Consider the following 367,023-nt stretch of genomic DNA (forward strand, 5'->3'; position numbering starts at 1 on the left):
CAGTGCGATCCTCGCGCCGCTGCTGGCCACCATCGTCCTCAAGCGGCAGGGCGGCCTCGAGTCGGCGGACGACGCCGAACCGGCCGTCGTCCCCGCCGACGAGGGTCGTGGCTCGGCATGAGTGAGCACGGCATGAGTGAGCACGGCATGAGTGACGACACGAGCGAGAGCACGGTCGCGGTCGTCGCCGACGACCTCACCGGTGCCGGCGACTGCGTGGTGCAGTTCGCCCGCGCGGGGTGGCGGAGCCACCTCGCGCTCGGCCCGGAGCTCCCCGTCGGCGACCAGACGGCGGTCGCCGTCGTCACGGACGCGCGCCCCCTCGCCGACGCCGATGCGGCGACAGCCACGGCCGACGCCGTCCGCGCCCTCGTCTCCGCGGGGTCGCGGCGGCTCTACGTCAAGATCGACTCGACCATGCGGGGCAGTGTCGCCGGCCAGGTCGCCGGGGCGCTGACCGCCTGGCGCGAGGGAGTGCCCGGCGCGTTCGCCGTCGTCTGCCCCAGCTATCCCGCCCTGCGGCGGACCGTCAGCGACGGCGTGCTCCTGGTGGACGGCGCGCCCGTCGCCACGACGGCCGCCGGCCACGACCCCGTCACGCCCGTGCACGAGAGCGACCTGACCGCGCTGCTGCCCGGCGCCGTCCGGGTATCCGCCGACGGCGACGCACGCATCCTCGCGGTCCGCCTCGCCGCGGCCGGCAGGAGCGCGGGCACGCTGGTCGTCGACGCCGTCACCGACGCCGACCTGGAGCGCCTCGCCGGCGCGGTCGCGCTGCTGGGCGCGGACGCCGTTCCGGTCGGCTCGGCCGGTCTGGCGGCGGCCCTCGCGCCCCGCTGGGGCGGCGCCGCCGACGTTCCCGAGCCCGCACCGGCCGACGTCGAGCGGGTGCTCGTGGTCCTCAGCTCGCTGAACGAGGTGTCCCTCGGGCAGGCGGACGAGCTCGTGCGCGCCGACCCGGACGTCCACGTCCTGATCTCGGACGCCGCGGCCGCGCCGGACGACGCGGTCGGCTCCTGGCCGGCCGGTCTCGGTCAGCGGCCGCCCGCGACCGTGCTCGTGCGCACACCGGAGCCGACCGGCACCGGCCGGGAGCGGGCCGTCCAGGCGGCGAGCTCCCTGGCGGAGCTGGTCGCCGCGGTCACCTCGCGGACCCGGCCGGACGCCATAGTCCTCATCGGCGGGGACGGCAGCCGCGCCGTGCTCGCCCGCCTCGGCGCCCGCAGTGTCCGGATCGCCGGGTCGGTCGCCGAGGGCGTACCCATCGGCCGGCTCGAGGGCGGGTCGGCCGACGGCACCGTCGTCGTGACCAAGGCCGGCGGGTTCGGCAGCACGCGGACCGTCGTCGACGTCCTCGCGAACCTGAGGTCGTACTGTTCCCACCAGGAGGTAACCCCTTGAGCATCCCCACCCTCGCGATCACGCTCGGCGACGTAGCGGGCATCGGCCCGGAGATCACCGCCAAGGCCCTGCTCGGCCACGACGACCTGCGTGCCCGGTGCGTGCCCGTGGTCGTGGGCGACGAGGGCGCCATGCGGCGCGCCGTCGTGGCCCTCGGCGCGGACCCGGCCGCCGTCCGCGTGATCGGGTCCCCCGCCGACGCGACCAACACCCCGGGCAGCATCGAGCTGCTCCAGACGGGTCCCTCGCTCGCGGACGTCCCCGTCGGTGAGCTCAGCGCGGCAGCCGGCGACGGCGCGTACCGGTTCGTCGTCGAGGCCTGCCGCCTGGCTCGCGAGGGTCAGGTCGACGGCATCGTGACGCCCCCGCTGAACAAGGCCGCCATGCACGCGGGCGGGCACAAGTGGCCCGGGCACACCGAGCTGCTCGCCCACGAGTTCGGCGTCGAGAACTTCAGCCTCGTGCTCTCCGCGGGCGACCTGTACTTCTTCCACCTCACCACGCACGTCTCCCTGCGGCAGGCGATCGAGGACATCACGCCGGAGCGCACCCGCAACGTGCTCGACCTGGCCGGCGCGTTCACGGCCGCCCTCGGCCGCCCCGACGAGGCGATCGGCCTGGCGGGCCTCAACCCGCACGCCGGCGAGAACCGTCTGTTCGGCGACGAGGACGCCGACGTCCTGGCTCCCGCCGTCGAGCAGGCACGGGGCCGTGGCATCAACGCCCACGGACCGCTGCCCGCCGACGCCCTCATCCCCGCGGCGGTCAAGGGCAAGTGGAACATGGTCATCGCCTGCTACCACGACCAGGGGCACGCCCCGTTCAAGGCCGTCTACGGCGACGACGGCGTGAACATCACCGTCGGGCTGCCCGTGGTGCGCGTCTCCGTCGACCACGGGACCGCCTTCGACATCGCCGGTCAGGGCATCGCCCGTGAGGCCAGCCTCGTGCTCGCGATCGAGCGGGCGGCCGAGCTCGCGCCCGGCTGGGACCACGTCTGGCAGACCGCCCAGAAGACGTCGCAGAAGACCGTGAGCTGACCGTGCTCCCCGGACCCGACGGCACGCCGCTCCACCGCAAGCTCAGCAGTGAGCTGCGCGCGCAGATCCTCGGCCGCGCGCTCGCGCCGGGTGCGCACGTACCCACCGAGGCCGAGCTCCAGGAGCGCTACGGCGTCTCCCGCTCCGTGGTCCGGCAGGCCTTGGCCGCGCTGGAGCAGGAAGGCCTCGTGGAGCGGCGCCGCGGGCGGGGCACCACCGTCCGGGAGCGGGGCGAGCTCCACCGCCTCGTGCAGCGGGTCCCCGGCCTGTCGACGCAGGTGGAGGACGGCGGGGTGCACGTGGGCACGCGCGTCCTCGAGCTCTGCACCGAGCCGGCGTCCGAGGCCACCAGCGTGCTCGGCTCCGCCCAGGTGCTGCGCATGCGGCGGCTGCGCAGCACCGACGGCGAGCCGCTCGCCGCCATCGAGACCTGGCTGCCCGCCGAGTTCGCCGGCCTGACGGCGGACGAGCTGACCGACGCCTCGCTGCACGCCGCGATCCGGCGCCGGTTCGGCACCCGTGTCGTGGCAGGCAAGCGCCAGGTCCGCGCCGTCGGAGCCGACACCGAGACCGCTGAGCTGCTCCAGGTCCCGGTCGGGGCGCCCGTGCTCCTCCTGGAGGGCACGAGCACCGACGAGACGGCACGGCCGGTCGAGGTGTTCCGCACCTGGCACCGGGCCGACCGGGTGGTCTTCGACATCAACGTGATCCGGGAGCCGGACGCCGCCGCGAGCCTTCCGGGCACCTTCACGGGCGCCAGCGCGCAGACGGCGCCGGCCGGACCGGACACGGGCACCACGAACCTCCGGGCGCGGCTGGACGCCCTGGGCCGCGAGATGCTCGACCTGGCGCGGCAGCTCGAACGCGACGAGGCCCGCTGAGCCGAGCGGCCCGCCCACGCTCACCCTCGTCGTGCTCACGACGTGGCGATGAGGAGCGTCGCGCCGAGCGCGGCGGCGAGCCCGACCGCCTGCGTGCGTCGGAGCCGCTCACGGAGAAACACGAGGCCGACGACGACCGGGACCACCGGGTACAGGGACGAGAGCACCACGGCCACGGTCACGAACTCGGTGCGGAGCGCGAAGAGGTAGGCGCCGAGCGCAGCAGCCGCCAGGGCGCCCGCCCCCGCACTCAGCGCCAGGAGTCCCGGGGCGGTGACGCCCGCGGGCCGGTCCTTCGCCGGCACCCGCATGAGCGTCACGGAGGCGACCAGCACCGTGGCGATCGCGGCGACCCGGCCGCTGAGCACAGGCCACAGGCCCGCCGTGGCAGCCGCGGTCTGCGCCAGGCACAGATACTGGACCGCGATGCCACCGCCGGCCGCGATCCCGTCGACGACCGATCCGCGGGACAGCCGGGCGGAGCTGCCGGGGGCTCTGCTGATCAGCCAGAGCGCAGGCAGCGCCACCACCACGCCGGCCCACGCCGGCCAGGACAGCCGCTCCCCGAGCACGGCCGCGCCGACCAGCACCGGTAGCGCGACACCACCGACCGCGCTGATCGGTACGACCACCGACATCTCCCCGCGGCTCAACCCCCGGAACAGGAACGCCATGCCCAGGCCGGTGCCGACCCCCGAGGCGGCGCCCCAGGCGAGGTCGGCCGTGCCCGGCGGCGCGCCGGGCACGAGGAGCACCGCGACAGCCGTCACGCACAGGCCGCCGACCTGCCCGACGAGAGCGACCCGCACCGGTGGCAGACGGCGGGACGCCAGGCCCCCGAGCACGTCGGAGACCCCGTAGCTCAGAGCCGACAGCAACGCGAGGGCGACCCCCACGCTCAGGCCGCCCAGCCGCATCGCCGGGAGTCACGCATCACTCAGGCATATCCGCCCTGTGTGACGTGTCGCAACCGCTGCCGGCCCGTCCTGGATCCGTCAGAGACCGGCTATCCGGCGCGCCGGCCCCGGCGGGCCTCGTCCGCGATCAGGGCCCGGACCTCGGCAGCGACCGTCCTCCAGGCGACGGACGGCAGGTCGTGTCCGACGCCAGGCAGGACCAGCACCCTCGCACCCGGGATCTCGCGCGCCACAGCGCGAGCGGCCGAGGTCCTGATGATGGGGTCGTCCTTGCCGTGCAGAGCCAGCACCGGCACACGGACGTCGCGCAGCCGAGGCCCGTGCCACTTGGCACCGATCTGACGGCTCTGCGCGTCGCTGTCCCGTGGCCCGCTCCCGAGCTCCCGTTCGATCCGCGCACGGGCCTCGTCCTCGTCGAAAGGGCTCGCCGGTGACGCGATTCCCCTCGCGACGGCGAGGGACGCGGCGATGTCCCCTTCCTGCCCCTCGGGGAACCTCATCGTGGCGAACTTCGCGAGCAGCCGAAAACGCAGGTAGCGCAGCACGCCGAGGCCTGAGGCATCGCTTGGCGGCGCCCCGTTCGAGACGACGGCGAGGACACGGTCGGGGTGGCGGAGCGCGAGGCGCTGCGCCACCACCCCGCCCATCGAGGCCCCGAAGACGACAGCACGCTCCCAGCCGACGGCATCCAGCACGGCGACGCCGTCGTCGACCATGTCCTCCGACGTGTAGGCCACGGTGCTCCCGCGGAGCAGGGCCGCCCACTGGCTGCGCCGTTCGACCCGACCGAACCGGGTGGACTCGCCCGCGTCGCGCTGGTCGTAGCGGACCACGTCGAACCCCTGGTCCGCGAGCGCCTGGCACAACCCGTCCGGCCACCAGAACCGGGACATCGCCAGGCCCATCACGAGCAGCAGTGGTACGCCCCCTGGCTCGCCGAACCGGTCATAGGCGATCTCGACGTCGCGGTTGCGCGCATAGGCGGTCGGCGACCACGCGGTGTTGTCCGTCATCCGGGCCATTGTTCCTCAGTGCGGCCTGCGCTCGCGGCAGCACAGCCGCTCAGGACGTCACCAGGTTCCGGACGTGCTCCGCGATCGCCGGCCAGGCGACCGCCGGCAGGTCGTGGCCGATACCGTCCAGGACCACCAGCTTCGCCCCGCGGATCTCGCGCGCCACGGCGCGCGCCGCCGAGGTCCGGATGAGCGGGTCGTCCTCGCCCTGCAGCACCAGGGTCGGCGCCTGGACCTCGCGCAGCCGCGGCCCGCGCCATCTCGCGTGCAGCTGGCGGCCGATCCCGGCCATGTCCCGCGGCCCGCTCTCCAGCCCGCGTTCTATCCGTTCCCGGGCCGCTGCCTCGTCGCACGGGTTCGCCGGGGACGCCATCCCCTTCGCGATGGCCAGGGACGCGGCGATGTCGCCGTCGCGGCCCTCGGGATGACGCATCGTCACGTTGCGCGCGACCAGGCCGAACCTGAGGTAGCGGAGCGCGCGAAGGCCGACGGCGTCGCTCGGCGGGGCGTCGCACGACACGAGCGCGAGCACACGGTCCGGGTGACGCAGCGCGACCCGCTGCGCTGCGACACCGCCCAGGGAGTGCCCGAACACCACCGCACGGTCCCAGCCGACGGCGTCGAGCACCGCCACGGCGTCGTCGGCCAGGTCCTCGGAGGTGTAGCTGGGCCGGGCGGGCCCGAGCAGCATGCTCAACGGTCCGCGCCGCACGGTCTCGCTGAACCGGGTCGAGGCGCCGGTGTCACGTTGGTCGTACCGCACCACGTCGAACCCCTGGTCCGCGAGCGCCCTGCAGAAACCGTCCGGCCACCAGAACCGGGAGATCGCGAGGCCCATCATGAGCAGGAGCGGGACACCGCCCGGCTCCCCGAAGCGGTCGTAGGCGAGGTCGACGTCGCCGTTGCGCACGAACGTGGTCGGCGACCAGGTGTCTGTATCGGTCACCCGATCCATTGTCGTGCGGGATCGAGCCGCTCGCCCGAGTTCACTCGCGGTCGAAGGAGATCATGGACGCCGGGCCGCCCGCCGAGGTGCTCACCACCGACACGGTCCGGGTCGTGGCCCCGGTCAGTGCGTCAGCTTGAGCCCGATCACGCAGCCGATGAGGCCGGCGATCAGCAGCATCCGGACCACGGAGACCGGCTCGGCGCCGGTGGCCATGGCCCAGATGACGGTCGTGGCCGCGCCGATGCCCACCCAGACGGCGTAGGCGGTGCCCACCGGCAGGTCGCGCAGCGCGTAGGCGAGGCCGCCCATGCTCGCGACGAGGGCGACGCCGAAGACGATGCTCGGGCCGGGATTGTGGAACCCGTCCGAACGGCTGAGGGCCGTGGCCCAGACGGCCTCGAGGAGGCCGGAGACGACAAGGACGATCCAGGACATGGTGTGCTCCTTAGTTGCCGTCTTGTCGCGCACCGGGTACGGCAACCCTCGTCCGGGAACCCCTTCAGGCTCTGCGTCCATGTTCGCACAGGACGGACCGGCGAGGCACCCGCACCTTGGTTAGCATCGAAACCGAAAGCTGCTGGCCGGGTTTCGAGAGGTGCCGATGCTGGGAAATCACTACGTGGAGGCCTTTCATCAACTGACGACCGAGGCCAACGACGCGGGCCTGATGCGCCGTCGCTACGGCTTCTACTGGACGATGATGCTGTTCTGGGCCCTGGTCGCGGCCGGGATCCTGGTCGGCGTGGCCTTGCTGGGCGACACCTGGTACCAGCTCCTGCTGGCGGCCCTGCTCGGCGTGGCGATGGCACAGCTCGCCTTCCTCGGGCACGAGGCGGCCCACCAGCAGATGTTCGCCTCCAAGAGCTGGAACGAGTGGACGTCCCGGGTCATCGCGGGGCTGTTCAACGGGCTCAGCTACGGCTGGTGGGTGGACAAGCACGGCCGGCACCATGCGAACCCGAACAAGGAGCGAGAGGACCCGGACATCCGGTCCACGGTGCTGTCCTTCACGCCCGACAGCACCGACGAGCGCACCGGGCTCGCCGCACGGCTGGCGAGGTACCAGGGCTTCTACTTCCTGCCGCTGCTCCTCTTCGAGGGGTTCTCCCTGCACGTCGCCTCGGTCCGGACCATCCTCACCGGCAAGGACGTCCCGCACCGGTGGACCGAGATCCTCTTCGTGGGCGTCCGTGTTCTCGGTTACCTGGCGTTCCTGTTCGTCGTGCTTCCGCCAGAGATGGCCGTCGCCTTCGCCGCCGTGCAGGTCGCGGTGTTCGGCTTCCTGCTGGGCGGCGCGTTCTCCCCGAACCACATCGGCATGCCCACGGTCCCCCACGACACCGAGCTCGACTTCCTGCGCCGGCAGGTCCACATGTCGCGCAACGTCCGCGGCGGACCGCTGGTGCACTTCTTCATGGGCGGCCTGGAGTACCAGGTGGAGCACCACCTGTTCCCGATGGCACCGCGCCCGAACCTGCCTGCCGTGCAGCGGCTGGTCCGCTCGTACTGCGCCGACCACGGCATCCCCTACACGGAGACCTCGCTCACCGGAGCGTTCCGGACGATCATCACCTACCTCAACCAGGTGGGGCTGAAGAACCGCGACCCCTACACCTGCCCGCTGGTACGCCGGTACCGCGGCTGACCTGGAGGACCGATGAGGCCGACCGTCAACCCGGACACGTGCATCGCCTCCGGCAACTGCAGCCGCACGGCGCCGCGCGTCTTCGCGAACCTCGAGGAGAACGGCGGGTTCGTCAGCATCATCGACGAGAACCCGCCCCAGTCGGAGTGGGCGGCGGTACGCGCCGCCGAGGAGCAGTGCCCGTCGGCGACGATCCACATCGAGAAGGACGAGGGCCTTCCCGCACCCGCGTCACCCTGAGCCGGCTCGTCACGCGGGCCGCGCCGGGCCGGGCCGGGGCCGCACCGGGCTGGGCCGTCAGGCCACGGGCACCCGGAGCCGGCGCACCAGCGCGGCGGCCGCCTCCCGGCCCGCGCGGTTGGCGCCGACCGTGGACTGCGACGGCCCGAACCCGATGAGGTGGACCCGCGGTTCCGTGGCCGCCCGGGTGCCGTCCATCGCGATGCCACCCAGGTCGCCCCGCAGGCGCAGCGGGTCGAGATGCGCCAGGTCGGCCTTGAACCCCGTGGCCCACAGGATCGTGTCGACCGGGGTGAAGGTGCCGTCCGCCTCGCGGACGCCCATGGGCTCGATCGCGGTGAACATCGGCCGCCGGTCCAGGGCTCCACGCTGCTTCGCTGCGAGGGCGTACGGCGTCCAGGCCAGCCCCGTGTACGAGACGACGCTCCCCGTGGGCCGGCCCGCCGCGACGTCGGCCATGACCTTGGCGATGGTCTCGCGGCCCGCCGTCTCGGGCTGGAACCCGTCCTCGCGGAAGACCGGCTCCCGGCGGGTGTACCACCGGGTGGTCGCCACGCGGGAGATCTCCTCCAGGAGCTGGACCGCGGAGATCCCACCGCCGACGACCGCCACGCGCTGCCCCGCGAAGTCCTCGGCCCGCACGTAGTCGCGCGTGTGGAGCTGGCGGCCGACGAACGTCTCCTGCCCCGGGTAGCGCGGCAGCACCGGGTTGGTCCAGGTGCCGGTCGCGTTGATGAGGGCGCCCGTGGTCCAGGAGCCGCGGTCGGTGGTCACGACGAGGTCGCCGTCGGGGTCGTCGTCCGCCCGGTGCACCGCCACCACCCGGACCGGGCGGAGGATCGGCAGCGCGAACGCCCGCTCGTAGCCCGCGAAGTAGCGCGGGACGGCGGCGCGGCTGGGCTCCGTCGTGTCGACGGCGGGCTGCGACAGCCCGGGGAGGTCGAAGATGCCGTTGACCGTGGCCATCCGCAACGACTCCCACCGGTGCTGCCAGGCGCCGCCCGGAGCCGGGTTGGCGTCCAGCACCACGAAGGTGCGCTCCGCGTCCGGGTGATCCACGGCGCTCACGAACCCCCGACGCTGCAGATGGTAGGCCGCCGACAACCCGGCCTGCCCCGCCCCCACCACGACCACGGAGGCCGGTCGAATCACGTCGCTCACACCGGAGACAACACCGCTCCCGCGCGAATGTTCCGGCCCGTCCTACAGTGTGATCGCCGTGATCCGGCGCACCGCCTCCGTCACCGTCTCCCGGCGCGGCGCCTCCGTGTCCAGGGCGCGGTGGATCGTCAGGCCCTCGATCAGGGCGTCCAGCATCCGGGCGGTGACCGGGTCGAAGTGCCGCTCGAGGGCCGCGCGGGACCGCGCCATCCACGCGTTGGTCAGCTCGCGGTACGCCGGCTCACGGGCGGCCAGCGTGTACAGCTCGTGCGTCAGCACGAGGTCGCGCTGGGTGCCGAACACGTCCTGCGTGATGATCTCGACCACGGCGGCGCGCGCACCCGCCAGGTCGGTGGCCTCGCTCATGCGCTGCTCGAACCCGTCGCTCACGCTCCGCGAGAACCGCCCGAACGCCTCCCGCAGCAGCTCGTCCATCCCGGCGAAGTGGTAGGTCATCGAGCCGAGCGGCACGTCGGCGACGGCCGCCACCTTGCGGTGCGAGACGCCCGCCACCCCGGTCTCCGCGATGAGGTCGAGGCAGGCGTCGATGATTCGGTCCCGGCGGTCCGGGTCGTATCGACGTACGGTCATGAGGGCCACCATAGCGGGCGTTGTGTACGACCGTACGCTGGATGGGTAGGCTCGACGCATGCCTCTTCTCCCGGGCCCCGGCCCGCAACCCGCCGACCGGCGCGCCCGCGCCGCCGTCGCCGCCATGTTCCTGACGAACGGCGCCCTGTTCGCCAACCTGGTCCCGCGCTACCCGGAGATCAAGGCGGCCCTCGACCTGGACAACACGGTCTACGGCCTGGCCGTCGCCGCGTACCCGGCCGGGGCGATCGTCGCGGGGCTGGGCGCCGGCTTCATGGTCCGCAGGCTCGGCTCCGCCCAGGCGGCGGTGGCCGGCACCATCCTGACCGGCCTGGGCGTGCTCGCCGCGGGTCTCGCGCCGTCGTTCGGCCTCCTGGTGCTCGCGCTCCTCGTCGGCGGTGCGACGGACGCGCTCACCGACGTCGCGCAGAACGCCCACGGCCTCCGGGTGCAGCGCCGGTACGGCCGGTCGATCATCAACGGCTTCCACGCCGTCTGGTCCGTCGGCGCCGTGCTGGGCGGATCCATGGCCGCCGGGGCGATCGCGATCGGGCTGCCCATCGGCGTGCACCTGGGCATCTCGACGACGGTCTTCGCGATCGTCGCGCTCGTGGCGCTGCGGTTCCGCCTCCCGGGGCGCGACGGCGACGCGGACGACGGGACCGGGCCGGCGTCGGCGGGCGTGCGCGGCGCCGCCGTGAGCCCGCGCACCGTCGCGATCGTCGCCGCGCTGGTGCTGATCGCCATCGGCGGCGCCCTCGTGGAGGACGCGGGCAGCTCCTGGGCGACCCTGTACCTGTCCAGCTCGCTCGGCGCTCCCGCCGCGCTGGCCGCCACGGGGTTCGTCGCGCTCGTCGGCGCGCAGTTCGTGGGGCGGATGCTCGGCGACCGCATGGTGGACCGGTTCGGTCAGCGGACGGTCGCGCGGGGCGGCGGCGTGATCATCGCGGTCGGCATGGGGCTGGCACTGGCCGTCCCGACCGTGCCCGGCACGATCCTCGGCTTCGCGGCGGTCGGTCTGGGCAGCGCGACCCTGGTGCCCGCCGCCATGCACGAGGCGGACGAGCTGCCCGGTCTGCGGGCCGGTACCGGCCTGACCATCGTGTCGTGGCTGATGCGGCTGGGATTCCTCGCCTCGCCGCCGCTGGTCGGCATGGTCGCCGACGCGACCGGCCTGCGCTACGGCCTCCTGGTGGTGCCGACAGCCGGCCTGCTGGTAGTGCTCCTGTCAGCAGTCCTGAAAAACCGCCCCTCTCCCCAGCCTCGTTGAGTGCGGGATCTTCGCCCTGCCGACGGTCGTCGACGGGCGAAGATCCCGCACTCAGCGAGGGCTGGGTCAGTGCCAGGGGCCGAACGGGGTGCCCGGCTCCTGGTTGCGGGTCCACCACATGGCCTCGTACCGCCGGCCGTCGTGCTCCACCTGGTCACCGGCGTCGAAGATCCGTGTCGGGGTCCAGACGGCGGTGCCGTCGGCGGTCTCGGCGATCTCCTGCCAGGCTCCGTGCGGGTCGCCCGGCTCCTGACCCTGCGCCCACCAGGACGCCTGCCAGCGCGCACCCTGGTAGGTCACCTCGTCACCCGCCGTGTACACGGCGCCGGCGTCCCATGCGGGCACCGCCGGCCCCTCGGGCAGCGTGAACGTGCTGACGGCGCTCCGGGTCACGTGGCCGGCGGGGTCGCGGAGCTCGACGTACCACTCGTGCTGCACGCCGCCCTCCACCCCGTCCAGCCGCACGGACATGGTCTCGGCACCCACCGCGGTCTGCGGCTCGCCGACCTGCTCCCTCGGCCCGGCCGCCACGGTGAGCGACTCCGCCGCGAGGGTCCGGGTGGTGGTGCCGCCGAGGTCGATCTCCAGCGCGAAGTTCTCCGTGTCTCCGCCGTGGAAGCCGGGGATCGCGCCCTCCGGCACCTCGTGGTGCCAGTTGCCGTCGGACGTGGCCTTCTCCAGCAGCGGCGACCAGGTGTTGAAGTACATCAGGTCGTTCTCGGTGTCGACGCTGATGTGCTTGAGGTACTCCTGCCCGCCGTAGACGCGTGACTGGTAGTCGGTCAGCACGCCGTACGCGCGGTTGCCGCCCGCGGTCTCCCGCGACGCGACGCCGGTGCCCGCGACGTGGCCGCCCAGCACCAGCTTGACGTTCGGGTGGGGGTCGACCAGCTCCCGCGTCACGTGGGCGTTCGACCAGGCGTTCACGCCCTGGTTCACAGAGTTGTGGTTGGCGAGGATCACCGAGTGGTCGGGGTGCGACTCGATGACGTCTCTCGCCCACGCCAGCCCGGGGTCGTCCGTGTTGTCCGCGGAGAAGAACCCGACCGTCAGGAGCAGCAGCCGCGCCCCGTCGATCTCGGCCGTGTAGTAGTAGTTGTCGATGTTGTCGCTGCCCCCGAACCGCCAGGGGCTGCCCTCCAGGCTCTTCTCGAACCGCTCCATCGGGAAGTACTTGGGCAGCATGACGCGGCCGTTGCGGTTGTTCTGGTAGTCGTGGTTGCCCCACGAGATCAGGTACGGCAGGCCGGCGTCCTCCAGCGCCCTGGCCGACGGCTCCGCGTTCACCCACTGGTACTCCTGCGAGAGGTACTCGCGGTTGACCCAGTCACCGGCCTGGATGACCAGCTCGGTCTTGCGCTCCTGCGCCACGTCCGCGACGTACTCGAACTGGTGCGTCATGAGGTCCGGCGTGGCCTGCGCGTAGAGCTGGGAGTCCGGCACGTGGTCGAACGCCCAGTCGTACCGGTCGACCGTCGGCAGCGCCTCGATGTCCCGGCCCTCGCCCTCCGGCAGGGCCGTCAGACCCCGCCAGACGAGCAGGTGCAGCTTGCCGTCGGCGACGACGTTCTCGTCGGCGCGGGCGGTCACGTCCAGCGCGACCGCGGCGCCGTCGGCGTCCGACCGCGAGTCCTTGAGCAGCCACCGGCCCGCCGCGTGGTCGTACACGTGGGCGGAGACGGTGCGGTCGTCGCCGGCACCCGACCAGGTCAGGTGGAACTCGTCCTGCGCGGCCTGCTCGGCCGTCAGGGAGATCTCGTAGACCTGGAACGGGTTCTCGTTCTCGCCCACCGTGGTCGGCAGCAGCTCACCGGCGGCCTTCCCGCTGGCGGGCGTGAGCGCGTCAGGCACCCGGTCGGGGGTGCTCCCGCTGCGTACCACGACGTTCGAGTCGTCGAGCGGGATGGTCGGGCCCGCGTAGAAGGTGGCCTCGACCCGCTCCCGGTCCTCGGTGCGCGGCGTGGCGGACAGGGTGACGCCCTCGTCGGAGGCGGACGAGGCGTCGTCGCCCACCTCCGGCGCGGCGGGCGCGACCGTGTCCTCGACGGTGACCGCCACCTCGGCCGGCTCCGCCGTGTCCCTCGGCCCGCCGACGGCGGCGGCGCGCACCGTGAGCGTCTGCTCGCCGATCTCGTTCACGGGCACGCGCACCGTGAACGGCCCGGCGTCGACCCGCTCGGTGTGCACCTTCTTGCCCGCCACCTCGGCGGTGAGCACCGCGCTGCGGGTGACCGACCCCGTCACGTCGACCAGGCCGGCCTCGAGCGTGCTGCCCGCGTGCGGCGTGCCCACGATCAGGGTCACGGGCTCGTCGGCCCGCTCGACGCGCTCGCCGTAGGTCACGGCGTCGCCGAACAGGTTGGCGAACCGGAAGGCCTCGAAGTCCGGGGTGAACGCCACACCCGCGATCTGCACCTCGTCGACCAGGCCGTGGAACGGTGCCCGGAGGCTCCCGTCCTCGGTGTGGACGTCACCGATCGTCGTCTGCACCGCGGGGTCGGAGAACGTGCTGCGGTACTCGACCATCTGGCTGTGCACCTCCCGGCCGTCGACGAACACGGAGTACGTCATGCCGTCGTACGTCTGCGTGACCAGGTGCGGGTCGCCGTCGGCCGGGAAGCCGAACCGGTGGTTCAGGTCGACGTCGCCGAACTCGAAGCTGTTGCCGGCCAGCCGGGTGCCGACCTGTGGCCCGTCGGGCCGGACCCCCTGCCAGAAGGTGGGCCGCCCGGCGGCGCTCTCCTTGGCGATCACCGCCGCGGGCGAGCCGAGCTCGGCCAGGTCCTCCTCGGTGAGCGAGTAGACGCCGCTGATCGCTATGCGGTCGTGGTGACCGCCCACGTCGCCCGGGTACTGCAGGCGCGAGCCCGCGAACCGTGCCTGGCCCGTGCCCCGCTCCGACGTGTCGGCGGCGAGGTCGTCGCCCACCACGAGGCCGGCGTGCTGCCCCGTGGAGTCGGTGCGCCGTTCACCGCTCGCGGTGGCGCCGCCGAAGTGCTCGACGAGGGTGTAGTCCTCGCCCCAGACGGCCGTCGGGTCGTTGGCCGGGGCCGAACCCCCGAAGTAGGCCCACACCTGCTGCGCCGAGCCGGCGGCCAGGCGCGGCACGCGGACCCACACCGTCGACGTCGCCCCCGGCGACCAGGTCTCCACCTCGAACGGCAGGGGCGCACCGTCGGCGGCGAAGAACGACAGCTCGTCCCGCTCGACGTCGGGTGCCGACGGGATGCGGAGCTGCACCGGCGTACCCGTGAAGTCGGACCGCGTGTCGTTGCGGACGGTGACCGCCTGGCGGGCCGTCGCGTCCGGGTCGGCCCAGGCGACCGTCTTGCCGTCGGTCGAGACCAGGCCGGCCAGCTCGCGCAGACGGCGCTCGACGGCCTCCAGCCGGGGCAGCCCCGTCAGAGCGCCCCGCTGCGCCTCGGTGAGCCCGTCCACGGCGGCGCGTACCGCGGCCACCGCGTCGGCGTCGGCGAGCGTCACGTCGTCGGCCGCCGGCAGCTCGTCGATCCGCACCCCGACCGGGGACAGCTCGCGGTCGATGCCGAAGCCCTCGAACAGGCGCGGGACGCCGCGGTCCCGGATGTCGTAGACGTTCACCGTGAGGCGGTCGGCCGTGACGTCGACGGCCGTGAAGTTCTCGCCCGCCTGCTCGCCGGTGCGGTCGAACAGCCGCAGGTAGGGCTCGAGGTCGACACCCTGCGGGTTGGTGGCCTGCGTGTAGTGCTTCGCGCCGGCGGTGTTCGGCAGGAAGTAGATGGTGCCCTCGGGATCCACGGCGTACTCGATGCGCTTGCCGTGACGGACCTCGGTGATCTTCGTCGTCTCGACGGCGCGCGCGCCCTCCACCCCGTCGGGGTCGGCGGCCAGGACCTTGGACCGGCTCATCACGTGGTCGTGCCCCTGCAGCACCAGGTCGATGCCCAGCTCGTCGATCACCGGCACGAGGGTGCGGCGCATCGCCATCACGTCCTCGTCGTCCAGGTGGGTCGCCGTCGTGTACGTGCCCTTGTGCATGGCCAGCACGAGCCACCTGGCGCCCGCGGCGCGGGCCGCCTCAGCGTCGGCCTTGAGCCAGTCGAGCTGCTCCTTCGAGATGCCCTCCGACCCGCCCTCGTTGGTGTTGAGCACCATGAAGTGCGCCTGGTTGTACGTGTACGAGTAGTACACGCCGTCGGACCGGTCCTGCTCCTGCGGGCCCTCCAGCGTGAAGTGGTCGGCGAACGCGTTGGTGTGCCGGTCGTGGTTGCCGGACGCCGGCGCGAGCGTCGTGCCCAGCAGGCTCGGACGGGCGGAGTCGAGCAGGTCCTTCCAGTCCTGCTCCCTGCTGCCGTCCTCGACCAGGTCGCCGTTGTGCACGACGAACTCGGCCTCCGGCACGTGCTTCAGCGCCTTGGCGATGGTCTGCGCGGAGAGCTCGGCCTCGGCCAGGTTCTGCGACTGGGTGTCGGTCAGGTCGACGAACGTGAAGTCCTCGTCGCCGCCGGCGGCCGTGACGAACGTGCCGGTGGCGCTCCAGACCTGCTCGGCGGCGTCACCGACGCGGTAGTAGTAGGTGGTGCCCGGCCGCAGCTCGCGGGCGATCGCGCGGTAGAACGTCTCGCCGTCCTCGCTCTCCTCGCGCTGCGCCTCGATCTCGAGCGTGGCGGAGCCCTCGGGGAACTCGCGGTCGGTGCTCAGCACCGCGACGGCGCTGTCCGTGTCCAGCGTCGAGTACCAGGTGAACGCGCGCTGCGTGCCCGGGTCGCCGTAGAACGTGGTGGTGATCCGGTTCGGCGCCTCGGCGGCCGAGACGTACTTGGGCACCGGGTGGCCGAGCTCGGCGTCGAACCGCCACTTCTCGACGAAGTCCCAGCCGCGGGCCACGTAGGTGGCCTGCTGGGCGAGCACGTCGGGCGTCGTGTCGGTGCCGTGCTGGTTCCGGGTGCCCGGGCCGGACACCGTCTCGCCGCCGACGGTGATCTCGGCGTTCGCGAGGTTGTCCTGCGCGGTCCAGCCGTCGTAGCCGGTGTAGCCGACCACGCGGCCCGCGAAGCCGTCGACCTTGCCGGTGTAGTCGATCGATCCGGACAGGGCGACGTTGCCGGTGAACGAGCTCCCGGCGCTCGGGTTGCCGGGGTAGGCCACGACGTGCGCCGCGTCGATGCCGCGGGTGCCCGCCGCCCCTCCGTCGGCGGCGACCGTGAGGTCCACCTCGGCGAGGTTGTTGCGCACGGTCACGGCGTTGTTCGAGTAGGCGACGAGGCCGGCGGGCATCTTGTGGGCGCTCATGGAGCCCTGGACCCAGTTGTCGGTGACGCTGCCGCCGCGCAGCTCGGCGACCAGGCCGGCCACCTTCTCCGCGCTGGTCGCGGTCAGCTCGGCGTCGACGACGGTGTTGCCGGCCAGCGTCGCGTTCGTGGCGACGACGGCGAGACCGGCCACGAACCCGCCGCGGGTGCCGCCGTCGGCCGTGACGCCCTCCAGGGTGAGGCCGCGGATGGTGCCGCCGGCGAGCTGCCGGACCAGGCCGAGCCGGTCGGCCTCGCCGCCCGCGCTCTCCTGCGGGGCGTAGACCAGGTCGCTGATCGAGTGCCCGGCACCGTCGAGGACACCCTCGAACCGGTTGATGCCGCCGAACGGCTCGCGGCCGGCGAAGTCGAGGTCGGCGGTCAGCACGAAGTGCCTGGCGCCGGTGTAGCGCGCGTTGCCGTCGTTGAGCTGCGCGGTGAGCAGCTCCAGGTCCTCGGCCGAGCCGATCTCGTAGGGCTGCTCCGCCGTGCCGCTGCCGAACAGGGTGGTGGTGTACCGCGGCACGGGGTGACCCAGCGCGTCGTCCCAGCGCCAGGCGTTGGTGAAGTCCCAGCCGAGCGCGTCGTAGGTCTCCTGCCGCGCCAGCTCCTCGGCCGTGGCGTCCGTGCCGTGCTGGTTCTTGGTGCCCGGCCCTGCAACGATGTCCCCGCTGATGGTGATGGCGCCGTTGGCGAGGTTGTCCTCGGCGGTCCAGCCGCCGTACTCGGTGAACCCGATGACGCGGCCGACGAAGCCGTCGACCTTGCCCGAGTAGGCGATCGAGCCGGACAGCGCGACGTTGCCCGCGAAGGTGCTGCCGTTGGGCGAGCCGGGGTAGCCGGCGATCAGCCCGGCGTTGTTGCCGCGCGTACCGTTCGGCCCGCCCGGGACCACCATCGTCAGGTCGGCCGCCACCAGGTTGTTCCGCACCTGCGAGTCCTGGTTGACGTAGGCCGCGATGCCGCCGGGCATCTCGCCCGCGCTCAGGGAACCGGTCACGAGGCTGTCCGCGATGGTGCCGTTGTGCAGCTGGGCGACGATGCCGCCCACCTTCTCGGCGCTGTTCGCGACGAGCTCCGCGTCGGTCACCGCGTTGCCGGTCAGGGTGGCGTTGGTCGCCACGACGGCCACCGCGCCGATCCAGCCGCTGCTGGCCCCGGCGTCGGCCCGGACGCCGTCGAGCGTCAGGTTCCGGACCGTGCCGCCCTCCAGGCTGCGGATCAGGCCGAGCCGGTCCGCCTCGCCGCCCGCCGAGGCGTCGCGCACGAGCTCGAGATCGCTGATCGCATGGCCGGCGCCCTCGAGCGTGCCGGTGAACGTGTTGATGCCCCCGAACGTTCCCCCGCCGAAGTCGATGTCGGCGGTCAGCCGGTAGGCCGACCCCCCGTACGCACCCGGGTCTCCGTTGATCGCGCCGGCGACGGTGCGCAGGTCGTCGGCGGAGTCGATCTGGTACGGGTCACGTGGCGACCCCTCCCCGTCGATCCCGGGCAGCGGGTCGGCCGCCTGGGCGGCGGGCAGGCCCGATCCGAGGGCAAGGGCGACGCCGAGCGCCGCGGCGACAGGCGCCAGCAGACGTGGACGTACTAGGACATGTCGAGGCATGTCGCGAGTTCATCCGCCGGCGTTTAATACCCACCGGCCGGCACATGACGGCACGGTGAACAATCCATCACCTTCCGTCCGCCCCCGTGCGGAACACGCGGGCGTACGTCGTCGCCGCCTCGTCCACCACGGACCGGTCGATCGAGGCGACGGCGGTGGTCCCGACCAGCAGCGGCTCGCAGTCCGGTCCCCGGCCCGCGATCTCTCCGGTGAGCGCCCACGGGTAGCGCTCCGGCGACTGCAGGTGCGCGTACTGCCACAGCTGCCGCGCCAGCCAGTGCTCGACCTCGCGGTCCCACCACGGCTCGGGCGTCAGCGGGTTCACGCTGAGCCCCGGGAGCAGGCACCCGCTCTCGTGGTCCCGGCTCACGGCGGCCGCGTCGGCCACGGGACCCGCGCTGAACCGCACGTAGAGCGGCGAGACCGCCGCGACGAGCTGCGCCAGGTCGGCGATCGAGCGCAGGTGCGGCACGCCGGGCAGCATCCCGGACTCCTCCATCACGGGCCTCCTCTCTGCACCGTCTCCGTCTGCACCGTCTCCGTCTGCACCGTCTCCACCGTCGTTCCCGTCGAAGCTCAGGCCGCGCCCGCGGCACGGAAGCGCAGGCCCAGGTGGTCCATCGTCGCGGGCAGGGGGTCGCGCGCCAGATAGCGGCCCCGTGCGACCCGCAGGTCCTGCGCGACCAGGCGCGTGAGCAGGTGGGAGGCCACGAGCAGCACGAGGTTGCGCCCCGGGCACGCGACAGGCCCGCCGCTGAACGGGATCAGGCCCCAGTCCGCGGCGTTGCGGCCGTCCAGCCAGGCCTCGGGCACGAACGCGTCCGCGTGCGGCAGCCGGGCCGGGTCACGGTGGAAGAACGAGCTGACGATCGCGAAGCCGGTACGAGCGGGCAGGGTCCGGTCGCCCCATTCCGTCGGGCCGGTGGAGTCGCGCAGCACGACCAGCGTCGTCGGCCACAGGCGCAAGGACTCCAGCACGCATGCCCGCGCGTACGGCAGGACGGCCGGTCGCGTGCCGCCGGGCCCGGCCGGCTCCGCCTCCACGAGCAGCCGCTCCCGCACCCCCGGCCGGGCCGCTGCCATCGCGAGCGCCCGCAGGGTCGCCGCGCCGGCGGCGTCGAACGCGAAGAGCCAGTGCGGCACCTGGCCGACGGCGGTGGCGGGGCCGCACCGGTGGGCCACGGCGGCGAGGCAGCCGGCCTCGGGGGCCAGGACATAGGACGAGATGCGGGCCTCCAGCTCCTCACGGAGCCGGGACCTGCGCGGGCGCAGCCAGGCCCAGTTCGCGTCGCGGCGCAGCGCGTCGAGCACGGCCACGAGCTCGCGGTCCCCGCGGGCCTTCGTGCCGAGCACGACCTCGAGGACGATGCCCCACCACGCGTCGGTGAAGGACCGGGCGTCGAGTCGTCCGGTCGAGGCCAGCTGCTCGGTCAGCTCCGCCGCGCCGCGGCGTACGGCCTCGACCACGGCTGCGCCGTCGTCGTGCACGGGCTGCTCGGTCTGGAGCACCTTCTCGTTGAACGGGCGGCGGTGCCAGCGCTCGGCCGTGGAGGAGATCAGCACACCCTCGGGCTGGAAGTGCGCGAGGGCGGCGTACTTCTCCCGGGTGGCCGGGGTGAACGGTTCGGGCGAGCCCTCGAGCAGGCGGCGCACGTCCTCCGGCTCGGTGACCACGACGATGCGGCGTGGCCCGACCCGCGCGACGAGCGGCGCTCCCCCGTGCCGCTCGCGCAGGCCGCCCAGGACGGCGCGCGCCGTGCGGTCGGTCTGGCGCCGCTCGGCCCAGGCCGTGGCCCGCGGGCGGCGCACGATCGCGCCCTGGGCCACCAGCGGTGCGAGCACCCGGCCCAGTACACGCGTCGTCTCGCCGACGGTCAGGTCGACGGGCGTGGGGCTCATGGCCCGCTCAGCGGTTGGGCTCCGCCTCGGAGATGTCCGCGAGCGCGGACGACGGGTCGCGCGTCACGGCGAGGTCACCGATCGCGACGATCCCGACGGCGACGTCACCGTCCATCACGGGAACGCGGCGGACGGCGGCGTCACGCATCACCTGGACGGCGGTCTGCGCGGGGTCGCTCGGGCCCACGGTGACGAGCTGTTCGCTCGAGACCTGACCGACCGTCGCATCGAGGCCGAGGCCTTCGGCGAGGCCGCGGACCACGAGGTCCCGGTCGGTGACGATCCCGACGATCCTCGCGTCGGACTGGACGATCAGGGCGCCCACGTCCTCGGTCGCCATCGCCCGGGCGGCGACCTGGATGGAATCGGACACGTCGACGGCGGTAGGCGCTGGGGTCATGACATCGGCGACAGTCTGGACCATGTTTCTCTCCTGACTCGATAGGGCCGACGGCGGGCTGCTTCACCGACACGTCCACCATGCCTCGGCGGCCTGCCGCTCGCATGCGCGTGCGTCCGGTCAGACGCCCACGCTGTCGGTGATCTCCGCGCCGGTGCTGATCCGTGCGCAGTGGCTGCAGCAGTAGGTGGTGTCGTTGGCCTCGACCCCGTGCCCGAGCACCGTGCAGCCGCAGTGGGCGCACCGTGGTGCCATGGCCGTGGCCGCGCACTCGAACGAGTCGAAGACGCCGGTGGACCCGTCGTCCTTGGTGATGGTGAACGTGTGGGCGTACTCGTTGCCGCACTTGTCGCACGTAGCCATGTGCTTCCTCCTTGTTCTCCTGCTGTCTCTGCTGTCTCTGGTGTCTGGTGTCTGCTGTCTGCTGTGTCGCTGCCCGGCTTCATTTCTCGGGCGGCGGGACGGGCTGGGCCGCGAGCGCTGTGGCGACCGCGTGCAGGTTGTGGGCCATGAGGCGGCCCGTGCCGTGCGACCACTCGTGCCCGTGCTCGGTCTGCGGGTAGTCGGCGCCGGGGCCTGGGCCCTGGTTCCAGTAGGTCCAGGACTGGCCGGGAATCGTGTAGCCGATGTCGCAGAGCGCGCCGCTGATCTCGGAGATCACGTGGTGCGCGCCGTCCTCGTTGCCGGTCACGACCACGCCGGCCACCCGGTTGTAGGCGACGGGGGTGCCGTCGTCGGCCGTCTCGGAGAGCATCGCGTCCATGCGTTCGAGCATGCGCTGGGCGATGGACGAGGGGCGTCCGAGCCAGGTCGGGGTGACGACGACGAGGATCTGGGAGTCCAGGAGCCGCTCGTGCACGCTGGGCCAGGGGTCGCCGTCGCCCAGGTCGGTGACCACTCCCGGCGGGACGTCGAGGTCGGCGAGCCGGACGTGGTCGACGGTCACGTCGAGATCCCGGAGGGCGTCGGCGACCACGGACGCGAGCGCCTCGGTGTTGGAGGGTTCGGGGGACGGCTTGAGCGTGCAGCTGACGAAAAGGGCCTTCACGGGACACCTCGGCAGGGTTGATCGGCAGCCGCTTCTGGACCTTCTCCAACGTAACGCCGACCAGGTCCGCTTGCCGCTCGGTGCGTGCCGTCAGCGGCGCAGGGCGTCGGCGCCGCGGGCGAGCTGGAGGACGAGCGCGCCCGCCACGAGGTAGTCGTACTCCGACGAGCGCCGGGCGGTGCGGACCGCGTCGCGGAGGTGTTCGATCGACTCGTCGAGCCGGGTGACCGCCTCGGCGGCTTCCGTGGCCGCTGCCTGCTCGTCGGCGGCGTCGCGGGGCACCGCGGCGCGCAGGGCCTCGGCGTAGGCACGCAGGCTGCCCGCGAAGTCGGGCCTGAGCTGCTCCCCGAGGGCTACGTCGTCCCGGCCCTCCCGTTCCCACTCGACCAGCAGGCGCACCGTCTCGTCGACCACCTCGGCGGCGGTGCCGAGCGAGCCCGCGCGCCGGGTCTGCGAGGCCACCCAGTGCTCGTTGCGGTTGTACCGCACGCGGACGTTCGCACGGGAGGCCTCGCGGGTCCTCGCGACGGCGTCCCGCGCGCGCTCGACGGTCGGCACCAGCTGTCTGCGGCGGCGCTCCCACTCGTCGGGCTCGAGCGGGCCGTTGCGCTCCAGCCAGCTCGCGAGCGACTCGACCTGCTCGGCGAGCCCGTCACGCAGGCGGCCGAGCGCGAGCTCCGACGGTGTGAGCGGCAAGGGCGGGAGCAGCAGGTTGACGCCGATGCCGATCGCGGCGCCGACGACGATGAGGCCGGCGTAGGAGCCGACGTAGTCGGCCCCGTCGCCGTCGCCGAGGATGAGCACGAAGATCGCCGACATGACGGCCCAGTTGCCCATGTCGCCGAAGATGCGCCAGCTCACGCACAGCAGCGCGAGGCCGACCACCACGGCGAGCTCCAGCAGGCCGGGCAGCGGCAGCAGGGCCACGGTGCGGGCGATGAGCGCGCCGACCAGTACGGCCGCGACGGACTGGAGGGAGTCGCGGACGGAGCGCACCACCGTGCTGGTGGTGGCGAGCACGGCCCCCAGCGGCGCGTAGTACGGGTACTCGGCGAACGGCGCGGGTGCGACGAGCCCCACGAACCAGGCGAGGCTCGCCGCGAGCGCCCCCTTGACCGCGAGCGCCCACCGGGGGTGGCTCAGCCAGGCGCGGTGCGCCGCGGCGAGGGCTCCGCGCGGCCGGGGCACCGTCAGCGACTGCCGGAAGTCGATCACGTCTCCGCCTCGCACGGCTCGGTCTCGGCGGCTCAGTCGTTCGGCGCTGCCTCGGAGATGTCCGCGAGAGCCGACGTCGGGTCCCGTTCGGCGGCCAGGTCGCCGATCGAGACGATCCCGACGGGCTCGTCGCCGTCCATCACGGGGATGCGTCGGACGGCGGCGGCGCGCATCAGCTCGACGGCCACCTCCACCGGGACTCCGGGACCGACGGAGACCAGCTCCTCGCTGGCCACCTCACCGACCATGGCGTCGAGCCCGAGCCCTTCGGCCAGGCCGCGGACCACGAGGTCCCGGTCGGTGACGATGCCGACGGTGGTTGCTCCCGCCTGCACGACGAGCGCGCCGACGTCCTGGGCGGCCATCGTGCGGGCGGCGGTCTCGAGCGTCTCGGACATACCGATGGTGGTGGGCTCGGGGGTCATGACATCGGCGACGGTCTGCTGGACCATGTCGCGCTCCTTCCCTCGGTGCTCGGTGCGGCGTCCCTGGGCAGGGGCCGACGGCGGGCTGTCACCGGCCCCTCCACCGTGCCGCGCGGGGGTGTCGCTCGCATCCCGTCGGTTCAGATCAGGGCGCTCAGCAGCCGGGCGCAGCGCGGTGGGTCCTCCGTCAGTCCGTGCGCCAGGCCCCAGAGCCGGTAGTCCGTGATCCGCCACAACGCCCAGGCGCGCGCCAGCTCGGCGTCGAGACCGCCGGCATCGACCAGGAGGTCCAGCTGTGCGGGGATCTCGGCGTCGGCCACCTCGTCGACGCGGTGCCAGAGCACGTCCACCGCCGTCCGCTCCACGTCGCCCCGCCGCAGCACGGGGTCGACCACGCACCAGTGCCCGTCCGGGTGGCGCAGCACCTGGTCGAAGTGCAGGTCCGCGTTGACCGCCACCGGCTCACGGTCGCCGGCCAGGATCACGGTCGCGGCGTCCGTCGCGACGTCGAGCACAGTGCGGTCGAACGGCCTGCCGAGGCGTTCCCAGACCGCGCGCAGCCTCGGGATCAGCTCGGCCACGTCATCGGAGGTGTGTCTGAGCCCGGCGGCTCGATCGTCTCCGGCGGGGACGGCGAGGCGACGTGCTGTCCGGCCGATCTCGGTCATCGCGACGTGCAGCGGCACGTGGGCGAGAGAGGTGTCCGGGTCCAGCCGCTCCAGCAGCAGCACACCTGCCCCGGGATCGGCGGCGAGCTCCGCGACGACGCCGTGGCCGTGCCAGAAGCGCAGCGCCGCGGAGAGCGCGGTGACGTCGTCGGGCGGGGGTGCCAGGCGCAGCACCGCCGCCAGCCCGTCGCGGCGCACGGGCACGACGAGCGCGTTCGATCCGTGCCGCGGCACCCCGTCGACCGTCAGGTGCCAGCGCTCACACCACCGTCCGACCAGGTGCGGGAGGTCGGCGAGCCACTGTCTCTCCTGCGCGGTCGCGTCCCACCACCGGGGCTTCGCGCGGAACGACTCGGGGACCTCGATCACGACGCCACGCTATCGCCGGCCAGGGATCGCCGGTCCCCCGTCCGGGAGTCCTCTCCCGCTTCCGGCCGGCGCCCTGCAGGGTGGACGACGTCGGACCACGCGCCGTGGCCGCCGTCGAACTCAGAAAGGACCGACCATGCCATTCGCCAACCTCAAGGTGCCCGCGGACACCCTCACCGCCGAGTCGAAGAAGAAGCTGCAGGACGCCGTCACCGACGCCTTCGCCGACGTGTACGGAGAGCGGGCGCGCCAGACCACGCTCGTCGTCCTCGAGGAGGTGGCCGACGGCGGCTGGAGCCTGGGTGGCACGATCCTGAACGCGGAGGTGCTCGGCCGGAGCTGATGGGGTGGGCGCCGCCCTGCCTCAGCGCCGGTCGGCGTACCGCTGCAGCCGCGCCTGCGCTGCCGGGTAGGGCGTGGCCGGCGGCGCCTCCCCGCCGTCCCGGACGGCGGTCGCGGCGGCGACGGCCGCGTCGATCGCCGCCCGGTAGGGCAGCGACCCGGTGCTCACCCGCCGGACACCCAGGTCACCCAGCCGTTCCAGCGAGAGGCCGGGCACGGCCAGGACGTTGAGCGGCAGCGGGAGGGCGCTCGCGAGCCGTTCAAGGACGTCCGGCTCCGTGGCACCGGGCACGAAGATGCCGTCGGCCCCCGCGTCGACGTAGGAGCGGGCCCGGTCGAGAGTGGCTTCGACGGTCGCGTCCCGGTTCAGCCAGTAGGTCTCGACGCGTGCGTTGACGAACACGTCCGGTGCCGCCGCCTTGATCGCGGCCACCTTGGCGGCGTGTGCCGCCGGGTCGACGAGCCCCCCGTACGTCGAGTCCTCGATGTTGACCCCCGCGAGTCCGACGCCGGCCAGCACCGCGACGAGGTCAGCGACCTCGGCCGGGTCGTCGCTGTAGCCGTCCTCGAGGTCGGCGGTCACGTAGGCGGGCAGCGCGTGCAGGCGGCGGACCAGGTCCTCGGTGGCCTGACGGCTCGTCCGACCGGCGTCGGGCGTACCGACGCCGGCGCTGACGCCGAAGCTCGTGGTGCCCACCGCGGGGAACCCCGCCTCGGCGAACGCCAGGGCGGAGGCGACGTCCCAGGCGTTGGGGAGCAGGAGCGGGCGGGGGCCGGTGTGGAGGTCGGCGAAGGTCATGGGGTCAGGGTGCCACCGATCCTCGAGTCAGCCGCGACGTTCGCGCCAGCGTTCGGCAGACGCTTCGTACAACACCTCCACTGCCGACTCGGGTGTCGTTGCACCGTCAGCACTTGCGCGCGCCCGCTCAATCTCGCCATACCCCGGCTCCCAGCGCAGGTGGGGCGGAACCAGGAACTTTGGCCGGTTGAAACGAATAATGAGCAGATCGAAGAGCACCCCGACAAACAAGAGTCCGATACCGAGCACGGCTCCGTACCAGGGCTGCACTCCGTACGCCGCTGGTACGGACCGCTCATCAAGGACGACGGCGATCCCGGCCAACGCAACTCCCCAGCACGCAAGGCAAATCATGGGAAAGCCGCGAACCATTGCCCGGGCCTTCTCAGGATCGCTCGTCAGCGCCATGCCAATGCCGTTCGAGCACGATCGGCTATCTGAGAACTTCCGGCCCAGAGCCGCATCATCATTACCGTAAGGATTGCGGTACTCGTCACCCATACAGCAGACAAGAACAGCGTCATATCGGAGTCCCATTCAATCCCGTCTCGACCGCCTGGAAGCCGCCGAGATCTTACCGTTCACCATCCCGCTACCCTTGCTTGCAAGGTAGGCGCCGAAGAAGGCACCTGCTTGCGCACCGGCCCACGCACCTCCCAGTCCGGCCTCGAGGTCCAGGCCGGCTTGGACGGTCGCCAACTTGGGGTCCGAGCTAACCCCGCACCGCAGGGTTCGCGCGCTCCAGGTTGAGCACCAGCTCCTCCCGCCTCTGCCACCCGGCGCGGACCCACGCGGGCTGCCCCGGGGCGTTGCGCCAGGACTCGCTCAGCGGGCTGTGGTCGGCGGTGTCGAACCCGAGCTGGTCGTACAGCCGCGTGACGACCTCGACCGCCTCCGGGTAGTCACTCGACACGGCCAGCGCCACCCGTTCGGGGTGGCCGGCCGGCCGGGCGGCGGCACGCAGCCGTTCGTGCTGGATGTGGGTGAACGCCTTGGCGACCTTGGACTGCGGGAGCTGCTCCTGGCGTAGCTCGTGCACCGTCCTCTCGCCCGAGTCGATGACCGGGATGTGGCCGTCACGCCAGACCATGTAGTTGTTGGTGTCGAGCACCACCTTGCCCGCGAGCTCGTCGACGGGAAGGTCGTGGACCACCCTGAGGGGGAAGGACAGGATCACGATGTCACCCGCCGCGGCGGCCTCCGCGGCCTGCGCGGAACGCGCCGCCGGGCCGAGGTCCTTGACCAGCTCCTGCAGCGTCTCCGGTCCTCGCGAGTTGGCGATAACCACCCGGTAGCCACGCGCGACCGCCGCGCGTGCGATCTCGCCACCCATGTCGCCAGCGCCGATCATCCCGATCGTCTCCACGGCTTCCTCCTGACGATGCCGATGAGGCGTGGTCCGCCTCGCTGCTCGTCACACTAGGAGCGCCCGTTCGGGCCGACCAGAGCCGTCCCGGACCCGGGGTGTGACAGGCCCCCCTCTGGACGGCCACGCGCCGGGCGATCTGAAGCAATTGGCGGACCATCCCTCTCACTTTCCCGAAGTGGACGCCCCCGTCCGTTAGCGTCGCCGCGACAGCACGAACAGCGAGCAGCACAGGAGACGGACGATGCGAGCAGTGGCGATCGAGCGGTTCGGCGACCCGAGCGGCATGACGGTCAGGGAGGCCGCGACGCCCACGCCCGGACCCGGTCAGCTGGTGATCGAGACCGAGGCGATCGGGGTGGGTGGCGTCGACGCCGTCATCCGCCGCGGGACGCTCGCCGGGTACGGGCTCACCGCGGGACTGGTCCCCGGCAGCGAGGTCGCCGGCACGGTGACAGCGGTCGCCTCCGACGTCGACAGCTCGTGGCTGGGCCGCCGGGTCTGGGCATTCACGGGCCTCGGCGGCGGCTACGCCGAACAGGCGCTCGCGCGGGTGCCCGACGTCGAAGCGCTCCCCGACGAGCTCTCGCCGGTGGACGCGGTGACGATCGGGAGCTCGGGACCCGTCGCGCACTTCGCGCTGGCTCACGCGCACTTCGCGGCCGGTGAGTCGGTGCTGGTGCGCGGGGCGGCGGGGAGCATCGGCATCGCGGTCGTGGAGCTTGCCGCACGCGGTGGCGCGAGCGCCGTCGCGGTGACGACGTCGTCGGCCGCGCGTGGCAGCCGGCTCCGGGAGCTCGGTGCCACCCACGTGCTCGACCGGTCCGGCGACGGCGACGCGGACGCGCCGGCGCAGTACGACGTGATCATCGACATCGTCGGCGGTCCCGATACCCCCGAGTTCGTCGATCGGCTTGCGCCGAACGGACGGCTGGTCGTCGTCGGCGCGATCGCGGGCATGCCGCCCGCCGACTTCGGCACACGGCTCCTCAGCGCGTTCCAGCAGTCCCGTTCGGTCGCGACGTTCAGCCTCGACACCATTTCGACGGCGGACCGGAACGCCGTCCGGACCGCCCAGCTTGCCGCGGTGACGCGCGGTGAGCTCCACGCCGTGGTGCACGACGTGCTCCCGCTCGACCAGGCGGCCGACGCGCACCGCCAGATGGATGCGGGCTCGGTGTTCGGGCGGATCGTCCTCGTGCCCTGACGATTGACCGTGTGCCCGCCACACGGTTTGTACTGCTGCCATGGAACCCACCACTGACGCAGTCCCGAGGACCGAACGACCCGGTTGGCCGGAGATCGCTGTCGGGATCGCCGCGATGGCCGTGGTCGGGCTCGGGCTGCCGATCCTGGTCTCTGGCCAGGTGGACCTGGCCGGTCCGCTCGGTGGAGCCCTCCTGGCCTGCCTCTCCGGGATAGCGGGGCTCGCCGGGTTCGCGGCGGCGGCAGCCGTGCGACGCCGCTCGTGGCAGTCGTTCGGCCTCCGCCGTACGAGCGCGCGCTGGCTGTGGTGGGGTGTTGCCGGCGGCGTGCTGGCCCTGCTGGCCAAGGGCCTCATCACGCCGCTCTTCCTCCAGCTGACGGATGCCCCGACCGACACCCAGGCCGGCTACGCCGCGGGTGCGAGCAGCGGACCGTGGCTCCTGGTGCTGACCGCGATCGGACTGGTGGTCCTGACGCCGATCGGTGAGGAGCTCCTGTTCCGCGGCGTCGTGACCACGGGCCTGCTGCGGTACGGGGCCGTGATCGCGACCGTCGGGAGCGCCGTGGTCTTCGCGCTCCTCCACGGGATCAACGTCGTGCTGCCGGCCGCCCTGATCGTCGGGATCATCACCGCCGAGCTCCGACGCCGCAGCGACTCGGTCTGGCCGGGCGTGGTGGTGCACGCGTTCAACAACTCGATCACGGTGATCGCCTACGCCCTGGTCCCGGGCATCGTGTGAACAGGGCCGTGCCGCCAGGAGATGTCAGCCTGCCGGATGCCGCGACGAGCCCGTCGGCGCGGTCCGGGCCGATAGGCGATCGCCCCGTCGCGGGCTCCGGTATGGCACCCGATCGAGTACCGGCTGCGAGGGACGCGCCCGCTGGCCAGTGAGCCCATTCCGACCGCCGGGGTCCATCCGGCGGCGGCGCCGGCCGGTTCGGGCGGTGCGGGCGCGACGGAGACATGGGTGTGTCCGGTCGGGGTCGTCGTCTCGACGGCGTGCCGGCCGTCGATCTCGGTCACCTTCTGCCGCCAGCCCGGTGCCTGCTTCGCGTGATTGCACCGGGCACACAGCCCTTGCCCGTTGTCGAAGCTCGTCTCACCACCCTCCGCATACGGAAGGACGTGGTCGAGGTGCCGCACCGGGGCGTCACACCAGGACGACGCACAGATGCCCTGCTCCCGGGCCCGCAACAACACCGCCAAGCCCTGCGGATGGAACCGTGACACCGACGTCGTCGCCAACAACCGGCCCCGCGGGTCGACGTAGATCGCACGGAGCCACGCCGCACCCGCGTCGATCCCGTGCGCCGCAAGGTTCCGCGCCACGGGAGCCGGGACACTCCCGACCCCTGCCGGCATACCCTCCGGCACCACGGCAGGCTCGCCACCACCGGCAAGCAGCGTCTGGTCCGAGACCAACAGATTGATCGTCACCGGCACCTCGTCCGCCTTACCCGGCGCACGCCCGGTGACCCGCTCGATCAGGGTGTCCGCCATGATCTGCCCCGCACCCCGCTCATCACCCGCCGCCTTGGCCGCCTCAGCGTGCGCCTTCAGTTGCGCGTACGCCTGCACGCCCTGCGCCATCGGGACCAACGCCGTCAGGTAGATCATCAGGTCGGGCGCAGGACGCACCGAGACGCGACGCTCCGTGACGGCCTTCGCGTTCCGCCTCACGCACGCGTGCACGTCGAGCTGCGCTGCAAGCTCTTTGATCTGGGCGATCAGCCGCTTGGTGCCCGTCCGGGCCAGGGCCGTCAGGTTCGCGGGCCCGCAGATCTGCTCGTCGATCTGCGCGCGGTGCTCCGGGGAGAGGTGAGACGTCTCCCGCACCAGGAGCGTCGCACGCCACTGCGAGAGGACACCGGTCCGTAGGGCGTCGAAGGTGTGCGGCATCTGCGTGAGCCACGCCCGGGCCGTGCCCAGGAACGCCCCGCCCGCGTGCGGGCTGGACTGCATCGCCGCACCGACCTGGTTGGGTACCCCACGACCCCGCCGCTCGGCCCGGACACCCTGCCCGGCCTCCTCCGACCGGGTCGCCTCGTCCAACGCCACCGCCAGCCGGCCCTGGACCGCGGCCACGGAGTTCTTCACCGCCTCGAGCTCGCCGAGCAGATCCACCCACTCGGCCCGCGCCTGCTTCGACGCGGGGCCGTCCGTGTCGGTGCCGCCTGGCAGGATCATGCTGGCCAACAGCTCGCGCATCACCCGGAGGTCCGCCGCGCGGGCGACCACTCCGTCGCCGACGGGCAGCACCGACCCGGGAGGCTGGTCGCCCACTCCAGGTGCACCCATCGCTGATGTCATGCCACCATTTTATGGCACACCTGTTCGCCTCGCGCGTCGAGCGAACCCGTATCTGCCGACAGCAGAACCCGGGACCGGTCGCCGGCCGCCCGCTACCACCAGCCGCGACACGGTGCCCTTCCCGCCAGTATCGAGGTCACTCACACACGTCGGACGATCATCCTCTGGAGAGAGTGTCGTCAGCACCCGCCAGCTCCACCACCCACCGCGCCCGCTCCACCATCGCGACGTCCAGGAAGGTCCCGTCCGCCAGCGCGACGACGCCGACGCCGCCGACCGCGGCGCTCCCGACCCGCTCCAGCACCTCCCGCGCCGCGGAGACCTCCGCCGCCGACGGGAGAAACGCGGCCCGGATCGTCTCGAGCTGCCCCGGGTGGATCGCCGTGCGACCGCAGAAACCGAGCGCACGGCCGGCGCGGCACGACGCGGCCAGCCCGTCCGGGTCCCGCACGTTGGTGTACGCCGACATGGCGGGCGGAGGCAGCCGCGCCGCCCGCGCGGCGACGACGACCCGGCTCCGCGCCCAGGTGAGCCCCTCGTCGCCGTCGACCCGCAGGTCGGAGCGCAGGTCCGCCTCCCCGAGCCCGATGGACGCGACCTGCGGCGACGCCGTCGCCAGCTCGAAGGCGCGCTCCACGCCGAGCGCGGACTCCACCAGCAGGTGCAGCGCCCGGCCTGGCAGTGCGGCAGCGAGCGCCCGCACCTCGTCGGCGGACTCGACCTTGGGCACCCGTGCACCGACGTCCACCGGCAGCGCCGCGACCATCGCGACGTCGTCCGCGTGCCACGGCGTGCCGGGATGGTTGATCCGCACCTGGACGGCTCGTCCGCTCGCCGCGGCGAGCAGCCCCGAGGCACTTCCCCGCGCCTCGTCCTTGCGCGACGGCGCGACGGCGTCCTCCAGGTCGACCAGCACCACGTCGGCCGCCGACGCCAGGGCCTTGGCGATCCGGTCGGGCCGGTCGGCGGGCACGTACAGCAGGGTCAGCGGCGTCATACCGCCCCCTCCTCCCGCAGCTCCGCCACCCGCTCGGGCGCGAACCCGAGCTCGCCCAGCACCTCGTCGGTGTCCGCGCCGTGCGGGCGGCCGGTGAACTGGATGACGCCGTCGTTCTCCGAGAGCCGGAACAGCGGGCCCTGCATGAGCATCGGCCCCAGCTCGGGGTCCTCGATCTCGTGCAGGGTCCCGAGCGCCTGGAACTGCGGGTCCTCGACGATGTCCCGCGCGTCGTACACGGGAGCCACGGCGGCCTGCGCCTCCTCGAACGCCGCGACCACCTCGTCGCGCGTCCGACGCGCGATCCAGCCGCCCACGGCGGCGTCCAGCTCGTCGGCGTGCCTGGCCCGATCGACGCCGCGCGCGAACCACGGCTCGTCGACGAGGTCGGGCCGGCCCACGAGGCGCACCACGCGCTCGGCGATCGACTGGGCCGACGTGGAGACGGCCACCCAGTGCCCGTCGCTCGTGCGGTAGGTGTTGCGGGGCGCGTTGTTGCCGGACCGGTTGCCGGTGCGCGCCTGCACGGTGCCCAGCTGGTCCCAGCGCGTGATCTGCGGCCCGAGCATCGCCAGGATCGGCTCGACGATGGCGGTGTCCACCACCTGCCCGTGGCCGGTCCGGTCGCGCACCGAGAGCGCCGTCATGATCGCGAACGCCGTGGCGAGCGACGCGACGCCGTCGGCCAGGCCGAACGGCGGCAGGGTGGGCGGGCCGTCGGGCTCGCCGGTCATGGCGGCGAACCCGCTCATGGCCTCGGCGAGCGTGCCGAAACCGGGCCGCGTGCGGTACGGCCCGATCTGGCCGAACCCCGACACCCGGGCGAGCACGAGGCGCGGGTTGCGGGCCGACAGCTCGTCGTAGCCGAGTCCCCAGCGTTCGAGCGTGCCGGGCCGGAAGTTCTCGATCACGACGTCCGCCCGCTCCACCAGGGCGAGGAACACCTCGCGCCCGCCCGGCGCTCCCAGGTTCGCGGTGACGGCGCGCTTGTTGCGCCCGAGCGTCTTCCACCAGAGGTTGACGCCGTCCTTCGCGGCCCCGTGCGTGCGCGACGGGTCCGGCTTGGCCGGGTGCTCCACCTTGATCACGGAGGCGCCGAGGTCACCCAGGTGCATGGCCGCCATCGGTCCGGCGAACAGCGTGGACGCGTCGACGACACGGAGCCCGGCCAGGGCGCCGTCAGCGGGATCGCGGGAGACGGTCATCGGGTCGCCTCCGCGGTGTCCAGGTCCCACGCGCAGCGGAACCCGACCGTGGCGCTCCGGGCGAGCCCCAGACCCGGCAGCAGGTACTTGACCGAGTAGTCCGGCGCGTGCCGGCCGCCCTCGATGTACCAGTCGGAGTCGGCGGCGCGGTAGTCGCTGCCACCCTTGAGCATGACGAACCGCGTGCGGCCGTCGCTGTGCTCGCTCTCGGTCCAGCTCCAGACGGCGGGCCCAGGGCGGTCCACCCCGAACAGCTCGGGACATGTCTGACCCGCGAGCTGCCACTCGTCCTCGGTGGGCAGCCGGCCACCGCGCCAGGCGCAGTACGCACGGGCGTCGTCGAGGTCCACGAAGGTCACCGGGTGCTCCGCGGTGCCTGCGGAGGGGTGGCCGTCGGCCCAGTGCGCCAGGAACCGGTGGGGCTCCGCGGGCGCGTAGTCGGTCGCGTCGAGGAACTCGGCGAACTGCGCGTTCGTCACCTCGCTCGCCGCGACGGCGACGGGCACCGTGAGCTCGCCGTCGCGCTGGAGCGTGCGTGCGTCGTGCAGGCGCGGCGGCAGCGGCTTCCACTCGTCGACGTACGGCGCCCCCTGGTACATGCCGGTCTCCCGCGCGCGGTACCGAACGGTCAGCGCATAGGCCCCCTGCGGCACGACGACGGCGTCGGGCACCGAGCTGTCGGACGCAGAGGTCACCCCGGTGACCTGTGCCCCCGACACGGCGAGCGCCGGTGCGACGCGGCGCGCGAGCCGGTGCGGGAAGGCCGCGTCGGCGTCGTGCGGCGTGTGCGCGAGGGCGTCGAGCAGACCGGGCAGCCACGCGGGCTCCGCGGCGCCGTCGGCCAGGTGCAGCAGCGCGGCGATGCCCCGCCCGGGCACCACGACCTCCGACCGGTCAGACACGTCGGTCAGGGCGACCAGGCGGCCGGACCCCCGCTCCGGCGCGTCAGGGGCCAGCACCGGGCCGCCGTAGTCGGCGTCGCCTCGGTTCACCAGCGTCCACAGCGTCACACCGTCGAGCTCCCAGCGCGACGCGTACACCCCTGCGGCCTCGGCCTCGGCGGCGAGCGGGGCCAGCGGCGTCCAGTCACCGTCGAGCAGCAGGTCGCCCGCGGCGCGCTGCACGGTCACCAGGCGGCGCACCGTGCCGGCGTCCCGCCGGGACCAGCCGACCCACACCCCGAACACGACCTCCCACACCATCACGCCCACGCCGTTCAGCCAGGCGGACTGCAGCTCCTCGGAGTGGTCGCGGTGCCAGCGCCGCACGTGGTGCTGCATGTGCCGGCGCTCGTACCAGTGCGCACGCAGCACGCCCGGCACCGGCGAGTCGGCGAAGAACTGCGCCCAGGACGACGAGTGGTCCTCGATGCGCTCGACCGGCAGCTTCGACTCGCCCTCCAGGACGATCCCGGGCCGCGCCGCCTCCAGCCGGGCGACCAGCTCGGGCTCGGCCTTCTTCAGGGTGTCGAGAAAGACGCCGTCCGCCCCGAGCTCGCGGACCACCGCGGCCAGCTCAGTGAGGTCGTCGGCACCGCGCCGGGTGCCGACGTCCCACGGGTTGTAGTCGACGAACACGTGCAGACCCGCCTGGTGCAGCACGTCGACCAAGAGGTTCAGACCCGGCACGTCGCGGTAGAAGTCCCACTGGTTGCGGTCGTCCAGCCCGATCACCGGGTAGGCGTGCCACAGCACGACCGCGTCGAGCCCGCCGAAGCGCTCGCGGGCATCGTCGAGGAACCGCTCGGGCGTGAACCGCCCCTCCTCGAAGGAGTAGAGCAGCTCGTCCCACAGCCAGACCTGCGCCACCGTGGAGCAGCGCGCCGCCCAGGCGGCCTCTGGTCGCGCATATGCGGCGCCCGTGTAGCCGTGCCGGTCGCGGGCGTCCGCCCGCCAGGCCCGCAGCAGGTCGCGCCAGGCGGGCCGGTCGGCCGGGTCGGCGGGCCCGGAGAAGATCTTGGCCTCGTCGAGCGCGGTGCTCCGCTCCGGGGTCAGCGGTCCGGCGGCGACCTCGGTCGGCCGGTCGATCGGCCGCGGGACGAGGGGGTCGAACGTGTACGTCATGATGCCTCTCTCAGTTCGTCGGCCAGCGCGGCCACCTCCGCGGCATCGGGCACGGCGTCCTGCGCCCCCGGCCGGGTGACGGCGAGCGCCCCTGCCGCACCGGCCAGCCGTGCGGCGTCGGTGAGGTGGGCGCCGCGGGCGAGCGCGGCCGCGAGCACACCGCAGTAGGTATCCCCTGCCCCCGTGGTGTCGACCGCGGTGACCTGCGCGGCGGGCACGCGGACGGCGGGCACGCCGCGCTGGGCGACGAGGCTGCCCTGGCCACCGAGCGTGACGACGACGGCGCGCACCCGGTCGAGCAGCGCGGCCGCGAGGGCCTCGGCGCCCACGCCCGACCCCGGCCCCCGCCCCGCGCCACCGACCAGGTCGGCGGCCTCGTGCTCGTTGACGACGAGCACGTCGAGCTGCTGCCACAGCTCGTCCGGCAGCGCGCGCGAGGGCGCGGCGTTGAGGACGAAGAGCGCGCCGTCGGGGCGCGCCCTGGCCGCCGCGAGGACGGTGTCGAGCGGGATCTCGAGCTGCGCGAGCACGACGTCGGCCGCGACGATCCGGTCCTTCTGCGTGCCGCCGACGCGCACGTGCGAGTTGGCTCCTGGCGAGACGACTATCGCGTTCTCGCCGTCGGACGTCACGGTGATCAGCGCGGTGCCGGTCGGGGCACCGACCCGCTCGACCACGTCGGTCCGCACGCCCGCTCCCGCCAGGGAGGCGAGCAGCAGCTCCGCCGAGTCGTCGTGGCCGAGCGCACCGACGAACGTGGTGTCGGCTCCCCCGGCGCGTGCCGCGCCGACGGCCTGGTTCGCGCCCTTGCCGCCGGGCGAGCGGCGCAGGTCGCCGCCCAGGATCGTCTCGCCGCCCGCGGGGTGCCGCGGCACGTCGACGACGAGGTCGACGTTCGCCGACCCCACGACCACGACGCGTCCGGCGTTCACGCGGCGCCGCCCGACGGCGAGGGCGCGGCGAGGGCCACGGTCCGCGCGGCGAGGTCGGTGATGCGCTGGGCGCCGCCCGGGAGCGACGTGGCGATCCGGCCCTGCACGGGCCTGGTCCACTGGTCGCCGATGCCGGTGACCCCGCGCAGGGCACCGACCACCCCGCCGACGGTCGCCGCGGCGGAGTCGGTGTCCCACCCCGCGGTGACGGCGATCGAGACGCTGGGCCCGAACTCGCCGCGCCCGGCGCTGAGCGCGAACGCGATGACCGCCGCGTTGTTCAGCACGTGCACCCAGTGCAGGTGCCCGTACTCCGCGTGCAGCCGGTCGAGGCCGGTCCGTAGCCCGGCCTCGCTCCCGTCGCACTCGGCGCCGAGGGCGCGCCCGAGCCGCACGGCGGCGGCCAGCCGGCTGTCCGGCGGCACGACGGTGTCCGCGGCGTCGAGCACCTCGTCCACGCCGTCGGCGACCATGGCGGCCGCGGCGAGCGCGGCCGCCCACTGCGCACCGTAGGTGCCGTTGCGGGTGTGGCTGAGCCGGGCGTCGGCCCACGCGAGCCGTGCCGCCGTGCGGACGTCGCCCGGTGCGGTCCAGCCGAGCAGGTCGGTCCGGATGAGGGCGCCGATCCACTCGCGGAACGGGTTGTCGTGCGTCGCCGTCTCCGGCACGGGCCGTGCGTCCAGGATGTTCCGATAGGCGGCCCGCTCGGCCGTGAAGGTGCGGCCGGCGGGCAGGTTGTCGAGCCAGAGCTGTGCCACGTCGTCCGTCGTGAACCCGTTGCCGTGCTGCTCGAGGAGCGCGAGCGCCAGGATCGGGTAGTTCAGGTCGTCGTCCTCGGGCATCCCGTCGATGTTCTCCTCCAGCGACGTCGGTGCCGACCGGCGGTTCCAGGGCCAGCGCGCCGCGACGTCGTCGGGCAGCCCCACCGCGGTGAAGTACCGCCGCAGGGGCCACCGGCCCGTGGCGCGAAGGATCTCCTCGATGCCCTCGCGGGGGATCTTCTCCACGGGCTTGCCGAGCAGGCACCCGGCCGCGCGCCCCGTCCAGGCGCCCTGCACGCGGGCCGCGTAGGCGGCGTCGGGCCCGCCCGGCCCGCCCAGCCCGGACGGTCGCCGGGGCAGCTGCGGGGCGGGCGGCAGCAGGGCCTCGATCTCGTCCCACTCGTCGGGTTCCGCAGGCGCCGGCGGCGCAGGCCGGGCCTCCAGCTCCGCCAGCAGCGTCCGCGCCAGGGCACGGAGCTCCGGCGACGCGGGGACGGGGCCCGCGCCGCTCACGGCCGGCGTCGGGTCGCCGCCCGCTGCGACCCAGCGGTCGCGCACGTCGGCCACGTCCTTGCCCTCGTCCGCCGCCTGCACGAGCTCGTGCGCCAGCAGGTCCTCCGGCTGCGCCCAGGTCAGCCTCATGCCGCGCCCACCGCGTCGATGGCCGCGAGCCGGCCCAGCGCCCGCTCCCGGTCGGCACGCAGGATGTCCGCGGCGGCGGAGGCCATGAGCCGGCCGGTCTCCCGCACGTCCATCTTGCTGGCCGACTCGATCTCGTCGAGCCACTCCGCCGGCACCACGCCGCTCCCGCCCAGCCCTGCGGCGACCGCGCCCGCCATGACGGCGATCGAGTCGGCGTCACGGCCGTAGTTCACGGCGGCGAGCACGGCGCCGCGGTAGTCCCCGCGGTGCGCGATCAGCAGCCCGAGCGCGACGGGCAGCTCCTCGATCGACTTGGTCCGCGAGGGCCGGCGGGCGTCCATCGACATCTGCCGGTACTCGGGCCCGACCGAGTCGTAGGGTGCGACGACCTCGCGCACCAGGCGGGCGAGGCGGCGTTCCTCCTCGTCGTCCTGCGGCGGCGCGGCCCAGCCCTCGACGGCCTCGACCACCGCGCGGAGCGCGGCCGCGGTGCCGTCGTGCGCGACGTCGAGCGCGGCCCGCACCACGTCGTCGAGCGTGGCGCCCGGCGCGACGGAGGCCGCGACCATGGCGGCGAAGACGCCTGCCGCCTCCCGGCCGTAGCTCGACTGGTGGGCGCCCGTGAGGTCGATGGCCTCGGCGTAGGCGCCGCGCGGGTCGCCGGCGTTGACCAGCCCGACCGGGGCCGCGTACATGGCGGCCCCGCAGTTGACGACGTTGCCGACGCCTGCCTCACGTGGGTCCACGTGCCCGTAGTGCAGCCGAGCCACCAGCCACTTCTCGGCGAGGAACACCCGCTGGAGCAGCAGCGCCGTCGACTCGAGCTCGGGGATCCACCGGGGCTCGCCGATCATCAGCGGCACCAGGTCCTCGGCCATCGCGTACGCGTCGAGGTGCTCGCGCCGCTTGGCGTACACCTCGACGAGCGCCCGGGTCATGAGGGTGTCGTCGGTGATGTGCCCGTCGCCCTTGTGGTACGGCGCGATGGGGCGCGCATCCTGCCAGTTGGGGTACCAGGGCCCGACGATGCCGCGCACGCGCCCCCCGTGCCGCTCCTCGATCTGCTCGGGTGTCCAGCCCTCGGTGGCGCCCCCGAGGGCGTCTCCGACGGCGGCACCGGTGATCACGGCTACCGTCCGGTCCTCTAACCAGCTCACGGCCACGCTCCTTCAGTCGTTCCTCGTTCGGCAAACCTGGTCACTGGGTGATCTCGGTCCAGCCCGTCGTGAGCTGGTCGGCCAGCTCCGTCTCGTCCGTCTCCTGCGCGAGATAGCGCTGGTAGGCCGGGGTGGCCACCGTGTCCTTCCACTGCGCGTAGGAGTCCGCGAACAGGTACGGCGCGGAGACGAAGTTCTGCCCGGAGGCCAGGATGGTGTCCCAGCCGTTCTCGTCGCCGAGCTTCTTCGCCAGGCTCTCCTGCGCCGACGTCGTCGCGGGGATCAGGGCGTCCGCCTCGTTGAGGGCGGCGAGGTGCTCGGTCTCGGTGAAGAACTCGATGAACTCGGCCGACTCCTCGACGTGCTCGGAATCGATGTTGACCGACAGCGTCTGCGGGTTGGCGGCCTGCTGCGGCCCCTCGGGCCCGGCCAGCGGCGGCAGTGCCACCCAGTCGAAGCCCTCTGGCGCGTCCTTGCTGATGTTCGCGGCCTGGTACGACCCCTGCACGGTCATCGCCGTCTGCCCGGCGTAGAACGAGGCGATGGCCTCGGAACCCGACTGCGTCATCGTCACCGGCAGGATCGACTCGTCCTCGTACGCCATGTCGTGCACCAGCTCGGGCAGGGCCATCTCGCCGTCGCTCACGGTCAGGGCGGCGTCCTCGCCGGTGCCGTCGAAGTAGGTGCCACCGAACCCGGGGGCCAGCGACATGAACGCGGCGGTCGGGCTCGACAGGCCCCAGCCGAGGCCGTACACCTTGTCGCCGTCGGTGGTGGCCTTGGCGATCTCGCGCAGCTCGTCCCAGGTCATGGTGTCGCCGGTCGGGATCTCCACCCCGGCGTCCTCCAGCAGGGTGCGGTTCGCGAACACCATGTACGACTGCAGCTCGGTCGGGTAGGCGACCACCTGGTCGTCGACCGTCACCGAGTCGAGGACGCCCTCGGGGATGTCCGCGCGGCGCTCCTCGGACATGAGGTCGGTGAGGTCGGCGAGGTAGCCGTCCCGCGCGAACGACACGATGCTCGCGGCCTCGTAGTGGATGACATCGGGCGCGGCACCACCGTTGAACTGGGTGATCAGCTTGTCGTAGACGCCGTCCCAACCGGCCGGGACGATCTCGACCTGCACGTCGGGGTTCGCCTCGTTCCAGTCCGCGACGATCGACTCCGTCGCCTCGATGGCGGCCGGCTGGTCCGAGAGGGCCTGGAACTTCAGCGTCACCGGTCCGTCGTCGGCTGCGTCACCGCTGCCGCAGGACGCGAGCAGCGCGGTCGTGATCGTGAGGCATGCGGCGATGGACACTCCACGGGTCTTCATGGGTCTACCTTTCGTCAGAGATGGTGCGGGGTGGGCGGTCATCCCTTGACCGCCCCGGCCATGAGGCCACCGGTGAGCTTCTTCTGCATGATCGAGAAGAAGACGATGCTGGGGATCGCGGCGAGCACGGAGCCCGCGGCGAGAGGCCCGAGCGCGACCTTGCCCTCGCCGCCGATGAACGTCGACAGCGTGATGGGCAGGGTGTAGTTCTCGGGTGACTGGAGCAGCACGAGGGCGAAGAAGTACTCGTTCCAGGAGGAGACGAAGCTGAACATCGCCGTCGCGACCACGCCGGGGGCGAGCAGCGGGAAGACGATGCGGCGCAGCACCACCAGACGGTTGCCGCCGTCCATCGCCCCCGCCTCCTCGAGGTCCACGGGGATGGCGGCCACGTAGCCCTGCAGCATCCACAGCGCGAACGGCATCGTGTACGTGGTGTGCACGAGCGTGAGACCGACGAGGCTGTCCGTGAGCCCGATGGTCCGCAGGATGAGGAACAGCGGCAGGATCACGAGGATCACCGGGAACACCTGGCTCACCAGGATCCAGCCGACGCCCGCCACGCGGATCGTGCCCTTGAGCCGTGCCAGCACGTAGGAGGCCGGCAGTGCGATGAGGATGACGAGCGCCGTGGACGCGAGCGCCACCAGAGCGCTGTTCCCCGCAGAGCTGACGAGGCCCTGGCGGGCGAGCGCGTCGGCGTAGTTCTCCCAGTGCCACTCCCGCGGCAGGAGGTTCACCACGAGCGAGTTGAGCTCGGCGGACGACTTGACTGACGCGGAGACGAGCCACAGCAGCGGGAAGCCGAGGAACACGATGTAGCAGGCCAGCGCCACGTACTGGGCGGGGCGGACGAGAGCGCGCACGGATCAGCCCTTCCGGTCGAAGCGGTCGTCGCGGAACTGGGACCGCAGGTAGAAGGCGAGGAGGAGCACCACGACGACGACGAGGACCACGCCCATCGCGGCCGCGTACCCGATGTTGCGGTTCTTGAACGCCTCGAGGTACGTGAACAGCATCGGCAGCATGGTGCGGCCGCCGGGGCCGCCCTCGGTCAGCACGTAGACCAGGGAGAACGAGTTGAAGTTCCAGATGAAGTTCAGCGACGTGATCGACGTGACGATCGGGCGCAGGCTCGGCAGCGTGACGGCCGTGAACCGGCGCCACGCTCCTGCGCCGTCCATCGAGGCGGCCTCGTGCAGCTCGGCGGGGATCTGCTGCAGCCCGGCGAGCAGCGTCACGGTGGTCTGCGGCATGCCCACCCAGACGCCGACGACGATGACGGCGGGCAGCGCGGTCGAGAAGTCGGCGAGCCAGTTGATGTCGTCCGGCAGGCCCAGCGAGCCGAGGAACGCGTTGAGCGGCCCGGCGTTGGGCGAGTAGATCATCTTCCACATGATCGCGACGACCACCGGAGGCATCGCCCACGGGATCAGCGCCAGCACCCGGGTGAGGCCCTGGAGCCGCAGGCCCGAGTTGAGCAGCAGCGCGAGGCCGAGCCCCGCGACGAGCTGGAGGAGCGTCACGGACAGGGCCCACGTCATGCCGATGCGGAACGAGTCCCAGAAGAACGAGTTGCCCGCGAGCCGCACGAAGTTGTCGACGCCGACGAACTGGTAGTCGGGACGACGCACCAGCTCGGCGTCCGTGAACGCCAGCAGCACGCCCATCAGCAGCGGCGCCACCGACAGCACGAGGATGGGTAGCAGGGACGGCATCACCAGGGCGGCCGCTTCGCGGCGCCGGGCCCGCTCCATTCCGGTCGAACCGCGGCGGCGCCCGGGTCGGGGCGCCGGCGGCCGGGGTGAGGCGAGGACGGTCATCGTGCGCTCTTCTCCTTCGAAGCGGGCAGGGTCGCAGCGGGCAGGGTCGTCGACTCGCGCACGACGAGGTGCGGGCCGATGGCGACCTGCTGGGCGGGCTCGACGGCGTCGCCGACCCGGTCGAGCACGAGCTGCGCCGCCGCGCGGCCACGGTCGGCCGACCCGAGCGAGACGCTGGTCAGGCTCGGCTGGAAGACCTTGCCGATCTCGGTGTCGTCCATCCCGGTGACGGCGAGCGTGCCGGGAACGGTCAGCCCCAGCTCCCCCGCGGCCCGGATGACGCCGATGGCGAGCAGGTCGTTGGCGGCGACGACGGCGTCGAACGGGCCGGCCGCCGGGGTACGGGCCAGCAGGCGGCGCCCGGCCGCGAGCCCCGCGGTGACCGTGAAGTCGTCGGCCCGTTCCGTCTCCGCGTGCTCCCCCGCGAACGTGGCGGGGCTGGTGGCGGCGTCGAACCCGCGCTGACGCGCTGCGCCGGGCGTGGTGTCGAGCGGGCCGTTGACGAACCCGATCCGGCGCCTGCCGATCTCGACGAGGTGGGCGACGGCCTGGCCGAGGCCGGCGGCGGAGTCGGTCGACACCGAGTCGATGCCCTGCTTCTCGAGCGAGCGGCCGATCACCACGACGGGTACCGGTGCCTGCCGGATCGCCTCGACGAGCGCGTCGTCGGTGCGCAGGGGGCTCACGATCAGGCCGTCGACGAACCCGCTGCCGAGGCTCCTGACCAGGTCGACCGTGGTGCCGACGGTGGGACCGGTGGACATCACGACCACCCGGTAGCCGTGGGGCGCGAGCACCTCGTGGATGGCGGTGAGCATCTCGACGTAGACCGGGTTGCCGATATCGGCGACGGCGAACGCGATCTGGAACGTCCGCTTCATGCGCAACGACCGCCCGATCACGTCGGGGCTGTAGCCGAGCTCGGCGGCCGCCGCTCGGACGCGGTCCACCATCGCCTGGCTCGCCCCCGTGCCGTGCAGCGCCCGCGAGGTCGACGCGAGCGACACTCCGGCGCGCTCCGCCACCTGCATCAGGGTGGCGCGTGATGACGACACTGTCACTCCACTTCGTCGTGAGCTGCTGTTCCGCTGGAACCGATTCTGGAAACGTTTCCAGTCTGGGACACCGTCGTACTGGAAACGTTTCCGGTGATGTCGATCAGTGTGCCCCGCGTCGGGACCGGACGTCAAGCAGACGTGGGATCGGCAGAACGCGCGTGCGGTCGGTAGAACGTCAGGTGATCGGCAACCCGGGTTACCGATCACCTGACGTTCTACCGACCACGCGGCCCGTGCTCCCGCCACCCACCAGGGCCAGCACCGCGATCACCAGGCACAGCCCGGCGGTCGTGAGCAGGCCGACGGGGAACCCCGCGCCCGCCGCGATGAAGCCGACGACGAGCGAGCCCAGGCCCGTGCCGGTGTCGAACCCGATGTTCCAGACGGCGCTGGCGATGCTGCGGTCGCGGTCGGGCACCGCTGCGAACGCCGTGACCAGCGTCAGGTTCTGCAGGCTGCCGTAGGACACGCCGACGACCGTCATCCCGGCCACGAGCACCGCCGCCCCGGGGCCGGCCTCGGTGAGCGACCAGGCGCACAGCGCGAGGCCGCCGGCGCAGAGCACGAGGAGGGGCGGGATGAACCGGCGTGGCCCGAAGCGGTCGGCCGGGCCGCCGACGAGCCACCGGGACAGCGCCGCCGCCGCGGTGAACCCGAGCAGGCCGAGCACGGCCACCGACGAACCGTGCCGGAACTGCGGGGCGAAGGTGAGCAGAGCGCCGCCCGGGGTGGTCACCGCGAGCAGGACGAGCGAGGGCAGCGCGAGGGCCAGGAGCATCCGGCCGCGCCCCGGCCGGGCCTCGTCACCGGTGTCGAGGCCGCCGGCGGCGATGTCGTCGAGGCGGCGCCCCAGGGCGGCGGCGAACGGCACAGCGAGCGCCGGGGCGGCGCCGAGCACGAAGACCACCCGGAAGTCGATCGACTCCGCGATCCAGGCGGCGCTGGGCACGAGGAAGAGCTGCGGGGCGGCGACCGCCAGCCCGTACAGGCCGATCGCGCGCCCGCGGCGCGTCGCGTCGACCAGGGAGGCGACGGCGCTCGCACCGCACACCGTGAGGATCGCGAACCCGGCGCCGCGGACGGCGGAAACGGCCAGGATCCCGGCGAGGTGGTCGGTGAGCATGAGTGCGAACGAAGGCAGGCCCAGCAGCAGCACCCCGAGGGTGAGCGTGGTGCGCCACCCCCACCGGCGCAGGGACCACGGCACGGTGGTCTGGACCGCGACGGTCGCGAGCATCAGCACGGCGTTGACCAGACCGGCCCCGCCCTCGTCCGCGCCGCCGCGCGTGGCCCACAGGGGCGCCGTCGGGAGCAGGAGCGCATAGCCGGCGAAGCAGAACAGCGACATCCAGAACAGCGCCCGCATCCCGGGTACGCGCAGCATGGGCAGGTCGGGGTCCGTCGGCGTCGTGCTCACGTGACCTCACCCTACGAGGTCGCCCGCCCTCAGTCGCTGAGCCTGCGGTAGCGCTGCAGGCGGGCGAAACCCGGTGCGTCGGGCCGCTCGGCCGGTGCCAGCGCCTGCTCGAGCCGTTCCCGGACGTGCGCGACGTCGAGGTGCATGCCGATCGCCACGAGCTCGCCGGGGCCGTCGGTGTCGCTCACCCGCCGGCTGGCCACGTGCAGCGAGCGGCCCACGACGTTCACCACGTAGCCGCGCAGGCTGCGGCCGGTGTCGACGACGACCCGCCCCTTCATGCGGTAGGCGCCCGCCGGCGGCTCCTCCAGCAGGTCCATCAGGCGTCCGGGACTCACCGGACCGGTAGCGGTGACCGTGACGGCGTCGGCGTGCTGGTGGTCGTGCTCGCGGCCGTCACGCAGCAGCGCGGCCAGGGGGAGCTGGTCGGGCGGGTCCTCCGCCGAGGCCGCGTCGTAGACGAGCACCGGGTCCACCCGCCCGTACGAGGTGCGGACCACCTGTGCCGCCGGGTTGCGCTCGTGCACGCGGGCCTCGATGCGCGCGAGCGTCCGCTCGCCCTCGCCGGCCGGCAGGCGGTCGGTCTTGTTCACGACGACGAGCGTCGTGACCGCGTACCGCGCCGGCGCGTCGCCCCCGTCGTCGACGGTGCCGAAGTGCTCGACCGCGTCGACCACGTCGACCACTCCCCCGGGCCGCACGCGTTCGACCCCGCTGAACCGGATCATGCGGGCCAGCGTCAGCGGGTCGGCGATACCGCTTGCCTCGACCAGCACGACGTCCAGCCCCAGCCGGGGGTGGGTGAGCTTCTCGAGGGCGTCGTCGAGCCCGCCCGCGTCGGGCAGGCAGCACAGACAGCCGCCCGCGATGGACGCCGGCTCGTCGATCTGGCCGGTGACCAGGCCCGCGTCGACATTGACGTCGCCGAAGTCGTTGACGATCACGCCGACCCGGGCTCCCGGCTGCTGCAGCAGGTGGTTGAGCAGCGTGGTCTTGCCCGCGCCGAGGTGCCCGGTCAGCGTCACCACGGGCACCCGCCCGGCCGTGCTCATCGCCACCGTGCCACCGCCCAGCGAAAGGCGTTCACGAGCCGGTAGGACCCGTCGGGTCTGCGGAACGGCGACGCGGCGGCGACCACGACGGGCGCCAGGTCCGCGAGCGTCGACGTGTCCTCGCCGAAGAGGATCCCGCGCACCAGGTCCGTGTCGTGGCGCGCGGTCCACGCGACGGGCACGACGCCGGCGCCGAGCACCTGCCGGCCCGCCCCACGCAGCAGGTCCTGGAGGCCGCCCTCCAGGCGCAGCGGCCCGTCCTCCGGCGGGTCGTCGTCATCGGCCGCAGCGAGCGCGACGTTGATCGCGTCCAGGTCGTTCCGCTCGCGCTCGGCCCAGCCCGCCAGCCCGATCGCGCCGCCGGGCGCCAGCACGCGCCCCGTCTCTGCAAGTGCCGCCGCGGGGTCCTCGGCGAACTGGAAGGCGTTGACGGCGAGCACCGCGTCGAAGGCGCCGTCGTCGAACGGGAGCCGCTCGAACTCGCCGGGCCGCACGTCCGCGCCGACGGCCCGGGCGCGGGCGAGCTCGACCATCCGGGGCGCTGGGTCGACGCCGCTGGGTACTGCCCCGCGCTCCTGAAGGTGCTCGAGCAGCTCGCCGGTGCCGCAGCCGACGTCGAGCACCCGGCTGCCCGGGCCGATCGCCGCGCCGGTCAGCAGCGGCTCCCACACGGGCCGAGCGAAGCTGCCCCAGTAGCGGCCCCAGTCGTCGGCGACGGAGGACCAGGGATCGTCCGGGTGGGGCGTCGACATGGTCGGAGATTATCCGAAGGTCAGCACGGCCGGTCCGCCACGGTCCCACCGGAGCCGGCGCTGCCGGTGTCGAAGCCCGTTCGTACGATGGCGTCCATGGCGAACGGCGACGCGGGATCTCACGGACGGTCCTACCGGAAGGGGACGGAACGCCGGGCGCAGATCCTCTCCAGCGCGATCGCCCTGTTCGCCGAGCGTGGGGTCGGTGCGTCCCTGCGCGCGATCGGCGATGCGATCGGCGTCTCGCACGCCGCGCTGCGCTACTACTTCGCCCACCGCGACGAGCTGCTCGTCGAGGTCTACCGTGCGCACGAGGCCCAGGTGGGCGAGCGGTCCGCGCCCGAGGAGGTGTCGGCCGTCGCCGTCATGGAGCGCAGCGCCGAGCGGAACCGCTCGATCCCCGGGCTGGTCGAGCTCTACGCGACGCTGACGACCGACGCCCTGCAGGGAGAGCAGCATCCGACCACGCGCGAGTTCGTGCAGGCGCGGTACCGGCGGGTGCGCACCGACCTCGCCGAGCGTGTCCGGGCCGGGCAGCGGTCCGGCGCCATCGCCGCCGACATCGACCCCGACGACGCCGCCGCACTGGTCACCGCCGCCTCGGACGGGCTGCAGCTGCAGTGGTTGCTCGACCCCGACGCCGTCGACGTGCGCCGCTCGCTGGAGCTGCTGGAACGGCTCCTGCCCGGCGCGGACCAGCCGGCCACTGACCCGGGGGCAGCACCGGAATCACGGTGAGCCCGGGGCACGGCCCGGCCAGCCCGGTCAGCCCGGCTCAGCCCGCCGTCGCGACGGTGGCGTCCCAGCCCTCCGGCAGCGGCGCGACCGGCCCGACGGCGGAGTCGATCTCCACGGGCTTTCCGCCGTCCGCCGCGTCGCGGACGGCGAGCAGGATGTCCAGCACGTGCGCGGCGACCGCGCCCGACGCACGCTCGGTGACTCCGTCGCGGATCGAGCGCACCAGGTCGACCACGCCGGCGCCGCGGCCGAGGTCTGGCCCGGTCGCCGGGAGCGTCGTCGGCTCCTCGGAGCCGAGGCGCCACAGGGTCGAGTCCCCGCCGAACTCGTTGGGGTCCGGCAGGCTGATGGTGCCCTCGGTGCCGTTGATCTCCACGAAGCCGTTCCGGGGCAGCGCGTGCTGGAACGAGAACGTCGACTGCGCCGACCGCCCCTCGCCGAACTCGATCAGGGCGGCGTGGTGCGTCGGGACCAGCACGTCGAACACCTCGCCGGCGCGGGGGCCGCTGCCGATGGTGCGGGTGGGCCGCGAGGTGGAGGAGACCGCATGCACCCGGGTCGCGGACCCGAAGACGTGCACGAGCGTGGTCACGTAGTAGGGGCCCATGTCGAACAGCGGACCCGCGCCGTGCGCGAACAGGAAGTCGGGGCTGGGGTGCCACGACTCCGGGCCCGGCACGTGGAACATCGTGGTCGCCGTCAGGGGCTCCCCGATGTCGCCGCGCGCGATCGCCCGCAGCGCCGTCTGGATGCCGGCACCCAGCACCGTGTCCGGCGCGCACGCGACGCGCAGTCCGCGCGTCTCTGCGTCGGCCAGCAGGGCGGACGCCGCGTCCTGGTCGAGGGCCAGCGGCTTCTCGCTCCACACGTGCTTGCCCGCGGCGAGGACGCGGTGCCCGACGTCGGCGTGCACGGCGGGCACGGTGAGGTTCACGACCACCTCGATGTCCTCGCGCGCCAGCAGCTCGTCCACCGTCCCCCACGCGGCGACCCCGTACGCCTGGGCCTGCGCGGCGGCGCGGTCCCGGTCGAGGTCGGCGACGAAGCGGACCTCGGCGTCGGGGAACCTGGCCAGGTTCTCCAGGTACTGCGTCGAGATGTTGCCCGCGCCGATGACGCCGACGCCCGCCGCCCCGCTCATCGGTCGTTCTCCGTCAGCCATGCGAACGACCGCGCGATGCCCTCGAACACGTCACCGGCGTACGCGTCGAACTCGATCACCCGTCTCGCCAGCGGTGCGGCGGCGAGGATCGCCGGCACGTCCAGCTCGCCGGAGCCGGCCGGCTGCTGTGCGTCGACGTTCCCGTCGAGCGTGCCGTCCTTGACGTGGATGAGCCGTACGCGGTCGCCGAGCGCGGCGAGCAGGGCCGGGGTGTCGGCGCCGCCCACGCCGCTCCAGTAGGTGTCCACCTCCAGCACGACCGCCGGGTCCAGGTGCTCGGCGAAGAGCTCCAGCGCGTGCCGGCCCTCGATGCGGGTGCTCAGCTCCCAGCCGTGGTTGTGGTACCCGAGCTCGAGGCCACGCTCGGCGGCCAGCGGCGCGATCCGGTTCACGCGCTCGGCGAGCTCGGCCACCTGCTGGGCCGTCTGCCAGTGCTCCGCCGGCACGTGCGGGTCGATGACCGTGGTCAGGCCCAGCGTCGCCGCGGCGTCGAAGATCTCCTCGGGTGCGTCCGAGGCGAGCACCGGCGCGTGCCCGGACGGCGCCGTCAGGCCCGCCGCCGCGAACGCGCGGCCGTACTGGGCCGTGCGCTCGTGAAAGGCGTACGGCTCGACGTGCTCGAACCCGATCTCGGCCAGGCGGACCGCCGTGCCGTCCAGGTCCTGGTCGACGGCCTTCTGGACCGAGTAGAGCTGTACAGATGGTGTCGGCTTCGTCGTCGGCATGGAACTCCCTCGTTCGGCACGGTGACGACGATCGTACCCAAAAATTCTTACAGTGGAAGATTCTGCGCGTCCTCGAGGAGCTCCAGCAGGTGCGGCGACGGTGAGTCGTGGCGGTCCGGCCCTGTCACCACCGAGACCACCCAGTCCGCCGAGCCGTCCGGCACGACCGGGACGGCGACCAGCCGGGCGGCCTGCGGCTTGCCCGCCACGTGCCGGGGCACGAGGGCGACACCGAGCCCGCGGCCGACCAGGTCGAGGAGCGTGTGCACGTCGTTGACGGTGAACCGCACCCGGCGGTGCACACCCCGCGTACCGAGGGCGTCGTCGTTCATGCGGCGGACCGCCCACGACGGGTGGAAGTCGATGAAGCTCTCGCTCCCGAGCTCGGCCCGGTCCACGGCCTGGCGAGAGGCCAGGGCGTGCTCCGGCGGGCACAGCAGCACCACCGGCTCCTCGCCGAGAACCGTGCGCGGCAGCACGCCCACGTGGTCGGTGGTGGCCACGAACGCGGCGTCCAGGTCGCCGTCGCGCACTCCTGCCAGGAGCTCGTGGGAACCCGCCTGCGTGAACGCGATCTCCACGCGCGGGTAGCGGCGATGGAAGCGTTCGAGCAGCGAGGCGACGTCCACGACACCGAGGCACTGCTCGGACCCGACCCGCAGCGTGCCCGCGAGCTCGCGGGAGACCTGCACCACCGCGTCGCGCGCCTCCGTCGCGGAGGAGAGCATGGTGCGGGCGAAGGGCAGCAGTGCGAGGCCGGCCTCGGTCGGCTCGACCTTGCGCGTGGTCCGCGTGAACAGCCTGGTACCCAGCTCGACCTCGAGGTTACGGATCGCGGCGGACAGCCCGGACTGGGAGACGCCGGTGACCTCGGCGGCCCTGGTGAACTGGCGCTCGTCCGCGAGCGCGACGAGGTATTCCATCTGACGCAGTTCCATTAAGCAGTACCAGTTCTAGGAATGATGATCCGGAGTTGTTGGACTTCTAGGTTATCGCTTTCTACTCTCAGGCTCGAAAACCGTTGCGACACGAGGAGCTACTCATGCAGCACCGCACCATCGGCGGCCGGTCCGTCTCCGCGATCGGCCTCGGCGGCATGCCGATGTCCATCGAGGGGCGGCCCGACCGGGACCGGTCGATCGCCACGATCCATGCGGCCCTCGACGCCGGCGTCACGTTCATCGACACCGCCGACGCCTACCACCTGCACGCCGACGAGGTGGGCCACAACGAGGAGCTCATCGCCGAGGCGCTGCGCTCCTACGGCGGCGACACCTCCGGCGTGCTGGTCGCCACCAAGGGCGGGCACCTGCGCCCGGGCGACGGCACCTGGACCAAGGACGGTCGGCCCGAGTACCTCAAGGAGGCGGCGAAGGCGTCGGCCCAGCGGCTCGGGGTCGAGGCCATCGGCCTGTACCAGTTCCACCGCCCGGACCCGAACGTGCCCTACGGCGACTCCGTGGGCGCGATCCGCGACCTGCTCGACGAGGGCGTCATCGAGATGGCGGGCATCTCCAACGCGAACCCCGACCAGATCCGGGAGGCCAACGAGATCCTGGGCGGCCGCCTCGTCTCGGTCCAGAACCAGTTCTCGCCGCGGTTCCGCTCGTCGCTGCCCGAGCTGGAGCTCTGCGCCGAGCTGGGCATCGCGTTCCTGCCGTGGAGCCCGCTGGGCGGCATCGCGCTCGCCCGATCGGGTGAGCTCGGAGCGGAGTACGCGGCGTTCCTCGACGTGGCCCAGGCGCACGACGTCTCGCCGTTCCGCGTGACGCTCGCGTGGCAGCTCGCGCTCGCCCCGGTCGTCGTGCCGATCCCCGGCGCGTCGCGGCCCGAGAGCGTCCAGGACTCCGCGCAGGCGACGGACCTCGTGCTCACTGAGGACGAGGTGGCGCGGCTCAGCGCCGCCGGCGCCTGAACCGCTCGGCCGTACCCACGCGGCGACTCACGCCGCGACCCGTGCGACGACCCACGAACCACGAGACAAGGACCTCATGAAGACCTTTACCCTGCCGGGGACGCAGCTCACCGTCCCCAACGTCGTCCTGGGCCTGATGCGCATCCAGGAGAAGACCGACGAGGAGGTGCGCACCCTGGTCAAGACCGCCCGGGACGCGGGCATCTCGTTCTTCGACCACGCCGACGTCTACGGCTCCGCGCTGCACGGGTGCGAGAAGCGGTTCGCCGAGGCGATGCGGCTCACGTCGTCCGAGCGCGAGGAGATCGTGCTCCAGACCAAGGCCGGCATCGTCCGCGAGGGGCCGTACTTCGACTTCTCGTACGAGCACATCATCGAGTCCGTCGACGGCTCGCTGGCCGCGCTCGGCACCGACTACATCGACATCCTGCTGCTGCACCGCCCGGACGCCCTCGTGGAGCCGGACGAGGTGGCGCGGGCCTTCGACGAGCTGTCGGCGGCGGGCAAGGTGCGCTCGTTCGGCGTCTCCAACCACACGCCCGGCCAGATCGAGCTGCTGCGCAGGTCGGTGTCGCAGCCGATCGTCGCCAACCAGCTCCAGCTCTCCGTGACCCACGCCCCGCTCGTCGCACAGGGTGTCGCCGCGAACATGCAGGCGCTGGACCAGTCGATCAGCCGCGACTCCGGCACCCTCGACTACTGCCGCCTGAACGACATCACGGTGCAGGCCTGGTCGCCGTTCCAGGCCGGGTTCTTCAACGGGGTGTTCCTCGGCTCGCCCGACTACCCCGAGCTGAACGCGGTGATCGACCGGCTCGCCGCGCAGTACGACGTGCCGGCCATCGCGATCGCCACCGCCTGGATCACGCGCCACCCCGCGCGGATGCAGGTGGTGCTCGGCACGACCAACCCGGAACGGGTGGCCGGTGCGGCACTCGGTTCCGACGTGCCGCTGACGCGCGCGGAGTGGTACGAGATGTTCCGCGCGGCGGGCTACACGGTGCCGTGACGCGTAGGAGGTGGACCGCTGGTCGAGCTTGTCGAGACCAGGGGTCCACCTCTGCCAGGGTGGCCTCCATGACCACACCCCAGCCGGACCGGCGCGCAACGCCCGCGCCACCAGCGCCGTTCGGTCGCACCGGCGTATTCACCCTGGCCGCAGCGCTGCTGCTGGCGGTGTCCGGGCTGTTCGCCGTTCCCGGAGTTGTCTTCTCTGCGGCGTACTACACCAATGCCTGGGCGGTGGTGGCGTTCGTCGCCCCGATACTGACGGTGAGCATGCTCGTGCTCGCAGGTGCAGCGGTCGCTCGCGGTTCGCAGACGTTCTTGCTGGTCGTGAGCGTCACCACCGTGCTGTATCTCGTGAGTCTGGTCTGGCTCGGCCTGCCCGCGGACGGCGGCGTCGCCCGAGCCGACACTCTCAGTCGTCTCTGGTCCGCACCGATCCAGCTCGCCCTGGCCCTGGTCGCGCTGGCCCTTGCCTGGTGGATCAGCTCACGCACGGACCGGCGGCCGTGGGCACCGCTCATCCTGGTCGCGCTCGCCCCCGTGCTGGCACGGATCCCTGGAACAGGCGCCTACTGGGATGCGGCGTGGCTGCCGGTCCTCGTCGTCGCCCTCGGCATCCCCGCCGCCCTCACCATCCTCGCCGCAGGACTCGTCAGTCTGCCCGACCGTGGACCACAGATCACCGGAGCAGTACTCATCGTGCTCGCCGGCCTGGGCGTGTACGGCTCCTCGCTCGTGCTGGGCCGGCAGCCGGTCCCCTCCGTACTGGTCGCGATGGGGCTGGCGTTCGTGTGCGCGCTCGCCGCCATCCTCGCGCCGTCACGTCGGGTGGCGGACGGCGACGGGCAGCACCCAGGTTCCGAGGACGCCGATCAGCTCGACACCGGCAGCCTCGACGAGGCAGCCGGCGTCGCGTCGACGGCGGCGGCCGACGCGGAGGTCGTCACGATGTCCGACACGGCGGTCGTCGTCGTGCCGTCGTCGCGTCCCGAGGCCGACGACGACGCCGGAACCCGCCCGCCCTTCGCGTCACGCCGAATCAGAACCCTGACCCTCGCCGCCCTGACGGTGCTGGTGCTGACCGTCGCCCTGGCCGTGCCGCGCATGTTCGCGTACGGCCCCGGGATCCAGCCCGGCGGAGCCGGCCTGGTGTCGCTGACCGGACTGCTGGTCAACGCGTCCACGTTCACGGCGTTCGTGCTCGCGGCCGGCGCGGCGACTCTCAGGGTGCGCGGCGTGCTCCTCACGGCGACCGTCTTCGCGGGGGCCCTGGGGCTCGCCCTCCTGGTGAGCTGGACGGCAGCAGGTGGAACGGTCGACCTCCGTGCAGGACTGCCGTTCATCGCGCTCGGCCTGTCCCTCGCGCTCGCGTGGGCCGGCGTTCTGCGGCCAGGGCACGGAAGCACGGCGTGGCGCTGGCTGGCGGTCGTGCCCCTGGTGCTCGCCGCCCCACCGATACAGTCACTCACCAACCCCGGCATCACGGTGTACGCCTCGAATCCGGCGTTCCTCCCCCAGTTCGTGCTGCCGATCCTGGTGTCCGGCCTCGCGCCCTTGCTGGCGGCGGCCCTGCTCGGCTACCCGCACCGCCGCACCCGGATCGCCGCGGCCGTGCTGCTGGGCGCCGCCGCGATCGCCGCCGTCGTCGGCACGATGGAGAACGCCGCTGCCAGCCTGGCGCTCGCGACCGCCCTGCGCCTGCTCCAGGTGGGCGGCTACGCCCTGGCCGGCGTCCTTGTCGTGGGCGCGCTCCGTGCGCCCGAACCGGGCAGGTAGTCGCACGGAGCACGCCGGCTCCTACCTCGGCGAGGTCGGTGTGGGCAGGCTGAAGACCACGTCAGCGCAGTTGTAGAACGCCTCCGGGCTGTCCGACCGCGTCCAGATCGAGTAGATGATGTGGTTGCCGGACTTGTCCGGGAGCGTGGCGTCCCAGTAGTACTCGTCGCCCTGCGGACCACCCGAGCGCAGCGGCGGGTCCGTCACCTCGTTGAACGGGACGGGCTCGAGGTCGTCCCAGGCCAGCGGCTGGTTCGGGTCCCAGTCGTCCTTGGTGATGTACTGCGACCAGGTGCCGGGGTGCTTGGCCCAGGCGTTGTACTGGAACGTGATCGTCTGGCCGGCGGTCAGCGTCGTCGTCGGCCACTCGGTGCCCGGCTCACGGAACGCGGAGAACGACTCCTGCGGGCCGCACAGGTTCCCGTCCGGGACGACCTCCTGGTGTCGTCCGTCCGCGTCGCTGAGCAGGTTGCCGAACCAGTTGTAGAACGGGTAGTTGCCGTTCACGGCGTATGCGTTCTGGCACATCGGGTTCTGCGGGTTCAGGCCACCACCCTGGCCGTTCTCGATGCCGTCCACGTAGCACGCGTACGTGCGGGTGGCCGGGTAGGTGAGTCCGCCGTGCGCGTACGCGGCGGGCGGGTTCGGTTGGACGACGACGATCGCCGCCGCCATGAGCAGGCCCAGCGCGGCGACCAGCGCCGTCGCCCGGACCCGGCCGAGCGTCTTGTAGAGGGTCACGTCCAGCTCCTTCGTCGATGCTCCGAGGATCAGGTGTGCTCGATCCTCGGAGTGCGACGGGCGCCGGACAACGCTCCGTAACGTTTAACCGCGTGCCGACGGCTCAGGGCGCCACGTTGTGGTTCGACGCGAACAGGTTGTGTGGGTCGTACGCCCGCTTCACCTCGCGCAGCCGAGCGAGCGTCCCCTCGGGGTAGGCGTTGCGCACGTCCTGCTCCGTGGCGCTCCCCATGAAGTTGACGTAGCCGCGCCCGCCGACGCCGAACGCCTCCGCCGTCGAACGCACCCACTGGCTCGCGACGGGCAGCGCGTCGAGGGTCGGCGCGGCCTTGCCGACCGTGACCATGAGGGCCGGGTCCCGGTGCGCGAAGGCGGTCGCCGCCGGGTCGACCTGCGCGATCGCACCACCCATCGGGCGCAGGTTCACCGCGGCAGGACCGCCCGCGCCGGACACCGCCTGGATCACCTCGGCCGCCCATGCGTCGTCGGGCGTCCAGGCCCCCTCGCCGAGGAACCCGGTCCGGGCGTCGCCCATCCCGCCGGGCGGCGGACCACCCGGCCCCTCGAACATCGCCGGGTACCGGATCTCCTGGACGCTGTCGAGCACCGGGCCGAGGGCCCGCAGCGGAGCGAACACCTCGTCCGCCTCGGTAGCGGTACCCGAGTGGCACACCAGCGCCATGATGATCGGCGTGCCGTGCAGCTCTGCCGGGATCATGGGCGCCGGCGGCGCCACCATCACGTTCACCATGCCCGCGAACTCGTCGGGCCCCTCGGTGAACGCCCGTAGCACCGTCGTGAGCGTGGCCGGGCCGGGCGCCCACATCATCATCCCGCCCGTGACCGTACGGAGCTCCCGCAGGCGCAGGTCCAGCCGGGTCACGACGCCGAAGTTGCCGCCGCCGCCCCGCAGCGCCCAGTAGAGGTCGGGGTGCTCGTCGGGGCCCGTCTGCACCACCCGGCCGTCGGCGAGGACGACCTCCGCGCCGAGCAGGTTGTCGACGGTGAGCCCGTCGCGCCTGCTGAGGTACCCGATGCCGCCGCCGAGGGTGATGCCCGCGACACCGACGCTCGCCGTGTCGCCGAACCCCGTCGCCAGCCCGTGCTCGCCGGCCGCGGCGGTGTACGCGCCGGCGAGCACACCGCCCTGCGCGTGCCCGACGCCGCCGGCCGCGTCGATCCGGACGCCGTCCATGAGGCGCAGGTCGAGCACGAGCCCGCCGTCGACCACGCCGTGCCGTGCCTGGTGGTGACCGCCGGCGCGCACCGCGAGGGGCAGGCCGGCGTCCCGCGCGACGGCGATCGCCGCCACCACCTCGTCGGTGGTCCGCACTCGGGCGACCGCCGCCGGGGTCCGCGCCGGGCCGCCGACGAACAGGGTCGCCGCGTCGGCGAACTCGTCGTCGGCCGGGGTGAGCAGGCGGTCACCGAGGGTGGCCGCAAGCGGGGCCAGGGCGCTCTCGGGCGCCTCCGGGGAGTGCCGTGCGGTGGTGCTGTCCTGCATGGACATCTCAAGCCTCCTGGTCAGTGCGGTCGAGCTCGGCGCCGGGTGGCGTCGAACGCCGACGTTAGACATCTAAGGATTAGGCGTCAATGCAATTCGGCCAGCTTCGAACTAGTCTGCGCCCATGCGACCAAGCGGGCAGGCCGGCGGCGGACCAGGCGGCGGGAGCGGGGTGGGGCCGGGCGAGGAGGCGGGCGGCCCGCGGCCGGTGGCGGTCACGATGTGGCACACGGTGCAGCGGGTGATGCGCTCGTTCGACGCGCTGCTGACCGAGGAGGGCGGGAGCTGGCAGGTCTGGCACATCCTGCTCGCCCTGCACCAGGGCACGCCGGCCACCCAGCGGGAGCTCGCCCGCGCCGTCGGCATCCGGGAGGCGACGCTGACGCACCACCTGCGCGGCATGGAGGAGCGGGGGCTCGTCCTGCGCACCCGGGAGGCGTCGAACCGCCGCGTGCAGCGCATCGAGGTCACCGAGGCGGGCGCCGCGCTGTACCGCAGGCTCAAGACCGCCGCGATCTCGTTCGACCGGACGCTGCGCGGTGCGGTGGGTCAGGACGAGGCCGACGTCGACGCGTTCTTCGACACGCTCCGCCGGCTCGCCGACTCGGTGCCCGACGGCGGTCGTGGCGCCGTCCCGGAGGGCTGGCCGGGGAACCGCCGTGCCTGACGCCGCCCCGGGTCGCGTGGGCCGGGAACCGGGAATAGGCGATGCCCCGGGCAACTTGTCATGTGTCGTGCAGCACACTCGAAAGGCCAGGACATGACCGCGCCGCCCGCCGGCACCGTCGACGTGCGTCTCGGCCTGCGCGGCGACCGCGGCCCGGTGCTCGGCGCACTGATGCTCTCGACGGCGCTCGTGGCCCTCGACGTCACGATCCTCGCCACGGCGTCGACCACCGTCGCACGGGAGCTCGGCGCGTTCGACCAGGTGCCCTGGCTGTTCTCCGCGTACACGCTGGCCCAGGCGGTGACCGTCCCGCTGTACGGGCGCCTGGCCGACGTGTTCGGGCGCAAGCGCGTGATGCTGGCCGGGATCGGGCTGTTCCTGCTCGGCTCGGTGCTGTGCGCCGTCGCCTGGAGCATGCCGGCGCTCATCTGGTTCCGGGTGCTGCAGGGCCTGGGCGCCGGCGCGATCATGCCGGTGTCCATGACCATCGCCAGCGACATCTACACGATCGCCGAGCGCGCCAAGATCCAGGGGTACCTCGCGAGCGTGTGGGCCGTGTCGTCCGTGCTCGGCCCCACCCTCGGCGGCGTGTTCAGCGAGTTCGTGAGCTGGCGCTGGATCTTCTGGGTCAACGTGCCGGTCGCCGCCGTCGCCGCCGCCGTGCTCTGGCGCCGGTTCCACGAGAAGCGGCGCGAGGGTGCGCGCGAGCCGATCGACTACCTCGGCGCCGTGCTGCTGACCGGCGGGAGCACGCTCCTGGTGCTGGGCCTGCTCGAGGGCGGCGCGACCTGGGGCTGGTCGTCGCCGCAGTCGATCGGGATCTTCGCCGGCTCGGCCCTGCTGCTCGCGGCGTTCGCCGTGTCGGCCCGCAGGAGTGCGCACCCGATCTTCGACCTGGGGCTCCTGCGCCGCCGGGTGGTCGGGGCGTCGACGGCGGCGTCGCTCATGATCGGCGTCATCACGCTGGGCCTGACCACCTACGTGCCGATCTACGCGCAGGGCGTGCTCGGCACCGGGCCGCTCGTCGCGGGGTTCGCGCTGGCCTCCCTCATGGTCGGCTGGCCGCTGGCGTCGACCCTCTCGGGCCGGGTCTACCTGTCGATCGGATTTCGCTGGACCGGCGCGATCGGGGCGGGGACGGCGCTGGCCGGGTCGCTCCTCACGCTCGGCCTGGGCACCGACTCCCAGTTCTGGCACGTCTCCGCCGCGGTGTTCGTGATCGGCCTCGGCATGGGCATGGTCTCCGTGCCGACGCTGCTGGCCGCGCAGCACAGCGTGGGCTGGGGCGAGCGCGGGGCGGTGACCGCCACCAACATGTTCGCCCGGTCGATCGGGCAGGCGGTCGGCGTGGCCGCGCTCGGCGCCGTGGTGAACGCCGTGACGACGGTGGGCCCGAACGGCACCCCGGAGGGCCCGGGACTGGCCCAGGCCATGCACCTGGTGTTCTGGTCCGTCGCCGCGTGCGCGGCCCTGCTGACCGTGACCGCGCTGCTGCTCCCCCGCGACCACCCGAGGGACACGACTGGCTCAGGGGCTTGACTTCATGTTGACCTGAAGTCGGAGGCTGGGGCGGTACGCACGACGCCCCAGGAGACGGAGCCCTCGATGTCCACGACAGACCCCTCGACCAGCCCCTACGACGCCGTGGTCATCGGCGGCGGCCCGGCCGGGCTGCAGGCGGCCCTCACGCTCGGCCGTATGCACCGGAGCGTGCTGCTGCTCGACTCCGGCGAGTACCGCAACGCTCGCGCGGAGCACCTGCACAACTTCGTGACGCGCGACGGCACGCCGCCCGCCGAGTTCCGCGCCGCGGCCCGTGCCGAGCTGACGGCCTACGCGACGGTGACGGTCCGCGAGGCTGCCGCGACCACCGTCGTGCCGGACGGCGACGCGTTCCGCGTCGGCCTCGGGGCCGGGCCGGGTGCCGCGGGCACGGAGCCGGCCGCGGCCCGGACGGTCGTGCTCGCCACCGGGCTGCGGGACACGGTCCCTGCCGTCCCCGGCCTGGAGGCGCTGTTCGGCACGGTGGCCGCAGTCTGCCCGTACTGTCACGGGCACGAGCTGAGCGGCAAGCACGTCGCGGTGCTCGGCGGCGGCCCCCACGTGGCCAGGGTCGCGTTCCTGCTGGAGCGCATCGCGAGCCGCCTCACCGTCCTGGCCGACGGCGCGGAGCTCGAACCGGGCCTCCGCGCCCAGCTCGACCGCGGGGGCGTCACCGTGCGGCTCGAGCCCGTCAAGGAGCTGAGCCGCAGCACAGCCGGCGCCACCGTGTCGTTCGCCGACGGGCCCGACGAGGAGGTGGGCGGCGTCTTCGTGGCGACCGAGTTCGCCCAGCGCGCCCCGTTCGCGGCACAGCTCGGCCTACGGCTGCAGGAGTCGGGCGCCGTCGAGGTCGACGCCATGGGACGCACGAGCGTGCCGGGCGTGTTCGCGGCGGGCGACATGGCGCACACGTCCGCCACGCCCATGCCGCTCGCGTCGGTGCTCATGGCGGCGGCGTCCGGGCTGATGGCGGCGACCTCGGCCGACGGTGAGCTGCTGGCTCGCGCCCACCCCTGACGGCGTCGGGTGCTACGCGCTCGCACCCTCGCGGAGGGTGCGGCGTTCGGCCTCGATCGTCAGGAGCTCGGCGAACGCCGCCTGGTAGGCCTCGGTGTCCGCCGGGTCGAGGCGCTGCAGGCGGCTGCGCGCGTCGGCGACCCGCCGCATCAGCCCCAGGTCGAGGACGCGGTGCACCACACCCTCGACGAACGCGGCGATGGCCGCCTCCCGGTCCTCCGGGAGGGACGCCACCGACAGCTGCGTGACGATGCCCGCGACGGTCTCCGAGGCCTGCTCCAGGACGGCCGCGACCCACTGCGCCGCCGACACGTCGCGCCCGGCCGCCGCTCCCCCGGCCGCGCGGATCGCCGTGTGCACGGCACGCCAGGCCGGCACGGAGAACGCGTCCTCACCGAGCGTGTCGAACGACGCGGGCACGTGCTGCGGGTACTGCAGCACCGCGACGAGCGCGAGGCGCTCGTCACGCGCCACGGGGTCGCGCGGGTCGGGCGCGGGCAGCTGCGGTTGGGCGCCCGACGCCGGGCGGTCCTCCCCGCCGGGCAGCCCGCCGTCGCTGTCCGGCGCCGCGGATCGATCCCCGTCCGGCCGGTCCGGCGCGCGGCGCAGGGACGGCGTGGACGCCGCGCGGCCGACCTCGCGCCGCACCTCGTCGATCTCCGTGCCGATCCAGCCCGCGACCTCGCGCATGTAGCCGTCGCGCTGGCTGCGGTCCCGGATACCGACGATCTCCGGCGCGGCGGCCCGCACGGCGGACACGCGGCCCTCCACGGTGTTCAGGTCGAACTGCCTGAGCTTGGCCTGGATGACGAAGGCGAACAGGGGCTTGCGGCTGTCGACCAGCGCGCGCACCGCCTCGGGGCCCTTGGCCATGCGCAGGTCGCAGGGGTCCATGCCGCCGTCGGCCACCGCGACGAACGTCTGCGCGAAGAACCGCTGGTCCTCGCCGTACGCCCGCTCGGCGGCCTTCTGCCCCGCAGCGTCCCCGTCGAACGTGAAGATGATCTCGCCGCCCATGGTCGCGCCGGACGTGAGCTGCAGGCCACCGCCCGCCGTCGTGTCGCCGAGCAGGCGGCGCACCACCTTGGCGTGGTCGCCGCCGAACGCCGTACCGCACGTGGCCACCGCCGTCGCCACACCGGACAGGTGCGCCGCCATGACGTCGGTGTACCCCTCGACCACGACCACCTTCTTGTCCTTGGCGATCGCCCGCTTGGCGAGGTCGATCCCGTACAGCACGTGCGACTTCTTGTAGAGGCTGGTCTCGGGGGTGTTGAGGTACTTGGGGCCCTGGTCGTCCTCGAACAGGCGACGCGCGCCGAAGCCGATCACGGCACCCGTCACGTCCCGGATGGGCCACATCACCCGTCCCCTGAACCGGTCGTAGATACCGCGCTGACCCTGCGACATCAGCCCGCTGGCCACCAGCTCGGCCTGCGTGAAGCCCCTGCCCTGGAGGTGTCGCTGCAGCGCGTCCCAGCCCTTGGGCGCGAACCCGACGCCGAACCGCTCGGCGTCGGACCGGTCGAAGCTGCGCTCGGCGAGGAACGTACGCGCCGCCGCCGCGCCAGGGCCCATGAGCTGCTCGGCGTAGAACTCCGCGGCCACCTTGTTGGCCTCCAGCAGGCGCTGGCGCTTGCCCGGCTCCTCACGCGGACGGGCGTTGCCACCCTCCTCGTAGCGCAGCTGCACGCCGGTCTTGCCCGCGAGGTACTCGATGGCCTCGGTGAAGCTCAGCCCGTCCATCTTCATGACGAACTCGATGACGTCGCCGCCCTCGCCACAACCGAAGCAGTGGTAGCGGCCGACGCTCGGGCGCACGTTGAAGCTCGGGCTGCGCTCGTCGTGGAACGGGCACAGACCCACCAGCGCGCCCACCCCGGCGGGCTTGAGGGTCACGTGCGCCGAGACGATCTCGTCGATCCGCGCGCGTTCGCGGACCTGGTCCACATCCTCACGTCTGATCAGCCCGGCCACGCCTCGAAGTCTATGCTCGCGCGCCGACACCACGGTGCCGCCGTCCACACCCCGCCCCGGTCAACGGCCCCTCCGCGCCGCCGCGCACGTCCGCGCGTACTCGCCGGGGGCCACGCCGAGCGCCCGCACGAAGTCCCCGGTGAAGTGGGCCTGGTCGTAGTAGCCGACGGCGGCCGCGAGCCCCGCCAGGTCGAGCGCCGGGTCGCGGCCCAGCAGCTCGGCGGCGAGATGCACCCGGTGCCGCCGCAGCACCCACTTGGGGCTCACGCCCACCCATTCGGCGAACAGGCGCTGCAGCGAGCGCGGCGTGGTGCCGAGCCCGGTCGCGAGCGCAGCGACGGTCGTGCCGGGCACGGCGTCGGCGATCGCCGCGAACGCCTCGGCCAGGTCGGCCAGCGCCGCGGTGGACCGTGATGTCCGGGTGCGCTCGGCGGCGGCGAGCGGCGGGGTGACGGTCCGGACGGCGGCGTCGGCCCGGCCGCTCCGGGCCTGGTCGATGGCTTCGGCGCCGGCCCGGTCCGCCGTCGGGCCGAGGAACGTGGCGGGGCCGACGGCGCCGCACTCGCCCGGGTGCGGCAGCCCGAGCAGCGCGCGGTAGCCGCCGGGGCGCAGCTTGGTACCGACGACGCCGCCCGAGCCGGACAGGGTGCGCCGGTCGACGGCCGCAGCGGGCATGGCGTAGGCGAGGAAGCCGGGCTCCTCCGCGACGACCTGGCCGACCGGGTGGGGCACCACGGCCTGCGTGAACGTGACGCCCGGCGGCAGGTCCCAGGTGATCACCCAGTGCCAGTCGACAAGGTCGGCGAGGTCTGGCACCGGCTCGACGCGAGCGAGCGTGAACCGGTCGCGCGCCCGCGCCGGGTTCACGATGCCGAGGGTCGGCCCGGACTCGAGCGCCTGCGTGACGGCGGGGCAGCCGTCGAACACCTGTCGCATTCTTCCAAGACTGGCACAGACCGGCGGCGGAAGCATCGGTCACATGAGGAACTCAGCCCTGCACCCCAACATCGCCGTGGGCGACGCGCGCGCCGCCATCGCCTTCTACGAGGCCGCGCTCGGCGCCGAGACGCTGTCCGTGATCACCGCCGGAGACGCGGTGATCCACTCCGACCTGGTCCTGCGGTCCGCCGCCGGTGAGTCGACGTTCACCGTCGCCGGGGCGTTCCCGCCCGACTCCGTCGCGCCCGAGCCGGGCGCGCCCACGCATGCGAGCTTCACGATCCCGGTCGAGGACACGGACGCGGCCTACGCCCGGGCGATCGAGGCCGGCGCGACCAGCCTGGCCGAGCCCGGCGACTGGTTCGAGGGGTTCCGGCAGGCCGCGGTCCGCTGCCCGTTCGGCCACCGCTGGTACTTCGTCACGGTGGCGGACTCGGTCACGACGGAAGCGGTCCAGCAAGCAAGCGAGACCTGGACGACCTCCCGCGAGTCGTGACCCGAGTCGGATCGGATGAGCACAGCAGTTGCTGCCGGACAGGTCCCTCGGCCGGCAGCAGCAGCTGTGGTCAACGGGCGAGTGCGGTTTGCCGGGCTAGCGCAGTTCGGTACGCTTTGCCCCGACCCGAGGAGGAAAGTCAGGAACATGGGAATCCGGTATCGCAAGAGGCTGTCGCTCGGCCCGCTCAAGTTCAACATCACCCAGAAGGGGTTGTCGTCCATGAGCTTCAAGATCGGTCCCTGGACCTGGAACTCCCGGACCAAGAAGCACTCGATCAACCTGCCCGGCGGCCTGAGCTGGTACAGCAACAACAAGTAGGACCGCCACGGCGGAGGCAGCGGCCACGTGCCTGCCTCCGCCGACACCACCCGAGCCGGCCGCCCCCGACGGCCCGCACCCGATGGCCGGAACCGGCCGGATTCCGGTGATGTGGGCCAGCGTGACTAGAGTGGACGGGTGGAGCAAGCCCTCGGGAAGAGCATCCCTCCGTCGTACAGCGCGCAGGACGCCGAGCGCTGGGTGTCCGAACCGCCCAAGTCGCAGGCCCGTACCCCCTTCGAACGCGACAGGGGCCGCGTGGTGCACTCGTCCGCACTGCGGCGTCTCGGCGCCAAGACCCAGGTGCTCGGCGCTGGCCACGACGACTTCGTACGGACCCGGCTGACCCACTCGCTCGAGGTGGCGCAGGTCGGCCGCGGCATGGGCCGCTCCCTGGGCTGCGACCCCGACGTCGTCGACACCGCGTGCCTCACCCACGACCTCGGGCACCCACCCTTCGGGCACAACGGCGAGACGGCGCTCGCCGAGATCGCCCAGCCGATCGGCGGCTTCGAGGGCAACGCGCAGACGCTGCGCCTGCTCACCCGGCTCGAGCCCAAGGTGATCGCCGACGACGACACCCCGGCGGGCCTCAACCTCACCCGTGCGAGCCTCGACGCGAGCGTCAAGTACCCGTGGGCCTACGGGGCGGGCCCCGCGCGGCCGGACGGCACGGCGAGCCGCAAGTTCGGCGTCTACACCGACGACCTGCCCGTGTTCACCTGGCTGCGCAAGAACGCCCCCGACGGCGTGAAGTGCCTCGAGGCCCAGGTCATGGACCTCGCCGACGACATCAGCTACTCGGTGCACGACGTCGAGGACGGCGTGGTCGCCGGCCGTGTCGACCTCGACCTCATGGCGGACGCCGAGGAACGGGCGCGCGTGGCCGAGTACGTGCGCGCCTGGTACGGCGAGTGGTACACGCAGGACGCCATCGACGCGGCCATCGGTCGCCTGCAGGACTACCTGCGCGGCGTCGGGCACCTGGTCAGGGCGTTCGACGGGTCGCGCAGGTCCCTCGCCTCGCTCAAGGACATGACGAGCCAGCTCATCGGCCGGTTCATCGGCGCGGCGATCTCCGCGACGCGGGCGGAGTTCGGCGAGGGCGACCTCACGCGGTACGCCGCCCGGCTCGTGGTACCCGCCGAGACCGAGCACGAGATCCTCGCGCTCAAGGGCATCGCGGTCGCCTACGTCATGGCGCCGCGCGGCCAGGAGCCCCGGTACCTGCGGGAGCGGGAGATCCTGGCCGAGCTGGTCGGCGTGCTCGCCGACCGCGCCCCCGACGAGCTGGAGACACCGTTCGCCGCGGACTGGCGTGCCGCGCCCGACGACGCCGCCCGCCTCCGGGTCGTGGTCGACCAGGTCGCGTCGCTGACGGACCTGTCGGCCATCGCACTGCACGACAGGCTTGTCACCCGGGCGTCCTGACGGTGCCGGTTGGTCAGAGCCAGCCGTTCTCCCGCGCGATCCGGACCGCCTCGGCGCGCGTGCGCGCCCCCGTCTTGCCGATCGACGACGACAGGTAGTTCCGCACCGTGCCCTCGGACAGGTAGGCCTCGGCGGCGATCCCCGAGACCGTGCCGCCGTCGGCCGCGAGCGCCAGGACGTGCGCCTCCCGGTCGGTGAGCGGGCTCGCGCCGACGGTCAGCGAGGCGACGGCGAGCTCGGGGTCCACGACGCGCAGACCCGAGTGGACGCGGCGGACGGCGTCGGCGAGCAGCTCCGCGGGCGTGTCCTTGACGACGAACCCGCTCGCGCCCGCGTCGAGCGCACGGCGCAGGTAGCCGGGCCGGCCGAACGTGGTGACGATGAGCGACCGGCAGCCCGGCACCTGGTCACGGAGGGCGGCGGCGGCCGCGACGCCGTCGAGGCCGGGCATCTCGACGTCGAGCAGCGCGACGTCGACGGAGTGCTCGCGGGCGGCGTCGACGACCTCGTCGCCGCGCCCCACCTGGACCACGACCTCCAGGTCGGACTCGAGGTCGAGGAGCGCTGCGACGGCGCCCCGCACGAGGGCCTGGTCGTCGGCGAGCAGGAGCCGGATCATGCCGGGCCCGCGTACGTCGCGGCGAGCCGGAACCCGCCGCCGGGCCGGGGGCCGTGCTCCAGGGTCGCGCCGGCCGCGTGCGCCCTGGCCCCGAGGCCGTTCAGGCCGTGGCCGCCGGAGGACTCGCCGACGACCTGGCCCTGGCCGTCGTCCTCGATCACCAGGGTGTCGGGGGTCAGGTCGACCCGGACGTGCCGTGCTCCGGCGTGCCGGAGCACGTTGGTGGACCCCTCGCGCAGCACCCAGGCGAACAGCTCGCGGCGTTCGGCGGGCACCATGTCGACGGCGCCGGGCAGGTCTGCGTCGATGCCCGCCGCGTCGAGCGCGGCGCGCGCGGCCGCGACCTCACCGGCGAGGGAGACGCGCCGTTCGTCGGCGATCATGCCACGCACGTCGGCGAGCGCGGACCGGGCAAGGGACTGGACGTCGGCGAGCTCGTCCGCCGCACGGCCGATGCCCGCGCCGCCGGCACCGGCGCGCAGGAGCCGGGCCGCCAGCTCGGCCTTCACGGAGATCACGGTGAGCGAGTGGCCCAGCACGTCGTGCATGTCCCGCGTGATGCGTTCGCGCTCCCGGAAGGTCGCGAGCGCCGCCACCTCCTCCTGTGCGCGCAGGAGCAGGCGGTTGCGTTCCATGCCCTGCAGCATGGCGAAGGTGGCGACGCCGCCGAGCGCCGCCGTGATGGCGTTCCCGTCGGCGGGGTGCCAGCCGGGCAGCACCCGGGGCAGCGCCACCATGGCGACGACGGTCACGGCGACGAGCCACGCCGCCTGGGTGCGCGGCACCAGGTACATCGCGCTGAGGCACAGGAGGACGAAGCCGATCAGGCCGTCCTCGGCGGCGGCGGCACAGGTCAGGAGCGCGAACGCGAGCTGCGCACCGAGGACCGCCCGGCCGACTGCCCGGCGCGGGCGCCGGGTCCGGTGGCGGACCACCACCCAGCCGAACAGCGCGGCGGACCCCACGAGCCCGACCACCCCTCCTACCACCAGCGGCTGCGGCGCGTCGAGGACGACCACGAGGGTGTTCCGCACCAGGGCGAACCACAGCAGCGCGCCGATGGCCACGCCGATCCGGGTACGCCGCCGACGGGCCGCGTCGGCCTGCGCCGTCGTCACCGGGGGCTGTGCGATCACGACCCCTACCGTGTCATACACGGGCGGTGTCGCGTCCGAACCGCCACGCGGCAGCCGCGACGAAGAGCACGGTCCAGACCAGGAGGTTCACGATCGCCCAGGCGTCGAGGCCGGTGCCGAGCGGTGCGCGGGTCAGGACCGCCGCGCCGTAGGTGGGCACGAAGCGCCCGACGTCGGCGAAGGGACCGTCGCCGAGCGGGACGAACAGGCCGCCGGCCAGGGAGAGCACCGCCAGGAGGGGGCTGAGCATCTGCATGGTGTTCTCGGTGGGCAGCACGTAGCCCATGAGCAGGCCGAGGGCCGCGAACGTCCCCGAGCTGAGCCAGGCGATCAGGGCGCAGCCCACCCAGGCCGCCGGAGACATCTGCGCGCCCTGCGCGTACCCGACGCCGAAGGTCAGACCGATCGACACCGCGCCGAGCGCCATCGAGGCGACCACCTTGGTCATGACGTACGACCAGGGGCTCAGCGGCGTGAGGCGCAGCTGCCGGGTCCAGCCCTGCGCGCGCTCCGTGGAGACGCTCGCGCCGCCCGACACCGTGGTGACGATCGCCCCGAACAGCGCGACGGAGACGAGGAGCAGCGCCGTCCTGTTGGCGTCGTCGCCGACGGTCTCCTGCTGGTTGGCCGCCGTGCCGGCCCCCACGATCAGGAACATCGCCGGCGGCATGAGCAGGCTGATGACGAAGGTGCGCCGGTCGCGCAGCAGGCGGCGCAGCTCCAGCCGCGGGTAGTAGCCGTTCATGGTCACGCGCCTCCCGTGGTGCCGGAGGTGGCGGGCGCGCCGGACGTGAGCCGGACGAACGCGTCCTCCAGGGTGCGCACCCCGGTGCGGTCCTTGATTCGCTGGGCCGTGCCGTCGGCCACGACCCGGCCACGGCTCACCATGACCACCCGGTCGGCGTAGAGCTCCGCCTCGTCGAGGTAGTGGGTGGCGAAGACGACGGTGCGGCCGCGGGCGGCATCCGCACGGACGGCCGACCAGAAGTCGCGACGGCCGGTGACGTCCATGCCCGTGGTGGGCTCGTCGAGGAACAGCAGGTCGGGCTCTGAGACGAGTGCCATCGCGAACCGCAGCCGCTGCTGCTGCCCGCCCGAGCACGTGCCGACCTTGCGGCGCGCGAGATCGGCGATGCCCGCCCGCTCGAGGTAGGGGCGCACGTCCCCCGACCCGCCGAACAGTGCGGCGGTCAGCTCGACCGTCTCCCGCACGGTCAGGTCCCGCAGCAGCCCGCCCGTCTGCATGACGGCGGCGATCTGCCCGGCGGCCACGGCGTCGGACGGCTCCTTCCCGAGCACGCGGACGGTGCCGGACGTCGGCCGGGCCAGTCCGAGCGCCAGGTCGATGGTCGTGGTCTTGCCCGCACCGTTGGGCCCGAGGAACGCGACGACCTCGCCGCGCTCGATGCGTAGGTCCAGGTGGTCGACGGCGCGCACCGTGCCGCCGCGCCCGCGGAACTCCTTGACGACGTCGCGGGCGTCGAGGGCCGGTGCCCCGCCCGTGCTGCTCTGCTGTGTCGGTGTCATGCCTCAAGGCTCGTCCCGCCGGGACCACGGCACGCAGGCCGTGCGTCACCGGCGGGACATGACATCCGTCATGCGTGGTCAGCCCTTGACGGAGCCCGCCGTCAGGCCGCCCACGATGTACTTCTGCAGGAACAGGAACAGGGCGAGCACCGGCAGCGCCGAGACGACGGCGCCCGCCGCGAACAGGCCCCAGTTGGCCTCCTGGAGCGACGACACCCAGCCGTAGAGGCCCACGGCGAGCGTCCAGCTGTCCTCCGACTGCAGCAGCACGCGAGCGATGATGAACTCGCCGAACGTGCTGATGAAGCTGAGCAGACCCACCACGGCGAGGATCGGCGCGGTCAGCCGCAGCACGATGGTCCAGTAGATCTGGGCGTGCGACGCGCCGTCGATCTTCGCGGCCTCGTCGATCTCGCGGGGCACGGTGTTGAAGAACCCGTACATGAGGAACGTGTTCACCCCGAGCGCGCCGCCGAGGTACACGCAGATCAGCGACAGCTTGGAGTCCAGGCCGAGCACCGGCACGACGTTGCCGAGCGAGATGAGCAGCAGGAAGATCGCGACGAACGCGAGCATCTGCGGGAACATCTGGATGACGAGCAGGGCGGTGAGCCCCACGCGGCGTCCGCTGAACCGGAACCGGGAGAAGGCATAGGCCGCCGCGGCCCCCATGAGCACCGTCCCGGCCCCGGTCGCGACCGCCACCACGAGGGTGTTGGCCATCCAGGTCCAGAACTTCGTGCCGGCGAGCGCCGCGTAGTTGGCGCCCGACACCGACGCGAACAGGTCGTTGGAGCCGGTGAGGGTGCCGCCGTCGGCCAGCGACGCCGAGACGACGTAGACGAGCGGGAAGCCCGCGTAGACGACGGCGAGGACGCCGACCAGGTGCCGCCACCCCAGGTCGGAGAACCAGCGGGACGCCGACGGGCGGCGGGCCGGCGCGGGACTGCGGGGCGGGGCGGCCGGCCGGGCCGCCGGGATCGTGGTGCTCATCAGGCGATCTCCTCGAGCGAGCGGGTGCGCCGGAACGCGAGGGCGGAGATGGTCGCCACGACCAGGAAGATGACGATGGACAGCGCGCTGGCCAGGCCGTAGTCCTTGGCGGCCGTCCCGTCGAGCCCGGAGACGGAGTAGACCATCGAGATGAGGATGTCGGTGTGTCCGAGCGGGACCGAGGCGTCACCGAACCGTGGCCCGCCGCCGGTGAGCATGTAGATCAGCGTGAAGTTGTTGAAGTTGAAGGCGAAGCTGGAGATGAGCAGCGGAGCGGTGGCGACCAGCAGCAGCGGCAGCGTGATGGACCGCCAGGTGCGCCACCGGCCCGCGCCGTCGATCCGTGCGGCCTCCAGCACGTCGCCGGGCAGCGACTGCAGCGCACCGGTGCAGATGAGGAACATGTACGGGAACCCGAGCCACAGGTTCACGCCGAGCACCGCCACCTTGGCGAGCACGGGGTCCGTGAGCCACGGGATCTGGGCCCCGCCGAGCAGCACCTCGTTGACGAACCCGTACGACCGGTTGAGCATGCCCGACCACAGCAGGGCCGCCAGGAACCCCGGGATCGCGTACGGCAGGATCACCAGCGTCCGGTAGACCCGCCGGCCACGCAGGCGTGCGTCGTTGAACGCGATCGCCAGGAACAGGCCGAGCAGGAACGTCGAGGCCACCGAGATGACCGCGAACGCGAACGTCCACAGCAGGATCTTCGCGAACGGGCCCGCGTACCGGTCGTCCCCGAACGCGGTGACGAAGTTGTCCAGACCCACGAGCACCCGCCAGCCCACGGGCAGGGTGGTGCCGTCGGCGGCCTCGAACTGGCCGTCGTCGCCCGGCGTATAGGTCACCCCGGTGGTGCTGTCGGTCATGGTGTCCGACGCGTCGTCGTACGTGAGCGTCGACGTGAAGACGTAGCCGGTGCGCGCGTCCTGGGTGCGCACCGAGCCGTCGTTCGGGTCGTCGGAGACGGGCACGCGCAGGTCGGTGACCTCCTGCTGCCGCTCAAGGACCTCGGTGTACTCCAGCACCTCGTACCCGGGCAGCGCAGTCACCTGGCCGCCCGACACGGTGGCGCCGTCCACGGCGGCGAGCGGCTCCTCGGCGGTACCCACCTCGACCGCGCCGTCGGGCGAGACGACCGCGAAGCCGAGCGTGTCGCCGTCCGACACCACGGTCAGGGGCGACGACGGCGAACCCTCCACGCGGCGCTCGTTCTGCACCAGGAGCGCCTCGATCGCCTGCTCCTTGGTCGAGTTGTGACCGTCGCCGTAGTTGGTGAACGCGACGTAGCCCGTGTAGGCCACCACGTACACCTGGTAGACGAGCAGGAACGCGAGCCCGGGCAGGATGTACTTCAGGGGCAGGGCCCGCTTGCTGAAGTACGCCCAGTTCGCCACGAGCAGCAGCGCCACCATCGCGGCGAGGATCCCCCACGATCCAGCGCTCCACGCGGCCAGGACGGCGTAGACGCCGAGGGCGTCGACCAGCGCGATCAGGGCAAGCTTGACGAGGAACCCGGGGCTCCAGCCGGTCCGGCCGGAGCCCCGGGCCGCAGGCAGCGACATCAGCCGATCTCACCCTGGATGTCGGCGACCATCTTGTCCCAGGCCTTGGCAGGGTCGGACTTGCCGGAGATGATCGCGGCCTCGGTCACGCCCCAGTACGCCCACACGGCGCCCATCTCGGGCAGCGACGGCATCGGGACCGCCTCGGCGCCGATCTGCCGGAAACCCGCGGTGATCGGGTCCTCGGAGGCCGTGTCGGCCGCCTCGATCAGGGCCGGGGGCCGGTCGCCCGCCTCGTACAGCGCGAGCTGCGCCTCGGTGGTGGCCATGTGGTTGACGAGGAAGTCGTTGGCGAGCAGCGTGTTCTCGCTCTGCGCGCTCACGTAGAAGCCGGCCACGCCCACGAACGGACTCGCGGGCTCGCCGCCGGCGCTCGGGATCGGGTCGATCGCCAGGTCGAGGTCGCCGAACTGCTCCAGCATCCAGGGACCGCCCACGATGAACGGCGACTCCCCCTTGGCGAAGGCCGCCAGCGCGATGTCGTAGGTGACGTCGGTGCTCAGCGTGCCCGCGTCGCCCTGGTCCGCGAGCCACTGCGCGAACGCCGTGCCGCCCTCACCGCCCAGCGCGAGCTCCGGGGCGTAGGAGCCGTCCTCGTTCTGCTCGAAGACCGGGGCACCGAACGACATCTGCAGCGGGTAGAACGTGTAGGGGTCGCCCTCGGTGGTGGTCTGGATCAGCAGCGGGTACTTGGTGCCGGCGTCCTTGCCGGCCGCGATGGCGTCGTCCCACGTGGCGGGGGCCTCGGGAGCGAGCTCGGTGTTGCGGATGAGCGCGATGTTCTCCACCGCGTACGGCAGGCCGTAGACCTGGTCGTCCTGGGTGAAGGCCGCCACGGAGACCGGCTCGAACGCCTCGGTCTTGTCGCCGAGCTCGATGGGGGCCACGACGCCGTTGGTCATCAGCTCGCCCAGCCAGTCGTGCGCGCCGACCGTGATGTCCGGGCCCTTGCCCGTCGGCACCTGCGCGAGGAAGTCGGGGCGGATGTCCTCGAAGTTCTTGAGCACCACCTCCACCTCGGCGCCCGTCGACTCCTCGAAGCCGGCGGCGGCGTCCTCGACGGCGGCCTGGCGGGTCTCGTCGACCCAGACGGTGAGGGTGGCGCCCGCCCCGTCCGGCGCGGCCGCCGATTCCTCGGCCGCTGGTTCCTCCGCGCCGCCCGAGCAGGCGGCCAGCGCCAGCGTCGCGGTCAGCGCAGCGGCGGTCAGGATGCTCCGTCGCATCGTCACTCCCGGTGTTCGTGGCCCGAGGCGGGCCTGGTTCGTTGCCCGAACCGTACGGCCCGATCCGGTAATGTTGCAAGTCGTTGCGATAAAGTTGCAGCACCGCTTGCAGCCGGACACGGGTGCCGGTGTCGAAGGCGGGGTGCCGACACCCCGCACCAGCAGGGACGAGGAGGTCCGATGTCACTTAGGCTGCCAGTCGTGCGCACCCGACTCACCGACCTCGCCGAGCAGGCAGGGGTCTCCACCGCGACCGTGTCGCGCGTGCTCAACGGCAAGCCCGGCGTGGCGGGCGAGACCCGCCAGGCCGTGCTCGCCGCCCTGGACGTGCTCGGGTACGAGCGCCCCTCGGCGCTGCGCGCACGACCCGCCGGCCTCATCGGCCTGGTGGTCCCGGAGCTGTCCAACCCGGTCTTTCCTGCCTTTGCGCAAGCGATCGAGTCGCAGCTCGCGTCGCGCGGCTACACGCCGCTGCTGTGCACCCAGTCGCCGGGCGGTACCACCGAGGACGAGTACGTCGAGACCCTCATCGACCACGCGGTGGACGGCATCGTCTTCGTCTCCGGCAAGCACGCCGACACGCGGGCGTCGACCGAGCGCTACCAGCGGCTGCGCGGGCGCGGGCTGCCGATCGTGCTGATCAACGGGTACGCCGACGGCATCGACGCACCGTTCGTCTCCCCCGACGACGCCGCCAGCGTCGAGCTGTCCGTACGCCACCTGGTCGCGCTGGGCCACCGCCGCATCGGCATGGCCATCGGCCCCGACCGCTTCGTCCCGGCCAAGCGCAAGATCGAGGCGTTCGCGGCCCAGCTCGTGCGGCACGGCCTCGCGGCCACCGAGCAGGAGGCCCGCGAGCACGTGGCGCTGACCCTCTACACGCTGGAGGGCGGCCAGGCCTCGGCCGGCGAGCTGTTCGACTCCGGCCACACCGCCGTCGTCTGCGGGTCCGACCTGATGGCGCTCGGCGCCATCCGCGCCGCGCACTCGCGTGGCCTGTCCGTGCCCGACGACGTGAGCGTGGTCGGCTACGACGACTCGCCGCTCGTGGCGTTCACCGACCCGCCCCTGACCACGGTGCGCCAGCCGGTCGCCGACATGGCGCACGCCGCCGTCAGCGCCCTGCTCACCGAGATCCACGGCGAGCGGGCGCCGCGTTCGGAGCTGCTGTTCACGCCGGAGCTGGTGGTGCGCGGGTCCACCAGCGCCGCCCCTGCCGCCCCGCGGAGCTAGTTCTCTCCCGTACGCTTGCAGCAAGCGTTACATCCGATCTGCCCCCGACCACGAGGACGCGACACGTGACACGTACTGCCCCGCTCACCACCGACGACCTCACCGCCGGAGCTCCCGTCCACACCGCCGCCGGTGGCGGCGAGTGGTGGCGCTCCGCTGTGATCTACCAGGTCTACCCGCGTTCCTTCGCGGACGGTGACGGCGACGGGATCGGCGATCTGCCCGGCGTCACCGCCAAGCTGGACCACCTCCAGCAGCTGGGGGTCGACGCCGTCTGGCTGAGCCCGTTCTACCGCTCCCCCCAGAAGGACGCCGGCTACGACGTCGCGGACTACCGCGACATCGACCCGCTGTTCGGCACCCTCGCGGACTTCGACGAGATGCTTGCCGGCGCCCACGAGCGCGGCCTCAAGATCATCGTCGACCTCGTGCCCAACCACTCCTCCGACCAGCACGTCTGGTTCCAGGAGGCGCTGGCGGCGGCGCCCGGCTCGTCCGCGCGCGAGCGGTACATGTTCCGCGACGGCCGCGGCCCGGCCGGCGACGAGCCGCCGAACAACTGGGAGTCCATCTTCGGCGGCCCCGCCTGGACGCGGCTGGCCCCCCGCGAGGACGACACCCCGCTGGGCCCGCAGTGGTTCCTGCACCTGTTCGACTCGACGCAGCCTGACCTGAACTGGGAGAACCCGGAGGTTCGCGAGGAGTTCGAGGACGTCCTGCGGTTCTGGCTGGACCGAGGCGTCGACGGGTTCCGCGTCGACGTCGCGCACGGCATGGTCAAGGCACCCGGCCTGCCCGACTGGGCGGGCCACGTGTCCATGGTCGAGGGCACCGTCGAGGACGGCCAGGCGCCCGCCTCCGACGAGGCCGCCGACGGCGGCGACCCGGACGACGGCTCCACCGGCGCGGGCCACAGCGGTCCGATGTTCGACCAGGACGGCGTGCACGAGATCTACCGTGCCTGGCACCGGGTGCTCGAGGAGTACCCGGGCGACCGCTGCCTGGTCGCCGAGGCCTGGGTGGAGCCGCTGAGCCGCCTGGCTCGCTACGTGCGGCCCGACGAGATGCACCAGGCGTTCAACTTCTCGTTCCTCACGGCCCCGTGGGACGCGGCGAGACTGCGCACGGTCGTGAACGTCTCGTACGACACGATGGACGCCGTCAGCGCCCCGACCACCTGGGTGCTGTCCAACCATGACGTCGTGCGGCACGCGTCGCGCTTCGGCCTGGCCGAGATCGGCGGGCGCCAGCTCAACGGCATCGCGGCGACCGACCCGCAGCCCGACGCGGAGCTCGGCCTGCGCCGGGCCAGGGCCGCGACCCTGCTGATGCTCGGTCTGCCCGGCTCGGCGTACCTGTACCAGGGCGAGGAGCTCGGCCTGCCGGACCACACCGCGCTGCCCGCGGAGGTGCGCCAGGACCCGTCGTTCTTCCGGACCGACGGCGCGGAGCCCGGCCGCGACGGCTGCCGCGTGCCGCTGCCGTGGGTCGGTGGTGCGCCGGGCAACGGGTTCGGCTCGACGGGCAAGACCTGGCTGCCGCAGCCGGACGTCTACGCCGACCTCGCGGCCGACCGGCAGTACGGCGTCGCGGGCTCGACGTACGAGATGTACCGGGCGGCGCTGGAGCTGCGCCGGTCCGAGAAGATCGGCGGCGGCTCGCTCTCGTGGGTCGACGCCCTGGCCGACTCCCCGGACGTCGTCGCCTTCCGCGTCGCCGGCGTCGTCGTGGTCGGCAACCTGGGCGCCGAGCCGCTCGTGCTGCCTGCCGCCGCGGAGGTGCTGGTGGCCTCGGGCGACCTCGACACGTCGCAGGGCGCGGTAGCGGTCCCGACGGACACGACGGTCTGGCTCCGCGCCTGACAACCCGTGGTGCCTGACGACCCGTGGTGGGCGCGTTCCGGCGCGCCCACCGCTCAGGCCGGGTCCCGGATGATCGGGCACGTCATGCAGTGCCCGCCGCCGCGGCCGCGGCCGAGCTCCGCGCCGTTGATCTCGATCACCTCGATGCCCGCCTTGCGGAGCAGGTCGTTGGTCGTGGTGTTGCGGTCGTAGGTGAAGACCACGCCCGGCTCGAGGGCCACGGCGTTGTTGCCGCTGTCCCACTGCTGGCGCTCGGACTCGTAGACGTCGCCGCCGGTCTCGATGACGTGCAGCGCGCCGAGCCCGGTCTCCCGGGCGACGACCTCCAGGAACGTGGCGCTGCCCTCGTCCGTGACCGCGAGACCGCCGCCGTCTCCCGGCCGCAGCACGAACGGGTGGATGGCCCCCACGATGCGCGGGTAGACGGTGACGGTGTCGACGTCGGCGAACGTCATGACGGTGTCCAGGTGCATGGCCGCCCGCAGCTTGGGCATCCCCGCGACGATCACCTGCTCGGCGGCGCCCCGCTCGAACAGCGCCTCGGCGACCTGCGTGATCGCCTGCCGTGACGTGCGCTCGCTCATGCCCACCAGCACCGTGCCGTTGCCGACCGGCATCACGTCGCCGCCCTCGAGGGTGGCCCGCTGGTGGTCGGTCTCCGGGTCGCCCCACCAGATGGTCGAGCCGACGAAGTCCGGGTGGAACTCGTAGACGGCCTTCATCAGCAGGGTCTCGTCGTGCCGCGCCGGCCAGTACAGGGGGTTGAGCGTCACGCCGCCGTAGAGCCAGCACGTCGTGTCGCGGGTGAACAGGGTGTTGGGCACCGGGGCCATGAGGTACTCGCGCGAGTCGGCCGTGTACTCGGCCAGCGACCGGTACGCCGCGGGCAGGTCCGGCACGTCGTGCGTGGCCAGCCCGCCGATGAGGTACTCGGCGAGCTGCTCGGGGACCAGGCTCTCCAGGAACTCGCGGGTCGCGTCGATCAGCCCCGTGCCGACCACGCCGGGGACGATCTTGCGGTCCAGCAGCCAGTCCCGCGCCCCCGGCACCGCCACCGTCTCGGCGAGCACGTCGTGCAGCTCGACCACGTCGACGCCCCTGGAGCGCAGGTCGGACACGAACCCGGCGTGGTGCTCGATCGCCCGGTCCACCCAGAGCACGTCGTCGAAGAGCAGATCGTCGGAGGTGGTGGGCGTGAGCCGGCGGTGGGCCAGGCCCGGCCGGCAGACGAGGACCTTGCGGAGGCGTCCCACCTCGGAGTGCACCCCGTAGGCGGCCGAGGGTAGTGCCGTGCCGTCGCTCTGGATCGTCATGGTGTCCTTTCCTCCCGGTGTGAGCAGGACCCGGCCGCCGCGGCCGGGTCAGATCGAGATCGCCCCCGTCGCGAGCGCGACGACGCCGGCCAGCCCGCCGGCCACTGACACGACGAAGATCACGAGCTCGCCCCGGCTGAACACCCGCCGGCCCTGCTCGCGGCGGGTCATCGCGAAGAGCACCGTCGCCGGGGCGTAGATGACGAACGACAGCAGCACGAACGTCAGCCCTGCGGCGAACAGCAGGAACGCGGTGTAGAGCACCGCGAGCACGGCGACGACGAGGTCGCGCGTCGTGGGGCTCCCGTGCGCCGGTCCCCCGCGGCCCGCCGCGAGCTTGAGCGCGTACCCGGCCGCGAGCAGGAACGGGATGAGCGACAGCGCACTGGTCAGGTCCAGCGCGAACGTGAACGCGTCGTCGGACAGCAGCGTGACCAGGAGCATCACCTGGATCAGGAGGGTCGTCAGCAGGAGCGCGGACCGCGGCACGTCGTTCGCGTCGATCCGGGCGAGGAACCGGGGCATGTCCCGGTCCTTCGCGGCCACGTACAGCACCTCCGACGACATGAGCGTCCAGGCCAGGTACGCGCCCAGCACCGAGACGATCAGGCCGACGCTCACGAGCACGGCGCCCCAGCCGCCCACCGCGGCCTCGAGCACGCCCGCCATCGACGGCTGGCGCAGCTCGGCGAGCTCCTCCATCGGCAGGATCCCGTAGGACACGATCGTGACCGAGGCGAAGATCGCGAGGACCATCAGGAACCCGAGGACCGTCGCGCGGCCCACGTCCTCGCGGCGCCTCGCGTGACGCGAGTAGACGCTCGCGCCCTCGACGCCGAGAAAGACGAACACCGTGGCCAGCATGGTCCCCCGCACCTGCTCGAACAGCGGGCCGGTGATCCCGTAGCCCTCGAAGTTGTCCACGAGCACCCGCACGTCCAGCAGGAAGACCGCGATCAGCACGAACGCGATGATCGGCAGCACCTTGGCGACGGTCACGATGCGGTTGATCGCCGCCGCCTCCTTCACACCACGCCGGACGAGCAGGTAGAACAGCCACACGCACACCGAGGACACGGCGAACGCGACGAGGGTGTCGCCCTCCCCCAGGGCCGGCAGGATCGCGCCCACCGTCGACATGATCAGGATCCAGTAGGTCACGTTGCCGACGCACGCGCTGGCCCAGTACCCGAACGCGGAGAAGAACCCGAGGTACTCGCCGAAACCGGCCTTCGCGTAGGCGTAGACCCCCGAGTCGAGGTCGGGCTTGCGGACCGCGAGCCGCTGGAACACGAACGCGAGCATGAGCATGCCGGTGCCCGCGATCAACCAGGAGATGAGCGCACCCAGCACCCCGGTCTCACCGGCGAACCGGCTCGGCAGCGAGAAGACCCCCGCACCGACCATCGAGCCGACGACCATGGCCGTCAGGGTCGCGACGCTGATCGTCGCCGCGCTGTGCTGCGTGCTGCTCTCGGGCTGCTGCGCCATCGCGAGACCCCTCATGCGGTCGAGCACGGTCCGGTCGCCCGGCTGACGTGTCCGGTCGCCTCGCGCCCCTCGATGCCCCGGCACCGCCATTAGATACACGGGTGTATCCGATCGGCAAAAGATGTGCGGAGAGCTTGCCGGCCGCGCACCGCCGCCAGACCGGGCGAGGCGGCGGCCGCAGCCCCATGCTTGCCTGATGGAAACGCTCGACGCCTGGATCCTCGACGCCGGCGAAGCTCTCTGGACCCTGGCCGTACTACCCGTGGTGGCCGTGCTCGGCCTGTGGTTCACCCTCCGCAGCGGAGCCGTACAGCTCCGGATGATCCCCGAGATGTTGCGCACCCTGACGGACAAGACCCCCAAGGATGCGGACGGCGCGCCGCAGTCGCTCTCCGCCTTCCAGGCGTTCACCGTCTCCGCGGCGTCCCGTGTCGGCGTCGGCAACATCGCCGGGGTCGGCACCGCCATCGCCCTCGGCGGCCCCGGCGCGGTGTTCTGGATGTGGCTCATGGCGTTCGTCGGCGGCGCGTCGTCGTTCGTCGAGTCGACCCTCGGCCAGCTCTACAAGGTGCGCGACGCCGACGGCTTCCGTGGCGGCCCCGCCTACTACATGCAGCACGGGCTGAAGGCTCGCTGGATGGGCATCCTGTTCGCCGTCATCCTCATCGTCTGCTTCCCGTTCGCGTTCTCGTCCCTGCAGGCCAACACGATCGCCGCGACGCTGGACGCCGCCGTCGGCGGTGGCACCGGCGGCCCGGTGGTCTGGGTCGTCGCCGTCGCGCTGGCGCTGCTGTCCGGGCTCGTCGTCTTCGGTGGCATGCGGCGCATCGCCCAGGTGACCCAGGCGGTCGTGCCCTCGATGGCCCTGCTCTACCTCGCCGTCGGCATCGTCGTCGTGGCACTGAACGTCGAACGCGTGCCCGAGGTGACCGCCACCATCTTCACCGAGGCCTTCGGCGCCCGGGAGGTCTTCGGCGGCGCGATCGGCACCGTCATCCTGCAGGGCGTCAAGCGCGGCATGTTCTCCAACGAGGCAGGCCTCGGCTCCGCCCCGAACGCCGGCGCCAGCGCCGCGGTGACGCACCCCGTCAAGCAGGGCCTCGTGCAGACCCTCGGCGTCTACTTCGACACCTTCCTCGTGTGCTCGATCACCGCGTTCATCATCCTGGTCTCCACGCCGGACCTCGGCGGGGCCGCGGCGGGGATCGGCCTCACGCAGGAGGCGCTCGCCGCCAACCTCGGCTCGTGGTCCAACTGGCTGCTGGCCGTGATCATCTTCCTGCTCGCCTTCAGCTCGATCCTCGGGAACTACTACTACGGCGAGTCCAACATCGAGTTCATCACCGGCTCGCCCCTGGTCCTCACCGGGTACCGCGCGCTCGCCGTCGTGGCGGTCTTCGCGGGGTCGGTGCTGGACTCCGCCCTGATCTGGAACACCGCCGACGGGATCATGGGCCTGATGGCGCTGGTGAACCTCGTGGCGATCGCGCTGCTCTCCGGCGTCGCGTTCCGCCTGCTGCGGGACTACACGCGCCAGCGGCGCGCGGGGCGCGACCCGGTCTTCACGCGCGACCTGATGCCGGAGCTCGACGGGATCCAGTGCTGGCAGGACGAGCAGTCGGTCACGGGCCCGCTGCCGGTGGTCCGGGGCTGACGGTCGCCGACGTGAACGTCGCCACAGACCGCCACCAGCCTCGGCACAGATGGAACAATGGACCGGTGACCTCCGTCCTCGACACAGCTCCCCTGCTCAAGCCCCTGCAGATCGGGCCCATCACCGTCGCCACGCCGGTGGTGCTCGCGCCCATGGCGGGGGTGACCAACCGCGCGTTCCGCACGCTGTGCCGCGAGGCGGGACGGGCCACGGGGTTCGATCCCGGCCTGTACGTCGCGGAGATGGTCACCAGCAGGGCGCTCGTGGAGCGCAACGTCGAGGCGCTGCGGATCGTGACGTTCGGCGAGGACGAGACGCCGCGCTCCGCCCAGGTGTACGGCGTGGACCCCGCCACCGTGGGGGCAGCGGTGAAGATCATCGCCGGCGAGGACCGCGCCGACCACATCGACCTCAACTTCGGCTGCCCCGTGCCCAAGGTGACCCGCAAGGGCGGCGGGGCGGCGCTGCCCTGGAAGCGGCAGCTGTTCACCGACATCGTCAAGGCGGCGGTCGACGCCGCCGCGCCGTACGGCGTGCCGGTCACGATCAAGATGCGCAAGGGCATCGACGACGACCACCTGACCTACCTGGAGGCCGGCCGGATCGCGGAGTCGCTGGGGGTCGCCGCCGTCGCGCTGCACGCCCGCACCGCGGCGCAGCACTACTCCGGGCAGGCCGAGTGGGAGGCCATCGCCCGCCTCAAGGAGACGGTGCGCACCGTCCCGGTACTCGGCAACGGCGACATCTGGTCCGCGGAGGACGCCCTGCGCATGGTCGAGCAGACGGGCGCCGACGGCGTCGTCGTCGGCAGGGGCTGCCAGGGCCGCCCCTGGCTGTTCACCGACCTCGCCGCCGCGTTCAACGGCTCGGACCTGCGCGTCCGCCCGGGTCTGCGCGAGGTCGCCGACGCGATCTATCGCCACGGCCAGCTGATGATCGAGTACTTCGACGGCGACGAGGGCAAGGGCATGCGCGACCTGCGCAAGCACATGGCCTGGTACCTCAAGGGCTACGCGGTCGGCGGCGAGAAGCGGCACGAGCTCGCCCTCATCGACACCCTGGCCGAGCTGCGCGAGCGGCTCGACGGCCTGGACCTGACCGCCCCGTACCCCGGGGACGACGCCGAAGGGCCGCGCGGCCGCGCGGGTACGCCCAAGACGCCGCACTTGCCGTACGGCTGGCTCGACTCCCGTGAGCTGTCCGACGAGTTCGAGGCCAAGCTGCGCGAGGCCGAGCTGAGCGTCAGCGGGGGCTGACCGAGCGGGTCGCTGAGCACACGCTCACGACCAGCCCGGCGGCGGTACCCGCCCCATGACCGACGACGCCATGACGATCCCCGGTTCGTCCCTGACCGCCGTCGGCTCGCGGTCACGCAGGAGCGCCGCGCCGTCCCGCTCCCAGGTGAAGCCCGGCCTGCCGGACGCCGCCCGGTACAGCGCGTCCAGGTGGTCCGGATGGCGCTGGGCGAGCAGGTCCAGCACCCACGACGGCACGTCCGGGTCGGCCAGCACCTGGGCCAGCCGCTGCGGCTTCCACGGCACGAGCGGCGCGCGGTGCACCTCACGGAGCTGTGCGTACCAGTCGAGCAGGCGCAGCCCCTTGACCGGGTGGTGCACCAGGGCGAACGTCGCGTCGTCGGGATCGGCGGCGTCGTCGGGCAGCCACAGCTCGTCGCGGAGCGCACCCAGCAGCGCGAACTCCTCCGCGGGAGCCCCGATCCGGTCCTTGAACCGCAGGCAGCAGTCGACGACGTGCGACGCGGTGCCCTCCACCACGACGTCGCCGAAGAGGTCGCGGAAGACCCGGTGGTGGTCGGCCACGAGCTCGCGGGCGCGAGCCAGCGTGCGCGGGTTGCGGTAGGCCGGGCAGGGCGACGACGCCAGCAGCCCCACGACGCCGTGCACGACCCCCTCGATGGCGCTCGGCGAGAAGACCGCCGGGGTGCCCGCGAAGAGCCAGACCGCCCCGACCGGCAGGATGCGCCCCGAGAGCGGCAGTCCCTGCACGAGCTCGGCCGAACGGATCTCGGAGCGTCCCGTGAAGACCCGGTACTCCAGGTCGTCCTCGAGGTTGTGCAGCACGGCGTGCTCGTCGACCAGGTCGGTCACGATGAAGAAGCCGAGCACCCCGCCGTCACGCCACTGCTCCAGCAGCGCGCGCTCCGCGTCGTCGACGGTGAGCCCGGCGGCGGAGGTGCCCTCGTCGTCGGGGCTCCCACCGGGCGGCGTCTCGCCGAGGAGCCTGCGGACCAGGGAACCGTGCGCGGCGTGCGGCCCCGCGTGCACCAGCATGCCCGTGGCGCAGTCCCTGGTCACGGCGTCGTATCGCTCCTCGTCGACGTCGCTCGCGAGCACGAGCGCCTCCGACCGGACGAACGCGACCTGCCGCGCGACGGCCTCCGCGTTGCCGGGCCGCAGCACGTGCGCGACCAGGCGGTCCGCCAGCCGGGTCGCGAGGTCGAGGCGGTCTCGGAGCGTCAGTGTGCAGGTCATGGCATCCATGATTCACCAGGAAACACTGCGGACAAGCCCCAAATAGCGTCGCCTGTGGATAACCAAATAGCGCTACATCATCAGCGTAAAGAGCACAAAGAGCCCAACTGGTCCAAGATCAGCCTTGCACCTTCATGGTGGCCGGACTTCGATCACACGCCTCGGTCGCCCAGTCCCGCGAACCTGTACCGACGGAGAGGGAAACACCCATCATGGCATCGGAGAAGCGCTCCCGACGCGTCCCTGCGGTCATCGCCGACACGCGCAGGAACCCGGGGTTCGCCCTGGGTGCCTTCGGGCTCTCGGCCTGGGCCTACATCGGCATGTCGCACACCATCGCCGCCTATGAGGGGCCTGAGCTCGGCTATGCGCTCGGTGTGGCCTACGAGGCACTGGTGATCGGCCTCGCCTGGGAGGGACGCCGCCGGGCCGACCGGGCGCTCGAGACCGGCCGACAGCCCACCGGGCACGGTCGCTGGCTCGGCGGCGCGATCGTCGTCGGCGTCCTGTCCGGTGCGCTCGCCGCATGGCACGGCTGGCTGCTCGGCGAGGGCATCTTCGCGGCCTCACGTGCCGTCGCCCCGGTCCTGGCGGCGGTCGCCGTGCACCTGTTCTTCCAGTCGGCGTCGAGCGCGCGCGAGCTCGACCGGCAGGCCAACATCCAGGCGGACCGCGAGACGGCCGTGCTGGACATGCTCGACGCGGTGCGCCTCGCGCAGATCGCCCCCGAGGAGGACCGGGCGACCCGCATCGCCGAGGTGAACGCCGCGGTGACGCGGGTGCACCGCCACGTGCCCGCCGCCGTCACCGCCGAGGTGACCCGCCCGCACCTGGAGTCGGAACGCACGATCCGCGACGTCGTCCAGGAGGCCGCGTCGTTGGCCGGCGCGTGGATGCCGGACGAGAACGCGCCCGACGCCGACCGTCCAGGCGCCCTCCTGCCGGGCATCGTCCTCCCGGGTGACGGCCTGCCCGGGGTCGACCTGTCGGATGTCGGCCTGCCGGGCGCCGACCTGGTCGACGCCGAGCGACCCGAGGCCGAGCCGGCCGGGACCGGTGCGGCCGACGCGGCGTCGGCCGGGGCCGCCCCCGCCGCCGACTCCGCCCCCGCCCCCGCCGAGCGGGACGACGACCGCCGGCCCCAGCCCGTTCCGGCAGAGCCGGCCCGGGTCGAGAGCGAGCTGACCGCTCTCGTCGACACCGGCAGCGTGGAGCGGGTGCACCTGGAGGACAAGTACGCGCCCGTGCGGGTGGCGCCGGACGTGGCCCCGTCGGTCGCCGCCCCCGTCCGGGACTGGGACGCCCTGTCCAAGGACGTGACGAAGGCCGCGGGCGCCGAGCCGGCCCTGCCGCTCACCACCCAGCAGATCAGCGAGATCCGGGTGCTGCGGTGGGAGCAGAACCTCTCCGTGCAGGAGGTCGCGGCACGGCTCGGCGTCTCCATCGGCGCCGTGAGCAGGTACGCCCCGAGCACGGACGTACCGACCGGCTCCCTGGCGGCCGTCCCCGCCAGCGTCTCCTGACCCGGGGCGCTACCTACGGACGGACCCGACCCGGCCCCACGCGGCAGAACGCGTGGGGCCGGGCCGGGTCCGTCGTGGCGGGCTCCGTCGTGGCGGGCTCCGTCGTGGCGGGCTCCGTCGTGGGGGCCGTCAGCCGAAGTTGACGCCCTGCGCCAGCGGCAGCTCCGTCGAGTAGTTCACCGTGTTGGTGGCGCGGCGCATGTACTGCTTCCAGGCGTCGGAGCCGGACTCGCGCCCGCCACCCGTGGACTTCTCGCCGCCGAACGCGCCGCCGATCTCGGCACCCGAGGTGCCGATGTTCACGTTCACGATGCCGCAGTCCGAGCCGACCTCCGACATGAACGTCTCCGCCTCGCGCACGTCGAGCGTGAAGATCGCCGAGGACAGCCCCTGGGGCACGTCGTTGTGGACGGCGATCGCCTCGGACAGCTCCGAGTAGGTCAGCACGTACAGGATCGGCGCGAACGTCTCGCGCTTGACCACGTCCGCCTGCACGGGCATGCGCACGATCGCCGGCTGGACGTACGCGGCGTCCTCCGCCCCCGGCACCGTCACCGCGGTACCGCCCACCACGAGCTCGCCACCGGCCGCCACCGCCTCGTCGATCGAGGCCAGCATGCGGTCGCGCGCGCCGGCGTCGACCAGCGGGCCCACCAGCGTGCCCTCCGTGCGCGGGTCCCCCACCGGCAGACCGGTGTAGACCTTCGAGAGCCGCCCGACGACGTCGTCCACGACGGACTCGTGGACGATGAGCCGCCGCAGCGACGTGCAGCGCTGCCCCGCCGTGCCCGCGGCGGCGAACACCGCACCGCGCACGGCGAGGTCGAGGTCCGCCGACGGCGCGACGACCGCCGCGTTGTTGCCGCCCAGCTCCAGCAGGTACCGGCCGCCGCGCGCCGCGACGACGGGCGCCACCTGCTGCCCCATGCGCTCCGAGCCTGTCGCGGAGACGAGCGCGACGCGCGGGTCGGCCACGAGGGCCTCGCCGGCCTCGCGGTCACCGAGCAGCAGCCGCGAGACCCCCGCGGGGAAGCCTGCCTCGGACAGCGCCCGGTCCAGCAGCGCGGAGGCGCCGACGGCGGACAGGAGCGTCTTCTCGCTCGGCTTCCACACGACGGTGTCGCCGCAGACCAGGGCCACGGCGGTGTTCCAGGACCATACGGCCACCGGGAAGTTGAACGCGCTGATCACGCCCACGACGCCCATCGGGTGCCAGGTCTCCATGAGGCGGTGGCCCGGGCGCTCCGACGGCATGGTGCGCCCGCCGACCTGCCGCGACAGTCCGACGGCGTAGTCGCAGATGTCGATCATCTCCTGGACCTCGCCCAGGGCCTCGCTGGTGATCTTGCCCGCCTCGATGGTCACGAGCTCGGCCAGGTCGGCCTTGTGCTCGGTGAGCAGCTCGCCAAGGCGCTTGACGACCTGGCCGCGGACCGGAGCGGGCACGGAGCGCCACGTCGTGAACGCGTCAGCGGCCTGGCCCACGGCGGTGGCCGACTCGGCGGCACCGTCGCGCCGCAGGTGCAGCAAGGGCTGGCCGGACAGCGGCGACACCACGGGCAGGGCGGCGTCATCGACGGGCTCGACCACCGCGGGCGTGGCGCCCAGGCGCTCCAGGGCGGCCAGGGCGGCGTCCCGCAGCTCGGTCGTCAGGGGGGTGTGGGTGGTGGTGCTGGTCATCGCGATACTCCCGTTGTGCGGTGGGGCGTGCTGAGGGTGGCCGGGTCGACACCGAGGGTCTTGGCGGCGCCGGCGAGCGACCTGGCCACCTGGTCGGCGTACAGGTCGAAGGGGTCGTTGAGCTCACGGCCGAGCGCGCCGGCCATCCAGTCGGCGTCCCGGACGGCGGAATCCTGGCTGGCGTCCTTGGCGCCGTCGGAGGTCAGGTTGGACTGGAAGATCCCCGCCGCGGAGCGGGGCAGGAAGTCCTCGTAGACGACGGGCCGGCGCACCACGCCGGAGCCGTCCGCACCCACCTCGTACGTGAACCAGCCCAGGCCGTCGTCGGCGAGGGCCGTCTCGGTCGTCGGGAAGGTCCTGCGCCAGACGTCGCGCGCGAGTTCCTGGCGCTGCTCCTCCGTGAAGCCGGGGTCGCCGGCCCGGGCCGCGGCGGCGGCGTCGATCTCGAGCACCGCGGCGTCGTACGCGGCCCTGCCCTCGCGGGTGAGCGCGATGCCGCGGGCCTCGACCTCGCCGAACCGCACGCGCAGCGAGTCGCGCACGACCTCGCCCTCGGCCGTGCGGAAGGTCCGTGGCTCGGCGAGAGCGCGGAAGGACGTCTGCCGCAGCAGCACGTCCGGGCCCTCCCAGCGCGGCGGGCCCTGGATCGCGTCGATCATCGTGATGCCGCGGGCCTCCATGCGGGCGTACAGGTCGTCGATGTCGAGCACGCGCGGCGTGAGGTGGTTGATGTGCGTGGACGCGATGCCGCCGATGTCGGCCGCCACCGCACTGACCGCCTCCAGCTCGCGGTACCAGGCCTGGTCGACGGGCTCGCGGGACAGCTCGAACGCCTCGGTCGCCAGGCGCAGGAACTCGGCCGCCTGGTTCTCGGGCAGGCCGCCCTCGGCCTCGGCCCGGTCCGCGAGCGCCAGCAGCTCCGGCCCGAACAGCGTGCGGTCGCCGAGGAAGTTCTCCAGGCGGCGCTCCAGGTCCTCGGTGAAGAACCGGCGGTCCGCCGTGACGAGCATGGACGTGAAGACCCGGAACGGGTTGCGGGCCAGCTGTTCGCGCTCGACGGGGCGGAACGCGGTCGAGATCACGGGGACGGAGCTGGACGACGCGTCCCGCAGGTCGTAGAACCCGACCGGGTACATGCCCATCGCGCCGAAGATCCTGGCGACCTGGGACATCTCGGTCGGCGTGCCGACCCGGATGGCGCCGTGCCGCTCCGCGGTGACGCGCGCGATGGAGCCGAGCCGCTCGGCGTCCGCGCCGTTGCGTGCCACGAAGTCCGCGTTGACCTCGTGCGACACGTCCAGCAGCGTGGTGTAGGCGGGTACTTCCTTGCCGTACATGTCCGAGAGGCTGCGCGCGAACGCCGCTCTCAGCTGCCAGGGCTCGAGGAACGTCGGTGCCGACATCGGTCTCTCCTGTTCGTCAGATGATGTTCGCCTCAGGGCCTCGTCGCCCTGGGCTCGTGGTGGTCTGGTCGGCCGTCGGACCGGTGAAGCGGTCCGCGCTGAACCCGGACACGTCGACCCGGGGCGGGCGGCCCGCGTAGAGGTCGCGCACGGCTTCGCCGACCGCGGGCGCCTGCAGGAAGCCGTGGCCGGAGAAGCCCGCCGCGTACAGGACGCGCCCTGGCACGCCGGTGGCCTCGCCGATGAGGGCGTTGTGGTCCGGCGTCATCTCGTACAGGCCCGCCCAGCCGCGTGCGACCGGCACGTCGACCAACTCGGGGGCGCAGCGTCCGAGCGCCTCGCGCAGCAGCGGCAGCCACGCCGGGTCGTAGGTGCGCTCGAACGCGACGGGGGTCGCCGGGTCGGCGATGCCGAGCAGCAGCCCGTCGGGGTCGGCGTTGTGGAAGTAGAACGTGGTGCCGTAGTCGATGGTGAACGGCACACGCAGCGGCGCGGGGTCCAGCGCCGGGGTGAAGCCGATCTGCCGCCGGTAGGGGTCGACGGGCAGGTCGAGCCCCGCCTTGGTCGCCAGGTCCCGCGTCCACGCCCCCGCGCAGAGCACGACGGCTCCGGTGCGGACCCGGCCCTGGTCGGTCCAGACGGCGACGACGTCGCCGCCCCGGGTCTCGACGTCCGTCGCGGTGACGTGCGTGCGCACCGTTCCGCCGAGGCGCTCGACGCCCGCCGCGTAGCCCTCGACGACGGCCTTCGGGTGGGCGTACCCGTCGCGTGCGGCGTAGGCGGCCCCGGCGTAGCGGTCGACGTCGACGTACGGGTTGAGCCGGCGGACGGCGTCGTGATCGAGCATGCGGCTCGCCACCCCGTGCTCGTTCTGCATGGCCACCGACCGCTCGAAGAGGGCGACGTCGTCGGCGTCCGGCAGGAGGAACAGGTAGCCGGGCTGCTCCAGCCCGATGTCCGCGCCCGGGCGGTTCGCGAAGTCCTCGTACAGCTCGAGGCTGCGGTTGCCGAGGTCGACGTTCGCCGGGTCGGAGAACTGTGCCCGCACTCCCCCGATGGGTTTGCCCGAGCTGCCCGACGCGAGCTCGTCCGCCTCGAGGAGCAGCACGTCGACGCCGTCCTCGGCGAGGTGGAAGGCCACCGACGCGCCGATCGCGCCGCCGCCGACCACCACCACCTCAGCCAGCGCGGGGAGCGGTCCGCGACGGTCCGCGGAGTGCCGTGCTGAGGTCATGCACGCATCCTGCCACGCCGTCCTGCGAATGCGGGCACCCGCCGGAACTCTTCCTGCGAGAACTCCCGCGAGCCGACGGAAAACCCCGCCGCCGCCCTCCGCGAGGTAGTCACGTGGCGAAGTAGTCGCGTGGCGAAGTAGTCGCGTGGCGAAGTAGTCATCCGATTCCCTCCGGACGGCTACCTCGCTGAGTGACTACCTCGCCAGATGACTACCTCGACGCGGCGGAGGCGCGGCAATCCGCGCACGTGCCCCAGAGCTCGATCGTGTGCTCTATGTCGTCGAAGCCCTGTGCGGCGGCGACCTTCGAGGCCCAGGCCTCGACCGTCGGGCCGTCGATCTCGACGGTCCGACCGCAGTGCCGGCACACCAGGTGGTGGTGGTGCTCGCGGCGCGCGCAGCGGCGGTACAGGCTCTCGCCGTCCTCGGCGCGCAGGACGTCGACCTCGCTCGCGTCGGCGAGCGCCTGCAGCGCCCGGTACACGGTGGCGAGGCCGACGGACTCACCTCGCGCCCGCAGGGTCTCGTGCAGCTGCTGGGCCGAGCGGAAGTCCGCGAGCTCGTCGAGCGCCTCGACGACAGCGGTCCGCTGGCGGGTCATTCGGGCAGCCATCAGCGGCACTCCTTCCCGGCCGCGGCCGCACGTTCCGTTGCGGCAGCCGGCAGGTCGACGTCGTCGGGCAGATCAGGATGTGGGTCGTGCGCGGGGCGCCGCCGGGTCAGGAGCGGCGCCACCAAGGAGACCACCGCATAGACCCCGATGGCCAGGACCACGATAGTCGCGCCGGGCGAGACGTTGTACCAGTAGGTGATGCTCAGGCCGGTCACGCAGACCACGACGCCGACGACGCACGCCGTGAGCATGGTCCGGCCGAAGGCGTGCGTGACCTGCTGGGCCACCGCGACGGGCACGATCATGAGCGCGCTGACCAGCAACAGACCCACGACGCGCATGGCGACCGTGACGGTCAGCGCCGACACGACCGCGACGATGACGTTGAGCGCCCAGACCGGCAGCCCGGACGCGATGGCGAACTCCTCGTCGTGGCTCACCGAGAACAGCGCGTGCCGCAGGCCCACGCCGACGGCCAGCACCACGAGGGAGAGCACCACGGTGAGCCAGAGGTCGGCGTCGGACACGGTGGAGATGGAGCCGAACAGGTACTGCATGAGGTTCCCGGAGGAGCCGCCGGCGATGCCGATGAGCAGGACACCGCCGGCGATGCCGCCGTAGAACATGATCGCGAGCGCGAGGTCGCCGGAGGTGCGCCCACGACGCCGGACCACCTCGATGAGGACGGCACCGATCACGGCCGCCACGACGGCTCCCGGTACGGCGAGGACGTCGTTGGGGGCCAGCCCCATGCCCGCGCCGACGAGCCAGCCGAGCGCGACACCGGTCAGGGCGACGTGCCCGATCCCGTCGCCGAGCAGGGAGAGCTTGCGCTGCACCAGGTAGGTGCCGACGACGGGCGCCGTCACCCCCACGAGGAGCGCGGCGATCAGGGCGCGCTGCATGAACGGGTCGGTCAGCATGAGCGTGATCATGGGCGCACCTCCAGGTCGAGGGCGAGTGTCTCCGCGGAGTCGAGGGAGTTGTCGTCGGCGTGCGGGTGCTGGTGCCGGTGGCCCACGCGGTCGTGGTCGTGCCGGGCCCGCGGCGGGGTGCCGTCGTGCACGACCTTGCCGTGCCGGAGCACGACGGCGCGGGTGACGAGCGGCTCGAGCTCGCCGAGCTCGTGCAGGACGACGAGCACCGTGAGGCCGCCGTCGACCAGCCGCTCCATGGTGGCGGCGAACGCCTCCTGGCTGGCGACGTCCACGCCTGCGACAGGCTCGTCCAGGACGAGGAGGTCGGGCTCGCGGACCAGGGCGCGCGCGATGAGGATGCGCTGCTGCTGCCCGCCGGACAGGAGGTGCACCGGGTCGCGCACGCGGTCGGCGAGGCCCACCTGCTCGAGCGCCCCGTGCACCCGGTCGCGCCAGCCGCGCGGCAGCCGCAGCCGGCGGCCGTGCAGCAGGCCGGAGGCGACGACCTCCTGCGCCGTGGACGGGATACCGCCCGCGGCGCCGGCGCGCTGCGGCACGTAGCCGATCCGGCTCCAGTCGACGGCGGCGGCGCGCCGGCCGGACCCGAGGGACTCACCGAGCAGCCGGACGGTGCCCTCCGAGGGCACGTTGATGCCGACCAGCGCCCGGACGAGGGTGGACTTGCCAGAGCCGTTCGCCCCCAGGAGCGCCACGACCTCGCCGTGCTGGACCGTCAGGTCGATGCCGCGCAGGATGTGGCTCGCGCCCGCACGAAAGTGCAGGCCGCGGGCCTCGATGACGGCTTCGCTCGAATCGGTCACGTGCCTAGTGTCCGTCATTCGCAGACCAGACCCTCCTCCAGCGCGCCCAGGTTGGCACGCATCACGGAGACGTAGTCGTCGCCCGCCGCGGTCGCGTCCTCGGACAGGCCCTCCAGCGGGTCGAGCACCGCGGTCTCGACGCCCAGGTCGGCGGCGAGCGTCTCGGTGACCTTCGGGCTCACGAGGGTCTCGGAGTACAGGGTCTTGACCCCGCGCTCCTCCACCACGTCGCCGATCTCCCGCAGACGGGCCGGGGACGGCTCCACCTCGGGGTCGAGCTCCGAGATGCCCACCTGCTCCAGCGCGTACCGGTCGGCGAGGTAGCCGAACGCCGCGTGGCTCGTCACCAGCGTGGCGCCCTGGCAGGCGGCCAGACCGTCCGCGAACTCCTGGTCCAGCTCGTCGAGCTGCTCGCCCAGCCGCAGGGCTCCGGCGGCGTACTGGTCCGCGTTCTCCGGGTCCACCGCGGCCAGCTCGTCCGCCACGGCCTGCCCGACGGCGGCGAGCCGGCTCGGGTCCAGCCAGAAGTGGGGGTCGGTCGCGCCGTGGTCGTGGCCGTCGCCCGCCTCGTCGGCGTGCTCCGCGTGCTCCTCCTCGGTCTCTCCCTCGTGCCCCTCGTCCGCGTGCCCCTCGTCCGCGTGCTCAGCGAGGCCGGCCGGGCCCGCCGCGTCGATCACGTGCTCGGGCGCACGGGCCTCGACACCCTCGTCGACGGCGTTCTGGAAGCCGGAGAGGTACACGACCAGGTCCGCGGTGCCGATCTCGCGAACCTGCGCCGGCGAGAGCTCCAGGTCGTGCGGCTCGGCGGCCGGGGGCGTGAGGTTGTCGACGGTGACCAGGTCGCCGCCGATCTGCTGCGCCACGTACTGGAGCGGGTAGAACGACGCGAGCACCGTGACGCCGTCGGCCTCGCCTGCGGAGCCGCCGGCCCCCTGGGTCGAGCAGCCAGCGAGAGCCGCGGTGGCGGCGAGTGCGATGCTGGTCAGGGCGGCGCCGGCGGCGCGAGGCGATGTCATGAGAACGATTCTCACGCTTGTTGAGAACGGTTGTCAAAGATCGGCGTGGAGAGGTCCGTCACGCCCCTGTCCGGTCACGGCCACACCGGCCCCGGAAGACCCTGCCCGCTACCGCGAACGGTAGGCTTGGCGGACATTGTTTCCCGCCTGTTCCCCTGGAGAGAGCCCTCGTGTCCGACAAGTCAGTGCGCTCTGCGCAGACCGCCAAGCTCGACGCCGTCGTCTCGCTCGCCAAGCGACGAGGTTTCGTCTTCCCGTCGGGTGAGATCTACGGCGGAACGCGTTCTGCGTGGGACTACGGCCCCCTCGGCGTGGAGCTCAAGGAGAACATCAAGAAGCAGTGGTGGCGTTCGACCGTGACGAGCCGCGACGACATCGTCGGCCTCGACTCCTCGGTGATCCTGCCCCGCCAGGTCTGGGTGGCCTCCGGCCACGTCGGCGTGTTCACCGACCCGCTCACCGAGTGCCTCTCGTGCCACAAGCGGTACCGCGTCGACCAGATGCAGGAGGCGCACGCCGACAAGAAGGGCATCGACGACCCGGACTCCGTGCCGCTGACCGACCTGGTGTGTGTCAACTGCGGCACCCGTGGCCAGTGGACCGAGCCGCGCGACTTCAACATGATGCTGAAGACGCACCTCGGCCCCGTCGAGGACGAGTCGGGCCTGCACTACCTGCGCCCCGAGACCGCGCAGGGCATCTTCGTGAACTTCGCCAACGTCGCGGCGGCCGCGCGCAAGAAGCCGCCGTTCGGCATCGGCCAGATCGGCAAGTCGTTCCGCAACGAGATCACGCCGGGCAACTTCATCTTCCGCACGCGCGAGTTCGAGCAGATGGAGATGGAGTTCTTCGTCAAGCCGGGCGAGGACGAGGAGTGGCACCAGTACTGGATCGACCAGCGCACCAGCTGGTACACGGACCTCGGCATCTCGGCGGACAACCTGCGCCACTACGAGCACCCGAAGGAGAAGCTGTCGCACTACTCGACCCGCACCGTGGACATCGAGTACCGCTTCGGCTTCCAGGGCAGCGAGTGGGGCGAGCTCGAGGGCGTCGCGAACCGTACGGACTTCGACCTGAAGACGCACACGGAGAGCTCCGGCAAGGACCTCTCGTACCGCGACCCGGTGACCAACGAGAAGTACTTCCCGTACGTCATCGAGCCGGCCGCCGGCCTGACCCGGTCGCTCATGGCCTTCCTCGTCGAGGCGTACGCGGAGGACGAGGCGCCGAACACGAAGGGCGGCGTCGACAAGCGCACGGTGCTGCGTCTCGACCCGCGCCTGGCCCCGGTCAAGGCAGCCGTGCTGCCGCTGTCCAAGACGGCTGACCTGCTCCCGGCGTCGGAGGCCCTCGCCACCGAGCTGCGCAAGTACTGGAACGTCGACTACGACGTGACGCAGGCGATCGGCAAGCGCTACCGCCGTCAGGACGAGATCGGTACGCCGTTCTGCATCACTGTCGACTTCGACACGCTCGACGACCAGGCGGTCACCATCCGCCACCGCGACTCCATGCAGCAGGAGCGTGTGGCGCTGGACAAGGTGGTCAGCTACCTGGCGGGCCACCTCGTCGGGGCCTGAGGCTCTCGACAGGCCCGATCAGCCGTCACCGCGCGCCCTGCGCCTGCTCCCGCAGCAGCCGCAGGGCGCGCGGCCACGATCACCCGGGTGAGATCAGCGAGGATCGAGTCAGGTTCCGCGCCGCTGCCGCTCTGGACTCATGACGTGCCGTCCCAGGCACCACGAGCCCCCAGAAGAGGTTGGCCCCATGATCCGTCGAACCACCGTCGCTCTCGTGAGCGTTCTCGCGCTCGCCCTCACCGCGTCCGTACCCGCGTACGCGGCGCCCGAGCCCGCTCCCGCGGCCGTCAAGTACGACACGAACGTCACGGTCGACGCCAAGCCGGAGCCGGTCGCCAAGAACAAGACCCTCACCGTCAAGGGCACCCTCAAGGCAAAGCGGGACGGGCGCTGGCGCCCCATGGCCTCGAAGTTCCTCACCGTGCACTTCGACCCCGCGGGCCCGGACCGGCCCCGCAAGGTCAGCACCGTCCGCACCACCAGCACCGGCAACTACGTCCGCAACTTCACGGCGAACCGGTCGGGCAGGTGGACCGTGAAGTACGCGGGCAACAGCATCAACCAGAGCGACAGCGCGGCCGACGTCGTCTGCGTCTACCGTGCCGGCCGGTGGCAGTGCCCCGTGTCGTCGACGAACCGCGACCTCGACTGCAGCGACATCCGCCGGACGGTCTGGGTGGGGTCCGCCGACTACCACCGCCTGGACGCCGACAACGACGGCTGGGGCTGCGACTCCTACTCCTGACCGTCCCGTGGGCCTGGCCCGCGGCGGACGCGGGTCAGGCCCAGCACGGTGTGAGACGTACCGAGCATCCCAGGCATTGTGGAACACTTAGGCAATGCTTACCTCACCTGCGGCTGCGCCCGCGGGACGCCGTGCGGGTGCGGAAGCCGTGGCTCACCGTGCCCGACGCCGAACGGTCGCGCTGGCCACCGCGCTCACCGCCCTGCTGCTGGTCGTCCTCGCGAGCCTCGCGCTCGGCGTCCGCGACATCAACCCCGCGGAGGTCTGGCGCGCCCTGACCGCTCCGGTCGAGGGGTTCGTGGACCACGACGTGGTGCTGGACCAGCGGCTTCCGCGCACCGTCGTCGGACTGGCGGCCGGGATCGCGCTCGGCGCGGCGGGCACCCTGATCCAGGGCGTGACGCGCAACCCGATCGCCGACCCCGGCCTGCTCGGGCTCAACTCGGGCGCGTCGCTCGCCGTCGTCTGCGCGGTCTGGCTGTTCGGCATCACCGCACCCATCGGCTACGTGTGGTTCGCGTTCCTCGGCGCGGCAGCCGCCGCGGCGATCGTGTTCTCGGTGGGTCGGGGCCAGCCCGTGCGCCTCGCGCTGGTCGGCGCCGCCGTGACGGCCCTCATCACGCCGCTCATCACGCTGGTGCTGCTGCAGGACCAGCAGGCGTTCAACCTGTACCGGTTCTGGTCGATCGGCTCCCTGACGGGCCGTGGCCTGGACACCGTCGCGTGGCTGTGGCCGTTCATCGTCGTCGGCGTCGTCCTCGCCGCCGGGCTCGCGCACCGGCTCAACATGCTGGCCCTCGGCGACGACGTGGCGACGGCCCTCGGGCAGCGGGTCGGCACCACGCGCACCCTCGCCGCGATCGCCATCGTGCTGCTCGCCGGGACCGCTACCTCGCTCGCCGGGCCGATCGCGCTCGTCGGGCTCGTCGTGCCGCACGCGGCGCGGCGCCTGGTGGGCACGGACTACCGCTGGATCATGGGGATCGGCACGCTCCTCGGCCCCGTGATGCTGGTGTCCGCCGACGTGCTGGGCCGACTGCTCCTGCCCCGGTCGGAGCTCGAGGCCGGCATCGTCGCCGCGCTCCTGGGCGCGCCGGTACTGATCGCCGTCGCCCGCAGCCGGAACATGGTGGGCGCCTGATGAGCACGATCTCCGCCGTCGCCGGCGTGCGCGCCGTCCGGCGCCGCCGTCAGCTCCTCGTCGTGACCGCGATGGCGCTCGTGGTGCTCGTCGCCGGGACCGGTGCCCTGCTGATCGGCGCCGCCGGCCTGACCCCCGGCCAGGCGATCGCCGGCGCGCTGGGCCTCGGCGACAAGGGCGACGTCTTCATCATCCAGAAGCTGCGCCTGCCGCGCATCGAGGCGGCCGTGGTGGTCGGCGCCGCGTTCGGCCTGGCGGGCGCGCTGTTCCAGTCGACGCTGCGCAACCCGCTCGCGTCCCCCGACATCCTGGGCATCTCGAGCGGAGCGAGCCTCGGCGCCGTGATCGGCCTGCTGACCCTCGGCCTGAGCGGGGTCGCCCTGTCCGGGCTGGCGTTCACGGGGGCGGCCGGTGTCGCGCTGGCGATCTGGCTGCTCGCCTGGCGCAAAGGGCTGCACTCGATCCGGTTCGTGCTGGTCGGCGTCGGGTTCGCCTACCTGTGCTCGTCCCTGGTGGCCTGGGCGATGGCCCGGGCGGAGGAGAACGAGGCGGCGGGCGTGCTCGTCTGGACCGTCGGCTCCGTGTCGGACATCCGCGGCGAACAACTCTCACTCGTCGCCACGGGGACGCTCGTGCTGTGCGTGGCGGTCGCCGCCATCTCCCGCACGCAGAGCCCGCTCTCGCTGGGGGACGACAACGCGCGTGCCCTCGGGGTGCACGTGGACGCCGCCCGGGTCGGCACACTGTTGCTCGCGGTGGCGCTCGTCGCCCTGGCGACGAGCGCGGCGGGCCCGATCGCGTTCGTCGCCCTGGTCGCCCCCGCCATCGCCCGCCGCCTGGTGAACGACGGCGGTGCCGCGCTCGTCGCGTCCACCGTGACCGGCGCCGCCCTCACCCTGGTCGCGGACGTCGTCGGGCAGCACGCGCTGCTCGGCGTCGCCGCGCCGGTGGGCATCGTCACGGGGCTCGTGGGCGCCCCCTACCTGCTGTGGCTGCTCGCCACCACCGAGAAGAGGAGCCGATGACCAACCTGCGCGCCGAGAGCGTCAGCCTGGGCTACGACGGCCTGCGCGTCATCGAGGGCCTCGACCTGACGCTGCCCGACGGCAAGATCACCGCCGTCGTCGGGCCGAACGCCTGCGGAAAGTCCACGCTGCTGCGCGGGCTTGCCCGCCTGCACCCGCTGGACGCGGGCCGCATCACGCTCGACGGTACCGACATCACGGCCATGCCCCGCAAGGAGCTCGCCCGCAAGGTCGGCATGCTGCCGCAGTCGTCCATCGCACCGGACGGCGTGCGGGTCGCCGAGCTGGTCGGCCGGGGCCGGTACCCGCACCAGGGCTGGTTCGGCCGGCACTCCTCCGACGACGACGCCGTGGTCACCACCGCACTCAAGTCCACCGGGATCGAGGACATCGCGGACCGGCCGGTCGCCGAGCTCTCCGGGGGCCAGCGCCAGCGCGTGTGGATCGCGATGGTCCTGGCCCAGCAGACGGACATCGTGCTGCTCGACGAGCCGACCACGTTCCTCGACGTGCGCCACCAGCTCGACCTGCTGGACCTGCTCACGGAGCTGAACCGGGAGCGCGGCACCACCGTCGCGATGGTGCTGCACGAGCTCAACCTCGCGGCCCGCTACGCCGACCACCTGGTCGTGATGTCGGCCGGGCGGATCGTCGCGGAAGGTGCGCCCAGCGACGTGCTCACCCGCGAGGTGGTGGACGAGGCGTTCGGGCTGCGCGCCCAGGTGGTGCCCGACCCGGTCGCCGGCTCGCCGCTCGTCGTACCGGTGGGGCGCTACCACTCGAAGTGAGTGGTTCTCCTCACGTCGGACCTGGACAATTCCGCAACATCGTCGTTACCTAATGAGGTTAGGGTTACCTCATATCGGCCGGCGCCCGCCGGTCGACGACTGAACATCCGGGAGAAAACCGTGCGCCTTCGCCGTTCCCTCGCGACGGCCGTCGGCCTTGTCGCCGCGTCCGCCCTGGCTTTGTCGGGCTGCGCGTCCGAAGCTCCGACCGCCGACGGCGCGACGCCGTCGGGCAACACCGGCGGCGCGACCGACGAGTTCCCGCTGACCATCGAGCACGCCCTCGGCGAGACCACGATCGAGGAGGCGCCCGAACGCGTCGCCACGTGGGGCTGGGGCTCCACGGAGGCCGCGATCGCGGCGGGCGTCCACCCCGTCGCCGTCGCCGAGCAGACCTGGACCGTCGGCGAGGGCAACCTGCTGCCGTGGGTCGAGGACGCGTACACCGAGGCCGGCATGGACCTGCCCACCGTCCTGACGGACGCGGAGGCCGGCGCGACCGTGCCGTACGAGGAGTTCGCGGCAGCGGAGCCCGACGTCATCGTCGCCACCTACTCGGGCATCACGCAGGAGCAGTACGACCTGCTCAGCGAGATCGCACCGGTCGTCGCGTACCCCGACGGCCCCTGGCAGACGTCCTGGGAAGACACGATCACGCTGACCGCAGAGGCGCTCGGCCGCAGTGCCGCGGGCGAGCAGGTGCTGGCTGACATCGACGAGTATCTCGCCGGGCTCGCGAACGAGCACCCGGAGTTCGAGGGCAAGACCATCGCAGCGATCTGGGACTCGCCGGACCTCGGCTCCGTGTACGTGTACAACTCGTCCGACGCGCGTGCCGGCTTCCTCGAGCGCCTCGGCTTCACGACCGCCCCGGCGGTCGACGAGCTGGACACCACTGGCGGTAAGGAGTTCACGTACACCCTGTCCTACGAGGAGCTGGACAAGCTCGAGTCGGACGTCGTGGTGAACTACTCCCAGACCGAGGAGCTCGCGGCCGAGGTTCCGGACAAGCCCGAGCTGCAGGCGATCCCGGCCGTCAAGGCAGGCAAGCTCGCTCAGCTCGCCGGCACCATCCCCGTCTCGTCGGTCGGCCCGCCGACCGCGCTGTCGTACGACTACCCGGACGGCGTGCCCGCCCTCGTCGACGAGCTCGCTGACGTCCTGGGCGAGTAGCCCGGCCCCGCCGAGGTAGTCGTCTGGCGAGGTAGTCGTCTGGCGAGGTAGTCGTCTGGCGAGGTAGTCGCCCGGTTCGCGCTGGGTGACTACCTCGCTGCATGACTACCTCGCCAAGTGACTACCTCGCCAGATGACTACTTCGGCGTGGGGGTGTCCAGGGCGCCGCCGTAGCGGCGGTCGCGCTTCGCGTACTCCTCGACGGCCCGCCAGAGGTGCCGACGGTCGACGTCGGGCCACGGCTCGTCGAGGAACACCATCTCGGCGTAGGCCGCCTGCCACAGCATGAAGTTGGACGTGCGCTGCTCGCCGGACGACCGCAGGAACAGGTCCACGTCGGGCAGGTCGGCCAGGTACAGGTACTTCTGCACGGTCTTCTCGTTGACCCGCTTCGGGTCCAGCCGGCCGGCGGCGGCGTCGCGGGCCATGGCCGCCGCCGCATCGGCCAGCTCCGCCCGGCCGCCGTAGTTGACGCACATCGTCAGGGTGCAGAGGTCGTTGTGCTTGGTGCGCTCCTCCGCCTCCTGGAGCACGTTGATCACCGACTTCCACAGCTTCGGACGGCGCCCGGCCCAGCGGATCCGCACGCCCCACGACGCCATCACGTCGCACTGGCGCTGCATCACCTCCTGCGTGAAGTTCATCAGGAAGCGCACCTCCTCGGGCGAGCGCTTCCAGTTCTCGGTGCTGAACGCGTACGCGGAGACGTACTCGACGCCGACGTCGACGGCGCCCGCGACGACGTCGAGCAGAGACTTCTCGCCCGCGCGGTGCCCCTCGATGCGGGGCAGGCCCCGGGCGTTGGCCCACCGCCCGTTGCCGTCCATGACGACGGCGACGTGCCGTGGCACGAACTCCTTGGGGATGCGCGGGGCTTGCACGCCCGAGGGGTGCGGATAGGGCTTCACCAGGTCCCGGCTCGGGGTCCGGGCCATCAGCGCTCCACCATCTTCAACGATCGCAACGTTCTCTCCAGGTAGTACTGCCCATAGGCGGCGACGAGGCCGCTCGCCTCCTTGCGGTGCCGCGCGTCGGACGCGTCGGCGGTCGCCCAGTCCCCTGCGAGCAGCGAGGACAGCAGGGCGAAGGTCTCCGGCGCGGGCGCGGTGGAGCCCGGCGGCCGGCAGCGTGGGCACACGGCACCGCCCTGCGCCACGTTGAACGAGTGGTGCGGCCCCGGCTCGCCGCAGCGCGCGCAGTCCTCGAACGACGGCGCCCAGCCCGCCACCGCGAGCGCGCGCAGCAGGTACGAGTCGAGCACCAGGTTGGCGTCGTGGTGCCGCTCCGACAGTGCCCGCAGCCCGCCGGCGAGCAGCCAGTACTGCTGCACCGCCGGCTCGTGCTCCTGCGCGACGAGGCGGTCGGCGGCCTCCAGCATCACGGTGCCGGCGGTGTACAGGGCGTAGTCCTCGCAGATGCGGCGGGCGTACGCCCCGATGGTCTCCACCTGCGTCACGGTGTCGAGCCCCATGCCGGGACGTGGGCTGCGGCCGGTGTGGAACTGCACGTCGACCGCCATGAACGGCTCCAGCCGCGCCCCGAACTTGGACGACGTGCGCCGCACGCCCTTGCCCACACCCCGCACCTTGCCGTGCTCCCGCGTCAGGAACGTGATGATGCGGTCCGCCTCACCCAGCTTGTGGGTGCGCAGCACGATCGCGTCGTCTCGGTACAGGGGCACGCAGCCATTCTGCCCCTACTCACCGACACTCCTGCACGCCGCGCGTCAGCGGCCCAAGACCTTCACGAGCGCTCAGCGTTCGACGAACCGCGTACCGTCCGGCGTCAGCTCCGGCTCCCACACGAACCGGTGGATCAGGTGCTTCTCCATCACGCCGCGGGCGATCAGCGCGACGGTGCCCCAGATCGCGAAGAGCAGCATCGTCTGCAGAAAGTTGTTCCCGATCTTCTCGAACCCGCTGAGCGCCAGCGTCGGGATCAGGAACATCAGGCCGAGGAAGGCGGGCAGCAGGTGCACGCCGATCCACTGCACCACGGACAGCAGCTCGATCCGGCGCTCGGCGACCACGCCGTGGTAGTCCATGACGTTGACCACATGGTCGGCGCGCCACTTGGCGACGTGCCGGGCGACGGTCCACTGCGCGTCCCGCGCGTCGAGGGCCGAGCTGCCCGACGGCAGCCAGATGCCGAGGACCTGGTGGATCTCGGCGGGTGTCAGGTAGCCCTTGTCGAGGATCGACAGGCTGTGCACCGGTGGCTGCCGCGTGTTCGTCGGCAGCACCAGCGCGGCCAGGAACAGCAGCACACCGCCGGTGCCGAGCAGTCCCACGAGCGCGTCCGGGAGCCACGGCAGGAGAAGGGTCGCGGTGGCGAAAGCCAGCGCGCCGAGCAGCGCGCAGACAATGCGGTTCTTCATCGTCATGGTGAGCAGGACTTTACCGGCATCTCGCCCCGGTCGGTGGCGAGAGTCCGGCTGCCGGTCAGAAGAACGACGTGTCCCGCCTGCTCAGCGGACGGGACACGAGCCTCCACGCGAGGCCCTGCAGCGCGAGAGCCAGCGGCACCACCACGGCCGCGCCGATCCCGTACGCGGCCATCGTCTCCGGGGAGATCCCGCCCTCGACGAGCCGTGGCCACGCCGCCACGGCCGTACCCACCGCGGGAGCCATGATCATCACGGAGGTGACGATCACCGGCAGCGGGCCCGCACGGCGCAGCCGCCACGCGACGACGGCGTCGCCGTGCAGGCGCGTGACCACCACGGCGACGATGCCGAGCACCAGCGCCGCCAGACCGCTCCCCCAAGCCGCGCCGAGCAGCGCGCCCCAGCTGCCCGCCAGCACGATGCTCGCCACCACCAGCAGGATGTCCCACCCGTCCCGCCAGACCCGCTTGAGCCACCTGCTGCGCAGCCAGATCGCCACGTCGCGCAGTACCCACGACGCGATCAGCGCGATCGCCACGGGGGACGCGGCGTCGAGCAGGTCCGCCCCCGCGTACGGGAACACGCCGACCAGCACGGCGATCGCCGCCACGAGCCACACCTCACCGGGCACGAGCATCGGCGCGACGGCCCCGAGCACCACGCGCCGCTCGGCGGGCGCCCGCCGACGGTCGCTGCCGTCATGGTTGCGCTCCTGCAGCAGGGTCGCACCGGCTCCCTGGACCGCGCCGTCGAGCACCACCCAACCGGACACCAGGACGGTGAGGAGGACGGCCCAGGCCGCTGCGTTCATCGGGCCACCTCCGGCTCATGCTCGTCGCGCACGGCCAGCGTAACGAGATCCACACCGACGGGCTGGTGGGAACGCGATCGTGTGCACCGATTCGCGCGACGCGAACACCGTTCTCGTCAGTAGCCCGCGCGGGTGGGGTGTGCCCGCCATGCCGCGAAGGGTTCTCCCGCCCGGGCGATCCGGTGCTCGACGACGGGGCTCGGCCACGTCGAGCGGTCACGCGCGAGCAGCTCGTAGAACTCGCGGTCGTCGAAGCCCGCCTCGTCCGCGTCGTAGCGGTTCGCGGCGAACACGATCCGGTCCACCCGGGCCCACAGCGCCGCGGCCAGGCACAGCGGGCAGGGCTCGCACGACGCGTAGAGCGTGGCGCCGGCCAGGGAGAACGTGTTCAGGGCACGGCAGGCGGCCCGGATCACCACCACCTCGGCGTGCGCCGTGGGATCGAGGTCGCGGGTCACGCGGTTCCCCTCGGCCACGACCTCGGCTCCCGCGCGCACGACGACGGCCCCGAAGGGGCCACCGCCGTCGGCCACGTTCCCCGTCGCGACGTCGACGGCGCGGGCGAGCCAGACGTCGTCGTCGGCAGGGGCGGGCGTCCGGGGATCAGGCTTGCCACTGGGATGAACCACTTCCCGATGCTCCCACACCGACCTACCGCGACCGGCGCGGCTAGCCGGCCGCCGAGGAGACCACGAGCCTTCCGCCGGCCAGCGTGTCGGTCACGGCCCCGGCGACGGGGTCGTAGACGAACAGGTCCGCGGCCGCGCCCTCGGTGATCGTCCCCTTGGGCCGGTCCCCCCGGTCCAGGCCGGCGAGGGCGGCGGTGCTCGCCGACGTCCAGCGGGACACCTCCGGCAAGGCGACGCCCCGGCTGCCGGCCGCGGCGGCGAGGGTGACGAATCCCGGGAGGCCGGAGCCCTCGGCGCGGGCGGCCGCGCCGGTCCCGCCGGCCACACCGACCACGCTGTCCAGGGCCCCGACGCGCAGACCGTCCCACAGGGCGTCCTGGTCGCCCCGGTCGCGGACCGGCGGGCAGCACCTGGCGATGGTGTTCCCGCCAGGTGTCTCTCCGGGGGCGAGCACCAGGTGGTGGTGGCAGGTCTCGGCGGTGACGGGGAGCCCTTCCTCCTTCGCCTCCGCGAGCAGGTCGAGCACCTTCGGCGAGGACACGTGCAGCAGGTGGGTGCGGGCCCCCGTCTCCCGCACGGCGTCGAGCAGCGTCCCCACCGTCGCGTCCTCGGCGGGCGCCGCCAGCAGCCCGTCGAACCGGACGAGGCGGTCCAGCACGGTGAGCAGCTCGTCCGGCGCGAGCGGTGGCAGCTCCGGGTCACCGGAGCCGGCGACGAAGCAGGTGAAGCCCACGGCGCCCGCGTCGAGGAGCCGTTCCAGGTCGTCGACGTTCCCGGGCAGGGCGGCGCCCCAGAAGGCGACGTCGCAGTGGGCCGACGCCGACCGTGCCGCCGACTGCTTCGCGCGCAGCGCCGCCACCGTGGTGGTGGGCACCGCCGAGCGGAACGGCAGGTCCACGACCGTGGTGACGCCGGCGTGCGCGGCGGTCCGGGCGGCCGACGTGAAGTCTTCCGGGTCGGCACCGTCCGGTGCGGCGTGCACGTGCGTGTCGACCATGCCGGGCAGGATCACGCGGTCGCCCAGCCGCCAGGTCGAGGCAGCGGGGGCGGACGGGGCACCGAGCATGTCGTCGCCGGCGGCCGCGATCCGGTCGGGGTCCGAGGTGCCCCACCAGACCTGCGCGATCCGGTCGCCCTCGACCCGCAGGACCGCCGGGCGCAGCTCCCCCTCGACCAGTACCCGCTCGGAGCCGATCAACGTGCTCATGGGAAGGTCCACGGGGCCAAATCTAGGGTTCCGTCGCGAGGTCGCGCTACACCGAGCCGTCAGGGCACCTGCCCCGTGCGCAGCATGTGCGCGACGTCCGGCCGGCCGAGCCGGTCCGCCTGCGCCGCCGCGCCCTCGTGGTCGTACGACACGGCGAGCAGGCGGGCCGTCCAGCCGCCGCCGTCCGCCGCCTGGGACACGATCGCGAACCGGGCCTCCGGCGAACCCGTCTCGACCCGGTGCGGGTGCGGCGTCTCGTCCGTGTAGGCCGGCCAGCCGACACTGCCGGGGTTGACCAGCAGCGACCCGTCCGGCAGGTCGCGGGTGCGCGCCTGGTGCGTGTGTCCGCACAGGTACAGCCCGTATGCCCCGTAGGCCGCCCCGAGGCGTTCGACGAGCTCGCCGTCCGTCGCCTCGCGGACACCCTGCGGGTGCTCCGTCGACCGCGGGACGACGGTCTGGGTGAGATAGGTGGCGTCGTCGCCGGGCACCGCGTGGAAGGCGAGCACGCCGGGGACCGGGACGACGGTGAGCGGGAGCGAGCCGAGCCACGTGCGGTCGGCGTCGTTCAGCACACGGGAGGCGACCTGGTCCGAGCCGCCCATCTCGTCGTAGGGCAGTGTCAGGACCTGCCGCTCGTGGTTGCCGCGGACCGTCACGATCTCGGGACGTTCGGCGAGCAGGTCGAGGGTGCCGCGCGGGTCGACGGCGCCGGAGACGATGTCCCCGAGGTTCAGCACGAGATCGACCCCCTCGGCGTCGACGGCGGCGAGGACCGCCGTGAGCGCCGGGGTGTTGCCGTGGATGTCGGAGAGTACGGCGATGCGGGTCACCCATATGAGACTAGCGGGGCGGCGGCCCCGCTTCGCCGGTGCGCGGGTCCCGGACCTCCGGTGGCATCGTCCGACCCGTGCGCGGGTCCTGGGCCTCCGGCGGCACCGTCCCGCCCGTGCGCGGGTCCCGCGCCTCCGGCGGCACCGTCCCGCCCGTGCGCTGGTCGTAGGCGTCTCGTGGCATGGTCCCGCCCGTGCGCGGGTCCCGGACGTCTGGGGGCATCGACTCCGTGCTCCCGGGCTGCTCGACGACGCGGGCCGGAGCCGGCCACACGGCGATGAGGAGACCGACGAGGGCGCTGCCGAGGTGCAGCCAGTTGTCGGCCTGGTTGATGTTCAGGAAGTTGATCTCCGGGTCGTTCACGGCGAACAGGCCGTAGACGAACACGGCGCCGTAACCGATCAGGAGCAGCCAGCCGAAGGTGCGGGCACTGGCCGACCTGGACCACGCGCCGATACCCAGGATTCCGATCACCAGGTGCACGATGTTGTGCAGCGGGTTGATGGCGAAGCCCAGCAGTGTCGCGCCGGGGTCGTGCTCCATGAACCCGGCCATGTCGAAGCCGGTCACGAAGAAGCCGGCGATCCCCACCAGCAGGTAGACCACGCCGACCACGAGGGCAAGCCACTGGTGGGCGCCGCGGGGGCGCCTTGTTGCCGTCACGTGCGTCATGATGCCTCTCCCGTCCGTCTGGTACCCGTCAGTGCCACGGTCACGCGGTCGCGGTCCACTCGCACGCCGACGACGGGGCAGGTGGGGCCGCCCTCACTTCTCCTGGATCATCCCGGCCTGCGTGTAGACGGCGCGCAGGTAGGCGAGCAGCTCGTCGGCGTCGGGCGGCTCGGGGCGCAGGAGCCGGTAGAGGACCGCGCCGACGGTCATGTCGATGAGCGCCTCGATGTCGGTCTCCGGCGGCAGCACCCCCTCCTCGACGGCGCGCGAGAGCGCCAGGTGCGCGGTGCGGCGCCGGGGCAGGATGTGGTTCTGCCAGAAGGCCGCCATGAGGCCGGGGTGGGTGACCGTCGAGCCGAAGACCTGCGCGAGCATCGCGCGGTAGGCGGGCTCGGCGAGGGTCCGCGCGCTGACGGGCAGGGCGTCGGCGATCACCTGGGAGATCTCGGCGTACGACAGGCCGGCCAGGTCGTCGGTTCCGGGGCTGGGGATCTCGCCGCGTGCCGACTCGACGGCCGCGGCGATGAGCTCGTCCTTGCTCTCCCAGCGCCGGTACACCGTGAGCTTGCCGACGCCCGCTCGCCGCGCGATCTGCTCGATGCTGGTGCCGGCGTGGCCGTGCTCGGTGAACAGCTCGAGCGCCGCCCGCAGGATCGACTCGTCGGTGCGGGGGTCGCGGGGGCGTCCACGGCCGCGGCGTGTGTCGGCGGTGGTCACCGGGTCCGCCCGGTGCGCAGGAGCTCGGCGAGCCGCGGTCCCGACTCGGCGGGGTCCGCGCCCCGCCAGGCGAGGTGCCCGTCGGGTCGCACGAGCCATGCCTCGGCGACGCCGTCGGTCCGGGTGAGCCGGGTCGGCTCGCCGTCCTCGGACCTGGCGCCCGGCATGCCGTCCGGCTCCGCGCCCGGCTCGCCGTCCGACGGCGGCACGAGCAGCGCCCAGCGCCCGCCGAGCTCGGCGTGCAGGGTGGTCGGTGTCCCGTCCGCGCGGGCGCAACCGAGGTTCGGCACGCGGTCGCCGACGCACGTCCGCCGCCCGAGGCGCGCGGCCAGCCGCTCGGCGCGCGCGGCACCCAGCGGACCGGACCGGTAGCTCACCCAGAGCTGGGAGGTGGTGAACGTGACCCAGCGCTGGACCCACGGCAGGTTGAAGAGCCGGATCACCACCTGGTCCCGCACGAACCTGCCGACCGGGCTCTGCGCCACGTTGACCCGCGTCACGTTGGCCGTCCCGCGCAGCACGTCGGTGGCCAGCGGACGGCGTTCGGCCTCGTAGGTGTCCAGCAGCGCGTCGGACGCCAGGCCGCGCACCACGAGGGCGAGCTTCCAGGCGAGGTTCTCGGCGTCGCCGAGGCCGGTCAGCATGCCCTGCCCGCCGAACGGCGCGTGCGCGTGCGCCGCGTCACCGGCGATGAGGACCCGGCCGCTCCGGTACCGGTCGGCGAGCCGGCGGTGGATCGTGAACTCGGACAGCCACTCGCTGTCCAGCACCCACACCTCGCGGCCGGTGCGCTCGGGCAGGATCTCGCGGAACCGGTCCAGGATCTGCTCCTCGGTCAGCCGGCTGCGCCGCCCGTAGGCGTCGGTCGCCCTCGGCCCGTCCGGCCCGGCGCCGCCCGGGGCGGTCTCCTCCGGGGCGCTCCGCGGGTCGTACGCGATCAGCCGCCACAGGTCGGCCCGCCCGTCGTCGTCGGGCATCGGCATGGCGCCGAGCATCCCGGTCGGGTGCACCCACCCGGACGTACCCGCCCGGTCCACGTCCCAGTCCAGGTGCACGTCCGCCAGCAGGAACCGCTCGCTGAGGCGCACGCCAGGGGCGCCGATGCCGGCGACGCTCCGGACGGCGCTGCCGGTCCCGTCACAGCCGACGAGCCACCGGGCGCGCACGGCCCGCCCGTCGTCGAGCCGCGCGGTCACGCCGTCGCCGTCCTGTGCGAGGCCCGCGAGCGCCGCACCCCACTCGGGTGTCACGCCCAGCTCCGCCAGGCGACGGCGCAGCTCGGCCTCCACGTGGGCCTGCGAGACGACCATCGGTGGCGCGGCGGTGCGCAGGCCGGGGTCGCCGAAGCGGAGGCGCATCACCGGCCTGTCGCCCAGGTAGGTGGTGATCCGCATCGCCCGCACCGAACGTTCGGGCAGCTCACCGAGCGCGCCGAGCCGGTCGAGCACCTCGGATCCCCGCACGTGCACGAAGTTGGCACGCGACGTGGTCGCCGGAGCGGGCATGCGGTCCACGACCCGCACGCCGACTCCTTGGAGGCGGAGCCCGCACGCCAGCGCGAGGCCGGTGGGGCCCGCACCGACCACGAGCACGTCGGTGGCCTCGTCTGCCATCACTGCTCCTTTTATTATCGGACCGGTACCGTTAACAAAATATCGCAGCGGAGCCCGCACGGGAAGCCCTGCTCGTCAGACGCCTCAGCCGGGCTGTGCGAGCAGCCCCCGCGCCGCCGCCCGGGCGGTGGCGAACGCGCCCGGCTGCGCGCGGGTCGTGTGCGCGACCAGCGCGCCCTCGTAGAGCAGGTGGAGCTGGGCGCCGACCTCCTCCGCGCCGGCGTGCCCCGCGTCGCGCAGCAGGCCGGTGAACACACCGAGCATGTAGAGCTTGTCGGCCAGGATCACGGCGTTGGCCGGATGGTCGGTCCCGCCCACCTCGGCGTGCGCGTTCACGAACGCACAGCCCCGCAGGTTCGCCTGAGCCCACTCCTCCGCGATCTCCAGCACCGCGAGCACCTGGTCGGCGCCCGGTCGGAGACCGCCGCGGGCCGCGAGCCGCTCCCCGAACCACTCCACCCAGCGCTCGTGCCTGCGCGTCAGGTAGGCGGCCACCAGCGCGTCCTTGGAGCCGAACCGGTCGTAGAGGGTCTTCTTGGTGACACCCGCCTGGTCGGCGATCAGGTCCACACCGACGCCGCGGATGCCACGGGCGTAGAAGAGCTCGCCCGCCGTCGCGAGGATGCGCTCACCGGCCGGGGTGTGCGGGTTGGGTTCACGTCGCGGCATGCGGGTCCTTACGAAGCTGCTGGCCCTTGGCGCACCTCATCGGGTGCACTGCGAGTATACCGACCAGTATGGTTACCTGCCGCCATGCCAGTGCGCCTCCTCCGACACATCGCCCCCGCCCTGCTCGTGGTGCTGTGGAGCTCCGGCTTCGTCGGTGCCACCTTCGCCGCCCCGTCCGCCCCCGCCACGACCACGCTGCTGTGGCGCTACGTGGTCGCCGCTCCCCTGATGCTCGTGGCGGTGCTCGCACTCCGGCGCCGGTACCGGCTGAGCTACCTCCGGCGGGAGGCCGTGCTCGGCGCCCTGGGGCAGGCGGGCTACCTCTACGGCGTCTTCCGTGCGGTCGAGGAAGGGCTACCCGCCGGGACCGCCGCCCTGCTCGCCTCGCTGCAGCCCGCCCTGGTCGCCACCGTCCTGTCCGGGTTCGGGCACCGCGGAGGGCGCCGCCAAGGGGTGGGCCTGGCGATCGGGTTCCTGGGCGTGGCGCTGGCCGTCGGTCCCGGCGCGGTCGCCGGGACCGGTGCCGGCGGGGCGCTCTGGGCACTCGCGGGCATGCTGTCGCTCTCGGCCGCCACCGTGCTCGGCGACCTGTGGCCTGCGCGCGACCAGCGCCAGCACGACGTGCTGGACTCCCTGGCCGTGCAGAGCGTGGTCGCGCTCGCGCTCTTCGCTCTGGTGGCGTTCGCGAGCGGGCAGGCCGCTCCGCCCGCCGACCCGTCGTTCTGGCTGGCGGTCGCCTGGCTGGTGGGCCTGGCGTTCCTCGGCGGCTACGGCATGTACCTGTACGTGCTGCGCACACGGGGGCCGGTCGCGGTGAGCACCTGGCTGTACCTCACCCCGGCGGTCTCGGCTGCGTGGGCCTGGGCCATGTTCGGGGAGCACCTGCCGCCGCTCACGGTGGCGGGGTTCCTGGTGAGCCTCGCGGGGGTGCTCGTCACCCGGATCGCGCCCACGCGGGTGCGATCCGTCGGACGTCGCTCACCGGCGAACGCGGGCCCTTGACAGATTGGTAACCGCAGGGTTACCAATGTGCCCATGGATGCCTTCGCCGCCCTCGCCGACCCGGTCCGCCGCGACTTGCTCCGGCAGCTCGCGTCCGGGCCCGCACGGGTGGTCGACATGGCGTCCACCCACCCGATCAGCCGCCCGGCCATCAGCAAGCACCTCAGCGCCCTCGGCTCGGCGGGGCTCGTGACCGCCGACGACGTCGGCCGGGAGCGGCACTACCGGCTGGACCGGGCCGGGCTCGCGCCCGTCTGCGCGCTCCTCGCCGAGCTGGCGCCCGCACCGCCCTTCGGGGAGCACGCGCTCGACGGGCTGGACCTGGAGGTGCGACGCGCCGGCAGGGACCGCCGGGCGGCGGCCGGCACAGCGCACGGCGACCCGCAGCACGACGACGAGGAGACAGCATGAGCACCAGCCCGACGGCCACCGGCCGAAAAGAGCAGCGCGCCGACGGCACGTACGTCGTCCTCACCCGCACGTTCCGCGCCGGCATCGAGGACGTGTGGGCGGCGATCACGGAGCCGGAGCGTCTGGCCCGCTGGATCGGCCGCTGGACCGGGGACCCCGCACAGGGGACCGTGCGGTTCGAGATGCTCTTCGAGGGTGAGGGCGTCGAGGCCGAGGAGTACACGATCAACGTGTGCGACGCGCCGGCCCGACTCGAGCTCACGTCCCACATGGCCTACGACGAGCACACGCCGGCCACCTGGCACCTGAGGCTCGACCTGTCCGAGGCGGACGGCGTCACCACGCTCACCTTTGCCCAGTCGATGGACGATCCGTCCATGGCCGAGAACGTCGGCCCCGGCTGGGAGTACTACCTGGACCGGCTGGTTGCCGCCGAGACGGGCGGCGACCCGGCCGCGATCGACTTCGGCGACTACTACCCCGCGCTGGCCGAGGCGTACCGCACGCTGTAGCCCCCAGGCGCCGGTCACCATCCACGACAGGGGCCCAGGTCACCGGGTGACCTGGGCCCCTGTCGTGGGTGGTGCTGGATCGCTGCGGTCAGCTCTGGATCTCGAGCATCCGACGCCGCGCGCGGACCATCGCCGCACCCGCCGCCGTGAGGACGAGGCCGGCAGCGGCCACGCCGACGACCTCGCCACCGGTCTGCGCCAGCGCGCCCGGCGCCTGCGCCTCCCCGGCGGACTGGATCGGCGCGACGGGGTTCATCCCGGCGCCGGAGCCGCCCGTGCCCGGGTAGCCGATCGGGAGCGTGCCCCCGTCGCCGTCGCCGGCACCGTTGTCCCAGCCGCCGTCGTCCCAGCCGCCGTCGCCGCCGTCACCCGAACCGCCGTCACCCGAGCCGCCGTCGCCGCCGTCACCCGGGTCGCTTCCGCCCGGGTTGCTGGCGTAGGAGGGGCTCTCCAACAGGTCGTCCACGACGCCGTCCGGGCCAGCGACCGCACCGATCGTGCCGGGCACGTCGGCGTTGCCGACGTTCTCGCCGATCGAGCCGATGTCGTTGATGATCTCGGCGGGCAGGTTGTCCGTCACACCCTGCTCGGGCGCGTCGGCGCCCAGCACGTCGTCCACGGCACCGTTCTCGCCGGCCACCGCGTTGACCGCACCCGTGACACCGTTGACGACGTCCTCGACCGGGCCACCCGCGTTGGGCGACGGCGCGGCCGCCTTCGTGGCGACGACCTGGTCGGACGCCGCCGACGTGCCGCCGCCGGTCACACCCTTGACGACGTCCTCGACCGCGCCGTCCTTGCCGGCCGCCGAGCTGACCACGCCGGTGACACCCTTCACGGTGTCGTCGACGGCGCCCTCCTCCTTGGTGACCTGCTCGACCGTGTCCGAGACCTGGTTGAGCGTGGTGTCGACCGCGCCGTCCTTGCCGACGACGGAGTCGACGGTGCCCGTGAGGAGTCCCCCAAGGCCGCCCGTCGAGTGCTCGACCGGCGTGTCGTCGGCCGCCGTCGCGGACGTGGCGCCCGCGAGGATCAGACCGCCGGCGACGAGCGCGGACGGGAGCGCCCGGCTCACGAACTTCCTCTTCATGTGTCCCCCTGTAACTGGTATCTCTGTGTAGTTGCCCGCTCTCCGAGCAGATGCCCGATCACCCTCGCTGATATGCCGGGTGAATTCAAGGACATCGGGTATGTTTCCCCCATGATCGTGCCAGGCTCAGGGGCAGCCCCGCAGATCCACCCGCTCGAACCGTCGGACCCGCAGGAGCTGGGTGGTTATCAGCTTCTCGGACGGATCGGCGCAGGCGGAATGGGAGTGGTGTACCTCGCTGAAACCCGTACCGGACGGAAGCTGGCTCTCAAGGCCATCCTGAAGGAGTTCGTCCAGGACCCGGAGTTCCGTACCCGGTTCCGCAGAGAGGCCGCCGCGGCGATGAAGGTGCGCGGCCGATATCTCGCCACGCTGATCGACGCCGATCCCGACGGCGCCCAGCCGTGGCTCGCCGTCGAGTACGTCGAGGGGCCGGCGCTCACCGCCGTCGTGCAGGCCGGGGGCCCGCTGCCCGAGGCCGACGTGCGCCGTGTGGTGGCCGGCGTGGCGGAGGCGCTGCGGGCCGTGCACCAGGTCGGCATCGTGCACAGAGACCTCAAGCCATCCAACATCCTGATCGGCCAGGACGGCCCGTTCGTCATCGACTTCGGCATCGCCCAGGCGTCGGACTCGACGTCGCTGACACGCACCGGGCTGAAGGTCGGCACGCCGTCCTTCATGGCGCCGGAGCAGATCCGCGGCAGCATCGCGACCCCCGCCGCCGACATCTGGGCGCTGGGTGCCGTGGCGCTCTACGCCGCGACCGGCCAGCGGGCGTTCGGCGAGGGCGACACCACCGTCGTCTACTACCGCGTGGTCCACGAGGAGCCGGACCTCAGCGCCTGCCCGGCCTGGCTGCTCCCGCTCGTGCGGGCCTGCCTCGACAAGGACCCCGAGGCCCGGCCGGACCTGCAGGAGGTGCTGGACTTCCTGAACGACGTGCCCGCAGGCTTCCGGACCGCGACCACGAAGATCACGCCGGGGCCCGCCCCCGCCGACGACGACGCCACCGCACTGCGGGACGACGACGCGACCGTGCTGAAGGTGGAGCGGACGCCGGCACCGGCGGAGCCGGCGACCGAGCCCGCGACCGAGCCGGACGAGCGCCGGAGCGTCCTGTCCCGGCCGGTCACCTGGATCGTCGCCGCCGCGACCGTGTTGGTCGTCGGCGCGGTGGCCACCGCGATCACGCTCGGGATGCCGTCCGGCAGCCCGGAGGCCGGCGCCGACGGCACGCCGTCCGCCTCCCCCGAGCCGTCGGCGGTCATCGACGAGTGCCTGGTGGGCGAGTGGCGGCTGGACAACCTGACCACCGCCATGCGGATCAACGCGCTCGACGAGACCGTGGACGCCACCGGCTTCGACGGCCGCGTGACGGAGTTCCGCGCGGACGGCACGCAGCTGGTCCGGTACGACGACGCCCAGCCGGCCCGCGCCAAGACCTCGATCGGCGAGCTGACCGAGACCTGGAGCGGCACCGCGAAGTACATCGTCTCGACCAGCGACGACGGCGTGCTGACGACGTCGGGCTCGGACTTCCGGGACGTCAAGGTCACCATCGCCCTCGCCGGGGAGAGCACCGAGCGCCAGCCGAACACCCCGACCCAGGAGCTGCAGTACACCTGCGACGAGAGAACCTACACGGAGCAGGCGGACGGTTTCGAGGCCAGCTACACCCGCCTTCGCTGAGTGCTGGATATTCGCCCCTCCAGGGCCGGCGCAGGGGCGAATATCCAGCACTCAACGGTCGTGGGTCAGGCCGTTCGGTCGGCTCGGTTGACCGCCGAGACGATGGCCTTCAGCGATGAGAGCGTGATGGACGGGTCGATGCCGACGCCCCACAGGACGTCGTCGCCGACCGCGCACTCGACGTAGGCCGCCGCGCTCGCGTCGCCGCCCTCGGACAGGGCGTGCTCGGTGTAGTCCAGGACGCGTACGTCGACGCCGACCTGCGCGATCGCGTTCACGAACGCGTCGATGGGGCCGTTGCCGGTACCGGTCAGCGTCAGCTCCTGGCCGCGGTCCAGCACGTCGACCTCGAGGGTGTCCTGCTCGCCCTCCGCCGACACCGCGCGGGTGCCGCGCAGCGTGAGCCGCCCCCAGTGCTCCAGGCCGGACGGCGCGCCCTCCTCGACGGGCAGGTACTCGTCCGTGAAGATGCGCCAGATGTCCGCGCCGGTCACCTCGGTGCCCTGCGTCTCGGTCACCTTCTGCACGGCGTGGGAGAACTCGATCTGCAGGCGGCGCGGCAGGTCCAGGTTGTGCTCGCTCTTGAGCAGGTAGGACACGCCGCCCTTGCCGGACTGCGAGTTGACCCGGATGACGGCCTCGTACGAGCGCCCGACGTCGCGCGGGTCGATCGGCAGGTACGGCACGCCCCAGTGCAGGTCGTCGACGCCGACGCCGGCCGCCTCCGCGCGCCCGGCCATGTGCTCGAAGCCCTTCTTGATGGCGTCCTGGTGCGAGCCGGAGAACGCCGTGAACACCAGGTCGCCCACGTACGGGTGGCGCTCGTGGACGGGCATCTGGTTGCAGTGCTCCACCGTGCGACGGATCTCGTCGATGTCGCCGAAGTCGATCTGCGGGTCGATCCCCTGCGAGAACAGGTTCAGGCCCAGCGTCACGAGGTCGACGTTGCCGGTGCGCTCACCGTTGCCGAACAGGCAGCCCTCGATGCGGTCGGCACCGGCCAGGTAGCCCAGCTCGGCGGCAGCGACGGCGGTGCCGCGGTCGTTGTGCGGGTGCAGCGAGAGGATGACGTTCTCGCGGTGGTTCAGGTTCCTGCTCATCCACTCGATCGAGTCGGCGTAGACGTTGGGCGTCGCCATCTCGACGGTGGCCGGCAGGTTGATGATGACCTTGCGCTCCGGCGTCGGCTCGAAGACCTCGATGACCTCGTTGCAGATCCGCGCGGCGAACTCGAGCTCGGTCCCCGTGTACGACTCGGGCGAGTACTCGTAGTAGATCCGCGTGTCCGGGAGGGTCTCCTCGAGCTTGCGGCACAGCTTGGCGCCGTCCAGCGCGATGTCGACGATGCCGTCCTGGTCGGACCGGAACACGACCTCGCGCTGCAGCACGGACGTCGAGTTGTACAGGTGCACGATCGCCTGCTTGGCACCGGTCAGGGACTCGTACGTGCGCTCGATGAGGTGGGCACGCGCCTGGGTGAGCACCTGGATCACGACGTCGTCGGGGATCCGGTTCTCCTCGATGAGCTTGCGGACGAAGTCGTAGTCGGTCTGGCTGGCCGACGGGAAGCCGACCTCGATCTCCTTGTAGCCCATCGACACCAGCAGCTCGAACATGCGGAGCTTGCGCTCCGGGTCCATCGGCTCGATGAGGGCCTGGTTGCCGTCCCGCAGGTCGACCGCGCACCAGCGCGGAGCCTGCTCGATGCGCTTGGTGGGCCAGGTGCGGTCGGGGATGTCCACACGGATCTGCTCGTGGAACGGCTGGTACTTCTGGATCGGCATGCCCGACGACTGCTGCGGGTTGTCTTCGATGATCCCGCCCGCTGCGCCGTGCACTGCTACGTCGTGAACTCCGCCGGGGGTGGTGGCGGTGATGCTGTTCTCCATCATGTGTCCTTCGCTCGGTGAGGTTGGCCGGCACACCAAGCCTCCGCGACGAGGGACCGGCCTGTCTAGGCCTCGTCGCGGCAGCGAAGGAGAAGGATCACCGTAGGGCGCACGCCGTCACTGTACTCCCCGCGCCGGATCCCCACACCAGACCCGCCCAGGATGCGGACTCCTCACCGGCCGAGCGGGTCGAGGACTCGACGCGCCCGGCCGGCGGTGGCGGCCGGCTGGTACCGGCCAGCGGGTGGTGCGGGAGGTCAGCGGCGGTTGCGCAGCGCGGCGTCGACCTGCGGGTCGCCGAGGGCGCCCAGCCAGTCGAGCAGCGCGGGGTAGGTCGACGGGTTGGCGGCGACCTGCGGACGCAGGTGCGGCGACTCCTGCACGATCTTCGCCAGGTCGGCCAGCGGGGTGGCCGGGTCGAGCGCCTGGGCGGGGCTCCACCGGCCCACGACCGGCGGCAGCACCGCGGTGTGCCCCTGCTCCGCGGCGTGGCCCTGCTCCACGGCGTGGCCCTGGTGCGCGGCGGCCGGCTGCCCGCCGGTCACCGGCCGGACCTGGGCCGTCTGCTGCCCGGAGACGGGACGCTGCACGGGCGCCGCCGTCTGCTGCCCGGACACCGGTCGCTGCACGGGGGCCACCGGCGTGGCTCCCGAACGGATCGGCGGCATCGCGGCGGTCTGGTCCATCGACGAGCCGACGGGCGGGCCCGCCGCCGGCAGGTCCTCGACGGTGCGCATGGCGGAGAGGGGCACCTCGCCCGACTCGGGCTCGGCCGCCCGCTCGGGCTCGACGGCCCGCACGGGAACCGCCCCCCGCTGGGCCGCCGCGGCACCCGCGACGGTCCGCACGGCGCCCGTCGAGCTGACCCGGCGCGGCTCCGCCGGGCGGCGCAGCTCGGGCGCGGGCCGCACGGGCTGCTCCGGGAGCGTGGCGGGCGGCGCCTTGTCGCCCTTGGGGCGCTGGGGTGCCCACACGTAGGCCTGGCTGCGGTCGACGTCGGTGTCGCCACCGATGCCGACGGTCTGGAAGTGCTCGCGCACCGCCTGGGGGACCATCAGGGCGGAGGCAGCGACGACGGGCAGGCCGAGGGCCATCAGCAGGTCGCCGAGGTTCACGCCGAGGCTGGCGCCGGACGTCGCGATGACCACGACGAGCCCGAGGACCCCCGCGACGCATGCGGCGCCCACGGCGGGGACGTGCCCCGTGCCCGGGTCGCGCTGCAGCGAGCGGCGTGCGAACCAGGCGATGCCCGCCACGACGACGCCGAGCACGAGCCGTACGACCAGCGGCACACCGGCGCCGGACCCGATGAAGCCGGGGTCGATGAGCTGGACGAGCGCGGCGAGGGCACTGCACACCGCGAGAAGCCCCATCACGTCGAAAGCCCGGACGGCCACCCGTACCCAGACGCCCGCCGCACGTTCGGTGCTGGCGTCGGCCTCGGCCTCCGGGTCGCGGCGCACGGCGGGCGCGCCCGCGATGGCCGCGGCGAGCGGCAGGAGCACCAGCCCGAACCGGCTCGGGTCGGTGACGCCGGGGCGCATGGACTCCAGCCCGGCCAGCGAGTCGCCCGAGGTGAAGATGAAGAGCAGCGCGAGCACCATGCCCGCCGCGACCAGCACGAGCCGCGAGGGGCGGTCGTGCCGCACCGTGCCGCCCACCAGGAGCCACGCGAGGCCGACGATCAGCACGAGCCACACGGGCGCCAGCAGCCGGTCGCCCAGGGTCGCGTCGGCGGCGAACACGGCGAGCGCCGCCGTGGTGAGGGCACCGGCCACGATCAGCACGCCGACGCCGGCGAGCCCGAGGCGCCAGCCGCGCACCACCCGGCCGTCCTGCTCGATGGGGCCGAGCTCGCTGTCGCGCGGGGTCGCGGCGAGTGCCGCGCCCGCCAGCGCGAGGCCGAGGCCGGTGCCCACCCCAGCGCCGCCCTGGACGTCGAAGATCAGGTGCAGCAGGCCGATCACGGCCAGCGGCAGCCCGGCGAGCAGGCGGGTGCGGCGCGTGGTGTGCACGGTCCAGGTCGCGGGCAGCACGGCGAACCGCGCGAAGTAGGGCAGGCTCAGCGAGGCGAGCGACAGCGCGACGGCCAGGACCACCTCGACGCGGTCGGCCGCGCGGTCCTCGAGGTTCCAGGGCAGCGCGAGCGAGACGAGCAGGGCGAGCGCGGCGATGGCGTCCCGCACGTAGTCGGCCACCGCGATGTTCGCGAAGGGTCTTGCAGCGTCGGAGCTGTCGGGCTCCGGCTCGGACGTGATCTCGGGCGAGATCGTGGCGACGTACGCGTGGTCGAGGCTCTCGGTGGGTGCGCCGTTCGCGTCCTGCGCACCGTCTGCCGAAGTTCTCTCGTCACGCTCAGAAGCGTGCTGGTCCATCATCCGTTCACTCCTCGATAACGCCGCTGGTCGAGACTGGGGAAGTGTGGCTGGCGGCGCGGGGTCCCCGACGTTTGTACCCGGTGGGAACGGACCCTGTCAGGCCAAACCGCGGCGAGTCCGGTCACACCTGCATTTCTGCGCACGTCCATCACATTCGACGTGGGTGGTACACCATCGTCGGCACCTGCCGACAGCACGTCGAGGTCACAGGAGAACGCTGTGGAAGACTCAGCTGCCGCACCGGCATCCCGCACCTGCGACGTCTGGCTCGTTCCGGTCGGACGCCGGGAAGCCTGGACGCGCCTGCTGACCGTACCGGATCGCGAGCATCTCGTGGGCCTCTCCGATGTGGCCACGAGGGTGCACCTGACGTCACGGGCCGCTCAGCGGCTGATCCTGTCGCGCTATCTCGGGGTGCCCCCGGACGAGGTGGTGGTGGAGCGGTCGTGCGAGCGCTGCGGGGACCCGCACCACGGGCGCCCCTACGTGCCGGGGGCGGCCCTGGACTACTCGGTCTCGCACACGCGGGCCTGGGTGCTGGTCGCGGTGGTGGGCGACGGCCGGGTGGGTGCGAACCTCGACGCCCGTCCCGCGGAGGGCGACCTGGACGATCTCGCCGCCGCCGCGCTGACACCGGCGGAGCGGCGCACGTGGCGCCGGGTCCCGGCGCGCGACCGGGCCGACGCCCTGCTCGCGTACTGGACGCGCAAGGAGGCGACGGCCAAGCTGACCGGGCACGGCCTGACGATCCCGCTCAGCGACCTGGACGTGACGGGGCCGCGCCCGACCCTGTTGTCGCGCGACCCGTCGGTCCGGCTCCCGTACCCCCGGCCGTACCTGACGCACGTACCGGCGCCGGCGGGTCACAGCGCGGCGCTGGCGACGACCACGCACGTCGACCAGGTGCGGCACCTGCGCCTCCCGGACGCGCAGCCCGACGCCCCGGCGGCGCCGGTGACCGTACGGCCGCAGCCGCGGGACCGGGTCAGATCCCTAGCTGGTAGGCACCCCAGTAGGCCAGGGTGACCAGGAGCGCCGTCGCACCGAGCACGGTGCACCAGAACCCGGTCGAGACGACGGCGGCGGCCCTGCCACCGGCCTCGGCCCCGGGTGGGTGCGCGACCCGTCCGCGCAGGTCACGGACCCGGCTCAGCAGCAGCGCCGCCGCGACGACGGCGGCGATGCCGAGCAGCCGCACGCCGATCCAGCCGCCCTGGACCACCACCGCGTCCTTCTCGTAGTCGAGGGCGAGGCGCGCCACGGCGGCGAGGTAGGCCACGAGCCCGACGGTCGTCGCGGCGGCGCCGACCCCCAGCCCCGTCAGCGGCGCGCGCAGCCCGGGGGCCAGGCGTGCGCCCGTGTGGCCGGGACGGCGTCGGGCGAGGTGGCCAGCCAGCGCGGCCCCGCCCACGAGCAGCGGGCCCACGACGAGCAGCCCGCCGGCGGCGACGACCACCCCGACCAGCCAGTCGCCGTCGCCGTACCACTGCGGCTGCGGCACCGGGGAGGCCCGGTAGAGCTGCTCGGGCTGGGCACCGGCGACCCGTGGCGGTGCGGACGCCGTCGCGGGCAGGCCGAGCACCCAGCCGGCGACGTCGGCCGCGAAGTCGGGGTGCAGCACCAGCCCGCCGGGCGTCTCCACGTTGATGCCGTGGTTCGCGCGGTCGTAGAAGCGCACGGTCACCTCGTCGGCGCTGACCAGGAGCTCGCGCGTGCCCTGCTCGAGCGGCATCGAGGCGTCGTCGGTGCCGTAGACGGCGAGGATCGGCGCGGTCTGCTCCTTGAGCCACGGCCGCACGTCGAAGTCCGCGTACTCGAACCCGCCGCCGGGGAGCTTCATGCCCACCGCGCGCGGGATCGCGCGGAAGACGCCGGCGGGCACGTCCGTGTTCCGCAGGTAGTTGTCGACGGCGTACGCGGCCTGCTGCCGGGGCGGGACCACCGGGGCCGAGACCAGGACCTGGAAGGCGAGCCCCGGGTCGTCCACCATCATCACGGGCGAGACCCAGGCACCCTCCGACTCCGCGTACAGGCCGACGGCGGCCGGGTCCACGCCGGGGACCTCGCGCAGGTAGCCGACGGAGTAGGCGTAGTCGAGCGCCATGGCCTCGTAGTCGCGGTGCCGGGTGGAGTAGTTGTCCAGGCGCTTGTCCGGCACCAGGGTGGTGATCCCCGCGCTGGCCAGGGCGGTCGCGGCGAGCGTGAAGGCGTCGACGGCCTTGCCGGTGCCCGCGCCGTGGACGAACACGATGCCGGGGCGGCCCTCCGCGTCGTCCTGCCCGTCGGTGCCGACGGGCTCGCGGAGCAGCCCGCCCACCTCGATGCCGTCGGCGAGCGGGATGGTGACGGCGGACTCGCGCACCTCGTAGTCGCCGGGCTCGCCGGCGGCGGCGGAGGCGCCACCGATCGCCGTGGACGCGGCGGCGGGCACCAGGTGGTCGGTGACGGGTTCGGGCTCCCAGTCCGGTCCGGCGACGGCGCCCGTGAGGGCGAGCGCGACGAGGATCGCGGCGGAGGTGGCGACGGTCCGGAAGAACACCTTCGGATGTTACGCCTGACGGTGCGGCGGCTCGATCCGGGTCAGCGGTTCGCGCCGTGCCGGCCGGCGCCGTGCGCGAAGCGGTCCGCGCCCTCGTAGGCCTCGGCGGCGAGCGAGACCTCGCCGTGCCGCCACTCCGCGGCCAGGGCGTCGGCCTCCTCCAGCCCCCACTGGTCCAGCACCGACGCCCGGTCCTCGCGCAGGCACACCTGCGGGAACGCCGCGAGCGACGCGGCCAGGGCGACCGCCGCCGGCACCGCCTGCCCCGCTGGCACCACCCGGTTGGCCAGACCCATCCGCAGCGCCTCCTGCGCGTCGACCGCCCGGCCCGTGAGGATCAGGTCCATCGCGTGCGACTGGCCGATCAGCCGGGGCAGCCGGACCGTCCCGCCGTCGATCAGGGGGACGCCCCAGCGGCGGCAGAAGACGCCGAACACGGCCGTCTCGTCCGCGACCCGCAGGTCGGCCCACACCACGAGCTCCAGGCCGCCCGCCACCGCGTGCCCGGACACGGCGGCGATCACGGGCTTGCTCAGCCGCAGCCGGGTGGGTCCCATGGGCCCGTCGCCGTCCGACGCCGCCCGGTTGGCGTCCGGCGTGCTCAGCGCCTTGAGGTCCGCGCCGGAGCAGAACGTGCCGCCGGTCCCGTACAGCACCGCGGCGGTAGAGGTCTCGTCGGCGTCGAAGGCCCGGAACGCGTCGGCGAGCGCCGCGGCCGTGGGACCGTCGACGGCGTTGCGTCGTTCGGGCCGGTCGATGCCGATCAGGGTGACCGTGCCCTCCCGGGTGGTCAGGACGCTCACGACCGGCCCTCCCACAGGGGTTCGCGCAGCGCGCGCCGCAGCACCTTGCCGACGGGTGAGAGCGGCACCGAGTCGACCACGTGCACGGTCCTGGGCACCTTGTAGCCGGCCAGGCGGTCGCGGACCGCCGCCCGCAGCGCGGCCTCGTCCACCGCGGCGCCGGGCGCCGGCACGACGAACGCGGTGACCGCCTCGACCCAGGTGTCGTCGGGGGCGCCGACCACCACGGCCTGGGCCACCGAGGGCTGGGCGAGCAGCGCGTCCTCGACCTCGCGCGGATACACGTTGTAGCCGCCGGTGATGATCATGTCGCTGCGCCGGTCCACGAGGTAGAGGTAGCCGCGCTCGTCCACGCGGGCCATGTCGCGGGTGCGCACCCAGTCGTCGCCGGCGAACATCTCGGCGTTCAGCTCGGGTGCCGCGTGGTAGCCGGACATCGTGAACGGGGCGCGCACCCGGATCTCGCCGATCTCGCCGGGCGCCACGGCTACGCCGTCGTCGTCGGTGACCAGCAGGTCGGCGTCCAGGGCTGGCTGGCCGCACGAGCCGAGCAGCGACGGGTCGCGGTGGTCCTCGGCGTCGAGCACGGTGAGGCACAGGGGCGCCTCGGTCTGACCGTAGTACTGCGCGAACCGTGGGCCCCACACGTCCATCGCCTGCTCGATCACGGGGCGGGGCATGGGGCTGGCGCCGTAGATCGCCGTGCGCAGCGAGGACACGTCGGCGCGCTGGGCCGCGCCGGTGCTCAGCAGCATGCCGAGCATGGTGGGCACCAGGTTGATCTCGGTGGCCCGGTACCGGGCCACCGCGTCGACGTAGCCCTGCGGGTCGAACCCGGGGAGCACCACCGACTCGCCGCCGCGCAGCCAGTACGGCAGCACGAACGTGCCGCTCGCGTGGATCAGGCTGGCCGCGTGCAGCATCACCGAGTCCCGCGCGGGGCTGACGAGGTTGGTCAGGATGTTGGCGACGATCGCCGCGTAGCTCGCCTGCGTGTGCTCGACGGCCTTGAGGGTGCCCGTGGTGCCGGAGGTGTACAGCAGCAGGATCGGGTCGCCGGGCCGGGCCGGGAGGTTCGGGTCGGTGGCCGGGACGTCCTGCATCGCGACCAGCAGGTCGGTACCGCCGACGGCGCCCGGCACGCCGAGGCCGAGCGTCCCGACGTCGTGCACCGTGGCGAGCTCGCCCGCCCGCTCGGCCAGGGCGGCGTCGTGCACCAGGAGCAGCACGCCGGTCTCGTCGAGCATGCGGCCCTGCTCCACGGCAGACAGCCGGGCGTTCAGCGGCACCCGGGTGACGCCCGCCTTGAGGCAGGCGAAGTCCATGGCGATGGACCACAGACCGTTGCCGAGCAGCAGCGCCACCCGGGAGCCGGGCTCGGCGCCGTGGGCGCGCAGCACCCGCGCCATGGCGTTGGCCGCCTCGTTCACCTGCGTGTACGTGAGCGACTCGTCGCCGGAGCGGACCGCGGTGCGTGGCCCGAACCGGGCAGCGCCGCGGCGGACAAGGTCAACGGTGAGCATGCTTTCCTCCACGGGCAGGTTATCCGGTTTGTACGGTTCGTGACCGTACTACCGGGTCGCACCAGGGGGAAGAGCGTGCGGCCTGGCTCACACCTGAGCCGGTGACCGCGTCAGTAGATCTCCGTGCCCGAGGACCGCGCCCGCTCGTAGCGGACCGGCAGTGCCTGCGGGTGCCGCACCCACGGCGAAGGGACCCAGGACAGGTCGTGGTCCTCGACCGCGAGCTCCAGGTCCAGCTCGGTCAGCAGCCGGTTGATGGCGACGCGCGCGACGATCCGGGCCTGCCGCGACGCCGGGCAGCGGTGCGGCCCGACGCCCCAGGCGAGGTGCGCCCGGTTGCCGACCTCGTCCCACATGTCCCCGGTGTGCACCAGGGGGTCCTGGTTCGCAGCGGCCACGGCCATGACCAGGGCGTCACCCTTGCGGATCAGCTTTCCGTCCAGCTCCAGGTCCTGCATGGCGTACCGGGGCAGCGGCGGGTTCGCGGCAGGTGCCTCACGCCACAGCACCTCGTCCAGGGCGTCGTCGAGCGCGATCCGTCCGCCGGCCCAGCGGGCCGCGAACCGCTGGTCCGTGAGCAGGAGCCGCAGGGTCAGCGCGATCCACGCGGTGAGGAACTCGCTGGCCGCGATGAGCGGCACCGACATGGAGTCGGCGACCTCACGGTCGTCGTGGAAGCTGCTGTGCCGCACGAACGCGGAGGTCAGGTCGGTCGCGCCGGTCTCCCGGCGGGCCTGGACGTGCCGCATCAGGTTGCGCCCCATCCGGTCGCGTGCCTCGGCCGCCTCGGCCGTGTGGTCCATGATGTGCGCCGAGTCCACCATCATCTGGTCGGCGGTCCGCCGGTCGAACCCGAACAGGGCCGTGACCGCGAGGAAGCCGACCTTCTTGGACCAGTCCGCGACGAGGTCCGCCTCGCCGCTGGGGCCGAGCTCGTCGACCAGCCGCCTGCTGACCTCCTCGACCTGGGCCACCACGGTCTTCTCCGACAGCGCGGCGAGCCCGTCGTCCAGCGGCTCCCTGAGCCTGCGGCGCTTCTCCCCGTCGTGGTGGTAGGAGGAGCTGCGCGGCTCCCGCGGCGAGATGCCGAGCAGCGCCGAACGGTCGGACAGCAGCCCGTCGTAGTGCCAGCGCCAGTTGCGCGGGTCCCGGGAGAACGCCGACTCGTTCCGCGCGATCTCGCAGATCTCGGCATGCCCCATCACCAGCCACGCCGGCACGCCCGGCTCCATGTCCACGGGCGCCACGACGCCCCATCTCCCCCGCAGCACGTCGTAGATCTCCTGCGAGTCCGCACCGCCGGTCGTCGCCGACAGGGGGGTGAGCCCACTCAGGCTCGTGAGCTCGACGGGCGCCGTCCTGGCAGCCACTCTCTCCATGTCGCCCATCTCAGCACAGTGTCCGGATTGCCCGTAATCGTGGCTGAGATATGCGGCCTGCGGTTCGGGCTAGAACCCCAGCCTGCGCAGCTGCTTCGGGTCGCGCTGCCAGTCCTTGGCGACCTTGACGTGCAGGTCGAGGTAGATCCGCTGGCCCAGCAGCTTCTCGATGCCCTGGCGCGCCTCGGTGCCGACGGACCGCAGGCGGGAGCCGCCCCGCCCGATGATGATCGCCTTCTGGGAGTCACGCTCCACGAACAGGTTGACGCGCACGTCCAGGAGCGCCGGCTTGCCCTTCTCCGGGTTGGCGGACCCCTCGCGCTCGACGATCTCCTCGACGACCACCGCGAGCGAGTGCGGCAGCTCGTCCCGCACGCCCTCGAGGGCCGCCTCGCGCACGAGCTCCGCGACCATGACGGCCTCCGGCTCGTCCGTCAGCTCGCCGTCCGGGTACAGGTCGGGCCCCTCGGGCAGGTGCGAGACGAGCACGGCCTCGAGCTCCTCGACCTGGTAGCCGTCCTTCGCGGACACCGGCACGATGTCGCTCCACTCGCGGTCCACGGACCGCGCCAGCTGGTCGACGGCGACGAGGTGCTCCATGAGCTCGGCTCGCGGCACCAGGTCGGCCTTGGTGACGACGGCGACCACCGGCCTGCCCTTGCGCCCCGTCATCAGCTCGGCCAGCTGGGCCGCGATGTACCGGTCGCCCGGGCCCACCTTCTGGTCGGCGGGCAGGCAGAACGCGATGACGTCGACCTCGGACAGCGTGTCGCGCACGAGGTCGTTGAGCCGCTCGCCCAGCAGGGTCCGTGGGCGGTGCAGGCCGGGGGTGTCGACGAGCACGAGCTGGGCGTCCTCGCGGTGCACGATCCCGCGGATGGTGTGCCGCGTGGTCTGCGGCCGTGCCGACATGATCGCGACCTTCTGCCCCACCAGCGCGTTCGTCAGGGTGGACTTGCCGGCATTGGGGCGGCCCACCAGACAGGCGAAGCCGCTCCGGTGCTCGGCGGTCTGATGCTCGGCGGTCTGATGCGCTGCGGGCTGGTCGCTCACGAGGTCACTTCCTTCTGGTCACGCTTCTGATCACGGTGGTCGTGCTGTTCCGAGCCACCGTTGCTGTCATCCGGCTCCGCGGCCGGCTCCGTGCGGTGCACGAGGATCGTCGAGATCTGCTTGCGCCGCCCCTCGACCCGTTCCGCCTCCAGGTGCACGCCGCCGACCTCGACGGACGAGCCGGCGAGCGGCACCTTGCCCAGCGCCTTGGCGAGCAGACCACCGGCGGTGTCCACGTCGTCGTCGTCCAGGCGCAGGTCGAACAGGTCGCCGAGCTCGTCCACCGGGAGGCGGGCGGGCACCCGGAGCACGCCGTCGCCCAGGTCCTCCACCTCCTGGACGGGCACGGTGTCGTGCTCGTCGGTGAGCTCACCGACCACCTCCTCGAGGAGGTCCTCGATGGTCACCAGACCTGCCACGCCACCGTACTCGTCCACGACGAGCGCGATGTGGCTGGCCGAGGCCTGCATCTCCCGCAGCAGGTCGTCGATCGGCTTCGACTCCGGCACGAAGACGGCGTCCCGCGCCACATCGGAGGCCGGGCGCTGCGAGGGCTCCCGGACGCCGGGACCGCCGTCGCCCACCGGCCAGTGCACCGCGGCCACCACGTCCTTGAGGTAGGCGACGCCGACGACGTCGTCCACCGACTCCCCGATCACGGGCACCCGCGAGAAGCCGGAACGCAGCAGGAGCCGCAGCACCCGGTCGAGCGACGTGTCGGCGGCGACCGTCACCATGTCGGTGCGCGGCACCATGACCTCGCGGGTGATGGTGCCGCCCAGCTCGATCACCGAGCGGATGAGTTCGCGGTCCGACTCCTCGAACGCGCTGCTCTCCCCCACCCGGTCGGCGATGTCGCGCAGCTCGGCCTCCGTGGGCGGCGACGGGTCGTAGCGCGGCACCGAGAACCTGGTCAGCCACGCGACGGCGCGCGAGACGCCGGTCAGCGGGCCCACCAGGGCGAGCAGCACCGCCACCGGATGGCGAAAGCCGAGCGCGCGCGGCGAGGCGCGCACGAAGATGACGCCGATGACGACGCCCACCACCAGCGCGATGAGCATCACCGGCAGCTCGTTGGGCACGCCCTCGCCCGGGATCGCCTGCTGCACCAGCAGGGTCCCCGCCGCGATGGCCACGACCTCGGACATGACGCGCACGAGCGCGAAGGAGGCGACGATCGCCGTCGGGTCCACGACGAGCGCCTGGGCGCGCCGGATCCGGGCGGCACGCCCCGGGTCCGGCGACTGCCCCAGCTCGGCCTCGGCGAGCGCCTCCGTCAGTGACGCGCGGGTGACGCGCAGGAGCGCGGCCTCACCGGCCGAGAGCATGCCCGCCAGCGAGAGACCGACCAGCATCACGAGGGTCAGGAGCAGGACGATCACGTCGGTCACCGAGTGGCGAGGAAGGTCAGGAGGAGCTTGCGCTGGAGCGCGAACATCTCCTTCTCCTCCTCCGGCTCGGCGTGGTCGTAGCCGAGCAGGTGCAGGATGCCGTGCGTCGTCAGGAGCAGGAGCTCCTCCGTCGTGGAGTGGCCGGCGGCCTTGGCCTGCGTGACGGCGACCTCCGGGCACAGCACGATGTCGCCGAGCGTCCCGGCCGGGGTGACGTCGCCGTCACGCCCCGGCCGCAGCTCGTCCATCGGGAACGAGAGGACGTCGGTGGGCCCCGGCTCGTCCATCCACTGCACGTGCAGGTCGGACATGACGGTGGTGTCGACGAAGATGATCGACAGCTCCGACTGCGGGTGCACCCGCATGGCGTCCAGGACGAACCGGCCGAGCGCGGCGAACTCCGCCTCGTCGACCTCGAACCCGGACTCGTTGTTGACCTCGATGCTCACCGGCGCTGCCTCTTGCTCCCCTGGTTACCGCCCTGACGGTGGTCCTGCGGCTGGCGGCCCGGGCGACGGTCGTCGGTGAGCACGTCCCAGCGCGCGTACGCGTCGATGATGTCGCTCACCAGGCGGTGCCGCACCACGTCGGAGGACGTGAGGCGGCAGAACTCGACGTCGTCGACCCCCAGCAGGATGTCCTCGACCACGCGCAGGCCCGACGTGGTGCCGCCGGGCAGGTCGACCTGCGTGGCGTCACCCGTGATGACCATCTTGGAGCCGAAGCCGAGGCGGGTCAGGAACATCTTCATCTGCTCGGTCGAGGTGTTCTGCGCCTCGTCCAAAACGATGAAGGAGTCGTTGAGGCTTCTGCCCCGCATGTACGCCAGGGGCGCCACCTCGATGGTGCCGGCCTCGATCAGCTTGGGCACCTGCTCGGGGTCGACCATGTCGTGCAGCGCGTCGTACAGCGGGCGCAGGTACGGGTCGATCTTCTCGGACAGCGAGCCGGGCAGGAATCCGAGCCGCTCCCCCGCCTCGACGGCGGGGCGCGTCAGGATGATCCGGTTGATCTGCTTGGCCTGCAGCGCCTGGACGGCCTTGGCCATGGCGAGGTAGGTCTTGCCGGTACCGGCCGGGCCGATGCCGAACGTGATGGTGTTCGTGTCGATCGCGTCGACGTAGGCCTTCTGCCCGACCGTCTTGGGCCGGATCGTGCGCCCACGGCTGGACAGGATGTTGAACGTGAGGACCTCGGCCGGGCGCGACGCCGACGCGGCGCTCAGCATCGCGACCGAACGCTTCACGACCTCGGGGGTGAGCTGGGTGCCCGCCTCGACGACCTCGATCAGCTCGTCGAGCAGCTGGGTGACCAGGGCCACGTCGCCCGCAGGTCCGTTGACGGCTATCTCGTTGCCACGAGCATGGACGTCGACGCCGGGGAAGCCCTCCTCGACAGCCCGCAGCACCGAGTCCCGGCTCCCGAGGAGCGCGACCGTCGGGATGTGGGCCGGAACAACGATCTTGTGCTCGATCCGGGTCTGGGACTGTGTGCTGGGCGAAGTTGTCATGAGCCGGCCCCGCGGGGCCGATCCGCTCCTTATGCGGTAGGGATGCTGCGGGTAGGGAGAACGACGCCCTCATCCTATCGACCCGCCCGGGTACCGCCACGGTCTTTCCGCGTCAGGCGAAGCCGGGCAGCTCGCCGCCCGCGAGCAGGTGCGCGTGGACGTGGAACACGGTCTGCCCCGCCTTGGGCCCCGTGTTGAAGATCAGGCGGTGCTGGCCGTCCCCGAGCTCGCTCGCGACGCCGTCCGCTAGCCCGATCACGGCCGCAAGGCCCTCCGGGTCCGACGCGGCGAACGCGGGCACGTCGGGGTAGTGCTCCTTCGGCACCACGAGCACGTGGACCGGAGCCTTGGGCGCGATGTCCCGGAACGCGATCGCGGAGTCCGACGACGCCACGACCTCCGCGGGGATGTCCCCCGCCACGATCTTGCAGAAGAGGCAGTCGGGGCTGTCGGTGCTCGTCATGCTCCGCAGGCTACCGGGCAGGCCCGAGGAACGGCCTCCGGGAGCGGGCGGGACGGCCCGGCCGGGGCGACGGCACGATTTTCCGTACCGTTACATGGCTCGTAATGCCTGGGTGAATGGGATGTGGGAGAGTTTGCCGCGTTCGATGGAGATTGGGGTACTGCGACACCATTTCGTCGGTGTCCGCCCCGCAGCTCCCGTCGTCGCCCGCACACCACACACTGCAGTAGTCACCTGGAGGTTCGCGTGGGTTGGTTCATCACCCAATCGCTCGCATTCATCATCATCGCGGCCCTGATCGGCCTCGCGATCGGCATCTGGATCGGCTGGCTCGTCTGGGGCCGCCGCGCCAAGGGCAAGCACACGGCGGAGAAGGCTGAGGTAGCCGCGCGCACCGACGCCGCATCGGGGTCGGGGTCGCCGTCGGCCGCTGCCGGAACTGAGGCCGCTGCCCCGGCAGAGACCGCCTCGGTGGACGCCGAGCCGGACGCGGACGCCGGTAGCGCGACCGATGCCGACGCGGACACCGCTGATGCCCCCGACGAGACCGACGAGACCGACGGGGCCGACGGGGCCGACGGGGCCGACGTCGTCGCCGAGGCGGAGGCGGTCGCACGCCGTGCCGCCGAGAAGGATGCCGCCGAGGAGGACGCCGCCGAGCCCGCCGAGACCCCCGACGACCTGCGCCGGATCGAGGGCATCGGCCCCAAGATCGCCGCCGCCCTGGTCGCGGCGGGCTACCCGACCTACGCCAGGATCGCCGCCGCCACCGAGGCCGAGCTGCGCGAGGCGGTCGCGGGCCAGGGCATCAGGTTCGCGCCGTCGGCCGCGAGCTGGGCCGACCAGGCGCAGTACCTCGTCGACAACGACGCGGACGGCCTCCAGGAGTACCAGGACTACCTCGTCGGCGGGCAGGAGCGGCGCGGCAAGTTCACGGAGAACGTCGACTACACCGACGTCGACGAGATCGAGGGCGCGGAGGCAAGGGCGGCCGCGATCGCGGCGGACGAGGCCGCCGCGGCCGAGGCCCAGGCCCAGGCCGAGCCGGAGCCCGAACCCGAGCCCCAGGACCTGCGTCGCATCGAGGGCATCGGCCCCAAGATCGATGCCACGCTCAAGGCCGCCGGCTACACCACGTACGCCAAGGTGGCCGCGGCGTCCGAGACCGAGCTGCGCGAGGCGCTCGCCACGGGCGGCATCAAGTTCGCTCCCGCGGCCGCGAGCTGGGCCGACCAGGCGCAGTACCTCGCGGACGGTGACGAGGACGGCCTGCAGGAGTACCAGGACTACCTGGTCGGCGGGCAGGACCGCGCCGCGAAGTTCCGGAAGGACGTCGACTACACCGACGTCGACGAGATCGAGGACGCCGACGCCAGGGCGGCCGCCCTCACCGCGGACGAGGCCAGGACGGCGAGCGACGGTGACACCGAGGCCGCGGGGTCCGAGGCGAAGGCATGAGGCTGAGGACGGTGCTCCCTCCGGTGATCGTCGCGGTCCTCGGTCTGGGCGCGCTCTCGGGCGTCCAGGACACGGGGTTCCGCGAGCGGATCGAGTCGGACCTGACGGAGCGGGCGCAGGGGGCTCTCTCCGCGGCCCGGCTCTACGGGGCGGACGTCACCGTCACGGGTCGCGACGCCGACGTGACCGCCCCGACCGCCATCGAGGCGATCGAGGCCGCCGCCGTCGTGAGCGACGTGGAGGGCATGCGCACGGCGGAGGCGTTCGGGCCGGACGGCCCGGTGTCGGCCGGCGAGCGGGAGAGCTCGCTGTCGCAGGGCTCCGCCGCGGAGACGGCAGGCCTCGGGGCCACCGACGTCGCGTCCGCCGAGGCGACGCCGTCGCCCGAGCCGACGCTGTCGCCCGAGCCGATCGAACCGTCGTCGGACGGCGACGAGCCCCGGCGCGCCCCGACGCGGGCGGAGCGGGAGGAGGCCCAGGAGGACCTGGTCGAGATCCCGAACATCACGTTCGTCACGGACAGCGCGCGGCTGACCAAGGACGGGCGCCGCGTCGTGCGTAAGGCCGCCGAGGTGCTCGAGGAGCACCCGGAGGTCGAGGTCCGCATCGAGGGGCACACCGACTCGCGCGGCTCCGAGAAGCACAACCGGCGGCTGAGCGAGCGCCGGGCCGACGAGGTGGTCGACCGGCTCGTCGAGCTGGGCGTCGACAGCGACCGGCTGACGTCGAAGGGCTTCGGCGAGGAGGAGCCGCTCGTCGTCCCGAGGACCTTCGCGGACCTGGAGAAGAACCGCCGCGTGGAATTCATCGTCCAGAACTAACGAAACCGCCCCCGCCGAGGTAGTCATCTGGCGAGGTAGTCAGGCAGCGAGGTAGTGCTCCAGCGTGCGTTGGGTGACTACTTCGCCAGAGGACTACCTCGGCGGGGTGGGGTCAGGACCAGCGGTTCAGGCGTTCGCTCAGGAGGGCTATCGCGACCGGGCCCGCCGTGGACGTGCGCAGGACGTGCGGGCCCAGCCGCGCGGTGACCGCGCCCGCCTCGGTCAGCACCGCGACCTCACCCTCGGAGATCCCGCCCTCCGGTCCGACGACGACGAGCACCTCGCCGGCGTCGGGCAGCGGCACGGCCGCGAGGGCCGAGGTCGCCTCCTCGTGCAGCACCGCCACCGTGCCGCCCGCCGCGACGACGTCACGCGTCCGGGCCGCGAGCTGCTTGGTGCTCAGCGGCACCTCGACGTCGGGGATGCGGCACCGGCGGGCCTGCTTGGTAGCGGCCCGCACGGTGCTGACCCAGCGCGCCCGCGACTTCGCTGCCCGGTCCCCGCGCCACACCACGACGGAGCGTTCCGCCTGCCACGGGATGATCGCGTCCGTGCCGACCTCGGTAGCGGCCTCGATGGCCATCTCGTCCCGGTCGCCCTTGGCGAGGGCCTGCACGAGCGTCACGACGACGGCGGGCACCGGCTCGACGTCGATCTGCTCGACCCGCAGGTGCACCTCGGCACCGTTCACCGACTCGACGACGGTCCGCAGGCGCACCCCGGCGCCGTCGACCACGTCGATCCGTTCGCCCGGGCCACGCCGCTGGACCACACCGGCGTGCCGGCCCTCGGCGCCGTCGAGCACATAGACGGAACCAGGGGCGTACTCCGACAGCGGATGGGCGGTCGACGCCTCCGCGAGAAAGACTGGCGCGCTCATGGGTGGGCGGTCAGCGCCCGCTCAGCTTGTCGCGCAGGCGCGAGAACACGCCACCGTGGACCGACGCGAGCCGCGACTCGGGCCGCTCCTCGCCGCGCAGGACCGCGAGCTGCTGCAGGAGCGCCGTCTGCTCCTCGTCGAGGGCCGTGGGTACCTGGACCTCGATGTGCACGTTGAGGTCACCACGCCCGGTCGAGTGGAGGTGCCCCACGCCGAGCCCTTTGATCGTCATGACCTGGCCGGGCTGTGTGCCGGGGCGCAGGTCGATCTCCTGGAGGCCGTCCAGCGTGTCGAGCTCGAGCACGGTGCCGAGCGCCGCCGCCGTCATCGGCACCTGGAGAGTGCAGTGCAGCTCGTCGCCACGGCGCACGAACGTGTCGTGCGCGCGCTCGCGGATCTCGACGTACAGGTCGCCGGCGGGGCCGCCGCCCGGGCCCACCTCGCCCTGCGCGGAGAGCTTGATGCGTGTGCCGGTGTCGACGCCCGCTGGCACGTTCACCGAGACGGTGCGGCGCGAACGCACGCGCCCCTCGCCGGAGCAGTCCGTGCACGGCTCAGGGATCACGGTGCCGAAACCGCCGCAGGCGGAGCACGGCTGGTTCGTCATGACCTGGCCGAGGAACGAACGGGCCACGCGCTGCACGGAGCCACGGCCGTGGCAGACGTCGCAGGTCCGCGCGGAGGTGCCCGGCCGCGCGCCGTCGCCACCACAGGTGTTGCACGCCACCGCCGTGTCCACCTGGATCTCGCGCTTGGCGCCGAAGACGGCCTCGGCGAGCTCGAGGTCGAGGCGCACCAGCGCGTCGTTGCCGCGCCGGGCGCGGGGCACCGGCCCGGCGGGCTGACCGCCGCCGAAGAACGTCTCGAAGATGTCCTGGAAGCCGAACCCGGCGCCGAAGCCGCCGCCCGCGCCGCCACCCGGCGACGTGGGGTCCACGCCCATGTCGTACTGCTGGCGCTTGTCCGGGTTGGACAGCACCTCGTAGGCGCGCGCCACGTCTTTGAACCGGTCCTCACCCACGTCACCTGCCACGTCGGGGTGCAGCTCGCGGGCCAGCTTGCGGTATGCCTTCTTGATCTGCTCGGGCGAGGCGTCGCGCGGAACACCGAGAATCTCGTAGTAGTCGGTCACAGGTCTCTCTTTGTGAGGAGGTTTGTGGAAAGTGGGGGTGTCAGCTGGGCAGTACTCGCGACAGGTAGCGCGCGACGGCGCGCACCGCGGCGATGGTGCCCGGATAGTCCATCCGGGTGGGGCCGATCGAGCTCAGGATCGCCACGGTGTCGCCGTCGGACGAGCCGTAGCCGGACGTGACCACGGAGGTCTCCGTCAGGCCGGCCAGCCGGTTCTCGTGGCCGATGCTCACGGCCACCCCGGCGTCGTCGGTCATGTCGGTGAGGAGACCGAGCAGGACCACCTGCTCCTCGAGCGCCTCGAGCACGGGCCGCAGGCCCTGCTCGAACCGCATGCTGGACCGGGCCAGGTTGGCCTGACCGGTCAGCACTATGCGTTCCTCGCTCTCCTCGCCGAGCGCGGCCGTCACGACCTCTGCCACGGCCGTGGCCAGCGCCCGGTGCTCGTCCGGCATCGCCTCGGTGACCCGCGCGAAGGCGTTGCCGATCTCCGTCAGGCGGTGGCCGGCGGCGGCCGCGTTGAACCGCGCGCGCAGCTCGCCGAGCGTCCCGTCGTCCATGCCGACGGGCACGTCGAGGAAGCGCTGCTCCACCCGACCCGTGTCCGTGATGACGACGACGAGCAGCCGACCCTCCGCCGTGGGCACCAGCTCCAGGTGTCGCAGCCCCGAACGGCGCAGCGACGGGTACTGCACCACGGCGACCTGGCCGGTCAGCTGGGCGATGAGCCGCCCGGCACGTGCCACGACGTCGTCCAGGTCGACCGCCTCGGAGAGGAACGTCTCGATGGCACGCTTCTGCGGCACGGTCAGCGGCCGCACCTCGGCGAGCTGGTCCACGAACAGGCGGTAGCCCTTGTCCGTGGGGATGCGGCCGGCCGAGGTGTGCGGCTGGGCGATGAGCCCGGCCTCCTCGAGCGCCGCCATGTCGTTGCGCACGGTGGCCGGAGAGACGCCGAGCCGGTGCCGCTCGGTGAGTATGCGGGATCCGACGGGCTCCCGTGTCCGGACATAGTCCTCCACGATCGCTCGCAAGACATCGAGCCTGCGTTCCTCGCTCACCGCGCTCACCTCCGTCCCAGGTAGAACGTCCGGGACCTGCACCCGGGTTCCGGCCCGCTCTCCAGCACTCTCGCCGACCGAGTGCCAATCCTACGCGGCACACGCCAGGGGCCAAGTCCCCGTCCCGCCAGTGGACCGTCAGGCAGGGATCTTAGGCGCGGTACGCCCGGCCTGACCTGCGCCTTGGCCCGTTCGCGCGGGGCGTATAGGTCGATGACTTAGACGGGCGGGCACCGCCCCCCCGAACCCGCACCGAAAGATGCGGCGACCGCCCGATCCGGACGGGCTACCTCAGCGACGAACCTGGAATCACTGCCGGCGAGGGACCGGCTTCGACCAGGAGGCACACCATGTTCGGCTTCACCGACTACGCCGAGTACCGCAGGAACGAGCAGGAGATCGACCGCCGGGCGGAGCAGTCGCGGGTGGCCCGTGAGCTCGCCGCCCGCCGGGAGGCGGCCGCACGGCGCGCCGGCGACCGGACGCGCCGGGCCACGGACGCCGAACCGGTCCGTCCGCGCGTCGCCTGACGCCACCGCCCTCGTGCGGGACGACCGTGACCAGCGACCGTGACCAGCGACCATGACCATGACCATGACCAGCGACGATGAGCAGCGGACCGACGACAGGACCGGCATGGGACGATGAGCCCATGCCGGTCATCCGTGCGCGCCTGGTCGGGCGCACCAGCGAGCTCGAGACACTACGGCAGGCCCTCGAAGCGGTCCGCGCGGGCGCCGGCCGCACCGTCGTGGTCGCGGGCGAGGCGGGCATCGGCAAGACCCGGCTCGTCGACGAGGTGACGTCCGACGCCGACGGCTTCCTCGTCCTGTCCGGGCAGTGCTCCGACTCCGGCTCCGGCCCGGTCCCCCACGCCGCCCCGGGCGGCCTGCTCGCCGGGATCGTCGCGACCCTCGGACCGGAGGCCACCGTCGAGGCGGCAGGCCCCGCGGCCGGGGCGCTCTCCGCGGTCGCACCACAGCTCGTCGTCCCGAGTACCGACGCCGGCGCGGACCGCCTGCCCGAGGTGCTCGCCGACCTGCTCGCCCGGACCTCTGCCGGCCGCCCCGTCGTCGCCGTCGTCGAGGACCTGCACTGGTCCGACGACGTCACCCGCGCACTGGTCGTGCGCCTGGCCCGCGCCGCGCCCCCCGGCCTGCTGCTCCTCCTCACCTACCGCAGAGACGACGTCGGCCGCGCCCACCCGCTGCGCACCGTCATGACGGAGCTCGACCGTGCCAGGCTCGCCACCCGGCTCGACCTGCGCCGCCTGGGCCAGGACGAGGTGCGCGAGATGGCACGCGACCTGCTCACCGGCACGGGTGACGAGCCGGACGACGACCTCGCCGACCTGGCCGAGCGCAGCGAGGGCGTCCCCTTCTACGTGGAGGAGCTGGTGGGCTTCCTCGGCACGGACCTGCCCGACTCCCTGCGGGACATCCTGCTGCTGCGCTACTGGAGCCTCGGCCGCGAGGCACAGGCCCTGTGCCGCGTCGTGTCGGCCGCCGGTTCGCGGGTGTGGCACGACGTGCTCGACGACGTCCTGGCCGACCAGCGCCCACCGGCCGGTTCCGGGCCGGGGACGCACCCCGGCGTCGGGCCGCAGCCGGAGGAACGGGCGCGCGAGGCGATCGACGCCCACGTGCTGGTGGCCACGGACGTCGGGTACGCGTTCCGGCACGCCCTGGTCCAGGAAGCCGTCTACGCGGAGCTGCTGCCCGGCGAGCGCAGGCGCCTGCACGCCGCGTACGCCCGTGCCCTCGAGCGCGCGCTGACCACCCGCGCCCGGTCCGTCGCGAAGCTGTCCCGCATCGCCGACCACTGGTGGCGCGCCGGCGTCCTGGACCGGGCGCTCGCCACCGCCGTCGTCGCGCACGAGGCGGCGACCGCCGCCGCGACGTCCGCCGCCGTGGCCCTGGGCGAACGCGCGCTGGAGCTGTGGGAGCAGGTGCCGGACGCCGAGCGGGTCGCCGGTGTGTCGCACCACGAGCTGCTGCGTGCCGTGGCCGAGTCGCTGCGCGGTTCGACCAGGGTCGACCGCGCCCTGGCCGTCGCGCACGAGGCCCTGGCGGAGTGGCCGGACGACGACCCCGTCGGCCAGGCCGCCGTCCTGGCCGACATCGCGCTCATCGCCGGGCACGCCGGTTCGGACGAGGGGCCGGCGGCCATCGACAGGGCGCTCACGCTGGTCCCGCCGGGTCTGGACGACACGGTGCGGGCGCAGGTGCTGATCCTCCGGGCCCGGCACGCCATGCTCGCCGGGCGGTGCGCCGAGGCGATCGCGGCCGCCACGGCGGCGTACGACGCCGCGACCGCTGTGGGCAGCGTCGAGCTCGCCTCGGTGGCGCTCAACCTGCGCGGGGTGAGCCGGTTCCAGCTCGGCGACCGCGACGGGCTGGCCGAGATCGACCGCGGCCGCGAGATCGCCGGCGACACCTGGCAGGGCCTGAGCCGCTACTACATCAACGGCTCCGACACCCGGCTCACGGAGGGCCGCTGGGACGAGGCCGCGGACATCGCCGCGGAGGGGGTCGTGGCGGCCCGGAAGCACGGGGCCTCCGAGGGCTCGCGGTCGATGCTGGAGGGCAACATCGTCGAGGCCATGATCGGGCGTGGTGACTGGGCGGAGGCCGCCCGGTGGTACGAGCGCAAGGTGCCGATGATCCACACGAGCGTGTACGCGGTGTACCTCGGCGAGCGGCGGACGTGGCTGGCGATGTGGCGCGGTCAGGTCGCGTGGGCGCAGGCGGAGGCGCGCCGCAAGGCGGCCACCTGGGAGCGGTTCGGTCGCCTGGAGCTGCAGATCAGGTCCCACGTCGCGGTCACGCGCGCCCAGCTCGCGCTCCTGCGCGACGACCCGGCCGAGGCGCTGCGGCTCGCGTCGGGCGCCATGGATCCCGACGTGCCACGCATCCCGGCCTACGACCTGGAGCCGCTGACTGTGGTGGCGCGGGCGATCGCGGACCTCCGGGCGGCGGGCCAGGAGGTCGACGACGCGCCGTACCGGGCCGCGCTGGCCGAGTGCTCCGGATGGCGGACGTACCCGGCGTGGGCGGCCGTCTTCGAGGCCGAGCTCGGCACCGGCCCCTGGGCCGCCGTCCTCGGCCTGCCCGGACCTGCGTACCTGGTGCCCTACGCGCTGCTGCGGGACGGCGAACGGCTGCTGGACGCGGGCGACCGGCCCGGAGCCCGGGCCGCGCTGGCCGCCGCCGTCGAGGAGGCGGAGAAGATCGGGGCCGGCTTGCTGGTCGACCAGGCGCAGGGTCTGCTGGACCGGGCGGGCCTGGCCGGGCGTCCCGCGGAGCCCGGCGGTGCGGGGCAGACCGGCCCTGCCGCGACCTCGCCGTCGGACGACGGGCTCGCCGCCCTCACCCCGCGTGAGCAGCAGGTGCTCGCGCTCGTGGCGGAGGGGCTGACCAACGGGCAGATCGCCGAGCGGCTGTTCATCTCCGCCAAGACCGCCTCGGTGCACGTCTCGGCGATCCTGCGCAAGCTGAGCGTGTCGACCCGCACGGAGGCCGCCCTCCTCGCCGCTCGTTGAGTGCTGGACATTCGCCCCGGATGACACTCCGGAAGGGCGAAGATCCAGCACTCGGCGGGTCGGTCGATCTAGGGTCAGCGGGTGTTCGACGAACGGTATGGGCCCGACGTGCTGTCCCCCGCTTTTCCTGGTGCGCAGCGAGGCCGGAGCCGGCCGACGTCGCAGCCCATGGCCGCCGAGCCGGGGCTCGTGGTCGAGGAGGTCGAGACCGGCTGGGTCGGCGCGGTCGTGCGGGTCGAGAAGTCGGGCGGCATGCACGTGGTGGTCCTGGAGGACCGCCGCGGCCGCACCCGCACGTTCCCCCTCGGCCCCGGCTTCTGGGTCGAGGGCAAGCCGGTGGTGCTCACCGCACCCGTCCTGAACCGCGCTCCCGCACAGCCCGCGCGCACGGCGTCCGGCTCCGTCGCGGTGCACGGAGCGAAGGCGCGCGTGGCGCGCGGCAGCCGCATCTGGGTGGAGGGCAAGCACGACGCCGAGCTCGTCGAGAAGGTCTGGGGCGACGACCTGCGCATCGAGGGCGTCGTCGTCGAGATGCTCGACGGGGTGGACCACCTCGCGGAACGCCTCGCCGAGTTCGGGCCGGACGCCGAGCGGCGCGTGGGCGTGCTGGTGGACCACCTGGTACCCGGATCGAAGGAGCAGCGGCTGACCGACGACGCCCTGCGCCACGTGCCGCAGGGCACCGTCCTCGTGCTGGGCCACCCGTACGTCGACGTGTGGCAGGCCGTGCGGGCCGAGCGCCTCGGGCTGGACCGCTGGCCGGTGATCGACCGGGGCACCGAGTGGAAGCTCGGCATCCTGCGCTCTCTGGGCTGGCCTGCGCAGACGCAGGCCGACGTCGCGCGCGGCTGGCAGCGCATCCTCGGTACCGTGCGGGACTTCCGCGACCTCGACCCGGCGCTGCTCGGGCGGGTGGAGGAACTTATCGATTTCGTGACCACGTCGTGAGGCACAGCCTCTACCGTTAGGGCCATGTCCGAGAACCCGCAGCAACCGCAGTCGCCTCAGCAGCCCGGCCCGCCGCCGCAGCAGCCAGCGCAGTCGCCGTACCAGGACCAGCCGCCCTACGGCAGCCAGCCGGCCGAGCAGCCGCACCCGGGCCAGTCCGAGCCCGGCCAGGGCCGGACCGGCCCCGTGTACGGCGCCGGCTACGCGCCCGGCGCCCCGTACCAGCCCCAGCCGCTCACACCGTCGGACGAGCGCCTGTGGTCGGTCATCGGCCAGCTCGGCCCCATCCTGTTCTCGTTCATCCCGCCGCTGGTGATCTGGCTGGTGTTCAAGGACCGCAGCCGGTTCGTGGAGCAGGAGGCCAAGGAGGCGCTGAACTTCAGCATCACCCTCGTCATCGCGCACGCGGCCCTCGCGATCATCACCGCCGTCACGTTCGGGTTCGGATCGATCCTGTACCTCGTGCTCGTCGCGGCCCTGGTGTTCCAGATCCTCGCCGCCGTGGAGAACGGCAAGGGCGCGCCCTACCGCTACCCGGTGAACATCCGCATCATCAAGTAGCGTCCGCGTCCTCGAGCAGGGCAAGACGTGACAGGGCACCTGCCGCCGGTCCCGACCGGCGGCAGGTGCCCTGTCACGTACCCGGCGTCGTCAGACCGCCGCTACCGGACCGCCCGTGAGCCGGCGGAACGCGTAGGCCATCGCGAGCAGCGACAGCGGGACCGTGACGAACAGGCCGAGCCCGCACAGGAGGGCACCGGCGATGTTGATGCCGAAGAGCGCGAGCTCCAGCAGGAACACGGCACCGAAGTTCTTGCCCACCAGGGAGAACGACGACGTGAAGGCGGCCCAGGCGTTCATGCCCTTGTCGACCACGTTGTGGTACGTGAACGCGGCGAAGATCGCCACCGCGATGAGCCCGATCCCGCACAGCAGGACGCCCACGAAGCTGGCCACCATCAGCAGCAGCGCGGCGAGGATGACCATGCCGTAGCTGTTGATCTTGAAGAGCGTTCCCCAGGTCGCCTTCTCGCCCGATACCTCGCGCAGCGCTGCGTTGACCCCGAGGGCCTGCAGGATCGCGACCAGCAGCGAGCCGATCAGCTGGAGCAGGGAGCTCGCACCCGACGCGGAGGCCGCCAGCTCCTGCATGGCCTCGGGGTCGGACGACGCGTTGATCTGCTCCTGGATGTCGCCGACCGACCCGGAGTTGAAGATGGCGCTGACGGCGAACGTCAGCAGCACGAACAGCACCCAGAACAGCCAGTTCCCCTTGAACCGGCTCCACCCGAAGCTCAGCGCCTCACCGACCCGGAAGGGGCTGGACGACTGCGTGCCGTACGGCACGTCGGGCCCGCCGTAGGCCGGCGGCTGGGCCCCGCCACCGTAGGCCGGCGGCTGCACGGGGCCGCTCGCGCCAGGCGGTGTGGCCCCGCCCGACGGCGGCGTGGGCCCGTCGGAGCTCGGCCCGTACGGGCCCCGCGGTGTGTTCTCGCTCATGTGAAGTCCCCTTGGCTGGTCAATGATCCGAAGCCACCTTCACCTCTTCTCCGCATCCGCGCATGCGCAATTGCCGAGTTGTTACCCGGCGGTCAGCCGTGGACCGGCTCCCCCGTCCAGCGCTGCACCAGATATGCCCCCACCAGCAGCATCGCGGGTGCGACGACGACGAGGCCGAGGCCGCACGTGATCGCGGAGGCGAGGGCCAGCCCCGTGAAGATGCCGAAGACCGCGAGCGCGGACCCGAGGTGGGTGACCACCAGCCCGGCGCCACGGACGACGGCGCGGCCGAAGCCCACGCCACCGAGGAGCAGGAAGGGCACGGGCAGCAGGAGCAGCGTGACGACGACCTGCACCACCCAGCCGAACACCGGCACGCTGATGCTGGCGAACCCGAGCAGCCCGGTGAGCACGGCGTACGCCAGGAGCCCGCCGAAGCCACGCAGCGCGAAGAAGTCACGGAAGCGGACGGTGCGGGTCCGCGTCGCCACCAGCGCCGCGGAGTACAGGAGCGCCTGCAGCAGGAAGCAGACGGCCGTGCCGGCCGCCGCGAGCGCCTTGGCCGTCAGGGTCTGGCCGGCGGCCTGCGCGGCATCGACCGCTGCCGGGTCGGCCGCGTTCATGAAGCCGTCGACGGTGGACGGGCTGAACGCCAGGACGACGGCGAGCTGCGCGAGGCCGAGCAGCAGGCTCATCAGCACCCAGCGGCCCCAGCTCGCGCCGAAGGCGCTCCAGCCCCACCGCCACGCGCCGCCCACCGTGGGCGGTCCGGCGGCCTCCGGCCGGTGCTCGGCCGTGGGGACGGCCGAGTACCGCGGGAGCTCCGGCCGTACGGGCGGAGCCGCGTACTGCTGCGGGTAGGTGGGCGCCGGTTGCTGCTGCGGCTGGTAGTCCGGCCGGCCGTACGGGTTGGCGGGGCGCCCGTAGGGGTCCCGTGGTCCGTACGGGTCGAACGGCTGGGGCTCCCTGGGCCGCGGTGCCCTCGGCGGCGGGTCCTGCCCGTCCTCCGGGTTCCAGCCGCCGTAGGTGTTGCTCATGCGCGTGCCCCTCGCCAGGCGTGCTGATGCCGCCTCGTAACGGTGTGAATCGCCACAAGATATCGACGTTTTCGCCCACCACGCAAACAAACTATTCGGGACTTCTGCGAAAACTTGCGGTCCTTGCCGTCACACGGTCAGGTCGCGCACCACCGTGTCGGCCAGCAGACGGCCACGGCGGGTGAGCACCGCACGGGCGGGCACTCCCCCGGCTCCGACCGCCGCTCTGCCGTCCAGCAGCCCGCGCGCCACGAGGCCGGCCACGGCCGTGCGGCCCGCCGCCGACAGGACCTCCAGGTCGAGGCCCTCGCGCAGCCGCACCCCGAGCATGACGCGCTCGAGGTGCGCCTCCTGTGCGGTGAGCAGCTCGCGCCCGGCGCCGGGGCTCTGCCCGGCCTCCAGCCGCGTGGCGTAGGCACGAGGGTGCTTGACGTTCCACCACCGGACGCCGGCGTGCGCCTCCGCACCGGCCGGGTCGGTCGCTGTCGCTGCCACCGTCGCAGAACCTGGGGCCGACACGTAGCTGTGCGCGCCCGGGCCGACGCCCCACCAGTCGTCGCCGCGCCAGTACCCGATGTTGTGCCGGCACTCGTGCCCGGCACGCGCCCAGTTCGACACCTCGTACCAGCGCAGGCCCGCCGCCGTGAGCAGGTCGTCGGCGAGCTCGTACTTGGCGGCCTGGTCGTCCTCCTCCGGCAGCGTCACCTCGCCGCGGCGCACCTGGGCGGCCATCTTGGTGCCGGGCTCCACCACCAGCGCGTACGCGGACACGTGGTCGACGCCGGTGGCCAGGGCCGTCTCGACGCTGGTGCGCCAGTCGTCGAGGGACTCGCCGGGGGTGCCGTAGATGAGGTCGAGGGACACGTCCAGCCCGGCGTCGCGCGCCCACCGGACCACGTCGGGGATGCGCAGCGGGTCATGCGTGCGCTCGAGGGTCGCCAGCACGTGCGGCACCGCCGACTGCATGCCGAAGGAGACGCGGGTGAACCCGGCGTCGGCGAGGACCCGCAGCGACTCGGGCGTCACCGAGTCGGGGTTGGCCTCGGTCGTGACCTCGGCGGCCTGCCCGGAGCCGGCCGAGGTACCCGCCAGGCCCCAGGCGCGCTCGATCCCGCCCAGCACCCGCGCGAGGTCGCTCGCCGGGAGCATCGTGGGCGTGCCGCCACCGAAGAAGACCGTGGAGACCGCCGCGGGCGCCCGCCCGGCGTCGGACAGCACCCGCGCCGCGAGGTCCACCTCCAGCAGCGCCGTCGTGGCGTACTGCGCCTGGTTCGCGCCGCCGCCGAGCTCGGACGCCGTGTAGGTGTTGAAGTCGCAGTAGCCGCAGCGCACCGTGCAGAACGGGACGTGCACGTAGACCCCGAACGGCCCGGCCGCCGGCGCGGCCGGGCGCACCCAGGCGGGCAGCCCGCCGTCGTCGGGCACCGGGACGCCGGAGGGAAGTGCGGGCACCTACTTCTTCTTGTCCTTGGGAGCTGCCGCGTCGGAGGAGAGGGCGGCGATGAACGCGTCCTTCGGCACCTCGACGGAGCCGATGTTCTTCATCCGCTTCTTGCCTTCCTTCTGCTTCTCCAGCAGCTTGCGCTTACGGCTGATGTCACCGCCGTAGCACTTGGCGAGCACGTCCTTGCGCATGGCACGGATGGTCTCGCGCGCGATCACCCGGGCACCGATGGCGGCCTGGATCGGCACCTCGTACTGCTGGCGCGGGATGAGCTCCTTGAGCTTGGCCGTCATCATGACGCCGTAGGAGTACGCCTTGTCGCGGTGCACGATCGCGCTGAACGCGTCGACGTGCTCGCCCTGGAGCAGGATGTCGACCTTCACCAGGTCGGCCGCCTGGTCACCCGTCGTGTCGTAGTCGAGGGACGCGTAGCCGCGGGTCTTTGACTTGAGCTGGTCGAAGAAGTCGAACACGATCTCGGCCAGCGGCAGGTGGTACCGCATCTCCACGCGGTCCTCGGACAGGTAGTCCATGCCCTGCAGGTCGCCGCGCTTGCCCTGCGCCAGCTCCATGACCGCGCCGACGAACTCGCTGGGCGTCAGGATCGTCGCCTTGACGACGGGCTCCCGCACCTCCTTGATCTTGCCCCCGGGGAACTCGGACGGGTTGGTCACCTCGACCGTGGTGTTGTCCTCCATCGTCACGTCGTAGATGACGTTCGGGGCCGTGGAGATCAGGTCGAGGTTGAACTCGCGCTCGAGACGCTCGCGCACGATCTCCAGGTGCAGCAGGCCGAGGAAGCCCACGCGGAACCCGAAGCCGAGCGCCACCGACGTCTCGGGCTCGTAGTTGAGCGCAGCGTCGTTGAGCTTGAGCTTGTCCAGGGCGTCACGCAGCACCGGGTAGTCGGAGCCGTCGATCGGGTAGAGGCCCGAGAAGACCATCGGCTTGGGGTCGCTGTAGCCGCCGAGCGCCTCGCCGGCCGGCTTGGCGGAGTTGGTCACGGTGTCGCCGACCTTGGACTGGCGCACGTCCTTCACGCCCGTGATCAGGTAGCCCACCTCGCCGACGCCGAGCCCCTTGGTCGGCTTCGGCTCGGGCGAGCTCACGCCGATCTCCAGGAGCTCGTGCGTGGCCTTCGTGGACATCATCGCGATCTTCTCGCGGGGGTTCAGGTCGCCGTCGACCACGCGCACGTAGGTGACCACGCCGCGGTAGGTGTCGTAGACCGAGTCGAAGATCATGGCGCGCGCCGGACCGGCCGCGTTGCCGACGGGGGCGGGGACCCGCTCCACGATGCGGTCGAGCAGCGCCTCGACGCCGACGCCGGTCTTGCCGCTGACCCGCAGCACGTCCTCGGGCTCGCAGCCCACCAGGTTCGCGAGCTCCTCCGCGTACTTCTCCGGCTGCGCCGCCGGCAGGTCGATCTTGTTCAGGACCGGGATGATCTCGAGCTCGTTCTCCATGGCCAGGTACAGGTTGGCCAGGGTCTGCGCCTCGATGCCCTGCGCGGCGTCGACCAGCAGCACTGCGCCCTCGCACGCGGCCAGCGAGCGGGACACCTCGTAGGTGAAGTCGACGTGACCGGGGGTGTCGATCATGTTCAGCGCGTGCGGCGTGAGCTCGCCCGCCTCGTCGGGCAGCGCCCACGGCATGCGCACGGCCTGCGACTTGATGGTGATGCCGCGCTCGCGCTCGATGTCCATCCGGTCCAGGTACTGCGCGCGCATGTCACGCGAGCTCACCACGCCGGTGAGCTGGAGCATGCGGTCGGCCAAGGTGGACTTGCCGTGGTCGATGTGCGCGATGATGCAGAAGTTGCGGATCAGCTCTGGCGCAGTGGCATTCGGCTGGATGCGCGCCGTGAGCGCAGGACCGGGGATGGGCAAAGCGTTCTCGCTCCGTAGTCAGGGTGGGAAGGCCAACCATCATTCTCCCACGTCCCGTGCGAGCGGGGCACGGTCGTGCCTACCGTCGTGACGTAGCCAGCCCGAGCCCGGGCCCCGATCCGAGGAGGAGAGCCATGCCGCATCTGACGAGCAAGCAAGTGCTGGCACTCGTGACCAACTACGGCGTCGAGCAGGACGAGCTCCTCGTGCCTCTGCGCCACCTGCGTGACCGCGGCGCGGTGGTGACCCTCGCCGCCGTCTCGCGGGACGACGTCCGCACCCTGGTGGGCGACGAGAAGCCGGGCGAGGCCGTGGCCCCTGACACCACCATCGACGAGGTGGACCCGGCGGGGTTCGACCTGCTGCTGGTTCCCGGCGGCACGATCAACGCCGACGCCCTGCGGCTGCAGGCGCAGGCGGTCGCCGTGGTCGAGGCGTTCGCGGCCTCCGGACGCCCGGTGGCCGCGATCTGCCACGGCCCGTGGGCGCTCGTGGAGGCGGGGCGGGTGGCCGGCGCCACCCTCACCAGCTACCCGTCCCTGGCCACCGACGTGCGCAACGCGGGCGGGACCTGGGTGGACGAGCCGGTCGTCCGGGACACCGGCGCCGGCTTCCCGCTGATCACCTCCCGCAGACCGGACGACCTGCCGCAGTTCCTGCGCGAGGTGGAGGCCGCGCTGGACGCCCGTTGAGCGCCCGACTCTCGCCCTGCCGGCCCGTCGGTCAGGGCGAGAGTCCCGGCACGGGTCAGGCGGGCTGGCCCGCCGTGGTCCGCGGCAGCAGCCGCTTCAGCACGTCGGCGAGCGTGACCACGCCGTAGTCCGCCGTGCCTCCCGGACGGGTCACGATCGCGAGCAGGTTGCCCGTCTCCCGCATGCTCGTCAGGGCGCTGTGCAGCGGCACGTCGGCGGCCAGCTCGAAGACCGGCCGGGTGACGTCCGCGACGGGCGCGTCGTCGGCCAGGAGGAGCGTGTCGCGGACGTGCACCACGCCGTCCGGCAGGCGGCCGGGCTCCTGCACCAGGATCCGCAGGTGCCCGGACGCGCGCGACGCCCGCTGCACCTCCGCGGCCGTCGCGCCATGGCCGACGGCGGCCGGCGCGCTGCGCGCGGTCAGCAGGTCCTCGACCGTCAGACGACGCAGGTCCAGCGCGCCCGAGAGCTGGTCGGAGTAGGCGACGGAGAGGGCTCCGACGCTCGCGGAGTGCTCCACGAGGTGCCGCAGGTCGTCCGGCCCCTGCCCGGACGCGACCTGGTCCGCCGGCTCGACACCGACGCGCCGCAGGCACCAGTTCGCCGCGCCGTTCAGCGCCACGAGCACCGGCCGGGTCACGACCATGAACGCCCGCATCGGCAGCGCCAGCATCGTCGCGCTGGCCTCCGGGTGAGCGATCGCCCACGACTTGGGCGCCATCTCCCCCACGACCAGGTGCAGGAACGTGACGATGACCAGCGCGAGCACGAAGCCCGCCACATCGGCCGCCCAGTAGGGCGCGCCCCATGTCTCGAACACCGGCGTGAGCCAGTGGTGGACCGCCGGCTTGGTGATCGCACCCAGAGCGAGCGTGCAGACCGTGATGCCGAGCTGCGAGCCCGCCAGGAGCACCGTGAGCTCGCTCGCGCTGCGCAGCGCGGCACGAGCCGAGCGGCTGGTGGCGGCCGCGTCCTCGAGCCGGTGCCGCTTGGCCGCGAGGAGCGCGAACTCCACCGCCACGAAGAACGCGCTCAGCGCGATGATGGCGACGGTGGCGCCAAGGACCACCCAGGGGTTGCTCATCGGGACTCCTCACTCTCGGTCTCGCGTGCCACGTCGGCCTCGACGACGGTGACCCGGACGCGGGACGGCACGTGGCGTTCCACCTCGAGCACCTCGATCCTGAGCACCTCGTCGGGGTGGGGCTCCAGCGCGACGAGGTCGGCCGGGTCGGCTGGCAGCGCGACGTCGACGACGTCGCCCACGGTGGGCAGCGCGCCGTGCACGGCGATCGCCAGCCCCGCGATCGTCTCGTGGTCCCCCTCCGGCAGGTCGCGCTCCACCGCGCGCTCCACCTCGTCCAGGTGGACGTCGCCCGCCATGACCCACACGCCGTCCGACGCCGCGGTCACGGGGTCGATCTCGTCGTCGTGCTCGTCGGTGATCTCACCGACCAGCTCCTCCGCGAGGTCCTCGACGGTGAGCACGCCGGCGAACCCGCCGTACTCGTCGACGACGCACGCCAGCTGGTTCCGCGTGGCCGACAGCTCCCGCAGGGCGTCGGGCAGAGCCATCGCCGTGGGCAGCATCAGCGCGGGCCGCAGGAGGTCCGCGACGGTCGTGTCGCCCGGGCCGGCGGACAGGAGGTCGGCCAGGTGCACCACACCGACCACCTCGCCGGTGTGGTCGATCACCGGGTACCGGGAGTGCCCGGCGGCCATGAGCTCGCGCACCTGTGCGAGCGTGTCGTCGGCCTGCACCACACCGACCCGGGACCGCGGGATCATCGCGTGCTCCACGTCCTGGCGCGGGAAGTCGAGGATGCGGTCGAGCAGCACCGACAGGTCGCCGGGCAGGTCACCGCTCGCCCGCGAGTCCGCGACGATGTGCTCGAGGTCGCGGACGGTCGCCGAGTGCTCGACGTCGTGCACCGGCTCGATCCGCAGCAGCCGCAGCAGGGCGTTGGACGCGGCGTCGAACACCTTGATGAGCCAGCCGAAGACGGCGAGGTAGACCGTGGTCGAGCGGGCGAGCCACAGCGCCACCGGCTCGGGGCGCGCGATCGCCAGGTTCTTCGGGACGAGCTCGCCGAACAGCATCTGGACGAGCGTCGAGAACACCAGCGCGAGGATCGTGCCGATCGCGACGCCCGTGCCGACCGGCACCCCGACGCCGCCGAGGGCCTCGCCCAGCGACTCACCGACGAGCGGCTCGGCGACGTAGCCGACGAGCAGCCCCGTCACCGTGATGCCGAGCTGGGCTCCGGAGAGCATGAAGCTGGTGCGCCGGGTCACGCCGAGCGCGCGGCGCGCCCCGGCGTTGCCGGACTCGGAACGGGCGGCGAGGCGTGCGCGGTCGACCGCCATGTACGCGAACTCCTGCGCGACGAAGTACCCCGTCACCGCGGTGATCGCGAGGATCACCAATACCCCCAGCAGGAGGGAGATCACCCAGCTCAACGCCACCACCTCCGCCCTGCGGTGTCACGGCGTACAGCTGGGTAGGGACTATGACTGTCTGCGTCCATGATCCTTCACTGGAGGTGGTGCGGTGCGGTGGCGACCCGAGGGTCTCCGGCCGGATGCCCACCAGGGCATCGCGTGAAGAACGACGGACGTAGCCCTACAGTTCCACGACGTGCGGCACTCGTCATCCGGAGCGTCGTGCCGGGGTGTGGGTGGCAGGCGGTACCTTGCGGCACATGAGCCTTGACCACCTGTCGCTGCTGGCCCGGTTCCAGGACGCCTTTCTCGCCGCGGTGCCCGGTGCCGACGCCGACGCACGGGTTCCCGCCTGCGGCGACTGGACGGTCCGCGAGCTGGTCGAGCACGTCGCCGACGTGCACCACTGGGCGGCCGGCAACCTCCGCGGCGCCCGGGGCGCGCACCTCGGTGCGGGCCCGTTCGACCTGGCGCCGCACTACGCCGAGCACGCGGCGGAGCTGCGTGCGGCCCTGGCCGAGACCGACCCCGACGCGACGGTCCGGGTGCTGACCTCCCCCGAGCCCGTCGGCCCCGGACCGGCCCGGTTCTGGCACCGGCGGCAGACCCACGAGACGCTCGTGCACCTGCACGACCTGCTGGCCGCCGTCGCCGGAGCGGGTTCGGTCGGCCTGGTCGGGGCCGAACCAGAGGTCTGGGCGGACACCGTGGACGAGGTGGTCACCCTGTTCCAGCCCCGCCAGGTGGCGCTCCGCCGGATGGAGCCCCTGCGCCACCCGGTCACCCTGGTGGCGACCGACGTCGCCGGCGCGCCCGCCTGGGTGCTCGGCGCACCGGGCGAGCGCGCGGACGAGGTGGCGCCCGACGTCATCGTCTCCGGGCCCGCCGAGGCGCTCGCGCTGACGCTGTGGCGCCGCCTCACACCCGCGGAGGCCGGGCTCACCGCGGAGGGCGACCGCGCCGACCTCGAGGCCGCGCTGGCACAGGCGATCGTGCCGTAGACGCCGGCGTCGCGAATACCCGTTCCTGCGGAATGCCTCCGAGGTGCGTCATCGGCCCGGACGGGCTCGGTCCTCGAGCACCGAGACGATCCGGTGCCGGCACGCCCTGGCGAACGCGGGCCAGCGGTCCCAGTAGTAGGGGATCGCGATCACGGCCTGGACCAGTACCCAGCCGCGGGCACGCTCCCAGGCGTCGTCCGGATCGGTGAGCCCGTCTGCGGCCGCCTCCCGGAAGGCCGCGCGTTCCCCGCCGTCGAACTGGGTCCAGGCGGGGATCAGGTCGGCGGCCGGGTCACCGACGCCCACACCGCCCCAGTCGATCACGGCGGTCATCCGCCCCTCGTGGGCGAGCAGGTTTCCGGGCAGCAGATCGCCGTGGATCCATGAACCGTCCGGCGCCGGTCGCGCGTCCAGCACCCGCTCCCAGGCCTTCGTCACGGCGGGCCCGTCGACGCGGTCGCCCGATGCCACGACGGCGGCTCGCACGTCGTCGTCGAGCCGCGCGAGCGGGACGCCGCGGGAGGTGCCGCCCTTGACCGGCCCGCCCTCCGTGCTCACGGTACGCAGCTTGGCGACGAACTCGCCGAGCTGCCGGGCGGCAGCCGTCCCCAGCTCGCCGACCGCGGGCGATGCGCCGTCGAGCCAGGGCGTGACGGACCAGCGGAACGGGAAGCCCTCGCCCGGCTCGCCCACCGCCTCGGGCGCCGGGACCCGCAGCGGGAGGTGGGGCGCCAGGTGCGGGAGCCAGCGCGCGTCGCTGGTCGCCTGGTCCTGGGCCCAGGCGATCTTGGGCATGCGGACCAGCAGGCCGTCCCCGAGGCGGAACAGGTGATGGTCGGTCCCGCCGGCCGGCCCCGAGGTGACCGGGAGGTGCGCCCAGCGCGGGAACTGGTCCGCGACCAGGCGACGGACGAGGTCCACGGTGGAGACGACCTCGTCGTCGTGCAGGCTCATGCGCACACCGTGGCACCGGCGCGAACGGACGGGCCAGCACTTTTCCGCGGCCGGCCGATGAGTTACGTGCCGGCCGGGCGTCAGACGGGTATGACTCACTACGCCACCACCAGCCAGGGCGATCGTGTCGCCTACGACCTGCGCGGCGCCGGGCCGGCCGTCGTCTTCGTGACGGGGGCGGGCCCCGACCGCGCCGACGACCCGGTGACCACCGAGACCGCCGAGCGCGTCGCCGCGGCCGGGCTCACCGCCCTCACCTTCGACCGGCTCGGGCGCGGGGAGAGCCCCGCCGAGGGCCGCCTCGATCTCGACCGGGAGCTCGCGGCCGTCGCGGCGATGATCGAGGTGGCGGGCGGTCCCGCGGTGCTCGTCGGGCACTCGTCCGGCTGCTCGGTCAGCCTGCGGTCCGCTGACGCGGGACTTCCGGTCGCCGGCCTCGCCCTCTGGGAGGCGCCGCTGGGTGACCCCGCGGCCGCGACGCGGGCGTGGGCCGACGAGATCGAGCGTCTGCTCGACGCCGGCGACCACGAGAACGCGATGCGGCACTACATGAAGGACATGCCGCCCGAGTGGCTCGCCGGCATCGAGTCGTCCCCCGACTGGCCGGTGATCGCCCGGACCGTCGCCACCTACCGGGCCGACGCGCAGTCCCTGGCCTGGGCGCAGCGAAAGCTCGACGACGGCACTCTCGACGTCACGGTCCCGGTGCTGGCCATGTACGGCACCGAGACCTTCCCGCAGATGCCGGTGGCGGCAGCGAGCATCGTCGCCGCGGTACCCGAGGGCACCGAGAAGGAGATGCCCGGCGCGATGCACTCGTGGGAGCCGGAACCCATGGCTGCCCTGCTCGCCGAGTTCGCCCGGCACTGCGCCAAGTAAGTCCTGGATGCACGTTTCATCCGTTCCGGTACGGTTCCGGGCGTGACCTTCGCATCAGACAAGAGCTACCCCGGCGACTACGAGGGTGATGTCCACCCGATCTACAACCCCGAGCTCGACGGCGACCCGGACCCCGGCGAGGTCGTCTGGACCTGGATCCCGTACGAGGAGGACCACAGCCAGGGCAAGGACCGTCCCGTGCTGCTCGTGGGCAAGGACGGGCCCTGGCTGCTGGGCCTCCAGCTCACCAGCCAGGACCACGACCGCGACGCGCTGCAGGAGGCCCGCGCCGGCCGTATCTGGATGGACGTCGGCACCGGCCGCTGGGACAGCAGCGGGCGCGACTCGGAGGTGCGGATCAACCGCGTCATCCGCATCGACCCCGACGACGTGCGCCGTGAGGGCGACATCCTCGACGAGGCCATCTTCAACGACGTCGTGAAGTACATGGACCGGGCGCTCGACCTGACCTGAGGCCCGCCGCCCGGCGTCGGCCCGCGTCGCTCGCGGGACGGCGTCGGGCTACCCTGCCCTGCGTGACTCAGAACCCGTGGATCAAGCTGCTCGGCGACGTCGTCGAGGCCGTGGCGCGCACCGCCTTCGACCAGAACGACCGCGGCCCGAGCGAGCCCGCCCCGACGTCCCGGCCCACCCCGTCCCGGCCCGCCGGGCGGCGCACGTCACGGGGCGAGGACGTGCCCGACACCGACGGCTACCCCGGCGACTACGTCGGGCGGGTCACCCCCGTCTACCGGCCCGAGCTGGACGGCGAGCCCGACCCGGGCGAGGTCGTCTGGTCGTGGGTGCCGTATGAAGAAGATCACAGCCAGGGCAAGGACCGGCCGGTGCTCGTGGTGGGCAACGACGGCCCCTGGCTGCTGGCCCTGCAGCTCACCAGCCAGGACCACGACCAGGACGCCGAGCAGGAGGCCCGCGCGGGACGCCGCTGGATGGACATCGGCACCGGGGCGTGGGACGGCTCCGGCCGTCCGTCCGAGGTGCGCCTCAACCGCGTGATCCGCATCCACCCGGACGCCGTGCGCCGCGAGGGGGCCATCCTGGACAAGGCGATCTTCGACCAGGTGGCCGCCGCCCTCTGACGTTGCCGGGCGGTCAGGTCACCCCGCGGGGCGACCTGACCGGCTCACGGCTGGACCGACACGCTCACGGCTGGACCGACACGCTCACGGCTGGACCGACACCACGAGGAACGCGGCGAGCAGCACCAGGTGGACCACGCCCTGCAGGGTCTTCGCCCGGCCCGGAGCGATGCTCAGCATCGCCACCACCACCGAGACCGCGAGCAGCACGATCTGGGTGGGATCGAGGCCGAGGGTGAGCGGTCCGGGCATCCAGATCATCGCGATGGCTATGGTCGGGATGGTCAGCCCGATCGAGGCCATCGCGGAGCCGTAGGCGAGGTTGAGGCTGGTCTGCACGCGGTCCCGCAGGGCGTTGCGCACCGCCGCGATCGACTCCGGCGCGAGCACGAGGAGCGCGATCACCACACCGACGACGGTGTAGGGCAGGCCGGCAGCCGCCACCCCGTGCTCGATGGTCGGGGAGAGCATCTTGGCGAGGAAGACCACGGAGACCAGGGCGACGAGCAGGAGCGCGACGCTGATCCACGCCTCTCTGGCCGGGGGCGGGTCGGCGTGGTCGTCGCCGTCCTCGTCGAGGATCCCCGTGACCCGGCCGAACTTGTCGCTGGCGACGGGGACGAAGAAGTCGCGGTGCCGCACGGTCTGCGTGAACACGAACGCCCCGTACAGGAGCAGCGAGGCGACCGCGGCGAAGGCCAGCTGGAAGGCCGTGTAGGCACCGCCCGCCGCCGACGTCGTGAAACTCGGCAGCACCAGGGTGACCGAGGCCAGCGCGACCACCGTCGCCAGCGCCGACCCGGTACCCGAGGCGTTGAAGCTCACCAGGTGATGCTTGGACGCGCCGACGAGCAGCGACAGTCCGACGATCCCGTTGAAGGTGATCATCACGGCGGCGAAGACCGTGTCGCGGGCGTAGGTGCTCGCCGCCTCCCCACCGCTGCTCATCAGCATGAGGATCAGCCCGACCTCGATCACGGTCACCGCGACCGCCAGGATGAGGGACCCGAACGGCTCACCTACTTTGTGCGCCACCACCTCCGCGTGGTGGACTGCCGCCAGCACTGAACCGACCAGTGCGGCGCCGATGGCTGAGAGGATGATCGGGTGGTCATGGCTGGTCCATGTGGCCACGAGAAGCACCAGGGATAAAACCGGTACGACCACGGTCCACTGGAAACGTCCTCGCAGTGTCCTGGTACTCATGGACGAATTCTATGGGGCCACGTCAGAGGCCCTTTCCGGTCGTCGCCGGTGTCACACTCCGCACCTCGCACGACGAGCACTTCCCTCTGGTAGCCTTGGAGGTCGCGTGTCCGCCCAGGTCGGCGGGCACAGTCACAGCTCCTCTCCACGGGTCCCCACCCCAGTCCCGGAGCTGGGACCGCCCTCTACGACCTATCCGCTCGCCGTCAGGCGAACACACCAGGAAGTACTCTCGTGGCAAACATCAAGTCCCAGATCAAGCGCATCAAGACGAACGAGAAGGCTCGCCTTCGCAACAAGTCCGTCAAGTCGGAGCTGAAGACCCACGTGCGCAAGGTGCGCGAGGCCGTCGCAGCCGGCGACAAGGAGACCGCGACGGTCACCCTTGCCACCGCGTCGCGCAAGCTCGACAAGGCTGTCGCCAAGGGCGTCATCCACGCGAACCAGGCTGCGAACCGCAAGTCGGCCCTCGCCAAGTCGGTCGCCGCTCTCTGAGCACACTTCGTCGGACGCCGTTCGCCCTCGGGCGGGCGGCGTCTTTCGTGTGCCCTGGACCGGGCGGCGGCCTTGCCGGACGCCGGGTCAGGACCGGCGCGAGCGCGCGATCGTCAGGACCGCACGCTCCACCGCGTACACGGTGTCGCGGGCCTCGCCCTTGACGTCCGCGTCGGCCTGCGCGACGGCGGAGATCGCCGCCGCCAGGCCCTCAGGGGTCCAGCTCCGCAGGTCCTTGCGGGCGCGGTCCACCTGCCAGGGCGCCATGCCCAGGTCTCGCGCGGAGAGCCCGCCGCCGCGCATCGAGGCGACCTTCGCGAGGTTGCGCAGGCGCAGGGCGAGGGCGGCGACGATGGGCACGGGGTCCAGCCCGGTGTCCAGCGCGTGCCGCAGGAGCGCGACCGCGCCGCCGGCGTCGCCCGCCACGGCCGCGTCGGCGACGCGGAAGCCAGTGGCCTCGACGCGCCCGCCGTAGTACTTGTCCACGGTCGCGGCCGTGATGGTGCCGGTCGTGTCGGCGATCAGCTGCGAGCAGGCGGACGCGAGCTCGCGCAGGTCGCTGCCGAGCGCGTCCACCAGGGCGCGCACCGCCTCGGCGTCGGCACGGCGGCGCGCCGACTTGAACTCCCCCGTCACGAAGGACGCCTTCTCCGCGTCCTTGGTCACCGGTTCGCACACCATGACCGGCGCACCCGACTTCGTGATGGTGTCGAGCATCTTCTTGCCACGCTGGCCGCCGCCGTGCACCACCACGACGGTCGTCTCCTCGTCCGGGGCGCCGACATAGGCGATGAGGTCGGCCATCAGCTCCTCGGTACCGGACTCCGCCGACCGGACCACCACCACCTTGGCCTCGCCGAACAACGAGGGGCTCGCAGCGACCAGCAGCTGGCCCCCGCCGTACGTGGCGCCCTCCAGCTCGACCTTCTCGACCTCGGGGTCACGCGCGCGCGCCAGCCCGACGACGCCGTCCACCGCGCGCTCGGTGAGGAGCGGCTCCGCGCCGCGCACGAGCACGACGGGGGCGAGGGTGGGCTCGTCCCAGCTCCGACCGGTGGGGGCTGAGGCGGTACGGCGTCTGGTCGCTGGAGGCACGGACACAGCCTGCCATGCACCTGTGACAGTCACTCCCAGAGCAGGTCTGCCAGCGCCATCCGTCCGCCGTCGGTCCACGCGTTCGCGACCACGCACGCGCCCGGCGCACCGCAGTCGGCCGCGCCCCCGCCGACCAGCTCGATCTCGCGCCGGACCGGCAACCGTGCGAGCACGGAGCCCGAGTCGTCGGCGACCACGCGCTTGCCGTCGTCGTACAGGCAGTTGTCCCCGTCCACGCCACCGTCCGACGTGGTGGCGCACTGGACCAGCCGGACCGCCGTGCCCCGCGGGTAGCCGGTGCCAGACACCGTGACGCGGCCCTTGTCGCGGCCGAGCTCGAGCTCGGACAGCACCAGGGTGGGTGCGTCGGGCGGCTCGGAGCCGTCGGGCAGCGGGGCGGCGGCCGCCGCGATCACGACGTCGGCCAGGTCGGCGACGGCCAGGGCGCACGGGTCGTCCGTGCAGTCCACCTCGGACACGGCGCCGACGTTGACGAACGCCCTGGCCGGCCGCGTCGACGAGAACCGGCCGCGCTCGTCGGCGACCACCTGCTCGCTGGTCGACATGTCGCACACGTCCAGGGCGCTCGCGCCCGCCGCCGTACCGCCGGCGCACTGGACCAGATACTGGTTGCCGCCCGTGAAGCCGGTGCCGCGCACCACCCAGGTGCCGTCCGCGGCGCGGACGGTGATGGCAGGTTCGCCGCCCTCCTCCGGGGCGTCCGACGTCGACCCGGCCCCGGGGGTGCTCTGCGGCCCCGACTCCTCCGGCGAGCCCGACGGGTCAGGGCCCTCCGGAGCCGCCGTGCACGCGGCCAGCGCGAGCAGGACCGCGACGACCGCGACCACCGGACGCGCGCGCATCACGGGTAACCCAGGAAGGTGTCGACACCGAGACCGATCCGCCAGGACCAGGTGCTGCGGTCCCTCATCCACTGCACGCCGCGGTTCCAGACGTGGTACTCCAGCTCCAGGTAGCACGCGACGGCGTTGGTCTGGTTGAGCTCGCCCAGGTCGGTGCGGTACCGGCGGCTGTCGCTCGTACCGGGGCTGGCGTTGCCCACGCGCCGCTGCAGGCTCTGCGCGCACTCCCTGCCTGCCGACGACACATACATGACCTGGGTGCCGTACCGCTCGGCCGAGAACCCCTTCTCGCACGTTGCGCTGATCGCGTTGGAATGGATGGGCACGTGCACGTCCGCGCCCACCCGGTTCGAGTTCGCGATGTTCGACCTCGTCAGCCCGGTGCCGCGCACCACCTTGTACCCCCGTTCCAGCAGGTTCAGGTTGTGCGGGTCGTACTGGGTCGCCGCGGACGTGGCGATCAGACGAGAGCTTCGGTTCTCGCTGTAGTCGGAACAACCCGGGTTGGTGTGGCACACCGTGTCGCCACGGTCGTGGCACGCCTGGGACAGATAGACCACCTTGCCGTTCCAGCGGTCCGGCACGTAGGTCACGTCAGCGGCCGCGGTCGGGGCCACCGCCAGCAGCCCGCCGGCGGCGAGGGCAAGGGTCGCCAGGAGGGACAGCGCCCTGCGGATCGTCACACGCATCGTCATCTCCTCAGCCCAGCTCGATCGGCAGGTCGGTCGAGGCACACATGTCCCCGCCGGTCGCGTACGCGAAGGCGAGACAGTCTCCGTCGAGCGTGAACTTCACCGAGTCGATGGCACCGTTGCTGTGCGCGGTGAACAGGAGCGCCTCCCAGACGTCGCCCGGGTACACCCCCGAGTCGACCAGCGCCTGCTCGAACCCCGCCGCGACATCGACCGTCGCCTCACCCTTGACGATGCGCACCTTGGTGCGCGGCAGGTCCGCGCCGGGCAGCTGCGCCGCCAGGACCTGGTCGACCGCCTTGGCCAGGGTGGTGGTGGACGGGCCCTTCTCCACGGACCGCGCGGTGGCCTGGACGCCGCCGGCCGGCTCACAGCCGAGGTAGGGGGTCGTGGCCCCGTCGGTGGACCGCGGCCCCTGGGGGATCTCCGGGCAGGTCTCGGCGCTCGACGGCGGGTCGTCGGCCACCGCCTCGGCGTCGAGCCGTGCCCGTTCCTCCCCCGACGCGGAGTCCATCCCCCCGACGACGACCGTCCAGCCGTCCAGCACCTCGCCCGACTCGTCGAGCCAGGCGCCCGCTGCCTCCGGGTCCTTCGACACGTCCACCCGGACCACCTGCTCGGCCTCGGAGACATCGGTGACGACGGATTCCGCCAGCAGCTCCTGCCGCAGCTGGAGCTGGGCCGTGGCCTGGTCCCGCCCGGTGGCGCTGAACGCCGCGACGGGAACGAGCAGAGCGGCCGCTGCGGTGATCGCGATGGTCCGGCGATACCGCCGGGCCGTGAGTCTGAGTTCAACCACGAAGCCCCCCTGGTACGTGATGACGGAACTCTCCGACATCCCCCACGGTAGGGCCGCTGACAGGATCCGCAACGTTTCGCGATGTGTGGCGCTCTCGCCCGGAACGTGCTGGCCGGACACGATATGCGGCTGCCTGTCCGGAGCCCCGAACCACGCTCGTGCCCGGCCGTGCTCAGCAGCCCGGCCGTGCTCAGCAGCCCGCGAGGGACACCTGCCGTCCGCGGACCACGAGCGCGACCGTGCCGCACTCGTCGGTCCGGACCACCGCGGCGCCCACCCCCGCGTACAGGCCGAGGGCCGCGTCGGTCGGATGACCGTACTCGTTGCCCCGGCCCGACGAGACGAGTGCGACGGCTGGACGCACTCGCTCCGCCAGGGCACGCGACTGCGTCGCCGAGCCGTGGTGGGCGACCTTGACGACATCGGCGGGCCTCGCCAGCGGAACCAGCTCCGCCTGGCCCGCGTCCTCCAGGTCCCCGAGCGCCAGCACGTCCAGACCGCCGGTCCTGGCGGCGAGCACGACGCTCGAGTCGTTCGCCCCCTCGCCCGCCCCTGCGAGCAGCACCCGCCACGTCAACGCTCCGGCACTGCCCTGGTCGCCGGTCCGCGCGACCCGCACCGGAACACCCGCCGCGGCCAGCGCCGCCCCGGTCGCCGCGGCGTTCGCGGCGGGTTCCGGCACCGGGGACACGAGGGCGGCGGCCACGTCACGCCCCGCCAGCACCGGTCCGAGGCCACCGACGTGGTCCGCGTGGAAATGGCTGAGCACCAGCAGGTCCACGTGCGTGACACCGAGCTGGTCCAGGCACCGGCCCGCCGCGGGCCCGTCCGGCCCGACGTCCACCACCACCGCCGACTCCGGCCCGGTGCGCAGTGCGAGCGCGTCGCCCTGACCCACGTCGCACGCCGCCACCTGCCAGTCCGCCGGCACCGCCGACCGGGCGACGAGTCGCGGCACCGCCACCACGACGACCAGGGCCGCCACCCCTGCCACCGCCAGGACCGCGACGAGGCGCGCTCGCGTGCCAGGAGCGCTGGTGGCGCCCGGGTGCCGCGTGCCTGAGCGCACACTGGCGCCGCTCCGCCGCCCCGTACCCAGCAGGTCGCGCAGCCCCGACCGCGCCGACGCACGCCACGACTCGGGCCAGCCCGTGCCAGGAGCCCTCCGCAGCGCCGCCCACAGCACCACTCCGGTGAGCAGGGCCAGCAGGAGCGCGCCCGGCGGACCTCCCGGCCAGGGGACCACCGCGCCCGGGAGCGCGGCGCACCAGTGCGCGACCGCCGCGATCCACCATGTGGCGGCGCTCGCCACCCACGCGACGAGCCCGGCGACGACCGGCAGCCCCGGCGCGAGGATCGTCGCGACCAGCCCGAGCACCGTCGCGGGCACCAGTGCGGGAGCGGCCAGGAGGTTCGCCAGCACGGACACCGTGGAGACCGACGGGTCGAGCAGCACCAGGACCGGCCCGCAGGCCGCCTGCGCCGCGAGCGGGACCGCCACGGCGAACGCCGCCGCGTCCCCCGTCCAGGGCGCGAGCCGTGCGGCGAGCGGTGCCGCGAGCAGCACCAGGCCGGCTGTCGCCGCGGCGGACAGCACGAAGCCGAAGGAGCGCGCGAGCCACGGGTCGACCACGAGCAGGCCGATCACCGACGCCGCGAGCGCCGGGACCGACTGCGCCGGCCGCCCGATCGCGATCCCCGTGAGCGCGAACGCGGCCATGACGGCCGCGCGCAGCACGGCGGGTTCGGGGCGGACGAGCGCGACGAACGTGAGGGAGGCGAGCGCGACGAGGGCGACCCTGGCGGGCCTCGGCAGCCGGGCCAGCGAGCAGAGCAGGGTCAGCACGGCGACGACCACGGCGAAGTGGCCACCAGAAACCGCGGTGATGTGTGACAAGCCCACCGATCGCATCTCCTCGGCCAGGTCGTCCGGCAGGCGGGTGGTGTCGCCGATGGCGGCGCCCGGTACCAGCCCGCGCCCCTGCGCGGGCAGCGGGTCGGTGACGGCGAGGAGTGCGGTGCGGTGGCCGTCGAGCACGCGCAGGACCGCCGGCGGTGCACGGATCTCGCGAGCGTCGTCGGCGGTCAGCCGAGCGGTCTCCGCCGCGCCGGTGTCGGCGGGCCGCAACGCGCCCGACACCGTCACGGTGGCCCCGTAGCGGGGCGCGTCGCTCGACAGGACCTGGACGTGCGCGCGTGCTGCCGAGGCGACGCCCCGGGCGTCCACCGTGCGGGCGGCGAGCACCCAGCGGTGCTGCCCGGCGCTGGACGGTCCGGGCGCGAACGAGAACGGTTCCGGCTGGGAGGCGACCACACCGGTGAGGGTCGCTGTCACCCGCTGCCCGGCGAGCTCGGCCAGTGGCGTGCGGCCGGCCAGCTGGACGTGCACGGAGACGGTGGTCGCGAGCACGCACGCCGCCGCGAGCGCCACGTGCGCACGGGCCGGCCGGGTGGCGCCCTGCGGCCGGGTCGCGCGGGTCGGCCGGGTCGCGCGGTGCGGCCGCGCTGCCGCCCGGCGGGTCTGGCGCTCCGAGGGCGTAGCCCTCGTGGCCGTCGCCGCCAGGAGGCAGGCTGCGCCCACCAGGCCCGTGCCGATCCAGGTCACGGTGCCGCTCCAGGCTCCGCCGGGGCCGGTCAGCAGCCATGCGACTGCCCAGGTGGCAAGGGCTGCGGGCGCCATCCGCAGGTCGGTCATGGCCCGACCCGTGCGCTGTCCCGGATCTCGTCGAGCGTGGCGGGGCCGATGCCTGGCACGTCCTCCAGCTCGTCCACGCTCGCGAAGGGGCCGTTGGCCTCTCGCCATTCGACGATCGCCTGCGCGATCGACGGTCCGACGCCGGGCAGCTCCTCCAGCGTCACGGCGTCGGCGGCGTTGATGTCGACGGTGCCGCCCGCCGCCGGCCCGCCACCCGGTGCTGCCCCGGCACCTGCTGCCGGAGCCGGCGCAGGCTTCCCGGGCTCGGGCACGTACAGCTGCTCGCCGTCGACGACGGTTCGGGCCAGGTTGACAGCGGTGAGGTCGGCCTTGCCTGTGACTCCCCCGGCGGCCTGCAGGGCGTCGGCCACGCGGGCGCCGTCAGGCACGGTGACCAGGCCTGGTTCGGCGACCGCGCCGACGACGTGCACGAGCAGGCCGGCGGTCGCTGCGGCTGGAGCCTGGTCGGTGCCAGGTCCGGAGCCGGGCTCCGGGGCGGCGGGTACCGGGCTGCGCGCGGCTCCCTCCGGTCCCGTGCCGGGCTGCCCGCCCACCGGTCCGTCGGCGACCGGCTCGTCGCCGGCGCGGCCCTCGCCGGCGGCCACCTGGGTGAGCGGCTCCACTCCGTCACCGCGCAGGGAGAGCACCGCCGCCCCCACCCCGAGCAGGAGCACGGCCACCCCTGCGACCACGGCCGTCGTGCCGGACAGCGCCCACCGGCGGGCACCGTGCTCCGCACGCGGGTCGGCCGGATGACCGTGCGCCGCCGCGTAGGCAGCGGCCACACCCGAGGCGGACCGCCGGGCGCGCAGCCGGGCCACGAGCTCGTCGGTGTCCGCGCGAGTCTGCTCCCCGGCGACACCTCCGGCACCTTCGGTCGCCTCCGGTGCCCCGGCGGGCGGCTGGTCGGCCCGGTCGTGCGAGCCGTGCACCGGACTGAACGGCCACGGGTCGGGAAGTCGGTGGTGCGCGGTCTCTGGCTGCATGACTCAGGACGCTAGGCGTGCGCGGCGTCCCACGGTGTGGCCGGTGTGCCCGGCTGTGCACCGGCCTCGCACGACGTCACCTGTGGTCGGGCTCGGCGCCGCACCGGACCGTGCGGAGGGTCTGTGCGCCGACGTGAGAATCGCCGAGGGACCGATGAGTTCCGCCCGGCGCGGGCGTCAGACCTGGCAGCACGAGAGCCCCGAGCCACCCCGGCCGGGACGAGGCACGAGCAGGAGCCACCACGATGACCGACAAGAAGACCCTCACCCTCGACGTACCGAGCGGCGTCCTCACCTACGACGTACGCGAAGCCGCCGCTCCGACCGACGAGATCCCCCTGGTGCTGATCGGCCTCCCGATGGGAGCCGAGGGCTTCACCACGCTCGCGGGCCACTTCACCGACCGGACTGTCGTGACGTACGACCCTCGCGGTGTCGAGCGCAGCACCCGGGACCTGAGCACCGAGGCGGAGCCGCCCGGCATCGCCACCCACGCGGACGACGTGCACCGCGTCATCGCCGCGGTCGGCGGCGGACCGGTCGACCTGTTCGCCTCGAGCGGCGGCGCCGTCGTGGCGCTGGAGCTCGCGGCGTCCCACCCTGCCGACGTCCGGACCGTCGTCGCGCACGAGCCACCCCTGCCGTCGGTGCTCCCCGACCGGGACGCCATGGTCGCCGCCATGACCGACATGCACGACACCTATCAGGCCAAGGGCTTCGGCGCGGCGATGGCCAAGTTCATCGCGCTGGTCATGTACCAGGGCGAGGTGACCTCCGACTACCTCGCCCAGCCCGCCCCCGACCCGGCGATGTTCGGCCTGCCGACCGAGGACGACGGGGCACGTGACGACCTGATGCTGGGCGTCAACATGATCGTGCTGCCCCCGTACGAGCCGCGCTACGAGTCCCTCGTGGCCGGCGGTCCGCGCGTGGTGATCGGCGTCGGCGAGGACACCGGCGAGGCGATGACCGGCCGCTCCGCGCGCGGCGTCGCCCGGCGGCTCGGCACGGAGGCCCTGGTGTTCCCCGGTGGCCACGGTGGGTTCAGCGGTGGCGAGTACGGCCAGCCCGCCGACAAGCCCGTCGAGTTCGCGGCCCGGCTGCGCGAGGTCCTCGCCGGCTGAGGCGCCAAGGCGCCCCGCTCGAATGGTCGGCAGTACGTCAGGAGATCGGCTCCTCGGGGTGCCGATCACCTGACGTTCTACCGACCACCGGTGCCGTCGGTCGAGCTCAGTGCGAGTGCGCGCCCAGGTCCGCCACGACGACGGCGAGCGTGCCCGGGCCGACGTGTACGCCGAGCACCGCGCTCAGCGGCGTGACCTCGACCTCCGCACGCGTACGGGTGTGCAGGCGGCCCGCCAGCGCGAGAGCCCGGTCGTACGCGCCGAAGTGGTGCACGGCGACGACCGGCCGCTCGGCCTCCGCGACGAAGGCCGCTGCCTGCTCGAGCAACCGCTCGGCGCCGACGGCCCGGGTGCGCACCCGTTGGGAGAGCTCCACCGCGCCGTCGGACAGCCGCAGGATCGGCTTGACGCCCAGGACGGTGCCGAGCGCCGCCGCTGGGCCGGAGAGCCGCCCGCCACGGCGCAGGTGCTCCAGGGTGTCGACCACGAACACGGCGTTCGCCGTCCGGGCGACCTCGATGGCACGGGCGGCGACGTGGGCGGCGTCCGCCCCCGCGGCCGCGCACTCCGCCGCCGCGCGGGCGGCGAACCCGAGGCCGGCGGCGCCGGTGCGCGAGTCCACGGCGCGCACCTGCAGGGGGGACCGCGCCGCGGCCGTGCCTGCCGAGCCCACCGTGCCGGACAGCGCCCCGGACAGGTGCACCGAGACGACGGACCTGGCGCCCTCCTCGCCGAGGCCGCGGTAGACGGCGGCGAAGGCCTCCGGAGGGGGCTGGGACGTCGTCACGCGGGCACCTCCGGCGACCAGCTCGGCGATCCGCTCCGGACTGACGTCCTCACCCTCCGTGTAGGCGTCGTCCCCGACGAGGACGCGCAGAGGCACCACGACCAGGCCGCCCGGCAGACCGGCGGGCAGGCAGGCGGTCGAGTCGGTGACGACCCGCACCTCCTGGGGTGCCGGGCTGGAAGATCGACGTCGGGTGCGCATGACCGCGCCACTCTATCCGCGCGAGGAACCGGACTGCGAAATCGCCGGCGCCTCCCCGCGCGAAGCGTCGGAGCCCGACCTAGCATCCGAGACATGTCCGATGCATCGACGCCTGATCTTGCCGCCCTGCGCGAGGCGGCCGCAGCAGCCCAGAAGGCTCTTGAGGAAGCCGAGCGGACAGCGGCGCCAGCCGCCTCGCAGGCACCCGACGATGCCGGACCGGCGCCCGCCGCCGGGGCGGGTGACGCGCCGCTCGAGGGGTACGCGGCGGAGGTGGCCGCCGGTTACGCGGCCGGGGCGACGCTGCCGCTCGGCGCCCTTCTCGAAGGCGAGCCGGGCGGGGACGCCATCCCGAACCCGCGGGTCCAGGTCGGTTTCGCACTGTCGATGCTGAACCGCCACGGTCTCGTGGCCGGCGCGACGGGAACCGGCAAGACGAAGACGTTGCAGGGCATGGCCGAAGGACTGTCCCTGGCAGGTGTGCCCGTCTTTCTCGCGGACGTCAAGGGCGATCTGTCCGGGCTCGCGCTCCCCGGACCGGACAGCCCGAAGGTCACGGAGCGCGCGGCGAGCATCGGGCAGGACTGGAGGCCCACGCAGTACCCGGTCGAGTTCTACTCCCTGGGCGGGATCGGCAAGGGAGTGCCGATCCGCACGACGGTGACGGACTTCGGCCCCCTGCTGATGTCGAAGGTGCTGGGCCTGAACGAGACGCAGGAGTCAAGCCTCACGCTGATCTTCCACTGGGCCGACAAGAAGGGTCTGGCCCTGCTGGACCTCAAGGACCTGCAGTCGGTGATCGCTCATCTGACCTCGGACGAGGGCAAGGCCGAGCTCAAGGGCATCGGTGGTGTCTCGGCGGCGACCGCGGGCGTCATCCTGCGCGAGATCGTGGGCCTGGAGGGGCAGGGTGCCGACGTCTTCTTCGGTGAGCCGGCGTTCTCGACCTCCGACCTCATCGCGACCAAGGGTGACCTCGGCGTGCTGAGCGTGCTGGAGCTGCCGGCCGTGCAGGACCGGCCGCAGCTGTTCTCCACGTTCCTCATGTGGCTGCTCGCGGACCTGTTCCAGGAGCTGCCGGAGGTGGGCGACGCCGACAAGCCCAAGCTGGTGTTCTTCTTCGACGAGGCGCACCTGCTGTTCACGGACGCCTCCAAGGACTTTCTCCAGCAGGTGGTCCAGACCGTCCGGCTGATCCGCTCCAAGGGCGTCGGCGTCTTCTTCGTCACGCAGTCGCCGAAGGACGTGCCGTCCGACGTCCTGGCGCAGCTCGGCAACCGGGTGCAGCACGCGCTGCGCGCCTTCACGCCCGACGACGCCACCGCGCTCCGTGCCGCCGCTCGCACGTTCCCCAAGTCTCCCTACGACCTGGAGCGGCTGCTGCAGGAGCTGGGCACCGGCGAGGCGGTGGTGACCGTGCTCACCGAGCGAGGCGCGCCGTCACCCGTGGCATGGACCCGTGTGCGAGCACCGCAAGCCGCCATGGAGCCCGCGCCCGAGGCCGAGATCGACCGGGTCGTGGCCGCCTCACCGGGCCAGGCCAGGTACGGCACAGCGGTCGACGCGGAGTCGGCGTTCGAGCTGCTCCAGGCGAAGGCGCAGGAGCAGGCCGCCGGACGCGCCGCCGACGACGGGGAGACCGCGGCGGCCGAGGACCAGGAGGAGCTCGCCCGGGAGCGCGCGCGGCTCGAGAAGGAAGCGACCACGCGCGAGAAGGCCGAGGCGCGCCACAAGGAGAAGGCGACGCGGGACCGCAACCGTGTGGTGGGCTCGCTGGCAAGGACGGCGGGCACGGTCCTCGTCCGCGAACTGACGCGCTCGCTCTTCGGCACCCGCCGGCGCTGACCCCTCCGTCTCAGCGGGCGCACGCCGGTCGTGCGTGTGAAACTCGGTCGTGCTCTTCGCTTACATAGACGAGACGTCAAACGTTCGGTGCTACAGGACGGTGGGGCTCGTCGTACGCGCCGCCAACGTGCGCGAGTTCGCTGAGCATCTCGACGGGGTCGTGGCCAGGGCAGCTCATTCGTTCACGGGGATCGACGCCGACGTCGAGCTTCATGGCCATGATCTGTTCGGTGCTACACAGGACTGGGCATCCCTCAAACCGCTGGTGCGAGCTCGCATCTCGATCTACCGGCAAGCCCTCGACGTGACCGCGAAGCACGCGGAGGGCATCTGGGTCGAAGGGCTGGACCGGAAGGGGTTCCGAGACCGCTATGCCGACCAGCACGACGAACACATCACGGTCCTCCTCCATCTCCTGGAGAAACTGAACCGGTACGCCAACCGTCACGGCGAGGACCTTGTGGTGATCGCTGACGAGCACCGAACCGCGAAGAGTGCTCAAGCCGCGTTGCGCACGGCACGCCGCGAACGCATCTGGGGATATCGAGGCAAGCCACAGCGCATTGCGGACACGGTCTATTCGTCTCTTCAGCAGGCAGCCGCCTCGTTCAAGCGGCTGACCTCGTCGCTTTTCTCTATCAGCGGCTGGCGGATGGCGTCGACCGCGACGAGCGCGCGGCCACTGCGAACAAAGGCCTCTGGTCCGCTCTGGAGAATGTCCCGGTGCACGACCGGCTCTGGGAGCCGTAGACGCACGACAGCCCCCGACTGTGCGGGGGCTGAAGGCAGGGCGCTCAGGATCTCTCCCTCTTGCGCTCTCTCACTATAGGTCCGGAGCCGACCATGGTCCAGAGGGAGGACCGTGGTCGGGAAGGACCGGGCAACTAGGCCGGGACTATGTTGACCAGCTTCGGGGCACGGACGATCACCTTGCGCACGCCGCGGCCGTCCAGGAACTTGACGACGTTCGGCTCGCTGAGCGCCGCCGCCTCCAGGTCCTCCGCGGAGATGTCCGGGGCGACCTCGAACCGGGCACGCACCTTGCCCTGCACCTGGACGACACAGGTCACGGTGTCCTCGACCAGGTACTGCTCGTCGGCCACCGGGAACGGGGCGTGCGCCAGCGACTCCTCGTGCCCGAGCCGGGACCACAGCTCCTCCGCGATGTGCGGCGCGATGGGCGCCGTCATCAGGACCAGTGGCTCGACGGCCGCGCGCGGCACGGACGACAGCCCCGTGAGGTGGTTGTTCAGCGTGATGAGCTTGGCGATGGCCGTGTTGGGCCGCATGTTCTCCATCTCGACGCCCACGTCGGCGATGGCGCGGTGCACGACCCGCAGGGTGGCGGTGTCGGGTTCGTCCTCCGTCACCGTGAGCTCACCCGTCTCCTCGGAGACGACGTTGCGCCACAGCCGCTGCAGGAACCGCTGCGAGCCGACGACGTCGCGCGTGTTCCACGGACGTGACTGGTCGAGCGGGCCCATCGACATCTCGTAGACGCGGAACGTGTCGGCGCCGTACGCCTCGTACATCTCGTCCGGCGAGACGACGTTCTTCAGCGACTTTCCGATCTTGCCGTACTCGCGGTTCACGGGCTCGCCGCGCCAGGTGAATCCGGTCTGCTCGTCACCCTCGACCTCGGCCGCCGGGACGTACACGCCGCGGGCGTCGGTGAACGCGTACGCCTGGATGTACCCCTGGTTGAAGAGCTTGCCGAACGGCTCGAGACTCGTCACGAAGCCCAGGTCGAACAGGACCTTGTGCCAGAACCGCGCGTACAGCAGGTGGAGCACCGCGTGCTCGACGCCGCCGACGTACAGGTCGACGCCGCCCGCCGGCCCGGAGGTCGGGTTGTGCCGCGGCCCCAGCCAGTACTTCTCGAGCTCCGGATCGACGGCGTGCGCCGTGTCGGTCGGGTCGAGGTAGCGCAGGTAGTACCAGCACGAGCCGGCCCAGTTGGGCATGGTGTTGGTGTCGCGGCGGTAGGTCTTCGCACCGTCGCCGAAGTCGAGCTCGACGTTGACCCAGTCCTCGTTCCGCCCGAGCGGCGCCTCCGGCTCCGAGGCCGCGTCGTCGGGCTCGAAGGTGCGCGGCGAGAAGTCGGGCACCTCGGGCAGCTCGACGGGCAGCATCGAGTCGGGCAGCGCCATCGGACGGTCCTGCTCGTCCCACACCACGGGGAACGGCTCGCCCCAGTAGCGCTGACGGGAGAACAGCCAGTCGTTCAGGCGGTAGGTGGTCGTGCCCTCACCGATGCCCTTGGCCTCGAGCCACTCGATGATGCGCGCCTTGGCCTCGGTCACGCCGAGCCCGTCCAGCGAGATCTCGTCGTTCGAGGACCGGACCGCGACGCCGTCGTCGGTGTAGGCGCCGACGTGCCCCTCGGGCAGGCCGCCCTCGGGCTCCACCGTGTGGATCACCGGCAGGTCGTACGCCTCGGCGAACGCGAAGTCACGCTCGTCGCCGCCCGGCACGGCCATGATCGCGCCGGTGCCGTAGCCCATGAGCACGTAGTCGGCGGTGAACACCGGCACGGACGTGCCCGTGACCGGGTTCACGGCCAGGTGCCCCGTGAACACGCCGGTCTTCTTGCCCGCGTCGGCCTGGCGCTCCACGGCCGTCTTCGCGGCGGACTCACGCCGGTACGCGGCGACCGCCTCGCCCGGCGACTCGTAGCCACCGGTCCACGCCGGTCGCGTGCCCTCCGGCCACGCGGACGGCACCTCGTCGAGCAGCGGGTGCTCGGGGGCCACGACCATGAAGGTCGCGCCGAACAGCGTGTCCGGCCGCGTCGTGAACACCTCGAGGCTGGCGCCCGCGCCGGCCGGGTCGTACTCGGCGGTGCCGACGACATCGAACCGCACGGCCGCGCCGGTGGACCGGCCGATCCAGTTGCGCTGCATCGACTTGACCTTCTCCGGCCAGTCGATGAGCTCCAGGTCGTCGGTCAGGCGGTCCGCGTACGCGGTGATGCGCATCTTCCACTGGCGCAGGTTCTTGGTGAAGACAGGGAAGTTGCCACGCTCGGACCGGCCGTCGCTGGTGACCTCCTCGTTCGCCAGCACGGTACCGAGCCCGGGCGCCCAGTTGACCGGCGAGGAGTCCACGTAGGCCAGCCGCTGCGCGTCCACGACGTCACGCTGCTGCCCCTCGCTCAGCGCCGCCCAGACGGCGCCGCCCGCGTTGTCGCCCTCGTGCCCGGGCACGGGACGCGTACCCGACGCCAGCTCGTCGCGCAGCTCGCTGATGCGCCGGGCCCGTCCGCGACCGCCGTCGGGCCGCTGTGCGTCCTCGTCGTACCAGGAGTCGAAGATCTGCAGGAAGATCCACTGGGTCCAGCGCACGTACTCGGGGTCGATCGTGGCGAACGAACGGCGCTGGTCGTGCGCGAGGCCCGCCCGTCGGAGCTGCCGCTTGTACGTGACGATGTTGCGCTCGGTGACCAGGCGGGGGTGCTCACCCGTCTGCACCGCGTACTGCTCGGCAGGCAGGCCGAACGCGTCGAAGCCCATCGTGTGCAGCACGTTGTCGCCGCACATCCGGCGGAACCGGCCGACCACGTCCGTGGCGATGAAGCCCAGCGGGTGCCCCACGTGCAGACCCGCACCCGAGGGGTACGGGAACATGTCCATGATGAAGTACGGATTGCCCTCCGCCGGGCGCCCGCCCGGCCCGGTAAGTCGCCCCTGCGGGTTCGCCGCATGGAAGGTTCCGCGCTCCTCCCAAAGATCCTGCCAGCGCAGCTCGATCTGCTGCGCGAGGGCTGGGGTGTAGCGGAAACGGGGCTCGTCCGAAGACGCGGTGCGCTCGGGTGCGTCGGGCATTGTCACGCGGCCGAGTCTACCGACCGAGCGAGTGCCCGGCTCTCGGTCGTCCACAGGGTGAAGGTTCATCCGACATTCGCCCCCTCCTCCCCCGAAGTTGTCCGCCCGGGTGCTCGAATTGCGCCCATGATGCCCTCGTTGCGAAAGCTCCTCGCCGCCAGCATCGCCGCCACCGTCGTGTGGACGGCCCCGACCGCCGTCTCCGCGCCGTTGCCGACCGACGACTCCGGCTCGTCCGCCACCGCCACCACCAACGACGCCACCACCAACAACGCCACCAGCAGGACCGCCGCCTCCGGCGGCCGCACCGCCGACCACGTCGTCTTCCTGGCGCTCGACGGGTTCGACGTCGAGTACCTCGACCTGGTCCGCTCCGGGGAGGCGCCCATGCCGAACCTGCAGCGCCTCCTGCGTCGTGGCAGCGTCACCACCTCGACCGGCGTGATGACGTCCATCACCAACCCGTCCTGGTCATCGGTGGCGACCGGCGCCTGGCCGGAGACCCACCGCAACACCGCCTACTGGTTCAACACCGAGACCAACACGGCACGCGGTCAGCAGCGCGACCTGGCCGTGCCCACCATCGCGCAGTCCGTCCGTGCGCAGGGTGGCACCGTGTTCTCCGCGCAGTGGTTCATCCTGCAGAACTACGGCGTCACGTACGGCGACCCCGACGGCCTCTACACCCAGCCCGGCGGCGACTGCGCCCGCCGCACCGACGACGCCGTCGCCGTGCTGGGCGGCGAGCCTGTGAGCTCGGGCGGCGAGCTGGTGACCGCGAACGGCGTCCCCGAGCTGATCGCGGTCTACTGCGACACGCTCGACGCCCTGGGCCACGAGGGTGGTGACGTCAACCCGCGCATCCCCGCGGCCCTGACCGAGATCGACCGGCAGATCGGGCGCATCGTCACCGCCACGCAGGACGCGGGCGTGTACGGCCGCACCGCGTTCGTCCTCACCGGCGACCACGGCATGACCACCTTCGACAAGGGCTTCGGGGCCGAGGGGCTGGCCGCGATCGAGGACGCGGGCTTCACGCCGCAGGTCCTGACCAGCGGACAGTCGCCGGCTCCCGGCACGGACGTCGCGATCGTCGTCGGCGGTGTCGCGGACGTGCGGATCATCGGCGAGCGGGCGGGCGACCCGGCCGCCGTCCGCCGGCTGGAGAAGGCGCTGACGGCGCTGCCGCAGGTACGGAACGTCTTCGACAAGGCCGACCAGCGCCGCATGCGCATGAGCCCGAACTACGGCGACCTGCTCGTCGAGCCGAAGCCCGGCTGGTCGTTCGGCACGACGCCGGCAGGTCCGTCCGGGCGGCACGGTGCGACCACCGAGCTGCACGTCCCGCTCGTCCTGGCGGGGGCGGGCGTACGGCCCGGTGCGCACCCCCGCGCGCCGCGCCACATCGACATCGCGCCGACGATCTCGGCGCTGCTGGGCTACGCGCCGCCGTCGGGCAGCGAGGGTCGCGCGCTGCGTGAGTCGCTGCGCCGCTGAGCGGCAGCTCCGGGGGCGCCGCTGAGCGGGGCCCCCGGAGGCGGGGCGACCCGTCACCGCGTCAGAACGACGCGACCAGGTCCCCGCCCACCGCGAGCATGAGCCACGCCACGGCCGCCACGTAGCCGATGATCAGGATGATCGTGCGGTTGCCCACCAGCGCGTCCCGCAGCCCCGCGCCCATGGGCAGGTCGCCGGACTGCGCGCCCCGGACGACCTGGTACCAGAGCAGCGGCCACATGATGGTCCACACGACCATGCAGTAGGGGCACAGGGCGACGATCGTGTAGAAGCTCGTGTACATCAGGAAGAAGATGAGCGCCTGGCCCAGCACGGTGCCGACCAGGAGCGACGTCCAGTACCAGCGCGGGAGTCTCGTTCCGAGCAGCACCATCACGCCGGTGGTGATGACCACGGGGAACGCCGCCACGCCGATGTACGGGTTGGGGAAGCCGAGCAGCGCGCCCTGCCACGAGTCCATGGCGGCGCTGCAGGTGACGAAGAGGTTGACGGTGCACGACGCCGCCCGCTCCGGCTCGACGAACGCCAGGTACTTCTCCCAGGCCAGGGCGAACGCGCCCACGAATCCGATACCGCCGAGCACCACGAGGAGCAGCCCCATGGTCCGGCCGCCGAGGGGTCTCGGCCCCGGTGTCGTGAGGTCGTGGTCAGGGTTCATCGAGCTCTCCGACGACGTCGTGGTCGCTCCGGTCTCAGTCACCCGCCCCACGCTACCGGCGGAGGCTGGGACATTGCTGGGTCCTGGGTCACAAGTTCGTCTCCGCCGGCTGGTGCGCCACCCGCTGTCGCCCGAACGCCAGGATCATGCCGAGCCCCAGCAGGGTGACGCCCACCCCGGCCCACGCGGGCGCCAGGTAGCCCCAGCCGGCGTCGATGACCACACCGCCGAGGAACGCCCCGGCGCCGTTGGCCACGTTGAGCCCGGCGTGGCACAGCGCCGCCCCCAGCGACGACGCACCCGGGGCCAGATCCATCAGCCTGGTCTGGAACGCCAGGCCCAGCACCTGCGAGGTGACCCCGAGCAGGAACAGGGAGACCAGCGCGGGCACCACCGAGGCTCCCGTGAGGGCGAACAGCGCGAGGGACGCCGCGGTCGCCACGAAGCCGATCAGCACCGCGCGCAGCACGCCCCGGTCGGCCAGCCTGCCGCCGATCTGCGTCCCCACCGTCATACCGACGCCGAACAGGGCGAGCACCCACGGCACCGCACCACCCGGCAGGCCCGTCACACCGGTCAGCGTGGGCGCCACGTAGGTGTAGACGGCGAACATGCCGCCGAATCCGATGGCCCCGGCGGCGAACGCGAACCACAGGGGTGCGTTGCGCAGCGTCGCCAGCTCGGTGCGCACGGACCGCCCCGGGCCGCCCGCGGCGGGCGGCACGAGCCGCCACAGCCCCAGCAGCGTGACGAGGCCGAGCGCGCCGATCAGCACGTAGGACGTGCGCCAGCCGAACACCTGCCCCACCCACGTGGACAGCGGCACGCCGACGACGTTCGCGATGGTCAGGCCGGTCATCATCGTCGCGACGGCCCGCCCCCGCTGGGCCGGTCCCGCGACCGCCGCCCCCACGGCGGCGCCGACGCCGAAGAACGCGCCGTGCGGCAGACCGGCGAAGAACCGGCCCACCACGAGCCAGCCGACGTCCGGCGCCACCGCCGACAGCACGTTCGCGAGCGTGTAGAACCCCATCAGCGCCAGCAGCAGGTGCTGACGCGACATCCGCGCCGCGGCGACGGTCAGCAGCGGCGCACCGACGACGACGCCCAGCGCGTACGCCGTGATCGTGTGCCCCACCTGCGGGTCGCTGGCGCCGAGGTCCGCGCCGACGTCGGGCAGCAGGCCCATCGCGGCGAACTCGGTGGTGCCGATGGTGAACCCGCCGACCGCCAGCGCGACGAGCGCTGGTGCCGCCTTGCGCATCGACCCGGTACCGGCCACCTCTTCGGGGGCAGGCTGCGGTGAGCTGGTCGCCATGGGGGTCTCCAGGAGCGTCGTATCGATTCGGGTGAACGTCGGCGACGCCGGCGACGAGCGGAAGGGAACGAGGAGGAGACTACCCCCGCGCCACCCACACACGGGAGGCCGCCAGCAGACCGAGATCGGCCACCCGCTCGGCCGCACCGGGCAGCACGCCGTCGCCGTCCTCCTCCGTGCGGCCCTCCGACCGGTCCTCCGAGCACGTCCAGGACACGGCGACCGTGCCGGCGAACTCGCGCCGCGTCGTGACCTCGACCCGCATGTCCAGGTCCAGGCCGAGCTCCGCGAGGTAGCGCAGCGCATCCGGGTCCGCGTCGGAGATGCGCACGACCGTGCCGGCGTCGCCCGCGTGCATCGACGACAGCGGTACGGCCGAAGGCCGCACGACCGTACCGTCCGCGGCCGGGATCGGGTCACCGTGCGGATCACGCGTCGGGTTGCCCAGGCGCTCGGCCATCCGCTCCACGAAGAGGTCCGAGACCGCGTGCTCCAGCACCTCGGCCTCGTCGTGCACCTCGTCCCAGCCGTAGCCGAGGTGGTCCACCAGGAACGTCTCCAGGAGCCGGTGCCTGCGCACCATCATCAGGGCGAGCCGGCGGCCGTCGTCGGTCAGGCGGATGGCGCCGTACCGCTCATGCTCCAGCAGACCCTGCCCGGACAGCCGCCGCACCGTCTCCGACACCGTGGAGGCGCCCACACCCAGCCGGTCCGCGAGCTGCTTGGTGGTCACCTTCTCGTCCGACCACTCCTGAGCGGACCACACCGCCTTCAGGTAGTCCTGGGCGACGGGCGTCAGCTCGGCCGGGTCGGTTGCGATCTCCACGCCCCGAGCCTAGTCGGCGGGCTGTGTCGACGACGGCGTGCGGCCGGTGCCGGACATCACACCCTCCGTGCCGTCGTCCGGCACCTCGTCGGGCAGCGGCACCGGCGGCGGGATGGCCTGCCGTTCACCCACCGACGCCTCGCCCTCCGGCGTGACCTCGACGAGCTGCCAGTCCACGAACCGGCGCCGCTCCGGGTCGAACCGCAGCACGGTCATCTCCGAGGAGTCGCGCAACGGGCCCACCGACGTGTTGCCCTTGGTCGCACCGCCGGTGCTCGCGTTCACGTACCGCACGCCGTACCCCACCACGTCCGGCCCGATCCGCGTGTGCATGTGCCCGGAGATCTGGAACGGCACGCAGCCCGACTCCAGAGCCGCGTCACCGACCGCCGGCTGATGGATCAGCAGCAGGTCGACCCGGTCCTCCCCCACGAACCCGCCGAGACCCGGGTCACCCGCGGCCTCGCACGCCACGTCCCGCAGGCGCTCGCCGGCCTCCTCGGGGGTCTCCTCGCGCGCGATCACCGTGCCGCCCCCGATCCGCGTCTCCAGCGGGTCCCTGTCGCCGAGGATGCGCACGCCCTCGACCTCGACCACGTCGCCGTCCAGCACGATCTGGCGGTTCGCGAGCTCGGTCGCGGTGGTCAGGCGGGAGTCGTGGTTGCCGTCCGAGACGACGAACGGGACGCCGTCGGGCACCGCCGAGGCGAACGAGTCCACGCAGACCGACTCCACGCTCGTGCCGTTGATCGTGGTGTCACCCGCGTTCAGCATGACGTCCGGTCCCAGCCGGTCCGCGAGATCCCGGATGAGGGGGGTCATCCCCGTATTGCAGTGCAGGTCGGAGACCAGCAGGAAGGTCACGTACTCGGTGCTCTCCGGGCTGTCCGACGCCGTGGGCCCCTCGCCCTGCGCCGCCTCCTGCTCGGCGGCCCGGGCGTCCCACGCCTCGTTCAGCCGGTCCCGGGCACCGGCGTAGAACACCTCGTTGGCCTGGTACGTCTCGACGAGCTGGCCGCTGTAGGTATCGATGACGCCGGCCAGGCGACCGGTGATGCGAGCACCCTCCAGGGCGGTCCCCTCGAACACCGGCGAGGCGGGCAGCGACGCCCGTTCCTCGGGGCCGGAGCTCGCGGTCGCGGTCCCGGCCACCAGCACGGCCACGAGCACGCCGCCCGTGATCTCCCAGGTGCGGGGCACCAGCGCCCTGGCGAGGTCCCGCCGTCGGGCAGCACCCAGCAGCGCCCGCAGACCGAGGGCCGCCGCGACCAGCACGACGGCGGCGGCACCCGTGCCGCGGGCCGCGTCCCAGATCAGTGCCCAGGCCACGGTGCGGACCGTCTGCTGCGGGGTGTCGAAGAACTGGAGGTACCCGTCGAGGTCGCCCGCGAGCGCGTCGAAGCTGGCCGTGTCGACGGCGGAGAGGTCGGCGGGGATCTCGTGCACGGTGATCCGCACGCCGAGGTTGAGCGGCAGCGGCGAGTCCGTCACGACGGTGCCGAGGGGCCCGAGGTCGGCGAGCAGCCTGTCGTTCGCGGTGACCGTGTACGTGGCCTCGTGCGGGCCGAGGCTGAGATCGGCTCTGGCGGTCGTGATCCCGAACGAGAGGCACACGACGGCGGCTGCCACGCCGGCAAGGGTCCAGCGGAGCCAGCGGGGCGGGTTGGTACGACTCATCGGTCCTACCTTTTCATGCGGCACGGCTCGGGTCGTACGGCGCGGCTGGGGTCGTACGGCACGGCTCGGGTCGTGCGGCGCGGCTCGGACGATCCCAGCAGCCCACGCGGCACGATGGCCCGGTGTTCGTGCTCGAGTCGGTCTGGCGCCCGTCCGCTCCGGTGGCACGTGTCTGGCCGGTGCTCGCCGACCCCCGGTTCACCTGGCCGGAGTGGTGGCCGGGTATGACCGCCCTCGCCACCCATCCCGTGGTCGGCCCGGACGGGCTGGCCGCGCCGGGAGCCTGGGCCCGGCTGCGCGTCCGCAGTCCGCTCGGCTACGCGCTGCGGTTCCGGCTAGACCTGGTCGAGGCGCGGGAGCCACGCCATCGTCGGCGGGCCACGCCATCTTCCACGGATGACCCGCCCGAAGCGCGGAAGATGGCGTGGCTCGCGGACGATGGCGTGGCGCGGCTGCGGGTGTCCGGGGATCTGGCCGGGGCCGCGCTGGTCAGGGTGTCGGCGAGGGCCGGGGACTCGGCCGAGGTGCGCCTGCGCTGGGCGGTCGCCCCCGTCCCCGCCTGGTTCCGGGTCGCGGCCCGGATCTCGCCCGGCTCGCTCGCCTGGGCGCACGCCCATGTGATGCGTGCGGGTGAGCGCGGTCTGACGGCGCGTCTGCGCCGCTGAAGCGGCCCCGCCGATCAGCCCGCCTTGCGGGACTTCGACTTCGGCTTCGCCTTGGACGCCGACCCCGACTTGGTTCCCGACCCAGAGCCCGAACGCGACCCGGACCCGGATCCCGAGCCCGACTTCGAGCCCGACTTGGACTTCGACTCCGCGACGCTGCGCTTGAGCGCCTCCATGAGGTCGACCACCTCCGCGCCCTCGCCCTCCTCCTCGGCGGCTTCGCCGAAGGTCGCCGCCGTGTCGACGGCCTCACCCGCCTCGAGCTTCGCCTCGACGAGCTTGCGCAGCTGCACCTGGTACTCGTCCTCGTAGTCCTCGGGCGTGAAGTCGGCCTCGAAGCTGCTGACGAGCTGCGCGGACATCGTGAGCTCCTTGTCGGAGACCTTCGCCGGCTCGTCGAGGGACGGGAAGGCGGCCTCGCGGATCTCGTCGGCCCACAGGAGGGTCTGCAGCACGAGCACCTCGTCCCGCACGCGCAGCGCGGCCAGCCGGGTGCGCTGCCGGAGCGCGAACTTCACCACGGCGGTGCGCTCGGTCTCCTCCAGCGTACGGCGCAGCAGCACGTACGCCTTCGTGGACTTGGAGTCCGGCTCGAGGTAGTAGGTCCGGTCGAACATGATCGGGTCGATCTGCTCGGTCGGCACGAACTCCACCACCGAGATCTCACGGTCCCGTTCGGCCGGGAGATCGGAGAGGTCCTTCTTGGTGAGCACCACGGTGCGCTCGCCGTCGTCGTAGGCGCGGTCGATGTGCTCGTACGGCACCACTTCGCCGTCGATCTCGCACACGCGCTTGTACCGGATCCGTCCACCGTCGGCGTCGTGCACCTGGTGCAGCGGCACGTCATGGTCCTCGGTCGCGCTGTACAGCTTGACCGGAACGTTGACGAGGCCGAAGGTCACGGCACCCTTCCAGATAGCCCTCATCCTTCTATAGTGCGCCCCATGCGCACCACATGCCCAGGTTTCGGTCTGAGCCGATACCTGAGCCCGGCGGAGGGCCGCCGCCGCGCCGGTGTCAGAGACCCGCGCGGTCCAGCTTCGCGCAGAGCTCGGCGTTGGTGGGCTCCACGAGATGTTCGCCGTCCGGGAAGACCAGCACCGGGATGGTCTTTCGGCCGGTCAGGGCCTCGGCCTCGTCGGCTCGGGCCGGCTGGGCGGCAAGGTCCACGTAGACGTAGCTGACGCGCCGCACGTCGAGCACCGCCTTGCTGCGGCGGCAGTCGCGGCACCACTCGGCGCCGTAGACGGTGAGCTGCTCGGGTCGGGCGACCGACGGGGCGTCACCGGCGATCGCCAGGGGCGCTGCGATCCCGCCGAAGGCGAGAGGGTCCGAAATCACTCGCCGGAGCCTAGCGGAGTTCCCGCCGCGGTCACGACCTCCCGCCACGTGATCTCCGCGACGCCTGGGCACGAGAACCCGACCGGCGGCACGATGGTGTGATGGCGTCCACGCAGCAGACGGTCATGGTCGACGGACATCGCCTCCGTCTGAGCAATCTCGACAAGGTGCTGTTCCCTGCGTCCGGGACCACCAAGGGTGAGGTGCTGCACTACCTGACCCAGGTGGCGCCCGTGCTGCTCCCGCACGCCGCCAACCGCCCCGCCACGCGCAAGCGCTGGCCCGACGGAACGGGCGGGCAGATGTTCTTCCAGAAGAACCTCGACGCCTCCACCCCCGACTGGGTCAAGCGACGGTCGATCCAGCACAAGACGTCCGCCAACGACTACGTGCTGGTCAACGACCTCGCGACCCTGACATGGCTCGGCCAGACCGCGACCCTCGAACTGCACACCCCGCAGTGGCAGTTCGGCCGCACCGGCACCCGTCTCGACCCCGACCGCCTGGTGCTCGACCTGGACCCCGGACCGGGAGCGGGCCTCGCCGAGTGCGCGCAGGTGGCCCGCTGGGCCCGCGAGATCCTGCAGGGCATGGGTCTCGAGCCGTATCCCGTCACATCCGGCTCCAAGGGCATCCACCTGTACGCGGCGCTCGGCAAGGCCCAGGACACCCGCCTCGACTCCGACGCCGTCTCCGCCGTCGCCCACGAGCTCGCGCGCTACCTCGAGTCCGAGCACCCGGACCTCGTCGTCAGCGACATGAGCAAGAGCCTGCGCACGGGCAAGGTGCTCGTGGACTGGTCCCAGAACAACGGCAGCAAGACCACCATCGCCCCCTACTCCCTGCGCGGCCTCGACCAGCCCTGGGTCGCCGCTCCCCGAACCTGGGAGGAGCTCGACGACCCGGACCTCGCCCAGCTCACGCCCGACGAGGTCGTCGCACGCGTCGAGGCCGACGGCGACCTCCTCGCCCCGCTGCTGGAAGGTCACCTCTCCGCGCTCGAGCCGACACCGGAACGCCTGGCCACCTTCGAGAAGCTCGAGACCTACCGGGCCAAGCGCGACCCCGCCAGGACCCCCGAACCGTTCGGCCCCGACAGCGACGCCGCCCGGGCCGACGGCGCTCCCACCTTCGTGATCCAGGAGCACCACGCCCGCCGCCTCCACTGGGACTTCCGCCTGGAGCACGACGGCGTGCTCGTCAGCTGGGCGCTCCCCCGCGGCGAACCGACCGACCCCGCCAAGAACCACCTGGCCGTCCAGACCGAGGACCACCCGCTGGAGTACGGCTCCTTCGAGGGGTCCATCCCGAGCGGTGAGTACGGAGCCGGCGAGGTGACCATCTGGGACTCCGGCACCTACGACCTGGAGAAGTGGCGCGACGACGAGGTGATCGTCACCCTCCGCTCCGCCGAGCGCGGTTCCCGGCGGCTCGCCCTGATCCGCACGGGCGGCCGGGACGGTGACGCGGAGAACAACTGGCTGATCCACCTGACGAAGTCCCAACCAGGCTCCCCCAGATCGTTGAGTGCTGGGCCTTCGCCCTCCCCCGCCGGCCGGACGGGGCGAAGATCCAGCACTCAACCGAGCAAGCGCGAGAGTGCGCACCGGCCCATGCTTGCCACCAGCGCGGCACCCGGAGAGCTCGTCCAGCCCGACGACTGGATGTTCGAGATGAAGTGGGACGGGTTCCGCGCGCTCGCCCACGTCGCGGACCCCGACACGGTGCGCCTGGTCAGCCGCTCCGGCCAGGACCTCACCGTCACCTTCCCCGAGCTCGCGGCGCTCGCGGGCCAGGTCGACCCGGCCCGGCTGCCCGTGGTGCTCGACGGCGAGATCGTCGCCCTCGACCGCGACGGCCGGCCCGACTTCCGCCGCCTCCAGCAGCGGGCCAACCTCCGCAAGGAACGCGACGTCGCACGCGCGCGAGCCCGCGTGCAGGTGGACCTCATGCTCTTCGACGTGCTGGAGGCCGACGGCGACGACGTCACCGGCCGCCCCTGGACCGAACGGCGGGAGATCCTGGAGTCCCTCGTCACGCCACGGGCCCCCGTCCATCTCCCACCCGCGTTCGACGGCGACCTCGACGCCGCCATGCGCACCTCACGCACCCTGCGGCTCGAGGGCGTGGTCGCCAAGCGCCGCACGTCCACCTACGCCCAGCGGCGCTCCCGCGAATGGCTCAAGGTCAAGCACAGCGCGATGCAGGAGGTGGTGATCGTGGGCTGGCGCCCCGGCCGGTCGAACGCCGCGGTCATGGGCTCCCTGCTCATGGCCGTACCCGACGGCGAGCAGGGTGACGGGCTGCGCTACGTCGGACGGGTCGGCACGGGCTTCACCGAGCGTGAGCGCAGGGAGGTCACGGACCGGCTGCGGGGCATGGAGCGCAAGACCCCCGGCCTGTCCGGCGTGCCGGCCGAGGACGCGTCGGACGCCCGCTGGGTGACGGCCCGGCTGGTGGGCGAGGTGACGTACGCGGACTGGGCCGAGGGCAGCGGCAGCGCCTCGGGCGAGCGGCGGATGCGCCACTCCGTGTGGCGCGGCTGGCGCCCGGACAAGGCGCCCGAGGACGTCGAGGTCGAGGCGCCCGGTCAGGGATGACGCAGTCGGCTCCCGGGAAGCGGTCGCGTCCCGGGCGGCAGCCGCTTGGCACACTTTTACGGCAATACTCCCCATTCGCGGGCCGTCGTCGTACCGTGTTCTGCGACGGACGGAGGACAGAGATGTTCAGACACCCCCAGCGTCTGGCCGCCCCGACGGCCATCCTTGCCGCGCTCACGCTCGCGGCCGTCCCGGCGACAGCAGTCGCCGCACCCGGAGCGACCCCCAGCAGCTCCCCCGCGCAGCCGCTCGTCAACGCCCTGCGCGATCCCTTTCCCCAGATCGATCTGCCGGACCGGATCGAGCTGCCCGACGGCTTCCAGCCCGAGGGCATCACCACCGCCGGCCCGTTCGCCTGGTTCGGCTCGCTGGCCGACGGCGACATCTACCGCGCCGACCTCGTCACCGGCGAGGGCGAGGTGATCAGCCAGGGGCCGGGGACGCCGTCGGTGGGGCTCACCGTGGACGCCCACGGCCGGCTGTTCGTCGCGGGCGGCACCGCCGGCGACGCCCGCGTCGTCGACGGGCGCACCGGGAAGGTCCTCGCGACCTACGACCTCGGCGGCGGCTTCGTCAACGACGTGGTCGTGACGGACCGCTACGCCTACCTCACCGACTCCGAGCGTCCCGTGGTCCACCGGATCCACCTGGGTCCGGGCGGCGCGCTCACCGACACCTTCGACGAGCTGCCCCTGCACGGCGACTGGGAACAGGTCGAGGGGTTCAACGCCAACGGCATCACGACGGCGCCCGACGGCAGATCCCTGCTCGTCGTGAACTCGACGACCGGCGGGCTCTTCCGTGTGCACCCGGGCGACGGGCATGCCCACCGGGTCGATCTCGGCGACGACCTGCTGGCCAACGGCGACGGGATGCTCAGGACCGGCCGCACCCTCTATGTCGCGCAGAACACCCGCAACGAGGTGGCGACGGTGCGGCTCGACCGGTCGGCGACGGAGGGCCGGGTGGCGCAGACCCGGACCAGCGACGACTTCGACACGCCCACCACGATCGCGCGCTTCGCCGGGGCGCTGTACCTGCCGAACGCCCGGTTCACCACGCCGCCGGAGGACGACACCGAGTACTGGGTCACGCGCCTGCCCCTGCACTGAGTCCGCCGGCCCGTCCGGCGGGCGCGGAATACCGACGTCCGCCGGACGGGTTGTGGCAGGCATGCGAGCCATCACCTACTCGAAGTTCGGCAGTGCGGACGTCCTCGAGCTCACCGAGCAGCCGGACCCGCACATCGGCCCCGACACCCTGCTGGTCCGGGTCCGGGCGGCCTCGGTCAATCCGGTCGACTGGAAGATCCGCCAGGGCTACCTGGAGGGCCTGATCGACACGGAGCTCCCGGCGATCCCGGGCTGGGACGTCGCGGGAGTCGTCGAGCAGGTCGGGCTGGACACCCCGGAGTTCCAGGTCGGCGACGAGGTGTACGGGTACGTGCGCAAGGACACGGTGCGCGGCGGTACCTTCGCCGAGCTCGTCGCGGCGCCCGTGCGCACCCTGGCCCACAAGCCGAGGTCCCTCAGCTTCGAGGAGGCGGCGGCGGTGCCCCTCGCCGGCCTCACCGCCTACCAGGCGATCCAGCGCGCCGCGGTGACGGAGGGCCAGACCGTGCTGGTGCACGCGGCGGCCGGCGGCGTCGGCGCGTTCGGCGTCCAGCTCGCCAAGGCACTGGGTGCCCGCGTCATCGGCACCGCGAGCGAGGGCAACCACGAGTTCCTGCGCGCGCTCGGGGCCGAGCCGGTGACCTACGGCGACGGGCTGGCCGACCGGGTCCGCGCGCTCGCGCCCGAAGGCGTCGACGTCGCCCTCGACTTCGCCGGCGGCGACAGCGTCGCCACCAGCGCCCAGGTCCTGGCCGACGGCGGAACCATCGCCTCGATCGCCGACCCCACCGCACGCACCGAGCACGGCGGGCACTACGTCTGGGTGCGCCCGTCCACGGCGGACCTCGACGCGCTCACCGCGCTCTTCGACGACGGCACGCTGTCGGTCGAGATCGCTCAGGTCTTCGACCTGGCCGACGCCGCACAAGCGCACCGGGCCAACGAGACGGGCCACACCCGCGGCAAGGTGGTCGTGCGCGTCTGACGGGTGCCGCACCGTGCGGCACCGCACTGTGTGGTCGGTAGAACGTCAGGTGATCGGCCGCTCGGGCTGCCGATCACCTGACGTTCTGCCGACCACGCGGTGCCTTGCGCTTCAGCCGTAGACCGGCGGGTAGGCGACCGTGCCGCGCAGGCCCGGGTCCTGCGGGTCGTAGGCCGGCAGCAGGTAGACCTGGGCCGCCTCGGCCGGGGCCCACTCCGGCAGATGCATCTCGATCCCGTGGTCGCGCGCCGGGAGAAAGCCGAGCGCGCCGTAGTGCGCCGGGCTGCCCTCCAGCACCACCAGCGGCTCGCCGGCCACCTCGGCACCCGCGAGCGCCGCCCGCACCAGGGCGGCGCCGATCCCCCTGCGCTGGTGCCCGGGGCTGACGGCGAGCGGGGTGAGCATCGCCGCCGTGCGCTCGCCCGCCTCGCCGGTCAGCGTGCAGCCGTCGATCATGACGCAGCCGACCAGCTCCTCGGCCAGTCCCTCGCCCCGCACCGCGACCAGCGACGTCGCCGGGCGGTGGATCCACGACGTGCGGATCCGGTCCACGCCGTCGGCGACCTCGTCGTCGCCGAACGCCGCGACCAGCACCCGCCGTACGGCGGCGAAGTCCTCCGGCCGTTCGGGCCGGATCCGCCAGTCGCTCATGCGTCGGTCGCCGGCGCGGCCTGCTGCTCGACCTCCTCCTGCGAGCGGAGGATGCAGAACTCGTTCCCCTCGGGGTCGGCGAGCACCACCCAGCCGGTACCGGGGCCGTACTTCCCGCGGTGGTCGGCCACGACCGTGGCGCCGTGCGCGATCACGCGCTCGATCTCGGTGTCCCGCAGGTCCGCGCGCGGGCGCAGGTCGAGGTGCAGCCGGTTCTTCACCGACTTGGCCTCGGGCACCTCGATGAACAGGACGGTCATGCCCTTGCCCGCGGGGTCGACGAGCAGGCACTCGTCGTGGCCGGGCAGGTTCGGGTCGCCGGGCTCGTCGACGTAGCCGAGCACCGGCTTCCACCACTCCGAGAGCGAGTAGGCGTCGGAGCAGTCGATGGTCAGGTGGGAGATGAAGGAAACCATCGGAAAACCCTGACATGACAGAACCCCGCACCCAAGGGTTTTGGCGGCGCCGCCCCGAGTGGTCGGTAGAACGTCAGGTGATCGGTAACCCGGGTTGCCGATCACCTGACGTTCTACCGACCACCCGCGCTACCTGCCCGGAGCGGCGGTGGCAGGAGGAGGCGTCTCGGGGTCAGGTCCGCGCGCGCCTCGTCCGGCACGTGGCGCAGCACCCGGGCGAGCGCCGGACCCGCACCGTCCGACGACGTCACGCGTACCACCGCCCAGCGTTCCTCCCGGAGGTGGTCCTCGCGACGCTTCTCGTCGAACAGCGCACGGCCGGCGTCGTACCGCGGTCCCAGCGCCCCCGGGACGTACTTGACGCGCCCGTCGAACTCGGCGAGCAGCCGGAACTGCTCCCAACCGAGGTCGGCCCGGAACTCGCCGTGCGGCGTGCGCACCCGTAGCTGTGTGGCCGGTCGGGGCAGACCGGCCCGCAGCACCAGGTAGCGCAACCAGGTCTCCCAGGCCGATTCCGCCCCCGGGTCCGCCAGGTCGAGGACCAGGAGCGCCCGACGGCGGCCGCGCACGTCCCGCATCCCCGTGACGATCTCACGCACGGCCTCGAGGTCGACGCCCAGGGCGAGCGCGTGGTCCGCGATGACGAGCGCGAGCAACGGGTGCAGCGAGACGCAGCAGTCCGCGACGGTGCGGCCGAGGGTGGTCACCGGCACGCCGCCGAGGGTGGTCCGTTCGTGATCGGCCAGCGCTAGACGGTGCCGGGCGACATCACGGGCGGACGCCGACGACGCCCGGTACGCCTGGATGACGTGGACGCGCTCGGGCTGCTGCCACAGGCGCAGCCCGTGCACCAGGGCCGCCGACTCGTGACTCACCACGGCGTGGCGAACCTGAGAGCTCACGGCGACGACTCGTGCGACCGCCCGGTCCCTGGCGTCCTGGTACCGGTCACCGGTCGTGCCCCGGCGAGCGCGATAAGCCCCTCGGCGAACTCTCTCCAACCTCTGGTCCCGCACGGCACGGCGCAGCGCCTCGCGATCGTGCTCGCGGGCCAGGACGATCTCTGCTTCGTTCATCCCACGAGGTTCGCTCAGCCTCCCCTCCCGGATGACGGTCCACCGGGCGCACTGTGCACAACCCTGCGAGACCAGCGCGTGTGGTCGCGCTCTCTGCCCGGCCACCACACGAACCGGTGGTCGGTAGAACGTCAGGTGATCGGTAACCCGAGTTGCCGATCACCTGACGTTCTACCGACCACGCCCGGCGGGCCCAGCCCTCAGCCCGGGGACGAGCGCCCGTGCCGCCAGTAGCCCACGAAGTCCACGTGCGTCTTGGGCACCCCGCACTCGTTCACCAGGTACCGGCGCGCGCCGGTGGCCAGCGACGACTCACCGACCGTGAACGCGTACACCTCGGTGCCGAGGCCGGCGAGCTCAAGGCCCCGCAGCTCGGCGAGCGCGGCCTGGCCCGGTACGGCGTGCGGGTCGGCGTCGGACCGGACCACCCACCGCAGCTCGACGCCGGACGGCGCCCGGATCTCCTGTCTGTCCCCTGCCGTGGGCACCTCGACGACGGCGATCCCACGGGCGTCCGCGGGGAGGGACTCGCAGATGCCCGCGACGGCAGGCAGCCCGGACTCGTCGGCCACCAGGAGCGTCCAGTCGTGCTCATGGCGCTCGTCGTAGGAGATGCCCTGGTCGAGGATGCCGACCCGTAGCCCCGGCTCGGCGGCCCGGGCGAAGCCCGCACCCGGGCCGTGCCCGGCCGTGACGCCGGCTCCCTCGTCGGTGCCGCCGTGGAGCACGAAGTCGACGTCGATCTCGGTCAGGTCGGGCCGTGCCGCGCGGACGGTGTAGTTGCGCACCCAGGGCCGTCGGGCCTTCGGGGTGGTGAGGTACTCCGCGTACCAGAGCCCTGACGTACGCTTCGGCAGGCGCAGCATGTCCTGGCCGGCACGCGGCAGGAAGAGGCGGAACCACTGGTCGTAGCCGGCCGGCGTGAGCCGCGCGAGCTCGTCGCCGCCGAGCGTCACGCGCATCATGTTCGGTGTGACCCGCTTGGTGTTGACGACCTCGGCCATCACGACGTGCGGATCGACCGCCTTGCGCCCCTTGTGTGCCATGTACTGAGGTTAGGCACACCTAAGTCGGCTTGACCAGGGCCTGGTCCGGATCCACCCCGCGCGCGTTACGGATTCCCACCAGGGAGAGCAGCCCGCCGACCACGAGCAGGGCGGCGGTGACGACGAGCGCACGGTGGAACGACGCGACGTCGAGCACGCCGCCGGTGATGATGCCGGCGAACGCCACGGTCACCAGGCCGGCCACCCGCGAGATGGCGTTGTTCACCGCGGAGCCGATGCCCGCGTCGTGGGTCGGGACGGCGCCGAGGATGGCCGCCGTCAGCGGCGCCACGGTGATCGAGAGGCCCAGCCCGAACACGAGCTGGCCGGGCAGCACCTGGGTGGGGTAGAACGCGGTCTCGTCCATCATGAGCATCAGCAGGAACCCGACCGCCGCGACGAACGGGCCCAGGCTCATGAACAGCCGCGGGCCGTACCGGCCGGCGAGCGTCCCGAACCAGGCCGACAGCAGGATCATCGCGAACGTGGTCGGCAGCTGCGCCACCCCGGACCACGTGGCGGAGTACCCGGCGACCTGCTGCAGGAACAGCGTGAGGACGAAGCCGCCCAGGGAGAGCGCTCCGTAGATCGCGAAGGTGGCGAGGTTGCCCCACGCGAAGTTGCGCGCACCGAACAGCCGCAGCGGCAGCATCGGGTCGGCGGCCCGCCGCTGGTGGAGCACGAAGGCGACCAGCATCGCGGCGCCCACGAGCACGGACCCGAGGATGGCCGGTGACGTCCACCCGAGCCGCTCCCCCTCGATGAGCCCGAACACCACGCCCGCGAGCCCGAACGCGGCCAGCGCCGCACCCAGGACGTCGATCCGCCGCCCCGGCTCGCCCTCCGCCGCGGGCACCCCACGCAGCAGCCAGAGCGTCAGTGCGATGACGGGCACGTTGATCCAGAACACCCAGCGCCAGGACGCGAAGTCGACCAGCATGCCGCCGACGAACGGGCCGACGATCATCGCGGCGGTGGTCCACGACGTCCACCGGCCGATCGCGCGGGCCTGCGCCTCTCCGCCGAAGGTCGCGACGATCAGGGCGAGCGAGCTCGGCACCAGCAGGGCGCCCGCCACGCCCTGGAGAGCGCGCGCGATGACGAGCACCGGACCGGTAGGCGCGAGCGCGCAGAGCACCGAGGCGACCCCGAAGCCGACGAGCCCGGCGGCCAGCACCCGGCGTCTGCCGTAGACGTCGGACACCGACCCGGCCACCAGCATCAGCGCGCCGAGCGTGACCAGGTACGCGTCGACCACCCACTGCTGCAGGGCCAGCCCCTCGACCCCCGGCCCCCCGAGCTCCCGCGCGATGGCGGGCAGCGCCACGCTCACGACCGTGCCGTCGAGGAACGACACGAACGAGCCGAGGATGGCGACGAGGAGCACCCGTCTCTGCAGCGTGGTCACGGGCACACGTTATGCCCACCCACCGACACCCGCCCCGGCGCGGTCCGGCGCTTCGCTCTGGCCCGAAGGTCGGGCACGATCAGCTCATGGACCTGACCATCCGGGACGCGTCCCCGGACGACGCCGCGGCCTGCGCCGAGATCTACGGCCACTACGTGCGCCACACGCACGTCAGCTTCGAGACGGAGCCGCCGAGCACCGAGGAGATGGCGCGTCGCATCGCGAGCTGCACGGCCCGGCACGCGTGGCTCGTCGCGCAGGACGCCGCAGGGCGGCACGTGGTGGGCTTCGCCTACGGCGCGCCGTACTCGCCGCGCGAGGCCTACCGCTGGTCGGTCGAGACCAGTGTCTACTTGGAGGCCGGCCGGCGTCGGACCGGCGCGGGGCGGGCACTGTACGAGGCGCTCCTCGAACGGCTGGCCGAGCGCGGCTACCGCCGTGCCGTGGCCGGCCTGGCCCTCCCGAACGAGGCAAGCCTCGGCCTGCACGCCGCCCTGGGCTTCGAGATGGTGGGCACGCTCCGCGCCATCGGCTGGAAGCACGGCCGGTGGCACGACGTCGCCCGGCTGCAGAAGGACCTCGCGCCCCGTCTCGACGGCGCACCGCCGGCGGGCGAGACCTCCTGAGCCGGCCGGGCTCCCTCGAACTACCTGCTCAGTCCACCGCCGTCAAGCCCGCGCTGCGATCATCGCGCGCCGCCGGTTCACGGCAGGATCCGTCCATGGACAGCATCGTCCGCGTCGCGACACCAGACGACGCCGCAGCCTGCGCCGCGATCTACGCCCCTTTCGTCGCCGACTCGGCGGCGACCTTCGAGACGAGCCCGCCGGACGCCCGCGCGATGACGCGCCGCATCGAGCGGTTCTTCGGCCGCGAGACGTGGCTGGTGCTCGAGACGGAGGGCGCCGTCAACGGCTTCGCCTACGCCAAGCCGTTCGCGGACCGCCCCACGTTCCGCTGGACGCTCGAGACCAACGTGTACGTCGCGGCCGACCATCAGCGGCGCGGCGGCGGCCGGGCCCTCTACGACACCCTCTTGACCCGGCTCGCACACCGCGGGTACCACCGCGCCGTCGCGAGCATCGTGCTGCCGAACGACCCGGCCATCGCGCTGCACGAGGCAGCGGGCTTCCACCGGGCGGGCACCTTCGAGAAGATCGGCTGGAAGCTGGGCCAGTGGCACGACGCCGTGCTCTTCCAGCGTGACCTCGTCTCGGACGACGGGATCACCCCGGGTGACCGCACTGCCGACGCCCAGCTGCCCGGCCTGCTCACTCCCGAGCCGCTCGAGGTCACGCGCACCCCGCTGCTGCGGCCTCACCCCGCCGAGGAGCTGGTCGCCTACTTCGGCGACTGAGCGCCCGCACGGCCCGCCGGACCCCGTCTAAGGTCGGCAGCATGAGTATTACCGTGCGCCCCGTCGAGTACGCCGACCAGCCGGACTACACCCGCCTCGGCGGCGAGGCCTTCGGCACGCCGGAAGGCGGTCGCGCAGTACCGACCCGCGAGGAGTGGGCAGCCGCAGGCTTCCGCGAGTGGGCGGCGTTCGACGACGACGGCATGGCCGCCCGCCTGCGGGTGTACGGGTTCACGTCATGGTTCCACGGGGCACGGGTGCCGACGGCGGGGGTCGCCGGGGTCGCCGTCGAGCCGGAACGTCGCGGCTCCGGCCACCTCACGCGGCTCTTCGCGGCTGCCCTCGACGAGGCGCGCGAGCGCGGCGACGTGGTCTCCACGCTCTACCCGAGCGCGCCGGGCATCTACCGCGGGCTCGGCTACGAGGTGATCGGCTCGTTCGACGACGTCGACGTCCCGCTGCCGGAGCTGGCCCGGGTGGCGGCGCCCGGCGGCGTGGTCACGCGGCGGGCGGGAGTCGCGGACTTCGACGCGATCACCGCGGTCCACCGCACCTGGGCCGCCGCGCAGAACGGCCCTGTCTCACGGGCGGAGAAGCCGTTCTGGACCCCGCCCGAGAAGTTCTTCGCCGACTACACGGGCGTCACGCTCGCCGTCGACGGCGCGGGCGACGTGGTCGGCTTCGCGAGCTGGATCCGGGGCGAGGGGTTCACGCCGTCCAGCGCCGTCATGGAGGTCGACGACCTCATCGCCCTGACGCCCGACGCGGCGAGGGCCCTGTGGCGCACGATCGGCAGCTTCTCGACGGTGGTGGGCACGGCGCGGGTGTCGACGTCGGGCCTCGATCCCGCATGGCTGGTGCTGCCCAACCTGACCACGACGGTCCACTCGGCCCACCCGTACATGCTGCGGGTGCTGGACGTGGCCGGCGCGCTGGGCGGCGTGCGCTCGCCGCTCGAGGGTGCGCGGGTCCCGTTCGCGGTCCGCGGCGCCCAGGACCTCGCGGGCGCCTGGACCCTGACCGTGTCCGACGGCGTCACCCGCCTCGAGCGCGACACCGTCGCCCTCGAGGACGCGCACCACGAGCGTCCGGTACTGAGCCCGAACGGGCTGGCGCTGCTCTACGCGGGGGCGCAGCCGGCGGGCAACCTGCGGTTCGCGGGCCACCTGACCGGCGACGCCGCCCACGACGACGTCCTGACCGCCCTGTTCGCGTCCCGCCCCGTCCACGTCCGCGACTACTTCTAACCCGCAGCCCCGTTGAGCACAGCATCCGCTGCCGACGCCACGGACGTCGTGGCAGCAGCTGCTGTGCTCAACCCCGTCGGTGCGTTTCCGGCGCGCGGACCACGCGCACATACTGGGCGGGTGGATATTCCGGTTGCCTGGTCCGTCGTCCTTGTTCTCACCGGCGCGTGGAACCTGCTCATCTGGCCGCGGTTCTGGCAGCGCATCGCCGCCGACCCCCGGTCCCGCGACGCGGACGGCCGGGCGACGAGGTTCCTCACGGTGCACACCGTGCTGATCGCAGTCTCGCTCACCCTGGCGCTGGCCGTCGGCGTGCTGGGCGTGCTGACGCTGCTCTGACCCGGGCCGCCGGGTGATCCCGGCACCCGTCCGTTGCGACCATACCTGGAGGTAGGTATGGTGCGGTCATGAGCACGAGCACAGCGCGCGACCGCCTGGTGGGCGCCGCCCAGGAGCTCTTCGCGGCCCAGGGCGTCGGGCCGACGAGCCCGCGGGCGGTCATGGCGGCGTCCGGCGTCGGGCAGGGCAGCCTCTACCACCACTTCCCCACCAAGCACGATCTCGCCGCCGCCGCGGTGGGCGCCACCGTGGACCAGGCGCTCGCCCTGGCGATGCGCACGCTGGACAGCGACTCCCCCGCGATCGAGCGCCTGGTCGCCTACCTCGAGCGGCCACGTGACGGGCTGGCGGGCTGCAAGATCGGCCGCCTCACCGCCGACCAGGCGGTGATGGACGACGAGGGCCTGCACGACGTGCTCGACGCCTACTTCGTGCGGCTGCTCCGCGTCGTCACCGGCATCTTCCGGGAGACGGGCCTGCCAGACGACGTCGCAGGCGACCGCGCGCACGCCGCCCTCGCCATCATCCAGGGCGGGTACGTCCTGGCCCGCGCCACGCAGAACCCGGACGCGCTGGCAGCCGCCGTGCGCGGCTTCGTCGGCCTGCTGACCCAGAAGGAACCCACATGACCTTCCGCGAGCGCCTCCGCGCGCTGCCCACCTTCGCTCGGCCGGGCCTCCCGGCCCTCGACACGGACGCCGTGCCGGCCACACCGCACGAGCTGTTCGTGGCCTGGACGGACGACGCGATCGAGGCGGGCCTGCTCGCCGCACACGCGGCGACGCTCTCGACCGCCGACGCCGCGGGGCACGTCCACGCCCGCACCCTTCTCCTCAAGGACGTGACGGCGGACGGCTGGTGGTTCGCGTCGCAGTCCACGAGCCCGAAGGGGCGGGACCTGGCGGCCAACCCGCACGCCGCCCTGACGTTCTTCTGGCCGGAGCTGGGCCGCCAGGTCAAGGTCACGGGCAGTGCCGCGCCGGCGGGGGCGGAGGCGAGCCGTGCGGACTTCCTCGCCCGGCCGGACGCCTCCCGTGCCGCCGGTCTGGTCAACCACCAGAGCGAACCGCTGGCGTCCCTGCGGGAGTACGACCAGGCGTTCGCCGAGGCCCTGCGCGTCGTCAGTGCCGACCCGGAGCTGGCTGCCCCGGACTGGACCGCGTACGTGCTCACGCCCACCGAGGTCGAGTTCTGGCAGGCACCGGATGACGGCCCGAACACCCGTCTGCTCTACCGCGCGGACGCCACCGGCTGGTCCACCGGCCTGCTCTGGCCCTGACCGACGATTTTCCCGACCGCCTGCTACGACGGAGAGACACCGATGACCACGAGCACGAGCACCGACCTGATCTCCCACGCCCTGGCCGACTCGACGGCGGGGATCGACGCGCTGCTGGCCGCCGTCCGGCACCTGACGGACGAGGACCTCGCCGGGCCGTCGCCCCTGGCGGGCTGGAGCCGCGGGCACGTCCTGTCCCACGTCGCGGGGATCGGCGGGGCGATGGTGCGCCAGGCGCGGGCCGCCGAACGCGGCGAGGTGGTACCCGTCTACGCGAGCCAGGAGGCGCGCGATGCCGGGATCGAGGCGGGCGCCGGACGTTCGGTCGCGGAGCACGTGGCGGTCCTCGAACGCCTCCGTGCCGACGTCGCGCAGGCCTGGCCCGAGCCCGGGTCCCCGCTCTGGGACGCACCGAGCGGGTATCGCGGCGGACCGCTGTCCGGCTGCCTGCTCGCGTGGTGGCGCGAGGTTCGGATCCACGGCGTGGACGCGCTGGCGGGCACCGCGCAGGCGGTGGGGTACGAGACCTGGGACGACGCGCTGTGCGCCCACCTGCGGGAGTTCCTGGCGGTCCGGCTGCCCGACGGCGTCTCGGTCGCCGACATCGACGGCGATCCCCGGGACGTCACGGCGTGGCTCGCCGGACGTGTCCCGGCGACGCCCCTGCCGGGTGACCTGCCGGAGCTCGGCCCCTGGCCGTCCGCCGTGCCGGCGCGGTAAGCCGTGCCGGCGCGGTAAGCCGTGCCGGCGCGGTAAGCCGTGCCGCCGCGGTAAGCCGTGCGGAACGAGCGTGAGGGAGGTCACGGACCGGAGCACGTGATTCGTGCCACAGCGCTCGTTCCGCTTTTCACAAGCCCGCTATCGTTCTTGACGTGACTTCTTACCACCAGAGCGCCCCGCGTCCGACCGAAGAGGTAGACGTCGCGCTGATCGGCGGAGGGATCATGAGTGCCACGCTCGGCGCGCTGCTCACGATCCTCGAGCCGACCTGGCGTATCGGAATCTACGAGCGGCTCGACGAGGTAGCGCTCGAGTCGTCGAACCCGTGGAACAACGCGGGCACCGGCCACTCCGCGCTGTGCGAGCTGAACTACACGCCCGAGCGCAAGGACGGCTCCGTCGACATCTCCAAGGCGGTGACGATCAACGAGCAGTTCCACACCTCCCGCGAGTTCTGGAACCACCTGCTGACCGCCGGGCTGATGGAGGGCACGGACTTCATCAACGTCACGCCGCACATGACGTTCGTGCGCGGCGCCGACAACGTCGACTTCCTGCGTCGCCGCTACGAGGCCCTGAGTGTGCACCCGCTGTTCAGCGACATGGAGTTCAGCTCGGACCCGGCCGTCATCGGCCGCTGGGCGCCGCTGATGACCCTGGACCGCGACACCGACGAGCCGATCGCCGCGACCCGCGCCGCCGCGGGGACCGACGTCGACTTCGGCTCCCTCACCAAGAAGCTCGTCGACTTCTCGACCGCGCACAACACCGAGCTGCACCTGAACCACGAGGTCCGCGGGCTCAAGAAGCTCCGCGACGGCCGCTGGCGCCTGAACCTGCGTGACCGTTCCTGGAACGCCGGGACCCGGCGCCGCACCGTCACCGCCAAGTTCGTGTTCGTCGGTGCCGGCGGTGGCGCGCTGCCGCTGCTGCAGGCGTCGGGCATCAAGGAGGCGCGCGGTTACGGCGGCTTCCCGATCTCGGGCGAGTTCCTGCGCACGGACAACCCGGAGATCGTCGCCCAGCACCAGGCCAAGGTCTACGGCAAGGCCGACGTCGGCGCACCGCCGATGTCGGTGCCCCACCTGGACACGCGCATCGTGGACGGCAAGAGCTACCTGATGTTCGGCCCGTACGCCGGGTTCAGCCCCAAGTACCTCAAGAAGGGCAAGTACCTGGGCCTGGTCACGTCGCTGCGGGCGCACAACGTGTTCTCGATGCTCGGCGCGGGCGTGAAGAACCTCGACCTCACCGGCTACCTGGTGGGCCAGGTCGCGGCCGCCCCGGAGACCAAGTTCCACGAGCTGCAGCGGTTCATGCCGACGGCGCAGCCGGGCGACTGGGAGAAGATCACCGCCGGCCAGCGCGTCCAGGTCATCAAGTGGGTCAAGGGCAAGGGCGGCGTGCTCGAGTTCGGCACCGAGGTCGTGGCGGCCCAGGACGGCACCATCGCCGGCCTGCTGGGCGCCTCACCGGGTGCCTCGACCGCCGTCGCGGCCATGACCGGGCTGCTGGAGCGCTGCTTCCCCGAGAAGTACGGCGAGTGGAAGCCGCAGCTCACCTCGATGATGCCCAGCCTTGGCGGCGGCGCGGACTACGACACGGGCCAGCTCACCGGCGGTTTCGACCAGCGGGTCCCCGCGGGGGCCTGAGCCTCGGCGGTTTCGGAGCCACCGAACGTAGGGGTGGTCGCACTCTCAGCCCCGGGAGAGCGACCACCCCTACGTTCGTCCGGCGCCCCCGGGCGGAGCCGCCCGCTCACCACCCAGCGGGCCGGCCGGCAGCTCGCGCATCCTCGCCAACGGCGAGAGCAGCACGCTCCACGTGGCCAGGCAGTGGACCGCCGCCATCAGCAGGATGGTCTCGCGGACGCCGAGCACACCGCCGAGCCACCCCGCCGTGATGCCCGCGACGGGCATGGTGCCGAAGTTGACCACCTGCATCACGGTCATCACGCGCCCGCGAAGCCCGGCCGGCACGTAGCGGATCCGCCACGCGTTGCGGACCACGTTGCCCGCCACCACGCACAGGCCGACCAGGAAGCCGCCGGCGCCGCTGATCGCCGCGCCCCACCCTGGTAGCCCCGCGCCGACGAGCAGGGCCGTGGGGCCGGAGACCACGAGCAGGACGGTGGAGGCCCGCCCGCTCCCGAGGCGCGCGCTCAGGGACGGGGCGACGACGGCGCCGAGCACCCCACCCGCGCCGGCGAGCGCGAGCACTGCGCCGACACCCGCCTCGGAGAGCCCGAGGTCGCGCACCAGGAACAGGACCAGAAGCGCTCCGTAACCGGTGAGCCCGAAGTTCGACGCACCGCCCATGCCGACGAACCACGGGATGTAGCGGTCCCGGCGGACGAGCTCGACCCCTTCCCGGATGCGCGCCGCGAGCGGTTCGGCCCGGCCGGCGGCACGGCTGACCGAGCGCTCCATCTTGATGCGCCACAGGCACAGCGCCGACCAGAGGAACGTCACCGCGTCGAGCGCGAGCCCGAGTGCCGCCGTCAGCCACTGCGCCAGCAGGCCACCGAGACCCGGACCGGCGACGTTCGCTGCGGACTCGGTGCCGAAGAGGCGTGCGCTCGCCGACTCGAGCTGGCCCGCCGGCACCACCTCGGGCAGGAACACCTGGTAGGCCGTGCGGAAGAACACGGTGCAGATCCCGCCCACCATGCCGACCACCACGAGCTGAGGCAGGGTGAGGACGCCGAGTGCGAACGCCACGGGCACGCTCGCGAGCGAGACGGCGGCCGCCAGGTTCGCGACGATCATCACTGTCCGGGCAGGGAGCCGGTCGACCCACGCCCCCACCGGCAGCCCGATCACCAGCCACGGCAGCCACGCCGCCGCGGTGATCAGGCCCATCCAGGCCGGCCCGGCGTCGAGCTGCGTCACCGCGAGCAGGGGCAGCAGCGCCGAGGTGGTCGCGTTGCCCACCACGCTCACGCCCTCCCCCAGCCACAGGAGGCCGAAGGCACGGTTGCGCGCGAGGGACACGGTGGCACCCGGAAGAGCGGTCGACGTCGTCATGCGAGCACGCTATACCTACAACAGTATTTGTACAACGCTTCTTGTGGACCTCCCGAGGCGTCAGGGACGGGACGGGAACGCCCGCGCGAACAGGAACACGTGCTCGCGCTCCTCCTCGGCCGGCCCCGGCTCGGCCCGGCTCCCCCGCTCCTTCCACCGCAGCACCAGCTCGTTGATCTCGTCCCCCAGCTCCTGCAGCTCGTCCGGCGTGAGGCGCAACCAGCTGTCCGTCGAGAGCTCGGCCCTGCTCCACGCGTCGTCCGTCTCGGGGCGCTCCAGCCAGGTACGGGCACGTTCCACCTGACGCGCCAGCATGAACTCCTCTGCGGCCACCGCCTGGCGCTGGCTCTCGGCGTCCTGCGGCAGGGTCGACCGGCCCCAGGTGATGGATCGTGCCGCCCGGCGCCACCAGCGTTCGCGCCGGTCGCGGGCCAGCTCCGGCGCCACCTCGACGAGCCCGGCGGACTCCATGACCCGCATGTGGTGGCTGATGCTCCCGACGGCGAGCCCCGTGCGCTCCGCGAGCGCCGACGCCGTGGCGGGGCCCTGCGCCGTCAACGAGTCGAGCAGGCGGGAGCGAGCCGGGTTGGCCAGGGCAGCGAGCGCCCGGGCCTCGGTGAGCGTGCGGACGTCGTCGGAAGCCATGCAGGCAGGGTAGGTCAGCGTCGTCGCCGCCGTCCCAGCGGCCCCGGACGGGCTACCGCGCGGCCAGCCCCGCCAGCCGCCCGGCCCAGCGGTCGAGCAGCGCGTCCACCGTCTCGACGGCGACGTCGGTGTGCGGCATGCGCGCCCGCACCGCCACGCCGTCGTCGGTGCGCGACACCCAGAGCTGCAGGTCGTCGGCCCGGGTCGCCGCGGAGACGTGGTGCGCCCGCCGCTCGGCCGCCGCGGCGTGCCCCGGCAGCCGCCGGTAGTCGAGGTAGGACACCTGGAAGATGTCCACGCGCGGGAACCGCAGCGGCGCCGGCAGCGACACGACCACCTGTTCGAGCGGTACCGCCGACAGCTCCCGCGCCGCCCGGACCGCCTTGCCGGTGGCGGCGAGCGCCGTGTCCGGCACGCCACCGACCCTGACGGGAGCGCCCGGAGCGCCGGCCTCGATGCGCAGCGGCACCGTGGTCGTGTACCAGCCGACCGCCCGGCGCGCCGCGGCGTCGTCCCGGGTGTGCACCGGCAGGAGCGTGCGCAGCTCGGTGGGGCCGCCGAGGTCCGCCACGGCCTGGGCTAGCGTGGCCAGCACGGCCGCCGACGTCGACGCGCCGGCTCCCCTGGCACGCGCGGCCAGCGCGGCGGTCACGCCGGCGTCGGTCAGCCGGCGTACGACGGTGCGCTGCGGGACTCGCTCGCCGTCGGGCACGCCGAGCGGGAGCGGGAAGGTGGGCAGGGCCCAGTCCTGGTCGCGCAGGAACCCGTGCCAGGTGGCGAGCCGCGGGTCGTCGGCGGACACGACACCGGGGCCGGGCGCCGCGGCGGCCCCGGACGTGGCGGCGACGCCCGGCCGGCGTGCGCCGCGCGCCTCCACGGTGTGCGGCGCGACGCCGCCGGACGACCCCGGCGCGCCCCCGGCGTGTGCGGCATACCGCGCGGCCAGCTCGTCGACGACGACGGTGGTGGACCACGCGTCGGTGTGCAGGTGGTCCATGCCGAGCACGACGGTGGACCGGTCGGGGCGGCTGACCGCCGCGGGGAGGAAGGCCGGTTAGCCGAAGGGCGCGCACCGCCGGCCGAGCTCGGCGACCAGCCGGTCGCGGGTGGCCTGGACCGTCCGGGTGGCCGGCGCGTCGTCGCGTCGCCAGACGAGAGCGGAGGGGTCGTGCCGCACCAGGCCGACGTCACCGGTGTCGCCGTCCCCGTCGCGTGCCCCGCCTGGCCGGCGGACCGCCTCGTCCCGGAGCGCGGGGTGCGCCGCCACGAGGTCACGGAACGCGGCCTCGAGCGCGCCGACGTCGACGGGCCCGTCGACGTCGAACGCGGCGGCGATCCACACGCTCGGCTCGCCGGCCACCGCCCCGAGCAGGTGGTTGCGCTGGTTGAAGGTCAGCGGCGCCGGAGCGGGCGCCTGGTCCGCGCCCGGCCGCACGTCCCACAGCACCAGCCGGCCGGGAGCGGGCTGCCAGAGGTCAGCCGAGACGACCCGCACCACTCGCCTCCAGGCGCTCGTCGGTCAGGCGCTCGTCCGTCACGCGCTCGTCCGTCGCGCCGTCCGCACCGGCTGCCGCCCGGAACGTGGCGGTCAGCTCGGCCACGTAGCGGTCGACGGCGGCCTGCGCCGCCGGGGCGTCCGGGGTCTGCGTGACGAGGTACAGCCGCTCGTGGTCGCGGTTGATCCACAGGGAGGCGTTGGCGGTGCGGCCCTCCCCGGTGAAGTGCAGCCCGCGGTCGTAGGCGGGCCGCCCGACGCCGGGAAACCGCCGCAGGTCCAGGTAGCTGATCAGCTGCGGGCTGCCGAGGGAGGCGGGGTCCAGCACGCCGCCGGCCAGCATGACGCCGAGCGCGGCGTGCACCGGGACGCCCGCCACCATTCTGGCCTGCCGGAACGCCGCGTCCGCCGCTGGCAGCACGTCGGCGAGGCACGTCCGCGCACCGTCGTGGGCCACCGGGAACGTGACCGGCGCGAAGTTGCACAGCCAGCCCTGCGTGGTCTCGAACCCCTGGCCGCGCGTGCCCACCACGGTGACGCCGAACCAGTCGGACGCCCCGGTCAGCCGGGTGTCCGTGAGGGCGATCGCCGCGAACACCGCACCGGTGAACCGGGTGCCGTGCGCGGCGGCCAGCGAGTCGAGGCGGGCGAGGCCGTCGGCATCGAGGAGGGTCGCCGACCGGATCAGCACCGGCGCGGTCTCCCCCGGTGCCAGCCCGAGGTCCAGCGCGAAGGCGGGCAGCCGCCCGTCGTGCGCGGTCACGGCGTCCGCCCAGGCGCGGATCTCGGGGGCGTCCGCCGGGGTCGCGGCGGCGAGGGCGTGCTCGGCCCGGGCGTGGGCGAGGAACGAGCGGAAGGTGCCTGGCTCGGTCCGCACCTCGTCCGAGCCGCTGCCGGCGGCCGACCCGGACCCGAGCTCCTGCGCGTACAGCTCCTCGAGCTCGCTGAGCACCATCAGCTGCGACGCGCCGTCGGTGAACGCGTGGTCGCACCCCCAGAACAGGCCGAACCCGTCGTCGGCGGCCACGGCCCCGAGGACGAACGGCGCCCAGGAGTCGGGACGGCACGCGGCGTCGAACGTCTCGGTGAGGTGGGCGGTCAGCCAGTCGTCCCACGAGCGGCCGGGTGCGGGCGCGAACGCCGGGACGTCGACCGTCTCGAAGTCGACGACCGCTGCAGGCACCAGGTGGCGTACCGGCCCGCCGCCGTCGGGGCGGGCGTCGACGTCGAACCAGGTGCGCAGGCCCTCGTGCCGCCGGACCAGCCGGGTCAGCGCGCCGGCCAGGGCCGCTCGGTCGAGCGTGCCGTCCAGGTGGGTCGCCGTGCCGGTCCAGGCGCGGTGGCGCCCGCCGTCCGCCCGGCGTGCGGCGAAGGCGCGCAGGTGGTCACCCTGCAGGAACGACGGCGGCCCCGGGTCCACCGGTGCCTCCGCCGCCGCGGCGACCGTCTCCACCGTCGGCCGGACGTGCAGCACCTGGCCGGGCGGCGTGGTCCAGGTGCCCATGGCGCCGAGGATCATGCGACCGCCTCCCTGCTGCCGTGTGCCCCGAAGGCCTGGAAGGAGCCGCGCAGCTCGTCGATCAGCGCGTCCATCGCGGCGTGCGCCTCGGGGGTGTCCGGGTACCGGGTGGAGACGTTGAGCCCGTCGTGGGTGCGCAGGAACCATAGGTAGAGCTCGTCGGTGCCGTACGCGGGGCTGCGCAGGGTCCTGGCCCGCCACGCGCTCCAGCGTTCCGCACCCGGCACGAACCGCGTGTCGACGTACGAGACGGCGAAGTGAGGGCTGTCGGTGATGCCGCCGAGCTCCGCGATCCGCGCGAACGAGTACCGCACCAGAGGCTTGCCCGCCACGACCGCCGCGTGCACGCGCTCGACGGCGGCGGTCAGCGCGCTGCCGTCGACCACGCGGGCCGGGCCGTCCCGGCCGGTGCCGACGTCGCGCAGGACCGGGTCCACGCCGTCGAGGTCGAGGTCGACGGGGCACAGGCCGACGTACCAGCCGACGGCGGCCGCGTGCTGCGGCGCGTACCGGGTGTGCATGGGCAGCACGAACCGCAGCCGGTCGAGCCCGTGCACCCGGCGCGCGGCGTGGGCGAACGCGGCCAGCACCCCGGACTGGGCCGACGCGCCGCGGGCCCGGCTGCGGGCGCTCAGGTCGTCGGTCTGGTCGACGGTGGCCAGCCACGCCGACCGGGACGCCTGCGGGCGGCCCGCCTCGTCGGGGTCGGCGGCGGGGCGGGTCACGCCGCCGTAGCGGGGGAAGCCGCGATCCGGGCCCAGGAAGTCGAGCCAGCGGCGCACGGGCTCGCCGTCGGCGGCCAGCGTCATCGCGAGCTTGCGGTCCTCTGCCGAGAAGTCGACGTGCGAACCGACCTCCAGCGCACGCAGCTCCGCGTCGGCGACGCCCCGGCGGGCGGCGTCGTACAGCGAGACGATCTCCTCGAACCAGAGCAGCTGGGAGTAGGCGTCCATCACCGAGTGGTCGGCGCCGAACGCGAGCACGAAGTGGTCCTCGTCCGCCGGCTCGACGGTCGCCAGGACGCAGTGCGGCCAGGCGGTGGGCGAGACGTCGGCGAGCAGGCTCGGCAGCAGGGCCGTCACCTGGCCGGCCGTCAGGTCGCCGACCACCAGGTCCCGCACGGCGACGGCCTCGGCGGGAGCGGTCACCCGGCGCCAGCCGCCGCCCGTGCCGCGCGTGACGGTGGTGCGCAGCACCTCGTGACGGCTCATCCACGCGTGGATCGCCCGGCGCAGCGGCTCGCGCTCGTACGGGCCCGGCACCCGCAGCACGGACCCGATCCAGGAGCCCGGCTCGGAGTCGCGCAGGTGTGCCTCGTGCCCGGGCGACAGGTCCCTGGGGTCCTGCTGCCAGCGTCCGGCGTCGGCGCGCGGTGCCCACGACGTGACGGTCCCGGCCGGCAGGTCGTAGGCCGCGAGCTCGGTGTATTCCATGCGGTCGGGTCCCTCGATCGGTGATGTGGACACGGCCAGCACGACGTCGGACGAGTTTCCGCGGCCCCTTGCGGCGACCTTTATACCGGATATAGCGGGTGAAAGTCAGCCTCATGGGTATGGTTCACCCGAACACGACGGCTGCCCCTGGGCCGGGGGCGCCCCGAAACGGAGGAACGCGTGCCGAACCCGCCGTCCGCACTACGGCTGCAGTTTGCCGACGACATGTTCCTGCGCCGGCACGACAGCGGAGCCAGCCCTGCCGTGAACCAGGTGCTGTGGCGCCTCGACGGCCCGTACGACGCGGGCCGCCTGCGCGACCTGGCCGACGGCATCGCCGCCGGGTCGCTGCACCGGCGGGTGGTGCGCGCCCGCGTGCCCGGCGCGCGGCACCGGTGGGCGCCCGCCGGCACCCTGCCCGTGCTCGACCTGCAGACGGCGGCGGTGACCGAGCCCGCGATCGGCGCCTGGGCCCAGGCGCAGGCCGACCTGCCGCTCGACCCGGCGAACGGCAGGTCCTGGCGGCTCGCCGCCGCGGACGTGGCGGCAGGGGGAACCGACGGCACGGGCTCCGTCGTGGGCGGGATCGTCTCCCTCACCTGCGCGCACGCCGTCGCCGACGGCGCCGCGCTGATCGACGCCGTCGTGCGCGCCTCGACGCACGCCGACCCGATCGTCGTGCCGGCACCGGAACGCGGACCACGAGCGCTCCTGGCGGACGCCACGGACGCGGCGGCCCAGGCCGCCGCCGTCGCGCGCTGGGCGCAGGCGAGGGCGCGGCAGGCGGCCCGCGAGCGCCGGGACGGTTCGGCACCGCAGGCCGGATCAGCACCACCGGCCGGGGCGGCCGAGACCCGCACTGCCGAGCCCCCGACCCCGGCGCCCACCGACGACGCCGGCTGGCGTGCCCCGGTGCTGCACGTCGAGCTCCCCGCCGACCGGGTCGTCCGGGCCGCCGCGGAGCACGGCGGGACGCCCAACACGTGGTTCGTGGCGTTCCTCGCCCGGCTCGTGCACGCCACCGGCCGGTTCCCCGGCGAGCCGGTGCCCGTCGCGCTGCCGGTGTCCACCCGCGGCGAGGAGGACCCGCGGGCCAACTCGACCAAGATCGCGCGCGTGACGGTCCCTGCCGACGTGCTCGCCGCGCGCGACCTCGGCTGGGTCCGCGCGGCCGCGAAGGAGGCGTACACCGCGGTCGGACAGCCGCCCGGGGTCGCTCCCGTGCCGCTCGAGCTGGTGCAGATGCTGCCCGACCCCGTCGTGAGCCGTCTGCCGCAGCCGCCGGTCGCCGCGGCCCTGGCGTCCAACCTCGGCACGCCGCCCGACGGGTACACACAGGCGCCGGGCGGCGCCGTGCGCGCGGTCGCCACCCTGTCGCACTACCAGGGCGCCTCGGCCGCTGAGCTGCGTGCCGCCGGGGGCGGGCTGGTCGCCTTCTGCACCACGGCCGGCCCGACGACGACGCTCAGCGTGGCGGCGCTGGACCCGGACCGGGTGGCCGACGCCGCGACGCTGCGCCGCCTGGTGCTCACCGAGACGGACGGCTGGCAGATCCCGGCGGTGCCCTGGTGAGGGCCGCGCGGGGCTCCGGCTCAGGCCCTGCTGGTGACCGGCCGAGCCTGCGGTCCGGCTCCGGCTCAGCCGCTGCTGGTGACCGCGTCGGCGGCCGCCGCGACGGCCCGATCGGGCGGCACGAGGCACGCACCCAGTGCGGTGGCGCGGGCCGCCGTGGCGCCGTCGAGCACCTCGGACAGGGCACCGGCGAGCACGCCCGGCTGCGCCAGGGTGCTGGCCCGGCGTGCTACACCGACCCCGGCGCCGCGCAGCAGCTCGCCCCACATCGGCTGGTCGGCGGAGTACCAGCCGACCACGGCGGGCAGTCCCGCTCGGAGCACCGCCGCCGTGGTCCCGGCCCCGCCGTGGTGCACGGCGGCGCGGCAGCGGGGCAGCACCGCCGCATGGTCGACCGCGCCGGTGACCCGCACCCGCCGCTCGTCCGGGACGACCGCACCGGCCCCCGCGAAGTCGTTCCACCCGGCGCTGACCAGCGCCCGCGCCCCGAGCTCCGCGCACGCGGCGTCGACGGCGGCGAGCAGGGCGGGCGGGTCGGCAACGGGCATCGAGCCGAACCCGACGTAGACGGGTGGCTCCCCGGCGTCCAGCCACGCGTCGAGGCCCGCGGCGGCGCCGGAGCCGGCCTCGCCGAGGCGGGCACGCGCGGCGTCGTCCAGGGCGAGGAAGCCGGTCAGCGGGCGGCGCGGACCCCACTCGTCGGCGAGCCCGGGGACGAGCGCCGGGTCGTAGGCCTGGACCTCCACCACCCCGGCGTCGCGCAGCCGTGCCGGCAGGTGCACCCGGGTCGCCGTCAGGCCGAGCTCGGCGCGCTGTTCGTTCTCGGCGCGGCGGGTCAGCCCCCAGCGGACCCGCTCCCCCAGCGCCCAGGCCGCCCGGGTGGCGCCCGGCCCGCGCAGCCCGCTCACCGGCGACACCACGGCGTTGGCCCGGACCGGGCAGTAGTGCAGTGCTGCCATGCCGAGTCCACGCCGCTCCGCGACGGCGGCGGCGACCTCCTGGCCGAGCAGCCCCGTCACCACCGTGTCGGCGCCACCGACGTGGTCCAGCAGGGCCAGCAGGCCGGTACGGAGCTCGTCCCAGCCCGCCGCGGCGACGTCCCGCAGCGCGTGCACCCGCCGCACCGGGTGCGCCGAGCGCATGTCCCGCCGCACCAGGTCGGAGCCCAGCAGCGCCGCCGAGTCGATGCCGAGCGGCACCGGGTCGAGTCCCAGCCGTTCGGCCAGCGGCACGAGGTTGGGCGCCACAGCGGTCACCACCTCGTGCCCGCGACGGCGCAGCTCCAGGCCGACGGCGAGGGCCGGCTGGACATCTCCTCGACTGCCCACCAGGGCCAGGACGTGACGCACGCGCGCACCCTACCCGTCAGCCACCCACCCGCCCAGGTACCCGTCAGCCACCCACCCGCCCAGGTACCCGTCAGCCACCCACCCGCCTGCCCGGCACCGGAGACACCGTGACCAGCCCAGCGACCCTCAGCGACCCGGCGGCCAGCAACCGCCTCACCTACGACGACGACCTCTTCCTGCGCACCCGGCGCGTGCTCGGGGTCGCGGTGGTGAACCAGACCGTCTGGCGGCTGCCCGCGCCGCTGGACGCCGCCGCCGTGCGCGCCCTGCACCGCGGCCTCGCCGACGGCCCGCTGCAGCGCGTGGTCCGTCCCGGCCGCCTCCCGGGCGCCAGGGCCCGCTGGTCCGCCTCCACCGTGGTGCTCGACCCCCTGGTCGAGGCCACCCCTGTGCCCGACGACGCCGTGCTCACCTGGGCCGACCGGCAGGCCCAGGCGAACCTCGATCCGGCCGGCGGCCCCACCTGGGCCCTCGCGGCGGCGCCGACCACGGGCGGAGGCAGCGTGCTCAGCTACGTGACGTCGCACGTGGTGGCCGACGGCGGCATGCACGTGGGTGCGCTCCAGGCCGCCGTCGCCGCGGCCGGGTTCCGGGCGGACGACGCCGGGGTGCTCGCCTCGCCGTCGGGCGTCCGCCGCCTGCCGAGGGAGGGCGAGCGCATCCGCACCGGACTCGTGGCCGACCTGCGGGACGCCGGCGGCCAGGCCCGCGCGGCCGTCGGCGGCCTGCGGCACGCGGCGCGGCAGGGCCCGGTGCCGCCGCTGCTCGCGCAGCAGTCGGCGGACCGACCCCGGCCGGCGCCCCGCACCGACGACGCCCAGCCCGCGCACCCGCCGGTCGTGGTGGTCGACACCGACGCGTCGACCTGGCACCGTGCCGCCCACGCGGCCGGCGGTACGGCGAACAGCCTGCTGATCGCGGTGTGCACGGAGATCCTGCTCGCCGCGGGGGCCGCGACCGCCGGTATGCCCGTGCGCGTCTCCGTGCCCGTCAGCCTGCGCGGCAAGGGAGACCTCCGGTCCAACGCGACGTCGGGGGTGTCCATCGCCGTCGACACCACCGTGACCCCAGCGCCCGAGCGCGCCGGGGTGGTGGCCGACCTGGCTCAGGTCCGGACCAGCGCCGCGGCCGAGTTCCGGGCCCTGACGTCCGGCACGCGGGTCGACACGCTCGGCCCGCTGAAGCCGCTCCTGCAGATGGTGCCCGACGCCGTCGCGAAGCGCGCCGCGCGGGACGCCACCGCGCCGCTCTGCCTGGCCTCGAACCTGGGCCGGTTGCCCGCGTCGTTCGCGGCGCCGCTGGGCGTGCCCGCCTCCGGCGTGCTCATGCGCGGCGTCACGCAGGGGCTCACCCGTGGGCGGCTGCGCCAGATGCGCGGCGGCCTGGACTGCTGGTGGTCGGAGCACGACGGCGTGGCGACCCTCGTGGTGCTCGGGCTGGACGTCGAGCGGCTCGGCGAGCCCGCTCAGGTGAGAGCGGCGGTGGAGACCGTGTACGCCCGCCGCGCCCTCCCGTCCCGCTTCTGGTGACCCGGTGCCCCTGGTGGCCCGCCGCTACGCGGGCAGGTGGAGCGGGGGGTGGCTCTCCGCGCCGGCCACCGGGCCGGGCCTGGTCGACCGCCGGCCCCGGAGCGTCGCCAGCACACCGGCCGACGCCGCGGCGAACGCCAGCGCGCCGAACCCGGTGGCCCAGCCGTCCAGGTCGATCGTCACGGCGAAGGCGACGATGGCACCCACCGGCCCTGCCATGCCGACGACCACCGAGAAGCGGGTCAGGCGCAGGGCGCGGGCCGTCCGGGCGACACACCAGCCCACCCCGGCCCAGGTGAGCAGCGTCAGGGCGGCGCCGCCGAGCGAGGCGAACACCTCGCCGCCGTTGTGGGCACCCTCGGGGGACCCGAAGTAGAAGAGCTCCGTGGTCGCGACGAGCACCAGGAACCCCACGATCGTGACCGTTCCGGTCACGAGAGAGCGTGTCAACACTCGGCCTCCGCACTGAGGGACTACACCGGGCTTTCCTGGCGCACCCCTTTATACCAACCCGTTACCGCGCCATGTCAGCGCGTCACCTTCAATTCACCCACACATGACGTCCCGAATGCAAAAGAGCACCGGTGGATCAGCAGGTCACAGCGCCTGGACGATCAGTTCTACCTGGTCCTTCGCGTCGCCGAACAGCATGGCGGTGTTCTCACGGAAGAACAATGGATTCTGCACGCCCGCGTAGCCCGTCGCCATGGACCGTTTGAAGACGACCACCTCACGAGCCTGCCACACCTCGAGCACCGGCATGCCCGCGATGGGCGACGCCGGGTCGTCCTGGGCGGCGGGGTTGACCGTGTCGTTGGCACCGATCACCAGCACGACGTCCGTGCCGGGGAGGTCGCCGTTGATCTCGTCCATGCCGAGCACCTGGTCGTACGGCACCTTGGCCTCGGCGAGCAGCACGTTCATGTGGCCGGGCAGCCGGCCGGCCACGGGGTGGATGCCGAACCGCACCACGGTCCCGCGGGCCGTGAGGCGGGCCACCAGGTCGGCCACCGGGTACTGGGCCTTCGCCACCGCCATGCCGTAGCCGGGCACCACGACCACCGAGCGCGCGGCGGTCAGCCGGTCGGCCACCTCGAGCGCCGTGGTCTCGCGGTGTGTGCCCTGCTCGGTGTCACCGCCGGGCGCCGAGACGCCCGGCTCCGCGCCGAAACCGCCAAGGATCACGCTCACGAACGACCGGTTCATCGCGCGGCACATGAGGTAGCTGAGGATCGCACCGGAGGACCCGACCAGTGCGCCCGTGATGATCAGCAGGTCGTTGCCCAGCATGAAGCCCGCCGCCGCGGCGGCCCACCCGGAGTAGGAGTTCAGCATCGAGACGACGACGGGCATGTCGCCCCCACCGATCGCCGCCACCAGGTGCCAGCCGAGAGCCAGCGCCACCACGGTCATGAGCACCAGCGGCAGGAGCCCGGAACGGCCCGCCGCCAGGAACCACCAGAGCAGGCCGGCACACACCACGACGGCGCCGAGGTTGAGCCAGTTGCGGCCGGGCAGCATGAGCGGCGACGACCGCAGCCGCGCCGACAGCTTGCCGAACGCCACCACGGAGCCGGTGAACGTCACGGCCCCGATCAGCACGCCGACGAACACCTCGACGAGGTGCACGGTGCCGCCTGAACCGGTGCCGGGGTCGCTCAGGTAGGACCCGAAGCCCACGAGCACCGCCGCGGCGCCGACGAACGAGTGCAGCAGCGCGATGAGCTCCGGCATCTGCGTCATCTCGACGGTCCGGGCCCGCCACGTGCCCACGGCGGCTCCCACCACGAGCACCAGCAGGATCAGCCCCGCCGTCTGGCCGGCGGGCCGCTCGGACCGGTCCAGCGCGAGTGCGACGGTCGCCGCCAGCGCGATCCCCATGCCGGTCATGCCGAGCAGCACGCCACGCCGTGCGGTCTCCTGCTTCGAGAGCCCGGCGAGGGAGAGCACGAACAGCACCGCTGCCACCAGGTAGACGGCCTGGACCACGGACTCGACGGTCATCGGACGCTCCCGCCCGTGGCGCCGCGCGGTCCGGCCCCGCTGCCGGGAGCGTCGGGCGGGGCACCCCGGTGGAACATCCCGAGCATGCGGTGGGTCACGAGGAACCCGCCGAAGATGTTGATGCTCGCGACCGCGGACGCCAGCACCGCCAGCGTGCTGACCACGGGGTCGGCCGAGCCGATCTGCAGCATCCCCCCGACCAGGATGATCCCGGAGATGGCGTTCGTCTGGGACATCAGCGGGGTGTGCAGGGCGTGGCTGACGTGCGAGATCACGTAGAACCCGACCACGACGGCGAGCGCCAGCACGGTGAAGTGCGCCGCCTGGTCGGCGGGTGAGGCGGCCACGGCGAGCGCGGCCAGGACCGCGCCGAGCACCAGCAGCCCGGTCCGGGTCGCCGGCCGCAGCCCGCCCTGCGCGGGCCGGTCCGGTCCGGAGCCTGTCGTTTCGGCGGCGCCGGGCGCCGGGGGCGCGTCGACCGGCGGCCGGGCGACCGCGGAGGAGACGGCCACCGGAGGCGGCGGCCACAGCACCTCGCCGCCCGCCGCGACGGTCATGCCGCGCACGACGACGTCGGCCGGGTCGAGCGCGAGCCGACCGTCCTTCTCCGGCGTGCCGAGCTGGACCAGGTTGGCGACCGCGGTGCCGAGCAGCTCGGAGGTGTGCCGGGGCATGCGGTCCGGCAGGTCGGTCCAGCCGAGGATCACCACGCCGTTGTCACTGACCACGCGCTGCCCCGGCACGGTCAGCTCGCAGTTGCCGCCGCCCGGCGCCGCGAGGTCGACGATCACGCTGCCCGGCCGCATGGCCGCGACCATCTCGGCGGTGATGGTCGTGGGCGCGGTCCCGCGCACCAGCGCGGTCGTGACGACGATGTCCGCCGCGGCGGTCTCGGCGCCGTAGACCCGCAGGGCCGCCGCCTCCTGGTCGGTGGTGAGCGCCGAGGCGTACCCGTCGGCGCTGACCTGCTGCGCGGCGTCGTCGGCGCGGACGACCGTCGCACCCATGGACTCGATCTGCTCGGCGACCTCCGGCCGCACGTCGAAGGCGCGCACCTGGGCGCCGAGGCTGCCCGCCGCGCCGATCGCCGCGAGGCCCGCCACTCCGGCACCGATCACGAACACGTTGGCGGGCGGGGTCGTGCCGGCCGCGGTCACCTGGCCGGAGAACATGCCGCCGAACTCGGCGGCCGCCTCGACCACTGCCCGGTAGCCGGCCACGTTCGACAGGGCGCTCAGCACGTCGAGCGACTGGGCGCGCGAGATGCGCGGTACGGCGTCGAGGGCGAGGGCGGTGACACCGCGGTTGGCCAGCGCGCGCACCAGGTCGGGGCGGGCGGCCGGGGCGATCTGCGCGATCAGGATCGCGCCGATCCGCAGCCCGTCCGGGCCTCGCGCGCCCGGCCGCAGCCCTGCCGGGCCAGGTGTGGCCAGCGCGTCCGGCGCTCGGGTGACCGCCACGATGTCGGCGGCCCACGCCTCGGCGTCGGACACCACGGCAGCGCCCGCGGCCTCGTACGCCGTGTCGGGAAAGCCGGCTCCTGCGCCGGCGCCCGTCGCGACGGACACGTGGTAGCCGAGCCCGACGAGCCGGGCGGTGGTCGTCGGGGTGGCGGGCACGAGCGGCCCGCCGTCGTCCGGGATACCGATGCGCATGTGGCCCTCCTCGCTCACGTGCGCAACCTACCGCCTGACCTCGCCGGTCCGGGAACGCCCGGCTATGCCGACACCACCGGGGGCGGAAAGGTGACCGGGAGCTGCACCGGCTGGCGGATCCACAGCGCCTGGTCCCAGGTGACGTCGGCGGCGGGGATCCGGAGCACCACGTCGAGCCGGCGCAGGATCGTCTCGACGGCGATCCGCGCGATCAGGCGGGCCGTGCGGGGTGCCGGGCACGTGTGCGGGCCGGTGCCGAACGACACGTGGGCGCGGCTGCCGACGTGGTCCCACGGGTCACCGGTGTCCATCCGCGGGTCGGTGTTGGCCGCGTGGATCCCCAGCACGAGCGGGTCGCCGGCCGCGATGAGCTTGCCGTCGAGCACCACGTCCTGGCGGGCGAAGCGCGGCAGGGTGTTGATGGTCGGGGTGGAGCGCCAGAGCACCTCGTCCATCGCGTTGTCCAGGTCGATGCGGCCGCCGTGCAGCCGGCCCGAGAACCGCGAGTCGGTGAGGGTCAGCAGCAGGGTCTGCGCCACCCACGCGGTCAGCGTCAGGTTGCCCGCGTACGCGACGACGAGCAGGCTGTGGGCCACCTCGATGTCCTCGCGCAGGTTCGGGTGGGACGCGAGCGAGCTCGCGAGGTCGCGCCGCGGCCGCACGCGCCGCGCCGCCGCGAGCTCGGTGAGCATCCGGTCCACCTCGGACACCGCCTGTGCCGCGTCGGCCCCGGCGCCCGCGACCCTGCGGGTCAGGTCGAACAGGCGCTGCCCGTCCTCCGGGTCGAACCCGATCATGTCGGCGATGACCAGGAACGGGATCACGGAGGCGTACTCGAGCATGAGGTCGGCGCGCCCGCGGTCCTCGAAGCGGTCGATGAGCAGGTTGCACAGGGAGCGTGTCTTCGAGGCGGTGATGCCCTCGGACAGCTGCTCGAACGCGTCGTCGAGCGGTTCGCGCAGGCGCTGCCGCAGCGCGCCGTCGGTGTGGTTGGCGCCGAAGCGCTGCTGCGTCGTGAACACCGGGCGCAGGCCGGAGGTCGGGGGCAGGCCGCCGCGCGCGTGCCCGTTCCAGGTCTGGGGGTTGGTCGCGAAGAGGTGCTCGTTGCGCATGATGTCGTAGACGAGCCGCTGCCCCATCACCAGCCAGGCGGGCACGCCGGGCTCCAGCTCCACGGGCGCCACCTCGCCCCACTCACGCGTCAGCTCGTCGTAGAACTCCCGCGGGTCCTGGAGGGCCGACGCCTGCACCAAGGGCCGCAGGCGCGAGACGGCGCCGAGCCGGACCGGCCGGGCGTCCCGCCAGGGACGGTCCTGCGTGCCGCGCATGTCATCGAGCAAGGTCGCCGGACCTCTCGGAGTGGTAGACCGGCCCGAGGGCCGAGAGCATGGGTGCTTGCCGGATAGATCCCGGTTCAGGTAAATTCATTGATTCGCCGTATCTGTGCATCGTCGTCGATCGCCCAGGGTGAACCCACCCGTGTTCCCACCTAGCATCGTGACCTCCGCCACGCCCGTGGCTACGATGGCTGCGAGGGCACACACACTGTCGCACCCTCGATCGACCCTGTCGAGACCCATCCGGGCGGGACCACTTCAGTCGAAACGACGTCGGCCACCCGCCGACGAACAAGGGGGGCACGTGACTCTGGACGCCGACCGGGAACGCCCGGACGACCTGGTGCAGAGTGTGGCCCGCGCCTTTCGGGTGCTCGAGGTCGTCACGCGGTCTCCGGGCCTGCCCGTCAAGGCGATCGCCCGCCGCAGCGGCCTCAACCTGTCCACCACGTACCACCTCGTGCGCACGCTCGCCTACAAGGGGTACGTCACCCGGCTCAAGGACGGCACGTACGACGTCGGCGAGCAGGTGAGCCAGCGGTTCTACGAGCAGCTCGGCTCGCTGGGGCGCGGCCCGGACACGCGCGAGGTGCTGCGCCACCTCGCCCAGAGCTCCGGCTACAGCGCGTATCTCGGCCGGATCAGCGCGGGCCGCGTGGTCGTCGTCGACTACGCGGAGGCCCCCGGCTCGCCGTACCTGGAGGACCTGGAGCGCGGGCTCGACGTCTCCGCCCACGCCACCGCGCTCGGCAAGGCGCTGCTGCTCGGGCTCTCCCGCCGGGAGCGCAACGAGCTGGTGCTGGACGCGGGGATGCGCAAGTTCACCGCACGCACCGCCTCCGACATCCGGTCGCTCGACGCACAGCTCAACCGCTTGCGGCCCGACAACGTTGTCGAGGAGCACGGCGAGTTCCGCGACGACATCACCTGTGCCGCTCACCTCGTCCCCCGCCGGGCCGGTGACGACGTCACGTGGGCCGTCGGGCTCAGTATCCCGGGCGAGGCGGTGCCCGCGCAGGCCCGTCGCGAGCTGGGCCTGGTGGCCGGCGACCTCGCGACGGTCTGACTCGCGACGGTCCGGCCCGGCACGGCGGCGCGCCGGTCAGCCGGGGCGCCTGCGCAGCCCCGCGAGGCGCGTCGGGTTGCGGAACACCATGATCCGCACCATCCGGTCGCCGTCGAACTCGGCGGCCGTCGCCATGGTCGGCACGCCGCCCCGCAGGGCCATCGTGCCCAGCGCCCCGTTGATCTCGACCGGGACCCACTCCAGGCGGGCCACCGTGCTGTCGCGGGCGAACGCGATCAGGGCGCGGGACACCTTGTCGGCGCCCCGGATGATCCGGCGGGCCGCGCGCACCACGCCGCCGCCGTCGGTCACGAGCTCCACCTCGGGCGCGAGCGCCGCCACCACGCCGGCGAGGTCGCCCGTGAAGCACGCGGCCAGGAACCGCTCCGTGGCCTCGGCGTGCTGGGGTCCGGCCGGCGTGTAGCGCGGTCGCCGCGCACGCACGTGCTCCCTGGCCCGGTGGGCGGTCTGACGCACCGCCGACACGTCTCGGTCCAGCGCCTCGGCGATCTCCTGGTACGGCAGGTCGAACACCTCGCGCAGCACGAACACCGCCCGCTCCAGGGGCGACAGCGTCTCCAGCACGACGAGCAGCGCCAGCGACACCTCCTCGGCGCGCTCGACCGGGAGGGCTGCGTCGGGCGCGGTCAGGAGCGGGTCGGGGAGCCACGGGCCCACGTACGTCTCCCGGGCGCGCCGCAGCGTCCGGAGCCGGTTCAGGGCCAGCCGCGTGGTGACGCGGACCAGATAGGCCCGCGGCTCCAGGACGTCGCTCCGGTCCGCGGCCGACCAGCGCAGCCACGCCTCCTGCACCACGTCCTCCGCGTCGGCGGCCGCGCCGAGCATCTCGTAGGCGACGGTGAACAGCAGGCGGCGGTTGGCCTCGAACGGCTCGGCGAGCCCGGCGAGCCCGGGGCGCTCGACGGCCTCGGATCGCGGCCCCGCCGCCACGTCGTCGGGCACTACTGCTCGCCCACCTCGGCGAGTGCCCCGCCGAGCGGGACCTCGCAGCGGTCGCTGAAGCCCTGCGCGCTCAGCCCCATCGTGGCGTTGATGCGGCTGCGGAGGTTCTCCACCGCGACGATGGCGACGAGCTCGGTGAAGGCCTCCTCGCCGAGGGCGGCGACCAGGCGCCCGACCAGGTCGTCGTCGACGGACGGCGGCGTGGCGGTCTCGGCCTCGGCGAGCGCCAGCACGTCCCGTTCCAGGTCGGTGAACCGCTCGCTCGAACGCCAGGCCGGGACGTCGTGCAGCTTTCCCGGGTCCATGTGCTCATGCTGCGCCTCCCAGTAGCCGAAGTCCACGCACCACGTGCAGCCGATCGCCACGGCGGACGCCATCACCGCCAGCGACTTGAGGTCGGGGTCGAGCGCCTTCCAGCCGCCGACGCCGAGCTCGGTGAGCGCGTACGTCCTGGTCACCTTCCCGTGGTGGCCGACAGCGACCAGCGGGTCCAGCACCGCGCCGTACCGCCGCCGCGAGAACGCGGCCATGGCCCGGTTGGTCAGGGTTCTCGGTATGGCGCGGGTGATCCTGGTGCTGATGGTGCGGCCCGGCTCGTTGGGGCCCGGCTCGCCGGGTGCGCGGGGCGTGGGGGTACTGGGCATGGGGACGCTGGGCATGATCGGGCTCCGTTCGGTGGCTCCATCGCGGGACACCCTCCAGACACCGCCCTGCTCCGGGACGTGACACGAGCACTCCGTGATCCGGGTCACACCACGACGCGGCCAGATTCCGGCATCGGCCAGCTGCGCCGTCCGGGTGACCGTCGGACACGTGACCGTCGGCCGGGTGACCGTCGGACACGTGACCGTCAGCCGGGTGACCGTCGGACGCGTGCGGCCAGGGTGCGTCGGCCGGCCGGCTGCGCCGAACCGCAAGTTCGACGTGCCAGCCGGAGGTGCCGAACCGCAAGTTGGACGTGCCGAGCAGGCCGAACCGCAACCTGGGCCCGGTCCGACGTGCCGAACCGAAGCATGTTGGTCTATCCGGCACTCCCGAGACCAACAGCTTGCGGCTCGGCGCCGACCAGACGATCAACTTGCGGCTCGGCCCCACCACACGCCCGCCACGACGATCAACTTGCGGCTCGACCCCTCGGTTCGACCTCAACCCTCGGTTCGACCTCAACCTGCGGTTCGACCTCAACCCGCGGCTCGACCCTGGTCGTCGGCCGAGTCCCTCACACCGGCACGCACAGCGTCAGCGCCTCCCGGTGCGCCTCGACCGTGACGGGGAGCGGCCCCACGAACTCGCCGTCCGCGTACGCGACCAGGCCGGCCGGCGCCTCGACCCGCATCGCGGACGTCCGCAGCGTGGTCACGTCCGGCCGGTCGACGTGCTTGCCCGCCTTGATGAGGCTGTCGAACGCCATGAAGCGGAACCGCCCCACCGCGTGCACCAGGGTGACGTCGAGCAGCCCGTCGGTCGGGTCGGCGCGGGGGCAGACCAGCACCCCACCGCCGTACGACTTGGTGAGCCCTATCCCGAGCACGTACCCGTCCTGGGCCAGGGCCGGTGCGTCGACGGGGCGCAGCCGGTAGCCGAACCGCTTGAGCCGCAGCCATTCCGCGTACACGGCGATCCGGTACCGGGCGGGGCCGGTGGGCCAGGTCATGCGGTTGGTGCGCTCGTTCGTGAGGGAGTCGAGGCCTGCGCACAGGACGGTGACGAAGTGGCGCACGGTGCCGTCGTCGGCCGTGATGGTGCCCGTGTCGACGCGCTTGCGGGCGCCGTCGAGCGCCAGGTCCGCGGCGGCCGCCGGGGCGTCGAGCGGGATGCCGTGCTCACGCGCCAGGTCGTTGCCGGTTCCGCCGGGGATCACCGCGAGCGGCAGCTCCGCCTCGAGGACCGGTGGCAGCACGGACGAGATGGTGCCGTCACCCCCTGCGACCACCACCACGGACGGCTGCTCGTCCACCGCCTTCCTGCCGAGCGCGACCGTCTCCTCGGCGTCGGCGCCCTGGTAGACGCGGACGTCGGCGCCGCGCTCCCGGAGCCGGTCCACCGCGACCTGCCCGCTCCCCGCACCGAACCCGCGCCCTGACGCTGGGTTCACGAGCACCGCGATGTGCCCGGCCCTGCCGTACCGCTCAGTCATGTCAGCTCCACGCGCCCGCCGTCGGACGCCCTGTCGTCGAACCTGCGATCAGTCGAACCCGCGATAGTGGTGGGCCGTGACCCGATCTGGTGGGCCGCAACCTACCGGGTCAGCCGGCCTGCTCGAGCAGTGCGCCGGGATTCATGATCCCTGCCGGGTCCAGCTCCGCCTTGACCGCCCGCAGCATGCGGACCCCCACCTCGCCGATCTCCTGCTCCAGCCAGGGTGCGTGGTCGGCGCCGACCCCGTGGTGGTGGCTGATCGTGCCGCCCGCCGCCATGATCGCGTCGTTCACGCGGCGCTTCACCCGGCCCCACGGCTCGAGCGGTTCGGCGCCGAGCCCCGCGATCACGGTGAAGTAGAGCGACGCCCCGGTCGGGTACACGTGGGAGATGTGGCACAGGACGCGGTTCCTCGCCCCCTCCTGTGCGAGCCCTTCCGTCAGCGCGCCGGTGACGGCGGCCTTCAACGCGTGCAGGTTCGACCACGTGGTGGCGGTCTCGAGCGTCTCGCAGAACACGCCGTGGTCGAGCAGCGCGTCGCGGAGGTAGGGCGCCTTGAACCGGCCCCGGTCCCAGGATTCGGCGAGCTTCTCGGCGGCGGGCCTGCCGCCCGCCTCGCGCAGCACGCGCGTGGTGGCGTCGCGCCGGGCCTGCGCCGGCCCGTCGGGACCCTCGTGCAGCACGACGGCGGAGCAGCCCCTGGCCAGCGCCTTGCCGATGTTGCCGACCTGCGCGAGGGAGACCGCCGTCTCGTCCTCGTCGGACAGGCGGAGCACGGTGGGACCGGTGCCGAGCTGGGCCACGCGCCGCAGCGCGTCGGCCCCGGTCGCGAAGTCGCCGAAGCTCCAGGCGTCGAGGAGCCGCACCTCCGGGACCGGGTGCACGCGCAGCCGCACCTGTGTGATCACGCCGAACGCGCCCTCCGAACCGAGGAACCAGCGCACCAGATCGGGTCCCGCTGCCGACCCCGGCGCGCGACCCAGGTCGAGCACCCCTGCCGGCGTGACCACGCGCAGCCCGGTGACCATGGCGTCGAACCGCCCGTACCCGGCCGAGTTCTGGCCGGACGAGCGCATGGCGGCGAACCCGCCGAGGGTCGCGAACTCGAAGCTCTGGGGAAAATGGCCCAGCTCGAAGCCCTGCTCCCCCAGCGCCGACTCGGCGGCCGGTGCGGTGGTTCCCGCCCAGAGGGTCGCCTCCTGGGTCGTGGCGTCCAGCGCGACCAGCCCGACCAGCCGGCGTAGGTCGAGGCTGACGACGCCCCGGTGCGCCCCGGCAACCGGGTCCAGCCCGCCGGTCACGGCGGTGCCCCCGCCGAACGGCACCACGGCGAGCCCGCGCTCCCCGGCGACCTCGAGCACGGCCGCCACCTCGTCCTCGGACCCGGGCAGTACGACGGCGCCCGGTGCGGCCTGCTCGGTCTGCCTGCGCCGCAGCAGGTCCGGCGTGGACTTGCCGCCGGCGTGCAGCACCCGGGTCCGGTGGTCCGCGTCGACGTGGTCGGCGCCGACCACCCCGGCGAGGGCCGCCACGTCGGCGTCGGCCAGGGGCGGCGTCGTCAGGATGACCTCGGCGAGCCCCGGTGCGGGGCGCGCCGTCGGCACCCGTCCCAGCACGGCCGTGAGCAGGAGCTTGACGCCGCCGGGAAGCCCGTGGGCCGCGTCGGGGTCGCCCCACCCGGACCACCGCATGTCGATGCGCTCGTGCTGCGGCTTGGTGCTCACGTGTCCTCCGTGTGGTCGGGGCGGGGCCTGGCAGGTGTGCCCGGTTCGCGTTACAGTGTGACACAACATGACAATCCGTAACGCAGGCTCGGCAGCGAGCCCACCACCGGAGCATCCCGACGGCGAGACCGGCCGGGAGCTCGACGACATCGAGGCACGCCTGCTCGCGTCCGCCGGCGAGCTGGTCGCCACCCGTGGCACCCGCGGGCTCTCCGTCACCGAGCTGGCCCGGGCCGCCGGCGTCTCCCGGCCCACGGTCTACCGCCGCTGGGAGTCGGCGGAAGAGGTGCTGCGGGCCCTTCTCATGCACCACGCGCAGCGCGTGATCACCGCCGTCGGCCCGCAGGCGGACGACCGCGCCGCCATCGTCGAGAAGGTGGTCCGGTTCAGCGAGCTGATCCGCACCGACCCCGTGTACGGGCGGCTGCTGACCCACGAGCCGGAGGTCTTCACCCAGTACGCGTTCCAGCGGATCGGCCGGTCCCAGCGGGTGAGCCTCGAGTGGCTCGCCACCGCTGTGGCCGCCGCCCAGCGGGGCGGGACGGTGCGGCAGGGGGCGCCCTCCGACCTGGCCGTCATGATCCTGCTCATCACCCAGTCGGCCGTGCTGTCCCACAGGACGGTCACCACGGTCATCGACGCCGGTGCCCTGCGCACCGAGCTCGCCCACGCTCTCGACGGCTACCTCCGTCCCTGACGGGCGGCCCACCCGACGCGACGACCCGGAAGCAGGAACGATGCGCACTGCCCTGACCGCCGCCCGGCGGGCCGACGAGCTCGACCGGCTCGCCTCCGAGACCATCGACCTGCTCGTCGTCGGCGGCGGGGTGACGGGTGCCGGCGTGGCGCTCGACGCCGCGGCGCGCGGCCTGTCCGTCGCCCTCGTCGAGGCGCACGACCTCGCCTGGGGCACCTCCCGCTGGAGCTCCAAGCTCGCCCACGGCGGGCTGCGGTACCTGGCCACCGGCGACGTGGGCGTGGCCCGCGAGAGCGCACGCGAGCGGCACGTGCTGATGATCCGCACCGCACCGCACCTGGTGCGCGCGCTGCCGCAGGTGCTCCCGCTCGCGCCCGGCGTGGGCAAGCGGCAGGGCCTCACGGCCGGCATCGGGTTCGGGCTCGGCGACCTCCTGCGCCGCGATGCCGGCACGCCGTCGCGGGTGCTGCCCGGGCCCCGCCTCGCCGGGCCGGACGAGACCGCACGGCTGGTCCCCGCCGTCGCCCGCGCGCGCCTGCGCGCCGCATGGGTGGCCCACGACGGCCAGCTGGTCGACGACGCCCGGCTCGTCGTCGCCCTCGCCCGGACCGCGGCGGGGCGCGGCGCACGCATCCTGACGCGGGTCCGCGCCACCCACCTGCGCGCGGACGGCGCGACGCTGGAGGACACGCGCACCGGCGCCGCGCTCGACGTGCGGGCCCGCACGGTCGTGAACGCGACCGGCGTCTGGGCGGGGACGGTCGACCCGTCGGTGCGGCTGCGGCCGAGCCGCGGCACGCACGTCGTGGTGCCCGCCGCCCGGCTGGGCCACCCGGCGGGGGCCCTCATGGTGCCCGTCCCCGGCTCGGGCTCGCGCTACGTCTTCGCGCTGCCCGCGCAGCTCGGACGGGTGGTCATCGGCCTCACCGACGAGGAGGCGCCCGGCCCGGTCCCCGACGTGCCGGTAGCGACGCAGGGCGAGGTCGACTTCCTCCTGGAGACGGTGTCCGCCCTGCTGGACCGCCCGCTGGTGCCCGACGACGTCGTGGGCACCTTCGCGGGTCTGCGCCCCCTGGTGGACACGGCCGGGCGGGGCGACGGCACGGTGTCGTCCGACGTCTCGCGCAAGCATCTCGTGGAGGTGTCGCCGTCCACCGGCGCGGTGAACGTGCTGGGCGGCAAGCTGACCACCTACCGGACCATGGCCGAGGACGCGGTGGACCTGGCCGTCCGGCACGCCGGGCTCACCGCCGGGCCGTGCTGGACCGCCGACCTGCCGCTGGTCGGGGCGCCGTCGCTCGGCGCGCCGCCCGCGCCGGCCGGCGGCCTGCCCGCCCCGCTCGTCGCGCGGTACGGCGCCGAGGCCGCCGCGGTGCTGGGCACTGCGACGGTGCCGGGTGCGGCGTCCGCCGTCGGCGAGGGAATACCCGTCGCCGCGCACCTGGACATCACCCGCGCCGAGATCGAGTGGGCCGTCACGCACGAGGGCGCGCTGGACGCGGACGACGTGCTGGACCGGCGCACCCGCGTCGGGCTGGTCCCCGCCGACCGCGCCGCGGTGCACGACGTCGTCGCCGAGCTGGTCACCGACACGCTCGCGCGCCTGTGACGCGGGCCGCTACCGGGCCGCTACCAGGTCGCTACCGGGCCGCGTGGACGAAGAGGAGCCCCAGCCAGGTCCAGCCGACGATGATCGTCACGCGCTGCACGAGTCCGGCACGCGGGTGGTCGTCCTCCCAGGCCTGGCCGAACACCATGAGGCCGGCCCCTGCCGTGGCCGCCGTGAGGCCCGAGTACCACGTCCAGCCCGTCTCGGGGAGCACGAAGGCCGCCACGACCGCGGCGACCGGAAGTGCGCCGAAGACGACCATGCCTGCCCAGTCGTGCCACGTGTGCCGCCTGGACACCTCGGTAGGCGTCCCGTCCGGCGTGCCGGGCGGGTACGACCGCATGGCATCCATCGGGAACACTCCCGACGCGACGAGCGCGAGCCCGAACACCGCGACCACCAGCGCGAGCAGCACGCTGTCCAGTGCCCCCGCGAGCGCCACCGCACCGGCCGTGATCGCGAGCCCGCACAGGATGAAGTTCGCCGCCTGGAGCCAGCCGCGCGACCCGAGGGCCAGAGCGCTGACCGGGTGGTATACCGGCCGGTAGCCCGGCCGTGTCCAGCCGTCGAGCAGGAACGTCGCGATGAACAGCCAGGAGCCGACAGCGCCGGACCAGAGGAGGATCGCCACGGCGCCGACCCTAGCGCGCGGGGGTGCGTTCTCGTTCGCGGCGTGGGGCGCGCAGCACGGACAGCGCCACCATGCAGGCGATGAACCCGAGCAGCCAGCCGCCGGGGATGTCGCTCAGCCAGTGGTAGTCCAGCCACGACATCAAGGCCCCCGCGACCAGCACGATGACGGCGACGACGGGGATGAGCGTGCGCAGCCTGCCGAGGTTCGGACTCAGCCCGCTCTGGGCGAACAGCAGGCAGAGGATGAAGAACCCGGTGAAGAACGTGTTCGCCGCGTGGCCCGACGGGAAGGCCTGGCCACCGGCGTGCAGCACGTCCATGTTGTGGTGCGGTCCGGTGCGGCCCAGGCCGAACTTGGTGCCGTAGCCGATGGACGCGATGGTCGCGAGGCCGGCGAGCACGGCCAGCACCGGCCGCCGGGTGCCGATGCGCCAGAGCGAGCCGGGGCCGCCCTGCTTCCACGCGACGTACAGGGCGGTGCCGCCCACCATCGGGATGGTGAAGAGCCGCTCGCCCGTGACGCTCGCGACGATGTCGAGAAAGGCCTTCTCCCACCCGACGGGGTGGTTCGCGTCCACGTAGTAGTGGAACTGCCAGTCCCAGGCGATGAACGGGCCGCGGACCACGACCTGCCAGATGAGGAACGCGAACACCAGCGACCCGATGACGGCCGCCAGCGCGGAGCTGCGCCACGTCGGACGGGTCGACGGGTCGAGCGGAGCCTCGGTTGACGGTGACTCCACGCGCGTTCCACCCCTGCCCTCTGATTGCGCCATCATGCCGATCCTACGGGTTTCAGGGTGAATGCTCGGCACCGGTGGGGCAAGGGCCTACCCCGGTGGCCGCGGGGGCGCGGTGCTCTCCCGGATCCTGAGCTCCACGGGCACCACGTCGTGCAGGTTCTCCGCGCCGCCGCCGTCCTCGATCTCGCCGGTCCGTACCTGGTGCAGCAGCCGTGCCACGAGCCGGCGGCCGATCTCGTCGAAGTCCTGCACCACCGTGGTCAGCGGCGGCCAGAGGTAGCCCGCCAGCAGGACGTCGTCGAACCCGACCACCGAGACGTCGCGGGGCACGGACCGGCCGGCCTCGTGCAGGGCCCGCAGCACGCCGGCGGCCATCTCGTCGTTGGCGCAGAACACCGCGGTGACGTCCGGGGCGGCGAGCGGTCCGCGCCCCGCCGCGTAGCCGGACGCCGCCGTCCAGTCCCCCACCACGACCTCGGGGACGGGCCTGCCCGCCTCGTCGAGCACCGCGCGCCAGGCCTCCGTCCGCAGCTGGGCGGGTGCGGAGTCCGCCGGACCCGCGATGTGGTGCACGGTCCGGTGCCCCAGGTCCAGCAGGTGCTGGGTGGCCCGGCGGGCGCCGTCGGCCTGGTCGGCGCCGACGGCGGGGTGGTGACCGACGAACCGGGAGTCGGAGACCACGACGGGCATCCGGGGCGGTAGCGCGAGCGTGTCCGGCGACGCGGTCTCGGCCCTGATGATGACCAGCCCGTCGATCGCCTGGTGGGAGAGCCGGGTCGCCGCGGCGGAGACGACGTCGGACGACGGGCTCTCGACGTCGATCAGTGTCACCGTGTAGCCCTCCCGGCGCGCGGCCTCGACCACCGCCTCGACCGTCCGGGACTCCCCCGTACGGGCGAGCCGGTGGGCGATCACGCCGATGGTCCGGAAGCTGCCGTACCGCAGGGCTCGTGCGGCGGTGTTGGGCGCGTAGCCGAGCTCCGCCATCGCCGCCAGCACGCGGTCGCGGGTCGCCGGCCGCACGTTGTCCAGGCCCATCGACACGCGGGAGACCGTCTGGGTCGACACTCCGGCGAGATCGGCCACGTCAGCCAGGGACGGGCCTCTGCCCTCCACCGCATCCACCTCCTCGTGATGCACCGTCGCTCCGGTGCGCGCGCTTGACACCCCGGGTAGCTCACCAGCACCCTAGTCCGCGTCACCATGTTGACGTCAACACGACGGCATGCTGACCCCACCCGCATAAGGAGCGACATCCCTTGACCACGCTCGCATCGCCTCCGGCCGTGCCCAGGACCCCAGGACGGATGCGACGGCGCTCCCGCTGGGCCGGGTGGGGCTTCGTCGGCCCCTTCATGGCCGTCTTCGCCCTGGTCTTCCTCGCGCCGATCGTCTACTCGCTCTACCTGAGCCTGTTCCAGACGCAGCTCGTGGGCGGCACCTCGTTCGTCGGGTTCGACAACTACGCCCGGGCGCTCGGTGACCCGAAGTTCTGGGACGGCGTCGGCCGCGTCACCCTGTTCCTCGTGGTCCAGGTGCCCGTGATGCTCGGCATCTCGCTGCTGGTCGCCCTCGCCATCGACAGCGGCCGCCTCTACGGGCGGGACTTCTTCCGCCTCACGATCTTCCTGCCGTACGCGGTGCCGGGCGTCGTGGCGGCGCTGATGTGGGGCTTCATGTACGGCGACCGGTTCGGCCTGGTCGGCAACTTCAACGACCTGTTCGGCACCAGCTTGCCGGACCCGCTGGCGTCCGCACTGCTGCTCCCGGCGATCGGCAACATCGTGACCTGGCAGTTCGTGGGCTACAACATGCTGATCTTCTACTCGGCGCTGCGCGTCGTGCCCACCTCGCTGTACGAGGCGGCGGAGATCGACGGCGCGGGGCCGTGGCGCGTGATCACGGCGATCAAGGTGCCCGCGATCCGCGGCGCGCTCGTCGTGGCGACGATCTTCTCGATCATCGGCTCGTTCCAGCTCTTCAACGAACCGAGCATCCTGCAGTCGCTGTCGCCCAACTACATCTCGACGCACTACACCCCGAACCTGTACGCCTACTCGCTGTCCTTCTCCGGCCAGCAGTACAACTACTCGGCCACGGTGGCGATCATCATGGGCGTGCTCACGATGCTCGTGGCCTACGTGGTGCAGCTGCGCGGCATGCGCAGGGAGGTCTGAGCCATGAGCACCAACGTCCTGATGAACGCGCCCACCGTCCGGGCGCGGCGGCCCCGTCCTCGCCTCGCGACCCGCCGCCGCTCGCACGCCCGCCCGACGCGCAGCGTCCTGCTCACGGTCCTCACCGCCCTGGTCGGCGTCTACGCCCTGATCCCGCTGGTCTGGCTCCTGTTCAACGCGACCAAGACCCAGCCCGACCTGTTCAGCTCGTTCGGCCTCTGGTTCAGCGGCGACTTCGCCCTCTGGGACAACCTCGTCGGCGTCGTCACCTACGACGGCGGCGTGTTCCTGCGCTGGTTCGCCAACACGCTGCTGTACGTCGTGGCGGGCGCCGGTGGTGCCACCCTGCTGGCCCTGCTCGGCGGCTACGGCCTGGCGAAGTTCAGCTTCCCCGGCAAGCGCGTGGTGTTCGCCGTCGTCATCGGCGCGGTGGCCGTTCCCGGCACGGCTCTCGCCGTGCCCACGTTCCTCATGTTCGCGAACCTGGGGCTCACCAACACGCCCTGGTCGGTGATCATCCCGTCGCTCATCTCGCCGTTCGGGCTCTACCTCATGTGGACGTTCGCGGCCGACGCCGTGCCGGACGAGATCATGGAGGCCGCCCGCATCGACGGGGCGAGCGAGGCCCGTACCTTCTTCCAGGTGGCCCTGCCCATGCTGGCCCCCGGCATCGTCACGGTGCTGCTGTTCACCGTCGTCGCGACGTGGAACAACTACTTCCTGCCGCTCATCATGCTGCGCGACCCGGACTGGTACCCCCTGACCCTGGGCCTGAACGCATGGAACGAGCAGGCGACGACGGCCGGCGGCGAGGCGATCTTCAACCTCGTCATCGCCGGCTCGCTCCTGACCATCCTGCCGCTCATCGCGGTCTTCCTGCTCCTGCAGCGCTACTGGCAGTCGGGTCTTGCCGCCGGCAGCGTCAAGGAGTGAGCACCACCCGCACGGCTCTGCGCAAGACCTGGTCCGACTGACGATGAAGTGAGAGGAACTATCATGACCATCCGCCACCACCGCGCCGTAGGTGCGCTCGCCGCGGCGAGCGCCCTGGCGCTCGCCCTGACCGCGTGCGGTTCCGGGTCCGACGGCGACGCCGGCGGGGAGGCGATGTCACCCGAGGACATCACCGCGGCGCTCGAGGAGGGCGGCGAGCTGCTGGTCTGGGCCTGGGAGCCCACGCTGGACAAGGTCGTCGAGGACTTCGAGGCCGAGTACCCGAACGTCGACGTCGAGCTCGCCAACGTCGGTACGGGCAACGACCACTACGTGGCTCTGCAGAACGCGATCAGCGCCGGCTCGGGTGTGCCCGACGTCGCGCAGATGGAGTACTACGCCCTGCCGCAGTTCTCGATCGGCGAGTCCCTGGCCGATCTCGCGCCCTTCGGCGCGAGCGAGCTGGACGGCACCTACTCGCCCGGACCGTGGGGCGCGGTGACCGACGGCGACGCCGTGTACGGCCTGCCGATGGACTCCGGCCCGATGGCCCTGTTCTACAACGCGAAGACGTTCGAGAAGGCGGGTGTCGACGTTCCCGCCACGTGGGAGGAGTTCGTCACCGCGGCGGAGAAGATCCAGGCCCACGACCCGGACACGTACATCACCGCGGACAACGGTGACGCCGGCTTCGCCACGTCGATGATCTGGCAGGCGGGCGGCCACCCGTTCGAGGTGGACGGCACGGACGTCACCGTGGACCTCGCCGACGATGGCACGACCAAGTTCTCCGAGATGTGGCAGCAGATGCTGGACGACGACCTGGTCGCCAACGTCCCCGCCTGGACCGACGAGTGGTTCCAGGGCCTGGGCAACGGCGAGATCGCCGCGCTCGTGACGGGCGCGTGGATGCCCGCGAACCTCGAGTCGGGCGCCGCCCCGGCGGCGGGTGACTGGCGCGTGGCGCCCATGCCGCAGTGGACCGCCGGCGCCAAGGAGACCGCGGAGAACGGCGGCTCCGCGCTGTCGGTCACGGAGGCCAGCGAGCAGAAGGCGCTGGCCTACGGCTTCCTGGAGTACGCGAACGCCGGCGACGGTGTCGCGACACGCCTGGAGGGCGGCAACTTCCCGGCGACGCTCGCGGACCTCACGGACGAGGAGTTCCTCGCCGAGGAGTCCGAGTACTTCGGCGGCCAGAAGATCAACGAGGTGCTCTCCGAGTCGGCGACGAGCGTCGTGACCGGCTGGCAGTACCTGCCGTACCAGGTCTACGCGAACAGCGTGTTCCCCGACACGGTGGGCAAGTCGTACACGGGCTCGACGCCCCTGACGGACGGTCTGGCCGACTGGCAGCAGTCGATCGTCGGCTACGGCAACGAGCAGGGCTTCACCGTCAGCGAGTGAGCCGCCCGGCACGCAACAACCGGTGACGACGGCGGGGGTGCTCCCCGCCGTCGTCCCGTCTCCCCTGTCACCACCGCACTCCGAGGAACCACACATGCCCACGTTCGACATCGGCCCCGAGGACTTCCAGCTCGGCGGCGAGCGGATGCAGGTCGTCAGCGGCGCGCTGCACTACTTCCGTGTGCACCCCGACCAGTGGGCCGACCGCATCCGCAAGGCCCGCCTCATGGGCCTGAACACCATCGAGACGTACGTGCCGTGGAACTTCCACGCGCCCGAGCCCGGTGTGTTCGACCTGGACGGGCGGCGGGACCTCGGCCGGTTCCTCGACCTCGTGGCCGCGGAGGGGCTGTACGCGATCGTGCGGCCGGGTCCGTACATCTGCGCGGAGTGGGACGGCGGCGGCCTGCCCGCCTGGCTGCTGGCCGACTCCGCCGTGGGCGTGCGGCGCCACGAGCCGCGGTTCCTCGACGCGATCGGCAAGTACTACGCGAGCCTGCTGCCGCTGGTGGCCGAGCGTCAGGTGACGCACGGCGGCCCGGTGCTGATGGTGCAGGTCGAGAACGAGTACGGGGCCTACGGGGACGACCCGATGCCGGAGCGGCAGAAGTACCTGCGGGCGCTCGTCGACCTGGTCCGCGGCCAGGGCATCGACGTGCCGCTGTTCACCTGCGACCAGGCGAACGACGAGATGCTGGAGCGCGGCGGCCTGCCGGAGCTGCACAAGACCGCGACGTTCGGGTCGCGCACCGCCGAGCGGTTCGAGGTGCTCCGCCGGCACCAGCCCACCGGGCCCCTGATGTGCATGGAGTTCTGGAACGGCTGGTTCGACTCGTGGGGCCTCGAGCACCACCTGGCGCCCGCCGAGACGAACGCCGCGGACCTGGACGAGCTGCTCGCGGCCGGCGGCTCCGTCAACCTCTACATGTTCCACGGCGGCACCAACTTCGGCCTCACCAGCGGCGCCAACGACAAGGGCATCTACCGGCCGATCACCACGTCGTACGACTACGACGCGCCACTCGCCGAGGACGGCACGCCGACCGCCAAGTACCACGCGATGCGCGACGTGATCGCGCGGCACCTCCCCGTGCCCGGCGCGGTCCCCGCGGAGCGGCAGCCGGCCCCGGAGCTCGACGTGACCCTGACCGCGCACGTCCCGCTCGCCGACGCGGTGTCGTCGCTGGTGCGCGGCAGCCTCGGCAGCTACGACCACGCGCCGACCATGGAGGAGCTGGGCCTGTGGTCCGGCTTCGCCGTGTATCGCACCCGCATCCGGCCCGACGACGCCGTGCTGACCGTCGACGAGGTGCGCGACCGCGCCGTCGTGCTGCTCGACGGCGAGCCGGTGGGTGTGCTCGACCGCGGATCACACACGTTCACGGTCGCCCTGCCCGCCCGCTCGGGCGAGCTGACGCTGCTCGTCGAGAACCAGGGGCACGTCAACTACGGGCCGCGGATCGGCGAGCCCAAGGGGCTGATCGGCACCGTGCGCACGGCCGTGCGCACGCTGGACGAGTGGACGGCCGGCGCGCTGCGGGTCGAGGACGCGGCGGACCTGCTGCGCGGGGCGCTCGACGTGACGGTCCCGCAGACGGGTGCCGTCTCCGGGGGTGCGGGCGACGGGGGTGCCGCCTGGCCCGGCCTGTACCGGGGCACGTTCGACTCCGTCGCCGGGGCCGACCACTTCCTGCGCCTCGGCGGCTGGACCAAGGGCCTGGCCTGGGTGAACGGCGAGCTGCTCGGCCGCTACTGGAGCCTCGGCCCCACGCACACGCTGTATGTCCCCGGGCCCCTGGTGCGCGGCACCGGAAACGAGCTCGTGCTGCTGGAGCTGCACGGCGCGGCGAGCCCGCGAGCACGTTTCGTGCCCGCCCCGTCCCTGGGCATCACGGAGCAGTAGCCCGGAGAACAGCCCCCGGCGCCGAGGCCTACGTTCGACGGCCGCCGCCGTCAGCGGGGCGGGTCAGACCTGGGCGCCGTCCTTCCAGACCTCGTGGACCAGCGGCACACCGGGGCGGTAGGCCAGGTAGAGGTGGCTGGGAGCGTCGAGGACGGTCAGGTCGGCGCGGGCGCCGACCCGCAGGTGCCCCACGTCGTCCCGGCGGAGCGCCGCCGCCCCGCCCGCGGTCGCCGACCAGAGTGCCTCGGCGGGGGTCATCCGCATCTCCCGCACCGCGAGCGCCACCACGAACGACATGGACGAGCTGTAGCCGGAGCCCGGGTTGCAGTCGGTGGCCAGCGCGACCGGCACCCCCGCGGCGAGCAGCCGGCGGGCGTCGGGGTAGGGCGACCGGGTGGAGAACTCGACGGCGGGCAGCAGGGTCGCGACAGTGCCCGGCGTCGCGCCGGACCCGTGCGCCGAGGTCCCGCGCGCCGAGGTCCACGACCCGGCCAGGGCGTCGACGTCGGCGTCGGACAGGTGGGTGCAGTGGTCCACGCTGGCGGCCCCGACCTCGACGGCGAGCCGCACGCCGGGGCCTGCCGAGAGCTGGTTGCCGTGCACGCGGGCCAGCAGGCCGGCCCGCAGGCCGGCGCGGAGCACGGCGCGGGCCTCGTCCTCGTCGAACGCGGTGGGCGCGGCGGGCTCGCAGAACACGTCGATCCAGCGGGCGTGCGGCGCGCAGGCGGCGAGCATCGGGCCGGTCACGAGGTCCACGTAGCCGGCGCGGTCGTCGGCGTGCTCGGCCGGGACGGTGTGCGCGCCGAGGTACGTCGTCTCGGCGGTGAGCTCGCGTGCGATCCGCAGCATGCGTGCCTCGGTGGCGACGTCCTGGCCGTAGCCGCTCTTGATCTCGACGGTGGTGGTGCCCTGCCCGAGCATCTCGCGCACCAGGGCCTGGCCGCGCGTCCGCAGCGTGCTCTCGCTCGCGGCGCGGGTGGCGGCGACCGTGGTGGCGATGCCGCCCCCGGTGTACGGCTCGCCGGTCATGCGCGCGGCGAACTCGGCGGCGCGGTCCCCCGCGAACACCGTGTGCGAGTGGGAGTCCACGAAGCCGGGGAGCACGGCCCTGCCCTCCAGGTCCACGGCGACGTCGGCCGCCGGAGCGGCCGCGGCCGGCCCCGTCCACGCGATCCGCCCGTCCTGCACCACGACCGCGGCCTCCCGCACGGTCCCGAGCCCGCCGTCGTCCGGCTCCCCCGGCCCGGGGCCGTGCCGCCCGCCGTGCTCCGGGTCGTTGGTGACCAGCTCGCCGATGTTCGTCAGCAGCACGCTCATACCGTGTTCTCCTTCGTCGCCGCCCAGATCTCGTCGATCGCCTCGGTGAGCATCCGGGCGACGTCCCCGGCCCGGTGCTCACCGTCCCACACCACGAGCTCCCCGCCCGCGACGACGTCGGACACGTCGGCCGCGCCCGCCACCAGTGCCGCCTGCGCCGGGTCGATCCCGGCGGTGCGTGCCGTGTCGAGGCGCAGGGCGACGAGGTCGGCCGGCGCGCCGACGGCGATCCGGCCGGCGTCGGGGCGTCCGAGCGCCGCGTGGCCCGCCGAGGTCGCGAGCTCGATCAGCGTCGCCGGGTCGAACGCGCCGCGCCGTCCGGTCGCGAGGCGCTCGTGCTCCTCGACCCCGCGCGCCTCGGCGAGCACGTCGGCGCCCGCGTGCTGGTCCGTGCCGACCGACAGCGGGCTGCCGGCATGCAGCAGCCGGAGGCCGGGCGCGATGCCGTCGGCGAGGTCGCGCTCCGTCGTCGGGCAGAGGCAGACCCCGGTGCCGGAGGTGCCGAGCAGGGCGACGTCGTCGTCGGTCAGGTGCACCGCGTGGACGGCGGTGGTGCCGGGGCCGAGGGCGCCGGCGTCGTGGAGCAGCCGCGTCGGGGTGCGGCCGAACGCCGCGAGCGCCGCCTCGTTCTCGCCCGGCTGCTCGGACAGGTGGACGTGCAGGGGCGCGCCGGCCCCGCGCGCCCAGCGGGCGACCTCGCGCAGCTCGTCGGGCGCGACGGCGCGCACCGAGTGGGCCGCGGCGCCGACGAGCACCCGGTCGTCGCCTGCCCACGCGGCGCGCAGCGCGGTCACGCGGCGGGTCCAGGCCTCGACGGTGCCGTCGCCGAACCGCGTCTGCTCCGGGGCGAGCGGCTCGTGGCCGTCGGGGCCGAGGCCGCCGTGGAGGTAGCAGGTGTCGAGCAGCGTGAGGTGCACTCCTGCGTCACGCGCGGCGGAGCGCAGGGCCTCGGCCATGGCGTTCGCGCCGCCCTGCTCCGCCGGGTACGGCGTGCCGTCGGCGCGGTGGTGCACGTAGTGGAACTCGCCCACCGCGGTGGTCCCGCCGAGCGCCATCTCCGCGAGGACGGCTCGGGCCAGCCGCTCGTACAGCTCCGGTGTGAGGGCCGCTGCCAGGGCGTACATGCCCTCGCGCCAGGTCCAGAAGGATCCGCCGTCCGCGTGCGTGCGCCCGCGCAGGGCCCGGTGGAACGCGTGCGAGTGCGCGTTGGCGAGGCCGGGCAGCACCAGCCCGCCGAGCCGCACGTCGCCGTCCGACGCCGGTGCCCCCGGCTCGACGCCGGTGATCCGCCCGTCACTGGTCTCGACGAGCACGGACTCGACGACACCCCCGGCCGGGCGCCGGGCGGGCAGCCAGGCCCGTTCGCACCAGAACCTCATCGCGTCTCCGTCTCTGGGTGGTTGGATCATCCGGCTGGTCGGCAAGACGTCACATGGTCGGCAGCCCGGGGTGCCGATCACCTGACGTTCTACCGATCACTCTCCCCGGGGGCCAACAGGGTCGTCAGGACCGCGGTCAGGGCCTGGACGCCTGCGTCGCAGTCTGCCTCCTCCGCGTGTTCCGCCGGCGAGTGGGAGATGCCGGTGGGGTTGCGCACGAACAGCATCGCGGTAGGGATCCCGGCCGCCGCGAAGATGCCGGCGTCGTGCCCTGCGCCCGTGCCGATCACCGGGGCGGGCAGGTCGGATCCCGGCCGCCCGACCACGTCGGCCAGCCGGCCGGCGAGCACCGGGTCGAACACGGTGGCGGGCGTCCAGGACTCCGGTACGGCCTCCCACGAAGCCAGCCCGACCCCCCGCCCGCCTCCACCGTCGAGTGCAGAGTTGGTCGCGGCTGCACCCCGCACCGGAAGGATCCGGCGCACGGCGTCCTCCGTCTCCGCGCGGGCGTCGATCCAGGCTCGGACGCGCGAGGGGATGGCGTTGACGCCGTTCGGCTCGATCTCGACCTTCGCCAGCGTGGCGAGCGCCCCGGCGTGCTCTGCGGCGGCGCGCACGTCGGTGATCAGCCGGGCGAGGTCGAGCATCGGGTCGTGGCGGTGGGCCAGCGGCGTGGTGCCCGCGTGGTTGGCCTCGCCCACGAGGTCGACCCGCCAGCGGCCGTGCGGCCAGATCGCGGCGCCGACGGCGACCGGCGCCGCCTCGTGCTCCGGCAGGTCGGCCAGGTAGCGACCCTGCTCCACGTGCAGCTCCACGAAGACGCCCACCCGCGCGAGCGCCTCGGGGTCCCGGCCGTAGTGCTCGACGCCGGACCGGCCCGCGCCGGCCCAGCCGCCGCCCGTCGAACCCGTCGGGTCGGTCGAGAGCCCCCGCCGGAGCACGTCGGCCAGGGTGTCGCCCGCGCCGTCGCGCAGCGCGAGCAGCGTGTCCGCGCCGACCGTCCCGGTCACGGCCCGCGAGCCCAGGCACGCGAGCCCGAACCGGGCGCCCTCCTCGTCGGAGAAGTTCACGATCCCGAGCGGCCGTCCGGGGCGCACGCCCGCCGCGCGCAGGGCGTCGAGCGCCGCGAACGCGCTCGCCACCCCGAGCGGCCCGTCGAAGGCCCCGCCGCCGGGCACCGAGTCGAGGTGGCTGCCGGTCACGACGCCCGGCCCGTCGGTGTCCGGGTCGCCCCACCACGCCCACTGGTTGCCCGCGCGGTCGATCACCAGGTCCAGGCCGCGCCGGGCCGCCTCCGCGGCGAACCACTCGCGCAGGGTCAGGTCGTGCGCGGTCCAGGCGAACCGCGCGTACCCGCCGGCCGGCGCCCGGCCGACGTCGGCGATCGCCGCCAGCAGCGACCCCACCGGCGTCGGGCCCGCCGGGCCGGAACCTCCCCTGGACGCAAACGCACCCGTCACGAGGTCTCCCGCATCGGCACCCGCAGCCCGCCGCGCTCGGCGGCCGCGACGGCGTCGTCGTACCCGGCGTCGACGTGGCGCAGCACGCCGGTCGCGGGGTCGTTCGCGAGCACGCGGGCCAGCTTCTCGGCGGCCAGCGGCGTGCCGTCCGCCACCGAGACCTGGCCGGAGTGCAGCGACCTGCCCATGCCCACGCCACCGCCGTGGTGGATGGAGACCCAGGTGGCACCGGAGGCGGTGTTCATCAGGGCGTTCAGCAGCGGCCAGTCGGCGATGGCGTCCGAGCCATCGGCCATCGACTCGGTCTCCCGGTACGGGGAGGCCACGGAGCCGGAGTCCAGGTGGTCGCGCCCGATGGCGAGCGGCGCGGAGATCTCCCCGGCGGCCACGAGCTCGTTGAACCGCAGCCCGGCCGCATCACGCTCCCCGTGCCCGAGCCAGCAGATGCGGGCCGGCAGGCCCTGGAAGGCGACACGGTCCTGCGCGGCGCGGATCCAGCGGCCCAGGTGGTCGTCGTCGGGGAACAGGTCGAGCACCGCCTTGTCCGTCACGGCGATGTCCTTCGGGTCACCGGAGAGAGCCGCCCAGCGGAACGGCCCCTTGCCCTCGGCGAACAGCGGCCGGATGTACGCGGGCACGAAGCCGGGGAAGTCGAACGCCCGGTCGTACCCGCCCTGGCGGGCCTCGTCGCGGATCGAGTTGCCGTAGTCGAACACCTCGGCACCCGCGTCCTGGAAGCCGACCATGGCCTCGACGTGCCGGGCCATCGACTCCCGGGCCCGGTCGGTGAACCCTGCGGGGTCCTTCTCCGCCTCCGAGGCCCAGTCCTCGAGCGCCACGCCGGACGGCAGGTACGACAGCGGGTCGTGCGCCGAGGTCTGGTCCGTGACGACGTCCACCTCGACGCCGCGGCGCAGCAGCTCAGGCACGACATCGGCGGAGTTGCCGACCACGCCGACCGACAGCGCGCGCCGCTCCTTCTTGGCCGCGAGCGCCAGCTCGACCCCTTCGTCCAGCGACGAGGCGACGACGTCCAGGTAGCGGGTCTCGACGCGGCGGTGCAGGCGGGCCGGGTCGACGTCGACCACCAGGCACACGCCCCCGTTGAGCGTGACGGCCAGGGGCTGGGCCCCGCCCATGCCGCCGCAGCCGCCGGTCAGGGTCAGCGTGCCCGCCAGAGTTCCGGAGAACTTCTTGGCGGCGACCGCGGCCAGCGTCTCGTACGTGCCCTGGAGGATCCCCTGGGACCCGATGTAGATCCACGACCCGGCGGTCATCTGCCCGTACATGGTCAGCCCGAGCTGCTCCAGGCGACGGAACTCGGGCCAGTTGGCCCAGTCGCCCACGAGGTTGGAGTTGGCGATGAGCACGCGCGGCGCCCACTCGTGCGTCCGCAGCACCCCCACTGGACGGCCGGACTGCACCATCAGCGTCTCGTCGTCGCGCAGGTCGGTGAGCGAGCGGACGATGGCGTGGTAGCTCGGCCAGTCCCGCGCGGCGCGCCCGGTGCCGCCGTAGACGACCAGGTCGTCGGGCCGCTCGGCCACCTCGGGGTCGAGGTTGTTCATGAGCATGCGCAGCGGGGCCTCGGTCTGCCAGCTGCGGGCGGTCAGCGCGGTCCCGCGCGCGGCACGGACGCTGACGGGCGTCCCCCGGTCGTGAACGTGATTCATCTGGGTCTCCTTCGGCACAGGGTGGTCGGTCGAGGTGCGGTCAGTGCAGGGGGCCGACGGCGGCCGTCGGTGCCGCTGCGATCGCGCCGGTCGTCACGAGCTGGACCACGTGCTCGATCTCCGGGGCGAGGTAGCGGTCGGGCCCGGGTCCGGGAACGCCGGCGCGGACCACGTGGTGCACGGCGCCCGTGCCGGCGGCCGGGGCCTCCTCGCGGAGGTCCAGCGCCCGGGTCGCCGTGAGCACCTCGATCGCGAGCACGCGGGTGAGCCCGTCCACGGACCGCCGGAGCTTGCGGGCGCCGGCCCAGCCCATGGACACGTGGTCCTCCTGCATGGCGGAGCTCGGGATCGAGTCCACGCTGGCGGGCGCGGCCAGGCGCTTCAGCTCCGAGACGATCCCGGCGGCCGTGTACTGGGCGATCATGTGCCCGGAGTCGACGCCGGGGTCGTGCGCCAGGAACGCGGGCAGACCCTCGGAGCGGGAGACGTCGAGGAACCGGTCGGTGCGCCGCTCGCTCATGCTCGCCAGGTCTGCGGCGGCGATGGCGAGGAAGTCCAGCACGTACGCGACGGGCGCCCCGTGGAAGTTGCCGTTGGACTCGACGCGCCCGTCGGACGTGACGACCGGGTTGTCGATGGCGGAGGCCAGCTCCCGGCCCGCGACCGTCGCCGCGTGCTCGAGGGTGTCACGGGCGGCGCCGTGCACCTGCGGGGCGCAGCGCAGGGAGTAGGCGTCCTGCACGCGGGTGCACGCGGGGTTGCCGTCGGCGTCCAGCTCGCGGTGGCTCGCCATGAGCGGCGAGCCCGCGAGCACGGCGCGCAGGTTCGACGCCGACGCCGCCTGGCCGGGGTGGGGGCGCATGCCCACGAGGTCCTCGGCGAACGGCGCGTCGGAGCCGAGGAGGGCCTCGACGGACAGGGCCGCCGCGACGTCGGCCGTGGTCAGCAGGCGGCGCAGGTCGTGGATCGCGAGGCAGAGCATGCCGAGCATGCCGTCGGTGCCGTTGATGAGGGCGAGCCCCTCCTTCTCGGCGAGCAGCAGGGGGTCGATGCCGGCGTCGGCGAGGGCCTGCGCGGCGTCGACGGTCCCGCGCTCACTGGTAGAGCCCGGCGGCACCACCCGCACCTGTCCCTCCCCCATGGCGGCGAGCGCCACGTGCGCGAGTGGCGCGAGGTCGCCCGAGCAGCCGAGCGACCCGTACTCGTGCACGATCGGCGTGATCCCGGCGTTGAGCATCGCGGCGTAGGTCTGCGCGGTGACCGGGCGGGCGCCGGTGTGGCCGGTGACGAGCGTGGCGAGGCGCAGCAGCTGCAGTGCGCGCACCACCTCGGTCTCGACCTCGGGCCCGGATCCGGCGGCGTGCGAGCGCACGAGGCTGAGCTGGAGCTGGGCCCGCATCTCGGTGGGGATGTGCCGGCGGGCGAGCGCACCGAACCCGGTGGAGACGCCGTAGTGCGGCACGGTGTCCTGGGCCAGGCCATCGATGACGGCGCGGCTCTGCGCCATCCGGGCGAGGGCGGTCTCGTGGATCTCGACGGTCGCGCCGTAGCGGGCGATGGCGACCACCTGCTCGACGGTGAGCGGTGTTCCGTCGAGGACGACGTGCTGGGGCAGGTCCGGGTCGGCCGGGCGGGTGGCCGGCGTCGGCTCCGTGTGGTGCAGGGTGCTCATACCCCCATGGAACCCCGCCGCGTCCCGCCCGTCCCCCCGGATCCGACGGTTAGAGTCTGGGATACGAGACACCCGTGCTGAGGGAGGGACCAGTGGGCACCAGCAGCAGCGTTCCGGCCGCGCGGACCACCGCGCGGCTGCTCACGTTCCTCGCGGCGCAGACCGGTCCGGTGCCCGCCGGGGCCATCGCGCACGGCATCGGAGTGCCGCGCTCCAGCGTCTACCACCTGCTGTCGGTGCTGGGCGACGAGGGGTTCGTGCGGCACTTCCCCGACGAGCGCCGCTACGGCCTCGGTGTTGCGGCCCTCGGCCTGGGCAGCGCGTACACCCGGCAGGCGCCGCTCACCCGGCTGGCCGCGCCGGTCGTCGCCCGGCTCGTGGAGTCCGCCGGCGAGAACGGGCACCTCGCGGTGCTCAACGGCCGCGAGGTCCTGTACCTGGTGGAACAGCGGGCGGCGGGACGCCAGCCCCTGGTGACCGACGTCGACGTACACCTCCCGAGCCATCTCACCGCCAGCGGCCGGGCCGTCCTCGCGCTGCTGCCGCCGGCGCAGGTGCGGGCCCTGTACCCGACGCCGGGTTCCTTCACCGACCTCACCGGCGCCGGGCCGCGGACGTTGCGGGAGCTGCGCACGGTGCTGCGGTCGGCTCGTGAACGAGGGTTCGCGGTGGAGGACGGCGAGGTGTCGGCCGGGTTCGCGTCAGTGGCTGCCGCCGTGGTGGACCACACGGGCCGGCCGGTTGCCGGGCTGGCGGTGACGTTCCGTTCGGAGGCCTACGACGAGGCCGGGCGGGTGGAGCTGGCGGAGCAGGCGACTCTCGCGGCGCGGGAGGTCAGCCGGCGGCTGGGGGCGCGGTGAGGCCCCGCACATGGCGCGTGGTCATCACGCGATCCTTGCGCTGACCGCCCGGTCGGATCACCCGCTGGAAATAACTCCTGACCTGCAAGAATCGCCCGTCAGGAATCCCGTCCGAACGGCGGAAAAACCTCCACTTGGTGACGCCGCGACCATTTCCGTGCGACGAGTGACCGGCTTACTTCCTCGAGAGATCCGCCACCGGAACGGTGAACTCTCGCGACCGCAGTACACCGGGCGCCCGCACCACGGCCTCCTTGCCGGTCCACCCGCGCCGGATGGTCTGCACGACCCCCTCGGCGCCTCGCTCCGTGCTCGACACTCCGGTCACCTTCACGATGACGCCTGCCGCGATCCCGTCGCCCATGGCCTTCCGCTCTCTGTAGTAATTCCGGGTGGTAGTTCCGGGCCAGGGCCGATCGACGTAATCTTCATCTCGTCACGATGTGGCACTCAGCTCGATAGGGAGCCAGATACTGCCAGCGTTGACAGAGCGTCGTCAAGATAAATGCGATATGTAGAAATGAAACACCTTTCAGCGGTTCATGGCTGCACATTTCTTTGCGCCTCGGCCAATCCTCGTAGGTCTGCGACACTCGCTGCTCAGAGCAGTGCTGCCGACGGCAGATCCGGCCCCGCCACCCCCGTTCCGGCGTGCACCGTGAGGTCATGACCGAATCACCGAAGGCGCCGATGTTCGGCGAACACTCACGGCGCGAGCTGTACGAGCGCCGCGTCCTCGTCCTCGACGGACCGCTCGACGACGACAACGGCACGCTCCTGATGACCCAGCTGATCGCCCTGGCCACCGAGGACTCATCGACCGACATCGACCTGTGGATCCATTCCCCGGGCGGCTCCGTGCCGGCCATGCTGGCGATCCGCGACCTCATGCGGACCATCCCCAACGACGTGTCGACGCTCGTGCTGGGCATCGCCTACAGCGCGGGGCAGTTCCTGCTCTCAGCGGGGAGCAAGGGCAAACGCCGGGCACTGCCCAACTCCCGGGTCCTGATGCACCAGGGCTCCGCCGGGATCGCGGGCACCGCCGTCGACATCGAGCTGCAGGCGGACGACCTGCGCCATACGCGCGACACCGTGCTGCGCCTGATCTCCGAGGACACCGGCCAGCCGGTCGAGCGGATCTTCGACGACTCGCTGCACGACCACTGGTACACCGCCGAGGAGGCCCTCGACTTCGGCTTCATCGACACGATCGTGCGGACCTTCGAGGGCATCAAGCCACGCGATCGTCAGCCGACCGGATTCAGCACCGCCGCCGAGGGGGACGCACGATGAGCAGCTACACCATCCCGAACGTCATCGCGTCGCACCCGCGGGGCGAGCGGATCATGGACGTCTACTCGCAGCTCCTCAGCGAGCGGATCATCTATCTCGGCACCGCGATCGACGCGGGCGTCGCCAACGCCCTGATCGCCCAGCTGCTCCACCTTGAGTCGAGCAGCCCGGACAGCGACATCCAGCTCTACGTCAACTGCGAGGGCGGGGACCCGAGCGCCGGTATGGCCATCTACGACACGATGCGCTACATCCGGCCGCAGGTCTCGACCACCGTCGTCGGGCAGGCCGTCGCCGTCGGGGCCGTGCTGCTCGCCGCCGGAGCCGAGGGAAAGCGGGCGGCGCTCCCTCACGCCCGGGTCATCCTGCACCAGCCCGCGGCGCAGGGCCGCGGCGCGATCCCCGACCTGATCCTCCAGGCCGACGAGGTCGTCCGCATCCGTGCGGACATGGAGGCCGCGCTCTCCCGGCACACGGGTCAGCAGGTCGCGACGCTCCGCGCCGACACCGACCGCGACCGCATCTTCACCGCCACCACCGCCCGCGACTACGGCCTGCTGGACCACGTGATCGACCAGCGCTGAGGTGACGTGATGCCCGGGCCGGTGTGCCCGGGCATCACGCGGCGAGCGCGAAGGCCGCCTGGCAGGTCGGCTGGCGTGCGGTGTCGCGGACCACGACCAGACGGTCGGCGACGGCGGTGACCAGGTCGACCAGGGTGATGCCCAGCGCTCCGGTGATCGCCGCGATCATCTCGCTCGACGGCTCCTTGACCCCGCGCTCGACCTCCGAGAGGTACTGCGGCGAGACGCCGGCGCGGCGAGCGGTCTGGTCGAGCGTCTCACCACGCCCGTGCCGCAGCTGTCGCAGGTGTTCGCCGAGCAGGTGGCGCAGGAGCGGCTCCCGTCCCGGCGTCGACGAGGCGGCCGGCTCGGGCGGCGATCCAGCGGTCGGTCCAGCGGTCTCTGGCGGCGAAGGCGGAGCGGATTCGGTCATACCTGAGCGTAGAACCGGCGGTCCGCACCGCGGCGGCGCTTCTGCTGAGAGCAGCGGCAGACAGGGGGTTCACAGGCCCTCCCGAGGCATTGTCCGAACCACGATCGCGAAGCTCCGCACCCGCCCCGATCCTCTACAGTTGACCCGCGCCCCCACCCCTGCCGTCCTGGGAGATGTCTTCGTGAGTTCACACCCGCGCGAGTTCCGTCTGCTCGTCACCGGTGGAGGGACCGGTGGGCATACCTATCCGGCTCTGACCACGCTCCGCGCCCTGCAGGCCAGGCTCGCCGAGACCGGCACAGCGGTCAGCGTGCTCTGGGCGGGCACGTCGGAGGGCCTGGAGGCCAAGGTCACCGCGTCGGAGGGCATCCGCTTCGTGCCGGTCGCCACGGGCAAGATCCGCCGGTCGAGCAACCCGCTGGGCATGCTGTCGGCCGCCAACATGAAGGACATGGCGCGCGTGCCGCTCGGTGTCGCGCAGGCCAGGTCGATCGTCGCCGAGTTCAAGCCGGACGTGATCCTGTCGACGGGCGGCTACGTCGCCGTCCCGATCGGGCTCGCCGCTGGGCTGGTGCGCCGTCCGCTCGTGGTGCACGAGCAGACCGTGCGGCTCGGGCTGGCCAACCGCCTCCTGGCCAAGCGCGCCACCCGCGTCGCGGTGTCCTCGCCGTCCACGCTCGAGCTGCTGTCGGAGAGCGTGCGGGAACGGACCGTCGTCACGGGCAACCCCGTGCGCGCCGAGGTGATGTCCGGGGAACCGCTCAAGGCCGTCGACGCGCTCGGCCTGGACTCGTTCGACCCGGACCTGCCGGTCCTGTACGTGACCGGCGGCGCACAGGGGTCGGTCCAGATCAACAACCTGGTCGCCGACACGCTGCCGTGGCTCCTCCAGCGTACGAACGTGATCCACCAGTGCGGCCCGAACAACCTCCAGGAGATGTTCGACCGGACCGCCACGCTCCCGGCGGAGCTGGCCGCCCGGTACCGCGTCATGGGCTTCGTCGGCGCGGAGCTGCCGGACGTGCTCGCCCTGGCCGACGTCGTCGTCTCCCGCAGCGGTGCCGGGACCATCGCGGAGCTGACCGCGCTGGGCAAGCCGTCGGTGCTGGTACCGCTGGCGTCGTCGGCCGGGAACGAGCAGGCCCACAACGCCCGCCGGCTCCAGGACCTCGGCGCGGCCGTCGCCCTGGAGGGCGACCTCCACGAGACGGACCTCCGGGCGGCGATCCGGCCGCTGCTCTCCGACGCGGGACGGCGTGAGCGGATGTCCCACGCCGCCCGGGAGCACGGGCGCCCTGATGCGGCGGAGCGGCTGGTGGACGTGCTGCTGGAAGCCGCGCGCTAACCGGCGGCCGACCAGGCCGCCTCGATCATCACGAAGATCTCGTCCAGGGCCGCCTCCGGATCATCCGCCGAGCGGGCCAGCGAGAAGGCGTCGATCGCGAACCGTGCGATCGTACGGCCGGCCATCGCGCTCTGCGGCAGGTCCACCTCGGCGGAGATCGCCGTCGCCAGTGCCTCCGCGTGCCGCAGCCGCATCGACTCCTCGTACTTCCGCAGGGCCGGCGACGCGTCGATCATGCGCCACAACGGGGCGGCGTCGTCCGCCGTGCAATGCCGCACCAGCGCATGGATCTCGCGGCGCAGCGCGGGAACGAGCGGTTCACCCGCCGCGCGGTCGGTGACGGCCCGCGTGAGGCGCTGCTCGAAGTCCTCGTCCTGCTCGAACACCAGGGCCTCTTTCGAGGCGAAGTGGGAGAAGAGCGTGGTGACGGCGACGTCGGCATCGGCGGCTACGTCACGGATGCCCACCGCGTCGTAGCCGCGTTCGTAGAACAACCGCAGCGCGGTGTCGGCGATGTTCTGTCGGGTCGCGGCCTTCTTGCGCTCCCGGCGTCCGGACGGTTCAGCCATGACAGCATGCTATCAGCTACATAAAGCGAATCGTTCTGAAAAACTAACTGTTAGTGCTACGGTCGCCGGCATGAAGAGAGTGTGCTTCGCCGAGTTCGGCGGCCCCGAGGTTCTGCGGCTCTTGGACGCCGAGGAGCCCCACGCGGGGCCCGGCCAGGTACGCATCGCGGTGCGAGCCGCGGGCGTGATCCCGCATGACTGGAGGGTCCGCGAGGGCCAGTTCCGGGACGCCGGGCCGATCGTGTTCCCTTCCGGCATCGGACTCGATGCCGCCGGCGTGGTGGACGAGGTCGGCGAGGGCGTCGCAGGCGTCCACGTAGGCGACGAGGTGTTCGGCAGGGGCTCGAACACCTACGCCGAGCTCGCCGTGCTCACCGCCTGGGCCCGGATCCCCGAGGAGCTGACGTTCGAAGAGGCCGCCGGGTATCCCTCGCCGGCAGAGACCGCGCTGCGGATCATCCGCCAGGTCGGCGTGCGACCCGGGCAGACCCTGCTGGTCAGCGGCGCGTCCGGGGGCGTAGGGTCCGCGGTGCTGCAGATCGCCCGTGCGCGCGGGATCGCGGTGATCGGCACGGCGGGGGCCTCGAACCAGGACTACCTCCGCGGCCTGGGCGCCGTCGCCACGACTTACGGCGCGGGCTGGGTCGAGCGGGTGCGGCGGCTCGGCCGGGTCGATGCGGCCCTCGACCTGGCCGGCTCGGGCGTGATCCACGAGCTCGTCGACCTCACGGGCGACCCGCGGCAGGTCATCTCGATCGCCGACCTCGGCGCGCCGGACTTGGGCGTCCGCTTTTCCGGCGTCGCCGGCGACATGCCGTCCGCCCTCGCCGAGGCCGTGGACCTCGTGGCGCGCGGAGAACTCCGCCTTCCGGTCGAGAAGTCGTACCCGCTGGCCGACGCCGCGGCGGCGCACGTCGACAGCCAGGCCGGTCACGCACGGGGGCGGCGGGTCCTCGTCGTCTGACTGCGTGTCAGTCGGTCTCGTTACGCTGGCCGGGTGGTGATCGAGCGAGTCCGCGTCAAGCCCGCCGCCGTCGACGACGGCCAGTGGCCCTGGACCGTGCCCGCGATCGGCGACCTGGCTACCCGGGGCGTGCGGTTGAACAGCAGGGTCGTGATCCTGATGGGCGCCAACGGGAGCGGCAAGTCGACCCTGCTGGAGGCGATCGCCGAGGGCTACGGGCTGGACGTGCGCGGCGGGCACGGCGGCCGCAGGTACGCCAGCACCCAGGAGACGAGCCCGCTCGGTGAGGCGCTCATGCTCGACCGCACCCGCGCCGGGTCCGGGATGACGCGCCGCAACGCCAAGGGCTTCTATCTCCGGGCCGAGACCGCGTTCGGGATGCTCGAGTACATGACCGGTGCGGGGATGCCCGGCTACGGCGACAAGCCGTCCTGGGAGGTCAGCCACGGCGAGTCGTACCTCCAGGCGATCCTGGGCCGGTTCGACGGTCCGGGCCTGTACCTCCTGGACGAGGCCGAGGGACCGCTGTCGTTCGAGTCGACCCTCCAGCTGCTGTACCGCATCCAGGACCTGGTCGCCGAGTTCCCGGCCCAGGTGATCTACGCGACGCACTCGCCCATGGTCGCCGCACTGCCGGGAGCGCAGATCCTCGAGATGACCGACGAGGGCATCGCGGAACGTGACTGGGCCGACCTGGAGTCGGTGGCCCTGTGGAAGAGGTTCCTGGGTCGGCCCGAGACCTTCTTCGACGACGCCGACGTCGACGACCAGTGAGCGCACGAGTCCCCGACAGGAACGGAGCACCTATGTCCGCACCGCAGAGCGCCGGCAGCTGGGCCGACGGCGTCGCCGACGACGGCGTCGTCACGATCGGCGACCCGCGACTCAAGGCCCCCACGACGACGGTCGGTCCGGCCGGCGCCGGTGACCTGCTGGAGACCCTCGTCTCCCGGTTGCGCGCGCTCCGGGGTGCCGGGCTCGCGGCGCCCCAGATCGGGGTCTCGGTCAGGGCCGCGGTGGTCGAGGTACGCAGGACCGACGTCTTTCCCGACCGGCCGGAGACCGGGCTGATCCAGCTGGTCGATCCTGTCGTCGTAGGGCGCTCCGACGAGACCGTGCTGGACTGGGAGGGCTGCTTCAGCGTGCCCGGGTACATGGGCCAGGTGCCGCGGTCCGAGCACCTCACGGTCCGGTTCACCACCGAGGCAGGGGAGACCGTCACGCGGGAGTTCACCGGCTACCCCGCCCGGGTGGTGCAGCACGAGATCGACCACCTCGACGGCATCGTGTACCTCGACCGCATGACCGACCTGACCAGCCTCACCACCGTCAGGAACTACCTCGACCACCACCGGCAGGCACCCGCCTGAGGTCGCGGCGGTTCCTTGTGGACCGGCCGGCACCTGTCTAGGGTCGGCGTCATGCCCGAGCCCCGTTCCTGGAAGTCCGAGACCGCTCTGCTCGGCAACGCCGACCCGGCAGACCCGACCGGCTGGTTCGAGCAGCTCTGGGCGTCCGCAAGGGACGGCGACGTCACCATGCCGTGGGACCGGCGAGACCCGCACCCGGCACTGGCGTCATGGCCGGGCGCGCCCGATCCGGGTGCCGCGAACGGTGCGGCCGTCGTCGTCGGGTGCGGGCTCGGGGCAGACGCCGAGCACCTGTCCCGGCTCGGCTACGAGACGTCGGCGTTCGACATCTCCCCCACCGCGATCGCCGCGGCCCGCGACCGGAACCCCGGCTCACCGGTGACCTACGCCGTCGGGGATCTGCTCGACCTGCCGCGCGAATGGGTCGGCGCCTTCGACCTGGTCGTCGAGATCTACACCGTCCAGGCAGTGAACCGCAGCGTCCGCGCCGAGCTCACCGCCGGCGTCCGCTCGCTCGTGGCGCCGGGCGGAACCTTGCTCGCGGTCCAGGCCGTCGCCGACCAGGCCGACGACGACGGTCCGCCCTGGCCGCTGACCCGGCCGGAGATCGAGGCGTTCGGCGCGGACGGGCTGTCCACGGTGTCGATCGAGCGACTGCCCGTCCCGGGACCCGCCGGCAGCAAGGGACTCTGGCGCGCGGAGTTTCGCCGGGCCTGAGCCCGTGGCCCGCACGACGGCGGCCGCGGCCGGCTTGACCGCCAGAACGGCTGAGATCGGTCGGTTGATTGCCAGAACGGCTGAGATCGGTCAGTTGGTGTGAGATCGGTCGGTTGACTGACCGATCTCACACCAACCGACCGAAGTCACCGACACCCTCCAGCAACCGACCGAACTCACCGGCCCACGAGCCACCGCCGCGGATGAGATCGGTCCCTCGCACCACCGACGCAGATGAGATCGGTCCCTTGCACCACCGACGCAGATGAGATCGGTCCCTTGCACCACAGCAACACATGAGATCGGTCAGTTGATGTGAGATCGGTCGGTTGACTGACCGATCTCACACCAACCGACCGAAGTCGCCGACACCCTCCAGCAACCGACCGAACTCGACGAGCCCGCCGGTTCAGTTTCGGACCCGATTGAACCGATCTGCCCTTTCACCCGTAGTGAGAGGCAGAGGGCGGCAGTGGGTCGGCCCGCGAACGAGAGGGGCGGAGCGTGCGCAGAGGGACAAAGGTGGCGGTCGGTGTCGGTGCGGCGGTGGTGGTGCTCGGTGGGGCGGCGCTGGCCTTCGGGCCGGGTCTGTACGCGGACTGGGCCAACGAGGCCGCGGCGGAGGCGCCGACGCTCGAGCAGTCGGCCGTGCCCCTGCCCGACGCCGACGCGGCGGCCGGCACGTGGACCGTGAGCGACGGGTCGTTCGCCGGGTACCGCGTCGAGGAGGTGCTGCAGGGTGAGGACGTGACGGTCACGGGCCGCACCGAGGAGGTCACCGGTACGGTCACGGTCGCCGACGGCGCCATCAGCGAGGCGACCGTCGAGGTGGACGTCGCAAGCGTGGCGACCGACGAACCCAACCGCGACGCGTACTTCCGCGACGAGGCGATGGAGGCGGGCACGTATCCGACGGCGACCTTCGTGCTGACCGAGCCGGCGCCGATCGAGGAGGGTGCCACGTCAGTCGAGCTGACGGGCGACCTGACCGTCCACGGTGTCACGCAGGAAGCCACCGTCGAGGCAGAGGTCGCGGGTGACGCCACCACCGGCGACCCCGTACAGGTCATCGGGAGCGTGCCGATCACGTTCGCCGACTTCGACGTGGAGGCGCCGTCGCTCGGGTTCGTGACGGTGGAGGATGAGGGCAGCATCGAGTTCTCGCTGCAGCTGCAGCCCGGCCAGTAACGACGGAGGCGACGGGACCGTGACCACAGGTGACCCGCCCGCGGGTGCCGCGGACGACCTCCTCGCAGCGGTGCACGACACGCACGCCGGTGCGCTGTACGGGTACGTCGTGCGCCGCACGGGTGACGAGGAGGAGGCGCGCGACGTGGTGCAGGAGACCCTGCTGCGCGCGTGGCGGCACCCCGAGGTGCTCGAACGGTCCGAGGAGTCGGTGCGCGCCTGGCTGTTCACGGTCGCGCGCAACCTGACGGTCGACCACCTCCGCAGCGCCCGGCGCACCCGCGAACGGGCCACCGGGCACGTCCCGGACCAGGAGCAGCGGGACACGACCCAGGCGGTGCTCGACTCCTGGCTCGTCGCCGACGCGCTGGTGTCGCTCTCGCCGGCGCACCGGGCGGTCGTCGTCGGTGCGTACTACGGCGGTCGCTCGGTGGCCGAGCTGGCGGCCGAGCTGGGTGTCGCGCCCGGAACGGTGAAGTCGCGGCTGCACTACGGGCTGCGCGCACTGCGCCTGGCCCTGCAGGAGAAAGGAGTCACCTCATGATCCCGGCAGACCCAGGCCCCGGCGGCGACCAGTACGCCGAGTGGGACGCGGCGTACGTGCTCGGCGCCCTGAGCCCGAGCGACCGCCGTGCCTACGAGCGGCACCTGGCCGAGTGCGCCGCGTGCCGCGCCGCCGTCGCCGAGCTGGCGGGCATGCCCGGCCTGCTCGGCACCCTGACCCCTGCGCACGCGGAGGCGCTCCTCACCGAGGCCCCTGGATCCGAGGGGTCCGGTGCGAGGACGTCCGAGGGCGGCGGGCCCCTGCCGCACGGCGTCAGCCCCCGGCCGGCCGACGTCGTCTCGCTGGCAAGCCTGGCGGGCGCCGCCCGGCGGTCCCGTACCCGACGCCGGTCGCTGGCCGCCGTCGCGGCGTCGGCGCTGGTGGCCGTCGGCGCCGTCGGCGGGTCGGTGCTCGCGGGCGGCGGCCTGTTCGGCACGCCGGACGGTGCGGCGACAGCGCCGTCCGCCGCCGTCGCGGAGGCCCGGACCGTCGAGCTGCGCCCCGTCGGCGACGCCGACATGCGGGCCGAGCTGGTCGTCACACCCACGAGCTGGGGCACGAGCCTGCGGTGGAGCTGTCACTACCCGCCACCCCCCGGCCAGCGTCCGGACGCGAGCTACACGCCGTCGGAGCCGATCACGTACGAGCTCGTGCTCGTCAGCAGGGACGGCGCGCGCACCACGGCGGGCACCTGGTCCTGGTCGGGTGGCACCACGACGGACCTGGACGCGTCGTCGGCGGTTCCCCTGACCGACGTGGACCGCATCGAGATCACGCTCGACGGGCAGGAGGAGGCGCTCGCCACCGCGACCCTGTGACCGGCGCTACGCCAGCCGGCGGGGTTCGGGCCGTGGCTCCAGGACCACCAGCGCGGTCTCGGTCGAACGGAGGGCGGCGTGCGCGTCCAGGTTCCGGTCGGTCTGCCGCCACCGGTCCCAGAGACGTTCCCGCTCCTCGCCGACGGCGCGGTGCGCGCGCACGAAGCGGGAGCCGTCCGCCAGGTCGACGGTGGCGTCGGGGTGGGCCTGCAGGTTGAGCCACCACTCCGGGTCGCCGTCGGCCCAGCCGTTCATCGCCATCGTGACCAGGCGAGGACCGTCCTCGATGTACGCGAGGATCACACTGCGCTCGTACCCGGTACGGCGCCCGGTGGTGGTCACGCGCATGGTGCCCCAGCTGTGCTCCCGGGGCCGCCGCAAGCCGACCTTGCCGCCGGTGACACGGTAGACGCCGCGGTGGACCGCCCACGCCGTGCGCACGAACCAGCGCGGCGGGACCCGCGGAACAGAGTTGCGTTCGACTGACTTGTGCTCGTTCGACACGCTGAGCCTCCGGCCTCGTTGCGAGTCGCCCACCCGGTGCGCTGCCTGCGCCGAGCGGTGGCAACCCCTTCGGCACCAGGATAGGGAGCGAGCCCGGTCAGGGCCAGGGACGCACGCCGAGCGCCCCTGGCCCCCGCCGCGTCAGCCCCAGATCGCGCCCGCCCACTCGGGGTGGTCGATGAACGGGTTCCGGTTGTGCTGGAACTGCTCGTAGATCACGTCGTTGCGGTTCGCCTCGAACGCGGACACCGGGTCGGCGGCGTGCCACTCCAGCAGCACGGACAGCTTGCCGTGCAGCGGGGCCGAACCGTTGCTGACCGAGTCGTTGGGCTCCAGGTCGGCGAAGCCGTCCTCGCCCTCGTAGCGCACGGCCATGTAGAGGATGATCCGGGCGACGTCGCCCTTGACCTCGTCGCGGGGCTCGAAGGAGTCCGTGTCGGTGTAGTTGCCCGGCGCGCCGCTGACCTCGCTGCCGCCGTTGTCGAAGTCCTTGTTGCCGCGGATGCTGTTGACCTGGACGTCCGTGGGACGCAGGTGGTGCAGGTCGGTGCCGGGCCCGGTCGCCGTGCCGAAGTCGCCGTGCGACTTGGCCCAGACGTGCTCCCGGTTCCAGTCGCCGACGTCGCCGCCGTTGAGGTTCTTGGCCCGTGACTCACCGCTGTACAGCAGGATCACGCTGTCCGGGTCGGCCGGGTCCTCGTCCGAGGCCTGGAGACCCGTCCACACCTCGCTGTACGAGAGCTGGTCGCCCTCGCTGACGATGTCGTTCAGCTCGGACTTCAGCGCCTCGCCCGTCAGGCCCGACGCACTGTCGTAGTAGCCGGCGGGGACGTCGGCGACGGCCTGCGCGCCGTCCCGCGCCACCGCGCCGTCCCGCGCCACCGCGCCGTCCTGTGCCACCGCGCCGTCCTGTGCCACCGCGCCGGGTGCCGCCAGCACCCCTGCGGCGACCACGAGTGCGGACAGCCCGCTCCCCCAAGCCCGTACGAGACGTGTGCGCATCGTCGACCTCCGTGTCGGCCCACGGCCCCCGGCGGGCCACGGTGCGTCGTCCACCCTGGCACGCCGAGGCCGCGATATAGACCGACTTACGTAAATTCCGGGTGAAATCTAGCGATAGGCCCTAGTTTCACCCGGAACGCCTAGCGGGCCGCGTACGTCGTCTCGTCCAGGCCCGACTGCGTCGGGTCGTGGTCCACCTCGCCGACGTCGTACATGGTCGTCATCCAGTGGTAGAAGTTGTCGCCGCGGTCCCGGAGCAGCCGGTACAGCCGCCCCATCATGCGGCGCTGCACCTCCGCCGGCCCGGGGGCGTCGTACACGTTGGTGAGCTCGTGCGGGTCGGTCTCCAGGTCGTACAGTTCGTTCACGGAGTCGGGGTTGACCACCAGCTTGTACCGGTCCTCCCGAAGCATGCGCTGCGGGTACGGGAAGTGGTGCCCGTGGAACTCGCACACGATGTCCTGCTCCCACTCGACCTCGCGCCCCTCGGCCAGCGGCAGCAGGCTGCGCGAGTCGACGGCGGGCTTCGGGTCGATCCCCGCCAGCTCGAGGATCGTGGCCGTGCAGTCCAGCAGGCTCACGAACTCCGTGCGCACCTGGCCCGCCGGGCCGCCGGGCACCCGCAGCAGGCCTGGTGTGCGGTAGATGTCCTCGTACATCGCGGGGCCCTTGTCGTGCAGGCGGTGGGCCCCGGTGAACTCGCCGTGGTCGCACGTGAAGAACACGGCGGTGTCGTCCACCAGGCCCAGCCGCTCGAGCGCGTCCATGACGCGGCCGATCTGCTGGTCGATGAGCGTCACGTACCCCCAGTAGACGGCGATCAGCTTGCGCGTCACCTCGACGGGCATCGTGTCGAACGTCCAGTGCGCGCTGTAGTTGGCCTGGACGGGCGGCTTGCCCTCGAACGTCTCGGCGACGGAGGCCGGCAGCTCCACGTCGGCCGGGTCGAACATGTCGAAGTACTCGTCCGGCACGATGTACGGCAGGTGGGGCCCGAAGAAGCTGAGCTCCAGGAAGAACGGCCGCGCCCCGCTGCGGTAGTCGTCCGCGTACCGCTCCAGCAGCTCGATGGTGCGGGTCGCCAGGTAGTGCTCGAACGTGGCCTCCACCGGCTGGTGCAGCCGCGCCGCCAGGAGGTTGCCCGGCCCGCCGTTGGGCAGCGTGCCCCGGACACGGTCGCTGATCTCGTACGGCGGCAGGTCGTGCTCCGCGAGGTAGGCCAGGTAGTCCTCGTTCTCCACCGGGTTGTGCCACCCCGGCAGGTCGGGCCCGTCGAACCCGAAGTACGCGGCGTTCTTCACCGTGCCGGCGTGCCACTTGCCCACGAGCCCGGTGTTGTACCCGTGCTCCCGGAGCGCCTCCACGTAGGTGAAGGTGCCGTCCGCCAGGTCCTCCTGGTAGCCCACGTTGCGCTCGTGGTTGGCCAGCACCTGGTGCCGGAACGGGGCCTGCCCGGTGAGCAGGCTCGCCCGCGACGGCGTACAGATCGCCGTCGGCGTGTACCACCGGTCGAACCGGGTGCCGGTCCGGGCGAGCTCGTCCAGCACCGGCGTGCTCGCGCGGCTGTTGCCGTAGGCGCCCAGCGTGTCGGCCCGGTGCTGGTCGGTCATGAGGAACAGGACGTTCCGCCGCGACGTCGCCTCGGGGTTCCGGTCGGTGGGTGCGTCGATCGCTGCGTCCGCCACCGGGTCACTCACCTGCCTTGAGGAACAGGTCACCCGTGTAGTACTCGGCGGGGTCGACCGGCGCGTCGAGCGTGCCGGCTGCGACGAAGTACTCGTTCATGCCGGACAGCCACGTGTCGACGGTGCCGTCCTCGGTGATCTCGTCGAGCTCCGCGAGGTCGAGGACCTCGACGTTCGCGGCGTCTGCCTCGACGTCGGCCACGTCGAGGTTGTTGAACTCCGCGGTCAGCTTGATCGTCTCGTCCATGTTCTCGGAGCGGTAGGCCATGGCCTCGCGCAGCACCGTGAGCACGGCGTCCACCTTCTCCGGGTCGTCGGCCACCACGTCGTTGCCCGCCACGAACGCCGTCGGGAAGGCGACGGTGTCCTCGAAGTCGGTGTTGTCCGCCAGCTCGACCAGGTCGGGCACCTGCTCCTTGACCGTGGCGAGCGCCGGGTACCAGAAGCCGGCGGCGTCGACCTGTCCCGACGACAGCGCGGCGACGATGGCCGGGGGTTCCATCGGCACGAGCTCGATGTCCTCCTTGGTCATGCCGGCCTCGTCGAGGGCGAGGGTCAGGATCATGTCGCCCGACGTGCCCTCCGGCACCGCGACCGTCTTGCCCTTGAGGTCCTCGACGGACTCGATGCCCGGCTGCGCGACGACGCGGTCGGCGCGGCCGAGCGTGTTCATCGCGACGAGCTTCGCCTGCCCGGAGGCGGGCAGCCAGAACGCGCCGGGGCCGATGTACCCGAAGTCGAGGTCTCCGGTACCGAGCGCCTGGATCTGCAGCGGCCCGTTCGTGAACGACGACGCGGTCGCGTCGACGCCGTGCTTCTCCCACAGCCCCTGGTCCTCGGCGATCGCGAGCAGGCTCGTGCCGTTGAAGTCGGGGATGTAGCCGAAGTTCACCTCGATGGCGTCGCCGCCGTCCGCGCCGGTCGCGCCACCGGAGGAGCAGGCTCCCACGGACAGCACGAGGGCGAGGCCGGCGAGCGCCGCACCGATGGTCCTGCGGGGTGATGGCCTGGAAAATCGCATGGGGAATCCTTAGAACTGGTTCTCGGGTCTGGGTAGGTCTGGGCCTGGTGGCCGGCGTGGGCCACCGGCGAAGCCGGGCTAGTGGCCGGCGGTCTGGTGGTAGACGGCACGCCACACGCGGTTGCGCAGCTCGCCGAACTCGGGGCTGAGGCGCACGTCCTCGGTGCGGGGGTACGGGAGGTCCACGTCGATGACCTCGTGGATCCGGCCGGGCCGGGCGGCCATGACCACGACACGGCCGGCGAGGAACACGGCCTCGTCGACGTCGTGCGTGATGAACAGGACCGTGCGCTTCTCGGTGCTCCAGGTGTCGAGGAGCTGTTCCTGGAGGCGCACCCGGGTCAGCGCGTCGAGCGCGCCGAACGGCTCGTCCATGAGCAGGATCGACGGGTTCACCGCGTAGGCCCTCGCGATGGCGCAGCGCTGCTTCATGCCGCCCGACAGCGTCTTGGGCAGTGCGTCGGCGAACTGCTCCAGGCCGACCAGCCGCACGTAGTGCTCGGCACGCTCCCGGCGCTCGGCGGCGGGCAGGCCCGCCACCTTGAGCCCGAACTCGACGTTCTTGCGCACGGTCAGCCACGGGAACAGCGCGTACTGCTGGAAGATGACGCCGCGCTCCGGCCCGGGGCCGGTCACGTCCTTGCCGTCGACGAGCACCTGGCCGGACGTCGGCGTCTCGAGGCCGGCGACGATGTTCATCAGGGTGGACTTGCCGCAGCCGGACGGGCCGACGACGGTCACGAACTCGTTGTCGGCGACGTCGAGCGAGACGCCGTTCAGGGCGACGAACTCCTCGTCCTTGAGCGCGAAGGTCTTGCGGGTGTCCCGTACCGAGATCTTCGCGGCGTCGGTCATCGTCTTCGGTGTCTCCTGCGTGGTGGTGGTCATCGTCGCTCCTGCCATCCGGTGAGCCGGGTCTCCGCCAGCAGCAGCAGCCGGTCCATCACCAGGCCGAAGATGCCGATGACGACGATGCTGACGAAGATCGTCGCGAGGTCGTAGTAGGTCTGGGCCTGCTGCATGCGGAACCCGAGGCCCGCCTGCGCGGCGAGCAGCTCGGCCGCCACGAGGGTGGCCCACGCGGAGCCGAGGCCCACGCGCATGCCGACGAGGATGAACGGCGAGGAGGCCGGCACCACGACGCGCAGGAAGATCGTGCCGTCCTTCGCGCCGAGCACCCGGGCCGCGTTGATGAGGGTCCGGTCCACGCTGACCACGCCCTGGTACGTCGAGATGACGCAGGCCAGGAACGCCGCCAGGAAGATGACGAACACCTTCGGCAGCTCGCCGATGCCCATCAGCACCAGCACGAGCGGCAGCAGCGCCAGGGGCGGGATGGTGCGGAAGAACTGGATCCAGGGCTCGAACAGGCCCCGGGCGGGTGTGTACCAGCCCATGAGGAACCCGACGGGCACCGCGGCGGCCGAGCCGAGCAGGAACCCGGCCAGGACGCGGCCGAGGCTCGCCGTCAGGTCCTCGGTCAGGGTGCCGCTGCTCCACAGCTCGGCGCCCTTGACCACCACCTCCGGCGGTGTGGGGAGCTGGAGCCCGCTGAGGGCCAGCACCCACCAGATCGCGATGCCCCCCACCACCGAGACGGTGTTGAGGACGAGCAGGGTGGTTCGCTTCCCAGCGCGGCGACGGGGTGGTGACCCGTTCTTCGTCGGGGTGGGAGTCGACACGGTCGACACTGTCACAGGGCTCTCCTCAGACGGGCGTGCGGAGTTTCGGGCGGCGTTCCGGGCTGTGGCGCGCGCAACGTGCCGCGCAGGTCTCCGCGGGCATGGGTGGTCTCCGGCTCGGGGTATCCGGCCAGGAGGGGGGAAAGGTGGAAGGCCGCGGCGAGCGCGCCGAGCGCACCGTCGGTGTCGCGCAGCCGCCCGGCGCGCACCACCAGCGAGGCGCCGGTGGGCAGCGGGTGCAGCTCGTAGCGCAGGGCGGCGGCGGCCTGCTCGACGATCACCGGGGCGACGCGGGTGATCTCGCCGCCGATCACTATCTCGTCCGGGTCGAGGGCCAGGGCCGCCATGCCGAGCACGCGGCCCACGGTCGCGCCGACGTCGCGCAGCACTCCCTCGACCACGGGGTCGCTGGTGGCGACGGCCGCAGCGAGGTCGTCGAGGTTCTCCACCTCGACACCCTTGTCCCGGCAGGCGGCGAGCACCGCGTGGACCGACGCGACGGTCTCGAGGCAGCCGCGCTTGCCGCACCGGCACTTGGTGCCGGCCGGATCCACGGAGACGTGCCCGAGCTCGCCGGCGAACCCGTGCGCCCCGGTGCCGATCCGGCCGCCGACGACGAGCCCGCCGCCCACGCCGTCCGACAGGCGCACGTAGAGCAGGTCGCTCGCGCCCTCCGGCTGGGACACCGCCTCCGCGAGCGCCGCGAGGCGGGTGTTGTTGTCGACGACGACGGGCGCGCCGAACCGTTCGGCGAACGCCGCGTGCACGTCGTCGGGTGCGGTGCGGCGCACCCAGGGCACCTGCTCGCTGTCGGGGCGGCGGCCGCCGTGCGGCCCGGCCACGCCGATGCCGACGGCCTGGAGCTCGCCGAAGTGCAGGCCGTGCTCGTGTGCGAGCCGGTCGATGAGCCCGAACGCGAGCTCGAGGCGTTCGGCGCCCACGGTGTCGTCGTCGTAGTGCTCGACGCCGGAGGCGACCGTCTCGCGCGTCGCGTCGGCGACCGCCGCACGGACGCGCCGGTGGCCGAAGTCCACGCCGAGGTACTGGCCGGAGCCGGGGTCGAGCGCGAGCCGTTCGGCGGGCCGGCCGCTGCCCCTGCGGGTGGCGGCGTCGGTGTCGAGCACCACGATGGCGCCGCGCCGCAGGAGCTCGGCGGTGGTCTCGGAGAGGGTGGTCCGGGAGAGCCCTACGCGCCGGGCGAGCTCGGCGCGGCTCAGCGGGCCGTCGCGCAGTGCACCGAGGACGCGGCCTTCATGGGCGCGTCGCGCGGTACTTCCGGGTGTCGTCGTCGACATACGAACGACCATAGGGACCCCCCAATTTTTCCGTCAACGACCCGGCAGAAAACCAGTTCAATCTGCCCACCCGCCAACAAAACCTCACCCCCCTCCTCGTTGAGTGCTGGCCTTTCGCCCTTCGTCAGGCTCTTTCGGGGCGAGGATCCAGCACTCAACGAAGGCGGGGGGTGGGGTCAGGGCATCTTGTAGGTGCGGACGTAGTCGAAGGTTGCCGTGGCGCCTCGGGTGTTCATCGCGACCAGGCCGATGCGCAGGTCCTTGTCGTTCGGCAGGGTCCAGACACCGCCCCACCGCCACGTCTCCCCGTCCGTGCTGGACGCCATGCGCACCTCGTGCTCACCGTTCGCGACGTCCTCGTGGGCGTACAGCCGCAACCACGTGGTCTCCCCCGGCGCCGCGCCCCACATGGGCCCGGCGGCCACCGCCGTCGGCGGCGTGGTGGTCGGGCGCGGACCCTCCTTGGTGAACTCCACCTGCTGCGAGACGCTCCCCGGCTTGCGGGAGAGCCCGAGCTGGGAGTGCACCAGCTTCACGAACTGGTCGTCGTCCCCGTACAGGACCAGGCCGGCCTGCCTGTTCACGCCGACGCCGTCCAGCGTGAGCCGCGTCTCGACCAGGTAGTCGCCCTCCGGCGCGTCGCGGGTCAGCACGGACGCCGAGTTGGTGCCCAGGTAGAGCTCGGCCCCCTGGGTCGGCCAGGTGAGGGCACCGCCCTCCAGCCGGACGCCGTCGGCCGGGCCACGCACCCAGGACCAGCCCGAGCCGTCCTCGCCGGGCAGGGCGCCGTCGAACTCGTCCGAGCTCTCGGGGAGCAGGGCGCCCGGCTCGGGATCGGCGACGCGTTCGGTCACCGGCAGGGCCGCCGGGACGAGACTGACGTTGTCGGCGTCGGCGCCGCCCCGCGCCGTCACGCCCACGAGAGCCTCGCCCGCGCCGCCGGAAGGGTGCACGGGCACGGCCAGGGTCGCCGTGCCGAGCGGGTCCAACAGGTTGTCGGCCGACACGGTGGCGGTGAACGTGCCGGAGCTGACGTCGCGGTCGAGCGTCACGACGTTCCACTCCGCGTACGGGAAGTCGTCCGGCAGGGCGGTGGCGGTCCGCACGGTGCGGGCCCCGCGCCCGGCCTCGAGCCGCAGCTCGCCGGCGCGGCGGTCGACCCAGGCGACGGCACGGCGCGCGCCCTCCCCGAGGGTCAGCCCCGCGGCTCCCGCGGCGTCGGTCACGCGCAGGTCCGCCTGGGCACGCAGGTCGCCGTCGGCCCGCGCGGTGCTCGCGAGGGACGACCCGGCGAGGCGCACGTAGGGTCCGGCGTCGGCCTCCTCCGCGACGGTGACGTCGCCGTCGGCGGACCAGCCGTCGAGGGAGCCGTCGGCGAACGTGGTGCGCACCGCGCCCGACGTCACCGGGGCGGTCTGCGGGCCCGACGACGGCCCGGCGCCCGCGTTGACGACCGGCCAGCCGTCGATCCAGTCGAGCCGGTCGATCATGAGCGGCCGCTTGGACAGGTTCAGCACGCCGTTGCGGGTGTCGACCGGCGGAAAGTCCGGGTCGTCCGTCGGGATCGCGTGGTAGGCCATCCAGTCCTGGCCCGCCAGGTCGGTCACCACCGAGTGGTGGCCCGGCCCGGCGAACCCGTTGCCGTTGGACGTGAGCACGTAGCCGCCCTTGGTCGACTCGGCCATGAGGTCCACACCGTCGTCGTCCAGGAACGGGCCGCGCGGGCTCTCGCTGCGCCCCACCTTGACCGTGTACCCGCTGAACGCCCCGTCGCAGCAGCCCGCGTCGGAGTACATCAGGTAGTAGAGGTCGTCGTGCCGCACCACGAACGCGCCCTCCATCCGGCGGCCCTGCGCCACCTGGGTCACCGGCCCGGTGAGCTCTCGCGCCCCCGGGGTGAGCTCCGAGACGCAGAGGACGTCGTAGCTGCCCCAGTACAGGTAGAGGGTGCCGTCGTCGTCGGTGAAGAGGGCCTGGTCGATGTTGCCGGTCGGGCAGCCCTCGATCGCGGCGGACGGGACCAGCAGCTCGTCGCGGTGCGTCCACGGGCCGGTCGGCGTCTGCGCGGTGGCCACCGCGAGGCCGCCCGTGGACAGGCCGTACGTCAGCACGTACTCGCCGTCGAGGTAGCGGATGTCGGGCGCCCAGGCGCGGGACCTCGCCCGCCAGGTGGGCGGGACGTCGTCGGCGCCGATCACCTCACCCACGTACTCCCAGTGCGCCAGGTCCTCGGAGCGCAGGATCGGCAGGATCCGCTCCCCCGGCTCGCCCGCGCTGTTGAACACCGGGTTCTGCGTGCCGTACGCGTACCAGGCGCCGTCCTTGCCGCGGATCACCGCCGGGTCCGGGAAGGTGTCGGTGACCCCGGCCGAGACCGGGTTGGTGAAGGTGGTGCCGCCGGCCGGGGCGTCGGCGGGCGCGGGTGCGGCCGCGGGTGCGGGTGCGGGTGCGGCCGCGGGCGCGGCTGTGACGGGTGGGGTTCCGCCCGCGGGCGACGCGGCGCCCACACCCTGGGCCGGGACCATCCCCGCCGCCAGGACCGCCGTGGCGACCGCCGCGACCCAGCCGGTCCGGACCGGTCCGCGCGGGTGACGTCGTGCCGTGCCGTGCCGACCTGAGCTCCATCGACCTGATCTCCGTTGACCTGATCCAAGGCGCATGAGGGCTTGCTCCTCTCGAACGGGGCCGTCGCGCAGGCGCGCGGACGGCGGTACCGGGCCACCCGTCATGGCGTGCCCCGCCCCGCCTCCATCGAACGAGGACGGCATTCCTCCGGCAAGTACCCGACAGAAAAAGTAGGGAACTTGCCGGCCGAAGTAGTCGGCAAGACGTCAGGAGATCGGCAACCCGAGTTGCCGATCTCCTGACGTTCTACCGATCACGCTGCCGACCGTGCCGGAGCGCGCGGACCGCTACTTGATCGCGCCCATCGACAGGCCGCGCACCAGCTGCTTCTGCGCGATCCAGCCCGCGAGGATCACCGGGAGCGACGCCAGCAGCGCCGCGGCGCTGAGCCGCGCGAGGAACAGACCCTCGCTCGTCATGGTGGACACGATGAGCACCGGGACGGTCGCCGCCTGGGACGCCGTCAGGTTGAGCGCGAAGAAGAACTCGTTCCACGCGAAGATCACGCAGATGAGCGCCGTCGCCGCGATACCGGGTGCCACCATCGGCAGGAGCACCGAGCGCATGGTGCGCATCAGACCCGCGCCGTCGATGGCCGCGGCCTCGAGCACCTCTCCGGGCACCTCGATGAAGAACGACCGCATCATCCACACCGCGATCGGCAGGTTCATCGCGGTGTACAGGATCACGAGGGTCCAGATGTTGTCGAGCACCTTGAGCTGGCCGGCGATCACGTAGATCGGCACGATGACGGCGACCACCGGCAGCATCTTGGTGGAGATGAAGAAGAACAGCACGTCGCTGACCTTCTGCACCGGCCGGATCGAGAGCGCGTACGCGGCGGGGACGCCGAGCAGCAGCACCAGCACGGTGGAGACGCCGGTGGCGATCACCGAGTTGCCGACGTAGACCATGGAGCCGCCCTCGAGCACGGCGCGGAACTGGTCGAGCGTGGGCGTGAAGAACCACGTCGGCGGGTCGGAGGCCGCCTGGTTCTCCTGCTTGAAGGCCGTCATGGCCATCCAGGCGACCGGGAAGAAGAACCCGATGGCCAGCAGCCAGGTCAGGGTCGTGAGCAGTCCGCCGGAGAAGCGGCGGTTCGTTGCGCGCGGGGTAACCACGGGGGTTGCGACAGACATGGTCACTCCTTCACTTCGAAGCTACGGAAGATCAGGCGCAGTGCGGCGGAGGCCACGATGATCGTGGCGATCACGACGACGACACCCATGGCGGCGGCCTGCCCGATGTCGAACCCGAGGAACGCACGCTGGTAGATGTAGAACGGCAGGTTGGCGCTGGCCGTACCGGGCCCACCCGCGGTCATGAGGTAGATCTGGTCGAACGTGTTGACCACGTAGATGATCCCGAGCAGCACGCCCAGCTCGATGTAGCGGCGCAGGTGCGGCAGGGTGATCAGCCGGAACGTGAGCCAGGTGTTCGCGCCGTCCACGGAGGCCGCCTCCAGCACGTCCTTCGGCTGGGCCTGCAGGCCGGCGAGCACGAGCAGCATCATGAACGGCGTCCACTGCCACACGAGCGCCATCAGGATGGCGATCACCGGGTAGGTCGACGTCCAGTCGACCGCCTCGATGCCGAACAGGCCGAGGGTCCAGTTGAACAGGCCGTAGGTCGGGTTCAGCAGCGCGACCGACCAGAGCACGGACGTCGCCACCGGCATCACGAGGAACGGCGTGATGAGCATGGTCCTGGCCACGCTGCGCCCGAAGAACGGCCGGTCCAGCAGCAGCGCGAGCACGATCCCGAGCACCATCGCCACCAGCACGCAGCCGAGGGTGATGACCACGGAGTTGAGCGCCGTCTGCCGGAACGTCGAGTCGCGCGCGATGTCGAGGTAGTTCGAGAACCCCACGAACAGGTCGGACTCGGGACGCAGCAGGTTCCGGGAGTGCAGCGAGTACCAGATCGTCAGGAGGAACGGCAGCTGCGTGACGATGATGGTGAAGATCAGGGCCGGCAGGAGCGGGCCGCGGCGGCGCCACGCCTCCGCACGGCTGATCGGCCGGGACGACGCCGCCTTGCGGGCGTCGCGGCGCGCGCCCTCGAGCCGGTCGACGGTCGTGGTGCTCATTGCCCCTCCTCTGCCTGGTAGGTCTCCGCCACGGTCTCGGCGTAGCGCTGGGACTGCGCGATGGCCTCGTCCACGGTGACCTGCCCTGCGATGGCGGCGGACATCTGCTGGCCCACCCGGGTGCCCAGGTCCTGGAACTCGGGGATGCCGACGAACTGGATGCCCGGGTACGGCACCTCGTGCGCCATCGTGGCCTCCGGGGTGGCCCCGTTCATCGACTCGAGGGTCGCGTCGGCGTAGGCCTGCGAGACCTCGGCGTACTCGGGGATCTCGTACGTGGACAGCCGGCTGCCCGGGGGCACCCGCTCCCAGCCGATCTCCTCACCCACGAGCTTGATGTACTCCTTGTCGGTCATCCAGGACACGAAGTCCCAGGCGGCGTCCTTGTGCTCGCTCGTGGACGGGATCGCCAGCGACCAGCTGTAGAGCCAACCCGCCGACTCCGTCTCCGAGACCGGCGCCGGCACGTAGCCGACGTTCCCCGCCACGGTCGACGACGAGGGGTCCTCGACGGCCGACACCATGGACGTCGCGTCGTACCACATGGCCGACTGGCCCTGGGCGAAGCGCGTGAGGCAGTCGCCGAAGCCCGACGTCGCAGCACCCGGCTGCCCGTAGGTCTGCAGGGTGTCGATGTACGTCTCGATGGCCTCGCGGCTCTCCGGGGAGCTGATCGTCGCGTTCCAGTCGGCGTCGAACCAGCCGCCGCCGAACGTGTTCAGCACGGTGGTCATCGGCGCCATGTTCTCGCCCCAGCCGGCCAGGCCGCGCAGGCAGATGCCGGAGAAGTCCTGTGCCGGCTCGTGCAGCTCGCCGGCAAGCTCGCGCACCTCCTCCCACGTCGGGTTGTCGGGCATCTCGAGCCCGGCGTCCTCGAACAGGTCGGTGCGGTAGGCCAGGAACGACGACTCCCCGTAGAACGGCACGGAGTACATGTCGCCGTCGGACGAGAGCGCCTCGCGGACGCTGGGCACGAAGTCCTCGGAGTCGTACCCGTCCGTTGCCTCGATGTACGGCTGGAGGTTCTCGATCCACCCGTTCTCCGCCCACATGGGCGTCTCGTAGTTGGAGATCATGACGACGTCGAACTCGCCACCACCGGTGGCGACCGACGCCGTGATCTTGGCGCGGGCCTCGTTCTCGGGCAGCGACACGAACTGCACGTCCACACCGGGGTGGGCCGCGCGGAACTCGTTCTGCAGCGAGATCGCGTCCTGCATCTGCGGGTTGGACACGATCGCGACGACGATGGTCTCGCCGTCGCCGCCGCCCACGGCACCCGCCCCGGCACAGCCAGTCAGGGCCAGCGCCACGGCGGCCGCACCGGCCCCCAGCGTCGCTCTCACCGAAGTACCCCTCGGAGGTCGGAACATCCTCGTCCTCTCCTCGGCGCAGCTTCTACGCCGCGCTCATTTGAGAATATCAACTTGCTCATCTGCAACCGCAGACTAGTTGGGTATGCTCAGGTGAGCAAGACCCTCCGCTCAATAGTCGCTCAACCGGTCCCGCCGACGCCTGCGGGAGTGAGGACGCAGGTGACCCAGAACGAGTCGAACCTCATGGTCGAGGTGAGCACCGACTACTACCTCGACGGCAAGTCGAAGGTCGAGATCGCCCGGGACCGCGGCATCTCCCGCTTCCAGGTCGCACGCCTGCTCGCACAGGCGCGCGAGCAGGGAGTGGTCCGCATCGAGATCACGCCGCCCCGGGTCGACGGCGAGCGCGGGGCACGGCTGGCTGCCCGGCTCGGCGTCGGCGAGGTGCTCATCGCCGCCAGCGGCGAGGACACGGCGGCGACGCGCGAGAACGTCGCCGTCGAGCTCGCCCACGCGGCGCGCGCCCACATCACCGAGGGCGCGACCGTCGGCGTGTCCTGGTCGCGCACCGTCGAGGCGGCGGTGCGGCACATCGGCAGGCTGCCGCAGTGCGACGTCGTCCAGCTGGTCGGGGCGCTGCCCGTCGAGGGCAGCGGCAACTCCCTGGCGCTCATCAACACCTTCGAGCAGATGCCGGGTGTGCGCACGTGGCCGGTCTGGTCACCGCTCCTCGTGGCCGACGCCGCGACGGCCGCCGGCATGCGCAGGCAGCCGGAGATCGCCGACGCGCTGGCCAAGGCCGACCATCTCGACGTCGCCGTGGTCGCCGTCGGCCACTGGTCGGAGCGCACCTCCACGGTGTTTCCGCAGATCAGCGCCGAGGAGCAGCAGGCGGCCACCGAGGCGGGCGCCATCGCCGAGTGCTCGGGCCGCCTGTTCGACAGCGAGGGGCGCCCGGTCCGGACCAGCCTCGACGAGCGAGTGGTGGGCGTGACCCTCGAACAGCTCGCCGCGACACCCCAGGTCATCGTGATCGGCTACGGCGCCGCCGTCGCGCCGGGCCTGGTCGCGGCCGTGCACGGCGGCGTGGCCAACACCCTGGTGGTCGACGACGCGGCGGCCACGGCCCTGGAGTCCCTCACCGCCTCCTGACGCGTCAGACCCACAGGTCACTCGGAGGACCCGTAGGCCTGACGCCCGTGCTCAGAAGCGGGAGACTCAGGAGCGGGAGACCAGGGCCTCCACCGTCGCCTCCGCGCCCTTGTCGTGCAGCGACGCGAGCGCGGCCGTGTACGCGGCGGTGAACCGCTCGTCGTCGACCAGGTCGCCGAACACCTCGCGGTCCCGCAGGAACGCGAGCGGGTCGGTGCGCTGCGCGAGCGCCGCCTGGTGCAGCCGGTCCGCGAGGCGGTCGACGATCTCGATGGGCTCGCCGGCCTCGTCGACACCCTCGTCGTAGCGGGCCCAGGACGCGACGACGAGCGCCGCGTGCTCGATGGGCCCGCCGGTCGCCAGGTGGTGCCGGACCACCGGGAGCAGCCACTTCGGGATGCGGTCCGACGACTCGGCGCACAGCCGCGCCAGGGTGTCGGCCACGTGCGGGTTGGCGAACCGCTCGATCAGGGTGCGCTTGTACAGGCCCAGGTCGATGCCCGGCACGGGCTCCAGCGTGGGCGTGCCCTCCGTGTCCATGTAGCCGAGCAGGAACCTGGCGTACACGTCCCTGCCGGCGACCTCGTGCGCGTACCGGTAGCCGGCCAGGTAGCCCACGTAGCAGAGGGCCTGGTGGCTGGCGTTGAGCAGGCGCAGCTTCATCAGCTCGTACGGTTCGACGTCGGACACCACCTGCACGCCGGCGTCCTCGAACGGGGGCCGGCCCGTGGGGAAGCTGTCCTCCAGCGCCCACTGCTCGAACGGCTCGGCCACGACGGGCCAGGCGTCGTCGATGCCGAACCGTTCGGCCACCATCTCCCGGTCGGCGTCCGTGGTGACGGGCGTGATCCGGTCGACCATGGAGCTCGGGAACGCGACGTTGTCCTCGATCCAGCCCGCGAGCTCCGCGTCCTTCGCCCGGGCGAACGTGGTGAACGCGCGCCGCGCGACCTCGCCGTTGCCCTGGATGTTGTCGCAGCTCATCACAGTGAACGGCGGCACGCCCCGCTCCCGCCTGCGCCGCAGGGCCTCGGTGACCAGCCCGAACGTCGTCGTCGGGACGGCGCCGTCCGTCAGGTCCTTGGCGACGGCCGGGTTGTCGAGGTCGAACTCGCCCGTGACGTGGTGGATGTTGTACCCACCCTCGGTGACGGTGAGGGACACGATGCGCACCTCGGGCGACGACATCTTCTCGAGCACGGCCTCCGGGTCGTCGGGGGCCAGGAGGTACTCCTTGATCGACCCGATCACGCGCGCCTCCAGGCGCCCGTCCGGGTGCTTGAGCACCATCGTGTACAGGCCGTCCTGCGCCGCGAGCGCATCGCGCATCCGGGCGTCGCCGGGGAGCACGCCCACGCCGCAGACCGCCCAGTCCATGGCCTTGCCGTCGGCCATGAGCCGGTCGAGATACATCGCCTGGTGCGCGCGGTGAAAGCCGCCCACCCCCAGATGGACGATCCCGGTGGTCAGCCGTGCCCGGTCGTACGTGGGCACGGTCAGTTCCGCGCCGGTCGGCGCGGACGCCACCAGGCTGCCCACGGTCGCATCGTCGAGTGCCGTCATCGTGCTCCTCCGCCGCCCTTCAGACTCCGTTGATCCGTTCGCCAGATTAACAGATGAGCGTGGGGACGTTCACAGATGAGCGGGGCGGCCCGGGGGAGGTGTCGAGACCGCCGCCGCGTACCGCCGGGACAGTGCCGCCAGGTGGTCGACGAGGCCCTGCGGCTCCCGCACCGTGAAGTCGAGCCCGAGCATGCCGATCCACACCGCAACGGTCTCGAGGCTGTCCCCTCCGGTGACCAGCACGCTGGTGGCGGCGTCCACCGGCTCGACGGTGCCGACCGCCGGGTTGATCCGCGCGAGCACCTCGTCGGCCGGGGCGTGCACCAGGATGCGGGCGTGCACCGCCCAGCCCGTCCGGGCCACCTCGCGGACCACGAGCTCGGTCAGGTCGACGGGCGGGTCACCGGGCGTGAACCGCCGCCCGCCCGGGGTGCGGAGCTCCAGCCAGTCCACGCGGAACGGTTGCCACCGGCCCGAGCCGACGTCGCGGCCCACGAGGTACCAGCGGCGCTGCCAGGCGACGAGCCGGGCCGGCTCCACCTCGCGCGGCTCCGAGCGGTACCAGCAGCGCAGGCCCTGGTGGTCGCGGATCGCGGCGGCCAGCTCGGTGAGCAGCGCCGGGTCGACGGCGGGGTCCTCGACGTTGCTGTCGGTGTTGACGGGGCCTGCGCTCGTGGCGTCGCGCAGCGCGGCGACCTGGCGGCGCAGCCGGTCCGGCAGCACGTGCTCCAGCTTGCCGAGCGCGCGGACGCTGCTCTCCTCGATACCCGCGACCGCGCCCGCGGAGCGGAGCCCGACAGCGATGGCCACCGCCTCCTCGTCGTCGAGCACCAGGGGCGGTAGCTTGCCGCCGGCACCCAGCCGGTAGCGGCCGCCCGGGCCGCGGACGGCGTCGACGGGGTAGCCCAGGTCACGCAGACGGGCGACGTCGTTGCGGACGGTGCGGCCCGTGACGCCGAGCCGGGCGGCGAGCTCCGCGCCCGGCCACTCGGGGCGGGACTGCAGCAGCCCCAGGAGGGCGAGCAGGCGCCCCGCCGTCGTGCTCATGGCGGCTCCTCACGGCGTAGCGGGAAAGTTCGTGAATCCCGCCCAGAATAGAGGAACGAACCATTCCTGAACCGTTCGTAGTGTCACGGACATGGAGACCACGAAGAACGCCCAGGACACCACCGCCGCCGAGATCCACCCCTTCCGCGTCGAGATCCCGCAGGCCGACCTCGACGACCTGACCGACCGCCTCGCCCGCACCCGCTTCGCCCCCGCCGCGCCGGGCGACTCGTGGGACTACGGGACGCCCGAGTCCTACCTGCGCGACGCCGTGGAGCACTGGCGCACCGCGTTCGACTGGCGGGCGGTCGAGGAGCGCGCCAACTCGTTCCCCCAGTTCCGCACCGAGATCGACGGGCAGACCGTGCACTTCCTCCACGTCCGTTCGGCCGAACCCGGCGCGCGGGCGCTGCTCCTGAGCCACACCTACCCCGGCTCGTTCCTCGAGTTCCTCGACCTGATCGGCCCGCTCACCGACCCGGTCGCACACGGTGGCCGCCCGGAGGACGCCTTCCACGTCGTGGTCCCGTCCACCCCGGGGTTCGGCTTCAGCACCCCGCTGAGCGAGCCGGCCGACGGCGGGGCCTGGACCATGGCCAGGGTCGCCCGCACCTTCGACACGCTGATGCGGCGGCTCGGCTACGAGTCCTACGGTGCCCACGGCAGCGACGCCGGAGCCATGGTCGGGCGCGAGCTGGCCGTGCTCGACCCCGAGGGCTACCTCGGCTCGCACGTGCTCCAGCTCTTCTCGTTCCCGTCCGGCGCGGAGGGCGAGATGGATGGGTTCGGCCCCAAGGAGTTCGCCGCCCTCGAGCACATGCAGTGGTTCCGGAGCGTGGGCGGGTACAACGCGATGAACGGCTCGCGGCCCCAGACCGTCGCCGCGGGGCTCAGCGACTCGCCGGTGGCGCAGCTCGCCTACAGCGAGCTGTTCGAGAACTTCGGCAACGGCACCAGCCTGGTCTCCCGCGACCAGGTGCTCGCGCAGGTCAGCCTGTACTGGCTCACCAACACCTCGGCAACGGCGGTGCGCTACCACTACACCGAGCAGCGCTCCGGCGCCGAGCCCGTGGTCAGCACCGGCCGGATCGGCGTCGCCGTCTTCGCCGACGACTTCCAGACCATCCGGTCGCTGGCCGAGCGCGACAACGCGCGCATCGAGCACTGGGCGGAGTATCCGGAGGGCGGCCACTTCGCCGCCCTGGAGGTCCCCGCTCTGGTGATCAAGGACCTGCGCACCTTCTTCCCCCCAACTCGTTGAGTGCTGGATCTTCGCCCTGTCAGCGGCGCTGACAGGGCGAAGATCCAGCACTCAACGGATCGTCAGTGGCTGTGCGGCTCGCCGCCCGTCACGCCGTTCAGCTCGTTCGGCGTGACGTCGAGCTCCGCGGACTTCCACACCTCGCCGGACTCGACGTCGACCGCGTGGATCGAGTCGGTCGCCGGGTCGGTGACGTAGACGGAGCCGTCCAGGGCGAGGATGGCGGGCCGCGGCTCCTGCCACTCCACGGGCTCCTCCCACTCGTCGAGCACGGGGATCGACCTGGTGATCTTCGCCTTCTCGGGATCGATCACGTGCACCTGGCCGTCGGTGCCCAGCACCAGCGCCTCGCCGTCGTCACCGCGGGCGAGCGAGCGGAAGGTGTACGACGACGGCAGCTCGACCAGCTCGAGCTCCCCGTTGCGCGTGTCGATCAGCGAGACCTGGGTGGGGCGCTCCAGCTCGGCGTCCTCGTCGGTCTTGTAGTCGCCCAGCACGACGGGCGACGCCTCCGTGCCGGCCTGGTTGCCGATGCGGCCGTAGGAGTCGGGCGCGTCCACCTTGGTGATCTTGCCGTCCGTGTAGAGCAGGGCGCCGTCCTGGCAGCCGATCAGCACCGCCTCGTCTGCGGCGACCGCCTCGCCGTGCACGCCGGGGCAGTCGTCGGACGCGGCGATCTCCGTGCCGTCGCCGTCGAGCACCCGGATGCCCGTCGCGCCCTCCTCCGTACCCTCGGAGACCACCAGCGTGTCGTCGGTCAGCTCGACCGCCACCCCGTGGTGGGCCGACGGCGTGGTGTGCTCCCGCGCCGCGGCGTCGGCGTCCGCCACGTGCGCGGAGTCCACCACGCGGACCAGGCCGGTGCCGTCGTCGAACAGCGCGGTGCGGCCCTCGTGGACCACCACGTGACCGGGCTTGGCGGCCTCGTAGGCGACGTCCGTGAGCGTCGGCTCGGCGGTCCAGTAGTGGGCGTGGTCGCCGTGCGCCTCGGCCCACGAGCCCAGGTCGAGGGCGCGGAACTCGCCCGCGGTGGAGACCATCAGGTGGCGCTCGTCACCGGCGGGGTTGAGCCGGTTGAAGCCCGGCAGCTCGATGTCGCCGACCGGCTCCAGGCTCATCGCGTCCAGCACGAGCACGCCGCCCTCATAGGTGACGGCGACTCGCGGGGTGCGGGCCTGGGCCTCGGTGGCATCCGGCGCCTCGTGCTCCTCGTGCTCCTCGGCACCGGCCGAGGCGGACTCCGAGGCGCCGCCCGAGGCGGCCTCGCCGTCGGCCGCGCAGGCGCTCAGCAGGAGCAGGGACAGTGCGGCGCCGAGTCCGGCGGCCGCGCGGGTGGTGTGGTTTCTCATCGTTGGTCGGGCGACGTGGTCAGGGTCGCCCGCTCCTTCCTACTAGAATGACAATCATTCTCGTTACCGAGGGAGAGTGAACCAGAGATGAGAACGATTCTCAAACATGGGGGATGACGGCGGCCCCGTCGCCGCCACCCCGAGCGCTCACCGGCCGGGCCGTACCGACACGTCGTGCCGGGCCAGGAACTCCACGACCCGTTCCGTGACCCGGTCCGGGATCTGGCCGCGCACCCCGTGCCCCGTGCCGGGGTAGACCTCGACCTCGGCACCCGGCAGCCGCTCCGCGAGGCGCCGCCGCGCGGCCACCGGATCCGACACCACCGACTCGCCCCCGTAGATCACCAGGAGCGGCGGGGCGAACGCCTCCAGCTCGGCGTCCTTGAGCGGCCGCGCCCAGCCGGCCGTGAGCCGGTACCCCTGACCCGCTTTCGCTGTCGCCCGCTCGACATCGGTCATGGTGACGCCGGGCGTCAGCCACTCGGCCATCCTGCGCCACCCCTCGTCCGTCGCGTTCCCGCCGAAGCGGATCATCTTCAGCAGCGCGCGCCACGGCGTCCTGGTGATCACCCCGTTGGGCTCGATCAGGGACACGCTCGCCAACCGGTCGGCCGCGTGCAGGCCCGCCAGGGTCGCGTGCCAGGCACCCGACGACTCCCCCAGCACGTGGACGCGCTCCAGCCCGAGCCCGTCCAGCACCTCCGCGAACCAGGCACCGTAGGCGGCGTCGCCGGCCAGCGGGGCTGTCTGCACGCTGCGGCCGGGCGCACCGATCGTGTCGAGCGTGTGGACCGCACGGTCCCGCGCCAGGCCCTCGACGACCGAGTGCCAGTGCAGACCGGTGCCGAGGACGCCCGCCAGCAGCACGAGCGGCACCCCGTCGCCGGAGCCGGACCGGCGCACGTGCGTGGACCCGAACGAGGTCGGGACGTCGGTCAGCACCGCCGGCAGCGGCCAGAGCTCCGCCATCGCCTCGTACGCGCGCAGGTAGACCTCTCTCGCCTCGTCGCTCCTGAACCTTCCGATCCTGGCCATCGCACTCCTCCACCTCTTGGTGGTATGAACGTATCACCTATCATGGTTTGCACATACCATGAAGGCAGCCCGGACGGGCTCATACACGAGAGCGGGACCGCATGCCGAAGCTGGCCGACCACGATCAGCGACGAACGCAGATCACGAGCGCCGCGCGCCGGGTCATCGCCAGGGACGGTCTCGGTGCGGCGACCTTCCAGTCCGTGGCCGCCGAGGCCGGCATCTCGGTGCGACTGGTGCAGTACTACTTCGGCACCAAGCGACAGTTCCTGCTGGCCACCCACCAGGCGGTCGTCGCTGACGCAGGCGAGCGGTTCACCCGTCGGCTCGGCGCGCTCGGCGCCGAGCCGGCCCCCCGCGACGTGATCCGCGCGATCCTCACGGAGCTGCTCCCCACGGATCCCGACCGGCGGCGCGACACCATCGTCCTCAACACGTTCCATGCCGCGGCGCTCACCAGCCCCGACGTCGGCACGGAGGACACCCTCGGCGCACCGCGCTTCCTTGCCCGGGCGATCGCGGAGCAGCTGCGGCGGGTCCGCGGGGTCGGGACGACGACGGACGAGCTGGACGCCGAGCTGATCGTGGCCGGCGCCAGCGGTCTGGCCCAGACGCTCCTCGTCGACGACGGCGCCGGGGAACGCGTGCAGCTGCTCCTCGACCGGCTCCTCGACCGGATGGTCGGGGCCTGATCAGCCCAGGTTCGTGTAGGCGACAAGGAACGCCAGCGCGACGACCGCCGTGCCGCCGACGGCGAGCACGACCGGCAGCGTGCCCCGGATCCGGCGCACGAGCAGGCCGACCAGGAGGGCGAGGCCCGCCACGCCGATCACCGACCAGTAGACGGGGCTCGTGGTCTCCCGCACGACCGTGAGCCCGTAGACGCCCTCACCGACGAAGATCCCGGCGAGGACTGTCACACCAAGGGCCACTCGGACGCCGGTCGCGCGCAGCCAGGACGCCGCGACCCCCACGAACGGGCCGGCCACCAGACCGACCGCGGAGAACAGCAGCGGGTCGTACCAGAGCCCGCGCAGCTGCGACGCGACCGCATATCCGAGCACCAGCAGGACGAAGCTGACGGCACCCAGCAGGGCTGCCTGTCCCGTACGTGCCCGTGACCAGAAGACGAGCAGGGCGGTCAGCACCGTCCAGCCGCTGGCCGAGTTCGCGAAGGACGCGAGCTCGCTCGGAAGAGCGCCCTGCGCCCAGGAGGTAGGCCCGCCGAGCAGGACGCTCAGGAGCACGACTGCCCCGACGCGTACCGCGCGGCGGATGGAGGCCGACACCGACGGGGCGGGCCAGGTCTGAACGTCCGGAACCGTGGTCATGCCAAGAACGTTGCCACGGGCCGGCTCCCGGGTCATCGGACCGTGGTCGGACCGCGACGCCCGCCGTCATCCCCCGGGTGGACGCCAGGGGAACGACGCCCGTCCCCCGAAAGAGCTACCCGGCCTGCTTGCCCGGGGGTGATTCGCCAGAACCGCCCCGCTCATAGCGTTGTTCCTGGTCGCGGAGCCCCGCGGCCACACAACGACGGAGGCCCCCATGAGCACGACAGTCACGACACCCCACCAGGATTCCGTGGGCGACAACAGCGGTGGACCGCTCGCCCGCTTTCTCCGGTTCCCGCTGACCTGGATGATGATCGGTCTGGTCGGCGTCGGCGTCGTCGCCGGACTGACCGCACAGAGCGAACCGGTCACGGTGGTCCCGGTGCTGGGCGCCGCCCTCGCCGTGGTCGTCTACTGGGCGGTCATGCGCTTCGTCGCCAGGCGAAGCACCCCGGAGATCGCCGGCCGCCGTGCCGTGCCGGAGGCGCTGTTCGGCGCCGCCATCGGCGTGGGGTTCGTCGCCGCCTCCGCGTCCGTCATCACCGCTCTCGGCGGCTACTCGTTCACCTGGGCCGACGTCGACGTGCTGGCCGTCGTCGGACCGGTGCTCGGCATCGCGTGCGGTGCGGCCGTCACCGAGGAGCTCATGTTCCGTGGCTTCGCCGTGCAGGCCCTCGAGCGGCTGCTGGGTAGCTGGATCGCGCTGCCGATCACCGCGCTGTTCTTCGGCCTGACGCACCTGCTCAACCCTGGTGCCACCCTGTGGTCCGGGCTGGCGATCGCGATCGAGGCCGGCGGCCTGCTGGGCGCGGCGTTCCTCTGGCGGCGCAACCTCTGGTTCGCCATCGGGCTCCACTTCGCGTGGAACAGCGCCGTCGCCCTGATCGGCATCAACGTCTCCGGCCACGCCGCTCCGGGGCTGCTGGTCGCGGAGGTGTCCGGCCCGGCGCTGCTGACCGGCGGTGCTTTCGGCATCGAGGGTTCCGTGGTCACCGTGCTGCTCAGCCTGCTGCTCGCCGTCCCGATGCTGCTGCTCGCCCGACGCCGGGGCACGCTGGTCCCGGTTCGCCGCCCCCGCCCGTAGGCTCGGGCGGTGCCCGCCAACACCGCGTCCGACCAGGCCCAGCGCCTCCGTCCGAGACCCCGTCGGTGGCACGTCGGCCGCCCGACCGTCCGGGACGGCGTGCTGGCGGCGCTCCTGACGGGGCTCGGCTTCGTCCCGACGCTGTCGACCATCGGCGTGGAGCTCGGCGACCTGCCCGAGCGGCCGGCGGACGCGCTGGCCGTGACGCTGCTCGTCGCGCAGTGCGCGCCCCTCGCGATCCGCCGCCGGTGGCCGCTGGTCTGTCTGGCGATCATCGGCACCGCGTTCGCTCTGGACCAGACGCTGTCGTACCCGTCGACGTTCGCGAGCGTAGGCCTCTACTTCGCGCTGTACGCCGTCGGGGCGTACCTGGCCCGATGGCGCCGCGTCGCCGCCGTCCTGGCGACCCTCGGCTACCTCGCGCTGGCGGCCACGGTATCCGGCCTCGGATCGCCCAACCGGCTCCCGGATTTTCTCGCCTTCTATCTCGTACTGGTGGTGATCTGGATGGCCGGCACAGGAATGCGCCGCTGGCGGGCCGAGGAGGTCGAGCACCGGCGTCTGGCGGCCGCCGTGGCGACGTCGGACGAACGAGCCCGGATCGCCAGGGAGCTGCACGACGTGGTGACCCACCACGTGACGGCGATGGTGGTCCAGGCCGACGCCGCGCAGTACCTCCTGCCCGCGACGCCGGACCGGGCGGGCGAGGGCCTCGCGGCCATCAGCGGCACCGGCCGCCGCGCCCTGACCGAGCTGCGGTACCTGCTGGGCGTGCTCGAGGCGACCGGTGAGTCGGCGTCGGCCGACCGGGCGCCCGCCCTCGGCCGGGTGGGCGACCTCGTCGAGCAGGCCCGCCAGTCCGGTCAGCCCGTGGAGTGGGCCGAGGTCGGCGAACCGCGCCCCCGGCCCGACGCCGTCGAGCTGGCCGCCTACCGGGTGGTGCAGGAGTCGCTCACCAACGCGCTCAAGTACGCGGCGGGGCGGCCGACCGCCGTCCGGCTGCGGCACGCCGACGAACACCTCGAGATCGAGGTGACCACAGAGGGGCCGGCCACGCCGGCCGCGCCGGTCCCGCCGGTCGCTCCGCCCGGGGGCCGCGGTCTCGCCGGGCTCCGGGAACGTGTCCGGGTGCTCGACGGCGACCTGGAGGCCGGCCCGCTGCCCGGCGGCGGGTTCAGCGTGCGCGCCGTGATCCCTTCCAGCCCGACCAGGAGAAGCTCATGACCGTCACCCCGACGGACCCACGACCCCCCATCCGCGTGCTCGTCTGCGAGGACCAGGAGCTGGTCCGGGTCGGCTACGTCACCATCTTCTCCGCGCAGCCCGACATGGAGGTCGTGGGCGAGGCGGCGGACGGCCGCTCGGCCGTCGAGGCCGCCCTCCGGCTACGGCCCGACGTGGTGGTCATGGACATCAGGATGCCCGTGCTGGACGGTATCGAGGCGACACGGCAGATCGCGGGCCCCGACGCCGAGACGCCGGCCAAGGTGCTGATGGTGACCACCTTCAACGTCGACGAGTACGTCTACCAGGCGCTCCGCGCCGGGGCCAGCGGGTTCCTCCTCAAGGACTCTCCCCCGGCCGAGCTGGTGGGCGCCGTCCGGACGGTCGCCCAGGGCGAGTCCCTGCTCGCCCCCACCGTCACGCGCGCTCTCATCGGCCGCTTCGCCGAGCGACTGCGCCCGACCGACACGTCCCGGCCCGCCAGGGACGAGATCGTACGCAGCCTGACGGCGCGGGAGCTCGAGGTGCTCGGGCAGCTCGCCGCCGGGCTGTCCAACGCGGAGATCGCCGGGGAGCTCGTCATCACCCCGGAGACGGTGAAGACCTACGTGTCCCGGATCCTCGCGAAGCTCGGCCTGCGCGACCGGGTCCAGGCCGTGGTGCTCGCCTACCGCGTGGGCCTCGTCTCGCCGGAGGTCTAGCCGGCGGTCGTCGGGCTCACGGGCCGTCCGCGCCGCCCCTGACCGGCTGCCGAAGGATCGTCCGCTGCTTCTCGGGCGCGACCCGGCGGGGGTCGCTGAGGTAGATCTCGTGGTGCCTGCCGACCATCCGGAGGCCGTTGCCCGGGATGAACTCGTCATGCATCCGCGCGAGCACGTCGGCCTCGTCGTCGAACGTGCCGACGTGCAGTGTCTGCACGCAGCGCCCTTCGGAGAGCGGCTCGAGACGGACGTCGTCGAGCCGGGCGGGGCCGGTCTTCGCCCGGACCTGGTCGACGGCGGCGGCGTACAGGTCCTGGTCGATCCAGTCCGGCTGCATGATCATCAGGGTCCAGCTCCACCGCGACTTGTCCCGCGCGGCGGTGAACGAATCCATGTCCTCCGCCCACCACAGCCCTTCCAGCGGCATGACGACGAAGTCGCGGCCGAGCTCCCGCTTGCTGGTGAACTTGAGCGTGTACGCGAGTGGGTACAGCGTCTCGACCGCCTCGGTGAAGACGGGCGAGGTGTTGGGGTCGCCGTGCCCGTCGATCATGAGGTACTGCAGGACGGGCACGTCGAGGACCCGAAATCTGCCGCGCTCGGCGCGATAGCAGTCGAGGCTCTTCTTGAAGTCGGCCTTGTCAGACATTCGCCACCTGGGCCCGACCGGCGGACCACGACCTCTCAGTCTCCAGATCTTCAGCGGACACCTAGTGAACCATCCGGCGGAGCGAGGAGCGCGCATCCGACGGCTCTCGGCTATGAAAACGAATGACGCGGGACATCTACGAACGATGTCCCGCGTCATCACGATCGGTGGAGCTGGGGGGACTCGAACCCCCGACCCCCTGCATGCCATGCAGGTGCGCTACCAGCTGCGCCACAGCCCCAGAACGTCCACCCATCAGGGCGAGCGCCGTCAGTCTAGACCGATTCGGCCCGCTGGACCAAAGCGGCCGCCGACTGCAGAGTTGGTCGCGCCCGCCACCGCCGACTGCAGACCTGGTCGCGGGTACGGAGCCCGTATCCGCGACCAAGTCTGCAGTCAGCGTCTGGGGCCGCGATGAAGTCTGCAGTCAGCGCCCCGACGCCGCCGGACCACCCGCCGGACCACCTCACACCGCGGTGATCAGGCTTCCCGTGGCGGCGCGCGCCCGGTCGAGCCGGCCGGCGACGTCGGACCAGTTGGCCAGGTTCCAGAACGCCTTGACGTAGTCCGCCTTCACGTTGAGGTAGTCCAGGTAGAAAGCGTGCTCCCACATGTCGAGCATCAGCAGCGGGGTGATCCCCAGCGGGACGTTGGCCTGCTGGTCGAACAGCTGGAACACCAGCAGTCGCTCACCGATGCTGTCCCAGCCCAGCACGGCCCAGCCGGACCCCTGGATGCCGGTCGCCACGGCGGCGAAGTGGTCCTTGAACGCCGCGAAGCCGCCGAACTGGTCGGCGATCGCTGCCGCGAGCTCACCGTCCGGCTCGCCACCGCCGTCGGGCGAGAGGTTGTGCCAGAAGACCGTGTGGTTGATGTGGCCGCCCAGGTTGAACGCGAGGTTCTTCTCGTGCAGGTTCACCGCGGCGAGGTCGTTGTTCTCCCGGGCTGCGGCGAGCGCGTCGAGCGCGGCGTTCGCGCCGGCCACGTAGGTGGCGTGGTGCTTGTCGTGGTGCAGCTCCATGATCCGCCCGCTGATGTGCGGCTCGAGCGCCGCGTAGTCGTAGGGCAGGTCAGGCAGGGTGTAGACGGGCATTGCTTGTCCTCTCATCGAATGCTTCCGACGCTAGAACCTCAACCACGGTTGAGGTCAATGAGCGTCACGAGGCGAGACGGTGATCGTCGACACAGTGCTCGGCGAGACCTTCCTGCCGCTCGCCGTCGCGACGTTCATGGATCCTTAGCCCACGTTCCCCCGGCAGCACGTCGACTCGCAACATGCGGTCCCGTCCGTAGTCACCGTCGGCCAGGGAGCGGTACCGGATCGGGACCTCCGCCTCCAGGCCCGCCATCCGCTCGCGCAGCCGCCCCACCTCCTGGTCCACCCCGTCCCAGCCCGGCCGGTCGACGCCGGCCACCAGGTGCGGCCGCAGCGGCTCCATGCCCGTGTACCAGGCGATCCCGTGCAGGAACGGGAAGAACAGCTCCGCCAGGTCCCCGTTCAGCCCCCGTGGCGCGAACGACTCGCCGCGGTCCCCCGCCGTGACGACGGCGAGCACCCGGCGACCGGCCAGGCCGCCGTCCCCGTACTTGCGCGGCAGGCCGGCGTCGTCCTGGAGGCCGAACGCGAACCCGTTGACGAACACCCGGTCGAACCAGCCCTTGAGCATGGCGGGCATGCCGTGCCACCACATCGGGAACAGCAGCACCAGCAGGTCGGCGCGGCGCAGCTTGTCCTGCTCGGCGACGATCTCGGGCGCCAGCGCCCCGGCGTCGTACGCGTGCCTCGACCGCGACGAGCCGGTCCCGCTCCTGACGTCGCCGTAGTCCTCCATGCGCACCGCCGGGTCCCACCCCATCGCGTAGAGGTCGGACACCTCGACGGACCAGCCGGAGCCCTCGAGCCCGGACCGGGCCACGCGCGTCAGCGTGGCGGTCAGCGACCGGGGGCTCGGGTGAGCGGTGACGACCAGCGCGTGCATGTGCTTCTCCCTCGACGGCGACCAGTACGTGCTCCACGCTAGGAACCCAGTACGGCTTTCACAAGTACGCACATTGCTGACCCATACTGACCTTTGGGATAGTGTCGAACCATGCCACCGGAGACCATGCGCACTCCCGTCCAGCGGGCCATCGAGGTCTGCCCTGTGGAGGTGTCGATGGCCGTGCTCGGCGGAGCGTGGAAGCTGAGCACCGTCAAGTACCTGCTGGAACGCACGCACCGCTTCGGTGAGCTGCAACGGCGGCTCGGCACGGTCACGCCGCGCACCCTGACGCGGGTGCTCAGGGACCTCGAGGCCGACGGCATCGTCGTCCGCACCGTCTACGCGGAGGTGCCGCCCCGCGTCGAGTACTCCCTCACCGACCTCGGCCGGTCCCTCGACCAGGTGGTCGGCTGGCTCGACGCGTGGGGCGGCGCCTACGCGCGACCCGCGGACTGAGGCCAGGTCAGGCCTCGGTCGGCCGGTCCCTGCGGTAGACGACGTGCTGCCCGTCGTCGAGCGGGCTGTCCGGCTCCAGGTACCCGCTGGCGACGTGGGCGAAGCCCGCCGAGCGGAGCGCGCCCCCCGACGCGACGTTGCTCGCCGACACGGGGACGATGATCGCGGGTGCGCGCTCGTGGTCCTGCCAGCAGCGCTCCGTGAACCTCTCGACCAGCCGGCTTCCGAGCCCGCGGCCGACCATGGCCGGCTCACCGATGAAGTAGTCGATGGTCAGGGCGCCGGGCGGCACGTCGACGAGCGCCATGAGCTCCGCGAAGCCGTCCGGGTAGTCGTGGATGCGGCAGCGCTGCACGAACGCGAAGGGCTCGCCGCCGTGATCGACGATGAAATCCTCGGACGGCTCCGTACCGTCGATGCTGCCCGCGAAGTCGCGCTCGATCGCCGCGTCGCTCGTGTCGTGGGCCCAGTAGCGGGCGACGTGCTCGCGACGGAGCCACTCCTGGATCTTCCGGAGGTCTCCTCGCTCCGTCCGGCGGAACCCGAGCTCGTCGTCGCCTGCCCGTCCGTCCAGCACGGGGCGAGCCTATCGCCCGGCCGCCTGCCCGCCGCAGCTCAGTCGGCGCCGTCCGCCAGCACGCGTGCCTCGGCCTGCTGGATCTCCGCGGCCCGCCGCTGGTACTCCGCGATCAGGGCCACCTCCTCGGTGGAGTAGCCGGCATTGAGCTCGTCGAGGCGGCCCATCATGCCGGCGAAGTGCTTGCCGATCCGCGCGGCCCCCTCCTCGGTGGCGACGATGGCGACCTTGCGCCCGTCGCTGGGATGCGGCTCGCGCACGATGAACCCCTTGGCCTCCAGCCGGTCGAGCACGTCGCTGACGGAGTTCTTCGCCATGCCCGCGTACTCGGCCAGGTCACCCACCGATGGATTGCTGTACCTACGGACGAGCTCCAGCAGTTTCTCCTCCGTCACGCCGAGCCCGACCCGCCGCGAGAGGTTCGTGTGGAACAGGATCATCGCCGTGCTCAGCCGACGGCCGGAGTCGGCCAGAGCCCCGAGCGCCTCGGCCCGGGCGGCATCCTCATGCGTTGACCAGCTCATGGCACCACGCTACTCTGGAAATTAGTTCGTTCGCACGAACGAACGTTATCGGAAGGAGCAGATCCATGAGAGTTCTCGTAGTCGGCGGCGGCATCGCCGGATCGGCCCTCGCCCTGGCCCTGCACCGGGCCGGCCTCGACGACGTGGTCGTCGCGGAGACCCGGACCGGGTTCGACAACGCCGGCGGCGCGTTCCTGACCCTCGCCCCGAACGGCGTGAACGCGCTCGATGCCATCGGCCACGGGGACGTCCCCGCTGCGGCCGGCGGGTTCGAGCTGTCCGGGATGGACTTCCACAACGCACGCGGGCGCAGGGTCGCCGAGCTGGACGGCGAGGACGACCTGGCCCGCTTCGGCGCGCGCAGCGTCGTGCTCCGGCGCGCGCGCCTCCAGGTGGAGCTCGCCCGGCGCGCACAGCGGACCGGCATCCCCTTCCTGTTCGGCGCCCATCTCGGCGCGCTCCACGAACGGCCTGAGGGAGTAGAGGCGGTGTTCACCGACGGACGCACCGTGCACGCGGACGTCGTCATCGGCGCCGACGGCATCTGGTCCGCCGTCCGCCGGCTCACCTGGCCGGACGCACCGCGGCCCGCCTACACCGGCATCGTGGACTGTGGCGGGTGGGCGACCACCGACCTGCCGGACACCACGCGTCAGCAGATGTACTTCGGCCACCGGGCGTTCTTCGGCCACGCCGTCAAGGACTCGGTCGCCTACTGGTTCACCAACGTCCCCCGTGCCGACGAACCGGCCAGGTCGGAGCTCGGCCACCTCGACCAGCCTGCCTGGATGGCCACCATCCGGGAGCTGCACGCCAAGGACCCCGCCCCGGTCCGAGCGGTCCTGGACGCCGCCGACGAGTCCGTGGGCGCCTGGCCGATCTACGACATGCCGGAGCTCACGGCCTGGTCCACCCGCACCACCTGCCTGATCGGAGACGCGGCACACGCGGTCAGCCCGTCCAGCGGGCAGGGCGCGAGCCTCGCCGTCGAGGACGCCGTCGTCCTGGCCGGCCTCCTGCGGGACGCGCCGACGCCCGCGGCGGCCTTCGACGGCTTCGTCCGCGAGCGCAAGGCGCACGCGGAGAAGGTGGTGCGCTTCGGCCGCCGGATCGGTGACCGCAAGGTGACGTCCGCGACCGGGAACCTCTTCCGGGACCTCACCCTCGGCTTCTTCCTGCGCATGGGGGCGAAGGTCGCGGCGGAGCAGTACGCCTACCGGGTCCCGGCGCTGCCGTGACCGCCCCGGAAGAGACGGGACCTCGCAGGCGATCGTCCGGGCTGGACCGCCGCGGCTTTCTCCGGCTCGCTGCCCTCGGCATCGGCGCAGGTGCCACCCTGACGCTCACCGGATGCGACGTGCTCGACCCGCGTGGGTCGATCAGCACGGTCGACCGCGTCGACTTCCGCAACCCGCTCCACGTCCCACCGCTGGCCGAGCCGGTGCGCCACGACGGCGTCGCGGTCTTCGACCTGACCGCGCAGGCGGGACGGTCGGCCATCGTGCCAGGGGGTGACGCCGAGACGTGGGGCCTGAACGGGGCGCTCCTCGGGCCCACGCTCCGCGCACGGCGTGGCGAGTCCGTACGGGTCAACGTGCGGAACGACCTCGACGAGGCCACGACACTGCACTGGCACGGCATGCACCTGCCGGCCGCGGCCGACGGCGGGCCGCACCAGATGATCGAACCCGGCGGTACCTGGTCACCAGGCTGGCAGATCGACCAGCCGGCCGCGACGCTCTGGTACCACCCGCACCCGCACGGCGCGACGGAACGCCACGTCTACCGTGGCCTCGGCGGCCTGTTCATCGTCGACGACGACGCCGAGTCCTCGCTCGCGCTCCCCCGTCGCTACGGCGTCGACGACATCCCCGTCATCGTGCAGGACAAGACCTTCGACGGCCGGGGCCGCCTCGTCGACAGCTCCCGGAGGGACAACGGCATGATCGGCGACACCATCCTGGTCAACGGGACGGCGGGCCCGGTCCTGGCGGTCACGTCCGAGCTGACCCGGCTCAGGTTGCTGAACGCCTCGACGGCGCGCAGCTACTCCTTCGGATTCTCCGACGACCGGGAGTTCTCCATGATCGCCGGCGACGGCGGACTCCTCCGGGAGCCGGTCGGGCTGGTCCGCGTGCAGCTCACTCCTGGCGAGCGCGCCGAGATCGTGGTCCGGATGAGCGCGGGCGAGACGACGACGCTGCGCTCCTACCCCCAGGACCTCGGCCTCTCGAACAGCCGGGCGCGCAGTACAGGCGCCGCGGACACGCTCGACGTCCTGCTGCTGGACGCTGCCGGCAGTCTCGACCCGTCGGCGGACCTGCCCGCGCAGCTCGCGACCATCGACCGCTTCGACGAGGCCTCCGTCGCCGAGACCCGGCGGCTCGAGCTGCGCAACAACCGGATCAACCGCGAGTCGATGGACATGAACCGGATCGACGACGTCGTCACCGTCGACACGACCGAGGTCTGGGAGGTGTGGAACGGCCACCGCCAACCGCACAACTTCCACGTCCACGACGTCCAGTTCCGGGTGCTCGACGTCGACGGGGACCCGCCGCCACCGGAGCTGTCCGGCTGGAAGGACACCGTCTACCTGCCGCCGGACGTGCGGCTGCGGCTGGGCCTGCGGTTCACGCGCTACACCGACCCCGACGTGCCGTACATGTATCACTGCCACCTGCTCTGGCACGAGGACCAGGGAATGATGGGCCAGTTCGTCGTCGTCGAGCCGGGACAGGAGGCCGGTGACCTCGACACGCGGCACAGCCATTGACCGCCGGCGGCGCGAACCGGGTCAGACGGCCTGCGGCAGCGGTGTCTGCTGGTAGAGCGCCAGTCTCCACGCATTGCCCCGACGGGCGTAGACACTCGACATCAGCGCGACGAACGCAGGCTCGTCGCCGTCGCGGTAGGCACGGCCCGTGTAGACGAGGATCGCGTCGTCGGGGCCCAGCTCGATCAGGCGTTCACCGGAGATCTCGTAGGTACGCCAGGGCGGTGCGGCGCCGAGAGAGGCCACGACGGCCGACCGGTCGAGGACCACGCCGTTGGCCAGGACCATGACGCCGTCGTCGGTCATCACGGACCCGTAGAAGTCCGCACCCGTGCTGTCGCACAGGGACTTCCACCCCTGGTGCTCCAGGTCCAGCAGCTCGTTGACGTCCACGGCTTCGCTCCCCTCGCCCGCTGTGGACGATAGGCACGACGGCTCTCGGCGGTCAACCGCCGCGGGACCAGCCGGACCCCGCGAACGCGGTGGACCGGCCCGAGCTGCTGGGCCAAGGGTCGGATCACTCCTGGATGAGTGCGATGACGTTGCCCGCCGGGTCGGCGATCCAGCCGATCGTCGGCCCCTTGCTCGGGTCGGTGCTTCGCGATACGCCCCGTTCGTCCTGCTCGAACTCGGGGTACCGGATCAGGCCGACCCCGGCCGTCTCCAGCTGCGTCACGGCCTCGTCGATGTCCGGGACGACGAGGTTCAGCACGGTGTACGACGCCGGTACGTGCGCGTCCCCCTTGGGGTAGACGAACACCGAGGCACCGCCGGTGAGGTCGAGCTCGAGCCCGCCCATGGCGTTCTCGCGTGCGGGAAGCCCCAGGGTGTCGCGGTAGAAACGGAGCGCCGCGCTCGTGTCGTCGACGGAGAATCCGCTGAAGCTGCGGAGCGTGGTGACCATCGTGAGTTCCTTTCGTCGGAGCGGTTGTACGGCCGACTCCGGGAGCCACGGAAACTCATCGGATTGGCCCGTTCCCGACCGCACGCTTGCGGCACCGCTGCTGGTGGGTTCGATTACCGGCCTTGACCGCGGTGTGGACGGCGCCGAAAGCTGACGCTCACGACCTGGATACGGCGCACGGATCCGTGCACGTGGCCACCGATCTCAAAGGAGAGAGTCGTGAACCGAACCCGAATGACGGGCCGCGCACCCCGCGCCGCTACGACGGGCCTCGTGGCCGTCGCCCTGGCGGTGACCGCCTCCGCGTCCGCCTCGGGGGCAGAGGCAGGGAGCGAACCGTCCACCTTTCCGGAGTTCAGCTATATGGGCACGGCGTTCGACAAGAGCGACCTGGTGTACAACCCGACGAACGAGTTCATCTTCCCCAGCGTGATCCGCGCCGCGGACTATTTCGCCGAGCCGCTCGGGACCTACTACATGTACTACGCCCCGCACGAGCGGCCGGGCGGCATCGCCCTGGCCTACGCCGACTCGATCGACGGCCCGTGGACCGAGTACGACGGCAACCCGCTCATCACCAACAGCTGGCCACCGCACTACGGCACCGTCAGCCACATCTCGTCGCCGCATGCCGTGTGGGTGGAAGGCGAGCAGCGCCTCTTCCTGTACTTCCACGGCGAGAACACGATCACCAGGTACGCCACCTCGGTCGACGGCATCCACTTCGAGTACGGCGGCACCGCGGTCCAGCGGGACGAGACCACCGGCCGGGAGACGTCGTACGCGCGCGTCTTCGAGCAGCCCGTGGAGCGGCTCGGCACCCGCTACCTGATGCTGTTCATGGACAACCCGGCGAACGCGCTGCCCGGGGAGACCGGATCCGTTGCCCGGCGGATCCGCTGGGCGGTGTCCGACGACGCGCGAAGCTGGGCGGTCCAGCCCGATCCCATCGTGACGCCGCGGGGGATCGAGGAGCCGAACGTGTCGGGGCCGTTCTTCCTGCGGTGGGAGGGCCGGAACCTGGTTGTCTTCCACGCCAGCGACGGCAACATGCACGCGGTGGACGTGGGCGAGAACTTCGACCAGGAGGTTCACCTCGGCATGGTCCACGACTCGATGGCGGAGGCCCCGGACCTCGGCCGGTCGGCGGCCCCGACCTTCTACTTCGACGGCAACACAGCGCACATGTACTACGAGTCCGGCGGCCGGCTGACCGCGACGATCGGTCACGCCGTTGCCGCCCTCGACGAGCCCGTCGCCGCTCGGGAGCTGGACTGCACGGTTGACCGACCGGTCCTCTGGGCGCCGAACCGGCAGCTGGTCGACGTCACCGTCGACGTCGACCTGCCTGACGGGGTTCTGGGGCCGCGAGCTTTCGAGCTCGTCGAGGTCTCCGGTGGCGGCGAGGGGGACGTGTCCGGATTCGTCACGGGGACTCCGTCGGTCGTCGGACAGCTGCGCGCCGAGCGGGATGGCGACGGCAGCGGCCGGGTCTACACGCTGACCTACGCCGGTCACGACGAGATCGGCCGCTCGGTGGGCTGCACCGTCGACGTCACCGTTCCGCACGACCTCGGCCGCTGAGCATGACACCGGCGACGCGAGATCCCGTGTTCTCGCGACGAACGCTTCCGGGATAAAGGTGATGATGCGGGACATCTGTCAACGATGTCCCGCGTCATCACGGTGGGGCTGGGGCCGCAGGTCGCGGACCGATCGGACGGCGCGGCCGGTGCCGAACCGCACGATCATCGTGGTCCCCAGGTCCCGAGCCGAAAGAAGCACGTCGCCCAGAGCCCGGATCGACGCGTAGCTTGCGGCTCGACGCCGAACCGGACCACGACCTTGCGGTTCGAGCAGCCGCAGGCAAGGTCCGCTTCCAGAACGCAATCACGCATGCTCGACGGCCGAGAACCAGGCCCACGTGCATGCTCAAAACGGACCACGCCGGCCGGCACGGCCCCCGACGAACAAGAGCCCGACCGATTGCCAGGCTCTCGGACAAAACAATGACGCGGGACACCGATCAACCGATGTCCCGCGTCATCACTTCGGTGGAGCTGGGGGGACTCGAACCCCCGACCCCCTGCATGCCATGCAGGTGCGCTACCAGCTGCGCCACAGCCCCGAAATTGGTCTCCCCCAGCCATAACCAGCCGGGCGAGCGTCGTTAGTCTATGCAGACCGACGCCAGGGACCAAATCAGAACCCCGTGCGTTCCGTCACCCGCTCGTCGCTACCGCGCCTCGGGCCCGGCCTGCCAGGTGTCGAGCGGGTACCCGGCCCCCACGTTGTGCGCCACGAGCCGCCAGGCGGGCGTCGCTCCCGGCCCGGAGGCCCGCAGGTGCGACCAGTGCACGTTGTGCAGGCCGTGCAGCCCGCGCCACGTCGCGGGGTCGAGGTCCAGCAGCCGGGTGATCGCCTGCGTGATGGCCGACCCGTGCGACACCACGACCAGCGTCTCCCCCGGGCTCAGCGCTTCGGCGTGCCGTAGCACCGCCGCCTCCATGCGCCGGGCCACCACGTCCTTCGGCTCGACGCCCTCGACGGGCGGCTCCCCGCCGCTACGCCAGACCGCGTGCTCGTCCGGCCAGCGCTCGACGATCTCGGTGTCCGTCATGCCCTCCCAGATGCCGAACGAGCGCTCGCGCAGCCCGGCGTCGGTCACGACCTCCAGGCCCACGTGCCGCGCGTAGGCGGCGGCCGTGTCCTGTGCCCGCTGGAGGTCGCTGGACACCACGAGGGAACCCTTGTGCGATGCGGCCAGCGCCGTGGCACCCTGCTCCGCCTGCCAGAGTCCGACCTCGTCGAGCGGGATGTCGATCTGGCCCTGCAGGCGCAGCCCTGCGTTGTACGCCGTGCGCGCATGGCGCAGCAGCACGATCGTGCCCGCGGTCACCTGTGGTTGTCCCCGGCCAGGTGGATCGCGCCGTCGTCGGGGTCGCTGTACTCACCGGTGTCGCCACCGCCCTGCGCGTCCTCGGGGAGAGGGATGGCCGGGCAGTCCTTCCAGAGCCGCTCGAGCGCGTAGTACGTGCGGTCCTCTGCGTGCTGCACGTGCACCACGACGTCACCGAAGTCGATCAGCACCCACCGGGCCTCGGACTTGCCCTCACGCCGGATGGGCTTGACGCCCTCCTTGAAGAGCGCCTCCTCGACGGCGTCGACGATCGCCGAGACCTGTCGTTCGCTGGCGCCGGACGCGATGAGGAACACGTCGGTCAGCACGAGCTGCTCGCTCACGTCGAGCGCGATGATCTCCTGCGCCTTGACGCCGCTCGCGGCGCGCGCCGCACGGATCGCGAGCTCTGTAGCGCGGTCTGTCGCGGTCATGCCGCACCACCTCCTGTGAAGCCGGCGGGTGTCCCGCCCGGCAGTGTGCCCAGCAGCGCTGCGGCCTGGTCCTGCAGGGCACTGTCGCCCTCGAGCACGAGCTTCCAGATCAGGAGGCCCAGCACGAACGCGACGACCACCAGGATGATGTAGTGCAGCCAGGTGTACTGGGGTCCCTCGTCCTCCTCCTCGTCCCACTCCTCGTCCGCGTCGCGGCGGGAGGCGCGGGAGGGAGCGACCGGACCAGGGCCGAACTGGCCGCCGGGACCGCCGGGCTGCTGCTGTCCGGGACCACCCGGCTGGCCGGCCCCGGGACCACCGGGACCACCAGCACCGGGACGCCCGGGAAACGGGGAGGCCGGGGCGCCGGGGCCGCCACCCGGGGGCAGCGACTGCGGTGCGGCCTGTGCGCCGGACTCCCAGGGCAGGGCGGGAGCCGGAGCGCCGGCCGCCATCGCGCTGGGCGGTCCGCCGGCAGGCTGTCCCGGCCCGCCGGGACGCTGCTGGGCGAGGCCGCCGGGCGCCCCGGGAGCGCCAGGCGCTCCGGACCGGGTGCCGAACGGTGAGGGCGGGCTCGACGGCGCCTGCGACGGCGCAGGCGGAGGCGCCCCCCACTGGGTCGTCTGCCCGGGGTCGCCGGTCCGGCCGGGACCACCGGCACCTGGGCCCTGGGGAGCGTTCTGTCCGCCGAACCGCCCGGACCGGCCCTGCTGGGGGGCGGGCGGCGCGGGGGCCGCGGACTGCCGGGAGCCGAACGGGTTGGGCGGGCCGCCCTGGGGGCCCGCACCACTGTGCGGACCCACGCCCTGCTGCCCCGGTCCACCGGGGCCAGGGCCTTGCTGACCAGGAGCACCACCCGGACCAGGCGCGCGGCCACCGGGACCTGCCGGCGGGGCACCACGGCCGGCCGGGCCGGACGGCGCGGCACCGGGCCGTCCCTGTCCTGGCCCACCGGCGCCGTAAGGCGGCGGCGGGTTGCCACCGGGTTGCTGCACGGGAGTCAGGCGGCCCGTCGCGTCCACACCGCGTGAGCCACCCGTCGCCTGCGGGGGCCGTGCGACCGGCGGGTTCTGCGGCGACCAGCCGCCCTCGGGCGCGGGCGCGGGGGCACCACGGTGCGGCGGCGGCTGCTGCCCGCCCTGCGGCGGGAAGGCGCCACCAGCGGGGCTACCAGCGCCACCACCGGCGGCGGCCGCGGCGGCAGCCTCACGCTCGCGAATCTCGCGGCGCGTCATGGGACGACCCTTGTTGTCACTCATCGTGAAGACCTCGATACAGTCCGTGCTTGGCGATGTACTGGACCACGCCGTCAGGCACCAGATACCAGACCGGCAACCCCTCCTCGGCCCGACGACGACAGTCGGTCGAGGAGATAGCTAGCGCAGGAACCTCGAGCGTCGTCACACCGTCCCGAGGCAGCCCGTCCACGGAGAGCAGGTGCCCTGGCCGTGTGACAGCGACGAAGTGTGCCATGTCCCACAGCTTCTCGGCATCCTTCCACCGGAGAATCTGCTGGATGGCGTCCGCACCCGAGATGAAGTAGAGGTCCGCCTCCGGTCGCTGCTGACGCAGGTCCCGGAGGGTGTCCACCGTGTAGGTGAGGCCCGCTCGGTCGATGTCGACACGACTCACCGTGAATCGCGGGTTCGACGCCGTGGCGATCACCGTCATGAGATAGCGGTGCTCGGCGGGGGTGACCCGTTGCTTCTGCTTGAACCCCGGCCGGCCCGTGGGGACGAAGACGACTTCGTCCAGCCCCAGGTGGGCGACCGCCTCGCTCGCGGCCACGAGGTGCCCGTGGTGGATGGGATCGAACGTGCCGCCCATCACCCCGATGCGCGGCCTGGTCCCAGTGGGGGCACTCATACGGTGGGTGCGCTCATCTGGTCGTCAGGCTCCCGTCTGGCGGATCAGTGCCGGTTACCGACGTTGCGGAACGCGTACGTGACGACAAGTGCGGCCATGAGCGCGCCAAAGGCGATCAGGCCGAGAACGATCGGAGCGACCGGCTCGTCGGCATGCTCCGCGGCAGCCTCGGCGGCCAGGACAGCGTTGTGCAGCACGGGTGTTCCTCCCAGTCGAACGTGCTCAGGTGGGCTTTAGTCTCTCACGGACGAATTGCGGCCAGTACATCGCGGCACCAGGTCGCAAGGAGATCCTGAGGAGGTCTCCGGGACGCCCGCGAACCCTCAAGGCTTGACGTGCCCGTCGCCCGTGACCACCCACTTGGTGGTGGTCAGCTCCGTCAGACCCATGGGGCCCCGCGCATGCAGCTTTTGCGTGGAGATTCCGATCTCCGCACCGAGACCGAGCTCGCCGCCGTCGGTGAACCGGGTCGAGGCGTTCACCATCACCGCGGCGGAGTCGACCTCCGCGACGAACCGGTCCGCCGCGGCGATGTCCCGGGTGACGATCGCCTCCGTGTGCCCGGAGGACCACGTGCGGATGTGCTCGATCGCCGCGTCCAGCGACGGCACCACCCGCACGCCGAGCTCCAGGGCGAGGTATTCCGTCGCCCAGTCCTCGTCCGTCGCGGGGACCATGGCGGAGCCGCCCGGGGCGAACGACATGGCCTGGGCGTCCCCGTGCAGGACCACACCGGCGTCGGACAGCGCGGTGAGTGCCGCGGGCAGGAACGACGCCGCGGCGTCCTGGTGCACGAGCAGCGTCTCCGCCGCGTTGCACACGCCGACCCGCTGGGTCTTCGCGTTCATCACGATCGCGACGGCCATCGCGACGTCGGCCGTCGCGTCCACGTAGACGTGCACGTTGCCGACGCCCGTCTCGATCACCGGCACCAGGGACTCCCGGACCACGGTCTGGATGAGGTCGGCGCCACCCCGCGGGATCAGCACGTCGACCAGGCCACGGGCGCGCATGAGCGCCACGCCGCCCGCCCTGCCGTACGGATCGATCGACTGGACGAGGTCGGCCGGGAGGCCGCGGGCCTCGAGCGCGTCGCGCATCACCGCGACGATCACCGCGTTCGACGACGCGGCGGCGCTCCCCCCGCGCAGGATCACCGCGTTGCCGGACTTCAGGGCCAGGCCCGCCGCGTCGACCGTGACGTTGGGCCGGGCCTCGTAGATCATGCCGACCACGCCCATGGGAACCCGGATCTGGCGCAGGCGCAGACCGTTCGGCAGGGTCTGCCCGCGCACCACCTCACCGACCGGGTCGGGCAGCCCCGCGACGTCGCGCAGCGCGTCGGCGATCTGCGCGATCCGCTCGGGGGTGAGCGCCAGCCGGTCCAGGAGCCCGTCGGACATGCCGTTGGCGCGCCCCCGCTCCAGGTCGTCGGCGTTCGCGGCCACGATCTTCTCGGCGGACCCCACCAGGGCGTCCGCGATGGCGCCCAGGGCGGCGTCCTTGGTCATGCGGTTGGCCGTGGCAAGGGTCCGCGACGCGACCTTCGCCCGCCGCGCGACGTCGCGCACCGCGGCGGTGACGTCCGCGGTGCCGGACGGCGGGGTCGCGGCTCCGGGGGTGTCGCCTCCGGTACGGGTCGCCTCGTCCTGGCTCACTGTCGTCATGCGTCGAGAGTACGTCGAGCGAGGGCCGGTGCCGAGGGCAATCCGTGGGGTGGACGGTCGGTCAACCCATCGGCCGGTCCAGCACCAGGTCGTCCCGGTGCACGACGACCCGGTCGTACCCCTCCCCGAGTTCCTCGCGCAGCGCGTAGGTGGAGCGGCCGAGCAGTGCCGGGAGGTCGCTCGCGTCGAAGGCGACGAGCCCGCGCGCGACGACGGTCCCGTCGGGCGCGACGAGCTCCACGGGGTCGCCCGCGTCGAACTGGCCCTCGGCGCGCGTGATGCCGGCGGGCAGCAGCGAGGCGCGCCCTCCGAGGACGGCCCGCGCGGCGCCGTCGTCCAGGTGGAGACGACCCTCCGTCCGGGCGGCGTGCGCTATCCACAGCCGGCGCGCGGAGGTGCGGCGTCCGGTCGCGGAGAAGAACGTGCCGACGTCGTCCCCGGCGAGCGCGGCGGCCGCGTTGCCCGCCAGCGTGAGCACGGTCGGCACGCCGGCACCGGTGGCGATCCGCACCGACTCCAGCTTGGTGACCATGCCACCCGTGCCGACGGCGCTGCCGCGCGCCGTCACCTCGACGCCCGCGATCTCGGCGAGGTCGTCGACCAGCGGGATGCGGCGGGCTCCGGGGCGCGACGGCGGTGCGTCGTGCAGACCGTCGACGTCGGTCAGGAGCAGCAGCGCGTCGGCGCGCACGAGGTGCGACACGAGCGCGGCCAGGCGGTCGTTGTCGCCGAACTTCAGCTCGTCGGTCGTGACGGCGTCGTTCTCGTTGATGACCGGCACGACGCCGAGCGCGAGCAGCCGTTCCAGCGCGCGCTGCGCGTTGCGGTAGCGGGCGCGCCGGACGGTGTCCTCGGCGGTCAGCAGGATCTGCCCGATCTGGATGCCGAACCTCGCGAACTCCTCCTGGTACCGGCCCGCGAGCTGGCCCTGGCCCACCGACGCCGCCGCCTGCATGGTGGCGAGGTCGCGCGGCCGGGTGCCCAGCCCCAGCGGGCCGATCCCCGCAGAGATGGCACCAGAGGTGACGAGCACGATCTGGGTGCCGGCGGCCTGCCGTGCCGCGAGCACCTCGACGACGCCGCGCAGCGCCCCGACGTCGAGGTGCCCGTCCGGGCCGGTCAGCGACGACGAGCCGATCTTCACCACCACACGCCGGGCGCCGGCGATCGCGGAGCGGGCGCTGTCGAGTCGCTGAGCGGTTTCGCCCGAGGGGCCGAGGGAGTTCACGTCCTCATCCTCTCCGGAGCACGCCCCTGGGCGCTCGGCGTTCCACGGTCCGAGCGCTCGGGCCCCGGCTGTGCCGGGTCCGCGGCTCAGTCGGCGTCCGGGTCCGTCCAGACGCCGGCCTCGCGCTCGGTCCACAGCTCGCGCCGGGCCTCGGACTTGGCGTCCATGCGCTCGTTGAACTCGCGGCGCTTGTCGCCACGCGTGGGCCGGTCGCTCTGCTCGAGCCGCAGGTCGGTACCGCGACCGCCGAGCAGCTCGGGGCCGGTCTGCAGCGTGGGCTCCCAGTCGAAGACGACGGCGTTGTTCGGGTCGCCGATCCGCACCTCGTCGCCCGCGACGGCACCGGCCTTGAACAGGCCGTCCTCGATGCCGATCTTCGCGAGCCGGTCGGCGAGGAAGCCGACGGCCTCGTCGTTGTTGAAGTCGGTCTGCTTCACCCAGCGCTCCGGCTTGCTGCCGCGCACCTCGAACCAGTAGCCCGTCTCCGCACCGCCCAGACGCCGCACGGTGAACCGCGACTCGTTGACGGCACGCGGTCGCAGCACGACCGGAGCCGGGGCAGGAGCCGGTGCCGCGGCACGGGCCTTCTCCACGATCTCGGCCAGGGCGAACTTCAGCTCGCGCAGACCCTCGTGGCTCGCGGTGGAGATCTCGAAGACCCGCAGCCCGCGCGCCTCGAGGTCGGCCTTCACGAAGTCCGCGAGCTCGCGCGCCTCGGGCACGTCGATCTTGTTGAGGACGACGAGGCGGGGACGCTCGTTCAGCGGCACCCGACCGCCCTCGATGCCGAGGTCGCCGGCGTAGTTGGCGAGCTCCGCCTCGATCACGTCGAGGTCGCTGATCGGGTCGCGGCCCGGCTCCAGCGTGGCGCAGTCGAGCACGTGGACGATCATCGCCGTGCGCTCGATGTGCCGCAGGAACTCCAGCCCGAGGCCCTTGCCCTCGCTCGCGCCCGGGATCAGGCCCGGCACGTCCGCGACGGTGAACCGCGACTGGCCGGCCTGCACCACGCCGAGGTTCGGCACGAGGGTCGTGAACGGGTAGTCCGCGATCTTGGGCCGAGCCGCCGAGATGGCGGCGATCAGCGACGACTTGCCGGCGCTGGGGAAGCCCACGAGCGCCACGTCGGCGATCGTCTTGACCTCGAGCTCGATGTCGGCGGTGTCGCCCTCCTCGCCGAGCAGCGCGAAGCCGGGGGCCTTGCGCTTCTGCGACGCCAGCGCCCGGTTGCCCAGGCCGCCCTTTCCGCCCGCCGCGACGACGTACTCGGCGCCCTCGCCCACGAGGTCGGCCAGGACGTTGCCCTGGAGGTCCTTCACGACGGTGCCGTCCGGCACCTTCAGGATCAGGTCGCCGCCCTTGGCGCCGTCCTTGTCGTCACCCATCCCCTGGGTGCCCGACGTCGCCCGCCGGTGCGGCGAGTGGTGGTACTCGAGCAGCGTGGTCGTGTTCGAGTCGACGACCAGCTTCACCGTGCCGCCGTCGCCACCGTTACCGCCGTCGGGCCCCGCGAGCGGCTTGAACTTCTCGCGGCGGATCGAGGCGCAGCCGTTCCCGCCGTTACCGCCGGCGGCGTGGAGCACCACGCGGTCTACGAAGCTGGCCATGTCTCGATCCTCTCAGGTACTGCTCAGGTGGAGCCGCCCAGGCCGGGCCGCCCGCGAAAATGGCGAAGGGAGCGCACCGTCACCGGTGCGCTCCCTTACGCGGATGCCGAGGCTCAGACCTCGGCGGCGACGATGTCGATGACCTTGCGGCCACGACGGGCACCGAACTGCACGGCGCCGGGGGTGAGGGCGAACAGGGTGTCGTCCTTGCCGCGACCGACGTTGACGCCGGGGTGGAAGTGGGTGCCGCGCTGGCGGACGATGATCTCGCCGGCCTTCACGACCTGGCCACCGAAGCGCTTCACGCCGAGGCGCTGGGCGTTGGAGTCACGACCGTTGCGCGAGGAGCTCGCGCCCTTCTTGTGTGCCATCTGCTGGACCTGTTCTTTCGGTACGAAGGAGAAGAAGAAGTATCTGGATCTCGCGCGGGCCCACTCACAGGAGGAGGCCCGCAGCGGAAGTCACTTGATGCCGGTGACCTTGAGGCGGGTCAGCGACTGGCGGTGACCCTGGCGCTTGCGGTAGCCGGTCTTGTTCTTGTACTTGAGGATCGTGATCTTGGGACCCTTCTCGTCCCGCACGACCTCAGCGGTGACCTTGACCTTCGCCAGCTTCTTCGCGTCGGTGGTCACCTTCTCCCCGTCCACGAGCAGGAGGGCCGGGAGCTCAAGGGTCTCACCGGGGGTCGCCTGGACACGGTCCATGACGACGATGCTCCCGACGGACACCTTCTCCTGACGGCCACCGGCCTTGACGATCGCGTACACCACGTTCAACTCATCTCTCTAGTCTTGGCGTGCGCGCACGACGGAATCCACCGGCTTTGCTGTGACTCGCTCCGCCGCGGCGGTCGAGTGCGATGCGCCATGGGCACGCAGGACGGGTGCGCAGACAGCACACCGAAGCACTAGGTTACGCGACGCTCCCGAGGGGTTCAAACCGGTGGCGGCGTGGCCTTGCCCACCCTCGCCGCACGACCTCCCTCGCCCCGCCTCGCGCGCCGCACCGAGACGGCACCCAGCCCAGGCAGACAGCCCATTTCACGACCCCGGATATACCGAATCCCGATATTGAGCGCGGCAGAACAAAGACACTCTCAGGACGCCTGGTAATGTTCATGACTGTTTTTTGACCGACACTTCTTCGCCGCACGAGAGGACCCTCCGATGGCGAGCCGCAAGAACGACGGCAAACCCACTGACCATCCCGCCCTGCTGCCCGGCCTGGGCGTCGAACGCACCAGCAGCAACTTCGGCACCAACTGGGGAGTGTTCGCGTTCGCCGCGGTTCTCGTCGCCGGCGTGATCGCCTGGGGTGCGGCCGCACCGGAGAGCCTCGCGTCCGCGTCGAGCACAGGGCTCGCCTGGGTCTCCGGCTCGTTCGGCTGGATGTTCGGCCTGCTCACCGCGGCGGTGTTCGGCTTCATGATGTGGCTCGGTTTCGGGCGCTACCGCAACATCCGGCTGGGGCAGGACAACGAGAAGCCCGAGTTCTCGGTGGTCTCGTGGGTCGCCATGCTGTTCTCGGCCGGCGTCGGCATCGGCCTGCTCTTCTACGGCCCCTACGAGCCGATGACGTACTTCCTCGACCTGCCGCCCGCGTACGAGAGCCTCGACCCGGGCAGCAACCCGGCGATGCATGCCGCCATCGTGCAGACCCTGTTCCACTGGGGCCCGATGGCCTGGGCGTACTACGCACTGGTCGGCGGCGCCGTCGCCTACGCGGCCTACCGCAAAGGGCGCACGCCGCTGATCTCGTCGCTGCTCGAGCCGATCTTCGGTGCGCGCACCAAGGGCTGGCTCGGGGCAGTCGTCGACTCCTTCGCGATCATCGTCACGCTGTTCGGCGTCGCCGTGTCGCTCGGCATCGGGGCGCTGCAGATCGGACGCGGCGTCGAGATCGTCACCGGGGCAGGTCCGCTCGGGAACGGCGCGATCATCGGCATCATCGTCGCGCTCTCCGTCGCCTTCATCCTCTCGGCGGTGTCCGGCGTCAAGCGCGGTATCCGCGCCCTGTCCAACATCAACATGGTGGTCGCGGGGCTGCTCGGGGTCTTCGTGTTCGTGGTGGGCCCGACGGCGTTCCTGCTCAACCTGTTCCAGGGCACGCTGATGACGTTCGTCGGCGACTCGTTCCGCCTCCTGGCGCAGACCGCTGCCACCGCACCCGATGCCCAGGCCTTCATGGACAGCTGGACCACCTACTACTGGGCGTGGTGGGTGTCCTGGACACCGTTCGTCGGCCTGTTCATCGCCCGGATCAGCCGCGGCCGCACCCTGCGCGAGTTCGTCACCACGGTGATCGTGACGCCGAGCGTCGTGTGCCTCGTGTGGTTCACCATCCTCGGCGGCACCTCCATGTGGATGGAGCAGGCCACCGGTGCGCTGAGCTCCGCCGAGTCGCCGCAGGACATGCTGTTCGCGCTGCTGCACCAGCTCCCCGCGGGCACCTTCACCTCGATCGTGGCGATGGTCTCGATCATCATCTTCTTCGTGACCAGCGCCGACTCCGGCTCCCTGGTCATGGCGAGCCTGTCGCAGCGCGGCAACCCGACGCCGAGCACCTGGGTCACGATCGTCTGGGGCATCGCCCTGGCGGCGATCGCAGGCGTGCTGCTGGTGGGTGGCGGGTCCGTGGCCCTGAACGGGCTGCAGAGCCTCGTCATCATCACCGCCCTGCCGTTCGCGCTGGTCGTGATGCTGGTCATGGTCGCCTGGGCGAAGGACCTCGCGCGTGACCCGCTGACCCTGCGCAGGCGCTACGCCCGCGAGGCGATCGTGCAGGGTGTGCGCACCGGCATCGAGGACTACGGCGACGACTTCGTGGTCGGGGTGGTGCGCACGCAAGGTGCGGACAAGGGCGCCGGCGCATGGCTCGACTCCGAGGATCCCGCGCTGACCGAGTGGTACCGGCCCGAACAGGCGGAGGCACCCACCAACGGGACACCCGACCCGACCGAGGAAGCCGGTGAGCCGGAGCCCGTCGGCTCCCGCTGACCGACGCCCGCCCGGGGCGTGCCCGGGTAGGCACCTGGCGACCTCGATCCGCCTGTGCCTACCCTGGGAACGGGTGATCCCGATGGTCTCAGAGCTGGCAACAGAGCACGACGACATCGCACGCGCCATGCGCGCCGTCCCTCGTCGCGACTTCCTGCCGCGCTCCCAGCGACCCCTGGCGCACCAGGACCGGCCGCTGCCGATCGGGCGCGGGCAGACGTCGTCGCAGCCCACGACGGTCGCCGCCATGCTCCGTCTGCTGCGCGTGCCGCTGGGCGCGCGCGTGCTCGACGTCGGCGCGGGCTCCGGCTGGACCACCGCGCTGCTCGCCTACCTGGTGGGGCCGCACGGTTCGGTGCTCGGCGTCGAACGGGACGGCCGGCTCGCCGGCTGGGGCGCTGCCAACGTCGAACGCACCGGGATGCAGTGGGCGAGCATCGAGAGGGCGACACCCGGTGTGCTCGGTCACCCCCGGACGAACGGCTGGGACCGGATCCTCGTGTCGGCGGCGGCACCCGCGCTCCCCCGCGCCCTGGTGGAGCAGGTGGGGTACGGCGGTCGCATGGTCATCCCGATCCGGACGACGCTGCTGCTCATCGAACGGCTGCCGGACGGCAGGACCCGGGCGACCGACCACGGCGGGTACCGGTTCGTCCCGCTCATCGAGGACCTCGCGGAGTGAGTCCGGTCACAGAATGACAAGAACAGGTCAACGTACCGTCTAAAAGCCTTCGCGAGGCGTCCACATTCACCCCTCGGGACCGTAACCTACGGTCCCGTAGGCTCAGGTGATCCGCACGATGGACGAGATCGTCCGACTCCACGGCTGGGAAGTCGACACCAAGCATGTTGAGGACCACATGGCCCACGCTGCCCCCATCGTCCGCGAAGGCTTCCGCCCGACGAAACCCCGCGACCCCCATGCGCAGCCGGTGACCAGCACGTACTCGTCGCTGGCGCGCACCGTGCGCGACGCCGGTCTGCTCCACCGGGCACACCACTACTACGCCTGGACCCTCGCCGCGCTCACCGTCGCGCTCGGCGGGATCGTCACCGGCTTCGTCCTGCTGGGCGACTCCTGGTTCCAGCTCCTCATGGCGGCGGCCCTCGGCCTGGTGCTGACGCAGTTCGCCTTCGTCGCCCACGAGGCGTCGCACCGCCAGGTCTTCGAGTCCGGGCCCCGGAACGACCGCATGGGCCGCATCCTCGCCAACGTGGTGGTCGGGATCAGCTACTCGTGGTGGATGAACAAGCACACCCGCCACCACGCGAACCCGAACCGGGTCGACAAGGACCCGGACATCGCGAACGACACGATCGCGTTCACCGAGGACGGAGTGCGCCAGCACCGTGGGCTCAAGCGGTGGATCAACCGCTACCAGGGCTGGCTGTTCTTCCCGCTCCTCACGCTCGAGGGCCTGAACCTGCACCTCACGTCGATCCAGTCGCTGTTCCGGGGATCGCCGGAGACGCTGCGTGCGCGCGTGCGCGAGCTGGTCCTCATCACGGTCCGGCTCAGCGTCTACGTCGCGATCCTGTTCGTGACGCTACCGCCCGGCATGGCGTTCGCGTTCCTCGGCGTGCAGATGGCCGTGTTCGGCGTCTACATGGGCGCGTCCTTCGCCCCCAACCACAAGGGCATGGCCATCATCCCCGCGGAGAGCCGCCTCGACTTCCTCTCGAAGCAGGTGCTGACCTCGCGCAACATCCGCGGCGGCTGGTTCATGAACATCCTCATGGGCGGGCTCAACTTCCAGATCGAGCACCACCTGTTCCCGAGCATGCCGCGGCCGCACCTGATCCGGACCGCCGCGATCGTCCGGGAGCACTGCGCCAACCTCGGCATCCCCTACACCGAGACGAGCCTGGCGCAGTCGTACCTGATCGTCGTCGAGTACCTGAACCGGGTGGGGCTCGCGGCTCGCGACCCGTTCGACTGCCCGCAGTACAAGTCGCTCCGCAAGGTATGACGCACCAGGACCACGTGGTCGGTAGATCGTCAGGTGATCGGTAAACCCGGGTTGCCGATCACCTGACGATCTACCGACTACGTGTCCTTGTGCCGCCGGCAGCGCGCCTCGTACGACTCCGCCCCACCCACGTGCTCGGCCACCGGCACGAGGGCGCCTCCCTGCCCGCCGGCGTCGGGCACCGGCGGCGCCCCCGCCACCCGGACGTGGAACGCGGCGTCCGCACCGCACACGGAGCACACGGCGGTCAGCTTCTCCACCGACTCGGCGAGCGCCATCAGCTCGGGCAAGGGTGAGAAGGGCTGCCCGTCGAACGTGACCGACAGCCCCGCCACGACCACGACCAGCCCGTGGCCCGCGAGCTCCGAGACCACCGGCACCAGCCCGGCCCCGAAGAACTGTGCCTCGTCGATGGCGACGAGCTCGGGGCCGGAGCCGGTGCCCGTGCCCGAACCTGTGCCGAGCAGGCCGGGGATGTCCGCGGCGTCGGACACCGTGCGGGACGGCACCCCCTGCCCCGAGTGCGAGCTCACCCGGCCGACGCCCCGCCGAGCGTCGAGCGCGTGGCTCACCACGAGCGCCCCGCGCCGGGCGATCCTGGCGCGTCGCACCCGGCGCAGCAGCTCCTCGGACTTGCCCGCGAACATGGGGCCTGCGATCACTTCGAGGCGCCCGGCGCCCAGACCGTCTTCTTTCATGGCTGCCAGTCAAGCATTCCGTTACGTTGCCGCACATGGCCACCGACGTCGAGACCGTGCTGTTGCGGCAGGGCGCGCCGGACGCCTACAGCACCCGGGACACCCCGGGAACCCGCCGCAGCAGGTGGGCGAGCCCCCAGCACAGCGGCACGGAGAGCGCGAGCAGGATCAGGAACTTCACGCCCGCGGGAGCCACCAGCGGCGCGAGCAGCATCGCGACGCCGACGAGCACCAGCGGGTGGATCACGTACACCGCGAACGAGTTCCGCGCCGCGAACCGCGCCCAGGCGGGCCGGCCCGAGAACCGCTCGCGGAACAGCACCACCAGCGTCACGACCGCGCTCACGGCGAAGACGTTCTCGGCGAGCGACGCGCCCAGCTGCACGAGGGCTCCCGCACCCGGTGCCGTGGAGAGCACGGCGGTACCGAGCGCCGCCCCCACACTGACGACCGCCACGACCAGGGCCGCCCAGCCCTGCCGCACGGTGAGCGCGGCGAGCCACCCGCGCCGCCCGGCCAGCAACCCGACCACGAAGAGGGTCACGTACTGCGGCAGGTACGCCGGAGAGGGCAGACCGCCGAACTCCCAGTAGGTGCCGGCCGGCACCACGAGCCGCCAGAGGAACGTCGCGATCGTCAGCAGGACCACGAGTCCGGCGACAGCACGGAGGCGGACCGGCCGCGGCTCGACCTCGGCGGCGGGCAGAGCGCCGGGCTCGCCGGACCGGGCGCCGGACCGGGCGCCGAGCCGGGCGCGCAGCGCACGGAAGGCTGCGTACGCGAGCGACAGCACCAGCAGCACCTCGACGAACCAGAGGGGCCCGGCGTCACCGACGGTGAACCAGAAGTGCAGCAGGGACTCGCCCTCGGCGCTGCGCTCCGGCCACTCCCTCAGGTGCAGCACCGGCCGCGCGACCAGCCAGAACGCCACGAGCGGAAGCCCGAGCCGGAGCAGGCGGTCACGGGCGAAGGCGCCGGGGCCCTTGCGGTCGACGGATCCCGGCACGAACAGGCCGGAGAGCAGGAAGAAGAAGCCCATGAAATAGAGCTGGTTCACGATCACCAGCAGCATCAGCGCGACGCCCGAGGGGCTGCTGCTCGGCTCCGTCCAGTACCAGAGCGGGAGCGCGCCGTAGGTCAGGGCACTGTGGTGCGCCAGGACCAGCACGGTCAGCAGCACCCGCAGGTTGTCGACATGGCCCAGCCGGGCGGTGGTCGGCCGTACGACGGTCGTGGTCATCTCGTCTCCGTGGTTCTTTGCTTCTGTGGTTCATTACTCCACTAATGAACCACAGAACGACGTCCAGCCGCAAGCGAGATGCGGCAGAGAGACCTCCGGGCACGAAAAAACGAGGGCCGCCACCTCGCGGTGGCGACCCTCGTCCAGGTCAGGTCAGAGGCCGAAGAGCCTCGCCCAGAATCCCTTCTTGTGCTCAGGCGACCCCGTCGCCAGCTCCTTTGGGCGGCTCCGGCTGCCCAGTGCCGGAGCCCCCCTCCGGCGCTTCGCTCGCCGGCTGCGCGGCGTCGGCGGGTGAGTCGGCGGAGCCAGGCGACTCGGCAGAGCCCGAGCTCGCCGAAGCGGCGGGCGAGCCACCCGTCGGGAGCTGGATCTGGTCCAGCGTCACGGGACGGTCCTGAGCCGGATCCTTCGGCTCGTGCGCGTGCTGCGCGGCAGCGGCGATCGTGGCGAGCGTCGCCTTCACGGCCTCACGCGCCTCGGACCGCTCCTCGGGCAGGCTGGCGACCGGCGCGGCAGGCTCTGCCGCCGGCGCGGCCTTGTCCTTGCCGCGCTTGCGGCGCGTGCGTGCGGAGCGCGCGCTCTCGTCGGCCGGCGCCGGCGAGCCCCCGGACCCCGTGCCGTTGCCAGACTTCTCGATGGGCTCCTCGTGCACGATGAAGCCGCGGCCCTTGCAGTGCTCGCACGTCTCGGAGAACGCCTCGACGAGGCCCTGGCCCACGCGCTTGCGCGTCATCTGGACCAGGCCCAGCGAGGTCACCTCCGCCACCTGGTGCTTGGTCCGGTCCCGGCCGAGGCACTCGACCAGGCGGCGCAGCACCAGGTCACGGTTGGACTCGAGCACCATGTCGATGAAGTCGATGACGATGATGCCGCCGATGTCGCGCAGGCGAAGCTGCCGCACGATCTCCTCGGCCGCCTCGAGGTTGTTCCGTGTGACGGTCTCCTCGAGCGTGCCGCCCGCGCCGGTGAACTTGCCGGTGTTGACGTCCACCACGGTCATCGCCTCGGTACGGTCGATGACCAGCGAGCCGCCCGAGGGCAGCCAGACCTTGCGGTCCATGCCCTTGGCGAGCTGCTCGTCCACGCGGTGCACGTGGAACACGTCGGTGTTCTCGACCCACTTGGACACGCGCTCACGCAGGTCGGGAGCGAGCTCCTCGACGTAGTGCGCGATCTCCTCCCACGCGCCCTCGCCCTGCACCACCAGCGACGAGAAGTCGTCGTTGAAGATGTCGCGGACCACGCGGATGGCCATGTCCGGCTCACCCTGCAGCAGGGCAGGAGCGTTCGCCTTCTTGGACTTGGCCTGGATCGCGTCCCACTGACCCTGCAGACGCTCGACGTCGGCGCGCAGCTCGTCCTCGCTCGCTCCCTCGGCGGCCGTGCGCACGATGACGCCGGCACCCTCGGGGACCACCTCGCGGAGGATCTTCTTGAGGCGCGACCGCTCGGTGTCGGGCAGCTTGCGGCTGATCCCGGTCATGCCGCCACCAGGCACGAACACCAGGTAGCGGCCGGCGAGCGTGACCTGGCTCGTGAGCCGGGCACCCTTGTGACCGATCGGGTCCTTGGTGACCTGCACCAGCACCGAGTCGCCCGACTTCAGCGCCTGCTCGATCCGGCGCGGCTGCCCCTCGAGGCCCGCGGCGTCCCAGTTGACCTCGCCCGCGTACAGCACGGCGTTACGGCCCTTGCCGACGTCGACGAACGCGGCCTCCATGGACGGCAGCACGTTCTGCACCCGGCCCAGGTAGACGTTGCCGGCCATCGACGCCTGCGACTGCTGCGACACGTAGTGCTCGACGAGCACACCGTCCTCCAGCACCGCGATCTGCGTACGGCCGTCCTTCTCGCGCACGATCATCGACCGCTGCACCGACTCGCGGCGCGCGAGGAACTCGGCCTCGGTGATGATCTGGCGCCGACGACCGTGGTCCCTGCCCTCACGGCGACGCTGGCGCTTCGCCTCGAGACGCGTCGAACCCTTGAGCGCAGTCACCTCGTCGGAACGGCCCGAGCGGACGGCTGCCGCCTCGGCGCGCTCACCACGCGTGCCCCGGCGACGACGCCGACGGCGGCGGCTGCCGCCCTCGTCCTCACCGTCACCGGTGTCCTCCCGGCCCGAGTCCTGGTCGCCCTCGTCCTCGGCGGACGCCTGGGCGTCCTCCTCGCCGTCGTCGTCCTGCTCCTCGTCGGCCGAGTCGTCCCCGTCGTCCGTGCGGTTCGCGCGGCCGCCACGGCGGCCCCGCCCGCCCCGGCGACGACGGCGGCGCGACGGGCGCACCTCCTCGTCGTCGTACTCCTCGAAGTCCGCCGGGGCGAGCTCCTCGAGCGCGACGCCCTCGGCGGCGAGCTCCTCCTCGATGGCGCCGACCTCGTCGACCGCCGCGGCGTCGTCCTCGCTCAGGTTCTCGAGCTGGGCGGCGGCGACCTGCGGCGCGACCGGGGCGGGCTCGGCACCGGCAGGCGCCTGCGCGACATCGCTCGCCGGCTCGGCCGGCGCGTGCTGCGGGGTGTCCTGCGCCTCGGACCGCGCGGCAGGCTCGGTGCTCGGTCCCGTGCGGCGAACCGCCCGGCGAGACCCGGACCGGCGCGCCCTCGGCTCGGCCGGAGCCTCTGCCGCGGCCTGGAGCTCCGGCGCCGTGCTGACCTCGGTCCGAGCCCGGGCCGGCCGCTCCGTGTCCGGCTCGGCCGCACGTGCCGCGGGCGCCTCGGCGGCCGGCTCGACGGGACGGGCGACCGGACGGGCGAACTGCGGCGTCAGGTCCTGCGGACGCGGCGGCCCGGCGGGAGCCTGCGCGCGCCGGGACCGGCGCCCCGCGGACTCGTCAGGAGCCTGGAAGAGCAGCGCCGTCGTGGCGAGGCGCGGAGCGCGCGCGCCAGAGGCGGTACCGACGGGCGACGCCGGCTGCGCCGGCGCCTCGGCGGCGGGCTTGTCGGCCGCGGGCTCGGCGGGCTTGTCAACCGCGGGCTCGGCGGCCGCCGGCTCGGCGGGCTGCTCGGCGACCGGAGCCGGGGTCGGCTCCGATGCCGGACGGCGGCTGCGGCGGGCCCGGGTCCGCGGCGCGGACTCGGCCGGCGCCTCGGTGGCAGGGCTCTCCGTCGACGCCTCGACGGCAGGAGCCTCCTCGGCCACGGCGGGGGCCTCCGCTGCGGACGCCTGCTCAGCGGCCGGCTCGCTCGTGACGGGCTTGCGGCGCGACCGGGCGCGCCGAGGGGCGGGCTCGGCAGCCGGTTCGGCGGCAGGCTCCGCGGCCGCCTCGGCGGCGGGCTCCGCGACCGGCTCGGCCTTCCTGCGGCTACGGCGCTTCGGGGCGGCCTTCTCGGGCTCGGCGGCCGGGCCACCGGGCAGCACGATGTCGTCGAGGCTCGTCACGTCGTGCGCGGGGGCTTCGGCACGGGGCTCCACCGGCTCCGGCAGCACGATGCCTGCCGGTGCGGACTCCTCGGCCGGCGTCTCGGGCTCCGGCGTCACGACCGGCGCGGGCTCCGCGGCGGTCTCGGCGGTCTCAGCCGCCGGCGCGGCCGCGTCGGCGGCCTCGGGCTCGGCGACCGGTGCGGTCTCGGGAGTGATCTCTGTCTCGTTCGGGACCTGCTCGGTCTCCTGGACGGAATCCGCGGCGACCGGCTCGGGAGCGGTCAGCTCTGCCTGCTCGGGGGCCGGCGCGGTGGGCGAGGAGACAGCCCGGGTCGCTCGCCGACGCGGACGCTTGGCGGCCGGTTCCGCGGTCGCGGAGGTCGCCACGACGGCGGTGCCGCCCGTGGTCACGGGCTGGGCCTCGGCCGGGGTCTCGGAGGCGCCGGACGACCCGACGACGATGGGCTCGACGGTGGCCGTCGAGACGACGGACCTGGTGGCCCGACGGCGCGGGCGCTTGGCCGGCGTGGCGTCCGCCGGAGCCTCCCCACCAGTGGTGACCTGGGCGTTCGCCTCAGGTGCGTCGTGATCATCCTGTGACCCGATGGTCGAACCGGTGGTGCTGGAAGGCGTCACGTGAGGTGCTCCTGTAGCCGGCGTCCGCTCCACACCATGCGGACCGCCAGGCGGTCGGTCGTCCGGTCACGCGTCGCGGCGAAGCGACACACCGGACGGAAGTCTCGGCTGCGGCCCTGTTCCCGTGATCTTCGCGGACGCTCGCGGCCACGTTCTGTCGTGACAGCGGCACCGCGTGCGGATCGCGGGCAGTGTTGGACTCTGCAGGCCGCGCGGGGGATGTGGGCCCACGCGGGTTCGTCCAGTATCGCACAGGAGACGGGGCCTGCTCTGCGAGCGCCCAAGCCCGTGTACAGTGGCTTGTGAAGACATTCACAAGCGACGGACGAGCCCTGCGACAGCGCGTGGCCTGCTGGATCAGGTCCGCACCGGCGAGGCCGGGACCGTTCGGAGAAACCACAGGAGCCCGGAGTGGAAGCTCTCGACCTGGCACGGTGGCAGTTCGGCATCACCACCGTGTATCACTTCATCTTCGTGCCGCTCACGATCGGCCTCGCACCCCTGGTGGCCGTGATGCAGACGGCCTGGGTCCGTACGGGGAACGAGCGCTGGCTGCGGCTGACCAAGTTCTTCGGCAAGCTGTTCCTGATCAACTTCGCGCTGGGCGTCGTCACGGGCATCGTCCAGGAGTTCCAGTTCGGGATGAACTGGAGCGAGTACTCGCGCTTCGTCGGCGACGTGTTCGGCGCGCCGCTCGCGATGGAGGCCCTCGCCGCCTTCTTCATCGAGTCGGTGTTCCTGGGGCTGTGGATCTTCGGCTGGGACCGGCTGAGCAAGCGCGTGCACCTGGCCTGCATCTGGGCAGTCGCCGTCGCGGTGAACCTGTCGGCCTTCTTCATCCTGGCCGCCAACTCGTGGATGCAGCATCCCGTGGGCGCCCGGTACAACCCCGAGACCGGCCGCGCCGAGATGGAGTCGATCTGGGCGATCCTCGCCAACAGCACGCTGTGGGCGGCCTTCCCCCACGCGGTCGCCGCCGCCTTCCTCACCGCGGGAACCTTCGTGGCCGGCATCGCCGCCTGGTGGATGGTGCGCCTGGCCCGCACCAAGCGCGCGGAGAACGTCGAGCTCGCCCGGAACGTCTACCGGCCCGCGGTGCTCCTCGGTACCGTCGTCATGCTGGTCGCCGGGATCGGCGTCGGCGTGACGGGCGACCTCCAGGGCAAGCTCATGTACGAGCAGCAGCCCGGCAAGATGGCGTCGGCCGAGGCGCTGTGCGAGGGCACGGAGAGCGCGAACTTCTCGATCCTCACCATCGGCGACCTGTCCAACTCGTGCGAGGGCGTGCGGCACATCCTTGAGGTGCCTGGCGTGACCAGCTACCTCGGCACGGGCAGCTTCTCCGGGCCGGAGAGCTACCTGCCGGGCGTGAACGACGTGCAGGAGACGTACGCCGAGCGGTTCGGCGAGACGGACGAGGCGGGCAACCCCATCTCGTACACGCCCAACCTCGCCGTCACCTACTGGAGCTTCCGGCTCATGATCGGGTTCGCCGCCGGGTCCGCGCTGCTCGCCCTTGCGGCCCTGTGGTTCACGCGCGGCGGCCGGGTCAGCGACAACCCGTGGTTCGCCCGCATCGCGATAGCGGCGATCCCCACGCCGTTCCTCGCCTCGTCGTTCGGCTGGATCTTCACGGAGGTGGGGCGGCAGCCCTGGGTGGTCGCCCCGAACCCCACGGGGATCGACCAGATCCGCCTGCTCACCATGCAGGGTGTCTCCACGGTCGTCAGCCCGGCCATGATCCTCACCTCGATGATCGTGTTCACCGTGCTCTACGGCGTGCTCGGCGTGATCTGGTACCGGCTCATCCACCGGTACGCCGTCGAGGGCGTGCCCTCGACGGTGCGCGACGAGTCGCCCGAGGCCGCGGGCGACGAGACCGACCGTCCGCTCTCCTTCGCCTACTGACGCCCGGCTCCCCCACCTGACCTGACCGACCTGCCAGAGAGATAAGGACGTGACCGTGGACCTCGCCATCGTGTGGTTCGTCATCATCGCGGTTCTGTGGACCGGGTACCTCGTGCTGGAGGGCTTCGACTTCGGCGTCGGGATGCTGATGTCGCTGCTGCCGCGCGGCGACGCCGCGCACCGGGAGAAGGAGCGGCGGGTGCTGGTGAACAGCATCGGCCCGGTCTGGGACGGCAACGAGGTCTGGCTGATCACCGCGGCCGGTGCCACGTTCGCGGCGTTCCCCGAGTGGTACGCCACCCTGTTCTCCGGCTTCTACCTGCCGCTGCTCGCCATCCTGGTGGCGCTGATCGTGCGCGGGGTCGCCTTCGAGTACCGCGGAAAGATCTCCGACGCCGTGTGGGCGCGCCGCTGCGACGTCGCCATCCAGGTGGGTTCCTGGGTGCCCGCGATCCTGTGGGGCGTCATGTTCGCGAACCTGGTGCGCGGCGTCCAGCTCGACGACGCACACCAGTACGTGGGCGGGCTCGGCGCGCTGTTCAACCCGTTCGCACTGCTCGGCGGCCTGACGACGCTCGTGCTGTTCCTGCTGCACGGCGCCGTGTTCGTGGCGCTCAAGACCGACGGCGCGATCCGGGTACGGGCGCGGCGGTTCGCCGGCGTGCTGACGTTCGTCGCGCTGGCCGTCGCCGGGGTCTGGGCGGTCTGGACGCAGGTCTCGTTCTCGGTCGCCTGGACCTGGGCCGTCGTGGCCGTCGGCGCGCTCGCGCTGATCGGCGTCGCGCGCGCCAACGCCGCCGGCCGGGAGGGGTACGCGTTCGGGCTCTCCGCGGTGACCATCGTCGCCGCGGCGGTGCTGATCTTCGGGTCCATGTTCCCGGACGTGATGCCGGGCCTGGGCGGGGGCAGCTCGCTCACCGTCGCCGAGGCGGCGTCGACCCCGTACACCCTGACCGTGCTGACCTGGGTCGCCGTGCTGCTGACTCCCCTGGTGATGCTGTACCAGGGCTGGACGTACTGGGTCTTCCGGCGTCGGCTGACCGTGGACCACATCCCCGCGCCCGCCGGTCTGACCTGGAAGAAGATCAAGGACGCGGCGTTCTGAGGCACGACGGGAGCACGAACGCATGAAGCCCATCGACCCCCGCCTGCTGCGGCAGGTCCGCGCGGCCCGCTGGTACGTCGCGCTGACCGTCGTCCTCGGCGTGGCCGCCGCCGCGCTCATCGTGGCGCAGGCCCTGCTCGTCGCCGACCTGCTGGCGCCGGCGGTGCGCGGGGACGACCTGTCCGGGACCGCGCTGACCTGGTCCTTCGCCGGGCTGGCGCTCGTGGTCGCCGGGCGGGCGGGCGTCGCGTGGGCACAGGAACGGTACGCGCTGCGCGCCGCCGCCCGGACGATCGCCGAGCTCCGGCGCGCCGTGGTCGAGGCCTGGGCGCTGCGCGGTCCCCGGCCGGACGGCGGGGCGTCAGGCGGCGGAACGCCGGACGGGTCCCCGGCGGGCGGGGCCGGAGCGCCGCCGTCGGGCAGCGGGAGCGGCGCGAGCCAGGAGGCCGAGGTGGCGACCCTCGCCACGCGCGGGCTCGACGCGCTCGAGCCGTACCTCGTGCGCTACGTGCCGCAGCTCGTGCTGACGGCCCTGCTGACGCCCGCCCTGGTCGTCGTGGTGCTGGGCCTCGACTGGATCTCTGCGGTGATCCTGGTCGTGACCCTGCCACTCGTCCCCCTGTTCATGGTACTGGTCGGGCGGCTGACGGCCGGGACGTCCGAGCGGCGCCTGGCCACCGTGGAACGGCTGGGCACCCAGGTGCTCGACCTCGTCGCCGGGCTGCCGACGCTGCGCGCGTTCGGCCGGTCGTCCGGGCCGGGCGAGCGGGTGCGCACGCTCGGGGACGCCTCCCGCACCGCGACCATGGGCACGCTGCGCATCGCGTTCCTCTCGTCGATGGTCCTGGAGCTGCTCACCACGCTGTCGGTCGCGATCATCGCGGTCGGGGTGGGGCTCCGGCTCGTCGAGGGTGCCGTCGAGCTGCAGCCCGCGATCGCGGTACTCGTGCTGGCGCCCGAGGTGTACCTGCCGCTGCGGCGGGTCGGGGCGGAGTTCCACGCCTCGGTCGACGGGGTCGCCGCCGCGTCCCGGGCGTTCGCGCTGCTCTCCACCGCGGACGACGCCGCGGACCGGCCGGTGGCCGCCCCCGGTACGACGGCGCCGGGCGTGGTCGCGGAGGAGCTCGTGCTGGAGGGGGCCTCCGTGCGGGCAGCCGGACGCGGGGTCGTCGCCCCCGCGGGGCTGTCCGCGCGGATCCCGCTCGGGCCGGGCACGACGGGAGCCGGTCGGGTCGTCGCGCTCCGCGGACCGAGCGGGTCCGGCAAGTCGACGGCGGTGCTCGTGGCGCTCGGACTGCTGGCGCCGGACGCCGGACGGGTGGGTCTGGTCGCACCCGACGGCGCGTTCCGGGACCTCGCGGACCTGCGGGCCGGCGAGCTCGACGCCTGGTGGGCAGCCCTCACCTGGGTTCCGCAGCGTCCGTCGATCCCGCCCGGGCGCCTGCGTGACGTGGTGCTGGACGGCGCGGCCCCGGGCACCGGGACCGGCCTCGCCCAGGCCGCGCGCCTGACCGGGCTCGACGCCGTGGTCGAAACGCTCCCCAACGGCTGGGACACCCGCGTCGGGCTCGGCGGCGTGGGGCTCTCGGTGGGCCAGCGACAGCGCGTGGCGCTCACGTCCGCCCTGCTGGACGACGCTGCGAGCAAGCCGCTCGTCGTCCTCGACGAACCGACGGCGCACCTCGACGCGCGCGGCGAGCAGGCGGTGCTCGACACCGTCCGCGCCTGGCGGGACGCCGGACGCACGGTGCTCGTCGTCGCGCACCGGGCGTCGCTGCTCGGACTCGCCGACCAGGTGATCGACGTCCGCTCGGCGCCGGACCCGGGTGCGGTTCCGGACCCGGGCACGGTTCCGGACCCTGCGGACGGACCGGCGCCGGCCCCGGCGGGCGACCGCACGCCGGTACCCGCTGGCCGTACCGCGACCGGCCGGGAGGCAGGATGACCACCTCGACACGACCCATGGCAGCCGACCCGCTGCGCCGCGTCCTGCCGCTGCTGGAGGTCCGGCCCGTCAAGGTCGCGGGAGCGGTAGGGCTCGGGGTCCTCGCCCTGGCCTGCGCGATCGGGCTGGCGGCCGTTGCCGCCTGGCTCGTCGCCCGGGCGTACCAGATGCCGCCGGTGCTCACGCTGTCGGTGGCCGTGGTGGCGGTGCGGGCCTTCGGGATCGGGCGCGGCGTGCTGCGCTACTGCGAGCGCCTCGCCTCGCACGACGTGGCGCTGCGGGGCATGGCCGCGCTCCGCGCCAACCTGTACGACCGGCTCGCCGCGCACGACCGTCCGGTCACGGTGCGGCGCGGCGACCTCCTGGCGCGGATCGGCCAGGACGTGGACGACGTCGGCGACGTGGTGGTCCGCGCGCTCGTGCCGGCGGGGGTCGCGGTGGTGACGTCGCTCGGGTCGGTGATCCTGCTGGGCGTGCTGCTGCCCGCGGCGGGTGTGGCCCTTGCGCTGTGCCTGGTGCTCGCGGGGATCGTGACCCCGTGGCTCGCGGCGCGGGCCGCGGCGCGCACCGAGGCACGGGGCGCGGTGGTGCGGGGCGAGGTGACGGCGCTGTCCCTGGAGATCCTCGAGGAGTCGGCGGCGCTGCGCGTCGCCGGCCGGTTCGGAGCGCGCCTGGCGGACCTCGACGCGGCCGACGCTCGTCTGTCCGCCGTCGCCGACGACGGTGCGCGCACCTCCGGGCTCGCCGCGGCGCTGGGCGCGCTCGCGCAAGGGCTCGCGGTCCTCGCCTCGCTCGCGCTCGGGATCCCGGCCGCCCTGTCGGGGTCGCTGTCCGTCGAGGCGCTGTCCGTCATCGTGCTGACGCCGCTCGCCGTGTTCGAGGCCACCGCGGGGCTCCCCACGGCCGCGGTCCAGCTGCACCGGTCGAGGGCGGCCGCGGGGCGGTTGCTGGAGCTGCTGCCCGCTGCGGATCTGCTCGGGGGAACGGACGGGGGCGTCCGGTCCGGGGAAGCGGACGGGGGCGTCCGGTCCGGGGGAACGGACGGGCACGTCCGGTCGCGGGAAACGGGCGCGGGCAGCAGCGTGTCGCCGGCGGCGGGCGACACGCTGCTCGTGCTCGACGACGTCGCCGCCGGCTGGCCCGGGACTGCCGGTGGGCCTGATGCTGCCGGTGGGCCGCGCGCCGTGGTGGAGGGCGTGTCCCTCACGCTGCGGCAGGGCTCTGTCGTGGCGCTGGCCGGACCGTCCGGCGTCGGCAAGACGACGCTGCTGATGACGGCGGCCGGCCTGATCCCGCCGCTGGGAGGTCGGGTGCACCGAGGACAGGCGCACCGAGCGTGGTCGGCAGAACGTCAGATGATCGGCAGCCCGAGTTACCGATCACCTGACGTTCTACCGACCACAACGCCCACGCCTGTGCCACCGCCCGCCGGGCCCGGCAGCGCGCTGTTCGTCGGGGAGGACGGGCACCTGTTCGACACCACGGTGCTGGAGAACCTGCGGGTCGCGCGGGGCGACGTCACGGCCGCGGAGGCCCGGGCCGCGCTCGACGCGGTCGGGCTCGGAGCCTGGCTCGCCGCACTCCCCGAGGGCCTGGACACGGTCGTCGGCACGGACGCGGCCGCTGTGTCGGGCGGCGAGCGCCGCCGACTCCTGGTCGCCCGCGCGCTGCTGAGTCCTGCACGGGTCCTACTCGTGGACGAGCCCGCCGAGCACCTCGACGGGGAGACCGCGGACGCCCTGGTGCGTGCCGTCGCGGCGCACGCGCGCGGGACCGGCCGGGCGGTGCTGCTGGCGACCCACCGGCTGACCCCGCTGGCGGTGGCGGACGAGGTGCTGCTGCTGACTCACGACGCCTCGACCGCCCCGGCCCGGGTCGGATCCCGAGGCCCCCACCCCGACCTCCTGACAAGCAACCCGACCTACGCCTGGTCCACCACCCAGGAGACCCCGATCAGTTGAGCACAGCAGTTCCTGCCCATTGGCCGCCCGCCGCGGCAGGAACTGCTGTGGTCAACTCGACAGCACCGACATGGCCGCCGCTCGGCCCGGGATGCCGCTCACGCCACCGCCGCGGCGGGCGCCCGCACCCGCGAGCAGGACCCGCGGGTGCTCGGTCTCGACGCCCCAGCGCCCCGCGTCGGCACCGTCCTCCGCGAAGGGCCAGCTCAGGTCGCGGTGGAAGATGTGGCCGCCCGGCAGCCCGACGTCGCCCTCCAGGTCGACGGGGGTGCGCACCTCCAGGCAGGGTGCTCCGTCGGCGTCCAGGGCGAGCACGTCCTCGACGGGCTCCGCCAGCACGGAGTTCAGGGACGCGAGCGTGGCCCGCAGCGCCCGGTCGCGGGCGCCGTCGGGGTCCGCGCGGAAGAGGCGCGCCGGCATGTGCAGCCCGAACAGGGTGATGGTCTGGGCATGCGTCGACGCGAGCGACGGCCCGAGGATGCTCCGGTCGGTCAGGGTGTGGCAGTAGATCTCGCTCGGCGGCAGGTCAGGGATGCGTCCGGCGGCGGCCTGCGCGTGCGCGGTCTGGAGCTGGGTCAGGGACTCGTTGACGTGCAGGGTCCCGCTGAACGCGGCGACGGGGTCGACGTCGTCCCGCAGCCGGGGCAGCCGGGTGAGCAACATGTTCACCTTGAGCTGCGCGCCCTCGGGGCCGGGCTCCGGCGCCTCGCCGCCCAGCAGGCGCTCCAGCTCGGCCGGGGCGCATCCCGCGAGCACGTGCCCGGCGGTCGCGCCGCGGACCCGCCCGTCGGCATCGGTCCAGGTGACGTCGGCGCCCGACGCGCCGGGGTCCACGGCGGTGACGGTCGCCGAGGTGACGATCTCGGCACCGGCCGCCACGGCGGCGTCGCGCAGGGCGCCGGAGACCGCGCCCATGCCGCCCACCGGCACGTCCCAGTCGCCGGTCCCGTTACCGATGACGTGGTAGAGGAAGCAGCGGTTCTGCCGCAGGGACGGCTCGTCGACGTCGGCGAACGTGCCGATCAGGCCGTCGGTGGCCGCGACGCCGCGCACCACGTCGTGCGCGAACGTGCCGCGCAGCGCCGCTCCGAGGGGCTCCTCGAAGAGGGCGCGCCAGGCCTCCTCCCCCACGCCGTCGACCACCCGGTCCCGCACCTCCGCGCGCGGGAGCAGCGGCTCGGTGAGCGTCGGGGCGAGACGCCGGGCCACCTCGGCGGTCATGGTGTAGAAGCGCACCCAGGCCTCGAAGTCGTCGTCCGCGCCGGTGAGGCGGCGGAACGAGGCGCGCGTGGCGGCGTCGTCCTGACCGTCGACGAGCAGGCCGCCCTCGGCCACCGGCGTGTAGGAGGACCAGCGCCTGCGCCTCAGCGTGACAGGGAGGCCGAGCTCCTCGACCACCCGGCGCGGGAGCAGCGACACGAGGTAGGAGTATCGCGAGAGCCGCGCGTCCACTCCGGTAAAGGGCCGGGCGGAGACGGCGGCGCCGCCCACATGGTCCGCTCGTTCGAGGACCAGGACGGAGCGGCCGCCACGTGCCGCGTAGGCCGCCGCGGTGAGTCCGTTGTGACCTGCGCCGACGACGACGACGTCGTACCGGGAACGCGTGGAGTCAGGCATGCCCGTCATAGTCGCATGGGGCACTGATTACCAGCGAGGTTCCATCACAAGTTGGTATGTGACCTAATCGTGACAATCGCGCGAGGGGCGGGTACGGTCATGTCACCTCGCCAGCAACGGTGAGGTCCTGGTCCGGACGCCGAGCCCTGTCACCGGATCTGAGCAGCTACGACGTGACAGGGGCGGGGGAACCAGGTAAGCCGGGCACGCGAGTGTCCTTGGGGTGAAGCCTCCTTGTGAGGCCGGGTGATCGCTCTCCCCATCCGAACCCGACAGCTCACTTCGTAGGCGTCCGAGGAGATCACTGGTGACCGTACTCACCGACCGCACCCACGACTGGGCGGACGACCAGGCAAACCGTTCCAGCAGCCGGGGCAGGCACCGCGCCGACGGCCCCGCACTCACCCCCTTCACCGCACTGACCCAGACCGCCGCAGAGAATGCCGCCCGTACCGGCGCCATCGCGGTCGTCACGTCCGGCATGCTGGCGTCGGTCTTCACCCAGACCGCCCACACCGCGCCCGCCGAGACGCACACCCAGACCACGCTCGCCGGGGCGACCCCGGTCAGCAACACGGTCGACTCCACGACGCGGGCCGGCTTCGCCGAGAACCTGGTCACCAAGGTCAAGGTCACGCAGGACGCGGACTTCTGGGCCGAGCGCGGACGCGTGTCGGTGACCCCGTACGCCGAGACCGAGGCCGGCATCGCCGAGGCCAAGGCGAAGGCAGAGGCCGAGGCAAAGGCCAAGGCGGAAGCCGAGGCCAGGGCGAAGGCTGAGGCCGAGGCAGCTGCCGCAGCGGAGGCCGAGGCCGCCGCAGCCGCGGAGGCGGAAGCCGCCGCAGCCGAGACCGCGGCCGCCGTCGAGACCGCCGTCGCGGACACCTCCGGCCTCGGCCAGCAGGCCGTCAACCTGGCCCTCGAGTACGTGGGCGTGCCCTACGTGTGGGGCGGAGCCTCCCCCAGCGGCTTCGACTGCTCCGGGCTCATCCAGTACGTGTACGGCCAGCTCGGCATCAGCCTCCCGCACAGCTCGAGCTCGATGTCGACCGTCGGGTACCAGGTCTCCGCCGCCGAGGCGCAGCCGGGCGACATCGTGTGGACGCCCGGCCACGTCGCCCTCTACGCGGGCAACGGCATGGTCGTGGAGGCCCAGCAGCAGGGCACTCCCGTGCAGTACGGCGAGATGTGGCAGGACAACGCGGTGTTCATCCGCGTGACGGGCTGACGACTTCTCGCGTCGCTCTCCGGATCGACCACGGGGTGTGTGCCGCCGGACCTCCGGTGGGACGCACCCCGTGGTCGTGGACCGGTCGGGTAACGTCCCGGACGTGAAGATCCTCGTACCGGACGTACCCTTCGACATCGACTTCCCGCCCCTCCTGCCCGACGCCGGGGCCTCCTTCGCGCCCGGCGGCGCCGACGTCGTCGCCACGTACGCGATGAACGACCCGGTCCCGGAGGAGCACGCGGACGCCGAGGTGCTGGTCACCTGGTCCAACCCGCCCAAGGTGCTCGCCGACACCGCCCGCCGGCTCACCGGCCTGCGCTGGGTGCAGACCCTCTCGGCCGGCCCGGACGTCGCGCTGCGGTCCGGGTTCGGCCCCGACGTCGTCATCTCCTCCGGCCAGTCCCTGCACGACGACACCGTCACCGAGCACGCCCTCACGCTCGTCCTCGCGTCCGTCCGGCGCATCGACGCGGCTCTGGCCGCGCAGCGCGAGCACCACTGGGCCAAGGAGATCACCTTCGCCCAGGCGGACCCGGTCACCGGCCGCGAGTACACGCTCGACGGCGCACGCGTGACCATCTGGGGCTTCGGGTCGATCGCCCTGCGACTGGCCCCGCTGCTGACCGCGCTCGGCGCGCGGGTCACGGGTGTCGCCACGCGTGCGGGCGAACGCGGCGGCTACCCGGTGGTCGGCACCGACGGGCTGGACGCGCTGCTGGCCGAGACCGACGTGCTCATCTCGCTCCTGCCCGCCGCCCCCGCCACCCACCACGTCCTCGGCGAACGCCTGCTCGGCCTGCTGCCGCCGTCCGCGCGGTTCGTCAACGTCGGCCGGGGAGCGACCGTCGACGAGGCGGCCCTCGCGGACGCCCTGCGGTCAGGGCGCCTGGCCGGTGCGGCGCTGGACGTCACGGAGACCGAGCCGCTGCCCGCGGAATCCCCGCTCTGGGACGTCCCGAACCTGATTCTCACGCCGCACGTGGCGGGCGGCCGGCCGCGCGGCGCGGCGCGGTTCCTCGCGGAGCAGCTCACGGCCTGGCGCGCCGGCGGAGACCTCCGGAACGTGGCGCCGCGCTGACCCTCCGTCGAGTGCTACGGGGTTCGGGGACGCGGGGGCCGCTGGCAGACCGGACAGCTGAACGAGGACCGGTTCATGAACGCGTCGCGGCGCACCAGCGCGCCGCAGCGCCGACAGGGCTCGTCCTCGCGTCCGTACACCGCGAGCGAGCGGTCGAAGTACCCGGACTGCCCGTTCACGTTGACGTACAGCTCGTCGAAGCTCGTGCCGCCCTGGGCGAGTGCCTCACGCATGACCTCGGCCGCCGAGTCGAGCACGCGGCGCACGTCGGCGGCCCGCAGCTTGTCGGTCTGCCGGGCCCAGTGCATCTGTGCCCGCCACAGTGCCTCGTCGGCGTAGATGTTGCCCACGCCGGACACGACGGTCTGGTCGAGCAGGGCCCGCTTCACCTGGGTCCGGCGCCGGCGAACCCGCCGGATCAGGTCGTCCAGGTCGAGCCCGGGGTCCAGCAGGTCACGGGCGATGTGTGCGACCGGCTCCGGCAGCAGGGGCAGGCCGGAGCCGTGCCCGGCCGGTATGCCCCCCGCCACCGGCACCAGGTCCTGGACGCTCAGGTGCCCGAACGTCCGCTGGTCCACGAAGTCGAGGTAGCGCGCCCCGCTGGGGGCACCGGTCAGGTGCAGGCGGACGCGCAGGTGCGGGTGCCGCCAGTCGTCGGCCGCCACGGACGGCTCGTCGCCGAGCACGGCGCTCACGGCGGGTCCGGGTTCCGGACGGGCACCGCGCACGAGCAGCTGACCCGACATACCGAGGTGCGCGAGGAGGGCCGCGGTGGGGTCCGGCGCGGCCGGCGCCGACGTCGGCCCTGCTGGTTCGGCCAGCGGCAGCCAGAGGAACTTGCCCCGGCGGACCGCCGCCTCCAGCCGCCGGCCGGTGAGCTGGTCCCTGAAGGAGCCCGGGCCGCCGTCGTGCCGGCGGACGCTGTACTCGCGGAACACCTCGACGTCGCGCACGACCGCGCCGACCACGAGGCGGTCGAGACCGTCCCGGACGGTCTCGACCTCGGGAAGCTCAGGCACCGGTGGCCGGCGCCTTGCTCTCGACTCCGCCGGCGGACGGCTCGTCGCTCGCCGGCTTGGGCAGCGGGAACTTCTCCAGCAGAGCCCGGTAGGTCTCCTCGGCAGCGCCCTGCTCGGCGTGCTTCTTCGCACTGCCGGAACCGGAGCCGTAGGTGACGCCGTCGATCACGACGGTCGAGTGGAAGACGCGCGCGTGCTCCGGCCCCTCGAACGTGGCGATGTAGTCGGGCGCCCCCAGACCGCGCTCGGCCGAGGCCTCCTGCAGCGACGTCTTCCAGTCGAGCCCCGCGCCAAGGCCCGCTGCGACGTCCAACGTCGAGTCGACGAGCCGGTGCACCAGCTCCCTCGACGTCTCCAGGCCGTGCGACAGGTAGGTGGCGCCGATGAGGGCCTCGACCGTGTCGGACAGGATCGAGTCCTTCTCGAACCCGCGTGTGCGGATCTCGCCCTTGCCGAGCAGCACGTACTTGCCCAGGCCGAGGGTGCGCGCGACGGCGGCGAGGGCGCGCTGCGACACCGTCGCGGCCCGCATGCGCGCCAGGTCACCCTCCGACAGGTCGGGGTGCCGCCGGAACAACGCCTCGGTGACCACCAGCCCCAGCACGGTGTCGCCCAGGAACTCCAGGCGCTCGTTGGTGGGGATACCGCCGGCCTCGTGCGCGAACGACCGGTGAGTCAGTGCCAGCACAAGAAGCTCGGGGTCCAGATGGACCCCGAGCTTCTCGAGCAGCGCGGTAGGTTCCGGCCTCGCCGGCGACGTCCCGCCCTTGGCCACGTCAGCCCGCGTGAACGGTCTTCAGGGCGTCGCGGTACGTGCGGCCCTTGTAGGTGCCGCACGTCGGGCACGCCGTGTGCGGCAGCTTGTTGCCCTGGCACTGCGGGCAGGTGGTGAGGGTCGCTGCGGTGGTCTTCCACTGCGAGCGACGCGCACGGGTGTTGCTGCGCGACATCTTGCGCTTCGGAACAGCCACGGCTAGCTCTCTTTCGTCTCGTCCGACACGCTCGTAGATTCGAGCATGCTCTGAAGCGCCGACCAACGAGGGTCGACTACGTCATGGTGATGACCGGGGTCGTCAGCCAGGCGCGCTCCGCACTCGGAGCACAGGCCCGGGCAGTCCTCCCGGCACAGCGGTTGAAATGGTAATGCAGTCACGACCGAATCCCGAAGCGCGGGCTCCAGGTCGGCCATGTCGTCGTCGTCCAGTACGGACTCCTCGTCCTCCACCTCGTCGTCCCCCGCCTTGGCCGACGCAGCGGCCTTCTCGGGGTAGGCGAACAGCTCCGTGACGTCGACCGTGAGCTCACGGGAGATGTCGTCGAGGCAGCGGCTGCACTCGCCCTTGGCCGTGCCGCGGACGGTACCGGAGACCAGTACGCCCTCGACCACGGACTCGAGCCGAAGATCCAGCTCGAGGTCGGAGCCCTCCGGGATACCGATCACAGCGGTACCGAGATCCGACGGCGCCTGCACGGTCGCGCTGTGCGTACGCATGGATCCGGCACGCCGAGACAGCTCGTGCACATCGAGCACGAGCGGCGAGTTCGGTTCGCGGGAAATAACAGACTCCGATGAAGGCAGTGGCAGTGCACTGTCCGGTGAGGACGGTGAAGGGGGGTGGCCCGGCGCGATACCTCACACCACGGGCCAAAAACCAATCCTACGACATGGATGGGGCCCTACGCGCGCCCGTGCGGGGTGACAGGCCTCACGAGGTGGCGGGCGGCTGACCCAGCGCGGAGCGCAACGCGGCCGTGACGCCCGCGGGAACCAGGTCGTCGACCGGTCCGCCGTGCCGCACGATGTCCTTCACCAGCGACGACGCGACGTGCGCGTGCCGCTGGTCACCGGGCAGAAAGATCGTCTCGACGCCGGAGAGATGCCGGTTCATGAGCGCCATCGGCTGCTCGGCGTCGAAGTCGCCGCCACCGCGCAGACCCTTCACGACCGCTACCGCCCCCACCTCCCGGCAGAAGTCCACCAGGAGCCCCGGCACGACGGCGACCCGCACCCTGGCCAGCTCCGGCGCGGTCTGGGCGCCGCTGAAGACGGCCGCGCGCACGAGCTCCGCCCGGGTCTCCAGATCGAGCAGGCCGGACTTGCCCGGGTTCTTGGCGATACCGACCACCACCTCGTCGAACATCGTGGCGGTCCGGCGCACGATGTCGAGGTGGCCGAGGGTGATGGGGTCGAACGATCCGGGGCAGACGGCGGTGGTCACGCGCTCACGCTATCCGACAGGGCCCGCGGCGGGCGGCTCCGTTTCGACCGGCTCCGTTTCGACCGGCTCCGCGTAGTAGACCGCCGTCTCTCCATAGTCCTTGCGCGCGAACGCGGCAAGGCCGGCCGGCCAGGCAGGCTCGGGCGTGCGGACGGAGCGCTCGACGACGACGACGGCGTCGTCGGCGAGGACACCCGGCGCCGTCAGGTGCGTCAGCACGGTCGCGAGCGCGTTCTCGTCGAGGTCGTAGGGCGGGTCGAGGAAGACGAGGTCGAGGGCCGCCGTCGGGCCGCTCGTCGTGGCGGAACCCGCACGCGGTCCGACTCCCGCGAGCGCCGCGGCGAACCGTTCGGCGGTCTCGGTGACGACACGCACCCCGGTCAGCCGGAGCCCGGCGACGTTCTTGCGCGCGACGTCGGCGGCCGGGCGTGCGCTGTCCACGAGGGTCACCGACACGGCTCCCCGGCTGGCGGCCTCGAGCCCGAGCGCGCCCGAGCCGGCGTAGAGGTCGAGCACGCGGGCGCCGTCGAGCACGTCGAGGTGCGTCAGCCGGGAGAAGATGGCCTCACGGACACGGTCGCTCGTGGGTCGGGTGCCCTTGGGCGGCACCGCGATGGTGCGGCCGCCAAGGGAGCCCGCGACGATCCTGGTCACGCCTGCGAGCCTAACGCGGGCGTGCGGGGCTACTGCACATCACCCCGGGATCTGCTGCGACCCCGATGCACGGTGCGGGCCTGCCGTCGGCCGGACCGGCCACCCGAACCTGACCCCCCGGTCCCAGACCAGCCACCCGGCAGACTGACTGCAGACTTGGTTGCGGCCCTCTTTGACGACTGCAGACTTGGTTGCGGACGGCGGGCCTCTATCCGCAACCAAGTCTGCAGTCGGCGGCAGCTGCCGCAACTGACTCTGCAGTGGCCGGTTGTCCGTCACTGTCGCCGGCCACGGGCTCCAGGTCGTCAGCAACAAGCCGCCGACCGGCCGGCCGCCGAACCCGCCGGCCCGAAGCCCCAGCCCCAGCCCCAGCCCCAGCCCCAGCCCCCTGCCTACCGGGCCGATCCCTGCTACGACCAGGGCGTGTCGATGTGCGCGACGACCGGCAGGTGGTCGCTGCCCGTCCGGTCCAGGGCGCTCACCTCCGTGACGGTGGCGCCGCGCGCGAGCACGTGGTCTATCTGGGCGACGGGGAACGCCGCGGGGTACGTGAACTCGAACCCGGTGGTCGGTGCGGTGACGAGGTTGGTCAGCGGTGCGAGGGCGCCGTCCGCCAGGACGCCGTTCAGGTCACCCGAGACGATGACGGTGTCGTGCTGCTCGGCGTTGACGGCGTCCGCCAGCTGGAGCGCGCTCGCGTTCCGCGGCTCCGTCTCGAACCCGCCGCTGCCGAACCGGACGGACGGCAGGTGTGCCGCGAACAGCGCGACCGCGGCCCCTTCGCGCTGGATCACCACGCGGACGCAGCGGTCCCAGCTGGCGTCGATGCCCTCGGGCCGGATGTCCACGGCCTTCGCGTCCTCGAGCGGGAACCTGGACCACACGCCGACGGTGCCCTGCGTCTCGTGGTGGGGCAGCGCGTCACCGAACGCCTTCGTGTACTGCTCGGCGGCGGTGTCCGAGACCTCGGTGAGCGTCACGACGTCCGGTTCGGTTGCCAGGAGCACCTCCGCCGTGCCCGTCACGTCGGTGTTCGTGTCGCTGACGTTGTGCTGCACCACGGTCAGGTCGCCCGGCTCTGCGGCGACCGGGCGCACCTGTGGCAGAAAGACCCAGATCCAGGCGGCGAGCGGCAGCAGGACGGTGAGGATCGCGAGCGCGGACCGTCGGAGCAGTGCGGCGAGGATGCCGAGGGGCACCGCCAGGCCGATCCAGGGCAGGAACGACTGGACGAGGCTGCCGAGGTTTCCCCAGCGGTTGGGCACAAGATCGTGCGCGACGAGCAATGCGGCAGCGACCACGGATCCGAGCGCGAGGAGCCTCCCGCGCTGCCAGGCGGTCTTTGCCGGCGCGCCGGTGTGGATCGCATGCTTCGCGTCGACCGTCACGGGCCGTGACCCTATCGGCTGTGCCTTTCGAGCGTAAGGCGTAGGTCATCCCTTTCGCCTCGCGCGATTTCACCCTGCCGAATCTCGACGGCCGCTCGCCGGTCCGATCAGGTCCGTTCGAGGAACTCCTCCTGGTCCTCGTCGAGCTGGGCGCGGATCGCCTTCGCCAGCTCCGGGAACTCCGAGAGGTCAGGGGACGCCCGCACGACGTCGACGGCGGCGGTGCGCGCCTCCTCGATGAGGCCGGCGTCCTTGACCACCCGCAGCAGGCGCAGGGAGCTGGCCCGGCCCGACTGCGCGGCGCCGAGCACGTCGCCCTCGCTGCGCAGCTCCAGGTCGAGGTTCGCGAGCTTGAACCCGTCGGTGGTCTGGGTCATCGCCTCGAGCCGTGCGAAGGCCGGTGTGCCGGGCTCGGCATCGGACACGAGCAGGCACAGGCCCGGGTCGGTGCCTCGGCCCACCCGTCCGCGCAGCTGGTGCAGCTGCGAGATGCCGAACCGGTCGGCGTCGAAGATCACCATGGCCGTGGCCTCGGGGACGTCCACGCCGACCTCGACCACCGTGGTCGAGACGAGGACCGGCGACTCGCCCGAGGCGAACCTGGCCATCGCCTCCTCCTTCTGGTCGGGCGGGAGCTGCCCGTGCAGGACGCCGATCTCGATGCCGGTCAGCTCCGGGCGGGCGCGCAGCTCCTCGACCACCTCGAGCACCGCGCGCAACGGCGGGCGGTCGCCGGCCTCCTCGGGCCCGGTGGAGTCGAGGAACTCGGGTACGTCGTCGAAGTCCTTGGCGGCCGCCCGGGTCTCCTCGTCCGGGTGGATCCGGGCGCAGACCACGTAGGCGCGGCGCCCGGCGTCGACCTCCTCGCGCACCCGGGCCCAGGTGCGGTCCGTCCAGCGGGTGTTCCGCGCGGGGACCGCGACCGTGGTGATGCCGGCGCGCCCCGCCGGCACCTCGGTGAGGGACGACGTCTCCAGGTCGCCGAAGACCGTCATCGCCACGGTGCGCGGTATGGGCGTGGCCGTCATGACGAGCAGGTGCGGTGACACGCGCCCCTTGGCCCGCAGGGCGTCCCGCTGCTCGACGCCGAAGCGGTGCTGCTCGTCCACCACGACGAGCCCGAGGTCGGCGAACTGCACGTGCTCCGACAGGAGTGCGTGCGTGCCGACGACGATCCCGGCCTCGCCGCTCGCCGCCTGCAGCAGCGCCTCCTTGCGCGCCTTGGCGCCGAGCGAGCCGGTGAGCAGCGCCACGCGGGTGCTCGCGCCCACGCGCTCCGCCCCGAAGAGGGTGCCGCCCTCGGCCAGCGGACCCAGCAGGGCACGCAGGGTCCTGGCGTGCTGCGCGGCGAGCACCTCGGTAGGCGCGAGCAGCGCGGCCTGGCCGCCGGCGTCGACCACCTGCAGCATGGCGCGGAGGGCGACCACGGTCTTACCGCTGCCGACCTCGCCCTGCAGCAGCCGGTGCATCGGACGCGGGTCGGCGAGCTCGGCGGCGATCTCCTGGCCCACCTCGCGCTGCCCGTCGGTGAGCACGAACGGCAGCGACTCGTCGAAGTCCGCGAGCAGGCTCGGCTTCCCTGCCGGCAGCGGCGGTCGGGCGGTGGCGTCCTCCGCGGCGGTGCGCGCCCGGCGCTGCGCGAGCGCCGCCTGCAGCACGAACGCCTCCTCGAACCGCATACGGTGCCGGGACCGGTAGGCCTCCTCCAGCGTGGCCGGCCGGTGGAGCGTGCGCAGGGCGGCGGCCCGTCCGGGCAGCCCGTGGCGTTCCCGCACCTCGTCCGGCACGGGGTCGGGCACGTCGCCGTCGGCCAGCGTGTCGAGCACGACGCGCAGGGCCGCCTGGATCTTCCAGCTCGGGATGCCCGCTGCCGCCGGGTAGATCGGGATGGGTTTGGTCGCGTGCTCGAGGAGCGCCTCGTCGCTGTCGAGGTCTGACTCCTCGCCCATCAGCGTGAAGTCCGGGTGCGTGAGCTGGCGCGCACCCCTGTACAGGCCGACGGTCCCCGTGAACAGGCCCTTCGCCCCGGGGACCAGGCGCTTCTCGTGGTTGTAGAGCGATCCGCGGTGCTTGCCGAAGAACGTGAGGGACAGCCGGCTGTTGCCGTCCGTCACCACCACCTCCATGAGCGCGCCCTTGCGGTTGCGCATGGGGCGGACGGTCGCCTGCTCCACCCGGGCAAGGATGGTCACGTGCTCACCCACCTGGAGCGCCGCGATGTCCGTGAGCGCCCCCGGGTCGGCGTACCGGCGCGGGTAGTGGCCCAGCAGGTCGCCGACCGTCCGCAGCCCGAGCTTGCCCAGCGCGGTCGCCGTCCGCTTGTCGAACGCGCGCTCGAGCCGCTCGTCCACCCGCTCGCTCACGCGTCCTCCTCCGTGCCCAGCTGCACGCCGTCGCCCGGGCGGCCCGTCGGGAGCACGACGAGCTCCGCCTCCGGTGCCCGCTCGGCGAGCACGGCGGCGAGGCGGCCGGGCAGGCCGTCCGGGACGTCCGCGTCGAGCAGCACCGTCACGAGCGTGGTCGCCGGACCCGTCGCGTCGCGCAGGGCATCGGCCGCGGCCTCCCCTCGTGCCGCCGACACGGTGAGCGCGGCGAGTGCCCCGCCCACGATCGCGCGGGCGTCGACGGCGGGCGCAGCCCCCGTCTGATCGCCCACGGGCAGCAGCGTGCCGAGCGCGGCCAGTGCCACCACGGCGTGCAGGTCGGTGGGTGTGGGTACGGCGACCAGCTCGTCGACGTCGAGCGGCGCCCCGCCGTCCACTCCCCCGGCCGGCGCGCCGAGCAGCAGGACCCGTCGAGCCCCCGTCGACGCGGCGGCCCTGCCGACGTCGTCGGCCGTCAGCGGCTCGACCGTGCTGCCGAGGCCGCCCGTGAGGAGCACGACGGCGCCCGCGTGCGCGAGCTCCGCGGCCAGCCCAGGGGCCGACGTCGCCGCGACGACGCCCCACTCGTGCTGGTGCACCGCTTCGAGGTGGCGCACGTGCACCTGGGCGAGCGAGCCGCCTCGTGCGGCCTCCGTCGCGATCGTGAGCGCCCGGTCGAGGTGGTCGGTGTGCACGTGGGCCTGCCACACGGCGGTCCCTGTGCCCGCGTCGCCGCCGACCACGACCACCGAGTCGCCCACCTCGCCGAGCTGGGCCCGCAGGCCGGCGGCCACGGCCTCCGCCGCGCCCGAGACCGGCCTGGTGAGCACGAACATCAGCTCGAGGCCGCCGGTGCCACCTGCGGCACCATGTGGCTCGGTCTCGGCCGGCACGGTCTCAGGCGCCTCGATCACGGGCGCCAACTCGCCCGCGTCGAGCAGCTGGTCCAGGTTCACGGAGTCCATGCTGCCGTGCACCACTGACACTCCACCTGCCGTGGCGACGACCAGGGCGTCGAGCAGGAGGACGAGCCCGAGGGCGCCTGCGTCGAGCACGCCCGCCGTGCGCAGCGCGTCGAGCTCGTCGCGGCTCGACCGGGCGGCGGCACGCGCGGCGGCCGCCGCGGCCGTCACGACCGGCAGAGGCCCGGCGGCGGCCACGGCACCCGGTCCCGCCTCGCGCTCCAGGGAGCTCTCGACGGCCCGCGCAGCGTCGGCCGCCGCATCGGCCGCGGTGAGGATCGTTCCGTCGGCAGGGCGGGCGACCGCCGCCCTCGCCGACGTCGCCGCCCGCGTGAGCAGGCCGGCCGTGCCGGCCCCGTCGCGGGCCGCGACCGAGAGCCCGCGCAGCCACTCGCTGAGGATCACGCCGGAGTTGCCCCGCGCGCCCACCAGGGCCGCCCGGGCGAGCGTCGCCAGCAGCTGGGTCCCTGACGCCCCCGCGGGGACGAGCTCGACCGCCCGGTCGCCCTCCCGGAACGTCAGGTAGAGGTTCGTCCCGGTGTCGGCGTCGGCCACCGGGAAGACGTTGACCCGGTCGATCGCGTCACGCTCCCTGCGCAGCGCCGCCGTGGCACCACGGACCCAGGCGCGCACCACGCCGGGGTCCTCGAGACGGACGCCTGCCGGGAACGGCTCCGGTCCGGGACCGGCTGCCCGGCTCCCGCTGTCGACGTCGGTCACGCTCTGCCCTCCTGCACGTGGCTGCTGGGCTGACCGGGGCACCCCGGTCAGACGGATCCACCGTACCGAGCGGCCGGGCCGGTCGCGTGCGGCCGTCCACAGGCCCAGGTCCGGCTGTCCCGGCCGCGCCCACGACGGTGTGACGCAGTCCCACGCGGCTACGGTTTGAGGGCCCGGTCCGGGATCGGGTAGTCTGTGGAAGTTGCCTGGCCCGCTAAGTAGCCTTGCGTGCTCTGAAGCGTCCAGGCGCTCCCTATTTTGACCATCCATCACGTCGTGCTGTCGTTCTGCACAGGCGTGCACGACATTCAGGAGACACCGTGGCTGCCAACTGCGACGTCTGCGGCAAGAGCCCCAGCTTCGGGCACTCTGTTTCGCACTCTCACATCCGCACCAAGCGCCGCTGGAACCCGAACATCCAGCGCGTCCGTGCGATCGTGGGCGGGACTCCGAAGCGCGTCAACGTGTGCACCTCCTGCCTCAAGGCCGGCAAGGTCACGCGCAAGGTCTCGGCCTGACGCTGCCGCAGCCGGGTCGCTGACGCGACCCGTCAATGCTTGTTGAAGACGCCTGTCGGGTTTGTCCCGGTGGGCGTCTTCGGCGTTCGAAGAACATTCATCTGGAACCAAAGAAGTAGTTGCGCCCAGCACTCGGTGGTGAAAAGGTGAGCCCATGATGGCACCGGAAGACGTGACCATCCGCCCAGCAACGACGACCGACGCAGAAGCCATCGCTCGTGTCGATATCGCCTCCTGGCGTGGTGCTTACTCTGAGATCCTGCCCGACTCCTACCTTGACTCGCTCGAGGTCGCCGACCGGGCCGGCCACTGGTCCGCGGCCCTGACCGCCCGCGGTACCAACGTGCTCGTCGCCGAGGACGGCGGTGGCACCGTCGGCTTCACGAGCGTCGGCCCCTCCCGTGACGAGGACGCCGAGCCCGGCGACCTCGAGATCTACGCGATCTACCTGCACCCGCGCGCGTGGGGCACCGGCGTGGCCCGCGACCTGATGCGGACGGCGCTCGACGGCCTGGCACCAGGCACCGTCGTGAGCCTCTGGATCTTCGAGGGCAACGAACGCGCGCAGCACTTCTACCGGCGGCACGGGTTCCAGCACGACGGCACCGAGCGCATCGACGACTTCGGCGGCCGCCCGCTCAAGCAGCTCCGCTTCCGCAAGCGCTGAGGCGCCGACGTCGGTCAGGCGCCCTCCCGCCCAGACGACTTCGGTCAGTCGGGATGAGTTCGGTCAATCAAACGACCGATCTCATCCCATCCGACCGAAGTCGCTGAGTTCGGTCAGACGTCACACCCGGAAGTGGTCCCAGCCCGGGCCCACAGCGGGCACCTGGCCGTCGATCGTGACGCCCTCCCCCGCCTCCTGCACCTGGCCGACGGCGGTCCAGCCCTCCGGCAGCTCGGTGCCCGCAGGGAACGTGGCGAGCAGCCCGTGGTCCTCTCCGCCCGACCAGACCCAACGGCCGACCAGCCCGTCGACGTCCGCGGTCCCCGGCCCCCAGCCCGGGTCGCCCAGACCGGTCGCCGCCGCCACTGCGTGCGCCGCCGAGCGCAGCACGTCCCGGTCCGTGGCGAACGCCTCGCCGTCGAGGTCGATCCGCGCCCCGCTCGCGAGCGCGATCCGGCCGGCGTCGCGCAGGAGGCCGTCGGACACGTCGAGCATCGCGGTCACGCCCGCCCTGGCCGCGGCGATCCCGGCGGCCAGCGGCGGCTCCGGCCGGAGGTAGGCGGCGACGAGCCGCTCCCACGCGTCCTCGAGCAGCACGCCGTCGGTGACCTCCAGCGGCGCGGTCGACAGGGGCGTGCGGACCAGGCCCGCCTCCAGGAGCGCCAGCCCGGCGGCCGACCACCCGCGCACCCCGGCGTGCGCGACGACGTCGCCCGGCCGGGCTCCCGACCTCAGCACCGGCGGGCGGCCCTCCAGGTCGCCGTGCACGGTGATGCTCACGACCAGGCAGGGGCCGCCCGACAGGTCGCCGCCGACCGCGCCGGCACCCACGGGCGCGCAGCCGTCGGCCAGGCCGGTGGCCAGACCGGTCACCCAGTCCATCTCGGTGTCACCCGGCACCACCAGCGACGTCACGAGCCCGGTGGGCCGTGCACCCATGGCGGCGATGTCGGCGAGGTTCTGCGCGGCGGCACGGCGTCCGACGTCGTAGCCCGTCGACCAGCGGGTGCGGAAGTGACGGTCCTCGACGAGCACGTCGGTCGAGACCACGAACCGGCCGTCGGGAGCCGCGAGCACGGCGGCGTCGTCGCCGGGGCCGAGCAGCGTGGCGCTCCCCCGGGGCAGCAGGGGCACGATGCGTTCGAGGATCTGCTCCTCGGAGAGGTCACGGACGCGGGTCACTGGTCGACCCTAAGGGTCCGCACCGGCCCGACGCGGCAGGCCGGCCACCGCGCGAGCCGTGCCTGGTCCCGACGAGCACGGGGGACGAGCCTCACGCGAGCCAGGTAACGTGTCTCCGTGCTTCCCGTCCGATCCGTCACTGCTCTGACCACCGCCGCTCTCGCCCTCGTGGCACTGGCGGGCTGCGCGCGGGCGATCGGGGTGGAGGTGGCGCCGGACGCCGCCGACCCCAGGTGCGCCGAGGTGATGCTCGCCGTGCCGGACGAGCTCGGTGGCGATCTGCCGAAGGTGCCGACGGACTCGCAGGCGACGGCGGCGTGGGGCGAACCGGGCGCCGCCGTCACCATGCGCTGCGGTGTGGCCCAGATCGGCCCGTCGGCGGACTGCCAGCACGTCGACTCGGGGGACGGGACCGCCGTCGACTGGATCGTGACCACCGACGACGCCGGCACGTGGTCCTTCGTCACCTACGGCCGTGAGCCCGCGGTCGAGGTGATCGTGCCGCCCGCGGTCACCGAGGACCACTCGACCTCGTTCATCGCCGACCTCGCCGGCGCCGTGACCCAGGTACCTGCCACGAAGGAGTGTCAGTGAGCCCCGTAGTATCGCCGCCCGCGGCGGCTCCCGCCCCTCCCGTGCAGTCCCGGCGCGAACGCCTGCGCGACGAGCTGCGCCGTGAGGTGCTCGCCGCGGCGCGCCACCAGCTCGCCGGGCAGCACGGCCTGAGCAAGCTCACGATGGCGGCCGTCGCGAAGGAGGTCGGCGTCACACCGCCCGCGCTGTACCGGCACTTCGAGAACCGGCAGGACGTCATCGCGCAGCTCTGCGTGCTCATCGTCGAGGAGGTGCTGGAGGAGCTCCGCGCCGCGGTCGCCCGGCAGGAGCCGGGCGACATCGCGGCGGCACTGGTGGCCTCGACCCGGGTCTCGCTCGACTGGGCGGTGCGCAACCCGGCCGAGTTCGACCTCGTCATCGGCTCCGGTATCCGGGCGGAGCTCGCCGACAGCCACGCTCTCCAGCGCCGCATGGCCGAGATGGTCGGGGGCCACTACGTCCCGCTCTTCCGCGACCTGGCGGCCTCGGGCCTCCCCCGCGTCGCCGACGACGAGATCGAGCCCGAGCTGGCCGAGCAGGTCCGCCGGTACCGCGACGCGGTGGGCGGGCACGACCTCCCGCTCGGCGTCGCCTACCTCATGGTGACGAGCTGGCGCCAGGTCTACGGCCTGCAGTGCATGGCCGTGTACGGGCACCAGGAGTTCGCGTTCGGTGACCACGTGGCGCTCCACGAGGACCTGGTCTCCTCGCTGCTGGTCCGGTTCGGCCTGGAGCCGCACCCCACCGTCCGCTGAGCGGCGGCGTCACTCCGGCGGTCTGCGTGCCGCCCGGACGGCCGCGGAGATCCCGACCACGAGGAAGACGACGGCGACGGCCCCGACGGCGATGCCCATCGCCACCCAGGGGTCGAACGCCGCGGCGACCGCCGTCGCGATCCCCGCGAGGACGAGGGCGATGCCTGCGTCGCGGTACAGGCGGCCCTGCGCGGCCCTGAACCGCTCGAGCCCTCCGGTGTAGCCGCCGCCCGGGGCGAACAGCGGCGCGGCGACGCCGAGGCAGACGATGAGGAGCCCCACCGCGGCCGCGACGGCCTTCTCCAACAGGTACGGGTCCCCCGTGTGCAGGGAGAGCAGTCCTAGGTGGAGCGCCACGAGCACGACGGACAGGCCCATGAGCGTCCAGCTGAACACGCGGCGGGCACGTTCGGGTGAACGCTCCAGCCCGACCGGTGTGCGCCCCAGCAGCTCGTGGTCCGCGCGGAGGATCACCGAGAACAGCGCGGTGAGCACAAGCAGGATGCCGGGCAGGGCGACAGCCGTGACCCCACGGGGCGCGACGCTCTGCCCATGCCGGCCGTCGGCCTCGCGGGTGACGATCTCCGCCGCCATGTCCGGCCAGGCGACGACCGAGGTCACGACCATGATCGCCACGGCGGCCAGGGCCACCGCGGCGCCCGGCCACGGGACCGCGACCCACGGGGGCGGCGGCGGGTTCTCGTTCCGGGACAGTTCGGTGGAGCCGGTCGCAGTCATGACGTGCCCTCCTGGTCGGCGGTCCTGCGTGCTCGGGTCGTGCCGCTCTCCACGGACGCCGCGTCGGCCTCGGCAACAGGTTGCCGAGGCCGGCGCAGCTCCGCCAGCGCGACGATCGCCTCGTCCAGCAGGCTCATCTGGAGCCGGTACTGGACCTCGGTCGCGCGACGCCGGGTCTCGACCAGACCCGCTTGGCGCAGGACCTTGAGATGGCCGGACAGGGTCGACGGAGCGATCCCCAGCGCGGCGCCGATGTCACCGGCCCGGACGTAGTCCTTGTCGCGCAGGTAGCGCAGGATCTCCCGCCTCGCCCCGTGGGCGAGGGCGGAGAAGAGCCCGTCTCCTGGTTCTTCGGTATTTCGCGACATACCGAAATAGTAGGGGTGCGGCATCGCACCGCACAAGGGGTGCCGTGGGCGCTCAGCGCACCATCGAGTCCCTGCTGGCCTCCATCGTGTGCAGCGCGTCAGCGTTCGAGATCAGCTGGATGCTCCCGTGGTACGAGATGGCCGGGTCCTTCATCGCCGCGCCCAGGAGGGCGGCCAGCGCCGCGAGGTGCCGGGCGTCGTGGGCGCAGATGCGGTGCACGTGCTGGGTGGCGGTGACCAGCTGGAGGGCGAACACCGGGTACTTCCACACCGGCTTCCAGAACTGCGTGCGCTGCCACGCCCGCGCCGCCGGCCACCCGAGGCCCGCGCAGGCGGTGGCGAGAGCCGCCTCCCACGGGACGGCGTCGGCCCCCACCATGCGGAGCAGCAGGATGACCACCGCGATGATGCAGAACGGGTAGGCCACCTGGTTCGCCCAGGCGCCGATGGGCTGGGGTTTGGCCACGCCCACCACCTCGACCCGCATGACGTTGCTCAGGGCGAAGGTGGTGAGCCCGATCGTGAGCGTCCCGTTCGCGACCCGCACGTCGCGCGTGGCGTACCTGTAGCGGGGCCCGCCCCACATCCTGCCTCCTCAGACGCCCTTTTCACCCCCGTCGACCGGGGTGCCGGCCGGTGCTGACGACCGGTGACGAGAGGAGAGTACAGGTGATCAGCGCAGGCCGGTGGGCCGCTCCAGTGCGAGCTGGATGAGCTCGTCGATCAGCTCCGGGTAGCTCAGGCCGGAGGCGTCCCACATGCGGGGGTACATCGAGAACGGCGTGAAGCCCGGCATGGTGTTGATCTCGTTGACCACCACCTGGTCCTCGGGCGTCACGAACACGTCCACGCGGGCCAGGCCCTCGGCGTCGACCGCCTCGAACGTCCGCACGGCGATCTCCTGGATCTCCTTGATGACGTGGTCCGGCAGGTCGGCGGGGCAGGAGAGCTGGACGGCCGCCTCGTCGAAGTACTTGGCCTCGTAGTCGTAGAAGCCGTTCTTGGTCTCGTCGGTCACCAGGATCTCGCCCGGGAGCGAGGCGCGCGGGCGCTGCCCGCCGCGGCCGCCGAGCACCGCGCACTCGATCTCCCGGCCGACGATGCCCGCCTCGACGATCACCTTGGGGTCGTGCCTGCGTGCCTCCTCGACGGCGGCCTCCAGGTCGTCCAGCGAGTCCACCCTGGACACGCCGAGCGACGACCCGGCGCGGGCCGGCTTGACGAAGAGGGGCAGGCCCAGGGGCTCGACGGTCTGCAGCACCACGTCGCGGCGCCGTTCCCAGTCGCCCGGCCTGATCACGGCGTACGGGCCGATGGGCAGCCCCTGCCCGGCGAACACCATCTTCATGAAGTGCTTGTCCATGCCCACGGCGGACGCGAGCACGCCGGAGCCCACGTAGCGCGCGTCGGCAAGCTCGAGCAGGCCCTGGACGGTCCCGTCCTCGCCGTACGGACCGTGCAGCAGCGGGAACACCACGTCGACGTCGGCGAGCGCCGACGGCACCCGGCCCGGCTCGAGGACCCGGAGCGCGGCGTCGCCGACGGTGAGCGGGAGCACCACCTCGGCGTCCGACTCCGGGACCTGGGCCGCCTTGCCGTCGGTGATGGCCCAGCGTTCGGGCTCGTCGGCGGCGATGACCCACTGCCCGTTCGGGGTGATGCCGATGGGCACCACCTCATACTTCGAGCGGTCGATGGCGCTCATCACGCCGCCGGCGGTGGCGACGGAGATCCCGTGCTCGCCGGAGCGCCCGCCGAAGAGGATGACGACACGGGTCTTGGCGGCAGCGTCCGGCGTCGGCTCGGGGATCGCCCCGGCGGAGGCTGGTTCAGTGTGGTGCGACATCGCGCCCGACCCTACCGGACCTGCCGTACGGAACCTGTTCGAGACCGCGCCACTACGGGGCCGCCTTGAGGTCCTTGCGCAGGATCTTCCCGGATGCCGACTTGGGCACCGCGTCGATGAACTCCACGCTCCGCACCTTCTTGTACGGAGCGACCTGCTCGGCGACGTACGCGATGACCTCGCCCTCGCTCAGCGACTCGCCCTGGGCGGTCACGACGAACGCCTTCGGGATCTCGCCGGCCTCGTCGTCGGGCAGTCCGATCACCGCGGCGTCGGCGATCTTCGGGTGGGACAGGAGCAGCGCCTCCAGCTCGGCGGGCGGGACCTGGTAGCCCTTGTACTTGATGAGCTCCTTGAGGCGGTCGACCACCCGGAACACGCCGTCGGCGTCGACGGTGACGATGTCGCCGGTGTGCATGAACCCGTCGGGCTCCAGCGTGTCCGCGGTCGCCTCGGGGTTGCCGAGGTAGCCGATCATCACGTTGGGCCCGCGGCACAGCAGCTCGCCCGGGGCGGAGACGCCCTCGGCGGGCTGGGCGATCTCCGCGCCCGTCGCCGGGTCGAGGATCCTGGCCTCCATGCCCGCCACGAGCAGCCCGACGCTCCCGGGCGAGATGTCCGTGCGGTCGAAGGGGATGCAGTGCGAGACCGGCGACATCTCGGTCATGCCGTAACCCTGCAGCACTCGCACGCGGTCGCCGAGCCGGTCGAGCACCGCCTGGGCGAGCTTGTCGTCGAGCGGCGCGGCCCCGGACAGCACGGCCCGCACGCTGGTGACGTCGTAGGAGTCGACGAGCGGGTGCTTCGCCAGCGCGAGCGCGATGGGCGGCGCCACGAACAGGAACGTGGCCCGGTGCTCCTGGATCACCCCGAGGTACTGGGCCAGGTCGAACCGGGGCAGCGTCACGAGCCTCGCCCGGGTGCGCAGGGCGAGGTTGAGCAGCACGGTCATGCCGTAGATGTGGAAGAACGGCAGCACGCACGGGACCACGTCGTCACGCCCCACGCCGATCGCGAGGGACTGTGCCACGTTCGCCACGAGGTTGGTGTGCGTCAGCATGACGCCCTTGGGACGGCCCGTCGTACCGGACGAGTACGGCAGCACCGCGAGGTGGGTGGCGGGGTCGAACGAGACCTCGGGTGCCGGGTGGGGGTCGGCCAGCAGGTCGGCCAGGGACGTGTACCCGGCGGCCGCGTACGGGTCGCCGTCGAGCACCACCATCTGCTCGTCGGTGAGGCCCGCTCCGCGTGCCCCGGCCTCGCCCGCGGGGAGCAGGGCCGACACGGTGATCATGAGCCGTGCGCCGGAATCGGCCAGCTGCTTGGTGATGTCCGGGCCGGTGGCCAGGGCGTTGACGGTGGTCACCGTGACCCCGGACCGCAGCAGGCCGTGGAACACGGTGACGTAGGCCGGGATGTTGGGGGCGTGCAGCGCGACGACGTCGCCCACCCCGAACCCGCGTGCCGCCATGGCGCCGGCGACCGCGTCGATCTGCGCGAGGAGCGAGCGGAACGTCGTCTCCGCGCCGCTGACGCCGTCGACCACCGCGACGCGGTCCAGGTCGTCGGGGGCGATGTCGCCGAACAGGTACTCGTACACACTGACGGACGGGATCTCCACGTCGGGCAGCGGGCTGCGGACAACCATCATCGGTCTCCCTGGGTTCGATCACACCGTCGAGGTCCTGACCACCGTGGGCCCGGCCGCACCGGACCGCCGTTGGTCCGGTGCAAGAGCATTGTGACCGCAGACCGCCCCGTCATGCACGCAAGGCGGCGCGGTCGGTCGCGGAAGGACGCGACGTCACGCACGGAAGGCCGCGAGCAGGACCGGCACCAGCCGGCCCCACGACGGCGCAGCCGCGTACCGCGTGAGCCGCCTGCCCGTCTCCGTGCCGCTCCGGGAGCCGCTGAACCACGGCGGCTTCGGGAACAGCGAGAGCTCGCCGTGCAGCACGCTGCGCGGGAACGGACGGAACGGCCCGGTCACGACGCTGCGTTCGGGACCGGCCAGCAGGTGCCCGTTGTGGACCACGTCGATCCCCGAGCCGACGTCGGCCACGGTGTGCCCCGGGAACGCACCCCAGGTGGCCCCGGGCAGGAGGAAGCCGACGCCGGTCCACGCGTTGATCGCGACGGTGCCGTAGCGCAGGTCGGCGATCGCGGAGTCGAACACGTCCCCCAGCGCCCTGCGGTCCTGCGGCCGCACCACCACGTTGGCGCCGAGGGTCCCGTACAGGGAGTCGTTGGCGAAGCCGACGGCGGCGCGCAGGAACTCGGCGCCCTCCCCCGGCAGCTGCGTCCAGGCGAGCACGGGGGCGAAGTACTCGTCGGCGCACGCCGGGTCGCCCGGCTCCACCTCCAGGAGCAGGCGCCCGCTCACCCGCTCGGCGTCGGGGTGCGCGTCCGAGGCCCGCGCGACCTTCGCGTCCGTACCGGGATACCAGGGCGCACGGGCGGGCATGGTCGCCAGCGCGCGGCGCAGCTCGGCGACGAACGCGTCCTTCTGGTCCCAGTCCGCCGACAGCACGACGATCTGGCCCGCCACGCAGTTGTGGCCCGCGTTGTGCAGGCGCATGGAGACCAGGTGCTCGGCCTGGAACCGCAGGTCGGCGGTGCTCCACCGGCCGGGCACCACGATCATGGGCGCGACACCGCCCAGCTCGCTCGTGATCGGCACCCGCAGCCTGGGGTCGTCCGCGGCGCGGCGCCGTCCGGCCTCCTCGCCGGTGCCCCAGACGATCGCGTCGTGCGTGACGGCGGAGCCGGTGACGTGCACCTTGTCGATGCCGCTGTGCCCCGTGAGGTACGCGCCGACGGCGCCGTCGCCGTTGACCACCCGGACCACGCCCGCCTCGATCAGCGGGGCGAGCGCCCTGCGGTAGACCCCGAGCAGCGCGCCGAACGTGGGGTTGAGCTTTACGAGCGAGGCGCGGTTGTGCGCGACGAGCTCGTAGAAGGCGTCGAGCGGAGCGATGGACGAGATGTTGCCGGCACCGAGCACCACCCCGACCCCGCCGTACTCGCCCACCTTGCCCGCGCCCAGGCCCGCCTCGTCTCGCACCTGACCCTCGGTCACGCCCTGCGGCATCCAGACCTCGGCCCGGAACCCGTTGAACAGCACCCACTCCTTGAGCGTGCGTGGCAGCACCCGCACAGCCACCCGGCCGCCCGGCGCGCTGCCGACGTCGAGCCCGTCGAGCGGCGACCTGCCCGCGGCGAGCGCCTCGTACGACTGCGCGTAGGTGGCGGCGCTCTCCAGCGCGCCGTAGGGGCCGGTCATCCATTCCTCGCCCGCGTACGGGTCCGACGGCGCGACGCCCTTGGCCTCCGCCGCCGTCGTCGCCCACTCCTCGGCGACCTCGACGATCGAGGCGTGGACCCGCCGGAACAGCGCACCCCGGTCGGCGACGGGCAGCCGTGCCCACCGCTCGGCCCCGACCTTGAGCTCTTCGACCGCCCGGTCGAGCTCCCGCTCCGTAGTGGCTCGCGTGTCCGTCACGCTCATCAGCGCTCCCCCTCGACCGCTCGGTTCTTCGACAGTCCGTACGGGCGTTCATTGACCCGAACTTCAATAGCCTAGGGCTCTACGCGGCCTGGCGCGAGACCCAGTACCGGTTTACATCTTGACCTTCAGTGCACACCCGGCCCCTCGCCGTTAGGCTGCCTGGCATGTCGGACATCGATGGAGACGGACGCCATGACCTCCGCGATGCCCTCGAACTACTGAGCTCGCAGGTGGCTGATGGCATCCTGCACGCAGAACCCCCTTACCAGGAGACTCGCCTCCCGGCCGCCGCGATCCAGCCGCTCGTACGGGCGAACGTGGCGGAGATCCTCGGCGCGCTCGCCGGTGAGACGTCGTCTCTCGAACCCGCACGCGAGGCCGGCCGTGTCAGTGCCGCCGCCGGCATGCCGCTGGACCTGCTGCAGCACGCCTACCGGCTGGCCGGCCTGCACGTCTGGGAGGAGCTCGCGCGCAGGCTGCGTTCCCAGACGGACACCGCTGCCCTGCTCCGCGCCTCGTCGCGGGTCTGGGTTGCCGTCGACCGCTCGTCGAACGTGGCCGTGCGCGCGCACCTGGAGACCGCGGCGGGCCTGGGCGAGAACATGGCCCGCACGGAGCTGCTGCGCGGGATCCTCACCGGCGCGGTGCAGAACCTCGAGACCGCCCGCCGTGCACTCGGCCTGCCCACCGACGCCATGCTCGTGGTCGCCGTCACCGGGCCCGGCCTGCCTGCCGACCCGGGGCCCGAGGCCGACCCGGAACCCGGTGCGACCCCCGGCCCGGAGGACGCCGCCACGGACACCCCCCGGGTGACCGTTCGGCGGCTCACGCACGACGGCGCCCGCCTGGCCCTCGTGGCGGCACCCACCTCCGAGGACGCGTACGCCGCCGTCGCCCGCTTCGCCGCGCACGCCCCGACCGGCGCGAGCCGGCCGTTCACGAACCTCGCCGACGCACCGGCCGCCCTCAGCCAGGCCCGCACCGCCGTGCGTTCCCTGCCACCGGACAAGCTCGGGCTCGCCCGCTACGGCGACCACCCCCTCGACACCCTCCTCGCCGCCGACGCCGCCCGCGCCGCCGAGCTCGCCACCGCCGTGCTCAGCGGGCTCAGGGACCGCGACCCGCGGGACGAGGAGCTGCTGCTCGGCACCATCGAGGCGTGGTTCGAGCACGGCGGGTCCGGCACCAGGGCCGCCACAGCGCTGCACTGCCACCGGAACACCGTGCTGAACCGGCTCGCCCGCGTCGCCGACCTGACGGGCCGCGACATCAACGACCCGCGCGCCGCCGCCGAGCTGTACGCGGCGGTGCGGGCGCGCCGGCTCCAGCGCGACTCCGCGTGACCCGACGCGGCCCTGCGTGATCCGCGCGACCCCAGTGGCCGTGATCACCTGCGCGTTCTACCCACGACGCCGTCCGGCGGCGCTAGCCTCGGGAGCGTGACCCACCTCCTGTCCGACGAGCTGCTCGCCACCTTTCGTGAACGAGCCGCAGACTACGACCGCGACAACGCCTTCTTCGCGGAGGACCTGGCCGACCTCCAGGCCGCCGGCTACCTCGGCGCGATGGTCCCCACCGCCCTCGGCGGCGCGGGCCTCTCGCTGCGCGAGACGGCACGTGAGCAGGCCCGGCTGTCCGCGCACGCGCCGGCCACGGCGCTGGCCGTGAACATGCACCACGTGTGGGTCGGCGTCGGGCGCTACCTGCACGAACGCGGCGACTCGTCGCTGGACTGGCTGCTCGCCGAGGCGGCGTCGGGCGAGGTGTTCGGGTTCGGCTACTCCGAGCCGGGCAACGACCTGGTGCTGCTGGGCTCGCGCACCGAGGCGCGGCCCGACGGCTCCGGCGGGTACACCTTCCACGGCCGCAAGATCTTCACGTCCAACTCCCCCGCCTGGTCCCGGCTGGGCGTGCTGGGCCTCGACGCGTCGGGCGGCGACGGACGCCACGACGGCGAACCGCGCCTCGTGCACGCCTTCGTGACGCGTGACGGCGGCGGGTTCGAGATCCTGGACGACTGGGACACGATCGGCATGCGCGCCTCCCAGTCGCGCACCACGATGCTCGACGGCGCCCACGCCCCTGCCGACCGGGTGCTGCGCCTGCTACCGCCCGGGCCGTCGCTGGACCCGTACGTCCTGGGCATCTTCACGTCGTTCGAGGTGCTGCTCTCCGCCGTGTACGCGGGGATCGCCGACCGCGCGCTCGAGCTCGCGGTCGAGGCCGTGGGGCGCCGCACGTCCATGAAGACCGGCAAGCCGTACTCCCAGGACCCCGACGTACGCCGCCGCATCGCCGACATGGCGCTGACGCAGGACAGCGTCTGGCTCCAGGTCGACGGGATCACCCGCGACCTCGACGCCTCGGCGTCGGACAGCACCCTGGACCGGGGCGCCGGCTGGTTCCGGGCCACGGCGGGGCTGAAGGTCCGGGTCACCGAGGCGGCCAGGGACGTCGTGGACCAGGCCGTCCGCGTGTCGGGCGGCTCCACCTACTTCAACTCGTCCGAGCTGGGCCGGCTCTACCGGGACGTGCTCGCGGGGATCTTCCACCCGTCCAGCGACGACTCCGCCCACGCCACGGTGGCGCAGTCCCTCCTGGGCCCGCTGGACTAGCGGGCGGCGGGCCCCTGGGTCACGCGCGGAGCGCCCGGTCCAGGTCCGTCCAGAGGTCTTCCACGTCCTCGATGCCGACCGACAGGCGCAGCAGGTCCTCCGGCACCGTCACGGCCTCGGTGCCCCAGCGGCGGCGACGCTCCAGCATCGACTCCACCCCGCCCAGCGACGTGGCGGGGAGCCACAGGCGCACGGCGTCCACGACGGCGTCCGCCCGCTCGACGGCGCTCGCGCCCGGCCGCCCCACCGGCCGCACGCCGATGATCGCCCCGAAGCCGTTCATCTGCGCCGTCGCGCGCTCGTGGCCCGGGTCGCCCGGCAGCGAGGGGTGCCGCACCTCGGCCACCTCGGGGTGCTCGGCGAGGCGTCGGGCCAGCTCGGAGGCGTTCGCCTGGGCGCGCTCGAAGCGCAGCGCCAGGGTGCGCAGACCGCGCAGCGCCAGCCACACCTCGAACGGCCCGGCGATGGCACCGTGCAGCGTGCGGTGCTCACGCAGGGTGGCCGCCAGATCGGTGTCGCGGGTCACGACGGCGCCGAGCACGACGTCGGAGTGGCCGGCCAGGTACTTGGTCACCGAGTGCAGCACGAGGTCGGCGCCGTGCTCGAGCGGCCGCTGGCCGAGCGGCGTCGCGAACGTGTTGTCGACCACGGAACGCACACCCGCGGCGCGGGCCGCGCCGAGCACGGCAGGCAGGTCCGCGACCTCCAGCATCGGGTTGGTGGGCGACTCCACGAGCAGCAGGTCCGCGCCGTCGAGCGCCGTCACCACGGCGTCCGTGTCGGTGATGTCGACGTGCCGCAGGGTCACCCCGTGCCGGTCCCTGATCTGGTCGGCGAGCACCATGCCCGCCTGGTAGGCGTGCCGCGGCAGCACGATCGCGCCGCCGTCGGGCACCAGGGAGAAGACGGCGGCGATCGCCGCCATGCCGGAGCCGAACACGATGCCCTCGCCGGCGCCCGACCCGCCGTCCGGCCCCCCGCCGCACTCCAGCGCGACCAGCGCCTGCTCGAACGGGTGCCAGGCGTCGTTGTCGCCGCGCGCGTACGAGAGCTCGCCGGGCGTGATCACGCCGCGCGACACGTACGTCGAGTTGAGCGTGAGGGACGGGTTGATGTGCCCGCCCTGGGTGCGCTCGGGGCGCCCGGCGGAGACGACGACGGTGGCCGGCGAGAGCCCGGCGGCGGCAGGGATGGTGCTCATGCCGGTGAGAATACGGCGGACTCGCCACGGGCCGCCGTACCGTCCGCGGCCGCGCCCGTGTCAGACCCTCAGGTCACCCTGGTGACCTACGCGTCTGACGGCTCCGGGGCACTGTGCCGGTTGCGCCGGGTCACGATCGACATGAGCGCCGCTCCCGCGCACAGCACGCCCGCGCCGTACCAGACGGCGTCGTACGAGCCGGTGACGTCGCGCACCAGGCCGCCGGCGAACGCCACGATTCCCGCCCCGACCTGGTGCGAGGCGAGCACCCAGCCGAACACGATGGGCGCGTCGTCACCGTAGAGCTCGCGGCACAGCGCGAGGGTGGGCGGCACGGTCGCCACCCAGTCGAGCCCGTAGAACACGATGAAGAACACCATCGGCAGCTCGACCTGCGGGGCCATGAGCGACGGCAGGAACAGCAGCGCGATGCCACGCAGCGTGTAGTAGACGCCCAGCAGCACCCGGGGCGAGTACCGGTCGGTGAGCCAGCCCGACCCGATCGTGCCGATCACGTCCACGACCCCGATCACGGCGAGCAGGCTCGCGGCGACCGTGATGGGCATGCCGTGGTCGTGCGCACCGGGCACGAAGTGGGTCCGGACCAGCCCGTTCGTGGTCGCGCCGCAGATCGCGAACGCGCCGGCCAGCAGCCAGAACGGGCCGGTGCGGGCCGCGGAGAACAGGGCCGTGACGGTGCGCCGCGCCACGTCGTGCACCGGCGCGGGCTTCGGCACGAACTCGCCGCCGTAGGGCGCCAGGCCGAGGTCGGCCGGGTGGTCGCGCAGCAGGAAGAGGACGAGCGGCACCGCGGCCAGCGCGGCGATGGCGACCGTCGCCGACGCCGGGCGCCACCCCTGGCTCTCGATGATCCACGCCAGCAGCGGCAGGAACACGAGCTGGCCCGACGCCGTCGCCGCCGTCAGCACCCCGGTGACCAGGCCGCGCCGGGCGACGAACCAGCGCGCGGTGATGGTCGCGGTGAACGCCAGCGCCATGCTGCCGCTGCCGACGCCGACCAGGAGTCCCCAGCCGAGCACGAACTGCCACGGCTCCGTCATCCAGACCGTCGACAGGGCGCCGCCCGTGATCACGACCAGCGCGACGGTGACCACCGGCCGCATGCCGAACCGGTCCATGAGCGCCGCGGCGAACGGCGCCGTCAGCCCGTAGAGCACCGACTGCAGGCCCACGGCGAGGCCGATGGTCGCGCGCGACCAGCCGAGCTCCGCGTTCAGCGGGTCCACGAAGAGGCCGGGGACCGCGGTGAACGCGGCCGCGCACATGATGGTCACGAAGCTGACCAGGGCCACCCACCAGGCCGGGTGGATGCGCGGGGTGGGGCGGCGAGGTACGCCCTGGGGCGCCGGAGCTGCGGCGGTCTGCGTCATGGCGTCAGCATGCGTGAGCGTGCCGGGCCGAACCAGTGGCCCGGAGGACAGGTGTCGCTAGGATCGGGCCATAGGATGTGGCCATGGGCATCCACCGCGTCGCCGTGCTGATCCGGCCCGGCTTCATCCCGTTCGAGCTGGGCATCCCGCATCGGATCTTCGGCACGGCACGGGACTCCGCGCTCGCGCCGCTGTACGAGGTGGTGACCTGCACGCCGGGCGGCCCCGGGCTGGTGCAGTCGGACTCCGACGTCGCCGTCCACGTGGCGCACGGGCCCGAGGCCGTGGAGAGCGCGGACACCGTCGTGGTCCCGGCGTCGCACGAGCACGGGCTCATCTACGAGAAGGGGCTGCTGACGCCCGAGGTCGCGGAGGCGTTCCGCCGCATCCGGCCCGGCACGCGGATCGTGTCGATCTGCACCGGCGCGTTCGCGCTGGCCGCCGCGGGCCTGCTGGACGACCGGCCCGCCACCACCCACTGGGCGACGACGGACCACTTCCGCCGGCTGTTCCCCCGGGTCCGGCTGGACCCGGAGGTCCTGTTCACGGACGACGGCGACGTGCTCACCTCGGCCGGCGTCGCCTCCGGGATCGACCTGTGCCTGCACCTCGTGCGCCGCGACCACGGTGCGGCGGTCGCGCAGGACGTCGCACGCCGCACCGTGGTGCCCCCGCACCGCGAGGGCGGCCAGGCGCAGTACATCGAGCGGTTCCTGCCCGACCCGGAGGGTCCAGGCACGGCGGCCACCCGTGCCTGGGCGACGGAGCGGCTGGCCGAGCCCCTGACGCTGACCGCGCTGGCGCGGCACGCCGCGATGTCGGTGCGGACGTTCACGCGCCGGTTCCGGGACGAGACCGGCGAGAGCCCCGGGCAGTGGCTCACCCGGCAACGGGTCGAGCGCGCCAGGACCCTGCTGGAGTCGACCGCCCTGCCGATGGAGCAGGTCGCGCGCGAGTGCGGCTTCGGCACCGCGCAGTCCCTGCGGGCCCACGTGCAGTCCGCGCTCGGCGTCACCCCCACGGCCTACCGCCGCACGTTCCACCGCGCGGCGTGACAGCGCGGCGAGGTGGGGTGCCCCCGCGGGCACCCCACCTCGCCGTCGTGCCAGGGCCGGTCAGTCCTCCGGGACCGGGTAGGGGAACGCGTCGGTGACGCCGATCAGGTCGTACTCCATCCGGGCCGGGTCGAACCCGTCCTCCCAGTCGGCGTTGGCGACCTCGTTGCACTGGTAGGACTGGTACGACTGGTCGGTCGTCTCGCCCACCTCGATGTTGCTGAACGAGAACCCGCAACCGCCGGCGTCCATGTGGATGCCCCGGGTGCCGCTGTCCGGCATCGCGCCGGCCGGGTCGGGGATCACGTCACCGATGACCATCTGGTCCACGGTGTTCTTGATCGGGTGCGGCTCCTGGTTGGCGACGCCGTAGGTGTAGAACGCGCCCATGTCGCCGGAGTCGCGGCCGGCCTCCTCGATCTTGATGTACCGGAAGGTGTTGTTGTCGGTGTACTGGTCGCCGTCGACCACCTCGGGGCGGGACTCGAGGCTGATGCCGTACCGGGCGGAGTTGCGGACGTGGACGTGCTCCACCGTGTTGTCGCCGGTGCCCATGAGCTCGATCCCGGCGGAGTCGCCCGGCACCAGCTCACCCACGTGGTGGATGTAGAGGTTCCGGAAGGTGTGGTCGTGGGTCAGGTCGCCCTCGCCGGGCCACCCGCCCTCGACCTTGATGCCGTCCGCGCCCAGGTTCTCCAGGAGTGAGTTCTCGACCGTGAGGTGGTCGTTGGCGAACAGGGCGTACACGGCGTGGAACCCGGTGTCGCGCAGGTGCATCCCGGTCAGCGTGATGCCGCTCGTGTTCTCCAGGGTGATGGCGCCGAACCGGTTACGGGGCATCTCGATCTGCCGGTCGTACTCCGGGTACGTGTGCTCCTCGCCCGAGTCGCCCGCGCTGATCCACCCGGAGCGGTACCAGTCGACGAAGTCGGAGTACTGGACGCCGATGCCGTCGAACGTGATGTCGTGCGCCTTCTTCTCCGGCGACGCGCCCTTCACGTCGATCACCTTCGCGACGGTGGGCCGCATGATCGTGACATCGGCGATGTCCCCGCGCGGGATGTAGTACAGCTCGCCGGCGTCCCTGTCGATGTAGTACTCGCCCGGCTTGTCCAGGAACGCCATGGCGTTCTGCAGGTAGTAGCGCGAGCCGCTGCGGCTGTTCACCATCGCGTACCGCGTCCAGTGCTTGAGGGTGGCGAAGTTCTTGCGGTAGTCCTGACCGATGATCGGCACGGTGTCGGTGAACCAGCTCCACGAGCCACCCGACCACACGGTGACCTGGGCGTCCTTGAGCGGGTTGCCCTCGGGGGTGTCGTCCCAGGCCGGATCCCAGTCGCCGTCCTCCCAGTAGAGCCACGAGCGCACGGCCTCCTTCTCCGGCTCGCCGAGCACGGAGAACAGGTAGGGCGCGTGGGTGTCCTCCGAGGTGCGGTTCGGGTACCGCGCCATCTCGGACCGCTTGCCGTCCTCGAAGAGCGTGTAGAACTGCTCGCTCGGGTCCACCTTGGCCTTGTAGATGCCGTCCTGGTGCGGCTCCCAGCCGGTGATCTCCTCGGCGCCGACCAGGTTGGCCTTGCCCGGGCCGTCGGCGCTGCGGTACACGACCTGATGCCCGCCGCCGCCGGAGTCCTTGTCGGTGAACTCGATCGTCTCGGTGACGGGGTAGTCACCGGCCGCGAGGTTCACCGTGATGTCGCACTTCATCCGGTTCTCGCTGTTGAGGCCCAGCTCGCGGATGTGGTCGCGGGCCTTGGCGACCGTCTTCCAGGGGTCGTCCTGCGACCCCTTGCCCTGGTCGTCGCCGGTGGGCGAGACGTAGAGCTGCGGGCACGCGCCCGAGGTGACGGCGCCGGCGAGCCGGTCGAGGGCGATCCCTCCGCCGGTCATCGTGGCTACCAGGCTCAGCGCGGCGACTGTGACCGTGCTGTTCCGGATCCATTGTCTGGACATCGGTGTCCTTTCGTGGGTGTGGGTCCTGCGGGTGTCCTGAGCTGCCGGTTCACCGGCGTCAGCAGGTGGTCAGGTCAGCGGCTCGACCACGTAGGTGGCACCGCGCTGCGTGGGGAAGACGGCGAGACCCTCCTCGGGCCGCTCGACGACGACCGGGCCGCCGGGGCCGGAGACCCGGACCGGCGCGGCGGTGCGCAGCCGGATGGTGTTGCCGGCCAGCGACTGGATCCGGGCGGTCCTCAGGCGCGCGCCGGCCCAGGTGATGGAGAGCTCGAAGGCGCCACGGGCACGCAGCCCGCGCACCCGGCCGTCCGGCCACGCGTCGGGCACGCACGGCAGCAGCCAGACCTCGCCCGAGTGGCTCTGCATGATCGTCTCGTTGATCGCGGAGGTTCCGCCGAAGTTCCCGTCGATCTGGAACGGCGGGTGCAGGTCGAACAGGTTGGGCGCGGTGCGGCCGGTCGAGAGCAGCTGGGTGAGGTGCTTGTACACGCCGTCCGCCTGCAGCAGCCGGGCGCGGATGTTCATCTTCCAGGCGAGCGACCAGCCGGCCGTCACCGCCGGCCCGCGCAGCTCGAGCGAGCGGTCCGCCGCGGCGGCGAGCTCCGGGGTGCGCAGCGGGGTGATCTGGTCGCTGGGGAACACGCCCCACAGGTGCGAGACGTGCCTGCTGATCTCGGTGGCGGCCTCCTCCCAGTCGATCAGCCACTCCTGGAGCTGACCGAGGTGGCCGATCTGGTTGGGCGGCAGCTGGTCGCGCGCGGCGACCGCCTGGGCGGCCATGGCACGGTCCTGGCCGAGCACGGCGCAGGCCTTGTCGAACGCCGTGAACAGGTCCCGCAGGATCTGCATGTCCATGGTCGGGCCGGCGCAGATGCTCACGCTCTCGTCGTCGATCTCGTGATGCTTGATCTCCGGGGAGTGCGAGGGGTTGGTCACGAGGTAGCCGGTCGCCGCGTCCTCGACGAGCGTGTCGAGGAAGAACTCCACGGCACCGCGCAGCACCGGGAAGTACTCGCGGAGCGTGTCCAGGTCGCCGGTGTACTCGTAGTGCTCCCAGAACAGCAGCGAGAGCCAGGCGCCGCCGGTGGGCCAGACACCGTAGAACGCGAAGTCCACCGGCGCGGACCCGCGCCAGAGGTCGGTGTTGTGGTGCGCCACCCAGCCCTTGGCGCCCCACATCTTCTTGGCGGTCCGGGCGCCGGACTCGGCCAGCTCCTCGATCATCGCGAACAGCGGCTGCCAGCACTCGGCGAGGTTCGCCGGACCGGCGGGCCAGTAGTTCATCTCGCAGTTGATGTTCAGCGTGTACTTGGACTGCCAGGGCGGCAGCATCTTGTCGTTCCACAGGCCCTGGAGGTTGGCCGGCTGGCCGGGGGTCCGCGAGCTGGAGATCAGCAGGTAGCGGCCGAACTGGTAGTAGAGCGCCGCGAGCTGCGGGTCGTGCCCGTCCCGGAAGGCGACGACCCGCTCGTCGGTCGGCAGGTCGACGGACGGCGAGGTGCCGAGGTCGATGTCGACCCGGCCGAACATCTCCTGGTAGTCCCGCACGTGCGCCCGCCGCAGGACCCCGTAGCCCTGGGCCGGAGCCTGCTCGAGGGGCTCCACCGCCTCGGCGAAGTGGTCGCCGCTGACGTCGAGGTAGTTCCGGTGGCTCGTCCCGATGGAGACCACCAGCGTGACGGCGTCCGCGCCGCGCACCCGCAGCCGCGTGGCACCGCAAGTGACGCTCCCGCCCTCGGCCACGGCGCGGGCGAGGCTGACGAAGCGGACCTTCCCCTCGAGGCCCTCGGCCTCACCGCTGCGACCCTCGAGCGCGAGGGTGCGGGTGTCGTGCGCGTGCGTCGACGACTCCTGGAGCGACTCGTAGCGGCCGTCGAAGGAGATCGCCCCCGGCGCGTCGGCGGTGAACCGGGCGACGATCACCTGGTGGGCGTGGCTGCTGAAGATCTCCCGCGTGTGGCGCACCCCGTCGGCCACGAAGGTCGTCGTGGTGATGGCCGTGGTCAGGTCGAGTGACCTGCGGTACTCCGTGACGTCACCGGTCAGGCCGGGAAAGTCGAGGTGCAGGTCCCCGACCGGCTGGTACTGCATCTGCTCCGTCGGCCGGCCCATGAACCGCTCGCCGGCCAGGGTCTGGGCCTCGCCCCACTTCTCCTCGTTGATCAGCCGCCGGATCTCCGGGAGGGCCTCGCTGCCGCGCGGGTCGGCGTAGTCGTGCGGGCCGCCCGCCCACACGGTGTCCTCGTTGAGCATGAGCGTCTCGGCGGCGACCCCGCCGAACACCATGGCGCCCACCCGGCCGTTGCCGATGGCGAGCGCCTCCAGCCACTCGGTCGCCGGGGCGGTGTACCAGAGCCGCATGGGGTTGGTCTCGGGCGCGTCGGGTTCGTCGCTCGGGGTGGCCTCGGCGTTCGCCGGCGCGTGACCGGTGAGGGCGATCGCCCCGGCGGTCAGGCCTGTGGTGCGCAGGAGATCTCTTCGCGTGATCGGGTTCATCGCAACCTTCCTCGTTCGTGCTCGCCAGTGAGTCGAACTGCGTGGGACAAATGTAGTACATCACATATCTCACAAGTCAAGAGTGCAGACTTGTTCAGTGCGCGGCTCGGGGTGGTCGCCCGGCGGCGGAACGCGCGACTGACCAGCCCCGGCACGCGACAGGCTCTACGCTGGATACATGGGACGAGCCGGACACCGCACAGCCTCGACAGCCGCCGCGCTGGCGGCCCTCGCCCTGCTCCTGGCCGGCTGCACCGGCGGTCAGCCCCGCTCGGAGGAGCCAGGGGTGGGCCTGTCCAGCCCCGCACCGGTCGCCTCGGCGCCGGCCGACTCCTCGCCGTCGCCGGCCGACGGCTCAGGCGATGACGGCTCAGGCGACGACGGTTCGGATGACGACGGCCCAGGCGACGACGGTCCCGGCGACGACGACGCGCCGGTCGCCTCGGCCACCGAGGCCGCCGACGGCCCGTCGTTCCCCGCGAACACGCGGGCGGACAGCGCCCAGCCGACTGGCGAGGGCGAGACGTTCCTGTCCGTCACCGACATCCGGGTCGCCGAGCACGACCGCTACGACCGCGTCGTGTTCGACCTCGACGGCACGGGCAGCGGCAAGCCCGGCTGGCGCGTCGAGTACGTGGAGCGGGCGTCCGACGACGGCTCGGGCAAGGCCGTGCGGGTCGACGGCGATGCGATCCTCCAGGTGTCCCTGACCGGCACGGCGATGCCGGCGGACAGCGGCGTCGAGGAGTTCTCCCGCGACCGGGTCGAGCCCGACGACCTGGAGTCGGTCGAGGAGATCGTCTACCGCCACTGGTTCGAGGGCACGACCACGGCGTTCCTGGGCGTCGACGAGGGCAAGCAGCCCTTCCGCGTGTTCCTCCTGGAGAACCCGACGCGCGTCGTCGTCGACGTCCAGCACTGAGCGGACGTCAGCGCCGGAAGGCCGTCAGCGCCGACCGGACGTCAGCGCTGACCGGACTTCCGGCGCCGACCGCTCAGCCGGCGACCTCGGACTTCTGGGGCCGTGCGAGGAGCGTGGCCGCGAGGTCGGACAGGGGCAGCTTGCCGGCCAGCACGTCGACCACGCCGGCCGTGATCGGCATCTCGACGTCGTGCGCACGCGCCAGCTCCAGCACGGACTGCGACGACTTGACGCCCTCGGCCGTGCCGCCCGTCGCCGCGATGGCCTCCTCGAGCGTGAGCCCCTCGCCGAAGTGCTTGCCGAGCCGGTGGTTGCGGGACAGAGGCGACGCGCACGTCGCCGTCAGGTCCCCCATGCCGGCCAGCCCGGCGAAGGTCGCGGCGTCGGCCCCGAGGGCGAGGCCGAGGCGCGTGATCTCCACGAGCCCGCGCGTGATGAGCGTGGCCAGCGTGTTCCAGCCGAAGCCGCGGCCCTGTGCCATGCCCGCCGCCAGCGCGATGATGTTCTTCACGGCACCACACAGCTCCACGCCGACGACGTCGGTGTTGGTGTAGGGGCGGAAGTACCCCGTCGAGCAGGCGGAGGCGACGAACTGGGCCGTGGCCTCGCTGCGCGAGGCGACCACGGTCGCCGTCGGCTGCCGTTCCGCGATCTCGGGCGCCAGGTTGGGTCCCGAGACGACGGCGACCCGCTCGTCCGGGAGGTCCAGCACCTCGGCCATGACCTGGCTCATGCGCTTGTCCGTGCCGAGCTCGACGCCCTTCATCAGGGAGACGACCACGGCGTCCGGCGTCGCCAGCTCGTGGACCAGGCTCTTCATCGATTCGAGGGTCGCGCGCGCCACCTGGGACGGCACCGACACCACCACGATCGACGCGTCGCGCAGGGCGACCGCGGGGTCCGTCGTGCCGTGCATGGCGGGCAGCTGCACGCCCGGCAGGTACTTCTCGTTCCGGTGCGTGCGGTCGACGGCGTCGAGCACAGCGGCGTCACGGCCCCACAGGGTCACGTCGCAGCCGGCGTCGGCGAGGACCATCGCGAAGGTGGTGCCCATCGAGCCGGCGCCGAGCACGGCGACCTTGGTGGGGGCGGTGGACGGGGTCGCGGTCACGGGCGCTCCACCGGCGGGTAGTTGGTCATCTTGGTCTCGTACTCCGGGTGCTTGCGCAGGTCGAACCGTGGCCTGGGGGCCACCTCGCCGCGGATCTGCTCCAGCTCGACGGTGATGGCTTCCATGATGCGGCTCGTGGCCTCGCGCAGGGTGGCGGTGTCCTGGGGGCGGTCGTACAGGTCGCTGAGGTCGACGGCGGGGCCGGTCCGGATGGTCACCCTCTTGCGCGGCCACGGCCAGCGCGGCATGCCGTACCGCGGCATGATCGCCGTGACGCCCCACTGGGCCACCGGGTGCACCGGCAGGCGGGTGGTCAGGGCGATCCGGGCCACGCCGGTCTTGCCCTCCATGGGCCAGTAGTCGGGGTCCCGCGTCAGCGTCCCCTCCGGGAGGATCGCCACGCAGGCGCCGTCGCCGAGCTGGCTCGCCGCCTCCTGCAGCGACTCCGTGGCCCTGGCCGAGTCGCGATCCACCGGGATCATCTTGGTGCCCCGCAGCGCCCACCCCGTCAGGGGCGACGTGAACAGGCCGCGCTTGGCCAGGATGCGGGGCTCACGGCCCATGTCGAAGAGGTAGTGCGCCAGCGTCAGCGCGTCGAGCTCGGTGACGTGGTTGGCCGCGGCGATGAACCCGCCATTGGCCGGGAAGTTCTCCCCGCCCTTCCACTCGTACTTGCACAGCGCGAACATGAGGTTCCGCACGAGGAACGCGATGAAGCGATACATGCGTGACTCAGGGCGTGGGATGGACACGGTCCGAAACAATACTCGGCCCGACGCCCAACCCCACCCACCTCGCCCTCCCTACTCCCTCGCCGAGGTAGTCACCTGGCGAGGGAGGTGGGTCAGCCGCGGGCTACGTCGGCGCCCAGGGCCTCCAGCTTGTCCTGGAAGTTCTCGTAGCCGCGGTCGATCAGGCCGATGCCGCGCACCGTGGACCGGCCGTTGGCCGCGAGCGCCGCGATGAGGTGGCTGAACCCGCCGCGCAGGTCGGGCACCTCGATGTCGGCGGCCGACAGCGGCGTCGGGCCGGAGACGACGGCGGAGTGGTGGAAGTTGCGCTGGCCGAACCGGCAGTCGCGGCCGCCCAGGCACTCCTTGTAGACCTGGATGGTGGCGCCCATCTTGCGCAGCGCGTCGGTGAAGCCGAAGCGGTTCTCGTACACGGTCTCGTGCACGATGGACAGGCCGGTGGCCTGCGTGAGCGCGACGACGAGGGGCTGCTGCCAGTCGGTCATGAACCCGGGGTGCACGTCGGTCTCGAGCACGATGGACTTGAGGTCACCGCCGGCGTGCCAGAAGCGGATGCCGTCGTCCTGCACCTCGAACCGGCCGCCGACCTTCCGGAACGTGTTGAGGAACGTCATCATCTCGGGCTGGGTGGCGCCCTTGACGGTGATGTCGCCGCCGGTGGCGAGGGCCGCTGAGGCCCAGGAGGCGGTCTCGATCCGGTCGTTCAGGGCGGTGTGGGTGTAGCCCTCGAGGCGGTCGACGCCCTCGATGCGGATCACGCGGTCGGTGTCGACCGAGATGATGGCGCCCATCTTCTGGAGCACGGCGATGAGGTCCATGATCTCGGGCTCGATGGCCGCGCCCGTGAGCTCGGTGATGCCGTCGGCGCGCACCGCCGTGAGCAGCGTCTGCTCGGTGGCGCCCACGGACGGATAGGGCAGGGAGATCTTGGTGCCCTGCAGCCGGCGGGGCGCCCGCAGGTGGATGCCGCCGGCCCGCTTGTCGACGACGGCGCCGAACTGGCGCAGGATGTCGAGGTGGTAGTTGATCGGCCGGTCGCCGATGCGGCAGCCGCCCAGGTCGGGGATGAACGCTTCGCCGAGCCGGTGCAGCAGCGGGCCGCAGAACAGGATCGGGATGCGGCTGGAACCGGCGTGGGCGTCGATGTCGGCCACGTGCGCCGACTCCACGTTGGACGGGTCGAGGTCGAGGATGCCCGCGTCGGTGTCGTACTTGACGTTCACACCGTGCAGGTCCAGGAGCCCCGAGACGACCTTGACGTCACGGATCTGCGGGACGTTCCGCAGCACGCTGGGGGTCTCCCCCAGCAGGGAAGCCACCATGGACTTCGACACGAAGTTCTTTGCGCCTCGAACGGTGATGGTCCCGTTGAGCGGGGTGCCGCCGTTCACATACAGCAGATCGTTCATATGCTCGTCGTCGTCTCGTTCGTTCCGATGATGGTTTCCGATGGCGGGGCCGGACTCAGCTGGCTGAGGGGGGCGCCCGGTCGAACCTGATCCTGGCCCCCACCGCCGGTCGTGCCAACATGCGCACGGACGGGAGTATTCACCGTTCACTACACCTTCACTCGCGCCGCACGCCCGCGCAGCGCGACACGCCAGGCTCGCCCGCACTCGCGGATGCCCGCCGGCGCAGCCTACGTCAAGCCCCTGTCCAGAAAATGAGACACGGTTCCCGGATCGCGGACAGGCTGCTTACTGTCGCCGCCATGAGCACCTCCGCATCTCCGACCGCCGGGACCGCCGCCGGCGAGCAGGGCACAGAGCCGGCGGGCAACCCCCGAGGCCGGGTCGTCGTCGCGTCCCTCATCGGTACGTCCATCGAGTTCTACGACTTCTACATCTACGCCACAGCGGCCTCGCTGGTGTTCCCCGCGCTGTTCTTCCCGAACGCCGAGGACCCCACGACCCAGCTCCTGTCGTCCTTCGCCGTGTTCGGCGTCGCGTTCGTGGCGCGGCCGCTCGGCTCGGTGCTGTTCGGCCACTTCGGCGACCGCGTGGGCCGCAAGGCGACCCTGGTCGCGTCGCTGCTCACGATGGGTATCGCGACGGTCCTGATCGGGCTCATCCCGGCGGCGTCGACCCCGGGCTGGGCGCTGGCCGCGCCCGCCGTCCTCGTGCTGTGCCGGTTCTGCCAGGGGCTCGGCCTCGGCGGCGAGTGGAGCGGCGCCGCGCTGCTGGCGACGGAGAACGCACCCCAGGGCAAGCGGGCCGTCTACGGCACGTTCCCCCAGCTGGGCGCCCCCATCGGCTTCATCCTCGCCAACACGGTGTTCATCGCCCTGTCGAGCAGCCTGACCCCCGAGCAGTTCGCCACCTGGGGCTGGCGCATCCCGTTCCTCGCGTCCGCGATCCTCGTGATCATCGGTCTGTGGGTGCGCCTCTCGCTGCTGGAGACGCCGGCGTTCCGCAAGGTGGTCGAGGCCTCCGCCGTCGCGAAGATGCCCGTGGCCCGGGTGTTCCGCACGTCGTGGAAGCAGATCGTGTCCGGCACGTTCATCATGCTCGCCACGTACGCGCTGTTCTACCTGATGACGACGTTCACGCTGAACTACGGCATCGCCCCGACCGCGCCCACCGACGGATCCCCCGCCGGGCTCGGCTACGAGAAGATCGACTTCCTCTGGATGCTGATCATCGGTGTCGTCTTCTTCGGCATCTTCACGCTCGTCTCCGGGCCGATGGCGGAGAAGTTCGGCCGTCGCGCGCACCTCATCTGGGTCACGGTTGCGATCGTGCTGTTCGGCGGCGTGTGGGTGCCGCTGTTCTCCGCCGGGCACATCGGCGTGCAGAGCCTGCTGATCATCGGCTTCACGCTCATGGGCCTCACGTTCGGCCCGATGGCCGCCGTGCTGCCCGAGCTGTTCCCCGCCAACGTGCGCTACACCGGCTCGGCCGTCGCGTACAACCTGTCGTCGGTGCTCGGCGCGGCCGTGGCCCCGTTCATCGCCGTGTGGCTCTGGGCGAAGGCCGACGGTTCGCCGGTCCTCGTCGGGGTCTACCTGGCGGCGATGGGAGTCATCACCCTCGTCGCGCTGCTCCTGGAGCGCGAGACCCGCGACGTCGACTACGACGACAACGTCTCGGCCTGAGCTCCCGCAGGCGCACCCTACGATTCCGGCCGACGCCGTCGTGCAGCCCCTGTACCAAGGGATGCACGACGGCGTCGGACGTCAGGCCCGGGCACTTCCACGCGCGAACCGCGCTAGACCTCTCTAGGCTTGCGAAGTCGGTACTCCGGAAAGCCAAAGGGCCCGCCGGTGAAAACCGGCGGACCCAGTGGAAAAGCTCGAACGGAGTGACCTGCCTCCGCCTTCGAGATCGAAGATATCCGGCCCCGGAGGCTTCCACAAGGTGACGACAACCGCTGCTACCGCGACCCCGTTTCACGTAGCAGGTCGGTCCGCGGGATAGCGTGACGGCGTGGAGACGACGGCCCTGATCGCAGCCTGTGCCGCCGTCGTACTCGGCGCCGGGCTGCAGCGCGTCGCCGGGATGGGCCTCGGGATGGTGGCGGCGCCCGTGCTCACGGTGTTCCTCGGCGCCTCGGTGGGGGTGCTGGTCAGCAACGTCGCCGCGATCGTCACGGCCCTGCTCATCCTGCGGGCGCTGCGCGACCGGGTGGACTGGCGGCGCGTCGTCACGATCCTGCCGCTCATGCTCGTTGGCTCGGTGCTCGGGGCGCTCACGGTGCGCGAGGCGGACTCCGCCTGGCTCGACGTGATCGTGGGCGGCTCGGTGCTGACCGCGCTGGCCGCGTCGGCGGTGCTGCGCCGCCGCGTCCGCGTCAAGGGCCGCACCGTCGCCGTCGCGACCGGTCTCGCGGCCGGCTTCATGAACACGACGTCGGGCGTCGCCGCGCCGGCGTGGACCGCGTACGCGCTGGCCACCCGCTGGGACCACCGCTCGTTCGCCGCGACCCTGCAGCCGCTCCTCGTGGTCATGAACACCATGTCGGTCGCGACCAAGCTGGGCTTCGGGGCGATCCCGCCCGGCTCCGTGCCGGAGTGGTGGGTGTGGCCCGTGCTGCTCGTCGCCGTGCTCGTGGGCGTCGGCACCGGTACGGCCCTGGCCCGCCGCATCCCGACCAGGATCGCGTCCCGCATCGCGCTGACCGTCGCGATCGCGGGCGCGCTCACGGCGCTGGGCCGAGGCCTCCTCACCCTCTGACCCCTCTGACCCCTCTGACCCCTCCGACCCTTCCGGCCCTTCCGACCCAGGCACGGCCGAGCGTTACTCGTCCTCCGCGAACACCACGTCCCGCTTGCGGCGGATCGCCGGCAGCACCGCCAGCACCAGCGCGAGCGCGGCGCAGGCGAGCAGCACCGCCGAGATGGGGCGCGTGACGAACACCGTGGGGTCACCCCGCGAGATGAGGAGCGCCCTGCGCAGGTTGTCCTCGAGCAGCGGACCGAGCACGAACCCGAGGAGCAGCGGCGCCGGCTCGCACCCCGTGCGCACGAGCACGAAGCCCAGCACGCCGAAGACCGCGACCGCGAACACGTGGTACGGGTTCTGCCCCAGCGAGTAGGTGCCGATGCAGGCGAACACCACGATGACAGGGAACAGCACCGCGTACGGGACCGAGAGCATGCGCACCCACAGGCCGATGAGCGGCAGGTTGAGCAGCACCAGCAGCACGTTGCCGATCCACATCGACGCGATCAGGCCCCAGACCAGCGCCGGCTGCTCGGTCATGACGCCGGGGCCCGGCGTGATGCCCTGGATGATGAACGCCCCGACCATGAGCGCCATCACCGGGTGTGCGGGCAGGCCGAGCGTCAGCAGCGGGATGAACGACGTCTGCGCGGCGGCGTTGTTGGCCGACTCCGGCCCGGCCACGCCCTCGATGGCGCCGTGCCCGAACTCGGCGGGGTTCCGCGAGACCCGCTTCTCCACGGCGTACGAGGCGTACGCGGCGAGCACGTGCCCGCCGCCCGGCAGCACGCCGAGCAGGGACCCGAGGCCGGTCGCGCGGAGCACCGGGGCGACGATCCGGCGCAGCTCGGTGCGGCTGGGCCAGAGCTTCGCCACCCGGCTCACCATGCGGGTCCTGGTGCGGGGGTCGTGCAGGTTGCGCAGGATCTCCGCGATGCCGAACACGCCGACGGCGACCGCGACGAAGCTCAGCCCCTGGTACAGCTCCCGCACACCGAACGTGAACCGCGGCACGCCGGTGTCGAGGTCCTGGCCGATCGTGCCGAGCAGGAGGCCCAGCACGATCATCGCGAGCGCCTTGAGCGTCGACCCGCTCGCCAGCGCGATCGACGCGATGAGGCCGAGCACCACCAGCGAGAAGTACTCCGGGGCGCCGAACGCCAGCGCCGCCCTGGCCAGCGGCGGAGCGGCGACGGCGAGCACCACGGTCGCCACCGTCCCCGCGACGAACGAGCCGAGCGCCGCCACCGCGAGCGCCACGCCGGCCCGTCCGGCGCGGGCCATCTGGTGCCCGTCGATCGCCGTCACGGCCGCGGACGACTCCCCCGGCAGGTTGAGCAGGATCGCCGTGGTGGACCCGCCGTACTGGGCGCCGTAGTAGATGCCGGCGAGCATGATGAGGGCCGACGTCGGGTCGTCGAACCCGAAGGTGATCGGCAGCAGCAGGGCGATGGTCGCCGTGGGGCCGATGCCGGGCAGCACGCCGACGGCCGTGCCGAGCGCGACGCCGAGCAGGCAGAACAGGAGGTTGTGCCACTGGAGCGCCTCGGAGAACCCGAGCGTGAGGTTGTCGAGCAGGTCCATGTGCGCCCCCCCTACCCGCCCAGCCAGTCGCCGAACAGCGCGAGGCGCAGCTGGAGCAGGACGACGAAGATGATCCAGCTCGCGAGCGTCAGGCACACGGCGATGACGAGAGCCCGTACCGGCTTGGTGCCGGCCCGGGCCAGTGCGGCGAGCAGGCCGGTGCCGAACGTCGCGAGCACGAGGCCCAGGCCGTCGATGGTGAGCGCGAAGAAGGTCACCGCGGCGAACACCGCCACGGTGGGGCGCCACTGGATGCCGGCGAGGGGCCGGGGGTCGGGCTCGCCGGCGTCGGACACTCCGGCGTCCGGCGACACGCCGTCAGGCGCGCCGCCCCCGGGGGCCGGGTCCGGCGCGACGTACGCCTTGACCGCCGTGGCGACCCCGAGCGCGGTGAGCACGATGCCGAGGGCGAGCGGAAAGTATCCCGGCCCCATCTCCAGGAGCGAGCCGAGCTCGTACGCGAGCGCGCCGACGGCGAAGGCCCCACCGAGCCCGACGAAGATGAGGCCGGCGACGAGGTCGCTCGTCGAGCGGGGGCGCAGGGCGGCGATCTCAGCCTCCCTGGCTGGCGCCGATGATGTCGCCCCAGGTCGCCGTCTGCTCCTCGAGCAGGGTGGCGTGGGCCTCCGGGGTGGCGTCCTCCTCGCTCACGGGAGCCGTGCCGAGGTCGGCCATCTGGTCGATGACGGTCTCGTCGGCCAGCGCCACCTGGAGCGATTCGGTGAGCTTGGTGACCACCTCGTCGGGCGTCTCCGCCGGGACGTACAGGCCGTGCCACACGCTGACCTGGATGTCCGGCTGGCCGCCCTCGGCCGTGGTGGGCAGGTCGGGCAGCGCCTCGATGCGCTCCGGCGTCGTCACGGCGTAGGCCTTGACCTCGCCCGCCGTGATCTGGCCGGTCGTGTTCGTGGTCTGGTCGCACATGAAGTCCACCTGGCCGCCCACCAGCTCGGCCATCGCGGGACCGGTGCCGTCGTACGGGACGGCCGTGACGTCGACGTCGAGGGCGTCGGTCAGCAGGAGGCCGCACAGGTTGGACGCGGAACCCTCGCCGGCGTGCGCCATCGTCACGGTGTCCGCGTTCTCCTGGACGTAGGTGACGAACTCCTCGAAGGTCTCCGGCTCGAAGTCGGAGCTCGCGATGATCGTCATGGGTACCTCGGTGACGAGCCCCACCGGCTTGAAGTCGGTGATCGGGTCGTAGGCGAGGTCCTTGTAGAGCGCCGGCGCGGTGGACATGCCGATGTGGTGCATCAGCACGGTGTAGCCGTCCGGGTCCGAGGTGGCGGCCTGGCCGGCGCCGACGGTGCCGCCCGCGCCGTCGATGTTCTGCACGACCAGCTGCACGCCCAGGTCCTCCGACATGGGCTCGGCGATCATGCGCGTCACCGTGTCGGTGGGGCCGCCCGCCGAGAACGGCACGATGACGTCGATGTCGTCCTCCGGATAGCTGGCGGGGTCAGCACCTGAGGAACACGCGGCCAGGGCGAGGCTGAGGCCGGCCAGCGCACCGAGGTACGCGGCCGCCTTCCGGGGTCCGGCGGGAGTCATGTCCGTCTCCGATCATCGTTGATCCGGTAGAGGTTGATCCATATGGGGCGAAATCCGGTCGAGACCGCGACAGTACCTCTACGCCTGTGACGCCCGCCACCAACTAGGTGCGGCTTGACCGAACGGTGACCTCAGCCGACCTCGTCCGGGCCGTCGGTCATGGCCGCTGGCCGAGCCGCTCGACGACGGCCCGGCGCGGCCGGCCGGCGTCGTACCGGACGGTGACCTCGTCGCCCACCGCGTACTCAGCTCCCCACCCCTTCTCGGTGAACGTCTGCTCCCCCGAGAAGGGGTGCCGCCACGTGACCGTCATCTCGGTCCTGGCGCGGCCGTTGAACCTGACGCTGCTGTTCGTGCGGGCCTTCGTCACGATGCCCGTGGCGCGCTCGCCGGAGCGGGCCAGCCGCCCGCGTGCCGCCCGACGGGACCAGGTGACGATCAGCGCGCCGCCCACGGTCACGAGCACGAGGGCCGCCAGTCCGAAGAAGAGCTCGAACCAGTACGCGAAGCCCGAGTCCAGGCGGGCGGCGCTCGGGTCGCGCGGGTCGTACAGCACGTCGACCTGCTCACCGACCTCGTACTGCGGCGGGTCGGAGCCCACGCGCCCGGTGAACGTGTGCTCCTGACCTCCCGCGTCGAACGTGACCACCGGGCGGTAGCTGTACCGCTCACGGCGGAGGTCGTCGGTACTGACCCGCTTCGCGTCGAGGCTCGTCACCACGCCCTCGGCCGGCTGGGCGCCCGCCAGGAACTGGGCGGTCCCCGCTGCCAGCACGCCCGCGACCGTGCCGAACGCCAGGCCCATGACGACCAGGCCCGCGCCGACGACGAGCAGGATCCGTTTTCTCACCACGGCATCGAACCACGTCCCTCGTTCCCGGGTGACGCGAACGGCGGACGGCGCCCCCGCAGCCTCTGTCCGTCATCTACCCTTTTGACCGTTTGCACAGCGTGGTGCCGGCTGCCCGAACTCCCACCCGTGTCATGCGTGAAAGGACTCCCATGCGCATCTCCCCGGCCGCGTCCCTCGCCGCCGCCCCGTTCCTGCTCGCCGCATCCCTCGCGGTCACCGCACCGGCCGCCGCCCAGCCGTCAGGCGGCTCGGACGGCCAGGTCCCGTACAAAGTCACCGCCGAGGGCCTCACCCTGCCCGCCGGCGCGACCTTCGCCGACGGCGGCCACGTCAACGTCCGGTACACCACCGGCGACAGCGAGCGTTCCGTGGGCATCCACTTCGAGACGCTGAACGACCAGCCGTCCGGCGCGTACGTGGGCAAGGCGTTCCTGCCGTGGTCCGAGCTGGTCGACGAGGAGTCGTTCTGCATCACCTGGGTGCAGGTCGCCCAGTACGACGAGCACTTCGGCGAGGGCGGGCAGCAGCCGGTCTGCACCGACGACGCGCCGGCACCGACCGCGACGCCCACGCCGTCCGGCACCCCGACGCCGTCGCCCACGCCCTCGGGTGCGCCGACCCCGACCGATGCACCGGCCCCGCCGTCGACCGAGGCGCCGTCGAACGAAGCACCCTCGAACGAGGCACCGGCCGGTGACGCGCCCGCCGATGACGCGGACAGCGCGGCGGAGGCGTCGCCCGCGCCGAGCGGGCCAGCGGACGCTGCGGCCACGCCGTCGGGTGCGCCGACGGCGGCCGACGACGCCGTACTCGCCGCCACCGGGTCCATGGCCGTGCCCGTCACCGTGTTCGCCGGCCTGCTGATCGTGGCCGGCGCGGTGCTGCTCGCCATGGGCCGCAGGGTCCGGCAGGGCTGAGCCGGACGCCCGTCAGCCGGAGCGTGCTCGCACCCCAATCGTTACCAGCGGGCACGCTCCCGGCACCGGCCGTCGGCGCATACTTCGAAGAGGCGGCTGGACTCGTCCCGGAGGTGCGTCATGACCGCGACACGCAAGGTCGTCCGAGGCCTGGCCACCCTCGGCTGCAGCCTGGCCCTGCTGCTCGCCGGGCTCGCCGTCCCCGCGAGCGCCGAGCCCGAGACGCCGGTCGCGTACGCGTCCGGCTCGACCATGACGCGGGCCAACCGCCTCGGCTTCGACGCCTGCACCGCACCGTCGCTGGCGGCGCTGCGGGCGTGGAAGGGGACATCGCCCTACGGGGTCGTGAACGTGTACTTCGGCGGCAACAACCGCGGCTGCGCGCAGCCGAACCTGACCGCCTCGTGGGTGCGCGACGCCTCGGTGGCGGGCTGGAGGCTGCTCCCCACCTACTTCGGGTACCAGCCGTACTGCATGTTCGGCAACAAGCCGAACCGCTACACCGCGGCCAACGCGACCACCCGGGGCACCTCGGACGCCACGGACGCCGTCGCGAAGGCCAAGGCCCTGGGCATGCTGTCCGGGAGCGCCCTGTACGCGGACGTCGAGCACTACGACCGCACCGACTCCGCGTGCCGCACGGCGGTGCGGCGGTATGTCTCGGCGTGGACGAAGAAGCTGCACTCGGCGGGCTATCTGGCGGGTGTGTACGTGCACCAGGACTCGGGGCTGCGCGACCTCGCCGACTCGTACACCTCCACCACGTACGCCCGCCCGGACGCGGTGTGGATGGCCCGCTGGGACGGCAACAGGTCGCTCACCGGCTGGCCGACGGCGCCGAACCGGTACTGGGCCGCGGGCCAGCGCGCGAAGCAGTACCGCGGTGACCACGACGAGACCTGGGGCGGGGTGACGATCAACATCGACTCCGACGCGGTCAACGCACCTGTCGCCACCGTCGCACGCACCTACCGGGTGACGAGCAGCACGTCGCTCAACGCCCGCTCGGGGCCGTCCACCTCCTACCCCGTGCTCCGCGCCCACGCGCCCGGTTCCGCGCTGTCCGTCGTGTGCCAGGGCACCGGGCAGAAGGTCGGCACGACCAGGGTGTGGGACCGGCTGACCTCAGGCGCCTGGGTCAGCGACTACTTCGTCTCCACGCCGTCGCGCACCGGGTTCTCCACGGCGCTGCCCCGCTGCGTCTACCCCGGACAGGTCACGACGGACTCGCTCAACGCCCGCACGGGCCCGGGGGTGTCGTACCCGACGACGGGCAGCCCGCTGCGGCGCGGTTCGCTGGCCGCCGTGATGTGCCAGAAGGCAGGCAGCAGGTCGGGCACCACGTCGGTCTGGAACAAGCTGCGGGACGGACGCTGGGTCAGCGACTACTACGTGTCGAACCGGTCGAACACGAGCTGGAGCGCGCCGGTGCCGAGGTGCCCGTGAGACGGCGCCGATGAGTTCACACCCGGCGCGCCGTCGGACAGGGAGGGGCGCCGCCGCGGCGCTCGACCCGCGACGCTGGAGGACACCATGACCGAGCCGTCCGTCACGACCGCCGCCACCGGCTCGACCGGCCGGCCGCCGGTGGTCGACTGGGACACCTGGCAGGCGACCCGCGAGGACTTCCTGGCCCGGGAGAAGGCGCACACGCGCGCGGGCGACGCGCTGGCCGCCGCCCGTCGCCGGCTCCCGATGGTCGAGATCGACGGCACCGTGCAGGTCACCGGCGCCGCCGGGCCCGTGCCGCTCGTCGACCTGTTCCAGGGCCGCGACGAGCTGATGGTCTACCAGCACATGTGGCACGACGGCGACCCGTTCGAGGGCCAGTGCCCCGGCTGCACCATCAACGCCTGGCACATCCAGCGGGCCGCGCCGTACCTCGCCGCCCGCGGGGTGTCGTTCGCGATGCTGACCGAGGGTCCCTGGGAGGAGGTGGCGCCCTTCCTGGAGTTCATGGGCTACACCGAGCCCTGGTACTCGGTGCGCGGGCTGGCGGCCCCGGTCGGCGTGGACATGGGCCACATCGCCTGCTTCCTGCGCGACGGCGACCGCGTGTACCTCACGTACCGGACCACGGGCCGGGGCAACGAGCCGGCGTCCGGGGTGTTCGGCCTGCTCGACATGACGCCCTACGGCCGCGGCGAGGCGTGGGAGGACATGCCCGACGGGTGGCCGCAGGGTCGGGACTCGTGCTGGTACTGGGCCACGGACGCCGACGGCGCCGGCACGTGGGGACCGACCCGCCGGCCCGTGCCCCAGTGGACGCGCCCCGGCGCCACGCCGGTCGTGCCCGGCGGCGGGCACGGGCACCACCACTGAGGTGGACGCCAGAGCGCCCGGCCCACGCGGAGGCGTGGACCGGGCGCTCATGTGTCCGGTCGGCCGGTGAGCCGGCCGGGCGGCGCTAGATGACGCCGTTGCCCTCGGCCTTGGCGGCACGCACCTCACGGTAGAACGCGCGCCCGATCACGAAGAGCACACCGGCCACGACGAGCGGCCAGACCAGTACGTAGAGCGTGAGCAGGACAGTCATGAGATCTCCCCTCGGGCCGCGACGGGCTCGCCCAGGCGCGGCTGGTCGTCCGGGCTGACCGCGCCCGGTTCGGTGTCGAAGTCGCCGGTGCGCTCCTTGATGAGCGCGAAGTCGAACGTGTCGTTGTTCAGCAGGGTCAGCGCGAAGCACACGATCGTGCTCACCGCGTACGCCACGAGCGACCCGGACAGCACCGGGTACGTGTGCAGGAACCCGATCGCGAACGGCGCGGCCACGAGCGTGGCGACCGTGCCCACGACGAGCGCGACGCGCCTGCCGAAGAAGCCGAACGCCATGAGGCCCAGCACGATCCCGACGCCGACGGTGGACAGGACGTCCGAGACGAGCCCGAGCCCGCCGGAGAGGTCCACCCACGAGAAGCGGACCGGCAGGAACGCGGCGAGGCCGGCGACGACCGCGATGCTGAACGCGAGGTTGGTGACGCGGCCCCAGTAGAAGCTCGCGATCACGGGGAACACGAGCGCTCCCCACAGCGCGCCGACGAACACCAGCAGGTCCAGGATGTTGAGCCTGGACCCCGCGAAGACGAGCCCCGCCGCGATCGCGACGACCATCGTCAGGCGGCCGATCAGCAGCATCGTGCGCGGGTTGGCGCGCTTCTTGCCCGCGATGTTCTGCCCGTAGACGTCGGTCATGACGATCGACGAGAGGGCGGTGAGGTCGGCGTCCGCCGTCGACGACAGCGAACCGATGATCATCACGAAGAACAGGCACAGGAGCGCCGGGTTCAGGTACGTGGCCGCCAGCTGCGGGATCAGGTTGTTCACGTCGCCGCCCAGCGGCTCGACCCCCGCGTACAGGGCGATGACGCCCAGCATGCCGATGCCGATGATCGTGGCCCCGTAGCCGAACGTCGCCGTGACGAACGTCTTCTTGATGAGGTCCTCCCGGACCGCGAAGAGCCGCTGGGCGATCGTCTGGTTACCGATCGCGTAGGCCAGCACCGCCGCGATGTACGGAGCGCCCTGGTTGAAGAACGCGTCCGAGGAGAAGAAGTCCTTCTGCTGCGGCGTGAGGTTCGCGGCGCCCGTCTCGAACAGACCGGGACCGCCGGCGGCGAAGAACACGATGGGGATGATCACCACGACGGCGCCGAGCATGGCGAGCACCTGGGCGAAGTCGGTCAGCACCGAGGCCCGGAAGCCGGACCACAGCGTGTACAGGAGCACGCCGGCCGCGATGGCGACGATGCCCTGCGTGAAGGAGTACGGCGTGAGCATGTCGATCAGTGCGCCGCCCGCGATGAGGTTCGACGTCAGGCTGATCACGCTGCCGAGCACGTTGGAGCCGGCGAGCATCAGCTGGCTGGAGCGTCCGTGCCGGGCGAACATGACCTCGGCGATCGTGTGCGCGCGGGGTGCCACCGCGCGGATCCTGCGCCCGAAGGGGTAGATGAGCAGGATCATGAGGGCTCCCCAGAGCCCGTAGTGGATGGGGCCGGAGACGCCGTACGTGTAGCCGGAGGTGGCAGAGGCGTACATCGACGACGCCCAGATCCAGGTGGCGGTCATCGACGCGGCGGAGATGCCGAACCCGATCTTGCCGCCGCCGGTCATGTAGCCGTCGGCGTTCTCCTTCTTCTTGCTGATGCGGACCGACATGTAGAAGCTGCCGCCGAAGAACAGCAGCATGAGGAGGACCACGACGGGCCCGGAGAGTTGTTGCAGGTCGCCCAAGGCGTTCTCACTTTCTCGTCAGGAACCGGGCCGTGAACCGGACCGGATGAACGGGGTGGAGTGGGAACGACAGCTAGGTGGGCACGGTCCGCCGTGGGCAGCCTGGGCGGGTCGTGCGGGGTCGGTCAGTGCTGCGCTGTGCTGGCCGGCAGAAGAGCACAGAGCTCCTTTCGTTCGTCCGCGGTGCGGGCCCGGGCGCACTTCGGCGCAGGCCAGCGACCTTCGAGTACCGGCACAGGTCGGTGCCGGCGAGGCAGTGACGGGCCCCGCGGGATCGCGCGAGAAGGCGCGGCGACGACGCAGAGTCGGAGTTCCACCGGGTGCAGCGCGGGACGCTGGTGGTCGGGTCCGTCGGGAATGGTTCTACCACATAAAGGCAGTGGTTTGCCCAAACAGCATCAATACTGGGCTTGACCAATCATACGATCTGTTTGCCCGTCAAGGACGTGCCCGCGTGTGGCTCCACCCGGGCGGGGCCGCTCCGAGCGTTCCCGGCGCGGCTCCGCCGGCCTCGGCCGAGGGCTCGCTACGATCGCGCGGTGCCGGTCCCCCCGCCCCTTCCCGGGCTCTCGTTCACTGCCATCGACTTCGAGACGGCCAACCCGAACAAGGCGTCCGTCTGCGCCGTCGGAGTCGCCCGGGTACGGGACGGCCAGGTCGTCGAGACGCACGGCACGCTCGTGCGGCCCCCGGCCGGGTACGACGAGTTCGGGTACTACAACGTGCGCGCCCACGGCATCCAGGCCCACCACGTGGCGAGCGCGCCGTCGTGGGTGACCGTCCACGCCACCATCACGGACTTCATCGGCGGCGACCCGATCGTGGCGTACAACGTGCCCGCCGACCGCCCCGTGTTCGAGCAGGCGTCCGCCGTCTACCGGCTCGCGCCCCCGCGCAACGCGTGGGTGGACGCCCTGCGGCTGGCCCGACGGCACCTCGTGCTGCCGAAGTACTCGCTGCCGCACGTCACCACGGCGCTCGACCTGCCGTCGTTCACGCACCACGACGCCCTCGCCGACACGATCGCGGCGGCCCACGTGACCGTCGCGCTGTGCCATCAGGCCGGGCTCGAGACGTTCGCCGGCCCGGACGCGCTCGCCGGCGTCAGCCCTGCTCGTCGGCCGGGCGGAGGTTGGCGAACAGGTCGTTGAAGGCCTCGGTCATGGACGGGTGGGTGTAGATCTCGTCGCGCAGCCGGCTCGCCGTGATGCCGTGGCGCATGGCGAGCGCGACCGTGTTGATCGTCTCGTGGGAGTCGTGGCTGAGCATCGTGACGCCGAGGATCTCGTCGGTCTCGGCATCGACGACGGCCTTCATCACGCCGCGGTGGTCGTGCACGATCCGGGCGCGCGGGACGGTCGCCATCTCGGCCACCTGGCGCCTCGCGACGAGCAGCGGGCGGCCGGTGGCGCGGGCCTCGGCCTCCGTGAGGCCGACCCGGGCCAGCGGCGGCGTCATGAAGAGCGCGAAGCCGACGGCCTTGCGGTCCGCCGTCGTGCGCCGCCCCTCCCCCACCAGGTGGTCGAGCACGATGCGGTAGTCGTCGAGGGAGACGTACGTGAACTGCGGGCCGCCGTTGACGTCGCCGACGGCGTAGACGTGCGGCTGGGTGGTCCGCAGGTGCTCGTCGACGACGACGGCGCCGCGCGCGTCGGTCTCGATCCCCGCCGCGTCCAGCCCGAGGCCGGCGGTGTGGGGTCGGCGGCCGACCGCGGCGAGCACGGTGTCGGCCTGGAGGATCTGCTCCGCGCCGTCCTGGTCGGTGTACCGGACCAGGGCGGAGGTGTCGTCGTCCTCGATGCCGGTCACGGCGGCACCGGTGCGGATGGTGACGCCCGCCTCGGTGAGGATCTCCACGGCGGCGGCCGCGATGTCGTCGTCCTCGCTGCGCAGGATGCGCGCCCCGCGTTCGAGGAGGGTGACGTGGGCGCCGAACGCGGCGTGCATGGAGGCGAACTCGACGGCGACGTAGCCGCCGCCGATGACGACCAGGTCGTCCGGGCGTTCGGCGCGGGCGAGCAGGCCGGTGCTCGTGACCACGTGCGCGCTCTCGCGCAGGCCCGGCACGGGCGGGAGCTCCGGGTCGGCGCCGGTATTAATGACGATGGTCGTGGCGGTGACGTGCAGGGTGTCGTCCCCCGCCTGGACCCGCAGGGTGTGCGCGTCGGCGAAGGTCGCAGTCCCGGTGACCACCGTGACGGAGTCGCGGCTGTCGAGCATCGCGAAGTTCTTGCCGCGCATCATGGTGGTCAGTTCCTCGGTGCGCTGCGCCGCGCGGTGGTACCGGGTGGGTCCGGGCACGGAGTCCGGGCCGTGCTCCGCGTCGTGCACGAGGGCCTTGGTGGGCACGCACCCGATGTTGATGCAGGTGCCGCCGTACATCTGGTCGGACTGCTCGATCATGACGACGCGGGCGCCGCGGCCGGCCATGGTCGCGGCGAGGGTCTTGCCGCCCTTGCCGAAGCCGATGACGGTCAGGTCGGCGTCGAGCTCGGTGGGCTGGTCTGCGGGCTGGGGCGTTGTGGTCGCGTCTGCGGGGTCAGCCATGCGTCGAGTCTGCCGGGCGCGCCAGGTCCCCACCAACGCAGTCCGGTGCTTGCGCGGACGCCGTCAGGCGTGCTGTGCGTCGTGCGCCATGACGGCGAGGATCTCCCAGACGGTGTGCGCGGCGGCCAGGCCGGTCAGCTGCGCGTGGTCGTAGGCGGGCGCGACCTCCACGAGGTCGGCGCCCACGATGCCGAGGCCCGTGAGCCCGCGCAGGGTCGCGAAGAGCTCACGCGTGGTGAGCCCCGCGACCTCGGGAGTGCCCGTCCCCGGGGCGTGCGCGGGGTCGAGCACGTCGATGTCCACCGAGAGGTAGACCGGCCCGCCCTGCACGCGCGCGCGGATGCGCTCGACGATCGCGCCGACGCTCTGGTCCTGGTAGTCGTCGGCCCGGATGACCTGGAAGCCGAGCACCTCGTCGGCCTCGAGCTCCGCCCTGTCGTAGACCCCGCCGCGCAGGCCGACGTGCACGCACCGGCCCGGGTCGAGCAGCCCCTCCTCGGCGGCACGGCGGAACGGCGAGCCGTGCCAGACGGGCGCACCGTGCAGCGTGTCCCAGGTGTCGAGGTGCGCGTCGAAGTGGATCACCGCGACGGGTCCGTGGCGCTTCGCGACCGCGCGCAGCAGCGGGAGCGCGATCGTGTGGTCGCCGCCGAGCGCGATCAGCCGGGTCCCGTCCGCCGCGAACGTGTCGGCCTCGCGCTCGATCGTGGCCACGGCGTCGTCGATGGAGTACGGGGAGACGCCCAGGTCGCCGGCGTCGACCACCTGGTGCACCGCGAACAGGGAGACGTCGTGCGTCTGGTGGTACGGGTGCAGCTGCCGGGACGCCTCCCGGATGTGGTTCGGGCCGAAGCGGGCGCCCGGGCGGAAGCTCGTGCCCGCGTCGAACGGGATGCCCAGTACGGCGACGTCGGCGTGCTCGACGGAGTCCAGGGTCGGCAGCAGGGCGTAGGTGGCGAGGCCCGCGTACCGAGGCATGCCGGGGGTGTCGTTCTGGCCGATGGGTGCCGGGTCGGTGCTCACCCCGGCAGGGTACGGGTTGGTCCGTCTCGTCGACGTCGCGGCCTGTACGGTCACACCCATGCCAGGACGCCGTCTGCTGCCCGCCGCACTGGCCTTCGTCACTCTCATCGTGCTGGCGGGCTGCTCCCCGGCCTATCAGTCGGCGGACTTCACCGGCACGTTCACGGATACCGACGGCGGCACGCTCACCCTGGACGCCGACGGCACCTACGAGCTGTCCGGCATCCCACTGGAGATGCTGGACGGCAGGGACGGAGCGGGCAGCACCGAGCAGCCGGACTTCGCAGGGACCTGGGAGCTGCTACTCCCCGAGGCGTCGTCGGACGTGATCATGCTGTACGTCGACGAGGGCGGCGGGTCCTTCCCGTCCGGGAACGTGCAGATCTGGGTCGATTCGGCCGACCGGCTGTACGTCTTCCCGAACGGGGTCGACAGCGGCCCCCTGCACTACCTCGACCGCGCCTCGACCGCGCCTCGACCGCGTGAGTCGGGTCTGGGTTCCAGGCGCCCCGCTTCGCCGCCAGAGGCGTCTGTTCCCGGTCGGGCCTCCTCAGTGCGTGGGCAGCCGGCGGCGGACACGGTCCAGGATGCTGCGGGTCGCGACCCGGTGCAGGCGCGAGTCGATCACCAGGAGCCGGTAGACCGCACCGAGCGCACCCGGGAAGGTCGCGTCGGTGTGCGCCTCGAGGCGGGTGCCTGTGCCTTCGGGCGCCAGCCGGAAGGTGAGGGTGTAGACCGAGAAGCGGTGGACGCCGTCGAGCACGAGGCGGTCCGGCGGGTCCGCCGTCGCGACCCGGAACCCGGGGACCACCGAGCCCGCGGCGAGCGGACGCGGGCCTGACGGCTGGCGGTCGCGGCAGCCGATCAGCCGCACGTACCAGGACGGCTGCCCGAGCACCTCGACCTGGTCGAGGACCGCGCGCCACACCTCCACGGGCGGAGCGCCGATCGTCGTGGAATGCACGTCACGGTACCGCCGCGGACCGACCATGCTGGGACCATACCGGTTGTCCCGTGCGGTACGGCCTCAATCGAAGATGGCCCCCAGCAGCCTTCCCGCGCCACGGAAGATCCAGGCGATCGCGCGCCCCACGAGGACGAGGGAACGGACCAGGTCTGTCACCTCCCAGATCCATGCAATGCCCCGGCCCACCGCCCGGAAGGGCCGACCCACCTGGTACCAGAACCCTCGCCGTCGATGCTGCGTCTCGGTCATGGGCGCAGGATGCCACGGTGCGGGGTGCGGGGGCTGCCGCGTTCGAGAGGGGGGTGGGGCGCGCGCCCCACCCCCCGTACCGACGGGTCCAGCACCTGCCGACACAGCATCGCCGTTTTGATAACGCTATCAATCAGAGCTTCCTGAGAGCGCTGATAAGCCGCCGGAGCAGACCTGCTGGCCAGCTTCAGCACTGAGGCTCGCCGTCGAACATCATCCTCAGAGGCGCAATTCTTCGGGCCTACCTGCGTATACACCGGCTTTCTCGTACGCCTCGAAACAGCATCGAGCCGTGTGGGTCTTGCGCGATCTGTTCGGCCGTGTATACCTTGTAAGCGCTATCAATCTGACGGGCAAGGAAGCCCAGACAGGGGAACGGTCATGGTGCATGGCGGCACGGTCGCGCTCGAGGTCTCGGGTGTCACCAAGTCCTACCCCGGCGTGCAGGCGCTGCGGGGCGTGGACCTCAAGGTCGCGGCGGGCGAGATCGTGGCGCTCTGCGGAGCCAACGGCGCCGGCAAGTCGACGCTGGTGAAGATCCTCTCGGGCGCAGAGCAGCCCGACGGCGGCCAGGTCCGGGTGCGTGGCGAGCTGCGGCGGCTCTCGAGCCCGCACGCAGCCCGGCAGGCGGGCATCTGCACGATCTACCAGGAGATGAGCCTCGTACCGCAGATGTCGGTGCTCGACAACATCTTCCTCGACGACTTTCGTGGCGGTGTGGTCGTGCGCCGGCGCGGGCTGGAGGCGACCGCACGGCGCCTGCTCGACCGGCTCGGCGTGCAGATCGACGTCCACACGCCGGTGGCGAGCCTGACCATGGCCGAGCAGCAGCTGGTCGAGATCGCGAAGGCGCTCAAGAGCGAGCCCGCCGTCCTGCTGCTCGACGAGCCGACCACGACGCTGCCCCCCAACGACGTCGACGCACTGCTCGCCGTCATGCGGGACCTCGCGGGCCAGGGCGTCGGGCTGATCTTCGTCTCGCATCGCCTCGACGAGGTGAGCGCGGTGTCGGACTCGGTCGAGGTGCTCCGCGACGGCACGTGCGTCGTGCGGTTCGACGAGGTGCCCGAGCACCGGGAAATCGTGCGCGCCATGGTCGGCGACCGCTACGAGAACTCGCTCGCCGCCGCTGCCGCCGACGGCGCCGAGGGCAAGCTCGGAGGCGTGGCCCAGGACGAGGTCCTGCTCGAGGTCGACGGCGTCACCGACGGCGCCCGGCTCGCACCCATCTCGTTCCGCGTGCGCCGCGGCGAGGCCGTCGGCGTCACCGGGCTGCTCGGCGCGGGGCAGAGCGAGCTCGCCGAGTGCATCTTCGGTACCCGGCCGGTGCAGTCCGGTGAGACGAGGGTCGCCGGGCGCACGGTCCGCCCCGGCAGCCCTCGCCGCGCCATCGCCCGTGGCATCGGACTCATCCCGGAGGACCGCAAGACCCAGGGGCTCGTGCTCGACATGAGCGCGATGAAGAACATCTCACTGGCCTCGATCCCCCGCTTCGCCCGCCTCAATGTGCTTCGCGGGCGGGCCGAGGCCGAGCATGCCCAGCACTACGTCGACGAGCTACGCATCAAGTGCAGCTCGGTGCACCAGCCGGTGCGCACCATGAGCGGCGGCAACCAGCAGAAGGTGCTGCTCGCCCGCTGGCTCACGCGCGACAGTCAGGTCCTCGTGCTCGCTGAGCCGACGCGCGGCGTGGACGTCGCCGCGAAGGAGGAGATCTACCGGCTGATCCGCGGTCACCTGCGGCGCGGTGGTGCCGCGGTGGTCGTCACCTCCGAGGTGTCCGAGGCCGCCCTGTGCGACCGCGTCCTCGTCCTGTCGGGCGGCCGCATGGTGGCCGAGCTCGACCACGACCAGATCCAGTCCGACCACGACGGCTTCCTGGCGCACCTGCGCTGAGGACCCGTCCGAAGCCTCCCGGAGACGACGATGTCGACAACCCTGACCCCCTCCGAAGACACGCGCGACGCGGCCGAGCGCCCGTCCCGCCGTCCGCGGCGCCTGCGTCCCAGCCCGCAGCTCTACCTCCTGCTCGTGTTCGTCGCGGTCGCCGTGGTGGGCGCGATCGCCTCGCCCTACTTCTTCACCCCCCGCAACCTCGAGAACATCGTGGTGGCCGCCTCCGTGGTCGCGGTGCTCGGCGTCGCGCAGTTCATCGTCGTCGTCACGCGCGGCATCGACCTGTCCGTCGGGTCCGTCGCCGCACTGTCGACCGTGATCGCCGCCGTGCTGCTCCGCCAGGGCATGGGCGTCGTGCCGACGATCGTCGTCGCCCTCCTGTGCTGCGCGCTCGCGGGACTCGTCAACGGCGTGCTCGTGGTCTACGCCCGCATCACACCGTTCGTCGCGACGCTGGCCATGATGTCGATCGCCCGCGGGGTCGCGTTCGTCGTCCAGGTGGGCACGCTCATCGTCATCAGCAACCAACAGTTCCTGCAGATCTTCGGCGGCACGACGGGCAGCATGCCGAACGCGGTGCTCATCGCGCTCGTCGTCACGCTCGTCGCGGCCTTCGCGATGAAGTTCAGCCCGCTCGGCCGGCGGCTGTACGCCCTCGGCGGCAACCCGGAGGCCGCCCGACTGTCGGGCCTGCCGGTCAACCGCGACACCCTCATGGCCTACGTGACCTCGGGTCTGCTCGCAGGGCTCGCCGGGCTCATGCTCGCCGGCCGGCTCTCACAGGGCAGCTCGCTCGTCGGGCAGGGCTACGAGCTCGACTCGATCGCGGCGGCCGTCGTCGGCGGCACGTCGTTGTTCGGCGGCACGGGCGACCCCATCAGCACCGTCCTCGGCGCACTCATCATCGGGATGATCGGCAACATCATGAACCTCGTCGGCATCCAGTCGGAGCCGCAGCTCGTCATCCGGGGCCTCGTCATCCTGCTCGCGGTCTTCCTCACCTCAGGCCGCGGCATCCAGCGCATCCGCAGCGGCCTGCGCGGCCTGATGCGCCGCCGCCCCACCACGGGTGAACGTCGCGGCACCGCCTGACGGCGCCGCTCCCCCGAAGCACCACCAGCAGATCCCGGCACACCACGACGCCTGCGCACCGCAGGCGCCGCGGCCCGGCACACCCTCGGTCGCCCCGACCGCACACCACACACACGGACCCGAGCATCACCCAGCGCACCACCGAACCGAGAGGACAGCACCATGCAGAAGCGCGCAACGACGCGGCTCGTAGCCGTGGCGCTCGCCGTGGGACTCACCGCGACGGCCTGCAGCGCCCCCACCGACACCGGTGACGGCGACACCATCACGATCGGCTTCTCCCAACGCAGGCTCGCCGGCAGCGACTGGTGGGCCACGCTCCTCGCCGGCGCCAAGGACCGGGCGGCCGAGCTCGGCGCCGAGGTCGTCGTGACCGACGCCGGCGGTGACGCCGTCAAGCAGAACTCCGACGTGCAGACCCTCATCACCAAGGGGGCCGACGCCGTCATCCTCAACCCGCAGGACCCGACGGGCGTCGCACCGGCGGTCAACGCCACCACGCAGGCAGGCATCCCGCTCGTCGTGGTGAACTCGAACCTGTCGGACGAGCTCGCTCAGCAGCAGTTCTGCTACGTCGCCGAGGACCAGCCGGCCGTCGCCGCGGAGATGGGCGCCGCGATCGGCGAGCTCGCGAAGGAACGCTTCGCGGACGAGTCGTCGGTCAAGGCCGTCGTGATCGGCGGCTACTCGGGCGAGACGATCACCGAGCAGCGCGGCCAGGGCGTCGTCGACGGGTACGCGAGCGTGCAGGGCGCCCCGCCGGTCGAGTACCTGCCCATCCGGTACGGCGAGTGGCTGCCCGACCGTGCGCTGCAGCCGATGCGCGACATCGCCACGGCCCATCCCGACCTCGACATCGTCTTCGCGCTCAGCGACGTGATGCTGCCGGGCATCGAGCAGGGACTCAAGGACGCCGGAATCCTCGACCACGTCGTCATCGGCACCTACGACGGGCAGATGGCCGTCATCAAGCGCCTGATCGACGACCCCGACGGCCCCGTCCAGGTCGACGCCTCCAACGAGCCCTACAAGCAGGGCCAGGTCGCCGTCGAGAAGGCGGTCGCCGCCGCCCAGGGCAAGTCGCAGGACGACGAGTGCCCCGGCGGGGAGTACTTCATCGACACCTTCCTCGCGACGCCCGCCAACGCCGACAAGTTCTACGACCCGTCGCGCACGTTCTGACGCGCCGTCTTTCCCCGTACCACCGCACCGAAGCACCACCACACCGAAGGAGCAGCCCCATGATCGATCCATTCGCCGTCGTCGCCGTCTCGCCCCGCACGTTCGCGGTCAGGCAGCCGGGCGACGGGGTCAAGAACGTCCGCCGCATCAACGAGTTCATCGACACCGCGACCATGGTCGGCAACTGGGAGGGGTCGCCCGTCCGCCTCGTGGTGATTCCCGAGATGGCGATCCAGGGCATGATCGCCAACACCCCGGGCAACCGCGCCAAGGAGAAGGAGTTCGCGGTCACGATCCCCGGCCCCGAGACCGACGAGCTCGCGAAAAAGGCGGTCGAGCTCGACACGTACATCGCCGCCGAGCTGTACATGGTGTCGGACCCCGACTTCCCGGACCGGTACTTCAACGTCGCGTTCATCATCGACCCCCGCGGCGAGATCGTGTACAAGCGCTACAAGGCCACGAGCGACGCCTACGAGGGCGGCATGCTCGGCAACATGAACCCGCACGACGTGTGGGACGAGTTCGTCGAGAAGAAGGCGAACGGCAACGTCATGGACGCCATCTTCCCCGTGGCCCGCACGGAGATCGGCAACATCGGCATCGCGATCTGCCACGAGGGCGTCTACCCCGAGGTCGCGCGCGGCCTTGCGATGAACGGGGCGGAGATCATCGTCCGCCCCACGCTGATCGAGCCCGCCGTGCAGAACGGAATGTGGGAGCTGCAGAACCGCGCCCACGCGATGTTCAACTCGGCCTACGTCGTCGCGCCGAACCTCGGTCCGGAGTATCGCGAGGACGGCGGCGTGCAGGACCTGTTCGGTGGCCAGTCGATGATCGTCGGCCCGCGCGGCCAGATCCTCACCCAGCAGCGTGGCTGGACCACCGGTGACTCGTTCGTCACGACGACGCTCGACATCGAGGCGCTGCGCAAGGCCCGGGTCGCGAACGGTCTGTACAACCAGTTCAAGGACCTGCGCACCGAGCAGTACCGGGCCATCTACGACCGCCCGATCTACCCGAAGAACCAGTACCTCGACGCCCCGCCGGCCGAGGGCTGGCTGCAGCGGGAGGACGAGACCCGCGCGGCCAACATCGCCACGCTGATCGAACGGGGCGTGCTCACGCCGCCGGACGGCTACGTCGCCCCGGGGGCGTGACCCAGGGGCCCGCCCGCCGCTCACCGGCGGGCGGGCCCCCTCCCCGTCCACACCTTCCCTTCCTCTACCGAGAGCGAGTTGATCCCCATGCCTGACCGCCCCCTGCGGATCGCGGTCCTCGGCCTCGGCCGATGGGGCCGCACCTGGGTCCCCGTGCTCCGGCGCGAGCCGGACGTCGTGGTCGCGGCCACCGCCGGCGGCCACCGGGTCGGGCTGAACCTGCCCGACGTCCCGCACCACGACCGGGCGGCCGGTGCGCTCGCGGCGGCGGACGTCGACGCGGTGCTGGTCACGCTGCCGGTCGCCGCGCACCTCGACGCCGTGTGCGACGCGGTGGACCGCGGGCTCCACGTGCTCGTCGAGAAGCCGGCCGTCGGCACTCCGGCGGAGCTCGCCGTGCTGCGCGAGGTCGCCGACCGCGCGCGTCTGGCCGGCACCGTCGTCATGGTCGTCCAGAACTACCGCGAGCGGCCCTGGGCACGCACGGCGCGCACGGCCGTGGCCGACCTCGGGGAGCCGAGCAGCGTGGCCGTCACCGTCGCTCGCACCGAGCTGCTCGACGGCGGGCGGGACGCGCTGGCGCACCCGCTGCTCGACGACCTCGCGATCCACCACGTCGACCTGATGCGCTACCTCACGGGCCGCGAGGCGGACGTGCTGGCAGGCGTCGCGCACCGACCGGCATGGTCCGCCTACACCGGCACGCCCGACGTCACGGCGCTGCTCCGGCTCGACGGTGGCGTTCCGGTGACCTACACCGGCACCTGGGCGGCACGTGGCGCCCAGACCCCCTACGACGGCGACTGGACGTTCCGCGGCGAGCGGGGCTCCGTCGAGGTGCGCGACCTGGTCGTGACGCGCGACGGCCGGCCGGTGCCCACAGCGGCCGGCCCGCACGACGACCTGCCCGATGCCGACCTCGGTGGCGTGCTCCGCACGTTCGTGCGCGCCGCCCACGGCCGCGGGCCCGTCCCGACCGACGTCGGTGACCACGCCCGCAGCCTCACGCTCACGTTCGACCTGCGGGGCGCGGCGGTGCCGTCATGAGCCCGACGAAGGCGCGCGCGGCACGCATGGCGGACGTCGCCCGCCTCGCCGGGGTCTCGATACAGACGGTCTCGCGCGTCGTCAACGACCACCCGCACGTGACGCCGCACGTCCGCGAGCGCGTGCACGCCGCGATGACCCAGCTGCGCTACCGGCGCAACCCTGCGGCGCGCTCGCTCGCCACCCAGCGCACGATGAGTCTCGGCGTGGTCAGCTACGGGCTCGCACAGCACGGGCCGTCGGTGGCGCTCACCGGCGTCGTGGCGAGCGCCCGGCGCGCGGGATACACGACGAACCTCGTCGGGCTGGGGCGGCTCGACCGGCAGACGCTCCGTGCGGCGCTCGACCACCTGGTCGACGACTACGTGGACGGGATCGTGCTGCTCGCCCCGGTCGAGGACGCCGTGCACGCCGTCAGCGGGCTGCGCACCGACGTGCCCCTCGTGGTGTTCGAGCCGGGCGGGGTTGCCCGACCCGACTCGTTCGCGGTCGACGAGGTCGGCGGTGCCCGCCTCGCGACGGAGCATCTGCTGCGGCTCGGTCATGCCACCGTGCTGCACGTCTCGGGCCCGGCCGGCTGGCTCGCGACCGAGGCCCGCATCCGCGGCTGGCGGCAGGCGCTCGGTGCCGCCGGTGTGCCGGCGCCCGAGCCGGTGCCCACGTCCTGGGACGCCGCGTCGGGGTTTGCCGTGGCCGAGCAGGTCGCCGCGCGCGACGACGTCACCGCGGTGTTCGTCGCCAACGACCAGACGGCGCTCGGCCTCGTCCGCGGGCTCACCGAGCGCGGCGTGCGCGTGCCGCAGGACCTGTCGGTCGTCGGCTTCGACGACTTCCCCGAGTCCCCGTTCTTCAGCCCGCCACTCACCACGATGCGCGTCGACTTCGAGACGCTCGGCCGGCTGGCCGTCGACAAGGTGCTCGCGCTCATCGCCGGCGACGAGCTGCCGACCGGCGCGCTCATGGTCCCTGAGCTCGTCGTACGGGGGAGCTGCGGGCCGCCGCCACCTCGTGGACGCGGCGACCCGCACGGGACCGTTCAGCAGCCCGAGCACGACCGAGACGAAGGAGATTGACCATGGAGACACGCGAGCTGGGCACCACCGGGTGGCGCGTGCCGACGGTGTGCGTCGGCACCAGCGCCCTGGGCAGCTTCCCGGCGCAGTACGGCTACGAGGTGGACGAGCGCACCGCCGTCGACACGATCGTCGCCGCACTCGACAGCCCGTTCACGTTCATCGACACGTCGAACGAGTACGGCGGCGGCGCGAGCGAGCGCCGCATCGGCCTGGCGATCGCCGAACGCGGGGGCCTGCCGGCGGGCGCGCTCGTCGCGACGAAGGTGGACCCGCTGCCGGGCAGCACCGACTTCTCGGGCGACCGCGTGCGGCGCTCCGTGGAGGAGAGCCGCGAGCGCCTCGGCCTCGACGTGCTGCCCCTGGTGTACCTGCACGACCCGGAGAAGATCACGTTCGATGAGGCGATGGCGCCCGGCGGTGCCGTCTCGGCGCTCACCGAGCTACAGGAGCAGGGCGTCATCGGGTATCTCGGCGTCGCCGGCGGACCGATCGACCTCGAGCTGGCCTACGTCCGTACGGGGCAGTTCCAGGTGGTCCTGAGCCACAACCGGTACACGCTGGTCGACTCCTCGGCAGAGCCTCTGCTGCAGGAGGCGGCGGCCCGGGGCATGGGTGTCGTCAACGCGGCGCCCTTCGGGGGCGGGATGCTGGTGCGCGGCCCGGACGTGGTGCCGACGTACTGCTACGCACCCGCCGGCCCTGACGTGCTCGACCGGGTGCGCGCCATGGAGGCGCTGTGCCGCGCGTACGACGTGCCGCTCGCCGCCGTCGCGCTGCAGTTCTCGACGCGCGAGGCACGCATCGCGTCGACCGTGGTCGGCATGTCGAGCCCCGACCGCATCGAGCAGACGCACCGCCTGCTCGACGTGCCTGTCCCCGAGTCGCTGTGGGAGGCGCTCGCGCCTCTCGTCCGCGCCGGCCGCGACGGATTCGTGGCCGATCACACCCAGGAGGTCTGACAGTGATCCGCAAGAGGAACCCCGAGCCGGTCGACGTCGTGATCGTCGGCAGCGGCTCCGGCGGCGCGACCGCCGCGAAGGTCCTGTCCGAGGCGGGGCTGCGTGTCGTCGCCCTCGAGCGCGGCCCGTGGCTCACGCCCGAGCACGCGTCGGGCGACGAGCTGAAGATCCTGAACCGCAACTACCTGTGGCAGGACCCGAAGCTCAAGCCCCGCACCTACCGCTCCGACGACTCCGAGGAGGCGGTGGTCACCAACTTCTCCGCCACCCCGCAGGTGGTCGGCGGCGGCACCACGCACTGGGGCGGCATGGTCCCGCGCATGACGGAGGACGACTTTCGGCTGCGTACCCTGCACGGCGACGTCGAGGGCGCCTCGCTCGTCGACTGGCCGATCACCTACGACGACCTGGAGCCGTACTACTCGCGCGTGGAGTGGGAGTTCGGCACGTCCGGCCTCGCCGGCGCGAACCGTCTGGAGGGCTGGCGCAGCCGCGGGTACCCGACCAAGCCGGCGCCGCTGAGCCAGATCGGCCGCAAGTTCGCGACCGCGATGGACAAGCTGGGGCACTCGACGTTCCCCATGCCGCAGGGCATGGTCACCGAGCCGTACCGGGGCCGGGAGCCGTTCAGCGAGAACGGGTTCTGGCAGCAGTACGCCGACCCGGGTTCGGGAAAGTCCTCGACGCTCATCACGTTCATCCCGGACGCGCTCGCGACGGGGCGCTTCGAGCTGCGTGCCGACTGCTACGCGCGTGAGGTCCTGGTGGGCAAGGACGGTCGGGCCACGGGCGTGCTGTACCAGGACGAGGACGGCACGGAGCTCGTGCAGGAGGCCAAGGCGGTCATCGTGGCCGCGGGCGGCATCGAGACGCCGCGGCTGCTGCTGATGTCGAAGAGCGCCCTGTTCCCGGACGGCCTCGCCAACTCCTCGGGGCAGGTGGGCCGGAACGCGACCTTCCACCAGTACTCGTTCTCGGTGGGCCTGTTCGACAAGGAGCTGCAGGACCCGCTCTTCGGCTGGTCCGGGCACTACATGAACCTGTGCTCGTTCGACTTCTACGAGACCGACGAGAGCCGCGGTCACATCCTCGGGTCGCTGATCTTCCCGTCGATGCTCGGCCACCCGATCAACTGGAGCTTCCCGGGGCGCCCGACATGGGGCCAGGCCGCCAAGGACGCCGACCGCGACTTCTTCAACCACTCGATGAAGATCGGCGTGCTCCTGCACGACCTGCCCGTGGAGTCCAACCGTGTCGACCTGGACCCGACCGTCACCGACGCGTGGGGCCTGCCGGCGGCCCGCATCACGCATACGCCGCACTCCAACGACTACGCGCAGGAACGCTGGCAGGTCGCCAAGAACGGGGAGATCCTCGAGGCCGCCGGGGCCAGCCGCGTCATCCCCGTGAACATGGAGCGGATCACCGGCAACACGTCCCACGAGCTGGGCACGGTGCGCATGGGCGACGACCCGGCGACGTCCGTCGTGGACAAGTACTGCCGCGCGCACGACGTGCCGAACCTCTACGTGTTCGACGCGTCCTTCTTCCCCACCGCCACCGGCATCAATCCGGCCCTGACGATCATGGCGAACACGTGGCGCTGCGTCGACCACATGCTCGCCAACGACCGGCACGGCTGGTAGACCCGACCACGAGAGGTACCGACATGGGACAGGCACAGTGGGCGGCGCTGCCGATCAGCGCCGCGGCGGACGACGATCCGCTCTTCTTCACCCAGCACGAGTGGGACACCGTCGAGGCGGCCACCGCACGGATCATCCCGACCGACCGGCACCCCGGCGCCCGGGAGGCGAAGGTCGTGCGGTTCATCGACCGGATGCTGCACGGCACGACGTTCCTGTTCGCGACGGCGGACGGCGCGGGCTTCCTGCGGCTCGAGGGCAAGGACGAGCAGGCCTGGGCCGACCGCATCGAGCAGCGCGGCAGGCTCTACCGGGAGGGCGTCGCACAGCTCGACCAGCTCGCTCAGGAGATCGGCGGCGCACGGTTCGTCGACCTCGCCGACGCGCAGCAGGACGTCGTCCTCGAGCGTCTCTCGGGGGCACCGAAGCCCGCCGCCTACCGGCTCGACCAGCAGACGGCGAGCGGCGCGGGCGGCGCACCGGCCGGCAACCAGCCGGTCAACGAGGACTTTCTCGAGTTCTTCCCGCTGCTCGTGCTCAACGCGCGCCAGGGGTTCTACGCCGACCCCGCGTACGGCGGCAACACCGGGCAGATCGGTTGGGGCGTCATCGGGTTCGACGGCCCGCCCGACCTCCGCGCGACGACCGACGGGTCGTACACCACCCTGCAGTACATGATCCCGGAGGCGACCTGGCCGTACGAACGGCACCCCGCCGTCCTGCGCTACGGCTCGCGCTAACCCACCGGGCGCCGTCGCCCCCGCCCTGACGGGCGGGGGCGACCACCTCGTCGGCGGGCGCCGCGCCGCTAGACTCACCCCGTGATGGCCGACGAGAAACGCCCTGCGCGAATGGCCGACGTGGCTCGACTCGCGGGGGTCTCCGTCCCGACGGTCTCCCGCGTGGTCAACGGCTACCCGCACGTCACGCCACAGGTGCGTGCACGCGTCGAGGCGGCCATGGAGCAGCTGCGCTACCGGCCCAACTCGGTCGCACGAGCGCTCGCGACGCACCGCACCATGCACCTGGGCGTCGTCACCTACGCGCTTTCAGTGACCAGCCCGTCGCAGGCGCTCTTCGGGGTCTCCGAGGAGGCGCGTGCGCACGGCTACTCGACGAACCTGGTGACCCTCGACACCGTGAGTCCCACCAGCATCCGGACGGCGCTCGCGCACCTCGCACGGGACGCGGTCGACGGCGTCGTCATCCTCGCGCCCATGACCAGCACCACCGCCGCGCTCGAGGGCCTCGCGCTGCCCATGCCCGTGGTGTCGTTCGCGCAGGGATCCGCCGCGACGCCGCTGTCCGTCGCGCTCGACGAGGTGCTCGCGGCCCACGTCGCGACCCGCCACCTGCTCGAGCTCGGCCACCGCACCGTCTCCCTCGTGCGTGGACCCGACGACTGGATGGCCACCGAGGCACGTGAGACCGGCTGGCGCCGCGAGCTCACCGTGGCCGGCCGCCCCGTGCCCGAGCCGATCCCGTGCCCCGACTGGAGCGCCGGCGCCGGGTACCGTGCCGGGCAGGCGATCGCCGCCGACCCCGACGTCACAGCGGTGCTCGCGTCCAACGACCAGATGGCGCTCGGCGTGTACCGGGCGCTGGCCGAGGCCGGTCGTCGCGTTCCCGAGGACGTGTCCGTCGTCGGCTTCGACGACTCCCCCGAGGCGCCGTACTACCTGCCCGCGCTCACGACCGTCCGGCTCGACTTCGCCGCCGCCGGCCGGGTGACGCTGCGCAGGCTGCTCACGGAGCTCGGCGTCGCGCAGCAGGGCTCACTCAAGCCGCCGGTGCCGCAGCTCGTGGTGCGGGAGTCGACGGCGCCCCCGCCGACGGCCTGACGGACCGCTCACCACAGGTCGCGCTTGCTGCGCCCCGCACTGCTTTACGCTGCCCGGCGTGACGTCCTCCGAGCACCTCCCGACGGTCCGCACCGACTACGACGCGATGGCGCAGGCCTACACCGCGTTCATCGGGGACGCGTTCGCCGGCAACCCCCTCAATCATGTGCTGATCCAGGCCTTCGCCGACCTGGTCCGGCAGTCCGGGGGCGGCACCGTGGCCGACGTCGGCTGCGGGCCCGGGCACGTGACCGCCTACCTGCGAGACCGGGGCGTCGACGCCTTCGGCATCGACCTCTCGCCCCAGCTGATCGCGGCGGCCCGCGAGGCCAACCCGGGCATCCGGTTCGACGTCGGCGACATGGGCGCGCTCGACATCGCGACAGGCAGCCTCGCCGGGGTGCTGGCGAACTACTCGGTCATCCACACGCCGCCGGACGTGCTGCCCGCGGTGCTCGGGGAGTTCAGCCGGGTCCTGGCGCCTGGTGGGCATCTGCTGGTGTCGTTCCAGGCCTTGGCCGATGCCGAGGGGACGGCCGAGGCGTTCAACCACAAGGTGTCCCCCGCTTGGCGGTACTCGGCGGGCCATGTCGTCGGGGAGCTCGGGCGGGTTGGGGTCGACGAGGTGGCGCGGCTGGTGCTTGCTCCGGGTGAGGACTCGGTGCGGGGGTTTCCGCAGGGGTTCGTGCTGGGGCGGAGGGTGTCCGCTTAGGAATCACGTTCCTCGCTCAAACCTCCGGACCGCGTGGTTCGAGTTCTTGTGGGGTTCCCGCGACCAGCAGGTGTCCACGACAGCCCGCCACACGAAGAGGCCACGGCCAACGGAGCTCCGCGGATCCGGGCCTCTCGCCAGGCCGGCTGCCCAGGAGCTCAACTAGAAGTTGATCATGTGGTTCGAAGGCGCGGGACCGTTGGAATTCTGCGGTTTCTAGTCTAGCGGGGGCGGGGCGTGCCTGCTGCGTGCCACTCCGGAGCACATGCCGACGCCTGTCTACGAGACCAGCCGGACTTCCGGTTGCAGACAGGGAACGGCTGCGAGTTACGATCCTCAGCTGGTCATAGAGTTGCGAGAGCGAGCGCCATCGCGTTCCCGGCTTTGTCGGCGAGGCCCATGGCTCTGTGCTTCACTTGAGGGTTCGGGTTGTAGGCGTACCAGACCACGACGTCGAACACTCGAAGGGGCGTAGTCAGAGAACACAATCCGGCTTCAGCCGCCATTGAGGTTTTCTCGCCTCGTTCCTCGGCGCAGTGATGCGTTCTCGAGGAGCCGGTCGATCGCGGGGGCCGGGGTGCGGG

At 72.6% G+C, this 367,023-nt stretch carries 333 protein-coding genes, 2 tRNA genes and 2 riboswitches (1 of these 337 cut by a window edge); of the genes, 128 read left to right on the top strand and 207 right to left on the bottom strand.

The features are described 5' to 3' along the window. The 4 genes in view from ACYVK7_RS05210 to ACYVK7_RS05225 are tightly spaced (at most 26 nt apart) and all read left to right on the top strand, a layout consistent with a single transcriptional unit that may run on beyond the window. Window positions 1-121, top strand: partial view of a 2-keto-3-deoxygluconate permease gene (locus ACYVK7_RS05210; protein ID WP_460886619.1) — the final stretch only. It extends 863 nt beyond the left edge of the window; 121 of the gene's 984 nt are visible here — the last part of the coding sequence; the start codon falls outside the window, past its left edge; its stop codon occupies window positions 119-121. A 26-nt stretch (window positions 122-147) separates the two neighbouring features. After that, complete coding sequence (locus ACYVK7_RS05215) at window positions 148-1,401, top strand: four-carbon acid sugar kinase family protein (RefSeq protein WP_460886620.1); 1,254 nt, start codon at window positions 148-150, stop codon at window positions 1,399-1,401. Then, window positions 1,398-2,441 carry a 4-hydroxythreonine-4-phosphate dehydrogenase PdxA gene (gene pdxA / locus ACYVK7_RS05220; protein WP_460886621.1) on the top strand — a complete coding sequence of 348 codons (1,044 nt, stop codon included), beginning with the start codon at window positions 1,398-1,400 and terminating at the stop codon, window positions 2,439-2,441. The genes ACYVK7_RS05215 and pdxA overlap by 4 nt, the downstream gene beginning before the upstream one ends. A gap of 2 nt (window positions 2,442-2,443) precedes the next feature. Next, window positions 2,444-3,322, top strand: coding sequence for a GntR family transcriptional regulator (locus ACYVK7_RS05225; protein ID WP_460886622.1), 879 nt, complete (start codon window positions 2,444-2,446; stop codon window positions 3,320-3,322). 35 nt (window positions 3,323-3,357) lie between these two features. Here ACYVK7_RS05225 and ACYVK7_RS05230 read toward each other — a convergent pair whose 3' ends face one another. The 4 genes from ACYVK7_RS05230 to ACYVK7_RS05245 all read right to left on the bottom strand — a co-directional run bounded on the left by ACYVK7_RS05230 (window position 3,358) and on the right by ACYVK7_RS05245 (window position 6,636). Further along, window positions 3,358-4,239, bottom strand: coding sequence for an EamA family transporter (locus tag ACYVK7_RS05230; RefSeq protein ID WP_460886623.1), 882 nt, complete (start codon window positions 4,237-4,239; stop codon window positions 3,358-3,360). 89 nt (window positions 4,240-4,328) lie between these two features. Then, window positions 4,329-5,252, bottom strand: coding sequence for an alpha/beta fold hydrolase (locus tag ACYVK7_RS05235; RefSeq protein WP_460886624.1), 924 nt, complete (start codon window positions 5,250-5,252; stop codon window positions 4,329-4,331). Window positions 5,253-5,301: 49 nt separating this feature from the next. Further along, window positions 5,302-6,198, bottom strand: coding sequence for an alpha/beta fold hydrolase (locus tag ACYVK7_RS05240; RefSeq protein ID WP_460886625.1), 897 nt, complete (start codon window positions 6,196-6,198; stop codon window positions 5,302-5,304). Window positions 6,199-6,321: 123 nt separating this feature from the next. Beyond that, the gene (locus ACYVK7_RS05245) at window positions 6,322-6,636 is read right to left on the bottom strand and encodes a DMT family transporter (protein ID WP_460886626.1); all 315 of its coding nucleotides are present in this window, start codon (window positions 6,634-6,636) and stop codon (window positions 6,322-6,324) included. An 11-nt stretch (window positions 6,637-6,647) separates the two neighbouring features. After that, a riboswitch (guanidine-III (ykkC-III) riboswitch) is annotated at window positions 6,648-6,711 on the bottom strand. A gap of 91 nt (window positions 6,712-6,802) precedes the next feature. On the opposite strand from ACYVK7_RS05245, the gene ACYVK7_RS05250 reads away from it, so the two are divergent. Together ACYVK7_RS05250 and ACYVK7_RS05255 are read left to right on the top strand one after the other, a co-directional pair. Continuing rightward, window positions 6,803-7,846 carry a fatty acid desaturase family protein gene (locus ACYVK7_RS05250; protein WP_460886627.1) on the top strand — a complete coding sequence of 348 codons (1,044 nt, stop codon included), beginning with the start codon at window positions 6,803-6,805 and terminating at the stop codon, window positions 7,844-7,846. A gap of 12 nt (window positions 7,847-7,858) precedes the next feature. Next, window positions 7,859-8,086, top strand: a complete 228-nt coding sequence (locus ACYVK7_RS05255; protein WP_460886628.1) for a ferredoxin — start codon at window positions 7,859-7,861, stop codon at window positions 8,084-8,086. A gap of 57 nt (window positions 8,087-8,143) precedes the next feature. On the opposite strand, the gene ACYVK7_RS05260 is transcribed toward ACYVK7_RS05255, so the two are convergent. After that, a complete protein-coding gene (locus ACYVK7_RS05260) occupies window positions 8,144-9,238 on the bottom strand; it encodes an NAD(P)-binding domain-containing protein (protein ID WP_460886937.1) in 1,095 nt (364 codons plus the stop codon). Window positions 9,239-9,289: 51 nt separating this feature from the next. After that, window positions 9,290-9,838: a TetR/AcrR family transcriptional regulator gene (locus ACYVK7_RS05265; protein ID WP_460886629.1), complete on the bottom strand. Its 549-nt coding sequence runs from the start codon at window positions 9,836-9,838 to the stop codon at window positions 9,290-9,292. Window positions 9,839-9,896: 58 nt separating this feature from the next. Here ACYVK7_RS05265 and ACYVK7_RS05270 point away from each other — a divergent pair, with 58 nt between their 5' ends. Then, on the top strand, window positions 9,897-11,108 hold the full coding sequence (locus tag ACYVK7_RS05270; protein ID WP_460886630.1) for an MFS transporter: 1,212 nt from the start codon (window positions 9,897-9,899) through the stop codon (window positions 11,106-11,108). A 66-nt stretch (window positions 11,109-11,174) separates the two neighbouring features. Here ACYVK7_RS05270 and ACYVK7_RS05275 read toward each other — a convergent pair whose 3' ends face one another. From ACYVK7_RS05275 to ACYVK7_RS05315, 9 genes are all read right to left on the bottom strand, one after another. Then, on the bottom strand, window positions 11,175-17,984 hold the full coding sequence (locus tag ACYVK7_RS05275; RefSeq protein ID WP_460886631.1) for a DUF2341 domain-containing protein: 6,810 nt from the start codon (window positions 17,982-17,984) through the stop codon (window positions 11,175-11,177). Window positions 17,985-18,051: 67 nt separating this feature from the next. Next, on the bottom strand, window positions 18,052-18,483 hold the full coding sequence (locus ACYVK7_RS05280) for a DUF6098 family protein (protein WP_460886632.1): 432 nt from the start codon (window positions 18,481-18,483) through the stop codon (window positions 18,052-18,054). Between the two features lie 77 nt (window positions 18,484-18,560). After that, on the bottom strand, window positions 18,561-19,883 hold the full coding sequence (locus ACYVK7_RS05285) for a cytochrome P450 (protein WP_460886633.1): 1,323 nt from the start codon (window positions 19,881-19,883) through the stop codon (window positions 18,561-18,563). Window positions 19,884-19,890: 7 nt separating this feature from the next. Further along, window positions 19,891-20,307 carry a CBS domain-containing protein gene (locus tag ACYVK7_RS05290; protein WP_460886634.1) on the bottom strand — a complete coding sequence of 139 codons (417 nt, stop codon included), beginning with the start codon at window positions 20,305-20,307 and terminating at the stop codon, window positions 19,891-19,893. Window positions 20,308-20,403: 96 nt separating this feature from the next. Then, window positions 20,404-20,646 carry a hypothetical protein gene (locus ACYVK7_RS05295; RefSeq protein WP_460886635.1) on the bottom strand — a complete coding sequence of 81 codons (243 nt, stop codon included), beginning with the start codon at window positions 20,644-20,646 and terminating at the stop codon, window positions 20,404-20,406. Between the two features lie 79 nt (window positions 20,647-20,725). Next, window positions 20,726-21,331, bottom strand: a complete 606-nt coding sequence (locus tag ACYVK7_RS05300) for a flavodoxin family protein (protein ID WP_460886636.1) — start codon at window positions 21,329-21,331, stop codon at window positions 20,726-20,728. Window positions 21,332-21,421: 90 nt separating this feature from the next. After that, a complete protein-coding gene (locus tag ACYVK7_RS05305) occupies window positions 21,422-22,546 on the bottom strand; it encodes an FUSC family protein (RefSeq protein ID WP_460886637.1) in 1,125 nt (374 codons plus the stop codon). Between the two features lie 32 nt (window positions 22,547-22,578). Beyond that, window positions 22,579-22,998 carry a CBS domain-containing protein gene (locus ACYVK7_RS05310; RefSeq protein WP_460886638.1) on the bottom strand — a complete coding sequence of 140 codons (420 nt, stop codon included), beginning with the start codon at window positions 22,996-22,998 and terminating at the stop codon, window positions 22,579-22,581. Window positions 22,999-23,111: 113 nt separating this feature from the next. Continuing rightward, window positions 23,112-24,008 (bottom strand): aminoglycoside phosphotransferase family protein, encoded by an 897-nt coding sequence (locus tag ACYVK7_RS05315; protein ID WP_460886639.1) that lies wholly within the window; start codon window positions 24,006-24,008, stop codon window positions 23,112-23,114. Window positions 24,009-24,144: 136 nt separating this feature from the next. Here ACYVK7_RS05315 and ACYVK7_RS05320 point away from each other — a divergent pair, with 136 nt between their 5' ends. Next, window positions 24,145-24,351, top strand: coding sequence for a tautomerase family protein (locus ACYVK7_RS05320; RefSeq protein WP_460886640.1), 207 nt, complete (start codon window positions 24,145-24,147; stop codon window positions 24,349-24,351). 21 nt (window positions 24,352-24,372) lie between these two features. Here ACYVK7_RS05320 and ACYVK7_RS05325 read toward each other — a convergent pair whose 3' ends face one another. The 3 genes from ACYVK7_RS05325 to ACYVK7_RS05335 form a co-directional block, all read right to left on the bottom strand. Beyond that, window positions 24,373-25,149 carry an isocitrate lyase/PEP mutase family protein gene (locus tag ACYVK7_RS05325; protein WP_460886641.1) on the bottom strand — a complete coding sequence of 259 codons (777 nt, stop codon included), beginning with the start codon at window positions 25,147-25,149 and terminating at the stop codon, window positions 24,373-24,375. A gap of 27 nt (window positions 25,150-25,176) precedes the next feature. Continuing rightward, complete coding sequence (locus ACYVK7_RS05330; protein WP_460886642.1) at window positions 25,177-25,650, bottom strand: hypothetical protein; 474 nt, start codon at window positions 25,648-25,650, stop codon at window positions 25,177-25,179. Window positions 25,651-25,861: 211 nt separating this feature from the next. Further along, entirely contained in the window at window positions 25,862-26,515 is a 654-nt protein-coding gene (locus ACYVK7_RS05335; RefSeq protein WP_460886643.1) for an NADPH-dependent F420 reductase, read from the bottom strand. A 244-nt stretch (window positions 26,516-26,759) separates the two neighbouring features. On the opposite strand from ACYVK7_RS05335, the gene ACYVK7_RS05340 reads away from it, so the two are divergent. Both ACYVK7_RS05340 and ACYVK7_RS05345 read left to right on the top strand, forming a co-directional pair. Further along, window positions 26,760-27,722 (top strand): zinc-binding dehydrogenase, encoded by a 963-nt coding sequence (locus tag ACYVK7_RS05340; protein WP_460886644.1) that lies wholly within the window; start codon window positions 26,760-26,762, stop codon window positions 27,720-27,722. A gap of 40 nt (window positions 27,723-27,762) precedes the next feature. Beyond that, a complete protein-coding gene (locus ACYVK7_RS05345) occupies window positions 27,763-28,461 on the top strand; it encodes a lysostaphin resistance A-like protein (protein WP_460886645.1) in 699 nt (232 codons plus the stop codon). Here ACYVK7_RS05345 and ACYVK7_RS05350 read toward each other — a convergent pair. From ACYVK7_RS05350 to ACYVK7_RS05415, 14 genes are all read right to left on the bottom strand, one after another. Beyond that, entirely contained in the window at window positions 28,434-29,909 is a 1,476-nt protein-coding gene (locus ACYVK7_RS05350; RefSeq protein ID WP_460886938.1) for an HNH endonuclease, read from the bottom strand. The two genes, ACYVK7_RS05345 and ACYVK7_RS05350, sit on opposite strands and share 28 nt — an antisense overlap. A 280-nt stretch (window positions 29,910-30,189) precedes the next feature. Next, window positions 30,190-31,029 carry an HpcH/HpaI aldolase/citrate lyase family protein gene (locus tag ACYVK7_RS05355; RefSeq protein WP_460886646.1) on the bottom strand — a complete coding sequence of 280 codons (840 nt, stop codon included), beginning with the start codon at window positions 31,027-31,029 and terminating at the stop codon, window positions 30,190-30,192. Then, window positions 31,026-32,234 carry a CaiB/BaiF CoA transferase family protein gene (locus ACYVK7_RS05360; RefSeq protein WP_460886647.1) on the bottom strand — a complete coding sequence of 403 codons (1,209 nt, stop codon included), beginning with the start codon at window positions 32,232-32,234 and terminating at the stop codon, window positions 31,026-31,028. The genes ACYVK7_RS05355 and ACYVK7_RS05360 overlap by 4 nt, the downstream gene beginning before the upstream one ends. Beyond that, window positions 32,231-34,297: an SUMF1/EgtB/PvdO family nonheme iron enzyme gene (locus ACYVK7_RS05365; RefSeq protein ID WP_460886648.1), complete on the bottom strand. Its 2,067-nt coding sequence runs from the start codon at window positions 34,295-34,297 to the stop codon at window positions 32,231-32,233. The genes ACYVK7_RS05360 and ACYVK7_RS05365 overlap by 4 nt, the downstream gene beginning before the upstream one ends. Then, complete coding sequence (locus ACYVK7_RS05370) at window positions 34,294-35,229, bottom strand: ribokinase (RefSeq protein WP_460886649.1); 936 nt, start codon at window positions 35,227-35,229, stop codon at window positions 34,294-34,296. Before ACYVK7_RS05370 ends, ACYVK7_RS05365 begins: the two co-directional genes overlap by 4 nt. Further along, window positions 35,226-36,632: an ADP-ribosylglycohydrolase family protein gene (locus tag ACYVK7_RS05375; protein WP_460886650.1), complete on the bottom strand. Its 1,407-nt coding sequence runs from the start codon at window positions 36,630-36,632 to the stop codon at window positions 35,226-35,228. The genes ACYVK7_RS05370 and ACYVK7_RS05375 overlap by 4 nt, the downstream gene beginning before the upstream one ends. Beyond that, entirely contained in the window at window positions 36,629-37,789 is a 1,161-nt protein-coding gene (locus ACYVK7_RS05380; RefSeq protein ID WP_460886651.1) for an ADP-ribosylglycohydrolase family protein, read from the bottom strand. The genes ACYVK7_RS05375 and ACYVK7_RS05380 overlap by 4 nt, the downstream gene beginning before the upstream one ends. A 40-nt stretch (window positions 37,790-37,829) precedes the next feature. Continuing rightward, complete coding sequence (locus ACYVK7_RS05385) at window positions 37,830-39,107, bottom strand: ABC transporter substrate-binding protein (protein WP_460886652.1); 1,278 nt, start codon at window positions 39,105-39,107, stop codon at window positions 37,830-37,832. A 38-nt stretch (window positions 39,108-39,145) separates the two neighbouring features. Further along, window positions 39,146-39,973, bottom strand: a complete 828-nt coding sequence (locus tag ACYVK7_RS05390) for a carbohydrate ABC transporter permease (RefSeq protein WP_460886653.1) — start codon at window positions 39,971-39,973, stop codon at window positions 39,146-39,148. 3 nt (window positions 39,974-39,976) lie between these two features. Next, on the bottom strand, window positions 39,977-40,930 hold the full coding sequence (locus ACYVK7_RS05395; protein ID WP_460886654.1) for a carbohydrate ABC transporter permease: 954 nt from the start codon (window positions 40,928-40,930) through the stop codon (window positions 39,977-39,979). Next, window positions 40,927-41,985, bottom strand: a complete 1,059-nt coding sequence (locus ACYVK7_RS05400) for a LacI family DNA-binding transcriptional regulator (RefSeq protein ID WP_460886655.1) — start codon at window positions 41,983-41,985, stop codon at window positions 40,927-40,929. Before ACYVK7_RS05400 ends, ACYVK7_RS05395 begins: the two co-directional genes overlap by 4 nt. 199 nt (window positions 41,986-42,184) lie before the next feature. Next, window positions 42,185-43,405 carry an MFS transporter gene (locus tag ACYVK7_RS05405; RefSeq protein ID WP_460886656.1) on the bottom strand — a complete coding sequence of 407 codons (1,221 nt, stop codon included), beginning with the start codon at window positions 43,403-43,405 and terminating at the stop codon, window positions 42,185-42,187. A gap of 29 nt (window positions 43,406-43,434) precedes the next feature. Then, window positions 43,435-44,457, bottom strand: a complete 1,023-nt coding sequence (locus tag ACYVK7_RS05410) for a CobW family GTP-binding protein (RefSeq protein WP_460886939.1) — start codon at window positions 44,455-44,457, stop codon at window positions 43,435-43,437. Continuing rightward, entirely contained in the window at window positions 44,454-45,209 is a 756-nt protein-coding gene (locus tag ACYVK7_RS05415; RefSeq protein WP_460886657.1) for a class I SAM-dependent methyltransferase, read from the bottom strand. The genes ACYVK7_RS05410 and ACYVK7_RS05415 overlap by 4 nt, the downstream gene beginning before the upstream one ends. Before the next feature lie 96 nt (window positions 45,210-45,305). On the opposite strand from ACYVK7_RS05415, the gene ACYVK7_RS05420 reads away from it, so the two are divergent. Then, window positions 45,306-45,947 (top strand): TetR/AcrR family transcriptional regulator, encoded by a 642-nt coding sequence (locus ACYVK7_RS05420; protein ID WP_460886658.1) that lies wholly within the window; start codon window positions 45,306-45,308, stop codon window positions 45,945-45,947. A gap of 37 nt (window positions 45,948-45,984) precedes the next feature. Here the strand turns inward: ACYVK7_RS05420 and ACYVK7_RS05425 are convergent, their stop codons facing one another. Genes ACYVK7_RS05425 through ACYVK7_RS05435 form a run of 3 tightly spaced genes read right to left on the bottom strand, consistent with a single transcriptional unit; the run spans window position 45,985 to window position 48,757 of the window. Further along, a complete protein-coding gene (locus ACYVK7_RS05425) occupies window positions 45,985-47,088 on the bottom strand; it encodes a Gfo/Idh/MocA family protein (RefSeq protein WP_460886659.1) in 1,104 nt (367 codons plus the stop codon). Continuing rightward, window positions 47,085-47,834: a sugar phosphate isomerase/epimerase family protein gene (locus ACYVK7_RS05430; protein WP_460886660.1), complete on the bottom strand. Its 750-nt coding sequence runs from the start codon at window positions 47,832-47,834 to the stop codon at window positions 47,085-47,087. The genes ACYVK7_RS05425 and ACYVK7_RS05430 overlap by 4 nt, the downstream gene beginning before the upstream one ends. Window positions 47,835-47,881: 47 nt before the next feature. After that, window positions 47,882-48,757 carry a LysR family transcriptional regulator gene (locus ACYVK7_RS05435; protein WP_460886661.1) on the bottom strand — a complete coding sequence of 292 codons (876 nt, stop codon included), beginning with the start codon at window positions 48,755-48,757 and terminating at the stop codon, window positions 47,882-47,884. Window positions 48,758-48,876: 119 nt separating this feature from the next. Here ACYVK7_RS05435 and ACYVK7_RS05440 point away from each other — a divergent pair, with 119 nt between their 5' ends. The 3 genes from ACYVK7_RS05440 (at window position 48,877) to ACYVK7_RS05450 (ending at window position 52,533) form a co-directional block, all read left to right on the top strand. Further along, window positions 48,877-49,749, top strand: a complete 873-nt coding sequence (locus tag ACYVK7_RS05440; RefSeq protein WP_460886662.1) for an aldo/keto reductase — start codon at window positions 48,877-48,879, stop codon at window positions 49,747-49,749. A 76-nt stretch (window positions 49,750-49,825) separates the two neighbouring features. Next, entirely contained in the window at window positions 49,826-50,758 is a 933-nt protein-coding gene (locus ACYVK7_RS05445; protein ID WP_460886663.1) for an aldo/keto reductase, read from the top strand. 68 nt (window positions 50,759-50,826) lie between these two features. Beyond that, window positions 50,827-52,533, top strand: coding sequence for a hypothetical protein (locus ACYVK7_RS05450; RefSeq protein WP_460886664.1), 1,707 nt, complete (start codon window positions 50,827-50,829; stop codon window positions 52,531-52,533). Window positions 52,534-52,554: 21 nt separating this feature from the next. Here the strand turns inward: ACYVK7_RS05450 and ACYVK7_RS05455 are convergent, their stop codons facing one another. Together ACYVK7_RS05455 and ACYVK7_RS05460 are read right to left on the bottom strand one after the other, a co-directional pair. Beyond that, window positions 52,555-53,274, bottom strand: coding sequence for a lytic polysaccharide monooxygenase auxiliary activity family 9 protein (locus ACYVK7_RS05455; protein WP_460886665.1), 720 nt, complete (start codon window positions 53,272-53,274; stop codon window positions 52,555-52,557). A gap of 103 nt (window positions 53,275-53,377) precedes the next feature. Beyond that, the gene (locus ACYVK7_RS05460; protein WP_460886666.1) at window positions 53,378-54,784 is read right to left on the bottom strand and encodes an FAD-binding oxidoreductase; all 1,407 of its coding nucleotides are present in this window, start codon (window positions 54,782-54,784) and stop codon (window positions 53,378-53,380) included. A 118-nt stretch (window positions 54,785-54,902) separates the two neighbouring features. Between ACYVK7_RS05460 and ACYVK7_RS05465 the strand changes: the two genes are divergently transcribed. The 3 genes from ACYVK7_RS05465 to ACYVK7_RS05475 all read left to right on the top strand — a co-directional run bounded on the left by ACYVK7_RS05465 (window position 54,903) and on the right by ACYVK7_RS05475 (window position 58,004). After that, window positions 54,903-55,445 (top strand): MarR family winged helix-turn-helix transcriptional regulator, encoded by a 543-nt coding sequence (locus tag ACYVK7_RS05465; RefSeq protein ID WP_460886667.1) that lies wholly within the window; start codon window positions 54,903-54,905, stop codon window positions 55,443-55,445. Between the two features lie 93 nt (window positions 55,446-55,538). Next, window positions 55,539-56,984 (top strand): MDR family MFS transporter, encoded by a 1,446-nt coding sequence (locus tag ACYVK7_RS05470; protein ID WP_460886668.1) that lies wholly within the window; start codon window positions 55,539-55,541, stop codon window positions 56,982-56,984. A gap of 66 nt (window positions 56,985-57,050) precedes the next feature. After that, window positions 57,051-58,004 (top strand): NAD(P)/FAD-dependent oxidoreductase, encoded by a 954-nt coding sequence (locus ACYVK7_RS05475; protein ID WP_460886669.1) that lies wholly within the window; start codon window positions 57,051-57,053, stop codon window positions 58,002-58,004. Window positions 58,005-58,016: 12 nt separating this feature from the next. Here ACYVK7_RS05475 and dnaG read toward each other — a convergent pair whose 3' ends face one another. Both dnaG and ACYVK7_RS05485 read right to left on the bottom strand, forming a co-directional pair. Then, entirely contained in the window at window positions 58,017-59,981 is a 1,965-nt protein-coding gene (gene dnaG, locus ACYVK7_RS05480) for a DNA primase (RefSeq protein WP_460886670.1), read from the bottom strand. Between the two features lie 60 nt (window positions 59,982-60,041). Next, window positions 60,042-60,917, bottom strand: coding sequence for a helix-turn-helix domain-containing protein (locus tag ACYVK7_RS05485; RefSeq protein ID WP_460886671.1), 876 nt, complete (start codon window positions 60,915-60,917; stop codon window positions 60,042-60,044). 43 nt (window positions 60,918-60,960) lie between these two features. Here ACYVK7_RS05485 and ACYVK7_RS05490 point away from each other — a divergent pair, with 43 nt between their 5' ends. The 3 genes from ACYVK7_RS05490 (at window position 60,961) to ACYVK7_RS05500 (ending at window position 63,168) form a co-directional block, all read left to right on the top strand. Next, window positions 60,961-61,416, top strand: a complete 456-nt coding sequence (locus ACYVK7_RS05490; protein WP_460886672.1) for a VOC family protein — start codon at window positions 60,961-60,963, stop codon at window positions 61,414-61,416. Window positions 61,417-61,563: 147 nt separating this feature from the next. Then, on the top strand, window positions 61,564-61,737 hold the full coding sequence (locus ACYVK7_RS05495) for a DUF4236 domain-containing protein (protein ID WP_171104560.1): 174 nt from the start codon (window positions 61,564-61,566) through the stop codon (window positions 61,735-61,737). Window positions 61,738-61,875: 138 nt separating this feature from the next. Next, the gene (locus ACYVK7_RS05500) at window positions 61,876-63,168 is read left to right on the top strand and encodes a deoxyguanosinetriphosphate triphosphohydrolase (protein WP_460886673.1); all 1,293 of its coding nucleotides are present in this window, start codon (window positions 61,876-61,878) and stop codon (window positions 63,166-63,168) included. 13 nt (window positions 63,169-63,181) lie between these two features. Here the strand turns inward: ACYVK7_RS05500 and ACYVK7_RS05505 are convergent, their stop codons facing one another. From ACYVK7_RS05505 to ACYVK7_RS05535, 7 genes are all read right to left on the bottom strand, one after another. Continuing rightward, complete coding sequence (locus ACYVK7_RS05505) at window positions 63,182-63,787, bottom strand: response regulator (protein WP_460886674.1); 606 nt, start codon at window positions 63,785-63,787, stop codon at window positions 63,182-63,184. After that, window positions 63,784-64,923 carry a sensor histidine kinase gene (locus ACYVK7_RS05510; RefSeq protein ID WP_460886675.1) on the bottom strand — a complete coding sequence of 380 codons (1,140 nt, stop codon included), beginning with the start codon at window positions 64,921-64,923 and terminating at the stop codon, window positions 63,784-63,786. Before ACYVK7_RS05510 ends, ACYVK7_RS05505 begins: the two co-directional genes overlap by 4 nt. A gap of 13 nt (window positions 64,924-64,936) precedes the next feature. Beyond that, window positions 64,937-65,668, bottom strand: coding sequence for an ABC transporter permease (locus tag ACYVK7_RS05515; protein WP_460886676.1), 732 nt, complete (start codon window positions 65,666-65,668; stop codon window positions 64,937-64,939). A 2-nt stretch (window positions 65,669-65,670) separates the two neighbouring features. After that, window positions 65,671-66,450 (bottom strand): ABC transporter ATP-binding protein, encoded by a 780-nt coding sequence (locus ACYVK7_RS05520; RefSeq protein WP_460886677.1) that lies wholly within the window; start codon window positions 66,448-66,450, stop codon window positions 65,671-65,673. A 78-nt stretch (window positions 66,451-66,528) separates the two neighbouring features. Further along, on the bottom strand, window positions 66,529-67,443 hold the full coding sequence (locus ACYVK7_RS05525; protein ID WP_460886678.1) for a sugar ABC transporter permease: 915 nt from the start codon (window positions 67,441-67,443) through the stop codon (window positions 66,529-66,531). After that, entirely contained in the window at window positions 67,443-69,011 is a 1,569-nt protein-coding gene (locus ACYVK7_RS05530) for an ABC transporter permease subunit (RefSeq protein WP_460886679.1), read from the bottom strand. Before ACYVK7_RS05530 ends, ACYVK7_RS05525 begins: the two co-directional genes overlap by 1 nt. Next, window positions 69,011-70,234 (bottom strand): sugar ABC transporter substrate-binding protein, encoded by a 1,224-nt coding sequence (locus tag ACYVK7_RS05535; RefSeq protein ID WP_460886680.1) that lies wholly within the window; start codon window positions 70,232-70,234, stop codon window positions 69,011-69,013. Before ACYVK7_RS05535 ends, ACYVK7_RS05530 begins: the two co-directional genes overlap by 1 nt. A gap of 180 nt (window positions 70,235-70,414) precedes the next feature. On the opposite strand from ACYVK7_RS05535, the gene ACYVK7_RS05540 reads away from it, so the two are divergent. Continuing rightward, window positions 70,415-71,467: a LacI family DNA-binding transcriptional regulator gene (locus ACYVK7_RS05540; protein ID WP_460886681.1), complete on the top strand. Its 1,053-nt coding sequence runs from the start codon at window positions 70,415-70,417 to the stop codon at window positions 71,465-71,467. Window positions 71,468-71,532: 65 nt separating this feature from the next. After that, on the top strand, window positions 71,533-73,329 hold the full coding sequence (locus ACYVK7_RS05545) for a glycoside hydrolase family 13 protein (RefSeq protein ID WP_460886682.1): 1,797 nt from the start codon (window positions 71,533-71,535) through the stop codon (window positions 73,327-73,329). A gap of 53 nt (window positions 73,330-73,382) precedes the next feature. Here ACYVK7_RS05545 and ACYVK7_RS05550 read toward each other — a convergent pair whose 3' ends face one another. Further along, window positions 73,383-74,642, bottom strand: coding sequence for an arginine deiminase (locus ACYVK7_RS05550; RefSeq protein ID WP_460886683.1), 1,260 nt, complete (start codon window positions 74,640-74,642; stop codon window positions 73,383-73,385). Window positions 74,643-74,690: 48 nt separating this feature from the next. After that, window positions 74,691-76,133, bottom strand: coding sequence for a basic amino acid/polyamine antiporter (locus ACYVK7_RS05555; RefSeq protein WP_460886684.1), 1,443 nt, complete (start codon window positions 76,131-76,133; stop codon window positions 74,691-74,693). Window positions 76,134-76,329: 196 nt separating this feature from the next. Between ACYVK7_RS05555 and ACYVK7_RS05560 the strand changes: the two genes are divergently transcribed. Both ACYVK7_RS05560 and dusB read left to right on the top strand, forming a co-directional pair. Beyond that, window positions 76,330-77,787 carry an alanine/glycine:cation symporter family protein gene (locus ACYVK7_RS05560; protein ID WP_460886685.1) on the top strand — a complete coding sequence of 486 codons (1,458 nt, stop codon included), beginning with the start codon at window positions 76,330-76,332 and terminating at the stop codon, window positions 77,785-77,787. A gap of 65 nt (window positions 77,788-77,852) precedes the next feature. After that, window positions 77,853-79,043 (top strand): tRNA dihydrouridine synthase DusB, encoded by a 1,191-nt coding sequence (gene dusB, locus ACYVK7_RS05565; protein WP_460886686.1) that lies wholly within the window; start codon window positions 77,853-77,855, stop codon window positions 79,041-79,043. A gap of 24 nt (window positions 79,044-79,067) precedes the next feature. On the opposite strand, the gene ACYVK7_RS05570 is transcribed toward dusB, so the two are convergent. Beyond that, a complete protein-coding gene (locus ACYVK7_RS05570) occupies window positions 79,068-80,279 on the bottom strand; it encodes a hypothetical protein (RefSeq protein WP_460886687.1) in 1,212 nt (403 codons plus the stop codon). 212 nt (window positions 80,280-80,491) lie between these two features. On the opposite strand from ACYVK7_RS05570, the gene ACYVK7_RS05575 reads away from it, so the two are divergent. Further along, the gene (locus ACYVK7_RS05575; protein WP_460886688.1) at window positions 80,492-81,802 is read left to right on the top strand and encodes a hypothetical protein; all 1,311 of its coding nucleotides are present in this window, start codon (window positions 80,492-80,494) and stop codon (window positions 81,800-81,802) included. A gap of 129 nt (window positions 81,803-81,931) precedes the next feature. On the opposite strand, the gene amaB is transcribed toward ACYVK7_RS05575, so the two are convergent. The 7 genes from amaB to ACYVK7_RS05610 all read right to left on the bottom strand — a co-directional run bounded on the left by amaB (window position 81,932) and on the right by ACYVK7_RS05610 (window position 89,486). After that, complete coding sequence (gene amaB / locus ACYVK7_RS05580) at window positions 81,932-83,482, bottom strand: L-piperidine-6-carboxylate dehydrogenase (RefSeq protein ID WP_460886689.1); 1,551 nt, start codon at window positions 83,480-83,482, stop codon at window positions 81,932-81,934. After that, window positions 83,479-84,885, bottom strand: coding sequence for a 2-oxoadipate dioxygenase/decarboxylase (gene hglS, locus ACYVK7_RS05585; RefSeq protein WP_460886690.1), 1,407 nt, complete (start codon window positions 84,883-84,885; stop codon window positions 83,479-83,481). The genes amaB and hglS overlap by 4 nt, the downstream gene beginning before the upstream one ends. 16 nt (window positions 84,886-84,901) lie before the next feature. Continuing rightward, a complete protein-coding gene (locus ACYVK7_RS05590; RefSeq protein WP_460886691.1) occupies window positions 84,902-86,119 on the bottom strand; it encodes an NAD(P)/FAD-dependent oxidoreductase in 1,218 nt (405 codons plus the stop codon). A 211-nt stretch (window positions 86,120-86,330) separates the two neighbouring features. After that, the gene (locus tag ACYVK7_RS05595; protein ID WP_460886692.1) at window positions 86,331-86,732 is read right to left on the bottom strand and encodes a Fur family transcriptional regulator; all 402 of its coding nucleotides are present in this window, start codon (window positions 86,730-86,732) and stop codon (window positions 86,331-86,333) included. Beyond that, entirely contained in the window at window positions 86,732-87,667 is a 936-nt protein-coding gene (locus ACYVK7_RS05600) for a metal ABC transporter permease (RefSeq protein WP_460886693.1), read from the bottom strand. Before ACYVK7_RS05600 ends, ACYVK7_RS05595 begins: the two co-directional genes overlap by 1 nt. Then, complete coding sequence (locus tag ACYVK7_RS05605; RefSeq protein WP_460886694.1) at window positions 87,664-88,470, bottom strand: metal ABC transporter ATP-binding protein; 807 nt, start codon at window positions 88,468-88,470, stop codon at window positions 87,664-87,666. The genes ACYVK7_RS05600 and ACYVK7_RS05605 overlap by 4 nt, the downstream gene beginning before the upstream one ends. Window positions 88,471-88,484: 14 nt before the next feature. Then, entirely contained in the window at window positions 88,485-89,486 is a 1,002-nt protein-coding gene (locus ACYVK7_RS05610) for a metal ABC transporter substrate-binding protein (RefSeq protein ID WP_460886695.1), read from the bottom strand. Between the two features lie 170 nt (window positions 89,487-89,656). On the opposite strand from ACYVK7_RS05610, the gene ACYVK7_RS05615 reads away from it, so the two are divergent. The 6 genes from ACYVK7_RS05615 to ACYVK7_RS05640 all read left to right on the top strand — a co-directional run bounded on the left by ACYVK7_RS05615 (window position 89,657) and on the right by ACYVK7_RS05640 (window position 95,941). After that, complete coding sequence (locus tag ACYVK7_RS05615; RefSeq protein WP_460886696.1) at window positions 89,657-91,069, top strand: glycine--tRNA ligase; 1,413 nt, start codon at window positions 89,657-89,659, stop codon at window positions 91,067-91,069. A gap of 187 nt (window positions 91,070-91,256) precedes the next feature. Next, window positions 91,257-91,814 carry a hypothetical protein gene (locus ACYVK7_RS05620; protein WP_460886697.1) on the top strand — a complete coding sequence of 186 codons (558 nt, stop codon included), beginning with the start codon at window positions 91,257-91,259 and terminating at the stop codon, window positions 91,812-91,814. Window positions 91,815-91,908: 94 nt separating this feature from the next. Beyond that, window positions 91,909-92,955 carry a FecCD family ABC transporter permease gene (locus ACYVK7_RS05625; RefSeq protein ID WP_460886698.1) on the top strand — a complete coding sequence of 349 codons (1,047 nt, stop codon included), beginning with the start codon at window positions 91,909-91,911 and terminating at the stop codon, window positions 92,953-92,955. Then, on the top strand, window positions 92,955-93,980 hold the full coding sequence (locus tag ACYVK7_RS05630; RefSeq protein ID WP_460886699.1) for a FecCD family ABC transporter permease: 1,026 nt from the start codon (window positions 92,955-92,957) through the stop codon (window positions 93,978-93,980). The genes ACYVK7_RS05625 and ACYVK7_RS05630 overlap by 1 nt, the downstream gene beginning before the upstream one ends. Further along, a complete protein-coding gene (locus ACYVK7_RS05635; RefSeq protein WP_460886700.1) occupies window positions 93,977-94,768 on the top strand; it encodes an ABC transporter ATP-binding protein in 792 nt (263 codons plus the stop codon). The genes ACYVK7_RS05630 and ACYVK7_RS05635 overlap by 4 nt, the downstream gene beginning before the upstream one ends. 120 nt (window positions 94,769-94,888) lie before the next feature. Beyond that, window positions 94,889-95,941: an iron-siderophore ABC transporter substrate-binding protein gene (locus tag ACYVK7_RS05640; protein ID WP_460886701.1), complete on the top strand. Its 1,053-nt coding sequence runs from the start codon at window positions 94,889-94,891 to the stop codon at window positions 95,939-95,941. Between the two features lie 137 nt (window positions 95,942-96,078). Here the strand turns inward: ACYVK7_RS05640 and ACYVK7_RS05645 are convergent, their stop codons facing one another. The 11 genes from ACYVK7_RS05645 to ACYVK7_RS05695 all read right to left on the bottom strand — a co-directional run bounded on the left by ACYVK7_RS05645 (window position 96,079) and on the right by ACYVK7_RS05695 (window position 105,479). Then, window positions 96,079-96,876 carry an isoprenyl transferase gene (locus tag ACYVK7_RS05645; RefSeq protein WP_460886702.1) on the bottom strand — a complete coding sequence of 266 codons (798 nt, stop codon included), beginning with the start codon at window positions 96,874-96,876 and terminating at the stop codon, window positions 96,079-96,081. Beyond that, complete coding sequence (recO, locus tag ACYVK7_RS05650; RefSeq protein ID WP_460886703.1) at window positions 96,876-97,622, bottom strand: DNA repair protein RecO; 747 nt, start codon at window positions 97,620-97,622, stop codon at window positions 96,876-96,878. Before recO ends, ACYVK7_RS05645 begins: the two co-directional genes overlap by 1 nt. 72 nt (window positions 97,623-97,694) lie before the next feature. Further along, window positions 97,695-98,324: a hypothetical protein gene (locus ACYVK7_RS05655; RefSeq protein ID WP_460886704.1), complete on the bottom strand. Its 630-nt coding sequence runs from the start codon at window positions 98,322-98,324 to the stop codon at window positions 97,695-97,697. A 58-nt stretch (window positions 98,325-98,382) separates the two neighbouring features. Beyond that, window positions 98,383-99,138, bottom strand: coding sequence for a cytochrome d ubiquinol oxidase subunit II (locus ACYVK7_RS05660; protein ID WP_460886705.1), 756 nt, complete (start codon window positions 99,136-99,138; stop codon window positions 98,383-98,385). Window positions 99,139-99,254: 116 nt separating this feature from the next. Next, window positions 99,255-99,767: a nucleoside deaminase gene (locus tag ACYVK7_RS05665; RefSeq protein WP_460886706.1), complete on the bottom strand. Its 513-nt coding sequence runs from the start codon at window positions 99,765-99,767 to the stop codon at window positions 99,255-99,257. Between the two features lie 40 nt (window positions 99,768-99,807). Beyond that, on the bottom strand, window positions 99,808-100,974 hold the full coding sequence (locus tag ACYVK7_RS05670) for an amidohydrolase family protein (protein ID WP_460886707.1): 1,167 nt from the start codon (window positions 100,972-100,974) through the stop codon (window positions 99,808-99,810). Between the two features lie 59 nt (window positions 100,975-101,033). Continuing rightward, window positions 101,034-101,807, bottom strand: a complete 774-nt coding sequence (locus ACYVK7_RS05675) for a metallophosphoesterase family protein (protein WP_460886708.1) — start codon at window positions 101,805-101,807, stop codon at window positions 101,034-101,036. A 10-nt stretch (window positions 101,808-101,817) separates the two neighbouring features. Continuing rightward, entirely contained in the window at window positions 101,818-102,471 is a 654-nt protein-coding gene (locus ACYVK7_RS05680; RefSeq protein WP_460886709.1) for a DUF4383 domain-containing protein, read from the bottom strand. A 102-nt stretch (window positions 102,472-102,573) separates the two neighbouring features. Beyond that, window positions 102,574-103,197, bottom strand: a complete 624-nt coding sequence (locus ACYVK7_RS05685) for a TetR/AcrR family transcriptional regulator (RefSeq protein ID WP_460886710.1) — start codon at window positions 103,195-103,197, stop codon at window positions 102,574-102,576. Next, entirely contained in the window at window positions 103,194-104,810 is a 1,617-nt protein-coding gene (locus ACYVK7_RS05690; protein WP_460886711.1) for an FAD-dependent monooxygenase, read from the bottom strand. The genes ACYVK7_RS05685 and ACYVK7_RS05690 overlap by 4 nt, the downstream gene beginning before the upstream one ends. Before the next feature lie 84 nt (window positions 104,811-104,894). After that, a complete protein-coding gene (locus ACYVK7_RS05695) occupies window positions 104,895-105,479 on the bottom strand; it encodes a TetR/AcrR family transcriptional regulator (RefSeq protein ID WP_460886712.1) in 585 nt (194 codons plus the stop codon). 84 nt (window positions 105,480-105,563) lie between these two features. Between ACYVK7_RS05695 and ACYVK7_RS05700 the strand changes: the two genes are divergently transcribed. Genes ACYVK7_RS05700 through ACYVK7_RS05710 form a run of 3 tightly spaced genes read left to right on the top strand, consistent with a single transcriptional unit; the run spans window position 105,564 to window position 107,404 of the window. Continuing rightward, window positions 105,564-106,481 carry a DMT family transporter gene (locus ACYVK7_RS05700; protein ID WP_460886713.1) on the top strand — a complete coding sequence of 306 codons (918 nt, stop codon included), beginning with the start codon at window positions 105,564-105,566 and terminating at the stop codon, window positions 106,479-106,481. 33 nt (window positions 106,482-106,514) lie between these two features. Next, window positions 106,515-106,892 (top strand): ArsR/SmtB family transcription factor, encoded by a 378-nt coding sequence (locus ACYVK7_RS05705; RefSeq protein WP_460886714.1) that lies wholly within the window; start codon window positions 106,515-106,517, stop codon window positions 106,890-106,892. Beyond that, on the top strand, window positions 106,889-107,404 hold the full coding sequence (locus ACYVK7_RS05710) for an SRPBCC family protein (RefSeq protein WP_460886715.1): 516 nt from the start codon (window positions 106,889-106,891) through the stop codon (window positions 107,402-107,404). Before ACYVK7_RS05705 ends, ACYVK7_RS05710 begins: the two co-directional genes overlap by 4 nt. A gap of 88 nt (window positions 107,405-107,492) precedes the next feature. Here ACYVK7_RS05710 and ACYVK7_RS05715 read toward each other — a convergent pair whose 3' ends face one another. Beyond that, window positions 107,493-108,494, bottom strand: coding sequence for a hypothetical protein (locus ACYVK7_RS05715; RefSeq protein ID WP_460886716.1), 1,002 nt, complete (start codon window positions 108,492-108,494; stop codon window positions 107,493-107,495). Window positions 108,495-108,605: 111 nt separating this feature from the next. Here ACYVK7_RS05715 and ACYVK7_RS05720 point away from each other — a divergent pair, with 111 nt between their 5' ends. After that, complete coding sequence (locus ACYVK7_RS05720) at window positions 108,606-110,183, top strand: serine/threonine-protein kinase (RefSeq protein WP_460886717.1); 1,578 nt, start codon at window positions 108,606-108,608, stop codon at window positions 110,181-110,183. Window positions 110,184-110,248: 65 nt separating this feature from the next. On the opposite strand, the gene leuA is transcribed toward ACYVK7_RS05720, so the two are convergent. Together leuA and ACYVK7_RS05730 are read right to left on the bottom strand one after the other, a co-directional pair. Next, window positions 110,249-112,075: a 2-isopropylmalate synthase gene (leuA, locus tag ACYVK7_RS05725; RefSeq protein ID WP_460886718.1), complete on the bottom strand. Its 1,827-nt coding sequence runs from the start codon at window positions 112,073-112,075 to the stop codon at window positions 110,249-110,251. Window positions 112,076-112,329: 254 nt separating this feature from the next. Next, a complete protein-coding gene (locus ACYVK7_RS05730; protein WP_460886719.1) occupies window positions 112,330-114,447 on the bottom strand; it encodes a DUF7937 domain-containing protein in 2,118 nt (705 codons plus the stop codon). A gap of 222 nt (window positions 114,448-114,669) precedes the next feature. On the opposite strand from ACYVK7_RS05730, the gene ACYVK7_RS05735 reads away from it, so the two are divergent. Further along, on the top strand, window positions 114,670-115,476 hold the full coding sequence (locus ACYVK7_RS05735) for a 4'-phosphopantetheinyl transferase family protein (RefSeq protein ID WP_460886720.1): 807 nt from the start codon (window positions 114,670-114,672) through the stop codon (window positions 115,474-115,476). Here ACYVK7_RS05735 and ACYVK7_RS05740 read toward each other — a convergent pair. From ACYVK7_RS05740 to ACYVK7_RS05780, 9 genes are all read right to left on the bottom strand, one after another. After that, the gene (locus tag ACYVK7_RS05740; protein ID WP_460886721.1) at window positions 115,436-116,989 is read right to left on the bottom strand and encodes an alpha/beta hydrolase family protein; all 1,554 of its coding nucleotides are present in this window, start codon (window positions 116,987-116,989) and stop codon (window positions 115,436-115,438) included. The two genes, ACYVK7_RS05735 and ACYVK7_RS05740, sit on opposite strands and share 41 nt — an antisense overlap. 41 nt (window positions 116,990-117,030) lie before the next feature. After that, the gene (locus tag ACYVK7_RS05745; RefSeq protein WP_460886722.1) at window positions 117,031-117,792 is read right to left on the bottom strand and encodes a crotonase/enoyl-CoA hydratase family protein; all 762 of its coding nucleotides are present in this window, start codon (window positions 117,790-117,792) and stop codon (window positions 117,031-117,033) included. Further along, entirely contained in the window at window positions 117,789-119,315 is a 1,527-nt protein-coding gene (locus ACYVK7_RS05750) for a class I adenylate-forming enzyme family protein (protein WP_460886723.1), read from the bottom strand. The genes ACYVK7_RS05745 and ACYVK7_RS05750 overlap by 4 nt, the downstream gene beginning before the upstream one ends. 110 nt (window positions 119,316-119,425) lie before the next feature. Then, window positions 119,426-120,694 (bottom strand): cytochrome P450 family protein, encoded by a 1,269-nt coding sequence (locus tag ACYVK7_RS05755; protein WP_460886724.1) that lies wholly within the window; start codon window positions 120,692-120,694, stop codon window positions 119,426-119,428. 69 nt (window positions 120,695-120,763) lie between these two features. Further along, a complete protein-coding gene (gene era, locus ACYVK7_RS05760) occupies window positions 120,764-121,747 on the bottom strand; it encodes a GTPase Era (protein ID WP_460886725.1) in 984 nt (327 codons plus the stop codon). Further along, window positions 121,744-123,138 (bottom strand): hemolysin family protein, encoded by a 1,395-nt coding sequence (locus ACYVK7_RS05765; protein WP_460886726.1) that lies wholly within the window; start codon window positions 123,136-123,138, stop codon window positions 121,744-121,746. The genes era and ACYVK7_RS05765 overlap by 4 nt, the downstream gene beginning before the upstream one ends. Next, window positions 123,135-123,587 (bottom strand): rRNA maturation RNase YbeY, encoded by a 453-nt coding sequence (gene ybeY, locus ACYVK7_RS05770; RefSeq protein WP_377180514.1) that lies wholly within the window; start codon window positions 123,585-123,587, stop codon window positions 123,135-123,137. Before ybeY ends, ACYVK7_RS05765 begins: the two co-directional genes overlap by 4 nt. After that, entirely contained in the window at window positions 123,584-124,648 is a 1,065-nt protein-coding gene (locus tag ACYVK7_RS05775) for a PhoH family protein (RefSeq protein ID WP_460886727.1), read from the bottom strand. The genes ybeY and ACYVK7_RS05775 overlap by 4 nt, the downstream gene beginning before the upstream one ends. A gap of 112 nt (window positions 124,649-124,760) precedes the next feature. Then, window positions 124,761-125,111 carry a histidine triad nucleotide-binding protein gene (locus ACYVK7_RS05780; protein WP_460886728.1) on the bottom strand — a complete coding sequence of 117 codons (351 nt, stop codon included), beginning with the start codon at window positions 125,109-125,111 and terminating at the stop codon, window positions 124,761-124,763. Between the two features lie 246 nt (window positions 125,112-125,357). Here ACYVK7_RS05780 and ACYVK7_RS05785 point away from each other — a divergent pair, with 246 nt between their 5' ends. Together ACYVK7_RS05785 and ACYVK7_RS05790 are read left to right on the top strand one after the other, a co-directional pair. After that, window positions 125,358-126,569, top strand: coding sequence for a helix-hairpin-helix domain-containing protein (locus ACYVK7_RS05785; protein WP_460886729.1), 1,212 nt, complete (start codon window positions 125,358-125,360; stop codon window positions 126,567-126,569). Continuing rightward, window positions 126,566-127,390 carry an OmpA family protein gene (locus tag ACYVK7_RS05790; RefSeq protein WP_460886730.1) on the top strand — a complete coding sequence of 275 codons (825 nt, stop codon included), beginning with the start codon at window positions 126,566-126,568 and terminating at the stop codon, window positions 127,388-127,390. The genes ACYVK7_RS05785 and ACYVK7_RS05790 overlap by 4 nt, the downstream gene beginning before the upstream one ends. 112 nt (window positions 127,391-127,502) lie before the next feature. On the opposite strand, the gene ACYVK7_RS05795 is transcribed toward ACYVK7_RS05790, so the two are convergent. The 3 genes from ACYVK7_RS05795 to hrcA are packed head-to-tail and all read right to left on the bottom strand — an operon-like array spanning window position 127,503 to window position 130,462. Then, complete coding sequence (locus ACYVK7_RS05795) at window positions 127,503-128,270, bottom strand: 16S rRNA (uracil(1498)-N(3))-methyltransferase (protein ID WP_460886731.1); 768 nt, start codon at window positions 128,268-128,270, stop codon at window positions 127,503-127,505. 10 nt (window positions 128,271-128,280) lie between these two features. Further along, window positions 128,281-129,402 carry a molecular chaperone DnaJ gene (gene dnaJ / locus ACYVK7_RS05800; protein ID WP_357468014.1) on the bottom strand — a complete coding sequence of 374 codons (1,122 nt, stop codon included), beginning with the start codon at window positions 129,400-129,402 and terminating at the stop codon, window positions 128,281-128,283. A gap of 40 nt (window positions 129,403-129,442) precedes the next feature. Next, the gene (gene hrcA / locus ACYVK7_RS05805; RefSeq protein WP_460886732.1) at window positions 129,443-130,462 is read right to left on the bottom strand and encodes a heat-inducible transcriptional repressor HrcA; all 1,020 of its coding nucleotides are present in this window, start codon (window positions 130,460-130,462) and stop codon (window positions 129,443-129,445) included. 350 nt (window positions 130,463-130,812) lie between these two features. On the opposite strand from hrcA, the gene ACYVK7_RS05810 reads away from it, so the two are divergent. The 4 genes from ACYVK7_RS05810 (at window position 130,813) to ACYVK7_RS05825 (ending at window position 135,512) form a co-directional block, all read left to right on the top strand. Further along, window positions 130,813-130,992: a hypothetical protein gene (locus ACYVK7_RS05810; protein ID WP_460886733.1), complete on the top strand. Its 180-nt coding sequence runs from the start codon at window positions 130,813-130,815 to the stop codon at window positions 130,990-130,992. Window positions 130,993-131,114: 122 nt separating this feature from the next. Then, window positions 131,115-134,003 (top strand): ATP-binding protein, encoded by a 2,889-nt coding sequence (locus ACYVK7_RS05815; protein ID WP_460886734.1) that lies wholly within the window; start codon window positions 131,115-131,117, stop codon window positions 134,001-134,003. Window positions 134,004-134,084: 81 nt separating this feature from the next. Further along, window positions 134,085-134,951, top strand: coding sequence for a DUF3097 domain-containing protein (locus ACYVK7_RS05820; RefSeq protein WP_460886735.1), 867 nt, complete (start codon window positions 134,085-134,087; stop codon window positions 134,949-134,951). A gap of 24 nt (window positions 134,952-134,975) precedes the next feature. Continuing rightward, a complete protein-coding gene (locus ACYVK7_RS05825; protein ID WP_460886736.1) occupies window positions 134,976-135,512 on the top strand; it encodes a DUF4870 domain-containing protein in 537 nt (178 codons plus the stop codon). A gap of 90 nt (window positions 135,513-135,602) precedes the next feature. On the opposite strand, the gene ACYVK7_RS05830 is transcribed toward ACYVK7_RS05825, so the two are convergent. The 4 genes from ACYVK7_RS05830 to lepA all read right to left on the bottom strand — a co-directional run bounded on the left by ACYVK7_RS05830 (window position 135,603) and on the right by lepA (window position 140,821). After that, window positions 135,603-136,451: a hypothetical protein gene (locus ACYVK7_RS05830; RefSeq protein WP_460886737.1), complete on the bottom strand. Its 849-nt coding sequence runs from the start codon at window positions 136,449-136,451 to the stop codon at window positions 135,603-135,605. Between the two features lie 92 nt (window positions 136,452-136,543). Next, complete coding sequence (locus ACYVK7_RS05835; RefSeq protein ID WP_460886738.1) at window positions 136,544-137,488, bottom strand: hypothetical protein; 945 nt, start codon at window positions 137,486-137,488, stop codon at window positions 136,544-136,546. A gap of 129 nt (window positions 137,489-137,617) precedes the next feature. Beyond that, complete coding sequence (gene hemW, locus ACYVK7_RS05840) at window positions 137,618-138,940, bottom strand: radical SAM family heme chaperone HemW (RefSeq protein ID WP_460886739.1); 1,323 nt, start codon at window positions 138,938-138,940, stop codon at window positions 137,618-137,620. Further along, window positions 138,941-140,821 (bottom strand): translation elongation factor 4, encoded by a 1,881-nt coding sequence (lepA, locus tag ACYVK7_RS05845; RefSeq protein WP_460886740.1) that lies wholly within the window; start codon window positions 140,819-140,821, stop codon window positions 138,941-138,943. Window positions 140,822-140,955: 134 nt separating this feature from the next. On the opposite strand from lepA, the gene ACYVK7_RS05850 reads away from it, so the two are divergent. Then, window positions 140,956-141,513: a DJ-1/PfpI/YhbO family deglycase/protease gene (locus ACYVK7_RS05850; RefSeq protein ID WP_460886741.1), complete on the top strand. Its 558-nt coding sequence runs from the start codon at window positions 140,956-140,958 to the stop codon at window positions 141,511-141,513. Window positions 141,514-141,568: 55 nt separating this feature from the next. Here the strand turns inward: ACYVK7_RS05850 and ACYVK7_RS05855 are convergent, their stop codons facing one another. Further along, window positions 141,569-142,597, bottom strand: coding sequence for a CNNM domain-containing protein (locus ACYVK7_RS05855; RefSeq protein ID WP_460886742.1), 1,029 nt, complete (start codon window positions 142,595-142,597; stop codon window positions 141,569-141,571). Further along, window positions 142,594-143,973: a hemolysin family protein gene (locus ACYVK7_RS05860; RefSeq protein ID WP_460886743.1), complete on the bottom strand. Its 1,380-nt coding sequence runs from the start codon at window positions 143,971-143,973 to the stop codon at window positions 142,594-142,596. The genes ACYVK7_RS05855 and ACYVK7_RS05860 overlap by 4 nt, the downstream gene beginning before the upstream one ends. 242 nt (window positions 143,974-144,215) lie before the next feature. On the opposite strand from ACYVK7_RS05860, the gene ACYVK7_RS05865 reads away from it, so the two are divergent. Beyond that, window positions 144,216-144,956: a maleylpyruvate isomerase N-terminal domain-containing protein gene (locus ACYVK7_RS05865; RefSeq protein ID WP_460886744.1), complete on the top strand. Its 741-nt coding sequence runs from the start codon at window positions 144,216-144,218 to the stop codon at window positions 144,954-144,956. Window positions 144,957-145,004: 48 nt separating this feature from the next. Here the strand turns inward: ACYVK7_RS05865 and ACYVK7_RS05870 are convergent, their stop codons facing one another. Further along, on the bottom strand, window positions 145,005-145,910 hold the full coding sequence (locus ACYVK7_RS05870) for an aminoglycoside phosphotransferase family protein (RefSeq protein WP_460886745.1): 906 nt from the start codon (window positions 145,908-145,910) through the stop codon (window positions 145,005-145,007). A 90-nt stretch (window positions 145,911-146,000) separates the two neighbouring features. Here ACYVK7_RS05870 and ACYVK7_RS05875 point away from each other — a divergent pair, with 90 nt between their 5' ends. The 3 genes from ACYVK7_RS05875 to ACYVK7_RS05885 all read left to right on the top strand — a co-directional run bounded on the left by ACYVK7_RS05875 (window position 146,001) and on the right by ACYVK7_RS05885 (window position 147,889). Continuing rightward, on the top strand, window positions 146,001-146,789 hold the full coding sequence (locus tag ACYVK7_RS05875; protein WP_460886746.1) for an alpha/beta hydrolase: 789 nt from the start codon (window positions 146,001-146,003) through the stop codon (window positions 146,787-146,789). 42 nt (window positions 146,790-146,831) lie between these two features. Continuing rightward, on the top strand, window positions 146,832-147,263 hold the full coding sequence (locus ACYVK7_RS05880; protein WP_460886747.1) for a type II toxin-antitoxin system PemK/MazF family toxin: 432 nt from the start codon (window positions 146,832-146,834) through the stop codon (window positions 147,261-147,263). A 62-nt stretch (window positions 147,264-147,325) separates the two neighbouring features. Beyond that, the gene (locus ACYVK7_RS05885) at window positions 147,326-147,889 is read left to right on the top strand and encodes a type II toxin-antitoxin system PemK/MazF family toxin (RefSeq protein ID WP_460886748.1); all 564 of its coding nucleotides are present in this window, start codon (window positions 147,326-147,328) and stop codon (window positions 147,887-147,889) included. A gap of 84 nt (window positions 147,890-147,973) precedes the next feature. Here the strand turns inward: ACYVK7_RS05885 and ACYVK7_RS05890 are convergent, their stop codons facing one another. Beyond that, entirely contained in the window at window positions 147,974-149,095 is a 1,122-nt protein-coding gene (locus ACYVK7_RS05890) for a calcium:cation antiporter (protein ID WP_460886749.1), read from the bottom strand. Between the two features lie 234 nt (window positions 149,096-149,329). Here ACYVK7_RS05890 and rpsT point away from each other — a divergent pair, with 234 nt between their 5' ends. Next, window positions 149,330-149,590 carry a 30S ribosomal protein S20 gene (gene rpsT, locus ACYVK7_RS05895; RefSeq protein ID WP_460886750.1) on the top strand — a complete coding sequence of 87 codons (261 nt, stop codon included), beginning with the start codon at window positions 149,330-149,332 and terminating at the stop codon, window positions 149,588-149,590. 87 nt (window positions 149,591-149,677) lie between these two features. Here rpsT and holA read toward each other — a convergent pair whose 3' ends face one another. The 6 genes from holA to ACYVK7_RS05925 form a co-directional block, all read right to left on the bottom strand. Then, window positions 149,678-150,685 (bottom strand): DNA polymerase III subunit delta, encoded by a 1,008-nt coding sequence (gene holA / locus ACYVK7_RS05900; protein WP_460886751.1) that lies wholly within the window; start codon window positions 150,683-150,685, stop codon window positions 149,678-149,680. 29 nt (window positions 150,686-150,714) lie between these two features. Further along, complete coding sequence (locus ACYVK7_RS05905; protein WP_460886752.1) at window positions 150,715-151,548, bottom strand: neocarzinostatin apoprotein domain-containing protein; 834 nt, start codon at window positions 151,546-151,548, stop codon at window positions 150,715-150,717. Next, the gene (locus ACYVK7_RS05910; RefSeq protein WP_460886753.1) at window positions 151,548-152,237 is read right to left on the bottom strand and encodes a hypothetical protein; all 690 of its coding nucleotides are present in this window, start codon (window positions 152,235-152,237) and stop codon (window positions 151,548-151,550) included. The genes ACYVK7_RS05905 and ACYVK7_RS05910 overlap by 1 nt, the downstream gene beginning before the upstream one ends. Window positions 152,238-152,247: 10 nt before the next feature. Further along, the gene (locus ACYVK7_RS05915; protein WP_460886754.1) at window positions 152,248-153,039 is read right to left on the bottom strand and encodes a hypothetical protein; all 792 of its coding nucleotides are present in this window, start codon (window positions 153,037-153,039) and stop codon (window positions 152,248-152,250) included. Window positions 153,040-153,229: 190 nt separating this feature from the next. Beyond that, the gene (locus ACYVK7_RS05920; protein WP_460886755.1) at window positions 153,230-155,734 is read right to left on the bottom strand and encodes a ComEC/Rec2 family competence protein; all 2,505 of its coding nucleotides are present in this window, start codon (window positions 155,732-155,734) and stop codon (window positions 153,230-153,232) included. Beyond that, window positions 155,731-156,720: a helix-hairpin-helix domain-containing protein gene (locus ACYVK7_RS05925; protein WP_460886756.1), complete on the bottom strand. Its 990-nt coding sequence runs from the start codon at window positions 156,718-156,720 to the stop codon at window positions 155,731-155,733. The genes ACYVK7_RS05920 and ACYVK7_RS05925 overlap by 4 nt, the downstream gene beginning before the upstream one ends. Window positions 156,721-156,965: 245 nt before the next feature. Between ACYVK7_RS05925 and ACYVK7_RS05930 the strand changes: the two genes are divergently transcribed. Beyond that, a complete protein-coding gene (locus ACYVK7_RS05930; protein ID WP_460886757.1) occupies window positions 156,966-157,844 on the top strand; it encodes an alpha/beta fold hydrolase in 879 nt (292 codons plus the stop codon). A 106-nt stretch (window positions 157,845-157,950) separates the two neighbouring features. On the opposite strand, the gene ACYVK7_RS05935 is transcribed toward ACYVK7_RS05930, so the two are convergent. Next, window positions 157,951-158,832 carry a DegV family protein gene (locus ACYVK7_RS05935; RefSeq protein ID WP_460886758.1) on the bottom strand — a complete coding sequence of 294 codons (882 nt, stop codon included), beginning with the start codon at window positions 158,830-158,832 and terminating at the stop codon, window positions 157,951-157,953. 93 nt (window positions 158,833-158,925) lie between these two features. On the opposite strand from ACYVK7_RS05935, the gene ACYVK7_RS05940 reads away from it, so the two are divergent. Both ACYVK7_RS05940 and ACYVK7_RS05945 read left to right on the top strand, forming a co-directional pair. After that, complete coding sequence (locus ACYVK7_RS05940; RefSeq protein WP_460886759.1) at window positions 158,926-160,677, top strand: helicase HerA-like domain-containing protein; 1,752 nt, start codon at window positions 158,926-158,928, stop codon at window positions 160,675-160,677. Between the two features lie 49 nt (window positions 160,678-160,726). Beyond that, the gene (locus ACYVK7_RS05945) at window positions 160,727-161,506 is read left to right on the top strand and encodes a hypothetical protein (RefSeq protein WP_460886760.1); all 780 of its coding nucleotides are present in this window, start codon (window positions 160,727-160,729) and stop codon (window positions 161,504-161,506) included. A 55-nt stretch (window positions 161,507-161,561) separates the two neighbouring features. Here ACYVK7_RS05945 and leuS read toward each other — a convergent pair whose 3' ends face one another. Then, window positions 161,562-164,501, bottom strand: a complete 2,940-nt coding sequence (gene leuS, locus ACYVK7_RS05950; RefSeq protein ID WP_460886940.1) for a leucine--tRNA ligase — start codon at window positions 164,499-164,501, stop codon at window positions 161,562-161,564. 138 nt (window positions 164,502-164,639) lie between these two features. Here leuS and ACYVK7_RS05955 point away from each other — a divergent pair, with 138 nt between their 5' ends. Then, window positions 164,640-165,998 carry an alkaline phosphatase family protein gene (locus ACYVK7_RS05955; protein ID WP_460886761.1) on the top strand — a complete coding sequence of 453 codons (1,359 nt, stop codon included), beginning with the start codon at window positions 164,640-164,642 and terminating at the stop codon, window positions 165,996-165,998. A gap of 61 nt (window positions 165,999-166,059) precedes the next feature. Here the strand turns inward: ACYVK7_RS05955 and ACYVK7_RS05960 are convergent, their stop codons facing one another. The 4 genes from ACYVK7_RS05960 to ACYVK7_RS05975 form a co-directional block, all read right to left on the bottom strand. Next, entirely contained in the window at window positions 166,060-166,719 is a 660-nt protein-coding gene (locus ACYVK7_RS05960) for a vitamin K epoxide reductase family protein (RefSeq protein ID WP_460886762.1), read from the bottom strand. Window positions 166,720-166,765: 46 nt separating this feature from the next. After that, on the bottom strand, window positions 166,766-167,995 hold the full coding sequence (locus ACYVK7_RS05965) for an MFS transporter (protein ID WP_460886763.1): 1,230 nt from the start codon (window positions 167,993-167,995) through the stop codon (window positions 166,766-166,768). Between the two features lie 79 nt (window positions 167,996-168,074). After that, window positions 168,075-168,821 (bottom strand): metal-dependent transcriptional regulator, encoded by a 747-nt coding sequence (locus ACYVK7_RS05970; RefSeq protein WP_460886764.1) that lies wholly within the window; start codon window positions 168,819-168,821, stop codon window positions 168,075-168,077. 9 nt (window positions 168,822-168,830) lie between these two features. Then, a complete protein-coding gene (locus tag ACYVK7_RS05975) occupies window positions 168,831-170,498 on the bottom strand; it encodes a metallophosphoesterase family protein (RefSeq protein WP_460886765.1) in 1,668 nt (555 codons plus the stop codon). A gap of 122 nt (window positions 170,499-170,620) precedes the next feature. Between ACYVK7_RS05975 and ACYVK7_RS05980 the strand changes: the two genes are divergently transcribed. After that, window positions 170,621-171,163 (top strand): SRPBCC family protein, encoded by a 543-nt coding sequence (locus ACYVK7_RS05980; protein ID WP_460886766.1) that lies wholly within the window; start codon window positions 170,621-170,623, stop codon window positions 171,161-171,163. 14 nt (window positions 171,164-171,177) lie between these two features. On the opposite strand, the gene ku is transcribed toward ACYVK7_RS05980, so the two are convergent. Together ku and ACYVK7_RS05990 are read right to left on the bottom strand one after the other, a co-directional pair. Beyond that, window positions 171,178-172,089, bottom strand: coding sequence for a non-homologous end joining protein Ku (ku, locus tag ACYVK7_RS05985; protein WP_460886767.1), 912 nt, complete (start codon window positions 172,087-172,089; stop codon window positions 171,178-171,180). Window positions 172,090-172,180: 91 nt separating this feature from the next. Next, window positions 172,181-172,474, bottom strand: coding sequence for a glutaredoxin family protein (locus ACYVK7_RS05990; RefSeq protein ID WP_460886941.1), 294 nt, complete (start codon window positions 172,472-172,474; stop codon window positions 172,181-172,183). A gap of 131 nt (window positions 172,475-172,605) precedes the next feature. Here ACYVK7_RS05990 and ACYVK7_RS05995 point away from each other — a divergent pair, with 131 nt between their 5' ends. The 3 genes from ACYVK7_RS05995 (at window position 172,606) to ACYVK7_RS06005 (ending at window position 177,201) form a co-directional block, all read left to right on the top strand. Beyond that, the gene (locus ACYVK7_RS05995; protein ID WP_460886768.1) at window positions 172,606-175,104 is read left to right on the top strand and encodes an ATP-dependent DNA ligase; all 2,499 of its coding nucleotides are present in this window, start codon (window positions 172,606-172,608) and stop codon (window positions 175,102-175,104) included. A gap of 122 nt (window positions 175,105-175,226) precedes the next feature. Beyond that, entirely contained in the window at window positions 175,227-176,216 is a 990-nt protein-coding gene (locus ACYVK7_RS06000) for an SMP-30/gluconolactonase/LRE family protein (RefSeq protein ID WP_460886769.1), read from the top strand. A 61-nt stretch (window positions 176,217-176,277) separates the two neighbouring features. Continuing rightward, on the top strand, window positions 176,278-177,201 hold the full coding sequence (locus tag ACYVK7_RS06005) for an NADP-dependent oxidoreductase (RefSeq protein WP_460886770.1): 924 nt from the start codon (window positions 176,278-176,280) through the stop codon (window positions 177,199-177,201). A 111-nt stretch (window positions 177,202-177,312) separates the two neighbouring features. Here ACYVK7_RS06005 and ACYVK7_RS06010 read toward each other — a convergent pair whose 3' ends face one another. The 5 genes from ACYVK7_RS06010 to ACYVK7_RS06030 form a co-directional block, all read right to left on the bottom strand. After that, window positions 177,313-177,852 (bottom strand): GNAT family N-acetyltransferase, encoded by a 540-nt coding sequence (locus ACYVK7_RS06010; RefSeq protein WP_460886771.1) that lies wholly within the window; start codon window positions 177,850-177,852, stop codon window positions 177,313-177,315. Continuing rightward, on the bottom strand, window positions 177,849-178,268 hold the full coding sequence (locus ACYVK7_RS06015) for a VOC family protein (protein WP_460886772.1): 420 nt from the start codon (window positions 178,266-178,268) through the stop codon (window positions 177,849-177,851). Before ACYVK7_RS06015 ends, ACYVK7_RS06010 begins: the two co-directional genes overlap by 4 nt. Before the next feature lie 113 nt (window positions 178,269-178,381). Continuing rightward, the gene (locus ACYVK7_RS06020) at window positions 178,382-179,344 is read right to left on the bottom strand and encodes a hypothetical protein (protein WP_460886773.1); all 963 of its coding nucleotides are present in this window, start codon (window positions 179,342-179,344) and stop codon (window positions 178,382-178,384) included. 200 nt (window positions 179,345-179,544) lie between these two features. Continuing rightward, entirely contained in the window at window positions 179,545-180,390 is an 846-nt protein-coding gene (locus tag ACYVK7_RS06025; protein ID WP_460886774.1) for a siderophore-interacting protein, read from the bottom strand. 19 nt (window positions 180,391-180,409) lie between these two features. Then, window positions 180,410-181,798, bottom strand: coding sequence for an MFS transporter (locus ACYVK7_RS06030; RefSeq protein ID WP_460886775.1), 1,389 nt, complete (start codon window positions 181,796-181,798; stop codon window positions 180,410-180,412). An 86-nt stretch (window positions 181,799-181,884) separates the two neighbouring features. Here ACYVK7_RS06030 and ACYVK7_RS06035 point away from each other — a divergent pair, with 86 nt between their 5' ends. The 8 genes from ACYVK7_RS06035 to mqo all read left to right on the top strand — a co-directional run bounded on the left by ACYVK7_RS06035 (window position 181,885) and on the right by mqo (window position 188,392). Continuing rightward, window positions 181,885-182,424, top strand: coding sequence for a GNAT family N-acetyltransferase (locus tag ACYVK7_RS06035; RefSeq protein ID WP_460886776.1), 540 nt, complete (start codon window positions 181,885-181,887; stop codon window positions 182,422-182,424). A 95-nt stretch (window positions 182,425-182,519) separates the two neighbouring features. Beyond that, the gene (locus ACYVK7_RS06040; protein ID WP_460886777.1) at window positions 182,520-183,155 is read left to right on the top strand and encodes a GNAT family N-acetyltransferase; all 636 of its coding nucleotides are present in this window, start codon (window positions 182,520-182,522) and stop codon (window positions 183,153-183,155) included. A gap of 41 nt (window positions 183,156-183,196) precedes the next feature. Next, complete coding sequence (locus tag ACYVK7_RS06045; RefSeq protein ID WP_460886778.1) at window positions 183,197-184,402, top strand: GNAT family N-acetyltransferase; 1,206 nt, start codon at window positions 183,197-183,199, stop codon at window positions 184,400-184,402. A gap of 120 nt (window positions 184,403-184,522) precedes the next feature. Beyond that, entirely contained in the window at window positions 184,523-184,741 is a 219-nt protein-coding gene (locus ACYVK7_RS06050) for an SCO4848 family membrane protein (RefSeq protein ID WP_460886779.1), read from the top strand. A 68-nt stretch (window positions 184,742-184,809) separates the two neighbouring features. Then, window positions 184,810-185,370: a TetR/AcrR family transcriptional regulator gene (locus tag ACYVK7_RS06055; RefSeq protein WP_460886780.1), complete on the top strand. Its 561-nt coding sequence runs from the start codon at window positions 184,810-184,812 to the stop codon at window positions 185,368-185,370. Next, window positions 185,367-186,020 (top strand): pyridoxine/pyridoxamine 5'-phosphate oxidase, encoded by a 654-nt coding sequence (locus ACYVK7_RS06060; RefSeq protein ID WP_460886781.1) that lies wholly within the window; start codon window positions 185,367-185,369, stop codon window positions 186,018-186,020. Before ACYVK7_RS06055 ends, ACYVK7_RS06060 begins: the two co-directional genes overlap by 4 nt. A gap of 42 nt (window positions 186,021-186,062) precedes the next feature. Next, a complete protein-coding gene (locus tag ACYVK7_RS06065; protein ID WP_460886782.1) occupies window positions 186,063-186,740 on the top strand; it encodes a maleylpyruvate isomerase family mycothiol-dependent enzyme in 678 nt (225 codons plus the stop codon). A 152-nt stretch (window positions 186,741-186,892) separates the two neighbouring features. Continuing rightward, window positions 186,893-188,392, top strand: coding sequence for a malate dehydrogenase (quinone) (mqo, locus tag ACYVK7_RS06070; RefSeq protein ID WP_460886783.1), 1,500 nt, complete (start codon window positions 186,893-186,895; stop codon window positions 188,390-188,392). Window positions 188,393-188,461: 69 nt separating this feature from the next. Here the strand turns inward: mqo and ACYVK7_RS06075 are convergent, their stop codons facing one another. Genes ACYVK7_RS06075 through ACYVK7_RS06100 form a run of 6 tightly spaced genes read right to left on the bottom strand, consistent with a single transcriptional unit; the run spans window position 188,462 to window position 194,858 of the window. Further along, complete coding sequence (locus ACYVK7_RS06075; protein WP_460886784.1) at window positions 188,462-189,766, bottom strand: MFS transporter; 1,305 nt, start codon at window positions 189,764-189,766, stop codon at window positions 188,462-188,464. A gap of 60 nt (window positions 189,767-189,826) precedes the next feature. Then, on the bottom strand, window positions 189,827-190,411 hold the full coding sequence (locus tag ACYVK7_RS06080; RefSeq protein ID WP_460886785.1) for an ArsR/SmtB family transcription factor: 585 nt from the start codon (window positions 190,409-190,411) through the stop codon (window positions 189,827-189,829). Window positions 190,412-190,463: 52 nt separating this feature from the next. Next, on the bottom strand, window positions 190,464-191,408 hold the full coding sequence (locus tag ACYVK7_RS06085; protein ID WP_460886786.1) for a condensation domain-containing protein: 945 nt from the start codon (window positions 191,406-191,408) through the stop codon (window positions 190,464-190,466). Between the two features lie 57 nt (window positions 191,409-191,465). After that, entirely contained in the window at window positions 191,466-191,906 is a 441-nt protein-coding gene (locus ACYVK7_RS06090) for a hypothetical protein (RefSeq protein ID WP_460886787.1), read from the bottom strand. Further along, entirely contained in the window at window positions 191,887-193,425 is a 1,539-nt protein-coding gene (locus tag ACYVK7_RS06095; RefSeq protein WP_460886788.1) for a hypothetical protein, read from the bottom strand. The genes ACYVK7_RS06090 and ACYVK7_RS06095 overlap by 20 nt, the downstream gene beginning before the upstream one ends. Then, window positions 193,422-194,858, bottom strand: coding sequence for a condensation domain-containing protein (locus ACYVK7_RS06100; protein ID WP_460886789.1), 1,437 nt, complete (start codon window positions 194,856-194,858; stop codon window positions 193,422-193,424). The genes ACYVK7_RS06095 and ACYVK7_RS06100 overlap by 4 nt, the downstream gene beginning before the upstream one ends. 180 nt (window positions 194,859-195,038) lie before the next feature. Here ACYVK7_RS06100 and ACYVK7_RS06105 point away from each other — a divergent pair, with 180 nt between their 5' ends. Continuing rightward, entirely contained in the window at window positions 195,039-196,430 is a 1,392-nt protein-coding gene (locus tag ACYVK7_RS06105; RefSeq protein WP_460886790.1) for a hypothetical protein, read from the top strand. Window positions 196,431-196,495: 65 nt separating this feature from the next. Here the strand turns inward: ACYVK7_RS06105 and ACYVK7_RS06110 are convergent, their stop codons facing one another. Beyond that, the gene (locus tag ACYVK7_RS06110; protein WP_460886791.1) at window positions 196,496-197,779 is read right to left on the bottom strand and encodes a glycosyltransferase; all 1,284 of its coding nucleotides are present in this window, start codon (window positions 197,777-197,779) and stop codon (window positions 196,496-196,498) included. Window positions 197,780-197,886: 107 nt separating this feature from the next. Here ACYVK7_RS06110 and ACYVK7_RS06115 point away from each other — a divergent pair, with 107 nt between their 5' ends. Next, on the top strand, window positions 197,887-199,308 hold the full coding sequence (locus ACYVK7_RS06115; RefSeq protein WP_460886792.1) for a hypothetical protein: 1,422 nt from the start codon (window positions 197,887-197,889) through the stop codon (window positions 199,306-199,308). A gap of 24 nt (window positions 199,309-199,332) precedes the next feature. Here the strand turns inward: ACYVK7_RS06115 and ACYVK7_RS06120 are convergent, their stop codons facing one another. From ACYVK7_RS06120 to ACYVK7_RS06135, 4 genes are all read right to left on the bottom strand, one after another. Beyond that, window positions 199,333-199,743: a hypothetical protein gene (locus ACYVK7_RS06120; protein ID WP_460886793.1), complete on the bottom strand. Its 411-nt coding sequence runs from the start codon at window positions 199,741-199,743 to the stop codon at window positions 199,333-199,335. A gap of 162 nt (window positions 199,744-199,905) precedes the next feature. Then, entirely contained in the window at window positions 199,906-201,312 is a 1,407-nt protein-coding gene (pntB, locus tag ACYVK7_RS06125; RefSeq protein WP_460886794.1) for a Re/Si-specific NAD(P)(+) transhydrogenase subunit beta, read from the bottom strand. Then, window positions 201,309-202,967: a Re/Si-specific NAD(P)(+) transhydrogenase subunit alpha gene (locus ACYVK7_RS06130; protein WP_460886942.1), complete on the bottom strand. Its 1,659-nt coding sequence runs from the start codon at window positions 202,965-202,967 to the stop codon at window positions 201,309-201,311. Before ACYVK7_RS06130 ends, pntB begins: the two co-directional genes overlap by 4 nt. A 62-nt stretch (window positions 202,968-203,029) precedes the next feature. Then, window positions 203,030-204,295, bottom strand: coding sequence for a cytochrome P450 family protein (locus ACYVK7_RS06135; RefSeq protein WP_460886795.1), 1,266 nt, complete (start codon window positions 204,293-204,295; stop codon window positions 203,030-203,032). Between the two features lie 313 nt (window positions 204,296-204,608). Between ACYVK7_RS06135 and ACYVK7_RS06140 the strand changes: the two genes are divergently transcribed. Further along, window positions 204,609-205,370 (top strand): IclR family transcriptional regulator, encoded by a 762-nt coding sequence (locus tag ACYVK7_RS06140; protein WP_460886796.1) that lies wholly within the window; start codon window positions 204,609-204,611, stop codon window positions 205,368-205,370. A 36-nt stretch (window positions 205,371-205,406) separates the two neighbouring features. On the opposite strand, the gene sigJ is transcribed toward ACYVK7_RS06140, so the two are convergent. The 4 genes from sigJ to ACYVK7_RS06160 form a co-directional block, all read right to left on the bottom strand. After that, entirely contained in the window at window positions 205,407-206,333 is a 927-nt protein-coding gene (gene sigJ, locus ACYVK7_RS06145) for an RNA polymerase sigma factor SigJ (RefSeq protein ID WP_460886797.1), read from the bottom strand. Continuing rightward, window positions 206,333-206,992: a carboxymuconolactone decarboxylase family protein gene (locus ACYVK7_RS06150; RefSeq protein WP_460886798.1), complete on the bottom strand. Its 660-nt coding sequence runs from the start codon at window positions 206,990-206,992 to the stop codon at window positions 206,333-206,335. Before ACYVK7_RS06150 ends, sigJ begins: the two co-directional genes overlap by 1 nt. A gap of 560 nt (window positions 206,993-207,552) precedes the next feature. Continuing rightward, a complete protein-coding gene (locus tag ACYVK7_RS06155; protein WP_460886799.1) occupies window positions 207,553-208,470 on the bottom strand; it encodes a diacylglycerol kinase family protein in 918 nt (305 codons plus the stop codon). Between the two features lie 109 nt (window positions 208,471-208,579). After that, window positions 208,580-210,196: an FAD-binding oxidoreductase gene (locus tag ACYVK7_RS06160; protein ID WP_460886800.1), complete on the bottom strand. Its 1,617-nt coding sequence runs from the start codon at window positions 210,194-210,196 to the stop codon at window positions 208,580-208,582. A gap of 67 nt (window positions 210,197-210,263) precedes the next feature. On the opposite strand from ACYVK7_RS06160, the gene ACYVK7_RS06165 reads away from it, so the two are divergent. Together ACYVK7_RS06165 and ACYVK7_RS06170 are read left to right on the top strand one after the other, a co-directional pair. Beyond that, window positions 210,264-210,893: a TetR/AcrR family transcriptional regulator gene (locus ACYVK7_RS06165; RefSeq protein WP_460886801.1), complete on the top strand. Its 630-nt coding sequence runs from the start codon at window positions 210,264-210,266 to the stop codon at window positions 210,891-210,893. 40 nt (window positions 210,894-210,933) lie between these two features. Further along, window positions 210,934-212,502, top strand: a complete 1,569-nt coding sequence (locus ACYVK7_RS06170) for a glycerol-3-phosphate dehydrogenase/oxidase (RefSeq protein ID WP_460886802.1) — start codon at window positions 210,934-210,936, stop codon at window positions 212,500-212,502. Between the two features lie 31 nt (window positions 212,503-212,533). Here the strand turns inward: ACYVK7_RS06170 and ACYVK7_RS06175 are convergent, their stop codons facing one another. The 3 genes from ACYVK7_RS06175 to ACYVK7_RS06185 form a co-directional block, all read right to left on the bottom strand. Further along, window positions 212,534-213,133, bottom strand: a complete 600-nt coding sequence (locus ACYVK7_RS06175; protein ID WP_460886803.1) for a DUF998 domain-containing protein — start codon at window positions 213,131-213,133, stop codon at window positions 212,534-212,536. Window positions 213,134-213,143: 10 nt separating this feature from the next. Next, window positions 213,144-213,878, bottom strand: a complete 735-nt coding sequence (locus ACYVK7_RS06180) for a phosphatase PAP2 family protein (protein WP_460886804.1) — start codon at window positions 213,876-213,878, stop codon at window positions 213,144-213,146. Window positions 213,879-213,965: 87 nt separating this feature from the next. After that, window positions 213,966-215,003 (bottom strand): LacI family DNA-binding transcriptional regulator, encoded by a 1,038-nt coding sequence (locus ACYVK7_RS06185; RefSeq protein ID WP_460886943.1) that lies wholly within the window; start codon window positions 215,001-215,003, stop codon window positions 213,966-213,968. A gap of 182 nt (window positions 215,004-215,185) precedes the next feature. Here ACYVK7_RS06185 and ACYVK7_RS06190 point away from each other — a divergent pair, with 182 nt between their 5' ends. The 4 genes from ACYVK7_RS06190 (at window position 215,186) to ACYVK7_RS06205 (ending at window position 220,295) form a co-directional block, all read left to right on the top strand. Next, a complete protein-coding gene (locus ACYVK7_RS06190; protein WP_460886805.1) occupies window positions 215,186-216,055 on the top strand; it encodes a carbohydrate ABC transporter permease in 870 nt (289 codons plus the stop codon). A 3-nt stretch (window positions 216,056-216,058) separates the two neighbouring features. Continuing rightward, window positions 216,059-216,988 (top strand): carbohydrate ABC transporter permease, encoded by a 930-nt coding sequence (locus tag ACYVK7_RS06195; protein ID WP_460886806.1) that lies wholly within the window; start codon window positions 216,059-216,061, stop codon window positions 216,986-216,988. A gap of 63 nt (window positions 216,989-217,051) precedes the next feature. Continuing rightward, window positions 217,052-218,392: an ABC transporter substrate-binding protein gene (locus ACYVK7_RS06200; RefSeq protein ID WP_460886807.1), complete on the top strand. Its 1,341-nt coding sequence runs from the start codon at window positions 217,052-217,054 to the stop codon at window positions 218,390-218,392. 94 nt (window positions 218,393-218,486) lie between these two features. Beyond that, on the top strand, window positions 218,487-220,295 hold the full coding sequence (locus tag ACYVK7_RS06205) for a glycoside hydrolase family 35 protein (protein WP_460886808.1): 1,809 nt from the start codon (window positions 218,487-218,489) through the stop codon (window positions 220,293-220,295). Window positions 220,296-220,358: 63 nt separating this feature from the next. On the opposite strand, the gene hutI is transcribed toward ACYVK7_RS06205, so the two are convergent. The 5 genes from hutI to hutH form a co-directional block, all read right to left on the bottom strand. Then, window positions 220,359-221,612, bottom strand: coding sequence for an imidazolonepropionase (gene hutI / locus ACYVK7_RS06210; protein ID WP_460886809.1), 1,254 nt, complete (start codon window positions 221,610-221,612; stop codon window positions 220,359-220,361). Continuing rightward, on the bottom strand, window positions 221,609-222,991 hold the full coding sequence (locus ACYVK7_RS06215) for a formimidoylglutamate deiminase (RefSeq protein ID WP_460886810.1): 1,383 nt from the start codon (window positions 222,989-222,991) through the stop codon (window positions 221,609-221,611). Before ACYVK7_RS06215 ends, hutI begins: the two co-directional genes overlap by 4 nt. A gap of 89 nt (window positions 222,992-223,080) precedes the next feature. Continuing rightward, window positions 223,081-224,451 (bottom strand): allantoate amidohydrolase, encoded by a 1,371-nt coding sequence (locus ACYVK7_RS06220; RefSeq protein WP_460886811.1) that lies wholly within the window; start codon window positions 224,449-224,451, stop codon window positions 223,081-223,083. Continuing rightward, window positions 224,448-226,124, bottom strand: a complete 1,677-nt coding sequence (gene hutU / locus ACYVK7_RS06225) for a urocanate hydratase (RefSeq protein WP_460886812.1) — start codon at window positions 226,122-226,124, stop codon at window positions 224,448-224,450. Before hutU ends, ACYVK7_RS06220 begins: the two co-directional genes overlap by 4 nt. A gap of 40 nt (window positions 226,125-226,164) precedes the next feature. Beyond that, window positions 226,165-227,796 carry a histidine ammonia-lyase gene (gene hutH / locus ACYVK7_RS06230; protein WP_460886813.1) on the bottom strand — a complete coding sequence of 544 codons (1,632 nt, stop codon included), beginning with the start codon at window positions 227,794-227,796 and terminating at the stop codon, window positions 226,165-226,167. Between the two features lie 92 nt (window positions 227,797-227,888). Between hutH and ACYVK7_RS06235 the strand changes: the two genes are divergently transcribed. Continuing rightward, on the top strand, window positions 227,889-228,656 hold the full coding sequence (locus tag ACYVK7_RS06235) for an IclR family transcriptional regulator (RefSeq protein ID WP_460886814.1): 768 nt from the start codon (window positions 227,889-227,891) through the stop codon (window positions 228,654-228,656). Between the two features lie 175 nt (window positions 228,657-228,831). Here the strand turns inward: ACYVK7_RS06235 and ACYVK7_RS06240 are convergent, their stop codons facing one another. Then, window positions 228,832-229,020: a hypothetical protein gene (locus tag ACYVK7_RS06240; RefSeq protein WP_460886815.1), complete on the bottom strand. Its 189-nt coding sequence runs from the start codon at window positions 229,018-229,020 to the stop codon at window positions 228,832-228,834. Window positions 229,021-229,322: 302 nt separating this feature from the next. On the opposite strand from ACYVK7_RS06240, the gene ACYVK7_RS06245 reads away from it, so the two are divergent. Then, window positions 229,323-229,952 carry a ClpP family protease gene (locus ACYVK7_RS06245; protein ID WP_460886816.1) on the top strand — a complete coding sequence of 210 codons (630 nt, stop codon included), beginning with the start codon at window positions 229,323-229,325 and terminating at the stop codon, window positions 229,950-229,952. Further along, entirely contained in the window at window positions 229,949-230,536 is a 588-nt protein-coding gene (locus tag ACYVK7_RS06250) for a ClpP family protease (RefSeq protein ID WP_460886817.1), read from the top strand. The genes ACYVK7_RS06245 and ACYVK7_RS06250 overlap by 4 nt, the downstream gene beginning before the upstream one ends. Window positions 230,537-230,570: 34 nt before the next feature. Here ACYVK7_RS06250 and ACYVK7_RS06255 read toward each other — a convergent pair whose 3' ends face one another. Further along, window positions 230,571-230,948 (bottom strand): helix-turn-helix domain-containing protein, encoded by a 378-nt coding sequence (locus ACYVK7_RS06255; protein ID WP_460886818.1) that lies wholly within the window; start codon window positions 230,946-230,948, stop codon window positions 230,571-230,573. Window positions 230,949-231,129: 181 nt separating this feature from the next. On the opposite strand from ACYVK7_RS06255, the gene ACYVK7_RS06260 reads away from it, so the two are divergent. Beyond that, window positions 231,130-232,293: a UDP-N-acetylglucosamine--N-acetylmuramyl-(pentapeptide) pyrophosphoryl-undecaprenol N-acetylglucosamine transferase gene (locus ACYVK7_RS06260; RefSeq protein ID WP_460886819.1), complete on the top strand. Its 1,164-nt coding sequence runs from the start codon at window positions 231,130-231,132 to the stop codon at window positions 232,291-232,293. On the opposite strand, the gene ACYVK7_RS06265 is transcribed toward ACYVK7_RS06260, so the two are convergent. Beyond that, on the bottom strand, window positions 232,290-232,862 hold the full coding sequence (locus ACYVK7_RS06265) for a TetR/AcrR family transcriptional regulator (protein ID WP_460886820.1): 573 nt from the start codon (window positions 232,860-232,862) through the stop codon (window positions 232,290-232,292). The genes ACYVK7_RS06260 and ACYVK7_RS06265 overlap by 4 nt on opposite strands. 70 nt (window positions 232,863-232,932) lie before the next feature. Between ACYVK7_RS06265 and ACYVK7_RS06270 the strand changes: the two genes are divergently transcribed. From ACYVK7_RS06270 to ACYVK7_RS06300, 7 genes are all read left to right on the top strand, one after another. Beyond that, a complete protein-coding gene (locus ACYVK7_RS06270; protein ID WP_460886821.1) occupies window positions 232,933-233,826 on the top strand; it encodes an NADP-dependent oxidoreductase in 894 nt (297 codons plus the stop codon). A 33-nt stretch (window positions 233,827-233,859) separates the two neighbouring features. Continuing rightward, complete coding sequence (locus ACYVK7_RS06275) at window positions 233,860-234,600, top strand: AAA family ATPase (protein ID WP_460886822.1); 741 nt, start codon at window positions 233,860-233,862, stop codon at window positions 234,598-234,600. A gap of 32 nt (window positions 234,601-234,632) precedes the next feature. After that, window positions 234,633-235,196, top strand: a complete 564-nt coding sequence (gene def, locus ACYVK7_RS06280) for a peptide deformylase (RefSeq protein ID WP_460886823.1) — start codon at window positions 234,633-234,635, stop codon at window positions 235,194-235,196. Between the two features lie 51 nt (window positions 235,197-235,247). Continuing rightward, window positions 235,248-235,913, top strand: coding sequence for a class I SAM-dependent methyltransferase (locus ACYVK7_RS06285; protein WP_460886824.1), 666 nt, complete (start codon window positions 235,248-235,250; stop codon window positions 235,911-235,913). Between the two features lie 504 nt (window positions 235,914-236,417). Then, a complete protein-coding gene (locus tag ACYVK7_RS06290; RefSeq protein ID WP_460886825.1) occupies window positions 236,418-237,101 on the top strand; it encodes a YceI family protein in 684 nt (227 codons plus the stop codon). Window positions 237,102-237,120: 19 nt separating this feature from the next. Next, window positions 237,121-237,645, top strand: a complete 525-nt coding sequence (locus tag ACYVK7_RS06295) for a sigma-70 family RNA polymerase sigma factor (RefSeq protein ID WP_460886826.1) — start codon at window positions 237,121-237,123, stop codon at window positions 237,643-237,645. Beyond that, on the top strand, window positions 237,642-238,463 hold the full coding sequence (locus ACYVK7_RS06300; protein WP_460886827.1) for a zf-HC2 domain-containing protein: 822 nt from the start codon (window positions 237,642-237,644) through the stop codon (window positions 238,461-238,463). The genes ACYVK7_RS06295 and ACYVK7_RS06300 overlap by 4 nt, the downstream gene beginning before the upstream one ends. Before the next feature lie 6 nt (window positions 238,464-238,469). Here ACYVK7_RS06300 and ACYVK7_RS06305 read toward each other — a convergent pair whose 3' ends face one another. The 11 genes from ACYVK7_RS06305 to ACYVK7_RS06355 form a co-directional block, all read right to left on the bottom strand. Continuing rightward, the gene (locus ACYVK7_RS06305) at window positions 238,470-238,967 is read right to left on the bottom strand and encodes a nitroreductase/quinone reductase family protein (protein ID WP_460886828.1); all 498 of its coding nucleotides are present in this window, start codon (window positions 238,965-238,967) and stop codon (window positions 238,470-238,472) included. A gap of 141 nt (window positions 238,968-239,108) precedes the next feature. Beyond that, window positions 239,109-239,969: an endonuclease I family protein gene (locus ACYVK7_RS06310; RefSeq protein WP_460886829.1), complete on the bottom strand. Its 861-nt coding sequence runs from the start codon at window positions 239,967-239,969 to the stop codon at window positions 239,109-239,111. 140 nt (window positions 239,970-240,109) lie between these two features. Then, on the bottom strand, window positions 240,110-241,654 hold the full coding sequence (locus ACYVK7_RS06315) for a sulfatase-like hydrolase/transferase (protein WP_460886830.1): 1,545 nt from the start codon (window positions 241,652-241,654) through the stop codon (window positions 240,110-240,112). Window positions 241,655-241,658: 4 nt separating this feature from the next. Next, window positions 241,659-242,675, bottom strand: coding sequence for an aliphatic sulfonate ABC transporter substrate-binding protein (locus tag ACYVK7_RS06320; protein WP_460886831.1), 1,017 nt, complete (start codon window positions 242,673-242,675; stop codon window positions 241,659-241,661). Window positions 242,676-242,753: 78 nt separating this feature from the next. Further along, window positions 242,754-243,563 (bottom strand): ABC transporter ATP-binding protein, encoded by an 810-nt coding sequence (locus tag ACYVK7_RS06325; RefSeq protein ID WP_460886832.1) that lies wholly within the window; start codon window positions 243,561-243,563, stop codon window positions 242,754-242,756. After that, window positions 243,560-244,357, bottom strand: a complete 798-nt coding sequence (locus ACYVK7_RS06330) for an ABC transporter permease (protein ID WP_460886833.1) — start codon at window positions 244,355-244,357, stop codon at window positions 243,560-243,562. The genes ACYVK7_RS06325 and ACYVK7_RS06330 overlap by 4 nt, the downstream gene beginning before the upstream one ends. 11 nt (window positions 244,358-244,368) lie before the next feature. After that, window positions 244,369-245,652: an ROK family protein gene (locus ACYVK7_RS06335; protein WP_460886834.1), complete on the bottom strand. Its 1,284-nt coding sequence runs from the start codon at window positions 245,650-245,652 to the stop codon at window positions 244,369-244,371. Between the two features lie 176 nt (window positions 245,653-245,828). Continuing rightward, window positions 245,829-248,177 (bottom strand): family 43 glycosylhydrolase, encoded by a 2,349-nt coding sequence (locus ACYVK7_RS06340; protein ID WP_460886835.1) that lies wholly within the window; start codon window positions 248,175-248,177, stop codon window positions 245,829-245,831. A 387-nt stretch (window positions 248,178-248,564) separates the two neighbouring features. After that, the gene (locus tag ACYVK7_RS06345) at window positions 248,565-249,416 is read right to left on the bottom strand and encodes a carbohydrate ABC transporter permease (protein WP_460886836.1); all 852 of its coding nucleotides are present in this window, start codon (window positions 249,414-249,416) and stop codon (window positions 248,565-248,567) included. 2 nt (window positions 249,417-249,418) lie between these two features. Then, window positions 249,419-250,366: a carbohydrate ABC transporter permease gene (locus tag ACYVK7_RS06350; RefSeq protein ID WP_460886837.1), complete on the bottom strand. Its 948-nt coding sequence runs from the start codon at window positions 250,364-250,366 to the stop codon at window positions 249,419-249,421. Continuing rightward, complete coding sequence (locus tag ACYVK7_RS06355) at window positions 250,363-251,712, bottom strand: ABC transporter substrate-binding protein (protein WP_460886838.1); 1,350 nt, start codon at window positions 251,710-251,712, stop codon at window positions 250,363-250,365. The genes ACYVK7_RS06350 and ACYVK7_RS06355 overlap by 4 nt, the downstream gene beginning before the upstream one ends. Window positions 251,713-251,901: 189 nt before the next feature. Between ACYVK7_RS06355 and ACYVK7_RS06360 the strand changes: the two genes are divergently transcribed. After that, complete coding sequence (locus tag ACYVK7_RS06360; RefSeq protein WP_460886839.1) at window positions 251,902-252,834, top strand: sugar-binding transcriptional regulator; 933 nt, start codon at window positions 251,902-251,904, stop codon at window positions 252,832-252,834. Window positions 252,835-252,900: 66 nt separating this feature from the next. Here the strand turns inward: ACYVK7_RS06360 and ACYVK7_RS06365 are convergent, their stop codons facing one another. Next, a complete protein-coding gene (locus tag ACYVK7_RS06365) occupies window positions 252,901-254,397 on the bottom strand; it encodes a mannitol dehydrogenase family protein (protein ID WP_460886840.1) in 1,497 nt (498 codons plus the stop codon). Window positions 254,398-254,466: 69 nt separating this feature from the next. Beyond that, on the bottom strand, window positions 254,467-255,444 hold the full coding sequence (locus tag ACYVK7_RS06370) for a helix-turn-helix transcriptional regulator (protein WP_460886841.1): 978 nt from the start codon (window positions 255,442-255,444) through the stop codon (window positions 254,467-254,469). Between the two features lie 91 nt (window positions 255,445-255,535). Here ACYVK7_RS06370 and ACYVK7_RS06375 point away from each other — a divergent pair, with 91 nt between their 5' ends. Beyond that, window positions 255,536-256,705, top strand: a complete 1,170-nt coding sequence (locus ACYVK7_RS06375; RefSeq protein ID WP_460886842.1) for an epoxide hydrolase family protein — start codon at window positions 255,536-255,538, stop codon at window positions 256,703-256,705. Window positions 256,706-256,767: 62 nt separating this feature from the next. On the opposite strand, the gene aztD is transcribed toward ACYVK7_RS06375, so the two are convergent. After that, window positions 256,768-258,054, bottom strand: coding sequence for a zinc metallochaperone AztD (gene aztD, locus ACYVK7_RS06380; RefSeq protein ID WP_460886843.1), 1,287 nt, complete (start codon window positions 258,052-258,054; stop codon window positions 256,768-256,770). 147 nt (window positions 258,055-258,201) lie between these two features. Then, window positions 258,202-259,089: an alpha/beta fold hydrolase gene (locus tag ACYVK7_RS06385; RefSeq protein WP_460886844.1), complete on the bottom strand. Its 888-nt coding sequence runs from the start codon at window positions 259,087-259,089 to the stop codon at window positions 258,202-258,204. Between the two features lie 101 nt (window positions 259,090-259,190). On the opposite strand from ACYVK7_RS06385, the gene ACYVK7_RS06390 reads away from it, so the two are divergent. After that, window positions 259,191-259,781 (top strand): TetR/AcrR family transcriptional regulator, encoded by a 591-nt coding sequence (locus tag ACYVK7_RS06390; protein ID WP_460886845.1) that lies wholly within the window; start codon window positions 259,191-259,193, stop codon window positions 259,779-259,781. Here ACYVK7_RS06390 and ACYVK7_RS06395 read toward each other — a convergent pair whose 3' ends face one another. Next, window positions 259,782-260,420: a DUF6518 family protein gene (locus ACYVK7_RS06395; protein WP_460886846.1), complete on the bottom strand. Its 639-nt coding sequence runs from the start codon at window positions 260,418-260,420 to the stop codon at window positions 259,782-259,784. It abuts the gene before it with no gap. A gap of 217 nt (window positions 260,421-260,637) precedes the next feature. On the opposite strand from ACYVK7_RS06395, the gene ACYVK7_RS06400 reads away from it, so the two are divergent. Genes ACYVK7_RS06400 through ACYVK7_RS06410 form a run of 3 tightly spaced genes read left to right on the top strand, consistent with a single transcriptional unit; the run spans window position 260,638 to window position 263,432 of the window. Further along, window positions 260,638-261,507, top strand: a complete 870-nt coding sequence (locus tag ACYVK7_RS06400) for a lysostaphin resistance A-like protein (RefSeq protein ID WP_460886847.1) — start codon at window positions 260,638-260,640, stop codon at window positions 261,505-261,507. A 9-nt stretch (window positions 261,508-261,516) separates the two neighbouring features. Then, window positions 261,517-262,731, top strand: coding sequence for a sensor histidine kinase (locus tag ACYVK7_RS06405; protein WP_460886848.1), 1,215 nt, complete (start codon window positions 261,517-261,519; stop codon window positions 262,729-262,731). After that, window positions 262,728-263,432: a response regulator gene (locus tag ACYVK7_RS06410; RefSeq protein WP_460886849.1), complete on the top strand. Its 705-nt coding sequence runs from the start codon at window positions 262,728-262,730 to the stop codon at window positions 263,430-263,432. The genes ACYVK7_RS06405 and ACYVK7_RS06410 overlap by 4 nt, the downstream gene beginning before the upstream one ends. 16 nt (window positions 263,433-263,448) lie before the next feature. Here the strand turns inward: ACYVK7_RS06410 and ACYVK7_RS06415 are convergent, their stop codons facing one another. The 4 genes from ACYVK7_RS06415 to ACYVK7_RS06430 form a co-directional block, all read right to left on the bottom strand. Beyond that, window positions 263,449-264,081 carry a GyrI-like domain-containing protein gene (locus ACYVK7_RS06415; RefSeq protein ID WP_460886850.1) on the bottom strand — a complete coding sequence of 211 codons (633 nt, stop codon included), beginning with the start codon at window positions 264,079-264,081 and terminating at the stop codon, window positions 263,449-263,451. A gap of 168 nt (window positions 264,082-264,249) precedes the next feature. Continuing rightward, window positions 264,250-264,322 (bottom strand) — tRNA-Ala (locus ACYVK7_RS06420). A gap of 225 nt (window positions 264,323-264,547) precedes the next feature. Further along, the gene (locus ACYVK7_RS06425) at window positions 264,548-265,174 is read right to left on the bottom strand and encodes a superoxide dismutase (protein WP_460886851.1); all 627 of its coding nucleotides are present in this window, start codon (window positions 265,172-265,174) and stop codon (window positions 264,548-264,550) included. Between the two features lie 64 nt (window positions 265,175-265,238). After that, window positions 265,239-266,060 (bottom strand): NAD(P)H-dependent oxidoreductase, encoded by an 822-nt coding sequence (locus tag ACYVK7_RS06430; RefSeq protein WP_460886852.1) that lies wholly within the window; start codon window positions 266,058-266,060, stop codon window positions 265,239-265,241. Between the two features lie 111 nt (window positions 266,061-266,171). Here ACYVK7_RS06430 and ACYVK7_RS06435 point away from each other — a divergent pair, with 111 nt between their 5' ends. Next, the gene (locus tag ACYVK7_RS06435; protein ID WP_460886853.1) at window positions 266,172-266,519 is read left to right on the top strand and encodes a winged helix-turn-helix transcriptional regulator; all 348 of its coding nucleotides are present in this window, start codon (window positions 266,172-266,174) and stop codon (window positions 266,517-266,519) included. 7 nt (window positions 266,520-266,526) lie between these two features. On the opposite strand, the gene ACYVK7_RS06440 is transcribed toward ACYVK7_RS06435, so the two are convergent. Continuing rightward, window positions 266,527-267,096 carry a GNAT family N-acetyltransferase gene (locus tag ACYVK7_RS06440; RefSeq protein WP_460886854.1) on the bottom strand — a complete coding sequence of 190 codons (570 nt, stop codon included), beginning with the start codon at window positions 267,094-267,096 and terminating at the stop codon, window positions 266,527-266,529. A 38-nt stretch (window positions 267,097-267,134) separates the two neighbouring features. Further along, a complete protein-coding gene (locus ACYVK7_RS06445) occupies window positions 267,135-267,620 on the bottom strand; it encodes a MarR family winged helix-turn-helix transcriptional regulator (protein ID WP_460886855.1) in 486 nt (161 codons plus the stop codon). 65 nt (window positions 267,621-267,685) lie between these two features. Between ACYVK7_RS06445 and ACYVK7_RS06450 the strand changes: the two genes are divergently transcribed. Both ACYVK7_RS06450 and ACYVK7_RS06455 read left to right on the top strand, forming a co-directional pair. After that, the gene (locus ACYVK7_RS06450) at window positions 267,686-268,858 is read left to right on the top strand and encodes an FAD-dependent oxidoreductase (protein ID WP_460886856.1); all 1,173 of its coding nucleotides are present in this window, start codon (window positions 267,686-267,688) and stop codon (window positions 268,856-268,858) included. Then, window positions 268,855-270,396 carry a multicopper oxidase family protein gene (locus tag ACYVK7_RS06455; RefSeq protein ID WP_460886857.1) on the top strand — a complete coding sequence of 514 codons (1,542 nt, stop codon included), beginning with the start codon at window positions 268,855-268,857 and terminating at the stop codon, window positions 270,394-270,396. The genes ACYVK7_RS06450 and ACYVK7_RS06455 overlap by 4 nt, the downstream gene beginning before the upstream one ends. 21 nt (window positions 270,397-270,417) lie before the next feature. Here ACYVK7_RS06455 and ACYVK7_RS06460 read toward each other — a convergent pair whose 3' ends face one another. Then, window positions 270,418-270,789, bottom strand: coding sequence for a nuclear transport factor 2 family protein (locus tag ACYVK7_RS06460; RefSeq protein WP_460886858.1), 372 nt, complete (start codon window positions 270,787-270,789; stop codon window positions 270,418-270,420). A gap of 124 nt (window positions 270,790-270,913) precedes the next feature. Then, entirely contained in the window at window positions 270,914-271,300 is a 387-nt protein-coding gene (locus ACYVK7_RS06465) for a VOC family protein (RefSeq protein WP_460886859.1), read from the bottom strand. A 219-nt stretch (window positions 271,301-271,519) separates the two neighbouring features. Here ACYVK7_RS06465 and ACYVK7_RS06470 point away from each other — a divergent pair, with 219 nt between their 5' ends. Continuing rightward, window positions 271,520-272,884 carry a glycoside hydrolase family protein gene (locus ACYVK7_RS06470; RefSeq protein ID WP_460886860.1) on the top strand — a complete coding sequence of 455 codons (1,365 nt, stop codon included), beginning with the start codon at window positions 271,520-271,522 and terminating at the stop codon, window positions 272,882-272,884. A gap of 471 nt (window positions 272,885-273,355) precedes the next feature. Here the strand turns inward: ACYVK7_RS06470 and ACYVK7_RS06475 are convergent. The 11 genes from ACYVK7_RS06475 to rplU form a co-directional block, all read right to left on the bottom strand. Then, window positions 273,356-273,428, bottom strand: a tRNA-Ala gene (locus tag ACYVK7_RS06475). 108 nt (window positions 273,429-273,536) lie between these two features. Next, complete coding sequence (locus ACYVK7_RS06480) at window positions 273,537-274,199, bottom strand: histidine phosphatase family protein (protein WP_460886861.1); 663 nt, start codon at window positions 274,197-274,199, stop codon at window positions 273,537-273,539. Then, the gene (gene rsfS / locus ACYVK7_RS06485; RefSeq protein WP_460886862.1) at window positions 274,196-274,633 is read right to left on the bottom strand and encodes a ribosome silencing factor; all 438 of its coding nucleotides are present in this window, start codon (window positions 274,631-274,633) and stop codon (window positions 274,196-274,198) included. Before rsfS ends, ACYVK7_RS06480 begins: the two co-directional genes overlap by 4 nt. After that, a complete protein-coding gene (locus tag ACYVK7_RS06490; RefSeq protein ID WP_460886863.1) occupies window positions 274,630-275,892 on the bottom strand; it encodes a hypothetical protein in 1,263 nt (420 codons plus the stop codon). The genes rsfS and ACYVK7_RS06490 overlap by 4 nt, the downstream gene beginning before the upstream one ends. Further along, the gene (nadD, locus tag ACYVK7_RS06495; RefSeq protein ID WP_460886864.1) at window positions 275,885-276,499 is read right to left on the bottom strand and encodes a nicotinate-nucleotide adenylyltransferase; all 615 of its coding nucleotides are present in this window, start codon (window positions 276,497-276,499) and stop codon (window positions 275,885-275,887) included. The genes ACYVK7_RS06490 and nadD overlap by 8 nt, the downstream gene beginning before the upstream one ends. 44 nt (window positions 276,500-276,543) lie before the next feature. Beyond that, window positions 276,544-276,696 (bottom strand): hypothetical protein, encoded by a 153-nt coding sequence (locus ACYVK7_RS06500; protein WP_460886865.1) that lies wholly within the window; start codon window positions 276,694-276,696, stop codon window positions 276,544-276,546. A gap of 126 nt (window positions 276,697-276,822) precedes the next feature. Further along, window positions 276,823-278,166, bottom strand: a complete 1,344-nt coding sequence (locus ACYVK7_RS06505) for a glutamate-5-semialdehyde dehydrogenase (protein WP_460886866.1) — start codon at window positions 278,164-278,166, stop codon at window positions 276,823-276,825. Between the two features lie 61 nt (window positions 278,167-278,227). After that, window positions 278,228-279,394, bottom strand: a complete 1,167-nt coding sequence (gene proB, locus ACYVK7_RS06510) for a glutamate 5-kinase (RefSeq protein WP_460886867.1) — start codon at window positions 279,392-279,394, stop codon at window positions 278,228-278,230. A gap of 86 nt (window positions 279,395-279,480) precedes the next feature. Beyond that, complete coding sequence (gene obgE / locus ACYVK7_RS06515) at window positions 279,481-281,001, bottom strand: GTPase ObgE (protein ID WP_460886868.1); 1,521 nt, start codon at window positions 280,999-281,001, stop codon at window positions 279,481-279,483. A 113-nt stretch (window positions 281,002-281,114) separates the two neighbouring features. Further along, complete coding sequence (rpmA, locus tag ACYVK7_RS06520; protein ID WP_274992861.1) at window positions 281,115-281,372, bottom strand: 50S ribosomal protein L27; 258 nt, start codon at window positions 281,370-281,372, stop codon at window positions 281,115-281,117. Window positions 281,373-281,462: 90 nt separating this feature from the next. After that, the gene (gene rplU, locus ACYVK7_RS06525; protein WP_357462616.1) at window positions 281,463-281,771 is read right to left on the bottom strand and encodes a 50S ribosomal protein L21; all 309 of its coding nucleotides are present in this window, start codon (window positions 281,769-281,771) and stop codon (window positions 281,463-281,465) included. Between the two features lie 396 nt (window positions 281,772-282,167). On the opposite strand from rplU, the gene ACYVK7_RS06530 reads away from it, so the two are divergent. The 3 genes from ACYVK7_RS06530 to ACYVK7_RS06540 all read left to right on the top strand — a co-directional run bounded on the left by ACYVK7_RS06530 (window position 282,168) and on the right by ACYVK7_RS06540 (window position 285,967). Continuing rightward, window positions 282,168-283,997 carry a BCCT family transporter gene (locus ACYVK7_RS06530; RefSeq protein ID WP_460886869.1) on the top strand — a complete coding sequence of 610 codons (1,830 nt, stop codon included), beginning with the start codon at window positions 282,168-282,170 and terminating at the stop codon, window positions 283,995-283,997. Between the two features lie 82 nt (window positions 283,998-284,079). After that, on the top strand, window positions 284,080-284,679 hold the full coding sequence (locus ACYVK7_RS06535) for a protein-L-isoaspartate O-methyltransferase family protein (protein WP_460886870.1): 600 nt from the start codon (window positions 284,080-284,082) through the stop codon (window positions 284,677-284,679). 178 nt (window positions 284,680-284,857) lie between these two features. Further along, window positions 284,858-285,967, top strand: coding sequence for a fatty acid desaturase family protein (locus ACYVK7_RS06540; protein ID WP_460886871.1), 1,110 nt, complete (start codon window positions 284,858-284,860; stop codon window positions 285,965-285,967). Window positions 285,968-286,044: 77 nt separating this feature from the next. Here ACYVK7_RS06540 and ACYVK7_RS06545 read toward each other — a convergent pair whose 3' ends face one another. The 3 genes from ACYVK7_RS06545 to ACYVK7_RS06555 all read right to left on the bottom strand — a co-directional run bounded on the left by ACYVK7_RS06545 (window position 286,045) and on the right by ACYVK7_RS06555 (window position 291,899). Beyond that, the gene (locus tag ACYVK7_RS06545; RefSeq protein WP_460886872.1) at window positions 286,045-286,665 is read right to left on the bottom strand and encodes a thymidine kinase; all 621 of its coding nucleotides are present in this window, start codon (window positions 286,663-286,665) and stop codon (window positions 286,045-286,047) included. An 85-nt stretch (window positions 286,666-286,750) separates the two neighbouring features. After that, a complete protein-coding gene (locus tag ACYVK7_RS06550; protein WP_460886873.1) occupies window positions 286,751-287,905 on the bottom strand; it encodes an acyltransferase family protein in 1,155 nt (384 codons plus the stop codon). A 193-nt stretch (window positions 287,906-288,098) separates the two neighbouring features. After that, window positions 288,099-291,899, bottom strand: a complete 3,801-nt coding sequence (locus ACYVK7_RS06555; RefSeq protein ID WP_460886874.1) for an Rne/Rng family ribonuclease — start codon at window positions 291,897-291,899, stop codon at window positions 288,099-288,101. A gap of 411 nt (window positions 291,900-292,310) precedes the next feature. On the opposite strand from ACYVK7_RS06555, the gene ACYVK7_RS06560 reads away from it, so the two are divergent. Genes ACYVK7_RS06560 through cydC form a run of 4 tightly spaced genes read left to right on the top strand, consistent with a single transcriptional unit; the run spans window position 292,311 to window position 298,818 of the window. Then, entirely contained in the window at window positions 292,311-293,807 is a 1,497-nt protein-coding gene (locus tag ACYVK7_RS06560) for a cytochrome ubiquinol oxidase subunit I (RefSeq protein WP_460886875.1), read from the top strand. Between the two features lie 55 nt (window positions 293,808-293,862). Further along, a complete protein-coding gene (gene cydB / locus ACYVK7_RS06565) occupies window positions 293,863-294,912 on the top strand; it encodes a cytochrome d ubiquinol oxidase subunit II (RefSeq protein ID WP_460886876.1) in 1,050 nt (349 codons plus the stop codon). 22 nt (window positions 294,913-294,934) lie between these two features. Beyond that, window positions 294,935-296,857: a thiol reductant ABC exporter subunit CydD gene (gene cydD, locus ACYVK7_RS06570; RefSeq protein WP_460886877.1), complete on the top strand. Its 1,923-nt coding sequence runs from the start codon at window positions 294,935-294,937 to the stop codon at window positions 296,855-296,857. Then, window positions 296,854-298,818, top strand: coding sequence for a thiol reductant ABC exporter subunit CydC (gene cydC / locus ACYVK7_RS06575; protein WP_460886878.1), 1,965 nt, complete (start codon window positions 296,854-296,856; stop codon window positions 298,816-298,818). Before cydD ends, cydC begins: the two co-directional genes overlap by 4 nt. Window positions 298,819-298,869: 51 nt before the next feature. On the opposite strand, the gene ACYVK7_RS06580 is transcribed toward cydC, so the two are convergent. Beyond that, window positions 298,870-300,444, bottom strand: a complete 1,575-nt coding sequence (locus ACYVK7_RS06580; RefSeq protein WP_460886879.1) for a phytoene desaturase family protein — start codon at window positions 300,442-300,444, stop codon at window positions 298,870-298,872. Window positions 300,445-300,589: 145 nt separating this feature from the next. Continuing rightward, a riboswitch (cyclic di-AMP (ydaO/yuaA leader) is annotated at window positions 300,590-300,741 on the top strand. A gap of 1 nt (window position 300,742) precedes the next feature. Here ACYVK7_RS06580 and ACYVK7_RS06585 point away from each other — a divergent pair. Next, window positions 300,743-301,663 carry a C40 family peptidase gene (locus ACYVK7_RS06585; protein ID WP_460886880.1) on the top strand — a complete coding sequence of 307 codons (921 nt, stop codon included), beginning with the start codon at window positions 300,743-300,745 and terminating at the stop codon, window positions 301,661-301,663. Window positions 301,664-301,766: 103 nt separating this feature from the next. Continuing rightward, on the top strand, window positions 301,767-302,744 hold the full coding sequence (locus ACYVK7_RS06590) for an NAD(P)-dependent oxidoreductase (RefSeq protein ID WP_460886881.1): 978 nt from the start codon (window positions 301,767-301,769) through the stop codon (window positions 302,742-302,744). A gap of 14 nt (window positions 302,745-302,758) precedes the next feature. On the opposite strand, the gene mutM is transcribed toward ACYVK7_RS06590, so the two are convergent. The 9 genes from mutM to ACYVK7_RS06635 all read right to left on the bottom strand — a co-directional run bounded on the left by mutM (window position 302,759) and on the right by ACYVK7_RS06635 (window position 312,069). After that, window positions 302,759-303,763, bottom strand: a complete 1,005-nt coding sequence (mutM, locus tag ACYVK7_RS06595) for a bifunctional DNA-formamidopyrimidine glycosylase/DNA-(apurinic or apyrimidinic site) lyase (protein ID WP_460886882.1) — start codon at window positions 303,761-303,763, stop codon at window positions 302,759-302,761. Further along, window positions 303,756-304,538, bottom strand: coding sequence for a ribonuclease III (gene rnc / locus ACYVK7_RS06600; RefSeq protein WP_460886883.1), 783 nt, complete (start codon window positions 304,536-304,538; stop codon window positions 303,756-303,758). The genes mutM and rnc overlap by 8 nt, the downstream gene beginning before the upstream one ends. Window position 304,539: 1 nt before the next feature. Further along, window positions 304,540-304,734, bottom strand: coding sequence for a 50S ribosomal protein L32 (rpmF, locus tag ACYVK7_RS06605; RefSeq protein ID WP_108495103.1), 195 nt, complete (start codon window positions 304,732-304,734; stop codon window positions 304,540-304,542). 2 nt (window positions 304,735-304,736) lie between these two features. Then, on the bottom strand, window positions 304,737-305,255 hold the full coding sequence (locus ACYVK7_RS06610; protein ID WP_460886884.1) for a YceD family protein: 519 nt from the start codon (window positions 305,253-305,255) through the stop codon (window positions 304,737-304,739). Between the two features lie 214 nt (window positions 305,256-305,469). Further along, the gene (gene coaD, locus ACYVK7_RS06615) at window positions 305,470-305,982 is read right to left on the bottom strand and encodes a pantetheine-phosphate adenylyltransferase (protein ID WP_460886885.1); all 513 of its coding nucleotides are present in this window, start codon (window positions 305,980-305,982) and stop codon (window positions 305,470-305,472) included. A 9-nt stretch (window positions 305,983-305,991) separates the two neighbouring features. Next, on the bottom strand, window positions 305,992-306,636 hold the full coding sequence (rsmD, locus tag ACYVK7_RS06620; RefSeq protein ID WP_460886886.1) for a 16S rRNA (guanine(966)-N(2))-methyltransferase RsmD: 645 nt from the start codon (window positions 306,634-306,636) through the stop codon (window positions 305,992-305,994). 410 nt (window positions 306,637-307,046) lie between these two features. Further along, window positions 307,047-308,024, bottom strand: coding sequence for an endonuclease/exonuclease/phosphatase family protein (locus ACYVK7_RS06625; RefSeq protein ID WP_460886887.1), 978 nt, complete (start codon window positions 308,022-308,024; stop codon window positions 307,047-307,049). A 107-nt stretch (window positions 308,025-308,131) separates the two neighbouring features. Then, window positions 308,132-310,387: an ATP-dependent DNA helicase RecG gene (locus tag ACYVK7_RS06630; protein ID WP_460886888.1), complete on the bottom strand. Its 2,256-nt coding sequence runs from the start codon at window positions 310,385-310,387 to the stop codon at window positions 308,132-308,134. Further along, a complete protein-coding gene (locus ACYVK7_RS06635) occupies window positions 310,384-312,069 on the bottom strand; it encodes a DAK2 domain-containing protein (protein WP_460886889.1) in 1,686 nt (561 codons plus the stop codon). Before ACYVK7_RS06635 ends, ACYVK7_RS06630 begins: the two co-directional genes overlap by 4 nt. Window positions 312,070-312,389: 320 nt before the next feature. Between ACYVK7_RS06635 and rpmB the strand changes: the two genes are divergently transcribed. Then, window positions 312,390-312,587 (top strand): 50S ribosomal protein L28, encoded by a 198-nt coding sequence (gene rpmB, locus ACYVK7_RS06640; RefSeq protein ID WP_460886890.1) that lies wholly within the window; start codon window positions 312,390-312,392, stop codon window positions 312,585-312,587. A 154-nt stretch (window positions 312,588-312,741) separates the two neighbouring features. Then, the gene (locus ACYVK7_RS06645; RefSeq protein ID WP_460886891.1) at window positions 312,742-313,254 is read left to right on the top strand and encodes a GNAT family N-acetyltransferase; all 513 of its coding nucleotides are present in this window, start codon (window positions 312,742-312,744) and stop codon (window positions 313,252-313,254) included. A gap of 120 nt (window positions 313,255-313,374) precedes the next feature. Here the strand turns inward: ACYVK7_RS06645 and ACYVK7_RS06650 are convergent, their stop codons facing one another. Then, window positions 313,375-314,436 (bottom strand): thiamine-phosphate kinase, encoded by a 1,062-nt coding sequence (locus tag ACYVK7_RS06650; protein ID WP_460886892.1) that lies wholly within the window; start codon window positions 314,434-314,436, stop codon window positions 313,375-313,377. 117 nt (window positions 314,437-314,553) lie between these two features. Between ACYVK7_RS06650 and ACYVK7_RS06655 the strand changes: the two genes are divergently transcribed. Beyond that, the gene (locus tag ACYVK7_RS06655; protein WP_460886893.1) at window positions 314,554-315,030 is read left to right on the top strand and encodes a DUF3515 domain-containing protein; all 477 of its coding nucleotides are present in this window, start codon (window positions 314,554-314,556) and stop codon (window positions 315,028-315,030) included. Then, window positions 315,027-315,785: a TetR/AcrR family transcriptional regulator gene (locus ACYVK7_RS06660; RefSeq protein WP_460886894.1), complete on the top strand. Its 759-nt coding sequence runs from the start codon at window positions 315,027-315,029 to the stop codon at window positions 315,783-315,785. Before ACYVK7_RS06655 ends, ACYVK7_RS06660 begins: the two co-directional genes overlap by 4 nt. Window positions 315,786-315,794: 9 nt before the next feature. Here the strand turns inward: ACYVK7_RS06660 and ACYVK7_RS06665 are convergent, their stop codons facing one another. The 6 genes from ACYVK7_RS06665 to ACYVK7_RS06690 form a co-directional block, all read right to left on the bottom strand. Beyond that, a complete protein-coding gene (locus ACYVK7_RS06665) occupies window positions 315,795-316,523 on the bottom strand; it encodes a hypothetical protein (protein WP_460886895.1) in 729 nt (242 codons plus the stop codon). After that, entirely contained in the window at window positions 316,520-316,891 is a 372-nt protein-coding gene (locus ACYVK7_RS06670; RefSeq protein WP_460886896.1) for an ArsR/SmtB family transcription factor, read from the bottom strand. Before ACYVK7_RS06670 ends, ACYVK7_RS06665 begins: the two co-directional genes overlap by 4 nt. 52 nt (window positions 316,892-316,943) lie before the next feature. Beyond that, complete coding sequence (locus tag ACYVK7_RS06675; protein ID WP_460886897.1) at window positions 316,944-317,477, bottom strand: hypothetical protein; 534 nt, start codon at window positions 317,475-317,477, stop codon at window positions 316,944-316,946. A gap of 87 nt (window positions 317,478-317,564) precedes the next feature. After that, complete coding sequence (locus ACYVK7_RS06680; RefSeq protein ID WP_460886898.1) at window positions 317,565-318,737, bottom strand: D-alanine--D-alanine ligase family protein; 1,173 nt, start codon at window positions 318,735-318,737, stop codon at window positions 317,565-317,567. Window positions 318,738-318,789: 52 nt separating this feature from the next. Next, window positions 318,790-320,385 carry an AMP-binding protein gene (locus ACYVK7_RS06685; protein WP_460886899.1) on the bottom strand — a complete coding sequence of 532 codons (1,596 nt, stop codon included), beginning with the start codon at window positions 320,383-320,385 and terminating at the stop codon, window positions 318,790-318,792. Between the two features lie 156 nt (window positions 320,386-320,541). Further along, window positions 320,542-322,245, bottom strand: coding sequence for an aldehyde dehydrogenase family protein (locus tag ACYVK7_RS06690; protein WP_460886900.1), 1,704 nt, complete (start codon window positions 322,243-322,245; stop codon window positions 320,542-320,544). Between the two features lie 164 nt (window positions 322,246-322,409). On the opposite strand from ACYVK7_RS06690, the gene ACYVK7_RS06695 reads away from it, so the two are divergent. After that, entirely contained in the window at window positions 322,410-323,588 is a 1,179-nt protein-coding gene (locus ACYVK7_RS06695) for a PucR family transcriptional regulator (RefSeq protein ID WP_460886901.1), read from the top strand. A gap of 96 nt (window positions 323,589-323,684) precedes the next feature. Further along, window positions 323,685-324,860 carry an acyl-CoA dehydrogenase family protein gene (locus ACYVK7_RS06700; protein WP_460886902.1) on the top strand — a complete coding sequence of 392 codons (1,176 nt, stop codon included), beginning with the start codon at window positions 323,685-323,687 and terminating at the stop codon, window positions 324,858-324,860. A 19-nt stretch (window positions 324,861-324,879) separates the two neighbouring features. Here ACYVK7_RS06700 and ACYVK7_RS06705 read toward each other — a convergent pair whose 3' ends face one another. Both ACYVK7_RS06705 and ACYVK7_RS06710 read right to left on the bottom strand, forming a co-directional pair. Next, entirely contained in the window at window positions 324,880-326,061 is a 1,182-nt protein-coding gene (locus ACYVK7_RS06705; protein WP_460886903.1) for a trans-sulfuration enzyme family protein, read from the bottom strand. An 86-nt stretch (window positions 326,062-326,147) separates the two neighbouring features. Next, a complete protein-coding gene (locus ACYVK7_RS06710; RefSeq protein ID WP_460886904.1) occupies window positions 326,148-327,452 on the bottom strand; it encodes an MFS transporter in 1,305 nt (434 codons plus the stop codon). An 83-nt stretch (window positions 327,453-327,535) separates the two neighbouring features. On the opposite strand from ACYVK7_RS06710, the gene ACYVK7_RS06715 reads away from it, so the two are divergent. Next, the gene (locus tag ACYVK7_RS06715) at window positions 327,536-328,507 is read left to right on the top strand and encodes a GlxA family transcriptional regulator (protein WP_460886905.1); all 972 of its coding nucleotides are present in this window, start codon (window positions 327,536-327,538) and stop codon (window positions 328,505-328,507) included. A 60-nt stretch (window positions 328,508-328,567) separates the two neighbouring features. On the opposite strand, the gene ACYVK7_RS06720 is transcribed toward ACYVK7_RS06715, so the two are convergent. After that, window positions 328,568-330,460, bottom strand: a complete 1,893-nt coding sequence (locus tag ACYVK7_RS06720; RefSeq protein WP_460886906.1) for a right-handed parallel beta-helix repeat-containing protein — start codon at window positions 330,458-330,460, stop codon at window positions 328,568-328,570. 69 nt (window positions 330,461-330,529) lie between these two features. After that, a complete protein-coding gene (locus tag ACYVK7_RS06725) occupies window positions 330,530-332,959 on the bottom strand; it encodes a glycoside hydrolase family 95 protein (protein ID WP_460886907.1) in 2,430 nt (809 codons plus the stop codon). Between the two features lie 178 nt (window positions 332,960-333,137). Between ACYVK7_RS06725 and ACYVK7_RS06730 the strand changes: the two genes are divergently transcribed. Further along, window positions 333,138-333,881, top strand: coding sequence for an AMIN-like domain-containing (lipo)protein (locus ACYVK7_RS06730; protein ID WP_460886908.1), 744 nt, complete (start codon window positions 333,138-333,140; stop codon window positions 333,879-333,881). A gap of 73 nt (window positions 333,882-333,954) precedes the next feature. Here ACYVK7_RS06730 and ACYVK7_RS06735 read toward each other — a convergent pair whose 3' ends face one another. The 3 genes from ACYVK7_RS06735 to murA form a co-directional block, all read right to left on the bottom strand. Beyond that, entirely contained in the window at window positions 333,955-334,992 is a 1,038-nt protein-coding gene (locus ACYVK7_RS06735; RefSeq protein WP_460886909.1) for an NAD(P)H-dependent glycerol-3-phosphate dehydrogenase, read from the bottom strand. Continuing rightward, window positions 334,989-335,744 (bottom strand): lysophospholipid acyltransferase family protein, encoded by a 756-nt coding sequence (locus ACYVK7_RS06740; RefSeq protein WP_460886910.1) that lies wholly within the window; start codon window positions 335,742-335,744, stop codon window positions 334,989-334,991. The genes ACYVK7_RS06735 and ACYVK7_RS06740 overlap by 4 nt, the downstream gene beginning before the upstream one ends. Window positions 335,745-335,836: 92 nt before the next feature. Continuing rightward, window positions 335,837-337,153, bottom strand: a complete 1,317-nt coding sequence (gene murA / locus ACYVK7_RS06745) for a UDP-N-acetylglucosamine 1-carboxyvinyltransferase (protein WP_460886911.1) — start codon at window positions 337,151-337,153, stop codon at window positions 335,837-335,839. A 302-nt stretch (window positions 337,154-337,455) separates the two neighbouring features. On the opposite strand from murA, the gene ACYVK7_RS06750 reads away from it, so the two are divergent. Together ACYVK7_RS06750 and ACYVK7_RS06755 are read left to right on the top strand one after the other, a co-directional pair. After that, window positions 337,456-338,838 carry an MFS transporter gene (locus tag ACYVK7_RS06750; protein ID WP_460886912.1) on the top strand — a complete coding sequence of 461 codons (1,383 nt, stop codon included), beginning with the start codon at window positions 337,456-337,458 and terminating at the stop codon, window positions 338,836-338,838. Between the two features lie 331 nt (window positions 338,839-339,169). Continuing rightward, complete coding sequence (locus ACYVK7_RS06755) at window positions 339,170-339,916, top strand: TSUP family transporter (protein WP_460886913.1); 747 nt, start codon at window positions 339,170-339,172, stop codon at window positions 339,914-339,916. A 63-nt stretch (window positions 339,917-339,979) separates the two neighbouring features. Here the strand turns inward: ACYVK7_RS06755 and ACYVK7_RS06760 are convergent, their stop codons facing one another. From ACYVK7_RS06760 to ACYVK7_RS06775, 4 genes are all read right to left on the bottom strand, one after another. Then, window positions 339,980-341,488, bottom strand: coding sequence for a tripartite tricarboxylate transporter permease (locus ACYVK7_RS06760; protein ID WP_460886914.1), 1,509 nt, complete (start codon window positions 341,486-341,488; stop codon window positions 339,980-339,982). 11 nt (window positions 341,489-341,499) lie between these two features. Then, complete coding sequence (locus ACYVK7_RS06765; protein WP_460886944.1) at window positions 341,500-342,039, bottom strand: tripartite tricarboxylate transporter TctB family protein; 540 nt, start codon at window positions 342,037-342,039, stop codon at window positions 341,500-341,502. A 1-nt stretch (window position 342,040) separates the two neighbouring features. Continuing rightward, window positions 342,041-343,039, bottom strand: coding sequence for a tripartite tricarboxylate transporter substrate-binding protein (locus ACYVK7_RS06770; protein WP_460886915.1), 999 nt, complete (start codon window positions 343,037-343,039; stop codon window positions 342,041-342,043). A gap of 157 nt (window positions 343,040-343,196) precedes the next feature. Continuing rightward, window positions 343,197-343,889 (bottom strand): DUF3592 domain-containing protein, encoded by a 693-nt coding sequence (locus tag ACYVK7_RS06775; RefSeq protein ID WP_460886916.1) that lies wholly within the window; start codon window positions 343,887-343,889, stop codon window positions 343,197-343,199. Window positions 343,890-344,041: 152 nt separating this feature from the next. Here ACYVK7_RS06775 and ACYVK7_RS06780 point away from each other — a divergent pair, with 152 nt between their 5' ends. The 3 genes from ACYVK7_RS06780 to ACYVK7_RS06790 all read left to right on the top strand — a co-directional run bounded on the left by ACYVK7_RS06780 (window position 344,042) and on the right by ACYVK7_RS06790 (window position 347,131). Then, window positions 344,042-344,809: a hypothetical protein gene (locus ACYVK7_RS06780; RefSeq protein WP_460886917.1), complete on the top strand. Its 768-nt coding sequence runs from the start codon at window positions 344,042-344,044 to the stop codon at window positions 344,807-344,809. A gap of 120 nt (window positions 344,810-344,929) precedes the next feature. After that, complete coding sequence (locus ACYVK7_RS06785; protein WP_460886918.1) at window positions 344,930-346,255, top strand: glycoside hydrolase domain-containing protein; 1,326 nt, start codon at window positions 344,930-344,932, stop codon at window positions 346,253-346,255. A gap of 87 nt (window positions 346,256-346,342) precedes the next feature. Next, window positions 346,343-347,131 (top strand): DUF899 family protein, encoded by a 789-nt coding sequence (locus ACYVK7_RS06790; RefSeq protein ID WP_460886919.1) that lies wholly within the window; start codon window positions 346,343-346,345, stop codon window positions 347,129-347,131. 85 nt (window positions 347,132-347,216) lie between these two features. Here the strand turns inward: ACYVK7_RS06790 and ACYVK7_RS06795 are convergent, their stop codons facing one another. Together ACYVK7_RS06795 and ACYVK7_RS06800 are read right to left on the bottom strand one after the other, a co-directional pair. Beyond that, window positions 347,217-347,345 (bottom strand): putative transporter small subunit, encoded by a 129-nt coding sequence (locus ACYVK7_RS06795; protein ID WP_460886920.1) that lies wholly within the window; start codon window positions 347,343-347,345, stop codon window positions 347,217-347,219. Beyond that, window positions 347,342-348,997 (bottom strand): sodium:solute symporter family protein, encoded by a 1,656-nt coding sequence (locus tag ACYVK7_RS06800; RefSeq protein ID WP_460886945.1) that lies wholly within the window; start codon window positions 348,995-348,997, stop codon window positions 347,342-347,344. Before ACYVK7_RS06800 ends, ACYVK7_RS06795 begins: the two co-directional genes overlap by 4 nt. A 584-nt stretch (window positions 348,998-349,581) precedes the next feature. Here ACYVK7_RS06800 and ACYVK7_RS06805 point away from each other — a divergent pair. Further along, a complete protein-coding gene (locus tag ACYVK7_RS06805; RefSeq protein WP_460886921.1) occupies window positions 349,582-350,193 on the top strand; it encodes an exonuclease domain-containing protein in 612 nt (203 codons plus the stop codon). Here ACYVK7_RS06805 and ACYVK7_RS06810 read toward each other — a convergent pair. From ACYVK7_RS06810 to ACYVK7_RS06825, 4 genes are all read right to left on the bottom strand, one after another. After that, window positions 350,147-351,589: an FAD-dependent oxidoreductase gene (locus ACYVK7_RS06810; RefSeq protein ID WP_460886922.1), complete on the bottom strand. Its 1,443-nt coding sequence runs from the start codon at window positions 351,587-351,589 to the stop codon at window positions 350,147-350,149. The genes ACYVK7_RS06805 and ACYVK7_RS06810 overlap by 47 nt on opposite strands. A 63-nt stretch (window positions 351,590-351,652) precedes the next feature. Further along, the gene (speB, locus tag ACYVK7_RS06815; protein WP_460886923.1) at window positions 351,653-352,612 is read right to left on the bottom strand and encodes an agmatinase; all 960 of its coding nucleotides are present in this window, start codon (window positions 352,610-352,612) and stop codon (window positions 351,653-351,655) included. 550 nt (window positions 352,613-353,162) lie between these two features. After that, window positions 353,163-353,603, bottom strand: coding sequence for an SRPBCC family protein (locus ACYVK7_RS06820; protein ID WP_460886924.1), 441 nt, complete (start codon window positions 353,601-353,603; stop codon window positions 353,163-353,165). Between the two features lie 36 nt (window positions 353,604-353,639). Further along, the gene (locus ACYVK7_RS06825) at window positions 353,640-353,828 is read right to left on the bottom strand and encodes a hypothetical protein (RefSeq protein ID WP_460886925.1); all 189 of its coding nucleotides are present in this window, start codon (window positions 353,826-353,828) and stop codon (window positions 353,640-353,642) included. A gap of 381 nt (window positions 353,829-354,209) precedes the next feature. Between ACYVK7_RS06825 and ACYVK7_RS06830 the strand changes: the two genes are divergently transcribed. From ACYVK7_RS06830 to ACYVK7_RS06880, 11 genes are all read left to right on the top strand, one after another. Next, a complete protein-coding gene (locus ACYVK7_RS06830; protein WP_460886926.1) occupies window positions 354,210-355,724 on the top strand; it encodes a sugar ABC transporter ATP-binding protein in 1,515 nt (504 codons plus the stop codon). A gap of 30 nt (window positions 355,725-355,754) precedes the next feature. After that, window positions 355,755-356,816 carry an ABC transporter permease gene (locus ACYVK7_RS06835; RefSeq protein WP_460886927.1) on the top strand — a complete coding sequence of 354 codons (1,062 nt, stop codon included), beginning with the start codon at window positions 355,755-355,757 and terminating at the stop codon, window positions 356,814-356,816. A 162-nt stretch (window positions 356,817-356,978) separates the two neighbouring features. After that, a complete protein-coding gene (locus ACYVK7_RS06840; RefSeq protein ID WP_460886928.1) occupies window positions 356,979-357,998 on the top strand; it encodes a sugar ABC transporter substrate-binding protein in 1,020 nt (339 codons plus the stop codon). Between the two features lie 59 nt (window positions 357,999-358,057). After that, window positions 358,058-359,158 (top strand): nitrilase-related carbon-nitrogen hydrolase, encoded by a 1,101-nt coding sequence (locus ACYVK7_RS06845; RefSeq protein WP_460886929.1) that lies wholly within the window; start codon window positions 358,058-358,060, stop codon window positions 359,156-359,158. 87 nt (window positions 359,159-359,245) lie between these two features. Beyond that, on the top strand, window positions 359,246-360,205 hold the full coding sequence (locus ACYVK7_RS06850; RefSeq protein WP_460886930.1) for a Gfo/Idh/MocA family protein: 960 nt from the start codon (window positions 359,246-359,248) through the stop codon (window positions 360,203-360,205). After that, complete coding sequence (locus tag ACYVK7_RS06855; RefSeq protein WP_460886931.1) at window positions 360,202-361,278, top strand: LacI family DNA-binding transcriptional regulator; 1,077 nt, start codon at window positions 360,202-360,204, stop codon at window positions 361,276-361,278. The genes ACYVK7_RS06850 and ACYVK7_RS06855 overlap by 4 nt, the downstream gene beginning before the upstream one ends. Before the next feature lie 2 nt (window positions 361,279-361,280). Continuing rightward, window positions 361,281-362,240, top strand: a complete 960-nt coding sequence (locus ACYVK7_RS06860) for an aldo/keto reductase (protein WP_460886932.1) — start codon at window positions 361,281-361,283, stop codon at window positions 362,238-362,240. A 2-nt stretch (window positions 362,241-362,242) separates the two neighbouring features. Then, a complete protein-coding gene (locus tag ACYVK7_RS06865; RefSeq protein ID WP_460886933.1) occupies window positions 362,243-363,886 on the top strand; it encodes a GMC family oxidoreductase in 1,644 nt (547 codons plus the stop codon). A 23-nt stretch (window positions 363,887-363,909) separates the two neighbouring features. Then, complete coding sequence (locus ACYVK7_RS06870; protein ID WP_460886934.1) at window positions 363,910-364,626, top strand: gluconate 2-dehydrogenase subunit 3 family protein; 717 nt, start codon at window positions 363,910-363,912, stop codon at window positions 364,624-364,626. A gap of 111 nt (window positions 364,627-364,737) precedes the next feature. Further along, window positions 364,738-365,727, top strand: coding sequence for a LacI family DNA-binding transcriptional regulator (locus ACYVK7_RS06875; protein WP_460886935.1), 990 nt, complete (start codon window positions 364,738-364,740; stop codon window positions 365,725-365,727). Window positions 365,728-365,785: 58 nt separating this feature from the next. Beyond that, complete coding sequence (locus ACYVK7_RS06880) at window positions 365,786-366,439, top strand: class I SAM-dependent DNA methyltransferase (protein WP_460886936.1); 654 nt, start codon at window positions 365,786-365,788, stop codon at window positions 366,437-366,439. The last annotated feature ends 584 nt before the right edge of the window (window positions 366,440-367,023 follow it).

Source organism: Promicromonospora xylanilytica (genome assembly GCF_054782895.1).

What these genes read in the sequence shown, in the direction of transcription:
- ACYVK7_RS05215 (WP_460886620.1), top strand. Translation starts at nt 148, where the DNA reads ATGAGTGACGACACGAGCGAGAGCACGGTCGCGGTCGTCGCCGACGAC.
- ACYVK7_RS05230 (WP_460886623.1), bottom strand. Translation starts at nt 4,239, where the DNA reads ATGCGGCTGGGCGGCCTGAGCGTGGGGGTCGCCCTCGCGTTGCTGTCG.
- ACYVK7_RS05235 (WP_460886624.1), bottom strand. Translation starts at nt 5,252, where the DNA reads ATGACGGACAACACCGCGTGGTCGCCGACCGCCTATGCGCGCAACCGC.
- ACYVK7_RS05245 (WP_460886626.1), bottom strand. Translation starts at nt 6,636, where the DNA reads ATGTCCTGGATCGTCCTTGTCGTCTCCGGCCTCCTCGAGGCCGTCTGG.
- ACYVK7_RS05250 (WP_460886627.1), top strand. Translation starts at nt 6,803, where the DNA reads ATGCTGGGAAATCACTACGTGGAGGCCTTTCATCAACTGACGACCGAG.
- ACYVK7_RS05255 (WP_460886628.1), top strand. Translation starts at nt 7,859, where the DNA reads ATGAGGCCGACCGTCAACCCGGACACGTGCATCGCCTCCGGCAACTGC.
- ACYVK7_RS05265 (WP_460886629.1), bottom strand. Translation starts at nt 9,838, where the DNA reads ATGACCGTACGTCGATACGACCCGGACCGCCGGGACCGAATCATCGAC.
- ACYVK7_RS05270 (WP_460886630.1), top strand. Translation starts at nt 9,897, where the DNA reads ATGCCTCTTCTCCCGGGCCCCGGCCCGCAACCCGCCGACCGGCGCGCC.
- ACYVK7_RS05275 (WP_460886631.1), bottom strand. Translation starts at nt 17,984, where the DNA reads ATGCCTCGACATGTCCTAGTACGTCCACGTCTGCTGGCGCCTGTCGCC.
- ACYVK7_RS05280 (WP_460886632.1), bottom strand. Translation starts at nt 18,483, where the DNA reads ATGGAGGAGTCCGGGATGCTGCCCGGCGTGCCGCACCTGCGCTCGATC.
- ACYVK7_RS05285 (WP_460886633.1), bottom strand. Translation starts at nt 19,883, where the DNA reads ATGAGCCCCACGCCCGTCGACCTGACCGTCGGCGAGACGACGCGTGTA.
- ACYVK7_RS05290 (WP_460886634.1), bottom strand. Translation starts at nt 20,307, where the DNA reads ATGGTCCAGACTGTCGCCGATGTCATGACCCCAGCGCCTACCGCCGTC.
- ACYVK7_RS05295 (WP_460886635.1), bottom strand. Translation starts at nt 20,646, where the DNA reads ATGGCTACGTGCGACAAGTGCGGCAACGAGTACGCCCACACGTTCACC.
- ACYVK7_RS05310 (WP_460886638.1), bottom strand. Translation starts at nt 22,998, where the DNA reads ATGGTCCAGCAGACCGTCGCCGATGTCATGACCCCCGAGCCCACCACC.
- ACYVK7_RS05320 (WP_460886640.1), top strand. Translation starts at nt 24,145, where the DNA reads ATGCCATTCGCCAACCTCAAGGTGCCCGCGGACACCCTCACCGCCGAG.
- ACYVK7_RS05325 (WP_460886641.1), bottom strand. Translation starts at nt 25,149, where the DNA reads ATGACCTTCGCCGACCTCCACACCGGCCCCCGCCCGCTCCTGCTCCCC.
- ACYVK7_RS05330 (WP_460886642.1), bottom strand. Translation starts at nt 25,650, where the DNA reads ATGGGTGACGAGTACCGCAATCCTTACGGTAATGATGATGCGGCTCTG.
- ACYVK7_RS05340 (WP_460886644.1), top strand. Translation starts at nt 26,760, where the DNA reads ATGCGAGCAGTGGCGATCGAGCGGTTCGGCGACCCGAGCGGCATGACG.
- ACYVK7_RS05345 (WP_460886645.1), top strand. Translation starts at nt 27,763, where the DNA reads ATGGAACCCACCACTGACGCAGTCCCGAGGACCGAACGACCCGGTTGG.
- ACYVK7_RS05350 (WP_460886938.1), bottom strand. Translation starts at nt 29,909, where the DNA reads ATGATCCTGCCAGGCGGCACCGACACGGACGGCCCCGCGTCGAAGCAG.
- ACYVK7_RS05355 (WP_460886646.1), bottom strand. Translation starts at nt 31,029, where the DNA reads ATGACGCCGCTGACCCTGCTGTACGTGCCCGCCGACCGGCCCGACCGG.
- ACYVK7_RS05360 (WP_460886647.1), bottom strand. Translation starts at nt 32,234, where the DNA reads ATGACCGTCTCCCGCGATCCCGCTGACGGCGCCCTGGCCGGGCTCCGT.
- ACYVK7_RS05365 (WP_460886648.1), bottom strand. Translation starts at nt 34,297, where the DNA reads ATGACGTACACGTTCGACCCCCTCGTCCCGCGGCCGATCGACCGGCCG.
- ACYVK7_RS05375 (WP_460886650.1), bottom strand. Translation starts at nt 36,632, where the DNA reads ATGAGGCTGACCTGGGCGCAGCCGGAGGACCTGCTGGCGCACGAGCTC.
- ACYVK7_RS05385 (WP_460886652.1), bottom strand. Translation starts at nt 39,107, where the DNA reads ATGAAGACCCGTGGAGTGTCCATCGCCGCATGCCTCACGATCACGACC.
- ACYVK7_RS05395 (WP_460886654.1), bottom strand. Translation starts at nt 40,930, where the DNA reads ATGACCGTCCTCGCCTCACCCCGGCCGCCGGCGCCCCGACCCGGGCGC.
- ACYVK7_RS05410 (WP_460886939.1), bottom strand. Translation starts at nt 44,457, where the DNA reads ATGAGCACGGCCGGGCGGGTGCCCGTGGTGACGCTGACCGGGCACCTC.
- ACYVK7_RS05415 (WP_460886657.1), bottom strand. Translation starts at nt 45,209, where the DNA reads ATGTCGACGCCCCACCCGGACGATCCCTGGTCCTCCGTCGCCGACGAC.
- ACYVK7_RS05420 (WP_460886658.1), top strand. Translation starts at nt 45,306, where the DNA reads ATGGCGAACGGCGACGCGGGATCTCACGGACGGTCCTACCGGAAGGGG.
- ACYVK7_RS05425 (WP_460886659.1), bottom strand. Translation starts at nt 47,088, where the DNA reads ATGAGCGGGGCGGCGGGCGTCGGCGTCATCGGCGCGGGCAACATCTCG.
- ACYVK7_RS05430 (WP_460886660.1), bottom strand. Translation starts at nt 47,834, where the DNA reads ATGCCGACGACGAAGCCGACACCATCTGTACAGCTCTACTCGGTCCAG.
- ACYVK7_RS05435 (WP_460886661.1), bottom strand. Translation starts at nt 48,757, where the DNA reads ATGGAATACCTCGTCGCGCTCGCGGACGAGCGCCAGTTCACCAGGGCC.
- ACYVK7_RS05440 (WP_460886662.1), top strand. Translation starts at nt 48,877, where the DNA reads ATGCAGCACCGCACCATCGGCGGCCGGTCCGTCTCCGCGATCGGCCTC.
- ACYVK7_RS05445 (WP_460886663.1), top strand. Translation starts at nt 49,826, where the DNA reads ATGAAGACCTTTACCCTGCCGGGGACGCAGCTCACCGTCCCCAACGTC.
- ACYVK7_RS05450 (WP_460886664.1), top strand. Translation starts at nt 50,827, where the DNA reads ATGACCACACCCCAGCCGGACCGGCGCGCAACGCCCGCGCCACCAGCG.
- ACYVK7_RS05460 (WP_460886666.1), bottom strand. Translation starts at nt 54,784, where the DNA reads ATGTCCATGCAGGACAGCACCACCGCACGGCACTCCCCGGAGGCGCCC.
- ACYVK7_RS05465 (WP_460886667.1), top strand. Translation starts at nt 54,903, where the DNA reads ATGCGACCAAGCGGGCAGGCCGGCGGCGGACCAGGCGGCGGGAGCGGG.
- ACYVK7_RS05470 (WP_460886668.1), top strand. Translation starts at nt 55,539, where the DNA reads ATGACCGCGCCGCCCGCCGGCACCGTCGACGTGCGTCTCGGCCTGCGC.
- ACYVK7_RS05475 (WP_460886669.1), top strand. Translation starts at nt 57,051, where the DNA reads ATGTCCACGACAGACCCCTCGACCAGCCCCTACGACGCCGTGGTCATC.
- ACYVK7_RS05485 (WP_460886671.1), bottom strand. Translation starts at nt 60,917, where the DNA reads ATGCGACAGGTGTTCGACGGCTGCCCCGCCGTCACGCAGGCGCTCGAG.
- ACYVK7_RS05490 (WP_460886672.1), top strand. Translation starts at nt 60,961, where the DNA reads ATGAGGAACTCAGCCCTGCACCCCAACATCGCCGTGGGCGACGCGCGC.
- ACYVK7_RS05495 (WP_171104560.1), top strand. Translation starts at nt 61,564, where the DNA reads ATGGGAATCCGGTATCGCAAGAGGCTGTCGCTCGGCCCGCTCAAGTTC.
- ACYVK7_RS05505 (WP_460886674.1), bottom strand. Translation starts at nt 63,787, where the DNA reads ATGATCCGGCTCCTGCTCGCCGACGACCAGGCCCTCGTGCGGGGCGCC.
- ACYVK7_RS05515 (WP_460886676.1), bottom strand. Translation starts at nt 65,668, where the DNA reads ATGAACGGCTACTACCCGCGGCTGGAGCTGCGCCGCCTGCTGCGCGAC.
- ACYVK7_RS05520 (WP_460886677.1), bottom strand. Translation starts at nt 66,450, where the DNA reads ATGACACCGACACAGCAGAGCAGCACGGGCGGGGCACCGGCCCTCGAC.
- ACYVK7_RS05525 (WP_460886678.1), bottom strand. Translation starts at nt 67,443, where the DNA reads ATGAGCACCACGATCCCGGCGGCCCGGCCGGCCGCCCCGCCCCGCAGT.
- ACYVK7_RS05530 (WP_460886679.1), bottom strand. Translation starts at nt 69,011, where the DNA reads ATGTCGCTGCCTGCGGCCCGGGGCTCCGGCCGGACCGGCTGGAGCCCC.
- ACYVK7_RS05535 (WP_460886680.1), bottom strand. Translation starts at nt 70,234, where the DNA reads ATGCGACGGAGCATCCTGACCGCCGCTGCGCTGACCGCGACGCTGGCG.
- ACYVK7_RS05540 (WP_460886681.1), top strand. Translation starts at nt 70,415, where the DNA reads ATGTCACTTAGGCTGCCAGTCGTGCGCACCCGACTCACCGACCTCGCC.
- ACYVK7_RS05550 (WP_460886683.1), bottom strand. Translation starts at nt 74,642, where the DNA reads ATGACGATCCAGAGCGACGGCACGGCACTACCCTCGGCCGCCTACGGG.
- ACYVK7_RS05555 (WP_460886684.1), bottom strand. Translation starts at nt 76,133, where the DNA reads ATGGCGCAGCAGCCCGAGAGCAGCACGCAGCACAGCGCGGCGACGATC.
- ACYVK7_RS05560 (WP_460886685.1), top strand. Translation starts at nt 76,330, where the DNA reads ATGGAAACGCTCGACGCCTGGATCCTCGACGCCGGCGAAGCTCTCTGG.
- ACYVK7_RS05570 (WP_460886687.1), bottom strand. Translation starts at nt 80,279, where the DNA reads ATGACCTGCACACTGACGCTCCGAGACCGCCTCGACCTCGCGACCCGG.
- ACYVK7_RS05575 (WP_460886688.1), top strand. Translation starts at nt 80,492, where the DNA reads ATGGCATCGGAGAAGCGCTCCCGACGCGTCCCTGCGGTCATCGCCGAC.
- amaB (WP_460886689.1), bottom strand. Translation starts at nt 83,482, where the DNA reads ATGACCAGCACCACCACCCACACCCCCCTGACGACCGAGCTGCGGGAC.
- hglS (WP_460886690.1), bottom strand. Translation starts at nt 84,885, where the DNA reads ATGTCGGCACCGACGTTCCTCGAGCCCTGGCAGCTGAGAGCGGCGTTC.
- ACYVK7_RS05590 (WP_460886691.1), bottom strand. Translation starts at nt 86,119, where the DNA reads ATGACCTCAGCACGGCACTCCGCGGACCGTCGCGGACCGCTCCCCGCG.
- ACYVK7_RS05595 (WP_460886692.1), bottom strand. Translation starts at nt 86,732, where the DNA reads ATGGCTGCCCGAATGACCCGCCAGCGGACCGCTGTCGTCGAGGCGCTC.
- ACYVK7_RS05600 (WP_460886693.1), bottom strand. Translation starts at nt 87,667, where the DNA reads ATGATCACGCTCATGCTGACCGACCCGTTCATGCAGCGCGCCCTGATC.
- ACYVK7_RS05610 (WP_460886695.1), bottom strand. Translation starts at nt 89,486, where the DNA reads ATGACATCGCCTCGCGCCGCCGGCGCCGCCCTGACCAGCATCGCACTC.
- ACYVK7_RS05620 (WP_460886697.1), top strand. Translation starts at nt 91,257, where the DNA reads ATGATCCGTCGAACCACCGTCGCTCTCGTGAGCGTTCTCGCGCTCGCC.
- ACYVK7_RS05625 (WP_460886698.1), top strand. Translation starts at nt 91,909, where the DNA reads ATGCTTACCTCACCTGCGGCTGCGCCCGCGGGACGCCGTGCGGGTGCG.
- ACYVK7_RS05630 (WP_460886699.1), top strand. Translation starts at nt 92,955, where the DNA reads ATGAGCACGATCTCCGCCGTCGCCGGCGTGCGCGCCGTCCGGCGCCGC.
- ACYVK7_RS05635 (WP_460886700.1), top strand. Translation starts at nt 93,977, where the DNA reads ATGACCAACCTGCGCGCCGAGAGCGTCAGCCTGGGCTACGACGGCCTG.
- ACYVK7_RS05645 (WP_460886702.1), bottom strand. Translation starts at nt 96,876, where the DNA reads ATGGCCCGGACCCCGAGCCGGGACCTGGTGAAGCCCTATCCGCACCCC.
- ACYVK7_RS05655 (WP_460886704.1), bottom strand. Translation starts at nt 98,324, where the DNA reads ATGACGATGAAGAACCGCATTGTCTGCGCGCTGCTCGGCGCGCTGGCT.
- ACYVK7_RS05660 (WP_460886705.1), bottom strand. Translation starts at nt 99,138, where the DNA reads ATGAACGCAGCGGCCTGGGCCGTCCTCCTCACCGTCCTGGTGTCCGGT.
- ACYVK7_RS05670 (WP_460886707.1), bottom strand. Translation starts at nt 100,974, where the DNA reads ATGAGCACGTTGATCGGCTCCGAGCGGGTACTGGTCGAGGGGGAGCTG.
- ACYVK7_RS05690 (WP_460886711.1), bottom strand. Translation starts at nt 104,810, where the DNA reads ATGGCAGACGAGGCCACCGACGTGCTCGTGGTCGGTGCGGGCCCCACC.
- ACYVK7_RS05695 (WP_460886712.1), bottom strand. Translation starts at nt 105,479, where the DNA reads ATGCCGCGACGTGAACCCAACCCGCACACCCCGGCCGGTGAGCGCATC.
- ACYVK7_RS05700 (WP_460886713.1), top strand. Translation starts at nt 105,564, where the DNA reads ATGCCAGTGCGCCTCCTCCGACACATCGCCCCCGCCCTGCTCGTGGTG.
- ACYVK7_RS05705 (WP_460886714.1), top strand. Translation starts at nt 106,515, where the DNA reads ATGGATGCCTTCGCCGCCCTCGCCGACCCGGTCCGCCGCGACTTGCTC.
- ACYVK7_RS05710 (WP_460886715.1), top strand. Translation starts at nt 106,889, where the DNA reads ATGAGCACCAGCCCGACGGCCACCGGCCGAAAAGAGCAGCGCGCCGAC.
- ACYVK7_RS05715 (WP_460886716.1), bottom strand. Translation starts at nt 108,494, where the DNA reads ATGAAGAGGAAGTTCGTGAGCCGGGCGCTCCCGTCCGCGCTCGTCGCC.
- ACYVK7_RS05720 (WP_460886717.1), top strand. Translation starts at nt 108,606, where the DNA reads ATGATCGTGCCAGGCTCAGGGGCAGCCCCGCAGATCCACCCGCTCGAA.
- leuA (WP_460886718.1), bottom strand. Translation starts at nt 112,075, where the DNA reads ATGATGGAGAACAGCATCACCGCCACCACCCCCGGCGGAGTTCACGAC.
- ACYVK7_RS05730 (WP_460886719.1), bottom strand. Translation starts at nt 114,447, where the DNA reads ATGGACCAGCACGCTTCTGAGCGTGACGAGAGAACTTCGGCAGACGGT.
- ACYVK7_RS05750 (WP_460886723.1), bottom strand. Translation starts at nt 119,315, where the DNA reads ATGCTCACCGTTGACCTTGTCCGCCGCGGCGCTGCCCGGTTCGGGCCA.
- ACYVK7_RS05755 (WP_460886724.1), bottom strand. Translation starts at nt 120,694, where the DNA reads ATGGAGAGAGTGGCTGCCAGGACGGCGCCCGTCGAGCTCACGAGCCTG.
- ACYVK7_RS05775 (WP_460886727.1), bottom strand. Translation starts at nt 124,648, where the DNA reads ATGACAACTTCGCCCAGCACACAGTCCCAGACCCGGATCGAGCACAAG.
- ACYVK7_RS05780 (WP_460886728.1), bottom strand. Translation starts at nt 125,111, where the DNA reads ATGACGAGCACCGACAGCCCCGACTGCCTCTTCTGCAAGATCGTGGCG.
- ACYVK7_RS05790 (WP_460886730.1), top strand. Translation starts at nt 126,566, where the DNA reads ATGAGGCTGAGGACGGTGCTCCCTCCGGTGATCGTCGCGGTCCTCGGT.
- ACYVK7_RS05795 (WP_460886731.1), bottom strand. Translation starts at nt 128,270, where the DNA reads ATGAGCGCGCCAGTCTTTCTCGCGGAGGCGTCGACCGCCCATCCGCTG.
- ACYVK7_RS05810 (WP_460886733.1), top strand. Translation starts at nt 130,813, where the DNA reads ATGTTCGGCTTCACCGACTACGCCGAGTACCGCAGGAACGAGCAGGAG.
- ACYVK7_RS05815 (WP_460886734.1), top strand. Translation starts at nt 131,115, where the DNA reads ATGCCGGTCATCCGTGCGCGCCTGGTCGGGCGCACCAGCGAGCTCGAG.
- ACYVK7_RS05825 (WP_460886736.1), top strand. Translation starts at nt 134,976, where the DNA reads ATGTCCGAGAACCCGCAGCAACCGCAGTCGCCTCAGCAGCCCGGCCCG.
- ACYVK7_RS05830 (WP_460886737.1), bottom strand. Translation starts at nt 136,451, where the DNA reads ATGAGCGAGAACACACCGCGGGGCCCGTACGGGCCGAGCTCCGACGGG.
- ACYVK7_RS05835 (WP_460886738.1), bottom strand. Translation starts at nt 137,488, where the DNA reads ATGAGCAACACCTACGGCGGCTGGAACCCGGAGGACGGGCAGGACCCG.
- ACYVK7_RS05850 (WP_460886741.1), top strand. Translation starts at nt 140,956, where the DNA reads ATGCCGCATCTGACGAGCAAGCAAGTGCTGGCACTCGTGACCAACTAC.
- ACYVK7_RS05855 (WP_460886742.1), bottom strand. Translation starts at nt 142,597, where the DNA reads ATGAGCAACCCCTGGGTGGTCCTTGGCGCCACCGTCGCCATCATCGCG.
- ACYVK7_RS05865 (WP_460886744.1), top strand. Translation starts at nt 144,216, where the DNA reads ATGAGCCTTGACCACCTGTCGCTGCTGGCCCGGTTCCAGGACGCCTTT.
- ACYVK7_RS05870 (WP_460886745.1), bottom strand. Translation starts at nt 145,910, where the DNA reads ATGAGCCTGCACGACGACGAGGTCGTCTCCACCGTGGACCTCGTCCGT.
- ACYVK7_RS05875 (WP_460886746.1), top strand. Translation starts at nt 146,001, where the DNA reads ATGACTCACTACGCCACCACCAGCCAGGGCGATCGTGTCGCCTACGAC.
- ACYVK7_RS05890 (WP_460886749.1), bottom strand. Translation starts at nt 149,095, where the DNA reads ATGAGTACCAGGACACTGCGAGGACGTTTCCAGTGGACCGTGGTCGTA.
- ACYVK7_RS05905 (WP_460886752.1), bottom strand. Translation starts at nt 151,548, where the DNA reads ATGCGCGCGCGTCCGGTGGTCGCGGTCGTCGCGGTCCTGCTCGCGCTG.
- ACYVK7_RS05910 (WP_460886753.1), bottom strand. Translation starts at nt 152,237, where the DNA reads ATGCGTGTGACGATCCGCAGGGCGCTGTCCCTCCTGGCGACCCTTGCC.
- ACYVK7_RS05920 (WP_460886755.1), bottom strand. Translation starts at nt 155,734, where the DNA reads ATGACCGACCTGCGGATGGCGCCCGCAGCCCTTGCCACCTGGGCAGTC.
- ACYVK7_RS05925 (WP_460886756.1), bottom strand. Translation starts at nt 156,720, where the DNA reads ATGCAGCCAGAGACCGCGCACCACCGACTTCCCGACCCGTGGCCGTTC.
- ACYVK7_RS05930 (WP_460886757.1), top strand. Translation starts at nt 156,966, where the DNA reads ATGACCGACAAGAAGACCCTCACCCTCGACGTACCGAGCGGCGTCCTC.
- ACYVK7_RS05935 (WP_460886758.1), bottom strand. Translation starts at nt 158,832, where the DNA reads ATGCGCACCCGACGTCGATCTTCCAGCCCGGCACCCCAGGAGGTGCGG.
- ACYVK7_RS05940 (WP_460886759.1), top strand. Translation starts at nt 158,926, where the DNA reads ATGTCCGATGCATCGACGCCTGATCTTGCCGCCCTGCGCGAGGCGGCC.
- leuS (WP_460886940.1), bottom strand. Translation starts at nt 164,501, where the DNA reads ATGCCCGACGCACCCGAGCGCACCGCGTCTTCGGACGAGCCCCGTTTC.
- ACYVK7_RS05965 (WP_460886763.1), bottom strand. Translation starts at nt 167,995, where the DNA reads ATGGCGACCAGCTCACCGCAGCCTGCCCCCGAAGAGGTGGCCGGTACC.
- ACYVK7_RS05975 (WP_460886765.1), bottom strand. Translation starts at nt 170,498, where the DNA reads ATGAGTCGTACCAACCCGCCCCGCTGGCTCCGCTGGACCCTTGCCGGC.
- ku (WP_460886767.1), bottom strand. Translation starts at nt 172,089, where the DNA reads ATGAGGGCTATCTGGAAGGGTGCCGTGACCTTCGGCCTCGTCAACGTT.
- ACYVK7_RS05995 (WP_460886768.1), top strand. Translation starts at nt 172,606, where the DNA reads ATGGCGTCCACGCAGCAGACGGTCATGGTCGACGGACATCGCCTCCGT.
- ACYVK7_RS06000 (WP_460886769.1), top strand. Translation starts at nt 175,227, where the DNA reads ATGTTCAGACACCCCCAGCGTCTGGCCGCCCCGACGGCCATCCTTGCC.
- ACYVK7_RS06005 (WP_460886770.1), top strand. Translation starts at nt 176,278, where the DNA reads ATGCGAGCCATCACCTACTCGAAGTTCGGCAGTGCGGACGTCCTCGAG.
- ACYVK7_RS06010 (WP_460886771.1), bottom strand. Translation starts at nt 177,852, where the DNA reads ATGAGCGACTGGCGGATCCGGCCCGAACGGCCGGAGGACTTCGCCGCC.
- ACYVK7_RS06015 (WP_460886772.1), bottom strand. Translation starts at nt 178,268, where the DNA reads ATGGTTTCCTTCATCTCCCACCTGACCATCGACTGCTCCGACGCCTAC.
- ACYVK7_RS06020 (WP_460886773.1), bottom strand. Translation starts at nt 179,344, where the DNA reads ATGAACGAAGCAGAGATCGTCCTGGCCCGCGAGCACGATCGCGAGGCG.
- ACYVK7_RS06025 (WP_460886774.1), bottom strand. Translation starts at nt 180,390, where the DNA reads ATGGCACACAAGGGGCGCAAGGCGGTCGATCCGCACGTCGTGATGGCC.
- ACYVK7_RS06035 (WP_460886776.1), top strand. Translation starts at nt 181,885, where the DNA reads ATGGACCTGACCATCCGGGACGCGTCCCCGGACGACGCCGCGGCCTGC.
- ACYVK7_RS06040 (WP_460886777.1), top strand. Translation starts at nt 182,520, where the DNA reads ATGGACAGCATCGTCCGCGTCGCGACACCAGACGACGCCGCAGCCTGC.
- ACYVK7_RS06045 (WP_460886778.1), top strand. Translation starts at nt 183,197, where the DNA reads ATGAGTATTACCGTGCGCCCCGTCGAGTACGCCGACCAGCCGGACTAC.
- ACYVK7_RS06055 (WP_460886780.1), top strand. Translation starts at nt 184,810, where the DNA reads ATGAGCACGAGCACAGCGCGCGACCGCCTGGTGGGCGCCGCCCAGGAG.
- ACYVK7_RS06060 (WP_460886781.1), top strand. Translation starts at nt 185,367, where the DNA reads ATGACCTTCCGCGAGCGCCTCCGCGCGCTGCCCACCTTCGCTCGGCCG.
- ACYVK7_RS06065 (WP_460886782.1), top strand. Translation starts at nt 186,063, where the DNA reads ATGACCACGAGCACGAGCACCGACCTGATCTCCCACGCCCTGGCCGAC.
- ACYVK7_RS06075 (WP_460886784.1), bottom strand. Translation starts at nt 189,766, where the DNA reads ATGACGACGTCGACCGCTCTTCCGGGTGCCACCGTGTCCCTCGCGCGC.
- ACYVK7_RS06080 (WP_460886785.1), bottom strand. Translation starts at nt 190,411, where the DNA reads ATGGCTTCCGACGACGTCCGCACGCTCACCGAGGCCCGGGCGCTCGCT.
- ACYVK7_RS06085 (WP_460886786.1), bottom strand. Translation starts at nt 191,408, where the DNA reads ATGGACCACCTGCACACCGACGCGTGGTCCACCACCGTCGTCGTCGAC.
- ACYVK7_RS06095 (WP_460886788.1), bottom strand. Translation starts at nt 193,425, where the DNA reads ATGATCCTCGGCGCCATGGGCACCTGGACCACGCCGCCCGGCCAGGTG.
- ACYVK7_RS06100 (WP_460886789.1), bottom strand. Translation starts at nt 194,858, where the DNA reads ATGGAATACACCGAGCTCGCGGCCTACGACCTGCCGGCCGGGACCGTC.
- pntB (WP_460886794.1), bottom strand. Translation starts at nt 201,312, where the DNA reads ATGACCGTCGAGTCCGTGGTCCAGGCCGTCTACCTGGTGGCAGCGGTG.
- ACYVK7_RS06130 (WP_460886942.1), bottom strand. Translation starts at nt 202,967, where the DNA reads ATGCGCATCGGTATCCCGGACGACGGCGGGCCGCTCGTGCCCGCCACC.
- ACYVK7_RS06135 (WP_460886795.1), bottom strand. Translation starts at nt 204,295, where the DNA reads ATGCGCGGCACGCAGGACCGTCCCTGGCGGGACGCCCGGCCGGTCCGG.
- ACYVK7_RS06150 (WP_460886798.1), bottom strand. Translation starts at nt 206,992, where the DNA reads ATGCCCAGCGTCCCCATGCCCAGTACCCCCACGCCCCGCGCACCCGGC.
- ACYVK7_RS06155 (WP_460886799.1), bottom strand. Translation starts at nt 208,470, where the DNA reads ATGACTGAGCGGTACGGCAGGGCCGGGCACATCGCGGTGCTCGTGAAC.
- ACYVK7_RS06165 (WP_460886801.1), top strand. Translation starts at nt 210,264, where the DNA reads ATGACAATCCGTAACGCAGGCTCGGCAGCGAGCCCACCACCGGAGCAT.
- ACYVK7_RS06170 (WP_460886802.1), top strand. Translation starts at nt 210,934, where the DNA reads ATGCGCACTGCCCTGACCGCCGCCCGGCGGGCCGACGAGCTCGACCGG.
- ACYVK7_RS06190 (WP_460886805.1), top strand. Translation starts at nt 215,186, where the DNA reads ATGCGACGGCGCTCCCGCTGGGCCGGGTGGGGCTTCGTCGGCCCCTTC.
- ACYVK7_RS06195 (WP_460886806.1), top strand. Translation starts at nt 216,059, where the DNA reads ATGAGCACCAACGTCCTGATGAACGCGCCCACCGTCCGGGCGCGGCGG.
- ACYVK7_RS06200 (WP_460886807.1), top strand. Translation starts at nt 217,052, where the DNA reads ATGACCATCCGCCACCACCGCGCCGTAGGTGCGCTCGCCGCGGCGAGC.
- ACYVK7_RS06205 (WP_460886808.1), top strand. Translation starts at nt 218,487, where the DNA reads ATGCCCACGTTCGACATCGGCCCCGAGGACTTCCAGCTCGGCGGCGAG.
- hutI (WP_460886809.1), bottom strand. Translation starts at nt 221,612, where the DNA reads ATGAGCGTGCTGCTGACGAACATCGGCGAGCTGGTCACCAACGACCCG.
- ACYVK7_RS06215 (WP_460886810.1), bottom strand. Translation starts at nt 222,991, where the DNA reads ATGAGGTTCTGGTGCGAACGGGCCTGGCTGCCCGCCCGGCGCCCGGCC.
- hutU (WP_460886812.1), bottom strand. Translation starts at nt 226,124, where the DNA reads ATGAATCACGTTCACGACCGGGGGACGCCCGTCAGCGTCCGTGCCGCG.
- hutH (WP_460886813.1), bottom strand. Translation starts at nt 227,796, where the DNA reads ATGAGCACCCTGCACCACACGGAGCCGACGCCGGCCACCCGCCCGGCC.
- ACYVK7_RS06240 (WP_460886815.1), bottom strand. Translation starts at nt 229,020, where the DNA reads ATGGGCGACGGGATCGCGGCAGGCGTCATCGTGAAGGTGACCGGAGTG.
- ACYVK7_RS06245 (WP_460886816.1), top strand. Translation starts at nt 229,323, where the DNA reads ATGACCGAATCACCGAAGGCGCCGATGTTCGGCGAACACTCACGGCGC.
- ACYVK7_RS06250 (WP_460886817.1), top strand. Translation starts at nt 229,949, where the DNA reads ATGAGCAGCTACACCATCCCGAACGTCATCGCGTCGCACCCGCGGGGC.
- ACYVK7_RS06255 (WP_460886818.1), bottom strand. Translation starts at nt 230,948, where the DNA reads ATGACCGAATCCGCTCCGCCTTCGCCGCCAGAGACCGCTGGACCGACC.
- ACYVK7_RS06265 (WP_460886820.1), bottom strand. Translation starts at nt 232,862, where the DNA reads ATGGCTGAACCGTCCGGACGCCGGGAGCGCAAGAAGGCCGCGACCCGA.
- ACYVK7_RS06270 (WP_460886821.1), top strand. Translation starts at nt 232,933, where the DNA reads ATGAAGAGAGTGTGCTTCGCCGAGTTCGGCGGCCCCGAGGTTCTGCGG.
- def (WP_460886823.1), top strand. Translation starts at nt 234,633, where the DNA reads ATGTCCGCACCGCAGAGCGCCGGCAGCTGGGCCGACGGCGTCGCCGAC.
- ACYVK7_RS06285 (WP_460886824.1), top strand. Translation starts at nt 235,248, where the DNA reads ATGCCCGAGCCCCGTTCCTGGAAGTCCGAGACCGCTCTGCTCGGCAAC.
- ACYVK7_RS06300 (WP_460886827.1), top strand. Translation starts at nt 237,642, where the DNA reads ATGATCCCGGCAGACCCAGGCCCCGGCGGCGACCAGTACGCCGAGTGG.
- ACYVK7_RS06310 (WP_460886829.1), bottom strand. Translation starts at nt 239,969, where the DNA reads ATGCGCACACGTCTCGTACGGGCTTGGGGGAGCGGGCTGTCCGCACTC.
- ACYVK7_RS06320 (WP_460886831.1), bottom strand. Translation starts at nt 242,675, where the DNA reads ATGCGATTTTCCAGGCCATCACCCCGCAGGACCATCGGTGCGGCGCTC.
- ACYVK7_RS06325 (WP_460886832.1), bottom strand. Translation starts at nt 243,563, where the DNA reads ATGACCACCACCACGCAGGAGACACCGAAGACGATGACCGACGCCGCG.
- ACYVK7_RS06335 (WP_460886834.1), bottom strand. Translation starts at nt 245,652, where the DNA reads ATGTCGACGACGACACCCGGAAGTACCGCGCGACGCGCCCATGAAGGC.
- ACYVK7_RS06340 (WP_460886835.1), bottom strand. Translation starts at nt 248,177, where the DNA reads ATGGTCCCGGCCCAGGGTGTGGGCGCCGCGTCGCCCGCGGGCGGAACC.
- ACYVK7_RS06345 (WP_460886836.1), bottom strand. Translation starts at nt 249,416, where the DNA reads ATGTCTGTCGCAACCCCCGTGGTTACCCCGCGCGCAACGAACCGCCGC.
- ACYVK7_RS06350 (WP_460886837.1), bottom strand. Translation starts at nt 250,366, where the DNA reads ATGAGCACCACGACCGTCGACCGGCTCGAGGGCGCGCGCCGCGACGCC.
- ACYVK7_RS06365 (WP_460886840.1), bottom strand. Translation starts at nt 254,397, where the DNA reads ATGACGGCACTCGACGATGCGACCGTGGGCAGCCTGGTGGCGTCCGCG.
- ACYVK7_RS06370 (WP_460886841.1), bottom strand. Translation starts at nt 255,444, where the DNA reads ATGAGCACGACGGCGGGGCGCCTGCTCGCCCTCCTGGGGCTGCTGCAG.
- ACYVK7_RS06375 (WP_460886842.1), top strand. Translation starts at nt 255,536, where the DNA reads ATGGAGACCACGAAGAACGCCCAGGACACCACCGCCGCCGAGATCCAC.
- aztD (WP_460886843.1), bottom strand. Translation starts at nt 258,054, where the DNA reads ATGAGAAACCACACCACCCGCGCGGCCGCCGGACTCGGCGCCGCACTG.
- ACYVK7_RS06385 (WP_460886844.1), bottom strand. Translation starts at nt 259,089, where the DNA reads ATGGCCAGGATCGGAAGGTTCAGGAGCGACGAGGCGAGAGAGGTCTAC.
- ACYVK7_RS06390 (WP_460886845.1), top strand. Translation starts at nt 259,191, where the DNA reads ATGCCGAAGCTGGCCGACCACGATCAGCGACGAACGCAGATCACGAGC.
- ACYVK7_RS06395 (WP_460886846.1), bottom strand. Translation starts at nt 260,420, where the DNA reads ATGACCACGGTTCCGGACGTTCAGACCTGGCCCGCCCCGTCGGTGTCG.
- ACYVK7_RS06400 (WP_460886847.1), top strand. Translation starts at nt 260,638, where the DNA reads ATGAGCACGACAGTCACGACACCCCACCAGGATTCCGTGGGCGACAAC.
- ACYVK7_RS06410 (WP_460886849.1), top strand. Translation starts at nt 262,728, where the DNA reads ATGACCGTCACCCCGACGGACCCACGACCCCCCATCCGCGTGCTCGTC.
- ACYVK7_RS06415 (WP_460886850.1), bottom strand. Translation starts at nt 264,081, where the DNA reads ATGTCTGACAAGGCCGACTTCAAGAAGAGCCTCGACTGCTATCGCGCC.
- ACYVK7_RS06425 (WP_460886851.1), bottom strand. Translation starts at nt 265,174, where the DNA reads ATGCCCGTCTACACCCTGCCTGACCTGCCCTACGACTACGCGGCGCTC.
- ACYVK7_RS06430 (WP_460886852.1), bottom strand. Translation starts at nt 266,060, where the DNA reads ATGCACGCGCTGGTCGTCACCGCTCACCCGAGCCCCCGGTCGCTGACC.
- ACYVK7_RS06435 (WP_460886853.1), top strand. Translation starts at nt 266,172, where the DNA reads ATGCCACCGGAGACCATGCGCACTCCCGTCCAGCGGGCCATCGAGGTC.
- ACYVK7_RS06445 (WP_460886855.1), bottom strand. Translation starts at nt 267,620, where the DNA reads ATGAGCTGGTCAACGCATGAGGATGCCGCCCGGGCCGAGGCGCTCGGG.
- ACYVK7_RS06450 (WP_460886856.1), top strand. Translation starts at nt 267,686, where the DNA reads ATGAGAGTTCTCGTAGTCGGCGGCGGCATCGCCGGATCGGCCCTCGCC.
- ACYVK7_RS06465 (WP_460886859.1), bottom strand. Translation starts at nt 271,300, where the DNA reads ATGGTCACCACGCTCCGCAGCTTCAGCGGATTCTCCGTCGACGACACG.
- rsfS (WP_460886862.1), bottom strand. Translation starts at nt 274,633, where the DNA reads ATGACCGCGACAGACCGCGCTACAGAGCTCGCGATCCGTGCGGCGCGC.
- ACYVK7_RS06490 (WP_460886863.1), bottom strand. Translation starts at nt 275,892, where the DNA reads ATGAGTGACAACAAGGGTCGTCCCATGACGCGCCGCGAGATTCGCGAG.
- nadD (WP_460886864.1), bottom strand. Translation starts at nt 276,499, where the DNA reads ATGAGTGCCCCCACTGGGACCAGGCCGCGCATCGGGGTGATGGGCGGC.
- ACYVK7_RS06505 (WP_460886866.1), bottom strand. Translation starts at nt 278,166, where the DNA reads ATGACGACAGTGAGCCAGGACGAGGCGACCCGTACCGGAGGCGACACC.
- obgE (WP_460886868.1), bottom strand. Translation starts at nt 281,001, where the DNA reads ATGGCCAGCTTCGTAGACCGCGTGGTGCTCCACGCCGCCGGCGGTAAC.
- rpmA (WP_274992861.1), bottom strand. Translation starts at nt 281,372, where the DNA reads ATGGCACACAAGAAGGGCGCGAGCTCCTCGCGCAACGGTCGTGACTCC.
- ACYVK7_RS06530 (WP_460886869.1), top strand. Translation starts at nt 282,168, where the DNA reads ATGGCGAGCCGCAAGAACGACGGCAAACCCACTGACCATCCCGCCCTG.
- ACYVK7_RS06535 (WP_460886870.1), top strand. Translation starts at nt 284,080, where the DNA reads ATGGTCTCAGAGCTGGCAACAGAGCACGACGACATCGCACGCGCCATG.
- ACYVK7_RS06540 (WP_460886871.1), top strand. Translation starts at nt 284,858, where the DNA reads ATGGCCCACGCTGCCCCCATCGTCCGCGAAGGCTTCCGCCCGACGAAA.
- ACYVK7_RS06545 (WP_460886872.1), bottom strand. Translation starts at nt 286,665, where the DNA reads ATGAAAGAAGACGGTCTGGGCGCCGGGCGCCTCGAAGTGATCGCAGGC.
- ACYVK7_RS06550 (WP_460886873.1), bottom strand. Translation starts at nt 287,905, where the DNA reads ATGACCACGACCGTCGTACGGCCGACCACCGCCCGGCTGGGCCATGTC.
- cydD (WP_460886877.1), top strand. Translation starts at nt 294,935, where the DNA reads ATGAAGCCCATCGACCCCCGCCTGCTGCGGCAGGTCCGCGCGGCCCGC.
- cydC (WP_460886878.1), top strand. Translation starts at nt 296,854, where the DNA reads ATGACCACCTCGACACGACCCATGGCAGCCGACCCGCTGCGCCGCGTC.
- ACYVK7_RS06580 (WP_460886879.1), bottom strand. Translation starts at nt 300,444, where the DNA reads ATGACGGGCATGCCTGACTCCACGCGTTCCCGGTACGACGTCGTCGTC.
- ACYVK7_RS06610 (WP_460886884.1), bottom strand. Translation starts at nt 305,255, where the DNA reads ATGCGTACGCACAGCGCGACCGTGCAGGCGCCGTCGGATCTCGGTACC.
- ACYVK7_RS06645 (WP_460886891.1), top strand. Translation starts at nt 312,742, where the DNA reads ATGATGGCACCGGAAGACGTGACCATCCGCCCAGCAACGACGACCGAC.
- ACYVK7_RS06665 (WP_460886895.1), bottom strand. Translation starts at nt 316,523, where the DNA reads ATGACTGCGACCGGCTCCACCGAACTGTCCCGGAACGAGAACCCGCCG.
- ACYVK7_RS06670 (WP_460886896.1), bottom strand. Translation starts at nt 316,891, where the DNA reads ATGTCGCGAAATACCGAAGAACCAGGAGACGGGCTCTTCTCCGCCCTC.
- ACYVK7_RS06675 (WP_460886897.1), bottom strand. Translation starts at nt 317,477, where the DNA reads ATGTGGGGCGGGCCCCGCTACAGGTACGCCACGCGCGACGTGCGGGTC.
- ACYVK7_RS06680 (WP_460886898.1), bottom strand. Translation starts at nt 318,737, where the DNA reads ATGTCGCACCACACTGAACCAGCCTCCGCCGGGGCGATCCCCGAGCCG.
- ACYVK7_RS06685 (WP_460886899.1), bottom strand. Translation starts at nt 320,385, where the DNA reads ATGGTTGTCCGCAGCCCGCTGCCCGACGTGGAGATCCCGTCCGTCAGT.
- ACYVK7_RS06690 (WP_460886900.1), bottom strand. Translation starts at nt 322,245, where the DNA reads ATGAGCGTGACGGACACGCGAGCCACTACGGAGCGGGAGCTCGACCGG.
- ACYVK7_RS06695 (WP_460886901.1), top strand. Translation starts at nt 322,410, where the DNA reads ATGTCGGACATCGATGGAGACGGACGCCATGACCTCCGCGATGCCCTC.
- ACYVK7_RS06705 (WP_460886903.1), bottom strand. Translation starts at nt 326,061, where the DNA reads ATGAGCACCATCCCTGCCGCCGCCGGGCTCTCGCCGGCCACCGTCGTC.
- ACYVK7_RS06710 (WP_460886904.1), bottom strand. Translation starts at nt 327,452, where the DNA reads ATGACGCAGACCGCCGCAGCTCCGGCGCCCCAGGGCGTACCTCGCCGC.
- ACYVK7_RS06715 (WP_460886905.1), top strand. Translation starts at nt 327,536, where the DNA reads ATGGGCATCCACCGCGTCGCCGTGCTGATCCGGCCCGGCTTCATCCCG.
- ACYVK7_RS06720 (WP_460886906.1), bottom strand. Translation starts at nt 330,460, where the DNA reads ATGTCCAGACAATGGATCCGGAACAGCACGGTCACAGTCGCCGCGCTG.
- ACYVK7_RS06725 (WP_460886907.1), bottom strand. Translation starts at nt 332,959, where the DNA reads ATGAACCCGATCACGCGAAGAGATCTCCTGCGCACCACAGGCCTGACC.
- ACYVK7_RS06730 (WP_460886908.1), top strand. Translation starts at nt 333,138, where the DNA reads ATGGGACGAGCCGGACACCGCACAGCCTCGACAGCCGCCGCGCTGGCG.
- murA (WP_460886911.1), bottom strand. Translation starts at nt 337,153, where the DNA reads ATGAACGATCTGCTGTATGTGAACGGCGGCACCCCGCTCAACGGGACC.
- ACYVK7_RS06750 (WP_460886912.1), top strand. Translation starts at nt 337,456, where the DNA reads ATGAGCACCTCCGCATCTCCGACCGCCGGGACCGCCGCCGGCGAGCAG.
- ACYVK7_RS06760 (WP_460886914.1), bottom strand. Translation starts at nt 341,488, where the DNA reads ATGGACCTGCTCGACAACCTCACGCTCGGGTTCTCCGAGGCGCTCCAG.
- ACYVK7_RS06770 (WP_460886915.1), bottom strand. Translation starts at nt 343,039, where the DNA reads ATGACTCCCGCCGGACCCCGGAAGGCGGCCGCGTACCTCGGTGCGCTG.
- ACYVK7_RS06780 (WP_460886917.1), top strand. Translation starts at nt 344,042, where the DNA reads ATGCGCATCTCCCCGGCCGCGTCCCTCGCCGCCGCCCCGTTCCTGCTC.
- ACYVK7_RS06785 (WP_460886918.1), top strand. Translation starts at nt 344,930, where the DNA reads ATGACCGCGACACGCAAGGTCGTCCGAGGCCTGGCCACCCTCGGCTGC.
- ACYVK7_RS06790 (WP_460886919.1), top strand. Translation starts at nt 346,343, where the DNA reads ATGACCGAGCCGTCCGTCACGACCGCCGCCACCGGCTCGACCGGCCGG.
- ACYVK7_RS06795 (WP_460886920.1), bottom strand. Translation starts at nt 347,345, where the DNA reads ATGACTGTCCTGCTCACGCTCTACGTACTGGTCTGGCCGCTCGTCGTG.
- ACYVK7_RS06800 (WP_460886945.1), bottom strand. Translation starts at nt 348,997, where the DNA reads ATGCTGCTGTTCTTCGGCGGCAGCTTCTACATGTCGGTCCGCATCAGC.
- ACYVK7_RS06810 (WP_460886922.1), bottom strand. Translation starts at nt 351,589, where the DNA reads ATGGCTGACCCCGCAGACGCGACCACAACGCCCCAGCCCGCAGACCAG.
- ACYVK7_RS06820 (WP_460886924.1), bottom strand. Translation starts at nt 353,603, where the DNA reads ATGGTCGGTCCGCGGCGGTACCGTGACGTGCATTCCACGACGATCGGC.
- ACYVK7_RS06825 (WP_460886925.1), bottom strand. Translation starts at nt 353,828, where the DNA reads ATGACCGAGACGCAGCATCGACGGCGAGGGTTCTGGTACCAGGTGGGT.
- ACYVK7_RS06830 (WP_460886926.1), top strand. Translation starts at nt 354,210, where the DNA reads ATGGTGCATGGCGGCACGGTCGCGCTCGAGGTCTCGGGTGTCACCAAG.
- ACYVK7_RS06835 (WP_460886927.1), top strand. Translation starts at nt 355,755, where the DNA reads ATGTCGACAACCCTGACCCCCTCCGAAGACACGCGCGACGCGGCCGAG.
- ACYVK7_RS06840 (WP_460886928.1), top strand. Translation starts at nt 356,979, where the DNA reads ATGCAGAAGCGCGCAACGACGCGGCTCGTAGCCGTGGCGCTCGCCGTG.
- ACYVK7_RS06845 (WP_460886929.1), top strand. Translation starts at nt 358,058, where the DNA reads ATGATCGATCCATTCGCCGTCGTCGCCGTCTCGCCCCGCACGTTCGCG.
- ACYVK7_RS06850 (WP_460886930.1), top strand. Translation starts at nt 359,246, where the DNA reads ATGCCTGACCGCCCCCTGCGGATCGCGGTCCTCGGCCTCGGCCGATGG.
- ACYVK7_RS06855 (WP_460886931.1), top strand. Translation starts at nt 360,202, where the DNA reads ATGAGCCCGACGAAGGCGCGCGCGGCACGCATGGCGGACGTCGCCCGC.
- ACYVK7_RS06860 (WP_460886932.1), top strand. Translation starts at nt 361,281, where the DNA reads ATGGAGACACGCGAGCTGGGCACCACCGGGTGGCGCGTGCCGACGGTG.
- ACYVK7_RS06870 (WP_460886934.1), top strand. Translation starts at nt 363,910, where the DNA reads ATGGGACAGGCACAGTGGGCGGCGCTGCCGATCAGCGCCGCGGCGGAC.
- ACYVK7_RS06875 (WP_460886935.1), top strand. Translation starts at nt 364,738, where the DNA reads ATGGCCGACGTGGCTCGACTCGCGGGGGTCTCCGTCCCGACGGTCTCC.